We start from the raw sequence: 461373 nt of genomic DNA on the forward strand, positions 1-461373 counted from the left end.
TCCACAAAATTTCCCTTGCCCCGCGTTGAGGCGATTCCATACAGCCCGCAGGTGCGTATGACGAAATGCCGCGGACAAATGCTGCTGACGAATTCCTCGCCGGCGCGTTTGCTCTGGGCATAGGCGCCTTGCGGGCCGGGGGGATCGTCTTCGGTATAGGGCACCGCACGCTGCGCGTCTTGCCCGAAGACATAGTCGCTGCTGATATGGGCCAATCCAATTCCCAAATCAGCGCACGACTGCGCGAGGTTTTTCGGTCCGGTTGCGTTCACGGCATACGCAACTTCCGGTTCCTCTTCGGCTTTGTCCACCAGGTTGTAAGCGGCGCAATTGATTACGAAATCGGGTTGGATTTCTCGCAACTTGGCCGCGACGTCGTCGGGGCGGGTGATATCTAACTCCGCATGTCCCAAAGGGACCACGTCGTTTCCAAGTAAAGGGAGTAAGTCGCTGGCGAGTTGTCCCCGCGCCCCAGTCAGTGCAATTCGCATGGATGTCGTCGAGCCGAAAGAGAAGGTGATCGTTTGATTAAAATAGAATGATCCCCATTGCAGGCCAACGCAGCAAGGTCGGCGCGCGAATTGATCGTGACTACCATAGCGGATTTCGGGGGCGTTGCGTTAGCAGCAGTTTGAAAAACCAAAGCATTCGCGAGCCGGGGGCCACGACTGGCTAGTCCAGCACTGTTTTTGGTAGTTGCGCGTTTTGCACTGGCGGACAAGCCCCAATCCTGTTCGGCACGGAATTTGCGCCATGGGCTTTGGTAGTCTTTCATAACTGCCAATTTGACGGAGAGGCGCCCTGTGGCCAGGAAGAAAGCGAAGCGGGTTTCCGATGCGGATTTGACCGGACTGAAATATCTGAAACGAATCTCTTCGCTGCTCAAACGCTTGCGGCCCGTCGGCTGCGAACGGGACAAAGCGGGCAATCGCGACTTGTTTTTTGATCAGTATTGCGGGTTGATACTGCTGTACATGTTCAACCCGATCGTCACTTCGCTGCGCGGCATGCAACAAACCAGCCAACTCAAAAAAGTGCAGCGCTTGCTGGGCTGCCAACGGGCTTCGCTGGGTTCGTTGTCCGAAGCGGCACGTGTGTTTGACCCGGAATTGCTGCGGGAAATCGCCGGTGAACTGCTCCAGCGCGCTCCGCAACGCGCCGACTGCGACCCGCGGCTGAAAGACTTCGCGCAGACCTTGACCGCCGTCGACGGCAGCCTGCTGAAGAAGCTGCCGCAAATCACGCAGGCCTGTTTTGCCACCCGCAACGATCGCGGTTTTAAGCTGCACGCGCACTTTGAAATCCTCAAAGGCGTGCCTGTCAAATCGGCAGTCACCGACGCCAGCGGCCAAGGACCGGCCAATGAAAAAAACGTGTTGCGCAGCCAATTGGAACCGGATCGCTGCTACGTGATCGATCGCGGTTACGAACAATTTTCGCTGTTCAACGCGATCGTCGATGTCGGCAGCAGCTACGTTTGCCGCATCCGCAACGACCGCGCGTTTACGGCTGACGAGGTTCGCGAACTGGACGAGGAGGCGCGGGCGGCGGGCGTGTTGGAAGACGCCATCGGCCAACTCGGTTCGCCCAAATCGCGACGGATTGAGCATCCGCAGCATCGCGTGCGGCGGGTGGTGATTCGCGCCGAAACGCATCCCAAGCGAGGCGGACGCAAGCGGGCCGCTGCCACGCACGACGTCGTGCTGGTGACGAACTTGCTGGACGTGCCGGCGGAAATCATCGCGTTGATTTATCGCAGTCGCTGGATGATCGAATTGTACTTTCGGTTTTTGAAACATGTGCTGGGCTGCCGCAAGTTATTAAGCGACTGTGACAACGGAATCGAAATTCAAACGTACTGTGCGATCATCGCTTGCCTGCTGATCAGCCTAGTGACCGGCCGCAAGCCGACGCTGCGGACGTATGAAATGCTTTGTTATTACTTCCAAGGTTTGGCGGATGAAGAAGAACTACTGGCCCACATAAACCGTTTGCCGCCGCACGCCACGACAAGCGTCTAACCCCACTCGCTCCGCGACTCCCCGCAGATGACGAGCCGCTCAACGCTGCGCTGAGACAACTCCCCACCCCACCAACCGCAGCCCTTGCAGCCACGCCCTCCCCCAAAAAACAAGCAAACACACCGCCACCTTGCCATCACGCCCAACAATAGCAACAATCGAGCCGAACAGGATTGGGACAAGCCCACCAGTGGCACCCTTTTTCGGGCGGGCTGTTAGGCGGCGCGACGAATTTGGACATCGACAGCCGCTTGGCGACGCGCCCAAAGGCAGCAAGGGACTTGCGGTCGTGCTGTTTCGTTGGCAATCCATTGGTGCCACTCGAACCGCGAGATGGCTTGTTTCGGCAAGTGCAGCGAAACTGCGATTTTCCCGGCGCGTGGGCGGCGTCCTAACACCCAATTCCAGGTCCGTTGATCAGAGAGCGCGTCGGGCACCATGATCTTGGTCGTCGAACCGGGAAAACGGGAGAACAGCCGCGTATAACAGGAGGGCAGATGTCCCACTGGATTTTGGAGCTGAACAGGATCGTGCCGGACAAGGAACATCAATGATCCGCCGGCACGCAAATACCCGGCCATGTGCGCCGTCCAGCGCAAGGTGGCGTCCTCAAATAGGTCACCAGTCAGCAATTCACTGCCGTGCACGATGACGAGATCAAATTTTCCATCTTCGCCCAGTCGCTGGGCATCGTCCTTCCAGTGGTGAAATTCGACGTCTGGAAGCGTTTGGATGGCGGATTTGAGTGACAAGGCATCTTGTTCGTAGGCGGTCACTTCCAGCGAAAGCCGGTCTAAATGACGCGTGAGCTGCCCGGTCCCACAACCGATTTCCAGGACGCGGGATCCGGGTAACAATTCGTGTTCGGTCACCACATACCGTAGCAATCGCCGGGAATACCGTTCTGGCGGATCGCTGGACGCGATTTTGAGACGAGACTGGGTGGCTGGATTCACGATTTTCCCCTCTCCCTTCCGTGGAATCTGACGGGAATTTGACGACTTGCGGGCGGAGTCTATCTCAGATGGGTGAAATCGGTCAATATGAGCGTGTTGGCCGTGCAAAATGCGCTGGCGAGCAGCAATTTGAGAATTTCATGGAGTAGAAATGCAAACAGCCGGGAGTACTTTTGCGGTGGGGCAGGGACCACAAAAATCCAACATCCGGCTGTTCACGAGTTGGATTCTAGTCACATCAAATTCAGGGAGCAACCTTTTTCTACACTCTTGTTTGATGAAGCAACGGATGCGTGAGGAGTTCCTCGGTCTGCAGTGATCTCTCATGGTCAGAACGACTACAAAGCTGATTGTGGTTGATTTTGTGGTAAGAGTCGTCGAAATCTGACGCATCTGTCTATTTGTGAAGAGGTTGTGAAGATTGTGGGCAGGTCTGGATAAATGCCTCGCAGAACATGTGCGACTAGGTCAACGTGCGGTATGCGCCGAGTGCGGGTCTTCTAGGTAGTATTTCCCCTACCATGGGCAAAAAGTCCTCCTGTGGCACCAAATTCAGCATGTTGCGGCATTTTTTTCTTAGGGTATACCCTATTCCACTTAGACAGTCGGTGGATTGTTGAAAATTCGTGGAGAGCGAATGTTGCCAAATGGTTCGCCAAGGCGTATATACCAACGTCAGCGAAGAAGTTCGCACCGGGGCTGTGGCGGAACTGGCAGACGCGCTGGATTTAGGATCCAGTTCCTTCGGGAGTGCAGGTTCGATTCCTGTCAGCCCCAATTTGTTTTCTTAGAGAAGGACTTACGTCGATTTCGGCGTGAGTCCTGTTTTTGTTTGCGTCCCGGGAAAAATGCTCTCGCGGCATTTGGATGCAAACGTCGTGGCGTCGCCGTATGCGGCTGAACAGTTGGCGGCGATTGCGGTGGGGGAATTGCCGACGCGGCCTTGGTGAATTTTGGGTAGAATTATCGTTGGGCACTTGTACGCTTGGGCTGATCGAAAAAACTTAGCGATGCAGCCTCGCAAAGATCCTTGGGGATCACTGCATATTGACCTGAAGCTAAAGGCAACAATATTGACTGGTTTCCTATTGACCATTCTCGCTGAATTGTTCACTGGTGGGGCCAATGCAAAGTTGGCGGCGGCGGAGGCGTTTGACGCGCCGCCTTTGACTCCGGCGGCGCATCGTTGGCGAATGTTAGCCTTGATCTCGTTCCTGTCTGGAGCGGTCTTGCTACTGGTTGCCTCCATCATGTTTTGTATGAAACCAGAGCTTTTGCTGGATGACATCTTGGGATGGTCGGGCATTGGCTGTTTTCAATTGAGCGTGATCTGTGGTCTCCGATACGCAACGATCAATCGCCGTACACATCAATGACGCTTTCGGTTCAACGGAGACGCTTCAATCCAAGCTGATGAGGCGTCCGGGGCGATTGCTGCGATTTCTCTGATGCGTGAATTTGCGGATCAAAATTTGACTCGCCGCTGTGGTGAGGGGTAGTTTATGAGAACATTTCGAGTTGTTCGCGAAGCGACCACACGTCCGGAAATCTGGGAATTAGGTGATCATGGCCCTCAAAGATCCAGTTGCCGTTTACAACGCGGCGAAGAATACCGAAGCGCAGAACGTTTGTTTTGCCCTGCAGCAATCGGGGATCGAGGCTCACATCATTGAAGACATGTCGCCGGGGGGGATGTGGGCGTTCGGGGCGCTGCCGGAAATCCACAAGCCGCAGGTCTTTGTCGAGAAGGCCGATGTGGAGCGCGCGGTGCCGATCATTGAGGAGTTTGAGCAGACGCAACGCAAACGTCGCGGGGAGGGGAGCGATGACACTGCGGTGAGTGAGACGGTTGAAGCGGAGTGCGAGGGGTGTGGCCGGCGCATGGAGTTTCCCGCCGCTAAAATTGGGACGGTTGAGACCTGTCCGCATTGCGGTGAGTACCTCGACGTGGGCGACGACGATGATGATTTTGACTGGTCGGACGAGGAAGCTGCAGTGGACGAATGAGCCGTCATGCAGTATCGAATCTTCGGATCAAGATTTGACTCACTGTTCCGCAGTCGAGTAGCTTATGTGAACATTTCATTTGATTTGCGGTAGCAGACCGAAGTACGCGCCGCAGGCGTTCACGCGTGCGTGAGAAATTTGGTTTCCTTGAGGGCGATGTCATTGATGGCGAGGTTGGCAAGCACACATCCTTTCCACTCGACCCCTTCCACACAATAGAGACGAGCGCGAGTATGACGATTCAAGTCAGTTGCAACAATTGCGGAAAATCCTACAACGTTTCAGACAACATCGCCGGACGGCAGATTCGTTGTAAGGAGTGTGAAACGATCATCTACGTCCCCGCAGAGGAACCGATTGAGGCGGTCGAGGTTTTGGATGATGATGACGAATTCGGCGAACACGCAGCGCTGCCCCCGAGACGTCGCCGCCCGAGCGGGCCTGCCTATGAAGATCAGTCGCCGCGGCAGGGATTGAGCGGCACACAAATCGTGCTGATGGTAGTGGGAGCTGGTTTTCTGCTCTTACTGCTGGCGTGTGGGGGTGTGGCCTATATGGTGATCGAAAGAGCGCAAGAAGTCATCGCTGAGGTGCAAGAGGGAATTGAAGAGGGAATTGAGGAGATGGAAGCAGAGGCCCGGGCAGCGCGGGAACAACGTGCTGCGGAAATGGCCGAAGCTGAGTTGGCTCCCTTGGATCTCGCTGCGGTGGGATTGCCGCTGGTCATCGACATGCCCGAAGGGACGACGGTTGAAGCGGTCGAAAACTCCGATTCAGATGACGATGACGAAGATGGAACGGATTCGATGACCGTCTACTTCCATTACGGAAAGTTGATTGAATGGCAGATGAGCAAGAATTCGGAATATGAAACCGTTGAGGATCTGAAGAAATATATCCAAAATTTGTACGAACTTCCTTCCGGGAATATCGAAATATTGAATGACCAAACGGTCATTTATAATTTTGGTGATCTCGGTCCGCTTATTGGCGAAGGCCCCGTCTATGACTTTATGGCCTTGGTCAAGGTTGGCGACGATCGTCTGGTCTTCCAAGAAGCAGCTGCTGAGTATTACTCACGGGAGGAGGTCGAATACTTCGCGAATTGCATCAAGACGCTCAGGCCCCAAGACCAGTCCGTCGTAGAAACACCGTCCGATGAGGCACCGGTGAAAGAGACCACACCGGAAGAGGCACCTGAAGAGACACCGGCAGAGACTCCAGACGAAGAGGCGTCGGTCGAAGTGGGCGAGGAACAGTAACGTGGGGAGCATGCGATCTGTTCACCCCGCAGCAGCAACGGTGATGCCGTAGAACTCGGCTAGTCTTGCGATCGTGGTTTCGATGGCAGCGTCGACTGCGTCTGCGTTGAGTTTGCCGCTTTCGACGAGCAAGGTTGCCAGTTGTTCCAGTGCCGGTCGGGAGAGGGATGGCTCGAACATCAGTAAGATGCGGCGCTCGACGAGGTCGCCGAGTGTGGATGTCCATTCGTGGACAATGATCCAACGGATGACCGGCAGCGGCAGGTGGGTTCCCGGTAAGTTCTCGCCCGGCAAGCCGGGGCAAGCTTTGAGGACTTCCGCGGTTTGTGTGCCGAATAGCCGCCAGACTGCTGTGGTTTGGTCGGGGGATAAACCGGAACTTTCCGCGAGGCGAGCGATTTCAGCTTGCAGGGCTGTGGCATTGGCGGGGTAATCTTTGCCGCCGGGGACGTAGCGGTCGCGGGTGTTGGCGATGCGGGGTTGATTGATTAATTCGAGCACGCGGTCAGTGGTCTGCTCTCCGAGCGCGCGGCAGGTTGTTAATTTTCCGCCGATGAGCGTGAGGACCGGCAGTTTTCCGATTTGCTGTTCTTCGATCCAATGCCGGCGGGTGACGGCGCCGGGGGACTTGGCAGACGATTTGGGCAAGGGGCGAATTCCGCTGTAATGCAACGAGACGTCCCCGCGGGTTAAATCGACGTTTGGAAACAAATCGTTGACGGCACCGATGAGGTAGTTGATCTCGTCATCGGTGGCGTTTGCCGTTTCGGGGGGGGCATCGAACGGTTCGTCCGTTGTGCCGACCAGCACGGCATCGTCGAAGGGGAGCACGAAGACCAACCGGTTGTCGGGGGCTTCGGCGTACACTCCTTGTTCGTGCAGCGCGGCTTTGAGCCGGGGATTGTAGGTAAGGATATGGCTGCCTTTGGTGCCGGCGAACAGTTGCGGCGAATTGGCACCCAATTGCTTGAGCGTTGCATCGCCGCCGGCGCCGGTGGCGTTGATGATGAGCGAGGGTTGAATGGCGGGCGTGATTGGTTGGCCGTTCTCGAGGCTGACAATGTCAACGTGATCGGAATCAATCTCAGCGCGGTGGTAGGTGTGGATGTCGAAGCGCAGTTGTTTTTCCGCAGCAACTTGCCGAGCGTCCTCGAACAGCGCCAAGATCCAGCGTTCGGTATTGACGATCTGTCCGTCGCTGTAAGCGCACAGCCAGGGGAATTTTTGGGCATCCACCCGTGGCAAACCTTCTTCCCCGGTGTTGTGGACACTGTACTTGGGCATGGTGCGATCGCGGGCGTAGATTTGATACATTTTCAAACCGGCGCGAACCAGCCACATTCCGCGGGTCTTGTGGTTGGCGGCTGTGCCTTGATGTCGTTTGCTCCAGGAATCGGCCCAGCCTTCGAGTTTGAGAAAGCGGAGCATCGTGGGGAGCACGCCGGAGAGCCGGTTGTTGACGGGAATGCACAGGCGCAGCGGCCGGACAAATTGCGGAGCTTGGCGGAGCAGCCGCGTCCGTTCTTCGAGGGACTCCCGCACGAGGTGGAACTCACCGTATTCCAAATAGCGCAGCCCGCCATGAATGAGTCGAGAGGATTTGGAACTGGCCCCGTAAGCGATGTCGGCGGTGTCGACCACCACAACGGAAACGCCATTGAGAACCAATTCCCGCGCGCAGGCGGCACCATTGATTCCGGCTCCGAGGATCAACACAAGCGGGGCTGGTGGGCGGTCCATCGTGGGGGCTTACTGTGTTTGAGGCTGATGTGTCACTTGGTCCCGAGGGTGACCGGAATTGTAGCCTGAGTGGCGGGTGAATGGGAGCGAACATCCTTTTTTGTAAGATCAACGCAGCCGGTTCATCGCACTGCGAAGGATGAGGCTGGCGACGTTTTATCCGCGAGAGGCTGGGGTGGCCTTACTCGGCGACGTCGACAGGGACGCTGAGTGTTTCCAACCATTGTTCCAGGTGCCGGCGTAGGCCGTTGCGGTCGTCTTCGACGGATTGCCATTCTTGCTGCAATTCGGCACGCTGGAGTTCCAATTGCTGCGCTTCGTCGGCAATCAGCAGGGCTTGTTCGGTGGCTTTGCGTTGTTCCCGCTCTAATTCGTCTCGCTCGGTTTGAACGGATTCGCGTTCGGCGGCGAGTTCTTGAAGTTTCGGTTCGAAATCAGCACGGGCTTGTTGTAGTTCTTCCCGTTCACCTTCGAGTGCTGCTTGTTTGTCAGCCAACGCATCGAGGTCGCTATCGATTTGTTCGCGAATTTTCTCGAGGGCTTCGGTTTCCTCGCGTAATTCTTGTTGGCTATGTTCCAAGGCTTTACGCTGCTCGGCGAGGGAGTTCTGTTCCTCTTCGAGTTGGTGGCGAGCCTCTTGCAGTTCTTTGCGTTGGGGGTCGAGATCCGATTGGATGCGGTCCAATTCTCCCCGTTCTTCGTCGAGCTGTTGCCGGTCAGTCTGTACTTGATAGCGATCTGCCTCAAGTTTGCTCCACAGCGACTCCAACTCCGTGCGGTTGGCTTCTAAGGATTCGCGTTGTTCGCTCAATTCCTGTTGTTGTTGGGTCAGTTCTTCGTGTTGGCGAGCGAATTCTGCTTGTCGGGTTTGCAGCTCTGCTGCTTCTGCTGCGGTTTGTTCTTTGCGTTGGCCGACTTCGTGACGGGTTTGTTCGAGTTCTTCCCGCGCGGCGGTCGTCTCTTGGCGGCATTGTTCAGCGGCGGCGGCGTCTTGTTGAACTTGTTGTTGTTCTTGTTTGAGCGTTTCCCACTTTTCATCCAGCTCACGGCGTTCGGCGTCAAAACCATCGGCCCGTGCTTGGAGGTCGTGGCTTTGTTGTTCGAATTGCTCGCGCTGCGACTGGAATTCAGCAGTACGGTTTTTCAGGTCTTCTTGCTGGGTGTTGAAGGCTTCTTGGGCAGTTTGGAGTTCCTGGCGGGCGGTTTCTAGTTCGGTGCGCTGTTCGGAGAGTTGCCGCCACTGTTCTTGTTGTTCAGCGTGGGCCGCTTCGAGTCCCCGCTCTTCGTTGCGCAGGAGGCTGAGTTCTGATTCGAGACGTTTGACGTCAGCCCGTAACCGTTCGAGTTCCTGAGTCGATTGCGCGGGCTGTGGAGTTTCGACGGCCTTTGTTTGAGTCTGTTGTTTTACAGGTTTCGTGGGTTGTGGAGTGGACCGAACGGGGCTGGCTGCGGTTAAGTCTGCGGCAGGTTTCCCATGCCAACTGCGATACAGCGGTCCAAGTACGCCTTTGGTCGTCGGATCGACGGGATCTCCCAGATCGGGAAACCGGCCCAATTGCATACGTTTGAGCATTTGCCAGTCAAAGCCGGCGGCTTGAGTAACGGCCTTATCCACAGCTACGGCAGCATCGACGGCGGTGATTGCGGCGATGACGACAGCTTTGGCGATTTCAGCTTTATTTTGGCGAGCTTTGAGCAACTCCAGGGCTGCTGAGGTGGTATTGGCTGCCGCATAAGCGGCATTGGCAGCATATGCGGCTTTGTCCCCAACATTGGGCGATTCCGTCGCGGCGATCACGGCAGCGATGGCGGCTTCTTCTGCGCGTTTGACCCGTTTTTGCTCAATGGTGATACCCGATGCAAAATCGATCGCAACCGAGAGCGCTTCTTGCACGGCGGAGACGCATTTGGGGCTGTCGGGATTGTCGTCACCGAGTTGATACAAAGGAGCGACGCGTTGAGCGCAGCGGACGATGTAGGCAACGATAGCGCGAAGTGGGAGTTGTCGTAACTCTTGGGCGGTGGGAAGTCCGGCCATCGTGCGGTCGTCGACTTTCGAGTCAGGATTTGATCGAGGGTGAGGTTCTTATCCTACAAACCTAGCTTACAGATCATCCTCATGTCTCAGATCCCGCCCGGGTCGTCCAATTGTGGGACCGGTTACGCGGGCTGTAGTGAGCGTAACAGCAGCGAATCGCAATGGGGGGGGGCATGCGAGGCTAATTCAGTTTGCTGCTTAGTTCCTGGAAACGGCTTTGTTCCAAGGGGTGCAGTTGTGCTGCGGAGAACCCGGTCGCCCGTGCCTTGCGGAATGCGGTCTTGGCGGCGAATTGATCTCCGGCCAGTTGGCGGGCCTGTGCCATGTGGTAATACTTGGCCGGCGAGGCGTCTTCTTCGAGGGCAACCTTGAGGTCGTCGATTGCCAGATTGGCATTTCCCATGGCCAGATGAATCATGGCTCGCGAATCGAGCAGCATGGCATTGGGACCGGTGAGATAAATGGCGCGGTTGATCAATTCCAAGGCTTCGTCTAAATCGCGTTGATTCAGGGCTAGCAAGACGGCAAGTTCATTGAGAATGATCACGGAATTCGGTGAAGAGACGAGAGCTTGCCGATACCAACGGATTGCGGCATCGTAGTCTTGTTGTAAGTGCGCTAAATTCGCGGCTTGGAATAATAGTTGCGAAGAAGGCGGAGATTTCTCGATCTCAGCTTCAATTCGTTTGCGGAAATTCGAAATCCACTTGTCGGAATTGGGAACCTTTTTCAGCAGACCCAAACTCACTTCAGCGATTTGTTCGGGTGGGGCCAAGGTCCAGGACTTGTTGAGTAATTCCAAGGCTTGTTCGTATTCGCCGCGAAGTTTTAGCAACCTGACAAGCAGCAGCGTTTGAGCGGGATTGTCTGCCTTGGTTTGGTCCAGATACTCTTTGGATTTATCGGAGAACAGTTCGGCGTCCACGGTTCGACCGGTCCGATCCATGAATTCCGCAAAACCGAGGTAGATGAGGGCGATCTGCGACTTGGTTGCGATCGGGGGTTGATCATCGTCCGGTTGCATAGCGGATTCCAGCAATGCAATGGCTTCGTCGTTCTCACGCAGCGCCGTCAGATACCGTGCTTTGAGTTCAAGTGTTTGTAGCTTATCGGCACGTTTTGCAGCGAGTTTATCGATCAATTCGCCCACCTGGTCGAGTTCGCTGTGATTCATCAATGTGCGAATGCCGAAGGCGAGATCCGATGGGGGGCAGGCGGGATCGTTCATTAGTTGCAGAAGAATGGCCTTGGCTTGCGGCCATTCGCCGAGCGTGAGCAACAATTTGGCTAGCACCATGCGGTCTTGGGGAAGGAGTCGTCCTTCCTCATTGAGTTGCCGGTAAATGTGTAAGGCTTGGCGGCGGTTTTTGCGACTGCTTTGTCGTGCCAACAGCAAGGCTTTGAGTCGCAGGTCCGATGTGGTCTGGATTTCCTGAGCAAGGTTTTTCTCGACCAGTCGCAACGCGGATTGTGATTTTGGATACTCGCCGTTGGCTGCCAGTGCCAATGCCAATGCGCGTCGCGCTGTTGCCATCTCGGCGGCGGTCGCCTTGGATTCCTCGGAGAGGATATGGCGCAGGTGTGGTTCGGCTTCTTGCGGTTTGCGGATGCGATTGAAAAACTCAGCGATGGAAATACGCAAGTCGGCATTGTTGGGATCAAGTGCGACAGCGGCCCGATAGTATTTCTCAGCGGCTTCGATGTCGTCGTTGGCTTCGTAGATGTTGGCCAGTTCCAGGGGCTGTTTGTCGCTGGGAAACTGCTGAAGCGCTTGCTGCATGATTTTTTCAATCTCGGCAGTGCGGCCTTCAGCTTTGAGAAAATTGAGCAATGCCACCCAGGTTTCGACATGATCCGGTCCAAGATTCCAAGCGGTCTTCAGTGATATCTCAGCTTCTTTTGTTTTTTCTGCGGCGATCAATAAGTTGGCCAACCACAATTGTTCTTTATAGTTCGTGGAGTCGGGCGAAATGCTTTGCATGGCAATATAAATCGCCTGGTCATAATCCCCGGCGAATGCCAAGGCTTCGGTCGCCATGAATTGCAATTCGTCGTTGAGGGGGCGGCGGGAGTTTTTGCGATATTGATCAATGACTGCTGAGGCTTCGGGGAAATTTGATTCGGCATTGAGTCGTCTCACGAGTTCACGAATCACGCGGAGATCAGTCGAACCTTTGGCGATGGCCTCGCGATACAAATCGGTTGCTTCGTCTTGATTTCCCTCAATCGCTTGCCAATCCGCAAGACTCGCCAGAACTTTGTCGATCAAGATGAATCGGTTGCGAAGGTCGTCGAGGATTTCTTTTGCTAGATCGAGACGTTGTCGATCACCGCGACGTGCTTCGGCGATCAACAGTTGCGCGCGGGATAAGCGGACGTGGTCGCCGTTTTTACCTTCGATGCCGGCCATTTTGGCAAGGATTCCATCAGCACCTTGGATGCGTTCCAGTTTCAATGCATTGAGCGCGAGTTGGAATTGGACCAAGTAGGCTTGGAAATTTGCCGGTTCCAGTTGGGAGAATTCTTCCCAGGCGGCGAGAGCTTCGTCAATGTCGCCCAATTGTTCGTATGCGGTCGCTGCCAGTTGAAGTATGGCAGTCCGCGGCGTCGAATCGTCGTGGTGCTTGACCAGTTTTTCCAGAAACTGCCGGGCTTTATCTTTGTCGATCATCGACAGGGTCGAAAGTTGGGCCTGAACGATGCTGAGGTGCCAGCCGAATTTCTGTTCAGCTTCATTCAGTCGTTGCAGCGCCTTTTCCGGCGAACCTGACTGGGCGTCTAGGTCAGCCAACGCGACCCAAGGAGCAATCCGGTCGGGGTATCTCTGTTGCGCCTGCTGTAGAAATTGTCTGGCTGCTTTACGGTTGCCGATATACTGTTCAACCTGGGCACGAAGAATCAGCACTTCGACGAGGTCTTCACCTTGGCTGGCGGCGATATCTAGTTGCTGTTGGGCTGGGGCCCAATCACGCTGTTTGGGGGGCAGTTGCAGGTTTTTTTCAATTGCGATACGCGCCAGCAACAGGGGAACGCCGGTCGAGGAGAAGGCTTCTTTCAGTACGCTTTCTGCTTGTTTGACGCGTCCCATGCGTGCGAGTACGCCTGCCAAACCAATTCTGGCTTCAGCAGATCCGGAATTGGCATCCACCGCTTGTTGGTAGGCGATGAGTTCTTGTTTAATATGTCCCAGTTTGCCTTCGCAACGCGCTCGCAAAATTTCGATTCCGCCGGGGAACATGCGTTGCAAGGTGCGATTGGTGGCGATTTTATCGCTGGCATCAATGGCGGCTTGCCATTCCCCTTTTGCTTCGAGAATCCGGGCCTGCAAAAAACTTTTGAGTGGGCCGGGAAGGTCCTGTTCATCGATGTCGTCCAACAGGACCTGAGCGTCCTGCAATCGGCGTTGGCTGATAAGAATGTTTGCCAATGACCACCGAAATTGAACGTTGTCTTTGGAGTTTTTGATCGCGTCGGTTAATCTTTGAATTGCCGCTTCGGACTGCCCGGAGACTAAATCTAAATTCGCCAATGCTTCGATGAGGATGGCGCGTTGTTGCTCGTTTTGGTCCGTTGAGGCTTTATCCGTTTCAGGAACATCACTGACTTGCTTGAGGGCGTTCTCTAAATTTTCACGCACATCCTGAACTTCGAAGCTGTGGATTTGTCCGAGAGATTTGGATTCCGAAGAAATCAAGGCTGCGACTAAGAGCAAAATGTCCGAGTTGTCGGGCGCTTTTTCGTAGGCGGTCCGGGCGTCGCGAATCGCAGCTTGGAGGTTGCCCGCATCGAGGTAGAATTTCGCGCGGGCTGCATAAGCCTCGGCCAGGTTCGGGCGGATCTGCACCAGTTTTTTGAGAACGTCTTCTGCCTCAGCGCGTTCGCCTTGTCGGGACAATAATGTCGCCAGTCGTTGGCGGGCTTCGACATTTCCCGGGTCAATACGAATGGCGTAGCGATAGGCGAGAATCGCGCCTTTGGGGTCGGGTAAAATTTCGAAACAAGCAGCACGCAACAAATACAACTCCAGCAGGTCCTGCTGAACTTCGTCAAACGATTCGTCGTCTGGTTTAATTTCTCGCAGGTTATCGATCAGCACGTCCAAGTCGTAGGCGGCTTGGGTCAGGCTTTGTTCGGTATAAGGAGGGGCACCAATCAGCAGGTCGACCCGTTTGCGCCTTAGATCGTCACGGCCGGGAACTTTGGCGAGCACCGCACTGAGTTGGGCATAGGCATTTTGTTTTCTCGCCGGAGTATCAGCGGATTCTAGCAACAGCAACGTCATCCGAATCCGGGTGTCGATGTCATCGGGTTTAAACCGCAGATATCCCGCCAGATTCGAGGCTGCCTTAACGAGGTTTCCCTCAGCCTCGTTTTGGTCGGCGCGTTCTAACAATGCAGTCCCCATCCGCTGCATCTGAAACGCATGCACTCCCATTACGAGAAATGGCAAGACGATCAAAATTGCGGCGAGGACGATCAGCAGCCTGTAGTTGACCCGGAGCACAAAGTTTTGCGATGGCTGCATGCGGTCCGCTTCACCCTCAGGGCGAATGACCTCGCAGGCGTCATCCCCTTGGCTCGGCAGCATCACGCCGTCAGGGGTTTGAATTGGGAATTGTCCACGCTTCCGCATAAGTCAACGATCGTTGTGTATCTGACGTTGTTGTTGCTGAGGGCGAAACATCGGCCTGAAAACAACTGACTGAAAAAATTTCGCTCGCCTAATTGCCCGGCATGCGACTTCAATTCCGTCGGTGATCCCTAGGTCAAGGAGCCCTGACGGAACTCGCTTAAACGGAACGCCTATTCCGCACAGGGATTCCTGTACACTCTATATACGTTCAATCGTCTTTGGATCGTGGGGTTTCGTCGGAATTGCGGCGTTTTGGCGAACAAAACGTTCCATCAGGAGTATCAAACGGAGTATAGGCGAAGTCAATAACAATGCGTTTAATCAGCGGCAATCCGAGATTCGTTTCAACCATTTTTTCTGGCAGCGCAAGCCTGTGGTGCTGTTGCCAATCGGAAACATGATGCCTTTTTGCAACGTGCCGCTAGTCTGAGGTCGGGAGCAAATCTCCCAGTTCGGCGGCCAGGCGGCAGATTAAATCCCACTCGGCGTGCCCTGGGGTCAAATCCTTGGCGGTGGAAACCGCTAAAACCCCGTTGATTGTGCCGTTGGACAATGTGGGGACGGCCAATGAACGCCGTGCTGCGAAACGGGCCAGCCAGGTGGCGGAGGTTTCCAACACCGTTGCCTGAGTATCGAGGTCCGCCAAAGCGGGAGCAGCGGTTTGTACCGCTTTCACAATACCCAGTCCTGTTTCGTTCAGCGGCACATGTTTTGTCGCTGCGGCAAAGGCATCGTGTGTTTCCGCCGGCATGTCGTCGACCGTACAGAATCCGATCTGCAGGAGCGTATCGTCTTGCCGACGCCAAAGTCCCACGGCTCTGCCGGATGTGGCTGTCAATATGGCCCGCAGAGCATCGAGCGGAGGGGTACCCGCGTGCAGGTCTTTTTGGAACGCGGAAAGAATCGGGTTCAAATCAGATGATTGTTCCATGGCGAGCAGTCATTTCTTAAACGTTGTAAGGTCCGTCGATTGAGTACCTTGGGAAGTGTTGACGACAAGCTCAACAACATCCAGAAGGCCCGCAGCAGTCGCCGTCCTGCAACTGAGGCAAACTGCCCAGAGCATTGTCGGGGGCATTTTTTGTGTCACTGGGAGGACGGAGTTCATTCTGACAACAGTCAAATGCGGTGGCCTCGTCCAGGGGAATTTCGACCTGTGGCTCGATGGCCGTGCACTGATCTGCGTAGGGAGACTGATTGTAGATGTTGAAGGTCTTATCGCAAACCGCCATCCGTTTTCCGCGCTGGAGCGTATTGCCGTCGTCGTCGACCACCATCTTCCAGGGGCCGTTATAGATGACCGCTTGTTGGCGATCGAGGCAGGGGCCCGCTTTGCCTTGAAAGGCGCGGACGGTGAGGCTGCGAAATTCAATGCCTTCGATCACGCGCCAAGGCGCTTGTTGGCGTTCGATGATCTCGATGCCGTAAAAGCCGGCTTGTTCGAAAGCTTCCAGAAATTCGTCTTCGCGAAAAGCGCCACTGAGGCAGCCGCTCCACAGTTCGGGGTCTTGTTTGAGATGCTCTGGGACCGTTTCGTCGCTGACAATATCACTAATCACCGCCCGTCCACCCCGACGGAGCACGCGATGAATCTCGGCGAATAGTTGGTGCCGGTCCTCGTTGCGCACCAGATTGAGCACGCAATTGGAAACGACCACATCGATGGAATCGTCGTCGATCAAGGGAGCTGTCTCGCGCAGGTGCTGCGCCTGCTCTTGCGCCTGCAGCCAGTCGCTACTGCTGTTGACCTGATGGGATTTGAGGTGGTCATCGAGCAGGTCGAGGTTCAATTGCAGGTCTTGAATGCGGCCTTTGCGAAATTCGACGTTGTGGTAACCCAAGGTGTCGCCAATGGGCTTGCGATGGCGTCGCGCCAAATCGAGCATGGTGTCGTTGCAGTCGACGCCGATCACCCGGCCGGTGGGGCCGACGACTTGGGAGGCGATGTAACAGATCTTGCCTCCGCCCGAACCGAGGTCCAACACTGTCTCCCCCGGCTGCACATGCCGCGAGGGGTCGCCGCAGCCGTAATCGCGATCGATGATTTCCTGCGGAATGATTTTCAGGTATTCCGCATTGTAGTCGACCGCACAACATAGTTGCGGTTCGGCAGCTTCGGCAGCGGCCCCGTAACGGGCGCGGACGGCGGCTTCGACATTGAGCGGGGTCGCGTTGGGGGAATCGGGTATCGTTTGTGACATGGTTGGATGACTCCTGTGGCTGACGGCTGAGGATCAGGATTGGGCGGCGCGTTGAATTTGTAAGCCGAGCACGGCCGGCGATTCAGTGCGTCAGTTCACATTGGAAAGTCGCTATCGAGGGAGTGTTAATGGTTTTCTTTGGCTTTGCCTTGCTGGTAGAGTGCTTCCATTTCGTCGAGGGTTGCTTCGCGAATGTCGCGGCCGACTGTTGTCAATTGGTCTTCGATGTAACGAAACCGTGCGGTGAATTTTGCATTGCTTTTTCGCAGCGCTTGTTCGGGGTCGATCTTCCACCGTCGCGCAATGTTTGCGACCACGAACAACAGGTCACCCAGTTCGTTTTCAATCCGCGATTGTTGAGCGGCATCGCTGATCGGTTCGTCGGTTTCGACTTGTCCGGCGACCGAAGCGGGCACGTCGGGCACTTCGCCGTCGGGAAAAAGTTCGTCTGCCAATTCGCTGATCTCTTCGCGGAGTTTATCAAACAGCATTTCTCGCCGGGGCCAATCAAACCCGACCTTGGCGGCTTTGCTGGAGAGTTTTTTGGTATGGGCCAATGCGGGCAATGCGGGGGGGATTCCTGACAACGCTGACGGCCGCTGTTTTTCTTGACCTTTCGCATGGTCCCAGTGCCGGTGCACATCCTCGGGAGTCTCGGCTTGTGCATCGCTGAAGACATGCGGGTGCCGTCGAATCAGTTTTTCCGTAATTCGTTCGATAACGGGAATCAAATCAAAGCGGCGCTCGTCGGCGGCTATCTGCGCGTCGAGGACGACTTGCAATAAAACGTCTCCCAATTCCTCGATGATCAATTCATCATCGCCTGAATCAATCGCTTCGAGCAGTTCGTAGGTTTCCTCAAGGGTGTAGGGCTTGATCGATTCGAGAGTTTGTTGGCGATCCCATGGGCAACCGGTAGGGCTGCGCAAACGGGCGACGACTTCCACCAGTTGGACAAAGACCTCACTGAGCTTTTGTGACTCCGGGGGGATACCCATCTCTGACGGCGGATCAGAAGGTGTTTTCTCAGTGTGCGGCATAGTGGAAACGAAATCTGAAAAGCGGAGGGGCAATGATGACGATGGTGATTACACTTGGGTCATTTCTAAGTAGTGGCGGTGGCGTTGTAAAGTTCGCCAGGAATGCCCTTTGGCAAATGGTGACCGCGACGATATGATGCGGTTGGGGTTGTCGAGAAGAATACTGAACAACTCAACCACCTGCACGAGGAGTCGTTGTGAAAAAGGTTGGCCGAACATTGTTGTCGCGTGAGGTGTTGGTCCCGGTCATTGTTACCTTTGGGGCGGTGAGCATCGTGGCTGCTTGGGGGTGGGCGGATGAGGCTGCTCAAATCGAGAAAAAAGAAATGGCCTTGCTGAAAACGTTCAACAAAGAGTTCGTGCACATCACGCCAGGCAAGGGGAAGTTTCCTGAATCGTTCTCGATGGGAAGCGAGACGGGTGAGGCAACGGAGCGTCCGGTGCGGAAGGTGACGTTCAAATACGATTTTTGGATGGCCAAATACGAAGTGCCGCAAGATCTTTACGAAGCTGTCATGGGAGAGAATCCCAGTCGGTGGAAAGGTCCGCGGAATTCTGTCGAGATGATGGACATTCAACAGGCTGTTGAATTCTGTCGCCGGGCGACGAAAAAAATGCGTGCTGCCCAATTGCTGAAACCGGACGAAGAGATCCGACTTCCGAGTGAAGCGGAGTGGGAATATTGCTGCCGAGCGGGGACAACGACCGCCTATAGCTTTGGGGAGAGTGCCACGGCCGACGGAGACGTCGACAATCAGGCCTCGGAGTTGAGTGCGTATGCTTGGCACACGGGAAATGCGGCGGGCAACGACCCCCCAGTCGGCGCGCTAAAACCCAATGCGTGGGGCCTGTACGATATGCATGGCTACCTGTGGGAATTCGTCAGCGACAGTTGGAGCGATGATTATTCGGCGGCCCCGACAGACGGAAAAAGTCATGCCCCACAGCGTGCGTTGGGCAAAGACGGGCAGGTTGTGATGCGTGGTGGGTCTTGGAAAGATCGCTACGAAGAACTGAGAAGCAGCGTTCGAAAAAAGGGGGCGAACAGTATGAAAGACGATGCTGTTGGGTTTCGTTGCGTGAAAGATCGCGTCAAACCTTAATTTCCTCTCGAAATCGATATTGTGAATATTCCAAATTTGTGGCCATTTTGACGTTACTTTCCGTCGCAAGTTGTTTACGCTTGCCTCTTAACGGTGATGTGCGCACGCGCAACAGCGACGTGCATTCGCTCAGGCGAGGGGGAGTGGCTCCTTCGGTTGAGCAACAGACCACCGCGAGCCGCTCGTATAGATAACCCAACAACTCCGGTTTTTGGTTTCCTGCCAGTGGTTGTCGACCAACGACATGATTTCGCTACGTAGAGTCCGGTTGCCCGAGAGATGCCTAGCCATTTCGCCGGCAACCACAAAGTTCATCAGGATGTAGTTATGAATTCGGAACAGTCCACTTCAAGTCACAATCCCATTACCAATCAGACGCCCGTGGACGAACCAGCTGAGGCTGGCGTCGAGCAAACGCCTGCTGACAGCGAGGAGTCATCGCTCTCTACGGCACCGCCCGAGACGGGACGGACTGAACCGGAAACTCCGGCTGTGGCCGCCGGCTCCCCAGAGGAGACAAAGCCCGCCGCCGAAGCGACCGAGGCTGCTTCCAGTACACCGGAGCCGCCCGCAGAAACTGCAGCACCCGAAACAAAAGCCGAGGCTACTGAAACGCCGGTTGCAGCATCAACCGGTGATGCGACGAGTGCGGAGCCAGCCGCGCGGCCGCGAGTGAAACTGAATCCGACCGTCGATCCGTCGATGGCGGTGGCGATTCCCAGTCCATCGCTTGCCGATTCCCGACCGTCGAAGCCCTCCACCGAGGCAGAGCCGACTGGTGAAGAGGCGGCTGCAGTGGCTGAAGCACAAGCCGTTCAGTCGACACCTCCTCCGCCCGCAACCCCCTCAGCCGATCCGGTGTCGCTCCCTCCGGCAAACGTCGACTTGGATGCGGATGTCGAAGCGGAACTTGCCGCTGCCTTAGCCAGCGAAAAACCGACTGAGGCCCCCAAGGTTGTAGCGACTGAAGGTGGGGAAACGTCGGAACCGGTGACTGAAGAAGATCTGGAGCCGGGCACAAAACTCAAAGGCCGGGTGCAGTCGATCCAAAAGGACAGCATTTTGCTCGACGTCGGTTTTCGTTCGTCTGCCATGATTCAACTGCGGCAGTTCGAAGGGCGAAAACAACCGCAACTGGGCCAGGAACTGGAAATCGTCATCGATCGTTTCGACGCCGCTGACGGTTTGTTGCTGGCGAGTCTGCCGCGGATGGCGCGCTCTGCCGGCAATTGGGATGAAGTCTCGGTCGGGCAGATCGTGGACTGTTTGGTCAAAAAATCAAACAAAGGCGGGCTGGAAGTCACCGTCAGCAACCTACGGGGATTCATGCCGGCCAGCCAAGTCGACTTGGGTTTTGTGGAGAGCTTGGACGAATACGTTGGCCAAAAGCTGACCGTGAAGATCATTGAAGTCAAACCTGAGAAACGAAATCTCGTGGTCAGCCGTCGCGCCTACATGCAGGCCGAACGCGAAGAAGTCGCTCAGGACCTATGGAAGACACTGGAGGCGGGGCAAACGCATTCCGGCACGGTCAAGACCGTCAAGGATTATGGGGCGTTCGTCGACATCGGCGGGATTGATGGCTTGTTGCACGTGGCTGAGATGAGTTGGACGCGGGTCAATCATCCTCGCGACATTCTCAAAGTCGGACAACAACTCGAAGTGCAGTTGATTTCGGTCGATGCCGAGAAAAAGAAAATCAGCCTGAGCCTCAAGCAGTTGAAGAAAAATCCCTGGGACGACTGCGTGCAGCGGTATCCCGTGGAGTCGATTGTGCAGGGCAAAGTGACCAACATCACCAATTTCGGCGCCTTTATCGAAATTGAGGAGGGCGTCGAAGGGTTGATTCACATCAGCGAAATCGACTATCGCCGCATCAACAAGGTGTCGGATGTCTTGAAGGAAGGGCAGGAAGTGGAGGCCAAGGTTGTTTCCATTGATGGGGAACGCAAGCGGATTGGCCTGTCGATGAAAGCCCTCAAGGCCAAACCGGAACCGGTGAAAAAACCGAAGGACGAGGATCTCTCACCCAGCGGCGGCGAAGCGTACCAACGCAAACGCAAAGGTCCGCTCAAGGGAGGCACGGGCGGCAGCAGTGGCCCGTTGTTCGGTTGATCGGCGACAGGCAGTCCTGCGGTGTTGCGTAGGTCGCTGATGGCGGATTACGACAGTCCATGTTGAACGATCTTACAGGTTGTTGAACGTCGGAAATCATGCGGCCACCTTGCTGGACAAGGAGCGCCGTGCACGACAGCAAGCTGTCGGTTTGGGGACTTACGTTCTGACATCCGCTAATCTGTGTTTGATCTGTGATGGTCCACTTGATTCGACAGGCTAAAGGAGACACGCCCCGTGACCACGCTACTCGACCGGTTCTTGCGCTATGTACGGATTGATACGCAAGCTGATGAAACCAGCGACACTTCGCCCAGCACGAGCAAACAACTGACATTGTCGCGGCTGCTGGCCGAGGAATGTGAGGCGATCGGGCTGGCAGACGTTTCCTGCGACAAGTTCGGCAACGTGATGGCCACAATTCCCGCGACTGTGGATCACGATGCTCCGATGATCGTCTGGGTGGCACATGTCGACACGTCACCCGAATTCACGGCTGAGAACGTCAAACCGATTGTGCACGAGAATTATTCCGGCGGCGATATCGTGCTGCCGGGCGATACGACGCAAGTAATTCGCGTGGAGGACAATCCGGTTTTGCGGGAGTTGATCGGTTCAACGATCATCACAACCGACGGGACGACGTTGTTAGGAGCGGACGACAAAGCCGGGGTGGCGGTGATTATGACGGCGGCGGCGTGGCTGATTGGCGATAATACCTTGCCGCGGGGGCCGGTGCGGGTTTGTTTTACCTGCGACGAAGAGATCGGGCGGGGGACGGAGAACCTGGACCTGGAAAAACTGGGCGGGGTCTGCGGTTATACGCTCGACGGTGAAGGGCGGGGGATGATCGACAACGAGACCTTCTCGGCCGATCAAGCGGTGATTACCGTGACGGGCGTGAACACGCATCCTTCGAAGGGCAAAGGGGTGATGGTCAATGCGATTCGGATTTTGAGCCGCTTTATCGCCGCCTTGCCGACCGATTGGCTGAGTCCGGAAACGACCGACGACCGCGACGGGTTTTTGCATCCGTATGTCTTCGAAGGGGGCGTAGCGCAATCGACGGCGCGGATTATTCTGCGGGATTTTGATACGGCGAAATTGGCGGAGTATGCGGAGTTGTTGGAGGAGATTGCCGAGCCGCTGCGGGAAGAATTTCCAGAAGCCAAGATCGACGTGGCGATTTCGCAGCAGTATCGCAACATGGCCGACGGTTTGAAAACCGAGCCGCGGGCGGTTGCCAAAGCGGTCGAAGCGATGCAAGCGGTGGGGATCGATCCGCTGCTGAGCATCATTCGCGGTGGCACGGATGGCTCACTGTTAACCGCACAGGGCTTGCCGACACCGAACCTCTCCACCGGCCAACACAACCCGCACTCGCCACGGGAATGGGCGAGTCTGGACGAGATGCAAACGGCAGCAGATGTGTTGATCAAACTGGCTGAGGCGTGGAGCACGGAGCGGGTTTGAGCTGAATGCAGCAGAGCCGTAATCGAATCTGACCGTTCATTTCTTAGCCACAGATTGAACACGGATCAAACATAGATTTTCCGTCGGGACTCAAGATCATCCCAAACCGACGGCTTGCCGTCGCAGTGTGCGTTCCGTGCCAGACGACGCGCCGGTGTATTAGCAGCGGTCATTCCTAAGCCGGTTGATCCTGGTTCCTTTTCTTTGCGCCCTTGGCGGCTTGGCGTGAGGATTCTTTTTTGTGCTATTGGGAATATCGGAGATCGAAGAGGCCGGTGAAAGTCCTCCTCGGCTGATGCTGATCATGGTATTTGCTGGGTGCCTCAGTTGGGCAGGGATTGCATTCGATCAAAACGTGTTGAACTGGGAGGAATGGGCTGTCTCTGTTCTGATTGCTCTTGACGCATATCGCGGATTGTCTTAAATCCACGCGGCGATTTGGGATGGGCTCTCCCGTTCAAGGCTTTAAGGAGTATGACTCGGTGAATGCAGTTGCAAAAGAAGTGTGGACGCGAATGCCGGTTTTTGTAAGACGATTCCTGCATTCGACCAAAGCCGATCTGCTCGCGAGACGCTCGCAAAATCAACAAGTCGGTGTCGCGAAGAATAGGAACTGGCAGAAATTTTTCTCCGACCAGCTATCCGGCACAGGGTTGGAGATCGGAGCGCTGCACCAACCGATGCTGACCCATGATCGGATGCAGGTCGACTATATCGATCGTCTGACCACAGCGGAGTTGCGGCTACAGTACCCCGAACTCAACGAGTTGCCGTTGGTTGAGCCAAACCTGATTGGTGATGGGGAAACGTTGGCGAACGTGGCCGATGACAGCTACGATTTTCTGATTGCCTCGCATGTTATCGAACACATGAAAAACCCGCTGGGCTCTTTGGAGCAATGGTGCCGCGTGGTCAAGCCGGGAGGGAAAGTTTATCTCGCGATTCCGGACAAACGGGCGACCTTTGATGTGAATCGCACGCGGACCTCGCTGGCGCATCTGATCTTGGATTACCAGCGTCCCTCAGCAGATCGTGACTACGAACACTACCTCGACTACGCAAACCTGGTGAATCACACCAGTGGTGACGCAGCGATTGCAGAGGCTGACCGACTTTGGGCAATCGACTATAGCATCCATTTCCATGTCTTCGTTCCTGAGGACATCACGGAACTGGTGAATTGGTTTTCCGCTCACGTCGCGCCGGTCAAAATTCTGACAGGGCCGGTGATGAATGCCGGCAGCCACGAATTCCACATGCTGCTTCAAGTGGACTGAATTTGGGCTTGCGCTGCACGACGAAAAAAGCCTCACGCCAAGCTGCAAAGCTCTTAGCGCGGTAGAACCGTAACCCAACAGGGCCGTTCATTTCTTAGCCACAGATTGAACACGGATTTCCGGACGTGAGTCTGGATCATCCCAAACCGACGGCTTGCCGTCGCATTGTGCGTTCCGTGCCGGACGACGCGTCGGTGTATTGGTGGCGGTTCATCTCAGTTCTTTTCTTTGCGGCCTTTGCGGCTTGGCGTGAGGATTCTTTTCTGCGCTTTTGGGTTTGACCGAAATCGATGAAGATGGACCCGCCGTAAACGGCGGGCCTAATACCGCTGCGCGGCGAACGCCGGTAAACCGGCGTTTTGCACATCCCGGCCATTCTGGTCACTGACCGGTGATCACTCGCATTCGTTGTGTTCGGAGCCTTCGGACCGGCGGTTGCCAGACGGTCGGTCCTCAGCAACGAACAAACCTGCGTAGAAATCGTCTGTCGCGACCCCTAAATAGTCGGTTTGGGTGATCGGCCTAGCGACTTTAATCCTCGGCGATTACCTCCACGCCCGATAGGACGGCCTTGTGGGGGCCGGTGGTCTTTAAGCCGATGGTGAGGGTTTCTTCGATGGGGATGCCGTGGAACTCGCGTATTACGGCACGTTGGGGGCCCTCAGCGGCGGCGGTGATGTCGAAGTCTTTGAGAACCGTTGAGTCCTGTAATGTGACATCGAATTGTCGCTGGCCCGGTTGCATTGTGGAATCGGGCTCGGTGAAGAAGAGTCGCACGGTGTAGGGCCGGATGGCGACTTTCTCTTTCTTAGGGGCACTGTCCCCAAGATCCAAGACCAACTGCGGGGCTCCCTGTTTGTCGCGGTCGCGAGCCTTGGCGACGTGGCTGCCTGAGCCTTCGATGAGAAAGGCAACGGCGTTGCCCGGTTTCCAGTCAGGACCGTCGACGATTTCCTGCAGTAGGGCCGTTAAATCGGCGGTGCGTTGATCGGGGCCGGTGTCTCCCTCTTTGAGCCATGGTTTGGGCTTCCAATTGACTTGGGCCTTCGTTCGCTTGCGGGAGGAGAGGTTGTCTGGTTTTGTTGTGAATTCCGCAGCGTTGGCGGTGGCTTCGGCGGTGATGGTCATATCGGCTGCGGCGCTGGAAGGCTCATCGACCTTGAATTGAATGTAAGCGGACTTAATTTTGGTGCCGCGGGGGATGGGGACCTTCTGGAAACGAATCCCAACTGTTTGGCTGCTGCTATCTTCAACCAATTCCAGGTCGCTGCTTCCCAGCGAGACGTCACCGTTCGAGGCTTCTTCAGCATCGTCGCTGTCCTGTTTGACTGGGACTTGCAGTCCGCCTTGCTCATCCTGTTTTGGCGTGAGATGGATCACAATGTCTTGCGCACCGGTAACTCCCGAAGCGGCAACCCAGGGTTGCTCACCGTCGATTCGCGATGCGTGGTGTCGGAAATACTGGATGTCTCCGTTGACGCTGACATCGATATTCGGAGAGGGGCCGCCCACACTGGGGAACTCCATCCACAGCGTGTCGTTATCAGCGCGACGATCGCCCGGCGCTCCGAAATTAATACCGACTTGTTTAACACGGTTGCCATCATAGGCGAAGTCATTGTGCGTCCAGATTTCCAGCCCCGGCATGTGCACCATCGCCAGGGAGGTTTGGTTTTGGAAGGAACAGCGGCAGGTGCGGGTGTAATCGGGAGCGTTGAGCAAACCACCGGCGGCGATCAAGTTGGACGTGCAGCCCGATTTGAATCCGCCGAAGTGTCCCGTCCCGCCATCGGTGGTGAGATCAAAAAACGCAGCCGCCGAAGAGCGGAAGGTGATCAAATTCTCGCTGGCGATGGGGTAGTTGCACCCCTTGGTCGAGGAGAACGTCCATTCCGCTTTTTGACCGGTGATGGGGTCCGTACGATACCGGACATCGCCGGTGAGTAGACTATACATTTTTCCGCCGGCGATAATGTCCTCGCCATGCAGGATCGGTGGAGTGGAATATTTCAGCGGCTTGTCCCAGACGACCTCACCAGTTTTCGCCTTGTAGGCGATCATTCTCGATCCATCTTCGGAGCGGACTGTGTCATTTGAGGGGCGGGTTGATTGCAACATGAGACCGTGCTCCTGGGAGCAACTCAGCCAGGTGCCGAAGACATTTTCGTTGGTCTGCCACAGCGGTTCGCCCGTTTGCAGGTCGTAGGCGGTCAACTTGTAGGTTTCGGGCTTGGCTTGTCCGCGGCGGCGGAGTTTCTCTTCCAAGTTGGGGGGCAATTTGTCTAAGCAATACAAGACACCGTCCATGGCTGTGATGGCGTTGTGCAAAAATCCGTGTTGGGCGTTGGCTTGCCAGCGAATTTTTCCGGTTTGCCGATCCATGACCACCAGAGCAGCGCTGGCCGATTTATCGTAATCGGTGAACCGCCACTTGCTGCGACGTTTGTCACTTTGGTCGTGCGGCATATTGAGCTTCTTGGAGAAGTCGGCAAAGCCGGCTCCGGCGATGAGTGCATCTCCGTCGACTCCCAAATAACCCCAGCTTTCCGCCGACTCGCCATCTGCATTTTTGGGAAGCGGAATGGAAGAGACGGTTGATCCATCGCGGGCATCCAACACTCGGATAAATTTCCCTTCGATGATGTAGATTTTGTCCTCAGTCGCGATAAAGTTCGTGCCTCGCGCATTGGAACCGGGAATGTGGACTTGATTGTATTCAGTGCTCAGCGGTGTGTTTTTGTAGGTCTGGTCAAAAAACGTACCGTAGGTGCCGAGGTTTTTGAGCAGGGTTTTCCAGATCACGCGGCCAGTGTAAACGTCACGGGCGCTTAAGCTGTCCATGCCTTGGATGTAGAGCCGTCCACCGATGATCTGTTCCGGGGGGCCGTGTCCGTGACGGGGGAGGACGTCCATGTTGGAACTGCCGCCGAACCACAAAATCCCCAAAGGCAGTTTGACGAGCTTGTCGTCGGATTTGATCGTGTTGCGGATATTGCCGTATTGGTGTGTCCAATCGCCCGCACCGGGGAGTGCCCCTTTACGGGTGACAATGCTGATGTCTCCCATCCGTCCATGGTGTACGCCTTCTAAACCGGCCTGCTCGATCAACTTTTTGTTCGCTTCGGATTCACCCACGAACAACGCTCGGCCCCCGTAGGGACGCAGGCTTTCAAAAACCGTTTTGAGTGTTTCTGGATCGTCGACACGAATGCCGGTGGTGAATGATGAGAAGTAAGGGGGCACATCGAAGCTGTCGACCTCGCCGACGTGCAAGGCGATACGACTACCGTAAAGTCCGGCATCATCCAACCGTCGTCGTAGTTTTTCGACGACTTCGGCATCGGGGCTGACACCGACAATGTTAAAGTCTGTTTGCCGCGCAAATGCTTCGAGCGTATCGTCATCCTGCACGCCGTACATGACCGCATACCCACTGGGATCGTCGGTAGCATGCAGGGTTTCTTTGACGAATTCTTCGGTTTGCTCATCCAGTTTGTTCTCAGTCGGCTTATCAGCAATAACGACTGGCTGGGCGACCTCGTCGGCACCGAATGCCATGATCTTGCCGTCGAGCGTGACTGCGAATAGGCGGTCGTCGGCGGCGATGAGTCGTTTGACATCGCCCTCGACCGGGATGCGGCCGACGATTTGTTGAGGCTCGCCGTTTTTGGGGAGTTGAATGATGGTGATGCCATCTTTGCCGGCGGCGTACAGCCGATCGCCGGCGCGGATCATGTCGTTGTTGGCATCGGCTTCGAGTTCCCAGGCGGCATTGCCGGGAGCATCGAGCGTGCGTTTGATGATGGAGTCGCCGCAATAATAATAGCCATCGTCGGAAACAACGGGTTGTTTGCCTTTGCTGCGTCCCAGGGAGTTTCCGGTTTTGATATCGAAGCGGGAGTATTCGTCATCGCGTTCGTGGCCGAAAAAGATATCGTCGTTGGCGAATGCCCAGGACCCTCCGGACTTGCCGTATTTGGCAAGATGGAAGTATTCAAAACGGCCGGTCTCCCGGTCGAACACGGCGGGGATCGAGCGTCCGCCGGGGATGATCAACTTGTCCTCGGTGGCTACCAAGCAGCCTTGGGGAGCGACGCCGGCAAACGCGGGATAGTTGTGAGGTTGTTGTAGGTAATCCGCGCCGGTGCCGTCATTGACCCATTGGATCTGGCCGGTTTCGGCATCGAGGGCGTAGATGAATGTTCCCATGAAGGGCCAAATGCTGGCAGCGAAATAGACTGTCCCTTCGCGAAGCACCGGAGCGCCGCGTGCGGGCCACGTGGAGATCAATCGTTCATTGCCCAGGATGCGGCGATCGGAGGGGCCGCCGCGGAATTTCCAGATTTCTTCGCCGGTCTCGGCACTTACGCAATACAAAAATCCATCGTCGCTGACAAAATAGACTTTGCCATCTTCCGCTGCTGGAGGAAATCGCACCGGGCCGTCGACATAGACTCGCCATTTTTCCGCACCGGTTTTGGTGTCGAGCGCGACGACTTTGTCGCTGTCGTTGAATCCGATGTAGAGTGTGTCCCCCAGAACGATCGGTTCAAATACCCGATCGTATTTCATCAGGTCTTGATTGAGTGGATCGTCCCAGACTGTGATGCGAGGCGAGTACTCTCGGACCCATTGCAACTGCAGGTCGGTCGGCAGTTCGTGTGGCGATGAGGCGGTGCGTCCGGCATCGTAACGAAACATCGGCCAATCGCCGGCGGTTAGGTTCGTGGGCGCGGCCATGAACAAGGTGACGACGAGTGTCAGTTGAGCAAGGAGTGGCATGCGGCTGTTCATGTCGATGTAGCTTTCTCTCGTGCGCGAGCGACGCCGGGGAGTGGGACAATTTCGATAGCGACTTTGATTATCGCCGCTAGTGCGCGAAGCTGCAACAGGCAGATGCGGAGATTTTCCTGCATGAGAAAAATCGGTTCTGGAGATATCAAAAAAGGCGCGGAAATGCCTAAGCGTTTCCGCGCCTGAATTCTCTAAAGATGGCTGAGAAATGGAAGTCCAGTCGCGTTATTTTTTGAACGTCAATCCAGAATCTTCATCACCGCCACCTACGATTTTGAAGTTGAAACTCTTGTCGTCGACCCATTTGAGTCGTCCGACCAAGGCGTTGTGGTCAGGCCGTGCCAGCGTTAGTAATCCGTTGCCGATCACGTATTCACCACTGAATTTATGGGTTTCTCCCTTGGCTGTATAAACCCAAGTAAAGGTTCCCTCAGCAGTCAACGTTAACTCAAACTTCATATTGTCTTCGCTGACCGACTTCCAGGTGCCCACATATTTCTTCAAATCCGCTTTGGGAGCGGCTTGTGGTGTCGCCGGATCGGGTTGATCCTCCGTGGCCGCCGGTGTCGGTTCGTCGGGCGTATCGGTCGCCGGTTGTTCCGGTTTCGGCTCCGCAGTTGCGTCCGGTTGAGAGGCACCGGGTTGGGCGTCGTCCGACGGTGGTGCTTGCGGCGGGGTGTCGGATGGCGTCTTGGAGGGCGCTTCTAACATCGGCTGTTTGTCGGAAGGTTGATCTTCCGAAGTTGGCGGCTGCGGTTTGAAGTCCTCGGCCGCCGGAGGGGTGGGAGGTTGTTTGACTTCCGGTTCCTCCGCTTCTGGTTCCCGGGCTTCCGGTTCCTGGGCTTCCGGTTCCTGGGACTCCGTTTGCTGAGGAGGAACGACGATTGGCTTGGTGAATTCACCCGGCTCGTCGTCGTTGGTGACGGGCGCTGGTTCCTTTGTCACAGCTGGTAGGTCCTCGCCCGTGAGTTGTTTATACAAGTTGCGCGACAGTTGGTCATCGGGTTGGAGTGCGACCGCCTTGGCAAATTCGTCGGCAGCTGCCGTGTTGTGACCACAAGTCAAATACTGGTACCCCAACAAGAATCGGACGAGTGCCGATTGCTTGTGATCGTTGCGGTACTTCTCCAAGGCGCGCAGTTGTTGCGTATAGACGTCGACATTGGGGTACAGGCCCAACAATGTCGACCAGTTCCAACCGGGGCCGGCAGACAAGACGGGATGCAGGACCGATGCCGCTTCCTCATAGTTGCCTTGCGCGAACAGAATCAGCGCGCGGAATTCGTGCAACACGCTGTCCAACGGCATGGTCACCAGCGCGCTGTCGACCAATTGCATTGCCCGGGTGTAGTCGCCTTGTTTGAAGGCGGCGCGGGCATCGTCAAAGTATTGCAGGCCGACATCCGACGCCGATTCTTCGGCCGGTTCGGCGAGGAGTTGTGAGTAGTCGACGACGGAATTATCGACGGCTACGTAATACGGGTTCGAATAATAGGAGGGGTAGCCCCAATCGGTATAAGCGGAGTAGTAGGGATAGCCATAGCCATACCCGCCTCCATAGCCATAACCGTTGGAGTACCAGGGGAGTCCCCAAAAACCAAACAGCCAATTGCCATAGTATCCGTAATAGCCTCTGCGGCCGTAGCCATAACGACCGTAGCCACGTCGACCGTATCCATATCCACGCCAGCCATAACCACCTCGGCCGTATCCCCCCTTGCCGTAACGGCCGTAACCACCGCGGCCACGGTCGTAGCCGCCGCGATTTCCGGAGCGATTTCCACCACGGTAATAGGACGAATTGCCGCCTGGCCCACCACGTCTTCCGCTGCCTGCAAATTGATTTCCACGCCCACCGCGACCGCCGCCTGGACCTGCATTCCCGCGTCCACCACCGGAGCCTGCGTTCCCGCGTCCACCACCGGAGCCTGCGTTACCGCGACCACCGCGACTGCCACCTGGACCTGCGATCGAACGTCTACCGCCGGGAGCTGTCCCGCCACCGCGGACTCCACCACGACCACCGGAATTGATATTGCCACGACTCCCAGGGCGCATTGTGATTGAGCCGCGTGATGAGGAACCACTACGGCGACTACCGCCGACTCCGGCTCCACGCGGATTGATTGCGGCGCGACCGCGACTGGATCCGCCGCTGCGGGCGGTGCTACCACCAGATCGACCGCGTGAGGTAATACTGCGGCCAGACGATCCGCCGCGCGAAGGACTACGGCTGGAAAAACCACGCGTGGTGCCGCTGCGTGAACTTCTGCCGGAGAAACCACCCCGTGATCCGCCACTCGACCGACCGCGAGAGCCACCGGAGAAACCACTGCGGGATCCGCCCCGCGAACCGCCGGAAAAGCCACTGCGGGAACCGCCGCGTGATCCACGGCTAAAGCCGCCACGCGATCCACCACGCGAACCTCCACGGCTAAAACCGCCGCGCGATCCGCCGCCGCGTGAGCCTCCACCGCGAAAGCCGCCCCCGCGTGATCCGCCGCCACCTCGGCTAGCACCACCTCCGCCGCGGCCACCACCCCCTCGGCCCCCACCGCGTTGGCTAAAAGCCTCTTCGGTTGTGACCGTTATTAAAAACACTAACGTCAAAGCAATTGTAAAAAGTTTCATCGTGCTGCAGCCTCCGCTAGAGAATTCGAGATTCTCAAGACAATGGAATAGTGAAGACTGGCAACCCCCGTAACTCAGTCGCTTCTCATGCGCGTGACCGGTCACAAGTCACGCATTCAATTTCTAGACATGGTTTCAATCGTTACGCCCACAACTTTCGCCTACCAACAAAGGTTGCAAACACGACATTTTTCCATTCTGCGACTGGCCGACCTGTGAGTCAACCTGCGTGGCAGACGTCAAAACCGTCTGGGGTTATTGTAAGGGGTGGGAAAACGAAATCCACCCGTTTTTTGCGATTACAGGTCTCTTTTCGCTGTATGTCCCCATTTCTGGGAGATAGGGGCCATTCAGGCGGGATATAGGGAATATTGTGACGGAAGACGCGCGTTGCATGTCCTGGACAGGTTCCGTTTAATGGCATCGGCAAGATTCGCAAGTCGTACGCGGGAACATTGGTTATGTCGGCAACATATGACTTTATCGTGCTGGGAGCCGGAGGATTTGGCAGCAGCGCGTTCTATCATTTAGCAAAACGCGGCGCGCGGGTGTTGGGGCTGGAGCAGTTCGACGCGGCTCATGACCGAGGAAGCTCGCATGGGGAAACGCGGGTGATCCGCAAGGCGTATTTCGAGCACCCCGACTACGTGCCGCTCTTGCAGCGGGCCTATGATCTGTGGCGAGAACTTGAGGCGGAGTGCGGGCGAACACTGTATCACGAGGTGGGCCTACTGCTGGGAGGCTTGCCCGGTTCGGGTGTGATAACCGGGGCGAAGATCGCAGCGGAGCGACACAATTTGCGGCTGGAGACACTCACGTCCACCGAAGCGGCCGAACGTTTTCCGGCGTATCGCATCCCGCAAAAATTCGCGGTGTTGTATGAACCCGAGGCGGGTTATCTTGAGGTTGAGTCGTGTGTCCGGGCGCATTTGGATGCGGCTGTGAATCGCGGCGCGGACTTGCACGTCAATGAGAAAGTTCTCGAGTGGAAGGTGGACGGGCCGGTGGTGCGCGTCCGCACTGAACGAGGTGAATATGAGGCAGGAGGTCTGGTGATGACGGCCGGTGCGTGGAGCAGCAGGCGACTTGCTGAATTAAAGATCCCTTTGCAAGTTCTGCGCAAGATCATGTTCTGGTATGAAACGCCGCTGGAAAAGTTCGATGCGGCAGCCGGCAACGGTTGCTTCTTTTTCGAGACGGCCAATGGGGAGTTTTACGGCTTTCCACGGATTGATGGAAAGGTGAAACTGGCGGAGCACGGTGGGGGGGACCTGGTTGAGGATCCGATTTCTCTCGATCGCAAATTGCACCCGGAGGACAGCGCCTGGCCGGGCAAGTTTGTGGAGAGTTTTATGCCCGATCTTCCCACCCGCGCGGCGCAGCACGTGGTTTGCATGTATACCAAAACACCCGACAGCCATTTCATCGTCGACCGGCATCCGGAGCACGACAACGTGGTGATCGGCGCGGGTTTTTCGGGGCATGGCTTTAAGTTTACCTCGTCGATCGGCGAAAGTCTGGCTGATTTGGTTGATCAAAAACGAACTTCGCTGCCGATTGAGTTTCTGTCGTTGGGCCGTAAGGCATTGCGAACGTAGTTTGCAACGGGGAATCGATTCATGAAAAGTCTTGCCGCATTGTTTATCAGCGCATTGACCGTTGTGGCTGCGTGTGGAGATCGGTCGGTGGCGGCAGAACTGGTGGCGCGGCCGAATATTGTGTTGTTGTTGGTCGATGATTTGGGGTGGGCCGACATTGGGTGTTATGGGGCGGACCTGCATGAAACGCCGCACATCGATCGGTTAGCGGAATCAGGTTTGCGCTTTACCGACGCCTACGCGGCGGCTGCGATTTGTTCGCCGACGCGGGCGGCGATCATGACGGGGAAATACCCCGCGCGGATTCCCATGACCATCTGGCACGAACGGGCGGCCGCCGGACCGGAACAAGGCCGCAAGCTGTTGCCGCCGAAATCATTGGCGAATCTGCCGCATGCAGAAATCACGTTGGCCGAAGTATTACAGCAGCAAGGTTATTTGACGGCGCACATCGGCAAATGGCATTTGGGGACGGCTGGATATTATCCCGAGACACAGGGGTTCGACATCAACATTGGGGGGACGTTTTGGGGCGCCCCGGCGACGTTTTATCATCCGTTTGCCGGGGCGTGGTCGGACGGCGAACGGCGCTACGTGCCGGGACTTGGGCCGGGCAAACCGGAGGATTATCTGACCGATCGACTGACCGACGCGGCTGTCAAAGTGATTGAGGAAGCAGGAGAGCGTCCCTTCTTTTTGAACATGTGTTATCACACCGTGCATAGCCCGATTGAAGGGAAATCGGATATCGTGGAGCGGTACCGCAAGAAACTCAAGCCGGGGCTGCGCCACAAAAATCCCGACTATGCGGCGATGGTGCAGAGCCTGGATGAAAGCGTAGGACGAATTATGGAAACGCTGACTCGACAAGGGATCGCCGACCGGACGGTGGTGATTTTTACCTCGGATAACGGGGGCGTCGTGAATCCGGTGCGCGGGCAAATTCCGACGACCAATGCGCCGCTGCGGTCGGGCAAGGGGGCGATGTATGAAGGGGGGATTCGTGTGCCGTTGATAGTCGATTGGCCGGGGGTGACGGCTGCGGGAGCGGTTTGTAATCAACCGGTTTCTTCAGAGGATTTGTATCCCACAATTCTAGAGATTGCCGGAGCTGATGACCGGTTGCAGTGGAACGTTGTTGTCGATGGCGTTGATCTTGTGCCGTTGCTGAAAGATCCCGCTGCGGAGATTCCCCGCGATGCGCTGTATTGGCATTTTCCGCATTATTACCCAACGACCACACCGGCCAGCGCCATGCGGGCGGGGGATTGGAAGTTGATTGAGTACTTCGAAGGGGACCGCCTGGAACTTTACAATCTGCGCGATGATATCGGGGAGCAACGCGATTTGGCCAAGTCGAATCCACAGAAAGCAACAGCGATGCTGAAGCAGTTGCGGGCGTGGCAGAAGAGCGTCGGGGCGGGGATTCCGTCGTTCAATCCCAACGTAGACACCGCCAAATAATGTAGGGAGCGTCGCGACGCACCTTTCTCACACGAAACGATTGACGTTCAATTTTATAAAAAGGACTCGCGCAAAGCCGCCAAGACGCAGAGAAGAGTAAGGCTTACCGTTGAGATTTTTCCGCGCCGTGTTTGTTCTACGTCATAGGACGAGAGGTTGTCCTACCGAAATGCGGTGATGGTTGACTATTGTTGTGCGAAAACCCTCACCCCGGCCCTCTCCCAGAGGGAGAGGGGGAATAAAATATTAGCATCCTAGGCGGCTTCGGCGGTGTCGGTGCGGCTGGGGAGCCAGATCGGTTCGCAGCCTTTGGTCTTGGCCATGTGGGCCAGGTGGCGATGGCAGGTGAACATTAACACTTGGTGGCCTTGCCTGGAAAAATCGGAGAGGGCTTCGAGGGCGGCTTCGGTCCGGTTTTCGTCGAAGTTCACCAGCACGTCGTCCAAGACCATTGGCAGCGTGACTCCGTGTCGGGCGTAATCGTGGATCAGTGCCATGCGAATCGCCAGGAACAATTGTTCCCGCGTGCCGCTGCTGAGGCTTTCAACGGACAGGCTGTGGCCATGTTCGTCGTCGATCCGCAGGCTGCGTTTGCCGAGCGGGGTCCAGATGTTGCGGTACTTGCCGCAGGTAATGCGTGTGAGGTAGCGCGATGCATCGGCGATGGTGACCGGTTGCCGGGTGCGTTCGACATGGTGTCGCATCTGTTCGACGGCGAGTTTGGCACGCTGCAGGGCGAACCATTCCGCTCCGGCGGTATGGATGCGTTGTTGGACTTGTGCGATTTCCCGGCGGAGATGTCGCGATTGTTGGTCGGCCTCGATGACCTCCAATTCGCGGCGGAGACTGCCTTGGTTTTTGTAGGCCTCCTGCAAGTCGTTTCGCAGGTCTTCTTGTTCCATCTTCAACAGGTCAATGCATTCCGTATTGTGGTCGGCATCGAACAGTTCTAAGTCTTCTTCGGTCACGGCGAGTTCATTATCGCTTTCGCCGGCTGTACGCAGATCTTCGTTGGCTTGTTGGAGTTGTCGCTCAAGTAAAATGCGGCGGGATAGTGCTTGTGACCGTAATTCAAAGTCTTCGCGGTCCGCAGCCCCGGCTTCGCGGAGCAGGGCGGTGCGTTGCGTTTTGTAGTCTTCGACCGCAGCGCGAGATTCGGCGGCATTGCGGGCTAGGTCGCGAGCTTCGCGGCGGAGACGACGACGTTCGTCACGGCCCCCGTGCAGTGCTTTGAGTTGTTCTTCCCAATGGTCCAACACGACCAAGGGTTGGTCAAAATTGTGTTCCCATTCGTGCATGCGGCGACCGACGGCGGCGATACGGCGACAGAATGACGTATACATTTGCCGGCGGCTTTTGAGTTCGATTTTTGCGATGCGAAATTCTTGTCGAGCGTGCGACAATTCGACGAGCGATTGCCAGATGGTAAAGGCTTCATTCACGTCCAACGTTTCGGGGAGTCCGAGTTGCGAGAGGAGTTGCTGCCAACTCTGTCGCGCTCCGGCAACGTTGCGCTGCGATTCGTAAATAGCATTGTTGGCGTTTTCCAAGCGTTGGCGATTTCGTTCGAGTTTGCGTTCCGAAACAGCCAGCCGTTCCAAATCGGCGATTTCCCGCGCGCAACTCCGCATCTCTTCCGCTTCGGGCAACCAGTTTCCATCATCGGCTTTGCCGGGAGAATCGCCCAGGACTTCCAGGATTTCTTCGCGGACGTTCCGCAATTGTTCGAAGTTTTGATCGGCGGCTAACGAAATTTCTTTTAAGCGGCCATCGACACCTTGTTCGAAATGGTGTTTGGCCAAACGGCTGAGCATGACCAGCATACAACCGATCAGCGCGAAGACGGCGCCGATGGTCATTTGATTCATCACGCCTTGGAAGGCACCGACTAGAATCGACAACACGCCGCATGCGGTGACAGCCCACGTGCAAATGTAGTAACTGGCCGGCAAGGCCAAGCGGATTTCGGTATGTTCGCGTAATTCGTCGAAACTGAGTTGGCGTTTATGCAGTTCGCGCTCGTTGAGTTTGAGTTCTCCCAACGTCTCCATGCTGGTGAGTCGTTCGCGGACGGCGACTAGTGCATCTTGTGCAGAGTCGACGCGATAACGGCTCAATCCGGCGGCGAGTTTTTCCTGTTGCGACTGGCACAACTTGTTGAGTCGTTTGGCCCGCCGTTTGGTTTTTTCACGGCGAGCGACAACGCGTTTGAAGGCGCGGGCCGTACTCACCAACCGTGCATAGGCGTTGGGGCTGGTGTCGAACTCAGCGGCTGGGTCGGCGATGTGTCCTTCGCCCCATTGCGGTTGGCGTTCCAGGACTTGCTTTTCCAGGTCATCATATTTGGATTGCGCATGGGAAATTTGCTGTTCCAGTTCGGCAATCCAGTCGCGTTGGTCGACCAAACCTTGCAGCGTGACTTCGTATTTGGCGATGTCTTTGTTACCGCCGAACGTGGCGGCTTGTTCCAAATTTTGCTTGGCTTGTTTTTTTAATCGGTCGCGTTTTTCGGCCGCTTCGGCGAGTTGGAGTTCGATTTCATCCAACCGTTCGATGCCGTTTTCGGGAAAACTGTCCACAACGGGGAGCTGCGATAATTCGTCTTTCACTGCGCGAACACGATTCCAAGGGGCGTAGGCCCGTTGCATGTACAAATGGCCGCGGAGTTGTGATTCGATGCCCTCTTGGCGGGTGTTGATGTCGTCGATTTCGCTTTGCAACTTGTGTTGCGAGTCGGACAGTTCTCGATGGCGCTCTTTGAGTCCCGCCAGTGCATCGAGTTCGGCTTTGAGGCGGTCTCGTTCGCCAAATAGTTCCGGCAGACGCCCGTGTTGTGGATTGGCTCCGATCAGTTTTCGCGATTTCTGGTCGATGTCATCCAGCGCATGTAGGATCCGCTGGCTTTGCGGTCCGAGCGTTAAGCCGTAGATTTTCTCGGCGACTTGATCTTCATGGAGCGACGCTAGTTTTTGCAACTCGCGTAGTCCCACGGCAAAGACGCGGTGGAAAACCTCTTGGTCCACGCCGCCTAATAATTCTACGAATTCGTCGCGCTCAACGCGGTCGCCGTTGGGGCCGATAATCGTGACGGCATTCTCAACGCCTTGCGTGTAATGGCGTTCAATGCGATAGGATCCGCTTTCGGTGGAAAGCGTGAGTGAGCCGGCAACGTTTTTTAGCTCCGACTGCCCGCCAGAATCGCCTGGTCCACTGCTTTTGAAGTCGTACAGCATGCCGCGCACGAAGCGCATGAGTGTCGACTTGCCCGCTTCGTTGGGGCCATAAAAGACACTCATCCCCGGGTCGCTCAGTGGCAGGTTTAAGTTGTGCCACACGCCGCAATGATCGATCGAAATGTCTGTGATCTTCATGCCGACTCCTCCGTCTGTTCCACGAACCACTCGCGTCCCAGCGCCGCTGCTTGGTCAAGCAGGTCGCCGTCGCTGAAGGTTTTTTCTAATTCTCGTAGTTGTGTTTCCCACATTCCTCCCGAGATGGCCGGCAATTCCGGCGGAGCATCGTCGACAGCATCGGCATCGGAAATCGTTGCCGGTTGGGGGCGGGTTAATGCGGTCCAATATTCGGCGGCCAATTCTTCTTGAGGGGCCGAATCGAGGATCGATGCGACGTTGTCCGGCGAAATCATTCCCAAACTGCGAATGTAAATTTCGCGGTCGTGGAAATGCGCCCGGAGATGTTCATCAATGTCGTGTTGGAAATCGCTGTCGGCCAATAAGTCGCGACCATGGCCATAACCGCGGACCTGCCAAGAGAGCAGCCAAGCCGTTTCGGTGGGATGTCGATGGACGGCGGCGACTGCTGTGGTGAGTGAAGTTAGTAATTCGTCGCGATCTGTGTGGGGGTGGACGGTGATTTCTACGGTTTCAAAACGCAGAGCAGCGGTCGGCACGAAGGTCAGTTCTACGTTGCCGGTTGCGTCGACTTCGACCAGCGTACATCCGTGCTGTCCGGATTGCGCGGGGGCGATGCCTTGGGTTCCGCCGGGGTGGTGTGCGACGGCTTTATCCGCATACACGGTTCGCCGCGCATGGCCGGCATTCAGAACCCAATAACGGACAAGGTGTTCGTTGAATTCTTGTGTGGTCGATGATTTCGTGTCCGGTGCAGGGCGAACGTCGTTGGAGACCAATTCGTATTCGGTCGTCGGTCCGTCAATGCGTTCTTCTTCGAACTGCCGCGCGATGGGCGGGAAGAAGTCTTCGTGTTGTCGAAACGCGATGGGGAATGGAGCATCGGCGGTTGTATGGATGTTCGCTGCCGACGGATAAATGGTGGCGATCACGGTTTCGTCGCGCGTGATCGATTGGGGCCGTTCACCACTCAAAATCGTAGTGTTTTTCGGCAGCGGCGGGAGCGACGACCAACAGGCGGCCGGGTCGGTCTGACCGGGGACGATGTAGACGTTGATCCCCTGTTCGTCTAATTCCTCAAGGCCGCGGAGCAGGGCGATTTCGGCGAGTAGGCTTTGGTCGGCCGCGTCGAAGCAGTTTCCGGTCAACAACAGAAAGTCGGCTTGTTCATCGACGGCGGTCCGCACCAGTTGGCGAAACGCGGCGAGGGTGCTGTCTTCGGCAGTGGCACAAAGGTGCGGATCAGCGTAGTCGATCTGTTGGAGTTGATGGTCCAGTAACAGGTTGGCGGCATGAATGAATCGAAACGGCTGCATCGATAAATCGAACTCCCTTTCGTTATCGGCGTAGTGGGCGGGTTTGGGGGCATCAATGGCTGTAAACTCGCCGGGCACCCATTCCTTGGGTGCTGCACATGTGGTCGCGAAGTGTAACGGGGAGAGCGAATTGAGGAAAGGCCGATTTTGAGACAAGCGGGCCCACGCGATTTTAGCGGAGGCCGCTTTACTTCAAAGACTCGGGTCCGGAGTCGGCTTCAAAGCGGGGGGCAGCGGCATCATGTTGAGTTGAGGCGATGCTCCCTTGAAGGGGGACCAGGCGGGGTCTTGCTTGATTTGTGGGGAGTAGATCGGATCTGTCAACATCTGGGCCGTTTGTTGATAACTCTTCAAACCCGCTTGGCTGATCAGCGTGGAACGCAGTGAGAGAAATTGCAAACGAGGCATATCACTAAGGAAGGCGAGTCCCGCATCGCTGACACGCGTGGCGTCGAGCACGAGATAGGTAAGGTTTGTCAACTCCTGCAATTGCCGCAATCCCGCGTTGGTGATTTGTGTGAGCCGCAGATTGAGTCCTTCCAGCTTTGGCAATTCACGCAGGTGGGCGAGTCCCTCGTCGCTGATACGAGTTTGTGCCAATGACAAATTTTGCAGATGCTCAAAGAGTTGGAGCTGTTGTAAATGTTCGTCTCCAATGCGGGGGCCATTCAGCTCAACGCGAACCACCCGTTCGAACAATGTTAGGTAGTCGTCATGGATGGCGTCGGGGATCCAAAAGGGACGCATCATTCTGGTTTCCGCGGAACCACCCAACTTCTCGATCTTGGCGACCACGCGTTGTTCAATGAAATAGGGGGCGCAGGCCTTCAGTCCGAGACCGAAGACAAACACAGTGATGCCGCTAATCAGTAGCGCGCGCAGGCTGATCGCAGGAAATTTGAATTTTGCTGACTTAGACACGACCGACACTCCTGGCACCGATGTCGAACAATTGCTCGTTCGGATCGATGAGTTGCTAATCTTTTACGCACTCAGCAAAACAATAAACACCGCGTGGTGTGATTGGTTTCGCTGATCTTCGGCGGGAAACCGGACGATTCGCAAATTGCGTCGCCGGCTGGTTTCGGGGGAAGGCGTATTGTGCAACTCTTATGCCAAGATTTCATGAACAACCCGGCCGTGAATATCGGTCAGGCGAAAATCGCGGCCTTGGAAGCGGTGCGTCAGTCGTTCGTGGTTGATGCCTAGGCAATGCAAAATGGTGGCATTGAGATCGTGGATGTGCACGGGATTTTCGACGACGTTGTAGCTGAAATCGTCGGTTTCGCCGTAAACGATGCCCGGTTTGACACCGCCGCCGGCCATCCAGACTGTGAAGCAGCGGGGATGATGGTCGCGGCCGTAATTGGTTTTGGTCAACGTGCCTTGGCAATAGACCGTGCGGCCGAATTCGCCGCCCCAGATGACCAACGTATCATCCAGCATGCCGCGTTGTTTGAGGTCTTTGAGCAGAGCGGCGCTGCCTTGGTCGACATCGCCGCATTGTGAACGAATATCTTTGGGAAGATTGCCATGTTGGTCCCAACCTCGAATGAAGACTTGCACGAAGCGGACATTGCGTTCCGCGAGTCGACGAGCCAATAAACAGTTGGCAGCAAATGTGCCCGGTTTGTGGACATCGGGACCGTACATGTCGAGCGTGGCCTGGGTTTCGCCGGAGATGTCGGTCAATTCGGGAACCGACGTCTGCATCTTGTAGGCCATTTCGTATTGCGCGATGCGGGCGTTGATTTCCGGATCGCCGACAGCGGCAAATTGTTGTTCGTTCAACTTGGCGAGCGTGTCGAGCATGTTCCGACGCACATCCGGTGAGACGCCGGGAGGGTTGGACAAATACAAAACGGGATCGCCTTGCGAACGCAGGCTCACCCCTTGAAAGCGCGAAGGCAACCAACCCGCGCCCCACAATCGGGCATACAGGGCTTGCGCATCGCGTTTCGCACTCCAGGAGGAATGTAGTACGACGAAGCTGGGCAGATTCCTTGATGACTCACCCAAGCCATAGGAGAGCCACGCGCCCATACTGGGGCGTCCGGGAAGTTGCGCGCCGGTTTGAATGTAGGTGATCGCCGGGTCGTGGTTGATGGCTTCGGTGTTGACGGTCTTGATGATCGCCATGTCGTCGACCATTTTTGCGGTGTGCGGCAACAGTTCGCTGACCCACGCGCCCGATTGGCCATGTTGTTTGAAATTGAACATCGTTGGAGCGATGGGCAATCGTTTTTGGCCCGAGGTCATGGTGGTGATCCGCTGACCTTTGCGGACCGAATCGGGAAGATCCTTGTCGAACATCTCAGCCATGTTGGGCTTGTAGTCGTACATGTCCAATTGCGAGGGAGCGCCCGACATGAACAAGTAGATGACCCGTTTGGCCTTAGCATGAAAATGCGGTTGGCCGAGTATGCCATGGTCGGCTGTCTCGGTGGCCGATGTCGGAGCAGCGAACAGCTCCGGATTTAACGTCGACGCCAAGGCGGCTGTCCCAATTCCCGTAGCGGTCCGTCCGAAAAAATGCCGGCGGGTTTGTAACAGATGCGGATCGAATAGGTTGTTCATGTTTTATCCCGATGCGTCAGGTTCACGGGCAGCGCCGGTGAAGGAGGTGTCTGTGTATTAGCGCTGGTCGTTCATATGAGTTTTCACCACGGAGGCACGGAGGACACGGAGAAAATTAGGCTGTAGGCTGTAGGCTGTAGGAATTGACGTTCGCTGATCAGGTCCTTGACTAAAGTCTACAGACTAAAGCCTACGGCCTCTTTCTGTCTCCGTGTCCTCCGTGCCTCCGTGGTGAACTATTATCGCTACCCTTTAGTCAGTGTTTCGTTGAGGTTCAGGATCGTGTTGGCGATGATTGTCCAGGCGGCGAGTTCGGCGGGGTTGAGTTGGGTGTTCCGCGGTGCTTCGCCGACTGAGAGGAGTTTTTCCGCCGCTTCACGGTCTTGCTGATACGTGGCCAATTGCTCTTTCAAGAGATCCATGAAAAGTTGGGCTTCGTTCTTGTTGGGGTGCCGTGCGGTGGCGGCGCGGAAGGCGAATTCGATGCGCGACTTGGCGTCTGTTCCCCCTTCGGTCATGATCCGCTCGGCGAATTTCCGGGCCGCTTCGACGTATTGTTCGTCGTTGAGCAGCACCAGCGCTTGTAGCGGTGTATTGGTTCGCGCGCGGCGGACGGTGCATGATTCTCGCGACGGGGCATCGAAGGTGATCATCGATGGTGGGGGAGCTGTTCGTTTCCAAAAGATGTACAGGCTCCGGCGATACAGTTTGTCGCCGTTGTCGCGGACGAAGTTCACCGTGTTGCTTCCCGAATAGCCGACGGCTTTCCAGATGCCGGCCGGTTGATAGGGGCGGACGCTTTTGCCGCCGATTTTTTCGACGATCGTGCCGCTCAGGAATAACGCATTGTCACGCAGCATTTCGGCGTCGAGGCGGAATCGTGGTCCGCGGGCCAACAGTCGGTTTTGCGGATCGTGGGCGTGCGACTCGGGCGTGATGTTTGATGATTGGCGGTACGTGCCGGACATCACAATCAACTTCTGCATCCGTTTGACATCCCAACCGGTCCCGATGAACTCGGTGGCGAGCCAATCGAGCAGTCGTGGATGGGAGGGCCATTCGCCTTGCGAGCCGAAGTCTTCGGCCGTCTTGACGATGCCGGTGCCGAAGAAATGTTGCCAGTAGCGATTAACAGTGACCCGCGCGGTGAGCGGATGCTCGGGAGCGACCAGCCATTGCGCCAAGGCCAGCCGATTTTTGGGGGCGTTTTCCGGCAGTGGCGGCATTGAGGCGGGGACACCCATCTCGACTTTTTCGCCCGGTTTGGTGTATTCGCCTCGTTCGAGAACAAAACAATCCCGCGGCTCTTCACGGTCTTTCATGATCATGGTGGCGGGAATGGCATCGACGAGCGTTTTACGTTCTTGATTCAACTTTGCCAGTTCGTCGCTCAATTGTTGCCACTCGGGCGAGGAGTTGCGGCGGAAGTAGTCGCGCAGTTGTTTCTTTTCATCATCGCTGCGATTCTCGTCGGACTTCGCCAGAATGGGCGTAATTTGTAAGACCTCGGAGTTCGAATTTTCGATCGTCTTATCGAAGTAGAATTCGTGCCGGGAACCGTAGTTGACGACTTTAAGCAGGATTTCGTTTTTGCCTTGTTGTAGGTCGACCGTCACACGTTCTTGGTCGGGAGCGACCGTGCGTTGGACGTCTTTGGCCAAGACTTCCTGTCCGTTGACCCACATCTTGATCCCATCGTCGCTGCCGAGCCGGAAGGTCGCGCGGCGGGGCGAAGGGGCATCGATTGTGCGGTACAGATAGGTCGCGCAGTTGGTCCCGTCGAGCCGGTGGGATTTCCCGTCTTTGAATTTGGGGCGGCTGGCCCAGGCGATTTTGTCGTCGTTGTATTTCGCCGTCAGGTCGACTGCGGATTCGGGGGCATAAGCCGTTTCGAAGGCTGCTTTGCCGCTTTCGGCTTCAAAGGGACCGGCCAAATGCCAGTCCGCGACCTTGGCGGGCAGTACCGCGCCATCATCGGTGATGGAGAGACGGAAGCGTCCGATGGCATGGTTGTCCCACTTCGACTGTTGCTTCAATTTGATTTTGAGAATCGTGCCTCCTGTGAAGCCGAACGGTTCCGTTGGCAGGAAAAAGGCGGTACGGTCTTCGTGCCGTTTGCCGCCATCGACCGCCCAGCCATTGTCGTCGCCGAAGTCGCCATCGATTGCCTTGGCAATGAAATATTTGCCGTCGGCCTGTGAAAAGTCAGCGAGAGCCTTGGCGAATTTAATCGGTTGGAATTTTTCCGGATCGCTGACCGGCGCGATCTCAGCTTCGAATTCGGTGAGCAGAAAGTTTCCGTTGCCGGCGCGTCCGGGACCGTTGTCGGCCAAACTTTCGTGCGTCAAAGCTTCTAGACGCATGGCGGTGATCCCTGGCATCTCGATTTGCGTGATGATTTCGTAGTCATCTTTAGCGGGATTCTCGCCGCTGGCTAATACGGATGAGTCCTCTAATGAGCTCAGTGTTGAGCCGCCTGATGAGGTGAATTGTTGTGGGTTTAACATCTGCCAACGGTCGCGGAGTTGTTCGCTCCACTCGGTTTCCCAGACGGTTTGAGCGGCATCGACTTCAGGCAGCGGACCGTCGACCAAGGCTTTTTTCTGAGCGATCGCCGCATCCAATTCCGTTTGCCGCGCCATTTGATCTGGTGTGGGGACCTTCATAACCGGCGGTGGCAACAGGGCGTTGCCATCCATCGGGTTTTCGTCGATGTTGTTGTAATAAGCGAAGAGTTGATAGAACTCTTTTTGCGTGAATGGATCGAATTTGTGGTCGTGACAAACCGCGCAGCCCAGCGTCATGCCCATCCAGACTGTTGAAAGTGTTTCCACACGATCCACGGCGTAGCGAACGCGGTATTCCTCGGCAATCGATCCCCCTTCGCTGGTCGTGACGTTGCAGCGATTGAAACCGGTGGCGATTTTTTGCGACATCGTTGCTTCGGGAAGCAAATCGCCAGCGAGTTGCTCAACCGTGAATTGGTCAAACGGCATGTTGTCGTTGAACGCGTTGATGACCCAATCGCGATAGGGCCACAGCGAACGTTCGTTGTCGAGATGCAAACCGTGGGTATCGCCATACCGCGCCGCATCGAGCCAAAATCGGCCTAAGTGTTCACCATACCGCGGCGACGCCAATAACCGGTCGACGACTTTCTCGTAAGCATCGGGAGCGTCATCAGCGAGAAAAGCATCGACCTCGGCAATCGTGGGCGGTAACCCAGTCAGGTCGAAGGTGACGCGGCGGATCAGCGTCTCTTTAGCGGCTTCGGGAGCGGGGGTGAGTCCTTCGTTTTCCAGCCGCGCGACCACGAAGTTATCGATGGGATTTTTGACGGCTGCTTTGTGTTCGACAGCGGGAACGGCCGGTTGTTGAGGCGTATCGAACGACCAATGACCCCGCCACTCGGCGCCTTGATCGATCCATTTTTTGATGGATTCAATTTGTTCCGGCTTGAGTTGTTTGGCAAAGTCCTCCGGCGGCATCTGCAGGGCAGGGTCTTTCGACGAGATGCGTTGGTACAGCTGACTTTCGCTGCTCTTGCCGGGAACGATCGCGAGTTCACCATCGCTAAGTTCACCAAAGGCCCCTTCTTGGGTGTCCAACCGCCAGTCGGTCTGCCGCTGATTGGCATCGGGACCATGGCATTCGAAGCAGATGTTGGAAAAGACTGATCGCACATCGCGATTGAAATCGACCTCCGGTTCAGCGGCCGAAAGATCGGTGGCTGCTAGCAGGCCGGCAGAGGCGGCGAGAACAAACCAAATTCCGGAGCGAGGGGTTGTGTGCATGGTCGTATCCAAAAAAATGCTCAGCAGATGGAGTACTACGCGATATCGGCCAGCCGATCAGGCAACGGAGGGCGTTTTTGGGCGGGTGACTGCGGCAGGGAATCTCGCCTGCGCAGTCGATCGACCGTGGTATTTATTATAAACGGCGATAGGGGGGATGTGAACTGCGAGCGGGAAATATCGGGGCTAATTGAACCATCGCCGGTTATAAAAGTTTCGAGCGCCAACCTTGCTTTTCGCATTGATACGCCTGAACCGTAACCGGCTCTCCTTCGCCCTCCAGGAGAATTTCGACTGGGCTGGTATATTTTCGATTGTGCCTTTTCAGGACGATCCCGGTCCGATTTTCAAATTCGCCGTCAATTATGCGGACCGTGTTTCCCTGCCTTAGCAAAGTCAGATGGTATTCTACGCCAAGCATCACTCCAAAAATGAGTGCCATTGCCACCCACATAAATAACGGACCTAGAATCACGTGAAGCGCAATCGAGATTGCAGCTTCCGTATTGGACGCGTCGTTTGGAAGTTGTCGATAAGCGCCCAATCCGCCAATCAATGCAGGCAAGCCGATGGTGATGAAAATTATCCAGATGAGTGGCGGATGTTGACTTCGCATGAGGGACTTTGTTCTACAAATACATAGTCGTTTAAATCCGTTGAGTAGGATTCAATTGAACGTGCGTATCAGAGACCTGATTCTTTCTGGTTTATTTCTCTGGCTGTCGATCTTCCCAGCGTCCGGCAAAACCGGTGTCACTCCACTCTCGTAATGTTTCAAGAATTTGAAAGTCGTGACGTTCCCGCATGACCGTTGGTGTTGTGAGTGAAACGAAGAGTTGTTTGGCCTCCAGCGGTTTTGGGAAATGCTTGTAGATTTCTATTTGCGCATCAGGCGTCAGACGCCAGATCACGCGACCGGGCCGATTTTCGTTGTCGCCGGCTCCTCGCACCACGCCGTAACCGTCGATGGATTGCATCGTGGGATTTGCTGCCCAAAGATGTTCGTGCGTCGCCTCCACGTGCGCAGCGTACCATCGGGAACAGGAGGTTTCGCGGAATGTGCTGGTTAATTGTCCCAGCGGTGATGTGACGTCGGTCCGTTCGAGCCGACAGACGGCGCACGTATGCCGGTGTCGCTGCCATGCCGGCGTGCTCAGCAGCATCGCCGTCAGAAATACCAGCACCATGGCGACGACGGCCCATTCGTTGATCGTGAGAAAGCACCAGCGCCGCTCGCGGGGTTTGGGGCTTATCACTCCGGTATCAATTCGTGATTCATTCATGTTTGCAGGACCAGTTTTTTTGTACCCTTGAATTCTAACAATGCATTCCGCAGTCTGTCACTTTTTTTCACAATCAGAGCGCGGCTCATCCGCGCATCGCCGTCACCCGTTTGTTACGATATTCCACATGATCGACATCGAACCCACCACCGACGGCGTGCTGCTTCCCATTCGTGCGCAAGCCGGCGCGCGGAAGAATGGCGTGGTGGGGGTGCATGATGGGCGGTTGAAGGTGGCGGTCACGCAGGCGCCGGAAAAAGGGAAGGCGAATGGGGCCATTCAAAAGGTGTTGGCGGCGGCGCTGGGACTGAAGAAATCGCAGGTGGAATTGGTGGTGGGGCCGACCTCGTCGCAAAAAAAATTCCGCCTCACCGGCGTCACTGCCGACGCATTGCGAGAACGGATTGCCGTCCTCTTTGCTGAAATTTAAAAACTCCCAAACCGACGGCTTTGCCGTCGCTCACAGGATTCATAATCACAAAAACTAAGGATCAACAGCATGGGACGACTGGACGGGAAAACGGCGATTGTCACTGGCGGGGGAGCGGGGATCGGGCGGGCGACGTCTGAACGATTCGCTGCCGAAGGGGCGAAAGTGATCATTGCGGAAATCAACGAAACCAACGGTGCGGAAACGGCTGAAGCGATCACCGCTGCCGGCGGACAATGCCGCTTTGTGTCGACCGATGTGACGCAAGAGGAGACGATCAAAAATATGGTCGCCGAGACAATAACGACGTTTGGGCGAATCGACATCGTCGTGAACAACGCCGCCGTGTTTGTGTTGCACGGCATCGAAGCCACCGTCGAGCAATGGCATCAATCGTTGGATACGAATGTGATCGGCACATCGTTGGTCTCGAAGTATGCCGTGGAGGAGATGCGAAAGACCGGGGGTGGGTCGATTGTGAATCTCGGTTCCATTTCCAGTTTTCTCGGCCAGCCGAATTTCGTGACGTACAACGCGACCAAAGCGGCGATCGCGACAATGACCCGCTGCATGGCGCTCGATTTGGCTGACGACGGGATTCGTGTGAACGCCGTTTGTCCGGGCACAATTTGGACGCAGATCGTGGAGAAGAATACCGCAGAGGTCGGCTTGGACCGCGCCGCTGCCGACGCCGACCCGGATTGGGGCGGTGCTTGTTTTCTGAAACGGATTGCCGATCCGAGTGAAGTGGCGGCGGCGATTTTGTTTTTTGCGTCGGATGATGCGTCGTATTGCACGGGGGCGCATTTGATGGTCGATGGGGGGTATTCGGCGCAGTGAAAAAAGAGGTCGCGCGCAGAGACGCGAAGGCGCAAAGAAAGAAAAGAATAAAGGGAAGACAAGGGCCTGGGTCGGGGTGACGTAATGCTTGATGCGGTACTATTGTTCTAGGACTCAGGAGGGAAAGAAAACTCAATAATCCTTTGCGTCTCTGCGCGAGGCCTTTCCCGTCTTTAAGGTTGGGGGTCGGTTTTCATGAACTCGCGCAGTAGCGTGGTGGCGTAGACGCCTGCGGGGAGGGTGAAATGGAAGCGGAGGCCGTCTGTGTCGGGTTCGACGCGTAGGTCGTCCGGGCGGATCAGGTATGGTCTTCGCGTGCCGGTGGTTAGCTTGGGGAATTGGGTGAAGGCGGCTTCGTTGATTCCGAATTGGTTGAGTATTTGCAATTCGCGATCACGGGCGGCGCCGGTGGGTTGGCGCATTTTGGGGCCGAACATGGGGCCGGTGAGGGTGATTTCTCCGGCGTCGAGTCGGGGTTGTTCAGCGGCGACATCTTCTACGACGAACGGTCCGCGCGACTCGACCACCTGCATCACATCGCCCGGCAGTACGCGGTGCAGCAAATCATCGTGCATTCGTTGTACGAGTGCCGCATTGAACAGTTCCGCTTGAGCGGCCGAGAGTGCCAGTTTGAGCAGGAACTTGCGTTTCTTATACGGAATGTCGCCCGCCCGTTTTTTGCCGCTGAGCAATTCAAAGCCGAGTTGCGAGGTTTCACGGGCCCGGCCGAAACGTTGTTCACCGAAATAATTAGGAAAACCCCAACGGCCGATCTGCTCGGCGATCGACTGTGCCTGCTCTGTGGCACCCGCATCGACGTCACGGATCAGGACCGAAAAGCGGTTGCCGCGGAGTTGTCCGGTGCGGAGTTTGTTGCCGTGCAAGGTCGACTGGAGAACGTGGATGTCGTCGGTCTCAATGTCGGTGATTTTGTCGGCAGCGCGGGCGGGGATGGAGACGTATTGTCTCGTGACGGCTTGCTTGTCCTTCATGCCGGCGACGCCGATGTCGCCGTTGGAGATGCCGAGTGTGCGGGCGATGTGTCGCGACAGTTCCGGAGCAGCAACGCCCCGTTTTTCGATCCACAAAAACAGATGTTCCCCCGTCCCACTCGGGAGATAAGCGGGGATTTCCTCGACGTCAAAGTCCTCGGGCTGCTGTTTGAGGCTGCCCCCAATTCCCGGGCAATCAGCAGTTAAAAACGGCAAATTCGACAAAATATCCCCTTGTACACCCTCAGTCGGCCGCAGCAGTGGGCAGCGGTCGAGCGGTTTGACATGTCCGTATTGATCCGCTAATAATGGGCGTTTCGCCCCGTTCGTCTAGAGGCCTAGGATACCGGGTTCTCAGTCCGGTGACACGGGTTCAAATCCCGTACGGGGTATTTTGTTGGGGGTTGTCTGAGCAATCCACAAAAAACAACGGCACCAGCGAGCATTGGCTGGTGCCGTTGTTTTTTTAGCTGCGGAGGTGATTTTCGACAGGATTCCTTGAGTGGCTCAGGCCACTCAGGCTGGTTGCCGCGTACCGGTTATTGTTGTGTGCGGCGGATGAGGTCGACTTCTTTTCGCATTTTCATCAGCTCGTTTTCGAGGGTGGCGACGCGCCAGCGAAGTTGGGTGGTGGGGTCACCGGACTGTGCTGCTTTGCCGGCAGCGGTGTCGAGTTGGGCCAAGGTGACATAAGCTTGAAGTTCTTTCAGCCGTTGTGAGGGGACCGTTCCGGGGTTGTCTTTATTGAGTGTCTCGGCATTGGCGAGTTCAGTTTGAGCAGCCTGCAATCGTTGTTCGGCTAAGGACAAGATGGCTGCGGTGCGGTCGAAACGTCCGCTGAGCTTTTCTTGTTTCAGAAGCTTTTGCCAGATTTGCACGGACCCGCGGTATTGGGCGAGCTGTTCGTCTGAAAACGTACGCGCCGATTCGCTGTTCATGTGCTCGGCATAGGCCAACTGAGCCTCGGCCAACTGCAGGTAGACCTGCGCATAGCTCGCAGCGGGCGATTTTTTCCCGGCGGGAGGATCTGCGGCATCGGTGGATCGCCAGTTCGTACCGACCACGAATGCGCCAGCTGTGAGGCAGGCGACAAGAACCGGCAAACGTGCTGTGCGGGTCAAGTGTGAGAATCGCGAAGCGCTGGAATCGTCAGTCGCGTTCGTCGTGGATGCGTGTTGGTTCCGGTCGGCCATGCTGCTAGCTCCTGTCAATGAGTGATTGGCGAGTATCAAAAATCTCAATCGGCGTGCCGAAGGGTTGGGTGTTCTATACACAATCTGAGCGCGTAGGCCAAGAGGGATGGGTATTGGTGGGGTTTCTGGTTTGTCTTTCGGGCGGTTTGGAGAAAAGCCTCACGCTAAGTCGCAGAACCGCAAAGGAGGCGCAGGTCGTGCTCGACGGCTAATTAGCCTGTGAGGTGAACATGGTATCGCTGCCGGTGAATGCGCGGATGCAAAATTCGTTTAGATCGATGGAATGCGGTTGCTTTGTTTCCGTACGCAACGAATCATCGATCAGTATTGGAGAGGCGCAATGTCAGGTAATTGGCGGCGGGCGTTCTTCTGGGCGATATTGTGGGGCGCGGTTGGTTTTTATGTACCGCGGGTGGTTGAACTTTTTCTCTACCCGATGCGATACGGCGTCAGAGGATTGAGTTCGTACTACCAACGTATGGCGTGGGAGGAACTTACCACCGATTTCTACTGGGGGCCTGCTTTGATTTTTGCGGAACTGTTTGGGTTAGCCGCCTTGGCGGCGTACCTGCCAAGTAAAGGACTGTGGCCTGCCTTTAAAAAACTGTGCCATTGGTTATGAAGGTTTCTGAGCGATTTTTGCAAGGAGATCTTTTAATGACGAAACGACGCAGGCGGCATTCGCCGCAGCAGATTGTGAAGAAGTTGCGTGACGCCGATGCGATGCTCAATGCCGGGCAAGACGAAGCGGTCGTGCTGCAGGCGCTGGAAGTCAGCCAAGCGACATTGGACCGTTGGCGGAAACAGTACGGCGGGATGAAGTCGGAGGAGGCGATGCGACTCAAGGCCTTGGAAGATGAGAACCGGCGGCTGAAGGAAATCGTGGCGGACCAGACGTTGGACATCAAGATGTTGAAACACCTTGCGGAGGGAAACTGGTAAGCCCTTCTCGAAAGCGTAGTGCCGTCCGTGAACTGCAACACACGTTTGCGGTGTCGGAGCGGCGAGCGTGCCACGTGGTGAAGCAGCCTCGTAGCAGCCAACGCTATGTGGCGCAACCGCGCGACGATGAGCATGGTTTGCTCAAGCGGATGCTGCAGTTGGTAGGCCGTCGTTCGCGGTTCGGTTATCGCCGCATCGCCCATTTGCTGCGTCGCGAAGGTTGGCGGGCGAGCGACACGCGGGTCTATCGGCTGTGGCGTCGAGAAGGGCTGAAAGTGCCGCAGAAGAAGCGTAAGAAACGCCGTCTGGGAACGACTGCCAATGGCTGTCACCGGCGAAAAGCGGCGTCCCAGAACGATGTGTGGGCGTGGGATTTTGTGTTCGATCGCACGGCGAGCGGCAGTCCGCTGAAGTGGTTGTCGATCGTCGACGAACACACCCGGGAGTGTTTGGCTTTGAAAGTGGATCGCAGCATTACAAGTGAAGATGTGATCGACACGCTGGCGGAATTGTTCGCCATGCGGGGCGTGCCGCGTCATGTTCGCAGCGACAATGGTCCGGAGTTTGTGGCGCAGGCGCTTCGGAGTTGGTTAGGACAGTTGGGCGTGGAGGCGTTGTACATCGCGCCGGGCAGTCCGTGGGAGAATGGTTTTGCGGAAAGCTTTCACAGCCGGTTTCGTGATGAGTTTTTAGCGACCGAGGAGTTTGAAAGTTTGCGAGCGGCACGACAGCTGACAACAGTTTGGCGTGAAGATTACAACGAGCATCGGCCACACAGTTCACTGGGATATTTGACGCCGGCGGAGTTTGGGCAGAGGTTGACCTCAGCTCGAACTCGACAAACGGGGTCCGCCCCGCCCACCATCGCCGCCCCCTCGGCCCCTCCCGCTACGCAGGCCGAGGCGACAGCGAAGGCGAACGGGGCTCACGAAGCTTCCGATGAAAAACAGGACGTGCTTTACCTAACCCGATCTTCATAAGCGGTGGTACAGGAATTTGATGCAGGTCAACTGCATTTTGGTCGTTCGCTCATGGTTGTCATAGGGACGACGTTTATTCCGACAATTGTGGTGGCAGACCAAGGATGGAGCGGCATGAATAATTCCTTAGGTTACGCCAAGACACTTCGCAATTGCCAAATCACCGTCGTGATCACAGGCGTTGTGGGGTTCATCATTGCGCTGTGTATGGGGAGCGAACGGCCGGGACCGATTGATTGTGAAGAGACGGAGTGATTTGTTTCGTGACGAAAAAATCAGTCACGTAGGGCCTCTTGAGTTTAGCCCATCCTGTTTATACGGAATCGAGCCGTTATATTTCACCCAATACCGCGTCTCATCAATAAGCAAGAAAGCGAGGATTCTTAGGACCGTGATAAGTGAGTGAACGGTGTGTGGACAATGAGCAATAAGATGCCGCAGATATTCAAAGTTATTGCACTCTGGACGAACGGGATATTTATCGCCATATCGTTATTCCTGAGTATGTTTTATCTGGTTGCTGATATCGGACCGAGCGAGGCCTTTATGGGGTTTGCTTCGATACTCGTTCTTGTCCTGGCCGCTGCATCCGTCATCGCCGCCCTTAGTACGACCAAACAGATCGCAGCATTGTTCGTACTCGGGTACGGTGCAGTGTGTCTCTTCGTTGGCGTTGCGGGATGGATATGGATCGAGCATTTTGAGTTGTACAGCCAACTGTCACCGCCGATGGAGACGGTAATACTCGGGCTCCTTTCTGCCGTTGACATCACAGCACTTTTAACGAATAGGCCAATTCAAATCGTCTCTTTGCTGCGTCATCGGGTGGCAAGTTACATGCTGTTAGGCGGAGTTGTCATCACTGTATGTGTCGTCGCTCAGATTGCGATAAAGTATGTCCCTCGCATTTCGAGTCAATATGCATCTGCAGAACATTTCTTGCAGCTGGGGGGTGGCGTGCAGTGGGAGGATGGATGGGTCGCAGGGGTTTATTTGAAGGGGACGAACACTACCGATGAAGATCTAGGTTATTTAAAAGATTTTCCCAAGCTCCAATCCCTGTACCTGAGTAATACGCAGGTCACTGATGCCGGTCTTGTTCACATATCAGACCAGCGTTCACTTGCTCATCTCTACTTGTGCGAAACGGCGATCACTGACAAAGGGCTGCAACAAATTTCATCGCTCACAGGGCTCCGAAACCTTTGGCTGAGTAGGACGCAGGTTTCGGATGCGGGGTTAAAATATCTGGAGGGAATGACCGAGATAGGATATTTGGACTTGGGGAATACAAAGGTCACCGATGCAGGGCTGGTGCACCTCTATGACATGAAGCGAATGTATTATTTGGGATTGCCGGGAACGGCCGTCACGGAATCGGGACTAAGAAAAATTGGAAATGTCATTCCAGGTCTGTCTGCGTATAACGGAACAGTCAGTATTGGGCGATAGCTTAAATTTCCATAGACTGAATTGATGCGCATTATTTAAAGTTAGCTGGGCGGCAGGAATCAATCGCGCCTCGTCATGCACAGCATGACCTACGTTCTCTCTGCGCCTCGGCGTCTCTGCGCGCCATTTCTATCGAACAGGCATCCGCGCCAGTATCATTCCCCACCCAACTCCCGCAATAACCCAATCGCCGCGTCCACCATCTTTTCGCCGCTGCCGGTTTGAACGCGGGAGTTCACTGTTTCGTAGCTGCCTTCGGCGAAGGCTTTTTGGGTGGGGATGTAGCCGGGGGCGTCGTTGGTGAGTTCGATGACCAACGTCGTTTTGAAGGGCGAGGCGTGTTTGATCGCCATGCCGAATTCGACGAAGACTTCGCCGGGGAGTGTGACGATGGCGACGTCTTTGCTTAGGCGGAAGGCTTGGATTTCCAGCGGAATTGTGTCGCCGCCGCGCAAGGCCAGAGCGGCGATTTTGTAGGTTTCGACGCGTTTCAGGAAAGGAACTTTTCGGTCGGCGACGCTGTCCATCGCTTGGGCGGAGGCTTGGGTTTGTTCGGCGGTGTATTTTTGTAATGGGGCGTGGTAGACGGTTTGGCGGACGGCGAGTTCGGGGGCTTTGATGGGGGTCAGTGATTTGAGGCCCTGGCTGACCGATTCAGCGAGCAGACCGCCGATTTCGGGAGCTTTGCGGCGTTTGGGGGCGGTGACGTCGACATGGTTAATGTCACCACAGGTACCAATTCCGAAGAGAGAGAGAAAGTCCTCGCCGTATTCCGCTTGCAATTTGTCCTGCAGATGTTTGGGGTAGTCTCCGGAATATTTCGTGCCACCGATGGTGTCCAGATGCAGTGCGAACGAGACGACTGCGGCGAACGGTTTTTTATCGCCCGGCTTGGCCAGGCTGATTAACCCGACTTCGGGGTCGATCGGTCCGGCGGCGCGGATGATATTGGGGTTTTTGTAGCCGGGGTTAAAACGGACCGGGCCGTTTTTCATGTGAAAGCGACGGTTGAAGGAGATTCGTTTTTCCTGGGCATAGCCGGCAGCTAAGTCGACAGGCTGCAGCGCGGCTTGGGCCTGCTTGATGGCGGCGACGAGTTTTTCGACGAGTTGCGCGGGATAGTCCACGGTTTCGTAGATGTCCCGGCCCTGTTCTTCAACCGTTTTTTTATGAAAGTGTGCGCGCAGCGCGCCGAAGTAGAGCGGGCCGGTATGAGAGTGTGTGGCGGCGATGGCAATGTGTACGACGGGGATACCGGTCTGCTGTGCAGCGCGTTCGCGTGCTCGGCTAGAGACGTCGAGTGAGATCCCAACCATGTCGACGAAGACCAGTGCCGCGGACGTGTCGCCCTGTTGGAAGACGATGGCTTTGGCGTAGAGCGGATCGAGGATGCCGGTGCTGAGCCGCTCGCGGAAATATCCGCTCATGCGATAGGGGACCGGCGGTGTGACGTCGACCACGGCGATGCCGGCGGTGAGTGGCTCGGCAGAAGCAGCGGTGGGGAGCAGAGCAACGAGAAGAGTGGCGAACAACAGAAGCAGACGTTGGGACATAAGAAGCCTCGGGTTTGTGAACCGTTGAAACGGTTTTTAATGATTTATGCTGGCGGGGTATCGGTGGTGGGGTTGGGTGGTTCGGTGAGACCTTGTTTTTCACGTTCGAAGCGTTCGCGGTCAGCGCGAAACGAAGCGATGGCGTCACGAAAGCGTTGTTGTTCGTTTTGGAAGTGCTGCACGTCGGCTTGGAAACGGCGGTGGGCTTCTTGGAGTTTGCCCTTTTCGGTTTCCATGTGCTCGCGTTCGAAGACCAGTTCCGTGGCTGCCGCGTGCCGTTCTTGTTCCATGCGTGCTTTTTCAGCTTGGAAGGCTTTGACGGCTTCGCGGAAGCGTTGTTGTTCGGCGAGAAATTCCGGAGACGCCTCGCCTGTTGCACCGGCCGAAGTGGTGGGGGCGGGAGCGGCCTTTAATTGGGCGACTTGTTGTTCGAGTTCGCGTTTATCGGCTCGGAGTTGTTCTAGTTCAGCTTGCAGTCGAGCCTCGTCGGCCGAGACTTGTGCAATTTCCTGTTTGCTGGCTAGTTCAAATTTCGCGACGGCGGCGGTGAATTGCTGCTGGTCGATCCGCAGGCGTTCTTTTTCAGCTTTGTACTGCGCCAAATTGGCGTTCAAGGCTTCGCGGTCGTTGAGGAGTTTTTCTTGCCCGGCCAGCAGTTGCTCGTTCCGTTTTTGCAACTCCGCCTGCGATTCTGATTGGGATTGTTCACGCTGAGCATGGAGCGATTCCCGCTCCTGATTCAACTGTTGCTTGAGCGATTCGATTTCTTGCCGCTCTTGTGTGAGTTGTTGGGAACGTTCTTCCACTTCTGCTTGAATACGGGTGCATTCCTCACGCTGGGTTTCTAGTTGCTGCTGCGATTCCTTCAACGCCGCCAATTCCGATTCGTGGGATTCCCGTTGCGCCGCAGCGGCGGGGAGGGCGTTCAGTTCAAAATCGGTGACGCGTTGGTTGAATTCGTTTTGTTCCGCAGCCAAGGCGTCGCGCTCAGCTTGCAATTGTTGGCTTTGCTGAGCAACGGCCTCTTGTTGGGATCGGAGAGCTTGTTCTTGTTCGGCGTAATTCGCGGTTTGTGATGTTAACTCTTGCTGCTGTTGGTCCAACTCCGCACGTTGCTCATCCAGTTTTGCTTGTTGCTGTTGCAATTCTTCCTTTTGCGCCTGCAAAGTTGCCTGTTCGTTGTTTAGCTGCGTTTGCTGTTCGTCGAGTTGTTCCGCTTGGGTGGAATGTTGTTGTTGATTGGCGGCGAAGGCGGCGATTTGCTCTTCGAGTTCGTTACGTTTGTGTTGCAACTCATCGTTTTGACTTTGCCATTGTTCGCGGTCTTGTTGGAAGGTCTGTTGTTCCTGTTTCAGCTGTTCGCGCTGCTGGTTGAGCGATTCTCGGTCGGCTTCGAGTGTTTCTTGTTGTTGCGTGATTGTCGCGGAGCGTTCCTCGAATTCGGCGATTTGAGACTGCAGTTCGTCTTGTTCCGCTTCGAGATCGGCCGCTTTGACGTCGAGGGCGGCACGTTCTTGGTTCAGTTGCTGCTGTAGTTGCTCGAGTTCCGCGGCCCGCGAGGTGTGTCCTTCTTGGTCGGCGGCGATGGCGGCGAGTTGGGCTTGCGCGGTTTGTTGTTCTGCAGAGTGGGCGGCGATTTGTTCTTCCAACGCACTACGCTGTGCGTCGAGTTGTTGCCGTTCGGCCTCAAGTTGCTGTTTGGTTTGATTTGACTCAGCGGCTGCGGCTTCGAGTTCTTGCCGTTGGGATTCGAATTCTTTTTGCTCGGCTTCAAGCGTGGCGCGGGCTGCGGCGATTTCTTGCTGGGCGGCTGCCGTCTCGGCGACACCGGTCTCGGTTTGCGCTAACTTCTCTTCCAACTCGGCAAGTTGGTTGCCCATGTTGAGTTGTTCGGCGAGGATCGTTTTCCGTTCTTCTTGAAGCTTTGCCTTTTCGGCTTCGAGGCTGTCGCGCAGGGCCTCGATTTCTTGGCACCGTTGGGCGTGTTCGGCGTGGAGTGTTTCGCGTTCTTCGGCCAGCTCTTGTTTATCGGTTCTGAGCAAAAGATGCGCTTCTTGAAGTTTGTCGCGTTCGTTTTGCGATTCGACTTGGAATTCCTGTTGCTGGCGTTCCAGTTCGGCCCATTGTTCGTCAAGCTCGCGATAGACGCGACCGGTCGAACTCGACATGGCGGACGAGCCGCGTGAACTGCCGGAGAAGTCGACTTGCGAATAGGCGGAGGCGGACAGGTCGTCGACGTCTCCGGAGAGGACTACATCCGGCGGATCTTCAACGTGGACCGGTGGAGAGTGTGCGTCGTCCATGTCGGGAAACGGCGGAAGGGCGTCGCTGGCGGAGAGTGAAAGAATATCTTGTTTGGCGGACTCGGCAGCGGCTGGGGGGACGTCTTCAAATTGCGGGCCGGTATATTTGATCCGCATGCGATAGCTTTGCACTTCGAAGTTGTCGCCATGCTCCAGCAAATGGCATTGGACGACTTTTTCGTTGACGAGTACGGTTTGGCGATTGAGCAGATCGATGATCCACATGCCCTGACGGGTTCGCAGCAGCGAGCAATGCACGCGGGGGTTGCCGCCGGCGATGCGGATCTTGCAGCCCGAGACCTTGCCGGCCAAGGTGAGCATGCGGCTGACAGGCCAAAACGTGTTGTTGCCGTCATTGCGAATGAACTCGAATTCCGCTTCCGGCAGCGGCCCGATTTCGTCCTCATAACGATTCAACGGATTGAGATTGCCCAGCGTCAGTGTGGAAGCCTGACTGGCGATCGGGTCGTCGGGGTCGATCTCGATGTAGTAGGTGCCCATACGGACGCGGCGGCCTGGGATCAGCCAATCAGCGCGGCGCTGGCCACCGGCCCAATGTGTGCCGTTACGGCTGCCCAAATCGATACAAAAAACGTTGCCATCGATGACCTGCAGATACGCGTGCCGGGAGCTGACTTTGGCGCAATCGAGTTGAATGTCGCAACTTGGGGTGCGTCCGATGATGGCGTACGGCGTTTCAATGGTCTGGACCCAGGTCTCGTCGTTGCTGGAATCGGTGATTGCCAGCCGTATTGGCCCTTCAGCCCCCACCGCGCTGCGCAATAATTCAACGAGCTGGTCATCCACGATATTCGTTCCTCTCTCCACGTTGCACTGCCCTGGCACCGCTGCTGTTTCTGCCCTGCACGCATTCTGCATAGTAACGGTTGTATAAGTCAAGCACCGATCGTACCAACCGGGGAATGCCGGAAAATGACCGTCGTTTGAGGCCGGTTAGATCAAGTTGTGAACCGGGTTCTGGGGGGGCTGCGCGACGATTACGGGGTAGTCGTGATCGCCGAATTGACTTATCCGCCTGCCGGTATAAACTGGCCATTTTGGCTAAGGCCGCAAAGTCGCCGTAGGGGCGGGTTGCGAGCTACGTTCAACTAGTGACGGCATTTTTGTGAAGTGAGGTGATGCAGATGGCTCAAGCAGCGGACAAAGAACAATTTACGTTTCAAACTGAAATCAAACAACTGCTGCATTTGTTGTCGCATTCGTTGTATCAGAATCGCGAAATCACGATTCGTGAGCTCGTTTCCAACGCGTCGGACGCTCTGGACAAAATGCGATTCATTCAGGTCAACGAGGAACAGTATCGCGACGATGAAGACCTGGTCATTCGTCTGGAGCCCGACAGCGAGGGGCGGACGCTGTCGATCGTCGACAACGGCATCGGGCTGACCCACGATGAATTGATTTCGAATCTGGGAACAATCGCGCACAGCGGGTCGTTGGAATTTTTAAATAAGCTCTCGGGCGACGCTGCAGCGGATTTGTCGCTGATTGGGCAATTCGGTGTGGGATTTTATAGCGCGTTTATGTTGGCGGATCGAGTCGAGGTGATTACGCGGAGTTATCAAGAATCGACCGGTTGGCGGTGGGAGTCGGATGGAAGTGGTAGTTTCACGATTGAGCCGGCCGAAGATCTGCCGCGGGGGACGACCGTCAAATTGCACCTCAAGGAAGGGTATGATGAGTTCTCGCAAGAGGAACGCCTGAAGTACATCATCCGCAAGCATTCGACGTTTGTGCCGCATCCGGTTCGACTGGGCGACGAACAACTCAATGAACAACGCGCGGTTTGGGCGGAGCCGAAAAGCCAACTCGACGACGAGGCGTATGACAAGTTTTATCAATACCTGACGCATCGCGGAGATGAGTCGCCGTTGTGGCGGTTGCATCTTTCGTCCGATTCGCCCATTCAATTCCACACCTTGGTCTACTGCCCGGCCACAAATCTGGAGTCGATGGGCTTCGGGCGCGTGGAGCATGGCATGCACCTGTGCGCGAAGCGGATTTTGGTGCAGGATGATTGTCGCGAATTGGTGCCGGAATACATGCGGTTTTTGTATGGCATTGTCGACTCGGCGGATCTGCCGTTGAATGTGTCGCGACAAGCGCTGCAGGACGACACGATCTTTCGCAAGATTCGCAAGGTGCTCGTCAAACGGGTGTTGGACCATTTGACCAAAATGGCCGAACAGCAACCGGAAGAGTATTTGACGTTCTATCGCCAGTTCGGCACGATTTTGCGGGAAGGGGTTAGCACCGATTTTGAAAACCGCGAAAAAATTGCCGGCCTGATGCGGTTCCAATCGTCGCACGACGACGCCGGAGACAAATTGACGTCGTTGGGCGAATACATCGAGCGTGCCGGTGAGGATCAAAAGCAGATTTACTATCTGGGCGGCGCGGATCTCTCGGCGATTGAGAAGAACCCGAACTTGGAGATTTTCCGCAAGAAGAAGCTGGAAGTCTTGTATCTGGCCGATCCGGTCGACGAAATCATGCTTTCCAACCTAATGACCTACGACGGCAAACAGTTGACCTCGATTGACGCAGCCGACTTGGCGTTTCCGGAAGACGAAGAGACGGATAAGTCCGAGGATGAGACGCCTGCGGAGGAAAAAGACGAAAGCAGCACGCCCGGATTCGAAAAGGTCGTGTCGCTGTTCAAAGAAGCGCTGGGGGATATGGCGGAGGACGTACGGGCTTCCAAGCGGCTGACCGACAGCCCGGTCTGCTTGGTCAATCCCGAAGGGGCCATGAGCACGCAGATGCAAAAAGTGCTGCGGATGAGCAACAAGGATTTCCAGATGGCCAAACGGATCCTGGAAATCAACCCGTCCGCTCCGCTGATCAAACGCTTGAGTGATCTTTCGGGCAATAGCGACCACAGCGAATTCATCCGCCAATGCGCCCGGCAGTTGTTTGACAACGCCATGTTGCTGGAAGGATTGCCGCCCAGCGTCGAGGATGTCGTGACCCGCACACAGCAGTTTATGTCGGAATTGGCGGAGAAGCGGTCGCCGATTATTACGTAATAGAATCCCGTATGAGCTGTTGGGTATCCTTCAGACAGTGTCGAGTGACGAATCGTGGCCGCGAGTGTTCGTTCTTGACGGCGGGAGCGGCGCGTGAGACAATTGGCTGTCGTGATATATTTTTTATCGCGGTCGCTTTGCCGTTCTGAAAAGTCGATTTGAAATGGGAGAGATAGAGTCATGACCTGTAAACCGTTGTTACTGGCCGGCTGCCTCACGATTTTGGCTGCGACGCCCGGTTTCGGGGCTGAGATTTCCGGCGAATATCTCGAAGCCCGTTCGTGTGATGTTTGGACGGGACCCTGTTTCGCGAATGGAGAAATCGGCTTGTCAGGCAAAGAAGCGGTCTTAGCTTGGAAAGTCGACAAAGGTTCCTGGCAAGGTGTCGAGTTGAAAAACCTGTCCGCGGTCTTGGTGATCAAAGGCGAAGACACGCTCGGTTTTGGCGGATCATTCCGCATCAGTCCCGATCCGATCGAGTCAGTCATATTGGTCGATAAAAAAGCGAATCAGCAACAACGCGATGCGCTGGTCGCTTTTGTGAAGTACTCGGCCAAAAAACTAACCCAACACGTCAAACGGGTCGAATCGACCGACATTCAATTCAAAAACGACCACGTCGAAGGAGTGGGTGTTTTGAAGGCGGGCGATTTGGCGGAAATTGAAACGCGCGAACTGAGGCATGGTGATTGTATTTGCACCAACGAAGATATTTTTTATCCGCCACTGACCGATGTCGACAATTACCACCCGGCCTTTACCAAGCAACTCAAATATACGGGTAAGGGATTGAACCAGACGTGGGAACTCCCGGGTCAACGGAGTGCTTTTTTGGCCACGTTCGAAAAATAACGGGGGCAAACAGAACTATTTAAATGATTGATTTTTCGAGCGGGATGTCCGGTATTACCGGCTCCCGCTCTTTTATTATCCGCATCGCACCCGCTTTACCTGTAACCGAGCCGCGAGTCTGCGTACAATGAACACGACGTATCGGGCATTGACGGCGTCTCTCGTGGAGTTGTCGATGCGGTCTTACTCTAGAGATATTTGCGACCATTGAGGTTTTGAGGATTGCATATGAAGTTTATTAGCACGCTTGCTGTCGGGTTTTGTCTGTTTGCCGGTCCATTAGTTGCGGCTGAGTCTTCGCACAAACTCAAGGAAGTGAAGGGCCTGCCTAAAGAGTTGTCGCCCAAAATTGCTGCGGTATTGCACGAGTCCGGACAACAAGTCACAGGGCCCGACGGCGCGCTCTGTGTGGTTTGGTTGGCGAAGGACTTGGCGGTGAAACCAAAATTCAAGCCGAGTCAGAGCGTGGCCTATCCGTTTACGCATGGGCAACTGTTGGGGGCGATTCAGTTTCCCGAAGGTTCGAGTGGTTTCGATTTTCGCTCGCAGGAAATCCCCACCGGCGTGTATACGCTGCGTTATGGTCAGCAACCCGAAGATGGCAACCATTTGGGGACTAGCGAAATTCGCGATTTCTGCATGGCGCTCCCGGCAGAGCACGACAAAGATCCCAAGCCGATCTTCAATCCGATGCAACTGAATGAGCAGTCGGCAGAGGCGGCCGGGTCGACACATCCGGCGATTTTTCTGATGAGCGCGCCTCCTGAAAAACCGGAGAAGGAATCGAAAATCATCCACGATGAAGACCACGACTTTCAGATTCTGCAGTTGACCACGACCGGCAAAGCGGCCGACAAGCCGGTTCCGTTGCTGGTGCGGATTGTGGTTGTGGGAGCGGGGGAATAGATGAGTCGCGCTATTTGGGGTTTGCTGTGGATCACAGCAGTGAGTTGCGCAGTCGAGGCGCGCGGTGAAGAGAAAAGCACACCCGCGCCTGCGGCAGCCGCTGAAGAGCAGTCGGAAAAACAGGACAAGGCCCGCAAGGAATTGCTGACCGGCCAAGTCAAGTTTCTCGGCCCGGCTCTGCGCGCTCGGGGCGTTAAAGCCTATGACGAGATGGACGAGCAGGTCGTGCTGATTGCCGAGAACGGAGACTTGGTTCCACTGGTGGCCGATTGGCGAGGCCGCGCGTTTTATCAGGATGAGCGTCTGCGGGATCGCAAGGTGCAACTGATCGTACGGCGCCGGCCTGATAATCCTTATGCGCAGGTGTTGATCGTCTATACCTTTGACGACAAGGGGGAGCGGAAATACACCGACTACTGGTGTGATATTTGTTCGATCCCCATGTACGAAATCAAAGAATGCGAGTGCTGTCAGGGACCGATTCGTCTGCGCTTCGAAGATCGCCCGCTGCCGTCGTATTTGCGGAAAGAGATAAGCCGCGATTCGCAGCGGCAGTCCAAGTCGGAGACTGACTCCGCCACTCCCGACGCCGATGACGATGATGGCAAGTAAACCTACTGCGTAGAAAGGTGCGTCGCGACGCACTCTACGTTTCACCGCTGACGAAGAAGCGTTATGGATTGGAATCTCAACGAACGAGCGCTGGCGGTGGTGGAGGGTCTGCTTCCCGCTGCTGAGCAATTGCGGGTTCAATCGCACTCAGTTCCTGGTGGGGGACGATTGATCGATTGTGGTGTGAACGTCAGCGGCGGACTGGGCGCCGGTTTGGCGCTGGCGCAGGTTTGCACGGCGGGGTTGGCGGAGGTCTCGATTATCCCGGGTGATATCGGCGGGGTCGGTTGTCCTTACGTGCAGGTGGCAACTGACAATCCCGTGGCTGCGTGCCTGTTGAGCCAGTATGCCGGCTGGCAGATCGCCGTTGAGAAGTTCTTCGGTATGGGATCGGGACCGATGCGCGCCGTGGCGGCTCGTGAGGATCTGTATGAGAAACTCGACTACCGCGAACAACCGTCGCAATGCATCGGGGTGTTGGAGGCAGATCAACTGCCCGATGAAAAGGTGTTTGCCTTCATCGCCGAACGCACCAATCTGGCTGCAGAGCAGATCACCTTATTCGTGGCGCCGACGGCGAGTATTGCCGGAAATTTCCAAGTCGTCGCCCGCGTTGTCGAGACCGCCTTGCACAAGCTCTTGGAACTTGGCTTTGACATGAGCCGGATTGTCAGCGGATATGGCACGACTCCGTTGTCGCCGGTGGCGGGGGATTTTCTCGCTGGAATCGGTCGCACGAATGACGCGATCCTCTATGGCGGACGCGTGACCTTATGGGTGACGGGAGATGACGATTCGTTATCTACAATTGGTCCGAAAGTTCCCTCGGTTTCCTCGCAGGCTTATGGGCAACCCTTTTTGGAAATCTTTGAAGCTGCGGGACGCGACTTTTATAAAATCGACCCCCATCTGTTTAGCCCGGCGGAAATCATGTTTCAAAACGTCGAGACCGGCAACGTGCAGCGGTTCGGTAACGTAGCGCCCGATATTCTCTCCCGGTCGTTTGGCTTTTAAGTATCTCTCGGGTGGCTGACGTTTGAATTCCATGCATATCGTCGTCTTAGCAAATGCCGACAGTTGGTACCGCCGCGACCTAGAACGGGCGGCGCACGTGCGGGGGCATCGGTTTTCCCGCGTTGATTTTCGGCGGCTCACAGCAACGGTCATTGCGAATGACTCGACCGTGCATGGCGACGATATTGTCTTATCCGATTGCGATGCTGTGATTGTGCGGACGATGCCGCCGGGGTCGTTGGAGCAGGTTGTGTTCCGCATGGATCTGTTGGCACAATTGGAATCAGCGGGGGTCACGGTACTCAATTCTCCGAAGGCCATAGAATGCGCGGTCGATAAATATTTGACCACGGCGCGATTGCAAGCGGCCGGTTTGCCCGTCCCGGCAACGGTGGTGTGCGAGAATTCCGAATCTGCGATGGCGGCGTATGATCAATTGGGGGGCGACGTGGTCGTCAAGCCGATCTTCGGGGCTGAGGGACGCGGGATATCTCGGGTCAGCGATCCCGATTTGGCGTTTCGCACGTTTCGCACATTGGAACGCACACAGTCGGTGTTGTATCTGCAGCGGTACGTCGATCACGATGGCTCGGATCTACGAGCGGTCGTGTTGGATGGTCGCGTGATCGGTTCCATGCGGCGGCACGGCAATGGAGATTACCGCACGAACGTCTCCCGCAGCGGCACGGCAACAGCGGTGGAATTGTCCGCCGACGAAGCCGAGTTGGCACTACGGGCCGCAGCAGCGACCGGGTGCCGGTTTGCCGGGATCGATCTGTTGTATGATAGCGACGGCCGCGTGTACGTCATCGAAGTGAATGCAGTCCCCGGCTGGCGGGCGCTGGCACGGGTTACGGGGGTGGATGTCGCGGGGGTGGTGATTTCGTCGTTGGAAGCTGGACGTTGATTGGATAATTGGTTTAAGGCAATCGACCTGCGGCCTGCAGCATGCGGCGCAGTTCAATGTTTTCAACCGTATTGAATCGCAGAATGTTTGTCGTGACGCGCCCAATCGCCGTTAACGCATTGATTCTGCCTTCGTTCAATCGAAAATGGTCCCCCCATTTATCACGGCGAGGATGAAATAACGGCGTCAGTTGTTCGGTGTTCGGATCAATCGACGCGATGTCACTTCCTTTAAAACGATTGCATAGAAAACATGCCCATGCCAAATTGTGGCTTTCAGTTTGTCCGCCATGTTTTATGGCGATAATATGGTCCGCTTCGTGCGAAAGCATCACATCGTCGAAATGGATCAAGCAGTATTCACAACGGTCGTTGGCGCGGCGACGGACCTCGGAGCGTAGCGCGGCGGGCACTTGTTCGCTCATGGTTGTTGTTGCCCGGCGAGCCGTGCTTTGACCAACCGCATCAACATCTCTGCCTGCTCAAACTGGTCCAACTCGCGTTGTTCGTCGGTGGAGATCGTGCCTGCATTGAGCCGGATCAGCAATTCGCGGGCACGTTCCTGGACGCTTGCGGAGGGGCGAAAAGCAAGCAATTGATCTTGCGTGGGATTCGATGCCAATAAATCGGCGATTTCCTCAAGCAGGCGAATCGGCTCTTGAACAATCGACATCGAACTCTTACCTTCCGAGAGAATGTTTGGCAACTCATGTTATTATCCGGGCAGGATTGCTCTGTCGTCAAGGGGAAATGGATCGCTGCCCCAGCAGCACTATCATGACAGCGACGGCACACTGAGATCTCGTTTTTGACGGCGGTATCTAATGGCAACCCGTGATGTTCAATAGGAATTCCCTATGTGTAACGGAAATTATCGGCTGATCTTCACCGCTGCATTGGGGAGCCTGTTATTCCTCGCAGCTTCAACTTTGGCCGACGAACCCAAACCGTCACCGCCGATCGAACGGTTGAGCGAGGAGGCGTGCCGGGCGGCTTCGCGTGTGTTTGACTACGACGCCAAGATTCCGTTGGAGTCGCGGATCGTCGAGAAGAAAACGGACGAGGATGGTTATGTGCGCGAGAAGGTCGTCTTTCGGGGAGCGGCTGGGGAGCTAGTGCCGGGGTATCTGCAACTTCCCCAGACCGAAGCGGAGCAGCATCCTTGTGTGTTGTTGTTGCATGGTTGGTCGGGGGCCAAGGACCGTTGGTTTGTCGATGGCGGCTATATGAGCGGCGGCCAAGTCCGCAAGGCACTGCTGGCGGCTGGGTATGCCATATTTGCCCTCGATGCCCAATGCCACGGGGATCGGATTGCGGTGAATGACTACGCGCCGGTCAATCATTATGAGGCCGAAGGTCCGCAGCCGCGCAAGGGGTATTTGATGTTGCCGGAGATTTATGCGCAGACGGTTAAGGACTATCGCCGCGGGATCGATTATCTGGCGTCGCGAGGAGATATCGACGTCGAGCGGATCGGCATGGTCGGTTATAGCATGGGAGGCACGCAGACGTTTCTGCTGACCGGCGTGGAGCCGCGAATCAAAGTCGCCGTCGCTTGCGTCGTCCCGGCAGAGCGGGATAAATACTCGCTGGTCGCGCCGCAGAATCAGACGTACGGAATTGGCGACCGCCCACTTTTGATGATCATGGGCCGCAGCGACACGATGTGTCCGGTCGATCATGCCCAACAATTACGGGCCATGCTGCCGGCGGAAACGTCCGAGCTGATTTTTATCGACGCGGGGCACAAACTCTCCCACGATTACGTGCCGCACGCGGTGCGGTGGGTAACGGAGCGGTTGTGAGGTGGTGCTAGTGTCGTTCCACTCGTCCGGCCCTACGAGTAAAAGAACCACGAAAAAAACGAAAGACACGAAAAAAGCTTCTGCTAATCATGCTCGGGTATCTAGGAATCTAATCCAAGGGATAAAGCTTTCCATCGTTTGTCTTTATTTATTATTTATTTTCGTGTGTTTCGTGCCTTTCGTGGTTTTATCCCGTCGTCGTGATTGGGCATAAGTCGCTCACTCCGGCGTGATTTTCACGATCAACACTTTGTTGTTGTCCCCCTTGCGTTTGCCGCGGGCCAGCATGCCTTCGCCACAGGTGACCCAGGATTCGTTACCGCTGATGCGGCAAGTGCCGGAGTTGCCCAAGGCGGCGTGATTTTCCGGGAGCAAAACGCGTTCGGTCTTGCGGATGACCCGTAAGGTTTTGGGGTCGACTTGTCCGAGAAACAACGGCGCGCGGTTCCGGATGATGTGGTCGTTGTTGGCGCCGCGACGGGTGTAAATCAAAAATAGTCCGTCGCCGACCGTCACCCAATGCTGCTGCGTGTTGTGACTTCCCAGCAACTTGCCGTCGTCAAACTTCCATTCCTGCGGGGGATCAAAATGGATACCGTCGCTGCCGCTGGTGACAAATGCGGAGCGGTCGGTGCGGAGTGTGAAGTAGAAATTGCCCTGGAACTCCTCCAGTGAGGGTTCATAAAATCCGCGGCGCTTGGGGAGGTTCAATTCTGAACCGTGTTCTTTGTACGTCAACGTCTTCCCGTCGAATCCGCAGCGCATCACAACGCTGGTGTAGTTGCGTTTTTTTGCATCCCGCTGATAGCGGACCGGCAGGAGGACGTCGCCGTCGGGCAGGTCGACGCGTTGATTGCAACCGGCATTGGGGGCGATGATGGGAAAACCGGCGTGATCTTTTTCCGGGGTTTTTAGAAACTTGAGCGGACCCCACTTGCGGGTTTGCGGATCCATGACCGCATAGGAGACGCGTTCACGGGTGAAGTTTTCTTTGGTGCCATCTTTGAAGTTAAAGGTCTTGCCCGTGATCAAGACTGTTTGGCTTGGGGCGTGCCATTTCGGCCACAAATCGCCTGGGGCGACTTCGTATCCGTCGGATTGTTCGTGGCGGCGGAGGGTGGGAATGATTTCCGGCTGCGACCAAATCTGCCCGCCGTCTTCGCTGAAGGTTTGATAGATATCGTGAAAATTGTGTGTCCCGGTTTTGCCCGTCTCGGACATTGTCGTGACGTAGTATGGTTTTTTCACGGGAACGTAAGCGGTGCGGGCTTGCCACCAGTCCCATTGATTCGTGCCGTTAATTGAAGTCAAGTTTTCGAATTTCAGCGGGACCGGTTCCACGGCCTGAGCGGTCACGGGTAATAGCGAAACGGACAGTGCGGTGATTATGAAATAATATTGGAGCATGGTCGTGGTTTCCTTGAAGTCGTTTCCGCAATCGTCCGGGATAGCAGGATTTACAAATCTATTTCGATTCACCAAACCCGCCGCCGCCGGGGGTTTTGATTGTCAGAATATCGCCGGCGGCAACACTAAGTTGGACTTTGCCCCCCAGGTCTTCCGACAAGCCGGTGCTTTTCTGTTGCAATGTATTTTCACCCAATGCGCCCGGTTCGCCTCCTTGCAATCCAAACGGTGGATAGGGACCGCGGCGTTCGGTGAGCAATGAGACTTGCAGGGGACGCAAGAACTCGATGCGGCGAACGATACCGTCTCCCCCGCGATGCCGCCCCGTACCGCCCGAACCGCGGCGGACGCTGAACTCGTGTAGTCGCACCGGATAGCGGCGCTCGATGACTTCTGGATCGGTCATGCGGGTGTTGGTCATGTGGGTGTGCACGGCGTCGGCGCCGTCGGCGTCGGGAGTTGCGCCGCTGCCACCGCAGATGGTTTCGTAATAGCCAAACTGGTCGTCGCCGAACGTGAGGTTGTTCATCGTCCCTTGGCTGGCAGCAGCGACTTTTAAGGCGCCGAACAGTGCATCGACGACGCGCGACGATGTTTCGACGTTGCCACCCACCATGGCGGCGCATTGGGCCGGGTCGTCGTGCTCGGGCGGATTGAGCAGACATTCGGGCAAAATGATCTCGACCGGATTGAGCACGCCGCTGTTGAGTGGAATATCTTCGGCAATCAAGCAGCGAAATACATAGAGCACGGCTGCGGTCACGATGCCACGATTGGCGTTGAGGTTACCGTCCAAGACTGGTCCGGTCCCGGTGAAATCGACGGTGGCTGTTTCACCGGTGATGGTGATATTCACGGCAATCGGCGAGCCATCGTCAAGATGATCCGTATGGGCGTAGTCGCCGTCGGGAATCGCCGCCAAGGCCATCCGCATTTTATGATCGGCCGCATCTTGAATGTGTTGCATATAGGCTTGAACGACCGGCAGCGAATACCGCGCGACGAGTTCTTGCAGCAGGTTCACGCCATTGTTATTAGCGGCAACTTGCGCGGCGACATCGGATAGGTTTTCCGTCACCGCGCGGGTGGGGTAGGGGGCGCTCGTGAGGAGTTCACGTAATTCTGCTTCACGAAACTCGCCAGCATCGACGAGTTTGAAATTGCGGATCAACACCCCCTCTTCGCTCAAGCGTTTAGAAAACGGGGGAAGACTGCCGGGGATGATGCCGCCGATTTCCGCATGATGCGCGCGGCTGGCGGTGAAGAACAACAACTCTCTCGTGTCGGTGTTGTGCACGGGTGTGACAACGGTCACATCGGGCAGATGCGAGCCGCCGCGATAGGGATCGTTTGTAACAAAAACGTCGCCGGGTGAGATTTGCGGATTGTCGGCGATAATGCGGCGCACGGTTTCGCTCATCGCTCCCAGGTGGACCGGGATGTGCGGAGCATTGACGACGAGGTCACCCGTGGGGGAAAAGACCGCACAACTAAAATCGAGACGTTCCTTGACGTTCGTCGAAAACGAGGTCCGCTGCAACGTGATGCCCATTTGTTCGGCGATCGAGGCGAAGAGGTTGTTGAAGATCTCCAGCATCACCGGGTCGGCATTGGCGCTGATGTGTTCTTCGGTTTGTCCCTGACTGTCGTTGATCACAATCTCGCCGCGCGCGGTGATCTGTGCGGTGAAACCGGGGTCAATGACGACCGTAGAGGTTGGTTCGCACACAATCGCCGGGCCGGTCAGTTGGTCGCCGGCACGTAATTCGCCGCGCTCAAAGACTGCCGTTTCCAGTGGTTGTCCGTCGAACCATGTTTTCGTGGTTTCGCTGGGCGTGGGATGCCGTGCGACGACGTCGGACAAATCCTCGGGTGGATCGGGGGTGGTGCCGATGACTTCGACGCGAGCGGCGGTGATCTCGATGCCGCGGCCGGTATGGACGTAGCCATAGAGGCGGCGGTGTAGTTCCTCATAGGCGCGGGCATAGTCACCGTCGGGTGGGGAAAGGACGTTAATTGTCGATTCGACACCTTGATAGCGAAGGTCGAGCGAGCGGAGTGGTGCTTGGATTTGTGCAGCGGCAATTCCTTCGGCCAGCACTTCGTCGCGTGCTTGACCTTCCAATTCGGCGAACAACGGTTCGAGTTGTTGCAGCTGTTCTTGCGAATAGGCTTTGAGTACCGAGCGTTCGGCAAAACGGCGGACGTCGGCCAAGCCGATTCCATAGGCGCTTAGAATTCCGGCCAGCGGGTGAATGAGCACGTTCCGCATGCCGAGTGAGCGGGCAATGGCACAGGCATGTTGTGCGCCGGCCCCGCCAAAGGAGACCAACACGTAGTCACGCGGATCGTAACCTTTGGCGACAGAGATATTGCGAATCGGGCGGACCATGTTGGCATTGGCTACCCGCAAGAAACCGTCTGCCAATTCGATGGGTGTATACCGCGTCCCGGTGGCGGATTGGGCGATTCTTTCGCAGAGGGCTGTGAGTTTGTGTTGGACGATGTCCTGATCCAGCGGAAAGGGGAATTTAGCAGGCAGGATTTTACCGAGAAATAGATTCACATCGGTGACCGTCAACGGCCCGCCGCGTCCGTAACAAGCAGGGCCAGGGGATGCTCCGGCGCTCTCGGGGCCGACGGTCAGTTTGACGCCGTCAAAATCGCAGATGCTCCCGCCGCCGGCAGCGACGGTTTCGATGGCCAGCATGGGAGCGACAACCCGCACGCCCGCTTTTTGTGTTTCAAATTCCAATTCATGACGTCCGTCAAACCGCGACACATCGGTGCTGGTGCCCCCCATGTCGAAGCCGATCGATTTTTCAAAACCTGCACGCTGGGCAACGCGGGAAAAACCAATCACGCCCCCCGCTGGTCCCGAAAGAATACTGTCTTTCCCCACAAAGCGATCCGCGTCGACCAGTCCGCCGGCGGAGGTCATGTTTTTTAAGGGAGCATTTCCCAAACATCGTCGCAATTCGCGAATGTATTGCCGCAAAATTGGATTCAAATAGGCATCGACAACCGTAGTATCGCCGCGGGAGACAATTTTAATGAGCGGGGAAAGGCGGCTAGAGACGCTGATTTCATCGAAGCCGATTTCGCTGGCAATCCGTGCCACGATTTCTTCGTGCTTCGATTGGGCGAAGGCATGCATGAAACAGATGGCGATCGATTCCACGCCGGTCGCTTTGAGAGCGGTCAGTTGTTCCCGCACCTGGGTTTCATCGAGCGGGACAAGCACGTTGCCGTCGACGTCGAGCCGCTCATTGATTTGTACCACTTCCTCAAACAGCGGACTGGGCTTTTGAATGGCTAGGTCAAACAACCGTGGCCGGTCTTGATTGGCGATCAATAGAATGTCGCCAAATCCGGCGGTCGTCACAAAACCGGTACGTGCCCCTTGTCGTGTCAGTAGCGCATTGGTCCCGCGTGTGGTGCCCAAACGGACAGAGACTTCGGGAATGGGATCGCCGAGACCGACGCCTAATAAGTAGCGAATCGCCACGATCGGCGATTCTTCGCCGCCGGTCAATTCGTAGTTCGTGCCTGGAACGATATCCGCAGGGAGTGTTTGCTGCAGAGTGAGCCGTCCGGTCGAGTTCTCGAATTCATCGATGACGCCGACATGCATCGCTGCGCCGCTGTCGTCGAGAAAGCGAATCTCGTAACCGTTCCAAAACCCTGGCGGATCATCGCTGCGACCGGGATCAACAAAGCTCGACGCACCGTCGGCCGCATCGACACGCCCCTTGGTGACGCCGCTGCTGAGCAACTTGAGCTGCAACAACTTCCCATCAGGATCCCGCGCAATACAATCGGTAAAGGTCCCACCGACATCAATCCAAAATTCCCAGGAAGGCATAGTTGAGCTTCAATATTGGTAAAGGAGGGGACAGGCTCGAGGAGACAGGCATGAGGGAAAGGTTCGGCGCGTACTGCCTACCGCCTACTGCCCTCTGTCTACTATTCTCTGGCCACCGGCCACTCGCCATCGGCCACTTTTTCAATCAAGCATACAGTTTCGCCACGTAGTCCCCATAGCCGTTGTAGATAACCGTATCGTAGCGCGTGGCTTGCGACGGGAGCATCCATTCGGTGGCTTGTGACCAGCGCGGGTGGGGGACTTCCGGATTGACGTTGGCGGTGAAACCGTATTCTTGCGGTCCGAGCGTATTCCAAAAAGTCGCTGGCTGTTTGTCGGTCAGCGTGATTCGCACGATCGATTTGCAGCTCTTGAAACCATACTTCCAGGGGACGACCAAACGAATCGGCGCGCCGTGTTGTTTGGCGAGCGGTTTGCCGTAGATGCCGGTGGCAATGAATGCCAATTCGTTCATCGCTTCGTCGATCGTCAAACCTTCTGTATACGGCCAAGGATAACCGGAGGACATGTTCGGCCCGGCGAATGTGGGCAAGCCAGCCTGCTCATCCTTTTTGTTGGGAACATCGAACGTTTGGAAACCGACAAATTTTGCTTGGGCGGTCGGTTCGACTTTTTTGAGCAATTCGCTCAAAGCAAACCCGGTCCAGGGGACGCACATGGCCCAGGTTTCGACACAGCGATGCCGATAGTCCCGTTCTTCGAATGGCATCATTTTGTAGATGTCGTCGATGTCAAACACGCGGGGCTTGGCGCACAATCCGGTGATTTCGAATTTCCAGGGATGCGGCTCAAAATCACCGACGCGGCTATAGTTGTTTTTACTGCCGGAGAATTCATAAAAGTTCGTATACCGGCTTGCGTCTTCCTCTTTTGTTTCTGGGCGGCCGTATTCAAAGTTGGGATTGTGTAGTGCGCCGAAGGAATTGTCCTTGGCGGGCTCCCATTCTTTTTCGGTTGGTTCCGGTGCGCGTTCCGCCAGGGCGGCGGGGACTTCGACTTTTCCCGATTTGAGGACCTCTTCGTCACTGGCCGTGTCGCAGCCGATGAGATGCGCTCCCATCCCGATGCCGGCGGCGCTGAGCCCCAACGTGCGGAGAAACTCGCGGCGATGCCAACGGCGATTGACGTAGACGTCTTCAGGCGTGTGAAGTTTTTGCGCGAGTTGCCAAGGTTTGCGGATGTGATACTGCATCGTTTGTCTTCGCGAGTGAATTCTAAAACCAAAACAGGACAGCAACGTGGCGGCGCCGACACAACCATATATTGTAGAGGCGGGGGCGGATTTGAAAAGGTGAACTGCGAGTCTCTCAACGGCGGCCGAGGCGCTTGAGGAACGGGATCAGCTTTTCAGGATAATCGGTTTGAATCGCGTCGACGCCCAAGTCGAGCGATTTTTGAAAGCCGGCTTCGTTGTCGTTTTCGCCCAAATTGTCGACCCAAATTTGTGCACCGGCGGCATGGGCAGCTTCGGCGTGTTCGGCGGTCCAGTCGCGGACGTTGCCGTCGAAGGTTTCTGCTTTCAGGTCACGGCGAATGGCGTTGATTTTTTCGACCGTTCCGGGATTCGGCGGCATAATCCAGATCTTGGGGTTGAGTGTTTTGAACGCGCGCAGTCCGTCATACGAGCTATAGACGATAACATCGTTCACCATTTTGTGCCGCGTGACCGTCTCGACGATCTCAGCGGGCGGCGCATCTTTGTGGTCGATATAGATCTTGATTTTACCGCGGCAGAGTTTCAGCGCCTCGTCGAATGTCGGTACTTTTTCAGATTGTCCTACGGTCAGCTTTTGGATGTCGGCATAGGTCAGCTCGTTGACTTTTCCCTGTCCATCCGTCGTGCGGGCCACGTCGCTGTCGTGCATCAGCACCAGCACTCCGTCATTCGTGCGGCGGACATCGACTTCGACGTAGTCACATCCAAGATCGATGGCATGCTGGAATGAGGCGAGAGTATTCTCGGGTGCTTTTTGATGGGCACCGCGATGGGCGATAACGATGATCCGTTTCGGCTTAGGGTTTTCAGCAGCCATAAGCGGTGCGGTTCCAGCACAGACCAACAGGACAATTAGTAGACGGAGGGGCATGGTCCGTGGTCCTCGATCAGGGGTTGGATTGGGCGTGTACGGGTGATCAAACGACAGAAACCGGACATCCGGACAAACGGATGGGACCGTCACAAATCGGTAATTCCGGGATTGTCACTTGGTTTTCGTGATCCGTTTCGTGGAAATCTTCGTTATACCAGATGAGCTGCTCAGATGCGTTGCATAATAGCAGCATGTTGCAATTTGGGAGCACCGGGTGATGGAAACCTTACAGACTTATTTCAGCGGGCCGATGCTCGTGCCCAGCGTATTGCTGGGGCTGGTCTGTCTGTACTGGTTGTTTGTCATCCTGGGTGCGTTTGACATCGAATTGTTTGATTTTGACATCGATGTCGGCGCGGGAGACGGCTCCATCTTTGATGTGGGGTTAATCTCGTTGAAGTTCATCAACCTGGGCGATGTGCCATTGATGATTTGGGGCAGCGTCTTCAGTTTGGCGTTTTGGATAATGACGGCGCTCGTTGTCGATCGACCCGATGTCGGCGGAGATCTCCGTCCTTGGATGATCGTGTTGGGTAGCGGTTTTCTAGCGGTCCTAGTGACGAAAGTCATCACCAACCCGCTGCGTGGTAAGTTCACCGTGAAGGAACCGAACACGCTTGAGGAACTGCTGGGGCGGGAATGCACGATTACTGTGGATACAAACGAAAAACACGGACAAGCGAATGTCCCGTCCGACGGGGCACCGCTGCTACTGAATGTCCGAACTCACGAAGGCACACTGACCAAAGGAACTACGGTCAGGATTGTTGATTTTGATCAGGAAACGCACCTTTATTACGTCAGCAACTCTGACCTGGAGGAATAGAAGATGGAAATATTAATTGGTGGAGCAATCGCGATAGTCCTGGGTTTGGCTACGATGGTGATCCGTTGCTATCGCAAGGTCGGACCGGAAGAAGCGTTGGTTCGATCCGGTCAAGGTGGTTTGGCTGTCATCACCGGACGAGGATTACTTGTCTATCCCGTGCTGCACCGCGTCGAGCAGATGGATCTGTCGGTCAAGCGGATTGAAATTACACGTCGCGGTGAGGCGGGGTTGATCTGTCGCGATAATATCCGTGCGGACATTGAAGTCGCCTTTTTCGTCCGTGTGAACAATACCGATGACGATATTAAGAATGTCGCTCAATCTTTAGGGTGCCGTCGGGCATCGGATCAAAAGGCGCTGATCGAGTTGTTCGATGCCAAGTTTTCCGAAGCATTGAAAACTGTTGGTAAGCAATTCGATTTTGTCGAACTGTACAACGAGCGGGATAAATTCAAGGTCGAAATCCTCAATGTCATTGGTACGGACCTCAATGGTTACGTCCTGGACGACTGTGCCATCGACTTCCTGGAACAGACGCCGATCGAATTACTCAGCCCGAATAATATTCTCGACGCCGAAGGGATTAAGAAGATCACCGAGCTGACGGCAAAAGAATTCGTGCAAGCGAACAATTACACCCGCGAAAAAGAAAAAACGATTAAGAAGCAAGACGTGGAAGCCCAGGAAGCGATTCTGGAGTTGGAGCGTCAACGGGTCGAAGCGGTTGAAAAGCAGAAACGCGAAATTGCTGAAGTCTCCGCTCGCGAACAAGCCGAAGCGAAACGCGTCTCGGAAGAAGAACGTCTCAAAGGAGAACGGGCACGGATTACGACGGAAGAGGAAATCAGTATTTCTGAGGAAAATAAAGAACGGCAGATCATTGTCGCCCGCAAGAGCAAAGAGCGGACCGATGCGGTCGAAACCGAACGGGTCGAAAAAGACCGCATGCTGGAAGCGACCGAGCGTGAACGGATCGTGACATTGGCACAGATCGACAAAGAAAAAGCGGTCGAAGTCGAAAAACGGAATATTCAAGACGTGATCCGCGAGCGGGTTGTCGTCGAACGGGCGGTTGTTGAACAACAGGAAAAAATCAAAGATACCGAAGAGTTCGCCACCGCCGACCGGCTCAAACAGGTGACTGTCACCAAAGCCGAAATGGATGCCCAGCAAGCCTTGGTCAAAGAAGTCAAAGCGGCCGAAGCGTCGAAGGCTGCTGCCGATTTCCTGGCCGAACAACGCATCGTCGAGGCCGAAGCGGAACGGGCTGCCGCCGAGAAAGAAACGTTGGCGCAAAAAATGTTGGCCGAAGCCAAGACCGCCAATGCGGCCGCTATTGGGCTGGCCGATGCCCAGGTGCTTGAAGCCAAGGCAGCTGCCATCGAAAAAGAGGGTACCGCCGAAGCGAACGTGTTGCAGCGTAAAGCCGTTGCTGAAGCGAAAGGCATCGAAGCCCGCGCCTCTGCAGTCGAAAAAGAAGGCACGGCCGAAGCCAGTGTGATGCACCTCAAGTTCACCAGCGAAGCCAAGGGCATCGAGGAAAAAGCCAACGCCATGAAACTGTTCGACGGAGTCGGACGCGAACACGAAGAATTCAAATTGCGGCTCAACAAAGAGAAGGACATCGAAATCGCCGCGATCAGCGCACAACAAGAGATCGCCGAGTCCCAAGCAGGGATCGTGGGCGAAGCCCTCAAATCGGCCCGTATCGACATCGTGGGCGGCGAAACGACCTTCTTCGACAAGATCGTCGACTCGATCAAAGCCGGGAAATCGGTCGATCGCTTTGTGCACAACAGCGAAGTGCTGACCGATGTGAAGAATTCGTTCTTCAACGGCAATCCGGAATATTTCCGCGACAAATTGCAGGAGTTTGTCGACCAGTTCAATATGAGCTTCGACGACGTCAAAGACCTGTCCGTGGCGGCATTGATCGGAAAAATGCTGACGCTCACCGACAGCGATGAATCGAAGTCCGAATTGAATCGCATGCTCAGCGCCGTCAAAGGGATGGGAATCGCGGATAAGAAGGTTAATACGCTGGACATCAGTGGCCAATCGCTGACCGTCAGCGGCAAGAAGAGTTGATCCCCAACGCCTCCCGGTTCCCAAACTTCATTTGGGAACCGGTCTTGTAGAAGCTCGACGTCGACTCCGGTTTTCAGGCTGACGCGTGTGGACCAATCGTCAAGAGCAGTCGGCGAAGCGGAGCCTCGCGAAGATGCGTTCCCAAGCAGAGCTAGGGAACGAGTTGGAAGAGGCCTGAGAATGGAATGCGAATGTAGGCTCCTAATGCCTACAGTCTAAAGCCTAAAGTCTAATTGTCTCTGTGCCTCCGTGGTGAACTTTAATCGCGAAAGTCGGAAATCCTCACAATGGCTCAAGCAGAACTCGAAAATACCGCTGACGAGGCGGAACCGGCGGTTGAGCTGCAGGGGGGCACGTATGAGATCATCCGCAACCGCCTGACCACGCACGGACAGGATCTGCGGGCACGGTTGAATCAATTGAACGAGGCCCGGAAAACGGTCTTCGGCTCAATCGACACGGTGCTGACCTCGACCGAGCGGATTACGACGGTCCACAATTGCGTCCCCCGGGATATGGTGGCAGCCGGCCAGCGGTTTCTGTTCGGCTACAACGTCCATTTCGGATTAAAGACTGAGCGGAACCTTTCCGATGTTTTTGCCGCCTACGAATTCAAGGAAGGGACGTTCCACGAGATCTCGTTGGATCTAATTGGCGATCCGCAATTCGAAAAAGATTTTCAGGACGTCTATCGTTATTACAAGAACGCGGTCTTCGCCAAGTTTTTCGTCCGTGGTCCGCACCTGTACATGATCTTTCGCGTTGGCAAGGGCGTGGGGGACATCAAGACCTTCAAATGGGTCATCCAGGGCGAAGAGCTGGTCTACGTTGATAACCGCAGCGACCACGAAGTCCGTTATCCGCCGCAACACGAATTTGAGTGGACCCGCACGCATCGCGACTTGCATCAAACGGGACGCCACCCGCACATTTCTATCGATGATCGGATTTTCGTCGAAACGATTGGCGGCGACCTGACGATCAAAGTCGAGAATAACACCGATTCGGGCGAGGGGATTTACGCCGAACCGGTGGACGACCCGGATCAAACGCTGGACGATGCGGAAATCCATTATGCGTTGGTAGGGAATGTGATCTTGCTCAAGATCCGTCCTTATCAGGAAACGGCATTCCGTTACTTCGTGTACAACGACAAACTGAAACAGGCGCAGCGGCTTGATTCGCTAGAATACGCCTGTGTGTTATTGCCCGATGACCACGGTCTGATTTTTGCCGACGGATATTATTTGCAAACGGGGCTGTGCAAGACGTTCGGCAGCAATTTATCCGACATGGTCTTCGAACGGCGTATTGCTGCGACGAACGGCGAAGATTATCTCTACGTGTTTTATAACCGCCTAGCCGGCGTGTACGTGTTGTTGCAATACAATCTCATCGAACAACGTGTAGAGACTCCGGTGATTTGTAGCGGATTTACATTCTTTCCCAGCGGCGAAATGGTCTGTTTCAAAGCGCAGGAGGAACCGCAAAAACACCATGCGGTGCAGATATGGCAAACGCCTTACGTCGACGAAGACTTTGCTCCGCCGGCACAAACCGACTCCTACCTGTTCAAGATCGGCAACAAAGATGTCGTACGGGGCATGGCGGAGTGCCATGAGTTGTTGGAGCTGATCGAAAAAGAGGACACCTACGCCAATCTGTACGTCGACATCGTCAAAGAGTCGACCGGTGTGCTTGATTCGTATTTCTGGATTGATCAGCCCGAGACATTCGAACTCAAGGAACCGCTGACAAAAATTCGCGACGCAGCCGGCGCGGCAATCGACGAATTCGACAAGGTGCTCCGCGTCAAACAAGACACGGCCCAACAGACCAAACGGGTGCGGGAGAAAACCCGCGAGATCGTTTCCGCGGTGGGCCGCAAGCGATTCGACCATATCAACGACTTCGTCGGCTCGCTACGGGACCTGCGTTCGGTGCGGGGAGATATTATTTCCTTGCGCGATTTGCGGTATGTGGACGAGCCGCTGATTGAGTCGTTGGAGACGGAAGTCTCTGAAGAAGCGGATAAATTGGCGCAGCGGTGCGTGACCTTTTTGCTCGACCCGGCAGCGCTGACTCCCTATGAGCAGAAGGTGGCTGACGAACAGGCAAAAATTGGCGAGTTGACGAAAGTCGCCGACGCCAAAGTCGTGGAAGAGGAAATTGCCAAGAGCGCCGCCGAGTTGGAAATGCTGATCGAGATCGTCAGCAATCTGAAGATCGACGATGCGACGCAGCGGACGGCGATCATCGATAATATTTCGGCGATCTTCTCCACCGTCAACGCTGCCCGCGCCGCACTGAAGAACAAGTCACACGAGTTGTTATCGGTCGAAGGAATTGCCGAGTTCGGCTCGCAGATGAAATTGCTCAATCAGGGCGTCGTCAATTATCTAGATATCTGCGACTCGCCGGATAAGTGCGAAGAATTCCTCACGAAGGTGATGATCCAAATTGAGGAGTTGGAAGGCCGGTTCGCGGAATTCGACGAGTTTGTGTTGCAATTAACGGAAAAACGGGAAGAAATCTACAACGCGTTTGAAACGCGAAAACTATCGCTGGTCGAAGCCCGCAATAAGCGCGCGGGTGCCCTGGCCAATGCGGCGGACCGGATTCTCAAAGGGATCAAGACCCGCGTGGAGAGTCTGGAGTCGATCAACGACATCAACGGCTATTTCGCGTCGGATTTAATGATTGAGAAGGTCCGCGATATCGTCAAGCAATTGCAGGAGCTTGATGATTCGGTCAAGGTCGACGACATCCAAAGCCGGTTGAAAACAGTCAAAGAGGATGCGGTCCGGCAATTGAAGGACCGGCAAGAGCTCTTTGTCGACGGCGCGAACATCATCAAACTGGGCGGACACCAGTTCACGGTGAATGTCCAGGCGCTCGATCTGACGACTGTGCTGCGCGATGGCGAGATGAACCTGCATCTGACCGGAACGAATTTCTTCGAGCCGATTGAGAATGAAGAACTGATTGCTACACGCGACGTTTGGGACCAGGAGGTGGTTTCCGAAAATCAGTCCGTCTATCGCGGTGAATACCTCACCTATAAAATCCTACGGTCTCTGTCGCAGCCGGGGGCGGAACCTTCTATGGAGGACGTCCGCCAATACGATGCGGATCAACTCACGGCCTTCGTGCAGCGATTTATGGGGCCGCGGTATGGCGAAGCGTACGTCAAAGGGGTCCATGATCACGATGCGGTCAAACTGGTCGCAGACCTGTTAGAGATGGAATCCACCATCGGCTTGCTGCGGTACCATACCCGCGCGCGTGCATTGGCCTTGGTGGTCTGGCAGCATTTTGTGGACAAGAAACAAAAGACGTTGTTGACAGCCAAGCTCAAAGGGTTCGGCACGATCACGCAACTCTTCCCGGCCACCGTTGCGCAGGCGCAATACGTGGCGGAATTGCAAAACGTATTGCAGGCCGCAACGGCCGAGGTGGATTTGTTTTCCGAGACGTTTTTGCCCTCTGCAGCGGAATACCTGTTTCACGTGCTGGTTGGCGATGGGTTTGCCATCAGCCCGCAAGCGGCGGATTTGTTTCGCCGGTTTGAAGAGCATCTGCACCACAACGGGTTTTCGGACAAATTCGCCGCTTCACTCAAAGGCGTGCATCGCGAACCCGCGAGTGCGTTTTCCTTGGCCAGAGATTGGGTGGGCGCCTTCATCGAACAACAAGACGAGGCCGCTGCCGAAGACTATGTGGACGAAGTGGCCGGTTTGCTACTGGAAGGCAAACTCAACGACCGGCAAATCGTCAATGCGTCGGTGACACGCGACGTGGCGGGGTTGCTGGGGACACACGCGGCGATCCAAGAGGGTGGCTATCACCTTAGTTACGGCGACTTCACGCAAAAACTCGCGGAGTACGACCGACAAGTCGTCCCGAGGTTTAATAGCTATGTGCAGTTGAAGCGGGACATTGTGGAAACGGCGCGCGATGAGATGAAACTCGAAGAGTTTCGTCCACGGGTGTTGACGTCGTTTGTGCGGAACCGTTTGTTGGATGAGGTTTACCTGCCGGTCATCGGCGATAACTTCGCCAAACAAATTGGCGCTGCAGGGGAAGGAAAACGGACCGACCGGATGGGGCTGTTGCTACTGGTCTCTCCCCCCGGTTATGGGAAAACCACGTTGATGGAATATGTCGCCAATCGCTTGGGGGTGATCTTTATGAAGATCAACGGCCCGGCCATTGGACATCAAGTGACGTCGCTGGATCCAGATGAAGCACCCAATGCCGGTGCGCGCGAAGAAGTCGAGAAGCTCAATCTCGCCTTGGAAATGGGCGACAACGTGATGATTTATCTCGACGATATTCAACACTGCAATCCCGAGTTTTTACAAAAGTTCATTTCGTTGTGCGATGCGACGCGAAAGATCGAAGGCGTGTATAAAGGCCGCACGCGGACCTATGACCTGCGGGGCCGCAAAGTCGCCGTGGTCATGGCGGGCAACCCTTACACCGAAAGCGGCGAGAAATTTCAGATTCCCGACATGCTTTCCAACCGGGCTGATATTTATAACCTGGGCGAAATCATCGGCGAACATGCGGCATCGTTTGAGATGAGCTATCTGGAAAACTGCCTGACGTCGAATTCCGTGTTGAATCATCTCGCCACGCGCAGCCAGAAAGATGTTTACGCCGTGATTCGCATGGCTGAGCGGGACAGTGCTGAAGGAGTGGAGTTGGAAGGCAACTACTCCTCCGCGGAACTGGGTGAGATGGTGGCGACGATGAAAAAACTGATGCGGGTTCGCGACGTCATTTTGGCGGTCAATCGCGAATACATCCGCTCCGCCGCTCAATCAGACGATTACCGCACAGAACCGGCATTCAAGCTGCAAGGGTCGTATCGGAACATGAATCGCATTGCTGAAAAAGTGGTGCCGGTGATGAACGATGACGAATTGCAGGCTTTGATTGTTTCGAACTACGAGAACGATTCACAGACGCTGACCTCCGATGCTGAAGCCAACATGCTCAAGTTCAAAGAACTGATGGGCATCCTCAATGAAGATGAGGCCCAACGTTGGGAGTCGATCAAACGCTCGTTCCAGCAGAACGTCAAACTCAAAGGAGTTGCGCCCGACGATAAGATTGGGCAGGTGATTATGCAGATGGGTTCGTTCACCGACGGGCTGGAATCCATTCGCCGCGCGATGACCGACGGTATGGCGGCGATGGCCGAAGAGGACGATGATTCCGCTGTGCTGGAAGGACATGTAACGCAACTCGTCGCACAAATCAGCGGCCTACGGGAAGGGCTGGACGCGATCCACGGTAGTTTAGCGGACGGGATTCCCGCACTCGTCACAGCTGCGCAAGCCGCCGAACGCGTGACGCCAGCGCCAATTGCCGAAGTCGAGCCACCGCCGCAACAACCCGAACCGGAATCGCAGGTCACTAAAATTCCGGCTCCCGAAGTGGTTGATGCGCCATTCGACCAGCAACAGGATGACGAAGAACCCGCAACAACGGGCGATAACCGTCACAAGATTACGGTCGTGAACAAAATGCCGCGCAGCATCTACAATGTGCTACAACAGCAGTTCGAGTTGATGAACAGCTGGATGAAACCGCTACTCGACGCTTCCAATTCGCAGTCAGCCGACATTAAAACATTACGCAGCCAACTGCATCAATGCTTGAAGGACTACAAGCAAATGCTGCGGCGGATCGAACGTAGGGAAGACGGTTAAGCGGCGTAGATGGCTTCCATGAGATAAAGAAAACGGGACCGAAGCGCACTGACGCTCGGTCCCGTTTTTCGTTTTTGTCCACCAACAGCGGAGTGTTACAGCGATTCGTAACAGCCGCGGCCGGTGTGGCGGCATTCGCCGTCGCCGACCAATTGGTCGTCGGGGCCGTATGTCGCTTGTGTTTTTCCGCACCAGAAATTGCCGTCGCCCGTCACGCGTTCGGCGAGGCCATAGTTCAGGTACAGGCCCTTGCAGAGCAGATTACGACAGCGTTCGTTGGGCTTCTGCTCGCCTTGTTGCTGTTGTTCCTCGTCGGTCAGGATGTTGAGTTTTTCAGTCATGTGCTACAGACCTCCTTCCAACAGTCCGGCGGAACGCAAAATCGCCCGCTTGACCGCCGTACGGGCAAGTTGAACCTTGTAACCGTTATCCGAAAGTGGAGTGGCGCGGCTGACCGCCGCATCGCCGGCCGCTTGGGCCGTCGCTTCGGAGATCGTCTTACCGAGCAGCGACGTCGCCGCGTCGTGTGAGACCCACGGTGTGGGAGCAACGTGCCCCAACACGATACGGGCATCACTCACGCGCCCGCCGGAAATTTTTAATGTGGCCGAGGCCGAAGCCAAGGGCCAATCGAGACCTTCGGTTTGCAGCACATCGTAATTCCCGCTCACCGCGCCGGCGGTTTTAGGCAACCAAATGTGCGACACCAATTGTCCCGGCTTAAGCACCGTCGTCCCCTGCCGTTCAGTACGAGGGGTGGTGTAGAAATACTCCAAGGGGAGCATTTCCGCTTCGTCCGGTCCGGGGCCAATAATCCGAACTTTGGCACCCCAAGCAATCAGTGCGGGGGCAAAGCGGCTGGCGGTGACAAATTTTGCCGGGCCGGAGTTCCCGAAGATGGCGTGATAACGGTTGTCTCCCGTTTCAGGCAATGAAGTGCCATTTTCGAGGCCCAGCATGCCGTAACCGTTGCGGTAATACCAACAGTTGGGCAGATGGCACAAATCGCCGGCGATGGTTCCCGACGATTGGATCTGAATCGCGTGGACCGCATCGGCCGCTTGGGCGACTGATGCGTATTCGGCGAGTTTGCTGTTGTCCAACACCTCTTCCAATGTAGTCAAGGCGCCAACCATCAGGCCGTCGTCGACTTCAGCGACATCGTGCATCGAAGAGATATTTTTGATGTCCACCACCCGCTCGGGGCGAATGATGTCCGCTTGCAATAGCGAAATTAAATCCGTTCCCCCCGCCAAGACGGCGGTTTGTTCGGGGTGATCGTTCATCAACTCCAAAGCTTCAGTTTCGCTTTGGGGATTGGCAAATTCAAAAGACTTCATGCGGCACCTCCTTTCTGCAACGCGTCCAGGACCCGTTGCGGGGTCAAGGGGAGCACGGGAACGCGGACACCGGTGGCATTGGCCACGGCATTGGAAATGGCGGCTCCCGGCGAAATCACCGGCGGCTCACCCAAGCCAACCACACCGCGATTGTATTCGCTGGCGGGTTGGTACATCTTCACCTGCAGGTTGCCGATGTCGCCGATGCGCGGCAGCTTATAATTCTCCAAGTCGGCGTTCATGTAGCGACCGGTCTTGTTGTCCATGATCCGCTCTTCAGTCAGAGCATAGGAAATTCCCATGATCATGCCGCCATAAACCTGGCTGCGGGCGGTCAACTCATCGATGATGAGCCCACAATCTTGCACGCAGACAAAGTCGTTGATGCTGACCTTACCGGTTTCGGTATCGACCGAGACATCGACCATTTGCACGCCACCCACACGGGAGGAGGTTAGGCCCTCTTTTTCCGTGGCGCCTTGGATTTCCAAAGGCATCGGTCCGACCAGTGCGGCCGCCTGTTTCCAGGAACAGACCGGCTTGCCGCTGGAGAGAATTTGGCCTCCCTTGGCGGAAAGCGTATCGGCCCCGACGTTGTACTTCGCCGCGACGAGATCAAAGATCTTCCACAGCGCCGATTGGGCAGCCATGCGGTGTGCACTGGAAACGCCACCCACGGTGATGCTTCCGCCCGATGCCCCCGATTTGGGGTACTTGCTTGAGCCGAGGTTCACTTTCACGTCATCGAGCGTCAGGCCGAACGTTTCGGCCATCACGATAGCGATCACGGTCCGCGTCCCGGTTCCCAGATCCTGACTGCCGAGGAATGTTTCCACCGAACCGTCAGGATGAACTTTGAGCAGGCAAGTACAAGGACCGGCACCGCCGCCCCAGGTGTGTAACGCCATCCCTAAACCACGTTTGACTGCGCCGTTGCCGCCGCCTTTTCCGTGGGGATGCCATTTGGCTTTCCAGTCGATCATTTCCGCCGCGATTTGCATCTCTGCGGCGTAGACCTCGGCTCGCTCCTCAAACGCTTTGCTGACGTGCTGCAAATTGTTCATGAACAGGTCATAACTGTCCATTTGCAGTTTGGCCGCCACGTCGTCCATGGCGGTCTGAGTCAAAGCGCAGAGCTGTGGATGAGGGGGCGCCCGCCAAGCCCGGTTGGGTCCCGTATTGCAAATCAATCCGGTTGCATTGCGATCCACATTGGGGAAGTCAAACACATAGGGGATCTGGTTGGGGGAGACCGTTCCGCCCGCCATTCCACTGGATCCCCAGAGATTGCTGTCCCAAGAGACGATGTTTCCTTCCGCATCGGCGGCGATGGTGATTTCGATGAAACCAGACGGTCGGGTGCCGGCGACTTTTAGGTCGGTGGCTCTGTCGAGCATCAGACGCACGGGCTTTCCGGCTTCCTTGGCCAGCACCGCACAGGCAAGGCCCCATTCATCGGCGGCAAATTTGGAACCGAAGCCGCCCCCTTCGTAATTTCCGATGACTTCCACTGCGGACTGCTCCAGTCCCAGCGGACCGGCAAATTGGCCGGGCGTTCCGGAAACATTTTGCGTGGAAAGGTGGACGTTGAGTTTTTCGTCGCCATCCCATTCGCAATGCGAACCGTGTGGTTCCAAGCAGCAGTGGCTGATGGTATGGATACCGTAATAGCCAGTGTGGACGACAGCCGCTTCTGACTGAGCCGCTTCCACATCGCCTTTTGAGCTTTTCGGAAGTTTCTTGATCCGTTTTTCGCCCGTCTCCTCTTGGGCTTTTTCTGCACCCTCCATGTCTTCTTCGTCGACGAAGAAGGGCAACGGCTCGTATTCGATTTCGATGGCCCGTACGCCATCGGCAGCGATTTCCGGCCGGTCAGCAGCCACGGCGACAATCGGAGCACCGTCCCAACGGATCTCCTTCGATTCGCCCGTTTCCACATCAAATGCCGTCGGGAAGACATAGACTGCCCGCACACCGGGAACGGCCTTGGCCGGCTCGATGTTCAGCATTTTGATTTTGGCGTGGGCTTGATTCGACGTTAACAGTTTGGCAAACAGCGTGCCGGGGGTGTTGATGTCGGCGGTATATTTTGCCCTCCCCGTGGCTTTGGCAATGCCGTCGATCCGCTGGATGTCTTTACCGATCAGTACGTTTTCTTCGCGAGGTCCCCAAGCGAATTCGCGTTTTGTTTCATCCGCCATAATCAGGCACCTCCTTTTTTGCACAATTCAACCGCAGCGGCTGTCACACCGGCATAGGTCCCGCAACGGCAGAGGTTGCCCCCCAGTCCTTTGTGGATTTGTTCTAAGTTGGCACCGGGATTCTTGTCGAGAAACGCCCGGACGGCGACAACGAACCCCGGCGTGCAATAACCGCACTGCGTGGCATCGTGTTTGACGAAAGCTGTGATCACTTCGTCGACGTTCTTGCCCTCGGACAAGCCTTCGACGGTGGTGATGTTTTTGCCTTCGACTTCGATCGCCAGTCGGGTACTTGCGTAGACCGCCTTGCCGTCGATGATCACCGTGTCGGCCCCGTCGTTACTGACGTTGCTCACTTCCTTGGCGCCGGTCAGGTTCAAGTCGTTGCGCAATGCTTCGAGCAGGGTGACCCGCGGCTCGATCATCAATGTGTGTTCTTTGCCGTTGACGGTCAGCACCACCTTTTGTGCTTTGGCGGACTTCAGCCGCGCCGGCTTGTTGGCTTCGGCGACGACTTCAGTCGCACCGGTGGCCACGGCCGTTGCGGCCACAGCCGCACCGGAGCCTTGTAAAAAGGCGCGACGGCTAACCGTTGAGCCCCCTCCGCCTGTCTGTTGTCGATCTTGCATCAGCAGGTCTCTCCCAAGAGTCGAGGTGAGAAAACACCGGACAATTGCACTTCGCTTAGGCGTCGACGGTTTTCTTTGACCGTGTGCGCCCAATCGCTTTACCTCATTACAGTTATCAAGTTTCAGAACCGATTCCAAGCTTGAAGTTGAAAAAACTTGATTTTAACGACTACGGTTTTCGCGTTGACTTTTCCGCCGGTTTGTGAACTGTTTGACAGAACAGGCGGCGTAGCAAATCCGCGCTGATTGTTAACAGTCGCTCCCTTGATGCGACTGTGGGAAATTCACCAGCATGCGCGGCCGCACCAGCATGCTCAGCCGCACCGAGATCAGGGTGAATTCTTGCAATTTCCAAATGGTTCAGTGGAAAAAATCCCCCCGACTGGTTTACCATCGAATCTATGAAACAGGAATTCCCCCACGTCACCCATTGTTTGACACATCAACGGCCCGAAGATCAAACCAGCATGCTCGGTTTGGTCTGCGTCGAGTGCAAACATCGTCTGTATGCAGCGCCACCCAGCGGAAACCGCCGCAGCTTTTGGGAAAGCCAACCGGCGGCCTATTCACTGGATCGCCGGCCTTGCTTCGTCTACACGCTGATGTGGGACGATTTTCGAATTCGTTCGCTGCATGCGGCCGAATCGGTTGTTGATGCACGTTCACCGTTGCACGCCGAAAATTCCGAAAGCTCACCGCCCAATTTGTTCTAACGACCGAACAGAATCACAGACGCCGAATGGCTCGGCTGAATGCGTCACATGACCAACCGCACCGTTTATTTTAATGGCGAATATGTTGCCGAAGCTGACGCACGCATTTCGATTTTCGACTCAGCGCTGATGTTCGGCGACATGGCGTTTGAGATGACACGCACCTTTGGCCAACAACCATTTCGGCTGCGGTCGCATTTAGAACGGCTGTACGCTTCGCTGAGGTTGTTGGAAATCGAATGTGGGCTGACAATCGACGAGATGGAAGAGCTGACGCTGGAAACATTGCGTCGCAATATCGGCACCGAAGCGGAGGACGTCGATTGGCAGATCATGCACGATGTCTCGCGCGGTCCATTGTCGTTGTATAGCACAGTGTTTCCCGACGGCGGCCGCCCGACGGTCTCGATCAATTGTTGGCCGCTGATCAAGCATATGGGGCGATTTGCGGAAAACTATACAGCGGGCGTCGATGTCGCCATCGTCGCGCAGCCCGCCATTCCAGCGACTATGTTGGATCCCAAAGCCAAAACGCGCAGCCGTGCGCATTATCAATTGGCCCGTTTACAAGGCGAGCGAATCGGACCGGGTGTCTGGCCGCTGTTGGTCGACTCCGACGGGTATTTGGCCGAAGGGCCGGGGTGGAATCTGTTTTTGGTCTCCAACGGCACGATCTATTCGCCCGAGCCGCGGAATATCTTGTTGGGCGTCAGTCGCGGCACGGTCGCCGAGTTGGCGGCCAAGATCGGTGTGCCGTTTGAATCGACAAATCTCGGCCGTTACGAAGCACTGCAGGCGGATGAAATGTTCTGCACGGCGACCACATTCAGCGTGGTCCACGCACGATCCTTCGAGGGGCAACCGGTCGGCGACGGTCAGTTGGGGCCGATCGTATCGAAGTTACAGCAAGCCTGGAAGGAATTCGTCGGCGTCGACTTCATCGCCCAGGCGCAAGAATACGCGCGGCGACTCCCCGCTTGGGAAAAGCGAGAAATCGCCGCGCATGATATCACGTGACGTTAAATTATGCGAATTCACGTAGGGCAGGCTCCCGCCTGCCGTTCTTACGGGGCCGCGACCAACCTTGCTCACGACAGGCAGGAGCCTGCCCTACCAGTCCTGTGGCACCCGTCGTTATTTCCGCTGCTTAATAACGTGCCCGTTCTTGCATGGTTGTGATGACGTGTTCGCTGACGCCGTTTTCACGAAGATTCAGAATACCTTCGGTCGACATATCGAACCGTCCGCCGCGACGTTTGATTTCGCCGATAATAATTTCGTCGCTTACGTTTCCTGCTTGGGCAAACTTGATGATGTCGTAGTTGTTCATCGCGTGTTGTTCAAATTTGCGTGTCGCTTCCTGTTGAGCGGCATGCTCGCGATACATGTCTGCTTCCTCGGCATTGTCCTGCGCTTTGCCGACCGCGCCGCCGAAGAGTGTACCGGCTACGCCACCGATGGCAGCGCCCGCGCCGGTGCTACCAAGTTGTTTGCCGACAATTGCGCCAATACCAGCGCCGCTGGCTCCTCCGACGACGGCGCCTTTTTCCGTGTTGTTCATATTTTGGCAGCCTGTGGCCATGACGCAGATGGTCACAACGCCGACCAACCAATTCAGTCGTAGCATGTTCCGCTCCGTGTTTTGAGAGATGTTCGCGCACCGCCACCCAGGATACCGAAGCGGTCTCCGCACTGATGAGAATGGTGGTGTAAACAAATGAGAGTTGAGAGAGTCGGGGATTCTCTAAAAGATAGAGATCAAGTCAAGAGGAAAAAACAACACGCGCGATCGTGATCCGTTATAATCAGCGGTATCTCATTTGTATTGATAAAGGGATTCACCACGGAGGCACGGAGCCTAAAAAGACCATAGGCTATAGTCCGTAGGCTTTAGGATTGGACTACCAATGCTCTTCTACAGACTACGGTCTAAAGCCTACAGCCTCTTTTCTTTCTCCGTGATCTCAGTGCCTCCGTGGTGAATAAATTATTTCGCGACACTCACTCAGGATATTCAACTCATGATCCAGCGTATTGCTTTTGTGCTATTGCTCAGCATGCTCACCACTCCGCTTCAGGCCCAAGACGATGACCCGTTGGGTGGGGCGTCGCGGCCGAATCCTCAGATGGTCTTAAAACGGGGCGGACGACAGTACAAACGTAACCACCAATTTGCGCTGCGGCTGATTTTGTTGGACCGTCTTGAGGAAGCGGAGGAACTGCTGCAGGATTTCCTGAGTGCTGATCCGGGAGATCCGGAATCGCACTATATGTTGGGGCTGCTCTATGCTCAGCAAGAGAAGACCGAACAAGCGATCACCGAATTGCGCAGAGCGGTTGTCTTGGGCCTGCCACCGGGGCGCGTGTTGGCTGGACCGCGAGAGTTGATTAGTACGTTGCAGGAGGATGCGTTCTTTGACGTATTACGAAAAAGCCTCGCCGGCGTGCCGTTGCACGGTCCGCTGGTGGGGAACGTCACCGACCATTCAGCCGCCTTTTGGGTCCGCACTGCCGAAGCCGACAAGGTGATTGTTACGTTGCGGGAACAAGCGGATAAAGCGGCGCCGCTGCACAGTGCCGGGACGCTTTCGAAAGCGGACGATGATTTTACGGCTGTCGTCAATGTCGATGGTCTCAAAGCGAATACTGTTTATTCCTACGAGGTGACTGTCGGTAACCACCCAGCAGAACTGACCGAAGACTCACCGCAATTCCAAACCTTTCCCGCTCCGGGAGAGGCCAGCAAGTTCAAGTTGGCCTTCGGCGGCGGCGCCGGTTTTGTCCCGCCGCACGAACGGATGTGGGATACGATCGCCAGTTACCATCCGCTGGCGCTATTGCTGTTGGGCGACAATACCTACATCGACGACCCTGAATCGGTCGAGATGCAGCAGTATACCTATCAGCGGCGGCAATCGCGGCCGGAGTATCGTCGACTAACGGGGCGGACCGCCGTGTTTACGATTTGGGATGATCACGATTTCGGCACCAACGACTGCTGGGGCGGACCGCTGGTCGACAAGCCCGCTTGGAAACGGGACAAGGCCTGGAAGGTCTACAAACAAAACTGGCCCAACCCCGGTTTCGGCGGCGGACCGGAACAGCCTGGGTGCTATTATGCATTCTCAATCGGCGATATCGATTTCGTCATGCTCGACTGCCGCTATTACCGCACCACGGCAAAAATCGACAATCCCTCGATGCTCGGCCCGGTGCAATTGAAATGGTTCGAAGAGAAACTGCTCAAATGCCACGGCAAGTTCAAGGTGATCTGCTCCTCCGTTCCCTGGGACTTCCGCACCAAGGGAGACAGCCTCGATACCTGGAACGGTTACAAGCAAGAACGCGAGAAGATCTTCCGCATGATTGAGGACAACAACATCCCCGGCGTGGTCCTCATGTCCGCCGACCGGCACCGATCGGATGCCTGGAAGATCGAACGGGCAGGGGGGTATCCCTTCTACGAATTCAACTCCTCCCGCCTGACCAATCAACACGTGCACCCCACGATGAAAAAAGCAGGCGCGATTTTCTCCTACAACGCCAAACAATCCTTCGGCCTGGTGACATTCGACACCACGCTCGACGACCCGACCGTGATGTATGAGGTGATTAATATTGATGGGGAGCGGATTGATGGGTTGGCGGTGAAGTTGAGTGAGTTGCAGTGATGCTTTCGCGAGAAGCCATATTTTCATTTTTATAGGAGGACACCTACACATGCCGGTTGAAAGCGTTCAGGTGACAGGTGGTTTTGGCGACATGATGGTGTTTTTTGTGTTTGTCGTCGGCGTGCTGACGTTCATCGTCAATTTCAGTTTTGCAGCAGGAGTCTTTCGGAATGCCGAATATCTGTTCAAAGCTGAACGGCTGAATTTTGTGGGACCTTGGATGTGGTTTTTCGCAACGCTGTTCGGCGGGGTGTTCGTCGCCGCCGTGTATTGGGCGGTGCACCACTCGCGGCTAAATCCCGTTATTTCTCTTGGCGAAATGAGCCAAGTCCAAGATCCAGAATAGTTCCACCAGGGGAGCCTGAAAGGATCTTTGTGGGCCACCCGCGGTCCTGTCAGCTTTAGAGGCCAGGCCATGTCTGAATGGATGAATGGGTTTGATCTTCTTTTAGCGTTTTCGTTGTTTTGTCAATTTGCTATTGGCGTGTGTCTTTATAATGCTACTGATAATATGAAACTGGCAATTTGGTATGTTGTATTGGCGGCGATTGGACTTAGCCCGTACCTTTTGATGGTTATTTATGAAGATACGCCAATTAGTGCCTTGTTCGTTGATAAGGCAAGCATTGCATTGATTATTCTTGGCCCCGTTGTGTATGGGGTGGCAATATTAATTCCACTCGTCCATGTCTTTTCCAAGACCAACACAAGAGAAAATTCTACAGAGCCGAATCCATCGAGGAGGAAGGATATATCCAGCGCGCTGATTCCCTTGTTTCTCTTTGGGGCTTGCTTGTCGTATGTCTGCTTGTTCTTCGAGTGGATCAAAATATTGGGAGGTTAGACAAGTAACTGTGTGCGCTGCCTGAAATATTCTGCTTTCGGGGCGGCGCAGCCGCTGGAGAGGGGCAATCGCATTAACACGATTGAAGCAAGCGACGAGGAGAAATCCCGGCGACTCCTGCCGGCTTCGTCGGCCCACAAAGAATCTTTGTGGGCCACCCGCTCACGGGGACCGGCGCAGTCGCCGTTGTGGCGCAGATCGATTCGTCTCGCGTCCAATTTTCCATTTACCTTCGCAACCACAAATCCGTCGCGTTAGAATACGAAGCGGAATGATTGATCCAATCCAACCGTCCCAGTTTCGTCCAGCCATACGACATCGTGAAAAGGAAACCCCTGTGACTCACTCCACTCATCGTTGCCGCTGTTTGTGTCTGTTGTTGTTCGCGATTGTTCTTACCGCACCAGCGGTCGTAAACGCGGACGTTACCGTACCGCAGTTTTTCGGCAACCATATGGTGTTGCAGCGGGACAAACCGGTGAAGCTGTGGGGGTGGGCGGACAAAGGGGAAAAGGTTACCGTCGCATTGGGAGAGGCGCAGCAGGAAACCACGGCCGACGACGATGGTCGGTGGAGCGTTCATTTTCCCGCACGGCCTGCGTCGCGGGAACCGGTGGCGATTACGATTCAGGGCAAAGATTACAGCCTCGCATTCGATGACGTGTTGTTCGGTGATGTTTGGATCTGTTCCGGGCAATCGAATATGGAATGGCCGGTCACACGCACGAACGATGCGGAAAAAGAAATCGCCGCCGCCGATCATCCGACCATGCGACTGTTCACCGTCAAGCGGGCCAAGACCGACACCCCGCAGCGCGACGTGACAGGATCATGGGGAGTCTGTTCACCGGAGACGGTTCCGGGTTTCTCCGCCGTTGGATACTTTTTCGGCCGGCATCTGCAGAAGCATGTCGACGTGCCCATCGGCCTGATCAACAGTTCTTGGGGCGGGACTCCGGCGGAATATTGGACCCCGACTTCGGCCTTTGAACACGACCCTCAGCTGAAGGTGACCAGCGACAATGAACACGCCAAAAACGTGATGAGCACTCCCAGCGTGCTCTACAACGGCATGATCGCACCCCTTGCGGGACTGTCGATTCGCGGGGCGATTTGGTACCAGGGCGAATCAAACGTCCCCATGGCCGAACATTATACGAAACTGTTTTCCGGCATGATCAAAGGTTGGCGCGAGGAATTTGGGCAAGGGGAGTTCCCGTTTCTATTCGTACAGATTGCCCCCTGGGACTATCGAAAAATCGCAGCCTGGCCGGCCGGCGGTGCACCGATTGTGCGTGAAGCTCAGCGGAATACCTTGGCCGTTCCGAAAACAGGCATGGTGGTGACGACCGACATCGGCAATGTCGAGGACATTCACCCCACCAACAAACAAGAGGTCGGCCGTCGCCTCGGATTGGCGGCGCGGGCGATTGAGTATGGGGAAAAGATTGTCTATTCCGGCCCGATGTTTAAGTCGGTCAAGTTTGATGGCAACAAAGCGATTCTCTCATTCGATCACATGGGTGGTGGACTGATGGCCAAGGGAGACAAACTGACGCATTTCCAAATCGCCGGGCAAGACGGGGAATTCGTCGATGCGGAGGCGGTGATCGAGGGAGAGACCGTCGTGGTCAAAAGCGCGGAGGTACCCAAGCCACAAGCCGTCCGTTTCGGATTCAGCGACGTCGCAGAACCGAACCTGTTTAATAAAGACGGCCTGCCGGCATCGCCGTTTCGCACTGACGACTAACGTTGACCTCAGTGTTGGAATGCCTGCTAAAAAATACTCGCGCAGAGACGCAGAGCCGCAAAGAAAAAGAAAAGTTGTATGAATGCTTAACGACGCGCCGTAGTAATTATTGGTAAAGTAGCCATACCAAAGAACGAGGGGCCTGTTTTTTCTTCTCTCTGTCTCTGCGTCTTCGCGTCTCTGCGCGCAATTCTTTCTTCATGAAACTCAAACAACGAAACGAATCACATGCCGGGACAATTAGCGGGGCTCGATTTTGTTGTACTCGTCGCTTACCTCGGCGGAACGTTGTTACTCGGTTTGTTCCTGGGGCGGGGGATGCATACCGGTAAGGATTATTTTCTTGCCGGACGGAACCTTCCCTGGTGGGTGATCGGCATGTCGCTGGTCGCTTCGGATATCGGTGGCACGGATATCATCGGTGTCGGCGGCGCCGCTTATTCCTACGGCATGGCGGTCGGCAATTTCGAATGGATCGGCTGCATTCCCGCGATGCTGATTGGGGCCTTCGTATTCATTCCCTTCTTTTGGCGATCAGGTGTCTACACGATTCCGGAATTCATGGAGCGTCGCTACAACGCCGCTGTCCGCGCGGCATTGGCGGTCTGCTGGCTGGGTTTCATGGCCTGCAATTTGGGAATCATGTTGTTCGCCTCAGCCAAGATGATGAACGGCATGTTGGGGCTGGAGTTTTTGCCCGCCGACTATCAGACCTTGGCCTACATCCTTCTCACCGCTGCCCTGGTCGGCGTTTATACCTATGCCGGCGGATTGGCGGCGGTGGTCTATACCGACACGATTCAATGTGTGGTGATGATCGGCGGTTGCCTGTTGGTGGTGGTGATGGGCATCAACGAATTCGGCGGCTTGGGCCCTCTGCGAGATGCCGTACGCGAGAACGAAGCCCAAGTGCGACAGGCCCAGATTGCTGAACTTGAAGCGGCGGACCCAATCGACGAGCGGGAATTGCAACACTTAAAGAATGCCGATCCCGATCATATCGAACATACGGAATTGATTCTTCCAGTCGATACCCGCAGCCCCTTCCCCTGGCCGGGCATTTTGATCGGTCTTGCGATGGTCCTTTCGCCCGCATACTGGTTCGGCAATCAAGCCATCGTGCAGCGGTCGTTGGGCGCAAAAAGCGAATTCCAAGCCAAGGCGTCTTATGTCTCCGGCGCGCTGCTGAAAAACCTAATTCCAATCATCATCGCCGTGCCGGGCGTGATCGCTTTTGCCAAATTTCCCGAACTCAAAGACGCCGATACAGCGTTCCCGACGTTGGTGGCCCATTTGTTGCCCAGCGGGCTGCGAGGATTGTTCCTGGCTGCGTTTTTAGCGGCACTGATGTCGAGCGTCGATTCCTACCTCAACTCCGCTGCCACAATCATCACCAACGATTTTTATATGCGTTTTTACAAGCCCGACATCAGCGATGAACACGTGTTGAGCGTGGGACGCGTAGCCACCATCGTGCTGCTCATCTGGGCGATTGGCTTTGCCACGGCGGTCAGCTTTATGGAGGGGTCTGGGATTTATACGATCTTCCAAACACTGATGGCATTTTTCCAAGGACCGGCACTGGCAATTTTATTGTGCGGTGTGTTATGGCGACGGGCCACCGGCAGCGGCGCATTCGTTGGTTTTGTGACCGGCGTCGCCTTTTCCGTCACGTTGTTCACCTTAAACCAACAAGCCGTCTACACCGCGCTGGGAATCGAACCGCTGTTTCAAATCGCGGATCCGTTTTTATACTTTTCCGTCTGGGCATTTCTGGTCTCGCTAACAGTGATCATCATCGTCAGCCTCTGCACCAAGCCGGAACCGGACGCGAAGATCGCCGGCTTAGTCTATCAACGACATCTCCGCGCCGCCGAGAAGAAGGATTGAACCGATGACACCGCTACACCACATCGGCGATTTTTTTCGCGATGCGCTGCTACAGATACCACTTCCCGCAGTACGCGTACTGTTTGTCGCCTTACAGGTGGCCCTATTGATCTGGATCCTCACCCTACCACGAGAAGCGACCAGGCCCCCCGACGGCAGCGGCGGCTGGGCAGCAAACCTCAAAATCTGGGCCGCACTGGCGATTTCCGTGCAAGTATTGGTTTACAGCGTGTTGTGATGCCAACTGGCCCCCCCAGCAACAAATTGCATTGAGCCTTGGGAAAAATAATCATGGGGTGGCAGCGATTGCCAACGGCAATCGGTGTGCCGCAGGCACAAGACGCAGCAGTTTCAGCTGTCCCTGCCAACGAGATACTGCTCGATTAGGAACGCGGAAATTGCGGCTTCTTGCGGGCTACACCCGCCCCGATTGCTGCCACAATCGCGGTTTCCCCGAACTCTTTGCCCAGTGAATACTTTGATCAGGACCCGTTTCGCAGATGCAATTTGTTGCCCAGGGATCGGGAATGCCTCCAACATGGCCTTGGCCGAAGGCCATGTTCAACCGCACGTTTCCGGTTGAATTTGCGATGTGAATTTGGCCGTTGGCCAAAAACCGGCGCACGATGCACCTCAGCCTGGGGCGTTGCCCCAGGCTGAGGTGGAAAGAAGGCCTTCGGCCAAAAAGGCTGACGATTGTCGCACGCATTGTGTGGGATGGGGGGGCGCTGTGATGGGACGTAAATTTAACACCAATCGTCCCGGTGCAGAATTGGCCAAAGGCCAATGGACACCCCTCCGTTCGGGGATTCAACGATTTAACGTCACAAATACGGTCAGGGCTTGGCTATTCCACGTCACAAGACCATCGTCATATTCTCCTTCGACGTAGCGATCCGTGGCAATTGAAACCAACTCATCGAACTTCTTGCTTTCGTACTCCTCGAAATGCTGAAACTCTGGATGACACGTCAAGCAATAGCTTCCCAAACAATTGCCTTTAGCATCACTCACGGTCATACGGATTCCTTTTCCCCATTTGAACGAGAGTTCCGAGAAATCCAAAACCTGTCGTTGACCGTTCTTGTCGATGCCTATTTGTCGAGCCATCGTTTGTCGCCATCTTCCGCAGCGAGGAATATCGTTTTATATTCTTGGTCGCGGTCGTTATTCCTCAACAATAAACCCGTAATACCGTCCCATGTAATACGGCAACAAAAATGACGTGCCGTCGGCCAAGCTTGTTCCGTTGCCGCCCGCATCCAAGTTCCAGACGTCCTTGTTCCAGTGTTCGACAAAATGTTCGTCAATGGGTAAGGTCACGCCGGTCCGCAAGTAGCCTTTGGGGTTCTTCCACCAATATTCAAACCAGCCGCCCTCGATGAATTGGATGTCCTTACGATGGCTGTTTTTGTAGCCCCAACGGAAGCGGTCGAGTGGGTAGCGTTTTAAGGTAAACAGCGCATCCTCTAGGCAGGATTGCGGCGTTTTTCGTTGATAATCCCCGGTCTCGATGGTGTCCCAGCAGGCGGCAAAGATGTAGTTGAACAGCGGATTCCGTTCTGCTTCGACCAGCTTCCAATACGGCATCATCGAAATCAAGTAGTGCATCCGTAAATTGGGATCGTCTTCGTAGTTGATCAGTCCGTAGTACGCCATGAAGGCCATTTCGTCGTCCGATTGGTTGCCGGTGCCAATACCCATTTGGCGTTTGGCGACCAGCGCGTTGGCGGCATATTGCTCGTCATCAATCAGTTTCATGTAGGCTTCTTGATACTTCTCATCACCCGTGACGTGTGCAGCCACCTTCAGGTATGACAACACGCTCAAGGAGTTCATGCCGCGCAGGCCGGTGGAAAAGTCGAGATCGCGGTTTAATTCTTTGGGGCTGAAGCGTCCCCACCGCGTCGGTTTTCCATCATGGTCGACCATTTGAAAATCGTGAGCGATCAGATGGTCGGTCACGCGGGCCGTGACTTCCTGGACCATCGCTTTTTCTTCGTCGGTTTCAGCGACGAGGTCATAATACAGGCCATACAGGAAATAGTGGCCGTCTAATTCATCGGAGCTGATATCGGTTTTCCAGTACCACTTGCCGTCGGCGCTGACCGGCCAGCGGGGCTCGAGGACTTTCCAGAGTGGATCTTCTTTTTGTTTACGGAGGTCGTTCTCGCGGTTGTCGTGATCGTTAGGATTACGGCCGTCGATCGGCAGCACCGTCCGCGCGGGAAATCCGGGCGGGGCAGGGTGCTCGCCCCCTTGAGTGATGTCGCTGAGGAATTTCATAGCCAACATCGCTTTGTTGGCGCGCTCTTTCGATTTGGGATCCTTGGTGGCCGCGTAGGCAAAGCATTCAGCCGCGCCGTACATCGACGTCCACAGGCCATCGTTGTCACTATCGCGTTGCGTAACTTTGGATTTGTCACCCGGTTTGTCCACGCCGACCGACAACACGAATTCATAAGGCGTGCGGCGGTGGTATTTATCGATTTCTTCTTCAAAAAACTTCGCTTTGTCCGCCAACGAGGTCTCGACGCGACGAATGCGTCCGACGCCGTCTGCTGTCGCGAACCATGCGTCTCCGTTCGGAGCGACCGCGACGTCGTGAATGTCATCGGCAGGCACCCAACGCTTTCCTTGGCGGTAGGACCATACGCCGTCCAGGTAACGAATCGCACCAATCTTGGTGCCGAACCAAGTTCCGGAATTGCCTACCGCTAACGCTGTGAAATCGTCGTAGGGAAGTCCCTCGACTCCGGTAAAGAGTTGCCATTTTCCATCGCTCCGCACACCGGCGCCTTGCGGGCAGGCAAACCACAATTGGTTTTTCTCATCATAAGCAACGCCGCGAACCTCGATTGGCGCCCAACTATAATTTCCCGCCGCTGGTAGAAGTTTATTCCACTCCCCTTGCTGATTGCGCTCATACAATCCGGTTGATGTTCCGACCGCTAACTCGCCGGCCGTGCTGACTGAAGTCGCATAGACTGCCGTATCAGGGGACGCCAAGTTGGCGAATTTTTCAAACGGTCGCACTGTCTGTCCGTCGGCGTAGAAGAGGCCCTGTGTGGTCCCCAGTAACAGGCTTTTGCGGCCCCCCAACCACAACAGTTCGTTACCTTCATCCCATTCCGTCGGCAGCGACAACAACTTCGAAATGCGGCCATCTTTATCATATTGCATGATGGAACCACTCATCTGAAAAACGGCTCCGTCCCCCCAAGGCGCGACGCGTGTCACGGCCTGTGCGGCATCGGAGAGGGGGTGGAATTCGTTCCCCAACAATCGCGCCAGTCCTTTGTCGGTTGCGGCTAACACTGTTCCGTCAGCTGTGACAGCGACGCTGTCAACCGCGTCAGATGGCAAACCATTATCAGTATTGTAGAAGCGGCGCTCGTCATTCAGAAACTGCCCGACCTTGATGCCGCCCAGCCCTTTGTTGCTATTGTGCTCTGCCGAGACCGTCGTCGCGGTTGAGACCGCCACCGCACAAACAACGGCCCATCTCAGCAGCCAAGGACTCGATTTTGACACTGCTTTACGCAACATTGGCGGGTTGAGCGTGGTGTTTTTGTGCATGGTGTATTGGCCTTCTGTACCTTCAAGTTGTTTCCAACAAGTCGTTTCCAAACCCTCTGACGCGGAACTCCAAGTTGCTAAAGCAAGCGTAACGGGGATTTGAAACTGGATAAAGCAAAGTGAATGATGACATCCGTTCAAACAGGAAGCCCCTTGAAAATGGATTTCAGGGGCTTGGTGAGCAAGTAACATTGCGGAAAGAAGTGGTATCAAATGCCGGGACCGTTGCTGGCACGCTGGTTTTCGAGACCCTAGGCAATCAGTCCCGGTGACACGGAAAACACCGGGATTTCAAACCTTTCAGACCGCTGGTTACTTGGCAGTATATGTTTACGGATAGGTCGATGGAAACACTCATCGGAATTTTTTTCTACTCGCCTCCCAAAGTCCATCCAAGAAATCTGCACTCGGATAGGCTGGAAAATCCCTGAGCGTGCGGTCATTTTGCCGCTTTGTCATGGGCTTTATGGAATGGAAAATTCCTTGAGCCTATTCGTCGTCGTTTCAAAAGCGATAGCTCGCCTGGACGGTGAGGCCTTGGAGGAGCAGGTCGTTGTTGTGGGGGCCGGTGGCATCGTCGAAGATCTGGCATTGATTCAGCCAGTCGTTGAGTTCGTAGCCGACCGTGGCCGAGCAACAACGGTAGTTCAGCGTAATGCCGACGATGGCTTGGAAGGCGACAGCGCCGAAGTCGCGATTGGGAACATCGATGATTTTTGTCGACTGTGCAGCAACGCCGTTTTCAATAGTCGTGATCGAGGTCACGTCACTGATATTCCAATGCCCTAGCAAATAAGCGGCGTAGAAATTGGCAATGCCCAGGATTTGAAGATCTTCCTCTTCCCAAACAGTGAGCATCGTTTCCACACCGACCTTGGGACCGATGCCCCAGAAATTGTTTTTGATGTTCTCAACAATGTGTTCCTGGACGGTCGACCCCGGTCCCCCATACTCGGCTTGCAGCGCAGACTGAAAGGATTGATCAATCCAACCACCGCGCAAACCGGTGACGGGCCGGATGGTCAGCGAATCGACAGGCATGAACCGTTTGCCGATATCCCAGTCAAACATGTTGTAGCGGATTGACGATTCGATTTGCCCTGTTTCAAAATACAGCTGTGGCGCGGGAGGTTGGGCTTGTTTCGCCCCCAAAAACGCGCCCGTCAGATAGCCTGACGCACTGTCCGAGGTGTCGACGTTGAAATGCGTGTAGTAAACCTTGGTGTCCCACTCCCCTTCCAAGCCGCCACCGACCCGTAGTCCCGGCGTCCAGTCATAGGTGAGCGTTTGGTAGTCGACGTATTGATTCGAGGGGTCTCGATTGGTATTCAGCACCCAGTCGACCGGTTCGGTCGCATGCCAATACAGCATCTCAGCGAAGAGGTGTTTCTCTGCGCGAGCAACCGTTGTCGGCATGAGACAACCGAGAATTAGAATGAGACAGCAATACCGCATGTGAGACCTTGTAATGTCAGATCGCCGTGCATGGGAAGTTGTTGAAACGTGGTGAGTCGTTGCTGGTTGGCCCACCATTGCAACTCATATCCCGCACGAGCGGTGATGTCGACGTTGCCCTGCCAAGCCCATTCGCAACCGAGAAAATAGCGCAGCATCAACGTTCCCAATTGGGAATCCGTTAAGTCGGTCGAAAATGCGCGGTAGGAATCCAGTGCGGGTTGAGGATCGGTCCGTTGGTAGGTGTCGTGGACGTTCCAGACGCCGTACATAAAGGCGGCGGAAAAGGTCCCGATGACGCGTAAGTTCTCACAACGCGGTACGTCCCATCGACCTTCCATGCCAAAACTGGGACCGATGCCACGAAAGTCGTGGTCCACGTCTTCAGTGGCTGCCAAGAACAAAAAGGGATCGGACCAATGGCTGCGAATCGTTTGCCGAATCACGGCGCCTTTCACTCCCAACGTGGGATAGAGTCGCAGTGAGTCGCCAAGCTGCAATTCGTGCCCGACCTCAAAGTCGAACGTATTGAGCGCCAATTCCCAATCGATGGCGGCATTGGTAAACAGAAACGCGTCTCCGCTGGCAAAACCGCTGAAGAATTCCGGAATGACAAGTTGATCTTCCGAGGTGAACGCAGCACGGTCGGATGTGACGTAATGCGTCCAGTACAACTTGGCGCTCCAGGCGGAGTCATCTGTTTGAAACTCCAATCCGGTGCGGAGACCCGCGTTCCAATCAAAATCGATATCAGTCGGCGAGAAGGTGGTCGTCGGTCCGGTCTCGGGGCTGTCACTCAATGAAACGGCACTGGCCCACACGGAAGAGGTTTCTTCCGAGGCGCGCCACAGCAAAGCGTCGGCGAACGGGGTCAATCCGTCGGCGCGCGCCGTGCAGCAGGCGAGGATCACGATCAGAAATGTCGCGTGACGGACCATCAGTGTCGTTTGTCCTAAAAGTTCAAAGACAACTCGAAAACGCCGCCATGCAACGACATCAAGTTGTTGAGGCGACCCATGTTGTAGGAATAAAATTGCATCTGATTCAGCCAAATTTGCGCTTCATATCCCAGCCGCAGGCTGGTGGTGATTTCAGAACCGTATTGGACCCACTCCAGCCCCAACACCCCCCGCGCCATCGTCGCCGCCCCGGTAATGGGATCCGAATTGATGTCGACAACTGCCGGCGTGGGATGTGCGGTCGACGTCGGTCCGTTGTTGCGGTATTGGTCCTTGAACGTCCACCGTCCATACATGATCGCGGCGGAGGGACTGGCGAAGATGCGGAGTGAATAGTCGGTTTCGCAGACAATCGGTATTACGGCATTCACGCCCAGCGAAGGGCCGATCCCCCAGAAGTCCTGTTTCAATTCTTCTTCAGCTGCGGTGAAGAGGTACGTTTGCGACGACGTATTGATTGGGCTGCTCCAATTGGAATGGATCGACTGATCAATCATGGCCGACTTCAAACCGACGAATGGTCGCAACGACAGCGAGTCGCTAATCGCAAATTCTCGCCCCAGTTCAAGGTCGATCGAATCAAACCGAAAGTCCCAGTCGACCGAAGCGTTACTGTAGTGGGGGCCGAACGAGGTTCCATCCGGATTGCCAACGTAGAAGTTCCCCAAAAAAGCGGAGTAGACTTCGCCGGTGGCTTGATTGGTCGCATTGGTCCCAAAGTGTGTGTAGGAAACCGACAGATCAAAATCGCTGTCAGGAGGCTGGTAGGCCGCGCCGATACGAATCCCGGCTTTCCATTCAAACGGCGCATCGACCAGCGTGGCCGTTCCGTACGTCGTCCCGATGCCCAGAGGCGTGATTTCTTGCGCCCAGTTTTCCGCGCTGCCTTCGGTGACTTTCCAAAACAACACCGCGGAGGAAAACGTGATCGTTCCGTCATCGTCCGGAGCAGCACACACGGCAGGACCGCATCCCGGCGGTATCCCATAAGAGAGTTCGCTCGGTTGTGATCTGGGGACGGAGAACGAGACCTCACTCGTTGGAAGCTGTGGTCCAACCGTCGCAGGCTGAGCCCAAGCCGCCTGTGGAAGGATGAATAAGCACAGGAACAAAGTCCGCATCGGATGTTCAATCCACACAACGGGTGAGTCGCGATGAGCATCGCGGTTTTGATTTGTAATCTCAAAACAGACAAGAGAGAATCCGGCTGCGCGAACGGCACCCGGCGCCGTGTCTCATAACGGCGTGGCTCCGCGATGTGCCGTTACTCTTTACGTTATCGGCAAACTTTGCGCAATTGATTAAGTCGCCGGCAGAGACTTACTCTTAATTTACGCAGAAATTCCTAAAACGGAATGAGAGTAAGGGGCATGAGATCCCCCAAACATCCACCGGCCATGCGTGTGGGGTCGAGGTTCCTGGGGGTGGGCAAAACGCAGCAAGGGGCCAATTTAACGGATTGCGGATTCAAACGAGGTATCGCATGGCAATCCCTCAAACTTTGTGCGCAGTCGATGCATGACGCGCGACTTGGCTTTGCGCACCGAGTTCGGTTTCATCCCCAATTCTTGGGCGGCAGCCTCGCTGGTCCAACCTTCAATGGCCGTCAACTGAAACGCTTTCCATGTTGTCGGTTGGAATTCAGTCTCGACCAAATCCAAGCATCGCGACACAAGTCCGCTTAGCTTTCCAGGGACCTTGGGTTCATCGAATTCGGCCGATTCGACCGCAGGCAATTCCGCCATCCACTGCGCTGCATTCGAACCGCCAATGGCTTTGGGAACGCGCTTTGCCTTACGGAAGTGAAGATGGATCTCATTCCGAGTGATGGTCCACAGCCAGCCGCGAAATGATCCAGAGTTCTTCTTTTTCTCAAAGGCATTGATGTGGCGTGATACGGAAGTCAATACGTTTTGTAACGTGTCCGAGGCATCATGGCTTTGCAAACCGGCGCGCTGGCACCAATGATAGACCAACGGCGCGTAAAGTTTGGAAATTTCTCGCCAAGCTTCTGGGTCATCAGCTCGGGCTCGGTCCAATAGGCTCAAGGATGTTACCTTGTCGCTCATTACGTTATTTGCCTAACAAGAATGCTGCGTGGTTGTGAGTACTTTGGCAATTGGTGAAGCTAACTGCATAATGGCAAATCAAGCACCGTTTATGCAACCAAAGCATAGACCAAGACCGCCTGTTGACCAACAACGCATTCCATCTCAAATAAGCAGCTCAGCAGTGGCGTTTCCCGTGGAATTAGCATTCCCATGGCAAAGAAATTCACCATCTCCCCCAGGTTCGCAATGCGTTTGTCGGTCGCGATTTTCACAAAGATCCAGAGGTTCTAAAAACCGACTTCAGTGTCCAGAACTTTTTGCTTTGGGGAAATGTGGAAGCCGCTGAGACTCCGCTTCAAAGAATCGCGACGAGCTGCTACACCACGGACACGATAGGCGACGGTACTCTTGGACCGCCAAGTCATTCGACTGCGTGCGTGTTGTCTCCATCGATCTTGTAGATGTAGATCGAATAACCCGCCTTAGCAATCGGCGTGAAGTTTTGGAAATCCGCATATGCTCCCTGTGGCGCCCGCCAGGGATAACCGCGCACGTAGTTCACGCTCACCGCGTACCAACCCGGCTTCAGAGCGAACTGTTCACTTGAGGATTGTTTGTTGTCGTCGACTGGCCGCTTCCTCGGAATGGCTGTGTATTCGAGACCTAGGTCAGCCGGGTCGTAGTAACCATAATAAGCCAGATGCAACGGCTTGGCGTCGGGATGCGCTTTCAGCCATGACTTGAGATGCAACAGATCCTGGCCCCAATCGACGTTGCTATTGATTAAGTGCGCGGGTCCTCCCATTGGGCCGCCGGCGAGTTCGTTAAAGTAGGACAGGTTGTGGGGGTAAGTCCACAAACTGCTCGCCACAGACCAAAGCACCGCTGCAGTGACCAGGCCGCTTTTCCAACTCCATCTGCCGAAAACATTGGCGACCTGCGAGACCCAAACAAACAAAAATGGGAAGCAGGGGAGAACGTAGCGAAAGTGGTGACTGAAGCCGGTCTGCGAACTGACCAGTACAAAAACCACCACCGCCGGCGCGAGCAAGACAAACGTATCGGCGAAACGGGATCCATCATCCCGGCGACGCGCTAAGATCGAATTGACAAGCGCCAAAACAATCAAAGCCCACGTCCCCAGTGGAATTTTAATCGCGGCAGCATAGACGTAGTAGTACCACCAGCCGCGCTGCTGAAATGTGCCTCGCAAATAGGATGGACTGGCAAAGTCTTCAAAGTCTCGTTTTTGAACGTCCATTCCCAACACGTAATCTTTGGGAAACGGTACGGGCACGTTTTTCCATTGGGTGTCGGCAAAACGGTTCATGCTGTCGGACTCTTTACCATCCGTACCTTGCAATAGAGCACTGACGAACTTGAAATCTCCGAGCTTCGTGAAAGACCCTTCAAAGCCGTAGCCTAGATTGATCACATAGACAGCCAGGACCAGTTGCATCATCAATTGCAAGCCTTGAGGCAACCACCGCTGCCTCGAGTCATCGGATCTGCGGTGGGTCAGTTTCCAGAAGACCCACAGGAGCGGCCAGAGGCCGAATAAGATCACCCAGGTAAACTTGGTCAGTTCCGCCAGTCCAAGCAACAATCCTGCAACGACAGCGCCCCACCAAGTCGGACTTTTCAGCCAGCGCCAAAAAGCATAACTGACCGTGATCCCCAGCGATGTGGCTGCCATATCGGGCGTGACCAACTCAGCATGCGCCAGGATATTCGGTGAAAAACACCACAGCACCAACGCCAGCAATCCGGCGGCGTTGCCGTACAATTCTGATCCCCAGCGAAAGCAGAAGTAGCCACCCAACAGGCTGAACGGGATGCCGGCCCAGCGTGCCAGTGTGAATAGCCAAATGGAACGCTCCCCATTTGCTGTGATAAAATCTTCGCCGATATTAAATACCGGCCGAGCGCCCGGGGCATCGTTGAAATCATTCCAGTCCGTTTTCACATCCGTTGCGAGCAGGGGGAGAGCTGCCACCATGTGCGACAGCGGAGGATTCACGCGATACAATTCAAACTGCCCGAATTGCCAGTGCCTCATCCCGGCAACCAGATGCCCCGGTTCGTTAAGCGTAGGACTATGCCGCGTCGCCGCATAGGCGAGCAAACCAGCCTGGACGATTAACAAAACAATCACCGCCACCCAAACAGGGCGCGGATAAGCGACGCTAGTTGTAGTCGCCAGACAAGTTTCCGATTCGCCAAGCGACTCGCCCACTGTTGATTGCCTTCCACTGTCGTTTTGCAAAATAGTTCTGATCGCATGGATCTGCCGAGCCGCACCGAGGCACACACGTTGCTCCTCAACCACAGTATGATCCCCCCATCACGTTTCCGCTACCACCCGCAACGCCGTCTGCATTGCGAATACGCCATGCCGAGCTCTAAACCCATCTCAAGAATCTACGAGCCTCGTGACAGTCGCTGCCTCAGCAAATGGGATCGCCGTCAAATCCATATCAAACACCTGGATGTCACTGAGCAAACCTCTACGATCCGCTCAGCGATCTGGCCGCAGCCGACGTCTCCCTGGGCGACACGACTACCGGGGCAACGCAGACCGCTTGGATGTTCGCCGATCCGGGCGGCGTGATTCGTACGGTCGGGCGTTATGACACCGCCAACAGCGTTTGGTTGCTGCAGCATCGGTTGACCGATGAGTTCGGGAATCTGTACGCTCTGGTCGGCGATGTGGCAGGTTTGGCGGATGCTTATCACACTCAAGGATACTTCATGACCGAATATAACCAACGCCCGCTTGCGGTTCGGCTGTTGTTTGTTGCGGTTGCCGTCGTCTGTTTCGGGCAGGCGTATCGCATTGCCGCAGCGGTTGGTGGCCGTGCGGAGGCGGCTTCTGTCGCGCAGGCCTCGACAGTCTCGACCCCGAGTCTGCCGCGGTACGTCGAAAAACCGATCGAAGAAATTCGGGCCGGCGACCTCGTCTTGGGTCGCAACGAGGTGACCGGTGAACTTGCTTCCAAGCGTGTTGTCCGGACGTTCCAGCGCACTTCCGACCACATTTGCGAGCTGACAATCCGTTCAGCGTCTGGCGGACTGCAGACGATTGAAACGACCGACGAACACCCGTTTTGGGTCGCCGATTCGGGTTGGGTCCCCGCTGCCGAACTGAGCCCCGGCGCCAAGCTGCTCGACAGCCATGGCGGCACATCAACGCTCGTCGCCAGCACACACATTCCACGCTCCGACGGGGTACCGGTCTACAACTTCGAAGTCGACGACTGGCACACATACCACGTCAAAGCAGGCCACGCCACCGGCCCACCGTTGCTTGTCCACAACAACTGCGTCAATCCATACCACGCACGGGCACCCGGTGGCGGTGTGTTCGTGGATCTGGATACGTCGCTTGGCGGTAACGCGGGAGCCCCAAACAGTGCAGCGAGACGCACTGTCTTCCATTACACGGATGAAGCAGGGCAACAGGGAATTCTTTCGTCGAAGCAGTTGAACGCTTCAACCAAAGCTGCGAATCCGAAGGACGTTCGGTACGGAAACGGACAGTACGTTTCTGACTTTGTGCCTGGAACGAAAACTCCGGCGCAGTTGTCACGAGAATTTCTTGGACAACCGTTTCAGGGGCGAAGGTTTACGCATTACGTCGAAATCGACGTGACCGACCTGAACGTTGTGAAGGGGCGGAACGGTGTCTACGTCATTCCGAACGACACACCGCTCGACATCTCAAGCCGAGTCATCAGCAGCGGGAAAACGCCATGAGCCAAGCAAGGTCATATCTGCGCGTTGAGTGGGTTCATGACTTCGCAACTGAGCCAGTGATGCTCTACTCGGAACTCGACGACGAAATGTGGGAACTGCGCAAAGTCGAAGTCTTTCGCAACGGAACGGCTGGCTGCGCCGATCAGAACGGGCGGACAGGTGACACGAAACTGTCCAAAGAACCGTTGCCATCAATCGAAGAAATCGGCGCGGACCCACAGTTCAAGCCTGTCGAAATCGGCGCCGACGAGTTCGAGAAAATATGGACTCAATACGCGTCTTAACAGACCGCCCGGATTCATTACTGGAAGACGTGGAGCCAATCGTGCCCGTGGTCATTTGCTTGGCGATCAACTTGGTGGTTCGGGCAACGAGGTTCGCAATCTGGATACGTTGGAGCAAAACGCTGCAAACTCACCTGTGATGCGAGGTTATGAGGCAGCGATTCGTCAGGCTGTGGAAGGGGGCAGATTGTCGATTCCACCGTGACCCCTCTGTACAATTTCACTGGAAGGATTCCACATGGTATTACTTTAAATGCTCGCGGTTCCGGTGGATTCCGGCTTGATGTCACGGTTTTGAACCCTCCAGGCATATAACAATGTGTGTGATAAAGAATCTATCAGAGTTGATGCCCCCACCGGTAATACCATTGGAAATACCGTCTGATGATGACTGGAAGCGGTGTAAGCGTGATCTAACTAACCTCCCCGACGACTACAAAGACTTTCTTATGCAATACGGCTCAGGCGTTGTGGATGATTTTTTAAGGGTATTCAATCCTGCCGCTGAGAATGAACATCTTAATTTGATATCACAGGCAAAGATCATACTTTCAGCACTTGAAGAAAGCTCAAGAAATTTTCCAGATATGTTTTCTATGCCAAGCTATCCGGCTACAAATGGCTTTCTACCGTTTGCTAGTACAGACAACGGTGACAACATCTTCTGGGTAGTTAACGGTCAAAATCCAAACCTATGGACGATTGCCGTCATGGGGCCTCGAAGTCCAGAGGTATTTCGCCACGAATCTGGTTTTGTTGAATTTTTGGTTGCGATGATTCGCTCCGATATCCGCTGCAAAATATTTCCGTCGGACTTTCCCGATGCTCCACCAATATCCTTCGTTGCTACTCGCGAGTGATGGTCGAAATGATGTGCTCGGTCCAAAAATAACGACGGACGCAAACTGAACCCGCAAGGGAGGTGTAAGCGAAAATCCCTGCAAAAACCGACTGCAAAAATAACGTGTCGACAACGAAGACGTGGCGGTTACGATATCCGCGCGGTTCAAAAACAATGGCGGACGTAACTTGAACCCGCAAAGGAACAACAATCAAGAATCGCCGACCAGAACTGACCGCGGGTGGCCCAGAAAGATTCTGCTTTCTGGGACGACGAAGTCGGCACGAGAGCGTCACAGCGAAGACCCGATTTCCCATAGCGGTTTCCCACGTCTACGCCGCCCCGCGGGGAGGGAGTCTTGGGCTGATTTTGTAGTACACTGGCGGAGTCAGTGGCACGCGTGCGTCCGAGACGGTCTCATAAGGAAGAGTTTAGCGATTGAGCAGAATCCTGGCTTTAGGGCAGTACTCGAATTTCCAACCACTGCTGCTCGAAGAGAGGCTCAGCAGGTTCTGAGACAACTTAACATTACAAATATCTCAACGCGAGTAAGGTGATTAGTTCGATGATTCAAGCGAGGTTTAGGTTTAGAGCAGTAGAAGGACAGGAAGTCAGAGATCGGCATTCTGATGTGATTCGCAACCTAGCGTTCGTGACTTGGCTCTGGGAAATCTTACCCAAAGATGTTCAGATTTCGTTGAGTGGTGAAAGTGCATCATGTAGCTTGAATCCCTATTTGAAAGCCAACATTAAAGGTGCCATCAGTTACGCAGCAAGATACTCTCAAGGAATGTCAGATAAAGCTATTTTCGATGATGTCCTCACGTTGAACCTGGAGGAAAATGCGATACACTACGCGCAATTCTCCGGATGTATATTTGAGGATATTGTTAAGGCTTTTGTAGCTTATCGAGCGACTATTATTCTAGACCTGGACCTCGACATAGATGATTACGAAGATATTGTCGAGCTTGCCCAGAAAACTGGTAAAGATATTGATGGCCGAGACACTGTCTATCGCTTCAACCCAATAAACTACTTCGATGATCAACTCTGCCATCGTGCGTTCGGATTCGGTGCAGAAGAAGTTGTCACCCGACTCGATGGAGAAATTGAAAGAGCAGTAATCCAGGAGGGTGGCGCGTTAATCATTGCAACAACAGACTTAGTGGATCGAGATAATCTCTACGCCTTGCACAATCACATAGCCAGCCTGTTGGGCATTGAAGCTACAAACTGAACAGCACTCGCGGGTGGCCCAGAAAGATTCTGCTTTCTGGGACGACGAAGTCGGCAAGAGAGCGTCACTGCGAAGGCCCGATTTCCCATAGCGGTTTCCCACGGCTACGCCGCCCCGCGGGAGGGAGTCTCGGGCTGATTTTGTAGTACACTGGCGGAGCCGGTGGCACGCGTGCGTTCTGCGATTGGACGATTCGTTTTACCCGTTGCCACCAAGCTACTTTGGGAATTAGGTATAGCCGTGTTGGAATTACTGCGATCACTCGGAATGCCAGACTGGCTTTTGCGTTGTGCTTCAGGAGAGATTATTCCTCCTGAATTCACATTTGATGTGCCTTGCAGCTTGAGCTATGGGTTGCCGCCCGCAATCTTGCCGGTTTGGTCGAATTCAGCCGGGCCAGACTACATTGGAGTGCTGCATCACTGGTTTGGGGATCGTGAGACAACTTTCGTCAGGTATCACACTGAGACGAAAAGGTTCACCGAACTAGCACGAACCTCTGACCAGCTAAGAATCTGGATTGTTTTTGACTTTCTTTGCAATGTGCCAGATGCCGAAGAAGTTGCTGAATTTGCGAACTCTACGGGACTGTGCCCAGAAGATGCGGTAGAAGATTTTTTCAGCGAGTACCAAGAGGACGATGATATTGCACAGCATCCAGCATTTAGAACTAGTTTGCCTTTTCGCTTTGTGTCAGTTGGTGGTGAATACACTGGCGACTTTCCGTTTGGAGCAGTAGCCCTCAGGCGTTATTGTGAATTTGAAGTTACAGATGAGATGGCTGCTCAATCGTCAGACTTGCCGCCCTGGTTTGACAGCGTGTGCAAGCCTGAGTTATTCACGCAACTACTGAAGTCTAACGATCTGGAAGGTGCGTGGTTCTGTTTGAATTCGAGCGGATGGAAGTCGTCTGAAATGAAACCAGCGATTCAACAGTTGGCATCACAAGCCAACATTGCTGAACTTGAATTGCTCTCGAAATGGCTATGCGAAAACGTACCGGAAGACTCGACGTATTAGGAGTGCTTCGGCTTTCGCATCACGATCTTCGCAGGCTGAACCGGTTTGTGTGGCACAAAGCGTGCCGGTTGAGCAGGCTTCCACGGCTTGAACGTGGGCACGCCTGACGGCAGTGCTTTCGGCTTCGGCTTCAAGCTCTTGTTGAACGCTGAATCCTTCGACAGCGGATTCAACAGCGATATGCCTTTGAGTCGGCCATCGGTGTTGAGCAACACCGCGCGGTCCAAAAACAATGACGGACGTAAGCTGAGCCCGCAAAGGAAGTGCAAACGAAAATTCAGAGGGAAACTGACGGCAAAAATAAACCACCGATGAGCATTCGATAACACAATTCGAAAGTTTTCCAGCGGCGAGGCGCATCGGTAGCGTAAACGATCATGTTGGGGAAGCTGCGATTCCTCAGCATTGCCAATGCCATTCAAGTCTGTCGGGATGAATGCTGCTTGCAATGGAGGTTGATCGCAATGTGACTTAAGCGTCTCAGCTCGGAACGATTTTGGTGCGTCCCTCCCACTCTCCATACTCTGCGGTTGGCCTGAAGCGCAGTGTTGTGAACTCGAAGTGGAAGTCCTTTCGCTGACGCTCCACCATTGCATCAGCGTGACGTGCGGGGCGAGGTACGCGGCTCTGCCCGTGGACCATGTCGCCCATTTCTTGCAGAGAATTCCACACAGTGAAGGTCGAGACTGTTCGAGGCAGTCTCATCGCTGCGATCGCCAAGGTCGTACCTGGGTGGTCTCGGACTAGCTCTTCGACAGGTTTGCCCCATCGAATGAAACGCGGCACTTGTAACAGTTTTAGACGAGCGAGGGTCACTGCAACCACCGGTGCGGCGGGATCCTGTTCTCCAACACATTCAGCTAGACCGCCAAATTCACTGACCTGTCCCCAACGACGCTGGAAAGCCATTCGCACATGCCAACCGGTCGCCAGCTCTCGGCCAAGTTTGGCACCGCCGAGAAAATCATCAATAGCCGCTTTGCTCTCCCATGCAGCGAACATCGCCAGATGGTGAAGTTGCATCCGAGCAGGTGAAAGGATCGGCGCACCGAGCGTCATCTTGGCCATACACTCTGCGTGAATCAGCCCAGGGATCTGCTGACCGCTTGGTGAGCAACAAAGAGCCCCGGCCGTGGTGCGAATCTTTGTTTTTGCAAGATGGAAGGTAAATACGGTCATAAATTTATTGCCACTACTGAACGAAGAGAACTCTAGGTCTGGCAGCAGTTCTCTCAGCGATTGAATCGAGCCACGCTTTGGGTCGCTGATGGCCTGAACCGTGATTTGGAATCATGATTAACGCCAGGCAAGATGTCTAATTCCCACGATTCTGTTTTTCCATCCTGACGCAGTTGTGGTATCGCTGACCGTCGAATCGGGAGCGGACTGAAATTTCGACGCAGAACAACAAAACCTGCGATCTGCGGGCAGCCTCTTACCCCGCAAAACTTTCACTACATCAGGCTCCGGCTGAAGTTGTCGTAGCCCTGCTAAGAGAAGGTCAACTAGGGCGAGGCACAAGAAGCAGCCTAGAAAGGAGCCCATACTCAGTGCAGCAATGGGAAAACGGGCCGGGAAGAGCAGGGCGGGAGGGTGTTAGCCGTTGCTTCGAGCAACCTCTGTTTACACGGAAGTGCATCGCATCAGCCGTTTGCTGCCCTGGAGCCGTTCTTTAGGAGGTGGGCTAAAGATGTCACAAACCCAGGCGGGAACGGTGCGAGGAGCGTATCGTGGGGCTGGCAAAGGAGATAGGAAAAAGCGGAGAGAGGGGGATTCGAACCCCCGGTACCTTGCGGCACACCGGTTTTCGAGACCGGCACGTTCGACCACTCCGTCATCTCTCCGAGGTTCAGGACGCCAACTTAGGACGGTGCCCTGCGAACGTGTATCGTTTTGACGTTTATAGCGTGTTGCAGGTTCGGACGAAAGGCAAAAACGGCCCATCTCTTTGACAGAAATGGGCTTATCGTGGGGCTCTGCACCGGTGATCTTGGCTGAAATCCTGATTCTACTCAATGCACATTGGTGTGAAAACGCCGATGCGCAGGTACCGGCGGTTGGAAATCATTGCTCTTCGCTCTTTAGGCTGCTTGCTGCCGCTTGCGCCTACTCTTCTTCCGGCCCAAGGTCTGCCGTTGAATGTCCGGGGGATTCTTCCACGGAAACCTTGGTTCTCCCCGACAGCCACATTGCACGAACAGCCGATGGTTCTCACAATGGAACGGTGCCCCTGTCTGGACACGGTTCACCCTGTCGCACTTCTTTATGTTTATGTCCGTGATTCATTCGTGTAACAAACACTGCAATGGTGCGATTCTTGGCAGGGCTTGCTGTGTGCGACGGCAAGCTGTCGGTTTGGGATTTGATGTCCGACGCTTTTGAATCGGTGGCTAAAAAAATCAGCGTGCAGCACAGCGCATTTGATCAATGAATACCTAATGGAGACCTCAACATGCGGCGATCTTCCGCGATGACATTTGCCTTGACCATTTTTTTGCTGGGACTGCTCTGTGGACGTCTCTGGAACGATGCGCCGACGGCATTTGCCGAGAATGCAGCAGCGGCAAAAGAGACGCAAAAATCTGCAAAGGACAAGGTCAAACAAAACGCAAAGCCGGCGCCGCCCGCGGAAGATGGCAAGTTGCGGATCATCTGCTTCGGCGCGCATCCCGACGATTGTGAAATCAAAGCAGGCGGCGTCGCGGCGCTCTGGTCGCAACAGGGGCATCATGTCAAATTCGTCGCGCTGACCAACGGTGACATCGGCCACTGGAAAATGGCAGGAGGCCCTTTAGCGCAGCGACGCAATGCCGAGGTCCAACACGCGGCCGATCTGTTGGGGATCACGACTGAGGTGCTCGATATTCACGATGGCGAATTAACGCCGACCTTGGAAAATCGACGTAAAGTGACGCGGCTGATCCGCGAATGGAAAGCAGACATCGTGATGGGACCACGGACGAACGACTATCACCCGGACCATCGCTACACCGGAGTCCTCGTCCAAGACGCCGCCTATATGGTAGCGGTGCCGTTTTTCTGCCCCGATGCGGAGCCGTTGGCAAAGAACCCAGTATTTTTGTATTACCCCGATCGCTTCAAGAAGCCGTATCCCTTCCAAGCGGACGTGGCGGTCGGCATCGATTCGGTCATGGACCGCAAAGTGGAAGCGTTGGTCGATATGGAGTCGCAATTTGTCGAAGGAGGCGCACTCGGTTCCGCTGATTTGATCGCCGGCGGCGAGGAACAACGTCAAAAGCGTCGTCGCGAAGTGCGGGACGCTTTCGAAAACCGCGACCGCAAAACGGCCAAGGCCTATGCGACGGAATTAAACAAATGGTACGGGGACCGCGCGACACCTTTTGAATATGCCGAAGCTTTCGAAATCTGCGAATACGGCCACCAACCGTCGCCGGAGGAACTGCGCAAGCTCTTTCCGTTTTTCCCGGAAGTGAAAGCACCGTGATTTGGATTGGTGGCTTTTTTTGCCACAGAGGACACAGAGGTCACAGAGAAAAAAGAAGCGATCTGGCTTGTTGTGTACCTTGAGTAATTTGAGTTCGCGAAGTGTTTGATTCCACATAGGACCATCGCTTTGCCATATGAGAGCCAGAACAAAAGTCCTCTGTGTTCTCGGTGATCTCTGTGGCTAAAACCTATAAGCAGAATCTATCCTACCTAGAAAGGTGCGTCGCGACGCACCCTACTTTTGTTGTTTGAGCAAGAAGGTTTGCAGGCCGGCGAGATCGTCGGTGTTGATGTGATCGACGCCGGCGTCGAATAGCACTTGCCAGACTTGCGGGTTTTCGGGGGTCGCCCAAAACCGGACCGTGCGACCGGCAGCGTGTGCTTTTTTCACGATCGTGTCGAGCTTCTCTTTTTCCGCAGCAGGGATGTCGCCATCCCCGTTCCAACTGAAATGCGTGCCCCAGCGGTCACTGATCATCGGCATCAAATGCGCGGGCGCTTGGGAATTTAAATCGGATAACCGTCCGTCAATTCCCGCGTGCCGTATCTTGTCGGCAGCGATGGCTTTCTGTGGACGATCGCCACTGATCACAATCGTCACCGCTCCGCGCTGAATCTGATCGCCGGTGACCGACGTCAGCAGCGGCGCGTATTTTTTGAGCAGCTTCCGCAATGCGAGGTAAGTCTGCTTGCCATCGTTTTTGAAGTCGATTAACAACGTGAATTCGGGCCCGTTGCGATAGACCCGGCCGCCGTTGTTTTTGATCCGTTCTTTGAGCGGCGCGAGGTACAACTTTTCCAACGTCCGCTCCGGGCGGAGTTCATCGCGGGAATGCCCTACGAGCAATTCGCCATCGACAAGAAACACGTCCGCTTCGACGCTGCAAAATCCATGCTTGAGCGCATCGCCCAATGGGACGTCGTGATGATAATCGTTGTGGGCGTGCGCTTGGGGGAGCGGCGTCACCTGGTCCGCCGCCGCCGCAGCATCCGCGGCAAACAGCAACAGGCACGAGAACAATGCGATGCGAAACATGGCGGTCCGTCTTTAAAATTGGGGACAAGCGATGAGAAAACTATGGGGAGTTGAGCATACCAAACCCATAGAGGCTCAACTAGCAAATTCGCCCGCGATTGCTGTAACAAATCGTCCGTTTGTGCGCTTGTGAAAATTAGATGAAGACGCACATTCCACACACAAGCACTAAACAGGACGGGTGAGCGATGGCAATTTTACGGTTTCTGGGACAATGGCTGGTGGTGGTCATCTTGTGCCTGCTCATGATCGGCATTCCGCTGCTTCGATTGGCCATTCATACCTATCAGGCTATCGTCACCAAGAGTTGGATTTCGCTGGGCTTTTGCGTAGTGCTGATACTGTTTTTTGCCTGGATTCTCATCACGACATGGTGGAATGTCTCGGCCAAAAACAGTCGGATGGGAGAGTAGCGGTGACCCGCTCGGGGATGAACTATTGTTCCGTGCCGTATATTCATGGTATGCTGCGTGCATTGTCGGTTGAGCGCGCGTTTCATAGACGCACCGCCATCGGCAGAGTCGACGTTTTCCGCTGCGGGCTGCCTTAGCATCAGGTGGTGTGGATGTTCGATATTCAGGGACGCACGTTTCGCAATTGCGACCGGGTCTCTCGCCGGGATGTGCTGAAAATCGGCATGTTGGCGGCGGGTGGATTGGCGCTGCCGGACTTGTTGCGCCGCAAAGCTCACGCGAAACGCGCCGGTAAAGACGTGCAGCAGACCGCCGTGATCCAAATCTTTTGCGGCGGCGGCCCCAGTCATATTGACATGTACGACATGAAGCCGCACGCGCCGGCCGAGATTCGGGGTGAATTCCAAGAGATCCCCACCAACGTCACCGGCTGCCGCATCAGCGATCAACTGCCACTCCAAACCCGCGTGATGGACAAATTCGCCATCGTGCGTTCGGTCGCGCATTCAACTCCGGCGCATGGGATCGCTTCGCAATGGATCCTCACCGGTCACAATCCCGGCCGCGTGACCACCGATAATATCTTCCCCGCCTGCGGATCGGTCGTCGCCAAGATGCGCGGCGCCAATCAACCGGGCTTGCCCGCCTATATGGCGGTACCGCGGAAAGTCTCGTTCGGCAACGCGGCCTATTTAGGGGCGGCGTATAATCCATTCACGACCGATCAAGATCCCGTTGCCAAAGATTTTCAAGTCAAAAATCTCCAACCCGTGCCGGGCATGACACTGGATCGTCTGGGGAATCGTCGGGAACTGCTGGCGGGCCTGGATACGATGCGGCGCGACGTCGATCTGCATGGCGATTTGCAGGGGATGGATACGTTCTATCATGATGCCGTCGACATGATCACCAGTGACAAAGCAGCTAAGGCGTTTGACATTCACAGCGAAGATCCCAAGCTGCGCGCCAAGTACGGACACACGTTCATCGGTCAAAATTGTCTACTGGCACGCCGGTTGGTCGAAGCCGGCGTATCGTATGTGACTTGCCTTTCGGGCGGTGGTTGGGATACGCACGCGAACAACTTCGCCAGGCTGAAAAAAGAGACGCTGCCACGCTACGACCGGGCGATTGCCGCACTGGTCGACGACATCTATGAGCGGGGGTTGGACAAGCAAGTCTTGGTGATGGTCTTCGGCGAGTTCGGCCGCACGCCGCGGGTGAACAAAGATGCGGGGCGCGATCACTGGCCCGGCGCGATGTCGATGTTGCTGTCCGGCGGCGGTTTGAAAGTGGGGCAGATGATTGGCGAAACCGACTCAAGCGCCGCCTATCCGATCAGCAAACCGTACACGCCCGGCAACCTGCTCTCAACGATGTACAGAGTAATGGGCATCGACGACAAACATCATTTCTACGACGGCAGCAATCGTCCCATTCCGATTTTGGGAGACGGTGGACCGATTCCTGAATTGTTGTAGCTGCAACGCGGCCAATGTTTACCAAGAATTCTACCGTCCGGGTCAGCCAGATAATTTTTGCATTTCACCGTCGGATCTGCGATGCTTTCCGGTGTTCGCCGGGAATTGAACCGGTGAGTCTTCCTTAGACCAGTGCTTGGAATCAAGGAGATGTGATCATGAAGCTGTTTGGGCTTATCGCGGCGTTCATGGCGGTGACGGGGATTTCGGTGGGGGCAATCAGTTCAACATCGGTCAACGAACCAGCGGCTGGGAGTTCCATCGCACCGGTGAGCGAGGTCGATTTTGAAGACGACTACGAACACTCTGAGAAAAAGTCGACCGGCGGTTGCGGTGAGTATTAGCTTCGATGATTGAAGTTCTGACCGCTCGCGCCTAGTGGAAGGTGCAGCACGCAACGACCCCGATTGCGAACCACCTTCAATGCGCAGCAGCACCCGTTGCGGTGGATTCTTGCCTGCACCGCTACAGGTTCTCCGTCCGCCCACAGGGAAGTGGGCTGCGGCAGATGGCTGCTTATTCAGACAATGCCGTTTATGCCGGTTCCCAAGTCGGTCGGCCAAGGTCGCGATCACATCAGGGCCTAAGAAGCCGTCATCTGTTGAGAAATCGCAACGGCGACAAGAAAAACGAGGTCGTTTTTGCTTTCGACCGTATGGTACAATGGCCTAAAGCGATGTTTTGACCTACGAGATGGATAGGTCGAAATACGAGTGCTTTGGTGCTTTGTATTGCCATTGATTCGGCCGAACAATAAGGATCTCCTTGAACGTGAGTACAGCGCATTCCGCATCGCCCTTTCGAATCATTCGACGCGTCGCCATGGTCTTGAAATGGGGCGTCGTCGCGAGTCTGTTGGCATTGGGTGTGGTCTCAATGGCAGCATACTTTCGCGATGCGGACCGATTGCAACAGGTGGCGAAGCAGGCAGTCGACGAACGCGAACCGGTCTCGCAACAGGTGGTGCAACTCGTCGATTATGTGGCGCATGACGTTCCCCGCGGACGGCCGGAGGTATATTTTCTCTCGCCGGTGTTTCAAGCGTTGAAACCGACAGCTTGCCAGGTGATCGACGAGGGAGGAGATTGTGCCTATAAGGCGCGGGCCTTTATCGTCTTGGCCAATCAATTGGGCATTGAGTCCTCGAAGCTCTGTTTGCACGACGCCAGCGGCGAAGCCCGCCATGCGGTCGCCCGCGTGGCGACAGAACGTGGGGATTACATCGTCGACCTATTATTCGGCATCTGTTATCGAAATGAGGATGGAACACCGATGTCCATCCCGTATATCGCTGACAACTTAGAGTCGATCATTGCCACGGAGGTCGACAGCGGAAACGAGTTGGCACGCAAGTATCCCGTTGAACGCTATCCGTTTGATGATGTGAGTACCATCAACTGGAAAAAAAGCGACTTCTGGAAATCGGCCTACAGTACTCTCAACGTGGTGATGAGCGAAGAACAGATCGCCGGGTTGCAACGCCCCTATTTTTCCGAAGAGCCGGCATTGATGGTGGCCTATGCGGCATTCGGTTGCTGCTTCATGATCGTAATCATCCCACCCGCAATACGCCGCATCTGGCGCTGGCGAAAGCACCGACGAGACGACGTTGCTTCAACGTCCACGGAATCAAAATCAACGGAGGGCTAGGTGGAAGTTGCTAGCGAGTGACCTTCGTCTCGTCTTCTTCCGTGAAATCAACCGTCCAGCCCCCGACCTTGACGACTTTGCCATCCATCGTCGCGTCTGCGGGAACAAAACCCGCGTCGCCAACTTCCAGCACCACACAATAATCCTGTTGTGGGCGGATTGTCTGCGGTTTGATAAAGATGGCGTATTCTCCTTGTACGTCTTTGTTTTTGCCATCGTCGTAAAAGTTTTTGGCGGCGCCGTCGTATGATTCGCCATTTGGCCCCTCGGTCATTTTCGGGATGCCGCCCCGCACCTCAACGGCCAATCCGGGGGTCAACACCGAGCCGCTGATCGCCTGCCCGTCGTTTTCTGCATACCACGTGGTGGCTGTGGCGTCGGGCTGATTTAGGAACCGTGCTGCCCAGCAATGGGAGAGGTCTTCGGCAACGTCCAAGCGGTCATAGACTATTACAAATTCTTTTCCAGCGTCGTTCGGCCGGAGATGCACAATCGTTCGTTTGGCTTTATCAACGTCAAGACGTTGAGTACTTCTGGGGTCGTCAGGTTTACTGCGGCCGATTCGCAATTCTGCGGAATCAACCGTGAAAACATGGTAGTCCTCTGTACCATGGTCTTCGGTCGGTTCAGGGCCGCGGTATGAGGGATTGGTTGTTGCATCCAACGGAAATTTTACCCGTCCCACCCACGGTTTTTTGGCAAATGGACCACGCAGGTGCACTCCGCCCCAGTAGGTGTTCCCTTGGTTATTCACTTCGGCTCGGCCACCAGTTTTCCAAATCATCGTATTGGCGGTCATCAATGTTTCACAAGAACCTTTGCGACCCGAGCCACGCATGATCAGTGGTTTGCCTTTACGGACAATATGCAATCCCCCCACGTCCGGTTCATACCGATGCGTGTCCATCGCACGCGTGAACATCTCAACGCACGTTGCGTCCGGTTCCCAGGATGAACGGGAGTGGCAGATATCGTCCCCCGCTAGATACTTGCCCAACTTCATCCGCGGAATATCCTTGGGGTGAATTGGCGGCAAGTTCATATCGCCTAACAGAAACAACTGAAATTCTTTGTACATTCCAGCCCCACCTTTTTCACCCAGCCAACGCGCTAAGCCTGCCATCTCTGGGTCTTGGTCGCGGTACAAACCGGTCTGCATCAGTAATATTTGAGATGACTTGCTACTGCCCAGTGCGATTCCCTCGTGCCAACGATACGCAACGCGGTGTGGCATCAGCCGGAGATAATTGTTGTCCGTGAACAGGTCGTCACCGGTGGCCGTGCTCCATGCAGCCATGAATTCCACAATCCAGTGATGGAAGTAAAATTCGTAGCCATCCATGACGCGATCAGTGTTCCAGCCGCTTTGAATCCCACCCGAATCGAGTGCACGTTGATTGTGGGAGTCGACCAATCCACCACGCTTTTCATCGTAGACGGGATAGATTCGAGCGTCCGTGTTATGCAACATCGATTGGTAGACGTATTCACACCACTCATCGCGCACACCGTCACCATGGAAAGCTAGTGCGATGAGACCACGCCATAAGTAACCTGCGACCTGAGAGGGATCATGAATGTCATTGTTGAACCATTCTGTGAATCCATTCTCTTTGGTCTCAGCTGGCCGCAGAGGGTCGATGATCGTCTCAGTGCTACCAGGTTCCGGCATCAGTATTCCGACACGTCGACATATAATATTCATCGCCTGCTCGCGTTCGGCATCCGTAAATAAATCGTGACACCAATCGTAGATCATCATCTGGAAATATACGTCTGCCGCGGCACCCGTTCCCTGAACTGTTGCCGGCAATCCCAGCAGATATTCCTTGGCCGCCTCGCCGGACGGTTTGTGGCCACTCATCGCATACACCAATGCCTGATATGCCATCGGCTGCCGTTTTGCAGCAAGTTTGTGAAGCATTCCATACCGCGGGTCTCTCAGTTTGCCCTCGATTTCTTCTTCGTGACCAGGAAGCAGAAACCGGGGGTGCTTCTCGCGGATTTTCAAGTTTTTCGGCGGAGGTGTGCGGAAAGTCCATTGCTTGCCATTCACTGTCAATGGATAGGGTTTGCCGTTCGTCGATGCCTGCGGCGGCTTCGATGTCGATACGGCTTTCCCGGCGGAGGAAAGAATTTCTTGAGCATACCCAAGGCTTTGGAGAGCAATTCCTTGGTTGCCGGTGAGCGCAATCCCCCCGCCGATCATCAATATTGTCACGCCAAGGCCGAGCCAGATCTTCATGAGATGCCGTTTCTGAAAGACGGACATGTTGGAACTTCCTATTGCGATTTTAGCTGACTCAGGTGGGGCGATTCAACGTGTTTATATTTCCAAGGGCAATTCAGTTGACCCAATGGCAATTGGGTTGGCGCGAAAACGACGGTGTTCATCGTTTCTCAAGAGGCCGCTGCCAGGGAGTTTGCTCATTGCGTTTCCAGCAGCTGTTCCAGACCATCTTCGCCTGAAAGCCAACTCGAAAAATCGTCAATATCAATCGCCACATGAGCTCCGTCAGTGGGGTATAGGTGGTAGCTATGCCCCATCACTTGGCAAATATTTCGAAAGTGGACAAGTTTGGGAACATTGCTCAATTCGATCATACTCGATTCGGGACGCATCCATATCGCGTTTGCCAATCCCGCGCCATGCTGCCCGATGACCAACACCGCCTGGTGGAACAGTTGGATTTGCTCTTGAAAGGACAGCTTTTCTAATTGCACGGTTTGCAGTTCGTAAGGCGATTGAATTCGATTCTGGAGCGATTCAACGAATTCCTGAAAGTTAGGAATCGATCGCCGCGACGCGCCTCCGCCTTTTTTGGTGGCTTGATTCACGAAGTACGATTCCGGGGGAAGTCGCTCAATGAGCAAGATCTTATTCGGAGAGGCAGTAGAATCGATGTCGAGTGTCGTCAAAACGTGACTGGTGAACGACTCAAGTTCTTGTCTGCTCAGACGCATGAAAACGGGATTCATGCCGTTCAACGGACGACACGTCAGACCGTCGGTGTCATGATCCTTGCCAACGATCTTGACCCGGTCAGGAAACAACAACGGCAGACGCTCAGTGAAAATCCCAAAGTCTCTCAAGCTGAATTTGGCGTTGGGGGAGGCCGCTTGGAGCGTTAAGTGCAACGGTAAACAAAGATCGAATATGAAGTGGTAGTAGTGCTCGACATTGTTCACCGGTTCCAACAACTGCTCGGTTCGGTGGCTCAATTGGCAGATGTTACGGCGATTGCGTTGAACCAAGTACGCGCGCAGGCTTTGGAGGAGCGTATCGGGAATGAGGGATTTGAGGATGTTTCGCATTTCAGGGGATCGTCCGGAACAAAGGCGATCGTCGCCAAGTCCTCATGCATATCGTCGACGGATGATGTCCAGAATCGGTTGCATTTCGGGCTCTAAGACTCCTTATGCGACCTTCAGCCTTCCTGGTATGGTCCGAAAGTGTTCGAAGTTTAGCATATCCACAAAGCGTGTGAGCTGCGTAAATCAATATTTGCGGTTGATGCCGATATCGCACAAATACCGGACACCTGTTGATTCTTTAGCGGCTGTTTAGTGTCGTTTATCCTTGTGAACAGGGTTTGATTGACCTGACGTAGCCAAAAACTTTCCCCGTTTACACTCATGCTGGTAGAAAAAGGTGGGGGGATTTATTCATTTACGTGATTCATGTTGCGTTCGGGGAGAACCGCTGCCCATACTGAATTCTCATGTGGTATTCGGCGTTTGAATATTTGAAAGGCCTCCATGAAGCGAGTCAAAGAGTTTGTGCGTCAGTCGATTCGGTCAGCTGGATACGATCTGGTGCCATTCAAACCAACCCATATGGGGGAATCTCCACTTCACGACATTCATACCTTGATCGGGCCAAAAAAATCCCTTCTCATTTTTGATGTTGGAGCAAACTTCGGCCAGTCCGCTCGAGAATTCAAAGGAATGTTTGCAGATTCGTCGATCCATTGTTTTGAGCCTAGCCCGAGTACATATGCTCAATTGGAAAAAAATTGTGCAGCGTGGAGGCTAAAAGACGTCACCACATGGAATAATGGTGTGGGGTCCCAGAATGCGAAATTGACCCTCCTTGAAAATGAAAAACCGGACATGAGCTCATTTCTGAGTCCGGATGAATTCTGCGATGGTCAAATAACCAAGAAGTCCGAAGTGGATGTGATTACGTTGGATGAATTCGTTGCGAAACAAGACATATCATTCATCGACATACTGAAGACGGACACGCAGGGCTATGACTCAGAAGTTCTCAAAGGTGCCGAGGGATTGTTGCGCGACGGGCGTATTGGAATGGTACTCACAGAAGTGATCTTTTCAAAACAATACGTGGGGAGTGCACCATTCGATGAAATGTTTCGCTTTCTCACAGAACGGGATTATTCTCTTGTCGCTTTTTATAAACAGCATTTTCAGAAGCGGCTATTGAGTTGGACGGACATGCTTTTTATCAACAAGAAATATATGGAGGGAACGGTTCAGGGTAGCGACGCACAAGGCTAATGCCCCAGCTGCGCGTCGATGATTCAATCGAACGACAAGACGCGGAAAACGTCCCGGCGATCGAATCCTGCAGCAACCACGGCACAGATTCAACCGTCCCCCAATAGACACTCAGGCAGCCAAAGCGTCGAACCCCACCTCCTGCACCATTTCATCGCCAAAAACGGAATTTTCGGAACCGCTCTCGGGTCCGCTTCGAATTCCCGGCAATCCTGCTTGCACCTTCCAACTCGGTGTCGAATGATGTGATTGTGGCAAACGTCTGTCTAAATCGGCAGGTATACTGAGTCAATAGCGGTCCCGGCACCGATTCGAAATGATCTTCAATTCTCTGGTCTTTTTCGTCTTCTTGTGCATCGTGCTGCCGCTGTACTTCTTGTGCCAGCATCGCTGGCAAAATCACGTCCTGTTGGTCGCCAGTTACGTCTTCTACGGATGGTGGGACTACCGGTTTTTGTCGCTGCTGTTCTTGTCGACCGTTGTCGATTATGTCTGCGGACGGCGGATTAGCCAGTCGGACTCCGATATAGTGCGGCGCCGCTATTTACTCCTCAGCTTACTGACCAATCTGGGCTGCCTGGGATTTTTCAAGTATTACAATTTTTTTGCCGAGTCCGCCGGACGGTTGTTAGAGGGGCTCGGACTCGCCGTCGACGCGCCTACGTTGAACGTGATTCTGCCGGTGGGGATTTCGTTTTATACGTTTCAATCGCTCAGTTACACAATCGACGTCTATCGCCGACAATGTCCGCCGGCGAAACACTTTTTCGACTTCGCGCTGTATGTCTCGTTTTTTCCACAACTGGTCGCCGGTCCCATCGAACGCTCGCTGCACTTGTTGCCCCAAGTCGAGTCGCCGCGCACATTCAGCGCTCAGGCAGCGGTCGACGGTATCGCGTTGATGGCCCTGGGCTACGTGAAAAAACTGGTGATCGCCGACCGCTTGGCACCGCTGGTCGATACGGCCTTCCAAGGCAGCAGCCTGCCGTATGCTGATGCGGGATCTTGGATTTTTATCTACGCCTTCGCCTTTCAAATCTATGGCGATTTTTCGGGGTACTCGGATATCGCCCGCGGGATCTCCAAGGTGTTAGGCTTTGACTTGATGGTGAATTTTCGCGCACCGTATCTTGTCTCCAACCCGTCCGCTTTTTGGCAACACTGGCACATCAGCCTGTCATCGTGGCTTCGCGATTATCTGTATATTCCCTTGGGCGGTAATCGGCACGGCGATTGGATTACCTACCGCAATTTAATGGCAACGATGCTGCTGGGGGGCTTGTGGCATGGAGCGGGGTGGGCTTTCGTCATCTGGGGCCTATTTCACGGTCTGCTGTTGAGCATTCATCGCCGCTTCACACCGCTGCTGAAACATATTGACGAACAAGCCGCTAAGGTTCCATGGGGACGTCCCCTGTGGCGGGGCCTGACGGTTGTCGTGTTTTTTCACCTGACCTGTATCGGCTGGCTGATCTTTCGCGCCGGTGCCATTGAAGCGGCCGCTATGCAGTTTCATATGGTGCTGAATAGTACCTCGGTGCTGCTGACTCCGCCCGACTGGGGGCCGCCGCTACAATATTCTCGCATGGTGTTGTTTCTGGGGGGCCTAGTTCTGTTGTTTCAATGGAAGCATGAAGCTTTCGAGCGATTTCATACTTGGCCGCTTGGGCGACAAGTCTTCGCGTTTACGGCTGCATTACTCTTAATTACCGCGCTGGGAGTTTTCGGTGGATCACAATTCATCTACTTCCAATTCTAATTGGCGGCCCGAAGCTTGGTTGCTGGCCCTGTTTTTGACGGCGGTGGCGGCCTACTGGGCGTTTGATTGGCTCGGCGGCGGATTCGTCGCGGAGCAGGTCGCTGATCGATTTGGCACCATTCTCATTGAAAAAAGTCGTGGACGAATCACGCAACCTGCGGAGTTCATCGCCATCCGCATGCGCGAAGGCCTGTGGTTTCTCGCGATGGCCGTGGGGATGATCGGTGTGGCGTTGTTGGCAGCGCGAATCGTGCGCCGCTGGTGCTCACCGCTGTGGGCTTGGTTGCCCCTCTCCTTGATCGCCTTCGCAACGGTCAATGGCGTGATCGGAGCAGCCGGGGAAACCGGTTCGTATTGGATGGTCTTATTCGCCGGCAGCGGGGATAGCAAACAACCGGAGTTTCAAATCGCCCGAATCCTGCATCGTGACAGCGACGCGAAGGAAAAGGTGGTCATCCTCGGTTCCAGCCAGGGACTCAGTGAGATTGATGAACCGACATTGAATCGCCGGTTTGCCCCGCAAAAATATTTTGCCAACCTCTCCTACGTTGGTTCGCACACGATTGAGTTCCTGCTGACAGAACCATGGTATGGAGACGACCCTCCCGATGTCGCGATCTGTTACCTGAGCGAATTGAATTTTTACACCAAGGTGTCGGGAGCCCGGTTGTTGCCGTTGCTAAAGGTTTCAGCATGGCCCACCTTGCAGGAGTTGGATATCGAGCGGTTCGATATCGGCAATCGCGGCATCAATGGGTATGTCGCTTCGGTCTTGCCAGCATTTCAATCGCGTCGCAGTCTTGAGTATTTTCTGTTTGGCACGCCTGCGGTCGAGAACAAAATCAAACGTGACCAACCGGCGCTGGAATCGGATACCGAGTCGGCTGCTCGGAAAAAACAACAGCGGGATGCAGCGCACGAAAAAACCATTACGCGAATGGCAAAGACTTACGCCGTCAATGACGATACTGAGTTCCACAAAACCGCCTTGGAAAAGTTTCTCCAGCGAGCGCAGCAAACGGGGACTCAAGTCGTCTTGATCTTTGGACAGGTCAATCCGGTCCTCAGTCAGCAAATTGATCCCGCCGTGCGCCGCGACTTTCTGGACTATAAGGAGATCTTAAAGAAACGATTTCCCGACGTGCTGATCCTATCCGATGAATTGCCCGTTCATCCAGAATCCGATTATCACGATATGATGCACCTCACCGAGGAGGCGCAGATTCGGTACACACAGAGCTTAGCGGATGTGTTGCAGGATCGCTTGGGATGGCCGGCCAACACTGATTGACGTTGCCGGGCCTATTGCAGCGACGCTGATCAAACGTCGCTGGGAGTTTCGTCCACGCCGGAGTCGCTCTTCGGTTTTGCCCGTGCGAATCGCGATAACAGGGCCGGTAGGAAGACGAGATCTCCGAACAGCGCCGAACCAATCGTCAAGCCGCTCATGGCGGCAAAAATGCGTTGGTCGCGCATGTCGCTCAACAGCACCGTGGAAAACCCAACCATCAGCACGGCGGTGGTCATGATGAGTGCTGTCCCCACCCCGGTAAAGGCAGCACGAATGGCCTCGTGGTCGTCGTCGGTTTTCTCCCGTTCTTCTTGATAACGCGTGAGAAAATGGATCGTGTCGTCCACGGCGATTCCTAAACAGACAGTAAACGCGCAGACGCTCACCATTTCCAACGATCCACCCGTCAACGCCAGTGCTGTTCCGGTGACCGCTAGGGGAAAAACGTTCGGGATGATAGAAATCAATCCCATCCGCACCGAACGATAGACGAACGCCAAGACGACGAAAATGATGATCGCCGCACTCCCCAGGCTGGCCGCCAGATCGACCACGATTTGGTACAGATGTTTCCAACGCCGAACGGCCGAGCCGGACAAATTGAACGTGAAGTTCGGATACTGTTTGTGGATTTCTTCGAGTCCCGCTTCCAGCCGGCGAAACACCGGGCCATATTTGGCGATTCCCAAATCGCGAACACGAAACGTTACGGAGGCTCGGCGGCGCTCGGGGGTGTAAAATGCGCGCTTCAAGGGCGGGGGGAGTAATTCAATCATCGACATCCGTTCAGACGCTTTCCCTTCGCCCGGCAAGGCGTCGATGAGATTGCGAATGGAAAGTGGGTGGCCGATCAACTCCTCTGACAGCAGCAAATCGTCGACGGCAGAGACCGCTTCGAGTATTTTTGGCGAATCCGCAGGCACGTCAGAGGGCCAGCTGATATCGACGGCGGAATATTCCAGTCCACCAAAGGCATCGTCCATGTGCCGCATGGCAACGGCCGCTTCGGAGCCGGTCGGCATCGCATCGGTCCGGCGTTCGTCGGGGCGGAGCGTTAAGGAAATCATCAATAGGACAAATGTCAGCCCAATCGCGAAATAACTAATCGCCTTCGTATGCCGCAACACGAACTCAATGATGCCGCCGATCCGATTCAAATGCCGATCAATCAGTCCCCGCTCATGACCAATATGGACCCGCCGTCCCATGCGCGTGGAACAGGCCAGCGGAATCACCGTCACCACAGCCACAAACGTCAACAGGACGCCCATCACGCAGCTCCAACCGAACTCCTGCACGGTTTTGTGATGCGCTAAGGACATCGACCCGAAGCCGATCGCCGTGGTGAGCGACGTCAGCGCGCAGGCTAATCCCACTTCGCGGACGCCGGCGCGGGCGGCATCGCGTTCGCTCATTCCCGAGGCGCGATAGCGACGGATTTGCACCATCAAATGCACACCATCAGTGAGTCCCACCAGACTCAAGAGCACCGGCAAGATGACGTCGTTGAAGGGATTGTTCTGCAAATCAAAATATTGCAGCATCCCTAATGTCCAAAACACCCCCATCGCGGGCGCCAGGGCGACGATTATGACCGCCGTAAATCCACGGAACAGCACTATGGCGATCAAACCGATCATCGAATAGCCGATGATTTGATACTTATATTTGTTCTCTTCATGGGATTGCACGATTGTCAAATACGTAGGGACGCGTCCCGAAACCAGAAACGACATCTTGACGTCGAGGAAATCGGCCGCTGCTTTTTCCGCTTCTTCTCGGAGTCGGGACGTGCAATCTTCATCATCGGAGACGAACAGCCAATCGAATTTAATCAGCAGCAACAACGTTTTGCCGTCGTCGGACAGAAGTTGGCCCGCCACAAGGGGGTGGGCATCCGCTTTTTTACGCGCCGCTTCGAAACGTCCGGCTGAAGCAGTCGCCGAGGGTAAAATCGGTTCCGGCAAGCCAAAGATGTTGAGAATCGGGACACGATCCATCCACAAGATGCTGCGCACATAATCCAGCGACTCAAGTTCATCGACCACATGCCGCACCGCAGCAGCGCCGCGTTGAGTAAAGATCGCGTCGCAATCAACAACCAAAACCGCATCGGAGTCCGACAGGCTCACCGGATCGACGTCGGGGGGTGTTTCAAATTTCTCACGTTTGGTCGTGGGTGACTGCTGGTTGGGTTCATTGACTCTGAACAAATCGGTGAGTCGCTCTGGAGCAATGTATCCCAGCAAGGCGAATCCACTGATGACCAGCAAACCGAACGTCACAACGGAAGGGTGGTCGACCATCCAACCGGTCGTTCGGTCAAATCGGCGAGGCATAGAAGCTCAGCTTTCAGCAAGAAGTGTGGTGATTCATTCGCAGCCGGCGATGGTCGTTGCCCTAGTTCGTCGCCGATCAATCCCGTTCGTTGCGCGTACGGTGAACGCCGGGTGCCACTGGCGGCTTGCCCGCCAGTGCCGTGTCAGCTTGGGTTTTCCCTCTCCAGGCATGTTGCTCCACGTGCGCACTGGCGGACGAGCCGCCAGAGGCACCCCCAATTGAGTGGGGCTAATACTTAATTTAGCGCTGTAATCACACGAGCAACAAAATCGGTGTTTCATCCGTGTTCAATCTGTGGCTAAGCATCCTGTCGAAATCAACGCGCGTCGACAGGACTTGATACTTCACAATCCAGGGGTGATCAAAACCGGTTTTTCTGGCGAGCCGCTGCTTCGACTTCACTTTTCGTAAGCCGCCGATCCTTGTCCTTGTCGATATTGCGGAAGCCAAACCGGCGAAAGCCGAGCGGAGCTTCCAGCCAGGCGACTTCTCCGTCGCCATCTTTGTCAAAGTTCTTCAGGAATGTCGCCACAAATTCCTGGATTTCCTTCTCACGTACTTGGGGATCCACCGGCTTCTTGTCACGTTTCCACTCATCCTTTTTCCCGCGCGGAACGGCGACTTCGAAAAACGCGACCGCCATTTCCTCCCAGGTCTGATCGCCCCAACTGACATGTTGCGACGGATCGGGATTGGCGAGATTCGCTTTGGAGTTGTCAAACTTCACCGTGAATTCCAACGCCTTGACCGAAGACAACGGCATCGGTTCCGCCAATTCATAGACATGCTGCCAATTGAAATCGTATTGCGGCACGTCCAACAGCACTTCACGATCCGTCTCGTGTTTGCCAAACAACCGAAACGACTTGCCCCGCAAATGCATGTGCGGCACGATCGCCAGTAATTCTCCCTGGTTAGGCAACCGTTCGACGCGGCCTTCCACGGGATAGTCGGCTGCGTGCGGCGGGATTTCAAATTCCTGATCAATGCCGACCAGCGTCAAGACTTCGTGGGTTATGTCTTGTTCTTTACCAAACAGCAGCCCGATTTTAGTCAGGTCTTCCTGCTCGGACCCGTTGGGGGTGTAGTGCATTTGAAAAACCAGTTTTGATCCCGCTGGAATTTTCCGGCCGCGGTGCGGCGGGAGCATCGTGAATCGCTGGCCCGGAACATAGGCGGACAGCCACCCAATTCCGCGGAAATCGGAGCCGTCCGGCGGCCGAATAAACACGATGCAGTGGTGCACAACTCCCCGGTTTCCGGGAATCACCTGTGAGCCGGTGACCCATTTGTCCTCTTCAAATCCGGGATCCACGACAAAGTATTGATATTCCACAGTCCCTTCAGCCGGAACCGTAAAGGGGCGCTCGCGCATCTCAACAACGACATCGGGTTCGCGGGGCATCAACCAACCGTCTGCAAATTTCGGCAACTCGGGCAAGTCCTGCACGTCACCGTACGGCATGCCCCCTTCGACCCAATCGGTGAACGCTTGCTTGTCCGCATCGGGCATATGCCGCGCGTTGGAGAATTCGCCATGCTGGGGATTGGCATGCCATGGCGGCATGCGGCCATCGTCGATCGTTTCCAGCATCATATCCGCCCAACCAATCACCTCGTCGTAGTCGGTGAGCGAAAACGGGCCGATCTCACCCGGACGATGACATTCCACACAATGCTGGTTCAAGACCCGAGCAATGTCTTTGGTGAAGGTCAAATCGGTGGTGACCTCTCCCTTTTTCTCACGACCGATAATACAACCGTTCGGCTCGGTGACAGCCATTGTCACCGGTTTTCCTGACAACAGCTCTTCAATCGCAATTTTCAAATCCTCGCGGGCCGGCTTCGTCCGCGCACGTCCCGGCAGGTATTGATCGTCAATCCGCCCGCGATACCGGATCGCCAGTTGCTCATCCACCACGAAGACTTCCGGAGTGCGCTTGGCGTGATATTGATCGGCGACCTGGTTCTCGTAATCCTTGGCCATCGGAAATGTGATGGCGTATTGCTTAGCGTATTCGCGGACATCCTCCGTCGAGTCTTGGAGGTTGCTGTTGATTCCCACGAACCGCACGCCTTGCGATTCAAACTCCGCTGCCAATTTGTTCAATCCCGGCCCATACAACCGAGCCAGCGGGCATTCGCTGCCCAGAAAGCAAACCACCGTCAATCCCGCGGAACCGTCAGCCAATTCCACGACCTTGCCGTCGACCGTTGGCAGGCGAAACGTGGTGTTGGGAACCTGCGGTTCAGAGCCGGCGTCTTCCGCTACAGCGGCTGTGAAATGAATCGCACAGAGCAAAACAGCGAATCCAAAACTCCGATATGTCATGGATGGCTTCCCTACAAAAAATTGCGTGGTAATGAAGCTGTATTGTGCAATCCCACCGGTCAGTTCACAAGAGCGATCTTATCGTGCTCTTGCAGCCTACCCCCAGAATGTCGGGGCATTATAGAGTGGACCGGTGAAATTGAAATGGGAGAGGTTTAGACAAAATTCACAATTGCTCCTCCGCCGAGCGATCACTGGCCATCACGATGATGCCGTTCGCCCTTCCATAATGTTGATTGACCCACGGCAAAATGTATTTTAAAAATGCATTCTCGGCCCAATACCCCGTTGCCATTTTCGCAATGAGCAAGATTTGCTGGGGGCATAGTCATTTTCCCGATCCCACCACAGCCGCAAACCCAGTTGGTTTTTTCCTTCACTCGAAGTCGGTATCATGCGTTGTTGATCATCTGATGCCAAGTTGAGCACCTGCAGGAGACCTTTATGGCTCGCATGCTACTTGTTTTGTGTTGTTTCTCGGCGCCATTCTTTATGGATCACCGCGTCCAAGCGGCGGATGCAGCGAAGCCGAACGTGTTGTTTCTGTTTACCGATGACCAACGCGCCGACACGATTGCCGCCTTGGGCAATCCGCACATCAAGACACCGAACATCGACGAACTGGTCCGTTCGGGATTCGTGTTCAACAACGCCTACTGCATGGGCTCCACCATGCCGGCCGTCTGCAACCCCAGCCGGCACATGATGCACAGCGGGATGTCCCTGTTCCGTTACGACCCCAAACAGATCGAAGGAACGTTTGGCGAAACGATGAAGCGGGCCGGGTACACCACCTATCACGAGTCCAAGCGGGGCAACACCGCTCGCAAGTACCACACCGCGTTTGATCACTCGCAATATCTCAATGATCAAGCAGAGCGAACTTCCGGGCATCATGGACGAACGATCGCTAACCATGCGGTCAAATTCCTCAAAGACTACGATCGCGACAATCCGTTTTTTATGTACCTTGGCTTTGCCGGCCCGCACGATCCCCGCGTCGCTGCCGAGGAATGGAAGGCTTTATACGATCCGGCTGAACTTCCGTTGCCGGAAAACTACAAACCGCTGCACCCCTTCGACAACGGCGAGATGGTGATCCGCGACGAACAACTCGCTCCCTGGCCCCGTACCGAAGAAACGGTCCGTGAACATCTGCGGGACTACTATGCCTGCATCTCGTCGATCGATTTCAACATCGGCCGCATCATCGCAACGCTCAAAGAAACCGGCCAGTTTGACAACACGATTATTGTCTTCTCTTCGGACCATGGTCTGGCCGTCGGCAGTCACGGTCTGTTCGGCAAGCAAAGCTTGTACGAGCACAGCATGCGAGCGCCGTTGATTTTCAGCGGACCGGGAATCCCCCACGGGCAAAGCGACGCCTTTTGTTATTTGTTCGATATCTTCCCAACCGTCTGCGATCTGACGCACGTACCGATTCCAGCGGACCTCGATGGCAAAAGCTTGACGCCGGTGATCGACGGAAAAGCGGCTGGCATTCGCGACGACATTTTCTTGGCCTATCGCAACGTGATGCGCGGCGTGCGACACGGTGATTGGAAACTGATACGTTACCCGCAGGTGAACGTCACGCAACTGTTCAACCTGCGCGAAGACCCTCTCGAATTACACAACCTTTCTGAAAGCGACCAGGAGCAAACGGACCGGATGATGACGCTGCTTATCAAACAACAAAGTGTCTACGGCGACAAACAACCGTTGATTGTCGAAAACCCCCAACCGGCGACCATCACCGTCGAAATGATCAACAAGGCAGCCGAGCAGGCGGCGAATAAGAAACGTAAGGCGAAGCGGCGTAAATGAGTCGTGCACCGATCGACAAGATCTGTCAGGCAAAGGGTGGCTGGGGACGAGCATTCGCTCGCCCCCAGGTCGTTGACTACCCGATGCCCAACGCACTGGGGGCGGACTTCGCCCGTCCCCAGCCACCCGTACGCTTACAGAGGCGATCGGTAAAAATCGCGATCCTGGTTCTGCCCTCAAGCCTCACTTCTCACGCCTCAAGCCCACTCTACACATTGCACACGGCAAACGAATCGGCGATAATCCATGCGTCGTATTCCAGACACGGAGTTTTCATCCAGGAGTTCTCCACCCATGCCGGCATCCCACTGTACCGGTCCGATCCAGCGCCGCGAGTTTCTGCGCGTGGGGACGCTAGCACTTGGTGGAGTGATGTTGCCTGACTTGTTGCGGTTGCAAGCAGCCTCAGAGAAACCGCGACCGACGACGTCGGTGATTTTGTTTTGGATGTGGGGCGGACCCAGCCAGCTCGAAACCTACGATATGAAGCCCGATGCTCCCAGCGAGTATCGCGGGCCGCTCAATCCGATTCGCACCAATGTGCCCGGTATGGACATCTGCGAATATATGCCGTTGCAGGCAAAGATTGCGGATAAGTTTTCCATCATCCGTTCGTTGCATCACGAGATGTCGGCGCACAACGACGGCAGTATCGAGGTGCTGACCGGCCAGACACCCAGCGTGCCGGATCCAACGTCGCAAGCGCACTCGAAACATCCCGATTTCGGCATGGTCGCCAGTCGCATTCGCGGCCCCCATCCCGAAGGCCTGCCGCAATACATCGGCGTGCAGCGTTCGCCGTTTATGACCCAACCCAATTACTTGGGAGCAGCGCACCGGTCGTTCGACACCGGCGATCCCTCCTTGCCCGGTTATGCGCCAAAGAATCTGACGCTAGCGACCGGCGTTGATCATCGTCGCCTGGGGGATCGCAAGCATCTGCTGGGACAATTCGATCGTTTTCGCCAGCGGTACGAGCATGACATCGACGGCGCGGATGAATTCCAATCCGCCGCATTCAGTATTCTGACCAGCAGAAAAGTGGCCGATGCTTTCGAGATTGCGCAAGAAGATCCCAAACTGCGAGACCGTTACGGACGACATCGTTGGGGACAAAGCTGTCTATTGGCGCGGCGGCTGGCTGAAGCGGGCGCAGCTGTGATTAACGTCGATGCCACCGCTCCGAACAGCACGACCAAGAATTTCAGTTGGGACGACCACGCCGGCGCGTTTCATCTCGATTACGCACAGCGAGAACGTCTGCCGCAGATGGACCAAGCACTGTCGGCACTGATCACCGATCTGCACGACCGGGGCCTGGACCAAAATGTGCTGGTGATTGCTTGCGGGGAATTCGGCCGCACGCCGCGCGTCACACATGCTCCGACAAACTTCTCCAATCAAATCGGCCTGGGACGGGATCACTGGCCCGGCGCGTTTAGCGCGTTGATTGCCGGCGGCGGATTGCGGATGGGACAGGTCGTGGGGCAGACCAATTCCAATGCGGAATATCCCTTGCACGATCCGGTGACGCCACAAGATTTGTTGGCGACCGTCTATCGGCATCTGGGCGTCGATCCGCAGCAGCAGTTTACCAGTTTCGCTGGCCGTCCGATCCCGATTCTTCCCAGTGGCCAACCGATCAAACAGTTGATCTAGCCGGCGCAACCTGAGCGGTGGCGTTGAGTTCCGGCCGAGATTCTTGCCGAATCCGCACAGTCCGCACCGGCTGATCGAAGTCCGCCATCCTCGGGCAGCGGGCCATTTTCCGAATAATTTCTTTGCGTATTTGGAATGGGGATGCCTATAATCTTTCGAGTTGGAAGTCATTCCTAATGTTGCGTTGGGTAGCCCATCAACATGCGCGATGGTTGCGGGGGTACGGGTCTATCAATACAGCACGGCGGACTGGAGATTCGGAATGTATACATCCCAATTGGCTAAGGACATCATGGTCACCAAATTGGTGACCCTTTCGCCGGAAGTCGACGTGTTCCAGGCGATTGATCTGTTGCTGAAGCACCGCATCTCCGGCGCTCCGGTCATCGATGCCCGCCGCAATTTTCTCGGTATGTTTTCCGAAAAAAACTGCATGTCCGTACTTTTAGAATCGGCATACGAGCAACACCCCACGACGCACCTGTATGCGTTCATGGATGTCGAAGTCCCCACAATTGGCGAAGACGCCGACATGCTTGAGATCGCGCGGATCTTTCGCGACACACATTGCCGCCGCTTACCGGTGATCCACAAATCAAAACTCGTCGGCCAAATCAGCCGCCGCGACTTGTTGAAGGCCGCGCACAAGATGATGGCGACCGCCCCGGATCGTGAATCAACTTGGCTGTACCTCAGCAGCATCGCCGAACGTCACGAAGCCCCGATTGTTTAATCGCCGGCGAGTGACTTGTAAGCCAAAACGCGAAATGGTTCAAAACCCAATTGTTGCCAAACGTTGGCAGCGGTCTCGTTTTTGGCCATGTAAGAGACTTCAAGCAACTCAATTCCGCGCGAGCAAAACCATTCTTCTGCTTCGGAGACTAGTTTTGCAGCGCAGCCAGAATTTCGAAACTGCGGTTCGACCCAGCAGATCGAAATAAACCCGACGTCTCCTAAGTTCGCGGCAGTCAGTGACGGCTGACGTATTTCACCCAACAAGCAGGCGATCAGTTGCCCTTCTGACTCAACGACCAACGCAATCCGGTCATCATCGCAAATATAACGGCTCGCCAATTCTCGTATCGAGTCGTCGACCTGGGTCGGCAGCGCGGCAATGTATGCATCCGTTTCCCCCGATTGCATGAATCGAGGAATTTTAACGAAGCTTTCCGCAATGAATTCCAGATCGGATGCGCTTGCGTGTCTCATGGTGGTTCGTTCGTCTCACATCGACCGGTATGTAACGACACACCCGTCAGCTATCTAATCGTTTGGTTGTAACCAACGCAGACCGCCACAAGTGCCGCAAACGACTCTCTCCATGATCGGAATCCCTACGCACCCACAATCGACTGCATCGCGTGGGCGCTGTGGGAGTAGCAACCGTAACCGCGGATAGCGTCGCACACCGGCCGTCAATGCGGAGGCACGCTTTAAGAAATCCGTATAGATAGCCGTGTCTCCGCTGCCCAATTCCACATCGCGGATGATGACGCTGCCATCGGATCCAAGAAACCAATACGACCACATGTCCAAGAAGATTGGTAAGGCGTCGAATTCCAGCGCTGTTTGTCTGAGGATTGGATCGGTATTGGGAACGAGATACCACTCGCGCAGAATGTCTTTTATCGTTTCCTCATGAAATGGAGTCCAATCCTCGATAGACATGCTAAGCCGCCGGCACCGAAAACAATTCCACCGAGTGCCCATCCGGATCGGAGATAAAGGTCTGTACGTAGCCATCGGGTCGCAACTTCGGCTCGCACATGAACTTGATGCCTTGTGCTCTCAAGGCGTCGGCGGCGGCGTAGGCGTCGTCGACTTCGAAGGCAAAGTGATGCGTCCTTGTCGCAGCGCCCGCTTTCTTGCTCGGTCGCGGTAGTCCGGCGGGCGAGGATTGGTCGTGTTCTAGAATCAAGTGAATCTGCGAGGGGCCGGCTTGAAACCAACTTCCGGGAAAACTAAATCCAGGACGGGTGACTTCGTCCATCCCCAACAGCCCCACATAAAAATCGCGGCTGCGGTCTAAGTCCTTGACGATCAAAGTCACATGGTCAATGCACTTCACTTGTATCGGTGCGGCAGTGGTTTCTGCGGATTGATTCATTCCGAGGGCTCCTGATTGGCCTGTAGCATTAATTCGACGGCTTCTTTGCCGGTCATGCCGAGCGTGATTCCCAAAGCTCCTGCTTGCGGCGTGATGCCGACGATCTTGGCATCGTACAAGTCTTCCGGTTCGACGAGCGGATTCGCGGGCGTCCCTTTGGCAATGGCGATTGCTTGATTGAATTCAGCGGGAGTCACCAAATCGTAGATCCCGCAGCCAACGATTCCCGCAGCTGTGAGAATCGTGCAGTATTGTCCACCCTGCCAACGGTTACTGATGCCGAGGGCCGAACCGTTTTGAAATTCCAGCGTGCGATTCGTCGAGCGGGGCAGGGCGTCGTTCATCATTGGGTCTCTTGCCGGAGAAAAAACGTAGCGCGCTATTTGGATTGAGCGGCAGTGTTCTTGTTCTCAGTGTGAATGAAAAAAAGAAGCCGACGAAAATCGTCGGCTTCCTGGTCTTCGTCAAACGTCCGTTATTTTAGACCGGCTTGACGTTTTCCGCTCGCGGTCCTTTGGGACCTTCCCCGGGGGTGTAGGAGACCCGTTGACCTTCATGAAGTTCTTCGTAGCGAACTCCTTCGAGATTCGACATGTGAAAGAACATGTCCTTGTCCGTTCCGGTGTCAATAAACCCGAAACCCTTGTCCGTCAGCCGTTTGATCGTACCTTCAGCCATTCAACCAGATCCTGAAAAAAAGTGAGTTTTGGGCGACGCCTGGAACTCAACCGCCAGGCAACTCCGCCGCATGCTACTGATTCTATCACCCCCACCCTGTGCGTCAACACGCATCTCTGGTTCCAAGACATTTCGTAAAAAAAGTTTGAAACAGTTTTTCCACGCATTTGTAGTGGTTTTGGACCATTCGACCGCCCTGGCGGGTGGCTTCGCAGAGCGATTAGCCCTGCTGTGCTCAGGCTAAAATGTCGCGCACGACTTGACCGTGGATGTCGGTCAAACGGAAGTCGCGCCCTTGAAAACGGTATGTCAGCCGCTTGTGATCGATGCCCAATTGGTGCAACATTGTCGCGTGCAAGTCGTTGACGTGTACGACGTTATCGGTCGCGTTGTAACCCAGTTCGTCGGTTGCACCGTGGGTCATCCCCCCACGAATTCCGCCCCCGGCCATCCACATCGAGAACCCACGAATGTGGTGGTCGCGGCCCGGGTTCTTTCCTTTGCCTTGGAACATCGGAGTCCTGCCAAACTCGCCGCCCCAGATGATCAGCGTGTCATCCAACATGCCGCGTTGCTTCAAATCCGTCAACAAGGCCGCGGTCGGTTTGTCGGTGAGACCGCAACACGTTTTCATATAGGAGACCAAATCGCCGTGATGGTCCCAACCGCGGTGGTACAGATGTATGAAACGCACCCCCCGTTCGGCCAAACGTCGCGCCAACAAACAGTTGGCGGCATAGGAACCATCGGCCCCTTGTGTTCCATACATGTCCAATGTGCTTTGCGTTTCGCCCGACAGGTCCATCAACTCCGGCACGCTGGCCTGCATGCGGAAGGCGAGTTCGTATTGTCCGATACGGGTGGCGATCTCCGGATTGTCAACGGTTTCATTGCGCACCCGATTGAGCGCGTTGATCGTCTCGACAACATCACGTTGCCGCGTAGCGGTTACGCCGGCTGGGTTGTTTACGTAATGCACCGGGTCGCCATTGGAGCGAAACTCAACACCTTGCATCCGGCTGGGTAAAAATCCGCTGTGCCATTGCCGCGAAGATATCGGTTGCGGATTACGGCCCCCTTCGGAAGTCAGCACAACAAATCCTGGTAGGTCCGCCGATTCACTTCCCAGGCCGTAGTTGATCCACGACCCCATACTCGGTCGGCCCGAAATCGACGTGCCGGTGTTCATGACTGTGTGCGCGGGATCGTGATTGATTTGATCGGTCCGCATCGAGCGGATGATACACAAGTCGTCTGCCAACTTGGCTGTGTGTGGCAGAAAGTCGCTGATCTCTTGTCCCGATTCGCCATGTTTGTTGAAACCAATCAGCGGTCCTTGGCAGCGAAGCGTTTGTCCCTGCAGCTGCGCGATGGGTTGACCGGCTGTGAATTCCGCCGGCATCGGCTGACCGTCCATCTCGGCCAACTTGGGTTTATAGTCAAAGGTCTCCAAGTGCGACGGCCCGCCTGCCATGCACAAAAAGATCACCCGCTTGGCCTTCTGCGGAAAGTGCAAGGGCTGGACCACACCCCCGGTGCGCTGGGCATCACCCGATGCAGCCAGGCCATCGGCGTTTAATAAACTCGCCAGCGCTGTTGCTCCCAGGCCGACCGAAGAATTCTGCAGGAAGGACCGCCGCGAAGAGTACGCCATATGTTGTTCCAGAGGATGCATCACATCAATTCCTGGTGATAGTCTCGTTGAGGTTAATGATCGTCCGTGCGACGGACGTCCAGGCGGCCAACTCGATCAAGTCGCTGTCGGGCGGCGTTGTATGCAGGCCGATCCCCATCAGTTTCTCAGCCGCCTCGTGATCGTTGGCATAACTTTGCCGGTGTTTGTCCAACAGTTTTCGCAGCAATTCCAGTTCTCGGTCATCGGGTGTTCGAGAAACCGCTTGTCTCCAGGCCCAACTCAATTGCTCATCGTCCGTCGTTCCGCCCTCGTTCAAAATTCGCTGGGCAAACGCGCGTGAGGCTTCGACAAATGACGGATCGTTGAGCAAGGTCAGCGCGGCCAGCGGCGTGTTGGAAATGGGACGCTCGGCCGTACACTCCTCGCGGCTCGGCCCGTCGAAGGCCAACAGCATGGGATGCAGGAACGTCCGCTGCCAATGCATATACACGCCGCGACGATATTGCAGGTCACTGTTGTGCGGCTGATAAGTCCGTTTGGGGAAATTGAGGTAACCATAGTAACCGGCCGGCTGGTACGGACGAACCGGTTCGCCGCCGATATCCTTGACCAAGAGTCCGCTGATTTCCAAGGCCGTGTCGCGCACGAATTCCGCCTCAATGCGAAATCGAGATTGCCGTGCCAACAGACGGTTCTGTGCATCGCGTGTTCGCAGTTCGTTATTATCAAGCGATGATTGGCGATAGGTCGACGACGTGACGATCAAGCGAATCATATGCTTAATGTCCCAGCCGCTCTCCATAAATTCCACCGCCAACCAATCCAGCAACTCGGGATGACTCGGCCGCTCTCCCTGCGAACCAAGATCGTCCAACACCGACGACAGTCCGCGGCCGAAATACAGTTTCCACAGACGGTTGACGAACACGCGTGCCGTCTGAGGTTGTTCGCGCGAGACGAGCCACTGCGCCAAGTCCAACCGTGTCGCGCGCCGCTCCATGGGTGGCAATGCCCCCAATGCGGCCGGGATGGCAGGTTGCACGATCTCGCCCGCTTCATCCATCCAATCTCCGCGGGCCAGAACCCGCATCGCGCGCGGTTCTCCGGAGACCGGGCTGATCGTTTTGCGAATGGTACTCAACAAACGCTTGTGTAATCTTTTAGCGTTGGCCAATTCGCTTTTTGCGGCAGTGAGGCGTTGCTTCAATTCCTCATCAACCGCTGGCTCTTCGCCCGATTCGGTTTCGGTCGGTGAAGCGCTGCTGGCTGGTTGATTCTCCGCGACTTTTTTGTGCTCTGCTTCAAGTTCGTCATAGGTCGCCTGCGCGGCGGCAAGTTGGGTTTCCAATTCCGTCAACTGCTGCTGTTGTTTCTCGGTTGGCAACAACAAATTCGCCGCCGGGTTGGCGACCCCTTTTTGTTGGATGTCGGCGAAGAAGCTTGCGAAACTATAAAAGTCCCGCGCTGTATACGGATCGAATTTGTGATCATGGCATTCCGCACAACCCAACGTTGCTCCCATCCAGACGACCGATGTCGTGCGGACGCGATCGGCGGCGTATTTGGCCAGGTACTCTTTGGCTTGCGCGCCTCCTTCGATGGTTGTCATGCCCAACATGTTATAACCCGCTGCCACCTTCTGCTCGCGACTGGCATTGGGCAACAAATCGCCCGCGAGCTGTTCGATCGTAAACTGGTCATAGGACCGATTGGCGTTGAAGGCGTCGATAACATAGTCGCGATAGGCTGAGACCGAACGAGTTTGGTCGCCGTGATAACCAACCGTGTCGGCGTACCGCACCAAGTCCAACCAGTAGACCGCCAACCGTTCGCCAAAATGCGGCGAAGCCAGCAACTGGTCGACGAGCCGTTCGTAAGCGTCGGGACGATTGTCGTTGACGAAGGCTTCCACCTCCGCAACTGTGGGCGGCAGGCCGATCAGGTCAAAACTCAACCGGCGAATCAACGTCACGCGGTCCGCTTGCGGGGAAGGCGACAATCCTTCCGCATCCAACCGGGCCAAGATGAATTGATCGATCGCATTCCGCGGCAAGTTGGGGCTCGTCACCGTGGGTGGCTGCGAGCGTTGCGGCGGAACCAAGGCCCAATGCTCGTCCCAAGCTGCGCCGTCATCAATCCACTGTTTCAGCAACTCGATTTGGTCAGCTGTTAACTTTTTATTGGAATCTTCTGGCGGCATCCGCAAAGCGTCGTCGTCGGATGTGATCCGCTCGATCAATTGGCTCTCCGCCGACTGGCCCGGCACAATCGCAAAGCTGCCGTCGCTCAACTCGCCAAACGCCGATTCCTTGTGATCAAATCGCAGGTCCGTCTCCCGCGATTCGCCATCGGGCCCGTGGCAAGCAAAACAGGTGTCCGAAAGAATCGGGCGGATGTCGCGGTTGAAATCGATCTTCCGCGGCGGCGGTTCCGCAGCGCACAACGGCACCGCTGCGCAGCAGATCAACAGACTTAGCAAACCAACAGATCGTCGCATGGCCATCGAGAGCATACCTTCATGAAAAGACGGATTTCACTGCTCTCAATTTTAACAAATGCGCGAGGAGATCACACGGCGAACCGGAATTTGAACCAGCGGATTACACTCACACAGTCTTCGTAGCCCCAAAACGCCACATAAATGCTGCCATCGGCCAGTTGCGTGATGCAGGGCGCGCCGAAGCGTAGGACCTGAAAATTCGAGACCATGGATTCGTCGGTCGCCGTCAGCCCACCGGCATCGTGCCCCCAGAGCGGCTGTGCATCGTCGTTGAACCAGTCGTCCGCCTCGAGATGCGCCAACTGGCACCACAGCCCCGGACTGTCCATACGACGATAAACGCACAGAATCCGGTCGTCAGCCAGCACCAGCGGCGTCATCGTTTGGCCGAGTAAACCGGTCGACTTAGGAGCGGTCCAAGTCGCGCCGCCGTCGTGACTGAGAGCGTAGTGATTCGGAAGATCGCAATGATTCGTGTTGTCGTAGACCCAAGCGACCGCCAACAATCGTCCGTCGTGCAATTCCACAACTTTGGATTCCCAATACAACAGGTCGTCGCGCTCACTGCGCATCACATCGAAGTAGCTGGGCCAAGTTTTTCCTTGATCGTGCGAAACGAACGCCAGCATGCGGTCGCCGCTGGGATGTTCACCATCCCAGCCTCGCCAGGTGGAGGTCGGGAGCAGCCAACGGCCATCCTTGAGAACGGTGATCGGACAACACAACTCAAACGACGGGCCAACCAATGGGGGGGTAATCGATTGCGGCGGTGACCATGTCTGTCCGTTGTCTGTCGACCGTGCCAGCGCAAAGTCGGTAGGAACAAAGCCCATCGTCTCCGGGTTGGCCAATCCTTCATGCGGATGAGCAGTGCGGTCATGGCGATGCAGCAGGGCGACCAGTTCCCCATCGTCCAAGACGGTGATCCGCCCGCTCTCAGAGACCAACTGGCCGTCGATGTCCGCTGCCAACGGACCTTCGACTTGCCACGACTCCCCCTGGTCGGTCGACTGGGAAACATGCACCCGACAATTCACCGCCTCAAAGGCCTCGCCCAGCATGTAAGTCGCTACCATTTCACCGTTGGGCAATACAGCGACCGACGGAAAATAGGCGTGCCGACTGGTGAGGTGCGGTTGCGGGTTCTTGTAGAGTACGCCGGTTTGTAGATCGGTTAGAATTCGAGGCGCATCCGCGGCCTGCGAATTTCCCAAAGGGGCGGCCATAGCGATTCCTTCTGTAGGGGATGATGTGCAGTCCCAAAACGGTAGCCAGTCATCCCCGTAAACGCAAACCTGCCGCAAACCATCCGTGAAGCGTCATGCTCGAACATCGGGTCGGCATGCAATCAAACGCAGCCAGTCGGTGGTCTCAGTGCGACATCCCTGCTTGCACTGAATCGATTGGCAACGTAGCTGCTGGTAACACTCTTCGGGGAGGGGGGGGGGAGAAGTTTTGCCCGAGTTGGTTTTTCCAACGACATGAACCAGCAGACGTTAACAAGCTGCGTTGCTTGATCACTCAACCAGGAGCCAGCCGGTTGTTGAAGCAATTTTAGGTTCTTAGACTCGCACGAACGCTTTCAGCCGAATTGGCAGCGTTGCAAAGGGGGGGCTAAGAACCTGTGGCAGTGAGCGGAGTTTCTTCCGGGATGAGCAACTATTCGCAAACCCGCACGGTTGAAACCTAAAGATCGACTTATGTCTCTTGAGTGTGTCCTGGAATGCTGTCGCTATGCGCGGTCGCTTCAACAACATTGGATGGAGTGGACGGTGGGCGGGCGTCGGGGATATCCGGTCCATCCAAAACCGGTTCCAAGGTACTGCTTCCGCAACGCGTACAACGAACCGATTCATCTCGTGAATAAGATGACATGATCATGCCGCATTTACATTTTAAAAGGGCCACATACGACTCCCTATTTAGTGATTTTGCAAGCGATCGTAAAAATTATAGTTAAGGTGTTTCCCTAGTTATTATATTGGCATATCGTCACCAGAAATTCATGATAAATACCAATGAAGCGGGGTATCCCTACCAATATCCGCTGAAAATGTCCTTTTTAGGTAAATATTTTCGCAGAGATCGTAGTGAGATAGGCTATGGGCATGGTTCATTAGTACCAGGGAGGGGTTGGCCTCCAGTAATTGGATTTTTCGCATCGCGCAGGATGAGGCCCGGGCAGTCGATTTGCAGTACTATAGAGGAGCTGCCAAAATTGTTGACTACTGCCATGAAAAGGGAGTGATTGTCTCGCCGGAGATCGGATCCAGCCGCTCGACATCAATCACTTTCCAGGTCTCACCTTCGCGCTGCCAGGTCAGTTCCCAGCGCGTGCTAAAACGATGGCGCCCCACCGCAATAGCGGTCGCTTCGCCGTTGGCGCGAAAGTGGGTCTTGGCGCGGCTGCCTTCGGCGAGCAGTTCTACGTCGACATCGGTGATGCGGAGCGTATGAACTTCGGTGAGCAGATCGCCAGCTTGGCGGACGTAGCCGCGAATCGGTTCCGCCTGTACTGAGATGAACTCCAACGTTCCGTCGATATCGTGTTGGTGGAAGGCATCGGTCATCTGCAGCAGTTCACGTTCCACCAACTCCTCGTCGGTGACGATCGACTTTTCCAGGACATAAGTCGCTCCCCCCAGGACGAGCATCGCAGCGGCGGCGACTAAGAGAATGTTGCGGCGCTTTGAGGTCCAAATCGCAAAGAAGACAACTGCCAGGCAGGCGAACAAGACGATCGGCGGCCAAGGATTATCGGTAAACCACATACGAAGCGCCTCGATCCGGGGAATTCCGGTGCGAAATGATTTCGGTCTCGTTCGCTTCGCAAACGGGAGAGAAATAACGGACGAACATCGATGTAGTTTAAGCGAACGTTTGCTCAGTTGGCAACCGGCGCCGGCAACTGCGATCCCTCTTCCGACGGAAGCAAACGGAACTTTCGCCGCGAGATTTCCTGTCCACTGCTCTTGAGGACCAGCTCATAATCTCCCGGCTCAAACGATTCGTCCAGTCGATAATTGAAAAAGACCCGCAGGTCCTCACGCGGGACGATTTGGCCGACGTGCGACAGTTTCTTACCCTCCGAGTCATGCAAATTCACTTCGACCCACAAATCTTCGTGCGGAGGATTGAGGGCCGCTTGCGCTAAGATCAACTCGCCGATGTGAAAGGTGTCGCGTTGGTTCAACAGGTGGTCAGCTACAATCCAGTCTCCAATCCGGAACGACAGGAACTTATCTTGTTCCCGCATCGAAGTGTCGTTGCTCAGCATGTTGCGGACTTCGTCTTCAGGAATCCGCTCCAGCGTATAGAGACCATCGGGATGCCGCACGCCGTAATGATCGAGTTTATACTCCAGGGCGACTCCCGAGACACTAAATAAGCCAATGGCAATGAGAAACGTGACAGCCGATGTCACGCGTCGTCCTGTCGATGCCCGCGGCAAAGATGCACCCTGGCCCCAATCGGAGATCCTCGTGGAGATCCGTGCGAGCAACGGAGAATGTCGTTTCCACCGTCGCCAACTCGCAGCAATTCGTTGTACGTCGTATTGATTCAAAAACGACAGATAGATCGTCAGCATGATCGCAGGGAATACGACCAACCCTAACATGAACACAGTTCCCAAATGGAACAGCACGCCAATTCCCAGCATCCAACCTCGCAGACGGCCACGCCACACACAGGCAAGAAACAGCACTTCCCAAATCAAGGTGGCATAGGCGGCGATAATTGAAACCAGCGGGTATTGCGAGAGATAGTCTCCCAACGGCTGATCGTAATAAATGTAGGTCATCAACCAATACTGCATTTGTTCGCCGCTAAAAAACGCCGGTGTATGCAACTTGGTGATCATGGCGGCAAAGTACGTGGAAGCGATCAACAATTGGATCAATCGTTGCGGCCAGACGGCTGCTGTGGGAAGTTTGTGGCGCGCTTCTCCAGGCCACGGTGATCGTTCACGGCGGCCTTTCAGCCAAGCATCGACTGACCAGATTGCTCCCGGACGTGCCAAACAGAGCATCAAGATGACGTGGGTGGCGACCACGACATATTTGGTCGTGGAGCTGATCCAATCCAGCATGCAAAAATAAGGGTACAAGACCAAGACGATCATCGTCGAGGTCCGTGTGAACCATCCCAACGACATCGTGATCAGACTAAACACCAGCGCCGTATAGAGCGCTACGACGATCGTGCCGGAAAACTCCGGCAGGTAGTTCAGATATCCGAACGTTTGTGCCAAGGGGGCCGTGGCGCCGTCGGTCGAGAATAACTCGCGGGCATAGGGCCAACGCCGTGCGACGTCGTACATCATGACCAGCGGGAGAATGATCCGAATCATCGCCAAGCCGTAGGGGACTTCTTGAGCAAAGAAAAACCGGTCCCAGCTGCGTGCTAGGTTCGGAGATTCATTGCGAAGGCGGGCATATTCGTTCTTCATCGGATTCCTGTTCCACAGAAGAGGGGAATGATCGTTGATCGCAAGAATAGCGCAGTCACTATTGCGCGTTCGGCGAGAGCTTGAAGGGCAGGGCGGGTGAACTGTTGCCTTGATTTGGTGTGGGACGCGTCACGATGTAAGGCGAATCGTTTGAGCGCGCATCTTGCCGCAGTCGTGGATTGTCGGTCATCACCCGTGCGACTTGTGACTCCAGCCAAGAGTTGCGCACACCCGTTGTCGTTCCATCGGGAGTGACTTCCGCCCGTACGCGATAGTAAAAGTGGACATCTTTTGGCTCTGCGTAATTCTGTGCCCAAACGTTGTCGGGGACATTGAATTTTTTAGGCCACGATTTTTCGACAACCAGAATGCGTAGCATCTCTTCGTGTGAAGTATGCCGTAAAATGTTGGCGGCAATTTTTCCGGTGAACATGTTGTGCGCGTCATAGTCCTGCCGCGACCCGGTCGCGAACGGCACAAAGTCTCCCCAGGGAGCCGGGGTCAGTCGATAAAAATCGCCGCTTTCTCCTTCAGCAATCAGATGCATTTCGCTGGAATGCGCCGACCAACCGCAAAACATATCCCAAACAATGAAATACATTGCAGGGTGCGATCCCACGCCGAAGGTGAATGTATGCGCCAAAAAACCGACGGTCAGAGCGCCGAGATAGCAGCAAATAAAAGCTGTGGCTAACCACTTTTTCATGGGCGACATCCCTTCCTTGGTTGCCGGTTTCCGACGAATCGCCACGAGGCGCAGCGATCAAACGGGCGGGAATATCTTAAATTCTCTCTGGTAGGTCAAGACGAGGTTGTCCGGAATTGTGCGGCTCACCCCGCAACAACCGCTTTACCCCGTCGCCGGTGGCGATTATCGTTGCCTTAAGAAACTGGCAGCGAATCCGAAATTCTATCTCAAAATTTTGCTCCACATCGATTCATCGAACGTTGTCCTGAAAGATACTCTGTTCAACGACAACTCAATCCCCCTGGTTCCCGTCACCTATGTCACGACAAACGAGGCGCCAAATGCGGAAAACCATCATAGGAATCGGTATCGTAGCTGCACTGGCTACGCTGCCCTTTCTGGTGCCCGCCATCTACCACCAATTCACAGCCTTTCCCAAGTCAATCATGATTGCCAGTGGTCCTCAAGAAGGGCAATATCAACAAATCGCCGCAGATCTGGCCAAGGAGATCGAGAGCCAGCTTGGGATTGAGGTGAAGTTGGAGCAGGAGACGCATGGTTCGCTCGACAACCTGCGGTTACTTCGTCAAGGCGATGTTGATTTTGCCTTGTATCAGCCCGGGACCGAACGTGTCCTGGACCCGGAACATTCCGACAGCAGCGAATTTCAACCGCGGTTTGTTGCCAACGTATATCCCGAAGTGACGCATTGGTTCGTTCGCCGCGGATCGGGAATTAAAACGCCGGGGGATCTAGTCGGGCGGAAGGTGGCGCTCGGCGAAAAAACTTCCGGCGACTATGCGATGAGCAAGTTGTTGTTGAAGCACTTCGGCTTAAAAGAGTCGGATGTCGACGCCCAGTATCTAAGTTTCGTCGATGTCCGTAAGCAATTTGCTGCCGGGGAGCTCGACGCGGCCTTTATGACCCTCGGCACACACGCCAAAACCCTAACGCAGTTGGCCGAGGAAGAAACGTGCGACTTATTGACGATCCCCTATGCGGAAGCGTTCACTCGCAAACTCATTCTTCCCTCTCCGTATACGATTCCTGCAGGAATGTATGACTCCTATCCTTCGGCGTTTCCGAGCGACGATGTGCAGACCATTTCCATTCGCGCCAGTTTGTTAACCAACAATGGAGTCGATGCCAACTTAGTCGAGGCGGTGACCAGTATTTTTCTGTCCGAGAAGTTTTTGCTGGCAAACGATCTAGGAGATCTGGTAGATGGCGGCAAAGCGGTGGCCATGCAAAAACCGGAATTCGAGATGCATCCCGGCGCCACAGCTTACTATGACCCCGAGCTCAAGCCGCTGCTGCCGACCGATTTTGTCGAGGCCACCGAAGGGATGCGGTCTTTTTTGGTCTCCTCATTGATCGCTGTCTTCCTGTTGTTTCGCTGGTACGCATCAGTCGTTCGCCGCCGCAAGGAGCATTGGTTAGATCAGTGCATCAAATCGTTATTAGAAATCGAACGGCGACAAGTCGATCTCGATCAGAAGTCAGGCACCGATGATTGCACGCGTCTGCAAAAACTACTCGACGAGGTCACCGATCTGCGGCAAGGCGCCCTGCGAAAAGTCTCGGCGCACGATCTCAGTGATGACCGCGCCGCCGATTGCTTTTTAGAAATGTGTCACGCACTCAGCGACAAAATCAACGCGAAAATTACCCGGCAACGATTGGAACGGCAATTCGAAGAATTAGGCGGGCGATTGGGCAAGTGACAACGCGGAGAGCAATGCTTGTTCAAGCCCCCGCAATCAAAACAGTTTCTCATAACACGAACGTGAACTTCATGGACAATATCGGCCATTACCTTGTCGTCGATCTCGAAGCCACTTGTAGCAACGACGGTTCGATTCCGCGCGATAAAATGGAAACCATCGAAATCGGCGCCGTCATGGTCGAAGCTGAGAGCTTGCAACCGGTCGATGAATTTCAGTCATTCATCCGTCCTGTCCGGTACCGGCAGCTTTCCGATTTTTGTCGAGAGTTGACCTCAATCGCTCAACAGGAGGTCGATGCCGCGGAAGGGTTTTGTCAGGTCTTCTCGCGATTCGTCCAATGGTCCGTCGGATTCGCTGATCCGCTATTTTGCTCGTGGGGTGACTACGACCGGCACCAATTGCGTCAAGATTGCGCGCATCATGGCACGGCTTATCCTTTTGGCGACGAGCACCTGAACTTGAAAGCCCAGTTTTCCAAAAATTTAGGCATCCGCAAGCGTTTGGGAATGGCTAAGGCCATCCGCCGCGTTGGCCTGGAACTCACGGGGACGCACCACCGTGGCATCGACGACGCCCGCAACATCGCCCGCCTGTTGCCACACATCGTGCGCTAAGGCCGGCCGTGGCCCCATCGGCTGGTCAGCGCTTTAGCTTGCGCAAATGCAGCAAAACCAGCTGAGGTGACGCGCAGTCGCTGTGAGGTGTCGAAATATGGGCGCGTTGCCGCCCCGTGCGCCCATATTATGACTACATGTAAATCAATATGACTGCTCGCTGGTTGGTTCGTCATTGAAAGGGCGTGTGTTGCAAGTTGTTTCTGGGTAAATGGTTACGGGTATGTTTTTGCAGGGCATGGGTTTTGGCATGCTCGTTGCTTTATGTCACTTACGTATCCGGCAGTCAGAACGAGCCGGTCAGGAAACACTAAAGGTCGCCAAATAAAAAAGCTGGTCGTGGAGGACACGGGGGCACGTAGCGGCGGCGGGAATCACACGAAACACACAAGGGGAACAACGATGAAGGCTTTTCAAATCTTTTTGACAGTGGCGGTCTTGGGTGGAATTGGCAACATGGCGGTCGAAGCGAAAGCTCAGAACCCCATCGTCGGTGGCGGCAGCCAGACCGATGTCTACTACGATCCCTTCAACGATCACACTTACGTCAAACGCGAACGCGTCAGCGTGCGTGAGAGTGCCTTCGATCCCGGTCGGATGTACGTCGATCCCGGTTCAAAACGTTACGTCGATCGCTACTTCCGTGACAACAACGGTCAGTTGGTTCGCGAATTTGGTTGGACCTGGACCAGCAACGGTCGTCCGCACGGTAAATTGACCCGCCAACGCGTCCGTCACTATTCGAATCCGCGTCCTGGTTGCAACCGGCCGGGACCGGGTGGTGGAGTGACCATTGATGATCAAGATACCGTGGTCTTCAGTGTCGGAGGAAACAAGCGGCGTCCCAACAACAACCGACGACCTAAGTACAACGGTCGCCCTGGAAACAACCGTCGTCCCGGTGGCACGACCATCGATGATCGCAAAACCGTGATTTTCGATGCCAATAGCCGCAACAAAAACCGGAACCGGAATAACAACAACCGCAACAACAATCGGAAACGGACCGGGCGAAATCAATCCCGCAACGGTCGTCCCGCAATGTTCGGATCGATCCGATAAATCGGAATCAACTGTAGATTGGCAACATGACAATTCCACGCGGCCGGCGAGAAACTATTTCTCGCCGGCCGTTTTTTTATGAATCACATCTCAAAACGTAACGGGGGAGGCGGTTTTTATGTCAAAACAGCGGCAAAATTCCCGTCTCAATATTCGGCTTGCTCGTTCTATGGAATTCCCTTACGATCCCCGTCAGTCGGCCAGTCAACACTTCTGGCTCTGTGGATTTTATCCCTGTCATATCACGGATTGGCCCGTCCGCCGATCGCTCGAGAGGAGCGATTCTCATCGATAATTCGCCAAGCTTACGCCCCGGAAGCTACTACGCTAAAGAGCTAAAACAGGTGCTTCCGCCTGAGGTGTTTGAGCGGAATCCGTGGCAACTCATGTGGCTGATCCCGCATTTGACAATCATTGCCGCGTCGATCAGTGCCCTGCTATTGACCAATATCCATTGGGGGTATCGTCTATTATTAGCAGTGGCAATAGGCCACAGCTACGGGTGCTTGATGTATCTGGCGCATGAGATTTTGCATGGCACGGTCGTGAAAAATGGCACGCTGCAAAACTGGCTCAGCGGGATTTGCATGCTGCCGTACTGTATCAGCCCCGAACATTGGAAGGCGTGGCACAATCGCTCGCATCACTGTCATACGTCAAAAACCGGCCGTGATCCCGATTCGTTCGGCGACGTTTACATGAATCGCAAAGCCCCTTTTGCGAAATTCACGACGAAACTAGCTCCCGGCTCCGGCTATCTTCGCAGTTGGTTTTTCATGGGCTTTTGGTTTTCGTTCCACGCTCTGGTCACGTTATTTGTGCACAGCAAAGTCTTCGAATACTGGAAACCGGCACAGCGACGTAAGCAATTGGCGCTCTTTTCCGCCATGGTCGCGTTTTGGGCCGGAGTCGGATACGCCGTCGGCCCCTACAACTTTGCCTTCATCTACCTGTTGCCCATGGTTGTGGCGAATTGCGTGCAAATGTTTTACATCAGCACCAACCATCTCTTCTGCGACGAGACGCAGGAAGAAAATGATCCGCTCATCAATTCGCTGACCGTTTCGACACCCCGTTGGGTGAGTTGGTTGCATCTGAATTTTGGCTACCACGTCGAACACCACGTCATGCCATACGCCAATTCCAAACATGCTCCCACGATTCAAGCAGCACTCAAGGAACATTTCGGCACGCGGTACCACGAAATGCCGCTCCAACAGGCGCTGCGTGTGTTGTATGAAACACCACCCGTGCATTTGAGCCGGCAGGAATTGGTCGATATGCGGACGGGCATTGTTTACAGCACGCTCGGCCCTAATGGCGAATTGCCCCAGGTTGTGGATCAAGTTGCCGTTCCGGTCCGTCCGCGCAAACGCGTGAAAAACCGACCAGCCGCAGTCGATGTGCCTGTGACGGAAACACCCCCGGAAGATGGCGAGCAAAATCGGGCCGCTTAGCCCCGCGCCGCTACGGTCCTGCTACCAACCGTAGTAGTAGCCATAGGCAGGCCGTTGATAGACGACCAACGGCCGCGGCCGGTAGACCGGTCTCGCATACACCGCGGTTAAAGGCGCATAGACCACAGGTGGTGGGTACTGGTAGGTGATGATCGGTGCTGTGTCGATCACCATGTACTCGGGGTAATACCACAGCGGCGGCTGCATGTAATACGAGGGTGGCGTGTAATAAATCACCTCGCCCGCTTTCGCCGGCTGCGTGTCGAAAGCATGCCCCACGGTGATCGCCGTCACCATCACGGTCAGCAGCAAGAATCGTCGCATCGTCCGCCCCCCCGTTTTGAATATTGCCGAGTGGTTGTCGCAACAGTGACGCTCTTCACGTCCGCATCGGAAAGTGTACCCTCCGTCATTTGGCCCTTTCCAGTGCAAAACGGATTTTTGGGCAGGGGAGGCGATCACGCTGGGACCGCTGCCCGCACGACGTTGTGCGCTGCTGAGCTACCGCAATGCTCGGGCGGGCGATATGATTACCGGTTCCGGAGTGGGCTAAGCGATCGCTGCGAGCCCCCAACTTGGGTTGGAAACAATTCAATGCGGGTCTCGGAGAGGAAAGTCCGGGCTTCATAGGGTACAGCGGTGGGTAACGCCCACCGTCCGCGAGGATCGGGAAAGTGCAACAGAAAGAATACCGCCCGCAAGGGTAAGGGTGAAATGGTGGGGTAAGAGCCCACCGCGAGGCGGGTGACCGTCTCGGCATGGCAAACCCCGCTGGAAGCAAGACCAAGCAGAAAGCAGTTCCGGGAAGTCCGCTTCCCGGGCGCGGGTCGTCCCGGCTCGTTACGACTTTCGGGTAGGTTGCTAGAGGCGGCGAGCAATCGTCGCCGTAGAGAAATGATCGCTCACGACACAACCCGGCTTACAGGCCCACTCCGGTTTTATTTTTTTGCGTCGGTGGCGGAAGAATGCTTAGCCACAGATCAAACACAGATCAAACACAAATGCCCGCGACCCGTAGGATGCGTCGCGACGCACCTTTCTCGCATAGGACGCGTTGTGTTAAATGTTCTAAGACGTGGCCCAGGGAAAGCCCAGCTTGGTTAAAGAAAAACCTCACGCAAAGCCGCCAAGCTCGCAAAGAGCTTGCGGCACCGCCCGTCTTGTTATTTGGGTCTCTGTGCGAGGCTTTTTTCGGCAATGTGATTTTGGTTTCATTGTGTCGGATGAAGTTACGGTCATGAAACTACATGGCAACGGCTGGTACAACTGGCCCTACTTACTGATTACGCCAATTGACATATGGGCACATTATCGGTGCAATGGAACAACCGATGGTCCAAAAGTCGCTCAGGGGCAAACTCTACACGCGCGGATATCCGCACCATTGAATCTGGGGCATCCTCATGAAGCTTGACCGGCAAATCTCTGGGATTATCTGGAACCGGTTAAATACATAGATAGCCAGTACGGCGGATACCACAATCGGAGGCTCGATTCATTATGTCTTTGTTCGACTTTTTCCGCAAAAAACCAGCCACGACACCACCAGCCAATTCAGTACCGCTCGAACAATCCTCGTACGACATCGCGTACTTCATATTGCCTCAATATGTCTTTGGGCAATTTGACCGGCTCAAGGAACTCTGCGAGGACACGCCAACGGCTGCCGGCCCATTCTTCTATCTCTTAGCGTGTCAAGGCCGCCAAGTTGAACCAGACCTCGAGTCAGCTAAAGAGTTTCACTGGCGCAGCGGGACCTTCGATGACACGCGCAGTTATCTTGTTCTCGAATACCCAACCCCACCACCGTTCGACTTGGGAGACTCTGACCCGGTTTCGATGGCCGAATCTGGACAACTCATGGTACTTGCGCCGTACTACTCATTAATCCTGCATGGCGGCAACGGAGAAATGCATTACTACATCCTTGGCCAAGCTCCGCTTGATGGAGGGACAACGGTCAGGAAAATCTTAGGTGGGGGAGAGAACTGCAACCTTGGCCCCGGCCCGCCGCCTTCATTGGACGCGTTTTTCGATCGTGTTCGAAAGATCGACGCTATTACTAACTCCGACAGTGGCTAACAATGCGATAAAGTGACGGCGCGGAGCCAGGTGAGGATTCTTTGCCACAGATGGAACACAGATCAAACACAGATGCCCGCGCCCCGTAAGGTGCGTCGCTACGCACCTTTCTCGCTGGGCGAAAGAAAAACCTCACGCCAAGCCGCCAAGCTCGCAAAGAGCTTGCGGCACCGCCCGACATGTTCTTTGCGGCCTTTGCGGCTTGGCGTGAGGCTTTTTTTGAATTGAAGTAAGTCCGACTGTGCCGGAGGAAAACGCCGTCGCACAGCTCCACGGTAACGACGTTACTGAAAGGACGATTCTATGAACAAATCTTTTGGAGTCCTCTGTTGTTTCTCGCTGGCGCTTTGCCTCGGTGGTTGTGCCGACGGTGATTCCAGTACCGTCGTCGGGGGATCGACTATCGTTCCCGAATCACCAGAGTTGATTGCCGCTCGGGAAGCAGAAAAACGACGGCGAGTGGATTGGAGAGATTGGGGACAGGATGGGGTTGGGCCGACGGAGGCGGATCTCCTGCAGCTACAAGAGAGACCGGAACTTGAGATCCTGAGTTTGGAAAATTGCCGAATCAATGACGAGGATCTCGCATTACTGAAGGATCTTGTCAATCTGAAATCGTTAAGTCTAGGGGGCAACTCCATCACGGATAGCGGCTTGGTACATTTGCGGGATATGGTCAATCTCAGGACCCTGTCTTTAGACGGGATGTCTATTGGCGAGAGCGGATTATCACACTTGAGCCGACTGAAACAGCTTGAGTATCTCGGGCTATACGATACGACACTCTCTGGTGAAACGCTTGCCCACATACAACAGTTTAAGAATCTACGAAAACTCTCATTAATGACTGTTCGCGTCACGGGCAATGGTCTGAAACATCTTGAGAAATTGAGCAAATTGGAGGTACTAAGATTATCCTATGCGAGCATTGACTCTGATGATCTGGAATGTGTGAAGAGTCTCAAGAATCTGAGGGAACTCCACTTACAACACGCTTCAGCGGACGACGCCGCATTGAGGCACGTTGCCGGAGCGACGAAACTTCAACGGCTCAATTTGTCGGAAACGGGCGTAACCAATGCTGGCTTGACGCACTTATTACAACTTCCCCAATTGGAAGTCCTCTATTTTGGCAAAACAAAAATCGACGATGACGGCATGAGACAGATTGCAAAAATGGGGGATTTGAAAGAGCTTTGGTTGAACGGAACATCCGTCACTGACGCCGGGCTGGCGGAGCTAGCCGGGCTGAAGGGACTGCGAGTTTTGGGTTTACATGGGGCTCAGGTCACGGAAGCTGGCGTCCGGAAATTGAACGAGGCCCTACCGAACTGTCGCATCGATGCTCATTTTCCGGAATCGCAGAATGAATAAAACCGCAACGCGTCGTCTAGCGTTTTGCAAAACTATCGCGCGATCGAAAACGCTCCCACCGGCAACAGTAGGCCTCGTCGGAAACGGGAACAGGAAGTGGGACTTGGTACAGGTCCGCACGTCGGATGTAATGAATGAGATTATCGGCTCCCCGGCAACGGGCGAAAGAAAACCTCACGCAAAGCCGCCAAGCTCGCAAAGAGTTTGCGGTTTCGCCCGTCATGTACTTTGCGGCTTTTGCGACTTGGCGTGAGGCTTTTTTTCTGCGAATATGCCGTCGCAGGATCTTACGGCAACGGCCGGTGTAACCGTCCCTACGTTACTGACGTCGGCAAATTGTTCGGCATGGATCGCACAATGCGACCGCAAGCGGTCGGTTTGGGATTTTTGAGAGTCACGCCGAAACTCTGTGTTTTATCTGTGTTCAATCTGTGGCTAAGAAAAAATGGTCACGCTTGGTTGCTGCTGCGAGCTTTGCGGCTTTGCGTGAGGCTTTTTTTAGTAGGCGCGTCCATCGTCCTATGCGAGAACGGTGCGTCGTGACGCACCCTACGGGCTTTTATTCCATTTTGGGGGGGCGGCGGCTTTGTTTTTTTTCGGATTGGCGGCGTTTGTTGTCGATTCGTTTTTGGATCTTCGCTCGCGAGACTTTTTTGCGTTTGCGGACGGTTGGCGGGGCGGCGACTTCTAGTAGTAGCTGTCGCAGTTTGTCCAAGCAGTCCGCCACGTTGCGGCCTTGGTCGCGAAAGCGTTGGCTGTGCATGACGAAATCGCCGTCGGTCGTTAGGCGGCGGTGGTAGGTCTTCATGAACCGCTCGCGGACTCCCTCGCTGAGGCTGGGGGAGTTGGCGACGCCCCAGCGGAGCGTCGCCTTGGTGTTCAGCTTATTGACGTTCTGTCCGCCGGGCCCGGAACTGCGGCTGAAGGTGAACGTCAATTCCCGTAGCGGGATCTGAATCGCTTGGTTGACGTACAACATGCCGGATTGCCTTTCGGGTCAGAAAACGCTGTGGTGGCGGCGATCAGTCGTCGCGGGTTCGCACGAACAGGGCCTTCTTCTCGCCCGGCAGCGTGAAATCGAAGCCGCACGATTTGAAGAAGTCTTCCGACGAGGTGACCGCCATCACTTCGAGCACGTTTTTGGAGCGCGCCAATTCTACACAGGTGGTGACCAGCCGTTTGCCGATGCCGGTGCGTTGGAAATTCGTCGAAACGGCGAGGCTGCGGACTTCGGCGAGCTTGGCCGAATAGATTTCCAGAGCAGCGCAGGCGATGATGCGTCCCTCGAATTCGGCCAGAAAACAATGCGGAATCAAGCCCATCAATTCGTCGACCGTGCGCGGCAGCAGCTTGCCCTCGGTCACGAAAGGGGTGATGAATTCGGACAACGCCTGCGCGTCGCCGATTTCGGCGTGGCGGACTTGGATTGCGGAAGCATCGAGGTCGGTCATTTTGAGATAGCAATACATCTGTCAGCGGAAAGCGGGCAACATCGGCACAGAGATGGTTTTAGTTATATCGATCCCCATTCGCCAAGCAAGGCAAGCCGAAAAACAGGCCAGCGTGAGTAACCTAGCTTCCTATGACCGACCTCTGGCAATCGCCAATACCAATCACTGTTGCACCGTACCGAGGTTCAACATAACATTTCGCCTCGCTGAGCGGCGTAGGCAAGGGATGCGGCAGATGCTTCAGCAGCAGCTTTTGCCGCTCCATTTCACGGGTTCTCAAGGAAACTGTTCAACCGATTCAAGCACGATTCGGTTGCGGGACACGTTTTGTCCGTCGAGGTTCGCGTTTTTTGACCAGCTGAGGCCCAGGAAAGGGACCTGACATGGATGTGGGCGGGCAAGGGGACCATCGGTCTCGCTTTGAATTCTCTGGAGCATCGCGTCCAGGCCACGATGCCGCCGGTCCCACAAAGCCCGAGCCGGAATTGAAATCGGGGCGGTTCACCGGTGACGATTTGTTGGGGCAGGCCATCGGCCGAACGCGCGACTATCTGCTCAGCCAACAACACGAACAAGGGTATTGGGTTGCCGAACTCGAAGGGGACACAATCCTCGAATCGGAGTACATCCTGCTGCTCGCCTTTCTCGGTAAAACCGACACCGAGACCGCCCGTTTGGCCGGGAATTATCTGCGCAAACACCAAACCCCTGGGGGAGGCTGGGCCGCTTATCCGGGTGGGCCGTTGGAAATCAGCGGTTCGGTCAAAGCCTATTTCGCTCTCAAACTGGTCGGGCATTCCCCTGAGGCGGATTACATGGTCCGCGCTCGCGACGCGATTCTTGCCGCCGGGGGCGCCGAAAAGGTCAATAGCTTTACTCGGTTCTACTTAGCCCTGCTGGACATCATCTCCTACGAACAAGTGCCGGCGGTGCCGCCCGAGTTGATTCTGCTGCCGAACTGGTCGCCGATTAACATCTACGAAATGTCCGCCTGGTCGCGAACAATCGTCATTCCGCTGAGCATTCTCTGGGCGCATCGTCCCTGTCATCCAATTGCCGACGAACACCGGATTGATGAGTTGTTCGTCAACTCGCCGCAAGAGTTGCCAGCTTCGATGGGCAGCTCGGAAACCTTGGACGACATGCAATCCGACACCTGGTTGGATTGGGACAAATTTTTTCGTCGCGTGGATGCCGGTTTCAAATTCTTGGAGCGGAATCGCATTAAGCCGCTACGGAAACGCGCACTCAAAAAAGCGACCGCGTGGATGGAGGAACGCTTTGCCGGATCGGACGGACTGGGCGCCATTTTTCCGCCGATCGTTTGGAGTCTCATCGCACTCAAATGCCTGGGCCACGATGACGATTCACCCGACGTTGTGCGCGCGATGGACGAACTCGACAAACTGATGATTCGCGACGAGGATTCGATACGCCTCCAACCCTGTAAGTCGCCGGTTTGGGATACGGCACTCACCACCATCGCGCTGCGGGACGCCGGTGTTTCGGCTGATCATCCGGCAATTCGACGTTCGGCCCAGTGGTTGCTTTCCAAGGAAGTGCGGCAAGCGGGGGATTGGCAGACGCTCAATTCTCACCTGCAACCGGCTGGCTGGTTTTTTGAATTCAACAACCAGTTCTATCCCGACGTCGACGACACGATCATGGTCATCATGGCGCTGCGTAAAACCTTGCCGCCGGAACACGAAGCGGAATTTTACGCCGCCTATAGTGCCTTTGATGGAGAGATGGCAGCTGTCATCTCCGGGAACAAATCACTCAAATCGGCCGCGGTCTCCCAAGTGGAATCGGTGCGGCCGGTGCTGGAAGCCATCAATCGCGGGACGCGGTGGGTGTTGGGAATGCAAAATTCCGACGGCGGTTGGGGAGCCTTTGACGTCGATAACAACCGTGAGATCCTCACCCGCGTCCCCTTCGCCGACCACAACGCAATGATCGACCCCAGTTGGCCCGACATCGCTGCCCGCGTGGTGGAAATGTTGGCGCAGATTGGCTTCAGCAAGGAGCACCCGCAAATCATACGGGCTCTGGAATATATCTTCGAACACCAGGAAACGGATCACTGTTGGTTCGGACGTTGGGGCGTGAACTATATCTATGGCACGTGGCAAACCGTTGTCGGTTTACGAGAGATCGGTGTCCCGTCGCACGACCCGCGGATCGAAGGGGCCGTGGATTGGTTGAAGTCGACACAGCAATCTTGCGGAGGCTGGGGCGAAACACCGCAGAGTTACGACGACCCCAGTTTACGGGGCCAAGGGGAAGTGACGCCGTCGCAAACCGCTTGGGCTTTACTGGGCTTACTCTCTGCCGGCGAGGAGAATTCCGTTGCCGTGCAGCGCGGCATCGATTATTTGATCGATACCCAATTGCCTGACGGGACTTGGGATGAATCGCAGTTTACCGGTACTGGATTTCCCCGGGTGTTCTACCTAAGATATCATTACTACCGGTTATATTTTCCATTGATGGCCCTCGGCCGCGCTGCCGCATTGCGAGCTGGCAAATAACGCGCGAGCCGTTCCTTTCATTCGATTTTCCCCGGTGCGCATCATGACCGAACTTCCAGGACGATTGGGACGACTGGCTGCCCGCGACATCATGACCTCTAAGTTGGTCATCCTGCGCGATGACGAGCCGATTTCCACAGCGGCGGCCACGCTGAAAGAACATGGAATCACCGGGGCACCGGTCATCGATCAATACAACTCGCCGATCGGGATGTTGTCGCTATCCGACATCATTCAAACCGTCCTGCCGGAGGATGTCGAGACGGCTCGTCCAGCGCCGGAGGTGCTCTGCGGCGATGCGGCCCACACGTGGGAACTGTTCGAACATGTTGCCGACAACATCGAAACCGCCGGGGATGAGGTGGTCTCTCAACGTATGTCGCGACTCTTAGTAACGGTCGCCGACAACACCCCACTGGTTGAAGTCGCCCGTGTGATGTGCGATGGACATTGGCATCGCGTGGCAGTCGTTGACGAGTCCGGAAACCTGTGTGGGATTGTCTCCACGATGGATGTTTTAGCGGCGATGATCAATGCGGCCGATGAAGGCTCCTAGTGCATTATCAGAGCTAGAAATCTGGGGTGCCACTGGCGGCTCGTCCGCCAGTGCAAACGTCGTTTGACGCGCACTTCGAGTTGAGGACCCTGTGTAGCACGGCACAGCTGGGCAAGCCAGTAGTGGCACCCGATATTGCGGCCGATGAAGGTTCCTCAAGGATCGCTCAGCCGCTGGAATTGTCCGCGGGGCGATTGATCCACACGCCGATCACCAGCAGTGCTCCCATCAATACGTACTTCAAATGTTGAATCTTAAAGGGCAGGGCGTCGGCGTGGAACATTTCCGCACTCCGCAAACCTTCATCCAAGACGGTGATCATCAGCACGCCGATTACCGAGCCGATGATCGACCCATTCCCCCCTTCGACGCGCGTGCCCCCCAGCACCACGGCGACGATGACCTGCAGTTCCAGTCCGCTAAACGACGTCGCCGACACCGAACCGTTGCGCGCCGTAAAACAAACCGCCGCCACAAACGCCAACCCGCCCATCGCCGTGTAGACCTGTGTCGTGCGGCGAAATACTGGGATCCCCGCGTAACGAGCCGCGACGCGATTGCCCCCCAACATCAACAGTTCCCGGCGAAGACGCGAATGAAAAAACCAACCGCCGCCCAGCGCGACCACCAGCGTAATTAGCAACAGCGATCCACTCAGCCCACCAAACCACGCATAACCGGGAACATCGTAGAAGGTGCCGAATTCCTGATCTCCTAAACGGACTTCGCACAACCCGCGGAATAAAAATAACGTCCCCAAGGTGGCGATAATCGGGGGGACATCCAAGCGGGCAATCAGGAATCCGTTGAACCAACCCAGGCCCAATCCACACAGCAATCCCAACGGCACCGCCGTCCACCAAAAACTCGCACCGGGGTCAAACGTCGCCATCATGGCGGCGATCAAGGCCACCATCGACCCGATGGACAAGTCGATGCCGCCGGTCATCAGCACGGCCGTCATCCCCACCACCAGTACGATCAACGGTGCAGCATGTGTGATCAAATCGGTTGCGTAGTAACGACTGGATCGCCCAAATGCCTCGGCCGAATCAAACTGCACGCCGCTGATCGGAGCAAAGACCGCCAATTCGGCCACGAAAAGCAGTGGCAAAACCAGCAGATGCCATGAGGTGAATCGGCGCATTACGCGCGTGGAGGGTGTCATCGTAATTCGTCCAACAGTTTTCTTCGGCGATGGAGGGCACAGTCGAAACCAATAACCGCCACGATCACCGCCCCTTCGATTGCGGTCCGCCAATATTCGCTCACGCCGGCATAGAGCATGGCCTGTCCGATCAAATACAAAAACAAAGCGCCGAGCACGGTGCCCAATAGTGTCCCCTCACCGCCAAAAATATTCGTCCCGCCCAGCACCACCGCTCCGATAACACTCAACTCAAACCCCATGGCCATCCGCGCCGGTTCGATGACTTGCCGATTCGTGACATACAGCACAGCGGCAACGCCCAGAAATAGGCCGCCGACCAAATACGACATCTGCAAAATGCGCCCCGGATGCAGTCCCGCGATGCGGCATGCCCGTGGCGAACAACCCAGTGCCAAAAATTCGCGAAACGTTTTTCCATACGCCTCCCAGACCAACGCGGCAACAACAACGACGGCCAAAATCCAACCGGCATATTCTTTGGCGGGAGTTTGATAGGCAGCCTGTTGAATCGACAGTCCGCCGCCAAAGTCCGGCATCAGCGTATCCGCCAGAATCAACGCCAGTCCGCGATAAAACTGCAAACCGGCGAGCGTGATGATAATGGGTGAGATCCCCAGCCAACGCACCAACAGCCCGTTCCATGATGAGAGCGACACGGCCGTCAACCAACAGCCGATAAAACAGACCCCGGGACTAGCTCCGTAATCGTACAGAATGCCAAACACCGTGCCGGCAACAACGATGATTGTCGAAATCGAAAGATCGATGCCACCGGCGAAAATAATTCCCGTCAGCCCCAACCCGGCAATGATCACCGGAGCTAGATAAACCGGAATCCGCGACAACTCAGCGAGAAACGACGAGTTGTCGTCTCCAGACGTTTGCCAGTAGATATATCCCAACAGCAACGCGCAGCCCACCAACAAAAACAGCAAGCGATGCCGCACCGTCGGCGTCACTCGACTGAAATATTGAATCACGATGTTGTGGGATTGGGGCATGGGGAATGAGTGGCCGGTGGTTAGTGGCCAGAGGCCGGTGCATCAGTAGGTGACAATCCCGAGGCGGCTAGGATCACGTTGTGTTCGTTGAGATTTTCGCCGCTGAGTTCTGTTTCAATCGAGCCGCGATTCATGACCAAGACGCGGTCGCTCATGCCAATCAGTTCCGGCAAGTCGCTGGAGATGAACAACACCCCTTTTCCCGCTCCCGCTAAACGGTCGATGTGTGCGTGGATGTCGGCTTTGGCTCCGACGTCGACGCCGCGGGTTGGTTCGTCGAGAATAATCATCCCCGGGTCCCGTTCCAACCAGCGGGCGATTAAAGCCTTTTGCTGATTGCCGCCGCTGAGCGTTCCAATGGCTTGTTCCGGGCCGGTGGCGCGGATGTCATAATTCGTTAATGCCGCCGAGACCATCGCCCGTTCTCGACGACGATTCACGATCCCCAGACGGTTGGCAATAACCGCGAATCCAATGCTCAACGATTCTCGCAGCGAATGGTCCAACACCAACCCTTGGCGTTTGCGTTCTTCAGGAATATAAACCAACCCGCCGCGCAAGGCCGCATGGGCGTCTCGTGGTTTCCAAGTATTGCCGTTTAACGTCATGGTGCCCGAATCCGGCGAGTATAACCCATAAATCGCGCGGGCCAATTCTGAACGACCCGCCCCGACCAATCCCGCAACTCCCACGATTTCTCCTGCGCGCACGTCCAAACTGATGTCGCGAAACATCCCTGACCGCGTCAGCGAATCCAGTTGCAACACCACCTCTCCCAACGTGCCCGAGCGGGTGCGGGGATAGACTTGATCCAAGGGCCGGCCGACCATGTCGTGCACCAGTTGCCCGGCGGTCACTTCAGCGGTTGCGTGCGTGGCCACCAAGTCGCCATCCCTTAGCACGGCGATGCGGTCGGTGATTTCAAAAATCTCGTCCAGGCGATGCGAAACATAGATGATGGCTACGCCCCGCGCTTGCAGTTTGGTCAGATGGCCAAACAACCGCCGCACTTCCGGTTCACTGAGACTGGCCGTCGGTTCGTCGAGAATCAACAACTGTGCGTCGCGGGACAATGCGGCAGCGATGGAGACTTCTTGTTTCTCCGCTGCTGTCAATTGATCCATCGTGGCATGGGGTGGCAAATCGATGCCGAAAGCGCGAAGTCGCTCTTGTGCTTCTTCGTGTAGCGACCGCCAATTCACACCGCCAAAAAACGAGCGGGGCCAGGACTCTCCCAGCAACAAATTCTCAGCCACCGTCAATTGAGCGGCATACTCTAATTCCTGGTGAATCGTGGCAATTCCCGCATCGATCGCCGCACGCGGTGATTCGAAACGCAGTGAACGTCCGCCCAACGTGATCGTCCCCGCATTGGGCTGGTGCAGGCCGCTGAGTAGTTTGATCAACGTCGACTTGCCCGCACCGTTTTCGCCGACCAGTCCCAAAATCGACCCCGCTGCCAGTTCCAGCGAGAACGGTTTCAGCGCCGCCACCCCGCCGAAGGATTTCGTAATGCCGGTGAGTTTGAGGAGCGGTGTGGTCATGACGATGTGAATGTTTCGCGGAATATCGACCACGAAGATCGGTCCGGATGTTGTATCCAAACATAGGAACAAGTTGGCGGCGGGTGCCACTGGCTTTGCCAGTGCGGGGCTCTTTGTGGATACGACTTCCAAAGCACTGGCATAGCCAATGGCACCCAAATTTTAAATTCGGCAATGCATTAGGCGTTGCCGAATTTCCAAAGCTTAGCGGCGTTGATGCCCATGATTTTCTGGCGGTCTTCATTGCTAAAAAATGGAATCTCTTCGCGGATCAATGCCAACTCGTCCGTCAACGGCGGACGTCGATCCTGAGCCCGTGTCGCTCCGGGAAAGCCAGTGCCCCACATCAATCGATCCGGTCCGAAGGTGTCGTACATTCGCTCGACCCAAGGCCAAGTGTCTTTGTAGGGAAACTTTTTCGAAGGCGAACGGATGTTTAACTCCGAGACTTTGCAGTACACCTGTGGGTACTTAGCCAGCGCGAGTAGTTTGCCGAATTCCACTGACGGATCCGCGACGGTGAAATCGGTGTTGGCCAAATGATCAATCACCACCGGGACCGTCGGATGCCGCGCGATCATCTCTTCGAGTTTGGGCAACTGCTCGCTGGCGATGAACATATTGAAGATCGCCCCCAACTCCGCTGCTTTTTCCCACAACGGATCGCGCGAACGGGCGTTCAACCAATCGTCCTTGCCGCGATAATACACCGGGCTAAACCGCATGCCGGCGAATTGATGCTCGCGCATCCAGTAGTCCAACTTGTCCGCCACGTTTGGATCTTCCGGATCGATCAAGCCATGCCCGCGAAACCGGTCGGGAAAACGTTTGATGCACTCAGCGACATAACTGTTGTCCCAGCCGTGATAAATCACCTGCACCAGCACGCAATAATCGATGCCGAACTGATCCATCTCCGCATTGAGCAATTCCACTGTGGCGGGGATTTCCGGCGCCTTCATTTTGCGGGCGAAGGGAAACTTCTTCAAATCGGCCGCCCAAACATGCATATGCGTATCAACGACCGGACTCTTGGGCTTTTCATCCGCTCGCGCCGCAACACTCGCCATGGTCAACGAAGCCGCAGCGGTGGTTTTCAAAAACGAACGGCGGGTTGTCGATGGGGTCGTGTGCGGCATGGAGTCTCTCTGATGCATAAAAAACGGACGTCAGATTCTGAATAACAATTCCACAAAGATCACAACTTCCGGTGCACGACAAACCCGGGAATCATCGTGCGCGTTTGGAACAGCGTTTTCCCTGCTGTGACAAACAGCGTGCGGAGATCGTCGCCGCCAAACGTGACATTGGTGAGCACGTCTTCGGGAATCGGAATCCGTCCTTGAATCTCGCCCGCCGGTGTCACAATCCAAATGCCGGGTGGCACGTCGTCCGTCTCATGGGGTCCTCGGGGGCGAGCAATTCCAGCGGCGAGGTACAAGTTGCCCTGCGTGTCGACCGCCATCCCATCCACGCCGCGTCCCGGCGCAAAATCAATCACGCATCGCTGGTCGCTGACTTCTCCACTGTCCGAAAGCGTGAAGGCCCAGATCTTGCGATTGCCGTCGACCACCGGGCAACTGTCGACGATGTACAGCGTCGATTCGTCCGGCGAAAGCGCGATTCCGTTAGGGCGTTGGATATCCGGCTGCGTGATTAACCGCGTGACGGCTCCATCGGGATCGATGCGATAGATCGATTCGTGCTCCATCTCCATCTGTGTACGATCACCGTAACAGGGATCGGTGAAGAAAATCTGACCGTTGCTGCGGGCGGCGATATCGTTGGGTGCATTGTAACGGGCGCCTTCAAACCGATCGGTCAGCACCTCGTATTGGCCGGTCTGAATATCGGTGCGCGAGATCCGCCGATTTCCCGTATGCGGCTGCCAATTATCTCCCTCACAGGCCAGCAGTCGGCCGTCGGCGTTGAACAGCAGTCCATTGGCGCAACCGCTGGCAATCCTCCAAGGCTGGCAATCGCCGGTTGCCGTATCCAGAACCATGATGCGGTTGTTGGCGATGTCCGAGAAAAAGACGCGGCCATCTGCCGTCGCGGTTGGGCCTTCCAGAAAAGCGACGTTGGCGGCTGCGGAAACGGGGGTGGCCGTTTCCAGAAAATCCGTCGGCAGTCCCACATTACGAAAATCCAAGGTGTCCCCTTTGCTCAATGTCGGCGGCGCGGCGGTTAATACATCTCGTCGTCTTGGTCCCACAGATCCCGTTCAGAGATCAACCGCAGCCCTTTGTCCTGGAGCGTTTTCATCGCCAAATCGACGTCGTCGACCGACAACGCGATGGCCCCCCGGCCATTGCGGCGGAACAACAAGGGATAGGTATAATGCACGTTCAGTTCTGCTTGGAGCAGGGCGATGCAAATTTCCACATGGGGCTGGGAGCTTTCTGGAAGCTCCACGCCGACCAGATCCACTTCGGAATAGGTGAGCCCCGACAGGTTGAGGATTTCCCGTCCCCGTTCGGTATTGTTGAGCATCAGGCGCACGATAGCGCAGTCGACGGAGTTGTCGATGCTTAAAGCCACGACACGGATGTCATGCCCTTCAAATCGCCTCAACAGGCTGTGGAGCGCGCCGACGCGGTTTTCTGCGAATACGCAAAATTGCCGCAAACCCGGCCAATCGCGGCCGCGCATCGTCAACGGATCCATCACTTCGTCATCGCCGAAACTCATCGGCCCACTCTCCCCACGAGAAACATTTTTAGCGGTCGTATTCGTGGACACTCCACGGACGCGCCATTGCGAAAACGGCCGACTGGCTTGAATTCCTATTCACGCGCCGCAAATCTTTTGCTATTGCAGTTTATGACAAATCCGCGTCCGACCGTCAACGTTTGCCGACTGGATGCGTTATTTGTTCCTTGATCTACAGAGATTGATCCACCAACAATTCGGCCCGCGGTTCCGCTGCGGTGCTTTTCTACGAGAGAAACCTGATGATCCGCACCTTTCTGTTCGATATGGGCAATGTCCTCGTCCATTTCTGCCACGATCGCATGTGTTCGCAAATCGGCGAACTGTGCGGCAAATCAGGACCGGAAATCCGTACCGTACTGATTGAATCGGAACTGCAATTCAAATTCGAGCGGGGATGGCTGTCGGAAGACGAATTCCAAGCCGTTTTGCAACGCCTGCTGGAAGCATCGTTCGACCGCGACGAACTGTTTCGCGCCGGCTCGGACATTTTTCAACCGAATACCTCGATTGTTCCGGTCCTCAAAGCCCTCAAAACGGCCGGACACCGCTTAGTGTTGCTCTCCAACACCAGTGCTCCGCACCTACGTTTCGTGCAGGAAACCTACGACGTGTTGGAACATTTCGACGATTTTGTATTGTCCTACGAAGTCGGTGCGGTGAAACCCGATGCGGCGATTTTCGAGGCGGCGCTGAGTAAAATCAATTGCCCGCCTGAAGAATGTTTCTACACCGACGACATCGAAGAATACGTCATCACCGCTCGTGGGTTCGGTTTGCGCGCCGAAGTCTTCACCGATACGGAGAACTTATTGACCCATCTGGAAAGCCATGGCGTCAACCTGCCCCCCACATGGGCCGCATAACGTCTCAACAGAGGACACTGGGGAAGCACGACTCATCGTCTTCCTCATTTCTTCGCAGCAAACTGCATTTCGCTGTGAGGAAGCAATCATCGGGTGGCAGCGATTGCCAACGGCAATCGGTGTGCCGCAGGCACAAGACGCAGCAGTTTCAACTCTCCTTGCCAACAGACTCTACTCGTTTCAGAGCGGGGAAATTGCGGCTTCCTGCGGGCTGCGCCCGCCCCGATTGCTGCCGCAATCGCGACTACCCTGAATTCTTTGCCAACCGAAAACGGGCATCATGACTCGTCTCGCAGGTGCAATTGATTGTTCTCGGAGCGGGTTGGGGTGAGGGTTTTCGTTCCGTGACTGCTTTTGCTCTCACACATCGCATGGACCAACCATTTCCCACAGCCACTTTCCTCGACCGTTGTGGGGATGCTATGCTGCTGATTCTACGCTTTTTAAAGTTCCGTTTTACCGCACAGGTGCCTCCCATGCAGCAGAAATGCCTTCGTTTGTGGCTCACGATTGTTATATCCGTGATTTCCACCGCGCAGTTATTAGCGGCGGACGAACCGCTCCGTACTGCGGGGGATCGGCCGTTTGATATTCAACACATTCGACTCGATTTGGACATCTCGCTCAAAAAAAAGCAAATTGCCGGCGCAGCCACGATCGATTTGCAGCTGCTACGTCCCCTGCAGGTACTGAAACTAGACGCAGTCGGACTAGAGGTTTCCCAGGTCCTACTTGCTCCTGATCAGTCAGAATTAGAATTTTCGACCACCGACGACCAATTGCGGATCGATCTCGGCGCGACCCGTCCGCGAGGGGAAAAGGTTCGTGTCGTCATTCGTTATCAAGTTCGCGATCCCAAAGCGGGGATGTATTTCTTCGGTCCCACCGAGGGAGAACCCAACGTGCCGTGGATGATGTGGACCCAAGGAGAGCCGGTCGCCAATCATCATTGGTTCCCCTGTTTGGATCATCCCAATGAACGCCAAACAACCGAAATCGTCGCCACTGTCGATGCTGGTTACGAAGTCCTTTCCAACGGTGATTTGCTGTCGCGTAAAAAATCCAGCGACGGCAAACGCGAGCGATTTCACTACAAGCAATCCCAGCCGCACGTCGCCTATCTGGTGACGCTCGTGGTTGGCGAATTTGAAATCGGTCGAGAAACTTGGGGGGATGTTCCGGTGTTGTACTACGTCCCACCCGAACAGGCCGGCGACATGCAACGGACATTCGGCCGCACCAAAAACATGCTGACCTTTTTCAGCGAACGGTTTGGGATCAATTATCCTTGGACCAAGTACGCGCAGATCGTCGTCGAACAATTTATTGCCGGGGGAATGGAAAACACCGGAGCGACGACATTGTACTCCAAGGTGATGCACGACGAACGCGCGATGTTAGACAGCAGCCCTGATCGGCTGATTGCCCACGAACTGGGGCATCAATGGTGGGGCGATTTGGTCACCTGCAAAGATTGGTCGCATCTGTGGTTGAACGAAGGTTTTGCGACTTTCTGCGAATTGATGTGGGCCGAACACGATTTGGGTGTCGACGAACACGACTACATGCTGTACGGCAAAGGCAAATCCGCCCGCTCCGACGGACCCAAAACACGTCCTATTGTCGACTATCACTACTCTGATCCCGGGTCCATGTTCGACGCGCGGGCCTATCCCAAAGGGGGGTGGGTGCTGCACATGTTGCGGCGGCAATTGGGGGATGATCTGTTCTACACCGGTCTGCAAAAATACGGCGAAAAATTCCGCATGAAAACCGCCGAGACATCCGATCTGCGCAAAGTGCTTGAAGAGCACACCGGCCGCAATTTGGAACGGTTCTTTTACGATTGGACCGCGCGACCGGGGCATCCGGAACTGGAAGTCGCCACCGAATACGACCCTGAAGATAAACTCGCCAAAATTTCGGTCAAACAGACCCAAAAAGGGGACGCCTTTCATTTTCCGCTGGCCATCGAAATTCGCTGCAAAGAGACCTCCGGTCCGATCACGGTCGATAAAGAGATCACCGAAAAGGAATTGACCTTTTACCTGCCGTTGCCCGCCGCTCCCGAATTGGTTCGCATCGATCCGCAGGCGGCCGTGTTGGCGGAATTGAAAGAGAAAAAATCGCGTGACCTGTGGAAAACACAACTCTTAGAAGCTCCCACGGTGATCGAACGCATCCGCGCCGTCGAACATTTCGCCGAGAGCAAAAAGTCCAACGATCGTGAGTTGCTCAAACAGGTTTTGGAGCAAGACCCGTTTTATGGTGTGCGCATCGAAGCGTCGAAGGCGCTCGCCAAATCAGGCGGCGATGTTTCACGAGACGCGCTAATCGCCGGCTTGTCCCAAGAGCATCCCAAGGTACGGCGCGCCTGTGCTGATGCGTTGAGCAAATTTCCTCGCGACGAGAAAGTCATCGCGGTACTCAACCAGCGCCTCCAAAACGGCGATGCCAGTTATTACGTCGAAGCAGCATTCGCCACCGCATTTGCCAAAGTCCAAGACGAACCGCCGGTTGAGCCCTTGCAGCGTCTGTTGGCGCAAGACTCGCATGGTGAAGTGATCCGCTCGGCAGCGCTACGTGGATTGGGTTATTCCACCGATCCAGCAACTTTGGATTTGTTAGTCGAATGGACCGGACGGTCAAAGCCCCGCAGCTGCCGTTTGGCCGCAGCGGAGGCGATTGCCACGTATTTTTCCCGCAACGAGGTTTCCAAACCGGTCCGTGAAAAAACGGTGGAAACGTTGGCCGGATACTTGAAGGTCGACAACCGTCATGTGCGGCGCAAAATCATCGAGTCGTTGGGCAACATGGGCAAAAACGCCGCAACGGCGCGTAGTATACTGGCCAGCGTTGCTGATCAGGACCCTGACGACCGCGTCCGGGCGGCGGCAAAAACCGCTCTGCCGAAATTGGATGCCGAAACGCCGGCTACCGCTGAAGTCGGCAAGTTGCGGACCGAATTGGATAAGCTGCAAAAAACCAACAAAGAGTTGGAAGACCGCCTGCAAAAACTAGAGAGCAAGTAAACCTCCGGCTGCCGGCCAATACTCACACATTCAACGAGGCCTCCCATGATTCATCTCAACGTCCTGCTCAAAGTCAACGACCCTGGAAATGTCAACAAGGTCCGCGAATTACTCACCGAGTGTTGCCGACTCTCGCGAGCCGAACCGGGGTGCGCGCGATTTGAAGTGTACCACTCCAACAACGATGCAACACGATTCGTGCTCAACGAACATTGGGAATCCCCAGAAGCACTCGACGGCCATCGGCAGGCCAAGGCCTACACCGAATACTATCAGCCGCAAGTCCTCCCCCTCGTCACCCGCGAGCCACACCCCTCGACGCTGTTGGAGCCTTAAAGCGGCACGAATTCCGCTGCTTTGAATCACTTATCGAAGATGTTTATTGCGCACGATGCCTTCTACAATCGAAATACTCAATCGTTTGAAATCATGGCCGCTCTGGATGGCCGTCTTTGCCGCGCTGGCGCTGGCCGCTGTCGTCGGTTGGGTCGACTATACCGTCGGTGATGCGTTTGATTTGTCGTTGCTCTATGTGCCGATCATTGCCATCGTCTGCTGGGTCGTCAACCTGCGGGCCGCGGTGATGTTTGCTGTGCTTTGTTCGCTCATTTGGCTCATGGACGATTGGATCGTTTCCGGCATTGCTCTGCACGGGGCCGAAGTTTATTGGGAATCGGCTGTGCGGTTTTTGCTGTTCGTCGCCTTTGCGGTCGTCTTGACTCATTTGCAAACCGCATTGCAGCGAGAATCCGCCTTAGCCCGTAACGATCCGTTGACCGGTTTGGCCAATTTGACCTCCTTTGTCGAAGAAGCTGAGCGGGCGTCGCACCATAGTCGCCGTGGACAAACTCCGATCACCGTCATTTTCTTGGATTGTGATCATTTTAAAGAAGTCAATGATCAATTCGGCCACCCACAAGGAGACGCCCTCCTGAAAGATGTCGCCGATTGCATTCGCTCGAGTATTCGTCGTGGGGACGTGGCTGCACGGATGGGGGGAGATGAATTTGCGATTCTCTGTCCCGGCATGGATGAATCGCTCGCCCGACAAATCGCTGAGCGGGTCAAAGGCGATTTGGATCGCAAGATGCAAAGCGGCAATTGGCCGGTTACATTCAGCATCGGCGTCGCCACATTCCCGATTGCCCCTCCGTCGGTTGCCGATTTGATTCGTGAATCCGATAATCTGATGTATGCCGTCAAACATGACACGCGCGACGGCGTACGGTTTAAGACCGTAAGCAATGTGTCCGACGTCGCATAGCTGCTTGAAGCTCCGAATAAACACCCGCCCGATGGCAGTGAATTTCCTTTCCATTTTTCTTGTAAGAAATACGAAACATGCTGGCACACAACGTCTTTTTTTCGCTGAACGACCCGACTCCTGAAAATACGCAAAAATTGTTGGATGACTGCAATGACTATCTCAACAATCATCCCGGGTTGATCTTTTTCGGTTGCGGCACCGTCGTCCCCGATTTGGCACGCCCGGTCAACGATCACGATTTCGATGTGGCACTGCACACGGTTTTCGAGGATCGCGCCGCTCACGACGTCTACCAAACGGCGCCGCGGCATCTAGAATTCATCGCTCGCAACAAAGAAACGTGGAAACAAGTCCGCGTATTTGATTCACAAGACTGACCGAAACGACTGAACCTTATGACTTTGGAATTAGCCAACCTACTCGCCGATGACAATGACGCGGTTTACGATATACAAACGACCGGCGCCGGTCCGGCGGGAAGCTTGCCGCTCAACGATGAGATGCTGCGGCACAGTCCCAGCGGCGACCTGTTTGGATTGACGCAAAACGCCGGCATGGGCTGGGATCCACAACAGTTGTTGTGGCCGCAGTATCTGATTCTCAGCACCCAAGGCGGGATTCGCGGAGAAGACGGCCAACCGATAGCTTTGGGGTATCACACCGGCCACTGGGAAGTCGGCCTGTTAATGCGCGCCGCTGCGGAACGGTTAGTCGCCTTGAAATGTTTGCCATTCGCGGCCTACGTGAGCGATCCCTGTGACGGTCGCACACAAGGCACGACCGGCATGATGGACTCATTAGCCTATCGCAACGATGCGGCTGTGGTGATGCGGCGTTTGATTCGTTCGCTGCCGACGCGTCGTGGCGTGCTGGGCGTAGCGACCTGTGATAAGGGACTTCCCGCGATGATGCTCGCGTTGGCCGCACAACACGATTTGCCGGGGGTGCTGATCCCCGGCGGCGTGACCTTGCCACCCACGGTCGGCGAGGATGCGGGCAAGGTGCAGACCATCGGCGCCCGGTTTGCGCACGGAGAAATCACGTTGCAAGAAGCCGCCGAAGCGGGTTGCCGCGCGTGCGGTTCCGCGGGAGGCGGCTGCCAATTCCTCGGCACGGCCGCCACGGCGCAGGTCATCGGCGAAGCCTTGGGCATGACATTACCGCACGCGGCATTGGCTCCCTCCGGACAACCGATTTGGCTGCAAATGGCCAGCCAATCGGCGACAGCAGTCGTGGAACAGGAAGCGGCCGGATTGAAAATGTCCGACATCCTCACCGATGCTGCCTTGCACAACGCCATGGTGGTCCATGCCGCAGTGGGGGGATCCACCAACCTGCTATTGCATCTCCCCGCCGTTGCCTTTGCGGCGGGTCTGCAGCGGCCCACCGTGACGGATTGGAATAAGATCAATCGTCAAGTACCGCGCATCGTGGACGTGCTACCAAACGGCCCGGTCGGGCATACGACCATCCGCGTATTCCTTGCCGGCGGTGTCCCGGAAATCATGTTGCACCTGCAACGACTCGATTTGTTGGATCTCACAGCGACCACCGTCACCGGTCAAGCGCTGGGCGACGTACTCGCTTGGTGGGAGAAATCCGAGCGCCGCGAACGACTGCGCGAGGAATTGCGCCGCCGAGACGGCATCGACCCCGACGATGTCATCATGACACCCGATCAAGCCCGCGCGCGGGGACTGACCAGCACAGTAACATTTCCCGTGGGTAATCTGGCCCCTGAAGGGTCAGTGATCAAAAGCACCGCCATCGATCCCTCCGTCGTCGACGAGGATGGCGTGTACCGCAAACGCGGACCGGCACGCGTGTTTCATCGCGAACGAGATGCCATCGCCGCCGTCAAAGGCCAGACCGACAATCCGGTCAAAGCGGGTGATGTCGTGGTTCTCTGTTGCCGCGGTCCTTTAGGGGCGGGCATGGAGGAGACCTATCAAATCACCTCGGCACTCAAACACCTGCCGTTTGGCAAAGAGGTCGCTGTAATCACCGATGCCCGGTTTTCCGGCGTCTCCACCGGCGCCTGCATCGGACACGTGGGGCCCGAAGCCTTGGCTGGTGGACCGATCGGCAAAGTGCATGACGGCGATTTGATCGAAATTGTTATCGACCGCGGAGAATTGACCGGTACAATCAATTTGGTGGGGCATGGCGAGGAAACCTTCGGGGCGGAGCAGGGGGCGGCGCTGTTGGCCTCGCGAACGCCGCAACAACCACTCACCACCGACGACAATCTGCCCGCCGACACCCGGTTGTGGGCCTTATTACAACAAGTCGGCGGCGGCACGTGGGGCGGATGTGTCTACGACGTCGACGCGATCGAAGAAGTGTTAAAAGCCGGAATGGAGTCGCTCAAGGAAAAACGCGACCACGCTGAAACTTAACTTTCAGCGTGGAACAGGATCGACATTTTGGGGTCCCTTTTCCAGATCGGTAAAGGGCCGGGAGTGAGGTTTGATGAATCGTCCGTTTCAGAACTTACTGGACGCTAAAACCAGACAGCCGCCCATACTCATTCTCATGGTTTGCTTCATTCTCAGCGTTGCGCTCGGCGACCGCTGTATGGCAGGCGAACCGCGCGACGCGGTTCATCCCGGCTATCGCATTTTGCGCACCAAGGCCTACTTGCCTCCCGATTTCGATGACACGGTGTTTGACGAATTGTGGAAGCAATGGCCGCCGGAACTCCGTGATCGCGCCGCCGCTGCCACCCCCACACAGCGCCGCGAAATGCTGTTCAGCGAATACGGCTTGATGCCCTCGCCGGATGCTTTGGGCAACGGCAAAGCGCTGGGGTATGTCGATGACGGGCGCGGGGGCTGGGTGATGAACTGTTTGACCTGCCATGCCGGCAAAGTCGCTGGTCAAGTGATTCTGGGCTTACCGAATTCGCATTTGGCGCTGCAAACTCTAGTCGAGGATGTGCGGGCCACGAAAATACAGATGCAGAAACCGCTCTCCCACATGGATCTGGGATCATTGGCCATGCCCTTAGGCACGACCAACGGCACGACCAATGCGGTCATGTTTGGCGTCGCTTTAGAGGCGCTGCGCGATGATGATTTGAATGTGCACCTCACCAATCCGCAGCCCAAAATGCTGCACCACGATATGGACGCGCCCCCCTGGTGGCATCTTCGCAAAAAGAAATGGATTTACGCCGACGGTTTTGTCGCCAAATCACATCGCGCCCTGATGCAATTCATGCTCATCCCACGCAACGATGCTAAGACCTTTAAGAGCTGGGAAGCAGACTACCGGCAAATCCTCGCCTGGATCGAAACCATCCAGCCACCCAAATATCCCTTTGAAATCGACGACCAACTCGCCGAACAAGGCCGCGTGGTTTTCGAAGCGACTTGTTCTGAATGTCATGGTACCTATGGTGCGGAATGGACTTATCCTGAGCGGATTGTCGACATCGATGAACTCGGCACCGATCCATTGCGGTTGCAATCGCTCTCGCCCGCCTACCGCCGTAAATACGGCCGCGGCTGGTTGGCCAACTACGATCCGACCCGCGTCCGTGAGCATCCGGGCGGATACGTCGCTCCGCCGTTGGACGGCATCTGGGCCACCGCCCCGTATTTCCACAACGGTTCAGTTCCCACATTGTGGCATCTGCTGCATCCTGATCAGCGGCCGACGGTGTGGCGACGAAGTGTCGAAGGCTACGACACCAAACGGGTGGGCCTAGAAGTCGCCGAATTTGCGGAACTTCCCGACGATGTACAAACACCGCGGGCGGCCCGCGGATTTTTTAACACGCGGGCGTTAGGAAAAAGTGCCGACGGTCATCGATTTCCCGAAACACTCTCCGAAACAGAGCGCAACGCCGTGTTGGAGTATTTGAAGACGCTTTAGCGATTCGGGGGGCAGTGACGAGCGACGTTGATTTGCCTTTTGGGAAATTGGTGCCTTGGGCTGGTGCCGCAACAACGCTGGACGACGTTCGTTTCGCTAATTCCTGCACTCTGTCATCGCGTCGAGTTTCATGAATTCCTCAAGGCGGATACAATCAGGTTCCGGAATCTCGTAAACTGAAAGCCTGTCACATCACCTATCCGGCCGGGGCCAAAATATGACTGTTCAAAACGGCTCCGATCACTCGGAACCACATTCCTCAGAGGAACCCGCTGCAAAACCGTCCGTCCTTGGGGCCGCCGTTGGTGTCGCCATCTTGGGCCTGCTGATTGGTGGATTCGTCTATCTGTTGATGCCTCGTCATGAACCACCTCCGCAGCCGCCCAAGCAGACCGAAGATCCTCAGGATCTCGCAATGCCCAATCCGCAGCGTGATTGGCATTCGGGTGAATATGTCGGCAGCCAAACTTGCGCCGAATGTCACGCCGAAATCGTGGAAGCATACTCGCAGCACCCGATGGCAAACACGCTGGCCACAGTTGCTGATGCTTCTCCGATCGAACGCGTTGAGGGGGATTCCACCGAATTCGAAAGTCATGGGCGACGTTATCGAGTCCAGCGCGATGGCGACCGCATGATTCACACCGAATTCATGACCGATTCCGACGGCGAACTGGTTTACGAACAATCTGAAGAAGTGGACTATGCCGTCGGTTCTGGTGAGAATGCCAGGACCTATCTGATTAACCACGGCGGCGTCATGTTTGAGTCCCCGATCACCTGGTACACCGAAAAAGGAATCTGGGACCTCTCTCCGGGGTATCATGACAACCCAGCTCAACGCTTCAATCGCCGTATCCTGGATGGCTGCGTCCAGTGTCACTCGGGTCATTCCATTCCGACCGGGGATGGAACCTCAGCTCGTTTCGAAGAACAGCCGTTTACGGAACTTGGAATCAGTTGCGAACGCTGCCACGGACCGGGAAAGCAGCACGTCGAAAAATTTCAAGCCGACGATTGGGAGGCTGGCGACAAGTCTGCTGAAGACATGCTGATCGTGAATCCCGCTCAACTCGAAGGGCGACTCGCGGACAGTGTCTGCTACCAATGTCATATGGGGGGAAAACATCGCGTCTTGCGAAAAGGCAAAACCTACCATGACTTCCGTCCTGGGATGGCGACTGAAGACATCTGGACGGTGATGGTTTCGCCAGCGCAGGTATCAGCAGATGGCAACGCAGAGTTTTTAAGTCATGTCGAGCAAATGGAATCGAGTGCTTGTTTTCGCGGTTCTGAGGGGCAAATGCGGTGCACCACTTGTCATGATCCGCATCGTTCTCCCAAACCTGAGGAGCGAGCTGCATTCTATCGGGAGCGCTGTAATAGCTGTCATTCCGATCGCGGTTGCTCGCTTCCCATCGAAGAACGTGAACAACCGCCCGCACTCAATTCGTGCGCGCATTGTCATTTGCCATCGTCCGGTTCCAGCGACATCCCACATACATCGGCTTCGGACCACCGTATTTTACGGAAGCCTCCAACCAAGAATGATGTGGCGCAGGAATCAAACCGAGGCGTGGCGTGGTCAATATTCGACAACAGCGACCAACGTATGCCGCAGTGGGTAGTACAGCGAGCCAAAGCTCTGGCACTGGCGGAACAGGCAATGCAGGAATCAGACCAACGACTCACGCTCCAAGCCATTGCAGCACTGGAAGAGGCGTTGCGACACGACCCGTATGATGTCGAGGTATCGAGTAGTTTGGGCGTATTTTATTGCGTCACGCGCAATGATGCGAAAGCAATGCGTTGGCTTGAAGCCGCTCTGCAGGTCGATCCGCATCACGAATTGAGCCTCAAGAACCATGGCATGATGGCGCTGCAAACCGGCATGCTAGACAAGGGACGACGTAGTTTCGAAAGCTATCTCGAAGTCAATCAATGGGATGGCACAATTTTCGGCCCCTACGCGGCAATTCTAGCGAATACCGGTCATCTGCAGGATGCTGTGAAGGTCGCCGAACGTGGCTTGCGACTCGACCCAACACAACTGAAACTTCGCGGTTTCGCCGCGCAATTGTACGCGCGCCTCGGCGATCAGGAGAAGAGTCTGCAACACCGAAAAATCTTGCAGAAAATTCAAAAACGCCTAAGTGACTCCGACACAAAGAAGGATTGATGTTGTCAGTCTGAGAGCCGCAATCGTTCACGAATCCCGCAGCTCTACCCTTCCGCAGAGAATTCTGAAGGACTCCCACCAACACTGTCAGAGGCAGTCGAACTGTGTCGGCGTGAATTCTGAGGAAACGAAATCCTCTTCTTTCGCCGCATCGTTGCCGGGGTCACATTCACCAACGATTAGTGCGTCACCCGTGGGGCGTTCAGGATTTGAAAACATGTGAACTGCCGTGGCAGGCCGTTCGAAGACTGCAGAATTGTTCTTGTATATAAGCAGTTTGCGGCGAACTGTCGGTGAGAAGCTCTCCCATCTCCTTGATTAGGCAGCCTTGCTGCTTCCGGCAAAACATTGGGGTAAGCCCTTCTTGCTCACGGGCCTAGAGCAACATAGGATTGAATCTCCTGTCAAATTTACTTGAGACGCACCTCGTTAATTGCTATTTCACACCCCCGCTGGTCCACGGTAGCTGGGGGTTTTCTTATGCACGGAAGCATCTTGGAACCAATCACACCCCAACAACTTATTGTTTTGGGGTTGTCAAGGAGGTATCCAGATGTCTAACCAACGTTCCCTTCTCAGGCATCTTATTTTTTCGGAATTGAAACGAGTCCGGATTGATGGTCGAAGACAAAGTCTCACGACACTCATTGTCGATGTCCTAGAACGCGAGGGATTTCGTTTATCTCGAGAACCATCACTCGAAGATATGAAGTGGCTGCTGTGGCAGGTGTTTCGCATCCCGCATTGGGTTCTCTCCCCGATCATGGATGATCCGTCGATTGACGAGTTGGACCCATTGTTCGCCGACAATTCGTACGACAGTGAATTCCAATCTCAAGTTGCCCATGACGACAGCATCGCGCAGAAGCCGACAACCGCTAGGCCGATGGAAATCTTGATGGTCGAGGATAGTTTGACATTTGCCCGCATCACAATGATGGCCTTACGGCAAGGGAAAGTCGAGCACCGCTTAACATGGCTCACCGACGGTCAAGAAGCACTCGAGTTTTTGCACCAGTGCGGAAAATACCGCCATTCCCCCCGGCCGGATCTGATTCTTCTCGATTTGGGTTTACCAAAAATCGACGGGCGAAAAGTGCTGGCCGACATCAAATCGGATGACAAGCTTCGCTGTATTCCGGTTGTGGTGATGACAGTTTCTACTTCCGAGGAGGACCGACTCGAAAGCGAACGTTTGGAGGTGGAAGCGTATTTGACCAAGCCCGTTGATCTTGGCAAGTTTCTAGAGTTGGTCTCGGATCTGCGCGAATTCTGGCACGAGGACATGATCGTGCCGACTATTGGTTGAGCACATCATTCTGCGCAGTGGAGTCGCCTCCCCCCCCGTAAACCTTGCGCCGCTTTACTACTCGCCTCAGTTTCGTTGATCGCTGTGATCCTGGCGACCGTTGTGAGTCCTCTAATGAGATAGCGGCTCGGGGTTTTCTGCTGCGCTGGGCGGGGGTTCTTGCCGAAGCTTTACCAATGATGCCTCGTCATTATGTTTCGCCCCTGATCCGTTTTTGCAGCGGGTGGCGACGAGGGCATGTCTTTTCGGCCGGCTGAAATGGGGGGTGCAGAAATGAGTTCGCGCTGTTTGACTTCGTTGCGAATTTGGCAATTGACCGTCGCGGTTTGCGTCTGTGCGACGACCGGCGATGCGTTGTTGGCCGCGGGTTATCCTCAGGTGCGCGGGCAGCGACCGGGCACCTTGGCGGCGCATTTTCAGACGCGGCCCGACAGCCCGTTTGCTGCTGTGCAAGCCAACTATCAAGCCGGCGGTTACCCCTGTGTGCCTCAAGCTTCGTGCGCGCCGAGCACTCCTTACACCGCTCCCGAAACGCCGCCGCAACCGCTGAGCAACACCGCTCCGCCGGCAGCGCCGCAATACAACTTCAGCAACGCGCCGAGCGGATTGGTTCCCAGCGCGCGGACCGTGGCTGCCAACGGTGGATACATCGATCCGGCGATCGTGGAGACACAACTTCGCTTCCGTTACGACTCGGCTTACGGCTTCAACCGCGCCGACCGCGCCGAATATTTTTATAGCACCTGGACGGTCTTTGGCGGAAAAACACCTCCCCGCGACATGGGACCGAACGACAACATCGATGCCCAGTTTTTCAAACTGTATTACGAACAACTTGTGATGGATGATCTGTCGTTGTTCATCGAAGCGCCGATCATTTTGAATAACCCTTCGGGCGTGCCCGGTCCCGGTCCCAACACCAGCGGCTTCGGCGACCTCAACGCCGGTTTCAAATGGGCGTTGTATGAAACCGACACCACGATTTTGACGTTCCAATTGAAAAACTACATCGCCGTCGGCGACCCCGACAAATGGCTCACCGCCGGCCACGCCAGCATCGAACCAGGCTTGTTGTTTTTGACGCAACCGGCTGACCGCTGGACGATTGAAGCGGAGCTCAAAGATTGGATTCCGATTCAAGGTGGAGTCAATCCGCGAAACGGCCGCGACTTTGCCGGCAACGTGCTCAGCTACGGCATCGGTGCTGCATACGCGGTCGTGGACAACTCCAGTTTGAGCGTCGCCCCGGTGGCCGAGTTCGTCGGTTGGTCGGTATTGGATGGACAAAAAACGGACTACGCGTCCTCGGGACGCCTCATCGGCCCGGTCGATGCCAGCGGCGACACAATCGTCAACGGCAAGTTCGGCGTCCGCATCGGTTTTGGCAAAGACACATGTGATCCGACGAAGCAACGCGACTCCATCTACATCGGCTACGGCCGCGCCCTGACCGGCGAACGCTGGTACCAAGACATCCTGCGAGCGGAATACCGCATGTTCTTTTAACAAGCGTGCGGTGTTGAAGAAAATAAAAAAGCGACCGACGAGAATTTCGCCGGTCGCTTTTTTTGGTCTTTGTGTTGGGTTTACACGATATCAATATCACCCGATTCGGCCGCCATGGAAGAAACTTTTTCGCGAATGCTGGTCAATCTTCGACGGACCGTCCGCACGTCGACTTCGTTCTGCTCGGCGATCTCTTCTTGTGTGTAGCCTTCCAATCGCAATGTCAGCAATTGCTGTTCGATCGGTGAAAGTCGTTTTTGGATTTCACCCAAAAAATCGGTGAATGCCACGAGGTCCAGCGTCCCCGGATCACGGCACATGACGGCGGCTAGTGTGTCGTCGAACTGGTTCCGTTCGCGGTCGGGGTCCCGTTTTTTTCCGCGGACTTTGTTGCGGACCTTGTTGAGCGTGATGGTGACCATCAATTTCCAGAAGTCGTCATCTTTCTGAAATTCGAAACTGCCCGCCTGTGTGCGGCGAAACATTGTGCGGAACACCGACTGCACAACGTCCTCCGGATCGAGTCGCCCCTGGAATTTGTTGGAAAGCCGTTTTCGAGCCAACATTACCAGCCGCTCGCCGTAGCGTTGATGCAATTGCGTCGCTGCATCCTGATCGCCACCGCGCCAGCGATCGACCAAGTCCGTACTGTTTTCCGTCATTCCCCAGTTTTCCTTCCCCGACACTGCCCTGGTGGCCCGATTGGCAATTCCGCACAGTCATCCATCATATCACAGCTGCCCGCAGGAAATCATCCCCGATCTTCGGCCGTGATTTGGCGGTGTCGGTAGCAGCTGGTCTCATGGTCGTTGACCATGCCTGCCGCCTGCATAAAAGCATAGCAAATCGTTGAACCGACGAATTTAAAGCCCCGCACCTTCAGTTCTTTGCTCATCGCATCCGACACATCAGTTTTTGCCGGAAGATCACTGAGCGACTTCCAATGGTTGTGGATCGGTTGGTCGTCGACAAATTGCCATAAAAACTCAGAAAACGACGTCCCGCTTTTCTGCAATTCGAGCAATGACTTCGCATTTTGAATCGTCGCCGCCACCTTCAACCGATTGCGCACAATCCCCGCATCAGCCAGCAGCTTCTTGACTTTGGCGTCACGATAACGGGCGATTTTCACCGGATCGAATCCGTCGAACAAGCGGCGATAGTTCTCGCGTTTATGCAAAATCGTCCGCCAACTCAGCCCGGCCTGCGCGCCTTCGAGAATCAACAGTTCAAACAACCGCCGATCATCGCGCAGCGGCACGCCCCATTCTTCATCGTGATAAGCGACCATGAGCGGATCTTCGCCGGCCCATTGGCAACGTTGGGGCATGTTCTGGATTTCCGTAATTACTTTGGCTACAAATTCTAGTATTAGCAGGGTGGCAGCGATTGCGTAGCAATCGCGCTTATCCGTCTCATTCAATTACTGTTGATACAACTCCACTGACCGTCCATCCGGGTCACGCACAACCGCTCGTTTTCCCCACGCTGTTTCCTTGACCGCTGTGACGATTTCTGACTGCCCAGTCTTTAATTTATCGACAACTCCGTCGAGATCAGTAACATCAAACCCCAGTCGGGTTGTCGTGTCCACCGGTGATGTTTCATCGGGCAGCGGATAAATTTCAAAAATAGCCTCGCCGATTTCCGCCGCCAAGTGCAAGGGACCCCGACCGTGTTGTTCCTCGACGAACGTACAGCCGAGCGTCTCGTAAAACCGTCGCAGTTCTTGCTTGCGATGGGTTTTGATAACCAGAAGTTTGAAAGTCGGTGACGTCATTTTAGATTTATGATTTGGAATCGTTTGAGTCGTGTGCGGCAGCGACTTCGATCGCAATACCCTGTCCGTTGCGTGTACGGATGGCCCAATACACGCTTCCGATGAAGACCAACAGCAATGGCAGAATAATTTTATGGCCGGAGGACATGCTCAGCTCGCTGAGATCGACAAGGGACTGTTCGGTGGTGGATAGGGCGCGCTCCTCTTGGGCCCAAACCAGCGTGGTCCGCGGAAAAATGAAGGCGAAATAGCCCAGTCCAGCAAGCATCACAGAACATAGTAGCACCAGGCCACCAGCAAGATAGGTTTGGATGTTTCTCATATCGATTCTCCTAAGAGCTTGGCGAGACTTTGTTGTTGTCGATTCGCAGAAAGAAGCGTGCGGCAGCTAATGTTTACCTAGGTATTCGTGATTTGTGCCCCAATATTGGCGATTTCTTGGCAGAAGGGTCTGGGGGCAGCGATTGGGGCTACTTGCTCGTTTGTCGAGGCTGGTTTCCTGGATTCATCTCAATCAGGCAGTTTTGCCTTCCACAACAAGGTTCTTGCTGGTTTCGTGTTCAACATTTCAAGACCTCGCACCGCCCAAGACCGCAGGCTTTGATCGCTGCTGCTGAGATGTGCGGCAAAGAGATCAAAGCACTTGGCCGATTTTGCTTCGCCCAGCAATTCCAGTAGCCAGCAACGCAGTCCGTGGTCGTCTTCGAGAATGAAGGTATCAATCAATTCATCGACATGATCCCCAGCTCGCGGCAGCAACCAATGAAAGCCATCCTCTTGCTCGTGCGGATCGCGACTTCGCATCATCGCCATGCAGCGTTTGAAACCGGGAAATTGATTTTTCATTTCTGATACAACTGCACCGCCCGACCATCCGGATCCCGCACGACCGCCCGTTTGCCCCATTCTGTTTCCTTGACTGGTGGCAGCGATTGCGAAGCAATCGGTGTGCCTGCAGGCACAAGAAGCCGCAATTCACGCGTTCCCGACCAAAAAGCTAGCATCAAAACACCCACTCAATCGACACACCCACCGATCTCCCCTCAATATAATGCCGTGCCGAACTCCAACGCCAGTCGATGGCGCGCCCGACCAAACCGGCCCGCACCGGATTCTCGTGCATGTAGTTCAACTTCTCTTCCAATTTTGAATCCGAGTAGATTTCAAACGAATGATATTTCGGTTGCCATACGGGATCGCCATCTATGGTCTTGAAATACTCAATTTTCTCTTGCTGGTACCATTTCGAAATCTGTTCACTTGATCGTCGTTTCCACGTTTGCATGAAACTACTGAGTTGTCCCGGCTCCGGGAACCAGACAATTGCATGCACGTGATTGGGCATGATGACAAAGCCGATGCATTTTGCTTGTTGGACGTGTAGGGAATTGTTTAATGTGCCCAGCACGATCCGTTTGGGGGTTTCGAGTGTTAGGAGTTGACGCCGTTTGTAGCAGGAGAACGTGACGAAATGTGCGTAAAGTTCTTGGTCGTAGACTTTTCTGGGGTTGGACATTTTTTGCACCAATTGAACGCGTAAATTGCTGCTTCTTGTGCCTGCGGCACCCCGATTGCTTACGCAATCGCGGCTACCCGCTTTCGTTCATTTTCGCTCCATCAAGCGATAACGCAATCCGTCCGAGCTTTCCAAGAAACTTGCATTGCTCGTCTGTCAGCAACTGGGGGTCTTCTTCAAGGGGTTCGAAATCAGCTTCAATGCTGTGGTTCGCAAGGTTGTCAAGGATCGCAAGAAACAGGTGGAATGCACCAATGAAATCGTATGGGACAGGATCACCAGAAAAATTGGTGAACTCTCGCAAGTAGCGTTCCAAGTCTTCATACGATCGGACATGTTCGATTTGCATGGCTATTCCCCAATCACCTTCACCAACACCCGCTTCGCCCGCCGCCCATCAAACTCGCCGTAGAAAATCTGCTCCCACGGCCCAAAGTCCAGTTTGCCAGCGGTGATCGCTACGACGACTTCGCGGCCCATGATCTGCCGCTTCATATGTGCATCGGCATTGTCTTCGCCGGTGCGGTTGTGGTGGTAGCGCTGAGGCGAAGCGTCGAAGGGGGCGAGGTCTTCCAGCCATTTTTTGTAGTCGTGATGCAGGCCCGGTTCGTCATCGTTGATAAACACGCTGGCGGTGATGTGCATGGCATTCACCAAACACAACCCCTCCTGCACCCCGCTGTCCCGCACGATCTGCTCGACGTCGGGGGTGATATTTAGAAAGTCCATCCGTGCGGGGATGTTGAAGGTTAGGTATTCGGTTTTCGATTTCATTGGTTCACCACTCATCTTGAGCTACGTCTATAAGGAACTGGGTCAGTTTGTCGGCCTTCTTTACGAACTCGCCACTGATTTCCATGTAGTAGTAGACTGGTGGGTCGTCGCCTTCATCAGTCCGGACAAACATGAACTGGTATCCTTGATGCATCATGAAGGCGATAGCGTCTTTGGGAAGAACGATGCCAGCTTCATCCTCAGCGACCAATTCGTGGGCGGCTTCAGTGATCCCGAGCAAGGTCGGATAGAAAATGTCAGTGCCGACGTAGAAGTCACCCGCTCCGCGGCCCATCTTAGCGAGAAACTCACGGTAAGCCAGCGGAAGAGGGCGTCCAACGTCTGCTTGGACTTCCTCGATCTCCGTGGCTGAACATCCCCTGATGGTGTTCTCGGTTGCTACTCCGTCACGCACAAGGATTTCAGCGACCTTGGCGATCTGGCCTCGAACATCCTCTCGCTCTGTCATGCTCTCCGTACCCTTGAGTCCAAATTGCGTTCACCCTGCTGCCTGGCTCACAATGATTATAAGGGAACAACACGCCACAAGGCAGGGTGAATGGGGTGGCCAACACGACCATAGAGAAAGAGCTACGGTGCCCAGCAGAACCATCACGCTTTAAACGCAAAAAATAATGCGAACGCTAAAAAACATTATTCACGGGCCAGCGTCCTATACAACTCCGGCTGTCGGAAGCGAAACAAATACTCCAATTTCGCCCGTGCCTCTCGCTCCCTCTACTCACCTGAAACAGGATAATCGGGTTCGAAAAGCTCACTTGGGAGCCCGCTTTTTCGGAGCTTGTATACTTGAGTTTTTGATAATTGATTATCCTCAATTGGAAAATATTGCAAATTTCGGTTTGAGTAAAAACCACCGAGCAATCGCTCTGCAACCGTGTCATGGAGTCGCTTGGCATCGTCTGAAAGACTTCCCTTGAACCAAGGGCCTTCCATCCGCCAGTAAATCATCAATGCTGTCGCAAATTCGGTCTTCTCGTTGTCCACAATGGGCCAGATCGGACCCAATCCATCATCCCAAATGTATTGGCGCACCCACTCGTGCTTCTGGGAGGGCGTCTGCATCTGGTTTCCTGTGGTTATGTTGAGGCGGGTCACGAGCCTTTCCAGTTTTGAGTCTTCAATGTAAAAGATCTCCGGGCACGGTTCGCTCGGTTTAATGGCATTGACCAACAACTGCCCCAATCGCCAGTCTGGAGTTTCTATCCATGCCTCTCGGATTGAGTTCAGTACACGGTCGATTCTCTCAGGATCACGCATTCATTGCCCTTTAAACGCAAAAGCTAATTCAAACGCAAACACAATCAACCCCCAGCCCCCGGCTCTGCCGGGGGGTATGCCAACGTCCCATACAACTCCGGACGCCGAAAGCGAAACAAATATTCCGGCTCCGCCCGTGCTGCACGTAGGTCATCATTGGTAAGATCCACAATCAGCATTCCGGGTTCGTCGGTTTTTGCTTCCCAGCCAGCTAGTACTTCACCACGCGGACCGATCGCCATGCCGCCGCCGGGGAAGTTTTGCTCCACACCGGCGCACTCCACATGGCCGACGTAGTTGCAGGCGATGCCGAATACGCCGTTTTCTGCGCAGCGGGCTTTGAGCGCGGTACCCGCCCAATCGGCCCAGCCTTCGACGGTGCGTGGTGGTGGGTCGGCGGCGAAGGGGAAGAGGACGATCTCCGCATTCTGCACTGCCAACAGTCGCGTTGATTCGGGGAGCAGGGCGTCGAAACAGATGTTGGCGCCGATGCGGCCCAACGGCGTGTCGACGACCTGCGGCGCGCCGCCGCCGTTATAAAACGGCATCTCGAACATGGGGATGTGCATCTTTCGCCAATGCCCCAACAACCCGTCGGGGCCGACGAGAATGTGCGTGTTGTACAGCAGGTTTCCCGCATCTTCGAGCATGCCTGTCGCGATGAGTATATTTTTTGCGCGGGCGATATCGGTGAGTTGGGTAACGGCGGGACCATTTAACGGTTGTGCGGAGCGGCGGGCGGCGGACAGGGCTGTGCGGAGCCACTGCTCGTGGTTGCCCGTGGGGTGGTTGGGAATAAAACCGGTCAGCGACAATTCTTGGAACAACACCAATTCCGCCCCTTGATCCGCAGCGCGGGCGGTCCAGGATTCGAGGCGATTGATGTTGGCTGTTGTGTCGCCGGGTACGGTATCGACGGCAACAGCGGCTATGCGTACTTGGTCCCGCATGGATTCGTGAACTCCAGTGGTTGGCATCAAAAGGAGGGGCAAAATTGGCAGTGAAGCGCGGCGGATGCATTATAACTCATTGATACAAATTGTCCGCGCCGGCGATTTCGCTTTGCTAGCTGCAAGGTGTCAGTGTACCATCAACAATCGGAGAACCGGCAATCCGCCTCTCTTTTCACTCTGCCGGAATTTCCCAAGTCAAAAAACATACGGGACGAGACGTCAATTACGAGGATGACCAAACAGATGTCGCCCGAACTTTCGCAACTCTTCGATCAATATCGAAAGTTACAGGCCGATGTAGGTTGGAGCAACGCCGACGAAGAGCGGCTCGGAGACCTGCGCGAGCCGCTAACGCAACACATCCCGGCGATCGTCGACCGGTTCCGCAACGGGTTGGGGCGGCATTTGAATCCGGACGACTCGGCGCGATTTTCATTGCGCGAGATCGACAATCTAGCAGCCGAGTTGAGAAATTGGTTGGGCGAATTTTGCACCGGACCTTATGACCTCCCCTATGTTGAGCGAAGGTTTCAGTTCGGCGCGCAGCATGTGGCGTTCGGCTTGGATGAATTTCAGACCACGAGCGGATTGTCGCGGGTCCGCATCGCCTTGATTCGCGTGTTGGCGGAATGTTGTAGTGAAGACTCCGCACGCTTTGCGGCAACGGTCGAGTCGCTGAGCAAAATTCTGGACATGGATTTGGCAATCATCGAGTCCGCCTATCAGGTCGAACAAGCGAACCTTTTGCGGCATACCGAGGCCCGCTATCAGTCGTTGGTGGAAAGTTTGCCGTTGCATTTTTTCTGCAAGGATCTTCGAGGACGTGTCGTATTTGGTAACCAGCGCTGTTGTGACCTGCTGGGCATCACGATGGACGAGTTCATCGGCAAAACCGACTACGATCTGTTTCCCAAAGAGTTGGCGGACAAATTCACCGCCGACGATGCCAATGTGTTAAGAACCGGCGAGATGTACGAGGACGTGGAAGAAAACCGCGGTCCCGATGGCGAGACGATTTATGTGCACGTTCTCAAAGCCCCGGTCTGGGATGCGGACGGGAATATCGTCGGCGTGCAAGGCGTTTTCTGGGATGTCTCAGACAAAAAACGCGCCGAAGAAGCAGCCCGTGTCAGCGAAGCCCGGTTTCGCCAATTAGCGGAGAATATCCGCGAGGTCTTTTGGATTACGTCGCTCGACGGCGATGAAATGATCTATGTCAGCCCGGCCTATACGGAGATTTGGGGGAAATCGACCGACGATCTCTACCAAAATCCATTGCAATGGTTGCATTCGATTGTTGAGGAGGATCGTGAACGCGTGGAGATCGCGTTCAGAAGTCGGTCGACGACCAGCGTCTACGACGAACAATATCGCATCCTGCGGCCTGACGGTGAAATCCGTTGGATTCGGGATCGCGGATTTCCCGTCCACGATGAAGGGGGAAACGTCTATCGCATCGCCGGCGTGGCAGAGGATATCACCCGCCGTCGAAAGATTCAGGAAGAACTGCGGCACAGTAACGACCGCTTTCGCCGCTTGGTGGAATCAAACATCATTGGCATCGTTGTGACCGATTTGAACAAACGGATTGAAGAGGCCAACGATCTGTTTTTGGAGATGGTCGGATATACACGCGAGGATTTGGAAGATGGTCGGATTCGCTGGAAGCATTTGACGCCCCCGGAGTATTATGAAGCCGACAATCGCGCATTGGCGGAATTAAAGAAGAATGAGGTCTGCGTTCCCTGGGAAAAGGAATACATTCGCAAAGACGGCAGTCGCATTCCGGTACTTGTCGGCGTGACGGCACTTTCGGAGCATTGGCAAGAAGCGATAAGTTTTATCGTCGACATGACCGAGCAAAAGCAGGTCGAGGCCGAACTCCAAGTCGCGCTCCGTGCAGCGGATGCAGCCAATCGGGCCAAAGGAAATTTTCTGGCCAATATGAGCCACGAAATCCGCACCCCGATGAATGCGATTATCGGCATGTCGGAATTGGTACTCGATACGACGCTCACCCGCGAACAACGGGAATACCTGTCGATCGTCTTGGATTCGTCCGAAGCGTTGTTGAAACTCATCAACGACATCTTGGACTTTTCCAAAATCGAGGCGGGAAAACTCGAAATCGAAAAGGTGGAATTCGGTCTGCGGGATTGCGTCGGTGGGGCAATGAAGGCGCTGGCCGTTCAGGCTCACCAAAACGGGTTGGAGTTGGTCACTCATATCCTCCCCGGCGTCCCGGAACGCATCATCGGCGACCAATCCCGTTTGCGGCAGATCTTGGTCAATCTGATCGGCAACGCCATCAAATTCACCGGTGCGGGCCAAGTCGTGGTTCGAGTGGGGACCGAATCGACTGGCAATCGAAAAGTTGTCATCCATGTTGCCGTCAGTGACACGGGAGAAGGCATCCCCGTTGAAAAACAAAGGCACATCTTTGGGGCCTTTGAACAGTTGGATAGTTCCATGGCGCGCAAGTTCGGTGGCACGGGACTGGGGTTGGCGATTTCCGCCCGACTGGTGGAACTCCTGGGAGGGCGAATCTGGGTCGAAAGCGAACCAGGAGAGGGAACCACGTTTCATTTCACCGCAAGTTTCGGCACGCTCACCGATCCGCGCATTGCGGTTGACACAGGGAGTGCGGATTTGCAGGGGTTGCGCATGCTGGTCGTCGACGACAACAAAGCCAATCTCAATTCGATACGCGACACCCTCGAAAGCTGGGGGATTCAACCGGATCTTGCGGCGAATGGCGAAGAGGCAATTCCGTTGCTGGACCATGCCATGCAGTTGCAGCAACCGCACAACTTGTATTTAGTTGATGCCCATATGCCTGGTCTGGATGGTTTCAATTTGTGCGAAACCATCATGAGCCAATTCGGCCGAAGCAAACCGCCCCTGATTATGATGCTCAGCCCTGGGGACCGTTCTGCCGATGTCGCACGTTGCGAGCAAGTTGGCGCAACAGCCTATTTGATGAAGCCGCTCAATCAATCGGAGTTGTTGGATACAATTTTAGCAGTCATGGATGGAACAGGCGTCGACATCGTCGTGGGGGACTTGGGGGATCACGAACCAACCCCCATCCGTCGTTTGAATGTGTTATTGGTCGAGGACAGTCCGTATAACCAAAAACTGGCGTTGGGGTTATTGCAGAAACAAGAACACAATGTCATCGTGGCAAACAACGGCAAAGAGGCGGTCGAAGTCTCAAAAATCCGCGACTTTGATTTGATCCTCATGGATGTGCAAATGCCGGAGATGGACGGGTTGGAGGCGACGCGTGCCATTCGCAAACGCGAAGAGGGCACCGGGCAGCATGTCCCCATTATCGCCATGACCGCGCAGGCCATGAAAGGGGACAAGGAACATTGTCTGGAGGCGGGTATGGATGCCTATCTTGCAAAACCGGTCCGCGGCCGTGAGTTATTCGCCGCCATGGAATCCTTAGTCGGCCAAAGCTCGCAATCCGCTGCTGAGCCTGAACAGACAGCCAAAACCGTCCCGCAGTCGAACGGTTCGCCCGATTGGTCGGTGGCGCTGGAAAACGTGGATCAGGATCGAGACCTATTGCAAATTGTGGCTTCCGCATTTGTTGAGGAATGCCCGCAATTGGAAGCACTTGTCGATTCATCGATCGCTTCGGGTGATAGCCGCGAACTCAGCCGCGCCGCGCATACCATCAAAGGCGGCATGCGAATGTTTGGCGCTGTTGCCCCGATGGAAGTCGCCGCCACGATGGAAGCCACAGCCGGGGAGGGAAACCTTATCAAAGCAGCGGAAATTTATGAGGGGTTGAAGCCGATGATCGCCAACGTCCTAAAAGAACTGAAAGCTTTTATTGTCAATCCGGATTCTCTGGGCGATCCTTAAGGAGGTATCTGCCGGTCGTTATTAACGGGATTGCTTGTACGGGAGTAACATGTAAACTTGAGGCCAGTGATGGACCTGAAATTTACGGCGGTTTCCGATAGAATCTTCAGCAGCAGGATGAAACGTTGCAGCAGAAGTGGCAGCATTGTCAGTTTGTGTCGCCAATTACGGCGCAACAGCGGCAACCCAGACGGATCTACGGTGACGAAAACACAACAGGAGCAAACGCATGACAAGCATTTTGGTCGTGGATGACTCAGCAGTCGATCGGCGATTGGCGGGAGGCTTGTTGGAGAAAACATTGGATGCCACGATTTACTATGCCGAGGATGGTGTCGACGCTCTCGAGCAGATCGAGTTGCACATCCCCGATATCGTCCTCACCGACATGCAGATGCCCAACATGGACGGGTTGGAGCTCGTCAAACAGGTCAAAACACTCTACCCGCTGATCCCCGTGGTTTTAATGACCGCGCAAGGCAGCGAAGAGATCGCCGTAAAGGCCCTGCATTGTGGCGCTGTGAGTTACGTTCCTAAACGGAAGTTGGCGCAGGATCTGATGGAGATCATCAACCGCGTGACGTCCGCTTCACAGCAAGATCGTTCGGACACGCGGCTGGCTCGCAAAATCACGTCGCTCGATACGTCGTACGTGCTTGAAAACGAACTGCCGCTGATCTCTTCGCTAGTGAACCATCTGCAAAAAACGATCATCCGCATGGGCGTTTGTGGGCAATCCGAAAGAATTCAAGTCGGGATCGCCATCGAAGAAGCCTTGGTGAACGCTTTTTATCACGGCAATTTAGAGCTTGAAGCGGAATTGCGAGAAAAAGATCACAAGGCGTTTTATGCGCTCGCTCAAGAGCGGACCAAACAATCCCCTTACCAGGATCGGCGGATTCATGTGCGGGTGCAGATGACGCGCGGCCAAGCGATCTTTACCATTCGCGACGAAGGTCCCGGCTTCGATCCAGCCTTGCTGCCCGATCCCACCGATGCTGCCAACTTGGAAAAACCGGGCGGACGCGGCGTTATGCTGATGCAGGCCTTCGCCGATGAAGTCACCTACAACGACAAAGGGAACGAAGTCACATTGATCAAGTCCCGCGAACCGGAGGATTCGGTCGAATTGGCCGAGGGCCAAGAGTAGGGAGGATCCTCGAATAGCCGCTCAATTCTTTTGTTTGAGCAGCACTAGGCTACGCAGATCCTCGGGGACGACTGATTCATACGCCATGGCGCTCAGCATATCGGATTTGCCCAGGGCATCGTGAAGCGTTCCCAGTTGCACCGTGGTTGCTCCTTGATTGACGACGTCCACCATAAATTGCTCAACGGCGAGCAATAGGTTTGATCCCGGTTGAACGTCACCCTGCACAAGGCGCAAAAACCCCAACGTGCCTTGATCCGGGAGTCGCTGCACGCCTGGAATTTTTTCGTTGGCGGCGTTGATCGGTCCTGGACGGGATTCCAAGAGCACCAGATGCGCGCCCGGCATATTATTGAAGTGCCGGTTCAGCCATTTCCAGGAGAGCGCCGATTCATTGCTTTGAGGGGCAACCCAGTTGTCGTGCGTCGCCAAGACAAAGTCGCCCTCTTCGGCACCCGCCACCTCCTTGCCTTTGTAAACAAAAATGATCACGTCATTCGGCTCTCTTTTTAAGACGCGTCGATCCATCTCACGTTTGACCTTGCGCAATTGTCGGCGAACCGACGTGATTGTGGCATTCTCACCTACGAGCGGATGAATGGTGTGTGCGGTAAACGCGTTGTTTTTCTCGTCACGTACACGGAAGGCTCCCCGCGTCGCATTCAATAGCTGCGCTTCGTCCGCCGGAGGCCCCTCAGCCTCGGTGTCTTTGGCCACTCCCACGACCACTAGGTGCAAGTGCTGCCGCGTTTCCGGTTTTGTACAATCGGCGTAATAGGGCGGCACCATTTCAACGGCCGCTTGGGGCAGGTGAATACGAATACGGTTTTCTTGTTCTCGGTTGAGCACAACCGGGACTGCAAATTCAGCCCGCCCATTTTTGACTTGAGAGAGATCCAGTTCTGCCATGCGCAGAAAGCCGTTGACCGATACGCTCACAAAGCGTTTGTGCAACGACGGTGCCGCAGCCGGGGAACTCCATTCCACATGTCCCGAAAGTTGTACCTGACCTTCCTCAGCAGGACGGTCAAACACATTGCGGCCGGCTTGAAATAAGGTTTTAAGCGGCTTCCCTTCACCTGTCGGAACTTCGATTTGGTCAATCACTACGCGGACCGGTTCCTGCAGGATGTTCAGCCGTACCGGATTGAGCGGCGCGGAGATGCCCCCATCGTTGGTGGCTTCCAACAAGATTTCGTTCATCTCACCCGGTTCAAGCGTGACCTCGAAATCCTGGATCAATTCATACTCGCCAAATTCATTTTTATCAGTCGGCAGATCTTCAGCGGGGAGTGGATGCCGTGCTTCTTTGCCCTTCGCCGGGCAACGCGTAATCAGGTCGACTCGTTTTAATGGACTTTCAGACCGTACCGTGAATGCCACCGAGACGCGCGTTGTCTGAATCGCTTGATCGGTCGTGGGGCTGAGGATCCGCACCGTCGGGACGGGTGGTGGCGCTTTGACCACCGTTTCGTTGCTGCTGCGTTCAATTTGCCCGTCGCGATTCTTTGCGATAACCACCAAGCTGTTTTTGCCTTCCACAAGCGGAATCTCTGGGGCTGTCACTCGCCAGAGTCCCGTTCCATCAGCCGCTTGCTCAACGCGATACAGATCCTTGGAAAGCGTTTGGCCATTGCGCGACAAAGTAATCGTCGGTGCAGCCAGTTCAATGGGCGACCGCACTTCGCACTCCGCTGCCGCGTTGGGAAATTCGGTTTGTTTCAGCGTGATCTCACTGATCTGTGGCGGGATTTTGTACCGCACGTCGCATAACGTCGTCCGCGACTCACCACCCCATTGGTTTTTTAAGACCAGTTCCACGCGATTATCGCCCCGCTCAACATCGATCGTGGCACGTAAGACACCTCGCCGTGGATTATTCGGTGACGTTTCAATTCGCGGTGCAGCCTCAATCCTCGCACCATTCACAAAAATCGTCGCCGTCTTATCGAGTTGTTGATCGGTCAACGACACACCCGACGCAGATAGCAGCGACGCTTCGATTTCCACGCGCGGAGCGACCGGTGATGTCAGGGAGATCCTGCGTCTCTTCGGACTGGTTAACAACACATACGGTGTGGGCGGAATATAATTGACGACCAAGTCGAACTGATCGGTTCGTCCTCCCTTAGTCGTTGCCTGCAGTCGAATCGTTTGCAGGCCTGGTTCGAGTTTCACAGTGTTGACGACATCAATTTTTGACGATTCGACCGTCAGTTCTTCTGTTATCACTGTTTTGTCACCGCGGAGCACCACAAGCTGGGCGGTTTCCAGTCCCGCGTCCGCTTCAATCCGGCCGGTCAGTTTCACCTCGGGCGTTTCAACGGTCACCGTCCCGGTGGGGAACTTGAGTCCGCTGCGTCCGTCGATCTCATCCACTGACGAAATCGTAATGACCGGCGGCCCCGATTCGACGAATTCGACAGTGAACACGCTTCGCGCAGTTTCGATGTCCTCATATCCCGACATGGCATGCGCGTTGGTCGCAATGACTTCGAACCGGTTGGCACCCGCTGTCAATTCGACTGCGTGCTCGAGGGTGGCTTTCAATTCTTCTTGGGCGAACAGTTTGGGGCCGATCGTCTTGGTCTGTGGTTGTCCCTCGTTCCAGGTGGTGGTTTTGATGGTGGCGTTGATGTCATCCGCACGGTCGACAATTTCTCCCGTGAAGGCAAACTTCTTGACCGGCGTTCGGGTGTGGGCTTGGGGTACGTTCAAGTTGATGGTGGGGGTGGGACGCTGAAATCGGAGCTGTTGTTTGATTTCAAAAACCCGCGGCGGCAATTCGTCGGTTTCCAGCCGCACCAGAAATTCACGCACACCGGTTTCCCACGGGGCGACCGAAAGGTCCGCTTCCCAAGTGAGGTCGTTGGTCAATGAGAAATCATGAAACGGAGCATTCGCTGGCCCCAAACGCCACTGCAGCGATTTGATGTTGCCAACCGGAAAAACATCCGCCGTTAAGGTCGCGTTCTCAATGGATCGCATGATTTCCACTTGCGCCAACAACTGGTCGGTGCGGGCCACCAGATGCCGATTCGGCGGGTCCTGGTAGACCAATCCATCTTGCGGGGCAATAATTTCCAACGACATGCTCGGCGTGGGCGGTTTTGCGACCGGGGGGGTGCCGTGCTTGATGAGATGCTCCAGCAAACCGGGCGCGAAATTTTGCCGACGATATTCTCCCGTCGAAGCGAATCGCGCCGGCGTCTTCGGATCGCCAGTATTAAAATGCCATCCCAGACTCGACTCCGCATTGCGCCCTTGAGCATCGTACTTTCCGATCGGATGCCAGCCAATCCATGACGGCTCGTCACCGTCGGGGAAGAACATCGAGAACAACGGCTTGCGCTCGTCGGTCGCTTGTTCAACAGGGATCGCCACCGGTTGTGCGCGGCCAGCAATCGTGATCATCGCCGATTGCCCCGGCTTCAATTGCGAGACGTAGCGGTAAAAATCCCAAGCTGTATTGAAGGGCAGGGGGACATCCTCGCCATTCGCACCGCGCCGCACTGCTCCAGTAATTTGACTACCTTGCGGAAGTTGTGGGAGACCACGATCGACGATGATTGCCCCTTCGTCGTCGCTCAGTTTCAGTTTACGAATCAGTCCATGTTTGCCCAAGAGCGTGTCGGCAATGTCCGCCAACCACCAAACCGAGATCGTGTGATCGCGCGACGTGGTCGCCAGCATCCGGCCATCCTCAGAAAATGCCATGTCGACGATCGGTTCAACGTGTCCGGAAAACCGCCGTAGTTCCTGCCCGCTCTGCATGTCGTACAAACTCAGTTGCGGCAGTCCCGACGTTTCGGTTGCGACTGCGGCGACCGGGACGGGGCAATGCTCCGTCGCCCGGCAGACTGCCCACGCATCGAGAACGCGCACGCCATCGAATTCCTTGTCCGCCTGCAAATCCAGTGTCTGTTGCCGTACGCCATTTTTTCGAAATTCCAGTCCCGGCCCAGCCTCCCCCTCGACCGGCACCACTTCCCATCCACCGCGGTTGGGCGTCACGATTTTCCAGCCTTGGGTCTCTGCGCTCAGTGAGCGAGCGGTGATGTCGAAGACTTGATCGTTTGCCTGAAGTGCATTTTGACCGGCGGCCGCTCGCGGCTTCGCGTTCAAAACCAACCCCGTATTCTCACCCCGCTTCGCAAATGCCACAAATTGTTGCGCGTGTCCCGACCCGCGCAGGCGTTGAATTGGTTTCACATGTTGCGCACCAGCAAGCAAGTCACTCGTGCGATAAATCAGTACCTCGTTTTTCCCGTTGCCACTGATCGCCATCAGGTCGCCGTTGGCCGCCGTGGCGATACTCACCATCCTTAGCGGTCCGCTCCAAAGTTTAACCACGTCAGGCAGCAGTCGTTCCGCATTCAGGTCGACGAGACGCAACCCAACTTCCCATTGGTTGCCAGCTCCAGGAGCGCCAATCACAAAGGCGACCCGGTCGAGATTGCCCTGAGGCCGTGACTTGAACTCCGCGACGGCTAAGGGAATCGCGCGAGGGTCAATGGTTCCTAGGCTTTGGTAACTTCCCAACAATCTATCCGGAGGCAACGGCCAGACACCGATGTCGCCGGCCACAGCGGTGATTAATGCGTTTTTCTCTGGCACGGCAGCGACGGTCAGTGCGTGCGGATTTGTGCTACGCACGCTCCACGTTTTCTGAGCGGCATCCCAGACGCGAAATGTTCCCGTTTGTTTTTCGCGGTTATTGTCGCCCCAAGCGATCGCCACCCGCACATCTTGCGGATTCTCGCCGGTATGCCAAACACTCAAGCCCGGGCGGCGGCCTTGCGGCGAGGGAAGTCCGCCCAACGCGGAAATGGATCGGTTCGGCTGTTGAAGATTCCACACGCGAATCGCGCCTTGGAAATCCCCTTTCGAATACTCTTCGGCGGCGGAAACCAAAATCGGTGGTTTGCCGGCGCGGTGCGGCGCGAACTTCAAGGCCACGACCGCTCCCCGATGTTCCCGCAACGTAATCGCCTTGCGCGTTTGGGTGTCGAACACATAGATCATGCCTTCATCCAACCGCATGTCGGTCGTCATCGCCGCACCGGGCCACAGCAACGCACGGTCATCGCGGAGTCCGGCCACGCGAGGGTCGCTTTGGTTTCCCTGTCCGGCAGCGGCAATCCAGCGACCATCGTCGGAGACGGCAATGGCGTTGATCGCTCCTTCGAACCGCGGACCGACCGGGACCCGCCATGTCAATTCGGGCTGATAGACGAATTGGCCGGCGCCTGCATAGGCTTCCTTCCACACCCAAGCATGCACGACCTTGTCCCGTCCAGCGGCGTAGAGTACTTTTCCGTCAGGACTGAAAGCCAACGACGTGATAAAACTGACCGGACCGCCGGCATTGACCCGCAAGATCGGAACGTTGTCTTTTTCCGCAGCTGATGTCAAAGCGGTGGGGACAAGCGAACACAACACCAAGGCGAGACCAACGGTGATTCTGTTCATGACTAGACTCGATCAATGACAAGGTGCGAATGAGCAGGACGGGATACAACGGTGCTTAACTAGATATCCGATACTATATCGAAATCGGGGGCCCCAAATCAAAAAAACTCCACCGAATTCGCAAGATTCGCCCGTCACTCAGTCAATCGGAATCATCACGCGAAAACCAACGTCCCTGCCGCGGAGGGCAACCATCAAATCTTCCGATTCTTTGGTGCTGAGATCGTTGTAAGTGAGTGGCTGTACCGGTTTACTGTTAGCCGATCCGCCCCGGAAGTATTGCTGTCCACGGCTCACAGTCCACGAATCCTCTAGGTCCACACTGGCCGTTGTGTCCTGTCCTCGAATGAGCGACAAGTTCTCACGCACCGTTCCCTCAGGGTTTCCATCTAAATTGACATCCGCAGTGTATTCCCAGCCATTGCCCGCCATGTCCCGGCATCCATAGGGGCTCACGTCGTCGGCTGACGAACCCACCACAGCGGGCGGTTCGGTGCCCTGTTCGTGGTTCAGTGCGATGTGTAAAGGAACCGCAGCATCCCAGATACCTCGATAAGGCCCTTGCGGCCAGTTTTTCTGTACGAATTCAACATCAGTGTCCCACAAGCCTGTCGCAATGTTCCAGTCCCTCTGTCGCGGCAACGTTCCCTGCCCGTTGCCGATCCATTGCGCGATCAATTCAGCTTCGTCGACCCGTAGGTTCATCGCAGGGATGTCGAGGTATTCCTTTTTCTCCGGGTGGATCAACCAATCAAAGAGCCCGTCCGTGGGGCGAATCTGGGAATTGTCTCCGTGATACGTCCACGACTTCAAGTCAAACGCTCCGGGATGCGCTGCGGCGTATTCCAACACCCATTGATTGCGGACTTTGTTTTCCATCAGATAAAATGGTTCAGCATCACGCGGCCATTGCGAGTCGACCTGTGCGCTGCCGGGCAATCGGGCTCGATGGATTAAAAGAAACGGAATGCGGATTTCCGCGCCGGACTCGCCCACAATGACCCGTTCGATGCGGCCGGGCAAATACTTTTTGTTCCCTGGACCGGCATTTTCATTGTGGGGATGCGGGAACAATCCCGATTCCGGATTGCGGCGAAATCCTTCTGCATCCGGTAGCCAAACCCGAGGCGGTTGAAAGATCAGAGCGGCCCGGATTTCGTGGGTAAGTTGCTTCCCCGTTTCGGGATCCTCGATGTTGACGGTTGTCAGTGTCTCGGCGTCTCGCGGGGGCGCTTCGATCGCAGCGGTTGCTTGGATTTCAAGGGACTCAATTTCATCGGCGCGCACATGAACCTGTTTCTGCAGCGCCTCGCCCTCGGCTTTCCCGTTCCAGGAGACTCCCGGAATCCCCTTGAGATTGAGGTTTGCGAAGCCATCGACATCGGAGGTGAGGAGGATTTGCAGTGTCGCCGAATCCCCCGCTGCAATCCGCAGCGTCTCTGTATTGACGGAAACTGCCGGTGGCGCCGACAGCAAGGTCTGCGGCGGGATATCCTGGGTACTGCGATTTCCATAGGCGAACCAGAGGCCGCCCAAGATCACCACCACTGCCGCGGTCACCCATCCCAAGTACGATTTCGCAGAACTCCGGGGGGGATTCGCTTCCCAGTTCCGGATTGTGTCCTGCGAAATAATCTGTGTGTCAGCCACCGCCGAGGAAATATCGCGTGGCAGGCTTTTGAGCAAGCGTTGCGAAACTGTTTGCATCGAATCGGGCCGGTCGCCCGCTTCTTTCGCCATGCAGTCTTGCACGACCTCTTCCAATTGCGGCGAGAATTCTTGATCGGGAGCAACGTCCGCCATCGACGGCGGATTTTCCTTGACCACCTTTTGCATAAACCCGAACAGCCCCGCATAGGAGTCCGGCGGCGCAAAAGGGAGTTGGCCGGTCAGGATCTGATACATCGTCGTGCCGAACGAATAGATGTCGCTGCGAAAGTCGACTTTCGCTCCTTCTAATTGTTCCGGCGACATATAGGCGATCGTTCCGGAGAATTCACCCTGGGTGCCCATGATCGTGGGATTGGTGATGGTGGCAAAATCGGCCAACTTGGCGATACCCAAGTCGAGCATCACAAACCGCTCGCTCTTTTTGCCCTCATCGACCAGCATCACGTTGCTCGGTTTGATGTCACGATGAACCAGTCCTGCTTCGTGCGCTTTTTGCAATGCGCCACAAATTTGCTCGGAGAAGTCGCGCAACTGCTGTCGGGTCAAGGGGCGCTCTTTGTCCTTCAAGCGAACATCGAGCGGCTGCCCTTGCAGGTACTCCATGACCAAAAACGGCATCCCGCCCGGGGGATCGTAATAGTCGTGGAGCGTAACGACGTTGGCATGCTCGAATTTAACAAGCAATTTGGCTTCGCGCTTGAACGTGTTGACGAAATTCTCGTCGACTTTTTCGTTGGGGATTTTGACGGCAACCGAGCGGCTCAACTCCAGATCCCGCGCACGATAGATTTCCCCCTGCGCGCCGCCGCCCAGGCGCTCCTCAAGGCGAAATCGGTTGACGAGAATATCCCCAAGCATTGCAGTGCAGTTTCCTTGGCCGGAATCGATCGTGAGCGGTCTACGAGACTTTCACTCAGGATACTGCACATCCCCTACCCAAGTGAACGCCGAATCGCACAAATCCCGCGATTCAGCAATCTGATCGCCCCAGGAATGGAAAAGAAGCAACCCCGAAACGACCCAGCTGCTTCATGCGGGCAACCACCCCAAAGGTCACCGCATAGTATCGACACGCTTTCCGGGAGGGCGAAGCTCCTTCTGAGCCGCAACGGTCCGTTGGACGCGATTTGCGAAATCAGGCGACAACGAACAGACTCCGATCGTGCGGCTAGGCTAGAACTTTGCCAAACCCAGCCGCTGCGAGACCGCTTTGCTAATCCAAATTCATCGTCACCGTCTTCAATTCCGTATAATTCGCCAGCGCCGCTTCGCCCAACTCGCGGCCGATGCCGCTCATTTTGAAACCGCCGAACGGGGCAGCTGCGTCGAAGACGTCGTAACAGTTGATCCAGACCGTGCCCGCTTTGATGCTGTTGGCCAAACGGTGCGCCTTGCCGACATCCCGCGTCCAAACAGCGGCTGCCAAACCGTAAAACGTGTTGTTGGCCCGGGCGGTGACCTCCTCGATCGACTTAAACGGCAACACGCTGAGTACAGGGCCGAAGATTTCGTCGGTGGCAATCGGCATGTCGTCAGTGACGTTGTCGAAAATGGTCGGCTCGATGAAAAACCCTTGGTCGCCAAAACGGGACCCGCCCGCCACGCAATGCGCACCGGCTTCGTTCCCCTTGTCGATGTAACTCAGGATCTTGTCGAATTGCGCTTGATCAATTTGTGGTCCCTGTCCCGTTTGTGTGTCGAACGGATCGCCCAATTTGCGGCCCTTGGCACATTGAATCAGCTTCTCCACAAACTGTTCGTGGATCGCTTCCTCAACAAACACCCGGCTACCGGCGCAACAACATTGCCCTTGGTTGAAAAACAATCCAAACTCTGTGCCCGCCGCAGCGGCATCCAGGTCGGCGTCGGCAAAGATCACGTTGGGACTTTTGCCCCCCAGTTCAAACGTCAGCCGTTTGAGCGTCTGCGCCGCGTCGGCCATGATGATCTGAGCGGTTTTATGTTCGCCGGTAAAGGCGATTTTGTCGACCTCGGGATGCTTTACCAGTGCGGCACCCGCTGTAGGACCATACCCCGGGACGATATTGATCACTCCGTCGGGAAATCCCGCTTCCATGGCCAATTCGCCCATGCGTAGACAGGTTAGCGGCGTTTGCTCGGCCGGTTTCATCACGATCGTGCAGCCCGCCGCCAGTGCCGGTCCCCATTTCCAGGCTGCCATCAGCAGTGGAAAGTTCCAGGGAATGATCTGTCCCGCCACACCCAACGGTTCACGCCGCGTGTAGCAGAAATAATCGCCGCGAATCGGAATCGTCTGCCCGTGGATCTTGTCCGCCCAACCAGCGTAATACCGTAAGCAGTCGATCACCAACGGCAGGTCAGCGGCGCGGCTGTCGTTGATCGGTTTGCCGTTGTCGAGCGTTTCCAGCGCCGCCAGTTCGTCGAAATTGGCCTCAACCAAATCCGCCAACCGGTGCAGCAACGCGCCGCGGTCGCGAGCATCCATTTTTTTCCAGGGACCGGATTCAAACGCTCGGCGGGCAGCGGTGACGGCCCGGTCAATGTCCTCCGTATCCCCCTCGGCGACATCGGCGATTTTTTCTTCGGTGGCCGGATTGAACGTGCCAAAGGTCTTGCCGCTGGCCGCATCACACCATTGGCCGTCAATGAGCAATTGTGTTCGTCGCACGGTCGGGGCTGTATAGACGTCTTCGGTCGTTGTGGTCGCCATGGGAGTCTCCTTGGAAAAAAGGCCCGAGGAATATACGGCCAAAACCAGACACAGACGCCGGAAACGGCCGTCAGCTTGCTGTTGGCAATTGTAGCAAATATGGCTCGACGGGTGATAGGCTTCGGGAGGGGGTGTAATACCCAGGTCCTGCTACCCATGTCCTAGCTGCGACCAACTCCCTCAAGCCTGTCAGCTCAAGCCTCAAGCCTTCGCAACAACATTGCCATTTCTTCCGGCGATGATAAAGTGACCAATAGATAACGGTCGCGACGGACCATGCCGAACAGGAGGCGCGCGTAATGAGCAGTTCACTTGTCCCCAAAGTGATCCAAGACGTTGGCGAAGTACCGCTCGTTTTGCACTCCGATGTGCGGGAACCGCTGGCGAATCTGAGTTTTCTGCGACGTGGTCTGGTGTTGGCCGAATTGGCGATGATTGCCTACAACGACGAGGCCGAAGCCAGCCGCGCTGCTGAGGCGATTGGTTTTTCTGAGTCCCAATTGTTCGAACATGACGGTGCGCAGGCCTATCGATTTGCCAATGACCGGGACGTAGTGCTGGCCTGTCGTGGAACCGAGGCCAATGAATGGAATGACCTGAAAGCCGATGCGAATGCCTCGATGGCGGTCGTGGGAGCATTGGGCAAGGTCCATAGCGGCTTTAATCAGGAAGTCGACGACCTGTGGCCGGTGCTGGAGGGAACCCTGCGTGAGGATACGCGGCCGGTTTGGTTTTGCGGGCATTCACTGGGAGCGGCCATGGCCACAATCTGCGCTTACCGCTGCAAAGCCTCGGCGATTGTCAGCAATCCGCAAGAACTGCATACCTACGGTTCCCCCCGTATCGGCAACAAGCGTTATATCCGCCATGCCGAGTTGAGCCATTATCGTTGGGTGCACAACAACGATGTCGTCACCCGCGTGCCGCCCGCTTGGTTGGGATATCGGCATGGCGGCGACGAGGTCTATTTGGACCGGCACGGACGCATCCGCAAACTGAAAGGCGTCTGGCGCAGCCGCGACCGCTGGCGGGGCTTTATGGCGGGGTTATTCAAATGGAAATTCGATCTGTTGGCCGACCATAGCATCCATCTCTACGCGCAACACATTGCCACCGCCGTCGTTCAAGAAGACCGAAAAGCATCCGCAGGACGTGAAACGCGCGACGAAGACGATCTCGTGATTCGAAACAAACAGGACGAGTCGGAGCAAAACGACTGAATGGGGCCGACGTGGGATGAAAGTCGAGCTGCTACCCGTTTTCAATCGATTGCGCATAAAACTGCTTGCCCACCGTGCTGTCGATTGTCTATACTGCAAACCACGTTATCAGCCCGTTGAAAAAGGGTGCCACTGGCGGCTTGTCCGCCAGTGCGGAATCACGAGACCCGCAACACACTGCTGGACAAGCCAGCAGTGGCACCCAACTCTGGAGTGTTTTCTAATTTTTCATCGGGCTGTTAGGTCGGGTCGCACATTTCTGGGCGGCTCGTTGCTTGTTCAATTCAAACTGGACTTTCGGCAGGTCGCTTCGAAAGGAGCCGAATCGATGGCCACGGCAACATTGGAAAACGAACTCGATACAATTGGTTACACTGCCGGAATGATCTGGCACTTTCTTGGCGACAACGGCCCGACGACGATGACCCAGTTGGTGAAGGCGATTGACGCGCCGCGCGACAAGGTTATGCAAGGTGTCGGCTGGTTGGCTCGCGAAGGCAAGATCTGCTACGAGGAAGGTTCGCGTAGCAAAACGATCCGCTTAGTCTGACTCATTTCTGAGACCGGCGGCCCGTTGGGAGGCAGAGAAACTTTCCGCGAATTCTCGTGGTGAGAACGGAGTTCTTGGCGCAACCAAGGTGAAAGGTACGCTTGTCAAATGACGCAAACGTCCGAATTCCAAGTGCTGTGCAAAGAAGCGCGTCAATGCTGGCGTGATGGCGAATATCAGTGTGCCGTCGAATTGTTTGAGCAGGCGTTGGAAATCGAAGAGGTCTCCGAGACGCATCAACACGCGGGCATGGCCGCCTATATGGCGGGCGACACTGAGAATGCGGTCAAGCATCTCATCCGAGCCACGCATCTGGCCCCGTCCAACTCTCAAGCTCGCATCAATTTGGGCGCGGTGTACAATCGCCGCAAAGAATACAAGCTTGCCATCGATGCCCTCCGCAAGGGGTTGGCTATGGACATGCACTGCGCCGAGGGGTATTTCAATCTCGGCATGGCGCATCGCCACCAGAACGAACCCAAAATGGCGATTCCCGCGCTGCGTGAAGCGATCCGCCTCGATCCTGAAATGGCAGACGCGCACGTCCAACTGGCGGAAGTCTATAGTGGACAAGGAAACTATAAACAGGCGATCGAATTGGCCGAACAGGCATTGAAAATCAAACCCGGATTTGAGGCGGCACAACAGATCTTGGATAAAGCGGAGCAGGGCCGTGATACCGCCAAGGCTTCGTCGAAAAATTTGGATTGGATCGCCGGCGTCAGCCCCACAAAATTGGACCAGGGGTTTCGCGAATTGACCGATGAGCAGCAGGTTGCCGACCACCGTCATCTCGTCGTGTTGGCGCACTCAATCCACCAAATCGCCAACGATGTTTTGCTGCAAATGCGGCGGGAACTCGATCCCGCCACGCGGCAAGTTTATCGCATTGTCAGCCGTCCCGAAAAAAATCCCGGCACCTTGACCGAAGCGTACGCAGCCTTCAAACGAGCCACCAAATCGTACAAAATCCTCCGCGATCGACTGGGCGTCAAAATGCAGGAACTGCGGGATTACGAAGAGTCAATGAAAGAAAACAACGGCGAATAACACCTCCCAGTGCGAATTACAAACCACCCGCAGCGCCCAACGGAAGCGACCTAAGCCCCCCGGGCGGAAGCTCGCACAAAGCGGCTACGCCGCACGAGCGGATGCTCGCATGAAGTAGCGACGTCGCTATTTTACGAATTCTTTGACGTCGATTTTTCCGGTGTCGTCGATCGTGACCGTCACCGCGCCGCTCGTCCAGGTGGAGAGCACAGTCGTTCCCGGCCCATAAATCTCGCGCAATGCCGCCGTGGGACTTTGCCGCCCGCCACTGGCGATGACCCAACGCGGTCGACACCATGCGGCCAAGTCTAATGTGTTGGCAGCCAGGCTTCCGTGATGTGGTGACACGAGTACGTCCACATCGAGTGAGGGGGTCGCGAAAAGTGCCAACAACCCTTCGCCCTCCAAATCGCCGGTCAGCAGAATGACCCTTTCGCGATACTCGATGGCCAGCACTAAGCTATTGGCATTATCGCTGCCGCCCCGCACATCCCCAGCCGGGACAAGCACGCGAATGTTGACATCGTCGTCTAGTAGTAACTGGTCGTCCGTTCCTAAAGAATGAAGCGGAATGTCGCTGTCGAAGATGGCGTCGCACAGCGCAGCAACCGCCGGTTGTCTCGTATCGAGCAGCGAAGGAGAAACATAGACCCCGTCCACCGGGAGCTTGCCGAGGAGACCGGGAACGGCGTTGAAATGATCGACGTCGGCATGCGAAAGCACCACGGCGTCCAGCCGCGCGATTCCTAACTCCCAAGCCCCGTTTTCAATAATCCGCTCCGTCCGCCCCGCATCATGCAATTGTCCCGCGTCGTAAAGTAGTGTTCGTCCATTAGGCAGTTCCACGAGAATCGCACTGCCGTGCCCCACGGAAAAAAACGTGCAACGTAGTTGTGGTTTGTTGCGGGGAACGACCGCAACGGCCAGACCCAATACGCACCAACACAATAAGCCTCGCGCTCCCCAACGCCGCATGCCAAACTTTGATCCACCAAAGATCGCCGCCACTAGCAGGGCATAAAACCCAAGGAGCCACCAATTGGCCGGGCCGGGGACATGCTGATGTCCCCAACTCAGTCGCTGCGCGTTGTCGACGATTGCTAAAAATAACGACAGTCCACTGTCAAACAAATATCCGAACACCGGTGCCAAGGGGGGTAGCAACAACCCGCAAAACAGCAGTGCATATCCGCACCAAAGCACGACAATGACCAGCGGCATCAGGAGCACATTGACCCCCAAGCCGACAGGCGAAATTATCTGAAAACGGGCGGCGATGAGCGGCGCAACGATCAACCAAATCCCCGCGGTAATCAACAGACCGTCCCCGATCCAATGCAGCGGAGGACTTAACCAACGGTGGATCTGCTCAAACCGCTCGCCGCGCAGTTCCTGCGGGGAATACTGTTCTTTCGCTTCGATAATGGCAGACGTTTCGGTTTTTAAACGCATGAGCGCCACAATGGCTACCACCGCCAGAAACGACAATTGCGGGCCAACTTCGAACAGCTGCGCGGGATTCCACAACAGTAACACCAGCGCCGCCAAGGCGAGGGAATTGCCCAAGCGGGCGCGACGGTGCCAAGGTTGTCCAATGAGAATCACCGCTGCCATGACCGTTGCGCGAATCACCGGCAACCGAGCTTCGTTGATAAACGTATAGCCGATCAAACAACTCAAGATGACTACGGTCGTCCATGCCGCCGGAAATCGAAACAACCGGCAGATCCCCCACAGCAGCGTTGCCAAGATTCCTACATGCAGTCCCGAGAGCGCCAAAAAATGCATTGTTCCACTTTGTGCGAAGGCATTTCGCAGGTCATCTGTGACATCCCGTCGATCCCCCAACAACAGCGCCGCAGCGACCGGCGCGTTATCGGGACTGAGATTTGCCGTGAGCACATCGCCGCATTCTTCGCGAATATCAGCTGCGAATCGTAACGGCTGCCACCATCGCCCCGCTGGCTTAATGGTTTGCACGGCGTCGGGATAATCCGTACGCAGCATCGCGTCGATCCCCTGGCTGTGAAGATAATCCCGGAAATCAAACCCTCCGGGATTCCGCCGTCCGACCGGTTGCGAGAGTAACCCCACAATCTCAACTTCATCGCCCACTCCAATGTGCGGCGCATGGCCGGTGATTTGCAGTCGTACCGTTCCGGAAGTTGTCGTCGCTGTGTCACCCGACAGCAATGTTTGGCAATCGATTTCACAGAGGGTGCTGTCGTATTCCGGGATCGTGCTGGGAAAAGCGTGCTTTTTGCGGGGGATGACAACGGGTTGCGAAGTGACCGTTCCCGTCAAACGCACTGGTTGGGGTGTCTCACGGGCGAACAGCGCGATGTTGTCCGCTGTCGTGATAGTGAGAAACCAATGCTGCCGTAATCCTCCCGCAGCGACGCACGCAAAGCACAACAACCAGGCCGCTGCCATTCGTCGACGACGAAAAGCGATGAGCCAACCGCCCCATGCGGCGGCTAAAACGACCCACCAACTGAGTAATGAAACCGGCCACCAGGTTTCGAGGCAGATCCCAACAGCAAAACTAACTGCCACCGCCACAATGGGCGATCGCGGGCGCTGAAAATCGTTCGAGTTGGCGGGCGGCGGACCAATCATGTTCCCATCATCGGCTGGAATTTGCGCCGATGCAACATTTTTTACTCGCTTCCAGCCCAAGCCGCCGATTGTGGCAATTCCTCTCGGTCGGTACGATGGAAGCAGACCGGCGACTGGAGTCCTCGGCGAACATGTGTGTAGCGTCTCCGTAAGTTTATGGCATGAGCGGCGAACGTATTCTGTTTGTGACCGGGAAACTCGCGGAGTTCGCGTTGCGCCGCATCGTCGACGCGCTCAGCCGAGAAATTGAGGCGGATTGCGAGATCGCCGTGCTGCCGATCAGCGTCGCCGCACTGATGAACGTCGATTGGGTACTTCGCAAACTCGAAGTTCCCTCGGGCATCGACCGGATCATTCTCCCCGGTTGGTGTCAGGGAGAAACCGCACGGATCGCAGAGCAGACCGGCATTCCGACAGAATTGGGCCCTAAGGATATGCACGATCTGCCGGAGCACTTCGGTCGCGCACGACAACTCCCGGAAGATTTCGGCACCTATACAATCGAAATCCTTGCGGAGATCAACCACGCCCCGTACATGACGGATGCCGAAATCCTCATGCAAGCCAACGCCTATCGCGCCGCTGGCGCCAACGTAATTGACATTGGCTGCGTCCCCGGTGAAAGTTGGTCGCGCATCGGAGAAGTGGTGTCCATGTTGTCCGCTGAAGGGCACCGCACCTCGATCGATAGTTTCAATCGCGGCGAAGTTGAAGCCGCCGTCGCGGCCGGTGCGGAGTTGGTCTTGAGTTGCCACGGCGACAATCGCGACTGGTTAGCCGATTTGGATGCGGAGTTGGTCGTGATTCCCGACGACCCCCGCAAGTTAGACGGATTGCACGAGACGATCGACTTTCTCACAGCAAAAAAATGCCGCTTTCGCGTCGACCCGGTTCTGGAACCGATCGGCTACGGTTTCGCCGCCTCATTGGCGCGCTATTGGGACGTCCGCCGTACATGGCCTAATTGTGAAATGATGATGGGCATCGGCAATTTGACCGAATTGACCGAAGTCGACTCCGCCGGCGTGAACATGCTGTTGGCTGGGTTTTGCCAGGAACTAAAAATTCACAGCGTTCTCACAACCGAGGTCATCAACTGGGCTTCAACGAGTGTGCGCGAATTCGATATCGCCCGGCGGCTCGTGCGGCATAGCGTGAAAAACCAAGTCTTGCCAAAACACGTCGATTCGCGGTTGGTGATGCTGCGTGATGCCAAGGTTTCGGAGTACGGGGCGGAAGCACTGCAAAAACTGGCCGCTTCGCTGACCGATCCCAACTATCGCATCTTTGTCGAGCAGGGCGAATTGCATATCATGAATCGCGACGGTTATTGGCGGGGGACCGATCCCTATGCTCTGTTCGATCAACTCGTTGGAGTGGATCCCCAACATGCGTTCTATCTGGGTTACGAATTTGGCAAAGCCGTGACCGCGTTAACGCTCAACAAGAATTACCGACAAGACGAAGCCCTCGATTGGGGATTTCTCACGGTACCCGAAATCAGTGCCCACGAACGGCGACGGCAAAAAGCGGGCGACAAGTAACCGTAACTCACTCTTCCTCCTCTCCTCCTCAATACAAATTCGGCCCATCCCCTCATGTCGTTGCCGCTTGTTGAAGAATTGACCACACCACCGGAACCATACGCGGCCTTGCGCGCGTTTGCGGGCGAAGCCAGCGTGTTGTTGTTGGAAAGCGCGCGGCGTTTGAAACGACTGGGACGGTACTCCTTTTTAACAGCCGATCCGTATGCGTTTTTTCAAATCGATCAGGCGCAATATGGTGACGATCCATTCGCGGCGGTGAAACAGCAGTTGCAGTCCCACACAGCGGAGACCCTACCCGATTTGCCGCCATTTCAAGGCGGGGCAGCGGGATTATTGGCTTATAATCTCGGGGGCTGTTGGGAGCGCCTGCCGCGACCGGGTATTGATGAATTCCAATTACCGGCGCTGGCGATTGGATTGTACGACTGGGTGATTGCCTGGGATCATGACCAACAACGTGCATGGGTGATTTCACAGGGATTCCCCGAGCACGAACCAGCGCAGCGCCGCCGTCGTGCGGAAGAGCGGATGCGTTGGGTTCAGCAGACACTAACCAAAACCAACAGCGACGACAGCCAGCTTGATGCAACGCCATCGCTGCAGGCGATCGATCTTTCCCAGCAACACGAAATCCCCGGACGCAGTCCCTGGTTGAGCAATTTTTCGCGCGACGGTTATCTGCGCACCGTCGAACGGGCGATCGAATATATTTATGCCGGTGATATCTTTCAGGTCAATTTGTCCCAACGACTCTTGCATCCGCTACACGAATCCCCGCTGGAGTTGTACGGCCGTCTCCGCAGGCAAAATGCGGCGCCGTTTGCCGGATATTTTGCCCACGACGACTGGACGCTCGCCAGCGCCTCGCCGGAACGATTTGTGCAAGTCCAAGACCGCATCGTTTCGTCGCGACCGATCAAAGGCACGCGGCAACGCCGATCGCAACCCGAGGCCGATTTGTTCACCCGCGACGAATTGCGCGAAAGCGAAAAAGACCAGGCCGAGAACGTGATGATTGTCGATTTGCTCCGTAACGACCTTTCCCGCGTCTGCTCGGCAGGTACCATTCAGGTCCCGGAATTATGCCGCGTGGAAACCTATGAAACCGTGCAACACCTCGTTTCCGAAATCCGCGGCACGCTCGCGCCGACCAACGACTGCTGGGATTTGTTGGCCGCCTCGTTTCCCGGCGGTTCCATCACAGGCGCACCCAAGGTACGGGCGATGGAGATCATTGCCGAACTAGAACCAACCGTCCGCGGACCGTATTGTGGCAGTCTGTTTTATGTCGGCTACGACGGCACGATGGATAGCAACATTTTGATCCGCACCTTCACAGCGCGCAACGGCTGGCTACAATGCCCAGTCGGCGGCGGCATCGTCGCCCAATCCTCGCCGCAAGCCGAGTACGAAGAAACATGGCACAAAGCGGCCGGCATGTTGGCGGCAGTAGGCAGTAGGCAGTAGGCAGTAGGCAGTAGGCAGTAGGCAGTAGGCAGGGTTTTGTTGAACGGGTATAATTGGCCGTGCTGGTTTCGTTTCCGTCAATCCATTCTCAAGCCTGACTCCTCAAGCCTCACCCCTCCCCGCATGATTCTTCTCATCGATAACTACGACAGCTTTGTTTATAACCTGGCTCGGTATTTTACCGAACTGGGGTGTGAGGCAGTGGTTTGTCGCAATGATGCGATTTCGATCGCGGAGATTCGTCGTCTTCAGCCGGCGGCGATTGTGCTTTCGCCGGGGCCGGGGACGCCGCTCAATGCGGGGATTTGTCTGGAAGTGGTGCGCGAGTTCTTGGACGAGATTCCGATCCTGGGGGTCTGTTTGGGACATCAGGTGATCGCGGCAGCTCTGGGGGCGGAGATAGTGCGTGCGCCTGAACCGGTGCATGGTCGCACGACGTTTGTGGAACACGACGGCCAGTCACTGTTCGCCGGATTACCGAATCCGCTGCGTGCCACGCGCTACCATTCACTGATCGTCGACGAAGCGACGTTGCCTGCCCAATTGCGGGTGACGGCTCGTACCGACGCAGGGATCGTGATGGCCATCGAGCATGCGTCCGCTCCGGTGTTTGGTGTGCAATTCCATCCGGAATCCATTTTGACCGAATCGGGACAGGCGCTGCTGGGGGCATTTCTCAAAATTGCGGGAATCCCCGCCAGTGCACCGGTGCTGACCGAACTGGCGGCTGATGCCGACGGGGGGATGTCGTCAGATTTTGGCGAGGAACCGGGGCCGGTCATTCACTGGTAGGCAGAGGCGCGGCGACTGTCGCCTGTTACGGGTCGCACAGTGCGACCGCAAGCGGTCGGTTTGAGATTTAGGATAGTCACGCCCGAAAATCTGTGTTCATCCGTGTTCAATCCGTGGCTAAGAAAAACGACCACTTTGGGCTGTGACTCTGCCATGCTAAGAGTTTGCCGGTTATCGCGGTATTGCTGCTTGGGTTGTTTGTGCGTCTTCTCTGGTTCATACGACCGTTTTGACCCGCGCTCCTCGCTCGCCTCTGCATTAGAAGTTGGTTGCGCACGCGATCATGCTGTTATTCCTAGCCGATAGTTGAAGAAGAGCATGCGGATCGGGAGCACCAACCGCCGCGGTTGCCGCCTTCGCTGTCCGCACGCGCGGCTGACGACCACGTTAGCCGATTTCTTCACCGGAAGACGCGCGGAGTATCGACATGGCTCGAAAACTTCATTGGACATCAGTAGCTGCCTTGGCAGCGGCGGCCCTGGCCATCGGATTGATGGATGCGACTTCCGTCCAGGCGGCTGGTCATTGGCAGACAGACTATCAACAGGCCCGCAGCCAAGCCCAGCGCGAAGGCAAATTGTTGCTGTTGCACTTTCATGCCTCCTGGTGTGGACCCTGTCGGCGAATGGATCAAGAAGTTCTCTCGACCCAGGCTTTGAAGCAGAGGTTGGGTAAGAACATCATTGCCGTAAAAATCGATTCCGATCGATACCGGCAATTGACCGCGCAATTGAACGTTCAGTCATTGCCGAGCGATATCTTCATGACGGCCGAAGGCAAGGTCCTGCACCGAACCTCGGGCTATCAACCAGCGGGCAATTATCTACAAATGGTCTCCAGCGTCTCATCAAAATATGTTGGGTCGCGGCCGGTTGTTGTGGCCCGTCAGCCGAAACCCGCCCCCTCCAAATCGAAACAACTCCCGGTCACCGAAAAACCGGCCCAGAAAAAACTGGTCGCTCCCCGATCCAAACCGCGGGAGGACGTCATCGCCCGGGTGGATCAGAAGTTATCTCATGAAATTCTCGACGTGACAGCTGCGGACGAGACGGACGATTCCATTGGCCTACGCGGATTCTGTCCGGTGACGTTATGGAACTCACGGGAATGGAAGCCAGGCCGCCCGGAATACTCGATGACTTTCAAAGGGCTGACTTACCATATGTACTCCGCACAAGCCTTGGCAGAATTCGAGCAGAACCCCCGGCAATTTGCCCCACGTTTGATGGGCTGTGACCCGGTGGTGATGTCGGCCAAGAACTTGGCGAATCCCGGCAGCACCAGTTTTGGTGCGTTTTATGACGGGGAACTCTATCTGTTTGAAAGCGACGAATCGCGTCGACAGTTTAAATTGGATCCTGAACGCTACAGCAAGATTCGTCAGGTGAAATTGCCCAAACCTCAGTCCCAGCTACGGTAGGGGATCGTGCCCGGAGTTCTTGCCGTCTCAGCCGCTGCTGACTCAGCTATGTGCTCGGGCCCAGGCTCGTTGCGGGCTGAATTCCCGTGGTTTGAGCGGGTTAGGGCCGCCTGAATGGGGCAGATGGCCGATTCTGTGTGGCCGAAAAAATTGGCAGGAAACGCCATTTTCGTGGCAATCTTGGTGGACTTGAATTGACACAAGACCCAGGAAAGCTATGATGTGATTAGAAATTACGCTCTCGTTCTTCTCGCAAAGACGACCGTACGAACGAAATCGTTGAAGTCGTTTGTCGGGAAGAAAGCTGTCCAATTAGCTGGTGTGATTCCCCGGCTGAGCGTTGGCTCAGAACCTCGTTGCGGGAATACAGAGGACAGTGTGCTGGAGTGATCTTGAACGGCTTAGTGACATTCCAGTTTTGATGTCGCCGTTGGTCTGCTGAATCGTCTCGCAGGGTTTCACATAGGGTCATCGGGCTATGATCGGTGTGTGGGGCGGCATTTCCATGATGCCGGTGGTTTGCGAAACCGTAGACTCAGCAGTGCAGCGTCGTTAGTGTCGGGCTTTGTGGTCGTGCTACGGAAAGTGGCGCTGCAAAGTAATCAAAAAAATTCAATCCAGACATTAAAACGGAACTTCACATTCGCCGTTCATTGTGAGGACGAGCTAATATGTGGGCCAGGCCATGTTGTGCCGGTTCACGGAAGACAGGAACGTTCGCTTGCCGACTTGGCAGTCGTGTTCCTGAGGAATTCCACCTGCCGTTCTCATTGGTCGTTGTGGAATCGTTTTGCGTTCGTCAAGCATCGGTGGCAGGTGCCATCGGAGCGTCGTTCGTGAATTCAACGCACACAATCCAGGTGGCTTGGCCGCCAACTCCGTTTGCCAATCCGGTTGATTCGGGAGGCCCCGATCATCGGTTCAGCGTTCGCTACGATTTGAACAACCTGAGAGCGGAAAGCAGCGATGCCGCCAAAAAATCCCCGTTGGATCGGGGCCGATAGGAAATCACAAATCCCACCGGTTCGCGCCAGGGCCAATGGCTTTTGTGCCTACGAAACTGACGTGATGCCTGCGATGCATTGTCGCAGGAATCGCAACCAACCCATGGGCTGTGCCGTCCATGTTTTCGGGGTTTCGTCGAGATTACTTTCGAATTGTCACATCCTCAGGACGTGCAATTTCGTTAACACGGACCAACTGGGACATCCGTTTTTACCGAACCCAATTTCACCAACGCTAATTTCACCGAAGTCATCGGAGGGCATGATCGACAGTCATTCTTCCGATTCGTTGTCGAGACCTCACCAGCGGCAGGCGCAAATATGAGGTCACACAACCAGTATCCGCAACCGAGGAGTTCGGCCCATCTGAATTCCCTCCTCGTGTCAGGGCCGTTGAAGCGAATCACGTTTTTTGTGGGCAGGCATTCGCCGAATGTTTTCATCACCCTGAATTGATAATGACCGGGAAACGCAACAGCCCGCATTGGCTAAACTTTACTGAGCGGATGCGGCAAGTTTCAGACGATTTTTCACTAATGGAAAGTGTTCATGGCTGCGAAGAATTCTAGTTCGACCGACGGCGGAACTGAAGCTCCCAAGCGGCGAACCCGTCGGCGCAAAAAAGCAACCAACGACCAAGAGTCGGTTGATAAAGCTGCGGACGCAGCTACCAAAACTGCGGAACCGCCCGAGCCGATTTCCGCTGGCGATCAGTCCGGTGAAGCAGTCGCCGAGGGATCACGCGGAGGGGGCGAGAAATCCTCCGGTGAGGGGGGGGAATCCGATGGTCGCCGTCGCAAGCGTCGTCGACGTCGACGCAAAGGGGGCGATGAGGGTGGTTCGAATTCCTCACGCAATGAACGTTCCTCCAACCGCAATGGAGGCGGCAACTCCAACAATTCCAATTCCGGAAATCGCCGCTCACGTGGTCGACGAAACAAGAAACCGGGCGGCGGGGGAGGACAAGGCGGCGGCGGTGGCGGTCCAGAGGACAACGTCATCACCGGAAACGTCACCGGTGTTTTGGAGCTACACCCCAAAGGGTATGGCTTCATTCGCTCGCCGGATAACAACTACTCGTCTGAAAGCAGCGATGCGTTCGTTCCCAGTTCGTTGATCGAAAAGCATCGGCTCCGCGAAGGGATCATGATCACAGGCGGAGTCGGACCCGGTTCGCGCGGACAGGGACCACGATTGAAGTCAATCGAAACGATCGATGGAAACACGCTGGATGAATATCTGGCGATCAAAAACTTCGACGAACTGACTGCGATTAATCCGCATGAACAGATTATCCTCGAGACCGGCGCCAAACCGGTCACGATGCGGGTGATGGACTTGCTGACTCCGATCGGCAAAGGGCAACGGGCGTTGATCGTCGCGCCGCCGCGGACCGGAAAAACGATGCTGTTGCAACAGATCGCCAATTCCGTCAGTACCAATCATCCCGAAGTGAAACTCATCGTATTGTTGATCGATGAACGTCCTGAAGAAGTGACCGAGATGCGGCGGCAGGTCAATGGGGAAGTCATCGCTTCTTCAATGGACCGCGATGTCGAAAGCCACGTCCGGATCAGTCAATTGATTATTGAGCGAGGCAAACGGCTTGCCGAATCGGGCAAGGATGTGTTTATTCTGCTCGACAGTATTACGCGGACCGCCCGTGCCTTTAACAAATGGGGCGGCAACACCGGCCGTACGATGACCGGTGGACTGGATGTCAAAGCTTTGGATATCCCCAAGAAGATGTTCGGCACCGCCCGCTGTTTCGACGAAGGAGGGTCGCTGACCGTCGTCGGTACTGCCCTGATCGAGACCGGCAGTCGGATGGACGAAGTCATCTTTCAGGAGTTCAAAGGGACCGGCAACATGGAGTTGGTCCTCAACCGACGTCTGGCCGAACGCCGCATCTGGCCGGCCATCGACATCGGACTGTCGGGAACTCGCCGCGAAGAGATGATCCTCTCCGAGGAAAACTTGGAAGGTGTAATTTTGCTCAGGCGGTCGTTGGTTTCGCTAGAACCGATCGAAGCCATGGAACAGTTGATCAAAACGCTAGAACGCTTCCCCACCAATGCGGAATTCTTAACAAAAATCCGCTCGATTATGTGACGCAATCTGCGCATTCAGATATCAACCACAGCCCGGCTCCCTTGCGGTGTCCGGGCTGTTTTTATTTTATGGCGAAGTGCCACTAGCGGCTTGTCCGCCAGTGCGGTAGACGAGCGAGTTTTGCCATGCCGGCGGACGTTCAACGACGCGCACTGCTGAACGAGACAGCTGTGGCATCTGGTTGCCGGACCATGAGTAAGGTCAACTCGTGCTGTTGGCTTAATATCCGTAGTAGGGATGAAACGGAATTCCGGGCCAAACGCGAACGCCGAGAAATGAGTTGTTGAAGTTGTTTGCCGAAATGTAGGGGCGTTGTGCGGACACGCCGTACCATTTTCTACTTTCGATGCGTTGTTGGCGTTCCGCAGCCCGCTTCGTTGCGCGTTGCAGCCGCAGAAACTCGGGCGAGACGGTCGGAGTGCGTACCTCGCGACGGCTCGAATTGGCGGGCAGCGGGGCATCGCTGTCGTAGTCTTGGGCTTGGACAGACGACGCGCTGAAGAGCAGGCAGGCCATTCCGCCGGCCATGAGCAATTTGTGCATGAGGACTTCCTTTCCGCTATTCGTCCCGTGGCATCAAATCGTCGTGCCGAGGGGCCGTAGCGAAAAACGCGAAAATTTGTGGTTTGAATTCACCAAGTCCCGATTCCCGAGACAGACAGGATTCGTCATGGCCGAATCGGCGGTTGAAACCTAGCGTGAGATATCGCGCACCGTCGACTTCCATTGCTATATCGGTTGCGGAGAGTGTAGCGATTGAATCGATTTTGCTGAATTGTCCGGCAATCAATCGATTTCGCGACCGGCGAGCGGCATCTCAAATTCAGCGCGCAGAAAAGCCGTCACATTGGCCGTTTGCTAGAACCCGTTTCAAAACCGGGTTGTGCTTGCTCTCGCAGCGTTCAGATCAGTGTCAGTGAGACGCGTCAGAGGGTTTTAAAACGACTTGTCGTAAAGCGTTCCCGTTAGGTCGTCTGCTGACGGTCTTGGCGCTGTAATTCGCGAAGGGGAGCATCTCCACCTTGCACAATACAGACGTAGACAAAATCGCCGTCGCGCCAGGAGACCGCACTGAATCGCGAATGATAGATCGGCGTCGCACTGGCCATCGAGGTGGCTGTCGGTGACGACCAGATCTTAGCTGCCGGCGCGATGATCAAAGCCCCCCGAATCGTGCGGCCGCCGTTGCTGCGAAATTCGAATTCGGAGATCGCAATGTCGAGCGAGGTTCGCTGCGGAAACAATTCCCGATAGTCGTCCATCCACGTCAACGAGGTGAAATCCATCGCTGCGGACGGAGCCGACTGCTGGGGGTCAAACCCACCGGTGAACAACGGTCCGACCACCTGGGAATCCAATTGCTGCGAAGCAGCCTGGGTGACTTTGTGCATACTCACCGTTGAAGAATCGATCCAGTACCACCCGCCGACGATGAGGAATAATAGGCTTGCAGCGATCACCGTGATTTGGCGAAACCGCCGAGGAGACTTTGACCGGTGGGGTTTGTCGTCTGGAGCGGGGACGGTGCTTGAAGCAAGTTCGGCTTGGACGGCATCGAGCAGGCGGTTTTCCAGACCGGCAGGCACAGGCACGTCGCGGCAAACCGCGGCAATGGCGCGGTCCATCTCTTCACGATTGGCAACGAGAGTTCGGCAACGCGCGCAGTCCACCAGATGCGCGGAGGCGGCCGTCAATTCCGGATCGTCTTCAGCGCAAGCTTCGGACCGGCACAACTCAAGTTTCGCCAGTGCGTTGCTGCAATCCATCTCGTTCCTCTGTCTCGTTCCCTAAGTGGGAAAATCAATTCTCAAAAAAACAGACTCAGCACCAGATTGCCCGGTGCGGCGACTGTATGGCCCCAAAATCAATTGGGACCGTTAGGATCAAATCGGAAATGTGACCGAATCACGGCTGGAACCGCATTGGGCGGCTTGAAGTAATTCTTGACGCAAATGTGCTTTGGCCCGCGAGAGACGGCTCATCACTGTCCCGACGGGAACTTGCATCTGGTCTGCAATTTCCTGATAGCTAAATTCTTCAAAATAAAACAAAATTAAGGGGGACCGGAATGACTCCGGCAATGCGTTCAAAGCCGCCTGTAGTTGATCGGAATCAATTCCAAACGTCGCTGCGTCAGTGGATTTCGGTTCCGGAATCGATTCCAGCGCCGACCCCAAAGGGACCTCCCCGTGGTCTTCGTCCCGTAGTCGCTTCAAATATCGGTTGCGGAGGATCGTGCACAGCCATCCCTTGGCACTGCTTGGATCCCGCAACTGGTCAATTTTTCGGCACGCTTGCAGGTAAGTCTCTTGTGTCAAATCCTCAGCGTCGGCCGCCGACCCGCTGAGACGGTACGCGTACCGGTACAGCAGAGAATGGTGCTGCCTGACGAGTTCGATCATGTTGGGCGCGCTGAGGGCTTCACACATGGTATTTTCTATAAGTATTGATCCGATTCCTGTGGGTATTATTCCCCACAAATACAAAAAAATCCCGGATTCACAGCGTTTGCCGCAGTGCAGCCATCACCACGAGGATACCGAGCCGCATTGCCGATCACAAAACCCGCAAGTTTTTTCGATTCCCGTAGTGGCGCCCGCGAACGCTGTGCAAGTTATTTCCAACGCTGATGGGAAGTTCATTATGGGCTGTTTCGCTAGGGAATTCGTCGAACTGTGTGATTGGTTGGCTCTAATTCTTGAAAGTTTACAGTATTCCGGGAATAATCATCTGCCTCGCGCATCTTAAAATGGTGGATACCAAGAATTATTCGTACTGTGGTCTTCGCTGATTAGACGATTCGCAATTCGATTTGGTTTCCAATTTCGGTTTGAAGGAGGTTGAGAATGCGGATTTTTTGCCTAATTCTCGTTTCGGCAGTACTGATTATCAGTGGGATCAGTGGGATCAGTGGTTGTGGTCCCGCCGGAGGACCTCCTGAGGAAACGTTGCCCACGGATGGGGCAGCCAACACAACCGATGCCACGATGGATACCGATGCGCCACCTGGTCAATCAGAACCCGGGCAATCAGAGCCTAGTCAATCCGAACCGGGGCTATCGGAACCGGAAAGCGAAGGAGATGCGGCCGAACCCGCTACGGATTCGGTCGAATAACGCAGCCAAGGACGGTCGGAACCCGGTTTGCGAAAAATGAATTGGGGTCGTTCCACGTTTGCGGCGGTCAGAGCCGTCGGCGGGTTGCGATTGTGGTACGCAAACCATTTGTTTGGATTTGAGATTGCTCGTGATGTTCTCGAGCCGGCCGCCTGAATCGTATGTTTAAAGCGCTGTCAGCGGTTGATTTTTGACCTGGAAAGACTACGAGGAGTATCTTTAAGATGAAAAAATTGTTCGTGCTGTTTGCCGTCGTCGCCATGAGCTTTGCACAAATCGGTTGCGGTGGCCCTGCCACTGAAGAAGCGACTCCCCCCGCCGCCGATACTGGCGCTGCCGCTGGTGATGAAGCAGTCGAAGTCGACGAAACGGTTGTCGAAGAGCCGGCCGCAGAAGAATCGGCTGAAGATGCGGAAGCTGAAAACTAGTCAATACGTCGCAAGACGTTGATTGACAAAATTTCGAAACGGGGGAGTCTGGCAACGGACTCCCCTGTTTTCGTGCGCTTGCAAGAATCACGGTGCGTTATGTGAGCACGACTTGTTCCAGCGTGCGCTGCTTCAGTCGCTCCGTCACCGGCTCCGGCAGCGTGGCCGGCGCAGCCACGCCCGGTGTTCCATCGGGCAGCGTCATCAACTCCAATGGCGGTGACGAGAGGTCCTCGTGATAGAATCGGCTGGAGGGGAAAATGTCGGCTGGATAGGTAAAGTTCGGCAGCATGCCCAGCGCCACACAGTGTGCCGCTCCCGTGGCGCTTTCCAGCATGCCTCCCACCCAACAGGGAATCCCGGCAGCTTGGCAGGCATCGTGAATCGCCACGGCGTTGGTCAATCCTCCCACGCGTCCCGGTTTGATGTTCACGTAACGACAGCTTCCCAGTTGCAGCGCTTGCTGGACTGTCCGCAGATTCGTGGCACTTTCGTCCAGGCAGATCGGCGTCGCGATTTGCCGCTGCAGCTCTGCATGATCGATCACGTCGTCGTGTTGCAGCGGTTGTTCGATCATTGCCAAGCGGAATTCGTCCACTTCTTGAAACAACGGCAGATCCTCAAGCCGATACCCGCTGTTGCAATCGATGTGAAATGTCTGGTCGGGAAATTGTTGGCGGACAGCGCGGAGCATTTCCAGATCCCAACCCGGTCGGAATTTGAGTTTCACCCGCGGAAATTTTTCGGTGACTGCCGTGTCGATCGCGGCTAACAAATCGTCGGTGCTGTCCATCACACCAAAGTCCGCGCCGACAGGAATCTGATCCCGCGTCGCTCCCAATAGGCGGTGCAACGGTTCGCCGGAAATTTTACTTTTCAGGCTCCACCAAGCATTGTCGAACATTGCTTTGGCAAAAGGGTTGCCCTTGTAGATTGCCAGACGGTTTTGCAGCTCGGTACTTGTCGGCAACTCCTGGTGGAGTAGGGCGGGAGCCAACCAATCACGGGCGACGCTGAAGACCCCCACTGCGCATTCCGGACTATAGCAGGGGGCGGCAAACGGCGCGCTCTCGCCCCAGGCATCCACCGATCCACTCACGATACGGCACAGCACCGCATGGATAGCTGCATCCTCACCATAGGCAGTCCGCCAGGGATAAATCAGTGGCATCGCCACATGGTAAAGTTCGATTCGGTCAATGCGCATAGGGGGCGGTTTCTTTAGGGCGAAATCTTAAGGGTTTTACTGGATTAGCCAGCGCAAATTCAAATGTTTGTATCCGGTACAAAACACTGGCAACGCCAGTGGCACCCCAATTCTCACATTGGTTGTGACATTCGTGTTTTGGGTTGAGCGGAGTTAGTCGCCCGCGTCTTCGAAGAAGCGATAGAACTCGTCTTCGCCGGTCGCGCTGCCGATGTCGCGTGAAGCAACGGGGGTGGGGCTACGTGGAGGGGATTTGGGCGTGGGTGCCGGAGATGGAGTTTTCTGAGAAGCTGGAGCTTCGCTGTTGGTTGTTTCTGTGGCCGGGGTTTCGGTGCGGTCGATTTCCGCTGTGGCTTGTTTGCCGCTCTTGATTTCGCAGGCCGACACATGCACCTTTGCAGCGGCATCGTAGTGAATCGTGACTTCGATTTCCGAATTCACTGGCAGGTTCTCAGGCAGGTCGTCGACTTTGCAGCCCCCTACATGCACGAAGTCCTGCCCGTCATCCTCTCCCGATTCGATCACATGTAAATGCACGCGACGCTGATCCGGTTGGACCGTGCCGTAGACATGCGAAACCGAGGCAGGCAACGGTGTGTTCGCCGGGAGAATGTAGTGCGGAAAGCGATAACCGGTCACCGGATCGCGGACCAGAATTCCAAGTGCGCGGGAACTCACGCTTTGTTGGCGAAAACCGGCTAGGCGGTCCACAACAACGTCATTGCGAATGGAATGCACAAACTCGCTGTTGCTGAGCAGCATTCCCGCATAATAAGTAGCGCCGTGTGCGATCGATTGGTCGGGGGACAACGAGGTATTGAGCGTCCAGCCGCTCATCCCTTGAAGCATGTCGCGAACCATCGGCATCCGCGACGCCCCGCCGGCGGTCAGCACCACATCAACGTGCGCCCAACCCATGTTCATTTTTTTCAGCAGCTTGACTGTAATGTCCTGAGTGCGTTTCATGAGGCCCGCGGTCAATTTTTCAAATTGCGCGCGCGTCACTTGGTAGGTCTTGCGCTTGCCGGCATGCGTACAACTCAGTGCCGCGCGTTCCCGCGCCGAAAGACTTCGCTTTGCCTGTTCGACTTCCATGGCGAGATACTGCAGGCTTTGCCGATCCTCGGCGACATCCAGTCCGAGTTCCTTGATGAATTGCTTGCGGACATGTCCGGCCAACGCGCGGTTGAAATCGATGCCCCCCAATTTCAAATTGCCCGTCGACGCTAATACGCTCACCTGGTTTTTTTCGTAGTTCACCAACGACAAGTCGAACGTGCCGCCGCCCAGGTCGTAAACCAAGATGCGTTGTGAATGGGCCAACTCGGAGAACCACAATCCCTCCGCCCCCAAGACATAACACAGCGAAGCAGCCACCGGTTCGTTGATGATGTCCACATGTTTCAGGCCCGCCGCTAAACCCGCTTTGATCGTCGCCTGACGCTGCGCGTCGCTGAATTGCGCGGGAACCGTGATGACCGCTCGCTGGACTTTGCCGATTTTTTTTTCGGCGTCGCGCAGAAGCTTTTTGAGCACGAGAGCGGCGATGTCGGTCGGTGTGTATATTTTTCCGCGAATTCGCCAGCGCTTCTTGGGATTCCCCAGATGCCGCTTGGCATTCATGACCACGTATTCGGGGGTCGCAATCGCGTTGCGGAAGGCTTCTTTCCCGACAATCGGCCCATCTTCGTCGAAGAGCACCACCGAGGGCGTGGTGATTTCCCCTTCCTCATTGGGAATCGAAACCGGTTCGCCATGCTCGTTGAGGTAAGCGATACACGAATTCGTCGTCCCAAGGTCGATTCCCACCGCGTGCGTTGTCAACATAGGTGCGATTTCCTCGTTTTGCTGTACGCACTTTCGTGTTAGAATTCGACGGACCGAGAAGGGAGTCGGCGCTACCAACTTCGATTTAGTGTGGCAGCGCTGGCCACTTGAATCAACCCCGTCTTAGCCGTCGGCTTAGGGAGAACTTCGGTGTCGTCTCTTTCACTGATCTTGTTGGGATGTTGTCTGGCCGCCGAGCCGGGGTTTTCCGTTGTCGATGACCGACCGATTCCTGAGCTGGTCCAGGGGCAAGCTTTTGAAGCGACGTTGAATCAGCATATCTCGGTCCGCTGGGAAAATGTCGACATCCGCACGATCCTTCAGCGGCTAACTGACGAGTACCATATTGCGTTTCTCCGCGATCGGCGGATTGATCCCGATGCCGTCGTCAGCTTTTCGACAGCACCCAAACCGGCGCGGGACGTCGTAACCGATATCAGTGCGTTGGCAGGCGGTGATATTCGCTTTGTCGGCAACACGGCCTATGTCGGTCCCGAACTTGCCGCACAGAAGCTACGCACACTGATTGCGCTGAGGACCGCGGAGTTGGCGAATACTGAGGAGATTTCCCCAGAGCATCAACAACGTCTTGCAAAACGCCAGACGATCCATTGGCAGGATCTTGATCAGCCTGTGGAAGTTCTGGAGAACATCGTTCGACAATACGAACTAAAAATCGTGGGCGGCGAGCAGATTCCTCATGATCTTTGGGGAGGAGGGACAATCATTGCCGACAGCGCCGCCGAAGCGTTGTCGCTGATCCTGGTTCAATTCGACCTGACCTTCCAATGGCGGAATGGGGCGGCGGAAATCGAAATTATTCCAATCCCGGAAAAAGTGGTGCTCGCGCGCGGCCACAATCCGCGACCACATTCCCTGCGAGTCGCAACAGAACTCATCGACGCAGAGCTGCCCGGTTTGTCGCAGCGTATTGAGCAAGGCAAAATTGTCGTGTTGGGGACGATCGAAGAGCACGAGACCGTGGAGCGAGTGTTGCACCCCCCGCAACCTAAAATCGCAGAGCATCCCGGCAAGGCTGCCGACGATCCACTGGAAAACGAACGCATCACGTTGCGGGTGATGGGCGTCCCGGCACTGGCGCTGATCAAAGATTTGCAGAAGCGCTACAAAATGGTGTTCAAATACAATTCACAGACACTTGCGGCCGCCGAGATCGATCTGGAGCAGAAAGTGGATATTCATGTGACCAAAACGACAATCGATGGTTATCTTGCCGCTTTCATCAAGCAGGTCGGGGCCGAGTTCGAGCGAAATGGATTGCAGGTCACCATTCGTCCCCCTTCTGCCCAAAAGTGAGAAATACGGTCCGCCCACCGCGATTGGCAAACCGTCGTCCCCTCCAGTTGTGGCCCCGGGACGCATTCTTAAGTTAACCACGAAATCCGCGAAAAACACGAAAAAAAGGCAGCGAGAACGAAGAAGGCTTACGGCACTTCAGTTGTACTCAAATAACGTGGGATGAAAATTGTAGGCCCTTTTTCGTGTCTTTCGTCTATTTCGTGGTTTATTTTTTCTGTTTTGCTACAGGAGACCGCGCGAGGTTTTTCACGTTTTTCGTGGTTCAACTCAAAATCCCAGGAGTTGCCGCTGGCGGGATCTTACCCGGTTATTTCCGAAAATGTGTCTTCCTGGACGATTTTCGGGCGAATCGACCGCTGTTCCCTTGAACTCCGCCGCAGAAATGCGAACATCGGGGCTCTCGTGCACCGCCTGGCGGTCTTGATATCGATATCGAATTCCTGAGACGATCAAATAACAGATGTCCCCAGCTCCTAAGAATCTCATCGTTGCTCAATCCGGTGGTCCGTCGCCGGTCATCAATAACAGCCTGCGTGGCCTTGTCGAAGCCAGCCGCGATTTTGCCGGCATCGGCACGATTTACGGTGGTTGGCATGGCATCGAGGGGGTGCTCAAGGAGGAATTGCTCGATTTATCCTCGCAATGCCCTGACGAAATCGCCCGGCTGCGGATCACGCCGGCTGCCGGTTCGATCGGTACGTGCCGTTACAAACTCCGGGACCACCAAAACGAAGACTTCGACCGCATTCTCGATGTCTTCAAAGCGCACAACGTGGGCTATTTCTGTTACATCGGCGGCAACGACTCGATGGACACGGCCAACAAGGTCGCCCAAATGGCGCACGAGCGGGGGATTGACCTGGTGGCGGTCGGCGTTCCCAAGACGATCGACAATGACGTGGGGGATAGCGAATTCAAATTGATCGATCACACGCCCGGTTACGGCAGTGTGGCTCGGTATTGGTCGCACATGGTGCAATTTGCCAACGAAGAGAACGCCGGCAGTTCCCCGGCCGATCCCGTGTTGGTGTTGCAAGCCATGGGCCGTCGCATCGGTTTCATCCCCGCCGCCGCCCGATTGGCCGATCCGGAGCGGAAATTGCCGCTGCAGATTTATCTAGCGGAGCGGGAAATTTCGATTGAAAAGATCCACGATCAAGTCAACGACCAATTGCGCCGCGACGGCCGTGCGATTGTGGTTGTCAGCGAAGGGCTGAAAATCGGTGATTTAGGAGAGCGGAAAGATTCGTTCGGCCATACACAATTCAGCTCCAGTGAAATCACGGTCGCTCAAAAACTGGTTAACGAGTTGAACAGCCGCGGTTTGGCCGTCAAAGGCTCTGCCCGTTGCAACGTGCCGGGCACCGACCAACGGCACAACATGATTTACGCCTCGACGGTCGACTTGGAAGAAGCCTACAAAGTCGGTCAAAAGGCGGCACGGTTGGCGGCCGATGGCGAGAGCGGTTTCATGGCCACCATTTTACGCAACGACGTCCCCGAATACGGCGTGCATTATGATAAAGTTCCGCTACCTGAAGTCGCCAACAGCGAGCGGGAGTTCCTCGAATCGTGGATCACAGACGATGGCATGGACGTGACCGACGATTTCGTCCGCTACGCCGCACCACTCGTCGGCGAGGATTGGGTCAGCATCCCCATGAACCGCGGCCGTGTGCGATTGGCACAACTGCAGCCGCTGTTCGCCGATCAGCTACTGGCGAAATACACACCGCAAGCGGATCGAGAATAGAAGACTTAGCCACAGATTGAACACAGATCAAACACAGATTTCGTAGGGTCCGCTGTGCGGACCGCAATGGGCGAAAGAGTCCGCATAGAGGACTCTACACCTCCTTTGCGGATCAAAACTAGCGAAATACACTTTTCAAGCGGATCGGGATTAAGACACACGTCTTCACAGATTTCTAAAGCCCCACATTTTTTTGATCTGTGTTTTATCCGTGTTCAATCTGTGGCTAAAAAAAATAACATCACACACGAAATATTGAATTGCCGGGAGCAACAAAACAGTGTCGGATAACCCGCTGGATCACAACTTCAAGAAGCAACATGACTATTTGATCGGTATCGATTCCGATGGCTGCGCGTTTGACTCGATGGAGGTCAAACACAAAGAGTGCTTCATCCCCAATACCGTCAAATACTTCAATCTGGCGGCCGTCTCGAAATATGCGCGTCAGGCGGCGGAGTTTGTGAATTTGTATTCTAAAGGGCGAGGCATCAATCGCTTTCCCGCTCTGATCGAGACCGTTGATTTATTGCGGGAGTGGCCCGATGTTATCCGCCGCAACGTCGAGATTCCGCAGTTGCAGGAAGTCCGCGATTGGATTGCTCGTGAAGACAAACTGGGCAATCCAGCTTTGGAAGCTGAGGTCGCCAAAAATCCAACACCAGAACTGAGTAACGCCTTGGCATGGTCCAAAGCGGTCAATGCGACGGTCGACGACATTGTGCACAACGTTCCGCCGTTTCCCAACGTGCGGGAAAGTTTGGAAAAACTGAGCAGCGTCGCCGACATGATTGTTTGTTCCGCGACCCCCAATAAGGCGCTCGGCAAGGAATGGGAAGAGCACGATATTGCGAAATACGTCGCCGCCATTTGCGGGCAGGAAGCGGGTAGCAAGAAAGAAACGCTCGGTCAAGCGGCCGGACATGGTTATGCGAAAAACCATGTGCTGATGATCGGCGACGCCCCGGGAGACATGAAAGCCGCTAAAGCGGTCGGCGCACTGTTTTATCCCATCAACCCCGGTGCCGAAGAGCAAAGTTGGCAACGGTTCCTGGATGAGTCGTGCGATAAATTCTTAAACGATCAATACGCAGGTGAATACGAAGCGGCCTTGATCGCCGAATTCGACACCTACCTGCCGGAATTGCCGCCCTGGAAGAGTTGAGGGGGGCCATCATTCCCCACACGGCGGGAGACACATAGAATCGGGACGAGGCTTTAGCCTATAGACTGTAGATCTTAGGACGAACAATTGATCGCTGCAGGCCGTGCCCTACGGCCTACAGTCTAAGGCCTACAGCCTAACCCCATACAAACCCTTTTGCGAAAGTATGTCAGACAATGGCTCAATGTGATATTGGATTGGTCGGCTTGGCCGTCATGGGACAAAACCTGGTGCTCAATATGGAGAGCCGGGGCTATCGGGTAGCGGTGTTTAATCGCACGACCAGCAAGGTGGATGATTTCCTTGCGGATGAGGCGGCCGGTAAGAACATCGATGGTTTTCATTCGCTCAAGGAATTGGTCGCTTCGCTCAAATCGCCGCGACAGGTGATGTTGATGGTCAAAGCAGGACCAGCCGTCGATGCTTTGATCGATGAGCTCAAAGGTCTGCTTGATCCGGGTGATATTATTATCGATGGTGGAAACACCTACTTCCCAGACACGAATCGTCGCACCAAAGAGGTCGAAGAGGCCGGTCTGTTGTTCGTGGGGACGGGGGTTTCCGGGGGAGAAGAAGGGGCGCTCAAAGGCCCCAGTATTATGCCCGGCGGCAGCGAAGCTGCGTGGCCGCACGTTAAAGAGCTGTTCCAAAAAATCTCCGCCAAAGTCGGCCCGAATGCTGACATCCCCTGTTGCGAATGGGTCGGACCGGCCGGGGCAGGGCACTATGTCAAAATGGTGCACAATGGCATCGAATACGGCGACATGCAGCTGATCTGCGAAGCGTATTTCATTCTGAAAAACGCGCTGGGCTTAACGAACGACGAATTGCATGACGTCTTCAAAGAGTGGAACCTTGGCGAGTTGGAAAGTTATCTAATCGAGATCACTCGTGATATCTTCACCGTGAAAGATCCGGAGACAGGCGGGTATTTGGTCGACCAAATTATGGATACCGCCCGACAAAAGGGAACCGGCAAATGGATGAGCCAACATGCTCTCGATTTGGGTGTACCCACGACATTGATCACCGAAGCGGTCTATGCTCGCGCGTTGTCCGCACTCAAAGACGCCCGCGTTCGCGCCTCAAAAGTCCTCAGCGGCCCCGATGCCAAATACACCGGTGATCGCGACAAATTTATCGAAGATGTCCGCCAGGCGTTGTTTGCCTCAAAAATCTGTAGTTATGCCCAAGGCTATGTGCAACTGGATGCCGCGGCTGACGAATTTGGTTGGAAGTTGGACAACGGCAATATCGCTTTGTTGTGGCGAGGTGGCTGCATCATTCGGGCGACATTCCTGGGTGATATCAAAGCGGCGTTTGATAAGAATCCCGACTTGGAAAATCTATTGCTGGATGACTTCTTCGCCGATGCGGTGCAAAAAGCACAACCGAGTTGGCGGCATGTTGTCGGCACGGCAGTGGAGTTAGGACTACCCGTCCCCGGTTTCGCAGCCGCACTCACGTACTTCGATGGTTATCGTTTGGCACGTCTGCCCGCCAACCTGTTGCAGGCCCAACGCGACTATTTCGGAGCGCACACCTATCAACGGCTGGACAAAGAGGGTACGTTCCATACGGATTGGATCCGCGAACGTACGCTCTAGTTTCGCTCAAAAGCCCCCGGTTCGCCGGGGATTTTATTGGCCCATAACGGAACAAAACCCTCCATGCGCATCGAGCATTTTGCGATCTACGCCGAAGATACCATCGAATTAGCCGACTGGTACTGTGAAAAGTTCGGTCTAAAAGTCGTATTCCGTAATGAGCAGCAACCGCCGGTCTTTTTTGTGGCGGATGAATCAGGGATGTCGATCGAGATCATCGGTCGTCCTCCTCGGGCTCAACCGATTGACTTTGGTGATGTGTTTCACTTCGCGTTTATCGTGGATGACTTCGATGCGACTGTGGCGGAATTGACGGCAAAGGGAGTCCCCTTTGAAGACGAAATTCAGTTTGCCGATGGAGCGGTCCGCATCTGTTATTTCGCCGACCCGGCCGGAAATCGCGGACAGGTTGTCTACCGTAGCCAACCATTGTAAAGAGAAGCCGTAACATAAGAATCGTAGGTCATGCTGTGCATGACGAATCGTGATCGATGGACGTTTTCCCAAGCATTGTCATGCACAGCATGACCTACAAAGACGTTAAGACATTGCGATAAGACCGTAGGGCAGGCTCCCGCCTGCCTAGTGCAAATGGCGAACCCCTAAAGTGGGAGCCGGTGAGATGAGGCTACAATTCTTGGGGACGGGGGGATATCATCCCACGGAGCAGCGGCACACCTCTTGCGTGTTGCTGCCCGACACCGGAATTGCGTTTGATGCCGGAACCAGTTTCTTTCGCGTTCCCAGCCGCCTCAAGACCGACGAGCTCGACGTCTTTCTATCGCACGCACATCTCGACCATATAATTGGATTGACCTATTTCATCGTTCCTCTATTGAGTGGGCAAATCAAACAGGTCCGCGTGCATGGACGTCCTCAGGACTTGGATGCTGTGCAAACGCATCTGTTTTCGAAGCAGCTATTTCCCATTCTGCCCGAGTTTGATTTCCGCGAAATTCAACAATCGTATGCCGTCGCGGATGGCGGGACCTTAACGCACGTGCCACTCAAACACCCCGGCGGCTCGTTGGGATATCGGATTGATTGGCCCGAGCGGTCGTTGGCCTATCTGACCGATACGACGGTCGATCCTGATTACCTCGATTTTATTCGCGGTGTCGATGTATTGATCCACGAGTGCAATTTCACCGATGACATGTCGCAGTGGTGCGAGACCACCGGGCATAGCAACACATCAGCTGTGGCTCAGTTGGCGCGGGATGCTGAGGTCGGCCGTTTGTACCTAACGCATTTTGACCCGCAAAGCGATGGCGACGACCCTGTCGGTTTGGAAATCGCACGCGGTATTTTTCCCGAGTCGGCGGTTGCCGAGGACCTGTTGGAAATCGAATTTTAAACCGTGCGGGAACATCACAAAACGTGAACTCGACTTTTCTCGAACAACTACGCAGTCCAGAGTCCGGCGGGCAACTGCGGCTGGATACCGAGCAATCGCAGCTCGTTGATGAATCGTCCGGCGATTCGTATCCCATCATCGAGGGCATTCCGCGTTTCGTCGCCTCAGAGCATCTCGCCAGTTTTGGGCTGCAGTGGAATAAATACGAAGTCGCCCACGACGACGAAGACCGCGCCACGTTTCAAGCAAAAACCGGCATGCGGCTGGAAGACTTGTCCGGTCTACGCGTCTTGGATGCCGGTTGCGGCGGGGGGCGGTACAGTAAAATCGTCGGCGAAGCTGGAGCAAAAGTCATCGGTGCCGATCACAGCACGGCTGTCGAAAAAGCGGCGCAACTGTGTGGGCACCTTCCCGATGTCAATTTCGTACAGGCGGACCTTAAGAAACTGCCGCTGGAGCCGGCTTCATTCGATTTCGTCTTCTCCATCGGCGTGATGCATCACGATGCCGATACGCGGGCGGTCTTTGATTCGGTCGCGAAATTCGTCAAACCGGGCGGCAAAATGGCGGTCTGGTTGTATCGCCGCAATCAGTGGTGGCAAGAATGGATCAACGATGCCCTCCGCCGCCGCACGACGACGATGCCTGCGGAAAAGCTCGAGCCCTGGTGCCGCCGCGGTGCTTGGTTGGGCGGACTGCCGGTGATCGGCAAGACGCTCAATAAAATCGCCAACTTCAGCAATCACCCCAACTGGGAAAACCGCGTTTGCGACACGTTTGATTGGTACGCCCCGCAGTACCAATATCACCACACGGTCGAGGAATTGAGCGGTTGGTTTCGCGACGCCGGTTTTGACCAACTGCGCGTACTGCCGCCGGAAAAAACGGGCCGGTTCTATCGCTGGACGTACGAGCAAAACCTGCTGATTGGCAGCGGGGTGAATGTACAGGCGACGCGGATATCGTGATGGCTGGGTGGGGCGGTGATTTGCGACGGTTGTTGCCTTCGACACGCCCCCTCTATAATGAGTGTGTTGTTGAGCGAATCCATCGCGACTATCCCCCCCTGAAATCAATACCCCCGCAATTCCTCGATGTCCGAAACCAAGATTGTCGTTCGCGGCGCGCGGGAGCATAATCTCCGCGACGTGAATCTTACGATTCCCCGCAATCAACTTGTCGTAATGACCGGCGTCAGCGGGTCGGGCAAGAGTTCCCTGGCATTCGATACGCTCTATGCCGAGGGGCAGCGGCGGTACGTCGAGTCGCTTTCCAGCTACGCGCGGCAATTCCTGGGCCAATTGCCCAAACCGGACGTCGATGCAATTTCCGGACTCTCGCCATCGATCTCGATCCAACAAAAATCAACCGGCCGCAATCCCCGCAGTACTGTCGGAACGATTACCGAAATCTATGATTACCTGCGTGTCCTGTTCGCGCGGGTGGGGCAGGGGTACTGCCACAAATGCGATCGCCCGATCACCGCACAAACGCCCGAGCAAATTGCCGAGAACATCGCACGACTTCCCGAGGGGACGCGGCTGCAGATTTTGGCACCGTTGATCAACCGGCAAAAGGGGGAATACCGGGACCTGTTTGAGGATTTGCTCAAACAAGGCTATCTCCGCGCGCGGGTCAACGGCAACGTCGTCAACCTGACCGATGATCTGCAACTCGACCGCCAAATGCGGCACACGATCGAAGTCGTGATCGACCGCTTGGTCATCGGCACCAAGCAACGCAGCCGACTGGCCGAAGCGGTGGAAAATGCGCTGAAACTTTCCGGCGGCAGTCTGATTGCTGCTCCCGAGTTGAAATCGTCAGGACGAGCGCGTAAGAGCGCACCCCAGGCCGCCGAAGAACGGCTCTACAGTTCGCACTACGCCTGCACAAATTGCGGGATCAGTTACGAACCCCCTTCGCCGCAACTGTTCAGTTTCAACAGCCCGTTGGGAATGTGTCTCGACTGCAACGGCTTGGGGATGAAACATGATTTTAACCATGAGAAATTGATTCCCAACGACAAACGCTCCGTCGCCAAAGGGGCGATCGAACTGTTGGGGACGTTGGGGAAAATTGGCCGCTGGAAGCGGCACATTTATCGCGGGGCGGCTGCCTTCTTGGAAAAAGAGCACGGCTTGCCTGCAGACTCGCTGCTCAAAATGCCTTGGCGTGATATCCCGGCAACGATCCAAAACCAGCTCCTCTACGGCACGGGCGATCGCCATATTACGTTTGCTTGGCGGCAATCGGGGGGGACGTGGAAACATGGCGGGGTGTGGGAGGGATTTATCCCTGAACTGCTGGAGAGTTATCGCAAAGCCAAAAATCCGATGCGGCGGCGGCAACTTGAAAAGTATATGGAAATCGTCCGTTGCCCCACCTGTCGCGGAGCGCGTCTCAACCAACAATCACGAAGCGTGAGGATCTCCACCGCATCGGCCGCGTATCGCAAACGGAAATTGCCGCTCGATTTGTCGCTGTCCGATGTCTGCGCGTTGAGCATTGCGGCAGCGGGGGAGTTTTTCGAACAACTCGACCTCGACGACGCGCGGCAGTTCATTGCCACGGAAATTCTCAAAGAGATCCGCGGGCGGTTGGGGTTTTTGTTGCAGTGCGGATTGGATTATCTCACGCTGGAGCGGACAGCGCCGACTCTGTCGGGCGGGGAAAGCCAACGCATTCGCCTTGCCGGACAAATCGGCAGCGGGTTGGTCGGAGTGTTGTACATTCTCGACGAACCCTCAATCGGTCTGCATCCCCGTGACAATACGCAATTGCTTAACAGCCTGCTGCACCTGCGCGATCAGGGCAACACGGTCGTGGTCGTCGAGCATGACGAAGAGACGATGCGCGCCGCCGACCACATTGTCGATTTCGGTCCCGGGCCGGGCGTGCGGGGTGGCGAGATTGTGGCGGAAGGCACGCTGTCGCAGATTCAAAAATCTTCGCGCAGCTTGACGGGCCAATACATTTCCGGCAAACGACGAATTGATATTCCGCAGCAGCGTCGCAAGCCGGGACGCGGAAAACTAAAAATCGTCGCCGCTCAGCACAACAACTTGAAGAAAGTCGACGTGTCCTTTCCGCTGGGAGCATTCGTTTGCATCACCGGTGTGAGTGGATCGGGAAAAAGTTCGCTCGTCAACGACATCCTCTGGCAGGCGCTCAATAAGCAGATCAATAAGGGGAACGGCAAACCGGGACGGCATACGCGGATCAATGGACTGCAGCATCTCGACAAGGCAATTGACATCGACCAGTCCCCCATCGGCCGCACGCCGCGCAGCAATCCGGCTACCTATGTCAAACTACTCGACCATATCCGCGACCTCTATACAAAGCTTCCCGAGTCCAAAGTCCGCGGCTACAAACCGGGCCGTTTCAGCTTTAATGTCGCCGCCGGGCGGTGCGAAGCGTGTGAAGGGTATGGATCGAACAAACTGGAGATGGATTTTCTGGCCGACGTCTGGGTGACCTGCCCGGTCTGCGAAGGCCGCCGGTTTAACCACGAAACGTTGGAGGTCCGCTTTAAGGGAGCCAACATCGCCGAAGTGCTCGACATGGATGTCCAACAGGCGCTGGAGCATTTCCAAAACGTTCCCAAGATCGTCACCTTGTTACAAACGCTGCACGATGTTGGACTCGACTATCTAAAGCTGGGGCAACCATCGCCCACGCTTTCCGGTGGCGAGGCACAACGCATCAAATTGGCACGCGAGTTGGGCAAACGTTCGACCGGCCGTACGATCTATCTGCTTGACGAACCAACGACCGGGCTGCACTTCGCCGATGTCGAAAAACTGTTGGAGGTCCTGCACGGGTTTGTCGAAGCGGGCAATACCGTGCTGGTCGTCGAACACAATCTCGACGTCATCAAGACGGCCGACTGGGTGATTGACCTGGGACCGGAAGGAGGGGAGGGGGGCGGAACCATCGTAGCCGAGGGGACACCCGAAACGATCGCCGCTTGCAAAAAATCCTATACCGGTAAGGCGCTCGACGAAATCTTGAATCCCAAGCCGAAACGTAAACGGACCAAAAAAGCAGGCCGCAACGGAGACCTGGCTGCTCGCAACAAACAGCACCGCGAGATCATTGTCAGCGGCGCAGCACAACACAATCTGCGATCCGTGGATCTGAAGGTCCCTCGCAATCGCATGAGCGTCTTTTGCGGTCCCAGTGGCAGCGGGAAAACTTCGTTGGCGATGGACACGTTATATGCCGAAGGGCAACGACGGTACGTCGAATCGCTCTCCGCCTATGCGCGGCAGTTTTTGGGGCAGATGCCCAAACCCAAAATCGAACACCTCAGCGGATTGCCGCCGGCGATTGCCATCGAACAACGCTCGACCGGACATACCCCCCGTTCTACGGTCGGCACGGTGACGGAAATCTATGACTACCTGCGGATTCTGTATGCGCGGCTTGGACAGCCCTTTTGTCCCGACTGCGAAATTCCGGTTGCCGGACAAACCACCGACGAGGTCATCGAGAAAATTCTCGCACACGAACCGGGCACCAAGATTTTGGTCCTCGCGCCGCGAGAGGTCCGCGTCGGAGAGTCGTTCGAGAAACTGTGGGACCGATTACAAAGTCAAGGATTTCTCCGTGTACGGGTCGACGGCACGACATATCGCTTGGACGACATGCCCGAGTGGGATCGCCGCCGCAAGTTGCAGGTCGAAATCGTTGTGGATCGTTTGACCGTCAATCGCCGTACCCGCTCACGTATCGCCGATTCGGTGGAGTCGGGACTGGAACTGGGACGCGGTTCGTTGTTGGTCGCAGTGTGCGACGACGACCGCACTGAACCACAGTGGCGCGTCGATCGCTTCAACCTGCATTCCGCCTGCGAAAATTGTGGCACCAGTTTTGAGCAACTCACGCCGCACAGTTTTTCATTCAATAGTTCGTTAGGCTGGTGCGACGCCTGCGAGGGACTGGGGACGCAACAAGGGACCAATCTCGCCGCGTTGATTGCCGATCCAAAACGGAGCATCAACGACGGCGCTATCGCCGTTTGGCCTGAAGTCAAAACCAACAAACAGTTCCAAAAGATTCTCGCCGCTCTGGGACGCGAATTCGGGTTGCCGTTGGATGTGCCGTTTCAGGAACTCGCGCCGCAGCACCAACGGTTGGTCCTCTATGGCAGTGGCGAGCGCTGGATCGCGTTGGATGACAAATCGGGAGTCAAAATCCAATATAAGGGGCTTTATCCAGCGGTCGAGGAATCGACGCGGGTCTCGTTCGTCTACCGGCAGCGTTTGCGCGATATGATCGGCGAAACGCATTGTTCGATTTGTCACGGCAGCCGGCTCAGACCCGATGCGGCGGCGGTACGGTTGCTTGATAAAACATTGCAGCAAGTCTGCGCGATGCCGCTACGGGATAGCCTGGATTTATTCAAGAATTGGAAACTCAACCGAGCGGAAAAACGCATCGCCGGCGATTTGGTCAATGAAGTGCAGGGCCGGTTATCGTTTTTGGTCGACGTGGGACTGCACTACCTCTCGTTGGACCGCCCCATGCCGACGCTATCGGGCGGGGAAACGCAGCGGATTCGACTTGCCGGACAGGTGGGACGCGCCTTGACCGGCGTGTTGTATGTGCTGGATGAGCCGACCATCGGTCTGCATGCTCGCGACAATGGACGGCTGTTGGAGGCGCTGAAAAAACTCCGGGAATTGAACAACACGTTGATTCTCGTTGAGCACGACCGCGAAGTGATCACCGCCGCCGACCGGTTGTACGACTTTGGACCCGGCGCCGGGCGGCTCGGTGGAACAGTCGTGGGGCAGGGGACTCCCAAACAACTCGCCGCTAAAAAATCGTCGCTCACCGGACAATACCTCTCAGGCCGTGAAGAAATTCCGATTCCCACCACGCGACGTATGCAAGATCAAGAGACCGTGCCACCGGGCGGGGGTTGGTTGGAAATTCACGGCGCGCGGCATCACAATCTCCGCGACGTCGATCTACGGATTCCGTTGGGGACACTGACCTGTGTCACCGGTGTCTCAGGCTCAGGCAAAAGTTCGTTGATCGAAGACACGCTGGCCGTCGCCCTGTCGCGGCGTCTGCATCATGGCGGGGGGATTCCCGGGGCGCATGACAAGATTGTCGGCATTGATCAAATCAATAAAGTGATCACCGTCGATCAGCAACCGCTGGGAAGCACACCCAAGTCGAATCCAGCGACTTATACCGGCGTGTTTGATCACATTCGCGAGTTGTACTGTCGTTTGCCCGACGCCAAAGTGCGCGGGTATCGGCCGGGCCGCTTTAGTTTTAATAAACCGGGCGGCCGTTGTGATGCGTGTGAGGGGAACGGTGAACTCTGCATCGAAATGCATTTCCTGCCCGACGTCTGGGTTCGCTGCGATGATTGTAACGGACGACGCTTCAACGAAGAGACGCTGGCTGTTAAATATCGCGGCAAGTCGATCGCCGATGTGCTGGAGATGCCCATTGGCGAAGCGGCGGAGTTGTTCGAAAACATCCCCAAAATTCGCCGCTATCTGGCCACCCTGTCCGCGATCGGACTGGACTACTTGACGCTTGGTCAATCCGCACCGACGCTATCGGGCGGCGAAGCACAACGGGTGAAATTGGCGGCGGAGTTGGCGCGTCCGCAAACCGGCAAGACACTCTACATCCTGGACGAGCCGACGACCGGTCTGCACTTCGACGACATCCGCAAACTGCTCCGCGTGCTGGACAGTCTGGTCGAGGCGGGCAATACCGTGGTGGTCATTGAACACAATCTCGATGTGATCAAAACGTCTGACTGGATCGTCGATATGGGGCCCGAAGCGGGGGGCGAGGGGGGCGAGATCGTCACGGAGGGGACGCCCGAGGCGGTGGTGAAGTATGCGACGGCTAAAAAACGTGCACGCCGACCTCCCTCGTTTACCGGCGAATTATTATCGCCGATTCTGGCCGCCGGCAAGCGGAGCGAACGCGAGATCTTCAATGCCCGCGAGGCGGCGAAGAAACGGGCTGGGGATCTTGATATTGCCCAAATCGGCCGCAACGCACAAATGCCGTGGAAAAAGGATGGCCGCAGTTGGCATACGCGGGACCGCATCAGTCACACCGGAGCTGAGTGCCGTTGGGACGGCGCCGCACTGGAATACATTATCGATCAGCTCGAAGGCCGCCCGGGACTGAAACCGGTCAATTGGAATTCGCGGAGCACCGTGGAAATTGCCGGGCCGCAAGACGGGCATGGTTGGTTTTTCCATGCACTGACCGGAGATGAATGGCTATTGTCATTAACGTTTCGCGTACCCAAAAACACCTTTTCGCGGGATGAATTACGAGAACAGTTGGCGCTGGAATCGCTCGACGACCTCGACGAGTTGCCGGTCTACGGCCGCTCGGAACGCGTGCGGGTGAAAAACCTCAAAGGCCCTTGGCAAGAAGTCAAAATCTCCATTCACTGGTTGCGCGAAGTCGACACACCGGAGTTTCGTGAATTCCTCGATACAGCCGCAACAGCCTATGGCAAGAAAGTCACCGCCAAGCAAACCAACATCAACGACCTCACCCCGTGGAAAGTCCTCGGAAAGAAATGGCATCTCTCCCGTAAAGGATTTCCTAGCGGAAAACGGGTAAAGTGGGCTGTCGATGTTCTAGACGAGTTGACGAATTTGCTCGAACGCGCGCTGCCGCGCGCCGAGGTCGATTGGGGGAATAAACAAGTCGTCTATTTCAAGCCAGCAGGCAGTAAGACGGTTCGCGCCTCGGTGCATACTAAACGACGCGGTGGAATCGACCTGTCTTTGTTCGTCGGTCGCGGGCAGTTTGCGCTAGGCAAAATTGCCGGACTGGGACGTGAACGCGAAATCGGCCTGCACTCCAGCGGGCAAGAACTGATCAAAATCCGCTTCGACAGCGCCGCCCAGGTCGCCAAGCCGGCACTCAAGGAATTGCTCAAAGAAATCGCCGCCCACACAAAATCATAACCAAGCCCCCAAACCGACGGCTCCGCCGTCGTTCACAGCGACCAGCAATGGAGAACCATGACCAATGTCACAGGCATTCATAAATAGAGCGACGGTCGTTGTGTTTGCGGTCCTCGTGCTATTCGCGAGCAACTCTGCAGTGACTTGCGCGGAAGACAAACCCAATTTTATCGTCATCTATTGCGACAATTTGGGTTATGGCGACATCGGTTGTTTTGGCTCCACCCAACATCGCACGCCCAATATCGATCGCATGGCGGCCGAGGGTTTGAAGCTCACTAGTTTCTATGTGTCGAGCGGAGTCTGCACCCCATCGCGCGCCAGTCTGATGACTGGTTGTTATCCGCGACGCGTCAATCTTCACGAAAGTGCAAAAGGCGGAATCGTCTTGCGGCCTGTTGGTCAGCGCGGACTGCATCCCAATGAAATCACCATTGCCGAAGTCCTCAAACAACAAGGGTATGCCACAGCGTGCATCGGCAAATGGCATTTGGGTGACCAGCCGCAATTCCTACCGACACGACAAGGCTTTGATCGCTATTTTGGCATCCCCTATAGCGACGACATGACCCAGCGACCCGGCCAACCTTGGCCGCCTTTGCCTTTAATGGAGGGTGAAAAAGTGATCGAAGCCCCCGTCGATCGCAATACACTCACCAAACGTTATACCGAGGCGGCGGTGGAGTTTATTGAACAAAACCGGGATCGTCCTTTTTTCCTCTACTTGCCGCACGCCATGCCGGGTAGTACGCGGGAACCATTTGCCAGTGAAGCCTTTTCTGGAAAATCGGCGAATGGTGCTTATGGTGATTCTGTTGAAGAGATTGACTGGTCGACTGGAGAGATCCTCAAGTCGCTCAAAGAACTTGGTCTCGATGAGCGGACCATGGTCGTTTGGACTTCCGACAACGGCGCGCCGCGACGCAATCCGCCGCAAGGCAGCAATCAACCGTTGGGAGGGTGGGGGTACACAACCCAGGAAGGGGGCATGCGCGTACCGTGCATTGTCCGCCAGCCGGGAACGGTTCCCGCTGGGGAGGTCAGCGATGAACTTTGCACGACCATGGACCTGCTGCCAACATTCGCAAAACTCTCCGGAGGTTCCGCTCCAGAGAATCGCATCATCGACGGCAAAAACATTGCGCCCATTTTAGTTGGCGACGACGGCGCGACATCTCCGCACGAGGCGTTTTACTACTATCAACGCGGTCAACTTCAAGCGGTCCGTAGCGGGAAGTGGAAACTGCACTTAGCACTGCCCAATCCGCGTCGTCAAAAACAACCGCGCAAGATGGCTCTTTATGATGTTGCTACCGATCTGGGTGAAACCACAAACCTCGCTGACGAGCACCCCGGCATTGTTAAGAAACTGCAAAGATTGGCAGAGGCCGCGCGCAAGGACCTTGGTGATGAGGGGAATCCGGGGGAAAATCAGCGCGCAGCCGGGCATGAGCCGCATCCAACGCCGCGGGAATTGACCCAGCAATAGACTGACTGTTAACGGGGATGCTGATGAGAATCGATGCCGTTGAATCGTTGCTGGTGATTGCCTATGCTGGCATCTAGTGGAGTCGGTTTTGCCGGATGCGTGAACATCCTCCACGAACGGTTTCCCACCTATTCAGAAACAGGTATACTCCCCCAAACGGGCGTTGTCATGATCCTGACTTCCGGGGTCACGATAAAAACAGTCGGCCGTCCTTAGAGTCTCACACCACTTGCTTATGCTTCCGAGGTCTCTCATGCGTCGCAATAAGGAATATCTCCCAACGAGCCGGTCCGGTGCGGTGAATAGCTTATATCTATTTGCCGGCATTGTGTTGCTTGTCCTGGTGGGGCTGGGCTGGGTGTTGGTCGACATGGGAGCTGTTCAGGCGAAGCGCGGTGACGAGTTGTTTATGTATTGCGCAGCCGGCATGCGCGTGCCGATTGAAAAAATTGTCGCTGACTACGAACGTGAATTCGGCGTTCCGGTCCGCGTCACCTACGATGGTTCGAACACGTTGCTCAGCGCGATCACGGCGCATCAGAAGGGAGACCTGTACCTCGCCGCTGATGATTTATACATCAAGCAAGCGCAAGACACGGGGCTAGTTCAAGAGATGTTACCGTTGGCGGTCATGCGACCAGTCATTGCCGTTGCCAAGGGAAACCCCAAAAACATCCAGAGTCTCGACGACCTGTTTCGCGACGGCGTGAAAACCGCACTCGGCAATCCCGAGCAGGCAGCGGTGGGAAAAATGACCAAAAAGCTGTTAACCGATTCGGGCCACTGGGAAAAATTAGAGGCGCGTGTCACCGAGACCGGTGTATTTGAGCCAACGGTTCCGGCTGTCGCCAATGCGGTCAAAGTGGGCGCCATTGATGCAGGGGTGATTTGGGATACAACCGCAAAAATATTCCCCGGTTTGGATTACGTAGCTGTGCCCGAATTAGATCCCGGGGCCTCTGATGTCACCTTGGGTGTGCTCACCAGTTCAAATCAGCCAACCGCTGCTTTACATTTCGCGCGGTATGTCGCTGCGCGGGATAAAGGTCTGCCCGTTTTCTCCGAGGGAGGTTGGGAGGTCGTCGAAGGGGATGTTTGGGCCGACCGTCCCGAGTTGACGTTCTATTGTGGATCAGTCAATCGCCGCGCCGTCGAACCGGTCCTCGAAGCGTTTCAAAAACGCGAAGGGGTCGTTGTGAACACGGTGTACAACGGGTGCGGGATTCTGACCGGTCAGATGCGTACGATTGTCGATCAAGATCAAGGCAAAGGTTTTCCCGACACGTACATGGCGTGCGACGTGTATTATCTCGACACGGTCAAAGAAATGTTTCAAGACGCTGTCAACGTCTCCGACACCGAAGTGGTCATTGCTGTCCAAAAAGGCAATCCCAAAAATATTACCAGTCTGCAAGACTTAACCAAGCCCGGCATGCGGGTCTCCGTGGGGCAACCCAAGCAATGCACCATCGGTGTCTTGACCAAGCAACTGCTCGAACAAGAGGGCGTGTACGAGGGGGTGATGGACAACGTGGTCACACAGACCACCACCTCCGCATTGTTGGTCCCCACAGTCGCCACCGGATCGCTGGATGCCGCTTTGGCCTACGCGACCGATACCTTAGCCGAAGGGGATAAAATCGATGTCGTCCGTATCGAATCGCCCGCCGGCAAGGCGGTGCAGCCCTTTAGTATTGCCCGTTCCAGCGATCAAAAATATCTATCTCGCCGCTTATACACAGCCATCTCCCAATCCAAAGACGAATTCGAAGAGGCGGGATTTCATTGGCGGTTGGATGATGTGACCGGCATCGAAGGAGCAGAACGATTGCCGGGAACACAAGGAACTGACTTTCTTGACTCACCCGCGACGATATCATCCCCAAAATGAGTTCCACCACTCCACCACCGGCAACACCGGTCATTGTCGACGAACACCGCGTTGGATCCGATGCCCCCTTTTTTACGATGCTGGGGGTGATCGGCGGCGTCTACGTGTTGCTGTTATTGGGCTTGTTGTTGGCAGATGTCTGTTACATGGTGTCCTCCGATTCGGCCGATGCGGTCGAATTGAGTCCCGCCTTAGAACCGTGGCGCCCCATGTTGCGCCCCGTGTTGCCGATTCTCGAAGTGTTGCGGCAACCGCCGATTCAATATTCCATTAAGCTCACACTCGTCTCGTGTTTATTCACCGCCTTGTTGTCGTTAATCGTGGCGGTGCCGATCGGGTATTTGTTGTCGCATTTCCGCTTTCCCGGTCGCAACTTTTTAGATGCGCTACTGGACATTCCCATCGTGCTTCCGCCGCTCGTGGTGGGGTTGAGTCTGTTGATCCTGTTTCAGTTTGCTCCGTTCAGTTCAATATCCGAATGGGTGGTCTTTGAGATCCCTGCGGTGATCCTCGCACAATTCATGGTCGCTGCCGCGTTTGCCGTGCGAACGATGCGGGCGACATTCGATCAAATCGACACGCGGTTGGAAGACATCGCACTCACGCTTGGCTGTACGCGGGCGCAGGCATTCGGCATGGTCGTGCTCCCGCAGGCCCGGCAAGGCATGCTGACTGCCGGAACGTTGGCCTGGGCGCGAGCGATGGGAGAGTTCGGACCGCTGCTGATTTTCGCCGGCGCGACCCGCAACAAAACGGAGGTTCTCTCCACAACGGTCTATTTTGAATTCAGCATTGCTAACCTCGAAGGCGCTGTTGCGGTTTCGCTGATTATGGTTTTCGCTGCCATCATTGTGCTGATAATTGCCCGCGTGTGGGGGTCAAAAAACCTTACGATCTGACCCCCGCCGATGTACATCAATTGCGTCCCGCCACGAATTCCCCCATCATGGAGGCAAGGAGGACAAAGTCCTCGACCTTCTCCCCGATTCCTGAAAACTGCGCAAACAATTCCCCGTGTTTCACGTAATAGACCAATAGCTGATTGTGATCAAAATAAACGACCTCTCAATTCGACAAGGCGATTTCACGCTCGAGAACATCAGTTTCGAAGTGCCGACGGGACACTACGCCGTGCTTATGGGAAAAACCGGCTCCGGAAAATCGACGATCCTCGAAGCCATCTGCGGTTTACGATCCATCCGCAGCGGTCGGATCGACCTGGGCGGCCGAGACGTGACCGAGCTCAAACCAGGAAGCCGCGGCGTGGGATATGTTCCTCAAGATGCTGCCTTGTTCATGTCGATGTCGGTCCGTGACAATCTGGCGTTTGCTTTGCGAATTCGTCACTGGAAAAAAGCGGCCATTAACCAACGGGTCGATGAATTGGCGCAGATGTTGGGGGTGGAGCATTTATTGGACCGGAAGCCGCACGGCCTCAGCGGTGGCGAAGCGCAGCGTGTGTCCCTGGGGCGGGCCTTGGCGTTTCATCCCACGGTGCTCTGTTTGGATGAACCGCTCAGTGCGCTGGACGAGTCGACCCGGAAAGAGATGTACAAGGTGTTGGAGTCGGTCAAAGCCAGCGCCGGCGTGACGACGTTGCATGTCACGCATCATTCAGGTGAGGCGCAGCGTTTGGCGGACAATGTCTTAAAACTTCAAGCTGGCCGCGTTTTGGATACGACAAAAGCTGCGACCGATATTTCGATTCCGGTCATGCCTTCACCCGCCGACGACACGTCGCGCAGTCCCGTCTCCCGACAATCGATTTCGGAGTCTGAATCGTGAACGTCACCGTTGAATATGCGGCTCAAGTGAAAAAGGCGGCCGGTATCGCGTCGGAAAGTTTGGACGTCGCTGATGCAGCGACCGCGCAGGATGTCGTCCGCCAAGTGGCACAGACACATGGAGGCGGACTGGCGGAACTGATTCTTGATGGCGAGGGCAATTTGCATTCTTCCATCCTATTGTTCGTCGGCGACGATCAAATCGCATGGAATCTCCCCGTAACTCTACGTGATCGTGATGTGGTAACCATCCTTTCGCCCGTATCGGGAGGCTAACCACCCAAGCCGGCACAAATTGTGCGTCCGTATTATTAATGACCAAAATCAAAGCGCCTGCCACAGTATTCAGTTGATTCAAAAAGACAAACCACAAAGAAAATAAACAGAAAAAATTAACCACGAAAAAGACGAAAGACACGAAAAAGGACTTACGCTTTTCATCCAAGCTTTTGTTTTGAATTCTACTGCTGCACTGCAAGTCTTGTTCGTTATCTCTGCATTCTTTTCGTGTGTTTCGCGTCTTTCGTGGTTCAACTTTTTTTAAGGTTGTGCCAAGAAGCTGTGCTACGTAGTCCGGATCGTTCAATCCACTGCACCTGCTGTTGAGGAAACGCATGAGTACGGAAACGAGTTCGGATCTGTCCGCCAAGGTCCAGTCCCTGCATCAAAATCTTTCCACTGTCATTCAGGGCAAGAGCGAAGTCCTGGATATCTTGGTGATCGCCCTGCTGAGTGGCGGTTCGGTGCTCATGGAGGATGTGCCGGGTGTGGGGAAAACCACGCTGGCCAAATCGCTGGCCAAATCGATCGACGTTGCGTTTCAACGAGTGCAATTCACACCCGACCTGCTGCCCAACGATATTCTCGGCTCGTCGATCTATAACCCGGTCGATGGCACGTTCACGTTTCGAAAAGGGCCTGTCTTTTGTAACGTGCTGTTGGCCGATGAAATCAACCGCGCGTCGCCGCGAACGCAATCGGCCTTGTTGGAGGCGATGAGCGAATCGCAGGCCACGATCGAAGGGGTGCAGCATGAATTGCCGGCACCGTTTTTTGTTCTGGCCACACAAAACCCCGTCGACTATCACGGCACCTATCCGCTTCCCGAAGCGCAATTGGACCGGTTTCTCGTACAACTCGATCTGGGATATCCCGATGCACAGGCCGAAGTCGATATCTTGTTCTCGCAAGCGGAACAGCATCCGCTCGAAAATTTGGAGTCGGTGCTGTCGCACGAAGACGTCCTGCAACTGCAGTCGGCGGTCAAACAGATTCGCGTCGACAAATCGGTCGCACGTTATATCGTCGATATCATTCACCAATCGCGCAGCGACAGTCGCTTAAAGCTGGGAGTCAGTCCCCGTGGATCGTTGATGTTATTTCGCGCGTCGCAGGCAGCCGCCTTTTCCGCAGGACGCGATTATGTCTTGCCCGACGACGTGCAAAAACTCGCTCTGCACGTCCTGCCGCATCGACTGATATTGACCTCCAAAGCCAAATACGGCAGTGATAACAAAAAAGAAATCGTTGCCGAGATCCTCAAACATGTGCGAGTTCCCACATGAAAGACCCATTGATCGTGCCGGCGTGGGTGTTTGAAGCTTGGCAATTTAAGGTCACGCAATCCGCACGGTACTTGCTGTATGTTTCGGTGCTCGCCGGTATGGGATCGATCTCGGTCATGGTCCCGATCTACCAAGTCTTTTGCGGCCTCGTCGGGCTGTTGGTTGTGGCGTGGATTTGTGGCATCATCATGAGCCCCCGCGTGACAATCCAAGGCCGGTTTCCCGAAAAAACGACCGCCGGAAATCCTGTCACCGGTCAGTTCCAAGTAACCAATCGTTCTCGCTGGCCGATTTTTGACATCGCACTGGGAGTCTTTCATTTGCCGCAGTCCCTGCGTCAAACCCAGCGCGACGTTCCCCTTGCTACGCTGCCCAGCAAAGGGACTGCCACGTTGCCGGTCACCTTGCACGCTTATCGCCGCGGGTTTTATGAGTTGCCCGATGTCCGGGCCTATACGCTTTTTCCCTTTGGGATTTTTCGCAGCGGCAAAGCACACAAACCACTTTCCTCCTTGTTGGTCCTCCCCAGCTATCACCCGGTGGCCGGGATCGATGTTCCAGTGGGGCATCGTTATCAACCCGGCGGTATTGCGCTGACATCCAACATCGGCGAATCCCCTGAGTACATTGGCAATCGCGAATACGTCTCGGGCGAACCGATTCGGCGACTCGATTTTCGCTCCTGGGCGCGGTTGGGCAAACCGGTCGTTCGCGAATTTCACGAAGAATACTACTGCCGCATCGCGCTGATCCTCGATACCTACATACCCGCCGGACAAAAGCCAACGCGTGAGGGATTTTTACAGCTCGAAGCCGCCGTGAGTCTAGCCGCCTCTGTTGCAGGCGCATTGTCGCACGGAGAATACATCATCGATATTTTCGCCGCTGGGCCGGAACTGTATGTGTTTCGCGCCGGGCGTCATACGGCGCACTTTGACAACGTGCTGGAAATTCTGGCGTGCGTCGATGCTTGTCGCAATAATCCATTCGATACAATCTCCCCCGCTGTGTCGGAAGAACTCGGAAACATTTCCGCCACGATCTGCGTGTTCCTTGATTGGGACGAGTCGCGACAGCAGTTGGCCCGCCAAATTGTCGAAGCAGGAAGCAGCCTCAAAGTCATCATTGCCCGCGATGGCGAAACCACCGTTCCGTTGCATGCCGCGGAAGGTGATGTTTCGCAATACTCCGTGGAGCAAATCCAAAAGGGAGGCTTGGAAATACTGTGAGCGTCCAACGCCTATTAGGATTTCTGAGCATCGCGGTCCAAGTGACCGTGCTGGGCTATTTTTCTGGGACGTACGTGTTCCCAGTCTGTATTGCGTTGATCACGTTTTCCGGGTTGTTCGTCAAGCAGCGGGTCTCCATCAGCCGCCGACCGGGGTTTTGGATCACCGTGGCGCTGTTCCTGTCATTTGTCGCCAAGAATTTCATCGCGCCGTATGACTTCAATCCCTCGGAATCGTTCATTCGAACTCCGCTGGCGTATGCGATCGCACAGTTTTTTATCGTGGTGCAAACGGCGCAGTTCTATATTCGCCGTGAAGAGGATCGTCTGCCGTTGAGCATGCCCGCCTGGGGAATCGCTACGCTGGTGTTTCTCGGAGATGTCCAGCCCGACTACAGGCAGATGCCGTATTTCCAAGCTGCGGTTCTCGTATTTTTGGCGTTAGCAACACTGTTCGTTTCCGCAAGTCGACGCTTCCGCGACCAGCCACCCGGCACGCCTCGGTGGAGTCGAGCGGTCTTGATGTTATTGACATTGGGACTGGCGCTGGGTGGGGGATGGGGCGCATCGGCGGCGCTGCGGCAACACGAACGTGAATTTGATGATCTGATAGCGCGCTACTTAATTCCGGACGATCCCCCGACAACGGCTGGCTTTTCAGGGAATTCTCATCTGGGGAGCGTCGCGGCAACAAAATCGAACAATGATGCACGAATTGCGCTCAGGGTCTATGCGGAGGAGTCACCCGGTTATTTCCGCGGCGCGGCATTTGATCACTATCGCAATCCTGCATGGGTGGCGAATCGTGGACAAAGCGATGTTCCGCGAGTGTCGTCGCTGCCAGCGGGTCTTTCAACACCTCCCGGAGAATATGAGTCGTTTCTAACCCCCGGAGCAGGATCAGAGGAATGGATGCAATACGAGGTGTGGCCCGCTGCATCTCAGACGCCAGCAGTCTTTTCGCCGCTGGGCACGGCCCTCTTGCAGGCTCCCATTTCACAAGTCTCCCGAAATGCAGACGATGTGTTCCATTCGCCGGATTTGTTACAGGGCATTCCCTATCACGTGGCGACGCCCCAGCAGAATCCTTTGATCCGGCTCTCGCCGTCCGATCGTACGCGCCTCACACGCATCCCCAATCAATTTGATCCGCGGGTCGGCATCTTGGCAAAACAAATCGGCGGGGACTATCAGACGACATCAGAAAAAATCGCCGCGGTCAAATCTTATTTCTTAACCAACTACAAATACCAAGTGGGCATCACCATCCCGGCCGGTGTTGAGCCGCTCAGCTATTTCTTACTGGAAAAGCCGGACGCGCATTGTGAATACTTTGCTTCGGGCACCGTCATTTTGTTGCGATACCTGGGGGTTCCTTGCCGGTATGTGACCGGATTTGTGGTTTCTGAAAAGAATGTCGTCGGCGGGTTTTGGGTCGCCCGAAACCGGCACGCACATGCCTGGGTCGAAGCCTATGACGATCAACATGGATGGGTGATCGTCGAAGCGACACCGCCAGACGGCACTCCGGAAGCCAACCCGGCTCCTCTGCCCAAACAGTTTCTTGATTATCTCCGCGAGGGGTTTCTGTCGCTGCGAATTCAACTTCAACAAGGCTATATCCGCATCGCCCTGCGTGCCTTATTTCAATCACGGGCGTTTCTGGTGACCTTGCTCTGTCTGTTCGTCTATGTCTTGTATCGCAGCTATCGCCGAAGAACCCCGACCAGTCGCCGTCGGAAAATCCCCGACCCGCGCGTCGATAAGCTCCAACGGTTGCTCCAAAAAATGGACGCCCGCATGCGCAAACACAAACTGCAGCGCGGCGCGGGGGAAACGTTGCACCAATTCTCCGACCGCGTCGCTCGCAACGCCACCGATCAGAACTTAGAGGCCGCCGCCCTGTGGTACCGCCGCTACGCCGACGTTCGTTACGGTGGAGACAACACTCCCGAATCCCTCAAACACCTCGAGAACGGCCTGAAGCCCTCCACCTCGTAACGCCCCATCGCCAAATTAAGGGACGAGGGTGCCACTGGCGGCTAGTCCGCCAGTGCGCACGTGAACCGACGTCCCTGGACACGCAACACCCAACCTGACACAGCACTGGCGGGCAAGCCGCCAGTGGCACCCAGCCCAATTAATAGGTCGGAACGATGGATACTCTCGGCTACTGTTTTTCTGACAACAACGGCCGTAGCACTTCCTCAAACGCATTGGCTTGGCGAAAGAAACCCAAGTCGGTCGGGTGCGAACTATCGACCGTGTCGTCGCCGTCCGCCCCCAACAAATGCTCGCCCGGCAAATAGTGCAAACCGTTGATCCCTGCGGAAGTCAATCGCTCATAGCCTTCTCGCAGCGCGCGGCGACTTGCGACATGCCGTGCTTGTTTTGCGGGATAGAGAAACGCGTTCGCATAAGTACGGTCTTCGACAAGCAGAATCGGTGTCTCCGGACGAGCGGCCCGCAGTTGTTTTACCAACGGTTCGATTCGCTGCTCAATTTGTTTGGACTGCATATTCGGCAAACAGTCGATGACATAGACCGCGGCATCCAGCTCCGCCATCAGTTCGCCGATTTCAGGATCCATCGTCCCATTTCCAGAGAACCCAAGATTGATCACCGGATACCCCAGTCGCCGTCCAAGAATCGCCGTGTGCACCATCCCCGGTCGTGAGGCACAAGCGCCGTGGGTGATGGACGTGCCGTAAAAGACAATCGGTTTGCGCGACCAAGGCTGGGCCTTGGCGACCGTGCTCCCGGCTGGAAATCCCAACTCCACCTTGGTGACGCTGTTGTACAGCGGAAAGTAGAGCAGGTATTCTCGCTCTTTCTCAGGAATTCCTGTGATTAACGTGACACTGTTCTTTTTCGCTTTGGGCATCCCCGTCGCCGCCCATCGCCACTGGCCATCGTCGGTTTTGACGTACAGGTCTAACCCGCTGACACCAGTGGCCGCCATGTGCGGCATCGCCAATCGTGACGTCAGCTCCCACCGCGCGTTGAGCGTGCTGGCATTGGTTTTGAACCGCACGCACAGTCCGGCAGAATTTCGACTCAGATTCCAAACGGCAGGCCGCACCACCCCTTCCGCCTTCGCCGGTAGCCGGTCAAACGGCGATTTGGTCTCCGTCCATCCCTGACCCTCGATGCCAAACACACGCGCGTCGAACCACCGTACGCCGTTGGAATCCGTCTCAACCGGCGTAGGCTCAAACGTCTCCGCAGCGGCTGCTGGCGAAGTCACCAGGGCCAATAAAATGGTAAAGCTGACATATCGCAGTTTCGAAATGGGGGGCATTTGTCGAGGAGCTCCTGAAAAAAAACGGTAGATTGCTGTGGTATACTGTAACGTCGGGAGGCACGGGGGGAAACGAATGTGGCCGGGCGTCAGCTCTGGCGCGAATTCCTCTGTTTTTCGCCTCTCGCATCCCTTACAATAAAACAACAGAACTCTCTGTTTGCGATCTCAAGCAACCCTTGAATAAGGTGAGACGATTCGTGATCCTGAACTGCCTTCGATCAGCGAACCGCATGTTATGCCGTCGCGGCTTAGCATTTTCATTCTGCGTGCTCATTGCGACCGCTGCAGCTCTCCCGGCGGCTGATCGCGATAAATCGCAGGAGCAGGGCGATACGCCAACTTCTACAAAGTTGCGCAGCCGCACCACGAGCAAGAAACCCTACACAACCGGCGCCACCGGTGAGACCGCTCGCATTGCCGCTGAAGTCGACACGCTGATCCGCCAATCCTGGACCGACAACGAAATTCGGCCTTCGTCCGAGGCGGACGACGCGGAATGGATCCGCCGTGTGCATCTCGATCTGGTCGGCCACATTCCCACGCTGGAACAAACCAAATCGTTTTTAGCCGATCGCGACAAAAACAAACGCGCGGCAATGATCGACCAGTTGATCGATAGCTCTGATTTCGTCGACAATTGGACAACGATCTGGACCAACCTCAGCATTGGCCGCCAGACACCGCGCCGCACCAGCCGGACCGGAATGGAATCCTTCTACCGACAAGCATTTTCAGAGAATCGGCCCTGGAACGAAGTCGTCCGCGACATCATCTCCGCCGAAGGGCATTATGAGGAAAACGGTGCGGTCAATTTCCTGCTCGCGCAAATGACGGCCCGCGACGAAGCGGTGCAAGCGACCGCCAAGACCACCCGGCTGTTTTTGGGCATTCAGGTGCAATGCACACAATGCCACAATCATCCATTCAACAAGTGGAAACAGGACCAGTTTTGGGAATTCAACAGCTTCTTCCGCCAAGCCCGTCGCATCGATCACCGCAAACTTGATCCCGACACCGGCCGGATGGTCGACGATTATTCCGAGTTGGTCAATCGGGGTAACGTCGAAGGACCCGTCTATTTCGAGAAACGTAGCGGCCTGATGCAAGTCGCCTATCCCAAGTACCAAGGCAAAACAGTCGATCCCGGTGCGGACACCAATCGTCGCGAAGTCTTGGCCAAGTTGGTCACCACCGTCGATGAATCGTCGCTAGAAAGTTCCGGGGCCCGGCCGATGATTGCCGATGCCTTGGCGAATCGTCTCTGGGGGCATTTCCTCGGCTTTGGCTTCACGCGCCCGGTCGACGACATGGGCCCGCATCAACCGGCCAGCCATCCCCGTGTTCTGGAACTTCTGGCTGTTGAATTCACCAAACACAATTTCGACGTTCGCGAACTGATGCGTTGGATCTGCAACACCGAGGCTTACAACCTCTCCAGCAAATTTGGTCCCCAAAATAAAATCGATGACCCCGCCATCGGTGAAATGCCGCTGTTCAGCCACGTTTATATGAAACAGATGAATGCCGAACAGTTGTTCGATTCGCTACTGGTTGCCACAAACGCCCACCAGTCGGGGCAAACCGAATTCGAGAAATCGAAACAGCGACGGCAAAAATGGCTGCAACAATTCGTACGGACATTCGGTACCGACGAAAACGAGGAAGCGACATCGTTCAATGGTTCGATTCCACAAGCCCTGATGATGATGAACGGCGAACTCATCGAAAATGCGGTATCGGCAAAAGAGGGGAGTTTTCTCCACTCCGTCCTAGCCAATTCCGATAACGATTCTAAGAAGATCACCACGTTGTATTTGACCGCACTCGGTCGCCGCCCGCTGGGTAAAGAACAAAAAGCCGCCCAACAACTGATCAACCGTTCCAGCGACCGACTGACCGGCTATCAAGACTTGTTTTGGGCACTGCTCAACTCAAACGAATTCATTTTGGTCCACTAACACCGCCCACAAAAATGGTGCCACTGACGGCTTGCCCGCCAGTGCCCTCGATTTTCAAGCAAACACAATCAAACATCCACACAACTCTCATTGGTGAATATCCATGGCACGCTCCGAATCGAATATCCCCCGCGGCATGTCGCGACGGCATTTCATGCGTCACCTTTCGACCGGGGCAATGACGCTCCCCGCGCTGCAATTCATCAACAACCTCAACGCGCACGCTGCTGATATCAAGAAAAACCAAAAGTCATGCATCCTGTTGTGGCTCGGCGGGGGTCCCCCCACGATCGACATGTGGGACCTCAAACCGGGTAGCAAAAACGGCGGCGAGTTGTCTCCCATCGCCACTACCGGCGACATGCAAATCTCCGAAGCACTGCCCAAAACCGCGCAGCAGATGAAACACCTTTCGCTCATCCGCTCAATGAGCACCCGCGAAGCGGACCATGGCCGCGGCCGTTACTACATGCACACCGCCTACGTCCCCAATCCGACCGTCGTGCACCCCACGTTCGGCTCGGTCGTCAGTAAGGAATTGGGCGAACAACGCCCCAACCTTGAAATCCCCGCTTTCATCTCCATTGGCGGCGGTAGCGAAGGACCGGGATTTCTCGGCATGGCCAACGCCGCCTTCAATGTCGACAGCTCCGGCAACATCCGCAACGCCGGCGGCGGGGGCTGGGCGAAGTCACGACTGAATAACCGGCTGTCGATGCTCAACGTGGTCGAATCCAATTTCATCAAATCCGGCCGCGGCGGATTACCGCAAGATCACGCCGACGTCTACCACAAAGCCGTCAGCCTGATGACCACCCAGCAACTGGCCGCTTTTAAGGTCAATGACGAACCCGAACAAATCCGCGAAGCGTACGGCAACGACGGTTTCGGCCGCGGCTGTCTGCTCGCCCGCCGACTCGTCGAATCGGGCGTGCCATTCGTCGAAGTCAATTCCGGCGGCTGGGACCTGCACATGGGGGTCTTCGACGCCCTCCGCGACCAACGTCTCCCCGCACTCGATCAAGGCCTAGCGGCGCTGACGGCTGACTTGGCCGATCGCGGCCTGCTGGAGCATACGGTGATCGTCTGCATGGGCGAATTCGGTCGTACGCCGCGAATCAATCAAAACGTGGGCCGCGACCACTGGGCCGCCAGTTGGTCAGCCGTCATCGGCGGCGGCGGTTTAACCGGCGGCATCACCGTCGGCGCCACAGACAAAGACGGCATCGGCATCGAAGGCAAAAGCTACCTCCCCGGCGACCTCTGGGCCACCGTCTCCCAAGCCCTCGGCATCCCGCTGGACATCGTCTACACGACGAAACGCAAACGCCCCATGAAAATCGCCAACGGCGGCAAACCAATCGCCGAACTGATCGGGTAGCCAAGGTAGGGTGCGTCGTGACGCATCTTTCTAGGTAGGAAGGTAGTTGAGCCTCTAAATAAAGGACTCGCGCAAAGGCGCAGAGCCGCAAAGCAGAAAAAGAGGAAACTAGCGAAACCCCGCGATAACAAATCAGAAGTGCCAGATTCCAACCGATCCGCGTTACGCATCACTTTGCTTTTTGAAATATAACTCTTTGCGTCTTGGCGTCTCTGCGCGAGGCCTTTCTTTTGCAGGATGCGTCGCCGCGTACCTTTCTAGGTAGGACGTCGACTCACAATCGCAGAGCCGGTTTCACCCGCAGCTATGGGGGCGGACCGATTGTGACAAAGCAAAGAGGGCCACGATGTCATTCGCCGCCAACATCCAACAAGTTGCCCCGGTCATCGCCGTCGCCAACGTCAAAGATGCCATCGACTGGTACCAACGCGCACTCGGATTCAAAGCGGGCTTTATCAACCGTGACGCTGCCGATGAAACCGGCGAGTCCTGGAATTATGCGCTGCTTGATAACAACAGCGCGCAGCTCCATTTGGCAAAAATCGTCTCAGGTGATGCGACGTTATCGTCGCCGTGCAATTGCTATTTGTTTGTGGAAAACATCCACGCACTTCACGAACAATTATTAGCAATGCAAGCGGACGTTACGCCCCTGCAGGCCATGCCCTGGGGGAACCAGGAATGTTGGCTGCACGATCCATACGGCAATCGTTTGGTGCTCAGTGCCGAGGAGTAATGGCAAGTTCAATTGTCCGTGGCGGGCATCGATGTATCGCCGAAACATTGTAGACCTACGGTGATTTACGGTCTTCCTCACTCGATGATGAGCCTAAACGGACTAGATATTTCAGACCAATAGGTCCAACCGTCAGAGTCTTGGCCACCCTGAATTCGTAAGGCTACGTGATACCGTCCTGGAATCCAGCTACCACGAATCCGAAAATTTCGAAGATTCAATTCGATGCTATCCGTTGGCTCCGGAGGAATCTTTGCTGTCACTACGTCTTTTGAGTTTGGCCTTGGCGGACGAGTGTTCCATGGAACCAAGTTCGTTTGTTCTCGACTTCGGTTGACGTGAACAAGTGAATATCGAGCAGCCGCATTCCCTAAGCCTAAGAAGTCAACTCCTAGTCTTCTTTTCACACGAACGATTATCGGCGATTCGAATTCATAACAATCAGCTGCGGTTTGAACATCAAGATTTTGCCGATACTCGTCTCCTGGCTTGTGGATCCACGACCATTCGCCGTTCCCATCAGGATAGCACCATCCACGGTCAGCGAATTCATTATCATCGAATTGCCACAAACGAAACTCGTCAACCTCATCATTTGGCAAACCGTCCGCCAACCGGCCTCGTCGAGTTACGGGCGACTCTCTTAAGAATGGAAATGCATAAATATTTGCATATCCACCTTTTTTCCTACCTGTGTAACAAAGCGCTGCTTCCCAGTAGTCAGATTCAACTCCTGGGAGTGGACTGCGTGATCGAATGCGGGCTGTGATTGATGCCGACTGATCACCGGGGGCATCATCACACCAATATCTCCCAACATGCAACTTTGATGATGTTGCCGCCTCGAACCGAGCCGCTAGATAATCGAGTACATCTAACCATTGGCTTTCCGTTTGACCACGTGGATCGTCGAGCATTTGGATGGACAATTTTAGCCTTAGGTATATCTGGTGATTCTTGTGCGAACTCCCCCGTTACCGCCCCACATCCACACAATACAAAAACTGTTCATCCCGCAAATACAACTTCCCATCCGCCAGCGCCGGCAGTGCGCGGGCCGTCGATTGGCCGATTTGCGCGCGGGACAGTTCGGTGTATTTTTTGGGCGAGGGTTGAACCAGTACGATTTCGCCGTCCAGTTTGGTGATCAGCAGTTTCCCGTCCGCCATGATGAACGTGCCGATGCCGAAATTGTCTTCCGACCACAACACGCCGCCGGTCTTAGCGTCGACGCACCGCAGGTGCAGCGGACTGGCTCGTTCTTGGCCGTGGATGCCGTACAGGTTTCCGTCGTAATAAATTGGCGTTGGGTAATGGCTGGAGAGAGCTTCGTCGTTTTCCCAAATCGTTTTGGGAGCGGCGTCGCCCACTTCCACCATCAAGCCGCCCACCCCGTAGTGCGACGTCGCAAACACCCGATTGCCGATCACCAACGGATTGGCCCCGTTCACCGTCGGGCCGCGGCGGCCGAAGGGGATTTCGAATTGCACCGACCCATCGGCCGGATCGAGCGAAACCAGATTCATGCGGGTGATGAAGATCACCTGCTGTTTGCCGTTGAGCGTTGCGACCACCGGGGAGGAATAGCTCGCCGTATCTTTGACAGCCTCCCACAGTGTTTTTCCCTTGTCCAACGAAAACGCCACAACCGCCGGTCCGCGAAATCCACCCACGTTCAACAGCAATTTGCCATCCACAACAATCGGTGAGCTGCCCGCTCCGAAGTAACCTTCCCGCGCACCGAATTCCTTGTGCGTGTGCCGTACCCAGATTTCTTGGCCATCGGCAAACGACACACATCGCAAATCGCCCGCAGCGCCGAACAGATACACGCGGTCCTTGTGGATCAGCGGAATACTCCGCGGACCATCATCGGGATTGATCGAGGGGCGAAACGTGGTCGGGAACTGATTCTTCCACCCCGGTTTGCCGGTTTGAGCATCGTAGGCCTGGACGACATCGTTGTCACCGATCCGCTGAAACAATACGACGCGCCCGTCGGCGACCACCGGTCCGGCCAAGCCGCTGCCGATTTTTTGTTTCCAGACGACCTGCGGACCGTTAGCGGGCCAGCTGTCAGCCAGTTTTTCATCCTGGGCGATGCCGTTTCGCGTCGGGCCGAGAATCTGCGGCCAATCTCCAGCAACGGCGGTTTGCCAGCACAATCCCAGAGTGAATGCGAACAGAAACAATCGGCGCAAGATCAGCGGCATGCGGAATTCCTCGGCGCAAGTGCGTAATGGATGGACCTCCGCGACCGTGCGGAAGTCTCCACGTATGCTACCGATTTCAATCCGCAAGTGAAACGCCGTATTTTATTCTTGGGCGATTGCCGACGCGTGAATCAGGCCGGCCATTGTTTGCTGCAACTCTCGCAACGAAAACCGACCAATGTGCCCGAACCGGGAATCGGCAGTCCGCCGCGGCTGAGCATGATGTCTTCGCTCTCGACGGGAGTGACCGCCGGGGCTCCGCAATGGCGGCAGTTCTTATTTTTGTAGATCACGCTGGCCCGCGACAGCACGTCGAATTGAAATGGGCTGCGAATTTGATGGACGCATGTTTCGAATTTCAGAATCCGCGGCTCACTGTTGCCGCCTGAATTTTCTGCGTCGGGATTGTAGAGTTTCAAGTAGCTCATCCTTGAGCACCTTTTGTCTGAGAGCATTCCTGCTCGGTGAACTCCGTGATCGTCTCCGGAAAAAACTCCGTTGCAACTTACCGCGAGGCAATTTGCATCCATGACGACCACCGTGGCTTATCAATCATCAGTACCACGGTGACGCAAAAGATAACGGTCGCCAAGCAAATCAACAACTGTCTTTTTGATCAGGTATACCGTTCTCATGCTCGGCGACCCGAATTCAATCAAGATTCGCGTCATCTCATTAAAAAATGTCACCAACGATTCACTATCTTGAATCCCAAAAGGATAGCAGCAATCGGTGGGCAGTAGGCAGTAGAAGCTGCAGTTCAAACGCACCTAAACGAGCAAGTCTCATGATTATAGACGACATCCGTTGCTGCTAGTTGCGTCATCAAAGATGGGGATTGCCTCAACCCTATGCTATACCAGCGCAACCACACAAAGTCGACAAACACCACATCTCAATACCACCGATCACTCAACCGGCACGCCTGCGGCTTCCAGTCGCCGCCGCGCATTATCCGCCCACGGGCCGCGCGTGTCGAATTTGAGATACGTCTGCCAATGTTCGATCGCTTCCTCAATCCGGCCCAGCTGTTGCAGGATCTCCGCCTTGTGCAAGTGCGCATCGGGATATTCCGCATGCACATCCAAGGCGACATCGAATGCCTCCAGCGCAGCTTGCGGTTCCCCACGTTCGGCATGCAAACAGCCCAGTTGTGTCCAGGCTTCTAGATAATTGTGGTCCAGCTCGACGGCAACGTGATACCGTTCCAACGCCCCGTCAATCCGTCCCAACCGGTAAAGCACCTCGGCCAATTGAAAATTCGCATCCGGGCGATGCGGATCGTCGATCAAACACAGTCGAAACGCTTCGACCGCTTCGTTCAACTGCTGATCTTCCAAATGCCGGCAAGCCGCCTCGAACCAGTCGTCTGCCGTCCAATGCGTCTGGACATTCCGCGGGGCATCTTCTGCCGTGGTCGGTTCTTGTTTAGCGGTCGACGTCTCCGGAACATCGAAATCCAACAACCGTTGCCCACTGACCGTTTCGACCAATCCGCCGTGGTCGCGATAAGCGACATGTTTGTCGCGGGCTAAGAGTTCCAGTTGCAGCAGCGGTTGATCGATGTCGGGCAGAATGTGTTTGAGTTTCGCCAGCCCCGCTTGGATCTCAGCTTTAGAAACCCCGTCGGCGATCATCTCGGCCAACCGTCGCGCGCCGGCCACTTCTTGGAAATTGAAATACGGTAAACGGAAAACGCGGCGAACCGGACGAATCAATCCCGCCCGTTCCCAACTGCGAATCACCCCGACCGGCACGTCCAGCAATTGGCTGAGCATCGCCGGCGTATATTGACGATGCACTTCGTCGTCGCGACGATCCAGCCCCAACATCTCCAACCAGTCTGATTCCTGCACAATCCGGATCGCAGCCCCTTCGTGCTGCCATTCCGATACCTGTTGCAGTTTGAGCGAAGGGCTGCCGTTTTCTTCCAGCGGCCAACCCTCTTCACCAATGACCAACATGGTCGTCAATCGGCTCACGCTGGCGGTGGCGACGCCGCCGTTTTTCTCCGTCAGCTCATGCGCCTGCTGGTGCGTCATCGAGGCCAACGTGCCTGTGAACGACAGCCGTTCCTCGGCCAAAACGCCATCGTGCGCGGGGGGAGTGGGCGTGAGATCAGCGGAGTTCTCGGACATGGGAGGAAATAGGCTTTAGGCTTTAGACCGTAGGCTTGAGGAAGTAATCGTGTTCGAGCACCGAACGGCTGTTGGAGACTCGGCAGGCGGTCACCGGTCAACCCGACCGCTTAAGGACTCAAGTCTACAGCCTCGCGTCAAAAGTCTACAGCCTAAATTCGCGTCTTCCTACTCCTGGGCCTCCCAACCGATGCTGGCGGCCAAATCTTCGAGATTGTCGGCCAAATTTACCAGCGACGTGACGTAGATCGCACTCAGGTCCCGTGTCACGTTTTTCAATTCCGCAAATGCCACAGGGGTTACATTTTCCGGATGTATCGATGCTAGCGCAGCGTTGCAGCGGGCCGCTTCTTCGTCGGCATTGAGCGACATCATTCGCATATTTGCCGCCAATTCCTGCAGATTCGCCTGCAATTCTGCCACGCTAGGCTGCGTCATTCGTCATTCACCTTCTAAAATGCCGTCAAGAAACCGACCGGCAGCGCGGGCCGGACCATTGTAAGCTTAGCACTCAAAACAGCCCCAAGAGGCCGGATCAACAGGTTTTTTCGCCCCGTTCGGCACCGCCTGCCAATCAGCGTGCCGGTTGCGTCCACAAACCGGCCCCGACGGGTAGAAAACCAGCCTGTACGTAGCTACGATTAGCGCTCGCTCGCTAAAAATCAACGCTTGGTCCCTGCCATTCACGCCCCGTACGGCGTTCGTCGTTTTTTTACCACGGAGCTTTTTTCGATGTCCGCACTACAAACCACTGATCCCGAAATCTATCAAGCTGTCCAAGACGAACAAACGCGGCAGCGGGATGGATTGGAATTGATCGCCTCAGAAAACTACACCTCGGCCGCCGTTATGGAAGCAGCCGGAACCGTACTGACGAACAAATACGCCGAAGGCTACCCCGGTCGTCGCTACTACGGCGGTTGCGAATACGCCGATGTCATCGAGGACCTCGCCCGCGACCGCGTCTGCAAGCTCTTTGGTGCCGAACACGCCAACGTCCAACCGCACTCCGGCTCGCAGGCCAACATGGCGGTCTATCTCACCGTGCTCAAACCGGGGGATACGTACCTCGCCATGGACTTGGCGCACGGCGGACACCTCACGCACGGTATGCACCTGAATTTCTCAGGCCAACTTTATAACCCCGTCCACTATGGCGTGCGGGAATCGGATCACCGGATCGATTTCGATCAAGTGGCCACCTTGGCCCGTGAACACAAACCCAAATTGATCATTGCCGGGGCCAGCGCCTACCCGCGGGAAGTCGATCACCCCAAATTCGCGGAAATTGCCCGTGAAGTCGGCGCATTGTTGATGGTGGATATGGCGCACTATTCCGGACTGGTTGCCGGCGGAGTGCACAACAACCCGGTCGAGGTTGCCGACTACGTCACCTCCACCTCGCACAAAACGCTCCGCGGTCCGCGGTCGGGATTTATTCTCACTAAAGAAGCGAACGCCAAAGACATTGACCGCACGATCTTTCCAGGCATTCAAGGTGGGCCGTTGGTGCATATCGTCGCCGGCAAAGCGGTCTGTTTCCTCGAAGCCTCGCAGCCGGAATTTAAGACCTATGCGCAACAAATCGTTGCCAACGCCAAAGTCCTGGCCGAAGTCTTAATGGCCGGTGGCATCTCGTTGGCATCGGGGGGGACGGATAACCATCTGATGATGGCCGACGTGACCGCCATTGGACTGACCGGAAAAATTGCCGAAAAATCGCTGGATCGCGCGGGGATCACCGTGAACAAAAATATGATCCCTTTCGACAAACGCAAACCGCTCGATCCCAGCGGTATCCGTATCGGCACAGCTGCCCTCACCACACGGGGGATGCAGGAAGACGATATGAAAAAAGTCGGCAGCTGGATTCTGGAAGTCCTCAAAGCCCCTGAAGACGAAGCGGTGATCGCCAAAGTCCGCGGCGAAATCCAATCATTCGCCAGCGATTTCCCCGTGCCGGGGATTTAGCGCACCACGTACACGCGACCCCCCGGCAAAGCCGGGGGCTGATGGATGGTTGCGGCGAATAATTTTCTCCCACCCCCCGGCTTTGCCGGGGGGTCGCGCCGCATACCAACCCCGCCCATCCGCCACCCATCACAACCGAACCACTACATTTCCCCATCCGCGCGATTCGACCACCACGGCAACATCACGCCCCCTTCCATCGACATGATGCTGCCGGTCATGTATTCGGCATCGTCGCTCAGCATGAAGGCGATTCCCTTGGCGATTTCTTCGGGACGCCCCAAACGGCCCCACGGCAGCGCTTTGCCACCCGCTTCGAGTTGTTCCTCGGTAAAGAATTTGCGCTCACCGGGAGTATCAATCCAGCCGGGGTAGATGGCATTCACGCGAATTCGATGGCCGACTAATTCAATCGCAGCTGTCCGCATCATGTGATCGATGGCCGCCTTGGCCATGTTGTAGGCCATGGAATCGGGAATCGCCAAAGCCGCATGCGGCGAACTGACAACCACGATCGAGCCGCCGCCACCCTGTTTGATCATCTGCATGGCCGATGCACGCACGCCATAAAAGGCACCCCACATCGTCACATCGATCGTGCGGTGAAATCCCGCCATGTCGGCATCGATCATCGATTGCCGGTCGCTGTAGGCGGCGTTGGAGACGAACAGATCCAAACTGCCGAACGCCTCCACCGTTTTCGCCACCATCCCTTCCACTGCCGCTTGATCGGCGACGTCAGCTTTCAGGAGTAACGCCTTGCGACCCAGGCTTTCAATTTCGTCAGCAACCTCTTGCGCTTCCGCTTCGCTGCTGCGGTAATTCACGGCCACATTAGCGCCATGCTGCGCCAGCTCAATCGCCGCCGCCCGCCCAATCCCCAAAGACGCCCCCGTCACAAGCGCCGCTTTTCCGTCAAACTTCATAATGTTCTCCAACCAAGTTATTGCAACGCCCGTTCAGCAAGATCCAGGCCGTTCCTTTTCTCTTTTCCCCCTCTCCCTCTGGGAGAGGGCCGGGGTGAGGGCCGCACGCTCATCCAACGTCCCCACCGCTATCATCGCCCCGGCATGATAATCCATCCGCCCCAAGAATTCGATTCGCCCAACACACAAACCGCGCAACGCGCTAGACAGCCTTTTGCGGGCTGCGATATGATCAACGTTTCAAATTCATAAAACCTGCGTCAGAAATTCACAATTCCTTGCCGCCGCTCGCCTCAAATTACACTGCGGAAAGATTACACCATGTCCACCCCTTGTTACCTCGCCGTCGACCTGGGAGCGGCCAGTGGCCGCGTCATTGCCGGTCATGTCGAAAATGGCCAAGTCACTCTGGAAGAACTGCACCGATTTCCCAACGGCGCCGTCAATGTCGCCGGGACTTTGCGGTGGGATGTGCTGGCGCTTTGGAATGAAATCCAAAACGGACTCACCATCGCTGCCGAAAAATTTGGGAAAGACATCGTCTCGGTCGGTGTCGATACCTGGGGCGTCGACTATGTGCTGCTGGGGCAGGGGGATGAACTGCTGGGGCTTCCCTACCATTATCGCGACGCCCGCACCGACAACATCATGGACGTCGCCTTGTCCCACGTTCCCCGACACAAAATCTTTGAACAAACCGGCCTGCAATTTCTGCCGTTCAACACGTTGTTCCAATTGGTCGCCATGCGGCATGCGCAGCCGCGAATTCTCGATGCCGCCGAGCGACTGTTGTTGATGCCCGACTTTTTTCACTGGTTGCTCTCCGGCAGCCAGGTCATCGAATTCACCAACGCCACCACCACTCAATGCCTCGACCCCAACACCGGCACCTGGGCCGATGACCTGCTGCGCAAGTTTGAAATTCCGACCAATATCTTTCCCGAAATCGTCCCCACGGGGACGAAGTTGGGAACGCTCCGCGGAGAAGTCGCGCATAAAACCGGCTTGGGGCGAATCAACGTCGTCGCTCCGGCAACACACGACACCGGCGCCGCCATCGCCGCCATCCCCACGCAACACACCGGCCAACCGAATTGGGCCTACATCAGCTCCGGCACATGGTCATTGATGGGAGTCGAAGTTCCCGAAGCAATCGTTTCGCACCGCGCGCTGGAATTGAACGTCACCAACGAAGGAGGCATCGATGGCACCTACCGGCTGCTGAAAAACATCGCCGGATTGTGGCTGGTGCAAGAATCTCGCCGGGCATTCGCTCAACAGGGCAAATCGTTGGATTACGAGCAACTGCAAAACCTCGCCCGCGACGCGCAGCCATTTCGCTCGTTGCTCGATCCCGACGACAGCGCTTTTCTCGCGCCCGACGACATGCCGACCGCCATCGCCGCCTATTGCAGCGGCACCGGACAGCCCGAGCCGGAAACCGAAGGACAAATCGTCCGCTGCGCACTGGAAAGCTTGGCGCTCAAATACCGCATGGTGCTCGGCTGGCTGGAAGAACTGACCGGTGTGACGACCGAAGTGATCCACATCGTCGGCGGCGGCACGCAAAACGCTTTGCTCTGCCAATTCGCCGCCAACGCCTGTCGCCGCCCCGTCGTCGCCGGTCCGGTCGAAGCCACCGCCTTGGGCAACGTCCTCATCCAAGCCCGCACCGACGGAGCCGTCGGCAGTCTGTCCGACATCCGCAAAGTCGTCGCCCGCTCGGTCGAATTGAAGCATTACCAACCCGACAACGTCGACGCCTGGGACGAAGCCTATCGCCGCTACCACGACCTACTCGCCATCCCCCGGCGGTAATCTGCCGGGGGTAGCCACTGACATAATTGAGCGTTCACTATGACCAAAACCACCAACAAAAGCCGTCTGCCGCGCACGGGTACGCTGATGCTCATTGCTGTGGTTTTGCTGATTGGCGGCGGAGGGGTGATGGTTTGGGTGCCTTATCATCGAAATCAAACGGTGATTTCTGAAGTTGAGAATCTTGGCGGAACAACAGAATCGAAGATCATTCGTCCATTCTGGGTACCAAATGCGGTGGACGATGAGCATTTGAAACCATTTGAACGAGTGTGGCAAGTTGATTTACATGACACTCAAATCAGTGATGTTGGCTTAGAGTCTCTCCGTGGGATCACAAGTCTTGTGACACTGAGACTCGAAAACACGCAAATTAGCGATGCTAGCCTGGAAAATCTTCGGGGGCTGACAAACCTTGAAAATTTGGCGCTCACAAATACGCAAGTCAGTGATGCAGGGCTTGAACATCTTCGAGGGCTAACGAACCTTCAGCATTTATCACTCACCAACAACCATGTCAGCGATGCGGGACTTGAGCATCTCAGAGAATTGACCAAGCTTTCTGGACTGAAACTCGAAAGAGCCCAAGTAAGTGATTCAGGACTTGAGCATCTCCATGGGCTGACCAACCTTGAGACTTTGAACCTCTTCTTCACCACGGAAGTCACAAGAGCCGGAATCAAGAAACTCCAAAAAGCACTACCCGGTTGCAAAATCGGGTGGATACCGACGGCAGAATACCACGAAACCCCTTAAACAACTAAGCGTGCCCCATGACCAAAACCACCCCCCAAAGCCGCCTCCCGCGCACGAGCATCATGTTGCTGATTGCTGTGGTGTTGCTGGTTGGCGGTGGGGCATTGATGGTGTGGTTGCCTTATCACCAGGAACAGCGAGCGATTGCTGAAATCGAGAGACATGATGGCCTATTTCTTTCGGAGGTCATTCGTCCTGCTTGGATTCCAAGTGCGGTGGATGTTGAGTATTTGGAAGTACTTGAGAGAGTAACGGAAATATATTTATCCGATACCCAGGTCAGTGATGCTGGGCTTGAGCATCTGCAAGGGCTGACTAAACTCGAATACCTACATCTCGACAACACCCAAGTCAGCGATGCTGGCCTTGAACACCTCCGAGGTCTGACAAATCTTGAAAGTTTAGACTTCGGTAATACCCAAGTCAGTGATACTGGGCTTAAGCATCTGCAAGGGCTGACCAAACTCGAATACCTACATCTCGACAACACCCAAGTCAGCGATGCTGGCCTTGAACACCTCCGAGGTCTGACAAATCTTGAAAGTTTAGACTTCGGTAATACCCAAGTCAGTGATACTGGGCTTAAGCATCTGCAAGGGCTGACCAAACTCGAATACCTACATCTCGACAACACCCAAGTCAGCGATGCTGGCCTTGAACACCTCCGAAGTCTGACAAATCTTGAAAGTTTAGACTTCGGTAATACCCAAGTCAGTGATGCAGGGCTTAAATATCTCCATGGGCTGCCCAACCTATGGGAGCTTGACCTCCGAAATACCCAAGTCACTGATGCGGGACTTGAGAAACTCCGCGGGTTAACCAAGCTTAAAGAGCTTTCTCTCGCAATGACCCAAGTCAGTGAGGAGGGACTTCAGAAGCTCCGCGGATTGACGAAGCTTAAGAATTTAGATCTTCGTGATACTCAAGTCGGTGACGAAGGGCTAGCGCAACTCCCAGGGGCGACGAAACTCGAAAACCTGTGGCTCGACGACACTCAAGTCAGTGATGCTGGTGTAGATCATCTGAGAGGGCTGACCAACCTTCAACTCCTGACCCTCCATAATACCCAAGTCACAAGAGCCGGAATCGAGAAACTCCAAAAATCCCTACCCGATTGCGAAATCTATTGGACACCGCCAGCAGAATAACACCGAACCACGAACACAACTAAACGTGCCCCATGACCAAAACCACCCCCCAAAGCCGTCTGCCACGCACGGGCATCATGTTGATTCTTGCTGTGGTGTTGCTGATCGGTGGTGGAGCATTAATGGTGTGGGTGCCTTATCAGCGTGAGCAAACGGTAATTGCTGAGATTGAAAAGCTTGGAGGCGAAATTCAAGCAGAGATCATTCGTCCTGCTTGGATTCCAGATGTGGTGGACGATGAGTATTTGTGGGTGTTCGAGAGAGTCGATTACATTGATTTATCTGATACTCAAGTCAGTAACGCGGGGCTCAGGAATCTCCAAGAACTGAAGAATCTTAGAACCCTTTGGCTCGGTAACACACAAGTTGGTGATGCTGGGCTTGAACATCTTCAAGCATTGACCAGTCTTTATAATCTTTCTCTCAACGATCTCCGAGTCAGTGATGCAGGGCTGAAACACCTCCGAGGACTGACTAACCTATACTGGGTGTCACTCGACGGGACCCAAGTTAGCGATGCCGGGCTGGTCCATCTCCGCAGACTCACCAAGCTTAACAATTTGTACCTCGACAATACCCAAGTCACTGATGCGGGAATTGAACGACTCCGAGGGCTAGTCCAACTACATTGCCTCTCCTTCAATAATACTCAAGTCACTGACGCGGGGCTGGAAGGTCTCAAAGGTCGGACAGAACTTACAAACTTGGACCTCGATTATACCCGTGTCAGTGATGCGGGACTTGAGCATCTTCGGGAACTGCCCAACATTAAGAGTCTATCACTGGAATATACCCAGGTTACAAAAGCTGGGATTGAAAAACTCAAGGAAACTCACCCCAATTGCATAATTGATTGGATACAATCAGCGGAATAACACAGAACCACGAACACAACTAAGCGTGCCCTATGACCGAAACCACCCCAAAAAGCCGTCTGCCGCGCACGGGCACGTTAGTGGTCATCGCCATCGTTTTACTTGTCGGATGCGGCATGATGATGGTGTGGGTGCCGTATCACCGCAATCAGACAGCCATTGCTGAGATTGCACGACTTGGTGGAAGAACGGAGTCGGAGTTTGCACCTCCACTCTGGATTCCTGACGTGTTGGCTAGTGAAATAATGCCACTGTTCGAAAGGGTCTACCACATTGACTTAACCGAGACTCACATCACTGACGAAGATCTCGGGAATTTCCAAGGGCTGACGAATCTTAAAATCCTGTGGCTAGATAACACGCAAGTGGGCGATGTAGGCTTACAGCACGTCGGAGGGTTGACAGACTGTTCGCAATTATCGTTGCACAACACACCGGTCGGTGACGATGGTATGGAACACCTTCGAGGACTGAAAAACCTGCACGTTTTATGGCTTCATCACACACATGTCACGGAAACAGGTTTTAAGAGACTACAAGCTGCTCTTCCCGAATGCCAGATTCACTGGAGGCCATCAACCCCATGACCGAAGCCACCCCAAAAAGCCCTCTGCCGCGTATGAGCATCATGTTGCTTTTTGCTGTGGTGTTGCTGATTGGCGGGGTCGTGTTGACGCTGCGAAGACCGGCCTACCGAGAACAGCAGGCAATTGCTGAAATTGATCGGCTGGGCGGAATGGCTAAATCGGAAATCATTCGTCCCCGCTGGATTCCAGAGTCGATTGGCGACGAGAATTTGGCCGTTTACAACAGAGTTATTCTTGTCAATTTATCGAACACCCAAGTCAGCGATACGGGACTGGAGCACGTCGGCGGATTGAAACAACTACGAACACTGCAGCTCAACAACACCCCGGTTGGCAATGCCGGGCTTGAGCATCTCCAAGGGTTGGCCAACCTTGAAGATCTAGATCTCAACAATACCCAAGTCAGTGATGCAGGTCTTGAGTCGCTTCGAGGGCTGAATCACCTTTCGGAACTTCGGCTGGGTGGCACCCAGGTCAGCGGTTCGGGGCTGGTGTCTCTCCGGGGGCTGACCAACCTGGCTTATCTATATCTCGACGATTCCCAAGTCGGCGATGCGGGGCTTGAGCATCTCGGGGGGGTAAAGAACCTGAGAGTTCTATCGCTGGAAAATACCCAAGTTAGCGACGCTGGGCTTGATCATCTTCGAGGATTGTCAAATCTAAACAGTCTAAATCTCAACGATACCCGAGTCAGCGACGTTGGACTTGAGCATCTTCAAAAATTGCCCCAACTAGTACAACTTACGCTCGATAACACCCAAATTAGTGATGCGGGGCTTGAGCATGTTCATGGGTTTCCCCAACTTGATCAGCTATCGCTCAACAACACACAAATCAGTGATGCGGGGCTTGAGCATCTTCGAGGGTTGACTCACTTTATTCAGATTTCACTCGAAAACACTCACGTGACGCAAGCCGGGATCGATAAACTCAAACAAGCCTGTCCTTGCTACATTCGATGGACACCGCCATCGGAATAACGCCGAACCACTGACACGAGACCGCGGCCGCCATGACCGAAACCACCCCCAAACGCCGACGACCGCGCAAACGCGTGATACTGCTCATCGTCGTGCTGTTGGCGGTGAGTAGTGCTGTGCTGGCCGTCTGGTGGCCGTATTATTGTGAGCAAGTGGCGATCGCTAAAATCGATGAATTGGGGGGATTGACACGGACGGGGATCGTGCGTCCTCGCTGGATTCCTGAAGCGGTCGATGATCGTTATTTGGTCCTGTTTGAGCGAATCGATGCGATCAGTCTGTCAGTTCCCCAGGTCGGCGATGCGGAACTTGAGCAATTTCGCAAATTGACCAACTTACAGATCCTGATTCTCAACAACACACAAGTCGGCGACGCGGGGCTTGCTCGACTGCGAAAACGGAAAAAAATTTGGGACCTTTCGCTGGATCAGACCCAAGTCACCGATGCCGGGCTTGAGCACCTGCGGGAATTGCCCAACCTGCAATGGCTGAGCCTGAAAAACACGCAAGTATCTGACGCCGGGCTTAAGCATCTGCAAGGACTCAGCAAACTTCAACTCCTTTCGCTGGATGAGACCCAGGTCACTGATGCGGGACTTGCGCATCTCAAGGGATTGAACAAACTAGTGGCCCTCTCGCTGAATAACACGCAGATCGGCGACGTCGGGGTCGAGTCGCTCGGTGAGCTGAAGACCCTCAGATACCTCTCTGTCTGTAACACCCAAGTCACGCGAGACGGATACTGGGCCCTTCGGTTAGCTCTGCATGGTTGTGATATCCGCTGGACGCCTCCAGCGAAATAGCGTCTCCGGCGATTGCGACTGTGCTTAGAGCATTCCTATGCCGGTCACGGGGAATTCTCCCCACAACGGCGGCTTTTTGTGGGCTGCGCCCGCCCTGATTGCGAAGCGATCATGGCCACCCATTGATTTTGTATGAGATTCGCAATCTTTTACTGCATTGCCACTTACGGCGAATTCACCTCTCGGGCATCCGTCGGTTTCAAGATGTCTTGTAACGCATTCGGGGTCACTCCGCTTCACTGGGTAGAGGGAGCAAACAGTTGCTCCTCACCACAAACTAAACAATCAATCCGACAGACCCAAACCCCAGCGAGGTGAACCCCATGCGACAAATTTTCATTCGACTGACGACCACCCTTTGCGTTGCCACAGCCCTGTTGTGCACGGCGACGACGACTCCCGCGGCGGACGACCTGTTTTCTTCCGACAGCTTGAAACAAGTCTTCAATCCCGCGCCACCACAAAACGCAACACCGCCGAGTCCTCCGCAACAATCCCCAGTGCAGCCGGTTCCTCCGCAGCAACCGCCCACCCAAACGCAACCACCAAGCCGGGCGTTGGATCCTGCTGAGATCCCGAATTTCCTGATGCTGATGGGGTATCAATCCGAGGACCTGGGCGATGGGGTCTTTAAGACCACCTTGAAAAAAGGGGAATGGAATCTGCCATACGCATTCGTGATCAGCCCCAACAAGGCTCAATTTTGGGTCACCCTGTCGCTGAACACGCTGCAAGAAGGCGTTTCGATTCCCGCCGAAAAAATGCAGAAGATGTTGAATTTCAACCACCAATACGGCCCGATTCACTTTGCCTACAGCGAAAAAACCCGGCGGATTTACGTTTGCCGAGCCTTGGAAAACGATGGCCTGAATCCGGCAGAAGTGAAGAAAGTCATCGAAGTCTTGGCCGAGTTGGCGATCAATAACGAAGACTTGTGGAACCACACCAAATGGCAAACGGCTCAACAGCCGCAGGTTCAACAACAAACGCCGCAAGCACCGGTTCAGCAGCAACCGACACCGGCACACGTCGGCACATGGCGGTCGACCGCACCGGACAACTCGACGTTTCAGCTAACCCTAAACGCCGACGGGAGCTTTGTGCTCTACCACGTGCATGGCTCGAAGACCGACAAGTCCGTTGGCCGCTACACGTTGGCTGGAAACAGTCTGACCTTGTTGATGACTGAAACGGACAAATTGGAAGCCTATTTCACTTGGTACAACAACGGCACATGGCGATTCCTGATGAAAGACGCCCAACCGGGTGCCCAGGGCCTGCTGTTCGCTAAAGCGTAATCTCGACCGCAAAACTTGTGAAAACTTCAACCGCCCGGATCAATTCTGATTCGGGCGGTTTTCTTTATGTTACTCTGTAGTAATGGGTTACGGCGAATTGATGCTCGAAAAACTTCCGGCCCTAGCATTTATTTTGAATCGCACTGCAACATTTGCGACGGAACTCCGCTTGGAGATGTAGCTGGTTAAAAACCACACGATGGTTTCTCCGGCGAAATCAAAATTCTCTGCCAAAAATTGCCAAACCGTGGCGCGTCGCTGCTGGAATTGGGCATTACCGAGTAGAGCAAACACGAAACATTCTCTCCCCCACTCAAACACAGACTCGATCACAACCCTAAAGGGATGCCATGAAAACCCTCATTCATCTGACTGCCGTTGTTTGCCTCCTGACACTATCAAGTGTGGCCGAAGCCGATTCCAAAACGGGTGGACGTCGCGGTGGCGGCCAGCGTGGACATCACGGCCGCCGGCATCATGGTCGTCACCACGGTCGACATCACGGCCATCACCGCGGCCACCATCATGGTCGTCACTACGGTGATTATTATGGTTACGGGCCGCGGGGGGGATTTGTGAGCGATCCTTTCGCCCCGATCGACGAAGGATTCGTTGTCGATCCGCTGGTCGGCGAAGCTGAAGTGATTCGTTCATTGGGCGAATTCAACCGCAATACGTCCGAAGCCTTGATCAACCTCGAAGAGGCTCGCCAAAAGGCCATCGAAAACCATCGATTGAGCGTTGAAACGCGGTACGAACTGAAACGGCAATGGCGGGAACGTCAAAATGCCCGGCTTAGCCGACGGCGCCGTCCCCAACCGCGTGACGGAGAAGCACGCCCAAAGACGGAGAACCGATTGGATGATGACGAGTTCAATCGCCTGACCGGAGAAATCGAATGGCCGGAAGTCCTGCTCGACACACAGTTCGAAGACTACCGTATCGCTTTTGAACAAATCTTCGCTAACCCCACAACAAAAGAATCGGGAGCCGGCACCAACCTGCACCGCGACGTCAACGAACTGGCCTCCTACATGAGGGAGCAACTGCGGTTTCAAGTCGCCGACATGTCAGCCGCCGATTATATCGCTGCCAAGAAATTCATCGACCGGTTACTCAATGAAGCCCGTAGTACGGAGGTGCAAGTGAATAGCGACAGTGCAATCACCGCTCTGAAATAAATGTGACGATTCTTTTCAACTCCAACTCCAAATCAAACCCCCGTCTGCGACTTCGTCGCGACGGGGGTTTTAGCATTTCCGCACAAGTAAATATTCGTCCCCCATGTTGCTCCGCCCGCGACGGGACTGCATCACCGCAGGCAACGGCGATTTGACAAACCGGCGACGACTGCACAGACTGAGGAGCGATTCTGTTGAAGGTCTTCAATGATCATTTGTCATTCTTCGTCGAAAGGCTCTCGCAATGCGCGTTTCCCTGGTTCTGCTGTTTGGCGTGTTGTTCGCGATTGTGGCTGACGCCGGAACTCTCGCAGCCGCCGATGCCGACAAGCCGAACGTTTTGTTTTTGATTTGCGATGACCTCAACTGCGACCTCGGTTGTTATGGGCATCCACAAGTCAAATCGCCCAACATCGATCGATTGGCGCAGCGGGGCGTGCGTTTCTCCAACGCCTATTGCCAATACCCGTTGTGCGGACCCAGCCGCGCGTCTTTCATGACCGGGTTGTATCCCGACCAAACCTTGATTCATCGCAACAGCATTTATATTCGCGAAACAGTTCCCAACGTAAAAACGATGTCGCAAATGTTCCGCAGTGAGGGACATTTCGCCACGCGCATCGGCAAGATCTATCATTACGGCGTTCCACGGCACATCGGCACCAGCGGGCATGATGATCCCTTCTCCTGGGATTACACCATCAATCCCCGCGGTCGCGACAAAGACGAAGAGGATTTGATCTTCAGTCTCATTCCAGGCCAGTTCGGCGGAACGATGAGTTGGCTGGCCGCTGAGGGGACCGATGAAGAACAGACCGACGGCATCGCCGCCACGAACGCCACCGAATTGCTGCAGACGTATGCCGCTGACAAACGGCAGTTCTATCTAGCGGTGGGACTCTATCGTCCGCACACGCCCTACGTGGCGCCCAAGAAATACTTCGACATGTATCCGTTGGATAAGATCCGCGTGCCAACTGTCCCTGACGGCTACTTGGATACACTCCCCAAACCAGCGGTCCGCGCGATTCGACGAAAAAAGCAAAACTCAAACCTGCCGGACAAACTCGCCCGCCAAGCGATTCAAGCTTATTATGCCTCGATCACCTTTGCCGATGCCCAAGTCGGCCGCATTCTCGATGCACTGGATGAAGCGGGGTTGTCGGACAATACGATCGTGTTGTTTACGTCGGACCACGGTTATCACATGGGAGAACATGGCCATTATCAAAAAACGACGCTTTTCGAAAATGCGGCGCGCGTCCCCTTGATCATCGCCGGCCCCGGTGTCACAGCCAAGGGAGCCATCACCAGTGCACTCGCCGAAATGGTCGACTTCTATCCCACGCTGGCCGAAATGACCGGTTTGACAACTCCGGACTATCTACCCGGCGTGAGTCTCGTGCCGGTGCTGAAAGATCCGACACAAACTCCCCGCGATTCCGCACTCACGCAGTACGACTCCGGATACAGCATTCGCACACCGCGATATCGCTACACGCATTGGGGGCCCGACGGAGAAGACGGTGCCGAATTGTATGACCACCAAACGGACCCAGAGGAGATGGTCAATCTGGCCAACAAGCCGGAGTTCGCCGAGTTGGCCCTGCAGCTGTCTAAGCAACTCAAAGAACGCATCGCCGATGCGAAGCGCAAACCCCCCGGCGTGAATCAAATCCAAAACCGCAAAACCCGCAGAGTTCCAAGATCAAAAATTGGCCCACGATAAACGGTTGCTGAACCGTACGTCCCAGGACGTTCTCGATTCCACGGCAGGTGGGTCCCAAGCACCACGTCTCCCAAACCGACCGCTTGCGGTCGTGCGCAGCGACATCTGTAATTTAGACAAATGGCGCGCAGCCCGATTCACAATTGAGCTACGGTTTTAATGTTGCCGAAATACAACACGGCTGAGCACGGCAGCGCGCGATCCATCGTCTTGAGAGAATTCGGGTTATGGCAAATCCCTGGCGGCGGTGTTGCCAAATGCCCACATGCTGGCGTTAGCGAGGGAAGACGGTTTCGTGATGGTTTAAGAAAATACCAAACGCGTTAAGTGTTGCCCTCGATTGAAGTTATCCGTGGTGCGGTATTGCTGTTTCATACAGAATAATGCCCGGGCAAATCGATTGGCATCACGATTGCATTAAGAGACTGTCATACAACACAAGACAACAACTCACGCAAACACACCAACCGCGTGAACTCTCCCGCCCCGCTCACCCAGCGGGGTTTTTTTATGCGCGGCTGAAGTCACAGGCAGCTAACAGCCCGTTGAAAACCCAAAAACATTCGCGAGTCGGGTGTGCTCCTAAACAAGCAGCTGCTCCACATCAGCCAGCGCGCTTTCCGTAGGCGCTGCCACGATCAGGTGCATCAGCTTCGGCGGCTGTCCGCCAATAGTGGCCGGTGAAGTCGGTATGATGCGGCAGTCGGCGGGGAGTTTCCGGCGAATGTGCTCCCATGGGGAATCTTCGGATCCCTCCAACGGTTGAAAAGGGAAATGCAACCAGGCGCCCGCTTCACCGGGGACAAGACAGCGCCGAAACCCCCAGGCCAACCGGCCCATCGTCAAGCGGGCGTTGATATCTTGCAGTGGACGGATGCGGATTTCTCCCTGCTGATCGCGATACCGCATGGCATCGATGCCCAACGGGCCGAAGTATCCGGTTTGTTGCATATGAACTGCTAATCGCCGTCCCACGTCGACCGCTGTTTGCCAAGCGGTGGCCGCTGCGGCGGAAATCGTGAGCCGACTTCCGCGGTAGTGACCAGTTGCGTCGCACAATTGCGGCGTGATGCCCAACAACTGCGGTTCGCCGTCCCGGGGAATCTCAAATTGCAGCCCGGCTTCGTCGATGCGTTGCACCCACGGTTCGAACAGCACCGCTCCATCGCGCGCGAGTCGTTTTTTGGCCCAGTTGATGGTCGGCGTCTCGACCTCCACGCCGCTTCCAAGATGCCGTTCGCGGCCCGACATGCCAAAGCGTGCTTTGAGCACCCAACCGAGGGAGAAGTTCGCTGATTGCTCGATCACCCTTGCCAGTTCATCGAGATGACAAATTTCGGCAGCGCCATCCAGGCCGCAATTCCAGCGGGTTTCCAATTCATAGGCGACACGGCGGCAGTTCGCCTGTTTCACAACTTCTAACGGCGGATGCTCGGCGGATGCACCGGTTTGTGTTGCCAACTTCAGAGCGACGTCTGACCAACCCCACGGAACCAGACTCAGGTCCCGTGGTAAGGACGCCCCGGCGGTCACGAGTCGTGGTCGCGGCATCCCCGCTGCAGTGAGGTCATTGAGATGGGATTCATCAAATGGTGCCGGACACCACAGGTAGTCCTCTTCATCCGCGAGCGCGATCAGTGCGGGCGTCAATTCCGCATTGATCCGGCCCAGTTTGGAGTCGGGAGACGGAGCGCCGGCGCCGGTCAAATGGTGTTCGAAATCAAAATTACCGTAGAGGAGGCGGGGCATCTTAAAATTGTAGCGATGCGGCGTTTTGAGAGCACTGCTGCCATCGGGCGACTTTAGCCAAAACCGCGCGCAGCCGGTCAACAAAGTGCATCAGTCCGCACAAACGGAATAATTGGAACGACCCGTTCCTACCCCCTGTATAGCACCCCAGTTCAGGGGCGAATCGGTGATGCGGTCATTCCGGCTATGACGATCCTAATCCCCGTGACTGCCGTAGGACATCGGCCAGTCATGCGGTATTTGCGTTTTAAGAGTCTTCCGTCATTCGGACCCAGATGGCGGTCAAGCGATCCTTTCCCCAGAACCAGCAGCCCGCATGTTACTCACCCACGCAGCGGAACGCGCTCTCTTGCATAAGACGACAGCAGCTCTTGGAGTTGTAGTCTGTCTGTGGTTATGCGCATTGAGTAGTGGTTGTCATCACGATGTTGCCGTGCCTGAATTGACGTGTGATATGCGCGGTGTTTCGGGAGATGCCTTGGTCGTGCCGGCCAATGCTCAATGGGTTGATAGCGGAATGGACGTGCAGTCGGGGGAATCGGTGACGTTGGTGGCGCACGGACGAATTCGTCATCTCATCCCCCAAACCGAGCAGGAAATCGAAAAATCCGAAGCGGGACCGGCAGGGACCTTTTTCTACGACGATTCTCAGGGGCATCAAGAATTCCCCTTGCCGGCAGCGGGCAGCGGACCGGCGCCTTGTTATTGCCTGATCGGCCGCATCGGCGAGGGACGTCCGTTTTTTGTCGGCGACGGAATGAGCATTGCGGCTGAGTCGACCGGTCGCTTGTATTTGGGCGTCAACGACTTCGATGTCAGCGACAATACCGGTGAGTTCTATGTCGAGGTCTCCAAACCCGACACCGTGCAACCCGTGTCGTTCCGGCAGGATGTTCGCCGCGACGCACCGGAAGGGCTTCCGGCGGCGGGGTGTTCTGTGGTCGTGTTTTACGTCGACGGACTGCGGCCCGACGTGTTGGAGGAAATGTCGGCCATGCACCATGTGCCGCATCTGACGGAGCATTTCATCGACGGCGGAACGCATATGCGGAACACCTTTACCGCGTTTCCCTCCGATACAATCACCTCCAATGGAACGATGTGGACCGGATGTTTTTCGGATCGGCACGGTATCAAGGGGCAGATTCGCTTCAGCAGGCAACGGCTGGAATCAGAGTCCGGTTTGGATCCCATGGGCCCCAGCCGGACATCACGGCTATTGCGGCCGCACGGGACGGACAAATTAATACACAATGCCCAGGCTGCGACGGTCGGCTATTTTGAGGGTAACGAAGCAGAGATTCGTTGGAAGTCCTCAAAACGGACAGGCATTCCGGCGGTTTACGATTACCTCCGCGTCGAGGGCAACGATTGGGCAACCGGTGTTCTGCCCATCATGACCGATGCGCCGCCTTCCATGTGGACGCGGAGTCTCGCGCGGCATTTGCCCTATTTTCAGGCGCATCAGGCTTGGCAATACATCGACGATGCCAACGCGCACTTCGCTGTCCGGCATTTGCTCAATCGCGAACAACCGCTAACGGTGATTTGGCTGCCGGAAACCGACTCCGTCAGTCACAAATATTGCCGCGGTCAATTTGGCACGACGCGTAAAACAATCGCTATGGCGGACGTATTAGTGGGAGATGTGACCGAAGAGCTGCGGGCGCAGGGACGGTTGCAGAATACGTATCTCGTGCTGGTCAGCGACCATGGGCATCTGGGAGGCCGCAAGACTCACTTGACGCGATACGATCTGGTGCATGAACTGTTTTTTCGCGAACGAGAAGTCACGGCCGATGGCCGCTGGGTTGGCGGCGGGTTAGGACTCTCGGTGCGGCAACACCGATTAGAAAACTGGCACACAGGCGATACGAAAGACAAGATGGTTTACGTCGACGGAAATTCTGACGGAGCCGCACGCATCTTTTTGCCCAGAGGAAACTATCAGTCAGGAGATTGGAACGGTCCCAACCGTCCGGCCGATTTACTGGCCTACCAAATCGCGCCGCACTTACCGGCGGTCGATTTACCGCAATACATCGTCAGTTCCCGAGCGGTCAACCATGCCGGAGAGGAACAAAACCCTGTCGATTTGGCGTTGATGAAACTGGATGATCGTTCGATCCTGATCACCACAGCGGACCGCGGACAGGCGATCATTGATCGGCGGCAACGCAAAAAAGGAGGCTGGGAGTATCGCTATACGGTCGTTGACAATGTCCGTCCTGGCGCAAATGGCGCAGCCGAATTCGATGTCGTAGAGAATCCCAAAACCGATCCGCTCAAACTGCTGCAGGAAGTTTGGCCGCAGTACTTTACTTATTACCACGACGAGGAAAAGTGGCTGCAACTGACGGCGCCGACCGAGTATCCTGATGGCGTGGTGACGCTGACCCGGCATATGTTGTGGCAGGATCACCTCAAAGTCCGTGAGCAAGAATACGCACCCGATCTGGTCGTGACAGCCCGGCATGGTTGGTTTTTCGGAACGCAGAACACACCCGGGACGACGCACGGCTACCCATTGGCCGATGCGGTGCGGGCCACTTGGTATCTGTCGGGACCGAATATTCGTCGCGGCGCGCGGATTCACGAACCTGCCCGTTTGGCTGACTTGACACCCACGATATTGACGATGGCTTCGGTCAATACGCGCCCGGAGTGGTTTGAAGGAACTGTCCGTCGCACCGTCTTCGCAACTGCTGCCGCGGAACCGTCCGCCGACGACACGCCGGTGCATTGGCGCGACGTGGATCTGCAGGCATGGGACAAACTGGATTATGCGCCGGTCCCCGAATTTGACCGGCAGCCGATCACCGTCAATCGCCCCGGCAGCCCCTGGGATGTCAACAACATCGCTTACAACGCTTTGACCGTCGGAGATTGGAGCGTCTTTCGTTTGGTGGACGACGCTTTAGCTCCCGGCAAGGATAAAAAGAAGCCTGTAACCGAAACCGTGGACAGCATCGAACGTCGCGGTCGGCGATCCCGTCACAAATGGGTCGCCGAAGGGACGCACGCGTTGAATGTCTCAGAGGTCTCGCTAAGCGACTATAGCCTGACCTCGTCGGGGAATATGTACCGCGCAAACGGTGTCGTCGACTGGTTGCAAAATCGAGGGACACGGCTTGACGAAAAGATCTCCGACAAAGTCGGCCGCAACACCGTGCTCGGCGCTCCGAAAGTCAATCGCGCTGTGGACGGCGTGCAGGACGGCTACTGGGATGTCTACAAGTACGTCCAGCGGTTGATGGTCGAGGTGTTGGACGAAACCGTGCTCAACGGTCTTGAGAACAACGTCGACCGCGCAATCAACGCATCGCGAAAAACACCCCCGGAAATCCTCGTGCAATAACGCCCTGCACGGCTACGCCTCGCATGCATTGGGTGCGTTGCGACGTCCCATTAGCTTATGGGCTGCGCCAAAAAAAGGCCTCACGCAAAGACGCCAAGCCGCAAAGAAGACAAAAGAGGGTAAGTTGCCTTTCGGCGTTCGTGAAGACTTGGGAATGTCGTGCAGCTATTCGGACCAGCGACCACTTAGAGTATGTGATCAATGGGGAGGGCGAAGCTCCAGCTGAGCCGCGATGGATCAAAACGCTGAACAAATCCGTCGGATCACTGCACGCCCAGGGGAAGAAAGCGGCTCAGCAGGAGCTTCGCCCTCCCGCTGCGTTGAATTAAAAAAACCGAAGTCATATTTCTAAAGCAGACTCGTAGCTGTCGCGCAACAGATTCGCTTTGCCAAGAAATTCTTTGCGGCTTAGCGCCTCTGCGTGAGGTTTTTCTCAGCGACACAGCAAGCGTCGCAACGCACCGAGGTTAGCAAGCAGTGCGGGGCACTCGGGCACTCCGGATCGTCAAAATACGATTTCGATCCGTTGTTTTTCGTCGAGCTTTTTGGAGTGGACTTCGATGATGTCCCGGACCAGTTCAAACTTCGCAGGTGGAATTTCGATGGCGATTTGACGGGCTTTGGGAATCACCAACTGGCGTGGAAAGTGAATTCCCTTCTGCACACGGCCAATGCTGGCGCGATAACCGTCGGTGCCGGTCACGGTGCCGGTTACATCGGCGCGTAAGTCACGAATGGGGACGAGACGATTCAGCTGAATCACAATCTTATAGGATTTGAACGGTTCGGGATCTTCGGGAACGGTCCAGACCGAAAAACTGCCTTGGGTGATCACTTTGCCTTTGTTGGTCGGCATTGCAAATCCGCCGCGCTTCCAGGACTTGCCGTTGCCGCCCCCTTCATTCACCATGTCCAACGCATTCTGAGGCAGCGCGGGCAATGTGGCGGCTGTATCGCCGAAATCGCTCAGCACGGTATCCGGGACAAATCGCACATTGTCTGTGATCGATTCTGAATTCAAGGACGACAGTTCGCTGGCATCCGCAAGGGTGTCGGTCAGTTCAAACTCCGTGTCAGCCAATGATTCCAAGGGCAGCTTTTTATCAACGCTTGTTTCCGTAAACAACGCGTTGATCGGGCCGCGATCGCCGGGGTGGTCCTCCAGTCGTAGTCCAAACAAGAACAACATTAAGGCGATGCCCAGAAACAGCAGCACATGCACCCCAGCCGACACGACCAACGACAGCCCCTCAGGACCGGTCGCCCATTGACGCAAATCTCGTCGCCAAGTCCGAATTGTTTCCCAGATGGTCGGAGACTCAGCCACAACTGGACCCAGGGCACGCTGCCGTTTTGCGGATTCGGAGCGCAAACGCGCACGGACGGAAGTTTTTCCGTCGCCCGGCCTCTGACGTGCTGACGCTGTGCTGGTCGAAGTCGACTGCCGTTGCGTCTCTTCAGGTGAATGAGGTGTACGAGTGGCCATTGAGCTCCATGCGGAATTTTCTAGCCTGGGGCCGACCACAAAATCCATCGTTGTACGATGGCTCGGTGTTCGCCCCTACATCGATATTATAGCTGTGAACCGGGACAGGGGTAGAGGATTTCCACGAGTTTCAGCCTGCGAAGAGGTTCCTGCAGGCAACTACGGCGGACAAAACAACTTGCGCCAGTTCGCCTAACGATGGTGCTGCGGATGTTCGCCTAATCGATAAACGGGAGTTCAGACCGTTTGTTCACCAAAATATCAGCGAATTTCCGTCCCGTCACCGATAATGGGTACTCATGAAAGTCAGACGGGCAGACCCAGGCGTATTCTTCGGCATTTGGCTGCGTGGTTGTGTTGGCCAATCTGCCCGTGAAGCACAACAGTTGAATTCGGTACCGGGTGACGCTGTGACGGAACTGTTTCAGTAGATCCTCGACGTGGGCAGCCAGCCCAAGTTGCGTTTTTAGATGGCCTTCTAGTTCGCCTCGAATTTTCCGCAGATCACGGCCATTGTGAGGGGCGGAAAATTCAGACGTTGCAAATCGTGGAAAGTCCCACAGTCCGGCCCAGCGTTCGCCGTGCGGGCGTCGACACAACAGGTATTCTTCGTTGTGCACAATAGCAACAGCGGCTTCGGTCACATCGGTGAGCTCCGGGCGCTTTTGTGGAACCGGAATTCGGTCCTGTGATCCGGATTGAAACGCGCGGCAACCCGATTTGACCGGACAAGCAAGGCATTGCGGATCCACCGGTGTACAGACCGTCGCCCCCAGATCCATCAACGCTTGATTGAACGTCCCCGGTTGTTTGCGCGGCAGAATCGATTCCGCGAACTGCCACAGCAACCGTTGTCCGCTGCTTGAGCGCGGGTCCTGTTCGTATCCCAACAATCGGCTGTACAGCCGCAAGGTGTTGGCTTCGACGATTGCCGCGGGACGATCATACGCAAACGAGACAATCGCCCCAGCCGTGTAACGTCCAATGCCCGGCAGCGATTCCAGTGCCGCGACATCTTTGGGAAATTCTCCACCAAAATCGGCGACGATGATGCGGGCCGCCTTATGGATATTCCGGGCACGACTGTAATACCCCAACCCCTCCCACATCCGCAGCACGTCGTTTTCCTCGCCCGCCGCTAAGGTTGACACGTCGGGGAAGCGTGCAAGGAATCGCTTGAAGAAGGGAACAACCGCCGTGACTGTCGTTTGTTGCAGCATGATTTCGCTGATCCAAACACGATACGGATCGCGGCTATTGCGCCAAGGCAACTCACGACCATACCGCGCATACCACCGCCGCAACTGACCACGAAACCGCTGCCGCCAATCAGCATCGAACTCTGCAAGGAGATCCGTGTCGCTTGATTTCATCCGTGAGGTTTTAGAGTGAGAGTAGAACGAATGGTAAAACTGAGAGCGTCCGGGAGGGCGAGGCTCCCGCCGAGCCAAGATGAACCAAGACGCTTAACAAAACCATTGGGTCGCTGCATGCGAAGTGGAAAAAAAACGGCTCAGCAGGAGCTTCGCCTTCCCGCTGCGCTGAAAGACCGTAGGCTTTAGGCCGTAGACTGTAGCAATAGCATAGGCAATCCAACCCTAAAGCCTACCGTCTACAGCCTACAGTCTCGTCCACGCCCATTTCAGAGGCGATGAACAACCTCAATCCTCAATCGGGCGTTGTCCCCACGGGAGCGGCATCGTGGGGGCGTGGCGTTGGTGGCGGCCGCGTTGGTCTTTGGGGCGTGGGCCGAAGTAGTTCACGAAGGCGCAGAGTTGTTTGACCGCTTCGCGATACACCCGCTCCCCTTTTTCTGCAGTGGCCAATTCCGCTTCGCCCAACACGCCGGTGTCGGAGTAACTGCTCGTCCAAGACACAAGCGTCGCCGGACCGGCGGAGAAGACGTCGACCCAGTTAAAGGGGCTCTCTTCTTCGTTGAAGGAAATGACGCCATTCTTAATCAAGTCCGTGCGGACGTTATCGCCGTCCAAATACATATACATCGATGTTTCGAGTTCACCCGCATGGGCGCAACCACCCGGGAACTTGCTTTCCCGCCAACTGGGAATGAACTCCGGATCGACGGTGAGCAATTGCCACCAAGCCGCCAGCACACATTCCGCATCGGTCTCCAGATTGGTGCGCCGCGCCGCAAGATCCAAGTTGGGCATATTCGAACCATGCCCGTTGAGCAGAATGATTTTCTTAAAGCCGTGGTACGCCAGCGACTTCGTGACGTCGAGCACTTGGCGGATGAACGTCTCGTAGTGCGTGTTGATCGTTCCAGGAAAATCCATCACGTGCCCGGTGTAGCCATAGGGGATCGTGGGCAGGACCAGGATTTTATCCGTCATTTCTTGGCCGGCACCGTGAGCAACCCCACCGGGGCAGACCAAATCGACGTCCAACGGCAAATGCGGACCATGCTGTTCGACCGCGCCGACGGGAATGATACAGACCTTACCAAGATCGACCGCATCATTGATTTCGGGCCAGGTCAATTTTTCGTAGCGGTACTCGGTTTCAGCGCGGCTAGACATCGGGTGGCTCGCAGTATGGGGTGATAAGAATCGTGGCAAATGAATGTCATGATTCTACACACTTTACCGCACCATACCAGCACCTTGACTGTTTCAATAACCGATTCGTACGTCCGTAGCCCGTCACCTCCGACCTCAATCTGTGGCGTTACGACGTGGCTTCTTGATTGCGATTCAATTTGGCCAGACGCATCAACCGTCGCGCGTACAACGGAGGTTGCGTCGATGTCTCCGCGGTTTCCGTGCTGGAACTCAACGGTGTCGTAGAGCTCGCTGTGCCCTGTTTCAAGTCTTTGAAGGCCCAGCGGCTCAACAAGCCCACGGCCACAGCGGCAAGACAGCCCCACAACAAATGTCCCCAAAACGACGGCGAGACCGGTTCTGTTGCTGTAGAAGCCGGCGCGAGGATCACTGCGTGTGCTTTATGGCCGGTGGTGGTCGTGGCGATTTTAGCTTTGATCGACTCGAGTTTGTTCTCAGCTGCCTGCGTTTCCAATTGCGCTTTCTGCAGACGGTCTTGCAATTCGGAATGCCGGATGATTCGGGCTTGCTCCAAGTCCCATTGGTCTTGCAGATCGTCTTCCCGTGTTTGCTTTTGACGCAAATCCATCGCCAAGGTCCTCAGTAACAGCGCCCGACGATCATTTTGGTCCGGCTGGTCGATCGTCGAAATCTGTTGGATTCCGGAACCCGTTTCTGAGAGGTCATCGATTTGCCGCAGCAACTCCGCTTGTTTGGATTGAATTTCAATCATTCGCGGGTGACGCGCGCCATAGTATTGTGAGTACTCACGCTCGGTTTGCCGCAATTGTTGCAATTCGTCGACCAAATCCGCATGGCTCATCACCGCTTGGACGATTTCCTTGGCGGAACCGGTCGAGAGTTGGGCTGCTACAAGATTCACGGCTGAACCGGTTTCGAGTTCTTGGCTCGCTTCGTGATAACGGTTTTCCGCATCAAGACGATCCGCTTTGGCTTCAACGATTTGAGCGGAGAAACTTTTGATCCGTTCCATGGATGCCATTTGGGCCGTTTCGGACAGTGATTCCTCATCCATCTGGTTTTTAATAGCGGCAATGGTTGTCTTGCCGGCTTGCAGTTGCTGCTGTGCTTCTTGATTGTTCTCTTTGAGCTGTTCGATACGGGGCAGAGCGACGCTCGATTTGAGTTGTCGTGAGTTCTCCACATAGCCGTCTGCGAGAGCATTCAGAATCGACTCTGCTTCGCCGGCATCCTGGCTGAGGCAGCGCAACTGCAACGTTTGATTCTCTTCGTTGAAGGAAACCGACAACTGTTGCGCGACCGCGTTGAGATCAAGCAGCGGTTTGCCCGCTTTGGTGCGCTGCGCATCGAGAGCGGCGAACGCGTGGTCAAAAACCGCTTCGGGAATCTCGGACATCGACTTGGGGTCGACCGGTTGATCGTGCGGTTTGACGTTGACCGTCGTTTCCAGCACGGTTGTCGCCGTCAGGTAGTGGATCAGGCAAACGCCCAATACAGCGATGGCGGCCGCCCATGGTTTGCGGATGATTTTATGCAGATTTAGTTTGAATTTCATTTTCATTTGCTCAACCATCCCTCGACTGTTTGCTTAAGCTTACTTCCGGCCGGACGCTCGACGTGAATCACATCGCCCGGTTGAATGGCCGGAGATTGTTGTGGATTCGCTTCCAGTTCCGCCCACGATCGCGACCAATTGCGACCGGGCCAACCCGTTTCATTCATCCGTATCAACGTGATTTTCAGAGCGTTCCCTTCGTCCTTGACCCCACCGGCCAATCGCACGGCATCCAGCAATGTGATGTCATTGCTATTGGGGATATTGAATGCTCCGGGGTTTTGGACCGAACCCAAGACTTTAATGGGGGGCACCAATTCGCTGACGCCGACGATATCCCCTTCACCCAGTTGGAGTTCAATCAACGCCCGGCGATCCTCTTCGCGTTGGGCATCGAACCAGATGATTTCATATTCCGTTCCCGGTGAACCAGATTGTGGTTGATCACCAGCAACCGCGTTGACCTCTGGGGCCGCAGCAATTGCAGGAGCAATCTGATCCGCGGCCATTTCCAAGGGATCTTCACTCATAGTTTCTGATTCCAAGGAGAGTGGATTGACGGCTCCACCGGGTGTCTCCCCTGGGATTGGATCGAGTGTCTCGTCAGCTAATGCAAACAAGGCCGCCGTTTCCGCAATGGGCGCCGTTGCCTGGAGGTTGAGCGGTCGTGCTACGGAGATTTGACCGCCGGCGTTTGTCTTCAGTCCCGCCGAAACCAGTGCCGAATAGACGCTGGCATCTTCGCGGGGCAGGGCGATGATGCCGGGGCGTTCGACCGCTCCTTCGACATAGACTTTGACGCGCGGCACTTCCAGTTCCCGAACAATCACGGTCGGATTCACCAGCAGTTCACGGCGCTGATATTCATCTTTCAGGCCTTTTTCGATGTCGGCGCGGGTCAGTCCCGTGACGACCGGTTGGCCCAATAACGGAATTTCTAAGCTACCGTCCGTGTGAATCCGGGCCGGGAACGTATGCGGCTCTTCCGGCTGGAACAGATTTGAGACGGTGATTTCCAACAGATCCCCCGGTTGGACTGGGGCGGTCTGTGGTGTGGGGCGAATGGAATTGATATCCAGCGGTGGCGACATTTGTGCGTCGTCGTTACTGAAATTGGCAAACCAATTGAGCGCGGGCTGCGCAGCGCCGGCAACCGGTGCTTCAAACATCCGACACCCGGAGCAGGCCAGGAGGGCTAATGTCGGCAGCAGGAGGGCCGCAACGCATTGGGCGCGGTCGCCTGCGCGTAATGGATTCATCATGGACAGAACCCCATCCGTCGTTGAATCGGCAGGCCGATGTCCGACGAATTGTCGCAATGGATTTGAGAGACGGATTTGAGAGACGATTGACTGAGGGGCGGTGAAATCCCGTGAGAGGCGGAATCTGTAGCCACCGACCCGGCAGCGCGGCGGGTAATACTACAAAGTGGGACACGAGGTCAATATGCCTTGTGGAGGAATTGCGCCGGTTTTAGCGACAAGGCATGGGATGTGTTTGCCTGGAGACCATCGAGACGGTGATCCAGACCAGGGAAATATCGCGCAGACTGCTGGGGATTTTTGCAACGTTCTGTGAGATGAGTTTCGTCGAATCTGTTCGTCGGTGATGGGTGGGGCAGGAATCTTGCTGATTTATTAAGCGAGAGAACTGAATGGTCGCACCGACTGCGCCGTTTGTATCGCTGTTTTTTTGCCACCAGTTGTTGGATTTGAAAAACATCTGCCAATTCTTGCCGGAAACCCTGCATGTTGCCTAACCGCGACCTAAGTTCTGAGTGTGAATATCAAAATCCCTTCTCAGGGAAAGGTGCAAACGATGAAAACGATACTTCTTGTGGATGACTCACGCGCCGTGCGTTTGGCAGGGCGACGTATTATGGCGGCCATCGGGCTGGATGTGCTTGAAGCCGAGCATGGCGAAGAAGCACTGAATATGGTTCGCGAACATGAGGTGGACGTAGTTCTGTTGGATTGGAATATGCCCATTATGAACGGGCTGGAGTTCCTCAAGGCTCTGCGAGCGGACAACGAACTGCCGCAACCGACAGTCATTATGTGTACCACCGAGAACGACATGGAACGCATCATCGAAGCCATGCAGGCGGGCGCGAATGAATATGTCATGAAACCATTCACGGAAGATATCGTACGTGGAAAACTACAAGAGACCGGCGTGCTCGAAATTGCTTAACGGCCAAGTCACAGAAACCCCTGCAAGCGAATGCGTTCGATCTTGCCAAAATATCCCCAGTCGGCAGTGCCCGGAACACGGAGCGGTTTATGAACGCCAACGATTATGATTACCTGACGAAATTCTTAGTCGAATCTTCAGGTTTGGCATTGGGCAACGGAAAAGAATACTTGTTGGAAGCGCGGTTGACTCCGTTGGCGCAAAGTTTCGGGATGTCCGACATCCCTGAATTGGTCGTCGAACTCCGCCGCGGACGCGACTCACGTCTCTCAACGGCCGTCACAGAATCGATGACGACCAACGAAACGTCGTTCTTTCGCGATATTACTCCCTTCGAGGAAATGAAAACACAACTGTTACCCGCCTTAATCAACGCGCGGCGGGAAACGCGACGCCTACGGATCTGGTGTGCGGCAGCATCCACCGGCCAAGAACTCTATTCACTACTGATGCTCATCGACGACTCGTTTCCGGAATTGCAGTCCTGGAATATTGAAATCGTCGGCACCGATATCGCGGAAAAAATGCTCAAGCGGTCACAGGAAGCGATCTATTCACAGTTCGAAGTGCAACGCGGGTTGACGACTCCACTGTTGATCAAAAATTTTGAACAGGTTCCGCAGGGTTGGCGGATCAAGGACAACTTGAGAAACCGCGTTCAATGGAAGCAACAAAACCTGTTGGACGATTTCGCTCACCTGGGGCCGTTCGACCTGATCGTCTGCCGCAATGTGTTGATCTACTTTGAAGTCGCGCACAAACGCAACGTGCTGGAACGCATGCGGAATCAACTGGCTCAGGACGGAAATCTCATCCTAGGTGCCGCTGAGAGCATCGTTGGCATCACCGATCAATTCGAACGCTTCAGCGAATGCCGCTCAGCCGTCTATGTGCCCCGCTAATCAACGAGGCCCTTTCCGTGCGAGTCGGTCATCCATGACATGAATCGCTACCGGCCCGGTCGCCTTGTTGTGATGTGCGGAGTCGCGAAGCGCCGTCTGCTTGCCCAAGGTCTGGTCTGTGGCACGTCTGCCCAAAAAAACCAACTGCAAACGTTGGAAGACCACAGCGCTTAGTTCAGTCTTAGGATGTCCCACGATTTGGGGGGATGCCACTGGCGTCTTGCCCGCCAGTGCCTAACTCGGCTAAGTTTTCCCTATCCGGCGCTGAGTTTTCCCTATCCGGCTACGTCGACCCATGCACGCCCTGAGGGTCTAGCCGCTCGATGCCCTCTGTGCGAGACTTTAGTCGACCCGTGGGAAATCCTGTCGAATAGCCGTGGCTATGAGGATTGCCATCTTTTCCCGCGTGGGATTATCGAAGTGCGGCTCAGCAGGAGCTTCTCTCTCCCGGGGCGCGGATCGGTAGTTGCCAGCGGAATGAAAAGAGTTGCTTTTTAGATCCAGACCGGGCCTTTGACCGGTTTGTCTCGCAAGCCGGCATTTTCCAAGGCGGTCAGATCAAAGCTGCTGATCCGATTGTGCAATTCAATATCCAGTCGCGAAAAGACAGTGTCGTCTTCGAACGTTTCCCGGACTGTGCCCCGTAGCACAGAATCAAATGCCTGCACCTCATTGTGCAGATGGACTTTGACCTGTTCAAACATACTCACCGGCAGCGGCAATCGCAGTTCGATGTGGCTGGGGGAAATATTCTCAAATTCACAGATAATTCCCGTCCGCATCGGGTCACTGTCACGATACAGCTTAATCACCATCGTCCCCAGGTGCCGTTTCTCAGTGGTGCTGGCGGCATCGATGATCTCTTGTTCATCCTGAGTTGCCTGATTGGCGAGTTCGGCAGCCGTTTCGGCGAAGACTTCGGTGCGTTTCGTTGCCGCCCGTTGACGAATGGCTTCGATGTCGATCTCGCCATCGATGGTCACGCCAAAAAGTCCCGCATTGAACTCCACATCCGCCTTCGTACCGACAACCAAGTCAATAATATCATCGGTCGTCAGGTTAAATCGTTCTTCCAGTACTTTGCGCGCAGCCGGAAATTGCGGCGAGTCAGGCGTCCAAAGCACTTCGGCCATCAGGCAACCGGCATGTGTCACGAGTTGTAGTTTATTGTCGTTGTTGATGTCGTCGTGATGATTCTGTGTCGACTGAACCAGCGTTTCAGGGAAGCCCCAACGCGTTAACAACTGCGCCCCCAATTGGGCATGTGTAAACCCGTACTTGTCTTGTTCGGCCCGCAACAACTCCGGACCGTGTGGGGTTTTTAACGCCATGTCGACGTATTCATCCTGCTTGACTTGTGCAAGTACCAGGACGCCCAGATCGGCCAACAATCCGCCCGAATAGGCGTCGTTGTGATCCAACAGTTCGGTCCGTTTGGCCAGTCGCGAACTCAGTGTCGCCATGCTGATCGATCGCCGCCAATATTCTTGGCACAACCGGCTGGCGGAGCCGCGTGACAGACCGTCCACGAGGCTAAAAGTCATGGCGACCAGACGCAGCGAACGCTGGCCGAGCAGCGCAACGGCCTGCCGCAGATTCGTGACTTCGCGCCGCAATCCATAACGCGACGAGTTGATCGTCCGTAAGATTTTAGCCGCTAAACCAGGATCGTTTTCCAGACAAGCAACGACTTCGCGAACGTCGTAGTCGATATCGCGAGTCAGATTAAGAATCGAAATGGCGACCTGCGGTAACGAATGCAATTCGTTCACGCGGTCCAGCACTGAGTTGATCGCTTGGCGGTCATAATGGGTATTGTCAGACATCGCAGTCTCCTTCAAAGAGCGCTTCCTTGGGGCCCGAAATCGCAGGAGTCACATGATGTGAAGCCGAATGGCCAATGCGTTTCATCCTACGTAGCAATTCCTTTTTCTAACGCTCCATTAAAACCCTACATCATAAAAACCCGCGCGGCAAGAAAAGTGATCGCTCTTGCCATGTGGTGTTTTGGCAACATCCCACCTTTGAACCGGCTATACGAAACTGGGACAACACGCACCTCACGCAAATTGCCACGAATCAGTGGAGCAATAAATATCGTCGTCATCGTGACAACGACAAAGTGCGCAGGGCAGCCATTAACCTTTAATCGCGGGCGCTAAACGCTCCACACTGCTGCCGATCAAGGTCAGCGCAGCCATGATGTCAGGAATCAAAGAGGGCGTCGCAGGGATTTGCTGAATCAATTCTACGCAATCGCCTTGCAGGCATTCGTGGAGATGAATCAAACGCTGGTCCATGGTTTCGAGAAATGTCGCCAACTCTTCCCGTGTCAAATCGTGACGCAACAAGAGCGATTTCTCCGCTTCACGATGTCGCGTCAGTCGTGCCAGCGTGTTGCCCTGTGTGCGATAAAGGTCTCCGCTGCAAAACCCGCGTCGCAAGCGGCCAACGACATCGAAATGAAAGGCCGGGTCCGCCCCAAAGAACAAGGAGAATCGTCCATCCTCACGAAACCCGGCAATCACCGTGTTGTCATCATTGGGGAGCGATAATTCACACCGCCGTCGCAGCGCGGTCGCCTCCTTCATCAGATCTTCACGGTCCGATTCATGCACCGCCATCAACGTACTCCACAACTCCAAGGCAAATATCAATTCATCGTGCCAGAACTGCTCATCATCAGGCGTCCCATCGTAGCGTGAGGACTGAAACCGCCAAGCCATCAAAAGGTCGATCAAACCAAGCGGTCTTTGGAACGATCTTTTTTGTCAGCGTCCCGAACTCCTTTTTATGGGGTTTGCGGTTGCGGTTTATTGCTTAACTACTGGTAGCGTCATTGGTTGTGACGGTTTCAGTATTGTCGGCAGCATAAAGAATCTCCGCCAAAGAGCTGTTTTTTTGTTGCCCAAACATCATTTTATCATCATGATAGAAATTTGGGGGTGTTGAGAGACTTACAGACGTCCCAGAAGCCTGTTGCATCAGGACAGATTCCGAACCAATTCACGATCAAAATTCGTATACGCAGTGGTACAGTTGGAGTTGAGCGGGCCCGTTTTATGTTTATCAAATTTATTAAAATACTGTGTATGAGCCTCTGGTTGGCCGGATTTGTTTTGCTCGGAATGTCCTACGCCACATTCTCCAAAACCCATGGCTTGTCGGACCAGACGGCAAATGAGAATAATTCCGCGGTGACCAAAAATACAGAACAGGCGCAATTGCAAGCGATCGGCGGTGTATCAGCCATTTTGAGCGGTGCTTTGGTTGGCTTGCTAACGACGCTCTGGGGTAATAAATACCGTCGTCGTCGCGATCGTTCACGCGTCAGTTCGAATGCCGACCATCTGGCCATGCAATATCGTCGTCCTTCCCGACGCCGACAATCCTCCTGACGTCTATTGCGAATCGGCGGCGTCGCCCCTTGGGATTTGGCCCCTCGGGTGCCCACGCAAAATGTTCCGCACAAGGCAACCGCTGGGAGTGCGCGTCACATCATTTCCCTGTTGGGTAACAGTCGCCATCCAAATACGACGATGATTTCCTCCCGGTGAGGTCCTGCATGACTCAGATCGCAAACGAAATGCCGCCAAACAATGTTGCAAATGAAATGCCTCTGCAGGAATTGGACCGCGAACAGGATGTGCGAAACAAGCACGACTTGGTCAAAGAACTGCTCAAAGCCAATGGATGGGATGCATTGTTACTCCAAAAACCGTGCAACTTTTCTTGGCTGACTTCTGGTGGTGACAGCTCTGGACGTGGTATGGGGCAACCGTTGGCCGCCCTCTTTATTACACCCGATTCCCGGTTGGTCATCGCCAACAATTGCAACTCGCCACAAATTTTTGAGGAAGAGATTCCGCAACTTGGGTTCAGCCTCAAAGAACGTCCCTGGACCGAACCTCCGCACGTGTTACTCGATGACCTCTGCCGTGGACGCAAAGTCGCCAGCGATACCGGGGATCGCGAGACGATTGATGCATCGGCCGAGATTCGTAATCTGCGATTGCAGTTAACCAGTTTAGAACGAGCGCGGATGCGGATCGTGGGGCGGCATGTGACGCATGCTGTCGAAGCAACGGCGCGGACACTTGAATTGGGGCAAACCGAGGCTGAAATTGCCGGCCAATTGTCCCACCGCTTGGTGCACCGGCAGGTCACCCCCCTGCAAATGCAAGTCATGGTCGATGGTCGTGGCGAACGTCATCGACACTGGAGTTACAGCGGTGATCCGTTGCGCAAATCGTGTGTGCTCTCCGCAGTCGGTTCGCGTTGGGGAGTCTGCGTCGCTGCGACGCGCACGGTCTGTTTTGGCCAACCGTCGAATTCCCTCACCGAGGCGTACCAAGCCGCGGCTATGGTCGAGGCAACCGGTATTTTCTTTTCACGGCCCGAGACCTTGGCCAGCAAACTCTTCGGCCGTATCAGCCGCATCTACGAAAAATTCGGCTACGAACGGGAATGGCGACTCTGCGATCAGGGGGAAATCATTGGCTATCAAGCCTGCGAATTGTCAATCTCCTCCACCAATCACATCCCGCTGACGGCCAACATGGCTCTACATTTGCATCCAACGATCGGTCCAGCCAAATTGGGCGATACGATTTTGATCGCCGAAAACGGGTATGAACCGCTGCGCCCCATGGAAGGCTGGCCCCAATTGGGCGTCTCTGTCAAAGGGGTCTCGATCGAATGCCCCGACATGCTGGTCCGCGAACACTAGTTTACATCGCAGTGCACCCAGAGAAATCACGTCGTCGATGTGCAGGACGTATACCCCACTCCGCCTAACTCCGCGATGCGGGCCATCATGATGTCGGTCACTTCTTGCAGTACTTCTTGTGTCGGTTTGCGGTCGTAGTACGCCGAGAGGTCTATCGGATCGCCGTAGTAGACGGTCACGGGGCCGAAGTTATAAAACGGATCGATCATGGTTTCGCCGCCGGGCGAGTTTTGAATATAGACAGGATAGACTGGCACCTGAGATCGCACAGCCAACCAAGCCATACCGGGGTTTCCCGCCTTGAGGTCTCGTTCGCGATTGATGCCCCCTTCGGGAAAGACCCCGAGCAGCTTGCCATCCTTCAACCGCCGCAAAGCGGCACGCGTGGGAGCAAGGTCCTTGCCGTTGCGTTGGACCGGAATGGACTGCATGGCGACGGCGATCCAATGCAAAAATTTTACTTCATAGTATTCGCGAGCCATCATAAATCCGATGATCTGGCGGCGTCCCACCCAGACGAACATCGGATCCATCGGGGAACTATGATTGGCAATGATGATCGCCGGCCCATCCGTGGGAAACGGACAAGGGCGATTTGTGCGAAAGTGAAAAAATGCGCGGACATAAAATCGATTGACAATCGCAAGTGCCCAGGCATGCCAACCATCCGGCCACCGCGCACCCTGAACGAATAACGTCATGATCGCAATCGTCATATAGAAGGCCAACGTCCACTTGGCGGCCATGTCCGGTTCCATCGGAGAATTGGTCTCGCAGTTTGTCGTTAGGGGGTGATGTGAATCATCAACAGGTTTTGCCAAGTCGGTCGTCGAGTCGCTCTGAAAATCAGGACAAACTCGGCAGCAACGCACTCTAAAAATAAATCCTCACGCCAAGCCGCGAAGCTCGCAAAGGAGTTTGCTTTGTCGAGATGAATCGGGACGACGTCTAAACAAAGCGACCTATATGAATAAAAAATGATTTCTACGACATCCCAATCAGAAATCGATTTTTGAGCCTGATGATTGTCCCGGTAATTCCTTTGCGACCTTTGCGGCTTGGCGTGAGGTCTTGAATTCTATTTGGTTCCCACAATCAAAACTTGGCACTGATTGGATTAGGGGGACCTGATGCTCTTTGTAAAAAGGTACGTCGCGACGCACCCTACAAAGAAACGGCTGTTAATGCTAATCCAATTTAATGGGTTTGATGCGGATGTTGCGGTAGGCGACTGGGCCGTGGTCTCCCTGAATCATCAACGGGCCGAGTGGTTTTTCATCTGAAAAGGCAGCTGCGCGGGTCGGGCCGGTGGTCGTCACGTTTTCGTGAATCACTTTTCCGTTGTGGACCACTTTGATGAATTTGGCATCTTCAATTTTTTTGCCGCTTTCATCAAATCGTGGTGCGCGAAACGTCACATCGAACATTTGCCATTCCCCCGGCGGTAAACTGGCATTCAATCGCGGCGCGTGCCCTTCGAAACCGTAGCTCTCTTTTTCATTGTACCGTTTATAGATCCCACCACAGTCGCTCGACTCGGCCTCTTTCACGCCGTAGCTGTCAAAGACCTGCACTTCGTACCGCCCTTGAAAATAGACCCCCGAGTTGGAGCCTTTGGGGACGGTGAATTCGATGTGCGCCTGCACATCGCCATGTTTTTTCTTGGTGAAGATATTCGTGTCGCGACCACCCTTGCCATTGACCATCACTCCCGTGCCGGGCTTCGGGGCGAAGGCTTTGGGGTTGTCGGGATTGAGCGGCACATCGCCGACGATTTTCCAATCCCCGGTCTTTTTCGTCCACCCGTTTAAATCCTTGCCGGAAAAAATCTCAATCCAACCCGTTTCCGAATTGTCATCGTCAGCGGCTAGGTCTTGCACCCAAACCCCTCCGCCCAGCAGCAGAGCACACAGTAAGGCGGAGATGCCCGCGCGGCGTTGGGAATGCGAATATTTCATGTGTGAGTTCCTCTTAAGAGCATGATTTGATGGAAAAACGAGGAGGCAATCGTCAGCCGCATCGTGTGCTGCTCATTCTATTCCACTGTGACCAATTTCACAATTTGGCAGCCCTAAGCCCTGGTTTTTAGGCTACAAAAATAGTCTAGTGCTATCTCGAAAGATCCGCTAATATCCCGCCACATCCATGGATTGGATTTGTATTTCTGCGTCGAAGTGCAATGCTAAGGATAGTTTGGGGCAATGTTGGTTAATCTGTTCTATCACGTCGTGGGGCGTCCAATTCGCAAGGTTCTGTTCTTGGGCATACATTTGCTCGAGGCCTTGCTCCTTTACGCAAGAAAAGCATTTCACCTCCATGCGAAGGTGATGGCTATTCTGCACGATGGTCGAGACGCCAAGTGGTTTTGGGACTCCGCGCTGGATGAATTGCAAAAGTATTATCGCGATGTGACCATCCGCGTGCAGAGGATGCCCGATCAGCCGAAAATCAGCATCATTTTGCCGGTCTATCGTGTCGACCCCGCGATCTTTCGCGAAACGCTCGCTTCGGTTGCCATGCAATGCTACACCAATTGGGAACTGTGTATCGTCGATGACGCTTCAGGGATGCCGGAATTGCAGCAGATGGCGCGTGATTTCGCCACCGATTATCCAGGGCAGGTGAAATTCGCGATAAATCCGACAAACGTGCACATTAGCGCAACCTCGAACCGGTGTATTGAGATGGCCACCGGGGAGTATTTGGCGCTGTTGGACCATGATGATCGGTTAACGCCCAATGCCTTGGCCGAGATGGTGCGGCACATCAACCTCAACGGTCAATGCGATATATTCTATTCCGACGAGCGTGTGATTGAGTCGGACGGTAAGGCGACATTTTTGGTGTATTGCAAACCGGATTGGTCGCCATTTTTTCACCTTTCCTGTAATTACACGACACACTTATCGCTGTATCGCACCGCGCTCATTCGCGAAATCGGCGGGTTTCGCGTTGGATTTGAGGGATCGCAGGATCACGACCTGATGATGCGGGCTGTCGAGGCGACCGAGCGACCGATCGTACACGTACCGTTTTGTCTCTACCAATGGCGGGCGGTTGAAACCAGCACCGCTAAATCGGCCGACAGCAAGCCGTATGCGGCAATCGCCGGCGTCAAAGCCGTGAACGAAGCCTGCCAGCGACGGGGACGTCCTGCCGAGGTGCAGTGGGAACCAGAATCATTTCACTACCGCGTACGATTCGAACTCCCCGCAGAGTTGCCGCTGGTCTCGATATTGATTCCGACCAAAGACCAAGGCGAGTCGCTACAGAAATGTTTGGAATCGATTTTCACCTCTTCGACTTATCCAAACTTCGAAGTCGTACTGGTGGATAACGCAACCACACAAACAGCCGCGCTTGATGTCATGCGGCAGTTTCAATCGGCGCACCCGAAACAGCTACGCATCGAACGTGTCGACGAGCCATTTAATTTTGCGAGCCTGAATAATCGCGGGGCTAAAATCGCGCGGGGCGAATACCTCGTCCTGCTGAACAACGATACCATCGTTCGGACGCCCGATTGGATCGAGGAGATGTTGCGACTCGCGCAATTCCCCGAGGTCGGGGCAGTGGGGTGCAAGTTGTTGTACCCCACCGGTGAAATTCAGCATGCCGGTTTGGAACTCCAAGACCGCAGGGTCGCCAATCACTCCTTCAAAGGGTTTCCTGAAAACACGACCGCGTATAACAACATCACCAAGACCGTCCACGAGGTCTCTGCAATCACCGGCGCGTGCTTAATGGTTGCTCAGGAGAAATATCATGAGGTGGGCGGCTTAGATGAAGTCTATTTGCCCAACGGGTATGGCGATGTCGATTTCTGCCTGCGACTATCCCAACGCGGCTACGAGCACGTTTACACACCTTACGCGAGGTTGATTCATGAGGAATCACAATCACGAGGCCGCGCCACCGAAACGTTTGAACGGCAATATATGATTAGCAAGTGGGGGCACCAACTGATGAACGACCCCTACGTGAATCTGAATCTCAATCGTGATATGACCTTCAGTATCGATTCCGAATTCCCCTTCATCGATCCGACCGGCAAGGATTTTCAAGATCTCCTGCAGGCACACGAAGCGGAGCAATTGCAGAAAAGGCAAACGTTGAGCCGCGCCGCTTGACGGTTATGAGCCGCTGGGTGGCTCATGCCATTGTCCAGTAAAGTCGCTCAGGAACGTCAGCAACCGCCGGTTGTAAATCGCCGCCAGCCGCAGCCCTTTTTCCAAAGGAAATCCGTTGCGGCGCTGAAGCGATCTCGCCACCTGATCCGGATCGCGGAAACAGCAGACGAAATGCGGGTTCTGCAAAAATGGCAGATAGAGGGGCACCGTCAGCGTCGTTCGCGGATCTTTGAACCCCCAGATCTCCTTGCCGCTGGACGCTAGGTCGAGCGTCGACTGGATTTGATCCGAAAACCGCTCCCCCACCCCGAGAATCCCTTGCCGTGATGGGGGACGGTCCCAACTACCGCCGGCCGCCGACAAGATGCGATCATTCATCCGCACAAAATGCCGATCCTCGAAATGACCACGAGGATTCGAACCGCTGGCCGGCAGGAGGTCATCCCCCATGCTGATTTCTTGATGAAGTCCACAAGCGACCAGCGATGTCGCCGAACGATGCATTCCCAGCACAACGATCGTTTTTTGCATACCCAGCCACTCGCCCCACATTGCATTTCACCAACGACTACCCTTGGTGAAAAAGTTGCGCGGTTGAGTTGCTATTCCTTGGTCACAACTTCGTCCAGATTCAAAATCAGTCCCGCCACAGCGGAGTAGGCGGCCAATTCTGCCGTGTCGAGTTGCGTGTCGCGCGGCGAATCGCCGATTTTTAACAGTTCCTCTGCCGCGGTGCGGTCTGCTTGATAACCGGCCAAATGCCGGGTGAAACCAGCGGTGAGGATCTTCAGTTCTGCCTCAGTAGGCTGGCGGGCGGTGGCCAAGCGGAAGGCGTAGGTCAGTCGCGACTCGCTCGAATCGCCCCCTTCTAACATCGCCCGTTGCGCCAAATGGCGCGCCGCTTCCACAAATGTCGTCGCATTCAAGAGCGCGAGCGCTTGCAATGGAGTATTCGTCCGCGACTGCCGTACGATACACGTTTCGCGGCTGGAAGCGTCGAAGGCCATCATCGTTGGTGGGGCGACGGTTCGTTTCCAGAAGGTGTACATGCTGCGGCGAAAAAGATCGCCGCCTGTTCCCGGAGTGTAGGTGGTATTGGCAACTTCTTCCCACAGTCCGGCCGGTTGATACGGTTTGACTGACGGCCCGCCGATTTGCTCGACCAGCAATCCCGCAGCCGCCAACGCCTGATCGCGAATCGTCTCTGCCGACAAACGTTGTCGCGGTCCGCGAGCCAGTTGACGGTTTTCCGGATCACGCTCCCAAAGCTCGCGGGTTACCTTCGACGACTGCTGATAGGCAGCGCTCATCACGATCGTCTTTTGCAGGGCTTTGATATCCCAACACGATTCGATGAACTCGGCCGCCAGCCAGTCTAATAGTTGCGGGTGGCTGGGCTGTTCTCCCTGCGAGCCGAAATCCTCCGCCGTTTTCACCAATCCCGCACCGAAATAGTTTTGCCAATACCGATTGACCGTCACGCGAGCTGTCAGTGGATTGTCGGCTGAGATCAGCCACCGCGCCAGTCCCAAACGGTTGTTGGGTTGTCCGCCAGGGAAGGGGGGCAGGCTGGCCGGGACACCCGGTTGGACCGCGTCGCCCAACTTGTCATACTCACCTCGCAATAACACATGCGCTTGCCGCGGTGGATGCATCTCCTGCATCACCATCACGGTGGGGAAACTTTCAACCAGCCGGTCCCGTTCTTCACGCACCGTCACCAATTCCTGAAACGCTTCCTGCTGCGGAGCGGGGGCTTGTTCACGAATGAAGTATGCGCGCAGCTTATTGAGTTGTCGTTGCGTCCGTTGAGCGGGCTGTATCGCTGCAATGTCGTGGAGCCTGTCGGGCGTTGCTAATAGATCGATTTCCTTAGCGGTCAATTGCGTATTGTAAATTCGCACATCATCAATCAACCCTTCAAAATGCCGCGGGTCCCCACCGCCCCCGATCAGCAGCGGACGGTCGTTTTTGAAGTCTTGATTCAACTCATCGAGATTGATCTTCAACGCGGCAGTGCGGCCGTTGATAGAGATCTTGACCCCGGCAGCGGTCCGCGAACCGTCGTAGGTCAATGCCACGTGATACCACTGTCCGGGCAGAAGCGATTCACGTGTCTCGACACGTATGGCATCATCCAACCAACGCTTGACCAGATTGACCTGCAGTTTGCCGTCATGCAGACAAAACTCGTAACCGTCGGAATACTCGTCGGCTTGCATCTTACAAACAATCGCTCCCCGTTCGACATTGCGGGGAGAGATCCAAGCCGTGACCGAAAACTTGTCCAGGTAGCTGAAATCGCCGACATCCCCGACAGGTAGCGGACGTGAAGCATCAAAAACCGCTGCCTCGCCAAGCTGCCCTGCGCCAAAAACAGATTCTTGCGGTGCCTCTGTGTCGCCGGTTTGTTCTTCCGCTGGTTTTTTGGCCAGGGTGTTTTCGACTGTTCCATTGAATGGAAAATGCGCCGTCAACGCGCGGTCCAGGGCCCAGTCTTTTGCCAAGTTCCAATCAAACGTCGATTCCCAGTCACGCTCCGCTTGTTCGATCGCCGGTTGGAGTCTCGTGAATGTTGTTTCAGCTACGGAGAGGCGTTCTTCAACCTCGGCCAATTGACTACGTTGTTCGCGCGTCGGCGCTTTCATCATCGGCGGCGAGTTGCCGTTTTTGACCGCTTTGCCGCGCTCGGGGACGTTGTTAAAAAAGGAAAAGAGTTGATAAAACTCTCGTTGCGATATCGGATCGTACTTGTGGTCATGACACCGCGCGCAACCAATGGTCAGTCCCAGCCAAACGGTGCCGGTGGTTTCCACGCGGTCGACAACATATTCAACCGCGTATTCCTCTTCAATCACGCCCCCTTCGCCGTTGCCGCGATGATTGCGATTGAACGCCGTGGCGATGCGTTGCTCCAACGTTGGCTCGGGGAGCAGGTCGCCCGCCAATTGTTCGATCGTGAATTGATCGAACGGCATATTGTTGTTGTAGGCTTCAATGACCCAATCCCGCCAACGCCACATCGAACGGTCGCCGTCAGTTTGATAGCCATTGGTGTCGGCATACCGCGCCGCATCCAACCAGTGCGTCGCCATCCGTTCGCCATACCGCGGCGATGCTAACAACCGGTCGACCACTTTCTCGTAGGCACCGGGCGAATCATCGGCCAGAAACGCATCGACTTCCGCAATCGTGGGAGGTAGGCCGGTCAGGTCCAAAGTCATGCGGCGAATCAACCGCGATTTGTCCGCCGGCGGCGAAGGGGGCAAGCCTTGCGCTTCCAGCTTTGCCAACACAAACGCATCGATCGGATTACGGACCCAGTTTTCATTCTGAACCGCTGGTAAAGCCGGGCGACGAATCGGTGCGAACGACCAGTGCGTCTGCCATTCCGCCCCTTGTTCGATCCATTTTTTAATCAGCGCAATCTGCCGCGCGGTCAATTGCCGCCCCGAATCAACCGGCGGCATCCGCTCGTCAGCGTCCTCGGCGGTGATGCGAAGATAAAGTTCGCTCTCGCTGGGTTTCCCCGGTGCAATCGCCAAATGATCGCCCAGGTCCGCAAACGCCGACTCCTGTTGATCCAACCGAAAATCCGCCTGCCGCTGCTCCTCATCCGGCCCGTGGCAATGGAAACAGATGTCGGACAAGACCGGCCGAATATCACGATTAAAATCAACCCGCTCCGGCAACGCCTCCGCCGCCGGACAAGCAGCCGTCGACACATGCAGAGCAGTGACCACCCCGAGCAACAATAACGAATTCCGCAGCGGACAATGTCGCATGGTATCGGTCCCGGTGTACGTGCGATGAGGGCTGTGAGCGCCTCTGTCTATTTAACCGGGGTGGCGGGGCGTTGGCAAGGATGTGGGGAGTGTGAAGGAGAGGCCGGAAATGGTAATCAGGGAATGCAAAACCGATCTCCAGGAATGGCGCCAGCACTCAGGTACAATTCCATCAGCTTCTTCAGCTCTGTGTGGGCAGGAATTGATTAAGCGAAGTCGCGTCAAAACTGTCCGGTGCGGTCGGACTAGAGTCATTAATGTCATTCAGAATAGTTATTTGGTTCCGCTTCGCCTGACTCTTCCGAAAATTGAGCGCCAGCTTCAGTCAGTGCGTCGAGATAATCGCCATCGCGATTCACCACTAAGTAAGTGAACTTGTGCCACACGTTGTCTTCCTCGCCGTTAACAATTCGTCTTAAACACCAACCGATGGGAAAGCTTTCGCTGCGGTCTTTGTAAACGATTGGATAATCTCCTTTGCCGCCAATTTTGGAATCAACTGACCATTCGCAGTCTCGGATTCGTTTGGAGACCTCGCCGATATAGCCGCCCCACTTCAGCGAATGACGCCGGAGTTCGATTGACGCAAGAGGGGTTGACTGGTGCGATTCGTGGATCTGTAGAAGTATTTCATCCAAGTCCTCCACGGACTCTGGCGAAAAATTGAGGTCTATGTCATATTCCTTTTTAGCGTCCGCCACAGCAAGTTCGGCACGCTTTCGCATCTCGGCAATCACTTCTTGAGGCGTTAAACGAGACTCTGTCGCCCGCCGTTTGGTCCGCAAGTACCAAGAACCGGCAATCAACAATGTGGCGATTATTAAAAATGGCCAAATCATTCGCGCCCTATGTTTTTCCATTTTGATGACATCCAGGACTCGAGTAGGGTTGGTTGTCAAAACGAGTACGACACGTATTTCGAGAGGATGATCTGTCGTCCTACATCGAAAGGTGCGTCGCGACGCACCCTACGAAACTAAGTTCCCGGTTAAATGTCATTTGAAGAAGGATTATCGCCGACATCGCTATCACGAACGCGATCACGAAAAGCACTCCAGGCATCGTATCCCTCCTTAAGCACGATTAGCATTTCTTCACCGCTGTTAATTGGAAAATTCGTGAAGTCACTAGGAAAATCTTCGGGAAGATGCTTAAGCAGGTCATCACGAGGAATCAATATGCAGGGGGGATCCATCGCTGGGAAGATGACGGATCCGGCGGCTTTTGAGAATTCATAAATAAATTGCATGATGTCGCGAGAAAAATCATGTAATGCGAACATTCCACCGCTGAACTCGTCGTCATCATGTAGCCCGCCTGCAGAAAACTCAAGATGCTTTCCGTCATCAACCGTGATCTCGTAAGCTTGGAATTTGGGTCTGAAGTCATATTCGAATGAATCGAGCACGGCGCGCGCTGCTACGTCATCCGCTGGCGCGCTTGAGCCATCACGAAAAGTGACCAGGAAGAGATCAAAACTCATACGAAACCGTTGTTATGCGTTGGGATGATCTGATTTCTGCCAACCAAAGGCGCGTCTCGTCACATTTTAGCATTGGGCATTTCACCACAAAGAAACTCTGGGAAAACGTCTGTGATACCGAGCTTTGCACTGCTCAAATGAGCGGTGGCTTTATTTCTTTCTCTGTGACCTCTGTGACCTCTGTGGCCTCTGTGGCTAAATTTCTTCGTCAATAGGTGTGCGACGCATGGATTCGTTGGGATGATCTGTCGTCCTACACAGCAAGGTGCGTCGCGACGCACCCTACATTTTGATGCTCACCCAACAGCACGGGTTATTGTTGAAACAGATGCGATTTGCCGACCTCTTCGCCGCAGTACATGCAGTTGTCGTGGCGGCGGCTGAGGGTGCGTTTGCAGCGGGGGCAGGGGATGCCGGCGTTTCCCATGCGGCCATCTTCCTTGCCATCGCGGAGGTCGATCTCCGAGACTTTTGCGATCAAATCCTCTTCAGTCAATTTTGTGCGCTCACGCAGGATTTCCCAGAGCGCCTGACAGGTCAGCGACAGGGAATCGAGTTTGTCTTCCAATCGCCGGACGTTGTGGCTCACCGTCGTGACTTTCGTTTCCGCAGTTGAAGCCTTCGAACTCGCATTGTTAATCGCCCGGTATTGATACATTTCCCAGAGCATGGCTAGTGTCTCCTTAGACTTAAGACGTTGTGTTTGGTAGGTCGCAAGCCTCACGACGCAACTCCGCTGCCGTGAAGGACATCAAGCTGTGCGAGCGGCCCGGTGGAATGTGGAGCCTGTTGCAGAGCATTGAAACACGCAGCGCCGAGCGATGCAAGCGCCGTTTTAACGGGCCGCTTTACCAAGTGTGTCATCGTGTTCGACGAACTTGCAAACGTCGTCCAGCGTCCCGCCCGCGGCTCAGCAGGAGCTTCGCCCTCCCGGCGACCGTCTCGGTTCAACGTAGCGACCAACGGGAGCGGCCTTTCCAATTCCGAGCGGCAGCTCGCACCAAGCGGCCCCGCCGCTATTTGCGGGGGTCGGTGTTGGCGTTCATGTCTTCTAGGGCGCGTTCGCGGGCGGCGAGGTCGCAATCGGCGTCGACCATAATGCGGATCAATTCATCGAACGGCGTGCTCGGTTCCCAGCCCAACGATTCGCGGGCCTTGCTGCAATCTCCTTGCAAGAAAGAGACGTCGGTGGGGCGGAAGAAGCGTGGATCAATTTCGACGTAATCTTCCCAGTTCAAATTCACGCGATCGAAAGCAATTTCCAGGCAGTCGCGAATGCTGTGCGACTGGCCGGTGGCGATGACAAAATCGTCCGGCTCGTCTTGTTGCAGCATCAGCCACATCGCTTCGACGTAATCCTTCGCATAACCCCAATCCCGCTTGGCATCGAGGTTGCCGAGGAAGAGCTTGTCTTGAAAACCATGCATGATCCGGCCGACAGCGCGGGTGATTTTGCGGGTGACGAACTGTTCGCCTCGTCGGGGGGATTCGTGGTTGAATAAGATTCCGTTGCAGGCATACAGGTCATACGCTTCGCGGTAATTGATGGTCTGGTAATACGCGTAGACCTTGGCGCAGGCATAGGGGCTTTGTGGGCGGAATGTGGTGCATTCGTTTTGCGGAACATCGGGAGCCGCCCCGAACATTTCGCTGGACGAAGCTTGATAGACCCGGACCTCTTTGCGACGGGCGAGTTGCCGGGCGACTTCTAAGATACGCAGTGCTCCCACGCCGGTGATGTCCATGGTGTAGAGCGGTTTGTCAAAAGAGACGCGCACGTGGCTTTGCGCAGCCAAGTTGTAGATTTCGTCTGGCTCGATATCGAGGATCAGGGTGTTCAACCCGATACTGTCCGAGAGATCGCCGTAGTGCAATTCGACACTTCCCGGTCCGGGAGCGGCGTTCATCAGATGGGCGATGCGGCCCGTGGTCGTGGTACTGGAGCGTCGAATCAGCCCGTGCACCTCATATCCTTTGGAGACCAGCAGTTCGGCCAAATAGGACCCGTCCTGGCCGGTGATCCCCGTAATCAGTGCGCAGCGATTTTCGCTCATCGATGAAACCTTGGCGTGACGAAGAAATTGATACGGGACGTGCTTGAATGTCCCATAATTGGGTGGGGGGTGGGCAACAGTGCCGCAACTCCTCACTGAATCATACCAGTCAACCGAACCAAAGTCACATGCAGCGGAGCGAAGCTGCCGGTTCTGGCCTGTTTTGTCGCGTGACGGTGCGTTGTTGGTTGTCGATTCCGCCTTTTTCGATGGAAATGAGTGGTCCGGTTATGCCGGTGTTAGTTTTCGCGGCGAATCCTGTGCCCTATAATTGATTCGTGGAGTTACGGGTGTCTGCCAATGTGGCTGGTCCGTGTTTGTCTGGTCAAAACAGCTCTTTGATTGTCGGTCGTGCATGTCCTCTTCTAAGTCAATCCCCTGGTGGAATAGCCCGCGAACGCTGTTGCGGGCGATTTTGTCGTTGGATGACAGTGCGCATTCCATCGCCAAAGGGACAGCGATCGGCATGTTTTTAGGGCTGACTCCCACGGTCGGCATCCAAATGGTGTTGGTGATGCTGGTCAGCTTGTTCGTGCGGTTCAACCGCAAAGCGGCTTTGATCACGGTCTACATTTCCAATCCTCTGACGATGATTCCCATCTATTGGGCCAACTATAAAGTGGGGACGCTGTTCTTTAAGGACACGGTCACCCACGAGGACTTCGAGCGGTTGTTGACCTATCATGGTTTCAGCGAATGGCTGGATGCGATTCATGCGGTCTTTATTGACGTCGGTATGCCGTTGTTATTTGGCTCGGCGATCGTGGCCACCGTGGGCGGAGTCATCACATATCCCGTCATGCGGTGGTTGCTGCGCGCCGTTGGCAAGGACAAACCGCACGACGTGGAGAAAACGGCAGATCCTGTGGATGCCGTGGAACCGACCGCAAATAATGCGGTGAAAGTCGTTGAACGTCCGGTCAATGTGCCCCCAATAACCAAGCCGGCCGAGACCGCTGGGTAATTCTGTCGCGCCGGGAAGGATGAACGGGGACATGACCGAATACCGATATGACTGTCTTTGCGTTGGAATTGTCGTCGCTGACCATGCCTGCACGCCGATCACGTCGCTGCCTGCGGCGGGTCATCTGCAAATGGCTGACCGGCTGCAACTTTCAACCGGAGGCTGCGCCGCCAATGTGGCGGTTGACTTGGCCAAACTGGGCCTGCGGGTCGCCATCGTGGGACGTGTCGGCGACGATGTCTTCGGAGGTTTTGTTTCCGAATCACTCACCGCTGCCGGCGTCGAGACGCAGTATCTGATGGAAACGCCCAATACGGAGACCAGCGGCACGCTGATTGTGAACGTGGCTGGTGAGGACCGCCGTTTTGTGCATGCCTTCGGCGCCAATGCGGTCTTCGACGGAACCGAAGTGACCGATGAACTGTTGGCCTCCGCGCCGATTCTGTATCTCGGTGGATATTTGCTGATGCCCGGATTGACCGCCGAGGCTGTAGCGGATTTGTTTCGTCGCGCTCAAGCGGCGGGGGTGAAAACCGTCTTGGACGTCGCGATTGCCCCCGCGGCAGAACTCTGGGAGCGGATCGCCGCCGTCTTGCCGCACACAGATCTATTTTTCCCCAACGAAGACGAAGCGCGGTTGATGACCGGTTTAGAAAATGCGCGGGATCAAGCCGAGCGATTTCGTTCTGCGGGCGCACGGACGGTTGTCATTACCCGTGGCGAGACAGGGACCGTTTTAGCCGGCGATGGCGAACTGATCGAAGGGGGCGTGTTTCCGGTGTCGTTTGTCGACGGGACTGGCAGCGGCGACGCCTTTGATGCGGGATTCGTGTTGGGCATGCTCGAGGGACGTTCCAACGCCGAGTGTTTGCGGCTGGGCAGCGCACTGGGTGCCAGTTGCGTCCGCCAAATCGGCGCCACGGCAGGCGTCTTCACGCGTCCGGAGTTGGATGCGTTTTTACGCGAGCACGAATTGCCGCTCGATTGACGGCTGCTGCACGACCAAGTTGCTTGCTAGCGCACAAAAAAACCGGCCGCGTGAAATGGATTCACGCGGCCGGTTTTCAATTTTTAAACGTTAGTTTCTCGAAAAGGTGAGAAACCGTTGTTCAGTCGTTTCGATCAATCGTCGTAGTCGACGATCACTTTGCCGTTTCGCGAAGTGACTTCGATGCGGTACTTGCCATAGTCGTATTTGACGTAGTGGCCGTTGCGACGCGTCTTGATCTTCGGGCAACCGCAGGGGGGAACGCAGATTTGCACGTTCACACAGGGTGAGGCACAGCATTCGCCACAAGGATCGCAGCACTTTTTCGGGCAGGGATCGGCGATTTGGATAATCGTCGGGACTGCACACGGGTGAATGTGATGCGGATCTTTCACTTTCACGCATTGAAACAGCGAGAAAGATTCGACCACGCCACCCGGATAGGCTTCCATCGGACCGGCGGGAATCGGCTCGATAACCGGTTCGCCTTCGGCGATGGGAGCGGCAAGGGTGTCACCACCACTGGCCGGACCGAGAATCACAGGACCTTCTTGGCCAAAACTGACCGTCGAGGCGCAGAACAGTAAGGCAAATGCCGTCGTAACCATGAGTTTTTTCATCGAAAATGCTCCTTCTCAGATGAACCTTCCGTGCTCAAGCCAAATCTTTCGAAACGTTCGAAGGGTAACTGGATTAGGCACTGAGTTGTTTGTCTTACCCACAATGTGACGCACTCCGTTTTGTCGTCACACTGCTCGAATTTTTGAGGCGAACCAGATTCGCTGGGTCCATTTTGGGGATCTCGTCACGAGCCGCCGCAATCACTTTGGCTCAGACACGCGAAGTATATCTCAGAATCCAAACCCTTTCAGTCTGTTTTCTGAAATTCCACTTACAAATCCGTACAAAATGGGTGAGTTCTTCCGGTTAGGGATACTAGGAAAATCTTGCTTGTGCAAGTCACTCAGCCTCCTTGGGCCCCCTTTTCCGCAAACTGGGAATAATTCCTACCAGTCACCATTCTTAGACCCAAAACGGGATTCCGCACACGGGAGCAAACGCCACTTTACCTCACTCCACAGTCGGCCTCGTCTTGCAGCTGAACTGTCGACCTCACATAATGACCGTCGCTATCAAAAAAAATGGGGGGAGCTGCAGTCTTCAGTTGGACACTTTGTGCAACTGTCATTTCTTAGGTTGCCCCCACATGATTCGACGACGATGGCTGTCGCCACAAATCGGAGGGGGAGATCAGGTTTTTGAAGAAATTTGACCAACAATCGGTTGTCGAACGCGCGCTCCATATGGTTGTGCTCGTCGTCTTCGGGACGTTCTGCGGATGCTCCGGCAGCGATCCGACTACGGAAACGCCGAGCAACGATCCGACCGGCGCAGCGAATACCCAGTCCACACCGAGCAACGCTACACCAAGCGATTTAACACCGAGCGAAACAACACCGAGCAATGCCACGGCGCAGGCTGCTCCACCAGCTGACGATCCAGCAAAGACGCCGCCGACCATCAACGGAATTCCGCTCGATGTCTGGCCCAACGTCTGGTTCGAGGACCCGTTGGCGGTTGCCAACTCGGGTGCAACCGTGGGCACAACAGCGTCGACTGGCACGCCGAAGGGAGCGACGAGGAGCGCACTCTCCACCAATCCCGCCGCGACAAATTCAACCCCGGAACCAGCGAACTCCAAGGGCAGTTCCGACGAGGCGGACGTCTGGGCGGCCTTGTTGTCCGGCGAGGGAATTCAACTGGAAGCCAAGACGATACGGTTAGCGCTCAGGCAGGCCTTTCAATCTGTGCAGCGGTACAACGGCAATTACAAAGATTTGCAAGTCCAAAGCAGCGTGATGGCTGTGCTGGGCATGATTGCCGAAACGCATCCCGACTCGATCACTTGGAAGGCGCACGGTCCCGAGGTGCGAGATCTTTCCGCAAAGCTCGCGGCAACAGCGACCGGCTTGGGACGCCAACACTACGACCCGGCATCGAGAATTTATGAACAATTAGAACAACTGCTTTCAGGAAATCAGCCGGCTGATTTAGAGCCGCCCAATCCGAATGCACAACTCGACGAATTTGCGCCGCGGAACAATTTGATGAAGCGGATGCAACTTGGCGATGCGTGGTTGAAAGCAAACACCGGGGATGAAAACAGTTTCAGGTCGCAGTCCGAGCAACTGCGACACGAGTTGTCGATGCTGGCATTGTTGGCGACGGTGACGGCGCGCAAGGAATATGATCTGGCTGATGAGCCGGAATATGTGACGCAATCACAAGCCTTGATCCAGGCGGCCCAAGATGCATTGCAAGCCGCAGAGCAGACCGATTTCGCCGCGTATTCAGCAGCTCGAGAGCGGATGACCAAAGCCTGTACTGCCTGTCACCTCGACTTTCGCTTCGACGCGGAATAAACTGTTAACGACACGCGAGTTCTTAAGTGCAGGATGCGTCGCGACGCACCTTTCTCGCTTAGGTCTCACGTAGGATGCTTGATTCACATTATAAGTTTACAGCGTTGTCGGGGAGGAGAGTTGTGCGGAACGCAAAAACCCTCACCCCGGCCCTCTCCCAGAGGGAGAGGGAAGTTTGTTAGCCCTCACTGTGGCCTTGGCCCAGAGGGAGCGGGGGTTTGTTATTAATATCAACCAGGTCAATGCCGTGTTGAATCACTTCGCAATTCGAGCCTTTTCCAAACGGAAAAGGAAAAGCAATCAATGGAAAGGATGCCTGATGCAGCGGATTTCTCACAGTCGTTTGATGATGGTGGCGGCGGTTGTCGTGGGGACAATCATCGGAACCGATGTCCCCGCAGCGCGCTGCGATGTGATTGAGTTGAAATCGGGGCAAAAACTGCAGGGGGAAGTCCTCAAGGATGCCGGCGAGCAACTGATTCTCGATCTGGGAGTCGACATCGTGCGGGTGCCCAAGTCGCGGATTAAGACCCACACCAGCGACGACAAACCGAAAGAAGCTGCGCCGCAGGCGGTCGAAGAGAACGACCTTTACAGCTCCGCCAAACTGCCGGTTCGTTCGGTCAAGGATTTGACGCAACAATTCGGCGAAGCAGTGGTCTTGATCACCACGCCCGGTGGACTCGGCTCGGGATTTATCTTAAACGACCGTGGATATTGCGTCACGAATTACCATGTCGTCGAGCAGGAAACACGCATCGCTGCCACTGTCTTTCATCGCAGTGGCGAAGGGGAGTTTGAGCGACGTCAGATCAATGATGTGAAGATTGTAGCGCTGAATCCATTTTTGGATTTGGCGTTGTTGCAAATCCCCGTTCAGAAGGATTTGAAATTCAAACATGTCTTTATTGCCGAGGATGACGAACTGCGCGGTGGCGATCCGGTCTTTGCCATCGGCAATCCTCTCGGTTTGGAGCGTTCGGTCTCTCAAGGGATTGTCAGCAATCGAAATCGCAACTTCCAAGGCTTGGTTTTCATTCAAACCACAACAGAGATCAATCCCGGCAACAGTGGCGGGCCGTTGTTCAATATGCGGGGCGAAGTGGTTGGCGTGACCAACATGAAGCTTTTGTTCGGAGAAGGTTTGGGATTTGCCATCCCCGTGGCCTATTTGAAGCAGTTTTTGAATAACCGCGAGGCCTTTGCGTTCAATAAGAACAATCCCAATACCGGCTATCGCTACCTCGATGCGCCGCGCCGCAAAACCGCCGGGGGGCCAAAGCGTAAGAAATCATCGACACCCACCCCGTAAAAAAATCGCCGCTAGGCCGCGCCCCCTGTGGTGGGGGCATCATGCTGCACCTTTCTTCAATGACCGACGAATTCTCGTCGTAGGAAGATGCAGGGGAGGTTTGAGACCTGCACGCAATCTATGGCTGGAAATGGTCGAGATGTCACGTGCTGAATGTCTGCGAAGCGGTTGCTGGCAGGTCAGGGATGAAAATCGACCGGCGATTTCAGACGCGAGTTGATTTCGGGCTACGACATTTCGGGCTTGTCGACTAGACTAGCTGGACGTGGCCACTAGAATTTCGTCAGGCTGTGGCGGACTTCTCCGTTCTCTAGCCGAACGGCAATGGATAGCCGCGTCACGACGACTTATAAACGGCTGCGAATGTGCGGTGGGCGGTTCCGCCGCCGCGGTCGATGAAATCCAGAAAGGATCAAACGAGACCCATGAAACAGCTTGTCCAATTCTGCCTGAGTGTAGTGGTCGGCTCGACCTTAGTCTTCGCCGCCGCACAATCGGCCCGCGCCCAGGACGAGGCAATTTCCAGCGTGCGGCGTTTGCCGACGAATGTTTATGCGTATTTGAGCGTTCGCAATACCACCGAATTGAAGGAAAAATTCAACGCGTCCTTATCGGGGCAGATGTTGAATCATCCTGATTTGGCCACGGTCCGCGAAAGCATCGTCGAGGTCATTCAAGGGAAATCCGAAGAATTCGAAGAGAAACTCGGAACGAGCTTGGAAGAATTCCTGTCGATTCCCCAAGGCGAAATCACAGTCGCTGTTGTTCAGCCTCCCGGAAAACCGATTGCACCTGTCGCCATGATCGACTTCGGCGACAAAGGCGATGTCGTCAATACGGTGCTGGAGAAAATCACCGAAGGCATGCAGGAAAAAGGGATCGAACGCTCAACCGAGGAGTATGAAGGCAACGAGATCATCTCGCTGAAAGAGGATGTGGCCGAGGGGCAAGCCCAGCCGACAGATTTTGATCTCGCCTATTGCATCAAGGATTCGTACCTGATCATCGGCAAAGGGATCGACGTCGTTCAGACGGTCTTGGCCCGCTGGGATGGAGAACATGACAGCACGCTCATGAGCAATGACGTGTTCCGGTATCTCGTCAAAAAATGTAGCGGTGAAGGCGAGACCTCTCCTTCGTTGGTCACTTGGTACTTAGACCCGATCGGGTTGGTTCAAGTGCTTGCCGCCTCCAACCCGCAGATGGGCATGGTCGTCGGCTTCCTGCCATTGACCGGTTTGAGCAATCTCAAGGCTGTTGGTGGAACTGTGTCGATGGGAGAAGGGGATTTCGATTCCGTTTCGCGGACGTTGTTCTACATGGAACAACCCACGACCGGACTGCTGAAGGTCTTCAATTTCCCGCCCGACTCACAGGTGCCGCCGGCATGGGTCCCGAAAAATGCGACCAGCTACTTTGCCGTCAATTGGGGCATCGATAAAGCCTACCGTTCCATTGAGATGTTGGTCGACACCTTCCGGGGACCGGGCGCATTGACGATGGTTTTGGACCAGTTGTCCGAAGCTCAGTTCAACGGGGACGTGCATCTGAAAGACGATGTGATTGATTTGCTGACCGGCAAAATCCGGGTCGTGACAGACATGCCGGATGTCGACGACCCCGAACATACACGATCATTATCCGCCATGGAGGTCAAGAATGGCGAGGACGCCAAAGCCGTTCTGGCCAAGATTGCGAACATGGAAGGCTTTCCGGTCGAAACGCGTGAGTACCGCGGTGAAACCCTGTATGAAATCACGGTGCCAGCGGGAATGGCAGTTCAGCTGAATCCAGGGCAAGCTGGCGGTGGTGGTGAAGAGCAGTTGATCGGAGTTGCGATTGTCAAAGATCATTTGATGATCGGCATGGACGTAACCATGCTGGAGCAAGTGATTCTGGGAGATGCCGACGCCGGTAAGTTGTCCGACTCCGCAGCGTATCAATCCATTGCCAAATATTTCCCGGCCGAAACTTCGACCGTGACTTTTACCAAGACCGATGCCGATGTGAAAACGGCATATGAGTTCATCAAATCGGGGAACAGTGGTTTCGCGTTCGGCGAAGCATTTGATGATATTGATTTCTCCCAATTGCCGGACTTCGAGACGATTGCAAAATTCCTCCCGCCGCGCGGCAGCTATATGGTGCCGGATGAGCAAGGGTACTTTTTGCAAAGCTTTACGCCCAAGAAGTCCGAAGCACCGTAATCGAAACTCGGTGCCGAGAAACTCGTCGCCGTTCTGAAAACGCAAATGGTCAACGGCCCGCGATCCCTGTTAGGGAGCGCGGGCCGTTTTTTTATCAGAGAATCGGAATAGGATTCTCAGGAGATTTTCGCAATTTTTGCCAAGGCGGGCGATACCTGGGGGGCAAAGCGGTGTTTAATAGGTTGTGAACGAACAAAACCAGTCTCCCCGCCGTGGGGCATTTGGATCCTGCGGCCGCGAACATTTTTCGACCCTCCATTTCAGGAAACACAATGATGAAAGCGATACTTTTTCCGTGGTTCGCGGTGCTTGGCCTCAGTCTGGGGCTCTCTCCGTTAGTCGCCACAGCAGATGATGCGGCGGACGATTCTCAACCGACCAATCTGTTTGAGAAGTTGGACAAAAACAGCGATGGCCAAATCGACGCGGATGAAGTCGGCGAGGCGCGGGCCAAGTTCTTCAAGCGTTTGGTCCGTGTGGGCGACGAAGACAAGGACGGAAAACTGTCGAAAGACGAATTCGTCAATGCCACCAAACCCGAACCCGAGCCGACGGCAACCGCTGGCGATGGGGGCAAGGGGAAAGGCAAGAATAAGCGGGGCGGACGAGATCCCAAAAAGCTGTTTGGGCGGCTCGACAAAAACGGTGACGGCAAAGTGACCCAAGACGAGATTCCCGAGAAGCAAAAAAAACGCTTTGACCGCATCTTTACGCGGCTGGATAAAGACGAATTGACGCTTGAGGACTTTGAGAAGTTTTCTGGTAAAGGCAAAGGGGGCAAGAAAAAAGCCAAAGGTGAAGGCAAAAAGCCCGGCGCTGAAGGCAAAAAAACTGCCAAGAAAGGCCCCGGCCCCGGTGCTGGACGCCGTGAGGGACGACCCGATCCCGAACGTATGTTCAAACGGTTCGATGGCGATGAAAATGGCAAGTTGACCGTTGATGAAGTGCCTGAAGGTTTCAAAGAACGATTCGCGGCCATGCTCAAGCGTGCCGGCAAAGACGAGGATGGCAGCATCAACTTGAATGAGTTCCGCCGTGTCGCCCGACCGGGTCGTGGCGAGGGAGACGGACCAGGACCGCGACGCGGAGCTGGACGCGGCGCCGGGCGTGGACGTTTCGGTGGTCCCCCGCGGCCTCCGGCGTTTTTCGCGAAATTGGACGCGAACGACGACCACAAATTGAGCAAGGAAGAGATGACCAAGATCTTTGAATTGTTTGATGAACTAGACAAAAACGAAGACGGTTTGCTGGATGGGCCGGAATTGCTGGGTGCCCCTGGACGACGCGGCCCGGGCGGAGATCGACCGGCATTTGGTCGACGGGGTCAGCGGCCGGAACGGGGACGTCGTCCGCAAGCTGGCGAAGCAGGGCGGCGCGGCAGAGGTCGCATGCTTCTGGAACGTCTCGACGAAGACAAAGACGGCAAAGTCTCCAAAGAGGAAGCAGACGAACGCTTGAAGCGTCATTTTGAAAGAATGGATAAAAACTCCGACGGTTTTCTGGAAGGTCAAGAACTGCGTTTCGGACGGCCTGATGGTGGTCCGGGCGGAAAAGGTGGCAAGAAGGGCAAGGGGAAAAACAAAGACCAATCCCCTGAAAAGTCCGAAGAAAAGCCCGCCGATTCGACGGAAGGCAAAGACGCTTAACGTCAGCGGCGACTAGTCCGTCGCCCAAGACAATGGAAGAAGTGTTTCAGGCCGAGTGGCTGATTTCTCGAAATCGGCTGCTCGGTTTTTTTTGTTGTCCAACCGCGCATCTTGCGAAGGCCCTTCCGCACTGATACGCTATTCAGAGCAGCGCCGCTGCAGTGGCGTTGAACGTTTTGATTGAAATGACTCACTCCTCTGAGATCCAAGGCAGACCAATGACGCAAAACCACATGGGGCAGGACAGTGGAGTTTCCCGGCGGGATTTTTTGCGAACCAGTAGCGCCGGTTTGGGAGCAGCTGGCATGGGACTGGCTGCGACACCTTCCCTTGCCAACACGGACCACACCCGCGCCGCACAAGGTGAGCGGCGAGTGATTCTGTTGTTCCTCAACGGCGGACCGAGTCATCTAGATACGTGGGATCCCAAACCGGAGGCGCGGTCGGAGATTCGCGGTCCGTTTTCAGCGATCTCGACCAATGTTCCCGGCATCCAGCTCAGTGAACATTTTCCGTTGATGGCGGCGCGGGCCAATCAATATGCATTGTTGCGCGGCGTCTATCACGAGGAATCGCCGATTCACGAAACCGGCCATCAATTGATCAATACCGGCTTCCTGTTTCGCGGCGGCATCGAACGCCCCAGCGTCGGGTCGGTGGTGCAGCAGCTGCGCGGTCCCCGTGCTGACAATGGATACGTCGTCTTGGGAGGTCGCTTGGGAAATACCGGCGTGAACGTTTCGCATGGGCAAGATGCAGGGGGATTGGGGCGGCAACGTGATCCGGATTACCTCACCGCCAGCGCTGTCTTGTCGGCTGAGCCGACCCCGACTGTGGAGCGTTACGGTCGCACCTCCTTTGGGCAAAATTGTCGAGCGGCAGCGCGGCTGGTCGAATCGGGGGTGGATTTTGTCACGGTCAATATGTTCGAGACCGTCTTCGGCCAAGTGAGTTGGGATTGCCATGCCAACGGCGGCGACTTATCCACAACGCTCGAGGACTATTCCCGCACGGTTTGCCCGATGTTCGACCGTGCCTATACGGCATTGTTGGACGATTTGAGCGAGCGGGGTTTGTTGGCGTCGACACTTGTTTTGGCCGTTGGTGAATTCGGACGAACACCGCAGATCAACGCGCGGGGAGGACGTGATCACTGGCCCGGCGTTTGGACGGCGATTGCCGCCGGTGGCGACGTTCAGGGAGGCCGTGTGATCGGAGCCAGCGACCGGCACGGAACCGAACCCAAAGACCGTCCGGTGCACGCCTCGGAATTGGCCGCGACGATTTATCAGCATTTGGGAATTGATGCTGCCGCCAAACTCAATTGCGGTCGTCACGAGTCACTCGCCATCGCCCAGGCGGACCCGATTGCCGAATTGATGGCTTAAAATCGACAGTCACATGCGTGCTAAGGCATAAACGTAATCGGCCGAGCTGACCAGCGTCACACCGGCTGCGAAGTGCACGTCGATTTTTCCCTGCCCGCTAAAGTGCAGTTTTTGGACCAACGCCCCGGTAGACGGATCGCAAAACAGGAGCGGGAAATCACCGGCTTGATTGTGGAAACGTGGCGACGCCAGTAGATAACGTCCGCAACTAGCGATCTTCCAGGAAACGTTGTCGCCTCCCAAAAACTGTTCCCAGCGGAGGGCTCCGTCCTCTATCTGGTAACTACGCAGGATGCCCTCGCTCTCCACATAGATCGCTTCCCCATCGATGCCCATACGGTTGCGGGCATGGGGCAGGATCTTCAGTCCCAGGCCAACTCGCCATAACTTCTTTCCATCGTCCGCGCCCACGCCGATCAAAGTGTCGCCATCGACGACGAGGGTGACGTCGCGACCGTTGGTCAGAAAATCAGGAGCGGCGTTGGTGCGGGAAATGGCGTGTGGGTATTGCCAGAGGATCTCACCGTTCAGCCCGTAACGAGTGAAGGTGGTCTCTGCTGCGGAGTTGACGGCCAATGCCAAGTAATCATTTTCAAAGCCGCGAGGATCGGCCGACCATGGCTCGTTGGGGACGGAAAAATCGGCCAATGGCGTACCGTTGGCGGCGTTTAAAACAAAAACGCGCAGCGGGCCTGTCGTCTGCACGACACAACGGTCGCGGTGCAGAAACCAATGAGGATTGATGATTCCTTGCGGAGGGCGAAACCGCCAAGTCACTTTTCCGTCGTTAGCTCGTGCGCAGACTAATTCGTTATCCGCGAGAAAGCAGACCAGCGGAAGATGTCCGTCAAAGTGCAGTTGAGGTTTCCTCGGTGCGACGCCGGTTGATTGGCTGGAGGAATTTGCCAGCGATTCATACTCCATCCGCCACAACCGTTGGCCGGTTCGCAGTGATACCCCTTCTAAGCCGCGCGGTCCGGATAACAGCAACCGCGTCCCCGCGTATCCAGCCCACTCGATTTGGTCCGCGATCGCAGCCTGCCAGCGCAGGCTGCCGTCGATCATGTTGAAACAGTTGAGGCGGTCGGCGGCGATGATCACCGATTGCAATTGTTGTGACGGTGGCGAGCCGACCGGTATCAGCAGTCGCCGGCGACTTCCCAGTGGGCGTCGCCAACTGCGGCGCAGGGGTAAAATGGCCTCGGGAGACGCATCGATTTGCGCCAGGTGCTCAAATTCTGGCCGCTCTAATTGGGACTTAGTGTACGAGGCGAATGTCACCGGCGGCTGGCTATCGGGAATCATCGATTCTGGGAATTGGGCTGCCAACTCCAACCAAGATTGCTGCGCTTCTCGCCAATGGTCTGAATGTTCTAGAGCACGGGCCATACCCCACAGTGCCAACAAACGGATCTCATCGTTGCGGTGGTCCAGCAAATGTTCATAAGCCTTGATGGCGCGGTCATAGGCATGTTGTTCGCTGTGAACCGTAGCGATGTCGAGCCAACGACGGGCGGCTACCAGAGCATGTGGATAGCGGGTCAAAATGGCGTTGAGTCTGTTGGGGGTGATGTCGGCAGGCAGCGGTTCGATCTCAGCCACGGCGCGTCTTTCGATCGTTTCATAGATCGCATCGCCGTGCTGAGCAAGGAGATTATCGATTTCAGCATCGGCTAGATCGCCGGCTCGGCGCAAGTGGCCTGGTGTTGTATCGATGTATAATTCTGAAAGCTGTGGAGCATCTAAGATTTCCTGCCACGCTTCGACCGCCTCACGCGGCTGGTCCGACTCAGCGTAAGCGGCAGCCAGACCGCTCGCGATTTTCAAGCGGACTTCGGGAGTCGTCGACAACTGAAGCGCATCGCGATAATTTCGCGTTGCGGTATCGCGATCACCCTCCTGGGCCGCCCGCTGCGCCGACAGGATCAACAATGCGGCCAATTGTTCGGTGGCAAATGAATTGAGTGGGCGATTTTGAAACTGGTCCTGCGGCGCTGCCAGGCGAACGGCTTGGCGATACTCCGCGATTGCCGAGTCCCAATCCCCCGACGCATGCTCGGCACGCGCTAGACGCAGATGGACAAACGGGTCATCGGGCGCCGCGGAGATTTCCTCGCGGAGTTTTTTCTTCATACGTCCCCAGAGTGCATAGGCGACCAGCGCTTGCTCCTGGGCGATGACCAACATATTGTCGGCAACCAACAGATTTCCCCCGGTCAATTTCGGGCCGGAGTCGCTCCGCCATTGTCCGATGGCGATGTCTGCTTGCGGGTTTCCAGTTAGGGCATTCAAAACCCAAATCGATTCTCGTTTGGGCCACATCACCAAATCCCCGGCTAGCAAGCCCCGCCCGTAGCCGTACGACTCGGCGTCTGTTTGTCCCCGCTTCCAGACGATGCGTCCCGTGTCGAGATCAATGCCCCAGAGAAAGTCTCCCGAAACGACGAGCCGATTTTGATGAACACCCAGCAGATGTCGCACGCCGCCGGTTAGCTCCTTGCGCCATTTGAGTACACCAGTCTTCGCATCGATGCCCATGACCGTCCCCGTCGCGGGCATCCGCCAAAATTGACCGGGACGGGCACCCTGAGCGGCGATGTTCTTCAAGTCCGCCGGTGCGGCCACAACGGTTCCTTGATGATAGAGGCAAGGCACCAAGCCGTTTTTTAATTTTGACACCCAGGAGGCTTGTGCGTTTCGCTCGTAAGTGACGACCCAATTCAGTGAACCATCGTGCGCAGCGATGGCGGCGATCGCGCCCTGATTTGTGGAGTAGAACAGCGTTCCGTCACCCAGCGTCAAGAGTTGATGGCTGACCTCCTCCAGGTGATCACCGACCGGCGCCAAAAACGCGCACACCTTGCGATTCCACAACAGCCTACCGTTCTCCGCATCAAAGCAGGCGACATTCGCTTGCGGTTGCGGTGAACTTTTCCTTAACGCGACATAAAGTTTTCCATCCGTCACAATGGGTGAGCCTTCGAATTCCCAGTTCCCAAGATCCGGAGAAATCTTGCCCGCCTCGATCGTCCATACCGGTTTGCCTTGCCCTGTGGCGATGTTCAAGCAGACAAGATGGCTTTCCGATCGCATGAGTTGATTGTCATTGTTACGGCTCGTGACCGGAGAGCCCATCCGTACATACAGTCGGCCATCGTGAACGGTCATGGTATAACGCGGAATTCCGACCTGCTCATTCTCTTTGCCGCGTAGATTACCGAATAGAGGCAATGTCCGATAAATGACCGCGTCATTGCTGTTTGGGCTTGGCCATGCCGGCTTTCCTGTCAGCAGGTCATATGCGGACACCGTGGTTGCGTCGTTGATGAACAGCGTATCGCCGACGGTGACGGGGAAATAACTCAAATAAACCGGCTTCGCCAATCTGCCGCGGCGTGACATTTTATCAGGAGCTGCCGGTGGCAAGGGGTGCGTCCACTGCACAGCGCCGATGTCGTCAATGGCTTGCGGAAGCACCGCATTACGACTTGTATTTCCAGCAAATGTCGATACGTCCTTCTCGGCCGTGGATTGCGTCCAATGCTCCGCCTCCTCAGCCAAGGTTGTTAATATCTCACTCAGCCGTCCCGTGCGTCCTGCCAATGTTCCTTCTGCGTCACTGTGCCGCATGGTGAATGCCGCAAGTTCTTGTTCGAAGCGGGGCAGGTCCCGTTGAAACAGGCTGCACATCACCAGGCGGGCACGCAATTCCGCCAGATCGAGGTCCGTGTCGGGATAAGTCAGGACCGTCCTCGGATCTCCGGCCGATTGCGGCGGTTCGATCGGTAAAGTCATTTCCCAATAACCGCGGGCATCTCCATAGGCCCCGCGTTCGAATGCCATTTCTCCCAACGTCGCCAGCGCGTCATCTCCCTGACTGCTCAAAAATGCCAGCTTGACGATCTTTAGCAGCGGCGCTTCCTCATGATTCGCGCGGCCTTCCTCCAGCCATTGTCGCGCTTGAGGATCAAGCCGTTGCCGCAAAGTTTTCAAGCCGTCGGCGTTCATTGTCGCCAACAGCGCATGGCAGCGCGTCCGCAGGCCGATATAACGCCCGGTTCCCGCCGCAATCAGTTTGTCGCCATGTTGTTCCAGAATCTGATTGGCGAGCTGTACTGCTTCGGACCACTGTTCGGCAAGCAGGTATTCCTCCAGCGCGCTCAGTTTTTTGGTGGCTGACGAATCGGTATCCAGAAACACCGACTCCTGCAGTCGCCCGGCCGGAGCCTGAGCAGTTGCGTCCGGCGCGATCGCCGTAAGGCTGATTGCGGAAATCGTCAATATCGCCAAGATGCGGGCGGTCGTCATGAGGGCGGCCATCGATAAGAAAGGGTTGGATCAGGGGCCGACTATGCTTCGAGCGTGTTGGACAGCAATTCCGTTGTTTCAAAGGGCGAAGTTTTTGCCAGCGTGCTTACTCGCTTTTCAACACCTGTCCCAAACTGAAGATGACGATCGTAATGAGCAGCGAAACGGGCATCACGATCAGCGGAAAGTTGTAGAAGTTGATCGAGAAAATCACCATCAGGGGCAAAAACACGAGGCAGCAAAATTGTAACGCGGTACCAATCGATTGTCGCACGGTGATGTTCCTAACAGGTCGTTTTTCTCTCTGACGCGCCGCCTTGCAGCGGGCGGGGCGGGGGCAGGTCTTTTTGCAAACACAAAGCGGCCCCTAGTATTTTACCGCTGTGGACGCGGACAGCAACGATCGTTGGGGGGAATGGGGGATAAAAATGGGGAGAACCAGGGCGTTGGGGAAAGAAGGTGCTGGTTTTTTGTGAGCGGGGATGCCACTGGTCTTTCTTGAAAAGTTCCAGCAAAGAGGAGCCGCAGACGGTAGGCATTCCGCGGCGTCTATTCCGCAATGAACCCATGCACCCGCCCCATATAGTAGGCGAGTAGGTAATGGAAGCCGGGTCGGAGTCGCATTCCGTCCCCGCCGGAGGTGAGTTTCCAAGGATTCCAGTCCCAGTAGGTTTCCTGACGTTCGTCGATCGGAAAGACATAGCCATCGACGCGACGACCGATGGGAGCTCCATGCCCATCGTGGTCACCCATTTGGACCAAGTCGAGACGATGGGCGTTGGACATAGGCCATTCGATCAGATCCAACGGATATCGCTGCAGCGTGTCGATGGCTCCTGTGAAACATTCCGAGGGAGGAGACAGGTCCACTTCGCCCCATTGATCGGTACGTGTCTTCCCGAGTGAACACGCGCCGTAGATAAAGTTTGTGAAGGAATTACGTTCCGGCCTTTCGTATTTCCAGTTCACGCGAATTGCGTACTGGTACATATTGAGCAGTTTGGGATCCGTCTCGTAGCGAATCAAGTGGTAGTAGTTCATAAACGCCATGTTGTCATCGGGTTGATGGCCGGGTGAATTGGGGCCTTCCAACAATCGCATCTGAGTCATGCCGTTCATGCCGTAGCCGTGATCGAGTGCAAGCTTCAAATAGGCTTCGCGGTACTTCGGGTCGCCGGTGATGTGGTGCGCGATCAAGAGATAAGTCAGGATGCTGTAGGAATTCAGTCCGCGCTCGGCAACCCAAGCGGAGTTGCGGTTGAGGTCGTCCGGAGAAAAGTGCGCCCAGCGTGTCGGCAGACCGTCGTGATCGACGAGACTCAAACCGTTTGCCAGAAGGTGATCGATGATTCGCCGCACGACTTTTCGAACCTCGTCCTTCTGCGCCTTGGTCTCGCAGACATGGTCGAAATAAGTGGCCAACCCGAAGAAATGACCATCGAGCTCATCAGAACTGGAATCACACTTCCAGTACCACTTTCCCGTGGCATCGACCGGTAGTCGCGGCTGGATGATCTTCCACAACGAGTCCCGTTTGGTGCGGCCCATGTCATAATTCAAGTCGTACCGCTGGTTGGGATCGGGGTCGGTGATTGGGATCACGTTGCGAGCAATAAACCCGCGAGGCGCCGGGTGCGGTCCGCCTTGGGTGACTTCGCTCAAAAACGATAGTGCCCGGAAGGAGTTCTCAGCATGTTGGCGGTAGGTGGCGTCCCCGGTCACGGTATAGGCCATGCTCATCGCGCCGAGATAAAGTCCCGTGTTGAAACCGTCGTTGTCGGAATACGTGGGAACCGCCGTGCTTTTATCTCCTGGTGCGGATAGCACGGCTGGATTGACGTATCCGAAACTCGTTCGGCGGTGATACTTCTCGATCTCAGCTTCGTAGAATTTCGCTTTCTCTTCGAGTGTGGTCGGACGAAACTGGATGCATGAAATGCCGCCGGCTGTGGCGAACCAAGCGTTGCCATCGTCGGTAATGACGATGTCGCGGACATGGTTGTCGAGGAGCCATCGTCGTCCTTGTCGAAATTCCCAGACACCATCGGAGTAACGAATGGCGCCGTTTTTGGTTCCGAACCAGATTCCCTTGGGACCTGCGGCGATGCAGGTGAAGTCGTTGTACGGCAAGCCATCTGTTCCATCCAGCAGCGTCCATTGATCGTCATCGGACCGATATCCCACACCCTGCGGGGAAGCAAACCACAATCGGCCGTCACGATCATAGACAACGGCGCGGACATCGAGCGGCGCCCAACGTCTCCGCTCATCTCCCGGAAGCGCCAAACTCCAGTTCTTTCCATCTCCAAGGAACAGGCCGTTCTCGGCAGCAACAGCGATTTCGCCTTCATGCTCGGCGACCGCACGGACCATCCCGCGGCGGCTGACATGCTCTGCCAGCGTCGCATACCAAGGGGAATCGACCGGAAAAAGCCCAGCAGCGACGGAATCGTCGACCGCAACCCAGCTAGGATCCTCGAAACGTGCGATCCCCTTGCTCGTCTTGGCAAAGAGGGTCCCGTTGTCGTCGCGCGCTATTTGCAACACATCATTCGACGGCAGTCCGTTGGCAGTGGTATAGGGAACCTGAACCTGCTGATCAAACCGCGAAACCATAATCGGCAATTCACCAGCCACATCAGCCCCGCTCGCAGTCGCGACAAAAATGGTGCTGAGAACCACAGCGAACACGCCACAAAGACTCAATCGATGAAAGTGACCTCGAAATTTTAGTATCATCAATTGGTCCTGCAGATTGCGGTTAAAAAGAGGGTGGCTTCGCACGGCACTTGGTGGAATGCTTAAAAATGTCTCTCAAACGCGCCGCCTTGCGGCAAGCGGGGCGGGAGCAGGTCTTTTTGCAAACACGAAGTGGCCTCTAGCATTTTACCGCTGTGGATGCGGACAGCAATGATCGTTGGGGGGGACGGGTGATAAAAATGGGAGAACCGGGCTTGGGGATCGGGCGCGGGTTCTCTGCGAGCGGCAGTTAATGGGCATTTTTCTGTGATCGTCGCCACTGGGCGGCGGCAAAAGGCCCAGCCATTGCAATAACGGCCTCATTCGCCGCTCCGTGGCAAGCGATGGTTACACAGCGATTGGCCACAACGAAAAGCTCACTCTTTGGGCTCGGTCGCATTCCCTTGGTGTGAGTCAAAGTAGTCTTTCAGATCAAGCACGTACTCCCTTGTCGGTTGTAGCCCCGCAAATGGAAGTTGCTTTATCGTGCCATCTTTCGAGACATGGAATACGGATCCGTTTTTTAGTTCGTAGTCTGAATCGTTACACGTGATTCTTGACACGTCACTTGACGCAATGTGGTACGTCATCACTTTTTCTTTGCTTGGTGATAAAGTGATCTTTCCTGAGTAGTCAAATGTGCGAGTTGCTGGGTTGCTGGTGTGCTCGGTGCTGGAATTGACGTCGAACGGAAAAAAGAAAACGATCGAATGTTCCGGAACGTCGGTATAACCGAATGCAAACACGGAGACAGCACCAAAGCCTAGATGGTGTCCGCTATCCAAAACGGGTTTCCAAGTTGGCGGTGCCTTGGGTGAACATCCACAGGTTAATACCAGCAGTGACGCGATGAGGTAGGGGAATTTCATGTTTTATGCTGCATGAGGGCCAGCGTAACCGGGCGGCGAGGTTACGCGTTGATTTCAGTTTCAACTGGATTCGCGCCGCTTCGGTTCGGCCCGTTATTTTCTAGATTTATCGCGCACAAGTCATACGACTACACTGAAAGTCTTTTGAAAAGATTCGGGGGAATACATTCGGCAATCAGTATTGTGTAGCCACACACCGGGGCAACGCTTTTGGATGCCACGCCAAACGTTTAATAGTTCCAACATTGTGCAATGCGTTTCAAATTTGGAACCGCCCCAATATGACGTAATTCCGGGCCGTATTTCATTGTCGGGGTCGAACGGGCAATCGGTGATGTCGAACTCGATGTGGTGATCTCCAGATTCCCAACGTGCAACCCAAGCACTCCAGGCTGGCTTGGCGTCATGCACTAACCTCACTTGTGAAACCGCAAGGATCGCGTCTGCGATCTCTTTTGGGGTGTAGATTTCAGACTTCCAATTGTCGTCGAAACTATACGCAGGGTCGGGAAGATCTATCGGCCCCCCAACAAGCGAAAATTCCGTCAGTTTGATGAGTGAGTCCGACATGTTTTTCAGATAGCGTCTGGCGTAACCACGCGGCGAGGTTACGCGGTGATTGTAAATTCCGCAGGATTCGCCGCTCTGGTTCGCACCGTTATCATCCCGTTTTGGGTGTGCGGGTTCAATTTTGAATTGGGAAATTCTCGCCCCAGTTTATTGAGGGGACAAATTTAAGGAATAGGTCCCGCATGAAAGCCGTTGAAAAGTACCATTCGTTAAACCCAAAGTCGTAATCTGTTTTGACGAACCATCGGTTGGTCCACTTCCCGACGTGGCAATACGGAACGTCTGTCGTGCATATTCGGTAGTTTGAGTATTTTTGGAAACATTGACCATGACTGGGGCCGAAGTGCTGCCAACACCAGCGATTTGTGAAATCGAGTTCCGGGAATGCCAACTCGAGCATTACGGGATAAGGGAAACATTGAAGGGTCTGGTGGCGTTTCGTTTGTTGGTCAAGCTGCTCTGCGGCGGTGTCGCCGCCAGTGTCGAGGTATAGATCGAAAGTAGAGAGGATAGCCGTTTGATGCGTCATTGATGTTTCGCGCTGCCAGAGAACTCGGTGCGGCGGGAAGTTGAGTCATGGAAGATCACCTTCCACGGCCAGTTCACCCATTATGCTGCAAACCCCATCCCGAATGCAAATTTCGATCCCAATCCAGCAATGCGTCGTAGAGAACAACCGAACGTTTTACACGTAGCAGATCTCTGATCCCTTCTTCAAGGCAGGGGCAGTGCATCCTGCCGCGTGCACCCCTCGTGACCAGTAAACCAAAGCCCCCGCCCAATTCACAGTTGTCGCAACCACCCCACCCAGTTTTTCCGGGAATCCCTTGCAAGCCGTCGTGAAATCCATGAAGATGTTTTCGGTCTTCACGCTGGTCGGTGCGCGGGTGTCTGTGTCTTTTGACCGGGCGGGGTATTCTGCTGTTGCCGTCTGCGGATGTTTTCCGGTGGATGTGTGGGGACCGCACTAAATTCGTCCCTCGTGGAACGTATCGATGCTGGCTGAGCGGATGTCTCAGTGAGTCTGCTTTTTTCGTCGTTTGTTTCGCCCCCCACCGCCCTACGGGAGTCACCCAACGGATGTCATCGTCTTCCCTCAAGCCGGCTCGGATTGCTTCGCTGGACCAGTTCCGCGGCTATACCGTGGCTGGCATGTTTTTAGTGAATTTTCTGGGGGGATTCACGAACTGCCCCCAAGTGCTCAAGCATAGCCACAACTATCTGAGTTACGCCGACACGATCATGCCGCACTTTTTGTTCGCGGTCGGATTCGCCTTTCGCCTGACGTTCGGTCGCCGCATCAGCACCGCCGGCGTGGGAGCGGCCTATCGAAAAGTCGTGACGCGATTTCTCGGTTTGATGTTGGTCGCCATTGCCGTTTACGGTTCGGGCCGTGCGGCGGAATCTTGGGAAGAATTGCAACACATCGGCCTGTGGGGCGCGCTCTATTCTCCGTTGAAACGGGAATGGTTTCAAACCTTGATGCATATCGCGCTCACAGCCATTTGGATCACGCCGGTGATCCGATCCTCGGCTGGGGTGCGGATTGCCTACATGTTCGGTTCGGCCGCCTTGCATGTTTTGCTGTCGCACTCATTCAACTTTGAATGGTGCAGCACATCTCCCAACGTGATCGACGGTGGACCCATCGGCGTTTTGACGTGGTCGATTCCCGCGCTGCTGGGAACACTGACCTGCGACGCGGTCGCCGGCGCCGAAGGACGTCCCAATCTGTTTAAAATGTTTGCTTGGTCGATCGTGGTGATGGGCATCGGCTGGCTGATGACCTGCGGCACACGTCTGTACGACGTCACCGAAACCCAAATCGCCGAGCGAGAACAAGACGCCAAGATGCAAAAGCTTCTCACCGACGAAATCAATGGACGGATCGCGCCGCTGAAAAAAGAATTGGGCGAACTCGGTAAGACGATCGCCGGTCTTCGCGCGCAATTGGACGGCATGGTACTGGCTGTGGAGCAAGTCACCGATCCGGAGGAACGCGAGAAACTGAATCAAGAGCTGAAAGCTGCGCTCGCTAAGGATAGTGAATTACGCGACAAGATCGATGTCATCAAAGTAGAATTTCAGGCGTATCGCGACGGCACTGAGGTCTTCATCAGCAAGCAACTTGAAATCAAAGCCAAGTTGGCTGGGATCAATGCGAAACTGAACGGTTCCAAGACCGTTGATAAGGTCGTCGATGAAAAGCAACGCGCGAAGCTAACCGCTCAAAAGGAAGCATTGATCAAAGAGGATGCAGCCGCTGCGGCTGGACTCGAGGAACTCAAAGCGAACCCCCAGGATCCCAACGCGCCGCAGGTGCGAGTCTTCCGCGATCCCAAACTCGCGATCGATCCCGTTTTCCCTTCCCAGGCGCGCATCGATGCCCTCAAGGCACGATTTGACGAACAAGGCTGGCGAGCGATCGTGGCCGAACCTCCGTTTGTCTATCCCCCGCACACCACACCGGGCGTGGGCAAGAGATCGGTGATGTTGCGGGAGTGGAATTATTGGATGGTCAGCCAACGCCAAGGGACGTTGTCCTACACCGTCATCGCAGGCGGGATGTCGATTTTCTTGTATGCGATCTTTTACATCGCTTGTGATATTTGGGGATTGCGATTGGGGTTATTCACCACCTTCGGCACCAACGCCTTGTTCGCCTATGCCTTGCACCCCTTGACCGGCGGTGCTGTCAAAGCCTTCATGCCGCGTGATGTGGCCACCTGGTACATGTGGCTGGGATTCGCAGTCTTTATGTTATTCACATGGCTGTTTGTGCGTGTCCTAGAGAAGAACAACATCTACATCAAGCTGTAGGTGTTACTTGATCATTCGATTCGAAAAAAGACCGGCGGGAATACCACCCGCCGGTCTTTCATTTTTTTATGCGAGTCGCGCGCCACTTCCGGCATGCTGAGATCTGCTATGCCGGCTGCGCCCGTTTTCGATCGTCCGCCTAATAGCGGATGTGCGTTTGCAGATAGAATTGCGTGGCGGTATCTCGGGGCAGGGCATTGTGCACGTATTCGCCGTACCAGAACCACGAGTAGCCAACCGAGACCGAGAAGTTCGGGTTGTAGGTATACGTGGCGATCAGGTCCAACTCGTTGCCGATGTTTTGGCCTTGGTCGAGCGTTCCCAGCGGCGCGCCGGCGACGTTGTAGAGAAAGTCGTTGGTGCTGGCCAAATCAAACCAGTGCCAAGCAGCTGTCCCTTTCCATTTTTTGGCCGGAGAGAAATCGAGTTGCGCGCTGTAATCGAGCAGGTTTTGCCCCGAGAGGTTGTCCAAGATCCCCCAATAGGCATGTCCCAGTGGATAGAGCACGCTGAAGGTGTTCGTCTGGTCATCGTCGGGATCCTGATCGCCTGAGCCCCAGTAAAACAGGCCGGACAGACGCGGTTGCCAGGGGACCTGCTTCCAGGTGTGCCCCAAAATACCGGTGAAGAATCCGGCATTGATTCGCTCGCTGTTGTCGCTGCCGAATTGATAGGCGCCTTCAAAATCCAGGTCCCACACCCGTGTGACGTTGCCACACGCGTCCGTCACTTCGCTGGTCGTATTCCAATGCAAGCCGACGGTGTGCCGAAATCCGTCGGCGACGTTCTGCACTTGTTGAGTATCCCGCAACCACAGCCAATACAAATCGACGTAACTGTCTTCGAACCCTCGGTAGGTGGAGTAGACACCCGAGAAAAATTGATCGTAGTCGGGCTGATTGAAGTTATTGTCAAAATCTTGCACCGGAACGATCCCGCGCGCCGCGGCGTTGACCGGGTTGGTGGCGAAGATGTTGAGGTCCCAATCCCCTTCGCTGTAAAGGTATTTGAGCCCCTGGAAGTTCCGCCGCGTATTACTCCAATCCAACGGCGAGACCAACCGCTGTTTGCCATAGAGCATTTCCTGCCGTCCCACGCGAAACGTACCGGGAACATCCAACGTGGTTTCCAGGTTCACGTCGACAAAGGCGTTGAGCACTTCCCAGCGATCGACGTCGATGGGCAAGAGCGGCAGGTCGACACCCCAGGCGGTTGCATCAATAAATTCCACATAGGCGCGGCCCCAATCGCTCACTTCAAGATTGAAGTATTGCCGCCAACGCCACAAGTTGTACGTACTCCGCCCCGGTCCACCCGGCCGCAGACGGTTGCGTTCGTCCATCGGGCGAAAGCGCAGTTCGCCCCCGGCGGAGAGTACCAGGAAATCGTCCGCTAGATGAATCTGATTGAGGCTGTCCCCCAACAGTGGCGGGTCGTTGGGATTGCTCCCGTAGGTGAAGTCGTTGTCATAAAACAGCGTCTTATACGGATTGATCACTTTCGGGGGCGCCGGTTTGGGCGGCGGGACATAGACCGTTTGCTGCTGTTGTTGATAGCCGGCCATATATGCGTTTTGATCAACAAGCGGTTCCGCAGCCTTCGAGGGTCCAGCAGAAACTCCAAGCCCGATGGCGGTCAATGTGGTGAAGAGAATGAATCGGTGTGGCATGCCATCTTCCTTGATTGCGCGCATGACGAGATGGGGAGTCAGCTGGCCTGGGCGGCCAATTGATTCCCCCAATGCAGCTAGTCGGACGGTTTTGAGATCACTGGCCGTAGCAGGATGCGGCCGTGGACTAATTGACTCAAAACGCCGGATAAGGAGTGTGGAATTGTCCAACAATTCCATCCCTTAAATCGGAAGAATGCTTTCAACCGGTTGAGTTCGCCCGGCCCACTGTGCACAAGAACCGGCAATCGCCGCTGTCTAACAGGCAGGGTTTGCCTAACCGGAGCGCTGGGGTTTGCTAGCGGCGCTAGTTCAACTCAAGCAGTTGGAGATTATTGTCCACCACCAACTGTAAGCGAGCGTTGTGCAGATTGCCTAGGAACCGATTTTTCGCGGCGCCATTTTGACCGTCTTCCCCGCCTTGATCTCAATTGTGAGCGATTTTTCCAGCCAGCCATATTTCTCATGCCAGACGACGAATTCATGCTGACCGGCCGGAAGGTTGTTGATTTCAAATTTCCCTTGCCGGTCGGTGATCGCAGCGTAGGGATGATCAAGTATCAACCAATGCGCTTTCATCCAGCGATGATAATCACTGCTGACAGGGAAGGGAGCAGGTTCCGGTTTGTTGAACATGACTGCTGCGCCTGAACGGTCCTGCGGTCTCAACGCAAGATTGTAGGGGCTATTTTTGCTTGGCCTGGTATGCACATTAGAAGGAATGGGGTCGGCGTTTTTCAGCAAGATCGTTTGGTCCGTCTGAGCGATGAGGGCGTGCGGTAGAAAGCGGCGGCCTATGGCATCAAAGACGACTTTCTTGCTCTTGCGACGAATCAGACTGGGATGAATCTCTGACGGCGGGTTTTTGAGGTAGACGAAAACATTTTTAATGCCCAACGTTTTTTTATCGACAATCAGTTCTTCGCTGCGAATCGTTTGAGCTGCGGAAATGGCGGCATCTTTTACGCTCATGTCCCCTTTTTCCACGAGCACTTTAGGTTCCGGCCACAGGCCGTCGAAGAGAAATTGCCCGCTGAATGCCCCCCAGCCGGGGGCGGCGCCGACCACATTGAACTTGGCCTGTTCGCCGGGCGCAGCGGCAATGTGTTCAAAGGTGATGTTGTGTGTCTTACGGACCTCGACATGAAAGGAAACGATGTTTTTCCCCTTCAGATCCTCAAATTCGGCCGTTGCTTGATAGAATCCCGCGGCACCGACTCCCCCAAATCGCGATTGCACGTGCCGGGTTTGACCATCGGCTTCAACAGCGACAACTCTTACCTCGTGGCCGATCGCATTGTGGGCAAAATTCAGAACAATGTCGTTGCCTTTGATTTGACCCGGCATAAATGTGACGCCAAAATTGAAGCCGCCAAACGTGAATGCACTCGCACTTTGTTCATTTCCATTCGAGGTGGCGATCAACTGCCAGTCGCCATTAGGAACGGAGATTCTGAATTTGGATTGTTGGGTTCCCTGGGGGAGCGAGACCAGTTTGACACGCATGTTTTCCAGGGGATGGCCAGCTTGGTCCACCGGGACGCTCAGCGAGCCTGAACCGCCGGAGCCGATCAAAGTAATGGTCGTCGCTTGGACTAGATTCTCCGGCACGCCATGAAAGCGAAAAGCGAATTCACGCCCGATCATATCGCGGCCAAAATGATATCTCCCGCCGGGATGGGCATACGGGGCAGTCTCTAGCGGCGAACCATCCGCCCGCCACCACGGACGGTCTTTGGAGGGATGCTCGGAAATACCGACCAACTCAACGGTTCCTCCGTTCGGCAGTTCGGCAAAAAACTCCGTCGGTGCGGCAGGTTGTGGTTGGGCCGGTTGCTCGGCCGCCGGGTCATCATTTGCACGCACACGTGGCAACACAATCGCGGCCAACAAAATTAGAAACAACGTGGAGCGAGAGGTGATCCGTCCGGTGACCGGACGCTTGGTGTCCAAAATACGAATCAGACGGTTACGAAAGACGCGTCCGGGACGGAAAATGCCCAGCGCGGGATCCAGAACCGGTGGTCGCGTTTGTGCCGCTTCAACCGCGCGGAGCAGGGCGTTGCCACAGTCGCGTCGCGACACATCGGCGGCCAATAATGCGGCATCGTCGCAGGCGTATTCCTGCAAGCGGTGAATCATACCGTTGGCAATCCAAACGGCCGGGTTAAAGACATGCAGCATCTGCACCAGCCGTTGAAACAGCGCGATCCACAAGTCGCCGTGCCGGATATGCGCAAATTCGTGCAGTACGATCCACTGAATCTGCTTGGGAGAATAGGTCTGGGTAAAACCGCTGGGCAGCAACAGGCAAGGCCGCAAGATTCCCCAAACCGCTGGCGAAGAAATCTCATTGGTGACAAAGTACCGCACGGTTTGTCGCACACCGGCGGCGCGGCGCAATTTCTCTAAGTCGATCAGCATTACATCGTCAACAACGCGCGTCGCTGAACGCAAACGGCGGTGGAATTGAATGTGAATCCAGGCGAATCGCATCAGCATGGCACAGGCCGTGCTCCCCCAAAGGATCATCAACCAAGCGGCGGTCGTCAGCGTGGGCTGCTGCTGCGTATTGATCGCTAATGGGGTAGCGGCGGGAGCAATGGTTGTCGGCTGGGTGTCTGTGTTGGTTGTGGTGGCGAGTCCCGGAGTAGAAGCCACGGTGTCTATTGTTGTGGATGCTATTGGCTGTAGATCGTGGGGGTTCACCGGGGGCGGTGCGACGTGATTTGTGGATGCGGGCGGAGAGGTTTCTACCCACTGTTGCCATTGTTGTCGGGGCGAAAGCGCTGCCAGCCAACTGGGGCCGGGGATTTCCAAGGGAATGGCTGCTTTCACCAACACCAGTAAAAACAGGCAGCAACCCACCTGCGCCGAGAGGCGTTTGCGCAGCAGCAGCCAAACTGCCGAAACAACGCCGAGCAGGATGGTGGTGTCGACCAAGCTGTTGCGCATTTGGTCGAACCAAACGTGAGACATTTCGTTGAGAGCGCTGACGAAATTCATGCTTCGTCCTCCGAGGGGGGGGCCATTTGATCGAGTAGTTCGCGAAGCTCTGCGAGTTCTTCAGCCGTCATGCTGCTTTTTTTTGCCATGTAGGCCAACAGCGGACCGACTGTGCCATCCAGTGCGTTGTCCAGCAGAGAGTCGGCGGCGGAGAACAATGACTTCAAAGCGGGGCGAGCGGGGCGGTAGAGAAAACTGTTGCCGACTTGCGTGGTCTTGAGGTGTCCCTTTTCCACCAGGCGCCTAAGCAGCGTCTTGACGGTGCTGGGAGCCCAGCCTTCGGTCTCGGCAGCGGTCTGGTAAACGTCCCGGGCAGCGCAGCTTTTGCGTTCCCAGACGATCTTCATCACCTTCCATTCCGCCTCGGACAGGGGTTGGGGGTTGGACATGTAATGCGGTCCTTGTGTCGTTCCGTGAATCAATTGTCTACAAATGTAGTCGATCGGTGCGTGGGTGTCAACACAACTGTTACTTCGGGAACATTAAGCAACGGACCGGCGTATTCGTTTTGCCCGCAGGACTTAGCGGAATGGCAGGTAAGCGAGGCCGCATGAAAATAACTAACGGCCGAATAGCGAAGAAAAGCTGTGCCGAATGCGATCCATGAGACTGGGGCCTTTCATCGTGATTCCCGAGATCTCCGTTCCGGGAGGCAAGTCCTTGATCTGCTCATGGATTTGCCCCTGCAGTGACATATGCATATAGATGTTACACGGCTCGATGTTCTCTGGAACCAATTCCCCGCCAAGAGCCGGCGGATGTTCGCAACTGTAAACCTCTCCTTCATCCAGACAGATGCCGAGCGTCATCAAGTCACCGACCAGTTGCGGCATAAACCATTCTTGGGCATGCTCCGGTTGTTGCATCAGTTTCTTGAAATTCGCGGCACTGGCAGCGACGCGGGTCAATTGCCCCTCCATGGTATCGAGCCAGTGAATTTGGCCTTCGGCATCCCGTAAGAAAAGGTCGCCCATGGCAGTGATGACAACTGGCGAATACGAGTCATCCACTAGCCATCGCCAATCGCTGAGCAGTTCGTCGATATCGATCCCATCCGGAGAGACCGTCAATTCATTCCAACCAACTTTCATGGTTGTTCGCTCCATACAGCTGTTGAGAGATCGAGATGCTACCGATGATCCAGATGTACATGGAAATCGGCCGAACGTTTGAAACGGCAGTCTGACACACCACGGAAAACAATTCAACAAAAATCTGACCACTCAGACGGTTGTTGCCGGGGCGTTTGCGGGAATTGTCGACGCATCGACAAACATCCGCTGCCACAACTCCAAACAAAGCAGCGACCAGAGTCGGTAACTGTGATCCCATTGGCCGTCGAGATGCTCCTTCACCAATTGCTCGACCGCTGTGGGACGGAAATAACCCCGGTTTAGAGCGGACCCATCTAGCAGCGTTTCTTGTAGCATCGGTTTCAATTCATGCCGAAACCAATGGTCCAACGGTACGCCAAAACCCATCTTGGGCCGCGACTGGATTGATTCCGGCAGTAAGTCGCCGAACGTCTCCAGGAGTATCCGTTTCCCTTGCCGACCGCGAAGTTTCGCGTGTATCGGCAGGCTGGCGGCGAACTCAGCGACATGGTGATCCAAAAACGGGCTACGGCATTCCAACCCATAGGTCATGCTGGCAATGTCGACTTTGTTAAGAATGTCACCCGGTAGATAAGTCAGCACATCGGCGCAGGTGGTGCGGGTGACGAAGTCGCGATTCGGACATTCTTCATACGCCCGTAGCAACGGCGCAGCTGCGTCGGCCTCTCCCACAGCGGCGCGAAAGTCATCCGTCAGCAAAGCTGCTCGGCGTTGGTCGTCGAAGATGCTAACCCATTTCAAATAGCGCCGCTCCCGCGGTTCGCCCAGTGCGGCCAACAGTCGTTTCAGCCGTCGCCGCCGCGATTTCTGCCGGACCGATGCCGGAAAGTGTTGCCACAATTTCAGCGTTGCCATTTTTTGCAGCGGCCGCGGCAAGCCGTCGAACCATTCGGCAATGCGGACCGCTTTGTAACGATCGTATCCGGCAAATAACTCATCACCCCCATCGCCCGACAGCGACACCGTGACATTTTGCCGCGTCATCTCCGACAGATACATTGTGGGGATTGCGGAACTATCGGAGAACGGTTCGTCGTATTGCCAAATCAATTGCGGCAGGATCTTGAGCGCATCGGGTGTCACGATCGCATCATGATGTTCGGTCCCCAGATGCTCCGCTGCTTCGCGGGCATAGGCGCGTTCGTCGAACGCTTTGACGGGAAACCCGATCGAAAAGGTTTGTACGGGGCGCTCGGAGAGTTGTTGCATCAGCCCGACGATAATCGTCGAATCCACACCGCCGGAAAGAAACGCTCCAAGCGGCACGTCGCTCCGCATCCGCAACCGGACCGCTTCGGTGAGCACCGTGCGAAGTTGCTCACGAATTTCCTGGGCAGGTGCATTCTCCGGTTTGCTGAAATCGAGCCCGGCACCGTGCAATTCCCCTTGGTCGTACCCCGGCTTCCAGTAACGACGTACGTTCAATTCGCCATTGTGATAAATCGCCAAGTGTCCGGCCGGAAGCTTTTGAAAACCGGCCAGCATGCAGCGGGGGGCGGGGACGTATTGATAGGTCAGATATTCATTCAGTGCGATCGGATCAATGTCACGCGGCAGACCGGGGACCTGTAGCAAGCTTTTTAGTTCGCTGCCAAAAAGTAGTCGCTGCGGATCATGCCGATAGACGAGCGGTTTTTGGCCAAGCCGGTCGCGAGCAAGCAACAGTTGTTTTTTACGATCATCCCAAATGGCGAAGGCAAACATGCCGCGGAGATGCGTGACGCAGTCCGGGCCGTATTCTTCGTAGAGGTGGACGATGACTTCCGTGTCGCAGGACGTGCGGAACTGGTGCCCCCGTTTTTCCAGGTCGGTTTGCAGTTCACGGTAGTTGTAGATTTCCCCGTTGAAAGCAATCCAAACCGTGCCGTCTTCATTCGAGAGCGGTTGATGCCCCCCTCCCAGGTCGATGATCGACAAACGACGGTGTCCCAAAGCCGCGCCGGGCGGTTGGGCGGCAGAGAGATCGCCAGATGCATTGGATGAATCCGTGGAACGGTAGTAGCCGTTATCATCCGGACCGCGATGCGCAAGAGCAGTCGTCATCCGCCGCAGGATATCGATGTCCAACGGCGGTTGTCCGGCAGTCCAGGCAGCTCCGGTGATTCCACACATGGGGGGAAGGTCGTTTCTTTGATTTAATGTATTACGTGACCGGAAGGGCGAAGCTCATGCTGAGTCGTTTTACTCCGCAAAAGAAAGGCCTCGCGCAAAGACGCCAAGGAGATATGTTGTGACGGGAAGGTGTTGTGTAACGCTGCATGATCGTGCGCGACTCATTTGGAAATTGCTAATACTGATTTATGAGGCGGGTTTTCAATGGTTTTCCCTCTGTTACTTCTTTGCGGCTCTGCGTCTTTGCGCGAGTCTTTTTTAGGAAAGGTTCATCTCTCGTCCTGCATCGAAAGGTGCGTCGCGTCGCATCCTACGGCGTTAATCGGTCAAGACTTCACGATACAACTTCGCATAGGCGGCCACCATGCTGGGGATGCTGAATTGGTCTCGGATCCGTGCAATGGCCGCTTGTCCGAATGCCGCTCGTTGTTCTTTGTCTTCGAGGAGGATGTTCGTATACTTCGCCCGTCCGACGTTGTCGCCGACCGGAACCAAGTAGCCGGTTTTTTGGGGGACGACCAACTCGCGGTTGGGCGGAATGTCGCTGGCCACCACCGGCACTCCGGCCGCCATCGCTTCCATGATGCTGTTGGAAAGTCCCTCGAAATCACTGGCCAGCCAAAAGACCTCGATCGCGGGGAAAAACCGTGCGGGGTCGGGTTGATGTCCAAGGAAATGAATACGGTCGGTGTTTTGCGTTTCGCGAGCGAACGTCTCTAGCTGTTGGCGATCGGGGCCGTCGCCGATAATCACAAAATGAATGTGCGGCTGCAAATTGCTGATGAGTTCCACAGTCCAAGCGAGGTCCCGCACACGTTTTTGCGGCGCCAGTCGCCCGATGAATCCCACAACACGCGCCTCTTCCGGTAGACCGAGTTCCTCAAAAAGTTTTTCGCGGGTCACCACCGGAGCGTCGGGAAGATCAATGCCGTTGTAGATCACCCGTAATTTGCGATCGGGGACTCCTTGCTGACGATAGAAATCAGCGACGCTGTGCGAGTTGCCGACGAGCAGGTGGGTCCGCGGAATCAGTTTTTTGTCAAACCACAGTTGCCACCGCGATTTCCAGGAATCGACACAGCGTTCCGAAACAATGATTTTCGGAGTCTTGCCCTTACCGGCAACCAGCCGCCCATAGGTATTGGCGGCGAATAGCCAGGAATGCAAAATGTCGGGTTGCCATTCCCGAATGATTCGCCGCAAACGCGAGAGGGTCAGCGGATCGAATTTGAAGCGTTTTCCCAACACCTGAACATCAATGCCCTGTTCGGCCAACGTTTTGGCATAGGGGCCGCCGCGCGTTAAGGCGACGACGCGGACGTCGAATTCCTCAAACGCCAATCCCGTGGCCAAAAGCGTGAGTTGCTTCTCGGCTCCGGAGCGGTCCAGGGTGGGAATCAGCAGTAGGATTTTCGTCTTCAAAGCGGAATTCGGCCGATTCTCTTGTAATCATAGGGGGCGTTGTAATAATTCGCCGTATGTGACGACTGACTTTTTGATATGTCGCTCGGCCGGATAGGTCAAGGTCAGACGTTTCGGCACTGGGGCGCTGCTGCGGGGCGTTTGGCCGAAAGCCGTGTTGTTTTCTAAAGCAATTTCCGCTGCTGCTCAAGCGAGAAGGAGTGATATGCGACGTTTATTCTTTACGCCCTGTTTTCTCTATGTGGTGACAAGTTTGATGACAGCCAGCGATCAATGCCAGGCCCAGGACGCCAATTCCACGCGTCCGCCGGTGAAACGTCCCCAAACCAAGAGCGAACCGGTGACCGATGTACTGCACGGCGAAAAGATCGTCGATCCGTATCGTTGGTTGGAAGACCAACAAAGTCCAGCCACCCGCGAATGGATCAAGCAGCAAAACATCTATACCGATGCCATGCTCAAAGACCTACAGGGGCAGGAAAAAATCACTGCCCGCTTGGGGGAATTGATGAAGGTCGACGCCGTCGGTTTGCCGCAAGCACGGGCCGGGCGTTATTTCTTCATGAAGCGCGGCGCTGATCAGGACCTCGCGGTCATTTGCCTCCGCCGTGGTGTCGAGGGTGCGGATGAAGTGCTGATCGACCCGGCCAATCTCAGCGACGACGGTAGCAAGTCGGTCAGCATTGAAGACATCTCCGAAGATGGCAAATTGCTGATGTACACGATTCGCACCGGTGGCGAAGACGAAGTCGCCATCCACCTCTTCGATGTCGACGCCCGCAAAGACATGGCGGACGCATTGCCGCGAGCGCGGTACTTTGGTGCGACGTTAACGCCGGACAAAAAGACGATCTACTATACCAAGCACGACGACAACGGGCCGCGGGTATTCAAACACACGGTTGGCGACGACATCGCAAACGACAAGCAAATTTTCGGCGACGGGTACGACAGTGGAAAAATCCTTTATGCCACATTGTCGCACGGCGGGCAGTATCTGATCTTTCATGTGCTTTATGGATCGGCAGCCCCCAAGTCGGACTTATACTTTAAGGATCTAACCGATGACGGACCTGTACGGCCGATCGTTAATGATATTGATGCACGCTTCTTCGGAGCGGCGATTAACAACCGCTTGTTCGTCCGAACGAATTGGGAAGCCTCCAACGGTCGAATTCTAGAGATCGACCTCGAAAACCCAAAGCGCGACAATTGGCGGGAAGTGATCCCACGCAGCGATGCCGTGATCGAGGACTTTTCGCTGTGTGGTGGGAAACTCTTCGTGAACTATCTGGACAACGTGAAATCGCGCGTGAGCGTTTACGAACCCAGTGGCGAGCATGTGCGCGACGTCGAGTTCCCGGCATTGGGATCGGTGAGCGCAGTGTATGGCGAATGGGACAGCGACGAGGCCTTTTTCTCCTACAGTTCCTTTCACATCCCCTCGACCATCTATCGCGATGTCGTCTCGACCGGAGAGCGGTCGGTGTGGGCGCGGCTGGCGGTGCCGGTCGATAGTGATCAATTCCAGCTTGAGCAGGTCTTTATTACCTCCAAGGATGGTACCCGCGTGCCAATGTTTTTGCTGTATGGCAAAGACACGAAACTGGATGGCAAGAACCCGACGTTGCTGTATGGCTATGGCGGATTCAATGTCAGTTTGACTCCCTCGTTTTCGGCGCGGGCCGTCAGTTGGGTCGAGCAGGGGGGCGTGTATGCGGTCGCCAACCTTCGCGGCGGCGGAGAACTGGGCGAGCAATGGCATGAAGCCGGAATGCTGGAAAACAAGCAGAATGTGTTCGACGATTTTTATGCAGCAGCGCGGTGGCTGATTGACCGCGGGTATACCAATCCAGATCGATTGGCAATCGCCGGCGGCAGCAATGGTGGGCTCTTGGTTGGTGCGGCAATGACGCAGCATCCAGAGTTGTTCCGCGCCGTGGTTTGTTCTTATCCGTTGTTGGATATGCTCCGCTACCATCAGTTTTTGGTTGCACGCTTCTGGGTGCCGGAGTACGGCTCGTCAGAGGACCTTGAACAATTCAAAGTGCTCCGTGCGTATTCGCCCTATCACAACGTGAAACCGGGAACAAAATATCCCGCCCTGATGTTGATTACGGGTGACTCCGATACACGTGTCGATCCGCTGCATGCGCGAAAGATGGCGGCGTTGATGCAGGCATCCGCCACGGACGACCGTCCGATGCTCTTGCACTATGACACCAAGGCGGGACACTCCCGCGGTCGTCCGGTCAGCACGCAGATCGAAGATTTGGCCTATGAGCTGGGATTTCTCTTCGATCAATTGGGCGTGAAGGTGAAATAATCGCCGCCACAGGTTCAATTACAAGGGGTTTCATCACCCATCAACGCAAGCAGCCGCCCTTCGGCGTACCGAGGGGCGGCTGCTGTTTGTTAATAAGGGATTAGTCAGAGAACGCGGTCGTCTTGAGAAGCGGTCGTGCCGTTGAACGGGCACTGTTTACTTCTCAGCGGAAACAGTAGGGCGGATCTTGCATGGTCGATGCCTCCTATGTCTCTACCAAATTGGTACGATACGAAACTCTTCTGCAGTCGGACGGTCAGAGTTGCCCGGAATCTAGCGGCCACAAAGAGCGGGCCAGCATTTGTCGCGACAACCATTCCTCCGGTTGGAAGACGAAATGAATCAGCACCTCAAACTTCTCACGTAGTATCGCAGCCTGTCTGCAAAATTGCCAGAAAAAAATGGAACGCCAGTCGATAATTTTCCAGGTCGAGCAACCGACCAAAACGGCGGAATTCTCGTAGATCTGGTGACTTGTGTACCAGGTCCCTGGTCCGAATTATCGGGGCCAATTGTTGTTGACCGGTTTCTGTAATTCTGCGACACTTCCGCCGCCCATCTCAGAATCGTTGGCAAAACCGTTGCCGGCGTGCGTCACGGACGGCGATAGAGTGCAGAGGGGCAGAATGTTCCGCCTCAAAAATCGTCAATGCGGCGGCCACAAAAAAAGTGCCATCGGCACGAGCAAGCGGACTATCCGCTCGATGCTTCAAGGAGGAAGTATGCGAGTTGCAATCGTAACCGACCACCCATCCCACTCCGCTGGCGAGACGATCATCGCCGAGTCCCTGCGGGAGGCGTTTACCGGACATATGAGTCCGCTCGAAACGGCCGATGTCGTCATCAGTACCAGCCGCGCCGCTGCTCGCAATGTGACCGCACCGCTCGGTTCGCCGCACATTTGTTACCTGGCAGAGACAAATAACACCCCACAATCCCATTCGATGGCCCAGTCGCCGCCACGACTCAATCCAAGCACCTTGGAAATGTCAGCGGTTTCTGTGACGCAAACGGAAACACAGGCAACGGCGCGTCCCGGCCATCAGGGCATCACACATTATTTGGCCGGCAACGGCATCGCTGCCAACCAATTGCGACAGTCAATCGGCCGCCCGGTAAAAGTCATTCCTCCAGCTGTCGATACTCAACTCTTCCGGCCCCAAAAGTTGCGACGGTCGGAGCATTATTTGACAATCGTTGACGAAGGGAACATCAGCGGCTTGGAAGTGGCCATTGCTGCCTCGCAGATCGCCGGCCGGGAGTTGTTGGTCGTGACCGAGCCAAATTTCAAATTGCCCGATTTGCAAGCCGAGCAATCGCATGTGCAATTCGTAACAGCCAACGATGACTCCGTACTGTACCAACACTTCTGCGAATGCCGGGCCTTGTTATGCCTCTCATCCGCAGACTTTGATGTCCATGTGATTCGCGCGCAAGCCTGCGGCACGCCGGTGATTGTGCCTGCCGGAGGGGGCATCGAAGAACTGATATTGGATGCCGAACAAGAAGGGCCGGGGACCGGATTACTCTATGAACCGTCAACTCCCGAATCAATCGCCTCAGCGATGCTGGAATACGAGCGTCGACCCCATAAGTGCTCCGCGATGTTGGCATCGGCACACGCCCAGTCGTTTTCCCCAACACGGTTTGCCGAGGAAATTCGCGCCTTTGTGGAAGCCGTCGTCACCTCGACCGTCCAGGCTGTTGCCGATGAACCGCTTGGTGGCGAGCAACGACGCGCGGCATAGTGACCGGCCACGCAGGGAACATGTGCTCATGGAATCAAATGGGAATTACTGTCGTGTTCCCCTTCTCGCCAAAAAAATCACAATTTATAGCTGAAAAACTTGGCAGGTTGTGAGATGATACGCCAACCTTCGGCCTCGCGATGTTTGCGTCTCATTGCGGCCGGCGACTAGGGGCACTCGTTTGCCTTGGCCAGTCGATCGTCCTATTCGAAATTGCGGAGTGATTGGTCAAAGGCAGACACGGCGCTGGCTAGTTTTGATTGTTCATCACCCGGGGATCATTCCTATCGTGTTCGGTCCGCTGTATTTTTTAAGTGACCCGCAACTGCTGCTCACCAGCCCGCTGATGTTGATCATGACGGGTGTGTGGCTATGGATGCTCATCTACTGCATTCGCAATGATCCGGAGCGCAATGTCTGGCTGTGGGTGCTGATCATCATCCCGCCGATCGGCACTCTGGTCTACTTTTTCGCTCGTTGGCTGCCGCAGGCACGGCTGAAGCCGCCAAGATTTCTCAACCGGATTTCCCGAGGAAAAGAACTGCAACGACTGCAGATCGCCGCCCGCCAAATCGGCAATTCGCACCAGTTCGTCCAGTTGGGCGACGCCCAGCGCGATACCGGTCGCTATGAGCAAGCGGGCGATTCGTATTTTAAAGCTCTGGAAAAGGAACCGGAAAACATCCAAGCGCTCTGGGGTCTGGCACAGGTGGAAATGCATTGGAAGCAATATGACAAAGCCCGTCCCCGCCTCGAATCCGTGTTGGCCGTCGACCCCAGTTACAAATTTGGCGATGTCTCGTTGGCCTATGGCCGCTGCTTATTGGAGCTGAACGACCAAGATGCTGCATTCGCTCACCTCACCGAGCACCTGAAACGCTGGAAGACTCCCGAATCGCAAGTTGTGTATGCCCAGCTATTATACGAGCGTGGAGAGACCGACGCGGCCCGCGAGATGCTTGAAGGCATGATATTGGAAGTCAGCGGCGGCCCCAAGTTTTTCAGACGCCAAAGCGCCCGCTGGGTCCGCGATGCCAAACGCATGCTAGCAAAAATGCCGCGCCCCCAATAACAGAGCAACTATTTGTAGGGTTATAGACCGGACAGATAGTTAACAGTCGTTCGGACACATGGGTAACACTTTTTATTGTAGCTTGAAAACCCTCACCCCGGCCCTCTCCCAGAGGGAGAGGGGGGAGTTGTTGTCAACTCAAAAAACGGCACCGTAAAAATTCCATCTGCCGATAACGAAAGAAATCCCCGACCTTGACGGACCTAGCCACAATTGCCGAATGGATCCGCGAGGCGGATTCCATCGTCGCCTTCACCGGTGCGGGAATTAGTACCGAAAGCGGAATCCCTGATTTTCGTTCGCCCGATGGGATCTGGTCCAAGTCGACGCCGGTTTACTACGACGAATTTGTGCGGTATCCCGAATCGCGTTACAAATATTGGCGGCAGAAGTCGATCGCCCACCGTGAATTCGCCTCCGCCCAACCCAACGTCGGCCACACGGTGCTAGCCGATTGGGAAACGGCCGGTCGTTTAGACGGGGTGGTCACACAAAACATCGACGGACTACATCAAGCGGCCGGTAGTCGGCAGGTGCTGGAATTGCACGGAACGGCCCGCTTCGTCGCCTGTCTTGAGTGTGAAGCGCGGTTCGATGTCGACCCATGGGTGTTGTATTTTCAGGAGCGAGACGAAGTCCCCCCGTGCCCGGAATGCGGCAATTGGTTGAAGCACGCAACGGTTTCGTTCGGGCAAGCTCTTCCGCGGGAAGTCCTGTCCGGATCAATGGAACTGGCTCGCGGCGCTGATCTGTTTTTTGCGATCGGATCCTCGTTGGTCGTCGAACCGGCGGCCAGTTTGCCTCGCTTGGCGAAAGAATCGGGCGGGCGGTTGGTAATCATCAACCGCGACCCCACCGACCAGGACCGCTCCGCCGATGCCGTGATTCATGCTTCCATCGGTGAGACGTTAGCGGCGATCGATAAGCTGTTGTGACGAACCGTCACGCATAAACCCACAGCTCGATATAGCCGTTGATCAGGGTGCGAAACGTCTCCGACAATTCCGAGGCGACCATCAGCGGCATATAGAAGATCAACAGCGTGTCGTTGTCGCCTGTCATCATCGCATCTTCCCATTTCCAATACATGGGACCGATGGAGAGAACGTAGGCCACGAGCAGGATCAGCACACGCGTGGCCAACCGCACGAGCAGTTTTTTGAATCTCGATTTGGGGCGAGGTTGAGTCGTCACGGCGCACAGTTTTTCAGAAAGGCAGAGTAATGGGCGATGCGGTTGTCGAGCATCGCAGCCCGCTCCGTTTACGATAAACCGAACCCCACCTCGAAACAACGGATTTTTCCGTTGACCGGCCGAATTTATTCGCTTTCGGACGTTCCCGGCGGCAGAATCGCGAAGATTCGCGTCGGCCCGCCGCTGCCGGTTTCGATTTTGATCGGGGCAATCACCAGATAAAACCCGCGAGCCGGCAATTTGTCGAGATAAGCCACGTTTTCCAGGGCATATTTCCCGGCGCCGTTGATCGTATGATGCACGGCAAAGTCCTTTGACGGTCCATGATCAATGCTCAACGTATCGATGCCAATACCGCGTATCTTGCGCTGCTTGACCAAAAACTGGGCCGCTTCGTCGGAGAAACCGGGGAAATGCAGTCCGCCGCGGACGTCCTGATTTTTGTAGCGCGCAAAGTTCGTCCAAAATCGTCCCCAACCGGTCTTCGCCAGCACCACAGCCCCCTCGGGGATTTTGCCGTGCTCTTTTTCCCAATCCGTAATGTCAGTAACTGTCATGCGATAATCCGCATCCACTTCCGCTTGTGGCGAAATGTCGATCACCACGCCGGGAGCGAAAAACTGCTTGACGGGAATCTGGTCGACCGAGGGCTGATTCGGCTCGAAGTGATTCGGCGCATCAATATGCGTGCCAAGATGTTCTGGTGAAGTGAACGCTTTGGACAACACCCCGTCGTTCTTGAGCGTCGCGATCGTCTTTAGCGAGAACGGAATATAATCATCCGCCGGCCAATACGGACTTTCGGCGTTGAGCGGATAGGTCAAGTCGATGATCTCCATATCCCCCGCGAACAAGCTTTCAAGCGTGGGAGCAGCAGCCCTCTTTGCTGCATCTTCAGCGACCGACAATTCCGAGAGCCAAAACCCAAATGCGGAAAGCATGGTGAGAACAACAATGATTAAGACGCGGCGCATGTGTCTCTCCTGATCCAAAGGGTGGGTTTGAAAGTCGGGCTGGCCGACGGCAAAAAATTCATCCGGCGGTTCGCGACCATTGTACCGCCGGGGGGACGTGTTGTGACGCCCCTGCATCCCCGGAGGTCACATTCACCATCCAGGGAGCGGTGCCGGTTTTCCAGATCGACTCCAACAATTGTTTTTCACGGAGTGTATCCATCGGCTGCCAGAATCCGTCATGACGAAACGCCGCCAATTGTCCGTCAGCAGCGATTCGTTCCAAGGCATGTGCCTCAAGCTTGGTCTCGTCTCCGGTGATGTAGTCCAAGACTTCCGGCTCGAACACAAAGAAGCCGCCGTTGATCCAACCTTCCCCGGTCTGTGGCTTTTCGGCAAACGTCGCCACGCGGTCGCCATCCAATTCCAGATGGCCAAATCGCGCAGGAGGTCGTACTGCGGTAACGGTCGCCAAGCGTCCCTGCTGTCGATGAAATTCCAGCAACTGCGAAATGTCGACATCGCTCAGGCCGTCCCCATAAGTGACCATAAAGGTGTCGTCGTCCAGATATTTTCGCAACCGCGCCAGTCGCCCCCCAGTCATCGTCTCCGCTCCGGTGTCGACAATGCCGACTTCCCAATCCGGCGGCGACTCCCGCACGACGCGATGCGTTCCCTGGCTCAGATTGACGAATAGATCGTTTTGACGCACGTCAAAGTTATAAAAATAATCCTTGATGACTTCCGATTTGTATCCGGCTGCGATCAAAAATTCGCGATGACCATACGCCGCATAATAGCGCAGCAAATGCCAGAGGATCGGCTGTCCGCCAATTTCTACCATCGGCTTGGGAATCCGCGCGGTCTCCTCCGCTAAGCGTGTTCCTAACCCGCCGGCCAATACAACCACCTTCATATTCCGTCCTTATATGCGCTGCATGCGTGTTGGGGGCGGTTTTCTAAGTGATTTGAGATAATCGGTCAACTGCAATTCGGCCGTCGATCTTGCTACACTGATGACAGGGCTGAGCTATCTTAAAACGACACTGACAACGATACTTTCAACTCAAGGGATCAGGCCATGTTTCAGGGATTGCGTTTATTGCTGGTGCGGGCATGTGCGGCGGTTGCCGTGATTGCAATTTGGACGTCCTCGGTCGTCTATGCCGATTCGTATGTCTATCTCTCCGTAGGTGGCGAAAAGCGGATTGCGATTTATAAGGTGAACGACAAGACCGGCGAACTGACGCATCAAGCCGATGTCGACGTGGCCGGCGCTCCCGGAGCGATGGATGTCGATCCACAAGGACGGTTCCTTTTCGTCAGTCTGCGGTCGAACAAAGAATTAGCGGCATTCGCCATCGATCCCGCCAATGGCAATTTAACGCCCATCAATTCCACCGCGGTTGGCGAAAACGCCGCCTATGTCAAAGCCGACAAGACCGGCAAGTATCTGCTCTCAGCCTACTATGGCGCCGGCAAAGCGGCCGTGCACAAGATCAACGACGATGGGTCCCTCGGCGAGAAACCGCTGCAAATGGTCGAGACAGCTCCCAAGGCACACGCGATTGTTCCCGATCCCACAAACCGTTTTGTGTTCGTTCCGCACACAGGACCGAACAAAATCTTTCAATTCGCATTCAACGAGCGACGTGGCATGCTGGTCCCGAACTCGGTGCCCACGGTGACAACACCCGACGCAGACGAGCCAAGACACATCGCCTTTCATCCCAAGTTGGATATGGCCTACGTCGACAATGAAAAAGGGAACAGCGTCACCGCTTTTGCTTTTGATCCGGCCAAGGGAACTCTCACCGCTAAGCAAACCGTATCAACCGTTCCGGAAGATTTCACCGAACGAAGCCACTGTGCTGACATCGAAGTCGCGCCCTCGGGCCGATTTGTGTATGCCTCAAACCGCGGGCACGACAGCATTGCCGGGTTTGCGATTGATCCCGAGTCGGGACTGCTGACATCGATTGGTCAGACCCCCACAGAAAAAACGCCTCGTTCGTTCAACATCGATCCGTCCGGTCGCTTTATGTACGCCGGAGGGCAAGGGAATGGCAAGTTGGCTGCGTTTCGTATCGATGAAAATACTGGCGGCTTAACCCGATTCGCCACATACGACGTCGGCCCCGGCATCGGCTGGGTCCAGGTAGTTCGTTTGCCTGAAAAGACAGTTCGCAAATTTGAAGCGAATTACGATGAATCCAAGATCCCCGACTACGAACTCCCCGACCCGTTGGTCACGGCCGACGGCGAAAAAGTCACCGATGCCAAGACGTGGTTTGAAAAACGGCGGCCGGAAATCATGGAATTGTTCGAAACCCACGTGTACGGTCGTTCTCCCGGTCCGCCGGCTGAGATGACCTTCGAGGTTGTCAGCGTCGATGACAAGGCGATGGAGGGCAAGGCGACCCGGAAAGAAATCGTCGTGCGGTTTTCGAAAGACGAAAAGGGGCCGAGCATGCGGATCTTGCTGTACGTGCCCAACAATGTCAAAGGCCCGGTGCCCACATTTCTGGGGCTGAATTTTTACGGCAACCATTCAATTGACGACGACCCCAAAATTTCTCTGTCGGTGGCGTGGATGCGGCCGAATCAGTCAAAAGGCATCGTCGATAATCGAGCGACGGAAAAATCACGCGGCACGAGCGCCCAGCGCTGGTCGGTCGATAAGATTATCTCGCGCGGATACGGCATTGCCACGATCTACAACGGCGATATCGATCCTGACGTCGACGACGGATTTCAAAACGGCGTGCATCCTTTGTTTTACAAACCGGGACAAACCCGACCCGCCGACGATGAATGGGGCACAATCGCCGCATGGGCCTGGGGCCTCAGCCGGGCACTCGATTATTTTGAAACCGACGACGACGTTGATGAAACCAAGGTCGCCGTAATGGGGCATTCGCGGCTAGGAAAAACAGCCCTTTGGGCCGGTGCGCAGGATCCACGGTTCGCCTTGGTGATCTCCAACGATTCGGGCTGCGGCGGAGCCGCGTTGAGCCGGCGGGGGATCGGCGAAAACGTCTGGCGGATCAACACCGCCTTTCCCCACTGGTTCTGCGGGAACTTCAAAAAATACAACGACAACGAATTAGCACTGCCAGTCGATCAACATCAACTGATCGCCTTAATCGCCCCGCGCCCCGTTTATATCGCCAGTGCCGAAGAAGATAAGTGGGCCGACCCCCACGGTGAATTCCTCTCCGCCAAGTACGGCAGCCCAGTGTACGAGCTGCTCGGCACCAATGGTTTAGGGGCATCGGAAATGCCGGAGGTCAACGAACCAATCGCCAACACCATCGGCTACCACATCCGCAGCGGCAAGCACGACGTGACCGATTACGACTGGGAACAATACGTACGCTTCGCCGACAAACACCTACGCAACAAAAACAATTAACCCCAGCGTAGGCTGCATCGCGACGCACCTTTCTCACGTAAGACGTGTTGATGAACCTAACCAACAAATACGTCGCACACGCATTGACAAAAAAAATAGCCACAGAGTTCACAGAGAACACCGAGAAAAGCTGTCCTCAGCGTTCATCGTGGTTTAGAGAACTTCTCTGTGAACTCTGTGCTCTTGTATGTTGGATTTAACTGAAACAATTGATGTAATGGACATTGCCGTGGAAAAGGCTGCGCAGCGTAGCGAAGCAGGCTTTTCCACGGCGGCCGGCGGCAGATCGATCGTGCCCAGGTCCCCAGAGACCGTCACAGAGCGAGGTCGTCGTCGGCCTGTGGATTTTAGCCCGAACAGCCGCAAGAGCCGATCGCAACCTCGCGTCGCATCGAGCTCGCATTTGCAAGACAGGGACCGCTCCATGGACAGCTCTATTACTTCCTTTGTCGGCATCGACGTCGCCAAAAACTCTTTCGATCTGTGTCTCCTTCCGCAGGAAACACAACACTCCCTCACCTATGACACGCAGGACCTTGAGCATTTGCATCAACTCCTGCCCCAACCGGAAACCTGTTTGATCGTCCTCGAAGCCACCGGCGGATATCAGCAACGGCTCGTCGCCGAACTGGCTGCCGCCGGACATCTCGTCGCCGTCGTCAACCCCCGTCAGGTTCGCGACTTCGCCAAAGGTCTCGGCATCCTGGCCAAGACCGACCGCATCGACGCTCGCGTCATCGCCCGCTTTGGGCAGCACGTCCGCCCCAGAACGATTGCCGAAAACCACGAAAAACAAGAGGAATTGCAGCAACTCGTCACTCGACGACGACAACTGATCGACCTCAGAACGGCCGAAACAAACCGGCAGGAATTTCCCGTCGCGAAGATCGTTCAAAAAAGCATGCAACAGATGATTACGTTGCTCAACAAACAAATCAAAACCCTCGACAAGCAGATCGCCGAACTGCTCGAATCCGACGACCATTGGAAAGACAAAGGCAACATCCTCGCTTCCGTTCCGGGCGTCGGCACGGTCACAGTCTGCTCGCTCTTGGCCGAACTCCCGGAACTGGGGCTGCTCAACCGCAAGGAAATTTCCGCCTTGGCTGGCTTGGCACCGTTCAATCGTGATAGCGGACGCTTTCATGGCAAACGCTCCATCCGCGGCGGACGCGCCTCGGTACGCAACGCCCTGTACATGGCCGCTTTCAATGCTAAACGCTGCAATCCCATCATTGCAGACTTTGCAAAACGGCTTACAGACCAGGGCAAGCCGTTCAAAATCATGATGACCGCCTGCATGAGAAAACTCCTCGTCATCCTCAATACGCTCGTCAAAAACAATTCGATGTGGAACCCCAAATATGCCTAAAAAACAATTGACAACAAACACAGCCGCTCTGTAGCTAATCCCCTGTCTGCAAGACCAAGTCGTCACGAAAAACGGGCAGCCCAAATCCCCAAACCGACGGCTTGCCGTCGTGCACGGCGCTCCTCGTCCAGCACAGTGACCGAATGATTTGCGAGGTAATCAACCTGCAAGATGGTTCAACAGCGGTTTCTCTTTTTTCTTCGCGGCACTGCGCCTTTGCGTGAGATTTTTTTCTGGAAGTCGTTCACCACTGGCATAACATCGAAACGAAAACAGCCCGCGGCGGATTGCGCCGAGGGCTGTTGTTTTTATAGGAAACCTGCTTTGTGTTTCCGCTGCATCCTTAGGCGGCTGCGCGTTGGTAACGGGCGTCTCCGAAGCCCAGTATGGGGACGAAGATCGCACCCAAAAAGGCGATGCCCACGCCGTATCCGGCCCCTTTGCCATAAGCCTTTGCAAAATCAATCGCAGCGATAATTCCCACGACCATGCCGACCACCGGAATCAGCAACAGAATGAACCACCATGCCGGTTTGCCGGCAATTTTCAAAAATACGATCGCATTGTAGATCGGGACCAGCACCGCCCAACCCGGTTCCCCCGCCTTCTCAAACGCCTTCCAAACACCGGCAATCACTGCGACACCGATCGCCAACATCACGAATAGGGGAATCAGCCCCAATAATCCGCCGCTGCTACTTTCGCTTTGTGCCAACAATGCTTGTCCGAAATCAGCCATATTGAGTTCTCCTCGTGTTAAAAAAAGGTTAGTCTGGTGCCTCGTCTGCGCATCTCTATCGGCGTTACCAATGTGTGAGTCTGCGAAACTAAGCGATAAGCTTGCCCCAACGCCCGCCTGTATTCACAACGAAAAAGAGAGAGCCGTGGATCAAAAAAAATGAACGGTTTTGATGCTGTTGTCAAAAAACATCATGCCGTTGCGGCCATCATTCCCCTTTGCGACATCACCGAAAAATACGATTCCTGTGGACTTCGGTGTGCCCTGGAATGCTGTTTGGTCGGAGATTGACTTTGTCTCTCTACCAGGTTGATTCCATTTGCGTCCCCAAACCGGACAGCCAATTTGGCCTTTGTTTCAATTTTTACGCAATACAGCGGCTGGCCCGGATTATGCGGCAGCTGCGAGTCGAGGAGCCTTTATTCGTCCGCCTCGACTTCAAGTTCAATGGCACGTTGGATGTCGTCGTCGGCTTGTTGAGGGCGTCCCAGTTGTCGGCGGGCTTCGGCGCGGCTGCGATAGGCAAATGCGATACCCATGAGCTGCGTACGTCGCATGATCGCGTCGGTCGTGCGCGGTTGTTTCTCCAGCAGTTCGACCGCTTTAGTAAAATCTCGTTCTGCCTCCTGGGCATAATGGCCGGCGTCTAGGTACGCCTGTCCCCGTTGGCTATAGGAGTAAAATGAATCCGGATCCACCGCGACCCCTCGGGAGAAATCAGCAATCGCTTCATCAAAGCGGTCTGCTGTCAACAACACTCTCGCGCGTTCGATGCGATAGGTCGAATTTTCGCCTCCCAGTTCAATCGCACGATCAAAATCGGCCAATGCTTGTTTAAGCAGATCATCATCCCGAGCATCCTTATACCAATCGGCCAAGCATTCTCCGCGTTTGCTATAATTGTCGGCGTCTTGCGGATCCAGCTCGATGGCCTTGCTGAAATCGGCATGGGCCTCTCGATATCGCTCCAATAACAAATAGGACTGACCGCGAGCGTGAAACGTGGTGACTGACGGTTCCTTTTCGACCGCTTGCGAAAGGGCGGCAAACCCTTCCTCTTCTAGCCCTTCCATTAATAGGCTGCGTCCCTGTTCGATCAGCGCGGGAATACTGTCCGGATTGAGCTGCAGCGCTGCTTGGACGGCCATCTCTCGGTGCGCCTCGTCCGGCGACAACCGGCCGATAGCCAACAACGGCTCTGTTAACGTCGGGTCGAGCTTATTCGCCTGCATGTAGTAAAAAATCGCTTCTTCGCGGTGCTCAGCCGCTTCGTCTGACTGACCTCGATAGTCGGCCGACATCGCGCTTCCACTGGCCAAGCTACCTAACGTCATATATTTCTGAGCAATCTCCTCCGGCGAGCGACCGCGGCCCTCGAGTTCCTGCTCTTCCAACCGTTTTCCTAGAACGTACACCTCACAAGGAACCGACCACGCATCGGCCAATCGCCGCGCAACGTCAAGCAGAATATCGACTGGTTGACTGGGATCTTCAGTTGACGACAAGATTTCAAACAGTGGAAGTTGGTTGCCAGCGACTTCAATCTCCACGATTCCATCATACGTGGGTGTCTCGTTGCCGATCTGTTTCGTCTGCACGCAGATGCGTTGAATTTCGGCGAACGGAAATGTCTGCCAGCGCAGACCGTGCCGAAACCGAATCGTTTCATCACTCCAGTCAATCACCGTTTCACGAGAGCGGTTCGAGCGACTAAAGGGGATGACAACCAGCGCAAACAGCCCGGCACCAATCAGAGCAGCGATGAAAAAGGCCTGATAGAAGTTTTCCGAGTAGCCCATCACAAAGCCGGCAATGACCAAACCGATGAGCGGCACCGCGAGCAACATACCGCATCCCAGAGCAATTGAAAGTTTGGGGCGCTGAATCACAACCCGCTTGCCGATCCGCCAATCGGAGACGTTTTCCGTAACCGACATAAAGTCGACTTCGGGAACGTCAATCATCTGGTGCTCGGGCATCAATAATTCCCTTTTCAAGAAATGCTGATTTTTGGCCTCCCCCTCAAGCTGGGACGGAGGGGTAGCGTCAACCCCTAGTACGAGGTTATCCGATCTTTGTGACACTTCGGAGGGAAAAAAATGGAGATCTGCACCTGGGAAACCAAAAATCCTGTTTGTGCCCACTGTCAGTCTGCACCGTGGCGCAAAGAAATAGCCATCGGGGTTCTCACACCGATGGCTAGAAGGTTGCGGATTTGCTGTGCAGTTCAATCGCCGCGGGTACTAAGAATAGGTGACGAACCAGAACAGAATAAGTTGCCCCAAACTCAGCGTCGTGGCGACGCACATGGCCATGGCTTCGCGGTAGAGATAGAGAAACGCAATCGCCGTCAGGACAACGATTGTCCCGATGAACTTGCAGCCCACGAACAGGGCGACCGATCCGTTGTCGAGATCCATCAGCCAGCAGCCGATGGGGTTGAGTTCATGGATCGTTTCTTGAAAGCGGACGAGCATATATGTGTCGTACGCCGAAATCATGCTGATCAGCAAACACATCCCAAACAAGATTACGACCTCTGTCCGTCGTTTTCCGAGCGGTGAGGATGCAGTCTGCGGAACGGCGGCCAGCGCGCGCTCAAGAGGTAAAAACAAATAACGATATTGCCGTGCGTACGGTGTGCGATTGGTTTTCATAACAATGACCTCCTTGCCTCAACTCTCCGTCTGCGCCGTTATTCCGGATAGCAGTTTTCAAGTATTTCAAAAAAACGCCTGTCACTAAGTCTAAGGCGCACTGTCGGCCCTTGGCCGACGAATCCTAGTTCGCGCCGGGTGCTGTTCATGCATTTGCCGTGCCCTTTGCGTTCGTAAACAGGGAAGAAATTTTTTCCCAAAATAGTTGCCGATTTTTGGTCACAATCTGTGATCCCTAAGTACAAGATTGTGAGACGAAGGAATTGCAACAGAAAAAACATGAGAGCATTCTTCGTAACTTGTTTCTGCGATAAGCAGTTAGGAGCACGAAATTAGCCTCTCTCAAAATTTGTCATCTTTCGCAGGGCAAGGCGGTTTGATCCAACATGTTACATTTCGCAGTTTTTTTCGCTGAACGAAATCGAAATCCATCGTGCAACAGAGACAGGCGAAGCCTGCCTATTAATGTCGCGACAAGGTGCGCCGCATCGCATTTCGAGTCCGCAGGGCCAATCCCAACAATTTTGGCCGCAATTGATCCTTGCTCACTGACTCCCATCCCGCTTGAGCGGCAACAGGGAATTCAGTGCATGACTGAGTCACTGCGACGACCGCACCGATGACCACAGACAACACAGAATCCAAAACACCTCAGAGATAATTCTATGATGAGATTTGTTCATATTGCGTATGACCTCAATCTGTCACAAATGGCCGACGAACCACTTGTGGTACTGGCCAAGGAATGCCAATTCCAACCGGCAGAGCAGGAGTTGCTGTTGCGGTATCGCATGTGGTCCAATCGGTTGATCGTACAACTGGGACGCAAACGCGGGCTAAACTTGCATGAGATTGAGGATGCGGCGCAGGATGCCGTGTTTTCCATTCTCAAAGCCGTACAGCGTTATGACACGCGGCAGATGGGCAGAATTCAAGGCTGTTCTTTTCAAGCATTTGTCGGACGTGTCGCGACGGATCGCTTTAAGGACTTCGTCAAAAAATTGTACCGCATCAAAACTCGCTTTGGACGGTCATTGCAGAGTTACGAGCACAAGGAAACGGAGGGCACGTCCAAAGTGGATGCGAACAGCCGACTCGCTTGTCCCAAGAAAAGCAACGACCCGGTCCATATGTCGCAGCGACGCGAGATGGATGCGGCATTACGCCGTTTCTTAGATAGCCTCGACACGGCCGCTTGCCAGTTCATGGAGCACCTACTCGCCGGAGATTCCTTGCGAGACGCGTCCGAGCATGCGGGCTACTCCTACGACAAGGGCAAACGCATGCGGCGCAAACTCCGGGGAAAAATTGCCCGTCGTCTGGGCGTGACTGTGGGGTGAATAGCAAGAGGCAGGGACCACGGGCCAACTCCTCCCACGCGAGCGGATGTTCGCGCGGGGCAGGGGGAGGATTGGTCCTGGGGCATGTCGTCACACAGAATCGACAACCGCTGGAATTTGTGAGTCCTCACTTACCGGTGCCTGTAAGGCGGGATCCTCATATTCGAGGGACGTGCTGGGAGGCCGTTTGTGACGCCGTCCTGAGCCCATCGCTAGCACGTAGGCCGAGGGAATAAAGTACAACGCCAAGATCGTGGCGCCGCCTACCCCTCCGGAAATTGCAATCGCCATGGGAGGCCAAAATCCTCCACCGGCGATCACCAACGGTGCAAATCCCGCCATCGTCGTCAGCGACGTCGCGACCACGTGTCTGGTGGAGTGGGTCACGACATTTCGTACAGCAATAGGGTCTCCTCGACGTGCATCCGGATCTTCACGCAGTCCGGCCAGCACGACAATCGCATCGTTGATCGCGACACCGGCCAGTCCCATGGAGCCGATGATTGCCATAAAACCGAACGGGTGTCCAAACACCGAGAGTGCGCCCAATCCCAAGCCCACCGATAGCATGCCCACCATTCCGACTAAGGCTGCGACGCGGAACGACCCAAAGGACAACACCAATGTCGCGATCATCAGTACCAGCAACACACCGACGCTGGCCATGAGATTACCAATCGCGTCGTCCCGTTTTTCGGTTTCTCCACCAAACTCATACGTGTAACCGGGTGGCATTTCGAAATTGGCCTCTTTCAACCGTTGTTGAAATGCCTCCAAAACCGTGGCCGGCAGAACGCCAGCGGAGATGAAGCCTTGCACTTCGTTCATCCGTCGGCCATTAAAACGGGGGATGGCGGAGATCTCCGCAGTGACTTCGACATCGGCAATCGCCGACAGCGGCACGCGCGGTCGCTCCCCGTCCGCATTGGCTGTCGTAGGCAGGAGTTCCAATGAATTGATCAAGCTGAGGTCCGCACGGGTCTCATTGGCAACGCGTACGCGCACCGGGATCTCCTCCGTGGCTTCCATGATCGATCCCCCGGTCGTACCCTCGAGAGTCGATTGCAGTTGGTCGGCAATGGCTTGATGATCCAAGCCCGCCAATCGTGCTTGTTCTTCATCCACCGTCAACGACAACTTTGGCAAAGCTTCTGCGAGTTCCGAACGCGTGTGAATGACATCGGGAACGGCCGCCAAATAGGTGCGGAGTTCCTCACCCAATTCGCTCAGTGTTAACAAGTCGGGACCGTAGATTCGAACTTCAACCGGAGCACTAAACGGGGGGCCTTGTTCCAATTGTCGCACCAGGATCCGCGCGGAGGCAAAAGATTCGTCCAACTCCGCCTGCAATTGGTGGATCAATTCCCGTGCCCCTTCCGCCGATTTCAACTGCACCATCGCTTGTGCATAGTGCGACGAGTTTTTTTGTTTGGGCATCAGGTTGTAATAAAAAGCCGGCGCACTTTCGCCGATGAACCAATCGGCCGAAATGACCGAATCACGTGCCAAGAGATGGGTTTGGACTTGCTTGACCATCTCCACCGTTTGTTCCATCGATGTGTGTGAAGGCAATTCCATTTCCACGTGAAATTGATCACGGTCGGCGGGCGGGAAAAACTGTTCCGAGAGCGTCCGCGATTGCACGAAACCGGCAACCGGTAAAATGAGACCCAATAGAATGCCCAAAAGTGGGTGTGCGAAAAGTAGGTCCAAGGAACGGCGATACAGCGCGCCCAGTCCCGCATGGGAAAATCCATCACGCCACCAACGCCATTCTCGCTGCGCATGACTCAAACGATGGCCGATGACCGTCAATGCGGGAATCACGGTCATTGCCAGGACAAACGAACTGGAGATGGCCAAGATGACGCTGACCGCAATGGAACCGACAAATTCTCCCGCCGGTCCCGGCATCAAGGCAATCGGCGCAAATGCAAATGCTGTGGTCAATGTCGATCCCAGCAACGGAATCGCCAAATGTTTGACGCTCGCGGAAACCGCTTCCCCCGGCGGCATCTGTGCGCGCAAATTCGACGTGACATCATCGACAATCACAATCGCATTATCAATCAGCAGTCCCAAGGCGATGATCAAGCCGGTGACCGACATTTGATGAATGGGAATGCCCAGGATCCGCATCCCCGTGAGCACGATCAACGACGACAGCGGCAAGGCAATGCCCACGATCAGCGCGTTGCGCCAACCCATGAGCAAGAAGATCACCACAATGACCGCTGCCCCTCCCAGCAGTAAGTTGTTAAACAACGAACTGAGTCGCGCTTCGACGTATTGACTTTGTTCGAAAGCCGTATTCAGGACGATCCCCGCCGGCAATTGTTTGGAGAATGCGTCCAATGTCGCACGGGAACGCTGTGTCCAATGATCGATACGTTGTGATTCACGTATGAGGACGCTCAATGCGATGGCCGGATAGCCATCGATGAGCACTAAACTCTCGGGCGGTTCGGCGATCCCCTTATGGATTTCGGCAATATCACCCAGCCGGACGAATTGGCCGTCGGCAGCGTAGTGAATTGGCATCTGGGCGATGCGAGCCAACGAATCCAATTCGCCGTTCACTTCCAACAACAAGTCCGATCCATGTCCGCGAAATTGTCCCGAAGCAACCTTGGCGTCGCTGGCCTCAATTTGTCGTGCGATATCGGCGGTCGTCAGCCCCAGCATTGCGAGTTGCTGCAGATCAATGGCAACGGTGATTTCTTCCGTGGGATCGCCAAAGGTTTCGACATCTTCGGTGCCGGGGATCGCCCGAATCTGGTCCTCCAGATCCTCGGAGAGTCGTCGTAGAATCGCGTAGTTGGGTTGCGAATCCTGCTGCCAGGTGAGCGCCACGATCTGAGCGTATGCCTTCATCGGCACGTCTTCAAATTTCGGAGCCGTCGCACCGGCCGGTAGCAGCGGTGTCGCATCTCCTAATTTATCCCGCACGCGTGACCAAATGGGATCCGATTCGTAGACGTCGTCGCGAAGTTCGATGGTTACGACCGAAATTCCTGAGCGGGAGATGGAACGCAGTTCCTTGATTTCGTCGATGTCTTGGAGTTCTTCCTCCAGTTTTTCCGTCACGAGCGTCTCGACGCGTTCGGGATCGGCGCCGGGAAAAACAGTATGCACCTGCGCCACCCGCTCGACGAGGATCGGGTCCTCCATGCGAGGCAATACGGCATACGACGACAGTCCCGACACCAAGATCAATACGATCGTCAGTGCCAGCAAGCGTCGATTGCGGTGAAACAGATTGGACATGTTGAAAGTTCGCTGGAGCAAAAACAGTCGAAAAGACTTATTGAATCATGCCGCGGACTTTCTGGCCCGCTACGACGCGATGCGTACCCCCGGTGATGACGTGATCGCCGGGTTGCAAGGTGCCGCGCACCAACACACGTTCTCCTTGTACGTGTAGAATCTCGATGTCACGCCGCGCAGCTATGCCTGTCGCGGTGTCGTCCAGCTTGTCGATGACCAAGACCGACCACAGACCGCGACTGCTACGACTGAGTGCCGCCGTCGGTAACCAATACCCGGCCGTACGAACCGTTTCGGGAATAGAAATACGCGCGACCTCACCTGGAACGACTGTCTCAGCCGCATCGGCATCCAACGCCAGGACCACGGTGCGCGTACGGGTCGTGCTGTCCAATTCGGGCAACACGGTTTTCACTTTTGCCGAATAAGTCCGGTCACCAATCAACACGTCTTGTTGCATGCCAGTATGGATCGTTCGCGCAATATCGACCGGTAGACCGATTCTGGCTTCCAAACTGGTGATCTCTACATAGCGGAAGACCGGCGTCGTGGGCGAAACATACGTCCCTTCGTCTATGTGCCGTATGGCGATTCGTCCCTCAAACGGAGCAATCAGATGAGCGTCGTCGACATCAACCGCCAAGTCCTTCAAAGCTGCATCCAATCGCGAAACCGCGGCGCGCTGTGCGGTGATTTTTTCTTTCCGCGTACCGGCCAACAATTCGTCCAGTTTTCGCTGAGTGGAATCAAACTTGGCCTTGGCGGAACGTACCCCGAAATTCGAGCGATCATATTCTTCTTTAGAGATCACCTTGCGGCGGTACAAATCTTCGTTGCGCTGATGCGAGGCTTGTGCATGTTCGAATTGCGAACGCATGTCAGTGACATCGGCCCGCGCTGCTGAAATGGTTTCCTTGCGAGGGCCGGCGAGGTACTCCTCCAACAACGCCACCGCTTGTGCACGTTGTGCTTGCAGTTCCGAACGTCTTGCCTCTAAGTGTCTGACATCGAGTTGTGCCAGGCATTTTCCTTGATAGACGTCTTCTCCTTCGTCGACGAAAACCTTGGTCACACGTCCGGCTCGCGCAAATGCGAGCTCACTCACCCGCGCCGCTGTGATCGTTCCCGTATATGTCTTCACATCCTCGAATTCTGTCACTTGTTGTGCCACGACACAATTCACCGGGATGCTCTTTTGTTCAGCCGCTCCTTGTTCCGACTGTGGATTGTTGGCAGCGGCTGCAATCCCCACAGCCACAGCTGCAATGACGATCACACTAGCACTCCAGGCGACAGTGCGTCGGGTTGGTTTTTGACGGTTCGTCATTACAGTCCCCAGGGAAGCGGGCTATCCCAATACCGATTGGAATTCTTCGGCAAAGATTTCGTGGGTAATTTTTTCGGCGACAGCATCGTAATCATGTTCGCTGGAAAGCGGTCGCCACCCGATTCCATTGAGAATGTGGTGCACGTTCGTCCGCACCGACCGAAATGGATCTTCGACACCCAAGTTGGTTAACGATTCACCGGTGCTCAATATCGAGTACGCCCCAAAGGTCAGCGACCATAGACCAAACACCAGCTCCTCAGGCGTCGTTTTCGCTGGGAGTACAACGTCTCCGCAATCGACTCCATCACGGACAATCCCGGAAACCAAGTGCATACATTTACCTTCGGCAACTTGCATCAGTTCCCGCCGGTTATGAGATGTTTTTTCCCAAATAGAGCGGGAATTGATGATTTGTTCGACAGCAAAATGGTCAGGGAACAGACGGACAAACAATTCACCGGCCACTCCGATTGCTGTAAGCCGTTCCCGCGAACGCCCCTGGAACGCTGCGGCCCGTGAAAAAAACTCCGAGCGTTTTTCTTGCGTTTCAATCGCCAAAGCGATGATGATTTCTTCCTTGCAGGAAAAATGCTTGTAGATCGTCCCTTTGGAGTACTCCAACTCCGTCGCAATACGATCCATGTTCAGACCGTGGTATCCCCCCTCAATAAGCATAGGTCGGGAAAGAGAAAGGATATCGGCTTCGCGTTTTTGAATTTCTCGTTGTTTGCGTGTGAGGATCTCCATACCACTATTATTGACGCTTCGTCACATTTTGACAAGAGGTCAGTTTGCGGGCCATTGTATGTTGACTACAGCACAGTGTCGTGGGGGAATACCCGCATGTTTCCGCTAGCAACGCAGAGTCAAATACGGAAAAAACTATAAAATTGGGTGAAAACCCTTAGCGGTTGGGGCGTTCGACCTTGAGGTCACGCCGCGGATTTGCTAGCGTACGGTCGGTCCGGTTTGAGCGAATAGCCCTGCTTCGGCAGGGGCGAGCGCCTATTCGTTCGCCGGGCCATTTTTTTATGCGCTGTGTGCGAAGGAGATGTAAGTCGCCGGCCTGACGGAATTATTTATTTCCGTCCACCGCTTTGACGGCCAAGTCCTGAAAACCGGCGCGGATATCCGAAGCATCGCCATTGCCAAAACCGGTCCGTTGAATCATCAACACGTAGATCGTTTGCCGAGCCGGATCAGCCCAGCCTTGTGTGCCAAACGCGCCGCCATGACCAAACGTGCCGGGTGATAGCATCCTGGTCACTCCTTGAGGGGTGCGAACCACGCCCCACCCATAGCCCCAACCGCAACCGGGGGTAAATCCTGCCTCAAGTTCGCCGGTTTGTACTGTGGTCATTTCGCGCACGCTCTTTTCGGATACGATCCGGACGTCGCCGTATCGACCGCCGTCAAGAACCATTTGATAAAACCGGGCCACATCTTTGGCTGTCGAAAAAAGACCACCGGATGGGTTGGGCGAGCGACCCGCTTTTAAGTTACACCACCAATTGGGTTCTGTGACGAGCGCGGATTTATTTTTGCTTGGCTTATACAGCGTGACGATCCTCGTCTGTTGTTCGGCATTGGGAGAAAACGTGGTGTCCGTCATTTGCAGCGGATCGAAGATGCGTTGCTGCAAGAACTTTTCATAAGGTTGTCCAGAGACGATCTCGATGATGCGGCCACAGATGGACAACCCAGGGCTATAGGCCCATTGCGTGCCCGGCTGAAATTTTAAGGTCCGTTTCGAAAACTGTTCGACGGTCGCTTCGAGCGTGCCTTGGTTCTGCTGATTCCCAGAGACTCCCGAGGTATGCGTCATCAAATCACCGATGGTCAGGGGCCGTGCGGGTGGACCGGATCTGAGCTCGATGTCTGCAAAGTCGGGGAGGTATTTTGAAACGGGATCGTCGACAGACAGTTTGCCCTCATCGCACAAAATCATCACCGCCGTCGCCGTCATCGGTTTGGTCATCGAGGCGATGCAAAACAGCGAGTCGGTTTGCATGGGGCGCTGCTGGGCCATATCGGCTAACCCAACCGCTTTCAAATGAACCACCTTGCCTTGATGTGCAACGAGCGTTACGACCCCCGAAACCTGTTGCCCTTCAACGAACGCATGCATCTGCTGCCCGATTTTTTTCAGCGCTGCCGTGTTGGGCAGTTTCGGGTCAGCCGCATGGCTGATTACTGGCAGTGAGGAAATGGTCAGCAAAACTAAAATGAAGAGAATCCGTAGCACAGAGAATCGTCCTGAAAGAGATTGATCAAGTGAGATGATTTAGAGGTGAAGGTGGCGAGCGCCAAGAAGTGTTACAAGTAGTATTCACGATTCTGACTGAAATTGCCAACCAGCGGCTACTTGGTCCCGTCGTTACTGGGCGGCAAACGCAAAGTTTTTGGTAGGCCGGGCAATCCGCAAGTAGTCCGCAGTGGCCAGGATGATTGAATCGGTGAGCGAGCCTGCGTTGAAGGCAATCTTGTCGTTTCGCTCGATACCCGTGTCGATATACAGGTCGAAGGGGAGTATCGGGTGTCCAAAGGGAGGGACACAACCGGGGACCAATCCCGTCAATTCGAGCAGTTCGTCCCGTGTGGCGAATCGGGTTTTTCGTACGCCCAGTTCATTGCGAATGGCGGCGGAATCGGCTTTGCAATTTGCCGGCAGTACGAACAGGCGAAAGTTCTCCCCAACTTTTAACAGCAGTGCTTTGCCCCCGATACGTATCTCTTCACCCCGTGCTTGAGCCGATTCTTCCGATGTGTACGTCGGTTGATGATGCACTTCGCGATAAGCGACCTGCTCGGCTGTGAGGAACTCACGAATTTTTTCAAGAACGGGCAGCTGGGGCATGTAAGATAAATTGCAGGCTAGGGTGATTCAATTCGCACGTGGTAACAGCGGTTCGATCACCGACGTCCACAATTCGTAACCAGCGGGGCTGAGGTGTAAACCGTCTTTGATGAACAGTTCCGGTTTAGGCGTGCCTTGCTCATTGAGCATCGGCGTGGCGATGTCGGCGTAGGTGATTCGCTCGTCAGTCTCGGCGAATGCGGCAATCAGATCATTCGCCTTTGCCATTTGTTCGTACAAGTTCCACCGCCGCAAGCTCGGTTTGATTGCGATGTAGACAATTTTCGTCTCCGGCAACGCTGCATGGATCTTGCGGGCGAAACGTTGGAAATCCTTGGCGACTGTTTCCGGCGATTGTCCACCGGCAATGTCGTTATCGCCCGCATAGACGACGATCGTGCGCGGTTGATAGGGGAGTACGATTCGATCGGCGAAATACAAACTGTCGATCATTTGCGAGCCGCCGAAGCCGTGATTGACCACTGGGCGGTCGGGGAAATATTTGGGCAAGTCCCAAAAGCGGATGCTGGAACTCCCGACAAATAAAGTCCCGCCTGCTGCCGGCGGGTGTTGGCGGTCTTGGGCTTCAAACTTTCGAATGGCCTTTTCCCAACGGCTGAATTTGTGTCCGCGGGCATCGCGAATGCGATAGTTCACCGTTCCACTTAACGTTTCACCCGGTTCGGCGACGAGCAAATGTGACTCCGCTTTCAACCCCTGTTGGTAGAGATTGTGTGCATCGGTCGAGCAGGTTTGGTTTTCCACGCAGAACCAGTTTTTGTTCTCCGGTGTATAGACCACCAAGTGTGTGAAATCGTCGCTGGCATCTAGGGAGAGCTGAATTCCCTCGTCGCGGAAATCGGCCACTGTGGGGTGATCCGATTGCATCCCCGAATAGACGTCGTCGATGACAAACCCCTCTAACGACTTCGCCGCGCGGGCATCGAAGGGCGTCCCTTCTAGGTCAACCAGTTTTCCCGTGGGCAGTAGGTTTTCGGCTTCCATCCACTGCGTAGCTGGGATTGTGAGGAATGTATTTTTGCGCTCGCCTTGATAGAGAATCCAAGGGTGCAGCGCAAAGCCGAACGGTACCTTGGATTTGCCGTGCGTGTTGTCGACTTCATATTTCCAGCTCACGCCTTCCGGGCGGACGGTCACTGTCACACGAAGCGTGTGCTCAAGCGGAAATGCTGCGTAATGTTTGGTCCCGGGGGCGAAGACCAGTTCCGCTTCGATCACAGCCTGGTGGGCGTCGACTTCCGTTCGGCGAACCGTCCAGGGGACATTGTGAACCAGACCGTGAATAAAGTTCGTCCCGTCATTGGCATCGAAGTGATATGTTTTGCCATCGAAGGTAAATTGGGCATTGCGGACGCGATTGGGGCTGGGATACAGCAGGGGAACGCCATAGGAAACCCCAGGCAAGTCGGCGAGTGCGGGGGGCGTTTTGAGTAATTCCCGCCCGGCATGTTCGATGGAGAAAACGTTGAACCCCGCAGCGGGGACCACCCGGATTTTCGTTTGCCCGGCCTGCGCCGTAATCACTTGCCATCCGGTATCGGCGTCGATGTCGTCATGAATCTCAGCTGCTGATAGCGGCGCGGCGGTGGCAAATAGGAGAAGGAAACCAAACAACTGTCTCATCGGGTCGTTCCTTTTTGGGGGAGAGGCCGTTTGGCAATGAGAGCGAGGTCGATCAGCGGCCCGCCGCATCTCCCCAGGATTGAATTTTTGATGTTGTGAATCGAAGCTGCGGCAATTGCAGACAAACGACATTCGGACAGACCGTTTAAATGCGTTTGCCGAGGCCGATGCTTTTCAAAATGCGGCGGAAGATCGGTGCGGCGCTTTCGAATTGTGCAGGGCTGCAACTACATTTCACAAAGAAGGTGAACCTGCCCGCCATAAGAGTCGCACGAAAGCCAACGGTTGTGGAAAACGTTCCTTTCTCCTCGAATTTGGAGAGCCGTGAATCTCCCAAACCACTTTCAAAAATTTCAACGCCTGTTTCTTGATAACCCTCGTCCGATCTCATCAACATCATTTGACGCTGCATGTGTGCACCATGCACCGGTTGTAGTTCTGGATCATTTTCATTCGGGTCGTTATTGGCCATCGCCTGTGCAGCTTCACCCAAAGCGGAAGCTGCTTGGTTTTCTTTGATGCTAATGGAGATATTGTCATGCTTGATGCGAGCCCATTTCGGTTGACCGCCAGTGCCGCCGCCATGGCTTGTCTCCCACCCTTCTGGGTATTCAAATTTAACGCCACTATCATCAGGGTCATAGAGGACGTAGTTCTTGGGAGGCTCGAGCTTACCGGCTTCTGAGATTCGCTTGGCGATCGTGGGACCAAAGACTGCACCGACGATGATCGTTGTCAGTAGGAACACACCCCCTACGACGGCAATAATTTTTTGCTGTGTTGTCGTTTGAGATTTCTTTTTCTTTTTGCCCGTGTCCGCCGCCTTTGCTTTGACTTTTTTGCGCGGCTTGCGTCTGATCGGGGCGGAGGTTGGTTGGCCAAATTCTTCGGTGTCGTCTTCTTCTTCCGGTTCTACGGTCTCGGCCACCTTTTGGATCTTTTTAATCTTCCGTCCGCTGACCGGCAATTCCCCGGTCTTCGAGAAGGAGATCTCTCGTCCATAGGGATCAACGCTGCTGCTGGTTTTGCGCCGAGCGCCCCCACCGCCGCTGGACTTAATCGGCTGAACCACGAACGGTGCCTGGCATTTCCGGCATTTGATTTTTTTGCCCGCTAGACTGGCGTCTTTGAGCCGAAATACGGACTTACACTTGGGGCATCGAGCAGCAATGGTCGACACGAGTCACCTCAGTTTTGAATGACGCAAATTGGGCAGGACACACCCGTTCACAATAAGTTTAATCGGATTGGTGTGGTGAATTCAAATTCTAGCATGCGAAAGACGGGGACAGCCTTGTTGACTGCATGACCTGATTCGATGATCAACTGTCCACAGAAACAGTATCCCCGTTTTTGCACCGCAATAACAGGCGCCGCAAGCGATTTTTCAACCATCTGACGTGCTTACGGTCAATTTCGACCTGAAAACCCGGTGCCGACGCCCCTTCTTTGATTGTGGCTACGACCGAGATATTTTCAATGATCCGGCCCGTCGCGATTCACGAATCACGCAGAATTCTCTATGCTGGATGTTCGGGATTGCCGTTGCTCCTACTGAAGACCTAGGAAACTTGAGAGCCGATCATGCTACGAAATACCATGCCACTAAAAGCTTTTACCATTGTTTGTCTCGCTGCATGTGGGCAATTCGTCACACCCGGGGCGGACGCGGTTGCTGCGGAACAGTCCTCGGTGACATTTCAAAAAATCCCATTGGGTGTCAGTCCCAACGAAGGATGCGCGGTCGCTGATGTCGACCAAGATGGGAAGTTGGACGTGATTGCCGGCCGCAATTGGTTTGCAGCTCCGGACTTTGCGGCGCGCCCTCTGCGTAATATTGAGGAGTTTGGTGAAGATTACTTGAAGAACAACGGCGACCACGTCTACGACGTCAACGGTGACGGTTGGATCGATGTGATTTCCGGCGATTGGCACGGCGAAGAAATTTTCTGGTACGAAAACCCAGGCAAAGTGGGCCTAACCAAGGGGCTGCTCTGGAAGCCTCATCTACTGAAGAAAACCCGTAGTCGTAATGAGGCGTACTTTCTCCAGGATCTGGATGGAGACGATGTGCCCGAAATCGTTGTTGATTGTTGGGAAACCGAAGCGCCGCTCGTTGCTTGGAAGTTGATCTCTTCTGAGGAGGGGCCGACACTTGAACAACATGTGTTGGGCAATAACGGTTGTGGACACGGTATGGCGTTCGGCGATGTCAACGGCGATGGTCACGATGATATTTTGACGCTTGTCGGCTGGTACGAACATCCGGGTAGCGATCCGCTCTCGAAGGAGTGGAAACATCACGCGAGTTGGAATCGTCCGCACGGCAGTTGCCCATTTCTAGTCGTGGACCTCACGGGAGACGGACGGAACGACGTGATTTGGGGCAATGGCCATGACTACGGCCTGTATTGGCTGGAGCAATTGGATACCGACGAAGACGACACCGCCTGGAAAGAACACCTCATCGATCGTTCCTATTCGCAAACGCATTGTTTGCACTGGGCGGATATCGATGGCGACGGAGCAGGGGAGTTGATCACGGGCAAGCGGGTGCGCGGTCATGCCGGTCGCGATCCGGGAGGCGTCGAACCGGAATGTCTGTATTACTACGAATGGAATCAGGCCAACCAAAAATTTGAGCGGCATCTCATCAGTGCCGGAGAAGGCATCGGCACCGGCATGCAGATTCGCACGGCCGACTTGAATAACGATGGCAAGCTCGACATCGCCGTCTCGGGAAAATCAGGCACCTGGGTCTTGCTCAACCGTGGTGTCGAAAAATCGCCCGCGACAGCAAAATGAACAAAAGGTCTCACCGATGATTCGTTTAAAGCTTGCCGTCGATCAATTGTTGTTCGCCCGCAATTATACGCTGGACCTGTTGGATACGATCGACACTGTTGATTGGTATCAAACACCGGCGCAGCACACCACGCACGTAGGGTGGCAAGTGGGACATTTGGCGGTCGCTGAATACCGCCTAGCGTTGGCGCGGATCCGTGGTGCGCAGCCGGGTGACGAAAAGCTGATCCCGCCGGATTATTTGCGACTGTTTGGTAAGAATTCGATTCCATCGAGTAAGCCGGGCGACTATCCCGGGCCCGATGAATTGCGGGCAACGTTAGACCGGGTGCATGTGGCGGCTCTGAATTGCATGCAAAATCTGCCGGTCGAGGAATTGGACATGCCGTTAACCGAGCCGCACCGGTTCGCTAAGACAAAGCTCGAAGCGCTGCTGTTCTGCGGGCAGCACGAGATGGTGCACGCCGGGCAAATCGGACTATTGCGGCGAATGTCGGGATACGCTCCCGTGTGGTAGCGTCCATTCGAACGAATGCAGCCCCTGGGACTGGGACGTTAGATGTTCGCAAAAACCGATTCAAACGCCGCCGGGTCTTCGTCGGCGGTCAGTCGGTCAGCCATGTCACCCAGAAGCGTGAGAACGCGGTATTCGCCGCGGGGAATCACTTCACGCAACTGCAAGCCGAATTGCCAATAACCCCCTTCGACCGGTTTGCGGTAGCGAATTTCGCCTTGGATGAAGTCGCAGTAATCCTCGTTCCAGAAGCCAACTGCGATAAGATCGCTGGTCACCGGCCGTTGCGTGAGAATGGCAGCTCCGAGGCTGGAGAGGTTCTTCGTCACACCAAATGCAGTGAGTTCGACGTTTGGTCTTTCGTCGATGAACGGAATCAATAAGACGGGCAATGAACGATTGACCCGTAACTCCTGTCGCGTTTCAGAGTCATTGCGTAGCGAGGGCGTCGTGCGGTCGGCAAGTCGCCGCATAAAGGCGTTGACTTCGTTGCGTTTTCGGCGGTTTTTGAAGAAGAACATGATCCCAGTCTTAGTCGGCGCAGTTCGAGGGTTGCCTAAATGTAGCCCGCAGTGCGCACTTAAACAGGGGAAATGACTAAGAAATGGTGCGTTTCTTCAACAGCCTCGGGATGCTTGATGTGGTTGTGCGGATTCTAACGGCGGGACTGTAGATGAACCGGATATGGTATCCCGATGTCCACAGCCCCGCTTGCTGGAATTCATTAAGCTTTAGGGTCACTGAAGTCGTCAAAGTCATCGAATTCGTCGGGGGCTCGCCGTTGGTCGTCCCGAGGTTTGGGGGCGATGTATTTGTCCGCGTCCTGGATGGCGAGGCTTTCTAATGGGAATTTGATGATCAGTTGTTTTGACTGCATCTCTTCAAACAAACCGGCCGTTGATCCGGTCTGCTGGATGGTGACATCGTCCAGCGTCAGTGCGCCTTCGGCATAATGCAGATTGCTGGCATGGATCTTCGTTGTGCCGTTCTCCAGCGTCACTGGACCGGTGCACTGGACGGTGTAACTCACCGCCTTTTCCGGAGCAGCACTGCCGGATAATTTGACATCCGCACAGAGCACACGCAACGTTTCCTGTGAGCTGGAAGGTTTGACGGGACGTTTCGAGGACCGTTTGGGCTCCGGCTTATACGATGAAATGCCCGGCTCCGGGACCGCTTCGATGTAGTATTCGTCTTCGTTTTTTTTCGATCGAGTAGCGGGATGTTTCGAGGAGCGTCTCGGTTCCGACTTAGCTGGTGAAACTAGCCGTTTCGGAATCACTTGGGTTGGGGCAAAGTCATCGCCATAGTCTGGGGATGCAGTGCGATCGACCGGCGCGTGGTCCGTAGCGACTTGCCGCGTTAACAGCAGCACAAAACGAGGAACCGCTGGTTCCTTTTCAGCGGCAACTTGGGTCGGCGGTTGAGAGGCGGGCGCCTCGCTTGCAGTTGCTGGCGGATTCAGTGTGGCATCATCGGCCCGAGACTCGGTGAGACAAAACCAGCACAGACCCATCAAGGGCAGGACGGAAAATGGAATGCAGCGGCGCATGGAGAATCCTTTCACGAACGGGGGAGCGGAGCCCCAGCGGGGCCTGATACCGGGAATCATGCCGGAATTCTCGTTGCAGCGTCAAGAGGAATCGTCCTTAGCAGCGCTCATACCGGTAGCTCCGGCCAGTTCATCACAGCAGCGAATCGCTGCCCGACCCCTGATTTAAGGTGTCGCAGTTGTGGAAACCAGCTTTGCTCGGCCGCTGAGCGAACTTCTTGACTTTGCTGCGGGGGGCGACATAGACTCAAGTCTCTGCGGCTTCCGAAATGGGGAGCTGATTCCCTCATGCATTAAGCGAAGTCGCAATCGATGGACCTCTACATCATCCGGCACGGAATCGCCGCCGATCTGGCCCCCAGTGACCGCGAGCGCCCCCTCACCCCGCCCGGCAAAGAGCAAATGCGGCAGATGGCCGCTTGGCTAGCGAAACAGGGGACCATCCCACAGAAAATCATCTCCAGCCCGCTCGTGCGTGCCGTACAAACTGCAGAAATTCTGCGCGATGGTGTCGGTCTGGACGCTGAGGATATGCTCATCAGCAATATTATGGCCCCCGGAGCCGACCCGCAAAAACTGTGCGAACTGCTCCAAGAGACGCCGGCCCAATCTGTGGCGATTGTGGGCCATGCGCCGGACGTGCAAGTCTACACATCTTTTTTCGCCGGTGGCGGTTGGCTATCCTTCGGACGCGCAAACATCGCCAGCCTAGAAATCCACGGTTCCCCCTGTGCGGAACACGGCCTCCTACGCTGGTTCGTCAGCCCCCGCATGCTGGGATTTTGACCGTCGGACAATGACCAACGTTGTTAGTATTCACCACGGAGGCACGGAGATCACGGAGACTAAAAAAGACTGTAGGCTTTAGACCTTAGACTATAGGAAATGATCATTTACACGTTCCCTATAGCCAACAGTCTAAAGCCTACAGCCTATTCCCTCCGTGCCTCCGTGGTGAACCTTTTTTCGCGCACTCACGCGAAGTTCGTCACATACGGCAACTGGCTCGCTGTTTCGCGGATTTGTGGTTCGCCTTCGAGCAGTTCGCCAAGGTAATCCCATTGTCCGCTGACCAGTGCGGTGCGTGTGCCTTCGTGCACGTGGCAATCGTGTTTGGTGTCGCCGTGCGTGACGGTCGATGTTTCCAGACAGACGGTCAGGTGCAAGGTGGGATCGGCTTCGACAGCGGCATTGATTTGCTTCAATTGCTCCGGCGTCGCATGCACACAGGGGATACCCAGTGCAGTGCAATTGCCGTGGAAAATCTCGGCGAACGATTCGGCAATGATTGCTTCAATCCCCCAACGCAGCAACGCTTGCGGGGCATGCTCTCGGGAGGAGCCACAGCCGAAGTTCCGACCGGCGACGAGCACCTTGGCGTCTTGATGGTGATCGCGGTCAAAAACATGATCGCCATGTTGTTCGCGGTCATCCTTAAAGACGTGATCGCCCAAACCATCGAAGGTGACGCAGCGCAAATAGCGGGCGGGGATGATGCGGTCGGTGTCGATATCATCCAACAACAGCGGCATGCCGGGGCCGGTGACTTTTACAATTTTTTTCATGATCAAAACCAAAATCTAGTGGAATGCCAAACGTATTGATTCGGGTGGCACTGGCTCCGCCAGTGCTTTGCAGAAAACCGGTGTATTCGAACGGGCACCGGCTGGGTCAGTGGTAACCGTTTCCCTTGTGCGCTAAACACCGACCGGGGCGGCGACTTCGCGGACGTCAACCACTTCACCGGCAATTGCCGCAGCGGCAACCATGGCGGGGCTCATCAACAACGTTCGTCCGGTTGGGCTGCCTTGCCGACCTTTGAAGTTGCGGTTGCTGGAGGAGGCACAAAGTTCGCGACCGGAGAGTTTGTCGGGATTCATCGCCAGGCACATCGAGCACCCCGCCGCCCGCCATTGAAAACCAGCCTCTTCGAAGATCTTGTCCAAACCTTCTTCTTCAGCCTGTTTGCGGACTTGTTGCGAACCAGGCACGATCAACGCGCGGACGTGGTCGGCCACCTTATGACCTTCAGCAACACGAGCCGCCTCACGCAAGTCCGAAATGCGGCCATTGGTGCACGATCCAACAAAGGCGACATCGATTTTCAAGCCCTTGATCGGTTGATGTTCTTCCAACTCCATGAACGTTAATGCTTCGCGGACGCCGGCCTGTTCCTGTTCCGGGAAACTATCGACGGAGCCGATTTCTTCGCTAACGCCGATCGACTGACCGGGATTGATACCCCAAGTGACCGTCGGTTCGATGTCGGCCGCGTCATAAACGACAACATCGTCGTATTGGGCGTCGGGGCCGGATGCCAAACTCAGCCAATACTCAGCCGCCTTTTCAAACGCAGCACCTTGGGGAGCAAACGGACGGCCGCGGATGTAATCGACGGTCGTTTGGTCCGGATTAATGTAACCGCAACGAGCACCCCCTTCGATGCTCATGTTGCAGACCGTCATCCGTTCTTCCATCGTCATCGCATCGAAGACCGTGCCGGCGAATTCATAGGCATAACCCACGCCGCCTTGCACGCCCAATTTGCGAATGATGTACAAAGCGACATCTTTGGCATACACCCCCGGTCCCAACTCGCCGTTCACTTCGACGCGACGTACTTTAGGACGGCTCATGGGCAATGTCTGCGAAGCCAACACAGCGGCAACTTGGCTGGTGCCGATGCCCATGGCGATCGAGCCGAACGCCCCGTGCGTGCTCGTGTGGCTGTCGCCGCAGGCGATGGTCATCCCCGGTTGCGTGACACCCAATTCCGGGCCGACGATGTGCACCACCCCTTGGCGATCGTCGTTTAGATCGAGCAGCGTGATGCCGAATTCGTCGCAGTTTTTTTCGATGGCGGTCATCATCTCTTCGGCCAACCCGTCGGCAAACGGCCGGGATTGGATTTCGGTGGGGATGATGTGGTCGACTGTCGCCAAAGTCCGTTCGGGATACATGACCTTCAAGCCCCGATCGCGGAGCATTTGGAACGCTTGGGGACTGGTCACTTCATGAATCAGGTGTTGCCCGATGAAAATTTGCGACTGGCCCGATGCCAATTCCCGGACAACATGGTTGTCCCAAACGCGATTGAACAGGTTTCGTGTATCACTCATAACAGGCTCGAATCAGTTGTTCAGCAAAATGAAGGTCAGGCAGCCGCCTGACGGGTTCGTATATTTGACGCGGATAGGTCCATTCTGTCAGGCGGCTGCCTGACCTACGGATCGGCGATGCGGTCCATTTCTCCAGGAGGGCGAAGCTCCCGCTGAGCCGCGCGCGACCCATTCAGCATGGCCAAGCCAATCAAGATCGCATGTGCAAGATAATTATCATAATAGCCAAGAAGCAGGGCAACTCAAGTGAGGGTCGTGGATTACGGTTTCTCAGGGAGGCCATTTTGTCCTGGTGTTCCGCTTCCCATATCAGCAGGACAAGCGGCACATCGCACAGGTTCCTTATGGCCCTAAAGGCAATAACAGCCAAAGGATATATGCCACCGGACCGGCGTAGAGAATGCTGTCCAGAATGTCCAACACGCCCCCGAATCCGGGGAGTAACACGGCGGAATCTTTGCGGCCGACATCCCGCTTGATCAGCGATTCGCACAGGTCCCCAATCAATCCCACCACCCCCAGAACCACCCCAAACAAAATCGCCCATTGAGGGGCGCACGGCTTGGTGCCGGGGATCAGCAGCGGCGTTGCAAAGGTAAACCAAGCCCAGGAGGCAGCTCCCGCGCCGAGAACCGCGCCATAGGCACCAGCCCACGTCTTGCCGGGACTGAGGCGAGGAATCATCTTACGCTTGCCGAACAACCGTCCCAGGGTATAAGCCCCAATGTCACCTGATTTGGTGGCGATGATCAAAGAACCCAACGCCAAATAACCGGCCTCGGCTCCAGCCACCCACCGCAATTGTGCGGTCACGCTCAACAAGATGCCGACATAGGCGACCGTCAGGACTTCGGCACCGAGTGACTCCATGCTGTTGCCCGGTTCGCGATACCGCAGGGCGGCATGCAAGAAGAGCGCTAATAGCGCGATGGTGAATGCTAATAGACACGGCCCCAATGCCCCCACGCCGGTTGGTGCGGACGATTCACTCCCGGACCAACGCTGAATCCAGTTCGCGGCAACGACGATCACCGCACAAGCGATCACGATCCGTGCATCAGGCCGAAAGCTGCGAGTCTTCAACAGGTCGACCATTTCCCACGATGATCGCGCCGCCAAGGCAATAGCCAATACACACAAAAACGGCGCGGTCGGGCCGAATTGGGCATCGAAGTAAAACCCACCAATAAAGGCGGGGATCATGATCGCCGAGAGGAACAATCGCCAACCAAGCATGGATGAAATTCTTTGCGTGTGCGGTGAAAAAACAACCCCCCAGCGGAGCTGGGGGCTGAGAGGTGGAATCAACAAGAGCGTTTTTCCATCAGCCCCCGGCTTTGCCGGGGGATCGCGCCGTTATGGTGATGTGGTCGGCTCGTTCAACCCGCCGTAGCGGCGGTCGCGGCTGGCGAAATCGCGGATCGCCGTATGCAGATCCGGTTCGCGGAAGTCGGGCCAACACTTTTGTGTGACCCAAAATTCAGCATAGCTGATTTGCCAGAGCAGAAAATTGCTGACCCGCATTTCCCCAGCGGTACGAATCACCAAGTCGGGATCGTCGCTACCAGCCGTGTAGAGATGTTCGTCGATGGTCGCTTCAGAGATGTCTTCGACCGCAATTTTTCCCGCTTGCGCGTCGGCGGCGATCTGTTTGACAGCATCGACAATTTCGCCTCGGCTGCCGTAATTCAGCGCCAGGCAAAGTTTCATGCCGTCGTTGCTGCTGCTGAGGTCGATTGTTTTTTGAATCTCCGCCAGCACACTGTCGGTCAGCCCGTCGCGGCGGCCGATGGTGCTGAAGCGAATGTTCTGCCGCATGATTTCGGCCCGCTCTTCGATCACAAATTGTTCCAGCAGCGTCATCAGCATGCTCAATTCGTGTTTGGGCCGTTTCCAGTTTTCGCTACTCAGGCAATACAGCGTCAACTGCCCGATTCCCAATCGGGTACATTCCTCGACGATTTTGCGGACACTGGTCACGCCGCGGCGATGCCCTTCGATACGAGGCAACCCTTTCCCTTGCGCCCAACGTCCGTTGCCATCCATAATGACGGCAATATGCTTGGGCAGCAGTTCAGCGGGAACCGGAGGGGAATCCGTCGTGGTGGGATGAGGGGATGCAACAGTCACAGGGATTCGCTTTGGTTAGTTGCGCTGCGGAACGGCGAAGTTTCCGCTGAACACGATTCAGGCAGGTAGGTTTTGCGACGCCACACGACTCACCAGGAGCTTCACCCTCCCGATCAAGGTGCCGTACGTCTCAAGAGTACATTTTCCTCTTTGCGTTGCAAAGTATCAATGCCGATTTCGTGAATTTTTCCCGTAAAAGTGACGTTTACTCTGTCGGGATAGCCCGTAAATGTTCGACAGTGTCCTCTTGGACCGGGTAATTTGCGAATTGGATTGTGTAATGTTGTTCGAACCAGTTTTGAATGTCGTCCACGGCATCCGGGTCGAATGACGGTGCCACGTGCAGGGTTTCGCCGTTGACGTTTTCGCGGATTTCTCCCTGTTCAACAATCACCCGGCCACGACGAATGACGAAGCGGGGCAATTCGAACATCAATTGAATGTCGTTGTCGGGCGTGTAAATCGTGATGTCGGCATCGGCGCCTGGTCCCAGATGGCCTTTTTGTGTCAGCCCCAACATCTTGGCCGGTGCCGCTCGCGTGACGATGGCGATTTCGTTGAGCGTGTATTCCCGATCCAAATCAGCCAGCGAACATCGCTCCTTCACACCGGACGGGACACGGTCCAACACCGCGCGACGACGTTCGCGATCCATCAGCAGGGCGATGATTTCGGGATACGCCATGAATGAAGCGCCGTTGGGATGGTCGGTGCTCATCGCCACCCGCCAGGGGTCATTGACCAGCAGATACCATTCCAAGCCAATAGCCCATTGCAGCGCGTGCACCATCGATTTGTCTTTGTAGACGATCGGCACAATTCCACAACCGGCTTCCATTTCGGTATCGCCGGAAAACCATTTGCGACCGGTCACCTTGTGCAGGAAGTAACCCAACGGACCGTCGCCCGTCATGGAGGTTGTTTCGGCAAACATGACTTGGCCGACGTCCACGGTGAGGTTTTCGTGGCTGTTCACATAATCGGCCAATTGGGGGACTTGCGAACAGAACGTGCTTTGCTCGTCCGGATTGCCGCCGTAACTGTGAAACTGGATGTGGGTGATATGCGCTTTGCGGCCTTCGAGCGCTTTCATCGTTTCTAGCGTCGTCAACCAATTGCCGGGCATACCAAGATTGTTGCAATGGATATGCACCGGGTGCGGCAGTCCTAATTCACCGGCTGCGTGGGCCACGCCGGTAATGATTTGTCGCGGCGTGACATCAAAATAATCGATCGGATCGTCCAACCCGGTGGCATTGCCGCCGGTCGATTTCCAAACCTCAACTCCGCCTGGATTGACCAGCTTGCAGGAGTAACCTTTGGTCGCATTGAGCAGCCAAGCGAGATAGTTTTTCAGCCGCTCCGGTTCCTTCTCCTGAATCTGCCGCATGACGTAATGGTTGTTGCCAACGAGGATGTAGAATCCCTTGTCCAGAATCGGCGTGTCGTGGAATTCCTCGTGCGCGTGCCGAGCTCCGAGCGGAGGAATGGCGGCGTCGAAGGCGGTCGTGTAGCCCAGACCGGCGTATTTGTATCCCGTGGCAAATGTGCTGGGGACGCTGCCCATTGTGCCGGAACGCGTGAGCGGCGTGCGCGTCACCTTGTCGGCAAGCCGTTTTTCCTCAGGCCGCATTTTACGAGCCACATTCACCTTCGGCCCAGCGATGTGGCAATGCATGTCGACCCCACCGGGCATCACGACCAGTCCCGAGGCATCGAGTGTGCGGTCGGGGATGATACTGGAGTCGGTGGGCGGCTCGATAAATCGACCGTCATCAATCCATAAATCACGGACTTCGCCGTCGATGTTGTTTAAAGGATCGTAAACCGTGCCGCCGCTGATTTTGAAAAGTGACATAGAGGGACATCTGGTGTTAAAGGAGCTGTGTCAAACGAATGGGTAGGGCAGGGCAGCAGCGCAACAGTGTGTTAGAGAATCCCTTTAAGTGGAATTCGCAGTTCGGGCAACAACGGACTGGTATACTCATCGCTATCTTGCAGCGTCGATTCGACAAACGTTTCATCGTCGCGCCGCAAGACCGTCACACGATGTTCGAAGCGGTCGACGATAACATATTCCTGCACGCCGGCCGTTTCGTAGTCGTTGCGTTTGGCGATGTAATCGCGATCATGCGCCGGGCGACCGGGGCTAACCACTTCAAAAATGATGTCCGGGACACGAGCAGGAATCTCTTCGCCCGGCGAATCCGCTTGCAGATAGACGGTGATATCTGGATGACGATCGGTATCTTCATCGACACGCAGCCACGATTCTTGGAATACGTGTTCGACAACATTCGGGTGAGCGAGACGGTAGGCGCCAAGATGATCACGAAGAATTCCCGCGATCACATGATGGTCATGTCCGGGCGGCGGCAGCACGATGATTCTCCGTTGAGCGCGTTCGTATTTGCACGGAGGTTGAAAATCCGCTTCGGCGTATTCGTCGGCGGAGAGTTCCAGGCCCTCGTCGTCACCGGTGATTAATAATTGCGGTTTGCTCATATTTCGGGTCCCATCAATCGGAACACTTATCGCCGTTTCAAACAATCCCTTGTAGGGGAATCTGCAGTCCAGGTAGTAAGAGGCTTGTATAGTCATCGGTCTCTCGCAGCGTCGATTCGACAAACTTTTCACCGTCGCGCCGCAAGACCGTCACACGATGTTCGAAACGGTCGACGATGACGTATTCCTGCACGCCGGCTGTTTCGTAGTCATTGCGTTTGGCGATGTAGTCGCGATCATGCGCCGGGCGACCGGGACTAACAACTTCAAAAATGATGTCCGGAACGCGAGCAGGAATCTCTTCGCCCGGCGAATTCGCTAGTAGATAGACGGTAATGTCAGGATGACGATCCGTATCGTCGCCGACGCGTAACCAAGATTCTTGAAAGACGAACTCGACCACATCCGGCCGAGTGAGTTCATAAGCCCCGAGATACTTGCGAAAATGGTTGGTAATCACGTGATGATAATGTCCGGGCGGCGGCAGCACGATGATTCTCCGTTGAGCGCGTTCGTATTTGCACGGAGGTTGAAAATCCGCTTCGGCGTATTCCTCGGCGGAGAGTTTCAGGCCCTCGTCGTCACCGGTGATCAATAATTGTGGTTTGCTCATAATTCGGGTCCCATTGATCGGAACTCTCATCGCAGTTTTTAAATAATCCCTTTTAGGGGTATCTGTAATCCAGGCAATAGGGGGCTCGTGTAATCGTCGCCATCCTGCAGCGTCGATTCGACAAACGTTTCATCGTCGCGCCGCAAGACCGTCACGCGATGTTCGAAGCGGTCGACAATGACGTATTCCTGCACGCCGGCCTGCTCATAGTCGTTTCGTTTTTCCACGTAATCACGATCGTGTGCGTCGCTGCCAGGACTGACGATTTCGAAAACAATCTCGGGGATGCGTTGCGGGATCTGTTGTTGTGCGTCTTGGTTGTGGAGATACACCGCGAGATCCGGGCGTCGATCCGTTTTCTTGTTAATAGCGATCCATGACTCTTGAATGACGTGTTGTATGACGTGCTTGTGAGCAAACTTATATGTCACCAGTAATTCATGGATTCGTTCGACGATCAAAAAATGATAATGACCGGGCGGTGGCAGCACGGTGATTCTCCGTTGAGCGCGTTCGTATTTGCACGGAGGTTGAAAATCCGCTTCGGCGTATTCCTCGGCGGAGAGTTCCAGACCTGCGTCCGCATCGGTGATGAACAATTGTGGTTTGCTCATGGGATGACCTCCACAGGCGGGGCTTAGAGGGCCGCCAATTGCTTTTCGCGAATCCGCGTCTCGATCGCCGTTAGAATCGTCTGGTCGCTGCGATAGGGAGATTCGAATGCTGGTCGCAGGGGGATCGGGACATCGTCCATGCGGTAGACCGTGCCGGGCGTGTTGATACCGTACGTCGCCGAAGTGAATGCCACCGTGGCGATTTTCGCCGTCTCGCTCAGCTTCGGGTCTAAGACCACGGTGGGGATTTTCGAGAGGTGTTCCCGTGCCGGATTGCTGAAATTCGACATCGGGTCCGAAGCGATAATCAACGCCGCATCGGCTTCGCCGCGAGCGAGTGTGTCGGACGTTGTAAACTCACCCGGGTTAAAGCGTGGGTAACCGCGGTTGAGATTCACGCCGAAGGGATAGCCGGTCGACCAGGCGACGATGTTGTCTGCTCCGGTCACATTGCCATGTCCGCGCAACGGCTTGGCGGCGAATCGGGTGTACTTGTTCATATCGCGGGCCAGGGCCAGGACCGCTTCGGTGTTGATGTGTTTGCCGCGTGTCATGGTCAGCCCCATGCCAAACATAATAACACCGAATTTCGCCTCTTTCATTTTGGAGACCAGATCCTCCAGCATGTCCAACGGAATGCCGGTGATCTGTTCGATGTCCGGATCGACTTCCACGCCGGCGGCGATTCCCCGCAGTGCCCAGGCCAGTTCAAAATCGCTCCGCGGCTTGAGCTGCAGATAGTAATCCATTGCTCTAGCGGTTTTTGTCTTGCGGACATCAATCAACACAGCTGTGCGGTCTTTGCGGCCGTTGGGAAGGAATTGTCCCTTGGGCATCAAGCTATAACGCGTGAAGTGTCGCGGGTGCCCCTCGGCCGGATTGCAGCCCCAGAACAATACAAAATCGGCGCGGTTTTTGATCTCGCCCAGCGAGCAGGTGACTTCGCCGACTCCCTGAAAGGCCATTCCCGATGGCCCGTGGCAGACCGATGTTGTCGTGTCAATCGTGCCGCCGATCCAGTCGGTGATGGCGATAGCCACGCGCTGCGCTTCGCTGGTCGTATCCGACAGGCCGTAGGTGATCGGATAGGTGGCGGCCAACAAAATGTCGGCGGCTTTTTCAACGGCTTCTTCGAAGGGGACCGGTTGGCCTGCGATCGTCGCTTCGGGGCGGTCTTCGATGTGGTGGTTGAAAAACCAAGACTTGCCGAGCACGCAGGCATTTTTGGCCTTGGTGATCTTGTTGCCTTGAACCGTCAATTCCATGTCGTCGCAGACACAGCCGCAAAACGTACAAGTGGCATCCTTAACAATCTTCAACTCATCGGTCTTGTCGACCGGTAATTCGGCAATACTCATGGGGATCGGTTCCCCCTTCAACAGGGCCGGAGCTATGCAGAAACCCCGGCAAACGAACATCCGCCCTCCTGAGGGCGCGGCCTTACGGCGGTGAATCGATATTTTACGTGTTTTTGTGTTATTTCACCACGGAGGCACGGAGGACACGAAGGAAAAAGGCTGTAGGCTTTAGACTGTAGGCAATAGGGATGTTCGATCACTTATTTTCCTAAGGTCTACGGACTATAGCCTAAAGCCTCTTTTTCCCTCCGTGGTGAATTTCGTTTTCTTCCCCTGATGTTAACTATCTCAAGCCGGTTCTAAAAAGACATCCAGTCCTTTACTGTCCGGCATGCCGCTGCCTTGGGTGTCGCCTCCCATCAGTGCGCTGGACCACATGCCGTAGCTGATGAACAGCAGTCCCGGCGGCAGTTCGTCCCCTTTGCTGGTTTTGCAGGGGACGGTGACTTCGCCGACGTCGTTCCACATACGGACCTGATCGCCGTCGCTGAGTCCTAAACGCTGCATGTCCTGATCACAAATCTGCAGCGTACTGATTTCTTCTAAATAGCCGTCGGTATATTTGCCCTCGTTGAGCGTTGTCCCTTGTTTGCTGGTGCGTCCGGGGATCAAGATGAATTCTTCAGCCATAGGTTTTGCGGTATTCCGACCCTGATTCGTTGTGCTTACATCGTCTGGATTTGATTTTCGCAGCCACGCTCGTCGAAATCAATCCCCGTCTTCGTGCGATAGCAGCAATGACGTCAAAAGTTCTTAGAACTTAGCAGCTTACGCCGTACTTTACCGGCATTTGATTGCTTCGACCGTTTGCCACCGGTATCATCAATTCTCATACCAACGTCCGCAAACTCCGGCAAATTTTAGGACCGGACTGACTCAGGAGATCGGAATGCCACGACCAGACCACCTCATGACACTGTTGGGCACAGCGGTGTTGTATCTCGGAATCGGTGTGACCTCACTGGCCACCGCAGGCGAAGCCGATGATTGGCGTCAGTTTCGGGGGCCAAATTGTAGCGGCGTCTCGCAATCCGATTTACCACTGCCGACGCATTTTTCCGCCACGGAGAACGTTCTCTGGACGCATGAATTAGGTGACGGCGTCGCTTCGGCTGTGATCGCTGATGGCCGTTGTTATTGCACCGGCCTGTTGGGCGACACCGAAACCGAAGGCACCTTTGTGGTGTATTGTTTTGATGCGGCGACCGGCAAGCCGCATTGGCAGCGGGAATTCCCCACCGGTGATTTGCCACGCATCACCCGCCCAAACAGCCATGCCTCCTCGACACCCGCCACTGATGGCGAACGTGTGTACGTCTATTTCTCTACGCTGGGACTCAAAGCACTCGACTGCCAAACCGGCAAAGACGTTTGGGAGGACGCGATTGAGCCGCCTAACTTCCTGCTGGGCTGGGGGGCAGCTGCTTCTCCCGTTTTGGTCGACGATCTGGTCATCTTTGCCCAGGACGACGATCTCAATCCCTTCATCGCCGCCTATGAAGCTAAAACCGGCAGCGTGCGTTGGCGTAAGGAACGGCCCGAAATGCTGGGCGGCTATGCCGCTCCGGTGTTGTGCACGGCTGATGGGCGGACCGATATTGTGCTGGCCGGATCGGGGAAACTCAAAGGTTACCGGCCGAGTGACGGCAAGGAACTTTGGAATTGCAATACGATGCTGCGGACCGTCATGACCTCTCCGGTTGTGGTGGATGACAGTATTTTTATCTCGATCCAAAGTTACGGCGACACCGATCGTCATCTCAAACCGGCGCTGTTGCAATGGAAAGATACCGACCAGGACGGCAAGCTCAGCCGCGAGGAAGTGCCGAAACCGTTTTGGAAAAAATTTGATAAAGGTGATAAGAACAAAGACCAGTTTTTGGTCGATACGGAAATCGATGCGGCGTTTCAATCGCCCGACAATATGGTCGGCGGTGGTCGGACGATTCAATCGGTTCGCGGCGGCGGTACGGGAGACGTGACCGAAACCCACCTGCAGTGGAATCTCGACAACCGGTCTCCCTCGAATTTGTCCTCGCCGTTGGCTGTCGATGGACGTGTGTATGTTGTTAAAAAAGGCGGCCTGTCGAGTTGCTTCAATGCCGATGATGGATCCACGGTCTGGAAACTCAAACGCGTTCACAACTTCGGCGAGTACTATGCGTCACCCGTCTACGGCGATGGCAAGATTTATCTAACTGGCGAAAACGGCTTAGTTGCCGTCTTGGCAGCTGGTCCCAAGCTTAAGTTTCTGGCGAAGAAAAACGACATGGGCGACAGCATTTTGGCAACGCCTTCGATCGCGGATGGCAAGCTGTTTTTTCGGACGCGGAATGGGATTGTTGTTGTGGGGAATGGTGAGTAGGCGGTAGGCAGTAGGCAGTAGGCAGTAGGCAGTAGGCAGTAGGCAGTAGGCAGAAAAGAGTGGCCGGTGGCTAGAATAATATCGGGGGAGGTGGTTATGCGAAGTTGTTGGGTTTCGGGGATCGTGGCTGCGTGTTTGTTGTTGTGCGGGGGCTCTTCGTTGGCTGTGGCGGGGCCGGCGGTGGAGGTGGTTGTGGGGGCGGATGCTCCGCCGTTGGAACGATTGGCTGCGACGGAATGGGTGGCGCAGGTCCGTTCGCTGTTTGATGTTGAGGCCGCAATTGTTGAGAGTCCCACGGGTGACAATCCTGTCGTGTTGATCGGCAGCCCGAAAACGAATTCCGCTGTGGCGGATGCCATGGGCGCCGATTGGCCCGAACTCAGCGATCAAGGGCATTTGCTCCGCAGCCGGAAACTGAAAGGGCAGGAGGCACTGGTGGTCGGCGGCGGCAGCCCGGTGGCGACGTTGTGGGCCGTCTATGAACTGGGGCGGCATTTCGGCATGCGATATACGGCGCACGGCGACAAAATTCCGGCGGTCAAACCAAAACTTGATTTCACCGGCATCGACAAAACATTGGAGCCGCAACAACAGCAGCGGATTTGGCGGACGGTCAATGACTTTCCCGTCGGTCCCGAATCGTGGGGCTTGGCGGAGCAAAAAACGATGCTCCAACAACTGGCCAAGCTGAAATACAACCGCATCATGATCAGCCTCTGGCCTTGGCAACCGTTTGTTGATTACGAATTCCGTGGCACGCGCAAACAGACGGCGACGCTGTTTTTCGATGAGACGTTTCCGATCGATAGCGATACACCGGGACGGACAGCTCTGGACCGGGCGCCGGTTTTTACCAATCCCGATTTCGCTGCTGCGAAAACCTATGACGAAAAAACCGCCGCCGGCAAAAAGCTGCTGACGGGAATCATTGATGAAGCGCATCGTTTGGGCATGACGGTCGGGCTGAGCATTTCGCCGCTGGAATTCCCCAAAGAATTTGCCGCTGTCCTACCCGATGCGCCCAAGCCGCACGGTATAGGGAATCTGGTGATCGGTCCGGGCCCGAAACAAACGCCCGATGATCCGCTGTTCCGCGAATTGGTCCGCACCAAGATTCGCGCCTATGTCGAGACGTATCCCACGATCGATCACATGTATTTCACCATGCCCGAGTTTCCGAATTGGAACGCGCCGGCGAAAACGTCGTGGCAACGGTTGGATGAAAAATTGGGCCTGGAAAGCGTGATTGACTACGACGCTGTGGTTCAAGCGGCCCGTGAACGTCAGACGGTGGCGAATGGCGACCGTGGCGAATCAGCAGTGCAGGGCAATATCACGACGCTCGACTTTCTACACAACCTCGATCCCGACGGCACCATGCTGAAAGCGCCTGATGGACGGCAAATCGGCGGCGTGCTCACGGCGCTCGATCCGGCGCTGTTTCCCATCGCCGACAAGTTGGTGCCGGAATACATCGAGCTACTGCATTTCGTGGATTACACCGCTCGCCGTGTGGTGCAGAACAAAGAGTTGTTGGCTGGGCTTCCCGAATCGGCGGCGAAGCGGAGCATGATCATTCTCACGTTGGCTGATGACAACGTCGGCGTTTTGCCGCAATTGGCGACCTCCGACATTCATGCTCTGCTCAATGAAACGCAAAAACTCGGCTGGGCCGGTTTTTCCACGCGGTATTGGATGGTGGGCGACTTGGACCCCACGCTCAACTACCTGGCGCTGGCCGCGTTTGATTCCAGCGTGACTCCCCAGCAAGCCAACGTCGAATTGATTGACGGGATTTGTGGCCCCGGGGTTGCGCAACGGATGACGTTGGCCTTTGATGCCATCGAAAAGGCGACGGCGATCATCGATGAGCATGATCTTGGTTTTGCTTTTCCCGTGCCCGGCATGGTCATGAAGCATTACGCGTCCGGCCCGGTTCCCGCTTGGTGGGAGGAAGCGAACGCGGCATATAACGAGGCGATGGTCGAAATGTATCGCAGCCAAACCCGCGCAGGCAAAGCAGGTCGAAATTACATTTTGTATCACGCCAAACGCCACGAGTTCGCCGTCACCTACTTTGCCGCCATCACCGCACTTCGCGCCGCCGCGCAGGCTAAAAAAGATGGGGATAACGAATTGGCGATCGAAGAACTCGAAAAGGCGCTCGAAGCCATCTACAACGCCACACATTGCATCAGCGAAGTCGCGGCTTCGAATAGTGATCGTGGCTTGATCGCCGTGATGGCTGCGTATGGCTTTCGGCCGGTCTCCCAGGAATACGAACGCGTTGAGGCGGACGAATGACGGCGGATCGGCCGCGCGTGGCGCTCACCATGGGGGACGTTGCCGGCATTGGACCGGAGGTCTGCGCACGTGCCTGTGTCGACCCCCAAATCCTTGCAGCCGTCAACCCAATCGTGTTCGGTCATCCTGACGTGCTCGAACGCGCAGTGCAGTTGTTGCAATTGCGGCGTTCGGTCCAACCCATCGATCACGTCGGTGATGCCGAGACCTCCGACGATACGATTACCTGCTACAATCCCGGCAGCGACGACGTAGTTGATGTCGCGCCGGCCACCGTCGATGCCCGCGCTGGCCGCGCAGCGTATGACTACTTGGTCGCGGCAACCCATGCGGCCTTGGATCACCAGATCGATGCGATCGTCACCGCACCACTGAACAAGGCAGCCCTTCGCGCCGCTGGGCTCAATTATCCCGGACACACGGAGATTCTTGCTCAAGAGTGCGGTGTGAGCGATTTTGGCATGATGCTCTACATGCCGCCGGGCGAAAATGTGTTATCGCCTCACGGTTTGGGGGTCGTGCATGTCACGCTGCATACGTCGATCCGCAGTGTGCCCGACTTATTGACCACGACAGCGATCCGCGAAAAAATCGGTCTAATGCAGCAGTTCATGCAGACGATGGGCTGCGATCCCCCCCGCTTGGCCGTCTGTGCCCTCAATCCTCATGCCGGGGAGGAAGGACTGTTCGGGAATGAAGAAGCCGGCATCATCGCCCCAGCTGTCGTGGCGGCTGTTGCAGACGGGCTGAACGTCACCGGTCCGCTGCCAGCCGATACGTTGATGCAGCGCGCCTGTCGCGGAGAATTCGACGGTGTGATCGCCATGTATCACGATCAAGGGCACATCGCGCTCAAACTGCTCGGCTTTGAAAGTGCGGTCAATGTCACGCTGGGTCTACCGATCATCCGCACGAGTCCCAGCCACGGCACCGCATTCGATATTGCCTGGCAAGGGACAGCCCGCATGGACGGCATGCAACAGGCGGTTCGCGTCGCAGCAATGCTAGCGCGCGGCAGCTAATGGCGACCGCTGGCAAGAATTCTTTGCATTCGCCTGCTCAACAGCGGTAGAATCGAATTGGCAACCGGCCGGACGTCCAGTCCGTTGTCGAATGCTGGCAAGGTCGAAACGATTCGGCCCCCCTGCGCTGCGGGCTATCTCAACTATCATTTCACTCAGGAACGCGCTATGTCCATTCGATCCCTGTTACGTTGCTGTGGCATCTGCCTCCTCTTGGGCCTGTCTGCTCATTGGGTTCAAGCCGCCGAGGACAAACCGGCTGCTGCAGCGACGGAAAAGAAAATCCCCGAGATTTCCGACGAACCAAAAACCGTCGATCCCGCGACACTGATGCCCAAAAAATTAGCGGCGCGGGCCACGGTCGATTTTTCTGATTCGTCATTGCGCGAGGTCCTGGATTGGCTGCGAGACGAACAAGGGCTAGTGGTATTGTTGGAGAAAAACGCACTCGCGGAAAAAGGGATTTCACTCAGCGAACCGCTGTCCGACCACTTGAATGATGCCCCGATTTACTTGCTGCTCAATCGCTTAAGGTCACTGGGGCTGGACTGGTATTTCGAAAATGAGATTCTGCACATTACAACTGCGGAAATTGCTGAGGAACAGTTGCAATTGCAGTCGTACAATATCGGCGATTTGTTGGATGCCGGTTATGATGAGGACAGCATAAACGAAACCATAACGACTTCGGTGAAACCCGAGAGTTGGGAGGAAGTTGGCGGCCCAGGAGTCTATCGAACTTTGGGCGATGTGGTTTTCGTACGTCAAACGAACGATATTCAACGTCAAGTCCAAGGGCTACTTGCCGGTCTCCGCAAGCACGGCCGACAAACCTTCACCTACGATCCTCCCGCTAATCTGGAACTGCAGCAAAAACTAACGGAGAATGTCAGCGTCAATTTCGAAGACACACCGCTGGTGGTCGCCGTAGAAAAATTAGCAGCTGACGCAAAGGTCGATTTGCGGCTCGATAAAGCGGAATTGCGCGAAAAACGCATTCGCGACCGGGAGCCAGTGACGCTGTCGCTGACCGATCGCGATTTGGCAACAGTCTTGCGGGCCATGTTGTTGGATTTGAAATTGACCTGGGTGCTTGAAGACGGCGTGCTGTGGATCACTAGTACCGAAAAAGCGGAAAGCATCTCCAAGACGGCCATTTATGACGTGCGAGATTTATGCCGTGACGGCAGCGAGTCCGATTCCTTGGCCGATGCGATTACATCGCAAGCACAGCCCGATGCGTGGGCCGAAGTCGGTGGACCGGGACAGTTGAGCTTTCCACAGCCGGGAACCATGGTGATCTACGCCCAGGACCAGTTGCATCAGGATGCGCTTCGATTACTAGAAACATACCGGACAGCTTTACGATCCTCGAAACCGCGTGCGGTCGAAGCGGTTGATCCGCAGGAAGTCGTCACGGTCTACTACCGGTTGCACGCCAATGTGGCACGTAGCCTCTCTCTCCATCTCCATTATTTGGTCGAACCCGACTCCTGGGAAAACGAAGACCACCCCGACGCGCCTGGTGAGATTTCATTGGTCGAATCCGTGCCCGACATCCAGGGGACGGAAGGCAAATTGTCGCTTGCTGTTGCTGGACCGGCTGCCGATGCAGCGCGAACCGCGGTGATTTCACGGGCCGTGTTAGTGATCCGTCAGACGCGGGAGAACCATAAAAAAATCGCTGAAGTCATCAATCGAGTTCGCACCGGTGATCCAATCGGAGTCGATACGCAGCAGACCGGGTTTGGCGGTGGTGGTGGTGGCGGTTTCGGCGGCGGATATTTCTCACCGGCCCTCGATGCGACATCAAACGTGGTACCCAAGTCATTGCCGCAACAATCGCAACCGCCCAAAGAGTAGTTTGGTTCAGTAAGGTGCAATGCACTCGCGTGCGGACGGGATAGCCGGGGAACGTCCGCACTGAGTGCGTGTTTTCAAAATGGGAGGGCAGCGGCTGATGCTGAGCCGCGCGCGACCAGAACACGTGATCAGGTAACTCGATTCTTGCTATCTACGCACCGCTTGGCAGCGCGGCTCAGCAGGAGCTTCGCCCTTCCGGGACGCTGATTGGCAGTTGCAAAACGTAATTTCTACGTCCGCTGTTAGGTGGAAAATTCGCCATGCTCCGCTGGCAGTTTTCCGCCATTCTCAAACAATTCCCGGACTGAGGGGCGGTTGAGTACGATCAGCGCGAAGACGCCCAGGACTGTGCCAAAGGGCATGAACATACAGGCGACTCCTGAGACCACCACGCAGAACATCCAGTGCGTTCGTTTGGAAATGAATCGGCCCGTAACAAATATGCAAATCGTCGCCGCCCAGCCCAACGTGAAAAATAATCCACCGATGCCTGCGAATAAATACCCTAGAAATGCCGGCGTTTCTTCGCCTTGAGGTTCGGGAAAGCCTTCGGGATTTACGATCAGCATGATCCCGATCACCAAGTGGATGAGCGGCATACAGGCAAAAAGTCCCGACATCGCTGCGACGATATAGAAAAAGATGGCCAGCAGGTTGAGATGTTCTTCGTCCTGTTGCATGAGGGCTCCGGCACGGTGGTCGTTCTGGGATGAGAAAGGGATCGTCACCAAGTCGCGTGACCCATTCTAAGACAGAATTACTTTGGATCCTAATGGAAAATCTTGCCGAGGTGGTGAAATCACAAGTCCGTCTCGCTTTCCGAGTGGCAGATTCCCATCTTGACCGTCAATTGAGTTCGTCATAAAGTCCCGCCTCTCTCTTCTATAGTTCCACGCCTCTCTCTCTTCGGAATTTCTGGCCATGCGTGCACGCTCCTATGCGAGTGCGATCACGGCATTCGCGTGTTCGTGCGCTTTACTATGCGACGCGGCCGAGCCCGATGGACTGGTTACAACTAACCCGGGCACAGTTCTCCCAGTGGCCTATGAAAGCAGCGAAGAGTCGTGGTCGGCAGAAGGCCAGGGGAATGGAGAGTTCAATGAACACCACCGTACATTGGTGGCCGAATTTGGAGATGGCGTCGTTCTCAAAACAGACGACGACGAATTTGAGTTGGCGATCCGTATTTTAGAGCAGACCGACTTCAAATACTTTTCGCCGCGCGATCAAATGCCCGCGCGACCCGGCGTCTATATCCCCCGCTTCCGCGCCTACTTCGAAGGACATGTCACAAGCAGCTATGGCTACGAGTTGTCCCTGCAACGCAGCGTCGAAGGGGCGTTTGACATCTTAGACGCGAATATCAATTTCCAGCCGTCTGAAGAATTTCAAATCAAGGTCGGCCGGTTCATCGTGCCGTATAGTTACGACTGGTACGACCATCTGGAGCAGTTTTTTATCGCACCCGAGCGGGGCCTGTATCCGTTGAACTTTGGTTTGTCGCGCGAAGCAGGCGTGATGTTCTGGGGGCGGCTTAACGAAGGAGAAATGCAATACGCACTGGGTGGTTTTTCCGGCCAATTGTCCGGACTGGCTGATACGAACACCACCCGCGACTTGGTCGGCTATTTGAATTTCCGACCGCTGCGCAACACCGGTTCAACGATGTGGGAAAACCTGAACCTCGGTGGGTCCGCAGCCTATGGGGATCAGGCCTTCGCCGGCGAACCGTTGCCGCTACGAACGTCGCTGCAGTCCTCGGAGAACGACGATGCCGCCCAAGCCGCTTCGTCCGTGTTTCTAGAATATGAAGAGGATGTCGAAGTCTTAGGAAAACGCGAACAGGCAGCGCTGCATTTGGCTTGGTACTACGAGCAACTTTCCTTCGAATCCGAATTTCAAGTCGGGCGATTCGGATATAAAAAAGAGGATGTTGCCACGAAAGTGCCTGTTGTTGGATATAACATTGCCCTGAGTTATTTCATCACCGGCGAGGAAGTCACCGGTCGCAAAATCGTCATCCCCGACCGTCCGTTCAATCCGGGGTCCGGGCAAACTGGACCGGGAGCGATTGAACCCTATGTCCGTTACAGCTATCTGCAATTGGGCGAGCAAATCTTCGAAGAGCAACTCGCCGACGGAGACGATTGGACGCGACAAATCTCAATGGTCGACCTGGGCTGGAACTGGTACCCCAACCGGTACGTGAAGTTCTACTTCGATTGGCAAATCTCGATGTACGGCTCCCCGGTGGTGCTCAACGAAGAAAAAGACGAGCGCTCAAAAACCAATCAACTCTTCTGGCTACGAGCACAGGTTTTCTTTTAGAAGCAAGGAAGCTCTGAAGGCAGACGACACCCCGACGGGAAAAAACACAGCCTAGAAGCGCCGAGGGAAACGTCAGCGCTGACGACACTTTTTTTCTCTGTGACCTCGCTGGCTAATTCTTTTCGTCAATGCGTGTGCAGCGGATTGAGTGGTTGGGACGATCTGTTGTTCTACGTGAGAAAGGTGCCTCGTGACGCACCTTACATTCTCTCATGCACTTGACTGGCGATTATTTCATTGGCTTGCCATCTCGTCGCCAACCAAATCGTTCGCGCCAGGCATAACGTGCAAACGCCCAGAGACCGGCGTAGCGGTATTCAGCGTCGACATAGTGCTGGATTACATAAAACGTGAAATAATAAAACCGGCAGGCGCACCAGACGCAGACCGCGAGCAGGGCGGCGGTTTGCAGAGTGGGGTTGAAGGCCAGCAGCAACCCGGCTGAGAGGACTGCGCCGACTAAAAACAGCAGGCCCTTCAGGTAGATTAAGCGTGGATTTTTGAGGTCGCCCATGTTGTGGTCCCTGTTTGGGGCTGTACTACGGGTTTGCCGACAATATCCCCATTCTACGGCGGTTTGGCGGCGGTGTGCATCCCCAGTTATTCTCCGCAGGAAATTCGTCTGTCGAATCGAACTTGCCAGGGGTTCAGCGCCCGGTTACGGTGGCAGAGACGGTCACGCTGATGGTGGGGCCAAAACGGCGACTGAGAAACTTCGATAGGATGCTGCCCGCAAGGTGGCGCAGGAAGAGAGAACGCAATGCATTTTGATGGCAACGACGCTCCGTTGCGACTGGCGGATGAAATCCGCAAAGAGATCAAGCGGAGCCATAAGAACCTATACCGTTTGGCACACGAAGCCAGAATGGACTACGCCAAACTCCGGGACTTTATGAAAGACGAGATCACCGTCCCGCGTTCGGTGCTTCTAAAATTAGCCAGCAAGATCGGACTCTCGTTGCAGCAAATCGGCAAAGGCTGAGCTTAGTTTCGCATCGTGCGGGCGATGCGCGAGAAGACCACAGCACCAATTCCAGCCAGCGCGACCAGAATCCCCGCCAGATAAAACGGCCATGCTCCCAGGCTCTTGTCTTCCTTCTTGCTATTGCGGATCGCATTGCTAGCTGCTTCAGCTTCTTGACGGACTTGCGGTTCGGCGTCGGTCTGGTAGACCTTGTCAAGTTCTCGCATAGCTGACGCCGCGGGAGCACCAATTTGTCCCAGGGATTCCGCAGCAGCACGGCGCACTTCCCGATTGGAATCTTCAGAGAGTGCGAGAGTCAACGCCTCGACGCTTCCCTCGGCAGAGGGACCAATTTCTCCCAGCGCTTTGGCCGCGGCAATGCGTACATCACTGTTAGAATTTTTAAGCGCTTCGACCCACAGCTCACCCCCTTTGCCGGCAGTTTGTGGCCTGTTGCTGGAATAGCCATTCCAGAAGAGCAATGCCATCAGCATCACTGCAACGACCGCCAGCACCATGCTCCAGGACTTGGGCGTGACTGCTCGTCCGCTAAAACTGCGCTCGGATGTCCCCATCGCTTCTTGGACGGCCTGAGCGGCCTGCGTGTTGCGGATGGTGATGTCCCGTGTCGTCGCATCCAACGAGGTCGTTTGTGTCACTTGTTTCAACCGCCGAGCAACATCAATGGCGCTCAGCGGACGATCCTCGACCCGTTTCTCCAACAGGTCAAGAATGATCTGCTCCAGTGCAGCCGGGCAATCCATGGCATTGGTGGAAACCGGCGGCGCGGGTTTCTCGAGGTGTTTTTGCAAAATTTCAGCGGGGGAATGTCCGCGAAACGGCGGCCGACCGGCCATCATCTCGTACATCACGCAACCCATCGCATACAAATCCGCACTGCCGGTGAGCGGCGGTTTGCCACGGATTTGCTCCGGCGACATATAGTGGAACGTGCCCATGGTCTTGCCATGTTCCGTCAGACCGACGTCCGAACGGGCCCGTGCCAAGCCAAAGTCGCTGAGTTTGAGTTTCCCCGTGTTCGTCAACAACAGGTTGCCCGGCTTGACGTCACGATGGATGAACCCATGTTCGTGTGCAAAATACAAAGCAGAGCACAATTGCAAGGTGTATTCGATCACCTGCTCCCAAGGGAGTCGGCCCCGTTTTTTGAGCAATCGTTCCAGCGACCCGCCTTCGACAAGTTCCATGGCATAAAAGTGCTGGTCCCCTTCGCACTTTCCACCAAAGCAATACACGATATTTGGGTGCTTGAGTTTTTTGAGCACCTCCAATTCGCGCTCGAAGCGGGTGGCGATTTTTTTGTCGGCGGCAATCTCGGCCGGCAAGATTTTCACTGCCACTTCGCGGTCGTTCTTGACGTACCGCGCCCGGTAGACGACACCCATGCCGCCTTGTCCGATTTTTTCTTTGAGTTCAAACGGCCACAGCCAGCGATTGTCCATCGCACCCGCTCAAAATTGCAATCAAATTGATGTCGTTCTTCGCACGAACCGAAGCGAGCACGCACGAAAGTCGGGAGCCGCAACGCATGTGAGAGCCTGCTACTAGTCTACTTCACAGTACTCGTACCGTGACATCATAATCAATGTCTAAGCCCGACATAAAATACATTCTGCAGGTTTCAGCCGCTGCCGATTGCCGAAAGGCATAGGGGCCGTTGCAAAATCGTACGTCGAGTCAATCGCATTTGAATACATTGATGTGTTGGCGGTTTTACCTGACACTTCTGATCACGGACCCTGCAAACCATACGGCCGGTGACTCAGTCGCGTTTGGTCGTGGCAAGGATGCCGGTTATGCCGATTCTTGAATCGCTGCAAAACGCAGGCGGACATAGTCCACCGTCCATTGTCCCTGCTCGTCGCACAGGGAGGCTTGGGCCGCGTCCTGAATTTCCTGAAAGAAGTTGGCATGCTCCTCTGTGGGGATGGGCGGCAAGAAACTTTCGGCGAATGTTTCCAGCCAATCGGTCAGTGCTCCAGGCAGCGGAGTGGGACGCGGAATCAGTTCGATGGACTGGACCCCAAACCCGGCCGCTTGCAATTCGGCCTGATATTCTTCCGGTGTGGGAAAATACCAGGGCCAGAGCGTCTCCATATCAATCTCGCGACGGGTCAGTGCGGCGGAAAGTGCCACCTGCACTTGGTGGATATTTCCCGCGCCGCCAAACTCTCCGACAAAACGTCCTTGCGGTTTTAAGGCGCGGCGGACTCCGGCAATGACCTCGGCAGGACGCTTCATCCAATGCAGCGCCGCATTACTGAAGACGGCGTCGAATTCCTTATCGAATTCTAAGTTGTGGCAGTCGACCACGTGAGCGTCCAAGTCGCGTTCGCGCGCCGCCTCGATTTGATCCGCACTCGCATCGACACCCACGACGTCGCAACCCATCTCGGCGAGTTTTTGTGTCAACACGCCATCGCCACACCCGAGATCTAAAATCCGTTCTCCCGGCTGAGGGGCTAGCAGTTCCACGACCGGCATTCCGAGCGTTGCTACAAACCCGGCGTTGCGCGCGTAACGTTGCGGGTCCCATTTCTGTTGTTGTGTCATCGTGTTCTATTCAGCATCTTCGAGAATGTAGCCGTGATAAAGTCCCATGTAGTAGGGCAACAAATAGACAGCGCCGTCGGCCAAGATTCGACCGCCGCTTCCGCCGTCCAATTCAAAGGGATTGTGATTCCAATGTTCTACGCGCCGTTCGTCGATCGGCAGGCATTTGCCGTTGCGCAAATGTCCGGTGCCGCGCGAGCGGAGAATATGTTTGCCCAGCGGCACAATATCGATCCGGTGGCTGTTTTTGTAGCTCCAATCGATGCGGTCGAGCGGGATCTGCTTCAGGGTGGTGATCGAATCAGTGATGACACTTTGTGGCGGCGACCAGAACCGTCGCCAACGCTCCGGGACATCGAAACGGGCGGCAAAGATGAAATTAAACAACGGGTTGTTCTCGGGTTCTTCCAAACGCCAATAGTCCCACATGGATCGCAGATATTTACGCCGCAACGTTTCGTCGGTTTCGTAATTCAGCAGCGTGTAGTAGCACATGAAGGCCATCTCATCGTCCGACTGGTTGCCCGATCCCGGACCGTTTTGCCATTTGGGAAATTCAACGTTCGTCGCATACCCATGTTTCTCAATCAGGTCGTTGTAAGCTTTGCGATATTTTTCGTCGCCGCCGCTGATGTGTTCAGCGACTTTGAGGTAGGACAGAATGCTCAATGAGTTGAGTCCGCGGCCCATTGTCTGTTCGTGGTTTAATGTCTGCGGATCGAAAAATGCCCAGCGGGTTGGTTTGCCATCGTGGTCGATCATACGGAAACCGTTGTCGATCAGGTGATCGGTCATCGGCAACACGATGTCACGGACGCGCGCCTTTTCCTCGTCTGTCTCGGCGACCAAATCGTAATAGCAGGCGTTAAAGAAATAATGGCCGTCCAATTCATCGGAACTGGTGTCGCATTTCCAATACCATTTGCCATCCGCACTGGTGGGCCAACGGGGGCTGATGATTTTCCAATAGGGATCTTCGCGTTGTTTCCTGCGGTCCTTCTCCGGCGTGTAGTGTTCGGCATTCGGATCCTCACCGGAGGTCGGCAGAATCGTTCGTGCGACGAAACCGGCCGGCGGCGGGTGCGAACTGTCCCGCGTGACCACGGTCAAAAATCGCAATGCCTCAAAGGTGTCCTTAGCCCGTTGTTTTGCTTGGGGATCTTTCGTCGCAGCGTAGGCAAAGCATTCTCCCGCCCCATACATCGCCGTCCACAGGCCATCGTTGTCGCTATCCAGATTGCGGAAACTGCTTTTGTCCCCAGCGACATCCAAGCCGGCGCGGTCCACAAATCCGTAGGGGGTGCGGCGGTTGTATTTGTCGATTTCCTCTTCGAAGTACTTTGCTTTTTCAGCCAAGGTCACCGGACGTCGCTGAATCACGCCGGCCCCAGCGGAGGTGGCAAACCACGCATCGCCTTGCTTGTTCACCGCAATGCCGCGAATCAGATCATCGGGCACCCAGCGTAAGCCTTGCCGGTAGGACCAATGCTCGCCATCAAAACGAATGGCACCGATTTTGGTACCAAACCAAACCACACCTTCCTCGCCGGCTGCCGCCGTAGTGAAATCGTTATACGGCAACCCATCTTTACCGGTGTAGAGCGTCCATGCCTCTCCATCCAGCACGCCCACGCCTTGCGGGCTAGCGAACCACAACCGGTCCTGGCGATCGAACGCGACTCCGCGCACGTCGTGCGGCGCCCAACTGCGATTGCCCGCACGGGGAAAAAGTTGCACCCAGGGGGAGTCCTCACCCCCCAGAAACAATCCCGCCTGGGCCGCCAAGGCGATCCGTCCGTCGGTTGCTCGGACGATTTGACGAACGTCGGCTTCATCGCCCAGTAGCTTTTGCAATACGTCATCGCGTACGAATTTGCCGTCCCGCAAGCGGAACAATCCATCCGGTGTGCCGATACCAATCGAAGCTCCGCCGAGCAGTGCCGGCGCCGCGTCCTCCGCCACAGCTTCCGCCGGAGCGTCGGCCAAGCGGTTGGCTTTTGTGCCGGTGACTTCAAACACTCCACCGCCGGCAATCGCTATGACTCCTTCGCCATGAGTGGCCACCTGCAAAGCGGGACCTTTCAGACCGGAAACCGGTGCCCAGCTATCGTCGTTCCATCGCGCCAGCCCTGCGGCCGTCGCCGCATAGACACTGCCATCTCCAGCAATCGCGACACCGCGCACGTCCTCATCCGGGAGCCCCGTCTCCTTGTTAAAGAATTCTTGCTGTTCGGCATCAAAGGCGCCAACTTTGACCCCTTCAATTGGTTTCACTTCGCGCATTCGGCGGCGTTGTGCATGGACCTCGCCGCTGTCGAATAAAAAACTAACTCCCGCAAGAATGATGCTGAGCAAAATCTGTTGACGAATGTGCATTGCGATATTTCTCTCTGGCGACGAATACGAATCGGCGGTAGGGATACGGGCGAAGCCGCTGACTCTTTGACTTCAGCAGTCCAAACGACTATCGTTGTGGTCCAATTCACTATCATTGTTTCCCGCGTTCGCCGCAACCGTCGCGACGCAAATTTCATCTCCTGCACGAGGGCATTATGTCACGTATCAACCGTCAAATTACCCTCGCAGCGCGCCCCGTTGGCCGACCTCAGGAGTCCGATTTTGCACTTGTCGAGACTCCGATTCCGGAACTGGAAGAGGGACAATTCCTGATTCATACGACCTATCTGTCAGTCGATCCCTACATGCGGGGGCGGATGAACGATCGCAAGTCGTATGCCGAACCGGTCAAGTTGGGTGACGTAATGGTCGGCGAAGCGGTCGGCAAGGTCGTTGAGTCCAAGCATCCCAAATTCGACGTGGGAGACATCGTCGCTGGAAGCATCGGCTGGCAGGAATATTGCGTCACCGACGGCACAGACATCCGCAAAGTCCGTACTGGAAATCAACCGGTTTCCGCAGCACTGGGCGTGTTGGGTATGCCCGGTCTGACTGCCTATTTTGGGTTGTTGGAAATCGCCGACCCCGCTGCGGGGGAAACCGTCGTCGTTTCCGGCGCCGCCGGGGCCGTGGGATCCACAGTGGGGCAAATCGCCAAAATCCGCGGCTGCCGCGTCGTAGGCATTGCTGGAACGGATGAAAAGGTCGCCTATCTCACCGACGAACTCGGTTTCGATGCGGCATTCAACTACAAAACGACCAAGGACTACGTCGCCAAACTGGCCGAACTTTGTCCCGAGGGAATCGATGTCTATTTTGACAACGTCGGCGGCCCAATCACCGATGCTGTCTTTCCGCTGCTCAACAAACACGCACGGGTTTCCGTCTGCGGACAGATCTCGCAGTACAACGCCACCAAGCTGGAACAAGGTCCGCGGCTGTTGTGGAAACTGATCGAAAAACAGGCCCGCGTCGAAGGCTTTTTGGTCTTTCAATTCATCGACAAATTCCGCACCGCCATGGTGGACTTAGCGCATTGGGTCGAAGAAGGCCAATTGAAGTACCGCGAAAACATCGAGGAAGGTTTGGAAAACGCTCCCAAAATTTTCCTGGGCCTGTTCGACGGCGAGAACATCGGCAAACAACTCGTCCGCGTCAGCCCCGAGTGAGTCTCTGCGGCGCAGCGAATGTCGATTTTCGCAGCCACAGATTTACCCAGCGCGGCTAGGCTGCAGCCAAGATTTTGAAAACAATTAGCCACAGAGGCCACAGAGTTCACAGAGAAAAAACTAAAACTGCGATGACCGCTCATTACAGTTTTCTCTGTGTCCTCTGTGCTCTCTGTGGCTAATGCTTAATCTGCGAATGCCAAGTGGTCACGAAAAAGGCCCGCGGCGCATAGTCCATGTCTGTCAACTCGGAATGTCAGAACACCGGGGGGTAAGGCGAAATATGCATTATCAGCTTGACGGCAGAAAGAAAATTGCAGATGTTGCAGATGTTTGAGAGGAAGTGAATTCTGGATACGGTCCTCATGGAATATAGATCGCGAATTATGTATCTGCTGAAGACGAACAACCCCATTTCACTGTATCAACTGGCAGAGTCGCTCGACGCAATTCAAGACTTCACGCACTGCGACCTCGGAAGTCTCAACTCGCTCCAACTGATTGAATTGTGTGACGAAGCGGCCGCTTGGATTGCCAATGAACCAATTGTCTTTGACGAAGAGAACGGCTTGGCGATCTTCGAGTTTTCACCGTCGGGTGTCGCGTGGCTTCGAAACAACTCTGCCGCTTTAAAAGATATTGGTCCTGATGCTGCTGCATTATCTGCATTGGATGGGGCCGACGGCACCCTCTACGCAGTTGATACCTTTTGATGCCCTTGTCAGTGAGGAAATCGCATTGGCTGGTTACGATTTGCGTCGTTGGTGGCGCGCCGCCGACTCGCGGTCACCCACCGCAACTTCGAATTGCCGTGGCAACTGTTTATACTGTCCTAAGCTGATCACCGAAATTTGGTTTTCCTAAGGACAACACACATGCTACGGTTTTTCGCGACGCTCGTTGCACTCCTGGCACTTGCACAATGCACCGACGCTGCTGAACCGGTGCGGGAACGCATCGAATGGGCGGATTATTGGGTCACCGATGCGGAAAAAGACGACCTGCCGCGCGTGCTGTTTATCGGCGATTCGATTGTGAAGGGATATTTTTCCGCTGCGGAAAAGCAACTCGCAGGAAAGGTACGCTGTGCCCGGTTGGCGACCTCCAAATGTGTCGCTGATCCGCTGTTTCTCGACGAAGTCCGGTTGCTGCTCAAGCAATACCGGTTCGACGTGATTCATTTCAACAACGGACTGCATGGCTGGGGCTATAGCGAAGACCAGTACCGCGATGGTCTGCAAAAATTCCTGACGGCCCTCCCCAAAGAAGCGGGCGACGCCAAAATCGTCTGGGCCACCTCGACTCCCATGCGCGCCTCAAGCGACCTGAAGAAATTCCACGAAAAAAACCAGCGCGTCGTTGCCAGAAACCGCCTTGCCGCTGAGGTCATGAAACAACGAGGACTTCCCACCAACGATCTCTACGGATTGGTGGAGCCGCACCCCGATTGGCATTCCAAAGACGGCGTGCACTTTAACGACCGCGGCAAAACCGCACAGGGGGCCGCCGTCGCTGAGAGTGTGATCAAGCAGCTGCGTGATGGGGTGACGCCGGGAAAACGGGACGATGTCAACGACCGGTAGGCCGTTGCTCAAGCCGCTGTGGCCTGTTGTGGTGCAGTTGAGTTGAAGCCGGAGAACGGAACCATGGGACTGTGGGACATGTTGTTTGGCGGGGGATGTCCCGCTTCGGTCGACGTCTCGGGCGACCACATCTGGATGTCGCACGCAGCAAAGTTTCATGGGATTGGTCGGCAGCTTACAGAAACCGGCGACTCGGCGGGGGTGCTGCTCATCGCGCATTTCGACGAGACACTGGCGCAGCTGGATGCCATCACGGCGGCAGATCATTTTAACGTCCCGGTGCATGCGATCCTCGCACAAGACCTCTCGACCGATATCGCCATTCGTTGGAGAATGGAACAGACAGCAACGATCGACCTGATCGTGGCGGACCGGCATCCGCTGTGGTCCGTTGACGGCGAACTCCTGCAATTCGCCGGGGAACTACCCTGCCGCTGCCGCGTAGCTTATCATCAATCCCTGCAGGACCCACTGGTCAAACGTTTCACCGGCGCCTGGCTGGAGCCGATGCTGGAACAGATGGGAATGAAAGCAGACGAGGCGATCAGCAGTCCGTTGGTCAGTAAACGCATCAAGGCGATGCAAAAGAGGATCGAAGCGAAGGCGTTCGGAAACCACCGCGCCGCATCGGCCACCGAGTGGTTTGAATTGAACTTCCCGGAGTCGTGATCGCGGCGAAGAATTGAGCCTTCAGCATGACCGAACCCACCCCAAAAAGCCGACTACCGCGCACGGGCGTTGTTCTGCTCGTTGGTGTCGTGCTACTGCTCGGCGGTGGCGTGCTGATGGTGTGGTTGCCGTACTATCACAATCAAGCGGCAATTGCCGAGGTCGAACGACTTGGAGGAGCGAAAGAGTCAGAGATCGTTCGTCCTGGCTGGATCCCAGATGCGGTGGAGAATGAGTATTTATGGGCGTTTAAAAGAGTGACCACAATTTGGTTGTTTGATAGTCAGTTCGATGATGCCGGACTTGAGCATCTCCGAAAACTGACCAACCTACGGGAGCTGTTGCTCGACAACACCCAGATCAGTGATGTTGGGCTGGAACATCTTAGAGAGCTAACCAACCTTGAAGATCTAAGGTTCGACAACACTCAAGTCAGTAATGCGGGGCTTGAGCACCTCCGAGGATTGAACAACCTTGAGTCCCTATCGCTCGACAGCACTCAAGTCAGTGATGCGGGGCTTGAGCATCTCCGAGGGCTGACCAAGCTTTCTGCACTAAATCTCAACGGCACTCAAGTCAGTGATGCGGGTCTTGAACACCTCCGAGGATTGAACAACCTTGAGTACCTATCTCTCAATAACACCAATGTCAGCAATGCAGGGCTAGAGCATCTCAAAGGGTTGACCAATCTTTATTCCCTGCTTCTCGGAAACACCTGGGTCAATGATGCTGGACTAGAAGATCTCCGTGGTTTGACCGAACTTTCTGATCTTATACTCGACGGCACCAAAGTCGGTGACACTGGGCTTGAGCATCTCCGAAGACTGACCAACCTGTGGTCCCTGTCACTCACCAACACCCAGGTTAGTGATGCTGGACTCTTGCATCTCCGAGGATTGTCCAACCTTGAGTATCTATCGCTCGACAACACTCAAGTCAGTGATGCGGGGCTTGAGCATCTCCGAGGACTAACCAACCTGCGGTCCCTGTCACTCACCAACACCCGGGTCAGTGATGCTGGGCTTGAGAATCTCCGGGGGCTGGCTGACCTTGAACAGCTATATCTCAATAACACCCAAGTCAGTGATGCTGGGCTTGAGCATCTCCGAGGATTGACCAAAATATACAACCTATCGCTCGGATACACCGATGTTGGAGATGCCGGACTCAAGCATCTCCGAGGATTGCCCGAACTTATATTGCTGGAGCTCGAAGGTACCCGAGTCAGTGATGCTGGACTTGAGAACCTTCGTGGGCTGAGTAACATTCAGTCCCTACATCTCAACAACACTCAAATTGGTGATGCAGGGCTTCAGCGTCTCCGGGGATTGACCAAACTTCAGATCCTATTGATCAAGAACACCCAAGTCAGTGATGATGGGGTCAAGAAACTCCAGAAAGCTCTACCCGATTGCGAAATTGATTGGACTTCGCCGTCGGATTAACGCCAGATTTTTACAATTCCCCCGACCTTTTCCGTTGGGCTTCGAGCAAAACAAAACAACTTACTCACAACGGACACGCACAAACCGTGATCACCCCAGAAGACCTCCAACCGCTCCCCATCACCGGCAACAAAACCATTCCCGAGGACTACCTCGACGAGATGGGGCATATGAACGTGATGTGGTATACGCATCTGTTCAGCAATGCCACCGGCAAGATGTTTGACCTGTTCGGGCTGTCGGATGACTATTGCGTTCGCACCAATTCCGGGGCGTTTGCGCTGGAATGCCATTTGCGGTATCTGGCTGAGGTGCGGGTCGGCAAGACGGTGCGGATTCATAGCCGGCTGGTCGGCCGCTCCGAAAAACGGTGGCATTTCATGCATTTTATGGTGATCGAAGAAGACGACCGCATCGCCGCCACGGCCGAATTCGTCGGCGCGCACATCGACATGACCCGCCGTCGAACTTCCCCCATTCCCCCGATCGTAACGGAACCCTTCGACGCCATATTAGCCCAGCACGACCAACTTGATTGGGATCCCCCCCTGTGTGGTATCATGCGGCCATGAATCGCACTCGTTCCCAAACTCCGTTTGGGAACGGACATTCGCGAAGCCCTGCTTCGCTGGCCCAATGCTACCGGCCGAAGCAGAGCTTCGGAGAAGTGGGTTCCCAAACGGAGTTTGGGAACCAGGGAAAGGCAGAATCTGTACCTCTTTGCGTCTTCGCGTCTCTGCGCGAGGCTTCTTTTAATTTTCTAGTTCGATTGATTTTTTGCTGAGAACGCCGAAGATTGCCTGCATGGATAACAACGTGACAACAACAACGACGACCGGAACCCTCGGGTCCAATATCGAATACGGCAAGTACCTCGACTGCGTGCATTGCGGCTTGTGTACGGCGGCCTGTCCGACTTATTTGGAAACCGGGGATGAAAACAAAAGTCCCCGCGGACGCATTTACCTCATGCGGGCCGTCACCGACGGGCGTTTGGAACTGACCGACGACGTTCGGGAAAACCTCGATACTTGCCTCGATTGCCGCTCCTGCGAAACCGCCTGTCCCTCGGGTGTGCAATACGGCCGCTTGATCGAACCGTTTCGCATGGACATGGAGCATGCCGACGCTGCTGCGGGAGCGGATGCGTCGCAATCCTGGTTTCACAAATATGTGCTCTACGGCTTGCTGACCAGTCGCAGCAAAACCCGCATCGCACTCTTTCCCGCACGGATCATGCAAGCCTTGCGGCTCGATAGGGCCATGGAAGCTGTCGGCCTGACCAAATTGTTGCCGGGCAAATTGCAGCGGATGTTCAAACAATTGCCCCGACTCCAGTCCAACCTGCCCGCTCTTCCGGAGCATCTGCCGGCGATCGGTCCGCCGCGGGCCAAAGTGGGACTGTTTCTGGGGTGCGTGGCGGATGCCATGTTTCGGCAAACGCATTGGGCGACCGCGCGAGTTCTGCAACACAACGGCTGCGAGGTCTTCATACCCCGCAGTCAGGGCTGTTGCGGCGCGATGCACTATCACAGTGGCGCCGGTGAACCGGCCATGGAAATGGCGTCGCAAAACGCGGCGGCGTTTGATCTCGATCAACTTGATGCGGTGATTGTGAACGTCGCCGGCTGCGGAGCGATGCTGAAGGATTATCCAGAGATCGCCCACGAAGTCGCATCCGAGGACCATGCCTTGCGGGCGACGTTGGAAAAACTGACGGCGAAGATCAAAGACATCTCTGAATTCCTCGCGGAATTAGGCCCGATTGCTCCCCAGGGTGAAATCAAAATGCGGGCGACCTACCACGACGCTTGCCATCTCTGCCACGCACAACAGATCCGTGCGCAGCCTCGCGACTTGTTGGGCCTGATTCCCGGTTTGGAATTAGTACCGCTACCCGAGTCAGAAATTTGCTGCGGCGCCGCCGGAAGTTACAATCTCACGCAGCCGGAAATGTCCGACCGGCTCGCCAAACGCAAATATGAAAACATCATGTCCACACAGCCCGACGCCGTGATCACCGGCAATGCGGGGTGTCTGTTGCAGATCCAATCCGAGATGCGGCAAGCAGGACATGAAATCGCCGTGGTGCATCCGATGGACCTGTTGGATTGCAGTTACCGCGGTGTTACGCCGCCCGGATGAATGATCACCCCGAGTGCCCCCCCGGCGGAGCCGGGGGCTGGTTCGAAAATTTCATCGTCCATCAGCCCCCGGCTTTGCCGGGGGGCCGCCTGCCAAACCGCCCCCCAAATTATTCTCACAACGTTCAAAAAACATGTCCCAAACACAACCCCCCATCAAGGCCGTTGTTTTCGACTTCGACGGGCTGATGTTCAACACTGAAGACATTTTCGAAGCGGCCGGGCGGGAGTTGCTCCAGCGGCGCGGGCTGGAAATGACGCCGCAACTTTTGAGCACCATGATGGGCCGCCGTCCGCTGGAAGCCTTTCAGTTCATGGTCGATATGCATGGATTAACCGAGCCGATTCCCGACCTGCTGGAAGAATCTCGCGTCATTTTTACGGACTTGATTCCCGGCATGCTGCAGCCGATGCCTGGATTGCACGAATTGCTCGAGCACCTCGAATCGCGGGATTTGCCCAAAGGGGTGGCGACTTCGTCATCGCGGTCCTATTTGGAGGACTTACTGTCGCGGCACGACTTGCTGGAGCGGTTTCACGTCACGTTGACTGCCGAGGATGTCACGCACGGCAAACCCCATCCGGAGATCTATTTATCAGCCGCCCAGAGATTGGGCATTCATCCGTCGGAAATGCTGGTTTTAGAGGATTCCGAAGCGGGGACAAATGCCGCTGCCAGCGCCGAGGCGGTGATTGTCTCCGTTCCGCATCAGCACAGCCGCAGCCACGATTTCAGCCGTGCGCACTACGTTGCCGAGCGATTAGACGATCCGTGGGTTCTTGACCGCCTGGGGTAGAGACCGGCCGCTTCCCTGTGTGTTGTAGCGGACAAATTGCGGCAATCTTGTTTGCCTACGACAAATGTCCTATCCTACGCGGCACTGCTGTCTACAAATCGAATACCGAAACAACTCACCCATACTTTTTGCGTCACCTCAGGAGAGACAAATGTCGACCGCTGCGGCACTGCCATACAAAGTTGCGGACATGGAATTGGCCGATTGGGGCCGTAAGGAAATCGAACTCGCCGAAACCGAAATGCCCGGTTTGATGGCGTTGCGGGAGAAATACGGCGCTGCACAACCGCTCAAAGGGGCACGCATCGCCGGTTGTCTGCACATGACCATTCAGACCGCCGTGCTGATCGAAACCTTGACCGCACTGGGAGCCGAAGTTCGTTGGTCCAGTTGCAACATCTTCTCGACCCAAGACCACGCCGCCGCGGCCATCGCCGCAACCGGCGTCGCGGTTTTTGCCTGGAAAGGCATGAGTGAAGAAGAGTTCGATTGGTGCATCGAGCAAACCATCTTCTGGCCCGATGGACAACCGCTGAACATCATTCTTGACGATGGCGGCGACTTGACCGCCATGGTCCTGGAGCGGTTCCCGGAATTGGTCAAAGACATTCGCGGCATCAGCGAAGAGACCACCACCGGCGTGCGTCGTCTGGAGCGGATGCACGAAGAAGGCAAATTGCCAATTCCCGCGATCAACGTCAACGACTCGGTGACCAAAAGCAAATTCGACAACCTCTACGGCTGTCGCGAATCGCTGGCCGATGGCATCAAACGCGCCACCGACATCATGATTGCCGGCAAGGTGGTTGTTGTCGGCGGTTACGGCGACGTCGGCAAAGGCTGTGCCGCTGCGATGAAGGGACTCGGTGCCCGCGTGATCGTCACCGAAATCGATCCCATCATCGCCCTGCAAGCTGCCATGGAAGGTTATCAGGTCGTCACGATGGAAGAAGCTGCTCCGCTGGGAGACATCTTCGTGACCACCACCGGCTGCTGCGATATTATTCGCGGCGAACACCTGGATGCGATGAAGCACGAAGCGATTGTCTGCAACATCGGTCACTTCGATTCAGAAATCGAGATCGCCTACCTCGAAGGCCGCGACGATATTGAAGAAGTCAATATCAAGCCACAGGTCGACAAGTTCGTCTATCCCGACGGCAAAGCGATCATTGTGCTGGCACGCGGACGGTTGGTGAATCTCGGATGCGCAACCGGCCACCCGTCGTTTGTCATGTCCGCCAGCTTCACAAACCAAGTCTTGGCCCAAATGGCGCTGTGGGACGAGAAAGCCGACTTCGAAGTTGGCGTGCACATGCTGCCCAAGGAACTCGACGAAGAGGTCGCCCGGCTGCACCTCGACAAGTTGGGTGTCAAACTCACCAAGCTGTCTCAAAAACAGGCCGACTACCTCGGCATTCCGGTCGACGGACCGTACAAGCCCGATTACTACCGGTATTAAGATGCCAGCCAGTCAAATTCCGTGAAACAACGTGCTCAGGCCTATGGCTTGGGGTGTAGTTGTTTCACCCATTGCGACGATATCAATCGAGCCGTGACGGTGTTCCGCGTGACCCGCCACGGCTCGAATTTTCTTGCGCGGACCGAAATCGCGAGCAGGAAAGCACGTCGGCAATGCGGATTCTTTATGGCGCGTTCTCCCAGGGAAACGGGCATCTCTCAAAAGCGTCGGTCTTGGTTCCCTTGCTGGAAGCCCGCGGGCACGAGGTCCGCGTGATCACCTCCGGTCCGCCCCCCACGAGCTGTTACCAGTTCAATTGGCACCGACATTTTCCCGGAATCTCCTACGTCGCAAAAAACGGCCGGACCGATTACCTGGCCTCCTTCCAACAATGGAGCCGCCGCCTGCCCACATTGTTCAAAGGGATTTGGGCGATCCGTGGGATTGCCCGCGAATTTCAGCCCGAACTGGTGATCAGCGATTTTGAACCGATGACCGCCAGCCCGCTTGTCGAACCGGGGTGCGAAGTCGTTTCCATCAGCCGACAAGTTTCGTTGCTCGATCCCGATGTGCCGATGCCCCCGGCGGGTGGATTTGACCGTAAGATGACCCGTTCGGTGATTCGCGTGTTCACCTGCGGAGCCGATCGCAAATATGGTTACCACTACGAGCCGGCATCGTTTCGCTGCGTGCCGCCATTGATTCGCGCCGCAGCCAAACAACGCCGACCGGAAATGGGCGAGCATGTTTTGCTCTATAGCGGACTACCCTCCTTCCAACCACAGCCGGCCGATGTCGTCGCCTGGGCACGCAAAAACCGGCAACGCGTGATCGCCTACGGTTTCGCTCCCGAATGCGCTATCGAAGGGGAACGGTTCGTGTCGTTCCGCCGCCCCAATCCCGGCCAGTTTTTGGAGGACATGGCCACATCGCGGGGCGTGATCACGACCGCCGGTCTGTCGACACCGATCGAGGCCTTTTTACTCCGCAAACCGCTCGTCGTTGTACCGATCCCTCGTCAATGGGAACAAACCGTCAACGCGTTCCAACTGCACGAAGCCAAGATCGCCTGTTCGGTACCCGATTGGAATTTCGACAAGCTTCTCGAAACCCCCGCACCGGCCGCCGATCACCCGCTGCTCTCCTGGATGCACACCGGCAGCGATTACGTCCTCAATCGTATTCTCGACCAGCCCATAACGACCACCCTCCCACCCCAAGAAACCGCCCGCCCCGCTGCTTAGGGTTAAGATAAGAGGCAACGCCGAAAGGTGTGTATGAATTAGGGCCATAACGCGAACTCCGAAATCAATGAAGGTAGCGAAATCCAATTGACCGAAACGCTTTGCGACCTGGAACATTGGGATTTGTTGCGGATTGTAATAATCGGATTTCAAATTTGCGGACAATCAAGCCCGGTTTACCGGGCGCTCCGCGCAGCGGTATTAGCCCCATCGTTTACGGCGGGGTGTGGCGTTGGCTCTCCTTATAAATCTACCCCCGTTTCACGGGGGTTCTCGCTGCCGAGGCTTTAGCCGACTGTCTTAAGGCTCAAGCCGGTCCAGCGAGAAGCCTCGTAAACGAGGCTCAATGTCTGAATTGTGCTTACCTGCGACCCCGCCGTAAACGACGGGGCTATGACACGCTTTTCGCGTGAAAAGTCCCGTAAACGGGACTAACGAAATTAGTACATCTCGGGTCGGCGGTGTGCAGGTGCGGGAGACGCAGGCACTGCATAAACCGGATCTACCTACCCCATCCCCCCTTGGCGTGGGCTCGTCTTTCCCGATATGATTTGCTGCGGACATTTATCACCGCAAACCATTCGGGACAAACGCTGATGTCAGATGAGGCTGCTGGAAGTTCTCGACGCGATTTTCTCACCGGCCGCGCCGTTCAACGCTCGGTGGAACAGGTCGGGGAACGTATCGCCGACGAGTTGGTCGATGCTGCTGCGCGGCAAGCCCCCGTCGCGAGCGAGACCGTGCAGTTGGGCAAGCAGGCGATGGCCTGTGACTTTGATGTGATCCTCAACCCCGGCCAACCGGGCGCAATCCGTCCCGCTTCCGATGCTCTGGATGTCATCGATCTTCTCGAAGATCAAATGAGCGTTTATCGTGACCACAGTGAATTGTCGCAGCTCAATCGCCGCGCTGCCGACGAACCGGTCGAGGTCGAAGCGGAGTTGTATGCCTTGTTGCGGCGCGCGGAAACCATTTCTCGTCAAACCGAAGGCGGGTTCGACCCGACGGCCGGTCCGATTGTCGATTTGTGGCGGCGGTGTAAAGCCGCAGGCCGCGCACCGACGGAGGCTGAAGTTCAGGTGGCGCTCGATATTGTCGGATTGCAATATGTGCGCTTCGACGATGAGCAGCGAACGGTCCGCTTTTCCAAACCGGGCGTGGAGTTGAATCTCAACTCAATCGGCAAAGGATATGCCCTCGATAAGGCGGCAGAAGTGCTCACGGAAAATGGAGTCGACGATTGGTTGTTCCACGGCGGTCATAGCAGCCTGTTGGCCCGCGGATCTCATGGCGGGCTAGGGGGGTGGCCGGTGGGAATTCGCAATCCGCTGTTTCCTGATCAACGTTTGGGGACAATTTTGCTCAAAGATTGCGGAATGTCGAGTAGTGGATCAGGTGTCCAGTATTTTCGGCACAGAGGGAAGCGCTACGGCCATATTCTGGACCCTCGGAGTGGGTGGCCGGTGGAATCTATGCTTTCTGTGACGGTTTTAGCCCCCACAGCGGCCCTGGCGGACGCACTTTCGACGGCATTTTTCGTTGTCGGACTCGAAAAGGCCGCCCAATATTGCCATAATGAGACTGGTGTCAGTGCTTTACTGATTCCCCCGCCGGCCCATGGCCGCCGTCTGGAGCCGGTCAATATCGGCATGGACGATGACATCCTGTTTCTCACCCCAGAAGATAATCCCGCCTGACATCGTCCGAGACTACGGAGCGTTTCGCGTTCCGTCAGCTTCGTCCGCATAAATTGCATGGTGAATCACATGCCGGTGGCCGACCGAGGTCGCGAACTGAACCGGATTCCGAGCCGATTTTCATAGCAGAAGGTAAACTGAGCGTGTCCGCATCCCAAATCCGTAAAGTCACATTCTTCGCCTGCCTGTTCCTCGTGATATTGCGCGTCGCCATCGGTTGGCAATTCCTGTACGAGGGAATGTACAAGTACAAATCGCAATTCACGGGAAAACCGTGGTCCGCCGCAGGCTATTTGAAAAACGCCAAAGGCCCGTTTCGCGACCACTATCGCAGTCTCGTCCACGATCCGGATGACTTAGAAAAACTGGATTACGACAAAGTCGCCGCTATGTGGGACGATTGGGAAAAACGGTTCGTCGCCAAACATTCCGATCTGAGCGAAGGCGATAAGAAAAAACTACACGTGTTCCTCAACGGCCCCGAGCCGCAACAATGGACACGGAATTTGGCCGAATTGCCTCCCGGCGTCGATGTGACGGCGACTTACAAGTTCGTGACCTACGATCCCGAGAAAAAGCGGCTCGTCACCACGCGGCGGTTACTGCCCCGGGAAGTCAACAAACTGTTGGCCTTGGTGGAGGTCAAAGAGGATCCGACTGAAGAAGAAAAACCGGCAAACGATCTGGCGAAGGCTTACCAAAAATCGGTCAAAGAACTGGGGTTGGTCTGCAGTCGGTTGAGCCTGAAAGAACAACTCGAGGTCTCGTTGCTGTGGGACAAAGACCGCGCCGGCGTGACCATTACCGAAGAGAATCAAAAGAAGCTTTATCCCGATGTGGTCGGCACACTCGACGAACATCGTCCGGGTGATATTGAACTCTACCGCCATGCCTTGGCGCGGTATGAAGAGAAACTCAAAAATGTGACCGAAAACGGGGCCCCGGATTTCGCGCAGGAGCACCTCTCCAAGCAGTGGACCGAACTCCAACAAAAACGGGGCGAACTGGTCGGCCCGGTCAATGCCTGGACGGCGGAACTGATGCGCTATGGGGAGGAAATGCTCACTCCGGAACAACTCACCAGTGGTGGCGTTCCCATGCAAGTCACAAAGACCGATGTGACCAATCAGCGCACCATCTGGGCGTTGTTGATCTTGGGCGCGTTGCTGATTTTGGGCCTATTTAGCCGTGTGTCGGCTTTCGGGGCTGCGTTGCTGTTGTTGTCGTTCTACTTCGCAATGCCGCCCCTACCGGGTGTCCCACCCGCTCCCGGGCCGGAACATAGTTTGATTGTCAATAAAAACCTAATCGAAGTCATCGCCTGTTTAGCTTTGGCTAGTCTACCAACGGGACGTTGGTTTGGTGTGGATGGGTTCTTTCGCCGCGTGATTCTCCGCAAGAAAGACTAAGTTTGCGCCGTCAATTTCCCTTTGTTTGACGTACGTACAGTAGTACTCGAATCGCAATTTCCCGGTTGATACCGCTTTTTAATGTGAGGTTTAGTCATGCAAATGACTCCTGAAGAGAAACAGATCGGCAAGGACAATTTTCACGAAGCCTCGGCCGACGTGCAGTTGTTGCAAAAAGAAAAAGCCAAAAAATCGGGCGATGACGCAGGACTCACACGTCGCGACGCCATCAAAGCGGCGGCCATCACCGGCATGGGCCTCGGAGCGGCCGTCTACGGCTACGATGAACTCTCTGGCGCTGATCGGGTCAAAGTCGGATTCATCGGCACCGGTGACGAGGGGAGCGTACTGCTCACGCAACATCCCCCGGAATACATGGACATCGTCGCCATCGCCGACATTCGTCCCAGCAACCGCAAACGGGCCTTCACCGGTGACGGAAACGATCACCGCGTCGGCCTGTACAAAAAACTGGGCCGCGAAAAATGCGAATCGATCAAGGTCTACAACGACCATACCGAATTGCTAGCCGATCCGGACGTCGAAGCGGTCGTGATTGCCGTTCCGCTGAACCAGCACGAGCCACTGGCCATCGCTGCACTCGAGGCCGGTAAGCACGTGCTCAGCGAAAAGCTGATGGCGCACAACATTACCGAGTGCAAAAACCTGATTCGCAAAGCTAATGAAAAAGGTTTGCTCTACGCGGTCGGCCATCAACGGCATTACAACGTGCTCTATGAAAATGCCTATGAGCTGATCAAAGAAGGATTGTTGGGTGACATCAAATTCATCCGCGCCCAATGGCATCGCAACAACAGCTTTCCCAACAAAGATAGCTGGCACAAACCGATTCCCAGCGAAGACGAAGTCGAGTTGAAGGAAACGGTAACCAAATATGGTTACGATTCGGTCGAAGAGCTGTGTCGTTGGCGGTTGTACAACAGCACCGGTGGCGGTTTGATGGCCGAATTGGGCAGCCACCAGTTGGATGCTGCGAGCATTTTTCTGGGCAAGGTGCGACCGATCGCCGTGCAGGGTTATGGCGGACGTAATTTCTACGGTGTCAAAGGGGTCGGTTCGAAGGATAAGCAGGAGGACAATCGCGAGATCGATGATCACGTCTACGTCACCTTCGAGTTCCCCGGACCGAACTACGCCGAAGACCAAAACGACGTCGTGATTGTGACCTATTCCTCGATCAACACGAATCGCATGGAGCCGTATGGTGAAACCATCTTCGGCAGCCGCGGCACGATGATCGTGGAGTTGGAACAAGACGTCATGCTGTTCAAAGAAGCGGGTGGAGCGACCGGCGGTGGTGGAGCAGAGCAGCGACTGCAAGTCCTCAACAAAGGGGGCGGACCGGTCATGGATGCCAGTGCCAGCCTAGCCCCCAGCGCCAAAGCGGCGACGGCCGACATTGGCGAGGTGAGCCGCGGTTACACCGAAGAGATGGAACACTTCGCCTATTGTGTCCGCAACAACATCAACAAGCCGCGTGAAGAAGGGGGACTGCGTTGTAACGGCGTGGTTGCCATGCAAGACGCGATTATGGCCCTCACGGCCAACTTGGCGATGAAACACAAAAAGCGGATCGTCTTCAAAGACGAATGGTTCGATCCCAATAGCGACGCCGTGCCGGAAACCGATCCGGACATCATCGGCTAATCAAAAATACGTTTATGGCCTATAGGACCGGGATATCGCCGTTGGTATCCCGGTCCGTTTGCTTTCACCCGCTGGACTGTTCGAATTCCATGGCACGCTGGCCCGACAATCCCCGCTCAACGATCACCACCGTGATCCTGATCGTCGTCATCTTTCCCCTGCTATGCTGGCTAGCGGTCTGGTACGTAGGCGGCTAGGATTGCCTGCTGTTATTTAAAATTCACCACGGAGGCACGGAGCACACGGAGTTTTCAAGACTGTAGGCTCTAGACCGTAGGCTTTAGGATTGGGCTGCCAACGTAAGTCCTACAGTCTAAGGTCTAAAGCCTACAGCCTTTTTCCTTCTCAGTGTCCTCCGTGCCTCCGTGGTTCAATAAAGATCTCTGTCGCACGAGGCGAAACGTTGTCGAAACACTCCAAGGCATCTCTGGGTGTCATTTTTGTCACAGTCTTTATCGACCTGTTGGGCTTTGGGATTGTGCTGCCGTTGTTGCCTCGTTACGGCAAGTTTTTTGAAGCGGACCATCTGCTCGGTCCGTTGATGGCATCGTTTTCGGCGATGCAATTTCTGTTCGCCCCCGCCTGGGGCCGCCTCTCCGATCGCATCGGACGTCGCCCGGTTTTGATCGTGGGACTGGCCGGATCGACGATATCGTATTTCATGTTCGGCTATGCCACGTCGTTGGGAAAAGACGATACGCTGCTCGGGCTGGGCGTGCTGGCTTGGTTGTTCATCTCGCGAATCGGCGCGGGGATCGCTGGGGCGACAATTCCCACCGCCCAGGCCTACATCGCTGACGTCACCGGTCCGGAACAACGCGCGCGCGGGATGGCCCTGATCGGAGCCGCGTTTGGAATTGGTTTTACGTTCGGTCCCTTGATTGGCGCCGGGTTTGTTTCCGATCAAGTCGACGCTCCGCCCAGTGCGGCGCCGGGATATGTTGCTGCGGTGATGTCGGGCTTGGCACTGTTGTCGGCGATCTTTTTTCTCAAAGAGTCACTTGAGCCCGGCAATACAACGACCCGGCATCACTGGTTCGACCGCTCCAGTTTGAGACACGCCTTAACTCAGCCCAAGATCAGCATGATTTTGCTGGCGATTTTTATCACCACGTTTGCATTCGCCCAATTTGAATCGACCTTGTCACTACTGACGAGAAACCTGGGCATGTCGCCGCGCAGCAACTTTTGGATTTTCGCCTATGTTGGCTTGGTGCTCACCATCGCACAGGGTGTTTTAGTCCGTCGCTTGTTACCGCGGATGGGCGAATATCGCATGAGCGTTGCCGGCGCTATCCTGATGACCGTCGGTCTGCTGTTGGTCGGCCTGGCTGGGCAACAAGGTTCGACCGGCATGCTGTTTGCCGTGCTGCCGGTAAGCGTTGTGGGATTTTCGGCACTCACCCCGTCGCTGCAGTCGTTGCTCTCGCGAGGCACGTCCGCCTCAGAGCAGGGGGGAATCTTAGGCCTGGGCCAAAGCCTCTCCGCACTGGCCCGCATCTTCGGCCCCTGGCTCGGCATCTCACTCTTTCTCGACGACATGTTCTTCCCCTACGCCGTCGCTGCAGCCATCATGGCGGTAGGGTTTGTCATGGTCCTCGGCCTGCGTAACTTTTCAGACAAAATCGAAACCGCTTCACACGCAATCGATATGGGCGAAAAATAGTAGGACCTGTCGGCGGCGCACCCCACCGCAACGGAGTGCACAATTTTTCGAAAAAACTTGGTCCTGGTGGTGTTACGTGTTTAGAATAGCTTGACGATTAGCAGTTGCTACTTTTCCAACGCTCAGAAGGTCATTATGGCGGGGCGCAGCCACAGAGCTTCAATCGCGAATGAGACGATCGATATCTTAAGTCGTGGGACATATCGCGGTCCCGATGGAGACGAGATTTCCATTGAGTCCTCATTACGTGCAGCAGTTGATGGAACCGTGGTCTATTTACCAGAGGATGGCGATGAGCTTCTCGCACGCCGACAAGCGTCCGCCGACGACTTGCCTGCGTCTGAAGGAACAAAGTATTCGGTCCTCAATACAACAACTTTTGCCGCTGCGCAGCGATTGTTGTTGGATCATCCAGCCGAACGTGTCGCTTGTCTGAATTTTGCCTCAGCGAAGAATCCCGGCGGCGGTTTCCTCAAGGGCGCGCAAGCGCAAGAAGAATGCCTTGCGCGGGCGAGTGGGCTGTACGCTTGCATTCGCGATGCTGCGACCTATTACGAGTCTAACCGACGTTGTGGAACGGCGCTCTATACGGATCATGTCATCTATTCCCCCAATGTCCCGGTATTTCGCGGCGATGACGATCGTTTGCTGGCGGCACCCTATCTGACCTCCATTATCACTGCACCTGCCGTGAATGCCGGAGCGGTCATGAAAAATGAGCCGCAGCGCAGTTCTCAAATCGAACCTGTCATGCGGCGGCGTATTGAAAAAGTACTGGCCGTGGCTGCCGAACAAAAACAGACCGCGCTCGTATTAGGGGCTTGGGGCTGTGGAGTGTTTCGGAATCAGCCGCGCGACGTCGCTGCGTGGTTTCACGAAGCGCTAACAGCCCACAACCTGTTTCCAGGGTGCTTTCAACGGGTCGTATTCGCCGTGCTTGATGGTACTGACAACGGACGCTTCATCAATCCGTTCACCGAGCAGTTCAGCAAGGCTTGATCTGTCGTTACAAGGTTGCATCTTCATGAAGTTGAGGCGGGTTCGTGCAGCAACAACAAGTGACGCTCCGATCTGTTGCCATTGAGGGAACTCTCCTAGGCATGGCCGTGGGAGACGCGTTGGGGCTTCCCCGCGAAGGGCTTTCCGCACGCCGCGCGGAGCGAATGTTCGGCACGGACGAATTGCGGCATCGGTTTTTCTTCGGCTACGGCATGGTCAGCGATGATACGGAACACACCTGCATGACGGCACAGGCGTGGTTGGCCTCACAGGGGGACGTCCCCCGGTTTCGCCGCTGCTTGGCTTGGCGTCTGCGTTGGTGGCTGTTGGGATTGCCGGCGGGTATCGGTATGGGGACGCTCAAAGCCATCCTCAAATTGTGGATTGGGATTCCCGCCAGTCGGAGCGGAGTCAGGTCTGCTGGTAATGGGCCGGCAATGCGGGCACCAATCTTGGGCGTTTGTCTGGAAGCGACTCCCGACGTAATGGTGGAATTCGTCCGCGCCTCCACACGCATCACGCACAATGACCCGCGCGCCGAACAAGGAGCTTTGGCAATTGCCGTCGCAGCTGCCTGTGCAGCGCGCTGTGGAGGGACGATCGATCAGCCCGACGAGCCGATCCAGAGTATTCGTGCGGTTATTGACGACGCCGAACTGTTGAGCCTGCTGGATCAAGTTGCCGAACATCTCGCTCGCAATTCGACAGCGGCGGAATTCGCGCGGGATCTGGGACTGGATCGGGGCGTCACCGGTTACATTTATCACACGGTGCCCATCGCATTGTTTTGTTGGCTACGGCACCGTGGCGATTTTCGCGCAAGCGTGGAACAATCCATTCGCTTGGGAGGCGATACCGATACGGTTGCGGGAATCGTCGGCGCGCTGGCCGGAGCAACCGTTGGTAGCAAGGGCATCCCGCAGGATTGGCTGGACGGCATCATCGAGTGGCCTTGCTCGATCGCTTGGATGCGACAATTGGCCGAGCGACTCAATCAGCAAGCAAAACAACAAGGCACGGGCGAAATGGTGCGCCCTCGACCGCACAACTGGCCCGGGCATTTCTTGCGAAATCTATTCTTCGCGGCGGTTGTGCTCGTACATGGTTTCCGTCGCCTTTTACCGCCGTATTAGATTCGGATACCGATCGCCCTACCCGCAAAGGTGCGTCGCGACGCACCCTACGGGCAGCGGGTACCAGTCTGGGGAGCTATTCTTGGTCGTTCTGCTTCAGGGCGGTGATGACGCGCTCGTCGTACTGCGCCAAAACTTCCGGATCCAGGCTTTGTTGCTTGGCGGCGTTTTGTTGGCTGAGGCGGTAGAACGTGTAGCTGAATCCCGTGAAGATCGTCGCCGGGACGGTCAGCATGAAGATGATGCTGTACTGGTAGGCACGCGGCATTTGGTTGTCGGTTTTGATCCCTTCCTTGCAATTGGGGCAAGCTTGGGCGGACTCGACGACGGGACCAGCGAACAGCGCAGCCAGAACGAACAGGCCGATGAATGATAGTTTGCGGAACATGGGATTCTCTTTCTCAATAAACGACCGGAAAAATCAAACCGGCCATTGGTACAGCATAACATATATTATCACGCCGGTGATCGAGACGTAAAGCCAAATCGGGAAGGTGATCTTTGCAATGCGGCGGTGTTTTTCAACCTGTCCAGCCAATCCACGGTAAATGGTGACTCCCGCAAGAAACGGGACCGGGACGGCGAGAATTATATGCGTGATCAAGATCGCGAAATAGACCATTCGGATCGAGCCGGTCCCTCCAAACGGTTTGGAAAGATGGTGGTAATGGTAAATCAGATAACAGGTCAAAAAGGCGACCGAGACGCTAAACGCCGCGAGCATCACGTTGCGATGAGCGGTGATTTTTCGGGCACGAATCAGACCGTAACCCAATAACAGCAGGATTGTTGCCAAGCTGTTGAGGCTGGCATTTACTTCCGGCAGCGATTTGACCCACTCGGGGACATCGGCCACCGCGTCCTCCAGATCCGCTACCGGCTCCTCTGACGGTTCCGCCGCGGGGGGCTTGGTTGTCGCCAAATCCTCCGCCATCGGTTCTTCGCCAATCCGAATCCCCGGCTTCGGTTTGACGAAACGATGCTTTTCCGGTGTTTCCATGCCGTTGACCAGCACGCGGCGCAACGCAACGACATCGTCGGGCACGACGGCGTTGTATTTGCCGACCACTTCTCCCTCGGCATTGACGTGCATGATGTTGTTGCTGTGGATCACTTGGTTGCCGGGTAGAGCATTCGGGTTAGGATTGTCCGCTGCGGCAACACCGAAACTGTGATGCAGCAGATGAAACGTATCCGCTTTATCCCCTGTGACGAACCACCAGCGGTCGGGGTCGGCGCGGAATTGTTCAGCGTATCGGGAGAGTACCTCGGGCGTATCGTGGTCGGGGTCGACGGTGATCGTGACCAACTGCACGTCCTTGTCTTTCAATGCATGGCTCAACTCGGACATCGCCGCCGTCACCTTGGGGCAGGTTGAGGCACAGCGCGTGAACACAAAACAAGCCAGCCACGGTTTTCCCAACAGATCCGCCCGCGTCACAGTCCGGCCGCTCCGCTCGGTGAACGTAAAGTCTTCGACGATCGTTTCTTCGTCGCCTGGAGATTCGGGAACGATGACTTCCACATCGACATCTTGCGCACCGGCGCGGGGCATCGAAGCACAGACCATCATCGCAGCCGTCAGTCCCAGCCACAGCGACCGGCGGAACTTCGCCATCCCGCGAACCGTATGTTGATGAGCAAAAATCATGGCAAAACCGTACGTTTCTCGAAAATTCGTAAACCAATCACCGGGCATCCTTAGAGACCCGACGACTTGCCAAATAAACCGACAGCCCCACGCAGACACAACAAAATAAACAGGTAACGGCCAGTGATATCCCGAGACCCGGCAGCCCGTTGCCTGTGGGAATCTCACGATTGAAGTACAACAGCCGTCGCAGTCCAGCCATGCCGTAGGTCAGCGGATTGGCAGCGATGATCCAGGAGAGCCAACCCGATTCGCCGGCGGGAAAAAATGCGCCCGACAGCAACCACATCGGCATTAAAAACACGCTCATGATCGCATGAAACCCCTGCGTCGATTCCATCGGCCAGGCGATAACAAATCCCAGCGCCGTGAGCGTAAACGATAACAACGTCAACCAGGCCAGCGTGCAAATCGCCGCAGTGGGCGACAAGTCGATTCCCATCGTCGGCGCCAACAACAAAAACAGCGCCGCTTGCAACACTGCCAACACCGTTCCGCCACACAGTTTGCCTAATACCAATGATAGTCGCGAAATCGGAGCGACAAGCACTCCTTGCAGAAAACCTTCGCGACGGTCTTCGATGATGGAGATCGTGGAAAAGATCGCGGTGAACATCGCAATCATCACGGCGATGCCTGGGAAAAAGTATTCCTGATAACTCATCTCCCAAGTCGCCCAACGCGGCGGTTGGAAGGAGCCTTTCAGGCCCGCTCCGAACAGTATCCAAAATAGGAGTGGCTGCACCAGCGCACCGATCACACGTGTACGCTGCCGAAAAAACCGGACCAATTCCCGTTGCGTCAACGTGAGGATCGGCAGCCAAAAGTTCCCGCGCGGCTGCGCATTGATCGTGGGCGAAGCAGGGGAGGGGGCGACCGCCTCAGTCGATGTACTCATGCCTCCTCCTTGGCCCAAAATTGATGTCCTGTCAGGTGAATAAACGCATCCTGCAGCGTCGGTTTGCCCAACGTGATGGTGTTGATCTCTGCCGGAAAGGCCTCGACCAATTCCCGCACCAATTCATGTCCGCCGCTCCGTTCGATCCGCACATTGCCGCCCACGACGGTGGCATCCAGGTCGAACCGCGCCGTAATGGTTTCTGCCAGCGCGGCCGGTACAGCGGATGTAATCGTGATGCAATCGCCGCCAACATGCGCCCGCAATTCAGCCGGCGGTCCGGTGGCGACCAAGCGACCTTCGTCCAGAATTGCCAAGCGGTCACAATGCTCGGCTTCTTCCATCAGATGCGTCGTCACAACCGCCGTCACGCCGTCGCTGTCCCGCAAGTCCCGTAGATACCGCCACAAATCGTCGCGGGCCCCTGGGTCGAGTCCGGTACTCGGTTCGTCGAGCAGCAATAACCGCGGGCGATGCAACAGTCCCTTGGCGATTTCCACACGACGTTGCAAGCCTCCCGATAGTGAGGCAATACGGTCCCGCGCGCGGTTGGCGATGCCCAGTCGTTCTAAGAGCAGTTCAATCCGTTGCCGCAACTCCGACCCGCGCAGTCCGTACAAGTGCCCCTGATGTTTCAGGTTTTCGCTGACAGTGAGCATGCGGTCGAGGCTGGGAGATTGGAAGACCACACCGATTTGCGTGCGAACTTCGCTTTGCCGTGTGGCGACGTCGGCGCCTAAGATATTCACGGTGCCGGTTTGAATCGGCAGCAATGTGGAGAGCAGACGAAACAGCGTGGTCTTGCCGCCGCCATTGGGGCCGAGCAAGCCAAAGATCTCGCGTTCAGCCACGGAAAACGAAACGTCGCTTAACGCCGCGTGGTCTCCATACCGATGGGCCAATCCGTGGATCTCAACCGCCGGGTGATGCGACATCAGTGACCGCCGCCATGCTCCGCTGGTTCGTCGCCGTGATGGTGCTCCGCTTCAGCTTTTTCTTTGGCGATCTGCTCGATTTCTTTTTCCAGCAGCGTGTTTTGCTGCGGCACCTCGACATCGTAGTAGTGAATGCCGATATCCGAGGCCAGCGCAAACGGAATCGCCAATGCCAGCACCACGGTGGGAAGCAGGATGATGTACTTCCAACCCCTTTCGAATTTCAGGTGCATGAAATACCGCATCACGTACGACGCCTTGAAGCAGGCAATGATCAACACCACAGCGGCGAGCACAGTCAAGTTGTACATTTTCCTGAGATCCATAACGTCGGCGATCACCGATGCGACCGTGAAGATGCACAGGTAACCAAAAATCCGCCAGTAGGGGACGTGAGGATGGTCATTATGTTCGTCGGTCATAACTTTGATTTCTTTCGACAGCAGAGGCGAAGATCGCCATGATCCGCCCAGGTGTCCATTTTGATGTCGTCAATAAATTTGCGACTGAAAGGCTAGATAATATAAAGCAGCGGGAACAAGAAGATCCAGACCAAGTCGACAAAGTGCCAGTACAGCCCCGCGTTCTCGACAAACACTTCATGTTGCGAGCTGAGCTTGCTGCCGTAAGACAACAACAAAACAAACATGAACATACCGACCAACACGTGGATCGCATGAAAACCGGTCATGATGAAATAACAGGATGCGAACAGGTTGCCATACTGAATCGGGTGTGGCACTTGAACCGAACCAAACACGTCTGGGTTTTCTTTTTGGAGCCGGGCCACTTCGGTCACCATGGTCGATTGACCCGCTTCTTCGGCAGGATGCTCAGCGGCCGGTTTTTCAGTGGTCGAGGTCTCAGCAGCGGAATGCCCTTGTGGCGCATCTTCGCCATGCTCCGCAGCCAGTCCGAGTTCGATGGTGCCTGCCTTCACGCGGTCGTTGATCGCCACGACTTTGTTCGCGATCGGAGTGATCTCATCGACCACTTTTTGTTGTGCATCAATGCGTTTCTGGACTGCCTCGGTGCTACGTCCCTTCTTTTGCAACTCAGCCATTTGCGTTTCCAACCGCTTAAGCTTTTCTGTTTGGGGAACAATTCCCGTAGCAGCGCGGAGGTCGCGAGCGGTGAAGGCCAAGGCCTGGCTTTCGGTTTCGGGGATTCGTCCCGGCAGGATGTTGTGGTCGAATTTTCCGTAGTATTCGTAGCTTTTAATGCCCAAAAACACGAACGAAAGCATTAAGGTGACGAACAACCATTTGCGGGCGAGTTGGAAATCCTTGCTCCGCATGCCTTCCAGGGCGAACACGACCGCCACACTGGAACAGATCAGCACAAACGTATTCGTACCCCCCGCCCAAATGCGAATGTGCGTAACGCTTGCGTCTTCGGGCCAGCCTTGGGATCCAATCCGCAGTACGATGTAGCTGCCGATGAAGGCCGTGAAAAACATGATTTCCGTACCCAGAAACAACCACATCCCCAATTTTCCATTAGGAATGTCGATCCCCATCTTCAGTGGTGGGTGTCCGGATTGATGCGACATGAGTTCTTCTTCTAAACCGTTCTGAACTGTTTCCAAAAACCCCTACGGTTTCTCAAAAATATTGCGTTGAACAAACACGATGTAGGGACGGCAAATGTGTGCTACCAAAGTCGTGGAAGCACCGTTCTCTTAATTCAACAAATGCAGGTGTTCTCCCACCATCGCCAACCAAACGGCCGGCAAATATGCCAGCGAAGCCAGTAGCAACTGCCGGGCGGTGTGGACCGATTCGGTTTTGCAGAATCGAACGGCCGTCCAGAGATAAATCACACCAAAAACCAAGGCGACTACAAAGTAAATATCACCCGCCAGTCCCATTTGTCCCGGCAACAGACTGACCGGCAACAGCGCCAAGGCGTAGCCCACTGCTACAAAACCCGTGACCTGTTTGCGGTCTTCGACTGCGGGAATCATCTTCAATCCGGCGCGACGATAATCATCGCGGTACAACCAGGCAATCGCCATGAAATGCGGGAATTGCCATAAATACAAAATCGAAAACATCATGAATGCGTTGAAATCTAAACTTCCCCCGGCAGCCGTCCAACCCAGCACCGGCGGCAAGGCGCCCGGCACCGCTCCCACAGCCGTGTTGACCGTCGAGATGCGTTTCAGTGGCGTATAAATCAGCGTGTAGGCTAAGTAGGTCGCTGCTGCCAACGCGGCGGTCAGCAGATTGACGAACAGTGCTAAATAAACGCAACCTACGATTCCACTGACCAGCCCCATGGTCAAAACTTCACCTGCGGACAAGCGTCCTGAGGGAATGGGGCGGGAATTCGTCCGTTCCATACGGGCATCGGTGTCCCGCTCGTAGTACTGATTCAATGCGCTGGAACCGGTCGCCACCAGGGCGATTCCCAGCAACGCATTCGCGAGGGTCCAGACTTGAAACTCACCGCTGCCGCCCAGTAAGAATCCGGCAGCGACGGAGATCAACACAAAAAATGAAATCCGCGGTTTGGAGATTTCGACATAATCCGCAATCCGATCGGTCCAGTGACGGCGTAACGGAATTGCGACTGTCTCCGTGGAGGCATAGGTCGAAGCTTGAGCGGTGGAGCTTCTCATCGGGCGCCTCCTTGCAAACTGAATTGATTGGGCGAAACAAAGGAGTTTTCCATAACCGGTGCGTTGTTCCGCGAACCGTCGTTCACCGCACAAAGGCGTGCGGCACGGAGCAGAAGATTCACCGAAACCATGAACGTCAGCAAACCGAGGACGAAATGCGCTGTGCGAAAGATCACTTGTGACAGTGAGCCCTCGACAACCAAATAGTTGCCAAAGCCAAATTTCGTTACCCAGGCTCCCAGGCCCAAGGCGATTTGCGCGACTAACATCAATGCCAGCCAGTGGGCCGGTTTCCAAATCCAAGGCTGTTTGTCGGTCCGTGCGACCCAGACGGTCATCGAGACCACGACGAAGACCACCACAGCGAAACCCAGGTGTTGATGCGGCCACCAACCCAGATGCCGCAGCAGCCCGCCCAGAATGTATTGGACAAATAACACAGCCGTACTGGCCGCTGCAAAGGTGCGAATGCGGTGAATGTTATTCGGGACGGTCTTTTCCGCGGCGTTCAGCCAACCACGACTGGTGAACAGCGCTACCGCTGCCATAAATGCAAAGACCAAATTCGCGAATCCACCGTGTAAAAATGCTAGTCCGAGTTGGTCCAGCAACACGCGTTGGCCACCCAACAGGCCTTGAGCAATCACACACAACAGCACAGCCACTCCGCACCAACGGACCCAGGTGCGTTTTTCACACACCCACAGGATTGCCGCCAGCACGATGCTCACAAAGCCGATCAACATCCCCGCTAAGCGGTGTCCATGTTCGAAGAATTTGTCCCCGGCCGATTGCAGCCAAGGATAGGCAAACATGCCGTGCCCATCCGACGAAGGCCAATCGGCGAACGCCATGCCGGCTTTCATCGTGGTCACCAACCCGCCCATCACAATCGGCAACAGGGCCACGCACGCCGTAAACACGGCGAATCGAAAGACCCAGGGTTGATAGACGGTTGGTTTCATGGTGCTGTGAGGATTTGGTTGTCGCGGTTCTATATTGCAAACAGTAGGTTCGTATACGGCGGTCGAATCGGTCTAAGTGGTTCCGGGCTGCGGACGCGGCGGAATGTATTCCGTCTGCGGCAAGTAATCCTTGTCGGTGAGCGGCGAGGAGTACTCGTACGGTCCGCGATAGACGATCGGAATCGAATCAAAGTTGCCATGCGGCGGGGGTGACGGAGCATCCCATTCCAGCCCGTTGGCATTCCAAGGATTGCGGCCACATTTCGGACCCCAGAACATGCTGTAGAAGAAGTTGCCCAGCAACAGGAATTGCGCGAATCCCATCAGCATGGCTGAATAGGTCATGAACTGATTCAACGGCAACAGGTGTTCCAAGTAGGGGTAGTTAAACGGATCGGCCAATCGACGCGGCATTCCGGCCACACCCAACAGGTGCATGGTGAAAAACGTGCCGTTGAATCCGATGAACGTCAACACAAAGTGCAGTTTGCCCACATTGTCGTTCATCATGCGGCCGAACATTTTGGGGAACCAAAAGTGAATCCCACCGAACACACCGAACAACGTGGCTCCAAACAAGACGTAATGGAAGTGAGCCACGATGAAATAACTGTCGTGAATGTACAGGTCGACCGGCACCGCTGCCATGAAAATTCCGCTCAAGCCGCCGACGATGAACATCGAGATGAATGCCACCGAATTCAACATCGGTGTCGTGAAGATCAGATTGCCACCCCACAGCGTGCCAATCCAGTTGAAGGTTTTCACCGCCGAGGGGAGGGCGATCATCATCGTCGAAACCATGAACGTCATGCCCAACGCAGGATTCATGCCGGAGGTAAACATGTGGTGGCCCCACACAATAAAGCCCAGTCCGGCAATCGCCGCCAGTGAATACACCATCGGCTTGTAACCAAACAATGGTTTGCGGGCGAATGCACACAGCATATCCGAAACCATGCCCATGGCCGGCAGCAGCATGATGTACACAGCCGGGTGCGAATAGAACCAAAACAGGTGTTGCCACAACAGCGGCTGACCACCACCAATTGTGGGATCAGCATTGTTCACGACCAGTCCAGCTGGCACAAAAAAGCAGGTTCCCAATGTCCGGTCACACAGCACCATGAAACCCGCAGCCGTCAATACTGGCAGAGCAAAAGATTGCAGGATGGCCGTGATGAACATTCCCCAAATCGTCATCGGCATGCGGAACAAGGTCATTCCCGGAGCTCGCATGTTGATGATCGTGGTCATGTAGTTGACCGAACCCATCATGGAGGAAACACCCACGCAGGTGACGGCCAACAACCAAACCGTCTGGGATGAGCCGGAACCAGGGGCAGCCGAGGCGATGGCTGAAAGGACCGGATAGGAAGTCCAGCCCGCAGCGGGGCCGGCCGTGACACCGCCGATCACAAAGCTCAAGCCAAACAGGGCGATCGCTGGCCACATGAACCAATAGCTGAGCATGTTCAGCGTCGGAAACGCCATATCATCGGCGCCGATTTGTAGCGGAATCAAAAAGTTACCAAACGCTCCTGCCAGCACAGGAATGATGACCAAAAAGATCATCACCGTAGCGTGCATGGTGAAGAGCATCGTATAAAACTCGGGAGAGATGATCCCCCCTTGATCTTTGAAGACTTCCAGGTCGCCGGCGATCGGCATCCATTGCCATGGAAACGCCAGTTGCCAGCGGACCGCCAGTGCTAGCGCACCCCCAACCATCAGCATCAGTAATGTGGTAATCAAAAACTGAATGCCGATGACCTTGTGGTCGGTCGAGAAGATATATTTACGGACAAAGCCGATCTCGGGATGACCCCCATGTGCGTGGTCGTCGTGCGAATGGGCGCCGGCCGTGTCGTGCGTCGCGATACTCATGAATCATTCCTCATTGCTTTGGGCCACAGCATTGTTCGCTTCGGCCGAAAAGCCGTCGTCGTTCATTTTTGCCTGCAGGGCCTGCAGGTATGCGTCGTATTCTTCTTGCAACTCAACCGTCAGCTCGCCCTGCATTTTATAGTGCCCCCAACCGCATAGTTCCTTGCACACAATGTCATATTTGCCAGTTGTGTTGGATTGGAACCAGACGGGAATTACGAGTCCGGGCACCGCGTCCTGCATCAATCGTAATTCTGGAAGGCCAAAACTATGTTGCACGTCTTCACTGCGTAGACGGATCATGACCGGCTTACCGACCGGCACGTGCAGGTCGTTCACGGTGTACAGATCTGTCGGTTGTGGTTGCGGCATCAGTTTTTTGCCCGGCGCCGGATAACGAATCCGCCATTCAAACTGCCGAGCAGAAACCTCCGCCACCGGAGCATCGCGGGCTTGTTCGGGAAACTGACTCATCACACGAATCCGTGCCAACACATCCATCTGGTACAACGAAATGAACAACAGAATGATCGCCGGCAGGATTGTCCAAATCACCTCCAGGTTGTGGCTACCATGGCTGAACCAGGCACCGCCTTTTTTGACGGTCGTTCCTTTCCAAAGTACATAACCCAGCGCGACTTGCGTACCGATGAACACGACCGTTGTGATGATCAGCAACAGATTGAACAAGTCATCGATCTGTTGGCCCAGTTCCCACGGAGCGACGCTGGGAAACCACCAACCATTCGTGGGGGCAACCACGCACACGGCGATGGCCAACGTCGGCCAGAACATAAAAAATAGGCACCAAAACTTTCTCACGTCTCATGCTCCCTGACTGGGGGGCCCAGTCCGATCATGGCGAATTGCCAAACGATCATTTTCCGAAAGCGGGCAGGCCGCTGACAATTATTTTGTAATATGTTCGGCAACCGTTTTTTCAGCCGGTACCGACTCGGGGGACAAGTTATTCTCGTAAGGGATGCTCATAACGTAATTCACCAGATCCCAAATCTGATCATCACTCAGTGACGTCCCAAAGCCGGGCATCAACGCACCTTTAATTCCAGCACTGATCCGGCGGTAAATGTCCAACGGACGTCGTCCGCCACGATAAATACCGGTGTGTAAATTCCGCGGTTTGATCGGGTGTCCCCAATCGTCGTAGAGCCCCGGCTTGTCGTACGTCAGTGAAGAGCCGGGAAGTTGCTGATAAGCCTCTGTTTGCGGACCGTTCCCATTACCTTGCATGCCATGGCAGTCCGAGCATTTGGCATCCTTGGAGATGAACAAGGCGCGGCCGCGGGCAATCGACTCAGCCGTCGGTTCCGGGCGCGGCTTTTTCGGAAAGACCTCAACTTCCGGCGAATTGGCTCGTTCCCAGTCCTCAGACAGAATCAGCGCCACTTCATCGGATAGTTCGGTTAAACCCGTACTGATCTCTTCTTGTTCATTGAATTCTTTGAAAACCTGTTGCCGAGTGAGTCCCGTTTCTTCCCGAAGACGATCGTCGACTTCCTGTTTACTGCCACCAAGCACTTTTAATTCGTTGCCAAGATTGATCTCATATTCGCCTCGCGAGGATAAGAACAACACATAGGCGATGACCGCATCCATGTCGTCACCGATCAATTTCAACTTGAAAGAGGGCATGCTCGTGCCTTGGATTCCGTCATACAGTGTCTGACGGAAGTCGCGATGCGCAGCTTTTTCTGTTGAAATTGTAGAAGTAAACTTAAAGATGCCTTTGCGATAATCGCGCGGAAGCGGATTGAGATATTGCGCCGTCGGTCCGGCACCATCTCCGCTGACTCCGTGACAATGCACGCAATGGATCATATACAAATTGCGACCGCGGACCAGTTTCCAGCCTTGAGGCTTGGTCACAATCGTCACGCTGTCTTCGTCGGTCAATTCCGTTGCAATCGGAGGAGTGACATGTAACTGACCCGACTCCGAGTCGTAGCTGACAATGTCATGCACGGCGTCGGTAGACAACTTGAGCGTTGCTCCCTCCAAGTCGACTCCCAAGTCGTCGGTGTTGTCCACCACGACGACTCCCTTCGCGGCCGTATCAAAAGAATTAACTTTGACCGTCACGGACTCTTCATCGCCGAAGTCGAACTGAAATTTCAGCCAGGCAACCAAGGCTTCAGGAGTTCCGAAATTCTCTTGGAGTTCGGTTTTTACGACCGTTTGTGCCGGTTCGATCAACTCATCCGTCGTTTTGTTGTACGAAAACACGGACTTGAAGTCACCGCAACCAGCGAGGGTCACAGCCAGCAGCGAGGCAGCCGAGAGAATAACGAATCTGGGTTTCACAACAACGACCTCAAAAAAATTCATTGCCCGGCGATGGACCAAATCCACCGCCTTACAAAACAAAACGTAATTGATACTCTTAGCGACCGGTGTTCAGCACCAGGACCTTGGCGGTGGGACCATTGTGCTGAGCGAAGTCTTTGGCCGCGTATTTCAACGGCTCTTCGGTATACTCGCCCGCTTTAACGGTGACTTTCAAAGACTTGGTCAAGTAACCCGGCTTTTCTTGCCACACAGTAAAGGTGTAATTCCCAGGTGGAAGATTGGGGATTGCAAATTTGCCATTCTCATCGGTGGAGGCACAAAACGGATGGTCCAGCACCGAATGATAAGCCGACATCCAAGCGTGCAAGTCGCACACCACCTTGACCGGCAAGCTCTCGGGACGGCGATAAAGCAGTTTGACACCCACGCGGTCGTCCGCACCGATCGCCGAGTTGAACCCGGGATTGCGAACTGGATTGGTGTGCGTATTGTGTACGATCGGGTCGCCATTCTTAACCAACACTTCGCGACCTGCATAGACGATCAGGTTGTGCGGCAGGAAGACACAATATTTTTGGTCAAACACCAACGCCTCTTTCGGCGGTTTGGGCTTAAACCCGCGGGGCTTTTTGCGGAGATAGACGAACACATTTTTCACGCCATTATTCTCTTGATTGACGATCAGTGATTGATCGGGAATCGCTTCCAGACCACACACTTCCGGGTCCTTCGGAGCTCCACCTTTTTGGTACAAAAATTTGGGTTCCGGAGCTTTGCCATCAAATGTGATGACCCCCGAGAATCCTCCAGTGCCATCAGCCAATACGGGACGTCCTTTGTCGTCGACATCACCGGCATCATCGGCCGGAGTGGGCGTTGGTTTTGGCTTGGGAGCCAATGCCACCTCAGTCTTAGGGGCCGGTTTTTGGGGAGCCGGTTTCTTGGCGACTGGCTTCTTAGCAGCCGGCTTCTTGGCAACCGGTTTTGCCTCGACAGTTTTCTTGGCAACAGGTGTTTCAGTCGCTGGCTTCTTCGCAACAGGCGTTTCCACGGCCGGTTTTTTAACAACAGGCTTCTTGACAGCCGGCGATTTGACTGCGGGCTTCGAAACAGCGGCCACTTTTTTCATCGGTTTTTCAGCAGCAGGCTTTTGGGCGGCCGGCTTTTTGACCTCAGGAGCCTTGGCGGCTGGAGTGGTGACGGTGACGGTGGCTTCCGGCCCGACATCTCGCCGCGGGAACAGTGCGGTTGATTCTTGACCGGTTCCAAAGTCGGTCAGCACCACATGTTGACCGCCCGATTCATTCGAGTTACAGCCGCCGATCATGCACAGACCGCTCATCAAAATGGCGCAGACTGCCAAAACTCGAAGGGCACGAATTTGTCGGTGGAAGTTCATTGTCATGTTCAGACTCCTGTGTGTTGCACGTTTGTCATTGCCACTCACTTTGGAGCAGCGACGGATGGCTCTTCAGATTTATAGCTTGAACTTGTCTGGAGAATAGGTGGTTTTTGCCGGATCGATCGTTGTGGTTTCATCCGGATTGATCGTAACTTCCAGTTTTCGGTCTATAAGTCCACCACGTTCTTGCCAGACTTTGAATTCATGTTTGCCTGCCGGCAGTCCTTCGATCGTAAACGTCCCGTCCGGCTTGGTGATTGCAAAGTAGGGGTGATCGATCGGAAAATGGTAGGCCTTCATCCAACTGTGATAGTCGCAGGTCACGCGGAGCGGTTCGCTTTCTGCACGGGAATACTTGATCGGAATCCCGTCACGATCATTAGCTTTGACCGCTTGGTTAAATTGCGAATTCCGTTGCGGATACGTATGTGTGTTATGGGCAATGCCATCGTCGCTTTTGACCACCAACGGTTGGTCCAAGTCAACGCGGACCGGTAAAATGTGCGGAAAAAACTTACATCCCTTTTGGTCAAACACCGCCGGTTCGACATCCGTCTCCGCTGAGGCCAGATCAGGATTGATGTATTTGGGAGGTTTGGCCAAGTAAATAACCACGTTCCCAATACCCTTGGTCGCCGGATCGATTTCCAACGATTCATCGGGGACTGCCTCAATCGAGCAAACCGAGGAATCCTTTACTCCGGCATCCCCTTGATTGACCAGCGGCGTCAAATTCGGCGGCGTGCCATCAAACGTAACCCGACCGGTGAGAGTGCCGTAGCCTGACACCCCGGCGTCATCCGGATCCACTTCAGCGGTTCCTTCGTCTTCGCCACCGGCGGACTTAATCGTCACACTGACAACCGGCGGGGATGGGAATTTGCAGCCCGAAAGGAGCAATGCACCCAACAGCGGTAGGCTACACAGCGTCCGAGTTCGGAATGAGAAACGGTTGCACATCATCATATTACTCGCCTCCCGCCTGACCCGGAGCGGTTTCGCTGCCGGCGACTTTTTCGTTCTGTTCCATCAAGCGATGATAATTCATCAACGCATCGCGGATGGCCCGCGTCTGGACATCTCCTTCGCCTCCGAAAAACTGCGGAAACTGGGGAGTGGCCTTTTTGAAGTTCTGCGGCATCGCTGTGTAGGGCGTGATCCATTTCGGATTCGAAATCCACAACAACGTCCAATCAGGTCGCAATCGTGATTCAACCCGATTCAGGTTCGGTCCTCGTTTGTCTTTGGGATCGGTCGATGTATATTCCATGCCACCGAACTGGTGACACTTCACGCACAAACCATCCGGACGAGGAATGTTGAATAGCTTCCAGGATTCCTCGAGATAGTGCGGATACTTTGCGTTTTGTTTCGACAGGTACTCCGGTTCCCGCTCTGGGATGTCCTGATACGGATATTCTGCCCCGTTGACAGCGGCAAAGTAGTTGGCCAAAACCAGGGCCTCTTCATCGCTCATATTAAACTTGGGCATCCGCAACACTGTCGAGAAACGCAACTTGTCCGGGTTTTTGAGGAATTTATACAGCCAAGGCGTTTGGACCTTGATCCCTTCCTGGTACAGCGGCGGAGGTGACATTTGCCACGCGTCGGCCGATTGCAATTGGTTGTCCTGTTCGACCAAATATTTCACCAAGAAACGCGCGAACTCTCCGCCGCGACCTTTGTTGTTGGACACCAGTTGTTGGGCCGGAACCAACATCGGCTCCGAGGGGAGCATCAATGTTTCACCGACCTGCAGTGGTTCCCAAAGCTGGAATGAGTATTCTTGATCTTCGATGGCATCGTCCGGATCGGGAGTCGCCGTGGCCATGCCGTGGAAACTGATCACCGGCAGGTCCCGCGCCTCGTCGTACTCCGTGGCCGGCAGATGCATCGTCTCGCCGGTTTCGCCGTTATGAATCGGCTTCAATTTGTAAAGCAGTTCCAGTGCTTCTGGGTATTCGCCGCTGGTATCGGTGGCCAGCAACTCATCCGGGTCGATTGCCGCAATAATCTCCGGCATATCGAGCATATGACAACCGGTGCAGTTGTACTTCTTCAGCAGCTTCTCACCTTCCAGACGGTCCTTGTCCGGTCCGGTCGGTGTATAGACATATTCCGGTTCCGGAGGATCGGCTGTTAAACCGAGCACGAAGGTCACGACCGCTTCGTTTTCCTCTTCACTGAAGGGGAATTTCGGCATCCGCAACCGCTCATCGTAACCTTTGGTTTCGATCTTGCGATAATCATAACTCCGCGGGGCACGTAGTTTTTGCCACGCAAAACCAGGACGGCCGTGGTGATTGATTTGGTCGTAGAAATAGGCGACTGCCAATTCCGTTTCAGGGTTTTCATCGGCGGGGAAGCTCTCGTTCTCCGCATTCATCACCGCCAGTTTGGCTCGTTCTGCTGTGCTGGACCCGTTGGGTTCACCGAAGTGATGCAGATATTCGCCGATGTGCTCAAAGGCCAATTTCGACGGATCCTTGCGTCCCCAGTCCTGCAGCGCGGTTCCGATCGGACGCGCGTCTTCAAAGCCGGGAATGTCATGGCAACCGTAACAGCCATAGCGCGAAATCGTGCGACGGCCGACGTAACGCAGCTTCATTTCTTCGGTGATCGTTTCACCGAACAATTCAATTTCATCCCCTTTGATGGTCTCTTCCGTCATGTTTGCGGGAAGTTTTCCATCAATCATTGCTTGCTTGGCTGATCGCACGGAAATGGCTTTGCCCAGGAACATTTGCACCATTTCGTCCAGCGCCGATTTATCCGCGTCCACACCCGGACCGTTCCATTCGAGCTTGCCGAAGTTCTTCGATCCCCCTTGTTGAAGGTAAGCAGCAATGTCCGCTGCCGGGTCGATCGTGACTCCGTCTTTGACTTCCGGATCTAAAAACAGATCGGGCATCTTTGTGCGGGCATGGTAACGGCTTGGCTCGCGGATCCAGGTATACAACCAACGAAATCCCGCTTCGCCCGGCAGCAATTTTTCATGCACCTTGGTCAGATCCGGACCAAAGTCGGAATGACTGTCCGGGAAATCAGCGTGATTGTGGCAATTCAAACATCCGCGTGTGGCGAACGTGTTTTTGCCCCGTTCTGCCTCCGGTGTATAACCTTCCGCAGGGGACAACTCTTCAAAATCTTCAGAACGGCTCATTAAGTAAGCAACCGTTCCAGCAATTTCGACGGGACTGTATTTCTTGGCGACTTCATCCTGTTGATTCGACAGATGGAAGAACTGTGGCATGCGCGTTGAGGGGCGGAAGCTCTTGGGCTCTTCGACCCAGACTTGTGTCCATCCAGTCGTCACTTTCGACTTGATGTGCCGCAACGACGGGCCGACCTTACGCAGTTTGCCGGGAACCGCGTTGGGATCTTCAGCAATCTTGGCCGCCTGTTCAGGGGTGTTGGGCTCCAGACGCAAGTCCGGCCCGATCGATTTCAAACCGTCATAACCACGGATTTCGTGGCAGCCAAAGCAACCATATTTTTCGACCGTTTCCCAACCATCAACCACTTTGGGGGCGCTGGCACCAAACTTAGGATGCTCAGCCAATTCCGTCACGCCATGGTGACACTTCAAGCAGGTCGACTCCTTGAAGCGATCGGGATACATCGGGTTTTCCCAAAAGTGGTTGTGGAAGTAGTCGTATTCCTTCTTCCACTCTGCGGCGATGACCGGATTGTTGGGCGTGTGCGAGGCATTGTGAAAACTGGTTCCAGAGCCTTGGCCGTCATGACAAATCGTACAGCCGAACTTTGCCTGCGAGTGCGGACTGGATGCTGTGATGAACAAATCGGTCCGGGGATGCGTGGCGAAAGGGTGTTCGTATTCGCTCTCGGGAAATTCGGCAACGTTTCCAGCTGCCACACGATCCGTCGCGAGATGGCAGGTGATGCAACGATCAAACCGCGGAACGTCCTTCATCCCTCCCAGGTTGATCGTCAAATCCGGTAGCCAAATTTGTTGGATCTTGTTCGTGGGATTGAGATCCAGCAGCGGGATATTGACGAAAGTCTTCTTGGTAATAGCAACCCATGACTCCGGCTCTTTGGCCAACCGGTCGCCCTGAATACGGACGAAATCTTTGGTGTGATCCTTGAGTTCTTCCTCGGCTGCCGACTGGGCGGAGCGAAGTTCCTTCAAGACAGCCGTATTGTTGTTCAGAGCCTCTGTTTGCTCGCTCAGCTCTTGCTCCATATCGGAGACGATGGCCTGCTTGCTGTCGAAAATCTCTTTCAATTGATCCTGACGGGCTTTGGGAGCATCTTTGCTGATCGCCAAGTCATAATCGGCCCGCGCTTTGTCCCGTTCCGCCCGTTTGAATTTAACGGATCGGTTCAGAGCCAGCGTAACAGTCTCCAGCTCGGAGATCTCTTTTTCAATCTCCTCAACTTCTGCCTGCCGGCTCTTCACATCATCCTCAGCGTCTTTGAGTTTGCCTTTCAAATCCGCTTCGGTTTCCAGGTAAGCCTTGTCGGCAATCGCCTTTTCTTCGCGCTCGGCGCGCTGGGCGTCTAATTTGGAGAATTTGCGTTGATAGACCCTCCACTCGTCGTCGTAATCTTTGACGAGCATCAATACCGTTGCGAACGTGAGCACCAGCGCGCTGATGGCAAACACCACGTGCATTCGACTCGGACGTCGCCAGAATTCTTCGTTAGCCGGCATGGTCTTCCAGACTTTCGTTTTCAACAATCCGACAGCCCGTCCCCAGTGGGCGGTGCCGCGGATACCTCATGTCGTTTTCAAAGCAACAACTATCACGACGGACACGGAAACATCAACTTGCCCAAAGGGCTTAAATGTTGAAGAAGTATTCCGGAATCGCGACGATATATTTCAGGTTGAAGGTCCAACGCAACAACATCTTGATTGGCAAACAGGCCATGAACAAAAACAGGTTTGCCAACACGAAGTAGCGGATGAAACCCATGTGTCGGAAAAACTTGCGAAAAATGGTCACTGCCATCAACGGCGGTAGCACCAGCAAATAGGCACCCACCAACAACAGTCCCACCGATTCCCGCCACAAGATGGTGACAAATTGCGTAAACCCATCGGAACCAGGCGCTGCCATGGGAGGAGTCCGACCCATCCAGGCCCAAAAATACTCAGACAAGTTCACGTTATTGAGCACCTCTAACTTGTGAGGGTCCCAAGGTTCGTAAATACCGAAAAAGTTCCAGTTGGGACCTCGTAAGAATGTCCCCAACACGATCAGCCCAATCCACAACGGCAAAAAGCCGAACATGAAGGTCAGAATCGCGAATTTGCGTTCGTTGAATGAGTAATAACCGTTACCCCGCTTATTGAAATCGATGTAGGGCAACGCCATCAGACCCACCAGAATCACAGACGGCAGCACCACGCCGGCCATCCAAGGGTCGTAATAAACCAGCATTTCCTGCAAACCCAGGAAATACCACGGAGCTTTCGAGGGGTTGGGAGTCTTAACTGCTGAGGCGGGTTCTTCCAGCGGGGCTTGTAGGACGCATCCCCACAGCACCAACAGGGCGGTTAAAGCCACCATGCAGATCAATTCGGTATAAACCAGATCCGGCCAGACCAAAACCTTGTCGTTATCGTCTTCGCCGTAGAGCGGTTTCCCAGCGGCGATGCGATCGTCGTTGTCATTGGCTTTACGGAAATACAGCCAAGTGAAGTACCCCACGATAAACAACATCGAGACAATCGGCACGTTGTCCGGCTTGCCCACGATTTGACGGAAGTCGTAATCGGTCATGCTCAAGGCAATGAACACGATCGTCAGATTCAGTAACACCCAGGCTACGGTGACATTGGCCAACACGCGCCGGAGCAGAATCATCAAGACAAATAGGCCGACAGTGCCGAAGAAGTACAGCACGGGGTTGGCCAACGCATCGATGCCCGTTTTGACAAACTGCGGCATACGAATCAAAAACGCAGCTGGATCGCTTGTTCCTGTGAAGTGCGTAATGGCCAGCAAAAAGAAGCCCATGGAGACGATCGCCCAGAACGTCGTGTAGGCCAAGCTGGGCCCGTCTGACCAATGCTCTCCTTCGTGGCTTTTGTCGCCGCTTTCGTGGTCATGCTTGCCGGGACCTTCGACATACGCGCGAAAGGCCCAAGCCGCATTCATTGCAAAGAGCAACAAATACAGCCAGCCGAGACCAAAGATCACTTCGGACGTGAGATCGGGATGATGCATCGACGATTAACTCGCAAGCAAACCAGTTGTGTGACTTAATTTCACTGCAACGCAATACGCCGCCTAACACGGCACGGTGACGCCGTTACAGCGGTTGGCTGATGCCGCCGTCTTTGCGAACACGCCAGAAGTGGATGGCAATCAATGTCGCCACAACCAACGGAATGAAGACGCAGTGCAAAATGTAGAAACGATTCAAAGTGGCTTCGCCGACAAAACGACCGCCCAGCAACACAAACCGTGCGTCACTACCGGAAGTAATCAGGTCGAAACCGCCGATATTCAAAATCTGAGCACCCGGACCTTCGCTCCCCAAAAACGGAGTCGCGCGGGCCATGTTGGAACCGACCGTAATGGCCCAAATGGCCAATTGATCCCAAGGCAACAGATAGCCGGTAAACGATAGCAATAGGGTCAGCACCAGCAGCAATACGCCGACCACCCAGTTGAATTCGCGTGGAGGTTTATAACTCCCGGTCAGAAAGACACGGTACATATGTAGCCACACCGTAATCACCATTCCGTGGGCGCCCCAGCGGTGAATTTCCCGCATGATGCCCAGCGTCGCCACGTCCCGCAGCGCGAGAATGTCATTGAATGCGTGTTCAAGCGTGGGTCTATAGTAGAACATCAGCAACACGCCGGTGACCGTTTCCACCAGGAACAGGAAGAAGGTAATCCCCCCCATGCACCAAGTGTAAGACAGGGCGATTCCCTGTTTTTTGATCGAAACCGGATGGAGATGCAGGAAGAAGTTGGTCAGCATCACCACCACGCGGTTGCGACGGTCGTACGGCGCCGGATGCCGAAAAACGCTCTTCCAAATTTGCGACTCGCGAATATATTCGCCGATTTTCATCGGAGACCTCGATTGCGCCGTTGTGAATTAGTGAAACTCAATCTTACTGCCGTGACTTCAATTATTTTCCCGTCAGCCAAGCCTTAGGCACTGACGAAGGACTTGGGATCTTCCCATTGCCCCATCTCTTCTTGGAACTTCAGGCCTTTGTCGACTTCCAGCATGCCGTCAGCGGCGACGACGATACCATGTCGCTCCAACGGTCGCGGTGCGGGACCTTCGAAGTTGACCCCATCGATGTAAAATCCCGAACCATGGCAAGGGCACTTAAATTTTTGTTCCCCTTCCAACCAGTTCGGCGTGCAGCCTAAGTGCGTGCAAACCGTCGACAAGGCGACGATCACGTTTTGACCTTTGTAGCGATCCGTGTGCACCACCCAGATGCCACGTTCCGCTTTCCATTTGGTCGAGACCGTGCCGAAGTCGTAATCTCCCGGCGAACCGATCTTGAATTTGCTCGGGGGTTCGACCAAGACATTGGGCAAACCAAAGCGGACCAGTGCTAACAGCCACGCGCTCGCCGAACCAGCCAGCATGACCCACGCTGCCGCGAAAGCCGATGGCACTACCAGCAGTGCGGCCAAAAAGCTGCGGCGATTCTCATCCACAGGCGCCGGCACCGGCTTGGCTTTGGGCTTACGAGGTGGGACCGGCATTTTGGGCGGCAACTTCTTGCCGTCCGCAGTCGTGGCAGCCGGAGCCGCCTTCTCACCCGCTGCTTGTTTCTCACTGCGAAACGCGGCCAGCATCTCCTTGACCGACGGTTTGTCGCCGCTGGCGGTTGTTGCTGCTTTTGCGGGAGCTTCTTTTTTCTTCGCCGGAGCTGCGGAACCTGCCGCTGCTGCGGCGCCTCCCGCCTTTTGGGCACGGGCGGCCGCTAGAATATCTTTGGTCGATGTCGGTTTGGCGCCGGATGCGGCCTTTGCCTTGGGCTTTTCTGCCGCAGGAGGAGCCGCTGATTTCTCGCCACCCGCTGCTGCGCGAGCCGCGGCTAGAATGTCTTTCGTCGACGTCGGCTTCTTCGCTGGAGCTGCCGGCGTGGACTCTGCCACGGGTGCTTCCTCTGCGGGCGTTTCGGCGGTTGTTTCTTCCGGAGCAGGGGCCTCGACAACCTCCTCAGCCGGAGCGTCCGATGAAGATCCAGCGGACGCCTCGGCGCGACAAAACGCCAAGATATCCGCGGTGGTCATGTTCTTCCTGTCTGGAATCTTTGCCATGCGGTTCCAAACCAATCCCTAAAGGCAGACGAGACGCAACCAAAACAGCGCGATACCTTATCGCTTGTTGATTGTGCCAATCGCTGACAATTGCTTGAAAATTCGACTCGATGATTCAGGCGCATCGTGAGTCCCGCATCGATGAAATGCCGGGTCGCTCACAATGATTTGAGGAGCCTCAACGTATTCTCACAGCCAACGTTGATGGCGGCTGGAAGAATTCCTGTTTGACGGGTCTTCTTCGATAAGTAAAGGATTTTGGCATGAAGAAACGCGGCTGACAACCGAGAAGCTCCGTTTCCGCACCGTTTTCTCAGTTCCAAGAATGCCACTCAAGTCGTTTCCCAGGCACGAGAAGCAGACAGGAGCCCACAGCGCTGGATAATCGTTTCAGCACCTGATTTCACTCCAAGCCCACTACAAAACGGCCCGCTTGCCCCGCGCGCCACGGGGGATGCCAGGCCCTCCTGACGCCTCGATTCGGGCCTCCAGGACGCGTCGACCGAATTGAATCGTTTAGCAATTCAATGCACAATAATGAGCATGCCCTCCACTCCACCATCGCCATTGATCGCACAGCTCGACGAACTTATTCGTCGCGATCCCGCACAACGCGGGTTAATCGGAACCGAACGAGAATTTGGAGCGTTGTGTCCTGGGCACCTCGCCGCCGCTGCCGCCGAACTCGCCGAGAATGCCCGTTCGGTGGGAATCGTCACCGGCTTTTTCATCCCCGGCGGCCAACCTCCAGCCGCTGAGACCGACGGACCGCTCGGCACCCTGTTTCTAGCAGCGGTTCTGGAAAAACTGGGAGTCGAGTCCCACGTCATCACCGACAATCACTGTCATCCGGCCCTCCAAGCCGCCGCAGAGGCCATGGAATTTCCCAATGATCGCGTGCATCAAACGGTGGTCAACATAAACGAAACCGGCGAGACGTTTTTCCAATCCGCCCCCGGTAAACAATTGACGCACCTGATCGCCCTCGAACGGGTCGGTCCCTGCCACACCACCACTTCGCTCACCGGTCAACGCCGCAGCGGGACAGTTCCGCTTGAGGAATTCCATCAACTCGTCCTGCCGACCGCCCATGACCGCTGCCACAACATGCGGGGCGAAGCGATGGATGCCTATTCCGGCAATCTGCACCGCCTCTTCGAATTCGCCACCCAATCGCGTCCCAGCATCAAAACCATCGGCATCGGCGACGGCGCCAACGAAATCGGCATGGGCAGCATCCCCTGGGAAAACCTGCACCGGCGACTGGAAGGCGATCACGCCGGCCGTGTCCCCTGTCGCATCGCCACCGACTGGACCATCGTCACCGGCACCAGCAACTGGGGCGGCTACGCCCTCGCCGCCGCCATCGCCCATCTAAAAGACGCCCCGCAACACCTCGCCCCCTACGACGCCGCCCAGCAATTCGGAGTGCTCGAACATTTCGTCCAACACGGCCCCGCAGTCGACGGCGTCACCCGCCGCCAAGAACCAACCGTCGACGGTCTGCCGTTTTTGACCTACATCCAACCGCTGGAAGGGATCCGGCAGCTGTTGGGGATCGACTAGATGCAGTGATTGATCGCTTTAATAGGCCTCTGGTGAATTTATAGGGCAAAATGTCGTTTACACAAATTGAACGCCATGAAATACAAACCTAAGGGCAAACTGAAGATGCGAATTCCATTGCCTTTTTTTCTCCTCACTTGTGCCCTGTTTGGGTGCGAAAAACCTCCAGATCAACCAGATGTCACACGAAAAATTTCAACGGAGAAGTCCACAAAGCAAATCCCCGCTAATTGGCAAACGATCAGAGTGGATGCCCTTTTTTCTTTTCGTGCGCCACCTGATTTGAAAGAGGTCGACGTGCAAGGCTTCGATTCGTTGGTGGGAGAATTCGTCGGTCCAACTTTGACATTGAGCTACGATTATGGACGGTTTTCGAATTCGCTGTCTGAAGAGGAGTTTGACGGAAATTGGACCATCATCGACGGATTCCGTGCTCGCATCGCTCGGAGAGGGAACTATTGTGGCGTCCATTTTCCTGAGGTGAAACAAGCCTTCCAAGCAAAAGATCCCCCTGGGGTGAAAGAACCCGCGGAGGAAAAAGCCTCCCGAGAGGAGAGAGTGCTCCTGGATGAAGAGAGCCAGCGTATTGAAAAACAGCTCGGTCGCATGAAGATCTGGAATTCGCTGACGATGAGTATCGAGATGGATGTTGCTGATGCAGAGTTCTGTGAAATGATCTTCCGGACAATCAAATTTACCAAATGACATTCAAGCAACGATTGTACATGGATGTGCAACCACGGCCCCGCCGTCGACGGCGTCACCCGCCGCCAAGAACCAACCGTCGATGGTCTGCCGTTTTTAACCTACATCCAACCGCTGGAAGGGATCCGGCAGTTATTGGGAATTGATTAGTCGACACTGCTTATCAGAAAGCCAATGCCGTGAATCGCATTACAACTTTTCCACTGTTTGCGTCGAACCCTTCGACATAGGCTCCACAATTTCCCGCACCGACGACATATACTAAGTTGTCATTGCGTACAACGGACACATAGTGATTGCCCAAGGGCAGACTCATAGAAGACGGAGGAATCGTTCCCCATACATCGGCTTCCCACCGAACTTTATCTCCAACATAGAATCTCAGTAAATCGTCTTCGCTAAGTATGCTGCGATCATAAATCGTCACCCAAAAGCGACGCTCATCATTTGTGAACGCAAAACCTTTCTGGAGAGCGCCTCTAGTTTTCACGGAACTCAGAGGAATCACCGACTCTGCGGATGTGCCATCTAGTACAACATTGTCTCCGGAGACCGTGACTTCATTGGGGGCGTTACTAAGCACCGTCCAGTCAAGTTCCGTATTATCGTCGCCTTTGATTGTTACGTGCTGTTTTTGAATGGCCAGACCGTGCATGCCGTCGCGAAACACAAAATACGTTGAAACTCTGTCGTGACGCACAGATCCAAATTCCAACACGGTCAAATACCAATCAGGCAACGGGATCTTAAGACGTCCCTCGCAGAATCCCACAAACCTCGCCGCATCAGCCCTGTCAATTTGATAATCTCTTTTGGCGGGGAGCCCTGTGGTTTCTGGCGTCCGAAGTTCATCGCGGTTGGTTCTATTCTGGGCCGGCCTCACAACAAACAATTCAAATGCCGCTGAGAGGCTTACCGTATCGTTGTCGTCCATCGTCAAAAGACGTAAATCATTCTCTGAACAATTCCAAAGCTCCCGATTCCATTTTACGAACAACTCACGGTTCGTGATCGCTTTTTCGGCATCTGCAACTATCTCTCCTGTGCCGGCCGACAAATCATCGCAATGCCCAACGTTCACAGAAAACAGAAGTCCACTCACTAGACAAAAGCAGATTAAGTTAACCTTCACGATCGAGAGTCGTTTCATCGTGTTTCTCCGAGACAAGGAAAGTCCGAATATTTGCGAGGCATGTAAAAAAGGAGAAGGCGTCTTTTCGGAATCGTCAAATCGATGCTACCAAAAATTGCCGCCCCCCACCTCAAAAAGCCACCACTCCACCGTCCGGAATCTCCTACAACTGACGGCGATGCATCAAATTGACGAACTTTTTTTGCCGAATTGGAATGAATTCGGGAACCAATCCGAGGAATGGGCCGTCTTTATCTGGTAGCGCGACGGGCAACAACCCAGTCCTGGTGCGGATTCGCGTACAGCGAATAGAAGATCTCAATGAGCACGGAATCAGGAGTTTCTTTATGTCCGTCTTGCGACTTTCAATTCTGCTCAGCGTGGCCTCGGTTCTGGGGTGCGCAGAGTCCGTGCCGACCAAAGACCTAGCCCATGAAATCCCGACGGGTTGGGAGATGATCAAAGCTGACAATTATTTTCGATTCCGTGCGCCGTCCGACCTCCAGAAACAAGACGTACAGGGAGTCGATTCATTGGTCGGAGAATTCGTCAGTCCGACATTGACGTTATCTTTTGACTATGGAGCTTACTCTGATCCGCTCGACAGGGAGGGGTTCGACGGATTCTGGACCACGATTGACGGACGTCGTGCTCGTATCGCTCGAAACGAGGAACTCATCGGAGTCCACTTTCCGGATGTCAACGGGGGGCCGAAACAGCCTATGACTACCAAACTGACTATGATTGTCAAATTAAACGGCGCTCCTCCAGAAATTGGTGAGACAATTTTTCAGACAATCGAGTTTGGCGAATAACTTTCATGCAACATCTTTGATTTGGCACGTCATTGCCGCGCCCATCGCATCAATGCAGCTCAGCAGGAGCTTCGCCCTCCCGGTGGAACCTCAATAATCCACCACCCCCCCATCCGCATCTAACTTCGGACCCCGCCAGCGGTATTTGTAATTTGGGTCCGCCGCCACCTTCGCCAGCGCGGTTTCGTTAACATCCACGCACAGCCCCGTCCCCTCCGGCAGCGTTACATGCCCGTCGTCGGTGCGCTTCCAATGCGGCTTGACGATTGTCCCTAATAGTTCATCGTCGTACGCTTCGTGGATCAAAAATAACGGCACCGAGGCGGCGACGTGAAAACTGGCCGTCATGCCCAGATACGATTGCGTGCAGTGCGGCGCGATGGGGGTCATGTAGGCCTCGGCCAGCGTAGCGATCTTTCTCATCTGGCTGATGCCCCCTGTATATCCGCAGTCGGGCTGCACAATGTCCAACACCTTCTCCGCCAGATACGGCAGGATACCCCAAATCGTGCGGTCCCGTTCCCCGGCAGCGAGCGGAATGCGGATTTGCTGTTTCAGCCGTTTGAACACCTCAATATTTCCCGGCACCGCCGGCTCTTCCAGAAACAACAAATTGTACGGTTCGATGGCGGCGGCGAATTGAATCAGCATCGCCGGCGGCACGGCGCTGTGGGCATCGAACATCACCGTGCCATCAGGTCCGACTTTTTCGCGGGCGTTACGGACCGACTGCACCATGCGTTCAATCTGATCGGGATTGCCCGACTGCGGTTGCGGCCCGCTACCCACCTTGATCGCCTTGTCCGTGGGATAAACGCGAATCTTCTCCCGCAGTGGTCCGCCCAACAGGCGATACACCGGCACGCCCCACAACTGCCCGGTGATATCCCACAGCGCCATATCGATCCCGGCGATCGTGTGCAGCATAAACGCCCCACCGCGCTGATTCCGCTCCGCCCGATACAGCACCTGCCACAGATGCTCAATCCGCGTCGGATTCTGCCCGTCCAACATCTCAAACATCGAACTCGCCAACGCCGCCGCCACCGTCGGCACAACCCCCTTGATCTCCCCCCACCCGCTAATGCCATGATTCGTGTCGATCTTTACGTACACCCGATCCCGACAAATATGCGGCGTCAACCGCGTAATCCGAATCGAAGAAGTCCGATCCAAAACCGCCCCCGCCGGATCCGCCGCCCGAGCCTCTCCAGCAAACAACGCCGCCCCGGCCGCCGCCCCGATTGAGCCGAGTAATGTGCGTCGCGGAATATGTGTCTCATGGGATGGTAACGTCATAGTCAGCTCCTCGATGCGCTTCGCGATGTTACGGCGGCAGGATACGTAAGCCTCCATTGAACCGCGTAGCGTCGCGAATGCCAAGCCGCCACACGACTCTGACTGGCGTCTGAGAACATCCTCCAGATTCAATCATAGCCGCCGACTGGAAATACCATATCGTCTCCTGCTCCGTTGGAATCTATGCCGTCGAGCCCTATAGAGTACAGTACATACACTTCACATTTTCCTAGCTTGACCAGTTTGTACTGTAGAAGATTGTTCCAACCGTCCAATAATTCTTGTTCAACAAAAACCGGTCCAACACCTCGTCTGACTTCATCTTGCCATTGATCGGGATCCGGAAATCGATCATTTTCTTCAAAAAAGGCGTCAAACGTGCGCCCCATACGTGCTAGGTTTCGTCGTGTCACCCCTCTAGCTGTTAAATTCGGCTGCCCATAAAAGTAATAGACTCCAAGTCCCGAGAGAAATGATAGAACACATAAGAATAACGTCGTCAATGAAGGCAAGATTCCTCCGACACCTGATTTCGTCGGGCTGCTGTCACTTACATCTGTTGTTTCCATCGCCGTTCCTATTAACGATAAAAGAGCGGTAGGTCAGGCAGCAACATAAGACCGATCGATCCAAGTAGCATTTCACGACACGCTTACTTATCTGAATTCTCCGCACCCGTCTTCGCCGCTTCCTCCGCCGCAGTCACCCGTGCACGGATCTCCGCATCACACCCCTCCGCGAGGGCTTTCATCACGGGGTCTTTTTCCAGCTTCACGTTGGAGCGGACGCTGCCCATTGATTTGCGGTCGTCAATCTCGATTTCAACGTCGGTGACTTTCGGTAGATCGAACGCCATATTGCCTGGGAGCCTTTGAGGAGATTGCAAGAAGCGGCGGTATTTCGAAAGCGGGCCATTCCCGATCGACTCCGCCTAACGTGCGACATGCCGAGTTACGTTTTGACGTTCGCGAACAGGTGATACGATTCCTCAATGTAGTCAGACAGTTTCTTGTAAAGTCCCTTTTTAAATGCAGCCGTGTAGAAATACTTCTGGATCTTCTGAGCTGTTTTCAGTTCCGCGTAACCTTCGGCAAAGGCCTGCCAGCGTTTTTTCGTGCTGAGGTTCTTGTCGCCGAACCGTTTTCGCAGGTCCGATAGCGAGCGCCCCTTTCCCAAGAACTCTTCCAATGTGGCCCGGTAATCGCGTGCTAGCTTCATCGCGCCGATTTCGTTCATTGCTTCGAGGGCGGCCAATGACAACTCGGGCCAGTTGAACAAAAACTGCCACACACCGCCGTTATCAGTTTCACCGATGAAGTTGAGCAGAACATAGAACACTTTCTGGCGCCGATTCAGTTTGTTCCACAACGCACGGCGACCCGACTTTGATTTCTTGTATATAGGATCCATGAAGGCCGTAGCGTACTCCCAGATGCGGTTGTCATTCTCGTCGAAGTTAGCCCATGGATACGTGGCATTAATTTCAACGAGTGTGTCGAGTGTGACCGTCGCTACGAGGATTCTTTCTTGCTGGTTGTCGTCATCGAGGCTGAACAAGAATTCCTTCGACGAGCCTGATTTCTGTTTTGTTTTTTTCCGTGGTCGTTTTAAAAACTCTGCTTCAGCCTGTTCTATCTGTTTGACCAGTTTCTTGTGGATGGCCGGTTTCCGCGCCTGGGTCTTTTGCTTCTCTTGATCCCAGTACTCGTGGTACTCCTTCCATTCCTGCTTTCGCTTCACAGCCAGATTGTCGAGGTGCTGCCGTTGGATCGACTTCCCCTGCTTCTCGATAACGGGTTTCTTGCCTTTGACCGCGACCACCTGTTTGCGAATCTGAGCTGCGCTCGATCCTCGCCTATTTTTCCAGACGACCGTGAACTCGCTCGCATGAAGTCCCTGATCGTCGAACGTGACGAGCACGGTAAACGGCCGATCGTCAGGATTGTACATCGCATAATTCTTCTGTGCCTGCTTATGCTGGAATCCCTTGACGATCGCCTCTTGCATCCGTTCCATCAGTTCACGCTCAAGTGCCCGTCGCTCCTTTTCAATGGTCGCCTCGTCAACACCCTTTTGTTTCTCAATCTTCCGTTTCTCCTGCTTGTAGCCCTTTAGTTCAAAATAAAGGGGTTGCGGCCGGACGAATGAGCGGTGCGATTCATCCAAGGCGGTGCAGGCGGGGCGCACGAGCACCGTGGGACCGATCTCCCAGACGGCCACATCAATCCATGGATCTTGAAGTCGCATGTGTCGCAGCAACCAGATCCATACGTAATGACAACGATCCGCCATATCTCGCTTATTACCGAACAGACAGTGATGCATGTTCTTGCGACGCGTGAGATCATTCAAAGTGATGGATATTTTTCCGGAACCATTTGAAGGTTGCGCTCGTTTTTTCTTGGGAATCGTCGAGGGAAATGAGACCTTTCTCACTTTTTTTACGTGATGTTTTTTTATTGTCTGTTTTTTGGGGGCCAGCTTTTTCGCAGCCTGCTTCTTCGTGGTACGTGTTTTCTTCTGCGAAACGTCCTGGTAGCCTTTCTTTAGCTTGGAATCTATCAAACTCGTGTAAGACGCTTTCGCTTCGGACCGCGTATCAAACGTCTTCGAGAGTGTGCGCCCAGACGTACCAATGCGGCCATAGACGACCTTATGAGAATTCCCTTTCAAGGTAATGTTCCAAAACTTCTGGGACTTTCCTTCGGTGAATTGAAGTTCACGGTTCGGCATTGTAGTTCCTCGTAGCCCGCATATTTGGCAGGCCATTTCCGAAGGATTGTTCTGAACACTCCACCCTGCAACTCATGACAACGCAAAACAGCCCCGCCAATTTATCATCGTTAGCGATGGATACGCGCAACAACAACGCCCAATCACTCCCCATCTCCCCCCTCCGCACCCGCCTTTGCCGCTTCCTCCGCAGCAGCCACCCGCGCACGGATCTCCGCGTCGCACCCCTCCGCGAGGGCTTTCATCACGGGATCTTTTTCCAGCTTCACGTTGGAACGGACGCTGCCCATAGACTTGCGGCCGCCGATTTCAATGAGGGCCGCATAGACTCGTCGGCGGATGCGTGCGTCTTTATGTTTTAGATAGGGCAACACCGGGCCTTCGGCGAGCGGTCCCATTTTTATCAAATACCGCACCGAATCGTCGCCGGAAAAGAAGTCTGTCAGTGCGGTGGCCAGTGCTCGCGCGGTGGTGGGCGTGTTCAGCTCGACGAGGGCCTGCATCAAGGCGGCGCCATCGTCAGGCGAGTGATGTTTCCCGCCCATTTGCAGAATCATTTGTTCGGTGTCGTCTGTTTTCCAATGCAGGATCGCCGGGATCTGATCCTTTAGACGAAAGAAGGGCTTGCCGATGGTTTGTTGCAACACCTTGGCAACCTCCTCGCGCCGCTCGTCATCCACATCCATCCGAGCCAATGCTTTGAGAGCCTTTTCGGGACGGCTGACATTTTCCTCTTGCAGAACGCGAAGGGCCCAGTCTAATTCCGCTTCACCCGGACGAGCTTTTCCGGAAATGTCGGCGCTGCGAATGGCGTTTTCGTCCGCTTGTCGTTTCCTTTCCTCCGCCCGCAGTTTTTCCTCGGCCGCTCGTAGTTCAGCTCGGCTGGGCAGGTGCTCCGGCAATTGGGCGGCTATGGTCACCAACCCCGCATCCGCATCGACGTTTTCCGGTTGCCCCCAATCCAGGCTTTCGGCAAACACTTGTGCATTCTCAACCGGTGCTACCACAAACTGATACCGGCCGTTCCCCAAAGCCTCCATGGCGACGAGTGAAAGTTTATTTCCGCCGTTGTCGAGCGCTTCGGTTTGATTCTGCAGGTACAGTTGCACCAACTCCGGGCTCCCCTCGGCGCCGTGGACTTCGACACGCACCACTTTCTCGTCGCCGTGCTGGAGCACCAGTTCTTCAATATCGGGATCCGGGATCGGCGTCGGCAATTGCGCGCGAATGTGAATCTCGCGACCCTGCACGTCCGATACGGACCCTACACCAATTTGTTCAGCAAATTCGCGAAGATTGATCGCCGGGCCAACGAGAAACGTAAACGTATTGTCCTGCCGCCCCATATTGAGGACGCGTGGATAAGGCAAGTCGGAGCGGATCACCTTGTATTCAAAGCGGACAAATCCGGGACCCGCTTTGCCCCACTGTTTTTTGTGTTCTTGCAACGCTTTTTGTGCAGCGGCGTCTTTGTTCTGTTTGGTTTGTTGCGACGCGCGCTCCTGTGCCCCGGCATAGATGCTGTAAGCGGCGCGGAAGATTTTCCGATTCAAATAGCGATTAGCAGCAGCTGTATCCCCCACGACGTTGTTGATCACAACCGTCGCTACTTTTTCCTTGCCGAAATTGGAAATGAGCGCCTTTTTGTCGCGATCACCGCGTGCCTGGCGTCGCTTTTTCAAGCTCGCCTGATACGTTTCTTGCCGCTTCGCTTTCTCCTCGTCGCTCAAATCCTCTGCAGCGATCCCTTCGTCCGACAGCCCTGGTTCACCCTCAACAGCAATGCGCTCCTCCGCTCGATTCCGCGAAGAGACCACCATGCCGATGATCGTGCCGATGCCCAACAGAAGCACAAACCCGCCCACAATTCCGCCGATCAACAAGACCCGTTTGTCGACGCTCGCTCCGCCGCCCGACGACGACCGTGGTCGCGAACTGCCAGCCGCACGACTTCGAATGCCGGGAACTTCGACCGTCGCACTACACCCCCGACAACGAAACGTCCGCCCCGCTTTATCATCCGAGAGCTTGTACGTCTGCCCGCACGTAAAACATTCCGCAACAATGGCCATTGCCTGATTCCTTCGAGGAATTCGTCTCAGGGGTAAGTAGGCGAATACAAACGTATGCAGAAGAATTGCCAGGGCCACAGAGTGGGGCCGCTAGAAACAAATACCATATCCCAACAAAGACACCCCCGTCAAATCGAAAGCCGCCCCCCAAACAAGCCCCAACCACTGCACCCGTAGGGTGCGTCACGACGCACCTTTCTCGCGCAGTACGGTAGATACGCCTACCCCAAAAACAACGCACATTCCATTGATCCAGACCCCTGTGCCATACGTATTGCTTTTCAGACTTGAATCGGTGACTATTTACGCCACTTGCTCACAAGCTCACTGCTCGCCTTATTGCAATCTTCTGGAGTGACCCATGACAAAGAAGCGATGCGTTCTCGTTTTAATGGTTCTTGCATGTTGGGGTCTGTCGAGTATTGCCAATGCAGCCGACAAACAATCCGATATCCAGCAACGGCTTGAGGCCATTCTGAATGAGCGTGCAGCCATCACCGGCGTGTATGCCTGGGACTTCGAGTTGCTGGCACTCAAGGGGCAGCTCCCTGACATAGCCCGTCAAGGTCCCGCAGCAGCTCTCAAAGAAGCGCACCAGAATGGTTTAGCGAGCTTCAAAGAACAACCGAAAACTGGTGAAAAGGGATATACCTCAGGCAATGCGTTGTTCGACTGCAATGCCGGACGTTTCTACCTGAACGTGGAATCGGTATCAAAATGGGTGAATGGGGCTGCTCCCCATATCGCAACGCGAGTTCGTTGGGGTTTTGATGGCGAGACCTATTCCATGTGGACCCGATCTCGACAGGGAACCAGTCTACCACCGCAGGAAATAACTCCCGCGGACAGTAATCACGGTACTCGTAGCATAGCGGAAGGGGAAATCAGTAAGACCGTCCCCTCGACAGACACTTACCGGGCCTATCTCTCGACGTCGGGTACTTGTTTCTTACCTCCTTTTGTCAATCTGTTTGGCAAAGAACCACTGCCAACAAACTTAAAAGAGTTCATCGCGTCGCGCATTTCAAGCAAGAGCGTTTTGGCTGTCACCGAAAATAAAGACGGTATCATTGAGTTCTCGTTTGAATCTCCAAACGCAAGTCCTCAGTCCACAAAACCTGACAAGATCGTATTCACTTTCGATCAACGCCACGGAGGGATGCTGACTCGAGTTTCAAAATTCTCCGCCGGACTGCCGCACGCGATTGAGGAATATCTCATCGAGCCGGGAGAATGGGAAGCGGGGGTTTGGGGGCCTGCGCAAATCACTTATGTGAACTGGCTCAACGGATTTGGAAGTCGCGCAAAACTCACGCAAAGGAAAATCCGGCAGGATGTGGAGGCAAAAGAATTTCGCGTCGAAATGCCAATGGGGACGATGGTCAACGACAACATCAGCAAAATGAGCTACATCGTGGCCGATGGCTCAATCGATGAGGCCCAATCCAAGGAACGATATGTGGCGGCTCACAATGTTGTTCCGGTGTTGAGTCACGATGCCAATCAAGCTGATGGATTTACCCCGAAAGCGTTAACTGCCTGGGCCAAGACGTTGATTGCCATCAGTCTTGCAATTCTGATCGGGATAGCCGTAATCGGAATTCGCAGGTTCCGCAGAGGAAGCACCGCTTGAATGATTTTGGCGCTGCCGCCTCTCCCGCTGTATTGCGGCAGGGCGGGAACCCCGTAGGTCAGGCTCCCGCCTGACGCGAATCAAGTTTGGTAACCAACCCCACAAAACGGGAGGGCCGTTGTCCGACCTGCGCCTAATTTGCACTAGAGTAACCGCAGGTAATAATTCCCTTTATAATTTTCAATCACATTTTCGTAAGAATCAAATTCAAATGCGACTTTGATTTCTCCCCTTTTTCCACGTCCCGCCTTTTCTAATTCATCATATACAAAATCGACAATGTCTGGCTGAATTCCGTTTGTATTACTTAGCCTGAGGTATATGTCAGTCTCAAAGAATACATACGCTCGGAATTCTGGCACGCTTTGGGGGAGAATGGCGAAATGATGAAGAGGGCAAGTACTCCGGAAATGTTGACTAACATTTTTTTCCACCTGGTCAAGGTTACGGAATTCTTCTCGAGATTCTCTATTTGCCCGCTCAAAATCTTCCGGGCTAGGAACTCTGTTTGTCATTTCAACACCATTTTTCATTATTCGCGGGTGGCCCCGAAAGATTCTTTCGGGGCGGCGCAGCCGCAGGAGAGGGTTGCGAATCATCAGCAACTCTGCGGCACAGCTTTTGCCAACTTCGCGGCTCAGAAAGAAACGCTCTGGGCTACCTGCGGGGGCAGCAGCCTCAATCGTTGTTAGATGTCGGCGCTGTCGTCTCGATCTGCTTGATCGCCTCGGCGGCCATCCGGCGGGTATCTTCGTCAGGGTCCTGCAGTGCTTTGCGAAGTTCCGGAATAATGGACTTCGCGCCCGGCCCGATCTGCCCCAGATGCTGAATGGCCTGGCGGCGTTGGTAACCGCTTCCGTGTTTAATCGCCTGGACGAAGTCCGTCAGATCGTCTCCATCCTTATAGAGTTCCCGTAAGCTTTCTCTTTCCTGTTCTTGTTGCTTAAGCCACTCGCGCATCCCTTGCTCAGCCTCGTCTCGCTTCTCACCTTTCAATCCGAGTGCTTCGATCAACTCGGGAACGAGCTGCGGGTCCGGTTCAATATCGCTCAGCGCATTGACTGCCCAGCTGCGGACGAGGCGGTCCTCATCCTTCAACAGCTTGCGTAGCGCTGGTACGGCAGACTTCGCATCGAATTCCAACCCTCCCAGAATTCCGATTGCCATTGCTCGGATGGTTGTTGGATATTCTCCCGTTGCAATCTTTACAAGATAAGGCACTTCAATCTTCGTATGACCAGAAGAGATCATCGGACCAAGGTAGGCAGGAATGGACAAAGCGACCATGGTCCCTCGCTGCTTCTGTGCGTTTTCAGATTGTTGGTCGTCGTCGCTAGGCAGGCTGCCGTACACCAAATTCAACAGGTTTTCATATGTTTCCCATGGCAAGGAGTTGAGCAGCTTAAGCAAAATCGGCCCAACGGGTTTGTCCTCCGGCGTGGCAAACAGCAGCACGTAGAACATCGTAGTTCGCGTGGATGCGGTAGATGATTCGCTGAGGATGATTCGTTCCAAATCGGGCAACGCGACCTGCGCTTCAGGTCCCAAGAGCATCAGCATTTCGGCCGCCACACCGACAACATTTTCGTCAGTGTTCCTCAGCGCTTTAAGCAACTCGGGAATTAGCGGCGTTGCTTCCTGTCGAAAGTTGCCGCGTCTCTTGAGTCCCTTGAGATCAAGAGGCTCGCCCTCCCAAACCAAATCCGAAAACTCACTTACCTCGATCCTCACGAATTTAACCGCTTGTTCGCGGACCTCCGCGTCCGAGTCGTTTAATCGATCGACCCAGTACCTCAAAGGCTTGCGGCCAGCCACCGGGTCGTCCCACCCAAACACCGATGCCACACACGAAAGCTGAACCACTAGAGCAAACAGAATAGATCGTCTCATGGCGATGTCCTCGATGACGGCCAGTTGCGGGGAATATGCCTGCCGGAGCAGAAAAACCTATAAATCAAATGCAAGAAAGCGTCAATGCAGGATACCAAGCAGAGTGCTGTTGCCGTATACGCGAGAAGCCGGCGATTCGCACGTTCCGCGTTGCCTTGCAAGACTGTGTCACACTACCCCAACCGCAACCCAGCCGGCAAACTCTCACCGAATACAATCCCTTGTTCGTCCGCTTCCAACTCCCCACCATCGCGCACCAGCGTCACGAAGTGCGACGGGGCGTCGTGGTCTTCCAGCCAGTCGACGACGCGCTGCCGGGTCTCGTCCGACACGTCGCGATAGCGGTCGCCGGTCTTGCGGGTGAGTTGCATCAGCGTGAAGCCCAGGACCGGATCGGGATCTCGGGTTTTGAGTAACTTGTCGATCCAAGCTTCCACAATCGTCGGCGCCAACACGCCATTGAGCGGACCGTGCAAGGGGATGCGGGCAGCGGCGCGGCCTAAGGCCCATGCGGCTGCTTCACGAATCGCAATCGCGCCCTCGTTGCTGATGATCTTTAACAAGACCGTGCCGAGTTCCTTTTTGACGTCGAGGCTTAAGGACTCGAGCGAACCGAGCAGCCGCAGCACTTCGACGATCCCCGCGCCGCCCGAGGGCTTGCCTTTTTTCTTCGACGACTTTGGACGATTGCGAACGGCCGAGAGTAACGGAGCGGCCAATGTCCAATGTTGCCCCGCCGCTAAGCCGCCGCCAATCCGCCGCCACAAAATCCAAAACTCCGCCTGACAAGTCGGGTTGGCATGAATCAACTTGCCCTGCAATTGCCGCCACGTCTGTGCGACCCGCCAATCATCGACCGCCATGCCGAAACCGGGCCGCAGCGAATAGCCCAGCAGGTTCAGCCAACGTGCTTCGTGTGTCATGCTCAACTTGCGGCCCGCTTCGACCTCCATCAAGCATTCCCACATCTCCCGCAACAACGACGGTGGCCATTCATGCCGGCTCATCCCCGCTGCGGCCGCCAGCCGTTTGACCAATGATTTAGGATCACCCGCATCGGTGAAGGTTTCTTGGATCAAGGCCCGGCAGGTGGCAATGGTCTGTTCATCCACAAACCCCGCCGATTCGCCGCCACCAGTGTGCGCTTCGCGGTCGGTGTGCGTGGCAGCGCGGACGTCGAATTGCAACTTCCAAGTCCGCGGACCGTCGACCTCACTGCACCACATGTCCATCGTGCCAATCGTCGTCAACCGCGCGTGCAAATGCACCGGCAAGATGTTGGCGTCGGAACTGCGCGACTTGAGCACTGTCCGAATGGGCGGCAGCGCCGACATCTGTTCGCGGTCAAACGGCACCGCATCGCCCGGTTGGTCGGTCAGGCGGGTACTCGACACAAAAATCGGAAACTCAACCGGCTCGCGGATCCGCAAATGAAACGCGCGGTCGGTGAGATCGACCCCTTGTTCATCTTCAATACCAGCAGGCAACAGGCAAACCGCCGTCGTCTCGTCGTTCTCCGCCGATTCCGCCCCCACGTAATATGTCCGCGGCAACCCGGCGGCGATCTTTTCACCCACCCCGCGGCGCACCATGCCATAGTACGCCGCTCCATAGGCGACCGCCAAATCAAGCCGGTCGTTCTTGAGCACCAACGGTTGCCAATCGGACCCCGCTGCAGGCGAAAACCATTGCGACAATTGATCCAACATCCGCTCGCGCAGCGTCGTCGATTCAAACAACCCACCGTTGAATACCACAATGTCAGGCCGCGCCGGATCGTGGTCGACCGGATCATCTTCGTCGGGACGCGCATCGTGCCGGTGCGCCGATAAAAAGGCCGCCAGGTAACGCGTGATCGCCGGGTCGGGCGCGTAGGGCAGACCGAATTCTTGAAATCCCGAACTGCGTCGCGAGGGCTGCGCATCGAGTTCAACAGCAGGCAAAAAACCATCCAACAAAATCCGCCGCACATCCGCTTCGGAAACTTCTGTTTGCAATCCGCCGCCAATCAGCTTCGAACCGCCACCGGGTAGGTTGATGACAAACGTCTCCGGCGGATTCGCACCCAACAGCGCTTCCTTAGCGCGGCGACAGGTCCGCACAAGCACGCCCCATTGTCGCGGCGAAAGTTTCTTACCGCCTGCGGTCAGTTTTCCTTCGACATGATGCGCGAGCGCCAGGTCTAGGTTATCACCGCCCAAAATCAGATGATCGCCCACCGCCACGCGATGAAACCGCACCTTCCCCGCACTGCCGGGCCGGACGCGGATCAAGGTGAAGTCGCTGGTTCCGCCGCCGACGTCGCAGATCAAAATCTTCTGTCCCGGTTGCACATGATTTTGCCAATCGTTGCGATGCCGGTAAATCCACGCATAAAACGCCGCTTGCGGTTCTTCGAGCAACACAATCCGCGGCAACTGAGCTTGCGCCGCCGCCTTAACCGTCAACTCACGAGCCACCTCATCAAACGACGCAGGCAGCGTGATGGCGACGTCTTGTTGTTCCAACGGATGTTCGGCAAACCGATGATTCCAGGCCGCACGGATATGCGCGAGAATGCGGCTGCTGACATCAATCGGCGAAAGCATTTCAACATCGTCCGCCCCATGCCAAGGCAGCAGCGGCGAGGTACGGTCGACTCCCGAATGACACAACCACGACTTGGCCGAACCAATCTGACGTCCGGGAACCGTCTCACCATGATCTCGCGCAAATGCCCCCATGATGTAGGAGCAATTCTCATCGCCCCAAGGCAACCGAAGTGCGCCAGCGGCAAATTCCCCCGCAGCCGGTTGATAATGAAACGACGGCAATGTCTCGCGCGCTTCGACCTCCCCGGCAGCGACCAGTTGCGGAACTTCAAACGTACAAACCGTGCCACTCTCATCCTCAGTATCGACAAATGCCACCGCGCAATTCGTCGTTCCTAAATCAATACCAACGACAAACCGGCTCAGCGTACGTTCGTTTTCCGTAGAATCAGGCATAGTGGAAGAAGAGCAGGGGGGGGATTTTAGTGAGTCGGGATATTAACCACGGAGTGGAAAGAGGCTATAGGCTTTAGGCCGTAGTCCATAGGAAAGCATTGGCAGCCTAATCCTAAGGCCTACAGTCTAGAGCCTACAGCCTAAATTCTCCGTGGTGAAACAAACGCAGGCGCGCACCGCGATCGTAGAATCCCCGCCGGTCACAGGCAAGCGTAGCGCCGAATGCGATAGCAGCCCGTTGAAGAATCAGAAACCTCACTAAGCTGGGTGCCACTGCTGGCTTGTCCAGCAGTGCTTTTGCCAACAATACGGTTTTCACTGGCGGACAAGCCCAATCCTGTTCGGCACGGAATTTGCGCCATGGGCTTTGGTAGTCTTTCATAACTGCCAATTTGACGGAGAGGCGCCCTGTGGCCAGGAAGAAAGCGAAGCGGGTTTCCGATGCGGATTTGACCGGACTGAAATATCTGAAACGAATCTCTTCGCTGCTCAAACGCTTGCGGCCCGTCGGCTGCGAACGGGACAAAGCGGGCAATCGCGACTTGTTTTTTGATCAGTATTGCGGGTTGATACTGCTGTACATGTTCAACCCGATCGTCACTTCGCTGCGCGGCATGCAACAAACCAGCCAACTCAAAAAAGTGCAGCGCTTGCTGGGCTGCCAACGGGCTTCGCTGGGTTCGTTGTCCGAAGCGGCACGTGTGTTTGACCCGGAATTGCTGCGGGAAATCGCCGGTGAACTGCTCCAGCGCGCTCCGCAACGCGCCGACTGCGACCCGCGGCTGAAAGACTTCGCGCAGACCTTGACCGCCGTCGACGGCAGCCTGCTGAAGAAGCTGCCGCAAATCACGCAGGCCTGTTTTGCCACCCGCAACGATCGCGGTTTTAAGCTGCACGCGCACTTTGAAATCCTCAAAGGCGTGCCTGTCAAATCGGCAGTCACCGACGCCAGCGGCCAAGGACCGGCCAATGAAAAAAACGTGTTGCGCAGCCAATTGGAACCGGATCGCTGCTACGTGATCGATCGCGGTTACGAACAATTTTCGCTGTTCAACGCGATCGTCGATGTCGGCAGCAGCTACGTTTGCCGCATCCGCAACGACCGCGCGTTTACGGCTGACGAGGTTCGCGAACTGGACGAGGAGGCGCGGGCGGCGGGCGTGTTGGAAGACGCCATCGGCCAACTCGGTTCGCCCAAATCGCGACGGATTGAGCATCCGCAGCATCGCGTGCGGCGGGTGGTGATTCGCGCCGAAACGCATCCCAAGCGAGGCGGACGCAAGCGGGCCGCTGCCACGCACGACGTCGTGCTGGTGACGAACTTGCTGGACGTGCCGGCGGAAATCATCGCGTTGATTTATCGCAGTCGCTGGATGATCGAATTGTACTTTCGGTTTTTGAAACATGTGCTGGGCTGCCGCAAGTTATTAAGCGACTGTGACAACGGAATCGAAATTCAAACGTACTGTGCGATCATCGCTTGCCTGCTGATCAGCCTAGTGACCGGCCGCAAGCCGACGCTGCGGACGTATGAAATGCTTTGTTATTACTTCCAAGGTTTGGCGGATGAAGAAGAACTACTGGCCCACATAAACCGTTTGCCGCCGCACGCCACGACAAGCGTCTAACCCCACTCGCTCCGCGACTCCCCGCAGATGACGAGCCGCTCAACGCTGCGCTGAGACAACTCCCCACCCCACCAACCGCAGCCCTTGCAGCCACGCCCTCCCCCAAAAAACAAGCAAACACACCGCCACCTTGCCATCACGCCCAACAATAGCAACAATCGAGCCGAACAGGATTGGGACAAGCCGCCAGTGGCACCCTTCGACAACGGACTGTTAGGCCATCACTTCGCTGATCGGCGTCGGATCGCTAACCAAGTGCGTTGGGCGGCCTTGCGGCGTGTAGAGCATTTTGTCGGGGTTGATCCCCAACTTCGAATACACGGTCGACACAAAATTCTCCGGAGAGAGGACACGGTCGATGGCCGTATAGCCTTTGCGATCCGTGGCGCCGACTACGGTATTCCCAGGCGTACCGCCACCGGCCATCAAGACCGACATGGCGTTGGCCCAGTGGTCACGTCCCGGTGCCGTACGTCCGGCGAGTTGTGAAATCTTCGGCGTGCGGCCGAATTCGCCCAAGGCGACGACGATTGTCGTTTCCAACATGCCCCGCTGGTCGAGATCTTCAATCAGCGCCGACACGGTTTGGTCCCACTTCGGCAAACGTTTGCTACAAGCGGGGAAGATGCTGCCGTGATGGTCCCAGCCACCGTCGTAAACGGTGACAAAAGGGACACCCGCTTCGACCAAACGGCGAGCCAATAGACAGCGTTGCCCAAAACCGTCGCGGACATACGCTTCACGCGTTTCGTCCGTTTCGCGACTGATGTCAAAGGCCTCTTGGGCTTGCTGCGAAGTGACCAGATCGTATCCTTGCGAGAAGTATTCGTCGTATCCGCCGATCGGGTCGCCGGCCGCCTTGTCGGCAATCCGCCGCATTTTGTCGACCTGCGCACGAATATCGGTCCGTCCCGAAAAACGTCCGGTGCCCAACCCATCGGGCAGGGCGACATCGCGGACGCGGAATTTTTCTTTGTTCGGATCGTCTGCCACAACAAACGGAGCGTACTTGGCACCCAAGAAGTTGGGGCCGCCCGAACGCGCCATACGCGGCATCGAGAAGTATTGCGGCAAGCCGGTCGGTTGGCCCAATTCGTGCGAGACCACCGAACCCATGCTGGGATGAAAACTGACAAACGCACCGCAGCCAACCGGAATCCGTGGCGGCGCACCGGTCATCATGTAGTGGTTGCCCGCACCATGGTTGCCTTGGTTGTGTCGGATCGAGCGAATCATCGAGAACCGGTGCAAATTGCTCGCCAGTTTCGTCATGTGCTCCGAGAAGTGGACCCCCGGCACGGACGTGGCAATCGGATCAAATTCGCCGCGAATTTCCGCCGGCGCCTCCGGCTTGGGATCGAACGTCTCAAAATGGGTCGGTCCGCCGTCCATCCAAATCAAAATGCAATTCGTCGCCTTCTTGCGACCGTTGGCCACAGCATCACTCGCGTGCGCTTGCATCCGCAATGCGTCAACAAAGCTTCCGCCAAACAGTGCACCTAAGCCCAACTTCAGGCAGTCACGACGTCGAAATCCTTCGCAATTGGTCGAAACGGTCATTCAAGAATCCTCAATCAAAGTCTTTTCGCTAACTCCGGTTGCCGTACGAATTGAGATATTAGTATATCCTGATGAACACCCTTTGCCCAGACATCCTGACCAGTTTATCCTGGCCAAGGGTGGTCGTGTGTACACTTTGCTGGTGGGGTGTCCAGTATCATTTTCGGCATTCACCCGACGTGAATATCAATCCCGTCGGTATCACCGTCACGGTTTGACGCAATGAACCCCTACCAACCTCGACTCTGTAGGAGGGCGTAGGCTGTTTAACTAAACACGTTTCCCACTTATCATTCAGCCACCGTTTTCGGTTGAGTCATCAACGACACCACAATCAACGTCAAAAATCCCAACGGAATCGTCACAATTCCCGGTTGGCTGAATGGCACCAGTGCGTCACCAGCCGGTAGGCCATAAACTTTGGTGTAGGTATCCGCGCTCAGCAGAATCCACCCCAGGGAACTGGTCATGCCGACCACGACGGCGGCGATGATTCCTTGTCGTGTCGTCCCTTTCCAGAACAACAACATCACTAGCGCCGGCAGATTCGCCGAAGCAGCTACGCTAAAGGCCCAGCCGACGAGATAACTGACGTTCATCTCTTTGAACACGATGCCCAACACAATCGCGATCGCACCGACGAAGACCGAAGTGATCTTTGCCACGCGGACTTTTTCGCCGTCGTTCAACTCCACACCAAACGCATGTGTGACCAAGTCGTGCGTGACTGCTCCGGCAGAGGCCAAAATCAATCCACTGACCGTGCCCAGCACCGTCGTAAAAGCAATCGCTGAAATCGCCGCGAACAGCCATTCGTTCATGCTCCGCGCCAATAGCGGCGCTGCCATGTTGCTGTTGGTGACATCCATCGACCCGCTAGTCATCGCTCCCAGTCCCATATAGAGCGTGAGCACATAAAAGAATCCGATGCTGCCGATGCCCACGATCGTACTCTTCCGCGCGGCGGCGGCGTCTTTGACCGTGTAATAACGAATCAAAATGTGCGGTAACGAAGCGGTCCCGCAAAACAGCGCCAGCATCAGCGACAGAAAATTCAATTTGTCCAGCAGTTTGGTGCTGCGGATACCACTAAACGTGGGATGCTCGCCCGGACGCAACACTTGGCTGCCGGCGGTCGGTTTTTGGAAATAGACCGTCGTCGTGGTCCCATCCGGTTCGGTGATTTTCTGATTGCCCCACAGCACGACTTCGCTGTTTTGCAGCGTGCTGAAAAACGAAAGAAAGCCGAGCTTCCCGGTCCGCGACTCCCCGCCGGGCAACTTCGTCACATTCCCCACCGGATGCAATTCCGCCTCACCCTTTTTTGTGCCTTTGACTTGGCCGTTGACCAGCGTTTCCCCGTCCGTGGTATGCGTTTCCGACTGCGCTTCACGCAGCACCAATTGGCCCGGCGCGATTTCGGCTTCGCTCCAAACAGAGACGACCCCCGTTTCGTTATTTCGAAAGCGGCGAAAATTCGTGTCGGCCCATGGCCCCTCAGGCGGAATCGGGGTTGTCCCTTTCAGCGCAGGGAGTGCGGCAAACTCCGCCCCGCTGCTTACCGGACCGAGTGTTTGAAACTCATAACCATCCTCTCCGCCCGCTTTGACCTCAAATCCACGCTCAATAATCATCCACGTCAGAATGGCGCTGAACAGGACTAATAGCGAACCTTTGAGAAACTGCACCCAGGTCGTTGAGACCATCCCAGCGGAGACGACGATCAGAATCACCGTCACACCCACTAAAACAACTCCCACCCAGTGTGGAAATCCGAGCAGCGGTTGCACCAACACGCCCGCGCCGACCATTTGTGGAATCAGATAAAACACACTGACCGCCAAAGTGCTGATCCCCGCGGCCAATTTGATGCCTCGCGATTCAAACTTCGCATCCAGCGCGTCGGCAAATGTGAACCGCCCCAACCGCTTCATCGGTTCGGCGATCACAAACAATGCCACAATCCAACCCGCGAGATAGCCGATTGAGTACAAAAACCCGTCGTACCCATAAAAGGCAATCATCCCGCAGATGCCCAAAAATGATGCCGCCGACAGGTAATCACCCGCAAAGGCAATACCATTGACGAACCAGGGGATCTGACCGTGCGCGGTGAAATAACCCTGTGAAGATTTCGCCTTGCTGCCCAGATAAAAACTGAGCCCCAATGTGATGGCGACGAACAGAAAGAAGAAGACAACAGCCTGGGTGGAGGGTTCGTAAATCATTTCTCCACCTCTTTCGCGGCGACGTCTTCATCGTCCGGTTGGCACATCCAGCCGTAAATCAAGGCCAGCAGCACAGCGGCGATGATCAAGCCAAATCCGTACAAAATCGCCAGATTCACACCGGCAAAGGGCAGGACTTCCATGGTTTCCGGCGCAAAAGCGTTCAGAAATACAAACCCGCCGTACAGCAGCAGGTACACACAGAAGAGCACCATCCCGATTCGCGCGTTGCGTTGTCGCATATCAACCTCGTCATGAGTTGCTGAGATATTTGGGAAACAACCAGGATAACGAGCCTCGTTGACGGACGAAACCGTGTCCATCGGGTATTACCGCTCCTCTCAGCCACTCGATTCGCGATGCAGGCCGTAGGAACCGTGCATCCTGCCGTGACAACCGCTCACTTCTCTTTTTCCCAAGACCTTAATATCATCAGGGGCACAAATGCTGATTACAGACAATATTGGCCGGAAAAAACCGGATTCTTAGCGGAATAGCGTAGACAGGGAGAGGTACCGATGGCTGGCGGAAATCCGTTTGGGGCAGAAACGAAAATCAAAACCGTGGGGGGCGAATACACCATCTTTCGGCTGGGCAAGCTGATTGAGGATGGGATCGGCCATATCGAAAAACTGCCATATTCCATCCGCGTCCTGCTGGAAGCCTGTCTCCGCAACGTCGATGGCTTTGTCGTCAACGAAAGCGACGTCACCAAATTGGCCGCTTGGGATGCTAAAAACGTCGCCCGCGACGAAATCCCCTTCAAACCGGGCCGCGTGGTCTTGCAGGACTTCACCGGCGTGCCCGCTGTCGTCGATCTCGCCGCTCTCCGCAGCGCCATGGTCCGTATGGGAGGCGACCCGCAAAAAATCAATCCGCTCGTCCCCTGCGATTTGGTCATCGACCACTCCGTGCAGGTCGACGAATTCGCCACCCGCTTCGCCCTGGAACACAACGTCCAACGTGAGTTCGAGCGGAATCAAGAACGGTACCAATTCTTGCGGTGGGGCCAACAGGCGTTTGAGAACTTCCGCGTGATCCCGCCGGCCACCGGCATTGTCCATCAGGTGAATCTGGAATACCTCGCCAAGGTCGTGCTCACCCGCGATGGCGTTGCCTTTCCCGACAGCCTGGTCGGCACCGACAGCCACACCACGATGATCAACGGCCTGGGCGTCGTCGGTTGGGGCGTGGGCGGCATCGAAGCTGAGGCGGTCATGCTCGGACAACCGATCTACATGCTCACGCCGGAAGTTGTCGGCTTCAAACTCTCAGGAAAACTCCCCGAGGGAACCACCGCCACCGACTTGGTACTGACGGTCACCCAAATGTTGCGAGCGCATGGCGTGGTCGGCAAGTTCGTCGAATACTTCGGCCCGGGCCTGGAACAAATGAGCCTCCCCGACCGGGCGACTTTGGCCAACATGGCGCCCGAATACGGTGCCACAATGGGCTTCTTCCCTGTCGATGATGAGACGCTCGCCTACATGCGCCGCACCGGACGCACCGACGCCGAAGTCGATCTCGTCGAGCGATACTACAAAGAACAGGGAATGTTCCACACGGCCGAATCCGCCGATCCGGAATTCACCAGCACGTTGGAGTTGGACCTGAGCACCGTTGTCAGTTCCATGGCCGGTCCCAAACGTCCGCAAGATCGCATCTTGCTGACCAACATGAAACAACAATGGCGCAAGGACTTGGCGGAAACGTTCGGCAAGTCCGCCCCCTCGGCGCCCGTCACCGTGCAGGACAACGGCAGCACCTCGCAGATCACCGATGGCGCGATCGTCATCTCCGCCATCACCTCTTGCACCAATACCAGCAACCCCTCGGTGATGTTGGCCGCCGGCTTGTTGGCCCGCAAAGCCCGAGCCAAAGGACTCAACCGTCAGCCGTGGGTAAAAACCAGTCTCGCTCCCGGCAGCCGTGTGGTGACCGAATACCTCGAAAAGTCGGGCCTGAACGAAGACCTTGACGCACTCGGCTTTCAAACGGTCGGCTACGGTTGCACGACCTGCATCGGCAACAGCGGCCCGCTCCCTACGGCCGTTTCCGAAGCAGTCACCGAAGGCGATTTGGTTGTCTCGGCCGTTCTATCCGGGAACCGGAATTTCGAAGGCCGCATCAACCAACAGGTCAAAGCCAACTACCTCGCCAGCCCGCCGCTGGTGGTCGCCTATGCCATCGCCGGTACGACCGACATCGATCTCAGCAAAGATCCGCTGGGGAAAGACGCCGATGGCAACGACGTATTCCTCAAAGACATCTGGCCCACGCAAAAAGAAATCATCGATACAATCGCCAGTTCGCTGGACGCCGAAATGTTCGCCACCCAATACGCGCATGCCGCCGACGGTCCGCCGGAGTGGCAGGCGATTTCCGGAGCCGAGGGGAACCTCTTCGCCTGGGATGAAAAAAGCACCTACGTCCAAGAGCCGCCCTTCTTTGTCGACATGCCGGTCGAGCCGCCGCCGATTGCTTCGATCAACGGCGCACGCTGCCTGGTCTCCGTCGCCGATTCGGTCACCACCGACCACATCAGCCCCGCCGGCGCTATCAAACCCGATGCACCTGCCGGATTGTATCTCCAAGCCGAAGGCGTGCCCGTCAGCGAATTCAATAGCTACGGCAGCCGTCGCGGCAATGACCGTGTGATGACCCGCGGCACATTCGCCAACATCCGCCTGCGTAACCAACTCGCACCGGGCACCGAAGGAGGCGTGACGACCTATCTGCCGACCGACGAACAAATGTCGATCTACGATGCGTCACTGAAGTACAAAGAATCCGGCACGCCGTTGGTCGTTCTGGCCGGAGCGGAATACGGCACCGGCTCCTCGCGCGACTGGGCTGCGAAAGGAACCTACCTGCTCGGCATCCGCGCAGTGATCGCTGTATCTTACGAGCGGATTCACCGCAGCAACCTCGTCGGCATGGGCGTATTGCCTTTAGAATTCCAAACCGGCGAAAGCCGCGACGCCCTGGGACTGGACGGCACAGAAACCTTCGACATCGCCCTGACCGACGACATCAAACCGGGCCAAGACGTCGAAGTCACCGCCACCAAAGCCGACGGCAGCACCATCAAATTCACCACCCGCTGCCGCATCGACACCCCGGTCGAAGTCGAGTACTACCGCAACGGCGGAATCCTGCACAAGGTGTTACGAGACTTGGCCGCGAGTTAATCTCGCCAAGCCACAAACACAATGGAGCGCTCCCATCACCGACTCCACCCCCAAAAGCCGCCTCCCACGCACGGGCACGCTGGTGCTCATCGCTGTGGTGTTGCTGATTGGTGGTGGGGCGTTGATGGTGTGGTTGCCGTATCATCGCAATCAAGTGGTTATGGCTGAGATTGAGAAACTGGGAGGAAGAGCAGTAACAGAGATCGTTCGTCCTGCGTGGATACCGGATGCAATAGACGACCAATACTTGGCAGTATTCGAGAGAGTATGCTGGATTGATTTGTTCGATACCCAAGTCACTGACGCAGGGCTTGAATGTCTCCGAGGACTGACCAACCTTGAAACTCTGCTCCTTAACAGCACCCAAGTGAGTGATGCGGGACTTGAGCATCTCCAAGCGCTGACCAACCTCGTTGACTTTTCGCTCGCCGACACCCAAGTCAGTGACGCAGGGCTTATACACCTTCGAAAACTGAATAATCTTGATTATTTATCTCTCGACAGTACACAAGTCACTGACGCTGGGCTTGAGCATCTCCGAAGGCAAACAAAGCTAACGGTCCTTGATCTCGACGACACCCAAGTCAGCGACGCTGGACTTAAGCATCTCCGAGGGCTGACCACACTTAGAGTCGTGTGGCTCCGCAACACACAAGTCAGTAATGCTGGATTAGAACATCTCCGTGAATTGATCAACGTCAATCGCCTCTCGCTTACAAATACTCAGATCAGCGATGTCGGATTGGAGCATCTCAAAGGATTGACCAACCTTGAATCCCTATCGCTCGACAGCACTCGAGTCAGTGATGTTGGGCTTGAACATCTCCAAGGTCTGACAAATCTTCAGCGTCTATTCCTCTTCAAAACCAACGTTACGAATGCAGGAATCAAAAAACTCCAGAAAGCCCTACCTGATTGCGAAATCGAATGGACACCACCATCGGAATAACGCCGAACCACTGACACAAATGAGCGTCCCCCATGACCGACTCTGCCCCCAAAAGCCGCCTACCACGCACGGGCACGCTGGTGCTCATCGCCGTGGTGTTGCTGATTGGCGGTGGGGCGTTAATGGTGTGGTTGCCGTATCATCGTGAGCAACAGGTGATTGCTGAGGTCGAAAGACTTCGTGGACGAACGGGAATTACTATCGTTCGTCCTTTCTGGGTCCCGGATGCGATCGATGATGAGTATTTGGGGGTGTTCGAGAGAATAGCTTTTGTTGAATTCTCCAATCCCCTGGTCGGCGATGCGGGACTTGAACATCTTCATGGGCTCACACACCTTGAATCCCTTTCCCTTTCAGAGACCCAAATCACGGATGTAGGGCTTAGGCATCTTCGGGGGTTGACCAACCTTCAGTGGCTAGTCCTCGATAATACGCGGGTTCGCAATTCCGGTCTTCAGCACCTCCGACCGCTAATCAAGCTGAAATACCTATATCTCAACAATACGCAAATCAGTGATGAGGGGCTTGAGCACATCCGAGGGTTAACGAAACTCGAAGAACTGTCACTAAATGGCACTCAGGTCAGTGATGTCGGGATTGAACATCTACGCGGGTTAATTAACCTGAACTGTCTATGGCTTGGCAACACCAAAGTCAGCGACGATGGTCTAGTGCATCTTCAGGGGTTAACCAATCTTGCCGACATCTCCTTTAGCAGCACTCTAGTCGGTGATGAGGGCATTGAACATATCCGAAAGCTAACTGACCTAATGTACCTGTCGTTCGATGACACTCAAGTGAGTGATAGCGGGCTTGAACGCCTGCAACGACTAACCAACCTTCGCTCCCTAAACGTCAGCAACACAACAGTTACACGAACAGGAATCGAAAGGCTCCACCAATCTCTACCCAATTGTATAATCAATTGGACGCCCCGAGTGAAAAGACTCCAAATCAATGACATAATTGAGCGTTTACCATGACCGACTCCGCCCAAAAAAGCCGTCTACCACGCACAGGCATACTGGTGCTCATTGCTGGGGTGCTCCTAATTGGCGGTGGAGCGTTGATGGTGTGGTTGCCGTATCATCGGGAGCAGAGGGTGAGTGCTGAGTTTCAAGGGTTGGGCGGAACTACAGGAGCAAGGATCTTTCGTCCCGCCTGGATTCCAGATGCGGTTAGTGATGAGTATTTAACCGTGTTCGAGAGAGTAAGCATAGTTGATTTATCTGAGACCCACGGCAGTGATTTGAGGCTTGTGCAACTCAGGGGGCTGACCATGCTTAAGGTACTAGATCTCCTTGGCACCCAAGTGAGTGATTCAGAGCTTGAGCATCTTCGAGGACTGACAAATCTTGAGAACTTGCAGCTCAGGTATACCCAAGTCTCTGATGCTGGGCTGGAACATCTCCGAGGACAAAAAAATCTTGCGTACTTGGCGCTCGGCGACACGCAAATTAGTGACGCAGGGCTTGGGCATCTTCGAGGACTGACAAACCTTCAACATTTAGCTCTTGACAACACTAAAATCAGTGATGTTGGCCTAGAGCACCTCCGTGGGCTGACCAACCTTGGGTACTTGTTTGTCGAAGACACATATGTCACGCAAGCAGGGGTCGATAAACTCCAGAAAGCCCTACCCGATTGTCGTATCAGTTGGACACAATCATCGGAATAACACCGACACGCATGAGCGTATGCCATGACTGACTCTGCCAAAAAAAGCCGCCTCCCACGCACGGGCACGCTGGTGTTTTATGATTGGCATTGCAGCCTTGATGGATTGGGGCCATCTCACCGGGAACAACAGTTTCAGAAATCATTCGCCCTGACTGGATTCCAGTTACATTAGACGCCTAATCAGAGTCCCGTTCACGGGACTTCCCCCGCGGAACGCAGGTATTCGCCCCGCCGTTTACGGCGGGGAAACTAGCGTCACCTCGCGCCGCTGAGCCTCGTTCACGAGGCTTCTCGCTGTACGGCTTGAGCCACGGCCGCGCGGTTTTAGCAGAACGCAAGCCCCCGCCGTAAACGACGGGGCGAATACCGCTGTGCGGAAAACCCGGTCAACCGGGCTGGCCTCAGGCGCTGGCCGGAGATCGGGCTGAGAGGAACGCTTCGCTCAAATTCTCTTTGCCACCTAGGACCGCAATATGCTATAATTTCAGCATGAACCCAACCGCTAACAATACCGCATTCGACCGAGCGACTGATCCGTTGCTGAGCATTCTCAGTCCTGACCAGGCGCACCGGATTATTGATTTTCACGCCGATGCCGAAATGCAGGCACGCATCGAAGTTCTTGCTCACAAAGCGAACGAGGGTGAACTGACGGACGAAGAGCGGGCCGAATACGAAGGCTACGCGCAGGCCAACCGGTTCATCGCCGTCTTGCAAGCCAAGGCGCGACGATGAGTGCACGATCGACCGCTAATTTCCTGACCATCATGCTGATGATCATGTCTGCCGTATGGTTGATGCTGGGATATCTCGAACCCGCTGTTTCGCGAGAGACGCGAAATATGGGGGGATATACGAATTTGTCGTTGGGTGTTGGTGCCGTTATTTTCTTTTGGATGGCGAAGCGGGAGCCTCGGACGAAACCGGACAACGACGCTAAATGATTCCGTCTTGCTAGTATCCCACTTAGAATGGTGACCGCCTTAGGTGTAGCTGTGTTAAGCATTGAAGAAGTTGGCGGGGGATGGTTCGGCGGCGGAGTCTACGCTACAACGATTTCGATCGATTGCGCATCCATTATTCAATTCAAATCGGATTGGGCGGAAGCATTGCGTTGGATTGCTGAGTGGCGTGAGCGCCGAGTTGGCCAATCAGGAGACGTGACGTTTTTGGTCAGGTCTGAAACGACGGCGGGATCAATGGGCGCGTTCAAGGCGTTTATTGGCGAACAATTGCTAAACAATCCATTGCCTCCTACTGAATTGCAAGGTCACCGAGTCGATGTTGCACTTTTCTTGCTACCGGAGATGGAACAGTATTTGGATCTCATTGTATATCCGAATGGCAATTGAGCGGCGCGCATTTTATGACTTTGGATCGCTCTGCAACGCGAAATGAATGAACGTTTTTTGGGCGCGCTCGATACAGAGTCCCGTTCACGGGACTTCCCCCGCGGAACGCGAGTATTAGCCCCGCCGTTTACGGCGGGGAACACAGCATCACTTCGCGCCGCTGAGCCTCGTTCACGAGGCTTCTCGCTGTACGGCTTGAGCCACGGCCGCGCGGTTTTAGCAGCACGCAATCCCCCGCCGTAAACGACGGGGCTAATATCGCTGCGCGGAAAACCGGGTCAACCGGGTTTGGCTGCTACACTCGCAATCAGCCAACAGCGCAAAAAAAAAATCCCGCCGTGCTGTCCAATTGACAGCCGGCGGGAATCCGGACTTGCGGGAATCCTTAACGTTGCATGCTTGTAAAGTCTTGGTCTGCTATTCGACGCGTGTCTCGAATTTCACGGCGCCGCCTTCTCCTCCCGCAAGCGGTTCATCCAACTCCCAGCGGAGAATCAGACTTCCCGCACCGTTGTCTTCGGTGACAAACTTGCCGGCGTGGTCCGAGGTCGCAGTCCCTTCAACATAGCTCAACCGCACGGTGAGGTTGTCCATGATGACCACTTCGTTCACCGGCAGGTCGCCAATGTTATCGTAGCGAATCGTGAAGGTGACGATCTCTCCTTTTTCAGCCACATGTTTGTCAGCCAACTTCACAAGACGAATCTGACCCTTGCTCTTGTCGGGATCGTCGGTAGCGGCCAACTCTTGTGCAGTCCAGGTGGAATACACTTCGTTGGAGCCGGTGGTTTTGGCGGCCAGCACCGGATAGGCGCGATGCGACCAAACCGCTGCTGCTTGCACGGCTTTGCCAATCACGGCCGCTTCGTCCTGAATCAACTCGCCAGCGACGATAAACTTGTAATCCTCGAAGGCGTTGATCAACTTCGTGTTTTCGACCAAGGTGACCGGCTTGTCGACCAACGACGTAATCATGTCGCGATCCAGGCCACTGGCACGTTTACGCATCCGCACCCGCTCAGTGCCCAGGTTTTCTTGATGCTCGACGATCGCCGTGCGGTTGTAGTAGTTCACGCCGTATTCCGAGACTTCCGAACCGACCGCCTGATCGATGTCCGTTCCTTCACCCAGTGTGCTGATGACGCTCACTGCTGCAAAACGCGGCGAGTAGACAGCGACGCGGTTCGATTTTTTAATATGCCGCTCGCCGATTTCATCGCGGTACTCAGCAATCGCATCCTCAGGATCGAAACCGCCCAAGCCGTAACCTGTGTAGTGCACCGACGTGGCCCGGTCGCCGCCGTCGTAAATGTATTCGTCCGGATATTTCGCTTGCGAGGCTGTGTTATCCTCGGTGATCATCGTTGGCATCGCCGGCGGAAACAACGCATGCCCGCTGCCAAAGCCGACGCCGCCGGCTGAGTTTCCATCCAGGCAATCCTCAGGGCAGTACTCCGTCCCCATACTATGGCCGGACAGTTGTACAATTTCACCCGCCGTCGAGTTGCGACGCGAATTCACACGTTCGGTTTGAGCCGATTCAACATGCACGGCCGATTCCACCGGGGCGGTGACGCCTGCGGGCGTCTCCTCAATGGCATTGACGGTGAGTGTCTCGGTGTCGGTACCGAATGGATCACCGGAGATTTGGTTCCGGCTACTGGAACAAGAGCACAGTCCCAATAACAACAGTGCGGCGGGAACATAGCCCAGACGCATTGCCGCATGTCGCCATCGCTGTGCTGCGCTGTCTGTTTTTTGAATTGTCATGTTCCCGTGTCTCTGTATGTTGCCCGGAGTGTGGTATCGCAGTGTGTACAATGGACTGAATTGATTCGCTGGCTAAAAACTCTATTTCGTAATCATCCGTCCGGATGGGGCGACCGCTTGACCAGGTGGTTGGGCTGTCGCCGAGACAGCAATCGGCGCTTGGTCGCCGAAGAAATCATTGTTGTTCCCTTGCATCAAGGGGACACGGCCTCCCAAGCGGACAATGGCCATCGGCCGTCCGTAGTAATCGGCGGCGGCGAGTGCATTTTGTTGCGGCGCCAAAACTTCCACCGGGACCTTTGCGTCGAATTTGATCGGATTGGCCAATTGCGGTTGTTCCAGATAAATCACTTTGGTGACCATCCGGCCGTTGAGCGCCAACTCGATTTCTTTGTCGGAGAATGTAATGGGGATCGGGAAGTCAGCCGCTCTACCGCGCGGAGGATGCAGTCGATCCAGCAGTTCGATGCTGGGATACAACTCTGCTCCGGGATGTTGCGGCATGTGACTGATTCGAAAGCGATAGACATGCCCGACAAGCATGCCGATCTGTCCGGGGGCCGGGGATTCGTTGGCCTCTCCGCCAGCTCCGTAGAAGGTGACTTGTCCGTCTCCGGGAAGTTCCACCCGCACCGGCTGAAAGTAGTGGCCGTCGGCTTTGCCGATCAAGCCCGCCCAACGTCCGGCGACACCTGGCGGCGTGTTTTGGTTCAACGGGTAATAGCGGCCTGAGGACTGAGCCCAAGCCGTAGACCCCGTAGCCCATAATGCCAGTCCCGCGAAGAGGATGGTCAACGACCGGCTAGTCATGTTTCGGCGGACGAATCCGACGAGTAGCTTTGCCGTATCTTGCCGTGTCTGTTCAATGCGCCACATCACGATTGACGTTCCAGGCAATAGAGAAAAAGTGGTTGCGACCGATAAATTGTGTCGTCACTGCCCAAGCGTTTTATCGCTCGGGGCGTTCCGACGTCTCGCGTTTTAAATACTGTTCCCGCCGCGGGCCGGAGACCGTGCCGCCCTAAATGCTGGCGGCACGGTTCCGGTTAGATTGGCAGCGGTCGTCACATAGCTCGCCGAGTGCTTACTGTTGGGCACCCGGAGGGCAGTTTTGCAACTGGTTGCCGTCGAGGATCGTACGCAGCTCGATTTGGCTCGCACGGTGTTGCTTGAGGTGCTCGATCGGTTTCGCACCGTAGTGGCGTTCCTCGTACTCCACGTAGTTGACGGGATCAGGCAGATTGATACCCGGCTTGTGCTTAACATCAATCAGCAGGTCACGCGTCGGTTTCGGAATGTGCGTTTTGGTC

354 protein-coding genes, 3 tRNA genes, 1 other RNA gene and 1 pseudogene (2 of these 359 running past the window's edge) are annotated in these 461373 nt (G+C 55.2%); 176 read left to right on the forward strand and 183 right to left on the reverse strand.

What is annotated here, in order from left to right; translation table 11 throughout:
• On the reverse strand, positions 1-491 hold the 5' portion of the coding sequence (gene rfbD, locus Mal52_RS08695) for a dTDP-4-dehydrorhamnose reductase (RefSeq protein ID WP_145375476.1). It extends 358 nt beyond the left edge of the window; 491 of the gene's 849 nt are visible here — the first part of the coding sequence; it begins with the start codon at positions 489-491; its stop codon lies beyond the left edge, outside the window.
• Between the two features lie 312 nt (positions 492-803).
• On the opposite strand from rfbD, the gene Mal52_RS08700 reads away from it, so the two are divergent.
• Positions 804-2021 carry an IS4 family transposase gene (locus Mal52_RS08700; RefSeq protein ID WP_197534562.1) on the forward strand — a complete coding sequence of 406 codons (1218 nt, stop codon included), beginning with the start codon at positions 804-806 and terminating at the stop codon, positions 2019-2021.
• 215 nt (positions 2022-2236) lie between these two features.
• Here Mal52_RS08700 and Mal52_RS08705 read toward each other — a convergent pair whose 3' ends face one another.
• On the reverse strand, positions 2237-2977 hold the full coding sequence (locus Mal52_RS08705; protein WP_197534759.1) for a class I SAM-dependent methyltransferase: 741 nt from the start codon (positions 2975-2977) through the stop codon (positions 2237-2239).
• 695 nt (positions 2978-3672) lie between these two features.
• Between Mal52_RS08705 and Mal52_RS08710 the strand changes: the two genes are divergently transcribed.
• The 5 genes from Mal52_RS08710 to Mal52_RS08725 all read left to right on the forward strand — a co-directional run bounded on the left by Mal52_RS08710 (position 3673) and on the right by Mal52_RS08725 (position 6246).
• A tRNA-Leu gene (locus Mal52_RS08710) sits at positions 3673-3754 on the forward strand.
• A gap of 38 nt (positions 3755-3792) precedes the next feature.
• Complete coding sequence (locus Mal52_RS30360) at positions 3793-3927, forward strand: hypothetical protein (RefSeq protein WP_261343634.1); 135 nt, start codon at positions 3793-3795, stop codon at positions 3925-3927.
• A gap of 60 nt (positions 3928-3987) precedes the next feature.
• The gene (locus tag Mal52_RS08715) at positions 3988-4353 is read left to right on the forward strand and encodes a hypothetical protein (RefSeq protein WP_145375478.1); all 366 of its coding nucleotides are present in this window, start codon (positions 3988-3990) and stop codon (positions 4351-4353) included.
• 190 nt (positions 4354-4543) lie between these two features.
• The gene (locus Mal52_RS08720) at positions 4544-4984 is read left to right on the forward strand and encodes a putative signal transducing protein (RefSeq protein WP_145375479.1); all 441 of its coding nucleotides are present in this window, start codon (positions 4544-4546) and stop codon (positions 4982-4984) included.
• Between the two features lie 233 nt (positions 4985-5217).
• A complete protein-coding gene (locus tag Mal52_RS08725; RefSeq protein WP_145375480.1) occupies positions 5218-6246 on the forward strand; it encodes a hypothetical protein in 1029 nt (342 codons plus the stop codon).
• A 21-nt stretch (positions 6247-6267) separates the two neighbouring features.
• Here Mal52_RS08725 and Mal52_RS08730 read toward each other — a convergent pair whose 3' ends face one another.
• The 6 genes from Mal52_RS08730 to mazG all read right to left on the reverse strand — a co-directional run bounded on the left by Mal52_RS08730 (position 6268) and on the right by mazG (position 17856).
• A complete protein-coding gene (locus Mal52_RS08730) occupies positions 6268-7986 on the reverse strand; it encodes a glycerol-3-phosphate dehydrogenase/oxidase (RefSeq protein WP_145375481.1) in 1719 nt (572 codons plus the stop codon).
• Positions 7987-8167: 181 nt separating this feature from the next.
• Complete coding sequence (locus Mal52_RS08735) at positions 8168-10024, reverse strand: coiled-coil domain-containing protein (protein ID WP_145375482.1); 1857 nt, start codon at positions 10022-10024, stop codon at positions 8168-8170.
• 181 nt (positions 10025-10205) lie between these two features.
• A complete protein-coding gene (locus tag Mal52_RS08740; RefSeq protein ID WP_145375483.1) occupies positions 10206-14657 on the reverse strand; it encodes a tetratricopeptide repeat protein in 4452 nt (1483 codons plus the stop codon).
• Positions 14658-15078: 421 nt separating this feature from the next.
• Complete coding sequence (locus Mal52_RS08745) at positions 15079-15588, reverse strand: hypothetical protein (RefSeq protein ID WP_145375484.1); 510 nt, start codon at positions 15586-15588, stop codon at positions 15079-15081.
• A 70-nt stretch (positions 15589-15658) separates the two neighbouring features.
• Entirely contained in the window at positions 15659-16858 is a 1200-nt protein-coding gene (locus tag Mal52_RS08750; RefSeq protein ID WP_145375485.1) for a methyltransferase domain-containing protein, read from the reverse strand.
• 125 nt (positions 16859-16983) lie between these two features.
• On the reverse strand, positions 16984-17856 hold the full coding sequence (gene mazG, locus Mal52_RS08755; protein WP_231962565.1) for a nucleoside triphosphate pyrophosphohydrolase: 873 nt from the start codon (positions 17854-17856) through the stop codon (positions 16984-16986).
• Positions 17857-18095: 239 nt separating this feature from the next.
• Here mazG and Mal52_RS08760 point away from each other — a divergent pair, with 239 nt between their 5' ends.
• From Mal52_RS08760 to Mal52_RS08775, 4 genes are all read left to right on the forward strand, one after another.
• On the forward strand, positions 18096-19001 hold the full coding sequence (locus tag Mal52_RS08760; RefSeq protein ID WP_231962567.1) for a formylglycine-generating enzyme family protein: 906 nt from the start codon (positions 18096-18098) through the stop codon (positions 18999-19001).
• A 327-nt stretch (positions 19002-19328) separates the two neighbouring features.
• A complete protein-coding gene (locus Mal52_RS08765; protein ID WP_197534760.1) occupies positions 19329-21116 on the forward strand; it encodes a S1 RNA-binding domain-containing protein in 1788 nt (595 codons plus the stop codon).
• 237 nt (positions 21117-21353) lie between these two features.
• Positions 21354-22589 carry a peptidase T gene (gene pepT, locus Mal52_RS08770; RefSeq protein ID WP_145375488.1) on the forward strand — a complete coding sequence of 412 codons (1236 nt, stop codon included), beginning with the start codon at positions 21354-21356 and terminating at the stop codon, positions 22587-22589.
• 482 nt (positions 22590-23071) lie between these two features.
• On the forward strand, positions 23072-23866 hold the full coding sequence (locus Mal52_RS08775) for a methyltransferase domain-containing protein (protein ID WP_197534761.1): 795 nt from the start codon (positions 23072-23074) through the stop codon (positions 23864-23866).
• 531 nt (positions 23867-24397) lie between these two features.
• Here Mal52_RS08775 and Mal52_RS08780 read toward each other — a convergent pair.
• Positions 24398-28648 (reverse strand): outer membrane protein assembly factor BamB family protein, encoded by a 4251-nt coding sequence (locus Mal52_RS08780; protein WP_197534762.1) that lies wholly within the window; start codon positions 28646-28648, stop codon positions 24398-24400.
• 237 nt (positions 28649-28885) lie between these two features.
• The gene (locus Mal52_RS08785) at positions 28886-31291 is read right to left on the reverse strand and encodes a hypothetical protein (protein WP_145375491.1); all 2406 of its coding nucleotides are present in this window, start codon (positions 31289-31291) and stop codon (positions 28886-28888) included.
• Between the two features lie 461 nt (positions 31292-31752).
• On the opposite strand from Mal52_RS08785, the gene solA reads away from it, so the two are divergent.
• Positions 31753-32889, forward strand: coding sequence for an N-methyl-L-tryptophan oxidase (gene solA, locus Mal52_RS08790; protein WP_145375492.1), 1137 nt, complete (start codon positions 31753-31755; stop codon positions 32887-32889).
• A 21-nt stretch (positions 32890-32910) separates the two neighbouring features.
• Positions 32911-34353: a sulfatase gene (locus Mal52_RS08795; RefSeq protein WP_145375493.1), complete on the forward strand. Its 1443-nt coding sequence runs from the start codon at positions 32911-32913 to the stop codon at positions 34351-34353.
• A gap of 254 nt (positions 34354-34607) precedes the next feature.
• Here Mal52_RS08795 and Mal52_RS08800 read toward each other — a convergent pair whose 3' ends face one another.
• From Mal52_RS08800 to Mal52_RS08830, 7 genes are all read right to left on the reverse strand, one after another.
• Entirely contained in the window at positions 34608-37724 is a 3117-nt protein-coding gene (locus Mal52_RS08800; protein ID WP_145375494.1) for an AAA family ATPase, read from the reverse strand.
• Positions 37721-39040 (reverse strand): metallophosphoesterase family protein, encoded by a 1320-nt coding sequence (locus Mal52_RS08805; protein WP_231962568.1) that lies wholly within the window; start codon positions 39038-39040, stop codon positions 37721-37723. Before Mal52_RS08805 ends, Mal52_RS08800 begins: the two co-directional genes overlap by 4 nt.
• 192 nt (positions 39041-39232) lie before the next feature.
• The gene (locus tag Mal52_RS08810; RefSeq protein WP_145375496.1) at positions 39233-39961 is read right to left on the reverse strand and encodes a leucine-rich repeat domain-containing protein; all 729 of its coding nucleotides are present in this window, start codon (positions 39959-39961) and stop codon (positions 39233-39235) included.
• A gap of 189 nt (positions 39962-40150) precedes the next feature.
• Complete coding sequence (locus Mal52_RS08815; RefSeq protein ID WP_145375497.1) at positions 40151-41617, reverse strand: DUF1501 domain-containing protein; 1467 nt, start codon at positions 41615-41617, stop codon at positions 40151-40153.
• Between the two features lie 245 nt (positions 41618-41862).
• Positions 41863-45411, reverse strand: coding sequence for a DUF1553 domain-containing protein (locus Mal52_RS08820; RefSeq protein ID WP_231962570.1), 3549 nt, complete (start codon positions 45409-45411; stop codon positions 41863-41865).
• 205 nt (positions 45412-45616) lie between these two features.
• Complete coding sequence (locus Mal52_RS08825; protein WP_145375498.1) at positions 45617-46027, reverse strand: KOW domain-containing RNA-binding protein; 411 nt, start codon at positions 46025-46027, stop codon at positions 45617-45619.
• Between the two features lie 91 nt (positions 46028-46118).
• Positions 46119-46694, reverse strand: coding sequence for a hypothetical protein (locus tag Mal52_RS08830; RefSeq protein WP_145375499.1), 576 nt, complete (start codon positions 46692-46694; stop codon positions 46119-46121).
• Between the two features lie 127 nt (positions 46695-46821).
• Between Mal52_RS08830 and Mal52_RS08835 the strand changes: the two genes are divergently transcribed.
• A complete protein-coding gene (locus Mal52_RS08835; RefSeq protein WP_145375500.1) occupies positions 46822-47124 on the forward strand; it encodes a DUF167 domain-containing protein in 303 nt (100 codons plus the stop codon).
• A 69-nt stretch (positions 47125-47193) separates the two neighbouring features.
• Positions 47194-47964 (forward strand): SDR family NAD(P)-dependent oxidoreductase, encoded by a 771-nt coding sequence (locus Mal52_RS08840; protein WP_145375501.1) that lies wholly within the window; start codon positions 47194-47196, stop codon positions 47962-47964.
• A 173-nt stretch (positions 47965-48137) separates the two neighbouring features.
• On the opposite strand, the gene truD is transcribed toward Mal52_RS08840, so the two are convergent.
• On the reverse strand, positions 48138-49181 hold the full coding sequence (gene truD / locus Mal52_RS08845; protein WP_197534763.1) for a tRNA pseudouridine(13) synthase TruD: 1044 nt from the start codon (positions 49179-49181) through the stop codon (positions 48138-48140).
• A gap of 94 nt (positions 49182-49275) precedes the next feature.
• Here truD and Mal52_RS08850 point away from each other — a divergent pair.
• Positions 49276-49348: transfer RNA gene (locus Mal52_RS08850), tRNA-Glu, on the forward strand.
• A gap of 147 nt (positions 49349-49495) precedes the next feature.
• On the opposite strand, the gene Mal52_RS08855 is transcribed toward Mal52_RS08850, so the two are convergent.
• The gene (locus Mal52_RS08855; RefSeq protein WP_145375503.1) at positions 49496-50149 is read right to left on the reverse strand and encodes a hypothetical protein; all 654 of its coding nucleotides are present in this window, start codon (positions 50147-50149) and stop codon (positions 49496-49498) included.
• Between the two features lie 340 nt (positions 50150-50489).
• Here Mal52_RS08855 and Mal52_RS08860 point away from each other — a divergent pair, with 340 nt between their 5' ends.
• The 5 genes from Mal52_RS08860 (at position 50490) to Mal52_RS08875 (ending at position 53523) form a co-directional block, all read left to right on the forward strand.
• Positions 50490-50771 (forward strand): hypothetical protein, encoded by a 282-nt coding sequence (locus Mal52_RS08860; protein WP_145375504.1) that lies wholly within the window; start codon positions 50490-50492, stop codon positions 50769-50771.
• Between the two features lie 35 nt (positions 50772-50806).
• A complete protein-coding gene (locus Mal52_RS08865) occupies positions 50807-51091 on the forward strand; it encodes a transposase (RefSeq protein ID WP_420824937.1) in 285 nt (94 codons plus the stop codon).
• Between the two features lie 50 nt (positions 51092-51141).
• A complete protein-coding gene (locus Mal52_RS08870) occupies positions 51142-52071 on the forward strand; it encodes an IS3 family transposase (RefSeq protein ID WP_231962381.1) in 930 nt (309 codons plus the stop codon).
• Positions 52072-52185: 114 nt separating this feature from the next.
• Positions 52186-52326, forward strand: coding sequence for a hypothetical protein (locus tag Mal52_RS29675; protein ID WP_197534764.1), 141 nt, complete (start codon positions 52186-52188; stop codon positions 52324-52326).
• 165 nt (positions 52327-52491) lie between these two features.
• Entirely contained in the window at positions 52492-53523 is a 1032-nt protein-coding gene (locus Mal52_RS08875) for a leucine-rich repeat domain-containing protein (RefSeq protein WP_145375506.1), read from the forward strand.
• A gap of 155 nt (positions 53524-53678) precedes the next feature.
• Here Mal52_RS08875 and Mal52_RS08880 read toward each other — a convergent pair whose 3' ends face one another.
• Together Mal52_RS08880 and Mal52_RS08885 are read right to left on the reverse strand one after the other, a co-directional pair.
• Positions 53679-55076, reverse strand: coding sequence for a neutral/alkaline non-lysosomal ceramidase N-terminal domain-containing protein (locus Mal52_RS08880; RefSeq protein WP_145375507.1), 1398 nt, complete (start codon positions 55074-55076; stop codon positions 53679-53681).
• 44 nt (positions 55077-55120) lie between these two features.
• Entirely contained in the window at positions 55121-58186 is a 3066-nt protein-coding gene (locus tag Mal52_RS08885; RefSeq protein ID WP_197534765.1) for an FHA domain-containing protein, read from the reverse strand.
• A 338-nt stretch (positions 58187-58524) separates the two neighbouring features.
• On the opposite strand from Mal52_RS08885, the gene htpG reads away from it, so the two are divergent.
• The 6 genes from htpG (at position 58525) to Mal52_RS08915 (ending at position 64720) form a co-directional block, all read left to right on the forward strand.
• Positions 58525-60429 carry a molecular chaperone HtpG gene (htpG, locus tag Mal52_RS08890; RefSeq protein WP_145375509.1) on the forward strand — a complete coding sequence of 635 codons (1905 nt, stop codon included), beginning with the start codon at positions 58525-58527 and terminating at the stop codon, positions 60427-60429.
• 180 nt (positions 60430-60609) lie between these two features.
• A complete protein-coding gene (locus tag Mal52_RS08895; protein WP_145375510.1) occupies positions 60610-61281 on the forward strand; it encodes a DUF1326 domain-containing protein in 672 nt (223 codons plus the stop codon).
• A 228-nt stretch (positions 61282-61509) separates the two neighbouring features.
• Positions 61510-62187 carry a hypothetical protein gene (locus tag Mal52_RS08900; protein ID WP_145375511.1) on the forward strand — a complete coding sequence of 226 codons (678 nt, stop codon included), beginning with the start codon at positions 61510-61512 and terminating at the stop codon, positions 62185-62187.
• Entirely contained in the window at positions 62188-62799 is a 612-nt protein-coding gene (locus tag Mal52_RS08905) for a hypothetical protein (protein WP_145375512.1), read from the forward strand.
• Positions 62800-62862: 63 nt separating this feature from the next.
• Positions 62863-63813, forward strand: coding sequence for a methenyltetrahydromethanopterin cyclohydrolase (gene mch, locus Mal52_RS08910; RefSeq protein ID WP_145375513.1), 951 nt, complete (start codon positions 62863-62865; stop codon positions 63811-63813).
• A 31-nt stretch (positions 63814-63844) separates the two neighbouring features.
• Complete coding sequence (locus Mal52_RS08915) at positions 63845-64720, forward strand: ATP-grasp domain-containing protein (RefSeq protein ID WP_145375514.1); 876 nt, start codon at positions 63845-63847, stop codon at positions 64718-64720.
• A 13-nt stretch (positions 64721-64733) separates the two neighbouring features.
• Here Mal52_RS08915 and Mal52_RS08920 read toward each other — a convergent pair whose 3' ends face one another.
• Both Mal52_RS08920 and Mal52_RS08925 read right to left on the reverse strand, forming a co-directional pair.
• Entirely contained in the window at positions 64734-65144 is a 411-nt protein-coding gene (locus Mal52_RS08920) for an HNH endonuclease (RefSeq protein WP_145375515.1), read from the reverse strand.
• Positions 65141-65392, reverse strand: a complete 252-nt coding sequence (locus tag Mal52_RS08925) for a hypothetical protein (protein ID WP_145375516.1) — start codon at positions 65390-65392, stop codon at positions 65141-65143. The genes Mal52_RS08920 and Mal52_RS08925 overlap by 4 nt, the downstream gene beginning before the upstream one ends.
• A gap of 184 nt (positions 65393-65576) precedes the next feature.
• Between Mal52_RS08925 and Mal52_RS08930 the strand changes: the two genes are divergently transcribed.
• Positions 65577-66524 carry an alpha/beta hydrolase family protein gene (locus tag Mal52_RS08930; protein ID WP_145375517.1) on the forward strand — a complete coding sequence of 316 codons (948 nt, stop codon included), beginning with the start codon at positions 65577-65579 and terminating at the stop codon, positions 66522-66524.
• A 219-nt stretch (positions 66525-66743) separates the two neighbouring features.
• Here Mal52_RS08930 and Mal52_RS08935 read toward each other — a convergent pair whose 3' ends face one another.
• From Mal52_RS08935 to Mal52_RS08950, 4 genes are all read right to left on the reverse strand, one after another.
• Positions 66744-67931 (reverse strand): exo-alpha-sialidase, encoded by a 1188-nt coding sequence (locus Mal52_RS08935; protein ID WP_145375518.1) that lies wholly within the window; start codon positions 67929-67931, stop codon positions 66744-66746.
• A gap of 58 nt (positions 67932-67989) precedes the next feature.
• Entirely contained in the window at positions 67990-71796 is a 3807-nt protein-coding gene (locus Mal52_RS08940; RefSeq protein WP_145375519.1) for a hydantoinase B/oxoprolinase family protein, read from the reverse strand.
• A gap of 145 nt (positions 71797-71941) precedes the next feature.
• Entirely contained in the window at positions 71942-73009 is a 1068-nt protein-coding gene (msrP, locus tag Mal52_RS08945) for a protein-methionine-sulfoxide reductase catalytic subunit MsrP (RefSeq protein WP_145375520.1), read from the reverse strand.
• A 115-nt stretch (positions 73010-73124) separates the two neighbouring features.
• Positions 73125-73904, reverse strand: coding sequence for a glycerophosphodiester phosphodiesterase (locus Mal52_RS08950; protein ID WP_145375521.1), 780 nt, complete (start codon positions 73902-73904; stop codon positions 73125-73127).
• Between the two features lie 217 nt (positions 73905-74121).
• Between Mal52_RS08950 and Mal52_RS08955 the strand changes: the two genes are divergently transcribed.
• The 3 genes from Mal52_RS08955 to Mal52_RS08965 all read left to right on the forward strand — a co-directional run bounded on the left by Mal52_RS08955 (position 74122) and on the right by Mal52_RS08965 (position 82544).
• A complete protein-coding gene (locus Mal52_RS08955) occupies positions 74122-74733 on the forward strand; it encodes a hypothetical protein (RefSeq protein ID WP_145375522.1) in 612 nt (203 codons plus the stop codon).
• 3 nt (positions 74734-74736) lie between these two features.
• Positions 74737-76824, forward strand: a complete 2088-nt coding sequence (locus Mal52_RS08960; RefSeq protein WP_145375523.1) for a flotillin family protein — start codon at positions 74737-74739, stop codon at positions 76822-76824.
• A 287-nt stretch (positions 76825-77111) separates the two neighbouring features.
• Positions 77112-82544, forward strand: coding sequence for a DNA repair ATPase (locus Mal52_RS08965; protein ID WP_145375524.1), 5433 nt, complete (start codon positions 77112-77114; stop codon positions 82542-82544).
• A gap of 95 nt (positions 82545-82639) precedes the next feature.
• Here Mal52_RS08965 and Mal52_RS08970 read toward each other — a convergent pair whose 3' ends face one another.
• The 4 genes from Mal52_RS08970 to Mal52_RS08985 are packed head-to-tail and all read right to left on the reverse strand — an operon-like array spanning position 82640 to position 86714.
• Positions 82640-82885: a hypothetical protein gene (locus tag Mal52_RS08970; RefSeq protein WP_145375525.1), complete on the reverse strand. Its 246-nt coding sequence runs from the start codon at positions 82883-82885 to the stop codon at positions 82640-82642.
• Between the two features lie 3 nt (positions 82886-82888).
• The gene (locus Mal52_RS08975) at positions 82889-83884 is read right to left on the reverse strand and encodes an FAD binding domain-containing protein (RefSeq protein ID WP_145375526.1); all 996 of its coding nucleotides are present in this window, start codon (positions 83882-83884) and stop codon (positions 82889-82891) included.
• Complete coding sequence (locus Mal52_RS08980; protein ID WP_145375527.1) at positions 83881-86085, reverse strand: xanthine dehydrogenase family protein molybdopterin-binding subunit; 2205 nt, start codon at positions 86083-86085, stop codon at positions 83881-83883. The genes Mal52_RS08975 and Mal52_RS08980 overlap by 4 nt, the downstream gene beginning before the upstream one ends.
• Positions 86086-86087: 2 nt before the next feature.
• Positions 86088-86714: a (2Fe-2S)-binding protein gene (locus Mal52_RS08985; protein WP_145375528.1), complete on the reverse strand. Its 627-nt coding sequence runs from the start codon at positions 86712-86714 to the stop codon at positions 86088-86090.
• A 401-nt stretch (positions 86715-87115) separates the two neighbouring features.
• On the opposite strand from Mal52_RS08985, the gene Mal52_RS08990 reads away from it, so the two are divergent.
• Positions 87116-87427, forward strand: coding sequence for a hypothetical protein (locus Mal52_RS08990; protein WP_145375529.1), 312 nt, complete (start codon positions 87116-87118; stop codon positions 87425-87427).
• 48 nt (positions 87428-87475) lie between these two features.
• Entirely contained in the window at positions 87476-88444 is a 969-nt protein-coding gene (locus Mal52_RS08995; RefSeq protein ID WP_197534766.1) for an aminotransferase class IV, read from the forward strand.
• A 130-nt stretch (positions 88445-88574) separates the two neighbouring features.
• On the opposite strand, the gene Mal52_RS09000 is transcribed toward Mal52_RS08995, so the two are convergent.
• Positions 88575-89054: a YMGG-like glycine zipper-containing protein gene (locus Mal52_RS09000; protein WP_145375531.1), complete on the reverse strand. Its 480-nt coding sequence runs from the start codon at positions 89052-89054 to the stop codon at positions 88575-88577.
• A gap of 394 nt (positions 89055-89448) precedes the next feature.
• On the opposite strand from Mal52_RS09000, the gene Mal52_RS09005 reads away from it, so the two are divergent.
• From Mal52_RS09005 to Mal52_RS09030, 6 genes are all read left to right on the forward strand, one after another.
• The gene (locus tag Mal52_RS09005) at positions 89449-91098 is read left to right on the forward strand and encodes an alkaline phosphatase D family protein (RefSeq protein WP_145375532.1); all 1650 of its coding nucleotides are present in this window, start codon (positions 89449-89451) and stop codon (positions 91096-91098) included.
• Between the two features lie 49 nt (positions 91099-91147).
• The gene (locus Mal52_RS09010) at positions 91148-91444 is read left to right on the forward strand and encodes a hypothetical protein (protein WP_145375533.1); all 297 of its coding nucleotides are present in this window, start codon (positions 91148-91150) and stop codon (positions 91442-91444) included.
• Between the two features lie 69 nt (positions 91445-91513).
• Complete coding sequence (locus Mal52_RS09015) at positions 91514-91942, forward strand: hypothetical protein (protein ID WP_145375534.1); 429 nt, start codon at positions 91514-91516, stop codon at positions 91940-91942.
• Between the two features lie 337 nt (positions 91943-92279).
• Complete coding sequence (locus tag Mal52_RS09020) at positions 92280-93692, forward strand: sialate O-acetylesterase (RefSeq protein WP_197534767.1); 1413 nt, start codon at positions 92280-92282, stop codon at positions 93690-93692.
• Positions 93693-93920: 228 nt separating this feature from the next.
• Positions 93921-95582 carry a sodium:solute symporter family transporter gene (locus Mal52_RS09025; protein ID WP_145375536.1) on the forward strand — a complete coding sequence of 554 codons (1662 nt, stop codon included), beginning with the start codon at positions 93921-93923 and terminating at the stop codon, positions 95580-95582.
• A gap of 4 nt (positions 95583-95586) precedes the next feature.
• Positions 95587-95820 carry a hypothetical protein gene (locus tag Mal52_RS09030; protein WP_145375537.1) on the forward strand — a complete coding sequence of 78 codons (234 nt, stop codon included), beginning with the start codon at positions 95587-95589 and terminating at the stop codon, positions 95818-95820.
• A gap of 572 nt (positions 95821-96392) precedes the next feature.
• Here the strand turns inward: Mal52_RS09030 and Mal52_RS09035 are convergent.
• The 7 genes from Mal52_RS09035 to Mal52_RS09065 form a co-directional block, all read right to left on the reverse strand.
• On the reverse strand, positions 96393-96692 hold the full coding sequence (locus Mal52_RS09035) for a hypothetical protein (RefSeq protein ID WP_145375538.1): 300 nt from the start codon (positions 96690-96692) through the stop codon (positions 96393-96395).
• Between the two features lie 57 nt (positions 96693-96749).
• On the reverse strand, positions 96750-99161 hold the full coding sequence (locus Mal52_RS09040; protein WP_145375539.1) for a ligand-binding sensor domain-containing protein: 2412 nt from the start codon (positions 99159-99161) through the stop codon (positions 96750-96752).
• A 504-nt stretch (positions 99162-99665) separates the two neighbouring features.
• Entirely contained in the window at positions 99666-100577 is a 912-nt protein-coding gene (locus Mal52_RS09045) for an Lpg1974 family pore-forming outer membrane protein (protein WP_145375540.1), read from the reverse strand.
• 14 nt (positions 100578-100591) lie between these two features.
• Positions 100592-101554: an Lpg1974 family pore-forming outer membrane protein gene (locus Mal52_RS09050; protein WP_145375541.1), complete on the reverse strand. Its 963-nt coding sequence runs from the start codon at positions 101552-101554 to the stop codon at positions 100592-100594.
• A gap of 14 nt (positions 101555-101568) precedes the next feature.
• The gene (locus Mal52_RS09055; RefSeq protein WP_145375542.1) at positions 101569-102534 is read right to left on the reverse strand and encodes an Lpg1974 family pore-forming outer membrane protein; all 966 of its coding nucleotides are present in this window, start codon (positions 102532-102534) and stop codon (positions 101569-101571) included.
• A 492-nt stretch (positions 102535-103026) separates the two neighbouring features.
• Complete coding sequence (locus tag Mal52_RS09060; protein ID WP_145375543.1) at positions 103027-103644, reverse strand: RNA polymerase sigma factor; 618 nt, start codon at positions 103642-103644, stop codon at positions 103027-103029.
• Positions 103645-104047: 403 nt separating this feature from the next.
• On the reverse strand, positions 104048-105772 hold the full coding sequence (locus tag Mal52_RS09065) for an ArnT family glycosyltransferase (protein ID WP_231962572.1): 1725 nt from the start codon (positions 105770-105772) through the stop codon (positions 104048-104050).
• Between the two features lie 440 nt (positions 105773-106212).
• Here Mal52_RS09065 and Mal52_RS09070 point away from each other — a divergent pair, with 440 nt between their 5' ends.
• From Mal52_RS09070 to Mal52_RS09095, 6 genes are all read left to right on the forward strand, one after another.
• Positions 106213-107382 (forward strand): HYD1 signature containing ADP-ribosyltransferase family protein, encoded by a 1170-nt coding sequence (locus Mal52_RS09070; RefSeq protein ID WP_145375545.1) that lies wholly within the window; start codon positions 106213-106215, stop codon positions 107380-107382.
• Positions 107379-107666, forward strand: a complete 288-nt coding sequence (locus Mal52_RS30190) for a DUF6881 domain-containing protein (protein WP_145375546.1) — start codon at positions 107379-107381, stop codon at positions 107664-107666. The genes Mal52_RS09070 and Mal52_RS30190 overlap by 4 nt, the downstream gene beginning before the upstream one ends.
• Positions 107667-107682: 16 nt before the next feature.
• A complete protein-coding gene (locus Mal52_RS30460) occupies positions 107683-107871 on the forward strand; it encodes a DNA/RNA non-specific endonuclease (protein WP_420824947.1) in 189 nt (62 codons plus the stop codon).
• Positions 107872-108013: 142 nt separating this feature from the next.
• Complete coding sequence (locus tag Mal52_RS09085) at positions 108014-108526, forward strand: SMI1/KNR4 family protein (protein WP_197534769.1); 513 nt, start codon at positions 108014-108016, stop codon at positions 108524-108526.
• 546 nt (positions 108527-109072) lie between these two features.
• The gene (locus tag Mal52_RS09090; RefSeq protein ID WP_145375548.1) at positions 109073-109747 is read left to right on the forward strand and encodes a hypothetical protein; all 675 of its coding nucleotides are present in this window, start codon (positions 109073-109075) and stop codon (positions 109745-109747) included.
• Between the two features lie 171 nt (positions 109748-109918).
• Complete coding sequence (locus Mal52_RS09095; RefSeq protein ID WP_145375549.1) at positions 109919-110767, forward strand: hypothetical protein; 849 nt, start codon at positions 109919-109921, stop codon at positions 110765-110767.
• A gap of 480 nt (positions 110768-111247) precedes the next feature.
• On the opposite strand, the gene Mal52_RS09100 is transcribed toward Mal52_RS09095, so the two are convergent.
• Together Mal52_RS09100 and Mal52_RS09105 are read right to left on the reverse strand one after the other, a co-directional pair.
• Positions 111248-111946, reverse strand: coding sequence for a hypothetical protein (locus tag Mal52_RS09100; protein ID WP_145375550.1), 699 nt, complete (start codon positions 111944-111946; stop codon positions 111248-111250).
• A gap of 580 nt (positions 111947-112526) precedes the next feature.
• Positions 112527-112611: transfer RNA gene (locus Mal52_RS09105), tRNA-Ser, on the reverse strand.
• Between the two features lie 608 nt (positions 112612-113219).
• Between Mal52_RS09105 and Mal52_RS09110 the strand changes: the two genes are divergently transcribed.
• Positions 113220-114233 carry a PIG-L deacetylase family protein gene (locus tag Mal52_RS09110; RefSeq protein WP_197534770.1) on the forward strand — a complete coding sequence of 338 codons (1014 nt, stop codon included), beginning with the start codon at positions 113220-113222 and terminating at the stop codon, positions 114231-114233.
• Between the two features lie 237 nt (positions 114234-114470).
• Here the strand turns inward: Mal52_RS09110 and Mal52_RS09115 are convergent, their stop codons facing one another.
• Positions 114471-115271 (reverse strand): phosphatidylinositol-specific phospholipase C/glycerophosphodiester phosphodiesterase family protein, encoded by an 801-nt coding sequence (locus Mal52_RS09115; protein WP_145375551.1) that lies wholly within the window; start codon positions 115269-115271, stop codon positions 114471-114473.
• A gap of 188 nt (positions 115272-115459) precedes the next feature.
• Here Mal52_RS09115 and Mal52_RS09120 point away from each other — a divergent pair, with 188 nt between their 5' ends.
• The 4 genes from Mal52_RS09120 to Mal52_RS09135 all read left to right on the forward strand — a co-directional run bounded on the left by Mal52_RS09120 (position 115460) and on the right by Mal52_RS09135 (position 118815).
• Positions 115460-115684, forward strand: coding sequence for a hypothetical protein (locus tag Mal52_RS09120; RefSeq protein WP_145375552.1), 225 nt, complete (start codon positions 115460-115462; stop codon positions 115682-115684).
• 152 nt (positions 115685-115836) lie between these two features.
• Positions 115837-117165 (forward strand): DUF1501 domain-containing protein, encoded by a 1329-nt coding sequence (locus Mal52_RS09125; RefSeq protein ID WP_145375553.1) that lies wholly within the window; start codon positions 115837-115839, stop codon positions 117163-117165.
• A gap of 158 nt (positions 117166-117323) precedes the next feature.
• Positions 117324-117509, forward strand: a complete 186-nt coding sequence (locus Mal52_RS09130; protein WP_145375554.1) for a hypothetical protein — start codon at positions 117324-117326, stop codon at positions 117507-117509.
• 427 nt (positions 117510-117936) lie between these two features.
• Positions 117937-118815 (forward strand): transglutaminase-like domain-containing protein, encoded by an 879-nt coding sequence (locus Mal52_RS09135; RefSeq protein ID WP_145375555.1) that lies wholly within the window; start codon positions 117937-117939, stop codon positions 118813-118815.
• Between the two features lie 10 nt (positions 118816-118825).
• Here Mal52_RS09135 and Mal52_RS09140 read toward each other — a convergent pair whose 3' ends face one another.
• Positions 118826-121087, reverse strand: a complete 2262-nt coding sequence (locus Mal52_RS09140) for a hypothetical protein (protein ID WP_145375556.1) — start codon at positions 121085-121087, stop codon at positions 118826-118828.
• A gap of 155 nt (positions 121088-121242) precedes the next feature.
• Complete coding sequence (locus Mal52_RS09145; RefSeq protein ID WP_145375557.1) at positions 121243-122130, reverse strand: glycosyltransferase family 61 protein; 888 nt, start codon at positions 122128-122130, stop codon at positions 121243-121245.
• Positions 122131-122574: 444 nt separating this feature from the next.
• On the opposite strand from Mal52_RS09145, the gene Mal52_RS09150 reads away from it, so the two are divergent.
• The 3 genes from Mal52_RS09150 to Mal52_RS09160 all read left to right on the forward strand — a co-directional run bounded on the left by Mal52_RS09150 (position 122575) and on the right by Mal52_RS09160 (position 126386).
• Positions 122575-123336: an FkbM family methyltransferase gene (locus tag Mal52_RS09150; protein WP_145375558.1), complete on the forward strand. Its 762-nt coding sequence runs from the start codon at positions 122575-122577 to the stop codon at positions 123334-123336.
• A gap of 316 nt (positions 123337-123652) precedes the next feature.
• Positions 123653-125095: an MBOAT family O-acyltransferase gene (locus tag Mal52_RS09155; RefSeq protein ID WP_145375559.1), complete on the forward strand. Its 1443-nt coding sequence runs from the start codon at positions 123653-123655 to the stop codon at positions 125093-125095.
• The gene (locus Mal52_RS09160; protein ID WP_145375560.1) at positions 125064-126386 is read left to right on the forward strand and encodes a multidrug effflux MFS transporter; all 1323 of its coding nucleotides are present in this window, start codon (positions 125064-125066) and stop codon (positions 126384-126386) included. The genes Mal52_RS09155 and Mal52_RS09160 overlap by 32 nt, the downstream gene beginning before the upstream one ends.
• Positions 126387-126415: 29 nt before the next feature.
• Here the strand turns inward: Mal52_RS09160 and Mal52_RS09165 are convergent, their stop codons facing one another.
• Positions 126416-128725: an efflux RND transporter permease subunit gene (locus tag Mal52_RS09165; RefSeq protein WP_231962576.1), complete on the reverse strand. Its 2310-nt coding sequence runs from the start codon at positions 128723-128725 to the stop codon at positions 126416-126418.
• A gap of 362 nt (positions 128726-129087) precedes the next feature.
• Positions 129088-131058, reverse strand: coding sequence for a redoxin domain-containing protein (locus tag Mal52_RS09170; protein ID WP_145375561.1), 1971 nt, complete (start codon positions 131056-131058; stop codon positions 129088-129090).
• Between the two features lie 444 nt (positions 131059-131502).
• On the opposite strand from Mal52_RS09170, the gene Mal52_RS09175 reads away from it, so the two are divergent.
• The 3 genes from Mal52_RS09175 (at position 131503) to Mal52_RS09185 (ending at position 135277) form a co-directional block, all read left to right on the forward strand.
• Complete coding sequence (locus tag Mal52_RS09175; protein ID WP_197534771.1) at positions 131503-132885, forward strand: sulfatase family protein; 1383 nt, start codon at positions 131503-131505, stop codon at positions 132883-132885.
• 294 nt (positions 132886-133179) lie between these two features.
• Positions 133180-134544: a DUF1501 domain-containing protein gene (locus tag Mal52_RS09180; RefSeq protein ID WP_145375562.1), complete on the forward strand. Its 1365-nt coding sequence runs from the start codon at positions 133180-133182 to the stop codon at positions 134542-134544.
• 262 nt (positions 134545-134806) lie between these two features.
• Positions 134807-135277, forward strand: a complete 471-nt coding sequence (locus Mal52_RS09185; protein WP_197533813.1) for a CBS domain-containing protein — start codon at positions 134807-134809, stop codon at positions 135275-135277.
• Here the strand turns inward: Mal52_RS09185 and Mal52_RS09190 are convergent.
• The 11 genes from Mal52_RS09190 to Mal52_RS09240 all read right to left on the reverse strand — a co-directional run bounded on the left by Mal52_RS09190 (position 135274) and on the right by Mal52_RS09240 (position 146621).
• The gene (locus Mal52_RS09190) at positions 135274-135753 is read right to left on the reverse strand and encodes a GNAT family N-acetyltransferase (protein ID WP_145375564.1); all 480 of its coding nucleotides are present in this window, start codon (positions 135751-135753) and stop codon (positions 135274-135276) included. The two genes, Mal52_RS09185 and Mal52_RS09190, sit on opposite strands and share 4 nt — an antisense overlap.
• 54 nt (positions 135754-135807) lie before the next feature.
• Positions 135808-136212 (reverse strand): hypothetical protein, encoded by a 405-nt coding sequence (locus tag Mal52_RS09195; protein WP_145375565.1) that lies wholly within the window; start codon positions 136210-136212, stop codon positions 135808-135810.
• A gap of 1 nt (position 136213) precedes the next feature.
• Positions 136214-136651: a VOC family protein gene (locus Mal52_RS09200; RefSeq protein WP_145375566.1), complete on the reverse strand. Its 438-nt coding sequence runs from the start codon at positions 136649-136651 to the stop codon at positions 136214-136216.
• On the reverse strand, positions 136648-136998 hold the full coding sequence (locus tag Mal52_RS09205) for a DUF1805 domain-containing protein (protein WP_197534772.1): 351 nt from the start codon (positions 136996-136998) through the stop codon (positions 136648-136650). The genes Mal52_RS09200 and Mal52_RS09205 overlap by 4 nt, the downstream gene beginning before the upstream one ends.
• A gap of 133 nt (positions 136999-137131) precedes the next feature.
• A complete protein-coding gene (locus Mal52_RS09210) occupies positions 137132-137329 on the reverse strand; it encodes a cold-shock protein (protein ID WP_145375567.1) in 198 nt (65 codons plus the stop codon).
• A gap of 235 nt (positions 137330-137564) precedes the next feature.
• Positions 137565-139004: a DUF1501 domain-containing protein gene (locus tag Mal52_RS09215; RefSeq protein WP_145375568.1), complete on the reverse strand. Its 1440-nt coding sequence runs from the start codon at positions 139002-139004 to the stop codon at positions 137565-137567.
• 4 nt (positions 139005-139008) lie between these two features.
• Positions 139009-141468 (reverse strand): DUF1553 domain-containing protein, encoded by a 2460-nt coding sequence (locus Mal52_RS09220; protein ID WP_145375569.1) that lies wholly within the window; start codon positions 141466-141468, stop codon positions 139009-139011.
• Between the two features lie 65 nt (positions 141469-141533).
• Positions 141534-142691 (reverse strand): sialidase family protein, encoded by a 1158-nt coding sequence (locus Mal52_RS09225; RefSeq protein ID WP_145375570.1) that lies wholly within the window; start codon positions 142689-142691, stop codon positions 141534-141536.
• Positions 142692-143690: 999 nt separating this feature from the next.
• The gene (locus Mal52_RS09230) at positions 143691-144236 is read right to left on the reverse strand and encodes a hypothetical protein (protein ID WP_145375571.1); all 546 of its coding nucleotides are present in this window, start codon (positions 144234-144236) and stop codon (positions 143691-143693) included.
• A gap of 113 nt (positions 144237-144349) precedes the next feature.
• Complete coding sequence (locus Mal52_RS09235) at positions 144350-145915, reverse strand: HTTM domain-containing protein (RefSeq protein ID WP_145375572.1); 1566 nt, start codon at positions 145913-145915, stop codon at positions 144350-144352.
• Between the two features lie 58 nt (positions 145916-145973).
• Positions 145974-146621, reverse strand: a complete 648-nt coding sequence (locus tag Mal52_RS09240; RefSeq protein WP_145375573.1) for a hypothetical protein — start codon at positions 146619-146621, stop codon at positions 145974-145976.
• A gap of 323 nt (positions 146622-146944) precedes the next feature.
• Between Mal52_RS09240 and Mal52_RS09245 the strand changes: the two genes are divergently transcribed.
• From Mal52_RS09245 to Mal52_RS09260, 4 genes are all read left to right on the forward strand, one after another.
• Positions 146945-148327 carry a TAXI family TRAP transporter solute-binding subunit gene (locus Mal52_RS09245; RefSeq protein WP_197534773.1) on the forward strand — a complete coding sequence of 461 codons (1383 nt, stop codon included), beginning with the start codon at positions 146945-146947 and terminating at the stop codon, positions 148325-148327.
• Positions 148328-148398: 71 nt separating this feature from the next.
• Entirely contained in the window at positions 148399-148944 is a 546-nt protein-coding gene (locus tag Mal52_RS09250; RefSeq protein ID WP_145375575.1) for a 3'-5' exonuclease, read from the forward strand.
• Positions 148945-149346: 402 nt separating this feature from the next.
• Positions 149347-150006, forward strand: coding sequence for a hypothetical protein (locus Mal52_RS09255; RefSeq protein ID WP_145375576.1), 660 nt, complete (start codon positions 149347-149349; stop codon positions 150004-150006).
• Between the two features lie 344 nt (positions 150007-150350).
• Complete coding sequence (locus Mal52_RS09260; protein ID WP_145375577.1) at positions 150351-151463, forward strand: fatty acid desaturase family protein; 1113 nt, start codon at positions 150351-150353, stop codon at positions 151461-151463.
• 21 nt (positions 151464-151484) lie between these two features.
• Here Mal52_RS09260 and Mal52_RS09265 read toward each other — a convergent pair whose 3' ends face one another.
• Positions 151485-151787 carry a hypothetical protein gene (locus Mal52_RS09265; protein ID WP_145375578.1) on the reverse strand — a complete coding sequence of 101 codons (303 nt, stop codon included), beginning with the start codon at positions 151785-151787 and terminating at the stop codon, positions 151485-151487.
• 217 nt (positions 151788-152004) lie between these two features.
• On the opposite strand from Mal52_RS09265, the gene rnpB reads away from it, so the two are divergent.
• The 3 genes from rnpB to Mal52_RS09280 all read left to right on the forward strand — a co-directional run bounded on the left by rnpB (position 152005) and on the right by Mal52_RS09280 (position 154919).
• An RNA gene (gene rnpB, locus Mal52_RS09270) (RNase P RNA component class A) lies at positions 152005-152401 on the forward strand.
• Positions 152402-152963: 562 nt separating this feature from the next.
• A complete protein-coding gene (locus tag Mal52_RS09275) occupies positions 152964-153545 on the forward strand; it encodes a hypothetical protein (protein ID WP_145375579.1) in 582 nt (193 codons plus the stop codon).
• Between the two features lie 459 nt (positions 153546-154004).
• Positions 154005-154919 carry a leucine-rich repeat domain-containing protein gene (locus tag Mal52_RS09280; RefSeq protein ID WP_197533815.1) on the forward strand — a complete coding sequence of 305 codons (915 nt, stop codon included), beginning with the start codon at positions 154005-154007 and terminating at the stop codon, positions 154917-154919.
• A gap of 559 nt (positions 154920-155478) precedes the next feature.
• Here Mal52_RS09280 and arfB read toward each other — a convergent pair.
• The gene (gene arfB, locus Mal52_RS09285; RefSeq protein WP_145375581.1) at positions 155479-155898 is read right to left on the reverse strand and encodes an alternative ribosome rescue aminoacyl-tRNA hydrolase ArfB; all 420 of its coding nucleotides are present in this window, start codon (positions 155896-155898) and stop codon (positions 155479-155481) included.
• A gap of 43 nt (positions 155899-155941) precedes the next feature.
• Positions 155942-156370 (reverse strand): GNAT family N-acetyltransferase, encoded by a 429-nt coding sequence (locus tag Mal52_RS09290; protein ID WP_145375582.1) that lies wholly within the window; start codon positions 156368-156370, stop codon positions 155942-155944.
• Between the two features lie 383 nt (positions 156371-156753).
• Between Mal52_RS09290 and Mal52_RS09295 the strand changes: the two genes are divergently transcribed.
• Positions 156754-158901 (forward strand): terpene cyclase/mutase family protein, encoded by a 2148-nt coding sequence (locus tag Mal52_RS09295; RefSeq protein ID WP_145375583.1) that lies wholly within the window; start codon positions 156754-156756, stop codon positions 158899-158901.
• A gap of 43 nt (positions 158902-158944) precedes the next feature.
• A complete protein-coding gene (locus Mal52_RS09300) occupies positions 158945-159457 on the forward strand; it encodes a CBS domain-containing protein (RefSeq protein ID WP_145375584.1) in 513 nt (170 codons plus the stop codon).
• A gap of 166 nt (positions 159458-159623) precedes the next feature.
• Here the strand turns inward: Mal52_RS09300 and Mal52_RS09305 are convergent, their stop codons facing one another.
• The 6 genes from Mal52_RS09305 to Mal52_RS09330 are packed head-to-tail and all read right to left on the reverse strand — an operon-like array spanning position 159624 to position 165864.
• Positions 159624-160625: an ABC transporter permease gene (locus tag Mal52_RS09305; RefSeq protein ID WP_145375585.1), complete on the reverse strand. Its 1002-nt coding sequence runs from the start codon at positions 160623-160625 to the stop codon at positions 159624-159626.
• Positions 160622-161629 (reverse strand): ABC transporter permease, encoded by a 1008-nt coding sequence (locus Mal52_RS09310; RefSeq protein ID WP_145375586.1) that lies wholly within the window; start codon positions 161627-161629, stop codon positions 160622-160624. Before Mal52_RS09310 ends, Mal52_RS09305 begins: the two co-directional genes overlap by 4 nt.
• A 20-nt stretch (positions 161630-161649) precedes the next feature.
• Positions 161650-163332 carry a sugar ABC transporter ATP-binding protein gene (locus tag Mal52_RS09315; protein WP_145375587.1) on the reverse strand — a complete coding sequence of 561 codons (1683 nt, stop codon included), beginning with the start codon at positions 163330-163332 and terminating at the stop codon, positions 161650-161652.
• Positions 163333-163352: 20 nt separating this feature from the next.
• Positions 163353-164312 carry an amidohydrolase family protein gene (locus Mal52_RS09320; protein ID WP_197534774.1) on the reverse strand — a complete coding sequence of 320 codons (960 nt, stop codon included), beginning with the start codon at positions 164310-164312 and terminating at the stop codon, positions 163353-163355.
• Positions 164313-164371: 59 nt separating this feature from the next.
• Positions 164372-165388, reverse strand: coding sequence for an SMP-30/gluconolactonase/LRE family protein (locus Mal52_RS09325; protein ID WP_145375589.1), 1017 nt, complete (start codon positions 165386-165388; stop codon positions 164372-164374).
• Complete coding sequence (locus Mal52_RS09330; RefSeq protein ID WP_145375590.1) at positions 165361-165864, reverse strand: acetolactate synthase; 504 nt, start codon at positions 165862-165864, stop codon at positions 165361-165363. Before Mal52_RS09330 ends, Mal52_RS09325 begins: the two co-directional genes overlap by 28 nt.
• Before the next feature lie 263 nt (positions 165865-166127).
• Here Mal52_RS09330 and Mal52_RS09335 point away from each other — a divergent pair, with 263 nt between their 5' ends.
• The 10 genes from Mal52_RS09335 to Mal52_RS09380 all read left to right on the forward strand — a co-directional run bounded on the left by Mal52_RS09335 (position 166128) and on the right by Mal52_RS09380 (position 179923).
• A complete protein-coding gene (locus Mal52_RS09335; protein ID WP_145375591.1) occupies positions 166128-166751 on the forward strand; it encodes an HAD family hydrolase in 624 nt (207 codons plus the stop codon).
• A 344-nt stretch (positions 166752-167095) separates the two neighbouring features.
• Positions 167096-169783: a M1 family aminopeptidase gene (locus Mal52_RS09340; RefSeq protein ID WP_145375592.1), complete on the forward strand. Its 2688-nt coding sequence runs from the start codon at positions 167096-167098 to the stop codon at positions 169781-169783.
• 45 nt (positions 169784-169828) lie between these two features.
• Entirely contained in the window at positions 169829-170119 is a 291-nt protein-coding gene (locus tag Mal52_RS09345) for a putative quinol monooxygenase (RefSeq protein ID WP_145375593.1), read from the forward strand.
• 55 nt (positions 170120-170174) lie between these two features.
• Positions 170175-171047 carry a GGDEF domain-containing protein gene (locus Mal52_RS09350; protein ID WP_145375594.1) on the forward strand — a complete coding sequence of 291 codons (873 nt, stop codon included), beginning with the start codon at positions 170175-170177 and terminating at the stop codon, positions 171045-171047.
• 77 nt (positions 171048-171124) lie between these two features.
• Complete coding sequence (locus tag Mal52_RS09355; protein ID WP_145375596.1) at positions 171125-171427, forward strand: Dabb family protein; 303 nt, start codon at positions 171125-171127, stop codon at positions 171425-171427.
• Between the two features lie 18 nt (positions 171428-171445).
• The gene (locus Mal52_RS09360; RefSeq protein WP_145375598.1) at positions 171446-173449 is read left to right on the forward strand and encodes a YjhG/YagF family D-xylonate dehydratase; all 2004 of its coding nucleotides are present in this window, start codon (positions 171446-171448) and stop codon (positions 173447-173449) included.
• 73 nt (positions 173450-173522) lie between these two features.
• Positions 173523-174929 carry a c-type cytochrome gene (locus tag Mal52_RS09365; protein ID WP_145375600.1) on the forward strand — a complete coding sequence of 469 codons (1407 nt, stop codon included), beginning with the start codon at positions 173523-173525 and terminating at the stop codon, positions 174927-174929.
• A 217-nt stretch (positions 174930-175146) separates the two neighbouring features.
• Entirely contained in the window at positions 175147-177108 is a 1962-nt protein-coding gene (locus Mal52_RS09370) for a tetratricopeptide repeat protein (protein WP_145375602.1), read from the forward strand.
• 553 nt (positions 177109-177661) lie between these two features.
• Positions 177662-178417 (forward strand): response regulator, encoded by a 756-nt coding sequence (locus tag Mal52_RS09375; protein WP_231962578.1) that lies wholly within the window; start codon positions 177662-177664, stop codon positions 178415-178417.
• Positions 178418-178690: 273 nt separating this feature from the next.
• Positions 178691-179923: a transporter gene (locus tag Mal52_RS09380; RefSeq protein WP_145375604.1), complete on the forward strand. Its 1233-nt coding sequence runs from the start codon at positions 178691-178693 to the stop codon at positions 179921-179923.
• Between the two features lie 80 nt (positions 179924-180003).
• Here Mal52_RS09380 and Mal52_RS09385 read toward each other — a convergent pair whose 3' ends face one another.
• The 12 genes from Mal52_RS09385 to Mal52_RS09435 all read right to left on the reverse strand — a co-directional run bounded on the left by Mal52_RS09385 (position 180004) and on the right by Mal52_RS09435 (position 186224).
• Positions 180004-180585: an RNA polymerase sigma factor gene (locus Mal52_RS09385; RefSeq protein WP_145375606.1), complete on the reverse strand. Its 582-nt coding sequence runs from the start codon at positions 180583-180585 to the stop codon at positions 180004-180006.
• An 89-nt stretch (positions 180586-180674) separates the two neighbouring features.
• The gene (locus tag Mal52_RS09390) at positions 180675-181253 is read right to left on the reverse strand and encodes a DNA-3-methyladenine glycosylase I (protein WP_145375608.1); all 579 of its coding nucleotides are present in this window, start codon (positions 181251-181253) and stop codon (positions 180675-180677) included.
• A 93-nt stretch (positions 181254-181346) separates the two neighbouring features.
• Positions 181347-181703: a VOC family protein gene (locus Mal52_RS09395; protein ID WP_145375610.1), complete on the reverse strand. Its 357-nt coding sequence runs from the start codon at positions 181701-181703 to the stop codon at positions 181347-181349.
• 7 nt (positions 181704-181710) lie between these two features.
• Entirely contained in the window at positions 181711-182025 is a 315-nt protein-coding gene (locus Mal52_RS09400) for a hypothetical protein (protein ID WP_145375612.1), read from the reverse strand.
• A gap of 188 nt (positions 182026-182213) precedes the next feature.
• Positions 182214-182549 (reverse strand): HEAT repeat domain-containing protein, encoded by a 336-nt coding sequence (locus Mal52_RS09405; RefSeq protein WP_197534775.1) that lies wholly within the window; start codon positions 182547-182549, stop codon positions 182214-182216.
• Complete coding sequence (locus tag Mal52_RS29680; RefSeq protein WP_197534776.1) at positions 182546-182707, reverse strand: VOC family protein; 162 nt, start codon at positions 182705-182707, stop codon at positions 182546-182548. The genes Mal52_RS09405 and Mal52_RS29680 overlap by 4 nt, the downstream gene beginning before the upstream one ends.
• Positions 182707-183219 (reverse strand): REP-associated tyrosine transposase, encoded by a 513-nt coding sequence (locus Mal52_RS09410; RefSeq protein ID WP_145375614.1) that lies wholly within the window; start codon positions 183217-183219, stop codon positions 182707-182709. Before Mal52_RS09410 ends, Mal52_RS29680 begins: the two co-directional genes overlap by 1 nt.
• A 73-nt stretch (positions 183220-183292) precedes the next feature.
• Positions 183293-183568, reverse strand: a complete 276-nt coding sequence (locus tag Mal52_RS09415) for a hypothetical protein (protein ID WP_145375616.1) — start codon at positions 183566-183568, stop codon at positions 183293-183295.
• A 2-nt stretch (positions 183569-183570) separates the two neighbouring features.
• Entirely contained in the window at positions 183571-183993 is a 423-nt protein-coding gene (locus Mal52_RS09420) for a secondary thiamine-phosphate synthase enzyme YjbQ (RefSeq protein WP_145375618.1), read from the reverse strand.
• Between the two features lie 4 nt (positions 183994-183997).
• Positions 183998-184462 (reverse strand): SMI1/KNR4 family protein, encoded by a 465-nt coding sequence (locus tag Mal52_RS09425; protein ID WP_145375620.1) that lies wholly within the window; start codon positions 184460-184462, stop codon positions 183998-184000.
• A 269-nt stretch (positions 184463-184731) separates the two neighbouring features.
• Entirely contained in the window at positions 184732-185274 is a 543-nt protein-coding gene (locus Mal52_RS09430) for a DUF4274 domain-containing protein (RefSeq protein WP_145375622.1), read from the reverse strand.
• Between the two features lie 44 nt (positions 185275-185318).
• On the reverse strand, positions 185319-186224 hold the full coding sequence (locus Mal52_RS09435) for a carbon-nitrogen hydrolase family protein (protein WP_145375624.1): 906 nt from the start codon (positions 186222-186224) through the stop codon (positions 185319-185321).
• 246 nt (positions 186225-186470) lie between these two features.
• Between Mal52_RS09435 and Mal52_RS09440 the strand changes: the two genes are divergently transcribed.
• Both Mal52_RS09440 and Mal52_RS09445 read left to right on the forward strand, forming a co-directional pair.
• Positions 186471-190103, forward strand: a complete 3633-nt coding sequence (locus tag Mal52_RS09440) for a PAS domain S-box protein (RefSeq protein WP_197534777.1) — start codon at positions 186471-186473, stop codon at positions 190101-190103.
• Positions 190104-190332: 229 nt separating this feature from the next.
• Positions 190333-191253 carry an ATP-binding response regulator gene (locus Mal52_RS09445; protein ID WP_145375628.1) on the forward strand — a complete coding sequence of 307 codons (921 nt, stop codon included), beginning with the start codon at positions 190333-190335 and terminating at the stop codon, positions 191251-191253.
• Between the two features lie 21 nt (positions 191254-191274).
• Here the strand turns inward: Mal52_RS09445 and Mal52_RS09450 are convergent, their stop codons facing one another.
• From Mal52_RS09450 to Mal52_RS09460, 3 genes are all read right to left on the reverse strand, one after another.
• The gene (locus Mal52_RS09450; RefSeq protein WP_145375630.1) at positions 191275-196725 is read right to left on the reverse strand and encodes a WD40 repeat domain-containing protein; all 5451 of its coding nucleotides are present in this window, start codon (positions 196723-196725) and stop codon (positions 191275-191277) included.
• A gap of 138 nt (positions 196726-196863) precedes the next feature.
• Positions 196864-199254: a bifunctional serine/threonine-protein kinase/formylglycine-generating enzyme family protein gene (locus Mal52_RS09455; RefSeq protein WP_145375632.1), complete on the reverse strand. Its 2391-nt coding sequence runs from the start codon at positions 199252-199254 to the stop codon at positions 196864-196866.
• Between the two features lie 355 nt (positions 199255-199609).
• Positions 199610-201088 (reverse strand): aldehyde dehydrogenase family protein, encoded by a 1479-nt coding sequence (locus tag Mal52_RS09460; RefSeq protein ID WP_145375634.1) that lies wholly within the window; start codon positions 201086-201088, stop codon positions 199610-199612.
• Between the two features lie 299 nt (positions 201089-201387).
• Here Mal52_RS09460 and Mal52_RS09465 point away from each other — a divergent pair, with 299 nt between their 5' ends.
• The 3 genes from Mal52_RS09465 (at position 201388) to Mal52_RS09475 (ending at position 203908) form a co-directional block, all read left to right on the forward strand.
• Positions 201388-202308, forward strand: coding sequence for a lipase family protein (locus tag Mal52_RS09465; RefSeq protein WP_145375636.1), 921 nt, complete (start codon positions 201388-201390; stop codon positions 202306-202308).
• A gap of 328 nt (positions 202309-202636) precedes the next feature.
• On the forward strand, positions 202637-202858 hold the full coding sequence (locus Mal52_RS29685; protein ID WP_145424800.1) for a winged helix-turn-helix domain-containing protein: 222 nt from the start codon (positions 202637-202639) through the stop codon (positions 202856-202858).
• Positions 202859-202966: 108 nt separating this feature from the next.
• Positions 202967-203908, forward strand: a complete 942-nt coding sequence (locus tag Mal52_RS09475; RefSeq protein ID WP_145375640.1) for a tetratricopeptide repeat protein — start codon at positions 202967-202969, stop codon at positions 203906-203908.
• 126 nt (positions 203909-204034) lie between these two features.
• Here Mal52_RS09475 and Mal52_RS09480 read toward each other — a convergent pair whose 3' ends face one another.
• Positions 204035-206527, reverse strand: coding sequence for a DNA internalization-related competence protein ComEC/Rec2 (locus Mal52_RS09480; protein WP_145375642.1), 2493 nt, complete (start codon positions 206525-206527; stop codon positions 204035-204037).
• Between the two features lie 161 nt (positions 206528-206688).
• Here Mal52_RS09480 and Mal52_RS09485 point away from each other — a divergent pair, with 161 nt between their 5' ends.
• From Mal52_RS09485 to rho, 5 genes are all read left to right on the forward strand, one after another.
• Positions 206689-208071: a DUF6513 domain-containing protein gene (locus Mal52_RS09485; RefSeq protein WP_145375644.1), complete on the forward strand. Its 1383-nt coding sequence runs from the start codon at positions 206689-206691 to the stop codon at positions 208069-208071.
• Positions 208072-208125: 54 nt separating this feature from the next.
• On the forward strand, positions 208126-209541 hold the full coding sequence (pabB, locus tag Mal52_RS09490) for an aminodeoxychorismate synthase component I (RefSeq protein ID WP_145375646.1): 1416 nt from the start codon (positions 208126-208128) through the stop codon (positions 209539-209541).
• 123 nt (positions 209542-209664) lie between these two features.
• Complete coding sequence (locus Mal52_RS09495; RefSeq protein ID WP_145375648.1) at positions 209665-210333, forward strand: anthranilate synthase component II; 669 nt, start codon at positions 209665-209667, stop codon at positions 210331-210333.
• A 427-nt stretch (positions 210334-210760) separates the two neighbouring features.
• On the forward strand, positions 210761-211753 hold the full coding sequence (locus Mal52_RS09500; RefSeq protein ID WP_145375650.1) for a thioredoxin family protein: 993 nt from the start codon (positions 210761-210763) through the stop codon (positions 211751-211753).
• Positions 211754-213306: 1553 nt separating this feature from the next.
• Positions 213307-214869, forward strand: coding sequence for a transcription termination factor Rho (gene rho / locus Mal52_RS09505; RefSeq protein ID WP_145375652.1), 1563 nt, complete (start codon positions 213307-213309; stop codon positions 214867-214869).
• Between the two features lie 219 nt (positions 214870-215088).
• On the opposite strand, the gene Mal52_RS09510 is transcribed toward rho, so the two are convergent.
• The 3 genes from Mal52_RS09510 to Mal52_RS09520 form a co-directional block, all read right to left on the reverse strand.
• Positions 215089-215412 (reverse strand): hypothetical protein, encoded by a 324-nt coding sequence (locus tag Mal52_RS09510; protein ID WP_145375654.1) that lies wholly within the window; start codon positions 215410-215412, stop codon positions 215089-215091.
• Positions 215413-215834: 422 nt separating this feature from the next.
• Complete coding sequence (locus Mal52_RS09515) at positions 215835-216635, reverse strand: hypothetical protein (RefSeq protein WP_145375656.1); 801 nt, start codon at positions 216633-216635, stop codon at positions 215835-215837.
• A 117-nt stretch (positions 216636-216752) separates the two neighbouring features.
• Positions 216753-217298 (reverse strand): RNA polymerase sigma factor, encoded by a 546-nt coding sequence (locus tag Mal52_RS09520; protein ID WP_145375658.1) that lies wholly within the window; start codon positions 217296-217298, stop codon positions 216753-216755.
• Positions 217299-217715: 417 nt separating this feature from the next.
• Here Mal52_RS09520 and Mal52_RS09525 point away from each other — a divergent pair, with 417 nt between their 5' ends.
• Both Mal52_RS09525 and Mal52_RS09530 read left to right on the forward strand, forming a co-directional pair.
• On the forward strand, positions 217716-217985 hold the full coding sequence (locus Mal52_RS09525) for a hypothetical protein (RefSeq protein ID WP_145375660.1): 270 nt from the start codon (positions 217716-217718) through the stop codon (positions 217983-217985).
• A gap of 224 nt (positions 217986-218209) precedes the next feature.
• Complete coding sequence (locus tag Mal52_RS09530; protein WP_145375662.1) at positions 218210-218413, forward strand: hypothetical protein; 204 nt, start codon at positions 218210-218212, stop codon at positions 218411-218413.
• 97 nt (positions 218414-218510) lie between these two features.
• Here Mal52_RS09530 and menC read toward each other — a convergent pair whose 3' ends face one another.
• Positions 218511-219620 carry an o-succinylbenzoate synthase gene (gene menC, locus Mal52_RS09535; RefSeq protein ID WP_145375664.1) on the reverse strand — a complete coding sequence of 370 codons (1110 nt, stop codon included), beginning with the start codon at positions 219618-219620 and terminating at the stop codon, positions 218511-218513.
• Between the two features lie 153 nt (positions 219621-219773).
• Positions 219774-221447, reverse strand: coding sequence for an Hsp70 family protein (locus tag Mal52_RS09540; RefSeq protein ID WP_145375666.1), 1674 nt, complete (start codon positions 221445-221447; stop codon positions 219774-219776).
• Positions 221448-221597: 150 nt separating this feature from the next.
• Between Mal52_RS09540 and Mal52_RS09545 the strand changes: the two genes are divergently transcribed.
• The 16 genes from Mal52_RS09545 (at position 221598) to Mal52_RS09620 (ending at position 246577) form a co-directional block, all read left to right on the forward strand.
• Complete coding sequence (locus Mal52_RS09545; protein ID WP_145375668.1) at positions 221598-222764, forward strand: hypothetical protein; 1167 nt, start codon at positions 221598-221600, stop codon at positions 222762-222764.
• 463 nt (positions 222765-223227) lie between these two features.
• On the forward strand, positions 223228-224520 hold the full coding sequence (locus tag Mal52_RS09550) for a diphosphate--fructose-6-phosphate 1-phosphotransferase (protein ID WP_145375670.1): 1293 nt from the start codon (positions 223228-223230) through the stop codon (positions 224518-224520).
• A 280-nt stretch (positions 224521-224800) separates the two neighbouring features.
• Positions 224801-225685, forward strand: coding sequence for an HAD family hydrolase (locus Mal52_RS09555; protein WP_197534778.1), 885 nt, complete (start codon positions 224801-224803; stop codon positions 225683-225685).
• A gap of 176 nt (positions 225686-225861) precedes the next feature.
• Positions 225862-227292, forward strand: coding sequence for a decarboxylating NADP(+)-dependent phosphogluconate dehydrogenase (gene gnd, locus Mal52_RS09560; protein ID WP_145375672.1), 1431 nt, complete (start codon positions 225862-225864; stop codon positions 227290-227292).
• Positions 227293-227355: 63 nt separating this feature from the next.
• Positions 227356-227727 carry a VOC family protein gene (locus Mal52_RS09565; protein WP_145375674.1) on the forward strand — a complete coding sequence of 124 codons (372 nt, stop codon included), beginning with the start codon at positions 227356-227358 and terminating at the stop codon, positions 227725-227727.
• A gap of 187 nt (positions 227728-227914) precedes the next feature.
• Entirely contained in the window at positions 227915-228649 is a 735-nt protein-coding gene (locus Mal52_RS09570; RefSeq protein ID WP_145375676.1) for an MBL fold metallo-hydrolase, read from the forward strand.
• Positions 228650-228672: 23 nt separating this feature from the next.
• Positions 228673-229617 carry a methyltransferase domain-containing protein gene (locus tag Mal52_RS09575; protein WP_145375678.1) on the forward strand — a complete coding sequence of 315 codons (945 nt, stop codon included), beginning with the start codon at positions 228673-228675 and terminating at the stop codon, positions 229615-229617.
• Positions 229618-229743: 126 nt separating this feature from the next.
• On the forward strand, positions 229744-236619 hold the full coding sequence (gene uvrA / locus Mal52_RS09580; RefSeq protein ID WP_145375680.1) for an excinuclease ABC subunit UvrA: 6876 nt from the start codon (positions 229744-229746) through the stop codon (positions 236617-236619).
• A gap of 64 nt (positions 236620-236683) precedes the next feature.
• Positions 236684-238108 carry a sulfatase family protein gene (locus Mal52_RS09585; protein WP_145375683.1) on the forward strand — a complete coding sequence of 475 codons (1425 nt, stop codon included), beginning with the start codon at positions 236684-236686 and terminating at the stop codon, positions 238106-238108.
• 253 nt (positions 238109-238361) lie between these two features.
• Positions 238362-239999 carry an extracellular solute-binding protein gene (locus Mal52_RS09590; protein ID WP_197534779.1) on the forward strand — a complete coding sequence of 546 codons (1638 nt, stop codon included), beginning with the start codon at positions 238362-238364 and terminating at the stop codon, positions 239997-239999.
• On the forward strand, positions 239996-240898 hold the full coding sequence (locus Mal52_RS09595) for an ABC transporter permease (RefSeq protein WP_231962580.1): 903 nt from the start codon (positions 239996-239998) through the stop codon (positions 240896-240898). Before Mal52_RS09590 ends, Mal52_RS09595 begins: the two co-directional genes overlap by 4 nt.
• 145 nt (positions 240899-241043) lie before the next feature.
• The gene (locus Mal52_RS09600) at positions 241044-241784 is read left to right on the forward strand and encodes an ABC transporter ATP-binding protein (RefSeq protein ID WP_145375687.1); all 741 of its coding nucleotides are present in this window, start codon (positions 241044-241046) and stop codon (positions 241782-241784) included.
• Positions 241781-242059 carry a MoaD/ThiS family protein gene (locus tag Mal52_RS09605; RefSeq protein ID WP_197534780.1) on the forward strand — a complete coding sequence of 93 codons (279 nt, stop codon included), beginning with the start codon at positions 241781-241783 and terminating at the stop codon, positions 242057-242059. Before Mal52_RS09600 ends, Mal52_RS09605 begins: the two co-directional genes overlap by 4 nt.
• Positions 242060-242397: 338 nt before the next feature.
• Complete coding sequence (locus Mal52_RS09610; protein ID WP_145375690.1) at positions 242398-243348, forward strand: AAA family ATPase; 951 nt, start codon at positions 242398-242400, stop codon at positions 243346-243348.
• On the forward strand, positions 243345-244577 hold the full coding sequence (locus Mal52_RS09615) for a DUF58 domain-containing protein (RefSeq protein WP_145375692.1): 1233 nt from the start codon (positions 243345-243347) through the stop codon (positions 244575-244577). The genes Mal52_RS09610 and Mal52_RS09615 overlap by 4 nt, the downstream gene beginning before the upstream one ends.
• Positions 244574-246577, forward strand: coding sequence for a transglutaminase TgpA family protein (locus tag Mal52_RS09620; RefSeq protein WP_145375694.1), 2004 nt, complete (start codon positions 244574-244576; stop codon positions 246575-246577). Before Mal52_RS09615 ends, Mal52_RS09620 begins: the two co-directional genes overlap by 4 nt.
• Positions 246578-246746: 169 nt before the next feature.
• On the opposite strand, the gene Mal52_RS09625 is transcribed toward Mal52_RS09620, so the two are convergent.
• A complete protein-coding gene (locus tag Mal52_RS09625; protein ID WP_145375696.1) occupies positions 246747-247877 on the reverse strand; it encodes an SGNH/GDSL hydrolase family protein in 1131 nt (376 codons plus the stop codon).
• Positions 247878-248110: 233 nt separating this feature from the next.
• Between Mal52_RS09625 and Mal52_RS09630 the strand changes: the two genes are divergently transcribed.
• The 3 genes from Mal52_RS09630 to Mal52_RS09640 all read left to right on the forward strand — a co-directional run bounded on the left by Mal52_RS09630 (position 248111) and on the right by Mal52_RS09640 (position 251955).
• On the forward strand, positions 248111-249838 hold the full coding sequence (locus tag Mal52_RS09630; protein ID WP_145375698.1) for a DUF1549 domain-containing protein: 1728 nt from the start codon (positions 248111-248113) through the stop codon (positions 249836-249838).
• Positions 249839-249941: 103 nt separating this feature from the next.
• Positions 249942-251219 (forward strand): DUF1501 domain-containing protein, encoded by a 1278-nt coding sequence (locus Mal52_RS09635; protein ID WP_197534781.1) that lies wholly within the window; start codon positions 249942-249944, stop codon positions 251217-251219.
• A 346-nt stretch (positions 251220-251565) separates the two neighbouring features.
• A complete protein-coding gene (locus Mal52_RS09640) occupies positions 251566-251955 on the forward strand; it encodes a VOC family protein (RefSeq protein ID WP_145375700.1) in 390 nt (129 codons plus the stop codon).
• A 974-nt stretch (positions 251956-252929) separates the two neighbouring features.
• Here the strand turns inward: Mal52_RS09640 and Mal52_RS09645 are convergent.
• From Mal52_RS09645 to Mal52_RS09660, 4 genes are all read right to left on the reverse strand, one after another.
• Complete coding sequence (locus Mal52_RS09645; RefSeq protein ID WP_145375703.1) at positions 252930-254168, reverse strand: outer membrane protein assembly factor BamB family protein; 1239 nt, start codon at positions 254166-254168, stop codon at positions 252930-252932.
• Positions 254169-254299: 131 nt separating this feature from the next.
• Positions 254300-254596: a hypothetical protein gene (locus Mal52_RS09650; RefSeq protein ID WP_145375705.1), complete on the reverse strand. Its 297-nt coding sequence runs from the start codon at positions 254594-254596 to the stop codon at positions 254300-254302.
• Between the two features lie 480 nt (positions 254597-255076).
• Positions 255077-256306: a tetratricopeptide repeat protein gene (locus Mal52_RS09655; protein WP_145375706.1), complete on the reverse strand. Its 1230-nt coding sequence runs from the start codon at positions 256304-256306 to the stop codon at positions 255077-255079.
• A gap of 168 nt (positions 256307-256474) precedes the next feature.
• Complete coding sequence (locus tag Mal52_RS09660; protein WP_145375708.1) at positions 256475-256744, reverse strand: hypothetical protein; 270 nt, start codon at positions 256742-256744, stop codon at positions 256475-256477.
• Between the two features lie 294 nt (positions 256745-257038).
• Here Mal52_RS09660 and Mal52_RS09665 point away from each other — a divergent pair, with 294 nt between their 5' ends.
• A complete protein-coding gene (locus tag Mal52_RS09665; protein ID WP_145375710.1) occupies positions 257039-258277 on the forward strand; it encodes a serine hydroxymethyltransferase in 1239 nt (412 codons plus the stop codon).
• Positions 258278-258420: 143 nt separating this feature from the next.
• On the opposite strand, the gene Mal52_RS09670 is transcribed toward Mal52_RS09665, so the two are convergent.
• Complete coding sequence (locus Mal52_RS09670) at positions 258421-259203, reverse strand: SDR family NAD(P)-dependent oxidoreductase (protein WP_145375712.1); 783 nt, start codon at positions 259201-259203, stop codon at positions 258421-258423.
• A gap of 321 nt (positions 259204-259524) precedes the next feature.
• Here Mal52_RS09670 and Mal52_RS09675 point away from each other — a divergent pair, with 321 nt between their 5' ends.
• From Mal52_RS09675 to Mal52_RS09720, 10 genes are all read left to right on the forward strand, one after another.
• Complete coding sequence (locus tag Mal52_RS09675; protein ID WP_145375714.1) at positions 259525-261021, forward strand: rhamnulokinase; 1497 nt, start codon at positions 259525-259527, stop codon at positions 261019-261021.
• A 39-nt stretch (positions 261022-261060) separates the two neighbouring features.
• Complete coding sequence (locus Mal52_RS09680; protein WP_145375716.1) at positions 261061-261777, forward strand: leucine-rich repeat domain-containing protein; 717 nt, start codon at positions 261061-261063, stop codon at positions 261775-261777.
• Positions 261778-261839: 62 nt separating this feature from the next.
• The gene (locus Mal52_RS09685; protein ID WP_197534782.1) at positions 261840-262925 is read left to right on the forward strand and encodes a leucine-rich repeat domain-containing protein; all 1086 of its coding nucleotides are present in this window, start codon (positions 261840-261842) and stop codon (positions 262923-262925) included.
• A 32-nt stretch (positions 262926-262957) separates the two neighbouring features.
• Positions 262958-263800 carry a leucine-rich repeat domain-containing protein gene (locus Mal52_RS09690; protein ID WP_145375720.1) on the forward strand — a complete coding sequence of 281 codons (843 nt, stop codon included), beginning with the start codon at positions 262958-262960 and terminating at the stop codon, positions 263798-263800.
• Between the two features lie 32 nt (positions 263801-263832).
• A complete protein-coding gene (locus Mal52_RS09695; protein WP_145375722.1) occupies positions 263833-264387 on the forward strand; it encodes a leucine-rich repeat domain-containing protein in 555 nt (184 codons plus the stop codon).
• A complete protein-coding gene (locus Mal52_RS09700; protein ID WP_197534783.1) occupies positions 264384-265367 on the forward strand; it encodes a leucine-rich repeat domain-containing protein in 984 nt (327 codons plus the stop codon). Before Mal52_RS09695 ends, Mal52_RS09700 begins: the two co-directional genes overlap by 4 nt.
• A 32-nt stretch (positions 265368-265399) precedes the next feature.
• Positions 265400-266170, forward strand: coding sequence for a leucine-rich repeat domain-containing protein (locus tag Mal52_RS09705; protein WP_145375726.1), 771 nt, complete (start codon positions 265400-265402; stop codon positions 266168-266170).
• Positions 266171-266493: 323 nt separating this feature from the next.
• Positions 266494-267468, forward strand: coding sequence for a hypothetical protein (locus Mal52_RS09710; RefSeq protein WP_145375728.1), 975 nt, complete (start codon positions 266494-266496; stop codon positions 267466-267468).
• 350 nt (positions 267469-267818) lie between these two features.
• Entirely contained in the window at positions 267819-268649 is an 831-nt protein-coding gene (locus Mal52_RS09715) for a hypothetical protein (RefSeq protein WP_145375730.1), read from the forward strand.
• Between the two features lie 244 nt (positions 268650-268893).
• A complete protein-coding gene (locus Mal52_RS09720; RefSeq protein WP_145375732.1) occupies positions 268894-270378 on the forward strand; it encodes a sulfatase in 1485 nt (494 codons plus the stop codon).
• Between the two features lie 582 nt (positions 270379-270960).
• Here Mal52_RS09720 and Mal52_RS09725 read toward each other — a convergent pair.
• Entirely contained in the window at positions 270961-272127 is a 1167-nt protein-coding gene (locus tag Mal52_RS09725) for a hypothetical protein (protein ID WP_145375733.1), read from the reverse strand.
• A 433-nt stretch (positions 272128-272560) separates the two neighbouring features.
• Here Mal52_RS09725 and Mal52_RS09730 point away from each other — a divergent pair, with 433 nt between their 5' ends.
• Positions 272561-275485, forward strand: coding sequence for an alkaline phosphatase family protein (locus Mal52_RS09730; protein ID WP_197534784.1), 2925 nt, complete (start codon positions 272561-272563; stop codon positions 275483-275485).
• Positions 275486-275990: 505 nt separating this feature from the next.
• Here Mal52_RS09730 and Mal52_RS09735 read toward each other — a convergent pair.
• The 5 genes from Mal52_RS09735 to Mal52_RS09755 all read right to left on the reverse strand — a co-directional run bounded on the left by Mal52_RS09735 (position 275991) and on the right by Mal52_RS09755 (position 282331).
• A complete protein-coding gene (locus Mal52_RS09735; protein WP_145375736.1) occupies positions 275991-276812 on the reverse strand; it encodes a hypothetical protein in 822 nt (273 codons plus the stop codon).
• Positions 276813-277189: 377 nt separating this feature from the next.
• Positions 277190-278344 (reverse strand): A/G-specific adenine glycosylase, encoded by a 1155-nt coding sequence (gene mutY, locus Mal52_RS09740; protein WP_145375738.1) that lies wholly within the window; start codon positions 278342-278344, stop codon positions 277190-277192.
• Between the two features lie 288 nt (positions 278345-278632).
• Positions 278633-279511 carry a creatininase family protein gene (locus Mal52_RS09745; protein ID WP_145375739.1) on the reverse strand — a complete coding sequence of 293 codons (879 nt, stop codon included), beginning with the start codon at positions 279509-279511 and terminating at the stop codon, positions 278633-278635.
• Between the two features lie 148 nt (positions 279512-279659).
• Entirely contained in the window at positions 279660-281075 is a 1416-nt protein-coding gene (locus Mal52_RS09750) for a GumC domain-containing protein (RefSeq protein WP_145375741.1), read from the reverse strand.
• Positions 281072-282331 carry a polysaccharide biosynthesis/export family protein gene (locus Mal52_RS09755; RefSeq protein ID WP_145375742.1) on the reverse strand — a complete coding sequence of 420 codons (1260 nt, stop codon included), beginning with the start codon at positions 282329-282331 and terminating at the stop codon, positions 281072-281074. Before Mal52_RS09755 ends, Mal52_RS09750 begins: the two co-directional genes overlap by 4 nt.
• Positions 282332-282887: 556 nt before the next feature.
• On the opposite strand from Mal52_RS09755, the gene Mal52_RS09760 reads away from it, so the two are divergent.
• A complete protein-coding gene (locus Mal52_RS09760) occupies positions 282888-283262 on the forward strand; it encodes a response regulator (RefSeq protein WP_145375744.1) in 375 nt (124 codons plus the stop codon).
• An 89-nt stretch (positions 283263-283351) separates the two neighbouring features.
• Positions 283352-284164 (forward strand): CheR family methyltransferase, encoded by an 813-nt coding sequence (locus Mal52_RS09765; protein ID WP_145375745.1) that lies wholly within the window; start codon positions 283352-283354, stop codon positions 284162-284164.
• A gap of 494 nt (positions 284165-284658) precedes the next feature.
• Here Mal52_RS09765 and Mal52_RS09770 read toward each other — a convergent pair whose 3' ends face one another.
• Both Mal52_RS09770 and Mal52_RS09775 read right to left on the reverse strand, forming a co-directional pair.
• Entirely contained in the window at positions 284659-285990 is a 1332-nt protein-coding gene (locus tag Mal52_RS09770) for an HDOD domain-containing protein (protein ID WP_145375747.1), read from the reverse strand.
• Between the two features lie 312 nt (positions 285991-286302).
• A complete protein-coding gene (locus Mal52_RS09775; protein WP_145375749.1) occupies positions 286303-286905 on the reverse strand; it encodes a hypothetical protein in 603 nt (200 codons plus the stop codon).
• A gap of 204 nt (positions 286906-287109) precedes the next feature.
• Between Mal52_RS09775 and Mal52_RS09780 the strand changes: the two genes are divergently transcribed.
• Entirely contained in the window at positions 287110-287562 is a 453-nt protein-coding gene (locus Mal52_RS09780) for a hypothetical protein (protein ID WP_145375750.1), read from the forward strand.
• A 167-nt stretch (positions 287563-287729) separates the two neighbouring features.
• Positions 287730-288893 (forward strand): M24 family metallopeptidase, encoded by a 1164-nt coding sequence (locus tag Mal52_RS09785; RefSeq protein ID WP_145375753.1) that lies wholly within the window; start codon positions 287730-287732, stop codon positions 288891-288893.
• A 26-nt stretch (positions 288894-288919) separates the two neighbouring features.
• On the opposite strand, the gene Mal52_RS09790 is transcribed toward Mal52_RS09785, so the two are convergent.
• Together Mal52_RS09790 and Mal52_RS09795 are read right to left on the reverse strand one after the other, a co-directional pair.
• Complete coding sequence (locus Mal52_RS09790) at positions 288920-289639, reverse strand: lysophospholipid acyltransferase family protein (protein ID WP_197534785.1); 720 nt, start codon at positions 289637-289639, stop codon at positions 288920-288922.
• A 441-nt stretch (positions 289640-290080) separates the two neighbouring features.
• The gene (locus tag Mal52_RS09795; protein ID WP_145375757.1) at positions 290081-290851 is read right to left on the reverse strand and encodes a 3-keto-disaccharide hydrolase; all 771 of its coding nucleotides are present in this window, start codon (positions 290849-290851) and stop codon (positions 290081-290083) included.
• 243 nt (positions 290852-291094) lie between these two features.
• On the opposite strand from Mal52_RS09795, the gene Mal52_RS09800 reads away from it, so the two are divergent.
• Complete coding sequence (locus Mal52_RS09800; RefSeq protein WP_145375759.1) at positions 291095-293023, forward strand: glycosyltransferase family 2 protein; 1929 nt, start codon at positions 291095-291097, stop codon at positions 293021-293023.
• Between the two features lie 3 nt (positions 293024-293026).
• Here Mal52_RS09800 and Mal52_RS09805 read toward each other — a convergent pair whose 3' ends face one another.
• The 6 genes from Mal52_RS09805 to gmd form a co-directional block, all read right to left on the reverse strand.
• Entirely contained in the window at positions 293027-293554 is a 528-nt protein-coding gene (locus Mal52_RS09805) for a sulfotransferase family protein (protein WP_145375760.1), read from the reverse strand.
• Between the two features lie 71 nt (positions 293555-293625).
• On the reverse strand, positions 293626-296808 hold the full coding sequence (locus Mal52_RS09810) for a DUF1553 domain-containing protein (RefSeq protein WP_145375762.1): 3183 nt from the start codon (positions 296806-296808) through the stop codon (positions 293626-293628).
• A 260-nt stretch (positions 296809-297068) separates the two neighbouring features.
• Positions 297069-297668 carry a hypothetical protein gene (locus tag Mal52_RS09815; RefSeq protein ID WP_145375764.1) on the reverse strand — a complete coding sequence of 200 codons (600 nt, stop codon included), beginning with the start codon at positions 297666-297668 and terminating at the stop codon, positions 297069-297071.
• A 128-nt stretch (positions 297669-297796) separates the two neighbouring features.
• A complete protein-coding gene (locus tag Mal52_RS09820; RefSeq protein WP_145375766.1) occupies positions 297797-298291 on the reverse strand; it encodes a hypothetical protein in 495 nt (164 codons plus the stop codon).
• Positions 298292-298604: 313 nt separating this feature from the next.
• On the reverse strand, positions 298605-298961 hold the full coding sequence (locus tag Mal52_RS09825; protein WP_145375768.1) for a hypothetical protein: 357 nt from the start codon (positions 298959-298961) through the stop codon (positions 298605-298607).
• 346 nt (positions 298962-299307) lie between these two features.
• Positions 299308-300345 carry a GDP-mannose 4,6-dehydratase gene (gene gmd / locus Mal52_RS09830; protein ID WP_145375770.1) on the reverse strand — a complete coding sequence of 346 codons (1038 nt, stop codon included), beginning with the start codon at positions 300343-300345 and terminating at the stop codon, positions 299308-299310.
• A gap of 355 nt (positions 300346-300700) precedes the next feature.
• On the opposite strand from gmd, the gene Mal52_RS09835 reads away from it, so the two are divergent.
• Together Mal52_RS09835 and Mal52_RS09840 are read left to right on the forward strand one after the other, a co-directional pair.
• Entirely contained in the window at positions 300701-301309 is a 609-nt protein-coding gene (locus Mal52_RS09835) for a DUF2062 domain-containing protein (RefSeq protein WP_145375771.1), read from the forward strand.
• Between the two features lie 31 nt (positions 301310-301340).
• Complete coding sequence (locus Mal52_RS09840; RefSeq protein WP_145375773.1) at positions 301341-302297, forward strand: carbohydrate kinase family protein; 957 nt, start codon at positions 301341-301343, stop codon at positions 302295-302297.
• A 134-nt stretch (positions 302298-302431) separates the two neighbouring features.
• Here Mal52_RS09840 and Mal52_RS09845 read toward each other — a convergent pair whose 3' ends face one another.
• Positions 302432-302917, reverse strand: coding sequence for a hypothetical protein (locus Mal52_RS09845; RefSeq protein ID WP_145375775.1), 486 nt, complete (start codon positions 302915-302917; stop codon positions 302432-302434).
• A gap of 639 nt (positions 302918-303556) precedes the next feature.
• On the opposite strand from Mal52_RS09845, the gene Mal52_RS09850 reads away from it, so the two are divergent.
• The 5 genes from Mal52_RS09850 to Mal52_RS09870 all read left to right on the forward strand — a co-directional run bounded on the left by Mal52_RS09850 (position 303557) and on the right by Mal52_RS09870 (position 311273).
• Positions 303557-304720 carry a hypothetical protein gene (locus Mal52_RS09850; protein WP_145375777.1) on the forward strand — a complete coding sequence of 388 codons (1164 nt, stop codon included), beginning with the start codon at positions 303557-303559 and terminating at the stop codon, positions 304718-304720.
• Positions 304721-305039: 319 nt separating this feature from the next.
• Complete coding sequence (locus tag Mal52_RS09855; protein WP_231962582.1) at positions 305040-306032, forward strand: S1C family serine protease; 993 nt, start codon at positions 305040-305042, stop codon at positions 306030-306032.
• Between the two features lie 425 nt (positions 306033-306457).
• Positions 306458-308239 carry a hypothetical protein gene (locus Mal52_RS09860; RefSeq protein WP_145375779.1) on the forward strand — a complete coding sequence of 594 codons (1782 nt, stop codon included), beginning with the start codon at positions 306458-306460 and terminating at the stop codon, positions 308237-308239.
• 272 nt (positions 308240-308511) lie between these two features.
• Positions 308512-309885, forward strand: coding sequence for an EF-hand domain-containing protein (locus Mal52_RS09865; protein WP_145375781.1), 1374 nt, complete (start codon positions 308512-308514; stop codon positions 309883-309885).
• Between the two features lie 218 nt (positions 309886-310103).
• Positions 310104-311273 (forward strand): DUF1501 domain-containing protein, encoded by a 1170-nt coding sequence (locus Mal52_RS09870; RefSeq protein WP_197534786.1) that lies wholly within the window; start codon positions 310104-310106, stop codon positions 311271-311273.
• Between the two features lie 9 nt (positions 311274-311282).
• On the opposite strand, the gene Mal52_RS09875 is transcribed toward Mal52_RS09870, so the two are convergent.
• The 4 genes from Mal52_RS09875 to Mal52_RS09885 form a co-directional block, all read right to left on the reverse strand.
• A complete protein-coding gene (locus Mal52_RS09875) occupies positions 311283-315581 on the reverse strand; it encodes an outer membrane protein assembly factor BamB family protein (protein ID WP_197534787.1) in 4299 nt (1432 codons plus the stop codon).
• 106 nt (positions 315582-315687) lie between these two features.
• Positions 315688-315855 (reverse strand): hypothetical protein, encoded by a 168-nt coding sequence (locus Mal52_RS29690; RefSeq protein WP_197532746.1) that lies wholly within the window; start codon positions 315853-315855, stop codon positions 315688-315690.
• Positions 315856-316130: 275 nt separating this feature from the next.
• Entirely contained in the window at positions 316131-318320 is a 2190-nt protein-coding gene (locus Mal52_RS09880) for a ligand-binding sensor domain-containing protein (RefSeq protein ID WP_231962584.1), read from the reverse strand.
• Between the two features lie 377 nt (positions 318321-318697).
• Positions 318698-319189, reverse strand: a complete 492-nt coding sequence (locus Mal52_RS09885) for a hypothetical protein (RefSeq protein WP_145375789.1) — start codon at positions 319187-319189, stop codon at positions 318698-318700.
• 898 nt (positions 319190-320087) lie between these two features.
• On the opposite strand from Mal52_RS09885, the gene Mal52_RS29695 reads away from it, so the two are divergent.
• Complete coding sequence (locus Mal52_RS29695; RefSeq protein WP_197534788.1) at positions 320088-320252, forward strand: hypothetical protein; 165 nt, start codon at positions 320088-320090, stop codon at positions 320250-320252.
• Between the two features lie 587 nt (positions 320253-320839).
• Positions 320840-322579 carry a heparan-alpha-glucosaminide N-acetyltransferase domain-containing protein gene (locus Mal52_RS09890; RefSeq protein ID WP_145375791.1) on the forward strand — a complete coding sequence of 580 codons (1740 nt, stop codon included), beginning with the start codon at positions 320840-320842 and terminating at the stop codon, positions 322577-322579.
• Positions 322580-322718: 139 nt separating this feature from the next.
• Here Mal52_RS09890 and Mal52_RS09895 read toward each other — a convergent pair whose 3' ends face one another.
• The 6 genes from Mal52_RS09895 to Mal52_RS09920 form a co-directional block, all read right to left on the reverse strand.
• Positions 322719-324248 (reverse strand): alginate export family protein, encoded by a 1530-nt coding sequence (locus Mal52_RS09895; RefSeq protein WP_197534789.1) that lies wholly within the window; start codon positions 324246-324248, stop codon positions 322719-322721.
• Between the two features lie 375 nt (positions 324249-324623).
• Entirely contained in the window at positions 324624-327254 is a 2631-nt protein-coding gene (locus tag Mal52_RS09900) for a M56 family metallopeptidase (RefSeq protein ID WP_145375795.1), read from the reverse strand.
• The gene (locus Mal52_RS09905) at positions 327251-327643 is read right to left on the reverse strand and encodes a BlaI/MecI/CopY family transcriptional regulator (protein WP_145375797.1); all 393 of its coding nucleotides are present in this window, start codon (positions 327641-327643) and stop codon (positions 327251-327253) included. The genes Mal52_RS09900 and Mal52_RS09905 overlap by 4 nt, the downstream gene beginning before the upstream one ends.
• Positions 327644-327814: 171 nt before the next feature.
• Positions 327815-328345, reverse strand: coding sequence for a T6SS immunity protein Tdi1 domain-containing protein (locus Mal52_RS09910; protein ID WP_197534790.1), 531 nt, complete (start codon positions 328343-328345; stop codon positions 327815-327817).
• A 132-nt stretch (positions 328346-328477) separates the two neighbouring features.
• Entirely contained in the window at positions 328478-330481 is a 2004-nt protein-coding gene (gene asnB / locus Mal52_RS09915) for an asparagine synthase (glutamine-hydrolyzing) (RefSeq protein WP_145375801.1), read from the reverse strand.
• A gap of 318 nt (positions 330482-330799) precedes the next feature.
• A complete protein-coding gene (locus Mal52_RS09920) occupies positions 330800-331903 on the reverse strand; it encodes a glycosyltransferase family 4 protein (protein WP_145375803.1) in 1104 nt (367 codons plus the stop codon).
• Positions 331904-332108: 205 nt separating this feature from the next.
• On the opposite strand from Mal52_RS09920, the gene Mal52_RS09925 reads away from it, so the two are divergent.
• The 4 genes from Mal52_RS09925 to Mal52_RS09940 all read left to right on the forward strand — a co-directional run bounded on the left by Mal52_RS09925 (position 332109) and on the right by Mal52_RS09940 (position 337984).
• Complete coding sequence (locus Mal52_RS09925) at positions 332109-334229, forward strand: prolyl oligopeptidase family serine peptidase (RefSeq protein ID WP_145375805.1); 2121 nt, start codon at positions 332109-332111, stop codon at positions 334227-334229.
• A gap of 722 nt (positions 334230-334951) precedes the next feature.
• Positions 334952-335977, forward strand: coding sequence for a glycosyltransferase (locus tag Mal52_RS09930; RefSeq protein WP_197534791.1), 1026 nt, complete (start codon positions 334952-334954; stop codon positions 335975-335977).
• A 256-nt stretch (positions 335978-336233) separates the two neighbouring features.
• Positions 336234-337049 (forward strand): tetratricopeptide repeat protein, encoded by an 816-nt coding sequence (locus Mal52_RS09935; RefSeq protein ID WP_145375810.1) that lies wholly within the window; start codon positions 336234-336236, stop codon positions 337047-337049.
• A gap of 194 nt (positions 337050-337243) precedes the next feature.
• Positions 337244-337984, forward strand: a complete 741-nt coding sequence (locus tag Mal52_RS09940; RefSeq protein WP_145375812.1) for an SIR2 family NAD-dependent protein deacylase — start codon at positions 337244-337246, stop codon at positions 337982-337984.
• 7 nt (positions 337985-337991) lie between these two features.
• Here Mal52_RS09940 and Mal52_RS09945 read toward each other — a convergent pair whose 3' ends face one another.
• From Mal52_RS09945 to rfbF, 3 genes are all read right to left on the reverse strand, one after another.
• Complete coding sequence (locus tag Mal52_RS09945) at positions 337992-338243, reverse strand: hypothetical protein (protein WP_145375814.1); 252 nt, start codon at positions 338241-338243, stop codon at positions 337992-337994.
• A 125-nt stretch (positions 338244-338368) separates the two neighbouring features.
• The gene (locus Mal52_RS09950) at positions 338369-339217 is read right to left on the reverse strand and encodes a cyclase family protein (RefSeq protein WP_145375816.1); all 849 of its coding nucleotides are present in this window, start codon (positions 339215-339217) and stop codon (positions 338369-338371) included.
• 58 nt (positions 339218-339275) lie between these two features.
• Positions 339276-340112: a glucose-1-phosphate cytidylyltransferase gene (gene rfbF / locus Mal52_RS09955; RefSeq protein ID WP_145375818.1), complete on the reverse strand. Its 837-nt coding sequence runs from the start codon at positions 340110-340112 to the stop codon at positions 339276-339278.
• A gap of 165 nt (positions 340113-340277) precedes the next feature.
• Between rfbF and Mal52_RS09960 the strand changes: the two genes are divergently transcribed.
• Entirely contained in the window at positions 340278-342611 is a 2334-nt protein-coding gene (locus Mal52_RS09960; RefSeq protein WP_145375820.1) for a lactonase family protein, read from the forward strand.
• Between the two features lie 424 nt (positions 342612-343035).
• Entirely contained in the window at positions 343036-343983 is a 948-nt protein-coding gene (locus Mal52_RS09965) for an IS110 family RNA-guided transposase (RefSeq protein ID WP_197534660.1), read from the forward strand.
• A 343-nt stretch (positions 343984-344326) separates the two neighbouring features.
• On the opposite strand, the gene Mal52_RS09970 is transcribed toward Mal52_RS09965, so the two are convergent.
• The 3 genes from Mal52_RS09970 to Mal52_RS09980 form a co-directional block, all read right to left on the reverse strand.
• Complete coding sequence (locus Mal52_RS09970; RefSeq protein WP_197534792.1) at positions 344327-344722, reverse strand: DUF5684 domain-containing protein; 396 nt, start codon at positions 344720-344722, stop codon at positions 344327-344329.
• 419 nt (positions 344723-345141) lie between these two features.
• Positions 345142-346701: a tetratricopeptide repeat protein gene (locus Mal52_RS09975; RefSeq protein WP_145375822.1), complete on the reverse strand. Its 1560-nt coding sequence runs from the start codon at positions 346699-346701 to the stop codon at positions 345142-345144.
• 264 nt (positions 346702-346965) lie between these two features.
• Positions 346966-347379 carry a hypothetical protein gene (locus tag Mal52_RS09980; RefSeq protein ID WP_145375824.1) on the reverse strand — a complete coding sequence of 138 codons (414 nt, stop codon included), beginning with the start codon at positions 347377-347379 and terminating at the stop codon, positions 346966-346968.
• A 665-nt stretch (positions 347380-348044) separates the two neighbouring features.
• On the opposite strand from Mal52_RS09980, the gene Mal52_RS09985 reads away from it, so the two are divergent.
• A complete protein-coding gene (locus Mal52_RS09985) occupies positions 348045-348719 on the forward strand; it encodes a sigma factor (RefSeq protein ID WP_145375826.1) in 675 nt (224 codons plus the stop codon).
• A gap of 90 nt (positions 348720-348809) precedes the next feature.
• On the opposite strand, the gene Mal52_RS09990 is transcribed toward Mal52_RS09985, so the two are convergent.
• From Mal52_RS09990 to Mal52_RS30465, 8 genes and pseudogenes are all read right to left on the reverse strand, one after another.
• Complete coding sequence (locus tag Mal52_RS09990) at positions 348810-351986, reverse strand: efflux RND transporter permease subunit (RefSeq protein WP_145375828.1); 3177 nt, start codon at positions 351984-351986, stop codon at positions 348810-348812.
• Between the two features lie 37 nt (positions 351987-352023).
• A complete protein-coding gene (locus tag Mal52_RS09995) occupies positions 352024-353313 on the reverse strand; it encodes an efflux RND transporter periplasmic adaptor subunit (protein ID WP_145375829.1) in 1290 nt (429 codons plus the stop codon).
• A gap of 21 nt (positions 353314-353334) precedes the next feature.
• Positions 353335-354063 carry a TetR/AcrR family transcriptional regulator gene (locus Mal52_RS10000; RefSeq protein WP_145375831.1) on the reverse strand — a complete coding sequence of 243 codons (729 nt, stop codon included), beginning with the start codon at positions 354061-354063 and terminating at the stop codon, positions 353335-353337.
• 328 nt (positions 354064-354391) lie between these two features.
• Positions 354392-355561, reverse strand: a complete 1170-nt coding sequence (locus Mal52_RS10005) for a serine hydrolase domain-containing protein (protein ID WP_145375833.1) — start codon at positions 355559-355561, stop codon at positions 354392-354394.
• Positions 355562-355693: 132 nt separating this feature from the next.
• Positions 355694-356173 carry a YbaK/EbsC family protein gene (locus tag Mal52_RS10010; RefSeq protein WP_145375835.1) on the reverse strand — a complete coding sequence of 160 codons (480 nt, stop codon included), beginning with the start codon at positions 356171-356173 and terminating at the stop codon, positions 355694-355696.
• 27 nt (positions 356174-356200) lie between these two features.
• Positions 356201-357817 (reverse strand): aldose epimerase family protein, encoded by a 1617-nt coding sequence (locus Mal52_RS10015; RefSeq protein ID WP_197534793.1) that lies wholly within the window; start codon positions 357815-357817, stop codon positions 356201-356203.
• Between the two features lie 145 nt (positions 357818-357962).
• Positions 357963-358784 (reverse strand): hypothetical protein, encoded by an 822-nt coding sequence (locus Mal52_RS10020; RefSeq protein ID WP_231962586.1) that lies wholly within the window; start codon positions 358782-358784, stop codon positions 357963-357965.
• A gap of 114 nt (positions 358785-358898) precedes the next feature.
• A pseudogene (locus Mal52_RS30465) lies at positions 358899-358997 on the reverse strand (MJ0042-type zinc finger domain-containing protein); the annotation flags it as partial.
• Between the two features lie 404 nt (positions 358998-359401).
• On the opposite strand from Mal52_RS30465, the gene Mal52_RS10025 reads away from it, so the two are divergent.
• On the forward strand, positions 359402-360622 hold the full coding sequence (locus tag Mal52_RS10025) for an FG-GAP repeat domain-containing protein (protein WP_197534794.1): 1221 nt from the start codon (positions 359402-359404) through the stop codon (positions 360620-360622).
• A 16-nt stretch (positions 360623-360638) separates the two neighbouring features.
• Entirely contained in the window at positions 360639-361139 is a 501-nt protein-coding gene (locus Mal52_RS10030) for a DinB family protein (protein ID WP_197534795.1), read from the forward strand.
• 38 nt (positions 361140-361177) lie between these two features.
• Here the strand turns inward: Mal52_RS10030 and Mal52_RS10035 are convergent, their stop codons facing one another.
• Together Mal52_RS10035 and Mal52_RS10040 are read right to left on the reverse strand one after the other, a co-directional pair.
• Complete coding sequence (locus Mal52_RS10035; protein ID WP_145375842.1) at positions 361178-361657, reverse strand: hypothetical protein; 480 nt, start codon at positions 361655-361657, stop codon at positions 361178-361180.
• 203 nt (positions 361658-361860) lie between these two features.
• Positions 361861-362688: a hypothetical protein gene (locus Mal52_RS10040; protein ID WP_145375844.1), complete on the reverse strand. Its 828-nt coding sequence runs from the start codon at positions 362686-362688 to the stop codon at positions 361861-361863.
• Positions 362689-363000: 312 nt separating this feature from the next.
• Between Mal52_RS10040 and sixA the strand changes: the two genes are divergently transcribed.
• On the forward strand, positions 363001-363474 hold the full coding sequence (gene sixA, locus Mal52_RS10045; protein ID WP_145375846.1) for a phosphohistidine phosphatase SixA: 474 nt from the start codon (positions 363001-363003) through the stop codon (positions 363472-363474).
• A 188-nt stretch (positions 363475-363662) separates the two neighbouring features.
• Here sixA and leuD read toward each other — a convergent pair whose 3' ends face one another.
• The 10 genes from leuD to Mal52_RS10095 form a co-directional block, all read right to left on the reverse strand.
• Positions 363663-364253, reverse strand: coding sequence for a 3-isopropylmalate dehydratase small subunit (gene leuD / locus Mal52_RS10050; RefSeq protein ID WP_145375848.1), 591 nt, complete (start codon positions 364251-364253; stop codon positions 363663-363665).
• A gap of 132 nt (positions 364254-364385) precedes the next feature.
• On the reverse strand, positions 364386-365807 hold the full coding sequence (gene leuC, locus Mal52_RS10055; RefSeq protein WP_145375850.1) for a 3-isopropylmalate dehydratase large subunit: 1422 nt from the start codon (positions 365805-365807) through the stop codon (positions 364386-364388).
• Between the two features lie 342 nt (positions 365808-366149).
• On the reverse strand, positions 366150-367043 hold the full coding sequence (locus Mal52_RS10060; RefSeq protein ID WP_145375851.1) for a phosphatidate cytidylyltransferase: 894 nt from the start codon (positions 367041-367043) through the stop codon (positions 366150-366152).
• Between the two features lie 120 nt (positions 367044-367163).
• The gene (locus tag Mal52_RS10065) at positions 367164-367937 is read right to left on the reverse strand and encodes an isoprenyl transferase (RefSeq protein WP_231962588.1); all 774 of its coding nucleotides are present in this window, start codon (positions 367935-367937) and stop codon (positions 367164-367166) included.
• A 205-nt stretch (positions 367938-368142) separates the two neighbouring features.
• On the reverse strand, positions 368143-369795 hold the full coding sequence (locus Mal52_RS10070) for a formylmethanofuran dehydrogenase subunit A (protein WP_145375853.1): 1653 nt from the start codon (positions 369793-369795) through the stop codon (positions 368143-368145).
• A 71-nt stretch (positions 369796-369866) separates the two neighbouring features.
• Entirely contained in the window at positions 369867-370442 is a 576-nt protein-coding gene (locus Mal52_RS10075) for a Uma2 family endonuclease (RefSeq protein WP_197534796.1), read from the reverse strand.
• A gap of 37 nt (positions 370443-370479) precedes the next feature.
• On the reverse strand, positions 370480-371055 hold the full coding sequence (locus Mal52_RS10080) for a Uma2 family endonuclease (RefSeq protein ID WP_197534797.1): 576 nt from the start codon (positions 371053-371055) through the stop codon (positions 370480-370482).
• 38 nt (positions 371056-371093) lie between these two features.
• Positions 371094-371669, reverse strand: coding sequence for a Uma2 family endonuclease (locus tag Mal52_RS10085; protein ID WP_145375858.1), 576 nt, complete (start codon positions 371667-371669; stop codon positions 371094-371096).
• Positions 371670-371692: 23 nt separating this feature from the next.
• Positions 371693-373027 carry a formylmethanofuran dehydrogenase subunit B gene (locus tag Mal52_RS10090; protein ID WP_197534798.1) on the reverse strand — a complete coding sequence of 445 codons (1335 nt, stop codon included), beginning with the start codon at positions 373025-373027 and terminating at the stop codon, positions 371693-371695.
• A 288-nt stretch (positions 373028-373315) separates the two neighbouring features.
• Positions 373316-373657 (reverse strand): molybdopterin dinucleotide binding domain-containing protein, encoded by a 342-nt coding sequence (locus Mal52_RS10095; RefSeq protein WP_145375862.1) that lies wholly within the window; start codon positions 373655-373657, stop codon positions 373316-373318.
• 259 nt (positions 373658-373916) lie between these two features.
• Between Mal52_RS10095 and Mal52_RS10100 the strand changes: the two genes are divergently transcribed.
• The 4 genes from Mal52_RS10100 (at position 373917) to Mal52_RS10115 (ending at position 380581) form a co-directional block, all read left to right on the forward strand.
• A complete protein-coding gene (locus Mal52_RS10100) occupies positions 373917-375392 on the forward strand; it encodes an outer membrane protein assembly factor BamB family protein (protein WP_145375863.1) in 1476 nt (491 codons plus the stop codon).
• 96 nt (positions 375393-375488) lie between these two features.
• Complete coding sequence (locus tag Mal52_RS10105) at positions 375489-377696, forward strand: beta-N-acetylhexosaminidase family protein (RefSeq protein WP_145375866.1); 2208 nt, start codon at positions 375489-375491, stop codon at positions 377694-377696.
• Positions 377693-378718, forward strand: coding sequence for a 4-hydroxythreonine-4-phosphate dehydrogenase PdxA (gene pdxA, locus Mal52_RS10110; protein ID WP_145375868.1), 1026 nt, complete (start codon positions 377693-377695; stop codon positions 378716-378718). Before Mal52_RS10105 ends, pdxA begins: the two co-directional genes overlap by 4 nt.
• 168 nt (positions 378719-378886) lie before the next feature.
• The gene (locus tag Mal52_RS10115) at positions 378887-380581 is read left to right on the forward strand and encodes a hypothetical protein (protein WP_145375870.1); all 1695 of its coding nucleotides are present in this window, start codon (positions 378887-378889) and stop codon (positions 380579-380581) included.
• A gap of 242 nt (positions 380582-380823) precedes the next feature.
• On the opposite strand, the gene Mal52_RS10120 is transcribed toward Mal52_RS10115, so the two are convergent.
• Positions 380824-381261, reverse strand: coding sequence for a hypothetical protein (locus tag Mal52_RS10120; RefSeq protein WP_145375872.1), 438 nt, complete (start codon positions 381259-381261; stop codon positions 380824-380826).
• A gap of 358 nt (positions 381262-381619) precedes the next feature.
• Between Mal52_RS10120 and Mal52_RS10125 the strand changes: the two genes are divergently transcribed.
• Positions 381620-382909: an OprO/OprP family phosphate-selective porin gene (locus Mal52_RS10125; RefSeq protein ID WP_197534799.1), complete on the forward strand. Its 1290-nt coding sequence runs from the start codon at positions 381620-381622 to the stop codon at positions 382907-382909.
• A gap of 229 nt (positions 382910-383138) precedes the next feature.
• Here Mal52_RS10125 and Mal52_RS10130 read toward each other — a convergent pair whose 3' ends face one another.
• The gene (locus Mal52_RS10130; protein ID WP_145375876.1) at positions 383139-383423 is read right to left on the reverse strand and encodes a hypothetical protein; all 285 of its coding nucleotides are present in this window, start codon (positions 383421-383423) and stop codon (positions 383139-383141) included.
• A 246-nt stretch (positions 383424-383669) separates the two neighbouring features.
• Between Mal52_RS10130 and Mal52_RS10135 the strand changes: the two genes are divergently transcribed.
• Positions 383670-383891, forward strand: a complete 222-nt coding sequence (locus Mal52_RS10135) for a hypothetical protein (protein WP_145375877.1) — start codon at positions 383670-383672, stop codon at positions 383889-383891.
• A 2-nt stretch (positions 383892-383893) separates the two neighbouring features.
• On the opposite strand, the gene Mal52_RS10140 is transcribed toward Mal52_RS10135, so the two are convergent.
• The 3 genes from Mal52_RS10140 to Mal52_RS10150 form a co-directional block, all read right to left on the reverse strand.
• Positions 383894-385336 carry a protein kinase domain-containing protein gene (locus Mal52_RS10140; protein WP_145375879.1) on the reverse strand — a complete coding sequence of 481 codons (1443 nt, stop codon included), beginning with the start codon at positions 385334-385336 and terminating at the stop codon, positions 383894-383896.
• A 352-nt stretch (positions 385337-385688) separates the two neighbouring features.
• The gene (locus tag Mal52_RS10145) at positions 385689-386447 is read right to left on the reverse strand and encodes a class I SAM-dependent methyltransferase (RefSeq protein ID WP_145375880.1); all 759 of its coding nucleotides are present in this window, start codon (positions 386445-386447) and stop codon (positions 385689-385691) included.
• Positions 386448-386453: 6 nt separating this feature from the next.
• Positions 386454-388823, reverse strand: coding sequence for a ligand-binding sensor domain-containing protein (locus Mal52_RS10150; protein ID WP_145375882.1), 2370 nt, complete (start codon positions 388821-388823; stop codon positions 386454-386456).
• A 176-nt stretch (positions 388824-388999) separates the two neighbouring features.
• Here Mal52_RS10150 and Mal52_RS10155 point away from each other — a divergent pair, with 176 nt between their 5' ends.
• The 16 genes from Mal52_RS10155 to Mal52_RS10230 all read left to right on the forward strand — a co-directional run bounded on the left by Mal52_RS10155 (position 389000) and on the right by Mal52_RS10230 (position 407929).
• The gene (locus Mal52_RS10155) at positions 389000-390013 is read left to right on the forward strand and encodes an NADP-dependent oxidoreductase (RefSeq protein WP_145375884.1); all 1014 of its coding nucleotides are present in this window, start codon (positions 389000-389002) and stop codon (positions 390011-390013) included.
• Positions 390014-390378: 365 nt separating this feature from the next.
• Complete coding sequence (locus Mal52_RS10160) at positions 390379-390726, forward strand: hypothetical protein (RefSeq protein WP_145375886.1); 348 nt, start codon at positions 390379-390381, stop codon at positions 390724-390726.
• Between the two features lie 162 nt (positions 390727-390888).
• A complete protein-coding gene (locus Mal52_RS10165; protein ID WP_145375888.1) occupies positions 390889-391596 on the forward strand; it encodes an SGNH/GDSL hydrolase family protein in 708 nt (235 codons plus the stop codon).
• A gap of 63 nt (positions 391597-391659) precedes the next feature.
• Positions 391660-392265 carry a preprotein translocase subunit SecA gene (locus tag Mal52_RS10170; protein ID WP_145375890.1) on the forward strand — a complete coding sequence of 202 codons (606 nt, stop codon included), beginning with the start codon at positions 391660-391662 and terminating at the stop codon, positions 392263-392265.
• 26 nt (positions 392266-392291) lie between these two features.
• Positions 392292-393710, forward strand: a complete 1419-nt coding sequence (locus Mal52_RS10175) for a leucine-rich repeat domain-containing protein (protein ID WP_145375892.1) — start codon at positions 392292-392294, stop codon at positions 393708-393710.
• 86 nt (positions 393711-393796) lie between these two features.
• Positions 393797-394282 carry a thioesterase family protein gene (locus Mal52_RS10180; protein ID WP_145375894.1) on the forward strand — a complete coding sequence of 162 codons (486 nt, stop codon included), beginning with the start codon at positions 393797-393799 and terminating at the stop codon, positions 394280-394282.
• 244 nt (positions 394283-394526) lie between these two features.
• Positions 394527-395855 (forward strand): (Fe-S)-binding protein, encoded by a 1329-nt coding sequence (locus Mal52_RS10185; protein ID WP_231962590.1) that lies wholly within the window; start codon positions 394527-394529, stop codon positions 395853-395855.
• A 133-nt stretch (positions 395856-395988) separates the two neighbouring features.
• Positions 395989-396651, forward strand: a complete 663-nt coding sequence (locus Mal52_RS10190) for an HAD family hydrolase (protein WP_145375898.1) — start codon at positions 395989-395991, stop codon at positions 396649-396651.
• Positions 396652-396802: 151 nt separating this feature from the next.
• Positions 396803-398113: an adenosylhomocysteinase gene (gene ahcY / locus Mal52_RS10195; protein WP_145375900.1), complete on the forward strand. Its 1311-nt coding sequence runs from the start codon at positions 396803-396805 to the stop codon at positions 398111-398113.
• Between the two features lie 173 nt (positions 398114-398286).
• Positions 398287-399357, forward strand: a complete 1071-nt coding sequence (locus Mal52_RS10200; protein ID WP_145375902.1) for a glycosyltransferase family protein — start codon at positions 398287-398289, stop codon at positions 399355-399357.
• A 596-nt stretch (positions 399358-399953) separates the two neighbouring features.
• Entirely contained in the window at positions 399954-401054 is a 1101-nt protein-coding gene (locus tag Mal52_RS10205) for an FAD:protein FMN transferase (protein WP_145375904.1), read from the forward strand.
• Positions 401055-401197: 143 nt separating this feature from the next.
• Entirely contained in the window at positions 401198-402463 is a 1266-nt protein-coding gene (locus Mal52_RS10210; protein WP_145375906.1) for a hypothetical protein, read from the forward strand.
• A gap of 96 nt (positions 402464-402559) precedes the next feature.
• Positions 402560-404131, forward strand: coding sequence for a Gfo/Idh/MocA family protein (locus Mal52_RS10215; protein ID WP_145375908.1), 1572 nt, complete (start codon positions 402560-402562; stop codon positions 404129-404131).
• 403 nt (positions 404132-404534) lie between these two features.
• Positions 404535-405797, forward strand: coding sequence for an MFS transporter (locus tag Mal52_RS10220; protein WP_145375910.1), 1263 nt, complete (start codon positions 404535-404537; stop codon positions 405795-405797).
• Positions 405798-405932: 135 nt separating this feature from the next.
• Positions 405933-406796 (forward strand): TIGR02452 family protein, encoded by an 864-nt coding sequence (locus Mal52_RS10225; RefSeq protein WP_145375912.1) that lies wholly within the window; start codon positions 405933-405935, stop codon positions 406794-406796.
• Between the two features lie 59 nt (positions 406797-406855).
• Entirely contained in the window at positions 406856-407929 is a 1074-nt protein-coding gene (locus Mal52_RS10230) for an ADP-ribosylglycohydrolase family protein (RefSeq protein WP_261343693.1), read from the forward strand.
• 76 nt (positions 407930-408005) lie between these two features.
• On the opposite strand, the gene Mal52_RS10235 is transcribed toward Mal52_RS10230, so the two are convergent.
• From Mal52_RS10235 to Mal52_RS29705, 17 genes are all read right to left on the reverse strand, one after another.
• The gene (locus Mal52_RS10235) at positions 408006-408317 is read right to left on the reverse strand and encodes a hypothetical protein (RefSeq protein WP_145375915.1); all 312 of its coding nucleotides are present in this window, start codon (positions 408315-408317) and stop codon (positions 408006-408008) included.
• A gap of 33 nt (positions 408318-408350) precedes the next feature.
• Positions 408351-409580, reverse strand: a complete 1230-nt coding sequence (locus tag Mal52_RS10240; RefSeq protein WP_197534800.1) for a DUF420 domain-containing protein — start codon at positions 409578-409580, stop codon at positions 408351-408353.
• 37 nt (positions 409581-409617) lie between these two features.
• Positions 409618-410478: an ABC transporter permease gene (locus tag Mal52_RS10245; RefSeq protein WP_145375919.1), complete on the reverse strand. Its 861-nt coding sequence runs from the start codon at positions 410476-410478 to the stop codon at positions 409618-409620.
• Positions 410475-411413, reverse strand: a complete 939-nt coding sequence (locus tag Mal52_RS10250) for an ABC transporter ATP-binding protein (protein ID WP_145375921.1) — start codon at positions 411411-411413, stop codon at positions 410475-410477. The genes Mal52_RS10245 and Mal52_RS10250 overlap by 4 nt, the downstream gene beginning before the upstream one ends.
• Positions 411413-411835 (reverse strand): cytochrome C oxidase subunit IV family protein, encoded by a 423-nt coding sequence (locus Mal52_RS10255; RefSeq protein WP_145375923.1) that lies wholly within the window; start codon positions 411833-411835, stop codon positions 411413-411415. Before Mal52_RS10255 ends, Mal52_RS10250 begins: the two co-directional genes overlap by 1 nt.
• A gap of 92 nt (positions 411836-411927) precedes the next feature.
• A complete protein-coding gene (locus Mal52_RS29700) occupies positions 411928-412965 on the reverse strand; it encodes a cytochrome c oxidase subunit 3 (protein ID WP_197534801.1) in 1038 nt (345 codons plus the stop codon).
• Positions 412966-413094: 129 nt separating this feature from the next.
• Positions 413095-414036: a heme o synthase gene (gene cyoE / locus Mal52_RS10265; RefSeq protein WP_145375925.1), complete on the reverse strand. Its 942-nt coding sequence runs from the start codon at positions 414034-414036 to the stop codon at positions 413095-413097.
• A complete protein-coding gene (locus Mal52_RS10270; protein ID WP_145375926.1) occupies positions 414033-415001 on the reverse strand; it encodes a COX15/CtaA family protein in 969 nt (322 codons plus the stop codon). The genes cyoE and Mal52_RS10270 overlap by 4 nt, the downstream gene beginning before the upstream one ends.
• Before the next feature lie 72 nt (positions 415002-415073).
• Positions 415074-416888, reverse strand: a complete 1815-nt coding sequence (locus tag Mal52_RS10275; protein WP_145375928.1) for a cytochrome c oxidase subunit I — start codon at positions 416886-416888, stop codon at positions 415074-415076.
• Between the two features lie 3 nt (positions 416889-416891).
• A complete protein-coding gene (locus Mal52_RS10280) occupies positions 416892-417710 on the reverse strand; it encodes a cytochrome c oxidase subunit II (RefSeq protein ID WP_231962115.1) in 819 nt (272 codons plus the stop codon).
• Positions 417711-417797: 87 nt separating this feature from the next.
• Positions 417798-419210, reverse strand: coding sequence for a c-type cytochrome (locus Mal52_RS10285; RefSeq protein ID WP_197533840.1), 1413 nt, complete (start codon positions 419208-419210; stop codon positions 417798-417800).
• A 79-nt stretch (positions 419211-419289) separates the two neighbouring features.
• On the reverse strand, positions 419290-420600 hold the full coding sequence (locus tag Mal52_RS30395) for a carboxypeptidase regulatory-like domain-containing protein (protein WP_145375931.1): 1311 nt from the start codon (positions 420598-420600) through the stop codon (positions 419290-419292).
• Positions 420601-420672: 72 nt separating this feature from the next.
• Positions 420673-421452 (reverse strand): carboxypeptidase-like regulatory domain-containing protein, encoded by a 780-nt coding sequence (locus Mal52_RS10295; protein WP_145375933.1) that lies wholly within the window; start codon positions 421450-421452, stop codon positions 420673-420675.
• A gap of 112 nt (positions 421453-421564) precedes the next feature.
• Positions 421565-425275, reverse strand: coding sequence for a c-type cytochrome (locus tag Mal52_RS10300; protein WP_145375935.1), 3711 nt, complete (start codon positions 425273-425275; stop codon positions 421565-421567).
• A gap of 130 nt (positions 425276-425405) precedes the next feature.
• Positions 425406-426797, reverse strand: a complete 1392-nt coding sequence (locus Mal52_RS10305; RefSeq protein ID WP_145375937.1) for a cytochrome b family protein — start codon at positions 426795-426797, stop codon at positions 425406-425408.
• Between the two features lie 85 nt (positions 426798-426882).
• Positions 426883-427656 (reverse strand): cytochrome b N-terminal domain-containing protein, encoded by a 774-nt coding sequence (locus tag Mal52_RS10310; protein ID WP_145375939.1) that lies wholly within the window; start codon positions 427654-427656, stop codon positions 426883-426885.
• 83 nt (positions 427657-427739) lie between these two features.
• The gene (locus tag Mal52_RS29705) at positions 427740-428846 is read right to left on the reverse strand and encodes a QcrA and Rieske domain-containing protein (protein WP_197534802.1); all 1107 of its coding nucleotides are present in this window, start codon (positions 428844-428846) and stop codon (positions 427740-427742) included.
• A gap of 570 nt (positions 428847-429416) precedes the next feature.
• Between Mal52_RS29705 and Mal52_RS10320 the strand changes: the two genes are divergently transcribed.
• From Mal52_RS10320 to Mal52_RS30205, 3 genes are all read left to right on the forward strand, one after another.
• Entirely contained in the window at positions 429417-430439 is a 1023-nt protein-coding gene (locus Mal52_RS10320; RefSeq protein ID WP_197534803.1) for a glutamate cyclase domain-containing protein, read from the forward strand.
• 75 nt (positions 430440-430514) lie between these two features.
• Positions 430515-431144: a hypothetical protein gene (locus Mal52_RS10325; protein ID WP_145375943.1), complete on the forward strand. Its 630-nt coding sequence runs from the start codon at positions 430515-430517 to the stop codon at positions 431142-431144.
• A 24-nt stretch (positions 431145-431168) separates the two neighbouring features.
• Positions 431169-431294, forward strand: coding sequence for a DUF4392 domain-containing protein (locus Mal52_RS30205; protein WP_231962592.1), 126 nt, complete (start codon positions 431169-431171; stop codon positions 431292-431294).
• Between the two features lie 13 nt (positions 431295-431307).
• On the opposite strand, the gene Mal52_RS10330 is transcribed toward Mal52_RS30205, so the two are convergent.
• Positions 431308-432294, reverse strand: a complete 987-nt coding sequence (locus Mal52_RS10330; protein ID WP_145375945.1) for a hypothetical protein — start codon at positions 432292-432294, stop codon at positions 431308-431310.
• Positions 432295-432623: 329 nt separating this feature from the next.
• Here Mal52_RS10330 and Mal52_RS10335 point away from each other — a divergent pair, with 329 nt between their 5' ends.
• On the forward strand, positions 432624-433091 hold the full coding sequence (locus Mal52_RS10335; protein WP_145375948.1) for a hypothetical protein: 468 nt from the start codon (positions 432624-432626) through the stop codon (positions 433089-433091).
• 90 nt (positions 433092-433181) lie between these two features.
• Here Mal52_RS10335 and Mal52_RS10340 read toward each other — a convergent pair whose 3' ends face one another.
• The 5 genes from Mal52_RS10340 to Mal52_RS10360 form a co-directional block, all read right to left on the reverse strand.
• Positions 433182-434390, reverse strand: a complete 1209-nt coding sequence (locus Mal52_RS10340; protein ID WP_197534804.1) for a mandelate racemase/muconate lactonizing enzyme family protein — start codon at positions 434388-434390, stop codon at positions 433182-433184.
• 128 nt (positions 434391-434518) lie between these two features.
• A complete protein-coding gene (locus tag Mal52_RS10345) occupies positions 434519-434959 on the reverse strand; it encodes a hypothetical protein (RefSeq protein WP_145375952.1) in 441 nt (146 codons plus the stop codon).
• A gap of 83 nt (positions 434960-435042) precedes the next feature.
• Complete coding sequence (locus Mal52_RS10350) at positions 435043-435246, reverse strand: hypothetical protein (RefSeq protein WP_145375954.1); 204 nt, start codon at positions 435244-435246, stop codon at positions 435043-435045.
• A 95-nt stretch (positions 435247-435341) separates the two neighbouring features.
• The gene (locus Mal52_RS10355; RefSeq protein WP_197534805.1) at positions 435342-437123 is read right to left on the reverse strand and encodes a WGR domain-containing protein; all 1782 of its coding nucleotides are present in this window, start codon (positions 437121-437123) and stop codon (positions 435342-435344) included.
• 143 nt (positions 437124-437266) lie between these two features.
• Complete coding sequence (locus Mal52_RS10360; protein WP_145375958.1) at positions 437267-439195, reverse strand: hypothetical protein; 1929 nt, start codon at positions 439193-439195, stop codon at positions 437267-437269.
• A gap of 361 nt (positions 439196-439556) precedes the next feature.
• Here Mal52_RS10360 and Mal52_RS10365 point away from each other — a divergent pair, with 361 nt between their 5' ends.
• Positions 439557-440828 carry a hypothetical protein gene (locus Mal52_RS10365; protein ID WP_145375960.1) on the forward strand — a complete coding sequence of 424 codons (1272 nt, stop codon included), beginning with the start codon at positions 439557-439559 and terminating at the stop codon, positions 440826-440828.
• Between the two features lie 143 nt (positions 440829-440971).
• Here Mal52_RS10365 and Mal52_RS10370 read toward each other — a convergent pair whose 3' ends face one another.
• The 3 genes from Mal52_RS10370 to Mal52_RS10380 all read right to left on the reverse strand — a co-directional run bounded on the left by Mal52_RS10370 (position 440972) and on the right by Mal52_RS10380 (position 445705).
• Positions 440972-441427 carry a motility associated factor glycosyltransferase family protein gene (locus tag Mal52_RS10370; RefSeq protein ID WP_145375962.1) on the reverse strand — a complete coding sequence of 152 codons (456 nt, stop codon included), beginning with the start codon at positions 441425-441427 and terminating at the stop codon, positions 440972-440974.
• Positions 441428-441506: 79 nt separating this feature from the next.
• Positions 441507-442718 carry a HEAT repeat domain-containing protein gene (locus Mal52_RS10375; RefSeq protein ID WP_145375964.1) on the reverse strand — a complete coding sequence of 404 codons (1212 nt, stop codon included), beginning with the start codon at positions 442716-442718 and terminating at the stop codon, positions 441507-441509.
• A gap of 173 nt (positions 442719-442891) precedes the next feature.
• Positions 442892-445705 (reverse strand): hsp70 family protein, encoded by a 2814-nt coding sequence (locus tag Mal52_RS10380; RefSeq protein WP_145375966.1) that lies wholly within the window; start codon positions 445703-445705, stop codon positions 442892-442894.
• A gap of 410 nt (positions 445706-446115) precedes the next feature.
• On the opposite strand from Mal52_RS10380, the gene Mal52_RS10385 reads away from it, so the two are divergent.
• On the forward strand, positions 446116-447333 hold the full coding sequence (locus tag Mal52_RS10385) for an IS4 family transposase (RefSeq protein ID WP_197534562.1): 1218 nt from the start codon (positions 446116-446118) through the stop codon (positions 447331-447333).
• A gap of 213 nt (positions 447334-447546) precedes the next feature.
• Here Mal52_RS10385 and Mal52_RS10390 read toward each other — a convergent pair whose 3' ends face one another.
• The 3 genes from Mal52_RS10390 to Mal52_RS10400 form a co-directional block, all read right to left on the reverse strand.
• Positions 447547-448893: a DUF1501 domain-containing protein gene (locus tag Mal52_RS10390; RefSeq protein WP_145375968.1), complete on the reverse strand. Its 1347-nt coding sequence runs from the start codon at positions 448891-448893 to the stop codon at positions 447547-447549.
• Positions 448894-449183: 290 nt separating this feature from the next.
• A complete protein-coding gene (locus Mal52_RS10395) occupies positions 449184-451121 on the reverse strand; it encodes a sodium/solute symporter (protein WP_145375970.1) in 1938 nt (645 codons plus the stop codon).
• Positions 451118-451363, reverse strand: coding sequence for a DUF485 domain-containing protein (locus Mal52_RS10400; RefSeq protein WP_145375972.1), 246 nt, complete (start codon positions 451361-451363; stop codon positions 451118-451120). The genes Mal52_RS10395 and Mal52_RS10400 overlap by 4 nt, the downstream gene beginning before the upstream one ends.
• A gap of 276 nt (positions 451364-451639) precedes the next feature.
• Between Mal52_RS10400 and acnA the strand changes: the two genes are divergently transcribed.
• The 7 genes from acnA (at position 451640) to Mal52_RS10435 (ending at position 458293) form a co-directional block, all read left to right on the forward strand.
• The gene (gene acnA, locus Mal52_RS10405; protein ID WP_145375974.1) at positions 451640-454312 is read left to right on the forward strand and encodes an aconitate hydratase AcnA; all 2673 of its coding nucleotides are present in this window, start codon (positions 451640-451642) and stop codon (positions 454310-454312) included.
• Between the two features lie 82 nt (positions 454313-454394).
• On the forward strand, positions 454395-455261 hold the full coding sequence (locus Mal52_RS10410; protein WP_145375976.1) for a leucine-rich repeat domain-containing protein: 867 nt from the start codon (positions 454395-454397) through the stop codon (positions 455259-455261).
• Between the two features lie 32 nt (positions 455262-455293).
• Entirely contained in the window at positions 455294-456244 is a 951-nt protein-coding gene (locus Mal52_RS10415) for a leucine-rich repeat domain-containing protein (protein ID WP_145375978.1), read from the forward strand.
• Positions 456241-456939 (forward strand): leucine-rich repeat domain-containing protein, encoded by a 699-nt coding sequence (locus Mal52_RS10420; RefSeq protein ID WP_145375980.1) that lies wholly within the window; start codon positions 456241-456243, stop codon positions 456937-456939. The genes Mal52_RS10415 and Mal52_RS10420 overlap by 4 nt, the downstream gene beginning before the upstream one ends.
• A 491-nt stretch (positions 456940-457430) precedes the next feature.
• Entirely contained in the window at positions 457431-457676 is a 246-nt protein-coding gene (locus Mal52_RS10425) for a DUF896 domain-containing protein (RefSeq protein WP_145375983.1), read from the forward strand.
• The gene (locus Mal52_RS10430) at positions 457673-457885 is read left to right on the forward strand and encodes a hypothetical protein (protein WP_145375985.1); all 213 of its coding nucleotides are present in this window, start codon (positions 457673-457675) and stop codon (positions 457883-457885) included. Before Mal52_RS10425 ends, Mal52_RS10430 begins: the two co-directional genes overlap by 4 nt.
• Positions 457886-457936: 51 nt before the next feature.
• Positions 457937-458293 carry a hypothetical protein gene (locus Mal52_RS10435; protein WP_145375987.1) on the forward strand — a complete coding sequence of 119 codons (357 nt, stop codon included), beginning with the start codon at positions 457937-457939 and terminating at the stop codon, positions 458291-458293.
• Between the two features lie 417 nt (positions 458294-458710).
• On the opposite strand, the gene Mal52_RS10440 is transcribed toward Mal52_RS10435, so the two are convergent.
• The 3 genes from Mal52_RS10440 to Mal52_RS10450 all read right to left on the reverse strand — a co-directional run.
• Positions 458711-460063, reverse strand: coding sequence for a DUF11 domain-containing protein (locus Mal52_RS10440; RefSeq protein ID WP_145375989.1), 1353 nt, complete (start codon positions 460061-460063; stop codon positions 458711-458713).
• 81 nt (positions 460064-460144) lie between these two features.
• Positions 460145-460942 carry a hypothetical protein gene (locus Mal52_RS10445; protein WP_145375991.1) on the reverse strand — a complete coding sequence of 266 codons (798 nt, stop codon included), beginning with the start codon at positions 460940-460942 and terminating at the stop codon, positions 460145-460147.
• Positions 460943-461147: 205 nt separating this feature from the next.
• On the reverse strand, positions 461148-461373 hold the 3' end of the coding sequence (locus tag Mal52_RS10450) for a hypothetical protein (protein ID WP_197534806.1). It continues 854 nt past the right edge of the window; the window shows 226 of its 1080 coding nt (coding positions 855-1080); its start codon lies beyond the right edge, outside the window — the gene reads right to left on this strand; its stop codon occupies positions 461148-461150.

Origin of the sequence: Symmachiella dynata (assembly GCF_007747995.1) — a bacterium.
Taxonomy (GTDB): Bacteria; Planctomycetota; Planctomycetia; order Planctomycetales; family Planctomycetaceae; genus Symmachiella; species Symmachiella dynata.

Bases quoted from the DNA above. Each gene is read 5' to 3' on its own strand.
- Mal52_RS08715 (WP_145375478.1), top strand. From the start codon at position 3,988: ATGCAGCCTCGCAAAGATCCTTGGGGATCACTGCATATTGACCTGAAG.
- Mal52_RS08720 (WP_145375479.1), top strand. From the start codon at position 4,544: ATGGCCCTCAAAGATCCAGTTGCCGTTTACAACGCGGCGAAGAATACC.
- Mal52_RS08725 (WP_145375480.1), top strand. From the start codon at position 5,218: ATGACGATTCAAGTCAGTTGCAACAATTGCGGAAAATCCTACAACGTT.
- Mal52_RS08730 (WP_145375481.1), bottom strand. From the start codon at position 7,986: ATGGACCGCCCACCAGCCCCGCTTGTGTTGATCCTCGGAGCCGGAATC.
- Mal52_RS08735 (WP_145375482.1), bottom strand. From the start codon at position 10,024: ATGGCCGGACTTCCCACCGCCCAAGAGTTACGACAACTCCCACTTCGC.
- Mal52_RS08740 (WP_145375483.1), bottom strand. From the start codon at position 14,657: ATGCGGAAGCGTGGACAATTCCCAATTCAAACCCCTGACGGCGTGATG.
- Mal52_RS08745 (WP_145375484.1), bottom strand. From the start codon at position 15,588: ATGGAACAATCATCTGATTTGAACCCGATTCTTTCCGCGTTCCAAAAA.
- Mal52_RS08750 (WP_145375485.1), bottom strand. From the start codon at position 16,858: ATGTCACAAACGATACCCGATTCCCCCAACGCGACCCCGCTCAATGTC.
- mazG (WP_231962565.1), bottom strand. From the start codon at position 17,856: ATGGGTATCCCCCCGGAGTCACAAAAGCTCAGTGAGGTCTTTGTCCAA.
- Mal52_RS08765 (WP_197534760.1), top strand. From the start codon at position 19,329: ATGAATTCGGAACAGTCCACTTCAAGTCACAATCCCATTACCAATCAG.
- Mal52_RS08780 (WP_197534762.1), bottom strand. From the start codon at position 28,648: ATGCCACTCCTTGCTCAACTGACACTCGTCGTCACCTTGTTCATGGCC.
- Mal52_RS08785 (WP_145375491.1), bottom strand. From the start codon at position 31,291: ATGAAACTTTTTACAATTGCTTTGACGTTAGTGTTTTTAATAACGGTC.
- solA (WP_145375492.1), top strand. From the start codon at position 31,753: ATGTCGGCAACATATGACTTTATCGTGCTGGGAGCCGGAGGATTTGGC.
- Mal52_RS08795 (WP_145375493.1), top strand. From the start codon at position 32,911: ATGAAAAGTCTTGCCGCATTGTTTATCAGCGCATTGACCGTTGTGGCT.
- Mal52_RS08800 (WP_145375494.1), bottom strand. From the start codon at position 37,724: ATGAAGATCACAGACATTTCGATCGATCATTGCGGCGTGTGGCACAAC.
- Mal52_RS08805 (WP_231962568.1), bottom strand. From the start codon at position 39,040: ATGCAGCCGTTTCGATTCATTCATGCCGCCAACCTGTTACTGGACCAT.
- Mal52_RS08815 (WP_145375497.1), bottom strand. From the start codon at position 41,617: ATGAACAACCTATTCGATCCGCATCTGTTACAAACCCGCCGGCATTTT.
- Mal52_RS08820 (WP_231962570.1), bottom strand. From the start codon at position 45,411: ATGCACACAACCCCTCGCTCCGGAATTTGGTTTGTTCTCGCCGCCTCT.
- Mal52_RS08825 (WP_145375498.1), bottom strand. From the start codon at position 46,027: ATGCGAAGTCAACATCCGCCACTCATCTGGATAATTTTCATCACCATC.
- Mal52_RS08830 (WP_145375499.1), bottom strand. From the start codon at position 46,694: ATGAATGAATCACGAATTGATACCGGAGTGATAAGCCCCAAACCCCGC.
- Mal52_RS08835 (WP_145375500.1), top strand. From the start codon at position 46,822: ATGATCGACATCGAACCCACCACCGACGGCGTGCTGCTTCCCATTCGT.
- Mal52_RS08840 (WP_145375501.1), top strand. From the start codon at position 47,194: ATGGGACGACTGGACGGGAAAACGGCGATTGTCACTGGCGGGGGAGCG.
- Mal52_RS08855 (WP_145375503.1), bottom strand. From the start codon at position 50,149: ATGGCCGACCGGAACCAACACGCATCCACGACGAACGCGACTGACGAT.
- Mal52_RS08860 (WP_145375504.1), top strand. From the start codon at position 50,490: ATGTCAGGTAATTGGCGGCGGGCGTTCTTCTGGGCGATATTGTGGGGC.
- Mal52_RS08865 (WP_420824937.1), top strand. From the start codon at position 50,807: ATGACGAAACGACGCAGGCGGCATTCGCCGCAGCAGATTGTGAAGAAG.
- Mal52_RS29675 (WP_197534764.1), top strand. From the start codon at position 52,186: ATGAATAATTCCTTAGGTTACGCCAAGACACTTCGCAATTGCCAAATC.
- Mal52_RS08875 (WP_145375506.1), top strand. From the start codon at position 52,492: ATGAGCAATAAGATGCCGCAGATATTCAAAGTTATTGCACTCTGGACG.
- Mal52_RS08880 (WP_145375507.1), bottom strand. From the start codon at position 55,076: ATGTCCCAACGTCTGCTTCTGTTGTTCGCCACTCTTCTCGTTGCTCTG.
- htpG (WP_145375509.1), top strand. From the start codon at position 58,525: ATGGCTCAAGCAGCGGACAAAGAACAATTTACGTTTCAAACTGAAATC.
- Mal52_RS08895 (WP_145375510.1), top strand. From the start codon at position 60,610: ATGACCTGTAAACCGTTGTTACTGGCCGGCTGCCTCACGATTTTGGCT.
- Mal52_RS08900 (WP_145375511.1), top strand. From the start codon at position 61,510: ATGAAGTTTATTAGCACGCTTGCTGTCGGGTTTTGTCTGTTTGCCGGT.
- Mal52_RS08905 (WP_145375512.1), top strand. From the start codon at position 62,188: ATGAGTCGCGCTATTTGGGGTTTGCTGTGGATCACAGCAGTGAGTTGC.
- mch (WP_145375513.1), top strand. From the start codon at position 62,863: ATGGATTGGAATCTCAACGAACGAGCGCTGGCGGTGGTGGAGGGTCTG.
- Mal52_RS08915 (WP_145375514.1), top strand. From the start codon at position 63,845: ATGCATATCGTCGTCTTAGCAAATGCCGACAGTTGGTACCGCCGCGAC.
- Mal52_RS08920 (WP_145375515.1), bottom strand. From the start codon at position 65,144: ATGAGCGAACAAGTGCCCGCCGCGCTACGCTCCGAGGTCCGTCGCCGC.
- Mal52_RS08925 (WP_145375516.1), bottom strand. From the start codon at position 65,392: ATGTCGATTGTTCAAGAGCCGATTCGCCTGCTTGAGGAAATCGCCGAT.
- Mal52_RS08930 (WP_145375517.1), top strand. From the start codon at position 65,577: ATGTGTAACGGAAATTATCGGCTGATCTTCACCGCTGCATTGGGGAGC.
- Mal52_RS08935 (WP_145375518.1), bottom strand. From the start codon at position 67,931: ATGCTCCAATATTATTTCATAATCACCGCACTGTCCGTTTCGCTATTA.
- Mal52_RS08940 (WP_145375519.1), bottom strand. From the start codon at position 71,796: ATGCCTTCCTGGGAATTTTGGATTGATGTCGGTGGGACCTTTACCGAT.
- msrP (WP_145375520.1), bottom strand. From the start codon at position 73,009: ATGCAGTATCACATCCGCAAACCTTGGCAACTCGCGCAAAAACTTCAC.
- Mal52_RS08950 (WP_145375521.1), bottom strand. From the start codon at position 73,904: ATGCCCCTCCGTCTACTAATTGTCCTGTTGGTCTGTGCTGGAACCGCA.
- Mal52_RS08960 (WP_145375523.1), top strand. From the start codon at position 74,737: ATGGAAATATTAATTGGTGGAGCAATCGCGATAGTCCTGGGTTTGGCT.
- Mal52_RS08965 (WP_145375524.1), top strand. From the start codon at position 77,112: ATGGCTCAAGCAGAACTCGAAAATACCGCTGACGAGGCGGAACCGGCG.
- Mal52_RS08970 (WP_145375525.1), bottom strand. From the start codon at position 82,885: ATGACTGAAAAACTCAACATCCTGACCGACGAGGAACAACAGCAACAA.
- Mal52_RS08975 (WP_145375526.1), bottom strand. From the start codon at position 83,884: ATGAAGTCTTTTGAATTTGCCAATCCCCAAAGCGAAACTGAAGCTTTG.
- Mal52_RS08980 (WP_145375527.1), bottom strand. From the start codon at position 86,085: ATGGCGGATGAAACAAAACGCGAATTCGCTTGGGGACCTCGCGAAGAA.
- Mal52_RS08985 (WP_145375528.1), bottom strand. From the start codon at position 86,714: ATGCAAGATCGACAACAGACAGGCGGAGGGGGCTCAACGGTTAGCCGT.
- Mal52_RS08990 (WP_145375529.1), top strand. From the start codon at position 87,116: ATGAAACAGGAATTCCCCCACGTCACCCATTGTTTGACACATCAACGG.
- Mal52_RS08995 (WP_197534766.1), top strand. From the start codon at position 87,476: ATGACCAACCGCACCGTTTATTTTAATGGCGAATATGTTGCCGAAGCT.
- Mal52_RS09000 (WP_145375531.1), bottom strand. From the start codon at position 89,054: ATGCTACGACTGAATTGGTTGGTCGGCGTTGTGACCATCTGCGTCATG.
- Mal52_RS09005 (WP_145375532.1), top strand. From the start codon at position 89,449: ATGATCCAGCGTATTGCTTTTGTGCTATTGCTCAGCATGCTCACCACT.
- Mal52_RS09010 (WP_145375533.1), top strand. From the start codon at position 91,148: ATGCCGGTTGAAAGCGTTCAGGTGACAGGTGGTTTTGGCGACATGATG.
- Mal52_RS09015 (WP_145375534.1), top strand. From the start codon at position 91,514: ATGTCTGAATGGATGAATGGGTTTGATCTTCTTTTAGCGTTTTCGTTG.
- Mal52_RS09025 (WP_145375536.1), top strand. From the start codon at position 93,921: ATGCCGGGACAATTAGCGGGGCTCGATTTTGTTGTACTCGTCGCTTAC.
- Mal52_RS09030 (WP_145375537.1), top strand. From the start codon at position 95,587: ATGACACCGCTACACCACATCGGCGATTTTTTTCGCGATGCGCTGCTA.
- Mal52_RS09035 (WP_145375538.1), bottom strand. From the start codon at position 96,692: ATGGCTCGACAAATAGGCATCGACAAGAACGGTCAACGACAGGTTTTG.
- Mal52_RS09040 (WP_145375539.1), bottom strand. From the start codon at position 99,161: ATGCACAAAAACACCACGCTCAACCCGCCAATGTTGCGTAAAGCAGTG.
- Mal52_RS09045 (WP_145375540.1), bottom strand. From the start codon at position 100,577: ATGCCGACAACGGTTGCTCGCGCAGAGAAACACCTCTTCGCTGAGATG.
- Mal52_RS09050 (WP_145375541.1), bottom strand. From the start codon at position 101,554: ATGGTCCGTCACGCGACATTTCTGATCGTGATCCTCGCCTGCTGCACG.
- Mal52_RS09060 (WP_145375543.1), bottom strand. From the start codon at position 103,644: ATGAGCGACAAGGTAACATCCTTGAGCCTATTGGACCGAGCCCGAGCT.
- Mal52_RS09070 (WP_145375545.1), top strand. From the start codon at position 106,213: ATGTTCGCCGATCCGGGCGGCGTGATTCGTACGGTCGGGCGTTATGAC.
- Mal52_RS30190 (WP_145375546.1), top strand. From the start codon at position 107,379: ATGAGCCAAGCAAGGTCATATCTGCGCGTTGAGTGGGTTCATGACTTC.
- Mal52_RS09085 (WP_197534769.1), top strand. From the start codon at position 108,014: ATGCCCCCACCGGTAATACCATTGGAAATACCGTCTGATGATGACTGG.
- Mal52_RS09090 (WP_145375548.1), top strand. From the start codon at position 109,073: ATGATTCAAGCGAGGTTTAGGTTTAGAGCAGTAGAAGGACAGGAAGTC.
- Mal52_RS09100 (WP_145375550.1), bottom strand. From the start codon at position 111,946: ATGACCGTATTTACCTTCCATCTTGCAAAAACAAAGATTCGCACCACG.
- Mal52_RS09110 (WP_197534770.1), top strand. From the start codon at position 113,220: ATGCGGCGATCTTCCGCGATGACATTTGCCTTGACCATTTTTTTGCTG.
- Mal52_RS09115 (WP_145375551.1), bottom strand. From the start codon at position 115,271: ATGTTTCGCATCGCATTGTTCTCGTGCCTGTTGCTGTTTGCCGCGGAT.
- Mal52_RS09120 (WP_145375552.1), top strand. From the start codon at position 115,460: ATGGCAATTTTACGGTTTCTGGGACAATGGCTGGTGGTGGTCATCTTG.
- Mal52_RS09125 (WP_145375553.1), top strand. From the start codon at position 115,837: ATGTTCGATATTCAGGGACGCACGTTTCGCAATTGCGACCGGGTCTCT.
- Mal52_RS09130 (WP_145375554.1), top strand. From the start codon at position 117,324: ATGAAGCTGTTTGGGCTTATCGCGGCGTTCATGGCGGTGACGGGGATT.
- Mal52_RS09140 (WP_145375556.1), bottom strand. From the start codon at position 121,087: ATGTCCGTCTTTCAGAAACGGCATCTCATGAAGATCTGGCTCGGCCTT.
- Mal52_RS09145 (WP_145375557.1), bottom strand. From the start codon at position 122,130: ATGCGAAACATCCTCAAATCCCTCATTCCCGATACGCTCCTCCAAAGC.
- Mal52_RS09150 (WP_145375558.1), top strand. From the start codon at position 122,575: ATGAAGCGAGTCAAAGAGTTTGTGCGTCAGTCGATTCGGTCAGCTGGA.
- Mal52_RS09155 (WP_145375559.1), top strand. From the start codon at position 123,653: ATGATCTTCAATTCTCTGGTCTTTTTCGTCTTCTTGTGCATCGTGCTG.
- Mal52_RS09165 (WP_231962576.1), bottom strand. From the start codon at position 128,725: ATGCCTCGCCGATTTGACCGAACGACCGGTTGGATGGTCGACCACCCT.
- Mal52_RS09170 (WP_145375561.1), bottom strand. From the start codon at position 131,058: ATGACATATCGGAGTTTTGGATTCGCTGTTTTGCTCTGTGCGATTCAT.
- Mal52_RS09175 (WP_197534771.1), top strand. From the start codon at position 131,503: ATGGCTCGCATGCTACTTGTTTTGTGTTGTTTCTCGGCGCCATTCTTT.
- Mal52_RS09180 (WP_145375562.1), top strand. From the start codon at position 133,180: ATGCCGGCATCCCACTGTACCGGTCCGATCCAGCGCCGCGAGTTTCTG.
- Mal52_RS09185 (WP_197533813.1), top strand. From the start codon at position 134,807: ATGTATACATCCCAATTGGCTAAGGACATCATGGTCACCAAATTGGTG.
- Mal52_RS09190 (WP_145375564.1), bottom strand. From the start codon at position 135,753: ATGAGACACGCAAGCGCATCCGATCTGGAATTCATTGCGGAAAGCTTC.
- Mal52_RS09195 (WP_145375565.1), bottom strand. From the start codon at position 136,212: ATGTCTATCGAGGATTGGACTCCATTTCATGAGGAAACGATAAAAGAC.
- Mal52_RS09200 (WP_145375566.1), bottom strand. From the start codon at position 136,651: ATGAATCAATCCGCAGAAACCACTGCCGCACCGATACAAGTGAAGTGC.
- Mal52_RS09205 (WP_197534772.1), bottom strand. From the start codon at position 136,998: ATGATGAACGACGCCCTGCCCCGCTCGACGAATCGCACGCTGGAATTT.
- Mal52_RS09210 (WP_145375567.1), bottom strand. From the start codon at position 137,329: ATGGCTGAAGGTACGATCAAACGGCTGACGGACAAGGGTTTCGGGTTT.
- Mal52_RS09215 (WP_145375568.1), bottom strand. From the start codon at position 139,004: ATGCATCCTCTGGAACAACATATGGCGTACTCTTCGCGGCGGTCCTTC.
- Mal52_RS09220 (WP_145375569.1), bottom strand. From the start codon at position 141,468: ATGGCCATGCGACGATCTGTTGGTTTGCTAAGTCTGTTGATCTGCTGC.
- Mal52_RS09225 (WP_145375570.1), bottom strand. From the start codon at position 142,691: ATGGCCGCCCCTTTGGGAAATTCGCAGGCCGCGGATGCGCCTCGAATT.
- Mal52_RS09230 (WP_145375571.1), bottom strand. From the start codon at position 144,236: ATGTGGTTTACCGATAATCCTTGGCCGCCGATCGTCTTGTTCGCCTGC.
- Mal52_RS09235 (WP_145375572.1), bottom strand. From the start codon at position 145,915: ATGAAGAACGAATATGCCCGCCTTCGCAATGAATCTCCGAACCTAGCA.
- Mal52_RS09240 (WP_145375573.1), bottom strand. From the start codon at position 146,621: ATGAAAAAGTGGTTAGCCACAGCTTTTATTTGCTGCTATCTCGGCGCT.
- Mal52_RS09245 (WP_197534773.1), top strand. From the start codon at position 146,945: ATGCGGAAAACCATCATAGGAATCGGTATCGTAGCTGCACTGGCTACG.
- Mal52_RS09250 (WP_145375575.1), top strand. From the start codon at position 148,399: ATGGACAATATCGGCCATTACCTTGTCGTCGATCTCGAAGCCACTTGT.
- Mal52_RS09255 (WP_145375576.1), top strand. From the start codon at position 149,347: ATGAAGGCTTTTCAAATCTTTTTGACAGTGGCGGTCTTGGGTGGAATT.
- Mal52_RS09265 (WP_145375578.1), bottom strand. From the start codon at position 151,787: ATGCGACGATTCTTGCTGCTGACCGTGATGGTGACGGCGATCACCGTG.
- Mal52_RS09275 (WP_145375579.1), top strand. From the start codon at position 152,964: ATGTCTTTGTTCGACTTTTTCCGCAAAAAACCAGCCACGACACCACCA.
- arfB (WP_145375581.1), bottom strand. From the start codon at position 155,898: ATGTTGTACGTCAACCAAGCGATTCAGATCCCGCTACGGGAATTGACG.
- Mal52_RS09290 (WP_145375582.1), bottom strand. From the start codon at position 156,370: ATGACCGACCTCGATGCTTCCGCAATCCAAGTCCGCCACGCCGAAATC.
- Mal52_RS09295 (WP_145375583.1), top strand. From the start codon at position 156,754: ATGGATGTGGGCGGGCAAGGGGACCATCGGTCTCGCTTTGAATTCTCT.
- Mal52_RS09300 (WP_145375584.1), top strand. From the start codon at position 158,945: ATGACCGAACTTCCAGGACGATTGGGACGACTGGCTGCCCGCGACATC.
- Mal52_RS09305 (WP_145375585.1), bottom strand. From the start codon at position 160,625: ATGACACCCTCCACGCGCGTAATGCGCCGATTCACCTCATGGCATCTG.
- Mal52_RS09310 (WP_145375586.1), bottom strand. From the start codon at position 161,629: ATGCCCCAATCCCACAACATCGTGATTCAATATTTCAGTCGAGTGACG.
- Mal52_RS09320 (WP_197534774.1), bottom strand. From the start codon at position 164,312: ATGCCGCACACGACCCCATCGACAACCCGCCGTTCGTTTTTGAAAACC.
- Mal52_RS09330 (WP_145375590.1), bottom strand. From the start codon at position 165,864: ATGAGTTTCGGCGATGACGAAGTGATGGATCCGTTGACGATGCGCGGC.
- Mal52_RS09335 (WP_145375591.1), top strand. From the start codon at position 166,128: ATGATCCGCACCTTTCTGTTCGATATGGGCAATGTCCTCGTCCATTTC.
- Mal52_RS09345 (WP_145375593.1), top strand. From the start codon at position 169,829: ATGATTCATCTCAACGTCCTGCTCAAAGTCAACGACCCTGGAAATGTC.
- Mal52_RS09350 (WP_145375594.1), top strand. From the start codon at position 170,175: ATGCCTTCTACAATCGAAATACTCAATCGTTTGAAATCATGGCCGCTC.
- Mal52_RS09355 (WP_145375596.1), top strand. From the start codon at position 171,125: ATGCTGGCACACAACGTCTTTTTTTCGCTGAACGACCCGACTCCTGAA.
- Mal52_RS09360 (WP_145375598.1), top strand. From the start codon at position 171,446: ATGACTTTGGAATTAGCCAACCTACTCGCCGATGACAATGACGCGGTT.
- Mal52_RS09365 (WP_145375600.1), top strand. From the start codon at position 173,523: ATGAATCGTCCGTTTCAGAACTTACTGGACGCTAAAACCAGACAGCCG.
- Mal52_RS09370 (WP_145375602.1), top strand. From the start codon at position 175,147: ATGACTGTTCAAAACGGCTCCGATCACTCGGAACCACATTCCTCAGAG.
- Mal52_RS09375 (WP_231962578.1), top strand. From the start codon at position 177,662: ATGTCTAACCAACGTTCCCTTCTCAGGCATCTTATTTTTTCGGAATTG.
- Mal52_RS09380 (WP_145375604.1), top strand. From the start codon at position 178,691: ATGAGTTCGCGCTGTTTGACTTCGTTGCGAATTTGGCAATTGACCGTC.
- Mal52_RS09385 (WP_145375606.1), bottom strand. From the start codon at position 180,585: ATGACGGAAAACAGTACGGACTTGGTCGATCGCTGGCGCGGTGGCGAT.
- Mal52_RS09390 (WP_145375608.1), bottom strand. From the start codon at position 181,253: ATGCCCCAACGTTGCCAATGGGCCGGCGAAGATCCGCTCATGGTCGCT.
- Mal52_RS09395 (WP_145375610.1), bottom strand. From the start codon at position 181,703: ATGACGTCACCGACTTTCAAACTTCTGGTTATCAAAACCCATCGCAAG.
- Mal52_RS09400 (WP_145375612.1), bottom strand. From the start codon at position 182,025: ATGAGAAACATCCAAACCTATCTTGCTGGTGGCCTGGTGCTACTATGT.
- Mal52_RS09405 (WP_197534775.1), bottom strand. From the start codon at position 182,549: ATGAAAAATCAATTTCCCGGTTTCAAACGCTGCATGGCGATGATGCGA.
- Mal52_RS29680 (WP_197534776.1), bottom strand. From the start codon at position 182,707: ATGCTAGCTTTTTGGTCGGGAACGCGTGAATTGCGGCTTCTTGTGCCT.
- Mal52_RS09410 (WP_145375614.1), bottom strand. From the start codon at position 183,219: ATGTCCAACCCCAGAAAAGTCTACGACCAAGAACTTTACGCACATTTC.
- Mal52_RS09415 (WP_145375616.1), bottom strand. From the start codon at position 183,568: ATGCAAATCGAACATGTCCGATCGTATGAAGACTTGGAACGCTACTTG.
- Mal52_RS09420 (WP_145375618.1), bottom strand. From the start codon at position 183,993: ATGAAATCGAAAACCGAATACCTAACCTTCAACATCCCCGCACGGATG.
- Mal52_RS09425 (WP_145375620.1), bottom strand. From the start codon at position 184,462: ATGACAGAGCGAGAGGATGTTCGAGGCCAGATCGCCAAGGTCGCTGAA.
- Mal52_RS09430 (WP_145375622.1), bottom strand. From the start codon at position 185,274: ATGCGTGATCCTGAGAGAATCGACCGTGTACTGAACTCAATCCGAGAG.
- Mal52_RS09435 (WP_145375624.1), bottom strand. From the start codon at position 186,224: ATGCGGGACCAAGTACGCATAGCCGCTGTTGCCGTCGATACCGTACCC.
- Mal52_RS09440 (WP_197534777.1), top strand. From the start codon at position 186,471: ATGTCGCCCGAACTTTCGCAACTCTTCGATCAATATCGAAAGTTACAG.
- Mal52_RS09445 (WP_145375628.1), top strand. From the start codon at position 190,333: ATGACAAGCATTTTGGTCGTGGATGACTCAGCAGTCGATCGGCGATTG.
- Mal52_RS09450 (WP_145375630.1), bottom strand. From the start codon at position 196,725: ATGAACAGAATCACCGTTGGTCTCGCCTTGGTGTTGTGTTCGCTTGTC.
- Mal52_RS09455 (WP_145375632.1), bottom strand. From the start codon at position 199,254: ATGCTTGGGGATATTCTCGTCAACCGATTTCGCCTTGAGGAGCGCCTG.
- Mal52_RS09460 (WP_145375634.1), bottom strand. From the start codon at position 201,088: ATGGCGACCACAACGACCGAAGACGTCTATACAGCCCCGACCGTGCGA.
- Mal52_RS09465 (WP_145375636.1), top strand. From the start codon at position 201,388: ATGAGCAGTTCACTTGTCCCCAAAGTGATCCAAGACGTTGGCGAAGTA.
- Mal52_RS29685 (WP_145424800.1), top strand. From the start codon at position 202,637: ATGGCCACGGCAACATTGGAAAACGAACTCGATACAATTGGTTACACT.
- Mal52_RS09475 (WP_145375640.1), top strand. From the start codon at position 202,967: ATGACGCAAACGTCCGAATTCCAAGTGCTGTGCAAAGAAGCGCGTCAA.
- Mal52_RS09480 (WP_145375642.1), bottom strand. From the start codon at position 206,527: ATGATTGGTCCGCCGCCCGCCAACTCGAACGATTTTCAGCGCCCGCGA.
- Mal52_RS09485 (WP_145375644.1), top strand. From the start codon at position 206,689: ATGAGCGGCGAACGTATTCTGTTTGTGACCGGGAAACTCGCGGAGTTC.
- pabB (WP_145375646.1), top strand. From the start codon at position 208,126: ATGTCGTTGCCGCTTGTTGAAGAATTGACCACACCACCGGAACCATAC.
- Mal52_RS09495 (WP_145375648.1), top strand. From the start codon at position 209,665: ATGATTCTTCTCATCGATAACTACGACAGCTTTGTTTATAACCTGGCT.
- Mal52_RS09500 (WP_145375650.1), top strand. From the start codon at position 210,761: ATGGCTCGAAAACTTCATTGGACATCAGTAGCTGCCTTGGCAGCGGCG.
- rho (WP_145375652.1), top strand. From the start codon at position 213,307: ATGGCTGCGAAGAATTCTAGTTCGACCGACGGCGGAACTGAAGCTCCC.
- Mal52_RS09510 (WP_145375654.1), bottom strand. From the start codon at position 215,412: ATGCACAAATTGCTCATGGCCGGCGGAATGGCCTGCCTGCTCTTCAGC.
- Mal52_RS09515 (WP_145375656.1), bottom strand. From the start codon at position 216,635: ATGGATTGCAGCAACGCACTGGCGAAACTTGAGTTGTGCCGGTCCGAA.
- Mal52_RS09520 (WP_145375658.1), bottom strand. From the start codon at position 217,298: ATGTGTGAAGCCCTCAGCGCGCCCAACATGATCGAACTCGTCAGGCAG.
- Mal52_RS09525 (WP_145375660.1), top strand. From the start codon at position 217,716: ATGCGGATTTTTTGCCTAATTCTCGTTTCGGCAGTACTGATTATCAGT.
- Mal52_RS09530 (WP_145375662.1), top strand. From the start codon at position 218,210: ATGAAAAAATTGTTCGTGCTGTTTGCCGTCGTCGCCATGAGCTTTGCA.
- menC (WP_145375664.1), bottom strand. From the start codon at position 219,620: ATGCGCATTGACCGAATCGAACTTTACCATGTGGCGATGCCACTGATT.
- Mal52_RS09540 (WP_145375666.1), bottom strand. From the start codon at position 221,447: ATGTTGACAACGCACGCGGTGGGAATCGACCTTGGGACGACGAATTCG.
- Mal52_RS09550 (WP_145375670.1), top strand. From the start codon at position 223,228: ATGTCCCCAGCTCCTAAGAATCTCATCGTTGCTCAATCCGGTGGTCCG.
- gnd (WP_145375672.1), top strand. From the start codon at position 225,862: ATGGCTCAATGTGATATTGGATTGGTCGGCTTGGCCGTCATGGGACAA.
- Mal52_RS09565 (WP_145375674.1), top strand. From the start codon at position 227,356: ATGCGCATCGAGCATTTTGCGATCTACGCCGAAGATACCATCGAATTA.
- Mal52_RS09570 (WP_145375676.1), top strand. From the start codon at position 227,915: ATGAGGCTACAATTCTTGGGGACGGGGGGATATCATCCCACGGAGCAG.
- uvrA (WP_145375680.1), top strand. From the start codon at position 229,744: ATGTCCGAAACCAAGATTGTCGTTCGCGGCGCGCGGGAGCATAATCTC.
- Mal52_RS09585 (WP_145375683.1), top strand. From the start codon at position 236,684: ATGTCACAGGCATTCATAAATAGAGCGACGGTCGTTGTGTTTGCGGTC.
- Mal52_RS09590 (WP_197534779.1), top strand. From the start codon at position 238,362: ATGCGTCGCAATAAGGAATATCTCCCAACGAGCCGGTCCGGTGCGGTG.
- Mal52_RS09595 (WP_231962580.1), top strand. From the start codon at position 239,996: ATGAGTTCCACCACTCCACCACCGGCAACACCGGTCATTGTCGACGAA.
- Mal52_RS09610 (WP_145375690.1), top strand. From the start codon at position 242,398: ATGAGTACGGAAACGAGTTCGGATCTGTCCGCCAAGGTCCAGTCCCTG.
- Mal52_RS09615 (WP_145375692.1), top strand. From the start codon at position 243,345: ATGAAAGACCCATTGATCGTGCCGGCGTGGGTGTTTGAAGCTTGGCAA.
- Mal52_RS09625 (WP_145375696.1), bottom strand. From the start codon at position 247,877: ATGCCCCCCATTTCGAAACTGCGATATGTCAGCTTTACCATTTTATTG.
- Mal52_RS09630 (WP_145375698.1), top strand. From the start codon at position 248,111: ATGTTATGCCGTCGCGGCTTAGCATTTTCATTCTGCGTGCTCATTGCG.
- Mal52_RS09635 (WP_197534781.1), top strand. From the start codon at position 249,942: ATGGCACGCTCCGAATCGAATATCCCCCGCGGCATGTCGCGACGGCAT.
- Mal52_RS09640 (WP_145375700.1), top strand. From the start codon at position 251,566: ATGTCATTCGCCGCCAACATCCAACAAGTTGCCCCGGTCATCGCCGTC.
- Mal52_RS09645 (WP_145375703.1), bottom strand. From the start codon at position 254,168: ATGCCGCTGATCTTGCGCCGATTGTTTCTGTTCGCATTCACTCTGGGA.
- Mal52_RS09650 (WP_145375705.1), bottom strand. From the start codon at position 254,596: ATGAGCTACTTGAAACTCTACAATCCCGACGCAGAAAATTCAGGCGGC.
- Mal52_RS09655 (WP_145375706.1), bottom strand. From the start codon at position 256,306: ATGTCCGAGAACTCCGCTGATCTCACGCCCACTCCCCCCGCGCACGAT.
- Mal52_RS09660 (WP_145375708.1), bottom strand. From the start codon at position 256,744: ATGACGCAGCCTAGCGTGGCAGAATTGCAGGCGAATCTGCAGGAATTG.
- Mal52_RS09665 (WP_145375710.1), top strand. From the start codon at position 257,039: ATGTCCGCACTACAAACCACTGATCCCGAAATCTATCAAGCTGTCCAA.
- Mal52_RS09670 (WP_145375712.1), bottom strand. From the start codon at position 259,203: ATGAAGTTTGACGGAAAAGCGGCGCTTGTGACGGGGGCGTCTTTGGGG.
- Mal52_RS09675 (WP_145375714.1), top strand. From the start codon at position 259,525: ATGTCCACCCCTTGTTACCTCGCCGTCGACCTGGGAGCGGCCAGTGGC.
- Mal52_RS09680 (WP_145375716.1), top strand. From the start codon at position 261,061: ATGACCAAAACCACCAACAAAAGCCGTCTGCCGCGCACGGGTACGCTG.
- Mal52_RS09685 (WP_197534782.1), top strand. From the start codon at position 261,840: ATGTTGCTGATTGCTGTGGTGTTGCTGGTTGGCGGTGGGGCATTGATG.
- Mal52_RS09690 (WP_145375720.1), top strand. From the start codon at position 262,958: ATGACCAAAACCACCCCCCAAAGCCGTCTGCCACGCACGGGCATCATG.
- Mal52_RS09695 (WP_145375722.1), top strand. From the start codon at position 263,833: ATGACCGAAACCACCCCAAAAAGCCGTCTGCCGCGCACGGGCACGTTA.
- Mal52_RS09700 (WP_197534783.1), top strand. From the start codon at position 264,384: ATGACCGAAGCCACCCCAAAAAGCCCTCTGCCGCGTATGAGCATCATG.
- Mal52_RS09705 (WP_145375726.1), top strand. From the start codon at position 265,400: ATGACCGAAACCACCCCCAAACGCCGACGACCGCGCAAACGCGTGATA.
- Mal52_RS09710 (WP_145375728.1), top strand. From the start codon at position 266,494: ATGCGACAAATTTTCATTCGACTGACGACCACCCTTTGCGTTGCCACA.
- Mal52_RS09715 (WP_145375730.1), top strand. From the start codon at position 267,819: ATGAAAACCCTCATTCATCTGACTGCCGTTGTTTGCCTCCTGACACTA.
- Mal52_RS09720 (WP_145375732.1), top strand. From the start codon at position 268,894: ATGCGCGTTTCCCTGGTTCTGCTGTTTGGCGTGTTGTTCGCGATTGTG.
- Mal52_RS09725 (WP_145375733.1), bottom strand. From the start codon at position 272,127: ATGCCCCGCCTCCTCTACGGTAATTTTGATTTCGAACACCATTTGACC.
- mutY (WP_145375738.1), bottom strand. From the start codon at position 278,344: ATGAAATCAAGCGACACGGATCTCCTTGCAGAGTTCGATGCTGATTGG.
- Mal52_RS09745 (WP_145375739.1), bottom strand. From the start codon at position 279,511: ATGTCTAGCCGCGCTGAAACCGAGTACCGCTACGAAAAATTGACCTGG.
- Mal52_RS09750 (WP_145375741.1), bottom strand. From the start codon at position 281,075: ATGAAAATGAAATTCAAACTAAATCTGCATAAAATCATCCGCAAACCA.
- Mal52_RS09755 (WP_145375742.1), bottom strand. From the start codon at position 282,331: ATGATGAATCCATTACGCGCAGGCGACCGCGCCCAATGCGTTGCGGCC.
- Mal52_RS09760 (WP_145375744.1), top strand. From the start codon at position 282,888: ATGAAAACGATACTTCTTGTGGATGACTCACGCGCCGTGCGTTTGGCA.
- Mal52_RS09765 (WP_145375745.1), top strand. From the start codon at position 283,352: ATGAACGCCAACGATTATGATTACCTGACGAAATTCTTAGTCGAATCT.
- Mal52_RS09770 (WP_145375747.1), bottom strand. From the start codon at position 285,990: ATGTCTGACAATACCCATTATGACCGCCAAGCGATCAACTCAGTGCTG.
- Mal52_RS09785 (WP_145375753.1), top strand. From the start codon at position 287,730: ATGACTCAGATCGCAAACGAAATGCCGCCAAACAATGTTGCAAATGAA.
- Mal52_RS09790 (WP_197534785.1), bottom strand. From the start codon at position 289,639: ATGGCCGCCAAGTGGACGTTGGCCTTCTATATGACGATTGCGATCATG.
- Mal52_RS09795 (WP_145375757.1), bottom strand. From the start codon at position 290,851: ATGAAATATTCGCATTCCCAACGCCGCGCGGGCATCTCCGCCTTACTG.
- Mal52_RS09800 (WP_145375759.1), top strand. From the start codon at position 291,095: ATGTTGGTTAATCTGTTCTATCACGTCGTGGGGCGTCCAATTCGCAAG.
- Mal52_RS09805 (WP_145375760.1), bottom strand. From the start codon at position 293,554: ATGCAAAAAACGATCGTTGTGCTGGGAATGCATCGTTCGGCGACATCG.
- Mal52_RS09810 (WP_145375762.1), bottom strand. From the start codon at position 296,808: ATGCGACATTGTCCGCTGCGGAATTCGTTATTGTTGCTCGGGGTGGTC.
- Mal52_RS09815 (WP_145375764.1), bottom strand. From the start codon at position 297,668: ATGGAAAAACATAGGGCGCGAATGATTTGGCCATTTTTAATAATCGCC.
- Mal52_RS09820 (WP_145375766.1), bottom strand. From the start codon at position 298,291: ATGAGTTTTGATCTCTTCCTGGTCACTTTTCGTGATGGCTCAAGCGCG.
- Mal52_RS09825 (WP_145375768.1), bottom strand. From the start codon at position 298,961: ATGCTCTGGGAAATGTATCAATACCGGGCGATTAACAATGCGAGTTCG.
- gmd (WP_145375770.1), bottom strand. From the start codon at position 300,345: ATGAGCGAAAATCGCTGCGCACTGATTACGGGGATCACCGGCCAGGAC.
- Mal52_RS09835 (WP_145375771.1), top strand. From the start codon at position 300,701: ATGTCCTCTTCTAAGTCAATCCCCTGGTGGAATAGCCCGCGAACGCTG.
- Mal52_RS09840 (WP_145375773.1), top strand. From the start codon at position 301,341: ATGACCGAATACCGATATGACTGTCTTTGCGTTGGAATTGTCGTCGCT.
- Mal52_RS09845 (WP_145375775.1), bottom strand. From the start codon at position 302,917: ATGAAAAAACTCATGGTTACGACGGCATTTGCCTTACTGTTCTGCGCC.
- Mal52_RS09855 (WP_231962582.1), top strand. From the start codon at position 305,040: ATGCAGCGGATTTCTCACAGTCGTTTGATGATGGTGGCGGCGGTTGTC.
- Mal52_RS09860 (WP_145375779.1), top strand. From the start codon at position 306,458: ATGAAACAGCTTGTCCAATTCTGCCTGAGTGTAGTGGTCGGCTCGACC.
- Mal52_RS09865 (WP_145375781.1), top strand. From the start codon at position 308,512: ATGATGAAAGCGATACTTTTTCCGTGGTTCGCGGTGCTTGGCCTCAGT.
- Mal52_RS09870 (WP_197534786.1), top strand. From the start codon at position 310,104: ATGACGCAAAACCACATGGGGCAGGACAGTGGAGTTTCCCGGCGGGAT.
- Mal52_RS09875 (WP_197534787.1), bottom strand. From the start codon at position 315,581: ATGACGACCGCCCGCATCTTGGCGATATTGACGATTTCCGCAATCAGC.
- Mal52_RS09880 (WP_231962584.1), bottom strand. From the start codon at position 318,320: ATGATACTAAAATTTCGAGGTCACTTTCATCGATTGAGTCTTTGTGGC.
- Mal52_RS09885 (WP_145375789.1), bottom strand. From the start codon at position 319,189: ATGAAATTCCCCTACCTCATCGCGTCACTGCTGGTATTAACCTGTGGA.
- Mal52_RS29695 (WP_197534788.1), top strand. From the start codon at position 320,088: ATGACTGGGGCCGAAGTGCTGCCAACACCAGCGATTTGTGAAATCGAG.
- Mal52_RS09890 (WP_145375791.1), top strand. From the start codon at position 320,840: ATGTCATCGTCTTCCCTCAAGCCGGCTCGGATTGCTTCGCTGGACCAG.
- Mal52_RS09895 (WP_197534789.1), bottom strand. From the start codon at position 324,248: ATGCCACACCGATTCATTCTCTTCACCACATTGACCGCCATCGGGCTT.
- Mal52_RS09900 (WP_145375795.1), bottom strand. From the start codon at position 327,254: ATGAATTTCGTCAGCGCTCTCAACGAAATGTCTCACGTTTGGTTCGAC.
- Mal52_RS09905 (WP_145375797.1), bottom strand. From the start codon at position 327,643: ATGTCCAACCCCCAACCCCTGTCCGAGGCGGAATGGAAGGTGATGAAG.
- Mal52_RS09910 (WP_197534790.1), bottom strand. From the start codon at position 328,345: ATGAAAGTTGGTTGGAATGAATTGACGGTCTCTCCGGATGGGATCGAT.
- asnB (WP_145375801.1), bottom strand. From the start codon at position 330,481: ATGTGTGGAATCACCGGAGCTGCCTGGACTGCCGGACAACCGCCGTTG.
- Mal52_RS09925 (WP_145375805.1), top strand. From the start codon at position 332,109: ATGCGACGTTTATTCTTTACGCCCTGTTTTCTCTATGTGGTGACAAGT.
- Mal52_RS09930 (WP_197534791.1), top strand. From the start codon at position 334,952: ATGCGAGTTGCAATCGTAACCGACCACCCATCCCACTCCGCTGGCGAG.
- Mal52_RS09950 (WP_145375816.1), bottom strand. From the start codon at position 339,217: ATGCGCCGCGTCTTAATCATTGTTGTTCTCACCATGCTTTCCGCATTT.
- rfbF (WP_145375818.1), bottom strand. From the start codon at position 340,112: ATGAAGGTGGTTGTATTGGCCGGCGGGTTAGGAACACGCTTAGCGGAG.
- Mal52_RS09960 (WP_145375820.1), top strand. From the start codon at position 340,278: ATGTTTCAGGGATTGCGTTTATTGCTGGTGCGGGCATGTGCGGCGGTT.
- Mal52_RS09965 (WP_197534660.1), top strand. From the start codon at position 343,036: ATGGACAGCTCTATTACTTCCTTTGTCGGCATCGACGTCGCCAAAAAC.
- Mal52_RS09970 (WP_197534792.1), bottom strand. From the start codon at position 344,722: ATGGCTGATTTCGGACAAGCATTGTTGGCACAAAGCGAAAGTAGCAGC.
- Mal52_RS09975 (WP_145375822.1), bottom strand. From the start codon at position 346,701: ATGCCCGAGCACCAGATGATTGACGTTCCCGAAGTCGACTTTATGTCG.
- Mal52_RS09980 (WP_145375824.1), bottom strand. From the start codon at position 347,379: ATGAAAACCAATCGCACACCGTACGCACGGCAATATCGTTATTTGTTT.
- Mal52_RS09985 (WP_145375826.1), top strand. From the start codon at position 348,045: ATGATGAGATTTGTTCATATTGCGTATGACCTCAATCTGTCACAAATG.
- Mal52_RS09990 (WP_145375828.1), bottom strand. From the start codon at position 351,986: ATGTCCAATCTGTTTCACCGCAATCGACGCTTGCTGGCACTGACGATC.
- Mal52_RS09995 (WP_145375829.1), bottom strand. From the start codon at position 353,313: ATGACGAACCGTCAAAAACCAACCCGACGCACTGTCGCCTGGAGTGCT.
- Mal52_RS10000 (WP_145375831.1), bottom strand. From the start codon at position 354,063: ATGGAGATCCTCACACGCAAACAACGAGAAATTCAAAAACGCGAAGCC.
- Mal52_RS10010 (WP_145375835.1), bottom strand. From the start codon at position 356,173: ATGCCCCAGCTGCCCGTTCTTGAAAAAATTCGTGAGTTCCTCACAGCC.
- Mal52_RS10015 (WP_197534793.1), bottom strand. From the start codon at position 357,817: ATGAGACAGTTGTTTGGTTTCCTTCTCCTATTTGCCACCGCCGCGCCG.
- Mal52_RS10025 (WP_197534794.1), top strand. From the start codon at position 359,402: ATGCTACGAAATACCATGCCACTAAAAGCTTTTACCATTGTTTGTCTC.
- Mal52_RS10030 (WP_197534795.1), top strand. From the start codon at position 360,639: ATGATTCGTTTAAAGCTTGCCGTCGATCAATTGTTGTTCGCCCGCAAT.
- Mal52_RS10035 (WP_145375842.1), bottom strand. From the start codon at position 361,657: ATGTTCTTCTTCAAAAACCGCCGAAAACGCAACGAAGTCAACGCCTTT.
- Mal52_RS10040 (WP_145375844.1), bottom strand. From the start codon at position 362,688: ATGCGCCGCTGCATTCCATTTTCCGTCCTGCCCTTGATGGGTCTGTGC.
- sixA (WP_145375846.1), top strand. From the start codon at position 363,001: ATGGACCTCTACATCATCCGGCACGGAATCGCCGCCGATCTGGCCCCC.
- leuD (WP_145375848.1), bottom strand. From the start codon at position 364,253: ATGAAAAAAATTGTAAAAGTCACCGGCCCCGGCATGCCGCTGTTGTTG.
- leuC (WP_145375850.1), bottom strand. From the start codon at position 365,807: ATGAGTGATACACGAAACCTGTTCAATCGCGTTTGGGACAACCATGTT.
- Mal52_RS10060 (WP_145375851.1), bottom strand. From the start codon at position 367,043: ATGCTTGGTTGGCGATTGTTCCTCTCGGCGATCATGATCCCCGCCTTT.
- Mal52_RS10070 (WP_145375853.1), bottom strand. From the start codon at position 369,795: ATGTCACTTTTCAAAATCAGCGGCGGCACGGTTTACGATCCTTTAAAC.
- Mal52_RS10075 (WP_197534796.1), bottom strand. From the start codon at position 370,442: ATGAGCAAACCGCAATTATTAATCACCGGTGACGACGAGGGCCTGGAA.
- Mal52_RS10080 (WP_197534797.1), bottom strand. From the start codon at position 371,055: ATGAGCAAACCACAATTATTGATCACCGGTGACGACGAGGGCCTGAAA.
- Mal52_RS10085 (WP_145375858.1), bottom strand. From the start codon at position 371,669: ATGAGCAAACCACAATTGTTCATCACCGATGCGGACGCAGGTCTGGAA.
- Mal52_RS10090 (WP_197534798.1), bottom strand. From the start codon at position 373,027: ATGAGTATTGCCGAATTACCGGTCGACAAGACCGATGAGTTGAAGATT.
- Mal52_RS10095 (WP_145375862.1), bottom strand. From the start codon at position 373,657: ATGGCTGAAGAATTCATCTTGATCCCCGGACGCACCAGCAAACAAGGG.
- Mal52_RS10100 (WP_145375863.1), top strand. From the start codon at position 373,917: ATGCCACGACCAGACCACCTCATGACACTGTTGGGCACAGCGGTGTTG.
- Mal52_RS10105 (WP_145375866.1), top strand. From the start codon at position 375,489: ATGCGAAGTTGTTGGGTTTCGGGGATCGTGGCTGCGTGTTTGTTGTTG.
- pdxA (WP_145375868.1), top strand. From the start codon at position 377,693: ATGACGGCGGATCGGCCGCGCGTGGCGCTCACCATGGGGGACGTTGCC.
- Mal52_RS10115 (WP_145375870.1), top strand. From the start codon at position 378,887: ATGTCCATTCGATCCCTGTTACGTTGCTGTGGCATCTGCCTCCTCTTG.
- Mal52_RS10120 (WP_145375872.1), bottom strand. From the start codon at position 381,261: ATGCAACAGGACGAAGAACATCTCAACCTGCTGGCCATCTTTTTCTAT.
- Mal52_RS10130 (WP_145375876.1), bottom strand. From the start codon at position 383,423: ATGGGCGACCTCAAAAATCCACGCTTAATCTACCTGAAGGGCCTGCTG.
- Mal52_RS10135 (WP_145375877.1), top strand. From the start codon at position 383,670: ATGCATTTTGATGGCAACGACGCTCCGTTGCGACTGGCGGATGAAATC.
- Mal52_RS10140 (WP_145375879.1), bottom strand. From the start codon at position 385,336: ATGGACAATCGCTGGCTGTGGCCGTTTGAACTCAAAGAAAAAATCGGA.
- Mal52_RS10145 (WP_145375880.1), bottom strand. From the start codon at position 386,447: ATGACACAACAACAGAAATGGGACCCGCAACGTTACGCGCGCAACGCC.
- Mal52_RS10150 (WP_145375882.1), bottom strand. From the start codon at position 388,823: ATGCACATTCGTCAACAGATTTTGCTCAGCATCATTCTTGCGGGAGTT.
- Mal52_RS10155 (WP_145375884.1), top strand. From the start codon at position 389,000: ATGTCACGTATCAACCGTCAAATTACCCTCGCAGCGCGCCCCGTTGGC.
- Mal52_RS10160 (WP_145375886.1), top strand. From the start codon at position 390,379: ATGGAATATAGATCGCGAATTATGTATCTGCTGAAGACGAACAACCCC.
- Mal52_RS10165 (WP_145375888.1), top strand. From the start codon at position 390,889: ATGCTACGGTTTTTCGCGACGCTCGTTGCACTCCTGGCACTTGCACAA.
- Mal52_RS10170 (WP_145375890.1), top strand. From the start codon at position 391,660: ATGGGACTGTGGGACATGTTGTTTGGCGGGGGATGTCCCGCTTCGGTC.
- Mal52_RS10175 (WP_145375892.1), top strand. From the start codon at position 392,292: ATGACCGAACCCACCCCAAAAAGCCGACTACCGCGCACGGGCGTTGTT.
- Mal52_RS10190 (WP_145375898.1), top strand. From the start codon at position 395,989: ATGTCCCAAACACAACCCCCCATCAAGGCCGTTGTTTTCGACTTCGAC.
- ahcY (WP_145375900.1), top strand. From the start codon at position 396,803: ATGTCGACCGCTGCGGCACTGCCATACAAAGTTGCGGACATGGAATTG.
- Mal52_RS10200 (WP_145375902.1), top strand. From the start codon at position 398,287: ATGCGGATTCTTTATGGCGCGTTCTCCCAGGGAAACGGGCATCTCTCA.
- Mal52_RS10205 (WP_145375904.1), top strand. From the start codon at position 399,954: ATGTCAGATGAGGCTGCTGGAAGTTCTCGACGCGATTTTCTCACCGGC.
- Mal52_RS10215 (WP_145375908.1), top strand. From the start codon at position 402,560: ATGCAAATGACTCCTGAAGAGAAACAGATCGGCAAGGACAATTTTCAC.
- Mal52_RS10225 (WP_145375912.1), top strand. From the start codon at position 405,933: ATGGCGGGGCGCAGCCACAGAGCTTCAATCGCGAATGAGACGATCGAT.
- Mal52_RS10235 (WP_145375915.1), bottom strand. From the start codon at position 408,317: ATGTTCCGCAAACTATCATTCATCGGCCTGTTCGTTCTGGCTGCGCTG.
- Mal52_RS10240 (WP_197534800.1), bottom strand. From the start codon at position 409,580: ATGATTTTTGCTCATCAACATACGGTTCGCGGGATGGCGAAGTTCCGC.
- Mal52_RS10245 (WP_145375919.1), bottom strand. From the start codon at position 410,478: ATGAGTACATCGACTGAGGCGGTCGCCCCCTCCCCTGCTTCGCCCACG.
- Mal52_RS10250 (WP_145375921.1), bottom strand. From the start codon at position 411,413: ATGTCGCATCACCCGGCGGTTGAGATCCACGGATTGGCCCATCGGTAT.
- Mal52_RS10255 (WP_145375923.1), bottom strand. From the start codon at position 411,835: ATGACCGACGAACATAATGACCATCCTCACGTCCCCTACTGGCGGATT.
- Mal52_RS29700 (WP_197534801.1), bottom strand. From the start codon at position 412,965: ATGTCGCATCAATCCGGACACCCACCACTGAAGATGGGGATCGACATT.
- cyoE (WP_145375925.1), bottom strand. From the start codon at position 414,036: ATGAGAAGCTCCACCGCTCAAGCTTCGACCTATGCCTCCACGGAGACA.
- Mal52_RS10270 (WP_145375926.1), bottom strand. From the start codon at position 415,001: ATGAAACCAACCGTCTATCAACCCTGGGTCTTTCGATTCGCCGTGTTT.
- Mal52_RS10275 (WP_145375928.1), bottom strand. From the start codon at position 416,888: ATGAGTATCGCGACGCACGACACGGCCGGCGCCCATTCGCACGACGAC.
- Mal52_RS30395 (WP_145375931.1), bottom strand. From the start codon at position 420,600: ATGACAATGAACTTCCACCGACAAATTCGTGCCCTTCGAGTTTTGGCA.
- Mal52_RS10300 (WP_145375935.1), bottom strand. From the start codon at position 425,275: ATGCCGGCTAACGAAGAATTCTGGCGACGTCCGAGTCGAATGCACGTG.
- Mal52_RS10305 (WP_145375937.1), bottom strand. From the start codon at position 426,797: ATGCATCATCCCGATCTCACGTCCGAAGTGATCTTTGGTCTCGGCTGG.
- Mal52_RS10310 (WP_145375939.1), bottom strand. From the start codon at position 427,656: ATGAAAATCGGCGAATATATTCGCGAGTCGCAAATTTGGAAGAGCGTT.
- Mal52_RS29705 (WP_197534802.1), bottom strand. From the start codon at position 428,846: ATGACCACCGCGGATATCTTGGCGTTTTGTCGCGCCGAGGCGTCCGCT.
- Mal52_RS10320 (WP_197534803.1), top strand. From the start codon at position 429,417: ATGCCCTCCACTCCACCATCGCCATTGATCGCACAGCTCGACGAACTT.
- Mal52_RS10325 (WP_145375943.1), top strand. From the start codon at position 430,515: ATGAAATACAAACCTAAGGGCAAACTGAAGATGCGAATTCCATTGCCT.
- Mal52_RS30205 (WP_231962592.1), top strand. From the start codon at position 431,169: ATGTGCAACCACGGCCCCGCCGTCGACGGCGTCACCCGCCGCCAAGAA.
- Mal52_RS10330 (WP_145375945.1), bottom strand. From the start codon at position 432,294: ATGAAACGACTCTCGATCGTGAAGGTTAACTTAATCTGCTTTTGTCTA.
- Mal52_RS10335 (WP_145375948.1), top strand. From the start codon at position 432,624: ATGTCCGTCTTGCGACTTTCAATTCTGCTCAGCGTGGCCTCGGTTCTG.
- Mal52_RS10340 (WP_197534804.1), bottom strand. From the start codon at position 434,390: ATGACGTTACCATCCCATGAGACACATATTCCGCGACGCACATTACTC.
- Mal52_RS10345 (WP_145375952.1), bottom strand. From the start codon at position 434,959: ATGGAAACAACAGATGTAAGTGACAGCAGCCCGACGAAATCAGGTGTC.
- Mal52_RS10350 (WP_145375954.1), bottom strand. From the start codon at position 435,246: ATGGCGTTCGATCTACCGAAAGTCACCGACGTTGAAATCGAGATTGAC.
- Mal52_RS10355 (WP_197534805.1), bottom strand. From the start codon at position 437,123: ATGCCGAACCGTGAACTTCAATTCACCGAAGGAAAGTCCCAGAAGTTT.
- Mal52_RS10360 (WP_145375958.1), bottom strand. From the start codon at position 439,195: ATGGCCATTGTTGCGGAATGTTTTACGTGCGGGCAGACGTACAAGCTC.
- Mal52_RS10365 (WP_145375960.1), top strand. From the start codon at position 439,557: ATGACAAAGAAGCGATGCGTTCTCGTTTTAATGGTTCTTGCATGTTGG.
- Mal52_RS10370 (WP_145375962.1), bottom strand. From the start codon at position 441,427: ATGATTCGCAACCCTCTCCTGCGGCTGCGCCGCCCCGAAAGAATCTTT.
- Mal52_RS10375 (WP_145375964.1), bottom strand. From the start codon at position 442,718: ATGAGACGATCTATTCTGTTTGCTCTAGTGGTTCAGCTTTCGTGTGTG.
- Mal52_RS10380 (WP_145375966.1), bottom strand. From the start codon at position 445,705: ATGCCTGATTCTACGGAAAACGAACGTACGCTGAGCCGGTTTGTCGTT.
- Mal52_RS10390 (WP_145375968.1), bottom strand. From the start codon at position 448,893: ATGACCGTTTCGACCAATTGCGAAGGATTTCGACGTCGTGACTGCCTG.
- Mal52_RS10395 (WP_145375970.1), bottom strand. From the start codon at position 451,121: ATGATTTACGAACCCTCCACCCAGGCTGTTGTCTTCTTCTTTCTGTTC.
- Mal52_RS10400 (WP_145375972.1), bottom strand. From the start codon at position 451,363: ATGCGACAACGCAACGCGCGAATCGGGATGGTGCTCTTCTGTGTGTAC.
- acnA (WP_145375974.1), top strand. From the start codon at position 451,640: ATGGCTGGCGGAAATCCGTTTGGGGCAGAAACGAAAATCAAAACCGTG.
- Mal52_RS10415 (WP_145375978.1), top strand. From the start codon at position 455,294: ATGACCGACTCTGCCCCCAAAAGCCGCCTACCACGCACGGGCACGCTG.
- Mal52_RS10420 (WP_145375980.1), top strand. From the start codon at position 456,241: ATGACCGACTCCGCCCAAAAAAGCCGTCTACCACGCACAGGCATACTG.
- Mal52_RS10425 (WP_145375983.1), top strand. From the start codon at position 457,431: ATGAACCCAACCGCTAACAATACCGCATTCGACCGAGCGACTGATCCG.
- Mal52_RS10430 (WP_145375985.1), top strand. From the start codon at position 457,673: ATGAGTGCACGATCGACCGCTAATTTCCTGACCATCATGCTGATGATC.
- Mal52_RS10440 (WP_145375989.1), bottom strand. From the start codon at position 460,063: ATGACAATTCAAAAAACAGACAGCGCAGCACAGCGATGGCGACATGCG.